The 461,373-nt window shown below is 63.1% G+C and carries 412 protein-coding genes, 3 tRNA genes, 2 pseudogenes and 2 riboswitches (2 of these 419 cut by a window edge); of the genes and pseudogenes, 188 read left to right on the forward strand and 229 right to left on the reverse strand.

The window, feature by feature from the left end; all coding sequences use genetic code 11:
• From ACO06O_RS01090 to ACO06O_RS01105, 4 genes are all read right to left on the reverse strand, one after another.
• A protein-coding gene (locus tag ACO06O_RS01090; protein WP_421875402.1) for an ATP phosphoribosyltransferase regulatory subunit crosses the window boundary here: on the reverse strand, nt 1-361 show its 5' portion. The gene continues 800 nt to the left of window position 1, outside the view; only the first 361 of its 1,161 coding nucleotides appear in the window; its start codon is at nt 359-361; its stop codon lies beyond the left edge, outside the window.
• 130 nt (nt 362-491) lie between these two features.
• The gene (locus ACO06O_RS01095; RefSeq protein WP_421875404.1) at nt 492-2,090 is read right to left on the reverse strand and encodes an ABC transporter substrate-binding protein; all 1,599 of its coding nucleotides are present in this window, start codon (nt 2,088-2,090) and stop codon (nt 492-494) included.
• Nucleotides 2,091-2,200: 110 nt separating this feature from the next.
• Nucleotides 2,201-3,442 (reverse strand): NAD(P)/FAD-dependent oxidoreductase, encoded by a 1,242-nt coding sequence (locus ACO06O_RS01100; protein ID WP_421875406.1) that lies wholly within the window; start codon nt 3,440-3,442, stop codon nt 2,201-2,203.
• A 37-nt stretch (nt 3,443-3,479) separates the two neighbouring features.
• On the reverse strand, nt 3,480-4,238 hold the full coding sequence (locus tag ACO06O_RS01105) for a class II aldolase and adducin N-terminal domain-containing protein (RefSeq protein WP_420417737.1): 759 nt from the start codon (nt 4,236-4,238) through the stop codon (nt 3,480-3,482).
• Nucleotides 4,239-4,383: 145 nt separating this feature from the next.
• Between ACO06O_RS01105 and ACO06O_RS01110 the strand changes: the two genes are divergently transcribed.
• The 8 genes from ACO06O_RS01110 (at nt 4,384) to ACO06O_RS01145 (ending at nt 12,077) form a co-directional block, all read left to right on the forward strand.
• Nucleotides 4,384-5,277 carry a LysR substrate-binding domain-containing protein gene (locus tag ACO06O_RS01110; RefSeq protein WP_421875408.1) on the forward strand — a complete coding sequence of 298 codons (894 nt, stop codon included), beginning with the start codon at nt 4,384-4,386 and terminating at the stop codon, nt 5,275-5,277.
• Complete coding sequence (locus tag ACO06O_RS01115; RefSeq protein WP_421875410.1) at nt 5,247-5,696, forward strand: VOC family protein; 450 nt, start codon at nt 5,247-5,249, stop codon at nt 5,694-5,696. Before ACO06O_RS01110 ends, ACO06O_RS01115 begins: the two co-directional genes overlap by 31 nt.
• Nucleotides 5,697-5,803: 107 nt before the next feature.
• Nucleotides 5,804-6,835: a polyprenyl synthetase family protein gene (locus tag ACO06O_RS01120; protein WP_420417740.1), complete on the forward strand. Its 1,032-nt coding sequence runs from the start codon at nt 5,804-5,806 to the stop codon at nt 6,833-6,835.
• A gap of 109 nt (nt 6,836-6,944) precedes the next feature.
• Nucleotides 6,945-7,940: a lysylphosphatidylglycerol synthase transmembrane domain-containing protein gene (locus tag ACO06O_RS01125; RefSeq protein WP_421875412.1), complete on the forward strand. Its 996-nt coding sequence runs from the start codon at nt 6,945-6,947 to the stop codon at nt 7,938-7,940.
• A 2-nt stretch (nt 7,941-7,942) separates the two neighbouring features.
• Complete coding sequence (locus tag ACO06O_RS01130) at nt 7,943-9,520, forward strand: glycosyltransferase (RefSeq protein WP_421875414.1); 1,578 nt, start codon at nt 7,943-7,945, stop codon at nt 9,518-9,520.
• Between the two features lie 202 nt (nt 9,521-9,722).
• Nucleotides 9,723-10,475 (forward strand): class I SAM-dependent methyltransferase, encoded by a 753-nt coding sequence (locus ACO06O_RS01135; RefSeq protein ID WP_421875416.1) that lies wholly within the window; start codon nt 9,723-9,725, stop codon nt 10,473-10,475.
• Nucleotides 10,476-10,554: 79 nt separating this feature from the next.
• Nucleotides 10,555-11,547 carry an isopenicillin N synthase family dioxygenase gene (locus ACO06O_RS01140; RefSeq protein ID WP_421875419.1) on the forward strand — a complete coding sequence of 331 codons (993 nt, stop codon included), beginning with the start codon at nt 10,555-10,557 and terminating at the stop codon, nt 11,545-11,547.
• On the forward strand, nt 11,544-12,077 hold the full coding sequence (locus tag ACO06O_RS01145; protein ID WP_421875421.1) for a hypothetical protein: 534 nt from the start codon (nt 11,544-11,546) through the stop codon (nt 12,075-12,077). The genes ACO06O_RS01140 and ACO06O_RS01145 overlap by 4 nt, the downstream gene beginning before the upstream one ends.
• Before the next feature lie 31 nt (nt 12,078-12,108).
• Here ACO06O_RS01145 and ACO06O_RS01150 read toward each other — a convergent pair whose 3' ends face one another.
• A complete protein-coding gene (locus tag ACO06O_RS01150; protein WP_420417746.1) occupies nt 12,109-12,534 on the reverse strand; it encodes an organic hydroperoxide resistance protein in 426 nt (141 codons plus the stop codon).
• A gap of 70 nt (nt 12,535-12,604) precedes the next feature.
• A complete protein-coding gene (locus ACO06O_RS01155) occupies nt 12,605-13,621 on the reverse strand; it encodes an alpha/beta hydrolase (RefSeq protein ID WP_421875423.1) in 1,017 nt (338 codons plus the stop codon).
• Nucleotides 13,622-13,748: 127 nt separating this feature from the next.
• On the opposite strand from ACO06O_RS01155, the gene ACO06O_RS01160 reads away from it, so the two are divergent.
• On the forward strand, nt 13,749-14,207 hold the full coding sequence (locus tag ACO06O_RS01160; RefSeq protein WP_420417748.1) for a MarR family winged helix-turn-helix transcriptional regulator: 459 nt from the start codon (nt 13,749-13,751) through the stop codon (nt 14,205-14,207).
• On the opposite strand, the gene ACO06O_RS01165 is transcribed toward ACO06O_RS01160, so the two are convergent.
• The 5 genes from ACO06O_RS01165 to ACO06O_RS01185 are packed head-to-tail and all read right to left on the reverse strand — an operon-like array spanning nt 14,204 to nt 17,231.
• The gene (locus ACO06O_RS01165) at nt 14,204-15,259 is read right to left on the reverse strand and encodes an aminoglycoside phosphotransferase family protein (RefSeq protein WP_421875426.1); all 1,056 of its coding nucleotides are present in this window, start codon (nt 15,257-15,259) and stop codon (nt 14,204-14,206) included. The two genes, ACO06O_RS01160 and ACO06O_RS01165, sit on opposite strands and share 4 nt — an antisense overlap.
• Nucleotides 15,256-15,852: a TIGR04282 family arsenosugar biosynthesis glycosyltransferase gene (locus ACO06O_RS01170; protein ID WP_421875428.1), complete on the reverse strand. Its 597-nt coding sequence runs from the start codon at nt 15,850-15,852 to the stop codon at nt 15,256-15,258. The genes ACO06O_RS01165 and ACO06O_RS01170 overlap by 4 nt, the downstream gene beginning before the upstream one ends.
• Nucleotides 15,849-16,550, reverse strand: a complete 702-nt coding sequence (locus tag ACO06O_RS01175; protein WP_421875430.1) for a TIGR04283 family arsenosugar biosynthesis glycosyltransferase — start codon at nt 16,548-16,550, stop codon at nt 15,849-15,851. Before ACO06O_RS01175 ends, ACO06O_RS01170 begins: the two co-directional genes overlap by 4 nt.
• On the reverse strand, nt 16,547-16,858 hold the full coding sequence (yidD, locus tag ACO06O_RS01180; protein ID WP_421875432.1) for a membrane protein insertion efficiency factor YidD: 312 nt from the start codon (nt 16,856-16,858) through the stop codon (nt 16,547-16,549). Before yidD ends, ACO06O_RS01175 begins: the two co-directional genes overlap by 4 nt.
• Nucleotides 16,773-17,231: an iron-sulfur cluster assembly scaffold protein gene (locus tag ACO06O_RS01185; RefSeq protein ID WP_421875434.1), complete on the reverse strand. Its 459-nt coding sequence runs from the start codon at nt 17,229-17,231 to the stop codon at nt 16,773-16,775. The genes yidD and ACO06O_RS01185 overlap by 86 nt, the downstream gene beginning before the upstream one ends.
• A gap of 147 nt (nt 17,232-17,378) precedes the next feature.
• Here ACO06O_RS01185 and folE (ACO06O_RS01190) point away from each other — a divergent pair, with 147 nt between their 5' ends.
• The 7 genes from folE (ACO06O_RS01190) (at nt 17,379) to ACO06O_RS01220 (ending at nt 22,040) form a co-directional block, all read left to right on the forward strand.
• On the forward strand, nt 17,379-17,975 hold the full coding sequence (gene folE / locus ACO06O_RS01190) for a GTP cyclohydrolase I FolE (RefSeq protein WP_420417754.1): 597 nt from the start codon (nt 17,379-17,381) through the stop codon (nt 17,973-17,975).
• Between the two features lie 52 nt (nt 17,976-18,027).
• Entirely contained in the window at nt 18,028-19,185 is a 1,158-nt protein-coding gene (locus ACO06O_RS01195) for a hypothetical protein (protein WP_421875436.1), read from the forward strand.
• A gap of 172 nt (nt 19,186-19,357) precedes the next feature.
• Nucleotides 19,358-19,741: an AtpZ/AtpI family protein gene (locus tag ACO06O_RS01200; protein WP_421875438.1), complete on the forward strand. Its 384-nt coding sequence runs from the start codon at nt 19,358-19,360 to the stop codon at nt 19,739-19,741.
• 69 nt (nt 19,742-19,810) lie between these two features.
• Nucleotides 19,811-20,542, forward strand: coding sequence for a F0F1 ATP synthase subunit A (locus ACO06O_RS01205; protein ID WP_421875441.1), 732 nt, complete (start codon nt 19,811-19,813; stop codon nt 20,540-20,542).
• A gap of 118 nt (nt 20,543-20,660) precedes the next feature.
• Complete coding sequence (locus ACO06O_RS01210; protein ID WP_420417757.1) at nt 20,661-20,885, forward strand: ATP synthase subunit C family protein; 225 nt, start codon at nt 20,661-20,663, stop codon at nt 20,883-20,885.
• 75 nt (nt 20,886-20,960) lie between these two features.
• A complete protein-coding gene (locus ACO06O_RS01215; RefSeq protein ID WP_421875443.1) occupies nt 20,961-21,548 on the forward strand; it encodes a F0F1 ATP synthase subunit B' in 588 nt (195 codons plus the stop codon).
• A gap of 3 nt (nt 21,549-21,551) precedes the next feature.
• Complete coding sequence (locus tag ACO06O_RS01220) at nt 21,552-22,040, forward strand: F0F1 ATP synthase subunit B (RefSeq protein WP_420417759.1); 489 nt, start codon at nt 21,552-21,554, stop codon at nt 22,038-22,040.
• Between the two features lie 421 nt (nt 22,041-22,461).
• On the opposite strand, the gene ACO06O_RS01225 is transcribed toward ACO06O_RS01220, so the two are convergent.
• The 6 genes from ACO06O_RS01225 to hutI form a co-directional block, all read right to left on the reverse strand.
• Entirely contained in the window at nt 22,462-24,036 is a 1,575-nt protein-coding gene (locus ACO06O_RS01225; RefSeq protein WP_421875445.1) for a TRAP transporter large permease, read from the reverse strand.
• A gap of 4 nt (nt 24,037-24,040) precedes the next feature.
• Nucleotides 24,041-24,544 (reverse strand): TRAP transporter small permease subunit, encoded by a 504-nt coding sequence (locus tag ACO06O_RS01230; RefSeq protein ID WP_421875447.1) that lies wholly within the window; start codon nt 24,542-24,544, stop codon nt 24,041-24,043.
• Nucleotides 24,545-24,627: 83 nt separating this feature from the next.
• Nucleotides 24,628-25,722, reverse strand: coding sequence for a TRAP transporter substrate-binding protein (locus tag ACO06O_RS01235; protein ID WP_421875449.1), 1,095 nt, complete (start codon nt 25,720-25,722; stop codon nt 24,628-24,630).
• Nucleotides 25,723-25,810: 88 nt separating this feature from the next.
• Nucleotides 25,811-27,484 (reverse strand): urocanate hydratase, encoded by a 1,674-nt coding sequence (hutU, locus tag ACO06O_RS01240; protein WP_420417763.1) that lies wholly within the window; start codon nt 27,482-27,484, stop codon nt 25,811-25,813.
• A 62-nt stretch (nt 27,485-27,546) separates the two neighbouring features.
• A complete protein-coding gene (gene hutH / locus ACO06O_RS01245; protein WP_421875451.1) occupies nt 27,547-29,109 on the reverse strand; it encodes a histidine ammonia-lyase in 1,563 nt (520 codons plus the stop codon).
• On the reverse strand, nt 29,106-30,323 hold the full coding sequence (hutI, locus tag ACO06O_RS01250; protein ID WP_421875453.1) for an imidazolonepropionase: 1,218 nt from the start codon (nt 30,321-30,323) through the stop codon (nt 29,106-29,108). Before hutI ends, hutH begins: the two co-directional genes overlap by 4 nt.
• A 139-nt stretch (nt 30,324-30,462) precedes the next feature.
• Between hutI and ACO06O_RS01255 the strand changes: the two genes are divergently transcribed.
• The 4 genes from ACO06O_RS01255 (at nt 30,463) to ACO06O_RS01270 (ending at nt 33,993) form a co-directional block, all read left to right on the forward strand.
• A complete protein-coding gene (locus ACO06O_RS01255) occupies nt 30,463-31,827 on the forward strand; it encodes a formimidoylglutamate deiminase (protein ID WP_421875456.1) in 1,365 nt (454 codons plus the stop codon).
• Nucleotides 31,824-32,531, forward strand: coding sequence for a UTRA domain-containing protein (locus ACO06O_RS01260; RefSeq protein WP_420417767.1), 708 nt, complete (start codon nt 31,824-31,826; stop codon nt 32,529-32,531). Before ACO06O_RS01255 ends, ACO06O_RS01260 begins: the two co-directional genes overlap by 4 nt.
• Nucleotides 32,532-32,557: 26 nt before the next feature.
• Nucleotides 32,558-33,559, forward strand: a complete 1,002-nt coding sequence (locus tag ACO06O_RS01265; protein WP_421875458.1) for an Ldh family oxidoreductase — start codon at nt 32,558-32,560, stop codon at nt 33,557-33,559.
• Nucleotides 33,560-33,621: 62 nt separating this feature from the next.
• The gene (locus tag ACO06O_RS01270) at nt 33,622-33,993 is read left to right on the forward strand and encodes a hypothetical protein (RefSeq protein WP_421875460.1); all 372 of its coding nucleotides are present in this window, start codon (nt 33,622-33,624) and stop codon (nt 33,991-33,993) included.
• A gap of 34 nt (nt 33,994-34,027) precedes the next feature.
• On the opposite strand, the gene ACO06O_RS01275 is transcribed toward ACO06O_RS01270, so the two are convergent.
• From ACO06O_RS01275 to ACO06O_RS01290, 4 genes are all read right to left on the reverse strand, one after another.
• Nucleotides 34,028-34,525, reverse strand: coding sequence for a PAS domain-containing protein (locus ACO06O_RS01275; protein WP_421875462.1), 498 nt, complete (start codon nt 34,523-34,525; stop codon nt 34,028-34,030).
• 160 nt (nt 34,526-34,685) lie between these two features.
• The gene (locus ACO06O_RS01280) at nt 34,686-35,216 is read right to left on the reverse strand and encodes a peroxiredoxin (protein WP_421875464.1); all 531 of its coding nucleotides are present in this window, start codon (nt 35,214-35,216) and stop codon (nt 34,686-34,688) included.
• Between the two features lie 220 nt (nt 35,217-35,436).
• Complete coding sequence (argE, locus tag ACO06O_RS01285) at nt 35,437-36,588, reverse strand: acetylornithine deacetylase (RefSeq protein ID WP_421875466.1); 1,152 nt, start codon at nt 36,586-36,588, stop codon at nt 35,437-35,439.
• Nucleotides 36,589-36,625: 37 nt separating this feature from the next.
• Nucleotides 36,626-38,074, reverse strand: a complete 1,449-nt coding sequence (locus ACO06O_RS01290; protein ID WP_421875468.1) for a TrkH family potassium uptake protein — start codon at nt 38,072-38,074, stop codon at nt 36,626-36,628.
• Nucleotides 38,075-38,293: 219 nt separating this feature from the next.
• Here ACO06O_RS01290 and ACO06O_RS01295 point away from each other — a divergent pair, with 219 nt between their 5' ends.
• Nucleotides 38,294-40,078, forward strand: a complete 1,785-nt coding sequence (locus ACO06O_RS01295; protein ID WP_421875470.1) for a putative bifunctional diguanylate cyclase/phosphodiesterase — start codon at nt 38,294-38,296, stop codon at nt 40,076-40,078.
• 40 nt (nt 40,079-40,118) lie between these two features.
• On the opposite strand, the gene folE (ACO06O_RS01300) is transcribed toward ACO06O_RS01295, so the two are convergent.
• From folE (ACO06O_RS01300) to ACO06O_RS01325, 6 genes are all read right to left on the reverse strand, one after another.
• The gene (gene folE / locus ACO06O_RS01300; RefSeq protein WP_421875472.1) at nt 40,119-40,760 is read right to left on the reverse strand and encodes a GTP cyclohydrolase I FolE; all 642 of its coding nucleotides are present in this window, start codon (nt 40,758-40,760) and stop codon (nt 40,119-40,121) included.
• A 104-nt stretch (nt 40,761-40,864) separates the two neighbouring features.
• Entirely contained in the window at nt 40,865-41,281 is a 417-nt protein-coding gene (apaG, locus tag ACO06O_RS01305) for a Co2+/Mg2+ efflux protein ApaG (RefSeq protein ID WP_421875474.1), read from the reverse strand.
• Between the two features lie 162 nt (nt 41,282-41,443).
• Nucleotides 41,444-42,307: an OmpA family protein gene (locus tag ACO06O_RS01310; protein ID WP_421875476.1), complete on the reverse strand. Its 864-nt coding sequence runs from the start codon at nt 42,305-42,307 to the stop codon at nt 41,444-41,446.
• Nucleotides 42,308-42,578: 271 nt separating this feature from the next.
• Entirely contained in the window at nt 42,579-43,238 is a 660-nt protein-coding gene (locus tag ACO06O_RS01315) for an ATP-binding cassette domain-containing protein (protein ID WP_421875480.1), read from the reverse strand.
• A 1-nt stretch (nt 43,239) separates the two neighbouring features.
• Nucleotides 43,240-44,958: an ABC transporter permease gene (locus tag ACO06O_RS01320; RefSeq protein ID WP_421875482.1), complete on the reverse strand. Its 1,719-nt coding sequence runs from the start codon at nt 44,956-44,958 to the stop codon at nt 43,240-43,242.
• Nucleotides 44,948-46,150, reverse strand: coding sequence for an ABC transporter substrate-binding protein (locus tag ACO06O_RS01325; RefSeq protein WP_421875484.1), 1,203 nt, complete (start codon nt 46,148-46,150; stop codon nt 44,948-44,950). The genes ACO06O_RS01320 and ACO06O_RS01325 overlap by 11 nt, the downstream gene beginning before the upstream one ends.
• Nucleotides 46,151-46,538: 388 nt before the next feature.
• On the opposite strand from ACO06O_RS01325, the gene ACO06O_RS01330 reads away from it, so the two are divergent.
• Nucleotides 46,539-47,036 (forward strand): GNAT family N-acetyltransferase, encoded by a 498-nt coding sequence (locus ACO06O_RS01330; protein ID WP_421875486.1) that lies wholly within the window; start codon nt 46,539-46,541, stop codon nt 47,034-47,036.
• Between the two features lie 38 nt (nt 47,037-47,074).
• Nucleotides 47,075-47,148, forward strand: a tRNA-Gly gene (locus ACO06O_RS01335).
• 25 nt (nt 47,149-47,173) lie between these two features.
• On the opposite strand, the gene ACO06O_RS01340 is transcribed toward ACO06O_RS01335, so the two are convergent.
• Nucleotides 47,174-47,299 carry a hypothetical protein gene (locus ACO06O_RS01340; RefSeq protein WP_421875488.1) on the reverse strand — a complete coding sequence of 42 codons (126 nt, stop codon included), beginning with the start codon at nt 47,297-47,299 and terminating at the stop codon, nt 47,174-47,176.
• 158 nt (nt 47,300-47,457) lie between these two features.
• Between ACO06O_RS01340 and ACO06O_RS01345 the strand changes: the two genes are divergently transcribed.
• Nucleotides 47,458-47,853, forward strand: coding sequence for a TIR domain-containing protein (locus ACO06O_RS01345; RefSeq protein WP_421875490.1), 396 nt, complete (start codon nt 47,458-47,460; stop codon nt 47,851-47,853).
• Complete coding sequence (locus ACO06O_RS01350; RefSeq protein ID WP_421875492.1) at nt 47,850-48,725, forward strand: DUF4231 domain-containing protein; 876 nt, start codon at nt 47,850-47,852, stop codon at nt 48,723-48,725. The genes ACO06O_RS01345 and ACO06O_RS01350 overlap by 4 nt, the downstream gene beginning before the upstream one ends.
• A gap of 9 nt (nt 48,726-48,734) precedes the next feature.
• Here the strand turns inward: ACO06O_RS01350 and gcvA are convergent, their stop codons facing one another.
• The gene (gcvA, locus tag ACO06O_RS01355; RefSeq protein WP_421875494.1) at nt 48,735-49,655 is read right to left on the reverse strand and encodes a transcriptional regulator GcvA; all 921 of its coding nucleotides are present in this window, start codon (nt 49,653-49,655) and stop codon (nt 48,735-48,737) included.
• 126 nt (nt 49,656-49,781) lie between these two features.
• Between gcvA and ACO06O_RS01360 the strand changes: the two genes are divergently transcribed.
• Nucleotides 49,782-49,994 carry a DUF1127 domain-containing protein gene (locus ACO06O_RS01360; protein ID WP_421875496.1) on the forward strand — a complete coding sequence of 71 codons (213 nt, stop codon included), beginning with the start codon at nt 49,782-49,784 and terminating at the stop codon, nt 49,992-49,994.
• Between the two features lie 76 nt (nt 49,995-50,070).
• Here the strand turns inward: ACO06O_RS01360 and ACO06O_RS01365 are convergent, their stop codons facing one another.
• The 5 genes from ACO06O_RS01365 to ACO06O_RS01385 form a co-directional block, all read right to left on the reverse strand.
• Nucleotides 50,071-51,153 carry a site-specific DNA-methyltransferase gene (locus ACO06O_RS01365; protein WP_421875498.1) on the reverse strand — a complete coding sequence of 361 codons (1,083 nt, stop codon included), beginning with the start codon at nt 51,151-51,153 and terminating at the stop codon, nt 50,071-50,073.
• A 125-nt stretch (nt 51,154-51,278) separates the two neighbouring features.
• Entirely contained in the window at nt 51,279-51,923 is a 645-nt protein-coding gene (locus ACO06O_RS01370) for a ribonuclease HII (protein ID WP_421875500.1), read from the reverse strand.
• Nucleotides 51,916-53,430 (reverse strand): cation:proton antiporter, encoded by a 1,515-nt coding sequence (locus tag ACO06O_RS01375; RefSeq protein ID WP_421875502.1) that lies wholly within the window; start codon nt 53,428-53,430, stop codon nt 51,916-51,918. Before ACO06O_RS01375 ends, ACO06O_RS01370 begins: the two co-directional genes overlap by 8 nt.
• A gap of 337 nt (nt 53,431-53,767) precedes the next feature.
• Entirely contained in the window at nt 53,768-54,262 is a 495-nt protein-coding gene (locus ACO06O_RS01380) for a PAS domain-containing protein (RefSeq protein WP_421875505.1), read from the reverse strand.
• A gap of 121 nt (nt 54,263-54,383) precedes the next feature.
• A complete protein-coding gene (locus ACO06O_RS01385) occupies nt 54,384-55,502 on the reverse strand; it encodes a PA0069 family radical SAM protein (RefSeq protein ID WP_421875507.1) in 1,119 nt (372 codons plus the stop codon).
• 158 nt (nt 55,503-55,660) lie between these two features.
• On the opposite strand from ACO06O_RS01385, the gene ACO06O_RS01390 reads away from it, so the two are divergent.
• Nucleotides 55,661-55,996: a hypothetical protein gene (locus ACO06O_RS01390; protein ID WP_420417789.1), complete on the forward strand. Its 336-nt coding sequence runs from the start codon at nt 55,661-55,663 to the stop codon at nt 55,994-55,996.
• A 6-nt stretch (nt 55,997-56,002) separates the two neighbouring features.
• On the opposite strand, the gene ACO06O_RS01395 is transcribed toward ACO06O_RS01390, so the two are convergent.
• The 6 genes from ACO06O_RS01395 to groES all read right to left on the reverse strand — a co-directional run bounded on the left by ACO06O_RS01395 (nt 56,003) and on the right by groES (nt 62,318).
• On the reverse strand, nt 56,003-56,998 hold the full coding sequence (locus ACO06O_RS01395) for a DUF6925 family protein (RefSeq protein ID WP_421875511.1): 996 nt from the start codon (nt 56,996-56,998) through the stop codon (nt 56,003-56,005).
• On the reverse strand, nt 56,995-57,627 hold the full coding sequence (locus tag ACO06O_RS01400) for a TetR family transcriptional regulator (protein WP_421875513.1): 633 nt from the start codon (nt 57,625-57,627) through the stop codon (nt 56,995-56,997). The genes ACO06O_RS01395 and ACO06O_RS01400 overlap by 4 nt, the downstream gene beginning before the upstream one ends.
• A 28-nt stretch (nt 57,628-57,655) precedes the next feature.
• The gene (locus ACO06O_RS01405) at nt 57,656-58,741 is read right to left on the reverse strand and encodes a sensor histidine kinase (protein WP_421875515.1); all 1,086 of its coding nucleotides are present in this window, start codon (nt 58,739-58,741) and stop codon (nt 57,656-57,658) included.
• A complete protein-coding gene (locus tag ACO06O_RS01410) occupies nt 58,738-60,057 on the reverse strand; it encodes a pentapeptide repeat-containing protein (protein ID WP_421875517.1) in 1,320 nt (439 codons plus the stop codon). The genes ACO06O_RS01405 and ACO06O_RS01410 overlap by 4 nt, the downstream gene beginning before the upstream one ends.
• A 256-nt stretch (nt 60,058-60,313) precedes the next feature.
• Nucleotides 60,314-61,948, reverse strand: a complete 1,635-nt coding sequence (groL, locus tag ACO06O_RS01415; RefSeq protein ID WP_421875519.1) for a chaperonin GroEL — start codon at nt 61,946-61,948, stop codon at nt 60,314-60,316.
• Nucleotides 61,949-62,003: 55 nt separating this feature from the next.
• On the reverse strand, nt 62,004-62,318 hold the full coding sequence (gene groES / locus ACO06O_RS01420) for a co-chaperone GroES (RefSeq protein WP_421875522.1): 315 nt from the start codon (nt 62,316-62,318) through the stop codon (nt 62,004-62,006).
• 322 nt (nt 62,319-62,640) lie between these two features.
• Here groES and ACO06O_RS01425 point away from each other — a divergent pair, with 322 nt between their 5' ends.
• Nucleotides 62,641-62,931 (forward strand): usg protein, encoded by a 291-nt coding sequence (locus ACO06O_RS01425; RefSeq protein WP_421875524.1) that lies wholly within the window; start codon nt 62,641-62,643, stop codon nt 62,929-62,931.
• A 33-nt stretch (nt 62,932-62,964) separates the two neighbouring features.
• Here the strand turns inward: ACO06O_RS01425 and ACO06O_RS01430 are convergent, their stop codons facing one another.
• Nucleotides 62,965-63,738, reverse strand: a complete 774-nt coding sequence (locus ACO06O_RS01430; RefSeq protein ID WP_421875526.1) for a class II glutamine amidotransferase — start codon at nt 63,736-63,738, stop codon at nt 62,965-62,967.
• A gap of 206 nt (nt 63,739-63,944) precedes the next feature.
• Here ACO06O_RS01430 and ACO06O_RS01435 point away from each other — a divergent pair, with 206 nt between their 5' ends.
• Complete coding sequence (locus tag ACO06O_RS01435) at nt 63,945-64,196, forward strand: cyclase (RefSeq protein ID WP_421875528.1); 252 nt, start codon at nt 63,945-63,947, stop codon at nt 64,194-64,196.
• 10 nt (nt 64,197-64,206) lie between these two features.
• On the opposite strand, the gene ACO06O_RS01440 is transcribed toward ACO06O_RS01435, so the two are convergent.
• The gene (locus ACO06O_RS01440; RefSeq protein ID WP_421875530.1) at nt 64,207-64,380 is read right to left on the reverse strand and encodes a DUF4169 family protein; all 174 of its coding nucleotides are present in this window, start codon (nt 64,378-64,380) and stop codon (nt 64,207-64,209) included.
• Between the two features lie 132 nt (nt 64,381-64,512).
• On the opposite strand from ACO06O_RS01440, the gene ACO06O_RS01445 reads away from it, so the two are divergent.
• The 9 genes from ACO06O_RS01445 to tenA all read left to right on the forward strand — a co-directional run bounded on the left by ACO06O_RS01445 (nt 64,513) and on the right by tenA (nt 73,925).
• A complete protein-coding gene (locus ACO06O_RS01445; protein ID WP_421875532.1) occupies nt 64,513-67,116 on the forward strand; it encodes a hypothetical protein in 2,604 nt (867 codons plus the stop codon).
• 60 nt (nt 67,117-67,176) lie between these two features.
• Nucleotides 67,177-67,281, forward strand: a riboswitch (TPP riboswitch).
• A gap of 77 nt (nt 67,282-67,358) precedes the next feature.
• The gene (locus ACO06O_RS01450) at nt 67,359-68,132 is read left to right on the forward strand and encodes a hydroxyethylthiazole kinase (protein ID WP_421875535.1); all 774 of its coding nucleotides are present in this window, start codon (nt 67,359-67,361) and stop codon (nt 68,130-68,132) included.
• Nucleotides 68,129-68,803, forward strand: a complete 675-nt coding sequence (gene thiE, locus ACO06O_RS01455; RefSeq protein ID WP_421875537.1) for a thiamine phosphate synthase — start codon at nt 68,129-68,131, stop codon at nt 68,801-68,803. The genes ACO06O_RS01450 and thiE overlap by 4 nt, the downstream gene beginning before the upstream one ends.
• Complete coding sequence (gene thiD / locus ACO06O_RS01460; RefSeq protein ID WP_421875539.1) at nt 68,800-69,621, forward strand: bifunctional hydroxymethylpyrimidine kinase/phosphomethylpyrimidine kinase; 822 nt, start codon at nt 68,800-68,802, stop codon at nt 69,619-69,621. The genes thiE and thiD overlap by 4 nt, the downstream gene beginning before the upstream one ends.
• Entirely contained in the window at nt 69,618-70,718 is a 1,101-nt protein-coding gene (locus ACO06O_RS01465; RefSeq protein WP_421875541.1) for a TRAP transporter substrate-binding protein, read from the forward strand. Before thiD ends, ACO06O_RS01465 begins: the two co-directional genes overlap by 4 nt.
• Before the next feature lie 7 nt (nt 70,719-70,725).
• On the forward strand, nt 70,726-71,493 hold the full coding sequence (locus ACO06O_RS01470) for an ABC transporter ATP-binding protein (protein ID WP_421875543.1): 768 nt from the start codon (nt 70,726-70,728) through the stop codon (nt 71,491-71,493).
• Complete coding sequence (locus ACO06O_RS01475; protein ID WP_421875545.1) at nt 71,490-72,242, forward strand: ABC transporter permease; 753 nt, start codon at nt 71,490-71,492, stop codon at nt 72,240-72,242. Before ACO06O_RS01470 ends, ACO06O_RS01475 begins: the two co-directional genes overlap by 4 nt.
• Nucleotides 72,243-72,273: 31 nt before the next feature.
• Nucleotides 72,274-73,242: an ABC transporter substrate-binding protein gene (locus tag ACO06O_RS01480; RefSeq protein ID WP_421875547.1), complete on the forward strand. Its 969-nt coding sequence runs from the start codon at nt 72,274-72,276 to the stop codon at nt 73,240-73,242.
• Between the two features lie 17 nt (nt 73,243-73,259).
• Complete coding sequence (gene tenA, locus ACO06O_RS01485; protein ID WP_421875549.1) at nt 73,260-73,925, forward strand: thiaminase II; 666 nt, start codon at nt 73,260-73,262, stop codon at nt 73,923-73,925.
• 22 nt (nt 73,926-73,947) lie between these two features.
• Here the strand turns inward: tenA and ACO06O_RS01490 are convergent, their stop codons facing one another.
• Nucleotides 73,948-74,613, reverse strand: coding sequence for a DUF2062 domain-containing protein (locus tag ACO06O_RS01490; RefSeq protein WP_421875551.1), 666 nt, complete (start codon nt 74,611-74,613; stop codon nt 73,948-73,950).
• A gap of 225 nt (nt 74,614-74,838) precedes the next feature.
• On the opposite strand from ACO06O_RS01490, the gene ACO06O_RS01495 reads away from it, so the two are divergent.
• A complete protein-coding gene (locus ACO06O_RS01495; RefSeq protein ID WP_421876423.1) occupies nt 74,839-76,236 on the forward strand; it encodes an FAD-binding oxidoreductase in 1,398 nt (465 codons plus the stop codon).
• Here ACO06O_RS01495 and ACO06O_RS01500 read toward each other — a convergent pair.
• Nucleotides 76,166-77,443, reverse strand: a complete 1,278-nt coding sequence (locus ACO06O_RS01500) for a CynX/NimT family MFS transporter (protein ID WP_421876425.1) — start codon at nt 77,441-77,443, stop codon at nt 76,166-76,168. The genes ACO06O_RS01495 and ACO06O_RS01500 overlap by 71 nt on opposite strands.
• Before the next feature lie 2 nt (nt 77,444-77,445).
• Entirely contained in the window at nt 77,446-78,087 is a 642-nt protein-coding gene (gene wrbA / locus ACO06O_RS01505; protein WP_421875553.1) for an NAD(P)H:quinone oxidoreductase, read from the reverse strand.
• Between the two features lie 100 nt (nt 78,088-78,187).
• Here wrbA and ACO06O_RS01510 point away from each other — a divergent pair, with 100 nt between their 5' ends.
• Entirely contained in the window at nt 78,188-79,108 is a 921-nt protein-coding gene (locus ACO06O_RS01510) for a LysR family transcriptional regulator (protein WP_421875555.1), read from the forward strand.
• Here the strand turns inward: ACO06O_RS01510 and ACO06O_RS01515 are convergent.
• The 3 genes from ACO06O_RS01515 to ACO06O_RS01525 all read right to left on the reverse strand — a co-directional run bounded on the left by ACO06O_RS01515 (nt 79,105) and on the right by ACO06O_RS01525 (nt 84,292).
• A complete protein-coding gene (locus ACO06O_RS01515) occupies nt 79,105-82,827 on the reverse strand; it encodes an AAA family ATPase (protein WP_421875557.1) in 3,723 nt (1,240 codons plus the stop codon). The genes ACO06O_RS01510 and ACO06O_RS01515 overlap by 4 nt on opposite strands.
• Nucleotides 82,828-82,964: 137 nt before the next feature.
• Nucleotides 82,965-83,645, reverse strand: coding sequence for a DsbA family protein (locus tag ACO06O_RS01520; protein ID WP_421875559.1), 681 nt, complete (start codon nt 83,643-83,645; stop codon nt 82,965-82,967).
• 101 nt (nt 83,646-83,746) lie between these two features.
• On the reverse strand, nt 83,747-84,292 hold the full coding sequence (locus ACO06O_RS01525) for a DUF721 domain-containing protein (RefSeq protein ID WP_421875561.1): 546 nt from the start codon (nt 84,290-84,292) through the stop codon (nt 83,747-83,749).
• 59 nt (nt 84,293-84,351) lie between these two features.
• Between ACO06O_RS01525 and mutY the strand changes: the two genes are divergently transcribed.
• Nucleotides 84,352-85,401, forward strand: coding sequence for an A/G-specific adenine glycosylase (mutY, locus tag ACO06O_RS01530; RefSeq protein WP_421875563.1), 1,050 nt, complete (start codon nt 84,352-84,354; stop codon nt 85,399-85,401).
• Nucleotides 85,402-85,441: 40 nt separating this feature from the next.
• Nucleotides 85,442-86,833, forward strand: a complete 1,392-nt coding sequence (locus ACO06O_RS01535) for a mechanosensitive ion channel family protein (protein ID WP_421875565.1) — start codon at nt 85,442-85,444, stop codon at nt 86,831-86,833.
• Nucleotides 86,834-86,836: 3 nt separating this feature from the next.
• Here ACO06O_RS01535 and ACO06O_RS01540 read toward each other — a convergent pair whose 3' ends face one another.
• Nucleotides 86,837-88,447, reverse strand: coding sequence for a thiamine pyrophosphate-binding protein (locus tag ACO06O_RS01540; protein ID WP_421875567.1), 1,611 nt, complete (start codon nt 88,445-88,447; stop codon nt 86,837-86,839).
• A gap of 451 nt (nt 88,448-88,898) precedes the next feature.
• Between ACO06O_RS01540 and leuA the strand changes: the two genes are divergently transcribed.
• On the forward strand, nt 88,899-90,572 hold the full coding sequence (gene leuA / locus ACO06O_RS01545) for a 2-isopropylmalate synthase (RefSeq protein ID WP_421875569.1): 1,674 nt from the start codon (nt 88,899-88,901) through the stop codon (nt 90,570-90,572).
• Nucleotides 90,573-90,628: 56 nt separating this feature from the next.
• Here the strand turns inward: leuA and ACO06O_RS01550 are convergent, their stop codons facing one another.
• Nucleotides 90,629-91,369, reverse strand: a complete 741-nt coding sequence (locus ACO06O_RS01550; RefSeq protein ID WP_421875571.1) for an SDR family oxidoreductase — start codon at nt 91,367-91,369, stop codon at nt 90,629-90,631.
• 137 nt (nt 91,370-91,506) lie between these two features.
• Between ACO06O_RS01550 and ACO06O_RS01555 the strand changes: the two genes are divergently transcribed.
• Nucleotides 91,507-92,115, forward strand: coding sequence for a TetR/AcrR family transcriptional regulator (locus ACO06O_RS01555; protein WP_421875573.1), 609 nt, complete (start codon nt 91,507-91,509; stop codon nt 92,113-92,115).
• Here the strand turns inward: ACO06O_RS01555 and ACO06O_RS01560 are convergent.
• Nucleotides 92,105-92,827 (reverse strand): hypothetical protein, encoded by a 723-nt coding sequence (locus tag ACO06O_RS01560; protein WP_421875575.1) that lies wholly within the window; start codon nt 92,825-92,827, stop codon nt 92,105-92,107. The genes ACO06O_RS01555 and ACO06O_RS01560 overlap by 11 nt on opposite strands.
• Nucleotides 92,824-93,198, reverse strand: a complete 375-nt coding sequence (locus tag ACO06O_RS01565; RefSeq protein ID WP_421875578.1) for a DUF4170 domain-containing protein — start codon at nt 93,196-93,198, stop codon at nt 92,824-92,826. The genes ACO06O_RS01560 and ACO06O_RS01565 overlap by 4 nt, the downstream gene beginning before the upstream one ends.
• A 148-nt stretch (nt 93,199-93,346) precedes the next feature.
• Between ACO06O_RS01565 and ACO06O_RS01570 the strand changes: the two genes are divergently transcribed.
• From ACO06O_RS01570 to msrA, 4 genes are all read left to right on the forward strand, one after another.
• On the forward strand, nt 93,347-94,864 hold the full coding sequence (locus ACO06O_RS01570) for a UbiD family decarboxylase (RefSeq protein ID WP_421875580.1): 1,518 nt from the start codon (nt 93,347-93,349) through the stop codon (nt 94,862-94,864).
• Between the two features lie 121 nt (nt 94,865-94,985).
• Nucleotides 94,986-96,188, forward strand: coding sequence for an MFS transporter (locus tag ACO06O_RS01575; protein ID WP_421875582.1), 1,203 nt, complete (start codon nt 94,986-94,988; stop codon nt 96,186-96,188).
• 91 nt (nt 96,189-96,279) lie between these two features.
• Complete coding sequence (locus ACO06O_RS01580; RefSeq protein WP_421875584.1) at nt 96,280-97,245, forward strand: methyltransferase domain-containing protein; 966 nt, start codon at nt 96,280-96,282, stop codon at nt 97,243-97,245.
• Nucleotides 97,246-97,327: 82 nt separating this feature from the next.
• Entirely contained in the window at nt 97,328-97,990 is a 663-nt protein-coding gene (gene msrA / locus ACO06O_RS01585; protein WP_421875586.1) for a peptide-methionine (S)-S-oxide reductase MsrA, read from the forward strand.
• Here the strand turns inward: msrA and ACO06O_RS01590 are convergent.
• Nucleotides 97,965-98,246, reverse strand: a complete 282-nt coding sequence (locus ACO06O_RS01590) for a helix-turn-helix domain-containing protein (protein WP_420417835.1) — start codon at nt 98,244-98,246, stop codon at nt 97,965-97,967. The two genes, msrA and ACO06O_RS01590, sit on opposite strands and share 26 nt — an antisense overlap.
• A gap of 221 nt (nt 98,247-98,467) precedes the next feature.
• Here ACO06O_RS01590 and ACO06O_RS01595 point away from each other — a divergent pair, with 221 nt between their 5' ends.
• Complete coding sequence (locus ACO06O_RS01595) at nt 98,468-98,707, forward strand: hypothetical protein (RefSeq protein WP_421875588.1); 240 nt, start codon at nt 98,468-98,470, stop codon at nt 98,705-98,707.
• 160 nt (nt 98,708-98,867) lie between these two features.
• Here ACO06O_RS01595 and ACO06O_RS01600 read toward each other — a convergent pair whose 3' ends face one another.
• The 3 genes from ACO06O_RS01600 to ACO06O_RS01610 all read right to left on the reverse strand — a co-directional run bounded on the left by ACO06O_RS01600 (nt 98,868) and on the right by ACO06O_RS01610 (nt 101,771).
• Nucleotides 98,868-99,185, reverse strand: a complete 318-nt coding sequence (locus tag ACO06O_RS01600; RefSeq protein WP_420417837.1) for a hypothetical protein — start codon at nt 99,183-99,185, stop codon at nt 98,868-98,870.
• Nucleotides 99,186-99,265: 80 nt separating this feature from the next.
• On the reverse strand, nt 99,266-100,507 hold the full coding sequence (locus ACO06O_RS01605; RefSeq protein WP_421875590.1) for a PQQ-dependent sugar dehydrogenase: 1,242 nt from the start codon (nt 100,505-100,507) through the stop codon (nt 99,266-99,268).
• Nucleotides 100,508-100,583: 76 nt separating this feature from the next.
• Nucleotides 100,584-101,771, reverse strand: a complete 1,188-nt coding sequence (locus ACO06O_RS01610) for a phosphoglycerate kinase (protein ID WP_421875592.1) — start codon at nt 101,769-101,771, stop codon at nt 100,584-100,586.
• Nucleotides 101,772-101,953: 182 nt separating this feature from the next.
• On the opposite strand from ACO06O_RS01610, the gene ACO06O_RS01615 reads away from it, so the two are divergent.
• A complete protein-coding gene (locus ACO06O_RS01615) occupies nt 101,954-102,991 on the forward strand; it encodes a class I SAM-dependent methyltransferase (RefSeq protein WP_421875594.1) in 1,038 nt (345 codons plus the stop codon).
• On the opposite strand, the gene ACO06O_RS01620 is transcribed toward ACO06O_RS01615, so the two are convergent.
• The 6 genes from ACO06O_RS01620 to ACO06O_RS01645 form a co-directional block, all read right to left on the reverse strand.
• On the reverse strand, nt 102,988-103,365 hold the full coding sequence (locus tag ACO06O_RS01620) for a thiol-disulfide oxidoreductase DCC family protein (RefSeq protein WP_421875596.1): 378 nt from the start codon (nt 103,363-103,365) through the stop codon (nt 102,988-102,990). The two genes, ACO06O_RS01615 and ACO06O_RS01620, sit on opposite strands and share 4 nt — an antisense overlap.
• A 60-nt stretch (nt 103,366-103,425) precedes the next feature.
• Entirely contained in the window at nt 103,426-106,569 is a 3,144-nt protein-coding gene (locus ACO06O_RS01625; protein WP_421875598.1) for an ABC transporter substrate-binding protein, read from the reverse strand.
• Between the two features lie 100 nt (nt 106,570-106,669).
• A complete protein-coding gene (locus ACO06O_RS01630; protein WP_421875600.1) occupies nt 106,670-117,340 on the reverse strand; it encodes a tandem-95 repeat protein in 10,671 nt (3,556 codons plus the stop codon).
• Nucleotides 117,341-117,584: 244 nt separating this feature from the next.
• Complete coding sequence (locus ACO06O_RS01635; protein WP_421875602.1) at nt 117,585-118,883, reverse strand: HlyD family type I secretion periplasmic adaptor subunit; 1,299 nt, start codon at nt 118,881-118,883, stop codon at nt 117,585-117,587.
• Between the two features lie 10 nt (nt 118,884-118,893).
• Nucleotides 118,894-120,621 carry a peptidase domain-containing ABC transporter gene (locus ACO06O_RS01640; protein WP_421875604.1) on the reverse strand — a complete coding sequence of 576 codons (1,728 nt, stop codon included), beginning with the start codon at nt 120,619-120,621 and terminating at the stop codon, nt 118,894-118,896.
• A gap of 39 nt (nt 120,622-120,660) precedes the next feature.
• Nucleotides 120,661-122,499, reverse strand: coding sequence for a TolC family protein (locus tag ACO06O_RS01645; RefSeq protein WP_421875606.1), 1,839 nt, complete (start codon nt 122,497-122,499; stop codon nt 120,661-120,663).
• Between the two features lie 267 nt (nt 122,500-122,766).
• Here ACO06O_RS01645 and ACO06O_RS01650 point away from each other — a divergent pair, with 267 nt between their 5' ends.
• From ACO06O_RS01650 to ACO06O_RS01660, 3 genes are read left to right on the forward strand one after another with little or no spacing between them, the layout of a single operon-like run.
• Nucleotides 122,767-124,533: a tetratricopeptide repeat protein gene (locus ACO06O_RS01650; protein ID WP_421875608.1), complete on the forward strand. Its 1,767-nt coding sequence runs from the start codon at nt 122,767-122,769 to the stop codon at nt 124,531-124,533.
• 16 nt (nt 124,534-124,549) lie between these two features.
• Nucleotides 124,550-125,407: a 4-(cytidine 5'-diphospho)-2-C-methyl-D-erythritol kinase gene (locus ACO06O_RS01655; RefSeq protein WP_421875610.1), complete on the forward strand. Its 858-nt coding sequence runs from the start codon at nt 124,550-124,552 to the stop codon at nt 125,405-125,407.
• Nucleotides 125,404-125,736, forward strand: a complete 333-nt coding sequence (locus tag ACO06O_RS01660) for a hypothetical protein (RefSeq protein WP_421875612.1) — start codon at nt 125,404-125,406, stop codon at nt 125,734-125,736. Before ACO06O_RS01655 ends, ACO06O_RS01660 begins: the two co-directional genes overlap by 4 nt.
• Nucleotides 125,737-125,758: 22 nt before the next feature.
• Here the strand turns inward: ACO06O_RS01660 and ACO06O_RS01665 are convergent, their stop codons facing one another.
• A complete protein-coding gene (locus tag ACO06O_RS01665; RefSeq protein ID WP_421875614.1) occupies nt 125,759-126,448 on the reverse strand; it encodes a putative 2OG-Fe(II) oxygenase in 690 nt (229 codons plus the stop codon).
• A gap of 109 nt (nt 126,449-126,557) precedes the next feature.
• Nucleotides 126,558-127,901 (reverse strand): dimethylsulfonioproprionate lyase DddP, encoded by a 1,344-nt coding sequence (gene dddP, locus ACO06O_RS01670; protein WP_421875616.1) that lies wholly within the window; start codon nt 127,899-127,901, stop codon nt 126,558-126,560.
• Between the two features lie 302 nt (nt 127,902-128,203).
• On the opposite strand from dddP, the gene ACO06O_RS01675 reads away from it, so the two are divergent.
• Together ACO06O_RS01675 and ACO06O_RS01680 are read left to right on the forward strand one after the other, a co-directional pair.
• Complete coding sequence (locus ACO06O_RS01675; protein WP_421875618.1) at nt 128,204-130,639, forward strand: GcvT family protein; 2,436 nt, start codon at nt 128,204-128,206, stop codon at nt 130,637-130,639.
• A 68-nt stretch (nt 130,640-130,707) separates the two neighbouring features.
• A complete protein-coding gene (locus ACO06O_RS01680) occupies nt 130,708-131,436 on the forward strand; it encodes a 2OG-Fe(II) oxygenase (RefSeq protein ID WP_421875620.1) in 729 nt (242 codons plus the stop codon).
• Here the strand turns inward: ACO06O_RS01680 and ACO06O_RS01685 are convergent, their stop codons facing one another.
• The 9 genes from ACO06O_RS01685 to rfaD form a co-directional block, all read right to left on the reverse strand.
• Nucleotides 131,437-131,856, reverse strand: coding sequence for a hypothetical protein (locus tag ACO06O_RS01685; protein WP_421875622.1), 420 nt, complete (start codon nt 131,854-131,856; stop codon nt 131,437-131,439).
• A gap of 131 nt (nt 131,857-131,987) precedes the next feature.
• On the reverse strand, nt 131,988-132,509 hold the full coding sequence (locus ACO06O_RS01690; RefSeq protein ID WP_421875624.1) for a hypothetical protein: 522 nt from the start codon (nt 132,507-132,509) through the stop codon (nt 131,988-131,990).
• Between the two features lie 83 nt (nt 132,510-132,592).
• A complete protein-coding gene (locus tag ACO06O_RS01695) occupies nt 132,593-132,952 on the reverse strand; it encodes a hypothetical protein (protein WP_421875626.1) in 360 nt (119 codons plus the stop codon).
• A 67-nt stretch (nt 132,953-133,019) separates the two neighbouring features.
• Nucleotides 133,020-133,916, reverse strand: a complete 897-nt coding sequence (locus ACO06O_RS01700; protein ID WP_421875628.1) for a hypothetical protein — start codon at nt 133,914-133,916, stop codon at nt 133,020-133,022.
• Between the two features lie 128 nt (nt 133,917-134,044).
• The gene (locus tag ACO06O_RS01705) at nt 134,045-135,196 is read right to left on the reverse strand and encodes a M24 family metallopeptidase (protein ID WP_421875630.1); all 1,152 of its coding nucleotides are present in this window, start codon (nt 135,194-135,196) and stop codon (nt 134,045-134,047) included.
• A 9-nt stretch (nt 135,197-135,205) separates the two neighbouring features.
• Nucleotides 135,206-136,006, reverse strand: a complete 801-nt coding sequence (gene pgeF / locus ACO06O_RS01710; RefSeq protein WP_421875632.1) for a peptidoglycan editing factor PgeF — start codon at nt 136,004-136,006, stop codon at nt 135,206-135,208.
• Nucleotides 136,006-137,106, reverse strand: a complete 1,101-nt coding sequence (locus ACO06O_RS01715) for a class I SAM-dependent methyltransferase (protein WP_421875634.1) — start codon at nt 137,104-137,106, stop codon at nt 136,006-136,008. The genes pgeF and ACO06O_RS01715 overlap by 1 nt, the downstream gene beginning before the upstream one ends.
• Complete coding sequence (gene lgt / locus ACO06O_RS01720) at nt 137,103-137,942, reverse strand: prolipoprotein diacylglyceryl transferase (protein ID WP_421875636.1); 840 nt, start codon at nt 137,940-137,942, stop codon at nt 137,103-137,105. The genes ACO06O_RS01715 and lgt overlap by 4 nt, the downstream gene beginning before the upstream one ends.
• 39 nt (nt 137,943-137,981) lie before the next feature.
• The gene (rfaD, locus tag ACO06O_RS01725) at nt 137,982-138,965 is read right to left on the reverse strand and encodes an ADP-glyceromanno-heptose 6-epimerase (RefSeq protein WP_421875638.1); all 984 of its coding nucleotides are present in this window, start codon (nt 138,963-138,965) and stop codon (nt 137,982-137,984) included.
• Nucleotides 138,966-139,095: 130 nt separating this feature from the next.
• Here rfaD and ACO06O_RS01730 point away from each other — a divergent pair, with 130 nt between their 5' ends.
• Nucleotides 139,096-139,422 carry an accessory factor UbiK family protein gene (locus tag ACO06O_RS01730; protein ID WP_421875640.1) on the forward strand — a complete coding sequence of 109 codons (327 nt, stop codon included), beginning with the start codon at nt 139,096-139,098 and terminating at the stop codon, nt 139,420-139,422.
• Between the two features lie 148 nt (nt 139,423-139,570).
• Nucleotides 139,571-140,296: a substrate-binding periplasmic protein gene (locus ACO06O_RS01735; RefSeq protein ID WP_421875642.1), complete on the forward strand. Its 726-nt coding sequence runs from the start codon at nt 139,571-139,573 to the stop codon at nt 140,294-140,296.
• Between the two features lie 34 nt (nt 140,297-140,330).
• Here the strand turns inward: ACO06O_RS01735 and ACO06O_RS01740 are convergent, their stop codons facing one another.
• Together ACO06O_RS01740 and ACO06O_RS01745 are read right to left on the reverse strand one after the other, a co-directional pair.
• On the reverse strand, nt 140,331-141,011 hold the full coding sequence (locus ACO06O_RS01740) for a fumarate hydratase C-terminal domain-containing protein (RefSeq protein WP_421875644.1): 681 nt from the start codon (nt 141,009-141,011) through the stop codon (nt 140,331-140,333).
• Nucleotides 140,972-141,937: a fumarate hydratase gene (locus ACO06O_RS01745; protein WP_421875646.1), complete on the reverse strand. Its 966-nt coding sequence runs from the start codon at nt 141,935-141,937 to the stop codon at nt 140,972-140,974. Before ACO06O_RS01745 ends, ACO06O_RS01740 begins: the two co-directional genes overlap by 40 nt.
• Before the next feature lie 162 nt (nt 141,938-142,099).
• Between ACO06O_RS01745 and ACO06O_RS01750 the strand changes: the two genes are divergently transcribed.
• From ACO06O_RS01750 to ACO06O_RS01810, 13 genes are all read left to right on the forward strand, one after another.
• Nucleotides 142,100-144,295, forward strand: a complete 2,196-nt coding sequence (locus tag ACO06O_RS01750; protein WP_421875648.1) for a type I secretion system permease/ATPase — start codon at nt 142,100-142,102, stop codon at nt 144,293-144,295.
• On the forward strand, nt 144,282-145,748 hold the full coding sequence (locus ACO06O_RS01755) for an HlyD family type I secretion periplasmic adaptor subunit (RefSeq protein WP_421875650.1): 1,467 nt from the start codon (nt 144,282-144,284) through the stop codon (nt 145,746-145,748). The genes ACO06O_RS01750 and ACO06O_RS01755 overlap by 14 nt, the downstream gene beginning before the upstream one ends.
• 299 nt (nt 145,749-146,047) lie before the next feature.
• Complete coding sequence (locus tag ACO06O_RS01760; protein ID WP_421875652.1) at nt 146,048-147,997, forward strand: TonB-dependent hemoglobin/transferrin/lactoferrin family receptor; 1,950 nt, start codon at nt 146,048-146,050, stop codon at nt 147,995-147,997.
• 28 nt (nt 147,998-148,025) lie between these two features.
• Nucleotides 148,026-148,190, forward strand: coding sequence for a hemin uptake protein HemP (gene hemP / locus ACO06O_RS01765; RefSeq protein WP_420417871.1), 165 nt, complete (start codon nt 148,026-148,028; stop codon nt 148,188-148,190).
• A 19-nt stretch (nt 148,191-148,209) separates the two neighbouring features.
• A complete protein-coding gene (locus ACO06O_RS01770) occupies nt 148,210-149,238 on the forward strand; it encodes a TonB family protein (RefSeq protein WP_421875654.1) in 1,029 nt (342 codons plus the stop codon).
• A 22-nt stretch (nt 149,239-149,260) separates the two neighbouring features.
• On the forward strand, nt 149,261-150,334 hold the full coding sequence (locus ACO06O_RS01775; RefSeq protein ID WP_421875656.1) for a hemin-degrading factor: 1,074 nt from the start codon (nt 149,261-149,263) through the stop codon (nt 150,332-150,334).
• The gene (locus ACO06O_RS01780; RefSeq protein WP_421875658.1) at nt 150,331-151,002 is read left to right on the forward strand and encodes a MotA/TolQ/ExbB proton channel family protein; all 672 of its coding nucleotides are present in this window, start codon (nt 150,331-150,333) and stop codon (nt 151,000-151,002) included. The genes ACO06O_RS01775 and ACO06O_RS01780 overlap by 4 nt, the downstream gene beginning before the upstream one ends.
• On the forward strand, nt 150,999-151,424 hold the full coding sequence (locus ACO06O_RS01785; protein WP_421875660.1) for an ExbD/TolR family protein: 426 nt from the start codon (nt 150,999-151,001) through the stop codon (nt 151,422-151,424). Before ACO06O_RS01780 ends, ACO06O_RS01785 begins: the two co-directional genes overlap by 4 nt.
• A gap of 16 nt (nt 151,425-151,440) precedes the next feature.
• Complete coding sequence (locus tag ACO06O_RS01790) at nt 151,441-152,331, forward strand: heme/hemin ABC transporter substrate-binding protein (protein WP_421875662.1); 891 nt, start codon at nt 151,441-151,443, stop codon at nt 152,329-152,331.
• Nucleotides 152,328-153,383: a FecCD family ABC transporter permease gene (locus ACO06O_RS01795; RefSeq protein WP_421875664.1), complete on the forward strand. Its 1,056-nt coding sequence runs from the start codon at nt 152,328-152,330 to the stop codon at nt 153,381-153,383. The genes ACO06O_RS01790 and ACO06O_RS01795 overlap by 4 nt, the downstream gene beginning before the upstream one ends.
• Nucleotides 153,380-154,150: a heme ABC transporter ATP-binding protein gene (locus tag ACO06O_RS01800; protein WP_421875666.1), complete on the forward strand. Its 771-nt coding sequence runs from the start codon at nt 153,380-153,382 to the stop codon at nt 154,148-154,150. The genes ACO06O_RS01795 and ACO06O_RS01800 overlap by 4 nt, the downstream gene beginning before the upstream one ends.
• Nucleotides 154,151-154,245: 95 nt before the next feature.
• Nucleotides 154,246-155,541: a fumarylacetoacetase gene (fahA, locus tag ACO06O_RS01805; protein ID WP_421876427.1), complete on the forward strand. Its 1,296-nt coding sequence runs from the start codon at nt 154,246-154,248 to the stop codon at nt 155,539-155,541.
• Between the two features lie 521 nt (nt 155,542-156,062).
• Entirely contained in the window at nt 156,063-158,573 is a 2,511-nt protein-coding gene (locus tag ACO06O_RS01810) for an ATP-binding protein (RefSeq protein WP_421876429.1), read from the forward strand.
• A gap of 232 nt (nt 158,574-158,805) precedes the next feature.
• Here ACO06O_RS01810 and ACO06O_RS01815 read toward each other — a convergent pair whose 3' ends face one another.
• The 5 genes from ACO06O_RS01815 to ACO06O_RS01835 form a co-directional block, all read right to left on the reverse strand.
• Entirely contained in the window at nt 158,806-159,306 is a 501-nt protein-coding gene (locus ACO06O_RS01815) for a DUF1772 domain-containing protein (protein WP_421875669.1), read from the reverse strand.
• A gap of 91 nt (nt 159,307-159,397) precedes the next feature.
• Nucleotides 159,398-160,339 (reverse strand): LysR family transcriptional regulator, encoded by a 942-nt coding sequence (locus ACO06O_RS01820; RefSeq protein ID WP_421875671.1) that lies wholly within the window; start codon nt 160,337-160,339, stop codon nt 159,398-159,400.
• Nucleotides 160,340-160,673: 334 nt separating this feature from the next.
• Nucleotides 160,674-161,144 carry an OsmC family protein gene (locus ACO06O_RS01825; protein WP_421875673.1) on the reverse strand — a complete coding sequence of 157 codons (471 nt, stop codon included), beginning with the start codon at nt 161,142-161,144 and terminating at the stop codon, nt 160,674-160,676.
• 11 nt (nt 161,145-161,155) lie between these two features.
• On the reverse strand, nt 161,156-161,470 hold the full coding sequence (locus tag ACO06O_RS01830; RefSeq protein WP_421875675.1) for a DUF1272 domain-containing protein: 315 nt from the start codon (nt 161,468-161,470) through the stop codon (nt 161,156-161,158).
• Nucleotides 161,471-161,574: 104 nt separating this feature from the next.
• On the reverse strand, nt 161,575-162,678 hold the full coding sequence (locus ACO06O_RS01835; RefSeq protein ID WP_421875677.1) for a mandelate racemase/muconate lactonizing enzyme family protein: 1,104 nt from the start codon (nt 162,676-162,678) through the stop codon (nt 161,575-161,577).
• A 112-nt stretch (nt 162,679-162,790) separates the two neighbouring features.
• On the opposite strand from ACO06O_RS01835, the gene ACO06O_RS01840 reads away from it, so the two are divergent.
• Nucleotides 162,791-164,281, forward strand: coding sequence for a PLP-dependent aminotransferase family protein (locus ACO06O_RS01840; RefSeq protein ID WP_421875679.1), 1,491 nt, complete (start codon nt 162,791-162,793; stop codon nt 164,279-164,281).
• Nucleotides 164,282-164,326: 45 nt separating this feature from the next.
• Here the strand turns inward: ACO06O_RS01840 and cobF are convergent, their stop codons facing one another.
• Nucleotides 164,327-165,121 (reverse strand): precorrin-6A synthase (deacetylating), encoded by a 795-nt coding sequence (cobF, locus tag ACO06O_RS01845; RefSeq protein WP_421875681.1) that lies wholly within the window; start codon nt 165,119-165,121, stop codon nt 164,327-164,329.
• A gap of 467 nt (nt 165,122-165,588) precedes the next feature.
• On the opposite strand from cobF, the gene ACO06O_RS01850 reads away from it, so the two are divergent.
• The 7 genes from ACO06O_RS01850 (at nt 165,589) to ACO06O_RS01880 (ending at nt 173,254) form a co-directional block, all read left to right on the forward strand.
• A complete protein-coding gene (locus tag ACO06O_RS01850; protein ID WP_421875683.1) occupies nt 165,589-166,806 on the forward strand; it encodes an AAA family ATPase in 1,218 nt (405 codons plus the stop codon).
• A gap of 35 nt (nt 166,807-166,841) precedes the next feature.
• On the forward strand, nt 166,842-167,375 hold the full coding sequence (locus ACO06O_RS01855; RefSeq protein WP_421875685.1) for a hypothetical protein: 534 nt from the start codon (nt 166,842-166,844) through the stop codon (nt 167,373-167,375).
• A 152-nt stretch (nt 167,376-167,527) separates the two neighbouring features.
• Entirely contained in the window at nt 167,528-168,616 is a 1,089-nt protein-coding gene (locus ACO06O_RS01860) for an extracellular solute-binding protein (RefSeq protein WP_421875687.1), read from the forward strand.
• A gap of 119 nt (nt 168,617-168,735) precedes the next feature.
• A complete protein-coding gene (locus ACO06O_RS01865) occupies nt 168,736-169,902 on the forward strand; it encodes an ABC transporter ATP-binding protein (protein ID WP_421875689.1) in 1,167 nt (388 codons plus the stop codon).
• Nucleotides 169,899-170,768 (forward strand): ABC transporter permease, encoded by an 870-nt coding sequence (locus ACO06O_RS01870; RefSeq protein ID WP_421875691.1) that lies wholly within the window; start codon nt 169,899-169,901, stop codon nt 170,766-170,768. The genes ACO06O_RS01865 and ACO06O_RS01870 overlap by 4 nt, the downstream gene beginning before the upstream one ends.
• A 4-nt stretch (nt 170,769-170,772) precedes the next feature.
• Nucleotides 170,773-171,633: an ABC transporter permease gene (locus ACO06O_RS01875; protein WP_421875693.1), complete on the forward strand. Its 861-nt coding sequence runs from the start codon at nt 170,773-170,775 to the stop codon at nt 171,631-171,633.
• A 7-nt stretch (nt 171,634-171,640) separates the two neighbouring features.
• Entirely contained in the window at nt 171,641-173,254 is a 1,614-nt protein-coding gene (locus tag ACO06O_RS01880) for a GMC family oxidoreductase (RefSeq protein ID WP_421875695.1), read from the forward strand.
• Between the two features lie 51 nt (nt 173,255-173,305).
• On the opposite strand, the gene ACO06O_RS01885 is transcribed toward ACO06O_RS01880, so the two are convergent.
• From ACO06O_RS01885 to ACO06O_RS01900, 4 genes are all read right to left on the reverse strand, one after another.
• Nucleotides 173,306-174,601, reverse strand: coding sequence for an NAD(P)/FAD-dependent oxidoreductase (locus ACO06O_RS01885; RefSeq protein ID WP_421875697.1), 1,296 nt, complete (start codon nt 174,599-174,601; stop codon nt 173,306-173,308).
• A 100-nt stretch (nt 174,602-174,701) separates the two neighbouring features.
• Nucleotides 174,702-175,940: an RNA polymerase sigma factor gene (locus ACO06O_RS01890; RefSeq protein ID WP_421875700.1), complete on the reverse strand. Its 1,239-nt coding sequence runs from the start codon at nt 175,938-175,940 to the stop codon at nt 174,702-174,704.
• Nucleotides 175,937-176,299, reverse strand: coding sequence for a YciI family protein (locus tag ACO06O_RS01895; RefSeq protein WP_421875702.1), 363 nt, complete (start codon nt 176,297-176,299; stop codon nt 175,937-175,939). The genes ACO06O_RS01890 and ACO06O_RS01895 overlap by 4 nt, the downstream gene beginning before the upstream one ends.
• A gap of 18 nt (nt 176,300-176,317) precedes the next feature.
• Complete coding sequence (locus ACO06O_RS01900) at nt 176,318-176,668, reverse strand: YciI family protein (protein ID WP_421875704.1); 351 nt, start codon at nt 176,666-176,668, stop codon at nt 176,318-176,320.
• Nucleotides 176,669-176,970: 302 nt separating this feature from the next.
• On the opposite strand from ACO06O_RS01900, the gene ACO06O_RS01905 reads away from it, so the two are divergent.
• Nucleotides 176,971-178,500 (forward strand): MFS transporter, encoded by a 1,530-nt coding sequence (locus ACO06O_RS01905; RefSeq protein WP_421875706.1) that lies wholly within the window; start codon nt 176,971-176,973, stop codon nt 178,498-178,500.
• Between the two features lie 28 nt (nt 178,501-178,528).
• Nucleotides 178,529-179,284 (forward strand): DUF899 domain-containing protein, encoded by a 756-nt coding sequence (locus tag ACO06O_RS01910; protein WP_421875708.1) that lies wholly within the window; start codon nt 178,529-178,531, stop codon nt 179,282-179,284.
• 138 nt (nt 179,285-179,422) lie between these two features.
• Here ACO06O_RS01910 and ACO06O_RS01915 read toward each other — a convergent pair whose 3' ends face one another.
• The 9 genes from ACO06O_RS01915 to ACO06O_RS01955 all read right to left on the reverse strand — a co-directional run bounded on the left by ACO06O_RS01915 (nt 179,423) and on the right by ACO06O_RS01955 (nt 190,136).
• Nucleotides 179,423-181,117: an AMP-binding protein gene (locus tag ACO06O_RS01915; protein ID WP_421875710.1), complete on the reverse strand. Its 1,695-nt coding sequence runs from the start codon at nt 181,115-181,117 to the stop codon at nt 179,423-179,425.
• A 741-nt stretch (nt 181,118-181,858) separates the two neighbouring features.
• Complete coding sequence (locus tag ACO06O_RS01920; protein WP_421875712.1) at nt 181,859-182,554, reverse strand: DUF1989 domain-containing protein; 696 nt, start codon at nt 182,552-182,554, stop codon at nt 181,859-181,861.
• A gap of 10 nt (nt 182,555-182,564) precedes the next feature.
• Nucleotides 182,565-183,644 (reverse strand): ABC transporter ATP-binding protein, encoded by a 1,080-nt coding sequence (locus tag ACO06O_RS01925; protein ID WP_421875714.1) that lies wholly within the window; start codon nt 183,642-183,644, stop codon nt 182,565-182,567.
• A 12-nt stretch (nt 183,645-183,656) separates the two neighbouring features.
• Nucleotides 183,657-184,472: an ABC transporter permease gene (locus ACO06O_RS01930; protein WP_421875716.1), complete on the reverse strand. Its 816-nt coding sequence runs from the start codon at nt 184,470-184,472 to the stop codon at nt 183,657-183,659.
• On the reverse strand, nt 184,465-185,388 hold the full coding sequence (locus tag ACO06O_RS01935; RefSeq protein WP_421875718.1) for an ABC transporter permease: 924 nt from the start codon (nt 185,386-185,388) through the stop codon (nt 184,465-184,467). Before ACO06O_RS01935 ends, ACO06O_RS01930 begins: the two co-directional genes overlap by 8 nt.
• A 75-nt stretch (nt 185,389-185,463) precedes the next feature.
• Nucleotides 185,464-186,585, reverse strand: a complete 1,122-nt coding sequence (locus ACO06O_RS01940; protein WP_421875720.1) for a polyamine ABC transporter substrate-binding protein — start codon at nt 186,583-186,585, stop codon at nt 185,464-185,466.
• Nucleotides 186,586-186,613: 28 nt separating this feature from the next.
• Entirely contained in the window at nt 186,614-187,816 is a 1,203-nt protein-coding gene (locus ACO06O_RS01945; RefSeq protein WP_421875722.1) for an ABC transporter substrate-binding protein, read from the reverse strand.
• Between the two features lie 18 nt (nt 187,817-187,834).
• Nucleotides 187,835-188,734, reverse strand: coding sequence for a polysaccharide deacetylase family protein (locus ACO06O_RS01950; protein ID WP_421875724.1), 900 nt, complete (start codon nt 188,732-188,734; stop codon nt 187,835-187,837).
• Nucleotides 188,735-188,756: 22 nt separating this feature from the next.
• Nucleotides 188,757-190,136: an amidase family protein gene (locus tag ACO06O_RS01955; protein WP_421875726.1), complete on the reverse strand. Its 1,380-nt coding sequence runs from the start codon at nt 190,134-190,136 to the stop codon at nt 188,757-188,759.
• 214 nt (nt 190,137-190,350) lie between these two features.
• On the opposite strand from ACO06O_RS01955, the gene ACO06O_RS01960 reads away from it, so the two are divergent.
• The gene (locus ACO06O_RS01960; RefSeq protein WP_421875728.1) at nt 190,351-191,352 is read left to right on the forward strand and encodes an FCD domain-containing protein; all 1,002 of its coding nucleotides are present in this window, start codon (nt 190,351-190,353) and stop codon (nt 191,350-191,352) included.
• Nucleotides 191,353-191,420: 68 nt separating this feature from the next.
• On the opposite strand, the gene ACO06O_RS01965 is transcribed toward ACO06O_RS01960, so the two are convergent.
• The 4 genes from ACO06O_RS01965 to ACO06O_RS01980 form a co-directional block, all read right to left on the reverse strand.
• Entirely contained in the window at nt 191,421-192,215 is a 795-nt protein-coding gene (locus tag ACO06O_RS01965; RefSeq protein ID WP_421875730.1) for an NAD-dependent epimerase/dehydratase family protein, read from the reverse strand.
• Nucleotides 192,216-192,253: 38 nt separating this feature from the next.
• Nucleotides 192,254-193,534, reverse strand: a complete 1,281-nt coding sequence (locus ACO06O_RS01970) for a TRAP transporter large permease (protein WP_421875732.1) — start codon at nt 193,532-193,534, stop codon at nt 192,254-192,256.
• A gap of 5 nt (nt 193,535-193,539) precedes the next feature.
• Nucleotides 193,540-194,076 carry a TRAP transporter small permease gene (locus tag ACO06O_RS01975; protein WP_421875734.1) on the reverse strand — a complete coding sequence of 179 codons (537 nt, stop codon included), beginning with the start codon at nt 194,074-194,076 and terminating at the stop codon, nt 193,540-193,542.
• Between the two features lie 110 nt (nt 194,077-194,186).
• Nucleotides 194,187-195,182, reverse strand: coding sequence for a TRAP transporter substrate-binding protein (locus tag ACO06O_RS01980; protein ID WP_421875736.1), 996 nt, complete (start codon nt 195,180-195,182; stop codon nt 194,187-194,189).
• A 158-nt stretch (nt 195,183-195,340) separates the two neighbouring features.
• Between ACO06O_RS01980 and ACO06O_RS01985 the strand changes: the two genes are divergently transcribed.
• The 5 genes from ACO06O_RS01985 (at nt 195,341) to ACO06O_RS02005 (ending at nt 200,583) form a co-directional block, all read left to right on the forward strand.
• The gene (locus ACO06O_RS01985; RefSeq protein ID WP_421875738.1) at nt 195,341-196,066 is read left to right on the forward strand and encodes a FadR/GntR family transcriptional regulator; all 726 of its coding nucleotides are present in this window, start codon (nt 195,341-195,343) and stop codon (nt 196,064-196,066) included.
• Between the two features lie 82 nt (nt 196,067-196,148).
• Nucleotides 196,149-197,060 carry a 5-dehydro-4-deoxyglucarate dehydratase gene (gene kdgD / locus ACO06O_RS01990; RefSeq protein WP_420418083.1) on the forward strand — a complete coding sequence of 304 codons (912 nt, stop codon included), beginning with the start codon at nt 196,149-196,151 and terminating at the stop codon, nt 197,058-197,060.
• 12 nt (nt 197,061-197,072) lie between these two features.
• Nucleotides 197,073-198,224 carry a mandelate racemase/muconate lactonizing enzyme family protein gene (locus ACO06O_RS01995; protein ID WP_421875740.1) on the forward strand — a complete coding sequence of 384 codons (1,152 nt, stop codon included), beginning with the start codon at nt 197,073-197,075 and terminating at the stop codon, nt 198,222-198,224.
• Between the two features lie 9 nt (nt 198,225-198,233).
• Complete coding sequence (locus ACO06O_RS02000) at nt 198,234-199,082, forward strand: amidohydrolase family protein (RefSeq protein ID WP_421875742.1); 849 nt, start codon at nt 198,234-198,236, stop codon at nt 199,080-199,082.
• 64 nt (nt 199,083-199,146) lie between these two features.
• Nucleotides 199,147-200,583: an NAD-dependent succinate-semialdehyde dehydrogenase gene (locus tag ACO06O_RS02005; RefSeq protein WP_421875745.1), complete on the forward strand. Its 1,437-nt coding sequence runs from the start codon at nt 199,147-199,149 to the stop codon at nt 200,581-200,583.
• 31 nt (nt 200,584-200,614) lie between these two features.
• Here the strand turns inward: ACO06O_RS02005 and ACO06O_RS02010 are convergent, their stop codons facing one another.
• The 13 genes from ACO06O_RS02010 to ACO06O_RS02070 all read right to left on the reverse strand — a co-directional run bounded on the left by ACO06O_RS02010 (nt 200,615) and on the right by ACO06O_RS02070 (nt 215,164).
• A complete protein-coding gene (locus ACO06O_RS02010) occupies nt 200,615-201,091 on the reverse strand; it encodes an ester cyclase (protein ID WP_421875747.1) in 477 nt (158 codons plus the stop codon).
• 42 nt (nt 201,092-201,133) lie between these two features.
• Nucleotides 201,134-202,048 carry a phytanoyl-CoA dioxygenase family protein gene (locus ACO06O_RS02015; RefSeq protein ID WP_421875749.1) on the reverse strand — a complete coding sequence of 305 codons (915 nt, stop codon included), beginning with the start codon at nt 202,046-202,048 and terminating at the stop codon, nt 201,134-201,136.
• A complete protein-coding gene (locus ACO06O_RS02020) occupies nt 202,042-202,965 on the reverse strand; it encodes a dihydrodipicolinate synthase family protein (protein WP_421875751.1) in 924 nt (307 codons plus the stop codon). The genes ACO06O_RS02015 and ACO06O_RS02020 overlap by 7 nt, the downstream gene beginning before the upstream one ends.
• A complete protein-coding gene (locus tag ACO06O_RS02025; RefSeq protein WP_421875753.1) occupies nt 202,952-204,193 on the reverse strand; it encodes an NAD(P)/FAD-dependent oxidoreductase in 1,242 nt (413 codons plus the stop codon). The genes ACO06O_RS02020 and ACO06O_RS02025 overlap by 14 nt, the downstream gene beginning before the upstream one ends.
• Before the next feature lie 25 nt (nt 204,194-204,218).
• On the reverse strand, nt 204,219-204,542 hold the full coding sequence (locus tag ACO06O_RS02030; protein ID WP_421875755.1) for a 2Fe-2S iron-sulfur cluster-binding protein: 324 nt from the start codon (nt 204,540-204,542) through the stop codon (nt 204,219-204,221).
• Between the two features lie 22 nt (nt 204,543-204,564).
• Nucleotides 204,565-205,881 (reverse strand): (Fe-S)-binding protein, encoded by a 1,317-nt coding sequence (locus ACO06O_RS02035; protein WP_421875757.1) that lies wholly within the window; start codon nt 205,879-205,881, stop codon nt 204,565-204,567.
• 29 nt (nt 205,882-205,910) lie between these two features.
• Nucleotides 205,911-206,672: an SDR family oxidoreductase gene (locus tag ACO06O_RS02040; protein WP_421875759.1), complete on the reverse strand. Its 762-nt coding sequence runs from the start codon at nt 206,670-206,672 to the stop codon at nt 205,911-205,913.
• Nucleotides 206,673-206,784: 112 nt separating this feature from the next.
• The gene (locus ACO06O_RS02045; RefSeq protein ID WP_421875760.1) at nt 206,785-207,414 is read right to left on the reverse strand and encodes a GntR family transcriptional regulator; all 630 of its coding nucleotides are present in this window, start codon (nt 207,412-207,414) and stop codon (nt 206,785-206,787) included.
• A gap of 381 nt (nt 207,415-207,795) precedes the next feature.
• On the reverse strand, nt 207,796-211,206 hold the full coding sequence (locus ACO06O_RS02050) for a molybdopterin-dependent oxidoreductase (RefSeq protein ID WP_421875761.1): 3,411 nt from the start codon (nt 211,204-211,206) through the stop codon (nt 207,796-207,798).
• Between the two features lie 92 nt (nt 211,207-211,298).
• On the reverse strand, nt 211,299-212,366 hold the full coding sequence (locus ACO06O_RS02055; protein ID WP_421875762.1) for an ABC transporter ATP-binding protein: 1,068 nt from the start codon (nt 212,364-212,366) through the stop codon (nt 211,299-211,301).
• Between the two features lie 12 nt (nt 212,367-212,378).
• A complete protein-coding gene (locus ACO06O_RS02060) occupies nt 212,379-213,203 on the reverse strand; it encodes an ABC transporter permease (RefSeq protein ID WP_421875763.1) in 825 nt (274 codons plus the stop codon).
• A 3-nt stretch (nt 213,204-213,206) separates the two neighbouring features.
• On the reverse strand, nt 213,207-214,106 hold the full coding sequence (locus ACO06O_RS02065) for an ABC transporter permease (protein WP_421875765.1): 900 nt from the start codon (nt 214,104-214,106) through the stop codon (nt 213,207-213,209).
• Complete coding sequence (locus ACO06O_RS02070; RefSeq protein WP_421875767.1) at nt 214,103-215,164, reverse strand: ABC transporter substrate-binding protein; 1,062 nt, start codon at nt 215,162-215,164, stop codon at nt 214,103-214,105. The genes ACO06O_RS02065 and ACO06O_RS02070 overlap by 4 nt, the downstream gene beginning before the upstream one ends.
• Nucleotides 215,165-215,304: 140 nt before the next feature.
• Here ACO06O_RS02070 and ACO06O_RS02075 point away from each other — a divergent pair, with 140 nt between their 5' ends.
• A complete protein-coding gene (locus ACO06O_RS02075; RefSeq protein WP_421875769.1) occupies nt 215,305-216,210 on the forward strand; it encodes a LysR family transcriptional regulator in 906 nt (301 codons plus the stop codon).
• A 34-nt stretch (nt 216,211-216,244) separates the two neighbouring features.
• Here the strand turns inward: ACO06O_RS02075 and ACO06O_RS02080 are convergent, their stop codons facing one another.
• From ACO06O_RS02080 to ACO06O_RS02100, 5 genes are all read right to left on the reverse strand, one after another.
• Complete coding sequence (locus tag ACO06O_RS02080; protein ID WP_421875771.1) at nt 216,245-218,695, reverse strand: GcvT family protein; 2,451 nt, start codon at nt 218,693-218,695, stop codon at nt 216,245-216,247.
• Complete coding sequence (locus ACO06O_RS02085) at nt 218,692-219,588, reverse strand: phosphotransferase (protein WP_421875773.1); 897 nt, start codon at nt 219,586-219,588, stop codon at nt 218,692-218,694. Before ACO06O_RS02085 ends, ACO06O_RS02080 begins: the two co-directional genes overlap by 4 nt.
• A 19-nt stretch (nt 219,589-219,607) precedes the next feature.
• Nucleotides 219,608-221,611, reverse strand: coding sequence for an ABC transporter permease (locus tag ACO06O_RS02090; protein WP_421875775.1), 2,004 nt, complete (start codon nt 221,609-221,611; stop codon nt 219,608-219,610).
• Nucleotides 221,608-222,642, reverse strand: a complete 1,035-nt coding sequence (locus ACO06O_RS02095; RefSeq protein ID WP_421875777.1) for a quaternary amine ABC transporter ATP-binding protein — start codon at nt 222,640-222,642, stop codon at nt 221,608-221,610. Before ACO06O_RS02095 ends, ACO06O_RS02090 begins: the two co-directional genes overlap by 4 nt.
• Nucleotides 222,643-222,846: 204 nt before the next feature.
• Nucleotides 222,847-223,800 (reverse strand): ABC transporter substrate-binding protein, encoded by a 954-nt coding sequence (locus tag ACO06O_RS02100; RefSeq protein WP_421875780.1) that lies wholly within the window; start codon nt 223,798-223,800, stop codon nt 222,847-222,849.
• 264 nt (nt 223,801-224,064) lie between these two features.
• On the opposite strand from ACO06O_RS02100, the gene ACO06O_RS02105 reads away from it, so the two are divergent.
• Nucleotides 224,065-224,832: a DeoR/GlpR family DNA-binding transcription regulator gene (locus tag ACO06O_RS02105; protein WP_421875782.1), complete on the forward strand. Its 768-nt coding sequence runs from the start codon at nt 224,065-224,067 to the stop codon at nt 224,830-224,832.
• A gap of 7 nt (nt 224,833-224,839) precedes the next feature.
• Nucleotides 224,840-225,622 carry an inositol monophosphatase family protein gene (locus ACO06O_RS02110; RefSeq protein WP_421875784.1) on the forward strand — a complete coding sequence of 261 codons (783 nt, stop codon included), beginning with the start codon at nt 224,840-224,842 and terminating at the stop codon, nt 225,620-225,622.
• Nucleotides 225,623-225,694: 72 nt separating this feature from the next.
• On the opposite strand, the gene ACO06O_RS02115 is transcribed toward ACO06O_RS02110, so the two are convergent.
• The 5 genes from ACO06O_RS02115 to ACO06O_RS02135 are packed head-to-tail and all read right to left on the reverse strand — an operon-like array spanning nt 225,695 to nt 231,375.
• The gene (locus ACO06O_RS02115) at nt 225,695-226,564 is read right to left on the reverse strand and encodes an HpcH/HpaI aldolase/citrate lyase family protein (RefSeq protein WP_421875785.1); all 870 of its coding nucleotides are present in this window, start codon (nt 226,562-226,564) and stop codon (nt 225,695-225,697) included.
• A gap of 33 nt (nt 226,565-226,597) precedes the next feature.
• Nucleotides 226,598-227,359 carry an SDR family NAD(P)-dependent oxidoreductase gene (locus ACO06O_RS02120; protein WP_421875787.1) on the reverse strand — a complete coding sequence of 254 codons (762 nt, stop codon included), beginning with the start codon at nt 227,357-227,359 and terminating at the stop codon, nt 226,598-226,600.
• Nucleotides 227,359-227,823 (reverse strand): MaoC family dehydratase, encoded by a 465-nt coding sequence (locus ACO06O_RS02125; protein WP_421875789.1) that lies wholly within the window; start codon nt 227,821-227,823, stop codon nt 227,359-227,361. Before ACO06O_RS02125 ends, ACO06O_RS02120 begins: the two co-directional genes overlap by 1 nt.
• Nucleotides 227,823-229,769, reverse strand: coding sequence for a biotin carboxylase N-terminal domain-containing protein (locus tag ACO06O_RS02130; RefSeq protein WP_421875791.1), 1,947 nt, complete (start codon nt 229,767-229,769; stop codon nt 227,823-227,825). Before ACO06O_RS02130 ends, ACO06O_RS02125 begins: the two co-directional genes overlap by 1 nt.
• A 4-nt stretch (nt 229,770-229,773) precedes the next feature.
• A complete protein-coding gene (locus tag ACO06O_RS02135) occupies nt 229,774-231,375 on the reverse strand; it encodes an acyl-CoA carboxylase subunit beta (RefSeq protein ID WP_421875793.1) in 1,602 nt (533 codons plus the stop codon).
• Nucleotides 231,376-231,472: 97 nt separating this feature from the next.
• Between ACO06O_RS02135 and ACO06O_RS02140 the strand changes: the two genes are divergently transcribed.
• A complete protein-coding gene (locus ACO06O_RS02140; RefSeq protein ID WP_421875795.1) occupies nt 231,473-232,090 on the forward strand; it encodes a TetR/AcrR family transcriptional regulator in 618 nt (205 codons plus the stop codon).
• Nucleotides 232,077-233,255, forward strand: coding sequence for a CaiB/BaiF CoA transferase family protein (locus ACO06O_RS02145; RefSeq protein ID WP_421875797.1), 1,179 nt, complete (start codon nt 232,077-232,079; stop codon nt 233,253-233,255). Before ACO06O_RS02140 ends, ACO06O_RS02145 begins: the two co-directional genes overlap by 14 nt.
• A gap of 1 nt (nt 233,256) precedes the next feature.
• Here ACO06O_RS02145 and ACO06O_RS02150 read toward each other — a convergent pair whose 3' ends face one another.
• The 14 genes from ACO06O_RS02150 to ACO06O_RS02215 form a co-directional block, all read right to left on the reverse strand.
• Nucleotides 233,257-234,459, reverse strand: coding sequence for a phenylacetate--CoA ligase family protein (locus ACO06O_RS02150; RefSeq protein WP_421875799.1), 1,203 nt, complete (start codon nt 234,457-234,459; stop codon nt 233,257-233,259).
• On the reverse strand, nt 234,456-235,253 hold the full coding sequence (locus ACO06O_RS02155) for an ABC transporter ATP-binding protein (RefSeq protein WP_421875802.1): 798 nt from the start codon (nt 235,251-235,253) through the stop codon (nt 234,456-234,458). Before ACO06O_RS02155 ends, ACO06O_RS02150 begins: the two co-directional genes overlap by 4 nt.
• An 8-nt stretch (nt 235,254-235,261) precedes the next feature.
• A complete protein-coding gene (locus tag ACO06O_RS02160) occupies nt 235,262-236,455 on the reverse strand; it encodes an ABC transporter substrate-binding protein (protein WP_421875804.1) in 1,194 nt (397 codons plus the stop codon).
• An 88-nt stretch (nt 236,456-236,543) separates the two neighbouring features.
• Nucleotides 236,544-237,596, reverse strand: a complete 1,053-nt coding sequence (locus tag ACO06O_RS02165) for a branched-chain amino acid ABC transporter permease (RefSeq protein WP_421875807.1) — start codon at nt 237,594-237,596, stop codon at nt 236,544-236,546.
• 3 nt (nt 237,597-237,599) lie between these two features.
• Entirely contained in the window at nt 237,600-238,499 is a 900-nt protein-coding gene (locus ACO06O_RS02170; RefSeq protein WP_421875810.1) for a branched-chain amino acid ABC transporter permease, read from the reverse strand.
• Nucleotides 238,496-240,451: an AMP-dependent synthetase/ligase gene (locus ACO06O_RS02175; RefSeq protein WP_421875812.1), complete on the reverse strand. Its 1,956-nt coding sequence runs from the start codon at nt 240,449-240,451 to the stop codon at nt 238,496-238,498. Before ACO06O_RS02175 ends, ACO06O_RS02170 begins: the two co-directional genes overlap by 4 nt.
• Complete coding sequence (locus ACO06O_RS02180; protein ID WP_421875814.1) at nt 240,448-241,251, reverse strand: ABC transporter ATP-binding protein; 804 nt, start codon at nt 241,249-241,251, stop codon at nt 240,448-240,450. Before ACO06O_RS02180 ends, ACO06O_RS02175 begins: the two co-directional genes overlap by 4 nt.
• Nucleotides 241,252-241,309: 58 nt before the next feature.
• A complete protein-coding gene (locus ACO06O_RS02185) occupies nt 241,310-242,470 on the reverse strand; it encodes an acyl-CoA dehydrogenase family protein (RefSeq protein WP_421875816.1) in 1,161 nt (386 codons plus the stop codon).
• Nucleotides 242,467-243,150 (reverse strand): TetR family transcriptional regulator, encoded by a 684-nt coding sequence (locus ACO06O_RS02190; protein WP_421875818.1) that lies wholly within the window; start codon nt 243,148-243,150, stop codon nt 242,467-242,469. The genes ACO06O_RS02185 and ACO06O_RS02190 overlap by 4 nt, the downstream gene beginning before the upstream one ends.
• 370 nt (nt 243,151-243,520) lie before the next feature.
• Nucleotides 243,521-243,727: a hypothetical protein gene (locus ACO06O_RS02195; RefSeq protein ID WP_421875820.1), complete on the reverse strand. Its 207-nt coding sequence runs from the start codon at nt 243,725-243,727 to the stop codon at nt 243,521-243,523.
• A gap of 217 nt (nt 243,728-243,944) precedes the next feature.
• Nucleotides 243,945-245,399, reverse strand: coding sequence for a methyltransferase domain-containing protein (locus ACO06O_RS02200; RefSeq protein ID WP_421875822.1), 1,455 nt, complete (start codon nt 245,397-245,399; stop codon nt 243,945-243,947).
• A 166-nt stretch (nt 245,400-245,565) separates the two neighbouring features.
• Nucleotides 245,566-245,997, reverse strand: coding sequence for a hypothetical protein (locus ACO06O_RS02205; protein WP_421875824.1), 432 nt, complete (start codon nt 245,995-245,997; stop codon nt 245,566-245,568).
• A 48-nt stretch (nt 245,998-246,045) separates the two neighbouring features.
• Nucleotides 246,046-246,852 carry a hypothetical protein gene (locus ACO06O_RS02210; protein ID WP_421875826.1) on the reverse strand — a complete coding sequence of 269 codons (807 nt, stop codon included), beginning with the start codon at nt 246,850-246,852 and terminating at the stop codon, nt 246,046-246,048.
• Between the two features lie 103 nt (nt 246,853-246,955).
• Nucleotides 246,956-247,645: a glutathione S-transferase family protein gene (locus ACO06O_RS02215; RefSeq protein WP_421875828.1), complete on the reverse strand. Its 690-nt coding sequence runs from the start codon at nt 247,643-247,645 to the stop codon at nt 246,956-246,958.
• Nucleotides 247,646-247,800: 155 nt separating this feature from the next.
• On the opposite strand from ACO06O_RS02215, the gene ACO06O_RS02220 reads away from it, so the two are divergent.
• A complete protein-coding gene (locus tag ACO06O_RS02220; RefSeq protein ID WP_421875830.1) occupies nt 247,801-248,586 on the forward strand; it encodes a glycine zipper 2TM domain-containing protein in 786 nt (261 codons plus the stop codon).
• A gap of 15 nt (nt 248,587-248,601) precedes the next feature.
• Here the strand turns inward: ACO06O_RS02220 and ACO06O_RS02225 are convergent, their stop codons facing one another.
• Genes ACO06O_RS02225 through ACO06O_RS02270 form a run of 10 tightly spaced genes read right to left on the reverse strand, consistent with a single transcriptional unit; the run spans nt 248,602 to nt 257,972 of the window.
• Nucleotides 248,602-249,366 (reverse strand): HpcH/HpaI aldolase family protein, encoded by a 765-nt coding sequence (locus ACO06O_RS02225; protein WP_421875832.1) that lies wholly within the window; start codon nt 249,364-249,366, stop codon nt 248,602-248,604.
• 15 nt (nt 249,367-249,381) lie between these two features.
• Nucleotides 249,382-250,164 carry a 2-oxo-hept-4-ene-1,7-dioate hydratase gene (hpaH, locus tag ACO06O_RS02230; RefSeq protein WP_420417978.1) on the reverse strand — a complete coding sequence of 261 codons (783 nt, stop codon included), beginning with the start codon at nt 250,162-250,164 and terminating at the stop codon, nt 249,382-249,384.
• Between the two features lie 15 nt (nt 250,165-250,179).
• On the reverse strand, nt 250,180-251,634 hold the full coding sequence (locus ACO06O_RS02235) for a 2-hydroxymuconic semialdehyde dehydrogenase (protein ID WP_421875834.1): 1,455 nt from the start codon (nt 251,632-251,634) through the stop codon (nt 250,180-250,182).
• Nucleotides 251,635-251,670: 36 nt separating this feature from the next.
• Nucleotides 251,671-252,360: a class II aldolase/adducin family protein gene (locus ACO06O_RS02240; protein WP_421875836.1), complete on the reverse strand. Its 690-nt coding sequence runs from the start codon at nt 252,358-252,360 to the stop codon at nt 251,671-251,673.
• Between the two features lie 5 nt (nt 252,361-252,365).
• Entirely contained in the window at nt 252,366-253,223 is an 858-nt protein-coding gene (locus tag ACO06O_RS02245; RefSeq protein ID WP_421875838.1) for a VOC family protein, read from the reverse strand.
• Complete coding sequence (locus ACO06O_RS02250; protein ID WP_421875840.1) at nt 253,220-254,074, reverse strand: VOC family protein; 855 nt, start codon at nt 254,072-254,074, stop codon at nt 253,220-253,222. The genes ACO06O_RS02245 and ACO06O_RS02250 overlap by 4 nt, the downstream gene beginning before the upstream one ends.
• A gap of 60 nt (nt 254,075-254,134) precedes the next feature.
• Nucleotides 254,135-255,112: a TRAP transporter substrate-binding protein gene (locus ACO06O_RS02255; protein WP_421875842.1), complete on the reverse strand. Its 978-nt coding sequence runs from the start codon at nt 255,110-255,112 to the stop codon at nt 254,135-254,137.
• 12 nt (nt 255,113-255,124) lie between these two features.
• Nucleotides 255,125-256,069, reverse strand: coding sequence for a 3-hydroxyacyl-CoA dehydrogenase NAD-binding domain-containing protein (locus tag ACO06O_RS02260; RefSeq protein WP_421875844.1), 945 nt, complete (start codon nt 256,067-256,069; stop codon nt 255,125-255,127).
• Nucleotides 256,066-257,340: a TRAP transporter large permease gene (locus ACO06O_RS02265; protein ID WP_421875846.1), complete on the reverse strand. Its 1,275-nt coding sequence runs from the start codon at nt 257,338-257,340 to the stop codon at nt 256,066-256,068. The genes ACO06O_RS02260 and ACO06O_RS02265 overlap by 4 nt, the downstream gene beginning before the upstream one ends.
• Nucleotides 257,340-257,972 carry a TRAP transporter small permease gene (locus ACO06O_RS02270; RefSeq protein WP_421875848.1) on the reverse strand — a complete coding sequence of 211 codons (633 nt, stop codon included), beginning with the start codon at nt 257,970-257,972 and terminating at the stop codon, nt 257,340-257,342. The genes ACO06O_RS02265 and ACO06O_RS02270 overlap by 1 nt, the downstream gene beginning before the upstream one ends.
• A 185-nt stretch (nt 257,973-258,157) precedes the next feature.
• Here ACO06O_RS02270 and ACO06O_RS02275 point away from each other — a divergent pair, with 185 nt between their 5' ends.
• On the forward strand, nt 258,158-258,865 hold the full coding sequence (locus ACO06O_RS02275) for a GntR family transcriptional regulator (protein WP_421875850.1): 708 nt from the start codon (nt 258,158-258,160) through the stop codon (nt 258,863-258,865).
• 493 nt (nt 258,866-259,358) lie between these two features.
• Here ACO06O_RS02275 and ACO06O_RS02280 read toward each other — a convergent pair whose 3' ends face one another.
• Nucleotides 259,359-260,033, reverse strand: a complete 675-nt coding sequence (locus tag ACO06O_RS02280; protein WP_421875852.1) for a pyridoxamine 5'-phosphate oxidase family protein — start codon at nt 260,031-260,033, stop codon at nt 259,359-259,361.
• A gap of 176 nt (nt 260,034-260,209) precedes the next feature.
• Here ACO06O_RS02280 and ACO06O_RS02285 point away from each other — a divergent pair, with 176 nt between their 5' ends.
• Complete coding sequence (locus ACO06O_RS02285; protein WP_421875854.1) at nt 260,210-260,701, forward strand: AAA family ATPase; 492 nt, start codon at nt 260,210-260,212, stop codon at nt 260,699-260,701.
• Here the strand turns inward: ACO06O_RS02285 and ACO06O_RS02290 are convergent.
• Nucleotides 260,698-261,594 (reverse strand): LysR family transcriptional regulator, encoded by an 897-nt coding sequence (locus ACO06O_RS02290; RefSeq protein WP_421875856.1) that lies wholly within the window; start codon nt 261,592-261,594, stop codon nt 260,698-260,700. The two genes, ACO06O_RS02285 and ACO06O_RS02290, sit on opposite strands and share 4 nt — an antisense overlap.
• 106 nt (nt 261,595-261,700) lie before the next feature.
• Here ACO06O_RS02290 and ACO06O_RS02295 point away from each other — a divergent pair, with 106 nt between their 5' ends.
• The 5 genes from ACO06O_RS02295 to ACO06O_RS02315 are packed head-to-tail and all read left to right on the forward strand — an operon-like array spanning nt 261,701 to nt 265,659.
• A complete protein-coding gene (locus tag ACO06O_RS02295) occupies nt 261,701-262,597 on the forward strand; it encodes a TauD/TfdA dioxygenase family protein (protein WP_421875858.1) in 897 nt (298 codons plus the stop codon).
• A 15-nt stretch (nt 262,598-262,612) separates the two neighbouring features.
• Nucleotides 262,613-262,915, forward strand: coding sequence for a YciI family protein (locus ACO06O_RS02300; protein WP_421875860.1), 303 nt, complete (start codon nt 262,613-262,615; stop codon nt 262,913-262,915).
• 4 nt (nt 262,916-262,919) lie between these two features.
• The gene (locus tag ACO06O_RS02305; protein ID WP_421875862.1) at nt 262,920-263,849 is read left to right on the forward strand and encodes a polysaccharide deacetylase family protein; all 930 of its coding nucleotides are present in this window, start codon (nt 262,920-262,922) and stop codon (nt 263,847-263,849) included.
• A gap of 3 nt (nt 263,850-263,852) precedes the next feature.
• Nucleotides 263,853-264,812 (forward strand): N-carbamoyl-D-amino-acid hydrolase, encoded by a 960-nt coding sequence (locus ACO06O_RS02310; protein ID WP_421875864.1) that lies wholly within the window; start codon nt 263,853-263,855, stop codon nt 264,810-264,812.
• A complete protein-coding gene (locus tag ACO06O_RS02315) occupies nt 264,805-265,659 on the forward strand; it encodes a D-amino-acid transaminase (RefSeq protein ID WP_421875866.1) in 855 nt (284 codons plus the stop codon). Before ACO06O_RS02310 ends, ACO06O_RS02315 begins: the two co-directional genes overlap by 8 nt.
• A 14-nt stretch (nt 265,660-265,673) precedes the next feature.
• Here ACO06O_RS02315 and ACO06O_RS02320 read toward each other — a convergent pair whose 3' ends face one another.
• Nucleotides 265,674-266,381 (reverse strand): response regulator transcription factor, encoded by a 708-nt coding sequence (locus ACO06O_RS02320; protein ID WP_421875868.1) that lies wholly within the window; start codon nt 266,379-266,381, stop codon nt 265,674-265,676.
• Between the two features lie 143 nt (nt 266,382-266,524).
• Between ACO06O_RS02320 and ACO06O_RS02325 the strand changes: the two genes are divergently transcribed.
• The 5 genes from ACO06O_RS02325 to ACO06O_RS02345 are packed head-to-tail and all read left to right on the forward strand — an operon-like array spanning nt 266,525 to nt 273,865.
• Nucleotides 266,525-267,898 carry a sensor histidine kinase gene (locus ACO06O_RS02325; protein WP_421875870.1) on the forward strand — a complete coding sequence of 458 codons (1,374 nt, stop codon included), beginning with the start codon at nt 266,525-266,527 and terminating at the stop codon, nt 267,896-267,898.
• 18 nt (nt 267,899-267,916) lie between these two features.
• Nucleotides 267,917-268,348, forward strand: a complete 432-nt coding sequence (locus ACO06O_RS02330; protein WP_421875873.1) for a response regulator — start codon at nt 267,917-267,919, stop codon at nt 268,346-268,348.
• A complete protein-coding gene (locus ACO06O_RS02335; protein WP_421875875.1) occupies nt 268,341-270,413 on the forward strand; it encodes a response regulator in 2,073 nt (690 codons plus the stop codon). The genes ACO06O_RS02330 and ACO06O_RS02335 overlap by 8 nt, the downstream gene beginning before the upstream one ends.
• Entirely contained in the window at nt 270,410-271,642 is a 1,233-nt protein-coding gene (locus tag ACO06O_RS02340) for an EAL domain-containing response regulator (RefSeq protein ID WP_421875877.1), read from the forward strand. The genes ACO06O_RS02335 and ACO06O_RS02340 overlap by 4 nt, the downstream gene beginning before the upstream one ends.
• Before the next feature lie 54 nt (nt 271,643-271,696).
• The gene (locus tag ACO06O_RS02345; protein ID WP_421875880.1) at nt 271,697-273,865 is read left to right on the forward strand and encodes an ATP-binding protein; all 2,169 of its coding nucleotides are present in this window, start codon (nt 271,697-271,699) and stop codon (nt 273,863-273,865) included.
• Nucleotides 273,866-274,003: 138 nt separating this feature from the next.
• On the opposite strand, the gene ACO06O_RS02350 is transcribed toward ACO06O_RS02345, so the two are convergent.
• From ACO06O_RS02350 to ACO06O_RS02360, 3 genes are all read right to left on the reverse strand, one after another.
• A complete protein-coding gene (locus ACO06O_RS02350) occupies nt 274,004-274,717 on the reverse strand; it encodes a PDC sensor domain-containing protein (RefSeq protein WP_421875883.1) in 714 nt (237 codons plus the stop codon).
• 1 nt (nt 274,718) lies between these two features.
• Nucleotides 274,719-276,950, reverse strand: a complete 2,232-nt coding sequence (locus ACO06O_RS02355) for an ATP-binding protein (protein WP_421875885.1) — start codon at nt 276,948-276,950, stop codon at nt 274,719-274,721.
• A gap of 279 nt (nt 276,951-277,229) precedes the next feature.
• Nucleotides 277,230-277,682 carry a PACE efflux transporter gene (locus ACO06O_RS02360; protein ID WP_421875887.1) on the reverse strand — a complete coding sequence of 151 codons (453 nt, stop codon included), beginning with the start codon at nt 277,680-277,682 and terminating at the stop codon, nt 277,230-277,232.
• 119 nt (nt 277,683-277,801) lie between these two features.
• On the opposite strand from ACO06O_RS02360, the gene ACO06O_RS02365 reads away from it, so the two are divergent.
• The 7 genes from ACO06O_RS02365 to ACO06O_RS02395 all read left to right on the forward strand — a co-directional run bounded on the left by ACO06O_RS02365 (nt 277,802) and on the right by ACO06O_RS02395 (nt 286,014).
• Nucleotides 277,802-278,701, forward strand: a complete 900-nt coding sequence (locus ACO06O_RS02365) for a LysR family transcriptional regulator (protein ID WP_421875889.1) — start codon at nt 277,802-277,804, stop codon at nt 278,699-278,701.
• Nucleotides 278,702-278,773: 72 nt separating this feature from the next.
• Nucleotides 278,774-279,517: a 2OG-Fe(II) oxygenase gene (locus ACO06O_RS02370; RefSeq protein ID WP_421875891.1), complete on the forward strand. Its 744-nt coding sequence runs from the start codon at nt 278,774-278,776 to the stop codon at nt 279,515-279,517.
• A gap of 79 nt (nt 279,518-279,596) precedes the next feature.
• Nucleotides 279,597-280,118, forward strand: a complete 522-nt coding sequence (locus ACO06O_RS02375; protein WP_421875893.1) for an RNA polymerase sigma factor — start codon at nt 279,597-279,599, stop codon at nt 280,116-280,118.
• 102 nt (nt 280,119-280,220) lie between these two features.
• Nucleotides 280,221-281,192, forward strand: a complete 972-nt coding sequence (locus ACO06O_RS02380) for a FecR family protein (protein WP_421875895.1) — start codon at nt 280,221-280,223, stop codon at nt 281,190-281,192.
• Nucleotides 281,193-281,435: 243 nt separating this feature from the next.
• The gene (locus ACO06O_RS02385; RefSeq protein WP_421875897.1) at nt 281,436-283,850 is read left to right on the forward strand and encodes a TonB-dependent receptor domain-containing protein; all 2,415 of its coding nucleotides are present in this window, start codon (nt 281,436-281,438) and stop codon (nt 283,848-283,850) included.
• A 68-nt stretch (nt 283,851-283,918) separates the two neighbouring features.
• Nucleotides 283,919-284,641 (forward strand): ferredoxin--NADP reductase, encoded by a 723-nt coding sequence (locus ACO06O_RS02390; protein WP_421875899.1) that lies wholly within the window; start codon nt 283,919-283,921, stop codon nt 284,639-284,641.
• Nucleotides 284,642-284,652: 11 nt separating this feature from the next.
• Entirely contained in the window at nt 284,653-286,014 is a 1,362-nt protein-coding gene (locus ACO06O_RS02395) for an MATE family efflux transporter (protein WP_421875901.1), read from the forward strand.
• A 14-nt stretch (nt 286,015-286,028) separates the two neighbouring features.
• Here ACO06O_RS02395 and ACO06O_RS02400 read toward each other — a convergent pair whose 3' ends face one another.
• Genes ACO06O_RS02400 through znuC form a run of 4 tightly spaced genes read right to left on the reverse strand, consistent with a single transcriptional unit; the run spans nt 286,029 to nt 289,146 of the window.
• Nucleotides 286,029-287,063: a trans-3-hydroxy-L-proline dehydratase gene (locus ACO06O_RS02400; protein WP_421875903.1), complete on the reverse strand. Its 1,035-nt coding sequence runs from the start codon at nt 287,061-287,063 to the stop codon at nt 286,029-286,031.
• Nucleotides 287,064-287,085: 22 nt separating this feature from the next.
• Nucleotides 287,086-287,499: a Fur family transcriptional regulator gene (locus ACO06O_RS02405; protein WP_421875905.1), complete on the reverse strand. Its 414-nt coding sequence runs from the start codon at nt 287,497-287,499 to the stop codon at nt 287,086-287,088.
• Nucleotides 287,496-288,308: a metal ABC transporter permease gene (locus ACO06O_RS02410; RefSeq protein ID WP_421875907.1), complete on the reverse strand. Its 813-nt coding sequence runs from the start codon at nt 288,306-288,308 to the stop codon at nt 287,496-287,498. The genes ACO06O_RS02405 and ACO06O_RS02410 overlap by 4 nt, the downstream gene beginning before the upstream one ends.
• Entirely contained in the window at nt 288,301-289,146 is an 846-nt protein-coding gene (gene znuC / locus ACO06O_RS02415; RefSeq protein ID WP_421876431.1) for a zinc ABC transporter ATP-binding protein ZnuC, read from the reverse strand. The genes ACO06O_RS02410 and znuC overlap by 8 nt, the downstream gene beginning before the upstream one ends.
• A gap of 140 nt (nt 289,147-289,286) precedes the next feature.
• On the opposite strand from znuC, the gene ACO06O_RS02420 reads away from it, so the two are divergent.
• Nucleotides 289,287-290,360, forward strand: coding sequence for a zinc ABC transporter substrate-binding protein (locus ACO06O_RS02420; protein WP_421875909.1), 1,074 nt, complete (start codon nt 289,287-289,289; stop codon nt 290,358-290,360).
• A 116-nt stretch (nt 290,361-290,476) separates the two neighbouring features.
• Here the strand turns inward: ACO06O_RS02420 and ACO06O_RS02425 are convergent, their stop codons facing one another.
• From ACO06O_RS02425 to ACO06O_RS02450, 6 genes are all read right to left on the reverse strand, one after another.
• A complete protein-coding gene (locus ACO06O_RS02425; protein ID WP_421875911.1) occupies nt 290,477-291,637 on the reverse strand; it encodes a xanthine dehydrogenase family Fe-S subunit in 1,161 nt (386 codons plus the stop codon).
• A complete protein-coding gene (locus ACO06O_RS02430) occupies nt 291,634-292,452 on the reverse strand; it encodes an FAD binding domain-containing protein (RefSeq protein WP_421875913.1) in 819 nt (272 codons plus the stop codon). Before ACO06O_RS02430 ends, ACO06O_RS02425 begins: the two co-directional genes overlap by 4 nt.
• Nucleotides 292,449-294,803 (reverse strand): xanthine dehydrogenase family protein molybdopterin-binding subunit, encoded by a 2,355-nt coding sequence (locus ACO06O_RS02435; RefSeq protein WP_421875915.1) that lies wholly within the window; start codon nt 294,801-294,803, stop codon nt 292,449-292,451. The genes ACO06O_RS02430 and ACO06O_RS02435 overlap by 4 nt, the downstream gene beginning before the upstream one ends.
• Nucleotides 294,804-294,880: 77 nt before the next feature.
• Nucleotides 294,881-295,984: a TRAP transporter substrate-binding protein gene (locus ACO06O_RS02440; protein ID WP_421875917.1), complete on the reverse strand. Its 1,104-nt coding sequence runs from the start codon at nt 295,982-295,984 to the stop codon at nt 294,881-294,883.
• Between the two features lie 88 nt (nt 295,985-296,072).
• Nucleotides 296,073-297,455, reverse strand: coding sequence for a TRAP transporter large permease (locus ACO06O_RS02445; RefSeq protein WP_421875919.1), 1,383 nt, complete (start codon nt 297,453-297,455; stop codon nt 296,073-296,075).
• Entirely contained in the window at nt 297,448-297,981 is a 534-nt protein-coding gene (locus tag ACO06O_RS02450; protein WP_421875921.1) for a TRAP transporter small permease subunit, read from the reverse strand. The genes ACO06O_RS02445 and ACO06O_RS02450 overlap by 8 nt, the downstream gene beginning before the upstream one ends.
• A 389-nt stretch (nt 297,982-298,370) precedes the next feature.
• Here ACO06O_RS02450 and ACO06O_RS02455 point away from each other — a divergent pair, with 389 nt between their 5' ends.
• Nucleotides 298,371-298,880, forward strand: a complete 510-nt coding sequence (locus tag ACO06O_RS02455; protein ID WP_421875923.1) for a MarR family winged helix-turn-helix transcriptional regulator — start codon at nt 298,371-298,373, stop codon at nt 298,878-298,880.
• A gap of 40 nt (nt 298,881-298,920) precedes the next feature.
• On the opposite strand, the gene ACO06O_RS02460 is transcribed toward ACO06O_RS02455, so the two are convergent.
• Together ACO06O_RS02460 and ACO06O_RS02465 are read right to left on the reverse strand one after the other, a co-directional pair.
• A complete protein-coding gene (locus ACO06O_RS02460) occupies nt 298,921-299,463 on the reverse strand; it encodes an aromatic-ring-hydroxylating dioxygenase subunit beta (RefSeq protein WP_421875925.1) in 543 nt (180 codons plus the stop codon).
• 8 nt (nt 299,464-299,471) lie between these two features.
• The gene (locus ACO06O_RS02465; protein ID WP_421875927.1) at nt 299,472-302,327 is read right to left on the reverse strand and encodes an FAD-dependent oxidoreductase; all 2,856 of its coding nucleotides are present in this window, start codon (nt 302,325-302,327) and stop codon (nt 299,472-299,474) included.
• A 242-nt stretch (nt 302,328-302,569) separates the two neighbouring features.
• Between ACO06O_RS02465 and ACO06O_RS02470 the strand changes: the two genes are divergently transcribed.
• On the forward strand, nt 302,570-303,556 hold the full coding sequence (locus ACO06O_RS02470) for a GlxA family transcriptional regulator (protein WP_421875929.1): 987 nt from the start codon (nt 302,570-302,572) through the stop codon (nt 303,554-303,556).
• On the opposite strand, the gene ACO06O_RS02475 is transcribed toward ACO06O_RS02470, so the two are convergent.
• Genes ACO06O_RS02475 through ACO06O_RS02495 form a run of 5 tightly spaced genes read right to left on the reverse strand, consistent with a single transcriptional unit; the run spans nt 303,507 to nt 307,776 of the window.
• Complete coding sequence (locus tag ACO06O_RS02475) at nt 303,507-304,157, reverse strand: isochorismatase family protein (RefSeq protein ID WP_421875931.1); 651 nt, start codon at nt 304,155-304,157, stop codon at nt 303,507-303,509. The two genes, ACO06O_RS02470 and ACO06O_RS02475, sit on opposite strands and share 50 nt — an antisense overlap.
• Nucleotides 304,154-305,194 (reverse strand): 2,5-dihydroxypyridine 5,6-dioxygenase, encoded by a 1,041-nt coding sequence (locus ACO06O_RS02480; RefSeq protein WP_420418053.1) that lies wholly within the window; start codon nt 305,192-305,194, stop codon nt 304,154-304,156. Before ACO06O_RS02480 ends, ACO06O_RS02475 begins: the two co-directional genes overlap by 4 nt.
• A 21-nt stretch (nt 305,195-305,215) precedes the next feature.
• Nucleotides 305,216-306,037, reverse strand: coding sequence for an alpha/beta fold hydrolase (locus tag ACO06O_RS02485; RefSeq protein ID WP_421875933.1), 822 nt, complete (start codon nt 306,035-306,037; stop codon nt 305,216-305,218).
• Nucleotides 306,038-306,054: 17 nt separating this feature from the next.
• Nucleotides 306,055-306,807: a maleate cis-trans isomerase family protein gene (locus ACO06O_RS02490; RefSeq protein WP_421875935.1), complete on the reverse strand. Its 753-nt coding sequence runs from the start codon at nt 306,805-306,807 to the stop codon at nt 306,055-306,057.
• A 15-nt stretch (nt 306,808-306,822) separates the two neighbouring features.
• Entirely contained in the window at nt 306,823-307,776 is a 954-nt protein-coding gene (locus ACO06O_RS02495; RefSeq protein WP_421875938.1) for an amidohydrolase family protein, read from the reverse strand.
• 402 nt (nt 307,777-308,178) lie between these two features.
• On the opposite strand from ACO06O_RS02495, the gene ACO06O_RS02500 reads away from it, so the two are divergent.
• Together ACO06O_RS02500 and ACO06O_RS02505 are read left to right on the forward strand one after the other, a co-directional pair.
• The gene (locus ACO06O_RS02500; RefSeq protein WP_421875940.1) at nt 308,179-309,396 is read left to right on the forward strand and encodes a GTP-binding protein; all 1,218 of its coding nucleotides are present in this window, start codon (nt 308,179-308,181) and stop codon (nt 309,394-309,396) included.
• On the forward strand, nt 309,393-310,055 hold the full coding sequence (locus ACO06O_RS02505) for a DUF1826 domain-containing protein (protein ID WP_421875942.1): 663 nt from the start codon (nt 309,393-309,395) through the stop codon (nt 310,053-310,055). Before ACO06O_RS02500 ends, ACO06O_RS02505 begins: the two co-directional genes overlap by 4 nt.
• 49 nt (nt 310,056-310,104) lie before the next feature.
• On the opposite strand, the gene ACO06O_RS02510 is transcribed toward ACO06O_RS02505, so the two are convergent.
• The 4 genes from ACO06O_RS02510 to ACO06O_RS02525 are packed head-to-tail and all read right to left on the reverse strand — an operon-like array spanning nt 310,105 to nt 317,151.
• Nucleotides 310,105-310,656, reverse strand: coding sequence for a cyclic nucleotide-binding domain-containing protein (locus ACO06O_RS02510; RefSeq protein ID WP_421875944.1), 552 nt, complete (start codon nt 310,654-310,656; stop codon nt 310,105-310,107).
• Between the two features lie 18 nt (nt 310,657-310,674).
• A complete protein-coding gene (locus ACO06O_RS02515) occupies nt 310,675-313,671 on the reverse strand; it encodes an NHLP bacteriocin export ABC transporter permease/ATPase subunit (protein ID WP_421875946.1) in 2,997 nt (998 codons plus the stop codon).
• 6 nt (nt 313,672-313,677) lie between these two features.
• Nucleotides 313,678-315,870: an NHLP family bacteriocin export ABC transporter peptidase/permease/ATPase subunit gene (locus ACO06O_RS02520; RefSeq protein WP_421875948.1), complete on the reverse strand. Its 2,193-nt coding sequence runs from the start codon at nt 315,868-315,870 to the stop codon at nt 313,678-313,680.
• A 3-nt stretch (nt 315,871-315,873) separates the two neighbouring features.
• Nucleotides 315,874-317,151 (reverse strand): NHLP bacteriocin system secretion protein, encoded by a 1,278-nt coding sequence (locus ACO06O_RS02525; protein WP_421875950.1) that lies wholly within the window; start codon nt 317,149-317,151, stop codon nt 315,874-315,876.
• A gap of 255 nt (nt 317,152-317,406) precedes the next feature.
• Here ACO06O_RS02525 and ACO06O_RS02530 point away from each other — a divergent pair, with 255 nt between their 5' ends.
• The 6 genes from ACO06O_RS02530 to ACO06O_RS02555 all read left to right on the forward strand — a co-directional run bounded on the left by ACO06O_RS02530 (nt 317,407) and on the right by ACO06O_RS02555 (nt 320,567).
• Nucleotides 317,407-318,459, forward strand: a complete 1,053-nt coding sequence (locus ACO06O_RS02530; protein WP_421875952.1) for a helix-turn-helix domain-containing protein — start codon at nt 317,407-317,409, stop codon at nt 318,457-318,459.
• A gap of 25 nt (nt 318,460-318,484) precedes the next feature.
• The gene (locus ACO06O_RS02535) at nt 318,485-318,862 is read left to right on the forward strand and encodes a Nif11-like leader peptide family RiPP precursor (RefSeq protein ID WP_421875954.1); all 378 of its coding nucleotides are present in this window, start codon (nt 318,485-318,487) and stop codon (nt 318,860-318,862) included.
• Between the two features lie 221 nt (nt 318,863-319,083).
• Complete coding sequence (locus ACO06O_RS02540; RefSeq protein ID WP_421875956.1) at nt 319,084-319,350, forward strand: hypothetical protein; 267 nt, start codon at nt 319,084-319,086, stop codon at nt 319,348-319,350.
• Between the two features lie 187 nt (nt 319,351-319,537).
• Nucleotides 319,538-319,807: a hypothetical protein gene (locus ACO06O_RS02545; RefSeq protein ID WP_421875958.1), complete on the forward strand. Its 270-nt coding sequence runs from the start codon at nt 319,538-319,540 to the stop codon at nt 319,805-319,807.
• 110 nt (nt 319,808-319,917) lie between these two features.
• The gene (locus tag ACO06O_RS02550) at nt 319,918-320,187 is read left to right on the forward strand and encodes a Nif11-like leader peptide family RiPP precursor (RefSeq protein ID WP_421875960.1); all 270 of its coding nucleotides are present in this window, start codon (nt 319,918-319,920) and stop codon (nt 320,185-320,187) included.
• A 110-nt stretch (nt 320,188-320,297) separates the two neighbouring features.
• Nucleotides 320,298-320,567 (forward strand): hypothetical protein, encoded by a 270-nt coding sequence (locus ACO06O_RS02555; RefSeq protein WP_421875962.1) that lies wholly within the window; start codon nt 320,298-320,300, stop codon nt 320,565-320,567.
• Nucleotides 320,568-320,613: 46 nt separating this feature from the next.
• Here the strand turns inward: ACO06O_RS02555 and ACO06O_RS02560 are convergent, their stop codons facing one another.
• From ACO06O_RS02560 to ACO06O_RS02585, 6 genes are all read right to left on the reverse strand, one after another.
• Nucleotides 320,614-321,531 carry a GNAT family N-acetyltransferase gene (locus ACO06O_RS02560; RefSeq protein ID WP_421875965.1) on the reverse strand — a complete coding sequence of 306 codons (918 nt, stop codon included), beginning with the start codon at nt 321,529-321,531 and terminating at the stop codon, nt 320,614-320,616.
• Nucleotides 321,524-321,763, reverse strand: a complete 240-nt coding sequence (locus tag ACO06O_RS02565; RefSeq protein WP_421875967.1) for a hypothetical protein — start codon at nt 321,761-321,763, stop codon at nt 321,524-321,526. Before ACO06O_RS02565 ends, ACO06O_RS02560 begins: the two co-directional genes overlap by 8 nt.
• Entirely contained in the window at nt 321,751-325,926 is a 4,176-nt protein-coding gene (locus ACO06O_RS02570) for an ATP-binding cassette domain-containing protein (RefSeq protein ID WP_421875969.1), read from the reverse strand. Before ACO06O_RS02570 ends, ACO06O_RS02565 begins: the two co-directional genes overlap by 13 nt.
• Nucleotides 325,927-326,030: 104 nt before the next feature.
• Nucleotides 326,031-326,300 carry a hypothetical protein gene (locus ACO06O_RS02575; RefSeq protein WP_421875971.1) on the reverse strand — a complete coding sequence of 90 codons (270 nt, stop codon included), beginning with the start codon at nt 326,298-326,300 and terminating at the stop codon, nt 326,031-326,033.
• A gap of 257 nt (nt 326,301-326,557) precedes the next feature.
• Nucleotides 326,558-326,634 (reverse strand) — tRNA-Gln (locus ACO06O_RS02580).
• Nucleotides 326,635-326,753: 119 nt separating this feature from the next.
• Nucleotides 326,754-327,041: a hypothetical protein gene (locus tag ACO06O_RS02585; protein WP_420418093.1), complete on the reverse strand. Its 288-nt coding sequence runs from the start codon at nt 327,039-327,041 to the stop codon at nt 326,754-326,756.
• Nucleotides 327,042-327,255: 214 nt separating this feature from the next.
• Between ACO06O_RS02585 and dnaG the strand changes: the two genes are divergently transcribed.
• From dnaG to ACO06O_RS02620, 7 genes are all read left to right on the forward strand, one after another.
• Entirely contained in the window at nt 327,256-329,157 is a 1,902-nt protein-coding gene (gene dnaG / locus ACO06O_RS02590; protein ID WP_421875973.1) for a DNA primase, read from the forward strand.
• A gap of 55 nt (nt 329,158-329,212) precedes the next feature.
• Nucleotides 329,213-331,309, forward strand: a complete 2,097-nt coding sequence (rpoD, locus tag ACO06O_RS02595) for an RNA polymerase sigma factor RpoD (protein ID WP_421875975.1) — start codon at nt 329,213-329,215, stop codon at nt 331,307-331,309.
• Between the two features lie 52 nt (nt 331,310-331,361).
• Nucleotides 331,362-331,811, forward strand: a complete 450-nt coding sequence (locus tag ACO06O_RS02600; RefSeq protein ID WP_421875977.1) for a GNAT family N-acetyltransferase — start codon at nt 331,362-331,364, stop codon at nt 331,809-331,811.
• A 14-nt stretch (nt 331,812-331,825) separates the two neighbouring features.
• Nucleotides 331,826-333,184, forward strand: coding sequence for an alpha/beta hydrolase (locus tag ACO06O_RS02605; protein WP_421875981.1), 1,359 nt, complete (start codon nt 331,826-331,828; stop codon nt 333,182-333,184).
• A 144-nt stretch (nt 333,185-333,328) separates the two neighbouring features.
• Nucleotides 333,329-334,459: a peptidase C39 family protein gene (locus ACO06O_RS02610; protein ID WP_420418088.1), complete on the forward strand. Its 1,131-nt coding sequence runs from the start codon at nt 333,329-333,331 to the stop codon at nt 334,457-334,459.
• An 11-nt stretch (nt 334,460-334,470) separates the two neighbouring features.
• Nucleotides 334,471-335,952 carry a RimK family protein gene (locus ACO06O_RS02615; RefSeq protein WP_421875983.1) on the forward strand — a complete coding sequence of 494 codons (1,482 nt, stop codon included), beginning with the start codon at nt 334,471-334,473 and terminating at the stop codon, nt 335,950-335,952.
• A 99-nt stretch (nt 335,953-336,051) separates the two neighbouring features.
• Nucleotides 336,052-336,128, forward strand: a tRNA-Ile gene (locus ACO06O_RS02620).
• A 478-nt stretch (nt 336,129-336,606) separates the two neighbouring features.
• Here ACO06O_RS02620 and ACO06O_RS02625 read toward each other — a convergent pair.
• From ACO06O_RS02625 to ACO06O_RS02635, 3 genes are read right to left on the reverse strand one after another with little or no spacing between them, the layout of a single operon-like run.
• Nucleotides 336,607-337,257, reverse strand: a complete 651-nt coding sequence (locus tag ACO06O_RS02625) for a hypothetical protein (protein ID WP_421875985.1) — start codon at nt 337,255-337,257, stop codon at nt 336,607-336,609.
• Nucleotides 337,257-339,545: a Mov34/MPN/PAD-1 family protein gene (locus ACO06O_RS02630; protein ID WP_421875987.1), complete on the reverse strand. Its 2,289-nt coding sequence runs from the start codon at nt 339,543-339,545 to the stop codon at nt 337,257-337,259. Before ACO06O_RS02630 ends, ACO06O_RS02625 begins: the two co-directional genes overlap by 1 nt.
• On the reverse strand, nt 339,520-340,707 hold the full coding sequence (locus ACO06O_RS02635; protein ID WP_421875989.1) for a hypothetical protein: 1,188 nt from the start codon (nt 340,705-340,707) through the stop codon (nt 339,520-339,522). The genes ACO06O_RS02630 and ACO06O_RS02635 overlap by 26 nt, the downstream gene beginning before the upstream one ends.
• 164 nt (nt 340,708-340,871) lie before the next feature.
• On the opposite strand from ACO06O_RS02635, the gene ACO06O_RS02640 reads away from it, so the two are divergent.
• The 7 genes and pseudogenes from ACO06O_RS02640 (at nt 340,872) to ACO06O_RS02670 (ending at nt 348,202) form a co-directional block, all read left to right on the forward strand.
• Nucleotides 340,872-341,756, forward strand: a complete 885-nt coding sequence (locus tag ACO06O_RS02640; protein ID WP_421875992.1) for a helix-turn-helix transcriptional regulator — start codon at nt 340,872-340,874, stop codon at nt 341,754-341,756.
• A gap of 657 nt (nt 341,757-342,413) precedes the next feature.
• Nucleotides 342,414-342,944 (forward strand): TnsA endonuclease N-terminal domain-containing protein, encoded by a 531-nt coding sequence (locus ACO06O_RS02645; protein WP_421876433.1) that lies wholly within the window; start codon nt 342,414-342,416, stop codon nt 342,942-342,944.
• A complete protein-coding gene (locus ACO06O_RS02650; protein ID WP_421875995.1) occupies nt 342,941-344,788 on the forward strand; it encodes a Mu transposase C-terminal domain-containing protein in 1,848 nt (615 codons plus the stop codon). Before ACO06O_RS02645 ends, ACO06O_RS02650 begins: the two co-directional genes overlap by 4 nt.
• 3 nt (nt 344,789-344,791) lie before the next feature.
• Nucleotides 344,792-345,760: a TniB family NTP-binding protein gene (locus ACO06O_RS02655; protein WP_421875997.1), complete on the forward strand. Its 969-nt coding sequence runs from the start codon at nt 344,792-344,794 to the stop codon at nt 345,758-345,760.
• A pseudogene (locus ACO06O_RS02660) lies at nt 345,760-346,158 on the forward strand (TniQ family protein); the annotation flags it as partial. The gene ACO06O_RS02655 and the pseudogene ACO06O_RS02660, both read left to right, overlap by 1 nt.
• A gap of 564 nt (nt 346,159-346,722) precedes the next feature.
• Nucleotides 346,723-347,322 carry a hypothetical protein gene (locus ACO06O_RS02665; protein ID WP_421876441.1) on the forward strand — a complete coding sequence of 200 codons (600 nt, stop codon included), beginning with the start codon at nt 346,723-346,725 and terminating at the stop codon, nt 347,320-347,322.
• Nucleotides 347,300-348,202: a hypothetical protein gene (locus tag ACO06O_RS02670; protein WP_421875999.1), complete on the forward strand. Its 903-nt coding sequence runs from the start codon at nt 347,300-347,302 to the stop codon at nt 348,200-348,202. The genes ACO06O_RS02665 and ACO06O_RS02670 overlap by 23 nt, the downstream gene beginning before the upstream one ends.
• Before the next feature lies 1 nt (nt 348,203).
• Here the strand turns inward: ACO06O_RS02670 and ACO06O_RS02675 are convergent, their stop codons facing one another.
• The 3 genes from ACO06O_RS02675 to ACO06O_RS02685 form a co-directional block, all read right to left on the reverse strand.
• Nucleotides 348,204-348,503: an addiction module antidote protein gene (locus ACO06O_RS02675; protein ID WP_421876001.1), complete on the reverse strand. Its 300-nt coding sequence runs from the start codon at nt 348,501-348,503 to the stop codon at nt 348,204-348,206.
• Between the two features lie 257 nt (nt 348,504-348,760).
• A complete protein-coding gene (locus ACO06O_RS02680; RefSeq protein ID WP_421876003.1) occupies nt 348,761-348,961 on the reverse strand; it encodes a hypothetical protein in 201 nt (66 codons plus the stop codon).
• A gap of 597 nt (nt 348,962-349,558) precedes the next feature.
• Complete coding sequence (locus tag ACO06O_RS02685) at nt 349,559-351,331, reverse strand: thiamine pyrophosphate-binding protein (protein WP_421876005.1); 1,773 nt, start codon at nt 351,329-351,331, stop codon at nt 349,559-349,561.
• 111 nt (nt 351,332-351,442) lie between these two features.
• On the opposite strand from ACO06O_RS02685, the gene ACO06O_RS02690 reads away from it, so the two are divergent.
• Complete coding sequence (locus ACO06O_RS02690) at nt 351,443-351,982, forward strand: MarR family winged helix-turn-helix transcriptional regulator (protein WP_421876007.1); 540 nt, start codon at nt 351,443-351,445, stop codon at nt 351,980-351,982.
• Nucleotides 351,983-351,986: 4 nt separating this feature from the next.
• On the opposite strand, the gene ACO06O_RS02695 is transcribed toward ACO06O_RS02690, so the two are convergent.
• The 3 genes from ACO06O_RS02695 to ACO06O_RS02705 are packed head-to-tail and all read right to left on the reverse strand — an operon-like array spanning nt 351,987 to nt 355,100.
• Entirely contained in the window at nt 351,987-352,976 is a 990-nt protein-coding gene (locus ACO06O_RS02695) for an ABC transporter substrate-binding protein (protein ID WP_421876009.1), read from the reverse strand.
• Between the two features lie 23 nt (nt 352,977-352,999).
• Nucleotides 353,000-354,166: a Gfo/Idh/MocA family protein gene (locus ACO06O_RS02700; protein WP_421876011.1), complete on the reverse strand. Its 1,167-nt coding sequence runs from the start codon at nt 354,164-354,166 to the stop codon at nt 353,000-353,002.
• Nucleotides 354,156-355,100 (reverse strand): PDR/VanB family oxidoreductase, encoded by a 945-nt coding sequence (locus ACO06O_RS02705; protein ID WP_421876013.1) that lies wholly within the window; start codon nt 355,098-355,100, stop codon nt 354,156-354,158. Before ACO06O_RS02705 ends, ACO06O_RS02700 begins: the two co-directional genes overlap by 11 nt.
• A gap of 118 nt (nt 355,101-355,218) precedes the next feature.
• On the opposite strand from ACO06O_RS02705, the gene ACO06O_RS02710 reads away from it, so the two are divergent.
• The 12 genes from ACO06O_RS02710 (at nt 355,219) to ACO06O_RS02765 (ending at nt 369,050) form a co-directional block, all read left to right on the forward strand.
• Entirely contained in the window at nt 355,219-356,499 is a 1,281-nt protein-coding gene (locus ACO06O_RS02710; protein ID WP_421876015.1) for a Rieske 2Fe-2S domain-containing protein, read from the forward strand.
• A gap of 121 nt (nt 356,500-356,620) precedes the next feature.
• On the forward strand, nt 356,621-358,108 hold the full coding sequence (locus ACO06O_RS02715) for an aldehyde dehydrogenase family protein (RefSeq protein WP_421876017.1): 1,488 nt from the start codon (nt 356,621-356,623) through the stop codon (nt 358,106-358,108).
• A 22-nt stretch (nt 358,109-358,130) separates the two neighbouring features.
• Complete coding sequence (locus tag ACO06O_RS02720; RefSeq protein ID WP_421876019.1) at nt 358,131-359,114, forward strand: TAXI family TRAP transporter solute-binding subunit; 984 nt, start codon at nt 358,131-358,133, stop codon at nt 359,112-359,114.
• Nucleotides 359,111-361,036: a TRAP transporter permease gene (locus tag ACO06O_RS02725; protein ID WP_421876021.1), complete on the forward strand. Its 1,926-nt coding sequence runs from the start codon at nt 359,111-359,113 to the stop codon at nt 361,034-361,036. Before ACO06O_RS02720 ends, ACO06O_RS02725 begins: the two co-directional genes overlap by 4 nt.
• A gap of 2 nt (nt 361,037-361,038) precedes the next feature.
• On the forward strand, nt 361,039-361,785 hold the full coding sequence (gene pcaH / locus ACO06O_RS02730; RefSeq protein ID WP_421876435.1) for a protocatechuate 3,4-dioxygenase subunit beta: 747 nt from the start codon (nt 361,039-361,041) through the stop codon (nt 361,783-361,785).
• A 1-nt stretch (nt 361,786) separates the two neighbouring features.
• Nucleotides 361,787-362,386 carry a protocatechuate 3,4-dioxygenase subunit alpha gene (gene pcaG, locus ACO06O_RS02735; protein ID WP_421876023.1) on the forward strand — a complete coding sequence of 200 codons (600 nt, stop codon included), beginning with the start codon at nt 361,787-361,789 and terminating at the stop codon, nt 362,384-362,386.
• A 55-nt stretch (nt 362,387-362,441) separates the two neighbouring features.
• Nucleotides 362,442-363,164: a 3-oxoacid CoA-transferase subunit A gene (locus ACO06O_RS02740; RefSeq protein WP_421876025.1), complete on the forward strand. Its 723-nt coding sequence runs from the start codon at nt 362,442-362,444 to the stop codon at nt 363,162-363,164.
• A complete protein-coding gene (locus ACO06O_RS02745; protein WP_421876027.1) occupies nt 363,161-363,832 on the forward strand; it encodes a 3-oxoacid CoA-transferase subunit B in 672 nt (223 codons plus the stop codon). The genes ACO06O_RS02740 and ACO06O_RS02745 overlap by 4 nt, the downstream gene beginning before the upstream one ends.
• Nucleotides 363,833-364,006: 174 nt before the next feature.
• A complete protein-coding gene (locus ACO06O_RS02750; protein ID WP_421876029.1) occupies nt 364,007-364,918 on the forward strand; it encodes an EamA family transporter in 912 nt (303 codons plus the stop codon).
• Nucleotides 364,919-365,045: 127 nt separating this feature from the next.
• Complete coding sequence (locus ACO06O_RS02755) at nt 365,046-365,414, forward strand: DoxX family protein (RefSeq protein WP_421876031.1); 369 nt, start codon at nt 365,046-365,048, stop codon at nt 365,412-365,414.
• 349 nt (nt 365,415-365,763) lie between these two features.
• A complete protein-coding gene (locus tag ACO06O_RS02760; RefSeq protein ID WP_421876033.1) occupies nt 365,764-367,524 on the forward strand; it encodes an ATP-dependent nuclease in 1,761 nt (586 codons plus the stop codon).
• Entirely contained in the window at nt 367,521-369,050 is a 1,530-nt protein-coding gene (locus tag ACO06O_RS02765; protein ID WP_421876035.1) for an ATP-dependent helicase, read from the forward strand. The genes ACO06O_RS02760 and ACO06O_RS02765 overlap by 4 nt, the downstream gene beginning before the upstream one ends.
• Nucleotides 369,051-369,514: 464 nt before the next feature.
• Here the strand turns inward: ACO06O_RS02765 and ACO06O_RS02770 are convergent, their stop codons facing one another.
• Entirely contained in the window at nt 369,515-370,894 is a 1,380-nt protein-coding gene (locus ACO06O_RS02770) for a PLP-dependent aminotransferase family protein (protein WP_421876037.1), read from the reverse strand.
• 312 nt (nt 370,895-371,206) lie between these two features.
• On the opposite strand from ACO06O_RS02770, the gene ACO06O_RS02775 reads away from it, so the two are divergent.
• From ACO06O_RS02775 to ACO06O_RS02800, 6 genes are read left to right on the forward strand one after another with little or no spacing between them, the layout of a single operon-like run.
• Nucleotides 371,207-372,526, forward strand: coding sequence for a hydroxymethylglutaryl-CoA reductase, degradative (locus ACO06O_RS02775; RefSeq protein WP_421876039.1), 1,320 nt, complete (start codon nt 371,207-371,209; stop codon nt 372,524-372,526).
• 30 nt (nt 372,527-372,556) lie between these two features.
• Nucleotides 372,557-373,549, forward strand: a complete 993-nt coding sequence (locus tag ACO06O_RS02780) for an ABC transporter permease (protein ID WP_421876041.1) — start codon at nt 372,557-372,559, stop codon at nt 373,547-373,549.
• A 47-nt stretch (nt 373,550-373,596) separates the two neighbouring features.
• Entirely contained in the window at nt 373,597-374,610 is a 1,014-nt protein-coding gene (locus ACO06O_RS02785; RefSeq protein ID WP_421876043.1) for a sugar ABC transporter substrate-binding protein, read from the forward strand.
• 18 nt (nt 374,611-374,628) lie between these two features.
• Nucleotides 374,629-376,746 (forward strand): ABC transporter permease, encoded by a 2,118-nt coding sequence (locus ACO06O_RS02790; RefSeq protein WP_421876045.1) that lies wholly within the window; start codon nt 374,629-374,631, stop codon nt 376,744-376,746.
• Nucleotides 376,743-377,843, forward strand: coding sequence for a hypothetical protein (locus ACO06O_RS02795; RefSeq protein ID WP_421876047.1), 1,101 nt, complete (start codon nt 376,743-376,745; stop codon nt 377,841-377,843). Before ACO06O_RS02790 ends, ACO06O_RS02795 begins: the two co-directional genes overlap by 4 nt.
• A complete protein-coding gene (locus tag ACO06O_RS02800; RefSeq protein ID WP_421876049.1) occupies nt 377,840-379,339 on the forward strand; it encodes a sugar ABC transporter ATP-binding protein in 1,500 nt (499 codons plus the stop codon). The genes ACO06O_RS02795 and ACO06O_RS02800 overlap by 4 nt, the downstream gene beginning before the upstream one ends.
• 139 nt (nt 379,340-379,478) lie before the next feature.
• Here ACO06O_RS02800 and ACO06O_RS02805 read toward each other — a convergent pair whose 3' ends face one another.
• From ACO06O_RS02805 to ACO06O_RS02820, 4 genes are all read right to left on the reverse strand, one after another.
• Nucleotides 379,479-380,909: an ABC transporter ATP-binding protein gene (locus ACO06O_RS02805; protein ID WP_421876051.1), complete on the reverse strand. Its 1,431-nt coding sequence runs from the start codon at nt 380,907-380,909 to the stop codon at nt 379,479-379,481.
• Nucleotides 380,906-381,691, reverse strand: a complete 786-nt coding sequence (locus ACO06O_RS02810) for an ABC transporter permease (protein ID WP_421876053.1) — start codon at nt 381,689-381,691, stop codon at nt 380,906-380,908. The genes ACO06O_RS02805 and ACO06O_RS02810 overlap by 4 nt, the downstream gene beginning before the upstream one ends.
• Nucleotides 381,688-382,578 carry an ABC transporter permease gene (locus tag ACO06O_RS02815; RefSeq protein ID WP_421876055.1) on the reverse strand — a complete coding sequence of 297 codons (891 nt, stop codon included), beginning with the start codon at nt 382,576-382,578 and terminating at the stop codon, nt 381,688-381,690. The genes ACO06O_RS02810 and ACO06O_RS02815 overlap by 4 nt, the downstream gene beginning before the upstream one ends.
• Before the next feature lie 98 nt (nt 382,579-382,676).
• The gene (locus ACO06O_RS02820; protein WP_421876057.1) at nt 382,677-384,215 is read right to left on the reverse strand and encodes an ABC transporter substrate-binding protein; all 1,539 of its coding nucleotides are present in this window, start codon (nt 384,213-384,215) and stop codon (nt 382,677-382,679) included.
• A gap of 255 nt (nt 384,216-384,470) precedes the next feature.
• Nucleotides 384,471-384,711, forward strand: a riboswitch (cobalamin riboswitch).
• Between the two features lie 401 nt (nt 384,712-385,112).
• On the opposite strand from ACO06O_RS02820, the gene ACO06O_RS02825 reads away from it, so the two are divergent.
• The 6 genes from ACO06O_RS02825 (at nt 385,113) to ACO06O_RS02850 (ending at nt 391,351) form a co-directional block, all read left to right on the forward strand.
• Complete coding sequence (locus ACO06O_RS02825) at nt 385,113-386,990, forward strand: TonB-dependent receptor plug domain-containing protein (RefSeq protein ID WP_421876059.1); 1,878 nt, start codon at nt 385,113-385,115, stop codon at nt 386,988-386,990.
• A gap of 65 nt (nt 386,991-387,055) precedes the next feature.
• The gene (locus ACO06O_RS02830; RefSeq protein ID WP_421876061.1) at nt 387,056-387,628 is read left to right on the forward strand and encodes a DUF7676 family protein; all 573 of its coding nucleotides are present in this window, start codon (nt 387,056-387,058) and stop codon (nt 387,626-387,628) included.
• 3 nt (nt 387,629-387,631) lie between these two features.
• Nucleotides 387,632-388,474, forward strand: a complete 843-nt coding sequence (locus ACO06O_RS02835; protein WP_421876063.1) for an ABC transporter substrate-binding protein — start codon at nt 387,632-387,634, stop codon at nt 388,472-388,474.
• On the forward strand, nt 388,471-389,502 hold the full coding sequence (locus ACO06O_RS02840; RefSeq protein ID WP_421876065.1) for a FecCD family ABC transporter permease: 1,032 nt from the start codon (nt 388,471-388,473) through the stop codon (nt 389,500-389,502). Before ACO06O_RS02835 ends, ACO06O_RS02840 begins: the two co-directional genes overlap by 4 nt.
• Nucleotides 389,499-390,290, forward strand: coding sequence for an ABC transporter ATP-binding protein (locus tag ACO06O_RS02845; RefSeq protein ID WP_421876067.1), 792 nt, complete (start codon nt 389,499-389,501; stop codon nt 390,288-390,290). Before ACO06O_RS02840 ends, ACO06O_RS02845 begins: the two co-directional genes overlap by 4 nt.
• Nucleotides 390,287-391,351: a TonB family protein gene (locus ACO06O_RS02850; protein WP_421876069.1), complete on the forward strand. Its 1,065-nt coding sequence runs from the start codon at nt 390,287-390,289 to the stop codon at nt 391,349-391,351. Before ACO06O_RS02845 ends, ACO06O_RS02850 begins: the two co-directional genes overlap by 4 nt.
• Nucleotides 391,352-391,450: 99 nt before the next feature.
• Here ACO06O_RS02850 and ACO06O_RS02855 read toward each other — a convergent pair whose 3' ends face one another.
• A complete protein-coding gene (locus tag ACO06O_RS02855) occupies nt 391,451-391,849 on the reverse strand; it encodes a RidA family protein (protein ID WP_421876071.1) in 399 nt (132 codons plus the stop codon).
• A 119-nt stretch (nt 391,850-391,968) separates the two neighbouring features.
• On the opposite strand from ACO06O_RS02855, the gene ACO06O_RS02860 reads away from it, so the two are divergent.
• On the forward strand, nt 391,969-392,592 hold the full coding sequence (locus ACO06O_RS02860) for a TetR/AcrR family transcriptional regulator (protein WP_421876073.1): 624 nt from the start codon (nt 391,969-391,971) through the stop codon (nt 392,590-392,592).
• Between the two features lie 331 nt (nt 392,593-392,923).
• Here the strand turns inward: ACO06O_RS02860 and ACO06O_RS02865 are convergent, their stop codons facing one another.
• The 8 genes from ACO06O_RS02865 to ACO06O_RS02900 all read right to left on the reverse strand — a co-directional run bounded on the left by ACO06O_RS02865 (nt 392,924) and on the right by ACO06O_RS02900 (nt 402,350).
• The gene (locus tag ACO06O_RS02865; RefSeq protein WP_421876075.1) at nt 392,924-393,706 is read right to left on the reverse strand and encodes an ABC transporter ATP-binding protein; all 783 of its coding nucleotides are present in this window, start codon (nt 393,704-393,706) and stop codon (nt 392,924-392,926) included.
• Nucleotides 393,703-394,752, reverse strand: coding sequence for a FecCD family ABC transporter permease (locus tag ACO06O_RS02870; RefSeq protein ID WP_421876077.1), 1,050 nt, complete (start codon nt 394,750-394,752; stop codon nt 393,703-393,705). The genes ACO06O_RS02865 and ACO06O_RS02870 overlap by 4 nt, the downstream gene beginning before the upstream one ends.
• A complete protein-coding gene (locus tag ACO06O_RS02875) occupies nt 394,745-395,866 on the reverse strand; it encodes an ABC transporter substrate-binding protein (RefSeq protein WP_421876079.1) in 1,122 nt (373 codons plus the stop codon). The genes ACO06O_RS02870 and ACO06O_RS02875 overlap by 8 nt, the downstream gene beginning before the upstream one ends.
• Nucleotides 395,867-395,883: 17 nt before the next feature.
• On the reverse strand, nt 395,884-398,139 hold the full coding sequence (locus tag ACO06O_RS02880) for a TonB-dependent receptor domain-containing protein (RefSeq protein ID WP_421876082.1): 2,256 nt from the start codon (nt 398,137-398,139) through the stop codon (nt 395,884-395,886).
• A gap of 178 nt (nt 398,140-398,317) precedes the next feature.
• Complete coding sequence (locus ACO06O_RS02885; protein ID WP_421876084.1) at nt 398,318-399,334, reverse strand: FecR family protein; 1,017 nt, start codon at nt 399,332-399,334, stop codon at nt 398,318-398,320.
• 139 nt (nt 399,335-399,473) lie between these two features.
• Nucleotides 399,474-399,983, reverse strand: a complete 510-nt coding sequence (locus ACO06O_RS02890) for an RNA polymerase sigma factor (RefSeq protein ID WP_421876086.1) — start codon at nt 399,981-399,983, stop codon at nt 399,474-399,476.
• 199 nt (nt 399,984-400,182) lie between these two features.
• A complete protein-coding gene (locus tag ACO06O_RS02895) occupies nt 400,183-401,337 on the reverse strand; it encodes an HPP family protein (protein ID WP_421876088.1) in 1,155 nt (384 codons plus the stop codon).
• A gap of 104 nt (nt 401,338-401,441) precedes the next feature.
• On the reverse strand, nt 401,442-402,350 hold the full coding sequence (locus tag ACO06O_RS02900; RefSeq protein ID WP_421876090.1) for a LysR substrate-binding domain-containing protein: 909 nt from the start codon (nt 402,348-402,350) through the stop codon (nt 401,442-401,444).
• 159 nt (nt 402,351-402,509) lie between these two features.
• Here ACO06O_RS02900 and ACO06O_RS02905 point away from each other — a divergent pair, with 159 nt between their 5' ends.
• The 5 genes from ACO06O_RS02905 to ACO06O_RS02925 are packed head-to-tail and all read left to right on the forward strand — an operon-like array spanning nt 402,510 to nt 407,365.
• Nucleotides 402,510-403,109 (forward strand): amino acid synthesis family protein, encoded by a 600-nt coding sequence (locus tag ACO06O_RS02905; RefSeq protein ID WP_421876092.1) that lies wholly within the window; start codon nt 402,510-402,512, stop codon nt 403,107-403,109.
• Nucleotides 403,081-403,905, forward strand: coding sequence for an alpha/beta fold hydrolase (locus tag ACO06O_RS02910; protein WP_421876094.1), 825 nt, complete (start codon nt 403,081-403,083; stop codon nt 403,903-403,905). Before ACO06O_RS02905 ends, ACO06O_RS02910 begins: the two co-directional genes overlap by 29 nt.
• Nucleotides 403,902-404,837, forward strand: coding sequence for a flavin reductase family protein (locus ACO06O_RS02915; RefSeq protein WP_421876096.1), 936 nt, complete (start codon nt 403,902-403,904; stop codon nt 404,835-404,837). Before ACO06O_RS02910 ends, ACO06O_RS02915 begins: the two co-directional genes overlap by 4 nt.
• A complete protein-coding gene (locus ACO06O_RS02920; RefSeq protein ID WP_421876098.1) occupies nt 404,834-405,865 on the forward strand; it encodes an LLM class flavin-dependent oxidoreductase in 1,032 nt (343 codons plus the stop codon). Before ACO06O_RS02915 ends, ACO06O_RS02920 begins: the two co-directional genes overlap by 4 nt.
• Before the next feature lie 15 nt (nt 405,866-405,880).
• Nucleotides 405,881-407,365, forward strand: coding sequence for an aldehyde dehydrogenase (locus ACO06O_RS02925; RefSeq protein ID WP_421876100.1), 1,485 nt, complete (start codon nt 405,881-405,883; stop codon nt 407,363-407,365).
• A gap of 30 nt (nt 407,366-407,395) precedes the next feature.
• On the opposite strand, the gene ACO06O_RS02930 is transcribed toward ACO06O_RS02925, so the two are convergent.
• Entirely contained in the window at nt 407,396-408,259 is an 864-nt protein-coding gene (locus ACO06O_RS02930; protein WP_421876102.1) for an NAD(P)-dependent oxidoreductase, read from the reverse strand.
• Nucleotides 408,256-408,792 carry a DinB family protein gene (locus ACO06O_RS02935; protein ID WP_421876104.1) on the reverse strand — a complete coding sequence of 179 codons (537 nt, stop codon included), beginning with the start codon at nt 408,790-408,792 and terminating at the stop codon, nt 408,256-408,258. Before ACO06O_RS02935 ends, ACO06O_RS02930 begins: the two co-directional genes overlap by 4 nt.
• A 78-nt stretch (nt 408,793-408,870) precedes the next feature.
• Here ACO06O_RS02935 and ACO06O_RS02940 point away from each other — a divergent pair, with 78 nt between their 5' ends.
• Both ACO06O_RS02940 and ACO06O_RS02945 read left to right on the forward strand, forming a co-directional pair.
• Nucleotides 408,871-410,214 carry a PLP-dependent aminotransferase family protein gene (locus tag ACO06O_RS02940; protein ID WP_421876106.1) on the forward strand — a complete coding sequence of 448 codons (1,344 nt, stop codon included), beginning with the start codon at nt 408,871-408,873 and terminating at the stop codon, nt 410,212-410,214.
• A 47-nt stretch (nt 410,215-410,261) separates the two neighbouring features.
• Nucleotides 410,262-411,422: a dienelactone hydrolase family protein gene (locus tag ACO06O_RS02945; protein WP_421876108.1), complete on the forward strand. Its 1,161-nt coding sequence runs from the start codon at nt 410,262-410,264 to the stop codon at nt 411,420-411,422.
• On the opposite strand, the gene ACO06O_RS02950 is transcribed toward ACO06O_RS02945, so the two are convergent.
• Nucleotides 411,401-413,026, reverse strand: coding sequence for a hypothetical protein (locus tag ACO06O_RS02950; protein WP_421876110.1), 1,626 nt, complete (start codon nt 413,024-413,026; stop codon nt 411,401-411,403). The two genes, ACO06O_RS02945 and ACO06O_RS02950, sit on opposite strands and share 22 nt — an antisense overlap.
• Nucleotides 413,027-413,030: 4 nt before the next feature.
• The gene (locus ACO06O_RS02955; RefSeq protein WP_421876112.1) at nt 413,031-414,542 is read right to left on the reverse strand and encodes a methyltransferase domain-containing protein; all 1,512 of its coding nucleotides are present in this window, start codon (nt 414,540-414,542) and stop codon (nt 413,031-413,033) included.
• Nucleotides 414,543-414,655: 113 nt separating this feature from the next.
• On the opposite strand from ACO06O_RS02955, the gene ACO06O_RS02960 reads away from it, so the two are divergent.
• Nucleotides 414,656-414,823: an acyl-CoA dehydrogenase family protein gene (locus ACO06O_RS02960; protein ID WP_421876437.1), complete on the forward strand. Its 168-nt coding sequence runs from the start codon at nt 414,656-414,658 to the stop codon at nt 414,821-414,823.
• A gap of 19 nt (nt 414,824-414,842) precedes the next feature.
• On the opposite strand, the gene ACO06O_RS02965 is transcribed toward ACO06O_RS02960, so the two are convergent.
• From ACO06O_RS02965 to ACO06O_RS03025, 13 genes are all read right to left on the reverse strand, one after another.
• On the reverse strand, nt 414,843-415,208 hold the full coding sequence (locus ACO06O_RS02965; protein ID WP_421876115.1) for a YciI family protein: 366 nt from the start codon (nt 415,206-415,208) through the stop codon (nt 414,843-414,845).
• 250 nt (nt 415,209-415,458) lie between these two features.
• Nucleotides 415,459-417,015, reverse strand: a complete 1,557-nt coding sequence (locus ACO06O_RS02970) for an ABC transporter substrate-binding protein (protein WP_421876117.1) — start codon at nt 417,013-417,015, stop codon at nt 415,459-415,461.
• A 341-nt stretch (nt 417,016-417,356) separates the two neighbouring features.
• Entirely contained in the window at nt 417,357-419,180 is a 1,824-nt protein-coding gene (locus tag ACO06O_RS02975; protein WP_421876119.1) for an ABC transporter ATP-binding protein, read from the reverse strand.
• Nucleotides 419,181-419,183: 3 nt separating this feature from the next.
• A complete protein-coding gene (locus ACO06O_RS02980) occupies nt 419,184-420,131 on the reverse strand; it encodes an ABC transporter permease (protein ID WP_421876121.1) in 948 nt (315 codons plus the stop codon).
• Nucleotides 420,128-421,096 carry an ABC transporter permease gene (locus ACO06O_RS02985; RefSeq protein WP_421876123.1) on the reverse strand — a complete coding sequence of 323 codons (969 nt, stop codon included), beginning with the start codon at nt 421,094-421,096 and terminating at the stop codon, nt 420,128-420,130. Before ACO06O_RS02985 ends, ACO06O_RS02980 begins: the two co-directional genes overlap by 4 nt.
• A gap of 133 nt (nt 421,097-421,229) precedes the next feature.
• Nucleotides 421,230-422,858 carry an ABC transporter substrate-binding protein gene (locus ACO06O_RS02990; protein ID WP_421876126.1) on the reverse strand — a complete coding sequence of 543 codons (1,629 nt, stop codon included), beginning with the start codon at nt 422,856-422,858 and terminating at the stop codon, nt 421,230-421,232.
• 430 nt (nt 422,859-423,288) lie between these two features.
• On the reverse strand, nt 423,289-424,296 hold the full coding sequence (locus ACO06O_RS02995; protein ID WP_421876128.1) for a GlxA family transcriptional regulator: 1,008 nt from the start codon (nt 424,294-424,296) through the stop codon (nt 423,289-423,291).
• 11 nt (nt 424,297-424,307) lie between these two features.
• A complete protein-coding gene (locus ACO06O_RS03000) occupies nt 424,308-425,474 on the reverse strand; it encodes an aminotransferase (protein ID WP_421876131.1) in 1,167 nt (388 codons plus the stop codon).
• A gap of 41 nt (nt 425,475-425,515) precedes the next feature.
• On the reverse strand, nt 425,516-426,772 hold the full coding sequence (locus ACO06O_RS03005; protein WP_421876133.1) for an O-antigen ligase family protein: 1,257 nt from the start codon (nt 426,770-426,772) through the stop codon (nt 425,516-425,518).
• On the reverse strand, nt 426,769-428,517 hold the full coding sequence (locus tag ACO06O_RS03010; RefSeq protein ID WP_421876135.1) for an L-aspartate oxidase: 1,749 nt from the start codon (nt 428,515-428,517) through the stop codon (nt 426,769-426,771). Before ACO06O_RS03010 ends, ACO06O_RS03005 begins: the two co-directional genes overlap by 4 nt.
• Nucleotides 428,518-428,868: a hypothetical protein gene (locus ACO06O_RS03015; RefSeq protein WP_421876137.1), complete on the reverse strand. Its 351-nt coding sequence runs from the start codon at nt 428,866-428,868 to the stop codon at nt 428,518-428,520. It lies immediately after the preceding gene.
• The gene (locus ACO06O_RS03020; RefSeq protein WP_421876139.1) at nt 428,865-429,203 is read right to left on the reverse strand and encodes a hypothetical protein; all 339 of its coding nucleotides are present in this window, start codon (nt 429,201-429,203) and stop codon (nt 428,865-428,867) included. The genes ACO06O_RS03015 and ACO06O_RS03020 overlap by 4 nt, the downstream gene beginning before the upstream one ends.
• On the reverse strand, nt 429,200-429,916 hold the full coding sequence (locus ACO06O_RS03025) for a succinate dehydrogenase/fumarate reductase iron-sulfur subunit (RefSeq protein ID WP_421876141.1): 717 nt from the start codon (nt 429,914-429,916) through the stop codon (nt 429,200-429,202). The genes ACO06O_RS03020 and ACO06O_RS03025 overlap by 4 nt, the downstream gene beginning before the upstream one ends.
• Before the next feature lie 120 nt (nt 429,917-430,036).
• Here ACO06O_RS03025 and ACO06O_RS03030 point away from each other — a divergent pair, with 120 nt between their 5' ends.
• A complete protein-coding gene (locus tag ACO06O_RS03030; RefSeq protein WP_420418122.1) occupies nt 430,037-430,291 on the forward strand; it encodes a hypothetical protein in 255 nt (84 codons plus the stop codon).
• Here ACO06O_RS03030 and dusA read toward each other — a convergent pair.
• The gene (gene dusA, locus ACO06O_RS03035; RefSeq protein ID WP_421876143.1) at nt 430,288-431,280 is read right to left on the reverse strand and encodes a tRNA dihydrouridine(20/20a) synthase DusA; all 993 of its coding nucleotides are present in this window, start codon (nt 431,278-431,280) and stop codon (nt 430,288-430,290) included. The two genes, ACO06O_RS03030 and dusA, sit on opposite strands and share 4 nt — an antisense overlap.
• A gap of 176 nt (nt 431,281-431,456) precedes the next feature.
• Between dusA and ACO06O_RS03040 the strand changes: the two genes are divergently transcribed.
• Nucleotides 431,457-434,888, forward strand: a complete 3,432-nt coding sequence (locus ACO06O_RS03040) for an EAL domain-containing protein (RefSeq protein WP_421876145.1) — start codon at nt 431,457-431,459, stop codon at nt 434,886-434,888.
• Nucleotides 434,889-434,956: 68 nt separating this feature from the next.
• On the opposite strand, the gene clpB is transcribed toward ACO06O_RS03040, so the two are convergent.
• The gene (clpB, locus tag ACO06O_RS03045) at nt 434,957-437,560 is read right to left on the reverse strand and encodes an ATP-dependent chaperone ClpB (RefSeq protein ID WP_421876147.1); all 2,604 of its coding nucleotides are present in this window, start codon (nt 437,558-437,560) and stop codon (nt 434,957-434,959) included.
• A gap of 261 nt (nt 437,561-437,821) precedes the next feature.
• On the opposite strand from clpB, the gene tmpA reads away from it, so the two are divergent.
• Both tmpA and ACO06O_RS03055 read left to right on the forward strand, forming a co-directional pair.
• A complete protein-coding gene (tmpA, locus tag ACO06O_RS03050) occupies nt 437,822-438,928 on the forward strand; it encodes a 2-trimethylaminoethylphosphonate dioxygenase (RefSeq protein WP_421876149.1) in 1,107 nt (368 codons plus the stop codon).
• A gap of 12 nt (nt 438,929-438,940) precedes the next feature.
• Nucleotides 438,941-439,537 (forward strand): HD domain-containing protein, encoded by a 597-nt coding sequence (locus ACO06O_RS03055; RefSeq protein WP_421876151.1) that lies wholly within the window; start codon nt 438,941-438,943, stop codon nt 439,535-439,537.
• A 9-nt stretch (nt 439,538-439,546) separates the two neighbouring features.
• Here ACO06O_RS03055 and recQ read toward each other — a convergent pair whose 3' ends face one another.
• Together recQ and ACO06O_RS03065 are read right to left on the reverse strand one after the other, a co-directional pair.
• The gene (recQ, locus tag ACO06O_RS03060) at nt 439,547-441,349 is read right to left on the reverse strand and encodes a DNA helicase RecQ (RefSeq protein ID WP_421876153.1); all 1,803 of its coding nucleotides are present in this window, start codon (nt 441,347-441,349) and stop codon (nt 439,547-439,549) included.
• Nucleotides 441,346-442,122, reverse strand: a complete 777-nt coding sequence (locus ACO06O_RS03065) for an alpha/beta fold hydrolase (protein ID WP_421876155.1) — start codon at nt 442,120-442,122, stop codon at nt 441,346-441,348. Before ACO06O_RS03065 ends, recQ begins: the two co-directional genes overlap by 4 nt.
• Nucleotides 442,123-442,179: 57 nt before the next feature.
• Between ACO06O_RS03065 and ACO06O_RS03070 the strand changes: the two genes are divergently transcribed.
• Together ACO06O_RS03070 and ACO06O_RS03075 are read left to right on the forward strand one after the other, a co-directional pair.
• A complete protein-coding gene (locus ACO06O_RS03070; RefSeq protein ID WP_421876157.1) occupies nt 442,180-442,923 on the forward strand; it encodes a sulfite exporter TauE/SafE family protein in 744 nt (247 codons plus the stop codon).
• A gap of 66 nt (nt 442,924-442,989) precedes the next feature.
• Nucleotides 442,990-444,243, forward strand: a complete 1,254-nt coding sequence (locus tag ACO06O_RS03075) for a nucleotide sugar dehydrogenase (protein ID WP_421876159.1) — start codon at nt 442,990-442,992, stop codon at nt 444,241-444,243.
• Between the two features lie 192 nt (nt 444,244-444,435).
• On the opposite strand, the gene ACO06O_RS03080 is transcribed toward ACO06O_RS03075, so the two are convergent.
• Both ACO06O_RS03080 and ACO06O_RS03085 read right to left on the reverse strand, forming a co-directional pair.
• Entirely contained in the window at nt 444,436-445,272 is an 837-nt protein-coding gene (locus ACO06O_RS03080) for a sugar phosphate isomerase/epimerase family protein (RefSeq protein WP_421876161.1), read from the reverse strand.
• Complete coding sequence (locus ACO06O_RS03085; RefSeq protein ID WP_421876163.1) at nt 445,269-446,258, reverse strand: fatty acid desaturase; 990 nt, start codon at nt 446,256-446,258, stop codon at nt 445,269-445,271. Before ACO06O_RS03085 ends, ACO06O_RS03080 begins: the two co-directional genes overlap by 4 nt.
• Before the next feature lie 164 nt (nt 446,259-446,422).
• Between ACO06O_RS03085 and ACO06O_RS03090 the strand changes: the two genes are divergently transcribed.
• Together ACO06O_RS03090 and ACO06O_RS03095 are read left to right on the forward strand one after the other, a co-directional pair.
• A complete protein-coding gene (locus ACO06O_RS03090) occupies nt 446,423-447,328 on the forward strand; it encodes a LysR family transcriptional regulator (RefSeq protein ID WP_421876165.1) in 906 nt (301 codons plus the stop codon).
• Between the two features lie 169 nt (nt 447,329-447,497).
• Nucleotides 447,498-447,962, forward strand: a complete 465-nt coding sequence (locus ACO06O_RS03095) for a hypothetical protein (RefSeq protein ID WP_421876167.1) — start codon at nt 447,498-447,500, stop codon at nt 447,960-447,962.
• 136 nt (nt 447,963-448,098) lie between these two features.
• Here the strand turns inward: ACO06O_RS03095 and ACO06O_RS03100 are convergent, their stop codons facing one another.
• A complete protein-coding gene (locus ACO06O_RS03100) occupies nt 448,099-448,674 on the reverse strand; it encodes a TetR/AcrR family transcriptional regulator (protein WP_421876169.1) in 576 nt (191 codons plus the stop codon).
• 104 nt (nt 448,675-448,778) lie between these two features.
• Here ACO06O_RS03100 and ACO06O_RS03105 point away from each other — a divergent pair, with 104 nt between their 5' ends.
• Nucleotides 448,779-449,591: an MBL fold metallo-hydrolase gene (locus ACO06O_RS03105; protein ID WP_421876171.1), complete on the forward strand. Its 813-nt coding sequence runs from the start codon at nt 448,779-448,781 to the stop codon at nt 449,589-449,591.
• A gap of 77 nt (nt 449,592-449,668) precedes the next feature.
• On the opposite strand, the gene ACO06O_RS03110 is transcribed toward ACO06O_RS03105, so the two are convergent.
• Entirely contained in the window at nt 449,669-450,475 is an 807-nt protein-coding gene (locus ACO06O_RS03110) for an alpha/beta fold hydrolase (protein ID WP_420418139.1), read from the reverse strand.
• Nucleotides 450,476-450,566: 91 nt separating this feature from the next.
• Here ACO06O_RS03110 and ACO06O_RS03115 point away from each other — a divergent pair, with 91 nt between their 5' ends.
• Entirely contained in the window at nt 450,567-451,163 is a 597-nt protein-coding gene (locus ACO06O_RS03115; protein WP_420418140.1) for a CGNR zinc finger domain-containing protein, read from the forward strand.
• Between the two features lie 88 nt (nt 451,164-451,251).
• Nucleotides 451,252-451,923, forward strand: coding sequence for a DNA-3-methyladenine glycosylase I (locus ACO06O_RS03120; protein ID WP_421876174.1), 672 nt, complete (start codon nt 451,252-451,254; stop codon nt 451,921-451,923).
• Nucleotides 451,924-452,085: 162 nt separating this feature from the next.
• On the opposite strand, the pseudogene ACO06O_RS03125 reads toward ACO06O_RS03120, so the two are convergent.
• A pseudogene (locus ACO06O_RS03125) lies at nt 452,086-452,535 on the reverse strand (PAS domain-containing protein); the annotation flags it as partial.
• A gap of 77 nt (nt 452,536-452,612) precedes the next feature.
• Here ACO06O_RS03125 and ACO06O_RS03130 point away from each other — a divergent pair.
• From ACO06O_RS03130 to ACO06O_RS03140, 3 genes are all read left to right on the forward strand, one after another.
• Nucleotides 452,613-453,629, forward strand: a complete 1,017-nt coding sequence (locus ACO06O_RS03130; RefSeq protein WP_421876176.1) for a M23 family metallopeptidase — start codon at nt 452,613-452,615, stop codon at nt 453,627-453,629.
• Between the two features lie 138 nt (nt 453,630-453,767).
• The gene (locus tag ACO06O_RS03135; protein WP_421876178.1) at nt 453,768-454,007 is read left to right on the forward strand and encodes a ribbon-helix-helix domain-containing protein; all 240 of its coding nucleotides are present in this window, start codon (nt 453,768-453,770) and stop codon (nt 454,005-454,007) included.
• A gap of 4 nt (nt 454,008-454,011) precedes the next feature.
• Complete coding sequence (locus ACO06O_RS03140; RefSeq protein ID WP_421876180.1) at nt 454,012-454,299, forward strand: type II toxin-antitoxin system RelE/ParE family toxin; 288 nt, start codon at nt 454,012-454,014, stop codon at nt 454,297-454,299.
• A 104-nt stretch (nt 454,300-454,403) separates the two neighbouring features.
• Here the strand turns inward: ACO06O_RS03140 and scpA are convergent, their stop codons facing one another.
• Nucleotides 454,404-456,566 carry a methylmalonyl-CoA mutase gene (gene scpA / locus ACO06O_RS03145; RefSeq protein WP_421876184.1) on the reverse strand — a complete coding sequence of 721 codons (2,163 nt, stop codon included), beginning with the start codon at nt 456,564-456,566 and terminating at the stop codon, nt 454,404-454,406.
• Nucleotides 456,567-456,899: 333 nt separating this feature from the next.
• Here scpA and ACO06O_RS03150 point away from each other — a divergent pair, with 333 nt between their 5' ends.
• Both ACO06O_RS03150 and ACO06O_RS03155 read left to right on the forward strand, forming a co-directional pair.
• Complete coding sequence (locus tag ACO06O_RS03150; RefSeq protein WP_421876186.1) at nt 456,900-457,649, forward strand: prephenate dehydrogenase/arogenate dehydrogenase family protein; 750 nt, start codon at nt 456,900-456,902, stop codon at nt 457,647-457,649.
• A 112-nt stretch (nt 457,650-457,761) separates the two neighbouring features.
• Entirely contained in the window at nt 457,762-458,220 is a 459-nt protein-coding gene (locus ACO06O_RS03155) for a DUF4168 domain-containing protein (RefSeq protein ID WP_421876188.1), read from the forward strand.
• Nucleotides 458,221-458,230: 10 nt separating this feature from the next.
• On the opposite strand, the gene ACO06O_RS03160 is transcribed toward ACO06O_RS03155, so the two are convergent.
• A complete protein-coding gene (locus ACO06O_RS03160; protein WP_421876190.1) occupies nt 458,231-459,640 on the reverse strand; it encodes an amidase in 1,410 nt (469 codons plus the stop codon).
• A 108-nt stretch (nt 459,641-459,748) separates the two neighbouring features.
• Between ACO06O_RS03160 and eutB the strand changes: the two genes are divergently transcribed.
• Nucleotides 459,749-460,768 (forward strand): hydroxyectoine utilization dehydratase EutB, encoded by a 1,020-nt coding sequence (gene eutB, locus ACO06O_RS03165; protein ID WP_421876192.1) that lies wholly within the window; start codon nt 459,749-459,751, stop codon nt 460,766-460,768.
• 15 nt (nt 460,769-460,783) lie between these two features.
• Nucleotides 460,784-461,373, forward strand: the 5' portion of a protein-coding gene (locus ACO06O_RS03170) for a cyclodeaminase (protein ID WP_421876194.1). The gene runs 403 nt beyond the window's last position; 590 of the gene's 993 nt are visible here — the first part of the coding sequence; its start codon is at nt 460,784-460,786; the stop codon falls past the right edge of the window.

A 461,373-nucleotide genomic window follows, 5' to 3' on the forward strand; every position in this document is an offset into this window, starting at 1 on the left:
GCAGTTGCGACCCGCGGACACGCAAGACCGGTCCGGCGTAGCACAGACGCAGCGGGCGCGGCGCGCGAACCAGCCGGGACGTGGCGATTCGGGCGACCTGCCCCGTCATGTCGGCGCGCAGCCCCATCATTCGCTGGGATACCGGATCCATCAGGCGGAAGGTATGCGGGGCCGTCGCCGCGCCGGCGCCGTCCAGCAGGCTGTCTTCGAATTCGACCAGCGGCGGGTCAACCCGACGATAAGCCGATGCCCGGAAACGGTCGATCAGGCCACGCATCACGGTTGCCTCGCGCGTCGCCTCCGGGGGGAGGACGTCACGCAATCCGTCCGGTAGCAGCGTCTTGGAAGGGCCGTCGGTCATGGTTGCTGGGGTCGCCTGCGGGAAATGCGAATGAAACGCCGGTTTGGTAGCGGTTTTACCGGTCCAGGGCAAGCAGCGGAACTCGCGACAGGTAGCCGCGCCCGGCCTCGCCGCACGGCGCGGCATGCGATCAGTCCGCCGCCGCCTCCACCCTGTTCCGACCACCCTCCTTGGCGGCCCGCAGGGCATGGTCCGCACGTTCGTAAAGGCTGTTGGGCGTATCCCCCTCCCGGCGCAGAGCCGTCCCGAAACTGGCGGTCACCGTTACGGTCTGACCGTTCCAATCGAGGGACAGCGCCCCAATCTCCCGACGGGCACGCTCAGCGATTTGCGCCAGCGCCCCGCCGCCGCCCTCCGCGATCAGCAGACCGAATTCCTCGCCCCCCATACGCGCGGCGACATCGGACGGGCGCACGATATCGTGCAGACAGGCCCCGACGGCCTGCAGCGCCGCGTCCCCAGCCGGATGCCCCATCGTGTCGTTCAAATTCTTGAAGTGGTCCAGGTCGAGGAGGATCAAGCCTGGCGCGCCCCCGCTGCGTTCGGCGCGCCCCAATTCACGCTCCACGACAGCGAAGAAGCTACGGCGATTCTCCAGGCCGGTCAGCGGATCGGTCAGGGCCATGCGCTCCAGTTCCGCCTGGGCGGCGCGGCGTTGCGCGACTTCCCGGCGCAGGCGCAGCGCCATGAACCCGATTGCCGCCGCCATCCCCGCGAACAGGACTGTGCCACCGATGCCCCCCAGAACCGCCGGCCGCACCCAGGCAGGCAAAGACGCCAGGGGCCGATACAAGAAGGCATCGAAATCGACAGAATCTTCCAGCATGCCGGCCCGCGCGAAGATGTCCGCCATATGCCGCCAGCGCCCCGGATTGCTGTGCCCGATTTCGACGATCGCCGGCAGGATCAGTTTCCGCGTCTCCGCCGCCTCAAACAGCAGATGCGCCCGACTTTGATCGCGGCTGTAGTCGCTGAGGATCAGATCGACTAGCTCTTCCGGATGCGCCATCGCGTAATCCCAGCCCTTCAAGCTGGCCGTTCGGAAGGCCTCCACCATGGCGCGGTCGTCGTCCAGAAGTGCCTCGCTGGTGAACAATGTGTCACCGTAGAAATCGATACCACCCGACCGTGGTGTAATGATGTTGTATGGAATTCCCAATTCCCGAAGCGCGTAGGGCTCGTCGGTGACATAGGCCGACATGCCTGCGACCCGGCCGTCCAGCAAGGGGGCGATGGTATGGCTATGCGGCCGCCGGTTCAGCGCATCGCCATCCAGGCCTTCGTCCTGCATGAAAACCAGCAATTCCGCGCCATGGGACTCGATCATCAACGGCTGCCCAGCCAATGACTGGACATTGTCGAAGCCCCGGGATTGCAAGGTGACGAGGGCGAAGGGCGAATGCTGAAAGATCGGCGCCAGAACGACGACCGGCCGCCCCTTGGACCGCGCGACGACCAGATCGCTGGAACTGACACCGAAATGGGCGCGGCCTTCAATCACCGCCTCGACAGGATCGACCTCGCCCTGGGCCGGTCGGATGGAAACATCCAGACCCGCCTCTCGGTAATAGCCCTGTTCTACCGCGGCGTAATAGCCCGCGAACTGGAACTGATGGTGCCATTGCAATTGCAGGACGACGGGACGAAGGGTTTCCGCGCCCGCTGTGGCGGCGCACGCTGCCGACAGCACCAGCAGAAGCGCAACGAACCCGATCCGAAACCGCGACAAGACGACCGCTCTCCCTCGACTGACCCGAAGGTAGTCTAATCAGAGCGAGATATATTGCTAACCGAAAGTGTCCTGCGGAGAGTTTTTGCCCGAGGTCGGCCGGTGACGGATCAGGCGGCTTTCATGATCTTGCGCAGCGGCAGGGACGGATCGGCCAATTGCGCCGGATCCGGCGTGACACCGCGCTCCATCATCATCTGGGCGACCTTCACATCCTTGGCGATCATGGATACCGGGCCGAACCCGGCGACCCCGGTCAGAACACCGTTCTGGATGGTGAAGAAGACAATTCCGCCCTCGTCAAACGAGCCCCGCGTGACGACCGTGTCGCATTTGCTGGGCAGGCCGGCGGTCTGCAGTGTCCAATCATACTGGTCGGACCAGAGCCAGGGCACCGGTGCATAGGCGTCCGGCTTGCCGCAAATGCTGCGCGCGACGGTGCGGGCCTGCATATCGGCATTCTGCCAGCTTTCCAGCCGAATCGTTTCACCGTAATGCGGGTTCACCGCCCGGGCGCAATCCCCCGTCGCGTAGACTCCGTCGACACGGGTCGCGCCGAATTCATTCACCAGAATGCCGTCTTCGCAGGGAATACCCGCCGCTTCCGCCAGCGTGACATCCGGGGCGATACCGATGCCGATGACGACCGCGTCGCAGGGCATTGCTGAGCCATCCTGGAACTCGATCGCGGTCACCCGGCCATTGTTTCCCGAGAACCCGGCAATCCGGACATTCAGGTCGATCTTGACGCCGTGTTCCGTGTGCAATCGGGCCACCGCGTCGGCCACTTCCTGTGGCACGGACCGGCCCAGAATGCGCGGCGCGCCTTCCAGCACCGTTACATCGCACCCCATCTGCCGCGCGCTGGCCGCGGTTTCCAGGCCGATGAAACCGCCGCCGATGACCGCGACCTTGGCGCCGGGTTTCAGATCGGCACCCAATTCGGCGCTGTCTTCCAGCGTTCGGACGACATGGATCCCCTTCAGGTCGGCGCCCGTCAGGGGCAGCCGTTTTACGACCCCACCGGTGGCGAGAACCAACGCGCCAAAGGGCAGGTCCGATCCGTCATCCAGCCGCACGGATTTGGCGGCCGGATCGATCGCGACGGCACGGCGTCCGGTCATCAGATCGATCCGGTTTTCCGCATAGAAACCGTCGTCGTACAGGAAACAGTGGGAGGCTTCCTTTTCGCCCTTCAGCACCGCCTTCGACAGCGGCGGGCGTTCATAGGGGGCGTGCGGCTCCGCACCGATCAGGACGATTGCGCCCTCATACCCTTCCTGACGCAGCAGCGCGGCGGTTCGCCCGCCGCTTTGGCCGGCACCGACGATAACAACGGAATCCACAGTCATAACCCCAAAACCCTTTCGTTCGCAGAAGGGGCCGGGATCAATTCCTGTAATCCGGCTCCTCCTCGTCCAGAATATCGCGCAGCGCCTGGAAATGCTTTTCCGCCGCACCGGGATACTCCGACCATTGCTGCGCCGTCTTCTCCGCCACCGCATCGCTGGCGACATTGAGGTCCCGGCCGCTGGACAATGCAAGGAATAGCGTCTCGCAGGCGCGTTCGAAATAGTACAATTCGTCGAACGCCTTGGCGACCGTCTCCCCGACCGTCATCACGCCGTGCTGTCCCATCAGCAGGACCGACCGGTTGCCGAGCACGCCTGACAGCCGTTCCGCCTCGTCGCCCAGGCCCATCCCGTCAAAACCGGTATCGACCGCGACGCGGTTGTAATAGCGCATCGTCGTCTGGTCGATCGGCGGGATCGACGTGTCTTTCAGGGCGGACAGCGCCGTCGCGTATTTCGAATGGACGTGCAAGATGCAACGCGCCTGCGGGTTGTTCCGGTGCATCGCGCCATGAATGCAATAGGCGGTCGGGTCGATCACGTCGCCCATGCCTTCGGGTTCGACCCGCGCATCGACCAGCATGATGTCGCTGGCCCGCATCTTCGAGAAGTGGCGGCCATAGCGGTTGACCAGAAATTCGTTGCCGTCATTCGAGACGGCGACACTGAAATGGTTGGCTACCGCTTCATGCATGTTCAGGCGCGCCGTCCAGCGGAATGCACAGGCAAGATCCTCACGCTCCTGGCGGTGCGGCAGATCGGCGGGTCTGGCTTCGGACAACTGGCTGACGGACATTTGGCTGGCCCTTTCGTTTATGGCTGCAAGTCGAGGCGGAGCATGCGGCCGGCGGCGTTACGGGACAAACGAATAAACTGAACCCTATTCATTATCTCAGCTAATGCTAAACTTATCCAACATCACCGATTGTCAGGAGTGTCGCATGCGACCCGGTCAACTGCCCCCCTTGAACTGGCTGCGCAGCTTTGAGGCGGCGGCCCGCCATTTGAGTTTCACCACCGCCGGAATCGAACTGGGCATCACCCAATCGGCCGTCAGCCAACAGATCAAGGCCCTGGAAGACACACTGGGCCGGACCCTGTTTATCCGAAGGGCGCGGAGCCTGCAGCTCACCGATACGGCACGGGTTTATCTTCCCGCCGTCCAGTCCGCCTTTGAAACGCTGATATCCGAGACCGCGGCCCTTGTGGGTCAGGACGAGGACGCCCGGCTGGACATTCACGCCAACATGGCCTTCACCATCTTCTGGCTGGCCCCTCGGCTGGGCACGTTTCTGGATCTGCATCCGTGGATCCGGCTGAATGTCGCGACATCGGTCTGGACCAGCGAGAATGTCGCCCCCTACGCCAGTGTCGAAATCCGCTTCGGCGCCGGGCGTTGGGAAGGCCAGACCGGCGAGAAATTCGCCCAGGGGGAAATGTTCCCGGTCTGCGCGCCATGGGTCGCGGATACCCTGTCCGCCGCGCGGGACCTGCGCGATCTGCGCAATCTGCGCTTGATCGACACACCGGGCCTGCGCCAGGGGTGGGACCAATGGCTGATAGCGGCGGGAGTGCCGGATGGGATGGAAATTGAGCGGCATTGGGCCAGCACCTATGTCATGACCTTCGAAATGGCGCGGCAGGGAACCGCCATTGCGCTGGCGCATTCGCCCATCGTCGACGGCCATTTGAAGGATGGGCGGCTGGTTCGGCCATTCGATATCGCCATCCCCATGCAGGACGCCTATTATCTGATCACGCCGCCAAACGCGCGGCTGAACGCGGCAGCCCGGACCTTTCGGGAATGGCTGCTGGAACAATCGCCTTTGACCTGAAAATCCGGGACGGTTCAGCCATGTACAGCCACATCACCCTCGGCACCAATGACGGTGCGAAAGCCATTCCCTTCTATGATGCGATCATGGAACTGCTGGGCCACAGCCGGTTCCACGGCGACGAAGACAAGGGTTTCGGCGCGTGGGGCCAATCCGACGGGGATCAGGTCTGGGTCCTGCCGCCCTTCGACGGCAAGGCGGCGACAATCGGCAACGGCATGCATGTCGCCTTCATCGCGCCGGATCGGGCGACCGTCCGCGCCGTGCATGCGGCCGCGCTGGCGCTGGGCGCGCAGGATGAAGGCGCGCCGGGGCTGCGCCCGCATTATCACCCGCATTACTATGGCGCCTATTTCCGCGATCCGGACGGAAACAAGTTGCAGGTCGTATGTCACAATCCTGAAAACGAAGCGGAATAGCAGGCGATTGCGGCAAACCGGCACTTGACCGGCAAGGGGCCTCCGCTATTTTGCGCCCTGAGTGAAAGGCCGGTTTCTACGGCATTTTTGGTTCGGAGATCGCGCGCGTGGCGACCATTGTTCCCCTGAACGAGAAGCGAGATGCGGAGGCGGAAAACCGCCGCCCCAATCTGGATACCCTGCTGGCACAGATCGACGGTGATCTGCGCAAGGTCAACCAGCATATTCTCGATCACATGAAGAGCCCGGTCGCGCTGATCCCGCAACTGGCCGGGCATATCATCGCGGCGGGCGGCAAGCGGCTGCGCCCGGTCCTGACCCTGGCATCGGCGCAATTGTGCAATTACGAGGGCGACCGTCATATCGCGCTGGCTGCCTGCGTCGAGTTCATCCACACCGCGACCCTGCTGCACGACGATGTGGTCGACGAAAGCGACCTGCGCCGCGGACAGGCCAGCGCCAATGCGATCTGGGGCAATGAAGCGTCCGTTCTGGTCGGCGACTTCCTGTTCTCGCGCGCGTTCCAATTGATGACCGCCGACGGGTCCTTGGACGTCCTGCGGATCCTGTCCGACGCGTCGGCGGTGATCGCGGAAGGCGAGGTCCTGCAGTTGATGACGGCAAACGAGCCGACCACGACCGAAGAAGCCTATCTGGAGGTCATCCGGTCCAAGACCGCGACCCTGTTCGCGGCGGCGACGCGGATCGGCGCCGTTGTCGCCGAGCGGCCGGCGGCTGAGGAAGAGGCGCTGGAAAGCTATGGCATGAATTTGGGCATCGCCTTCCAGTTGATCGACGATGTCCTGGATTATTCCGCCGATCAGCGCGCCCTGGGCAAGACGGTCGGCGACGATTTCCGCGAGGGCAAGGTGACCCTGCCGGTGATCCTGGCCTATCGCCGGGGCGACGATACGGAACGCGAATTCTGGCACCGCACGATCGAACGCCTGGAACAGGAAGACGGCGATCTGGAAGAGGCAATGCGCCTGATGACGTCGCACGGCACCCTGACCGATACAGTCGACCGTGCCCGCCATTATTGCAGTGTGGCGCGCGACGCCCTGGGCATCTTCCCGAAAGGTCCGATCAAACAGTCGATGACGGACCTAGTCGACTTTGTCACCGACCGGGCCTATTGACGCCACGCCACACACGCCGTTCTGTTGCCATCCCGGGACGGAGCAGGTATTCAGCCGCGAAATTTCACGGCCCCGATCACGGCCGCTTCGATAGAGGCACCCGCCGTCCATGACGCAGACTTCCGCATCGAAAAGCCCCTGGCGCCGTCCGGCCGCCATCGCTTTGAAGATCGCGGTCACGGGGCTGCTGTTCTGGCTCATCGCCCAGGATATCGATCTGGAAGAGATTGGCAGCCTTCTGCGCGCCGCGGATCCGCTGCTGCTGATCGCCGCGACGGGTCTGATCGTCGTTCAATTGATCTGCAACTCCGCGCGCTGGCGCCGCCTGATGGCGATGGACGGGGTCGCCCTGCCCTTCGCGCGGTCTTTCCGGTTCTATCTGGAAGGCATGTTCTTCAATCAGGCCCTGCCCGGCGCTATCGGTGGCGATGTCATGCGGGTCTATCGGGTACGCCCCTTCTGCGCCGGCATCGGCCAGGCGGTGAACGGGGTGGTTCTGGACCGCGTGACCGGCCTGATCGGCCTGTGCGTCATGATCCTGATCGGGTTGCCGCTGCTGCTGGAACGGGTCGGGGACACCGGCATTCTGGGCGGTTTCGCGGGCGTCTTCGTCGCGGGCCTCGCAGGAGTCGTCGTCCTGGCCCTGATCGCGCGCCTGTCCGAAACCGGGCGCGGCGGCAGGCTGCGCGGCGCCGCCGTCCGCTTCGCCCAATTGTTCGACCGGCTGCTGCGCCGGCCGTCTGAGGCGCTGCCGGTTCTGGCCCTGGCGGTGGCGACGCATGCCCTGGTGATTGCGACGGCCTATCTGTCGGCCCATGCGATCGGATTGACCTATCGCGTGGAAGACTGCCTGATCGTCGTTCCGACATCGATCCTGGTGTCGACCCTGCCGATCTCGCTCGGGGGATGGGGCGTTCGGGAAGGCGCGTTCGCGGCGGGCTTCGTCCTGATCGGGGCAGCGTCCGCCGGGGATGCGGGGCCGGTTGCCCTGGGAATCGTGATGGGGTTGGAATTGTTGGTCGTCGGCCTGATCGGCGGCGCGGTCTGGTTCTTCGGCGGGGCGGTCCGCCCCACGGAACCGGTGACCGCCGAAGGAGGGGAATAGACATGGCGAAGAAATCCACGGCGCGTAAGAGCGCGAAGAAAGCCGCTGCGAAGAAACAGCCCGCAAAGAAGGCCACCGCCGCCAAGAAGCCTGTCGACGCGACGCGGCACTGGCGCGACCGGTTGTCCAAGCGGAAGTCGTCGATCCTGGACCATATCGAATCCATCGCGGTCAAACGCGATTCCTGGCGCGACCGGAATGCCGGCTTTTACGCCGACGATCTGGCGTTCATGCAGTTCCTCATCCCCGAAGGATCGCGCATCCTGGATCTGGGTTGTGGCACCGGAGCATTGCTGGCCGAACTGAAGCCTTCCTTCGGCGTCGGCGTCGATTTCTCCGCCAATATGGTGGATGTCGCCCGCACCAATTATCCGGAGCACGAATTTCCCGAACTGCAATTCCGGGTCGGCGACGTGGAGCAGCTTTCCGCCATTCGCGGCGAGTTGGACGGCCCGTTCGATTTCATCCTGCTGCCGGACACGCTGGGTTTCCTGGACGATTGCCAGGCGACGCTGGATCAGCTGCACGACCTGTGCGACGAGGAAACCCGGATCGTCATCTCCTATTACAGCCATCTTTGGGAACCGGTCCTGCGCGTCGGCGAGGCGGTGGGCATGAAGATGCCGCAGCCTGAGGTGAACTTCCTGGGTCCGGCGGATATCGCCAACATTCTCGACCTGTCGGATTTCGACGTCATCAAGACCGAATGGCGGCAGTTGATCCCGGCACGGCTTCTGGGCCTGGGCACGGCGATCAACCGGTATATCGGCACGCTGCCGCTGATCCGGAAACTATCGCTGCGCCATTTCATCGTGGCCCGGTCCAAGCGAAAGGCCCAGCGCAAGAACCTGTCGACGACGGTTCTGGTCCCCTGCCGCAACGAACGCGGCAATATCGAAAGCGCCGTCACCCGCCTGCCCCGCTTCTGCGCGGATATCGAGGTCTTGTATGTCGAGGGCAATTCCTCCGACGGGACCTTCGAGGAGTGCGAACGGGTGCGCGACCATTATGCCAAGCCGGAGAACGGCGCCTGGGACATCAAGGTCTTCAAGCAGCCGGGCAAGGGCAAGGGCGACGCGGTCCGCAAGGGTTTCGACGAGGCGCGCGGCGACGTGCTGATGATCCTGGACGCCGACCTGACCATGCCGCCCGAGGAGCTGCCGAAGTTTTATGAGGCGATCGCGACCGGCAAGGGCGAGTTCATCAACGGATCGCGCCTGGTCTACCCGATGGAAAAGGGCGCGATGCGCTTCCTGAACTATTGGGCCAACCGCACCTTCGCGATGATCTTCTCCTTCCTGCTGAACCAGCGCTTCACCGACACGCTGTGCGGCACCAAGGTCCTGACCAAAGCGGATTACGAGAAGATCAAGGCCGGCCGGTCCTATTTCGGCGATTTCGACCCGTTCGGCGATTTCGACCTGATCTTCGGGGCCGCCAAGCAGAACCTGAAAATTGTCGAAATTCCGATGCGCTACGCCGATCGAACCTATGGCGAACCACAGATCAGCCGCTTCCGGGACGGCTGGTTGCTGCTGAAGATGGTCGTGTTCGCCTGGCGCAAGCTGAAGGCGTTCTGATGCCCCTCACCGTCGCGCTTTTGAACCCGTCTGAAGCTCCCGCCCGGTGCCAAGCCAAGGAAGGTTCCTGCTTTCGCAGGAACATGGTGGAGGGACTGACCTTCATCGCCGCGCACCTCCTGCGAATGCAGGAGCCTTGTCGACCGCCCGCGCAGGGTCGGGGTGAAAGCAATCCCTTCTTTTGCGGGAACACGGTGACCCAATGACCGGCGACCTCGACCCCCGCTTGCAATCCCACGCCAGGGCTTGGGAGAAGAAAGCCAGTTTGCGCGCCGTCTACGGCGATTATTACCGGCGCATGTTGGACGCGCTGCCGAAAGACGGCGCCTATCTGGAAGTCGGCGCGGGATCGGGGCACAGCCGCGATTTCACCGACGGGATGGACGTAACGCGCCTCGACATCCTGCCCGCCCCCTGGGTCGACACGGTCTGCGACGCCCAGGCCCTGCCCTTCGCGGATAACAGTTTCGACGGCATTTTCCTGCTGGACGTTCTGCATCATCTGGCCGAGCCGCTGAAATTCTTCGAGGAAGCGGCGCGGGTTCTGAAACCCGGCGGGCGGATCGCGATGGTCGAACCGGGTATCACGCCGCTGAGCTGGCTCTTCTACAACTATTTGCATGAAGAACCGGTCGATATGTCCGCGACGCCGCTGGAGCGGCAGCCCTATGGCGAAACCAAGGATCCGTTCGAGAGCAATCAGGGCATACCGACCCTGCTGTTCCGGCGGCAGGAACATCGCATCGCCCTGTCGGAAACGGTCCCGGCGCTGCGCAGCGTTTCCCGGGAATGGCTCAGTCTTTTCGCCTATCCGCTGACCGGCGGCTTCAAATCCTGGAGTCTGATCCCCGCCGGACTGGCCGAAAAACTGGTGCGGTTGGAAGATCGGTTGCTGCCGGCGCTGGGCATCTTCATGGCGTTCCGGCTGTTCGTCGTCATGGAAAAGCGCCGCTGACCGGCGCCAGATCGCCATTTACAGCCTTACGATTTGGCCTGAGAGTGTCATCGGTCGTTGATACGCGGAGGGCTGGTCGATGTCGGATACTCTGTTGGCAATGCTGGATGACCGGCTGCGGGCGCAGCGTCAGGATTTCGACAGCATTCCCGTGATCGACATTTCCGGCATTCGCGATGGCAGCGACCGGGAAACCGCCGCCCGCGGCATGAACTGGGCGCTGGCCAATACCGGCTTCATGTATGTCAAAGGACATGGCGTTCCGGAGGCGCTGATCGACGGCACATTCGCTGCCGCGCGTGACTTCTTCGCCCTGCCCGATGCGGTAAAGATGCCGCTGCATATCACGAAGTCCGGCCAGGCCCTGCGCGGCTATACCGAACTGTTCGGCGAGAACACCAATCCCGGTGTCACACGGGATTTCAAGGAATGCTTCGATATCGGGATAGAATATGAAGGTCTGACCGGCCCGTTCCACGGCAGGAACCAGTGGCCCGACCTGCCCGGCTTCAAGGACACTTTGTCGGCCTATCTGGACGCGATGCTGGCGACAGCGCGTACAGTTCTGGAAGGGATCGCGGTTAGCCTGGACCTGCCGCATGATTACTTTGCCCAGAAGATGACGCAACCTGTGATGATCCAGCGGTTGCTGCATTACCCCAGCCAGGCCGGGCAGATCGACGAGAGCATGATCGGCATCGGCGCCCATACCGATTATGGGTTGATGACCATTCTGGCCCAGGACGATGTCGGCGGACTTCAAGTCATGAACCGAGCCGGCCAATGGGTCGAGGCATCGCCGATTCCCGGCACGTTCGTGGTCAATATCAGCGACCTGGTCCAACGCCTGACCAATGATGCCTATCTGGCCAATCTGCACCGCGTGGTGAATACGTCCGGCAGGCAGCGCTATTCCATGCCCTGTTTCGTCGACTGCGATATCGATGCGGTGATCGAACCCTTGCCGTCCTGCGTGACGGAAGCCGCGCCGTTGGTCTATGCCCCGGTGCAATGCGGCATGCACAAAATGTCCCGTTACGCCGCGACTTTCCCGCATCTGGCTGCAGAGTGACCGACCTCGCCGAGAGGCTCCGCGCCTGGGACGGAAAATCTACCGAAGCGCTGCTGGAAATCCATAGCCGGTACAAGGACGAGAGTAATTTCGCCGCCCGTCTGCTGGACCTTTCGGCCGTCCCGGGATGCGGCCGCGCGGCGACTTGGCTGTTGAAGCGGCACCTTCAGGATGGCGGCAGCGCAGGTGAGGACGAGGCCCGCAAGCTGCTCTCACTTCTCCGATCCGAGGGCGAACACTGGGAAGTCACGCTGCATTGTCTGCAGTGCTTGCCGCATCTTTCCGTGCCCCGGGGATCGGTTGCGGCGCTGCGATCGGATATCGACCGCCTGATCGAACATGAACGGCCCTTCGTGCGGGCCTGGGCCTATGGCGGTGCGTTGACCCTGGCGCGGCAGGAGCCGGATCTGGGCGAATGGGCAGAGCGGCTGTGCCGGGTGGCGTGGATTACGGAGCCGGCTTCCGTTCGCGCGCGGCTCCGGCAGATGGGATACTCAGGCCGCGAAAAGGAAAAGCCGCCCGGCCAATAGGACCGGACGGCTTTCGATTGTTGGACGACTGTTACAGAACGGTCAGCTGCACGTCGATATTGTTCCGGGTCGCGTTGGAATACGGGCAGACCTGGTGCGCTTCCTCGACCAGTTTCTCGGCCGCCGCGCGGTCCAGCCCCGGCAAGTCGACTTCCAGCGCGATTTCCAGACCGAAACCGCCCGCCTCGCGCGGACCGATCCCGACATGGGCGGTGACATTGGTGTCGGCCGGAACTTTCACGCCGGTCTGCGATCCGACGAATTTCATCGCGCCGATGAAGCAGGCGGCATAACCGGCGGCGAACAGTTGCTCGGGGTTGTTCCCTTCGCCGCCGCCGCCGCCAAGTTCCTTCGGCGTCGACAGTTTGACGTCCAGGCTGCCATCCAGGGTGGCGGAATGGCCGTCGCGGCCTCCGGTGGCGCGGGCGGCGGTGCGGTACAGAACGTTAACGGACATGATGCATTCTCCTTTCGGGTGGGGACCGGCGGGCGGGTTTCCGTCCCGCCGGTATACTGGGTGAACTTGATTACCGGGTTGCGAAGACGTCCCGCAGGAACGCCGTCGCCTGATCGATCGCGGCGCGGGTGGCCGGGGTTTCGGCCAAGGCATTCAGCATGACGAAATCGTGGATCGTCTCATTGTACCGCGTCGTAGTGGTCTCAACGCCCGCCAACGTCAGTTTCTCGGCATAGGCCTCGCCCTCATCGCGCAGCACGTCGTTCTCGGCCGTGATGATCAGCGCCTTCGGCAGGCCGGAAAGTTGATCCAGCGTTGCGTTCAGCGGCGAGACATAGCGGTGCTCCCGCGCGGCCGCATCGGGCAGATAGGCGTTCCAGAACCAGTCCATCGCGGGGGCCGTCAGCCACGGACCGTCACGGAACGTTTCATAAGAGGCGTTGTCCATGCCCGCGTCGGTCACCGGATAGAACAGCAACTGACCGACGAAGTCCGGACCGCCACGTTCCTTGGCCAACAGGCTCACCACCGCGGTCATGTTGCCGCCGACGCTGTCGCCCGCAATCGCGATGCGGTCCGCGTCGATACCGAATTCGGACGGGTTTTCCGCGACATAGGCCGCGACGGCATAGTCCTGTTCGATGGCGACGGGGAAGCGGTGTTCGGGCGACCGGTCATAATCGACGAAGATGACGACGGCCTGCGCGCCAACGGCCAGTTCCCGGACCAACCGATCATGGGTCAGGGTATCGCCCATGACCCAACCGGCACCATGGAAATAGACGATGGCTGGTGCCTCCTCGCCCAGGCCTTCCGGCCGCAGGACGCGGATTTTGGTCTCCCCGGTCGGGCCAACGGAAAGGACACGGTCCTCAATCGCCACATCGGGCTTCGCGACCGGACCGGATTGGGCTCCCGCCAACAGGTCCCGCGCTTCTTGCGGGGACAAGGTATAGATGGCGGGTACGCCGGCTAGGCCATCCAGGAAACCCTGGGTCGTCTTTTCAAGAACCGGACCGGCAACAGCCGAACCGGCGATACCGACCGACAAAAGCGCGGCGGCAAGAGGTTTACCGAACTCGTACATGTCACTCTCCTTTATTTATATCGTGTGCGATTGTTTCGTGTCCGATGTATATGGCCATCCAAACATCCCTGTCAAGCGGTTGCGATTAAATCGTGCACGATTTATATAAGATATGAAGGAGACAGCTATGAATGACACGCAAACCGACAATGCCGGGGTTCTGCCCATCGCAGACATGATCTGCTTTTCGGTCTATTCGGCCGGCCATGCGTTCAACCGGGTCTACAAACCCCTGCTGGACCGGCTGGGCGTGACCTACCCGCAGTATCTGGTTCTGATATCTCTCTGGGACCGGGACGATCAGACGGTCGGTGCGCTCGGCAAGGCTCTGATGCTGGAATCGAACACGCTGACGCCGCTCTTGAAACGGTTGGAGGGCATGGGGCTGGTGTCCCGAGCCCGCGACCCGCAGGACGAACGCCAGGTCCGTGTCAAACTGACCGATGCCGGACGCGCCCTGCGCGGAGAGGCCGATTCCATCACGATGTGCATATTGGAGGCGACGGGCCTACCCATCGAGGAGTTGCGGGATCTTCAGGCGAAGATCGTCCGTCTGCGCGATCACCTGAACCGCGCGGCCGCTTAGGTCCAATCCGACCGAACGCGGGCGACGATCTCCGGCGACAGATAGCAATCGACCCGACCCCGGACGTGGTCTATCAGGGCCGCATCCGTATTCTCGGCCGACCAGTCTTCGGTATCCTGCGCGTCATGCTTGGCGGTCCGTAAAGTCTTGCGGCTTTCGACCCGCCATTTGGCGCACCAGGTCACCGACCAGAGCCACATCAAGCGGCGCATCGGCATCAGATAGGCGGCGAGTTGATCCGCCAGGTCTTGGGGCATCGCCCGGCGCCACGCGTCGTAGAAACCGTCGATTTCCGCCCGACTCGGCTCCGAATACGTGGCGACATCCCAGGTCGTGGAGGTGTACAGCGTGGCATGGGCCAGATCGAACCCGGCCCCGCCATAGCGTCCCTTTTCCAGATCGACCAGAAAGGCGCGCCCTGACGCATCGACCATGAAATTCCCCGGGTGCGCATCGAAGGAAATCAAGCGCGCCGGGGCCGGCGGCAGATCACTGGCGTCCTTTGCGGCGGCGGCCAGTTCTTCTGTGATCATGGCCGCGCTATCGGAATGGAGGTTGGCGCCCTCCAAAAAGGTGGCCTGACCTCGCACTTCCGCCAAGGTCTCGGCCATTGGATCGGTTTGATCGATCAGCGGTGCCCGCGCGCGGGACGCCGGAACCGGCAGCGCATGGATCGACGCCAGGGCCTCCGCCGCCAAGGGCAGTTCCTCCGGCGCGGACAGGACACGTCCCCGAATTCGATCGACGATCAGCGCCCCCATCGGCAGGTCCGGACCCGGCGCCAGGACGCCATGACAGCGCGGCGCATGGCCGCCCTGGCTCATTCGCTCAAAACATGCGGCCTGATAGGCCAGATTATGGGCCGCATCCAACCGCATCTGGCTCTGCCTCGGCACCCGCAGCAGCAGAGCCGTGCCATCAATCGCAACATGATCATGCGCCAGCCCCGTCGTCGGGAATGCCTGCAAAGCATCCAACTCGATCCCGGCGAACTGCGGCCGGTCAGAAAGGGCGCGATGCAAGGCCGGGATCCGCTGTTCAATCGCCGTCATCTCACCCTTCCCCTGCGGAATCGTTCATATCCGGCCCCATCGTCGACATCGGCCTTTGTCGCGGCCAGACCATGACTATGGTCGGGCGGCAGGCTGGCAATCGTGTCCGCCAAAGCATGTGGGCCCGACCATCGCACGCCGGTCATGAACCCGTAAGGCACCGGGCGGCGGCGGGCCAGACCGGCCAGCCAATAGCCGCCATCCTCCGCCGGGCCGAACACCGCGTCGGCGCGGCCCAGCGTCCGGAAGGCCGCAGTGATATCGTCGACCCCGATGTCCGGTATGTCGCTGCCGATAATGATCGCCGGGCCCGGCGGCAGGTCGCGAAACGCGGTCGTCATCCGCCGTCCCAGATCGCCGGATGCCTGGACCATGACCTCCCGCCCTGGGAAGAACCTGGCTTCGCGAAAGTGGGACACCGCCACGATCAAGCGCCACGGCCCACGCGACAGACGATCCAGGGTCTCGATCAGATTGCGGCGATAGAAGCGGTATGCGGCCATCCGTCCGATATCGGCGGCCAGGCGGCGCTTGCCGACGCCGAAACGCGGCGCACGGGCAAACACGACAAGGTAACGACTTGGCACCGTCATCCATACACCCAGCGGATCGCCCGCGGCGGCATGCCCAGGAAGTAGAGCCCCAGGCAAAGCAGATTGCGCGCAGTGCGTCGCAGGTATCCGTCCCGCCGGAACTTCTCTGCCGAGGTGATCAAGCGGGCGTCCAATCGGCGCAACCGTCCCTTGCCGATCCGGCGTATCAGCGCGACGTCTTCCATCAAAGGAAGATCCGGATAGCCGCCGACCGCGTCCAGAAAGTTTCGGCCGATCACGAGCCCTTGGTCGCCATAGGGAAGTCCCAATACCCGGCAGCGCCAATCGACCATGCGTTCCAGACGCCGCGCCGAAGGACTTGCATCATCCAGGGCGAACCCGAAATAGCCCGCCCTGAACTCACTCTCCGGATCGTCCATAAAGGCGGCAATCAGAGTGTCCCAGTTCGGCGGCAAAACGGAATCCGCGTGCAGGATCACCAACCAATCCGACAAGGCGGCCGCTATTCCGGCACGGATTTGCGGGCCGCGCCCGCCCTCCGCAACGGCGATCCGCGCCTGATGACGGGATGCCAAATCGGCAGTCGCGTCGGATGACCCGCCATCGGCGATGACGACATCCAAATCCACTTGCTGCGATTTTAGGGCGGGCAGCAGGCGTCGCAGCCCATCGGCGGCATTCAATGTCGGAATGACGACCGTCAGAACCGGACGCTTATCATCCGGGTCGTTCGTCAATCGGGCACCGGATCATGGCCTGATCCGCCCCAGGGGTGACACCGCAATATACGCCGAACGGCCAATGCCCCTCCGCGCCGTGCCCCATGCCGCCGTACCGCCTCCAATCCATATTCGGAGCAAGTCGGCAGGAAACGGCATCGCCGCCCCAGGAAATAGGACAAGGTCACACGGTAAAGCTGGATCAAGCCGATCAGCAACCAGGCGGCCGGACTGTGCCGGTCAGCCATCGGTCCCGGTCGCCCGCCCGGCGGCAGCGTCCTCCATCGCCCGGACCACGGCCTTGAACGGCAGCAGGATGGAGGCATGCCGTGACTTGTGGTTCCGGGCCGGTTCCAGGACAGCCAGATCGGCCCATTCGCCCGACGGCGCGGGCCCGCCCCGTTTCAGCATCGCTTCGACAGCGTCGCGGATCGCCTCCAGGTCGGCGACCGACTTGCCGGCGGCATGGGCCTTCATGATCGCGGCGGCGGATTGGCCCAGGGCACAGGCCCGCACTTGCTGGCCATAAGCGGCGATCCGACCGTCCGGTGCCAGCTTGACGTCGACGCGAATGCGGCTTCCGCAAAGCGGACTGTCCATCTGAACACTGGCGTCGGGATCCGCCAATCGGTCGTCCTTCGCCAGGCCGCCGGCCAGCGTCAGGATGCGATCATTGTATAGGGCCTCATGACTTTCCATGTGCCGATTCCCATGCGGATTGGGCCGATTTTGGAAAAGGTTTGTCGCAGGTGATATTGTTGACTTCGACGGTCTTTGCAACGATATAGCCGAATTCTAACCGGGAATCCCAACTTCCCGAAGCACTTAGGAAAGGTACCCGTCGCCATGTCGGACAAGGCGCTGCGCCCGAAAATCGTCCCTGGCCGCCCCTCGCAGGAGGAAGCGGAAGAGGCCGTGCGGACGCTGCTGCGCTGGGCGGGCGACAATCCTGAGCGCGAAGGGCTGATCGACACGCCGAACCGCGTCGTCCGGTCCTATGCCGAATTCTATTCCGGCTACACGACCGATGCGGAAGAGGAACTGCGCCGCACTTTCGAAGAGACCGAGGGCTATGACGAAATGGTCATGCTGCGCGGCATATCCTTCGAAAGCCATTGCGAACACCACATGGTGCCGATCATCGGTACGGCGCATGTCGCCTATCTGCCGCGCACCCGTGTGGTCGGCATCTCCAAGCTGGCCCGCGTCGTCGACATCTTCGCCAAGCGCCTGCAGACGCAAGAGACGATGACGGTGCAGATCGCCCAGACGATTGACCGCGCCTTGCAACCGCGCGGCGTCGCGGTCGTCATCGATGCCGAACACCAGTGCATGACGACGCGCGGCATCCACAAGCCAGGCGTCAGCACGGTGACCAGTCAGTTGCTGGGCGCCTTCCGCGAGAACCCGGAAGCCCGCCGCGAATTTCTGGCGATGATCTGACCATTGACGTTATAGTCGCCGCCATGGTGTTTCTCTGGGGCGGTAACCATCCATGACACGCATGTCGGCAAAGGCTCTGAACTGGAGCCTGCGGCTCTTGGTAGCCGTGATGATGCTGATTGTTCTCGATATTCATCATTCGGCCTTCGCCAATGCCAAGACGCGTGCCGACATCGACTCCGCCGCCGCCTGCCAGGCGGGACGCGACTCGCTGGCCGGTCTGGACGCTGCAACGCGCACAAACGTTCTGTCCCCGCCGAAGCGCGACGGCCATGCGGTCAATGTCGATATCGGCCTTTATGTCGAACGTCTGGATTCGATCAGCGAGGTCGACCATTCCTTCCAGGTGGAGGCCTTCCTGGAACTGATCTGGTGCGATCCCCGGCTGGCTTACCAAGGGCAACCGAACGCGCCGGACCGAATCGTCTATTTGGAAGACCGTGCCCATGAGGAGCACGGCAGGATCTGGGGTCCGGACATCATTTTCGTGAACACCGCGGGCCCGCCCGACGTCCAGCAGGAAGAGTTGATCATCTTCCCGGACGGCACGGTCATCTATGAGGAGCGCGTCGCGGTCAGCCTGCGGGCGCGTTACGATTTCACAAAGTTTCCCTTCGACAGTCAGCGCCTGGCGATCGAGATCGAATCCTTTTCCTGGCCGTCCAGCGATCTGATTCTGCATCGCGACGAGACGAAAATCGGCTTTTCCGAGGGGTTCAACATCCCGTCCTGGGATCTGACCGGGTTCACCTCCGAGATTCGCAATGTCCGCGAAATCCGGGACCGAGACACGTTTTCGGAACTGCTGTTCGTGATCCACGCCGAACGAGTCCCCGAACCTTTCGTCTACCGTCTGATTCTGCCGCTGCTGCTGATCGTCATGATCTCCTGGTCGGTTTTCTGGCTGCGGACATCGGATACGGGGCGCTTCGGCGTCACCTTCACGACGATCCTGACGGTCGTCGCCTTCAATTTCGTCGTCACCGACAAGCTGCCCAACGTGCCGGAAGTGACCTATCTGGAAACGCTGTTCGGCTTTGCCTTCCTGTTCCTGCTGCTGGTGGTCATTCAGAACACGGTGGCAGACCGGCTGACGGCGTTCGGCCGGGAAGCCCAATCCGAGCGGTTCGACGCCTTGGCGCGGGTCGCCTTTCCGGTCGTCTTTTTCGCCGGCGTCGCGGCTGTGACCTACGCATTCGGAATTCTCTGACCGGGCACAATCGCCGGGGCGCGTCGCGCTGCCGCACGGGCGGTTTTCAAGCCCCGGATTCCTTGACTCCTCAAGGCGGCAAGACTAGTGTCCGCGCGCGTGGAAAAGGGGGCTTTCGCCCACCCGCCACGGCCAAGGGCAGAGTACAGAGTTTGAGGGGGTATCCGACGCGATGACCGAGGGCGACAACAAGCCCTCATCGGACGATTTCGACGCCCGTTTGCGGGCCGCCCGAAACGCCTATGAGGCCCGTTCCGGACGGTCAAGCGGCACCGGAGACGGCACGCAGCCGAAATCCGGGATGCAGGGGCTCGGCTTCGCACTGCGCGTCGGCACGGAATTGGTCGCGGCCACCGGCATCGGGGTGGCGATCGGATACGGATTGGATCGCTGGTTGGGCACGGGCCCTTGGCTGCTGATCTTTTTCCTGTTCCTCGGTGGGGCCGCCGGGGTAACGAATGTCTACCGCCTGGCCAGCGGCATGGATCAAGGCGTCGGCTGGCGCCGTCCCGGGGACAATACCCCGGATAAGGACGACGGCCGGGGCAAAAGTTAGAACGCGTATTTGGGTTAACCCGCGGGCCGCAATGGTTCCGCCAGATGAAGATCGAGGAAAGGGGTCGCCGTGGCAGGTCCGCTCGAACAATTTCAGATCAAATCGCTCGTCGACGGTCCGGTCGACGCCGTCGCCTACACCAACTCGTCGCTGTGGATGTCGGTCACCGTCGTTGTCGTGACCGTCTTCATGCTGCTCGGCATGTCGAAGCGCGAAATGGTGCCGGGCCGCTGGCAGTCCCTGGCGGAGTCGATGTACGAATTCGTCGGCAACATGATCCGCGACAATGTCGGCGATGAAGGCCGGAAGTTCTTCCCCTTCATCTTCACGCTGTTCATGTTCATCCTGTTCGGCAACCTGTTGGGCCTGATCCCCGGCAGCTTCACCTTCACCAGCCACATCATCGTCACCCTGTGCATGGCGATGTTCGTTTTCCTGATGGTGACGCTGGTCGGTCTGGCCAAGCATGGCCTGCACTTCTTCAGCTTCTTCGTGCCGTCCGGCGCGCCGGTTGCGCTGTATCCGCTGATGATCCCGATCGAGATCATCTCGTACCTGTCGCGCCCGGTCAGCCTGTCCGTCCGTCTGTTCGCGAACATGATGGCCGGCCACACGATGCTGAAGGTCTTCGCCGGCTTCGTCTTCGGCCTGGGCGCCGTGACCGCGGGCGTCGGCGGCATCCTGCCGATCGCTATGATGGTCGCCCTGACCGGCTTTGAAATTCTGGTCGCCTTCCTGCAGGCCTATGTCTTCGCGGTACTGACCTGTCTGTACCTGAACGACGCCCTGCATCTGCACTAAGGCGCACCTGGTAAACCGTTTCACCGGGTCCGGACGGGCCACAAACCAACCCCGTCCGGCCCATCACGAAAGCACGGGCCACACCTAATCCCCGTGCGATTTGGAAGGAGTAGTACCCATGGAACTCGATGCAGCGAAAATGATCGGTGCCGGTCTGGCCGTTATTGGCCTGTCGGGCGTCGGTATCGGTATCGGTAACATCTTCTCGTCCCTGATTTCGTCGGTCGCCCGTAACCCGGCCGCCCGTGGCCAGGTCTTCGGCCTGTCGATGCTGGGCTTCGCGCTCGTCGAGGCCGTCGCGCTCTACGCGCTGGTCATCTCCTTCCTGATCCTGTTCACCTGATCCGCTGGGACGATTGTCGCGAGGCGCGCCATACCGGCACGCCTCACCACGGATCCGGATGAAAGGGGACCAGGAATGAACCCGATTACCAAAACGGGCATTCGCATTGCGGCAGCCGCCGCCATGGTACCGGCTCTCGCTTCGTCGGCGCTTGCCGCCGAGGGCGGGGCATCCATGCCCCAGCTGGACTTCAGCACCTATTCCAGTCAGGTCTTCTGGCTGGTCGTGACTTTCGCGGTGCTGTTCATCCTGATGTGGAAGGTGGCGATCCCCCGCGTCGGAGAAGTGATCGAAGCGCGCGAGCAGAAGATCCGGGCCGATCTGGAACGGGCCGAACAGCTCCGCACGGAGATCGAAGAAACCGAACAGGCGGTGGAGAAGGCTCTGGCCGACGCCCGGTCGGAAGCGCTCGAAACCCTGCGCAAGGCGCAGGACAAGATCGCGGCCGACCACGCCAAGAAGCAGGAAAAGCTGGACGCGGAACTTGCGGTGAAGATCAGCGATGCGGAAGCCCGCATCGAGGAAGCCCGCAAGGAAGCGCTGGCATCGGTGCGCGACGTGGCTGAGGAAGTCGCGGCGGCATCGATCGAAAAGCTGACAGGCGCTTCGGCCGACAAGGGCACCGTCTCCAAGGCGATCGACGCCGTCTCGAAGGGGGCCTAAGGTATGGACATTCTTCAAGATACCAATACCTGGGTCGTCGTATCCTTCGTCATCTTCATCGTGCTTGCGGTCTGGAAAGGCCGCGCGGCCATCACCGGTGCCATTGACGGTCGGATCGAACGGATCCGGGCGGAAATCGCGCAGGCCGAGCAGCTGAAGGAAGAAGCGACGTCGAAACTGGCCGAACTGAAGCGCGCCCAGCGCGATGCAGTCGACCAGGCGGCCGCCATCGTTGAGAATGCCAAGAACGAAACCAAGACCATGAAGAAGGACCAGGACGCCCGCTTCAAGGAAGCCATGGAACGCCGTGAAAAGCAGGCCATGGACAAGATCGCCCAGGCGGAAGCCAACGCGATCGCCGAAGTGCGCAGCCTCGCCGTCGACATGGCCATCGCCGCCACCACCCAGGTCCTCAAGGACCGCATGGGCGGTGCGGAAGGCGACAAGGCCATCGACTCCGCGATCGCGGCCCTGCCGTCCAAATTCCACTGATCTCGGTTCGATCCAACGGCGCCGCAAGGCACCGCAGCAAAGGGCCGCTTCTTCCGGGAAGCGGCCCTTTCTCTTTGAACGGTCCCCTGCTCTCCTTCTGAGAGGATATACCCATTCATCCCTCTCCCCCTGGGAGAGGGTGGCCCGAAGGGTCGGGTGAGGGCCTACGATGGTTGCCAAACGGCACGCCCTCCCCCTCACCCCGGCCCTCTCCCTCAAGGGAGAGGGAGAAAAAGGACACCGCACGTTCCTCCGAAAGCAGGAACCTCCCAGACAACGCTAGGGCGCCGAAACAGCAAAGGCTCCTGCTTCCGCAGGAGCACAGGCTGCCTAACCCATCCGTGTTCCTGCGAAAGCAGGAACCTCCCGGACAACGCTAGGGTGCCGAAACAGTGAAGGCTCCTAACTTCGCAGGATGAAATCAGAACAGCCAGGCCGGCAGCGCGGTTGCCAGGGGAGGCAACAGCCACACCGCGGCCACGCCCAGTGCCTGCAGCCCGATGAAGGGCAGCACCCCGGCATAGATCGTGCCGGTCGTGATCTCGGGCGGCGCGGCACCGCGCAGATAGAACAACGAAAAGCCGAAAGGCGGGGTCAGGAAACTGGTCTGCAGGTTGATGGCGATCAGGACCGACAGCCAGACCGGATCGTGCCCCATCAGGATCAGCGCCGGCGCTACGATGGGCAGCAGGATGACCGAGATTTCGACGAAATCCAGGAAGAAGCCCAGCACGAAGACCAGGATCATGACGAAGATCAGCGCCCCGTCGGCCCCGCCCGGCATCAGGGTCAGGATCTCCTCGATCCGGGCGTCGCCGCCCAGGCCCCGGAAGACCAGCGAGAAGACGTTGGCGCCGATGATAGTGCCGAAGATCATGGCACTGACCGTCATCGTGCCGGTCGCCGCATCCTTCAGAATGCCCGCCTTCCCCGTCGTGCGGAACGCCTTGATCAGGGCCAGCGCCACGACCAGGGTCAGGACGATGCCGATCGCGCCGATGGCGTAATCGCCGCCGTCCAGATCCCCGCGTTGCAGGCGGACCGGCGCGACCCCGGCGAGGACGGCCAGCACGGCCAGCGCCGCGCCGCCGATCAATACCAGCTTGCGGGTCCGGGCGTCGCCCAGGCGCAGCGCGGCCAGCAGGACGGCACCCACCGCGCCGACTGCCGCGGCCTCCGTCGGTGTCGCGATCCCGCCCAGGATCGATCCCAGAACGGCGACGATCAGGACGATGGGCGGCATCAGGACACCCAGCACCCCGCCCCTTGCCTCGTCCTGTCCGGACAATTTCGGCGGCCGTGTCAGCGGCGGCGCCATGGCGGGGCGGAGATAGGCGATGGCCATGATATACGCGATGTAGAGCGCGACCAGGACGAAACCCGGCACCAGCGCGGCGGCGAAGGTCTGACCGACGCTGATCGTCTCGACCGTGAACTTGCCCTCGGCGAATTGCGCCTGCTGATAGGCGTTGGACATGACGTCGGACAGGATGATCAACAGGGTCGAGGGCGGAATGATCTGACCCAGCGTGCCCGCCGTGCAGACGGTCCCGGCCGCCAGGCGCTTGTCATAACCGTTGGCCAGCATGGTCGGCAGCGCGATCAGGCCCATGGCGACGACGGTCGCCCCGACAATGCCGGTCGAGGCCGCCAGCAAGGCACCGACGACCACGACGGACACGGCCAGCCCGCCCCGGATCGACCCGAAGAGTCGGCCCATCTGCTCCAGCAGATCTTCGGCGATCCGGCTTTTCTCCAGTACCGCGCCCATGAAGACGAAAACAGGGATCGCGATCAGGACCGGGTTGGTCATGATGCCGAAGATCCGCTGCGACAACGCGCCCAGCAGACCGGCATCGAAATGACCGGTCAGCCATCCCAGCAGCGCGAAGAACAGCGCAATGCCCAACAAGGTGAAGGTCACCGGATAGCCGAGCAGGATCGCCAGGCACAGCCCGGCGAACATCAGCACGTCGAGATAGTCGAAGAGCGCCATACGATCAGGATTCCGAGGATTTCAGACGCGCGAGATCGCGCAACAGACAGGCCAGTCCCTGCACCGCCAGCAGCAGGCAGAAGGCGGGGATCAACGATTTCAGCAAGAAGGAGGCGGGAATGCCGCCGACCGAAATCGCACCGTCCAGATTCTTCCAGCTGTTGAAAACGAAAGGCCAAGTATACCAGGCAATCACCAGCACCCCCGGCAGCAGCGCCAGTCCGGCGCCCAAGGCATCCATCCGCGCCTTGCCGCGTGCCGACCAGCGGCCATAGAAAATATCGACGCGGACATGCCCGTCGAGCAACAGCGTATAGCCGGCGCCGAGCATGAAGAGCGCGCAGTGCATGTAAAGCACGCCCTCGTCCAAAAAAATGAAGCTGACACCAAAGACGTAGCGCAGCAGCACGATGGCGAACTGCAGCGCCACCATGGCGACCGCCAGCCACCGTACCGCGCTGCCGACGGCCCGATTCACGCCGTCCAGTCGATCCGCAAGAGACGCCATGAGCTATCCCGTGTTGAGACGAAGAAAGGGCACCGGCCGGGAGTATACCCGAACCGGTGCCCAACTGGATTAGGACTTCAGGATCAGTACTTATAGTCCAGCGCGCGGGCGTTCATCTGCCCGTTATCGGCATAGACCATGTAGCTGGAAATCGATGCCCGGTAAGCCAGGAAGCTTTCGACGATCTGCTTCACCAGCGCGTCGGAATCCTCCCGCAATTCGGTCATCACTTCGCCGGCGGCATTGCCCATGGCGACGATGACGTCTTCCGGCAGCATCTTCACCTGCACGCCCTTTTCGGCCACCAGTTGCTCCAGGGCCAGCGCGTGCTTGGTCGTGTATTCCGTCCAGACATCGTTGTAGAGCGACTTGCACGCCGCCTCGACGGCCTGCTGCAGCGACGGTTCCAGCGCGTCGAAGGCTTCCTTGTTCACGGCGCATTCTTCCGCCGAGGACGGTTCGCCGACGCCCGGCCAATAGTAGTTCTGAGCGATCTGATAGAATCCAAGGGCCGAGTCCGTCCACGGGCCGATGAATTCGCCCGCGTCCAGCGCACCGGACTGCATCGCCTGGAACATGTCCCGGCCGCCCATGGCCTGAACCGCCATGCCCAGTTTCGCGCACATCTCCGACGCCAGGCCGGTGGTGCGGAAGCGCAGCCCCTTCAGGTCTTCCACCGATTTGATCTCATCGCGGAACCAACCGGCCCACTGCGGACCGGAGTTGCCACACAGGAAGGGCTTCAAGTTGAAGCGGCCGTACATTTCATCATACAGCGCCTGACCGCCGCCATGGGTCAGCCAGCCAACCTGTTCGTCGGCGCGCAAACCGAAAGGCTGCGACCCGAACAGCAGGATGCCCTTGGATTTGGAACCCCAATAGGCCGGAACAGCGTGGTACAGCTCCGCCGTACCTTCGGACACCGCGTCGAACACGCCCCGACCGGGGACCAGTTCACCCGCCGCGTACAGCGTCACTTCCAGCTTGCCGCCGCTCAACGCGGTGATGCGGTCGGCCAGCATCTGGGCCGCGACACCGGGTCCGGGCAGGTTCTTCGGCCAGGCCGTCACCATTTTCCACTGTTGAACGCCCTGAGCGATCGCCGGGGTCGCAAAACCGGCGGCCGCGACGCCCGCCGCAGCGGCACCGGACGCCTTGAAGAAATCACGTCTTTTCATGGTCACACACTCCCTGTTCTACGTTGCACTGCACAAAAGATACGCGAACCGTAGTGTCACGCATCGAAAAAATTTCTTCCCTGACGGATCAATTGCCGAGAATGCCGGGAAGCCGCAGGCCGTGTTCCTTGGCGCAGTCGATGGCGATGTCATAGCCCGCATCGGCATGGCGCATGACGCCGGTCGCCGGATCGTTCCACAGCACCCGCTCGATCCGCTGGGCCGCGTCGTCGGACCCGTCACAGCAGATGACCATGCCGGAATGCTGGCTGAAGCCCATGCCGACGCCGCCGCCATGATGCAGCGACACCCAGGTCGCCCCCGATGCGCAGTTCAACAGCGCGTTCAACAGCGGCCAGTCGGACACTGCGTCGGAGCCGTCCTTCATGCCTTCCGTTTCGCGGTTCGGGCTGGCGACGGAGCCGCTGTCCAGATGGTCGCGGCCGATCACGACCGGCGCTTTCAACTCGCCATTCTTGACCATCTCGTTGAAGGCCAGCCCCAACCGGTGACGCTGGCCGAGCCCGACCCAGCAGATGCGTGCCGGCAGGCCCTGGAAGGAAATCCGCTCCCGCGCCATGTCGAGCCAGTTATGCAGGTGCTCGTCGTCCGGAATCAGTTCCTTAACCTTTTGATCGGTCTTGTAGATGTCCTCCGGATCGCCGGACAGCGCGCACCAGCGGAACGGTCCGATGCCCTTGCAGAACAGCGGGCGAATATAGGCCGGCACGAAACCGGGGAAGTCGAAGGCGTTCTCCAGCCCCTCTTCCTTCGCGACCTGGCGGATGTTGTTGCCGTAATCCAGGGTCGGCACGCCCGCCGCGTGGAATTTCAGCATCGCCTCCACGTGGACGCGCATGGACGCGCGAGCGGCCTTCTCCACCGCCGCCGGATTGCTTTCGCGCTTTTCCTTCCACTCGGCCATAGTCCAGCCCTGCGGCAGGTAACCGTTGATCGGATCATGGGCGGAGGTCTGGTCGGTGACGATATCCGGACGCACGCCGCGCTCGGCCAGTTCAGTGAAGATATCGGCGGCATTGCCCAACAGGCCGACCGACTTGGCCTCGCCCGCCTTGGTCCAGCGGTCGATCTTCTCCAGCGCCTCGTCCAGGGTTTCGGCGCGCTCGTCGACATAGCGGGTGCGGATGCGGAAATCGATGCGGTCGGAATCGCATTCCACGGCCAGACAGCAGGCCCCGGCCATGACAGCGGCCAGCGGCTGCGCGCCGCCCATGCCGCCCAGACCACCGGTCAGGATCCACTTGCCGGTCAGATCGCCGTTATAGTGCTGACGGCCCGCTTCGACGAAGGTCTCATACGTTCCCTGCACGATGCCCTGGGACCCGATATAGATCCACGATCCGGCCGTCATCTGGCCGTACATCATCAGGCCGACCTTATCGAGCTTGTGGAAATGCTCCCACGTCGCCCAGTGGGGCACCAGGTTGGAATTGGCGATCAGGACGCGCGGCGCGTCCTTGTGGGTCTTGAAGACGCCGACCGGCTTGCCCGACTGCACGACCAGGGTCTCGGTCTCGTCCAGGGTTTTCAGCGATTCCGTGATCATGTCGAAATCGTTCCAGGTCCGCGCGGCCCGGCCGATGCCGCCGTAGACGACAAGCTCATTCGGGTTTTCGGCCACTTCCGGATCCAGATTGTTCATGATCATCCGGTAGGGCGCTTCGGTTACCCAGCTCTTGCAGTTCAGCTCGGCGCCGTGCGGGGCGCGGACGGTCCGGGTATTGTGGCGCGGGTTCGACATGACGGTCATTCCTTCGTTCTCGATCTCAGTCAATTTGCCTGTTCAGGCAGAAAACCTCTGATTTACTCCATGCCGCCAGTCAGGCGCGGGAAGACGTCCCGTCCCGCCGCGCGCACCGGATTGCCGGACCGGACCAGACCGGCGGCCAGGATCAGGTCGCCGGACATGTAGCGGTCCTCGTTCAACGCGGACACCTCGTCACGGACGCTTTGCAGCACCGCCTGCAGGCGCGGACTGGTGGTCAGGGGCGCACGGAATTCGACGCCCTGGGCGGCCATCAGCAGTTCGATGCCGACGATCTGTTCCAGGTTCCGGTTCATGTCCATCAGACGGCGCGCGCCGTGGCAGGCCATGGAAACATGGTCTTCCTGGTTCGCGCTGGTCGGTGTCGAATCGACGGAGGCCGGGTTGGCGCGCTGCTTGTTCTCGGAATACAGCGCCGCAGCCGTGACCTCGGCGATCATGAAGCCCGAATTGACGCCCGGATCGGGCGTCAGGAAGGGCGGCAGACCGAAATTCAGGGCCGGATCGACCAGCATGGCTATGCGGCGTTCGGTGATCGATCCGATTTCCGCGATGACCAGCGCCAGTTGATCGGCGGCGAAGGCCACCGGCTCCGCATGGAAGTTGCCGCCGGAAATGATCCCGCCGTCGCCGCTCATCACCAGCGGGTTGTCGGTGACTGCGTTCGCTTCGATTTCCAGCGTCTTGGCGCAATGGCGGATCAGGTCCAGGCACGCCCCCATGACCTGCGGCTGGCATCGGATGCAGTACGGATCCTGCACCCGTTCGTCGTCGATGGCGTGGCTTTCGCGGATTTCGCTGCCTTCCATCAGCACGCGCAGGGCGTGGGCGGCGTCGATCTGACCCTGGTGGCCGCGCAGGGTGTGGATTTCCGGATGAAACGGCGCGCTGGACCCCATCGCCGCATCCGTCGCCAGCGCACCGGAAGCCAGTGCCGCCCGAAAGGCCCGGTGCGCATCGTAAAGCCCGGCCAGCGCCAGCGCCGTCGATACCTGCGTCCCGTTGATCAGGGCCAGACCTTCCTTCGGGCCCAATTCGATGGGCGACAGGCCGGCCTCGCGCAGCGCCTGGGCGCCGGACATGCGTTCGTTGCGATAGACCGCTTCGCCCTCACCGATCATCACCGCGCTCATATGCGCCAGCGGCGCCAAATCGCCGCTCGCCCCCACGGATCCCTGGCCTGGAATGACCGGGATCACGCCGCGTACCAACATGTCCTGCAGCAGTTCGATCAGCCCCCAGCGCACACCGGACGCGCCGCGCCCCAGCGAAATCAGCTTCAACGCCATGACCAGCCGCACGACCTCAGGCGGCAGCGGATCGCCGACGCCGCTGGAATGCGACAGGATCAGGTTGCGCTGCAGCCGCGCCGTGTCGGCGGGCGCGATACGCTTCTGGGCCAGTTTGCCGAAGCCCGTGTTGACGCCATAGACCGGGTCCGCCCCATTGGCCGCCGCCGTCACCTTGTCGGCCGCGGCGCGCACCGCCGGTTGGCAGGCATCGTCGAGCCGGACGCCAACGCCGTCCCGATAGATCAGACGCAGCGTGTCGATATCGACTTGGCCGGGAACGAGGGTCAGGACCGTATCGGCCTGGGTCATGCTTCGCCTCCATAAATGCGACGGATAAGGGGATTGTAGCCAAAGCGGTAGGCCAGCTCGGCCGGATGTTGGACATCCCACAGCGCGATATCGGCGCGCTTCCCGGCCTCCAGCGTACCGCGATCCTTCAACAGGCCCAGCGCCCGCGCGCCTTCGCGCGTCATCCCGGCCAACGTCTCCTCCGGCGTCATACGGAACAGGGTGCAGGCCATGTTGAGCGCCAGCAGCGGCGAGAACATCGGCGAGGAACCGGGATTGCAATCGGTCGCGATGGCGATCGGCACACCCGCGTCGCGGAGCCCCTGCAACGGCGGCAGCTTGGTTTCGCGCAAGGTATAGAACGCGCCGGGCAGCAGGACCGCGACGGTGCCGGCCTCGGCCATGGCTTCGATCCCGGGCGCATCGAGATATTCCAGATGATCCGCCGACAGCGCCTTGAACCCCGCCGCCAGCGCCGCGCCGCCCAGATTGGAAAGCTGTTCCGCATGCAGTTTGACGGGAATGCCCAGATCGTCCGCCGTTTCGAAGACACGGGCAACCTGCACTGGGCTGAAGGCTATATTCTCGCAGAAGGCGTCGACCGCATCGACCAGGCCCTCGTCATGGGCCTGGGGCAGCATTTCCTGGCAGATCAGGTCGATATAGCCGTCGGAATTGTCTTTGAATTCCGGCGGTATGGCATGCGCGGCCAGGAAGGTGGTGACGACGGTCACGTCCCGCTCCGCGCTCAGCCGCCGCGCGGCACGCAGCATCTTCAATTCATCCGCGACGGTCAGCCCATATCCGGATTTGATTTCGACCGCCCCGGCGCCTTCGTCGATGAAGGAGTCCAGGCGCGGCAGGGCCGCCTCGACCAGATCGTCCTCGCTGGCGGCACGGGTCGCGGTCACGGTGGACAAGATGCCGCCGCCGGCCTTCGCGATTTCCTCGTAGCTGGCGCCTTCCAGTCGCAGTTCGAATTCCCGCGCGCGGTCGCCGCCATAAACCATATGCGTATGACAGTCGATCAGCGCCGGGGTCGCCAGGGCGCGGCCGCCCTTTTCCGTCGGCCAGTCGGTGAAGCGGGTCGGCAGCCGCTCGCGTGGACCGCTATAGACGATGCGGCCGTCATCAATCGCCAGTGCGCCGTCTTCGATAAGGCCATAAGGCTTGTCGCCCTTCACCATCGTGGCCAAGCGAATATCGCTGAGTACGAAACCGCCTTCCGATGTCATGATCGATACCCCCGGTTCGGCTTATTGTGCAGACAAGAGCGTTGCACGATCATGGCGCGGGTCAAACCCCTTGCTGTCGTCGCGACATTTTGTATAGTCATAAAACGGCTTATGTCCAGACAAAAAACGGAGTCAAAGCGTGACCGGATTATTCTTCGACTGGGCCCTGTTGGACGATGGATGGTGCGCCAATGTCCGGCTGGAAATCGGCACGGACGGGCGCATTGCGCGGATCGACCGGAACGCGCGCGCAGCGAATGAAGATCTGCGCATGACCAACGGCATGGCGGTTCCGGCGCTGGGCAATCTGCATTCCCACGCGTTTCAACGCGCCATGGCCGGCCACGCTGAAATCAAAGGCGGCGGCGAAGACAGTTTCTGGACCTGGCGCGAAGCCATGTATGGCTTTCTCGGCAAGCTGTCCCCCGACGATGTGGAGGCCATCGCCGCCCATGTCTATATGGAGATGCTGGAAGCCGGGTACGCCTCGGTCGGCGAATTTCATTACCTGCACCATCAACCGGATGGCCAGGACTATGACGCCCCCGCGGAGATGGCCAACCGGATCGCGGCGGCGGCCGCCGCCAGCGGGATCGGCCTGACGCTACTGCCGGTGCTTTATGCCCGCGGCGGCGTCCGGGACGAGCCGCTGAACGACCGGCAAAGACGCTTCGGCTGCGATATCGACCGCTATGCCCGCCTGCACGGCGAAATCCAGTTGCCGACCCCTGACGCCGTTCTGGGCGTCGCCGCCCATTCCCTGCGTGCCGTCCCGCCTGCCATGCTGGAGCCATTGTCCCATGAGTTCGGCGGCGGCCCCATCCATATCCACATCGCCGAGCAGACGGCGGAGGTCGACGCGGTCGAAGCCGCCTATGGCGCGCGTCCTGTCGCCTGGTTGATGGACAACGCTGCGGTCGACCGGCGCTGGTGCCTGGTCCATGCCACGCATATGGTCCCGGCGGAAACGGAGGCCCTGGCCCGCAGCGGCGCGGTCGCCGGCTTGTGCCCGATCACCGAGGGCAATCTAGGCGACGGCATTTTCGATGGCCGCCGCTATATCGAACACGGCGGATTCTATGGTGTCGGCAGCGATTCGAATGTCCGGATCGGCCTGACCGAGGAATTGCGCGTGCTGGAATATTCGCAGCGCTTCAAGGACCGGCGCCGGACGGTATTGCGTCAGGGGCCGGGCTCGGTGGGCGAAGCCATGCTGCGGGCATCGGCAGAGGGCGGCGCGCGGGCGCTGGGCCGCGGGGCGGGAAAGCTGGCTGTCGGCGAATGGGCCGATATCGCGGTCCTGGATTCCGACGAGATCCTGCCCTTCGTACCAGGGCCGGAACAATGGCTGGATCACTGGATTTTCGTCGCCGGAGACAGGGCCGTGCGCGATGTGTGGTCGGCGGGCCGTCATGTGGTACAAGAGGGGCAACACAGAAGAAGAAGCGCCATCGCGCAAAGGTTTCGCGATACCGTGGCGCGGTTGATGGAGGACGCCGTTTGACCGAGGTCGCCCCGTATCAGCGGATCAAGGACGATCTGCGCGACCGCATTCACACCGGCCTTTGGCGGCCGGGGGATTCCATTCCGGGCGAAATGCAATTGGCGGAGACCTTCGGCTGCGCCCGGGCCACCGTGCACCGCGCCCTGCGGGAACTGGCGGAGGAAGGCGTCCTGGAGCGACGGCGCAAGACCGGCACCCGGGTCGCCTATCCCAAAGGCCGCAGCCTGGCACTGGACATTCCCCTGGTTCAGGACGAAATCCGGGCGACGGGGGCGGAGTACAAGTATCGGCTGATGCATCGAGGGATGGAGCCCTTGCCCGCACTACCCGCCATGGCGTTGGATCGCGCGACGGGGGACGAAGCGCTACATCTGCAATGTCTGCATTTCGCCGACCGCCGCCCCTATCAATTCGAAGACCGATGGATCGACCCGGCAACGGTGCCGGAATGCAAGAACGAGTCGTTCGAGGAGACCGGCCCCAATCCCTGGCTGGTGCGCAACGTGCCCTGGACCGACGCGGAACACACGATTTCGGCCGATATCGCCAGCGAGAAGATCGCCGAGATCCTGGACATTCCGGTCGGGGATCCGGTCCTGATCGTCGAACGCCGAACCTGGAACGACAAGGGGCCGGTCACGATGGTGCGGTTCCATCATCCCGGCCGGACGCACCGCCTGAGAACGCCCTTCGGTGCCCGGTAACGGACCCAGCCGGTAAAGGATCCAGTATGAGCGACGGATTTCATTCCCCCGAATCCTTGAAACGGCTGTCCGTCGACATCCTGACCCGCAACCGGACATCGACGCCGAATGCCGAGTCAGTGGCCGAGGCCTTGGTCGCAGCGCAGATCGACGGTCATGCCGGGCACGGCCTGTCGCGACTGCCGTCCTATGCCGCGCAGGCCTTGAGCGGCAAGGTAAAGGGCTTCGCGGAACCCGTCGCGGATCGCGCAGGTGCCGCCGCCGTCCGGATCGACGCCGGGTACGGCTTCGCCTTTCCCGCCCTGGACCTGGCCCGGCGGGAGTTGCGCCGCATCGTGCCCGACACCGGGATCGCCGCCGCCACGATTCATCACAGCCATCATTTCGGCGCGGCCGGCCGTCATGTCGAACTTCTGGCGGAAGACGGGCTGATCGGCCTTGTTCTGGGCAACTCCCCCAAGGCCATCGCGCCCTGGGGCGGAACCAAGGGCGTATTCGGCACGAACCCGATTGCCTTCGCCGCACCGATGGGACCGATGCAGCCGCCCCTGCTGATCGACCTCAGCCTGTCGAAAGTCGCGCGCGGCAAGATCATGGTCGCCGCCAAGAACGGTGAGTCGATCCCGGAAGGATGGGCCCTGGACGCGGATGGCCAACCGACGACGGACGCCGAAGCGGCCCTGGACGGAACGATGATCCCGATGGGCGACGCCAAGGGCGCGGCGCTGGTGCTGATGGTCGAAATCCTGGCCGCCGCGCTGACCGGCGCGAATTTCGGGTATGAGGCCAGTTCCTTCTTCACAGCCGACGGCAATCCGCCGGGCGTCGGCCAGACCCTGATCGCCCTTGATCCGGTCGCCCTGTCCGGCGGCGCATTTCAGGACAGGCTGTCGGCCCTGGTCCAGACCATCCTCGACCAGGAGGGCACGCGCCTGCCCGGAACGCGCCGATTGAAGAACCGGGCGGAAGCGGCGAGCGAGGGGATTCGGGTTCCCGATACGCTGATGGCCGAGCTCAACGCCCTGTAACGCGCAGACACGTCCCGGTAGGCAGGCAGGCGAAACCCTTCGGGTCACGGACAGGGGGAGGAATGGAACAGATTCCTGAGACATTGTGGATCGAACACGACGTGTACCGGCTATACACGGCGCCTTTGGCCCCCTGGCTGCGCACCCGACCGGAACTTGCCTTCGAGGCGCGCAGCGACGCCTGTTCGCGGGGCTATATCGGTCGGTGGCAAATCGACGGAGGGCAGCTCTGGCTGATCGATCTGCACGGCTGGATCGACGGCCGCCTTTGGCGCGTGGCGGACCTTTTCGACGGGCAGGCGGAAATACCGGCGGAATGGTTCTCCGGACAGTTGGTGTTCGAACCGTCGATCGATTCCCTGAAGGAAGGTGCCGTGGCCCAGATGCAGCGCGTCGCCATTGAAAATGGACGGCTGAGCGTCGCCCGTCCCTGACCTGTCTGACTGGGCCCATCGCCCCCCGGCGCAGTTATCTCCGGCCAGTCAGGTGATAGATGGTGGAGCGATCCATGGCCTTGAACAACCGCTTGCGGCCATCCTTATCGGGTTGCGGCAACAGCAGGCGCACATAGCCCCAATCGTCGCCGTCCAAGGTCACATATTGCCGTTCCGCCAGACTGGGCGTTCCGGCATCGATGCAGTTGTTCATCGCGGCGATGACCTGATCAGCATCCTTGCGCAGGAAGAAATCGCTGACCGATTTACCACGCAGTTCGCCGCCATGCAGTTCGCAACAGAATGTGCCGGCCAGCCGGATCGTCGCGTCGCTGCGGTCCGGCGTCATTTCGATCTGCATGACCGTCGGCAGCAGGGTTGCCGGGACATCGCCGATGTCGATTTCAGAACTCACGCCTCGACGGTTCCGATCCTTCCAGACCCGGTGGATGGCGAACAGATCCGGATAGCGAGTCAGTTCGGATAGAGAATACTCGAAATGGCTTTCAGAAACGACCGGCTGCGCCGGCATGGTGTCCGGTCGCACCCTGTTTCTATAATGATCTAAAGCACTTGCTTTCGTCATGGTGGGCCGAGACTACAAATTTGGGTTCGGCCGCGCAACCGCACCGAAAATGAAAATGGGCGCCGACCAAGCGGCGCCCATTCCAGTCGATTTGCGATCGTTCGCGTTACGCCGCAACAGCCTTGGCTTCTTTCAGATAGCCCAGGACTGTGTCGACATCGCTGACTTCAAACGGGTCGCCCGGCTTTTCCGGCTCGACGAACATCTTTTCGATTTCGCCATCGTTCACGACCATGGCGTAACGCCACGAGCGCGGACCGAAACCGAGATCCTTCTTGTCGGCCAGCAGGCCCATCTTGTCGGTGAATTCGCCATTGCCGTCCGGGATCACCTTCAGTTCGTCCGTCACGCCCTGGTCTTTGGCCCAAGCGTTCATCACAAAGCTGTCGTTGACCGACAGACAATAGATGTCGTCGACACCCAGAGATTTCACTTCCTGGGACTTGATCATGAAGCCCGGCAGATGCGTCGACGAGCAGGTCGGCGTGAAAGCACCCGGCAGGGCGAAAACGACGACACGCTTGCCACCGAAAATATCGTCGGTGGAGACGTCTTTCCAGTCGCCGTCGGCGCGGGTCCGGAAGGTTACGCTCGGCACTTTTTCGCCGGGCTGCTTGGCATTCGGAAACTGGGACATGGTCACTCCTCCAATTCCTCGGGTTGTCCGGCGGGCCGCAGGGCGGTCCTGAACCGAAATAGGGATTGCCAGTCGGGCGCGCCTTTTAGAACGCGTCTAACTTGCTCCACCCCGAAGATAATGCCTTTTAGACGCATTTCAACATGAAAATGCTGCATCGCAAGACCACATTGGTCTCCCGATAAATCTTTATATTCTAATTATTTAATTATTCGTTCCGTCAGGACCGGCATCGATCAATTAGCTTACGCAGCATTGTCTCGCACTGCGCAATCTGATCGATCTCCACATACTCGTTCGGCTGATGGGCCTGATCGATCGATCCCGGCCCGCACACCACGGCCGCCATACCGGCGGATTGGAACTGCCCAGCTTCCGTACCATAGGGCACATAGGTCACGTCGTTGTCTCCGGTCAGTTGCCGCACCAGGGTTTCCGCTTCGCTGTCCAGATCTTCCCGCAGCCCCGGCACGACATTCTCGGTCGTCACGTCGATGCGGGTGTTCGGGTCCACCGCGTGCATTTCAGGCAGGATTTCCGCTTCGATCCAGGCCTCGTATTCGCGCTGGATATCCTCTGGGAAATCGTCCGGCAGATTCCGGACATCGCAGACGAACTCGCAACGCCGGGAGATGATATTGGCCGCCGTGCCCCCCTGAACCGTGCCGACATGGATGGTCGTATAGGGCGGCACGAACTTGCAGTCGGGATCGGCAGCGGCGGCCCGGGCTTTCGCCATTTCATCCAGTTTCGCGATCAACCGCGCACCGGTCATGACGGCCGACACGCCGCGGTGGGTCTGGCTCGAATGCGCCTCTTTCCCGGTGACGATTGTGCGGAAGAACCACATGCCCTTATGCGCCGATACGACCTTCATATCGGTCGGTTCGCCGATGATGACGACGGACGGGCGCGGCAGGCTGCGCCCGATCTCGGCGATCATGGACGGCGCGCCGAGACACCCGACCTCCTCGTCATAGGAAAAGGCGAAATGAATCGGCCGGGCCAGCGGGCGGGCCAGCATCTCCGGCAGCAGGGCCAGCGCCGTGGCCGGGAAAGCCTTCATATCGCAGGTGCCGCGTCCGTACAGACGGTCGTCCTTGCGCGTCAGGGTGAACGGGTCCGTGTCCCAAGGCTGGCCGTCGACGGGCACGACATCGGTATGACCGGACAGGCAGACGCCGCCTTCCCGTGCCGGGCCGACCGTCGCCCAAAGATTGGCCTTCGTTCCGTCCTCATTTGGGACCAGGGTCGACGCGATGCCGTGGCCATCCAAATAGGTCCGCACCCAATCGATCAGGGCCATGTTGGATTTGGCACTGGTCGTATCGAACCCGACCAGCGTTTCCAGCAACTCCACCGGTGTCGGCATGCCCTGATTTCCTTTGATTAATGCAACATTCCCGCGGTCAGCCGCGCCAGAAACTGGGCGCCAGCAGGATCAGCACCGTAAATATCTCCAACCGTCCCAGCAACATGCCGAGCGACAGCAGCCATTTCGCCTGGTCCGGCAGCGATGCAAAGGTGCCGGCGGGGCCGATGACCTCGCCCAGGCCGGGCCCGACATTGGATATGGCTGTCGCCGCGCCGCTGGTCGCGGTCACGAAGTCCAGACCCATCAGCCCCAGGGCGCAGGCCAGAAGGGCAAAAATCATCATGAACAGGAAGAAGAAGCTCATCACAGATTCTTCGACGGATTCCGGGATCGGCTTGCGATTGTAATAGGCGATGAACACGCCATGCGGACGCAGCAAGCGGCGCATCTGAACCTTGGCGGTCGCATAGAGAACCTGAAAGCGAAAGATCTTGATCCCGCAGGTCGTCGACCCGGCGCAGCCGCCAATGAACATCAACAGGAAAAACAGCGGCATAGCGAATGCGCCCCAAGAGCCGAAATCCTGCGTCGCATAACCGGTCCCGGTCATGACGGAGGTCACATTGAAACTGGTGAAGCGCACCGCATCGGCGATGGTCCAGTTCTTTTCGATGACCAGATAGACGATCATGATTGCCGTCGCGGTCAGCAGGAACCCGAAGAACCAGCGAACCTGACTGTCCCGGAACAACGCCCCGGGAGAGCCGCGCAGAGCCTGCAGATACAGCAGAAACGGCAGCGACCCCAGAATCATGAATACGGTCGCAATCCATTCGATTTTGGCGCTGCCGAACAGACCGACGGAACTGTCATAGGTCGAGAAGCCACCGGTCGCGACGGTCGTCATGGCGTGGTTAATCGCATCGAAACCACTCATCCCCGCCCACCAATAGAGCGCGGCGCACAGCAGCGTCAGCAGCAGATAGATGATCGCGATCCAGGCGCCGATCTGGGCTGCCCGCGGCAGCGCTTTTTCCACCCTTTCTGCGAATTCCATCCGGAACAGCTGCATCCCGCCGACCTGCAGCATCGGCAAAACCGATACGGCCATGACAATGATCCCGACCCCGCCCAACCATTGCAGCAAGGACCGCCACAACAGGATGCCGGGCGGCGCGTAGTCCAGCCCGACAATGACCGTGGAACCGGTGGTCGTGATCCCGCTCATCGCCTCGAAGAAGGCGTCGGTGTAGGACAGGTTCAAATCCGAGAAGGCCAGCGGCAATGCCGCGAAGGCCGGCAGCAAACACCAGGTTGTAGTTGTCATCACAAAGGCCTGACGGACGGTCAGCGCATCCGCCCTGGCCCAATTGGAGAGCGCCAACATCGCGCCGACAAACAACGTCAATGCCGCCGCGGCCGCAAAGACCCTCCAATCTGGGTTTCCTACCGCCAGATCGACCGCGGCCGGCAGAACCATAGCTGCAGCCAGTGTGACCAGCAGGATGCCGTTCACCAACAAGACTGGACGGAAATCGAGCAAATCCCCCTCCGGGACGGAAAACCAAATTGACTTACATACCCCCACTCCGGCGGCGGAGAATAGCGGCTAAGACCGCCACGTACCAGCGGCGCAATGATGACCGCCCCAACATTTGGAAGACAATGCTGGGTTTCCCGCGTCGGTTTCTTTACTATTCTTTAATCGGGTAGATGTAGGGTATTGGAATATACCAGGGTCGAAGGAAGGTCGCAGGTCAACATGCCCGAAAACAGCCGCGCCAAGGACGATGAAGCGGTTCAATCCGGCGAGCATGTGCAACGCCTTGAAGCGATCTATTTGAATACCCACGATTCCATCATCACCTACGATAGCGCCTCCACCATCGTATCCATCAACCGGATCACTTTGGAAATGTTCGGCTATGACAATGAAGCCGAACTGATCGGAATGCCGTTCGAGACCTTGGTGAACGATACGGCGGCGACCCGGCATCAGCGCAATGCCGCGGATCAGATCGCCGGCACCCGCGACAACATTCTGGGTCAACTTCGTCGGATTCGCGCGAAAAAGCGGGATGGAACGGTTTTCCCCGTCGATATTCACATCGCGGATTACAATTTTGGCGGCGAGCGGTTTTTCGTCGGATGCGTCCGGGACATGTCCCAGGCCCAGGAGCACGAAGACCGCGTCCACAAATCATTATTCTATGACCAACTGACCGGTCTGCCTAACCGGGAAACCCTGGACCGCAGTCTGGCCTCCGTCTTGGACCCGGCCGTGCGTGCGACCGCGCGCTTCCTGATGATGGAAATCGGCATCGATCAGATGCGCGCGATCAACACCACCTTCGGCATGGATGACGGCAATTCGGTCATTCGACTGGTCGGGCAACGCCTGGAACAGGCCCTTTTGCCTTGTGAGTTCTTCGGCCGGGGCAATGGCGACCGATTCACCGCCCTGTTCGAAATCCCTCCCAGCAAGACGGCGGATACGGTTGCGCTTGAGACCTTTCGAAAGATGCAGCGCGCCCTGTCCGCTCCGTTCGAATTCGGTGGTGCGCGCGTGTCCATCAGCGTGACCGCCGGTGGGTTGGAAATCCCGCTCTTAGCGACCGATCCGGGCCTGGCGATCCGCTATGCCGACATGGCCTATTACGAGGCAAAGAGCCTGCACCGCGGAGATGTTTATCTGCTGACGCCGGACGATGTCGCGCGGGTGATGCAAACTTCGGCCCTGGTGCATCAGATCCGCGAAGCCCTGCAGATGCAGGAATTTTTCCCGGTGTTTCAGCCGAAGATCGATCTGGAAACGGGCCGCTGCTCCGCCGCCGAATGCCTGATCCGCTGGCGCACGCAGGAAGGCAACATGATCTCGCCGGCGCTGTTCATTCCGGTCGCGGAAAGCGCCGACCTGATCGAAGGCATCGGCCGGTTCATTTTCCTGGAATCCTGTGCCGCCGTTCAGGAATGGAAAGCCGATCCACTGCTGAGCCAGGTCAAGTTGGCGGTCAACATCTCGCCAAAACAATTGGAGCGCGACAATTTCGTCGACTTTGTCCGCCGGTCACTGGATACATTCGGTATCCCCGCCTCGTCATTGGAATTCGAGATCACCGAGACGACCCTGGCAAACAACCCCAAGGTCACCTTCGCCGCGGTGGAGGAGTTGAGCCGGATGGGAATCTGCATCGCGATCGACGATTTCGGGACCGGGCAATCGTCGCTGGGCATGTTGCGCGACGTCTGTGCCTCGCGCGCCAAGGTCGACCGCGCCTTCCTGGCCGGCGTGCCGGAGGACGAGAAGTCCAACCGCATGCTGCGCAATATCGTCAACCTGATGCGCGACATGAACCTGGCGGTCACGGTCGAAGGCATCGAAACGAAGGAAGTCGCGGAATACGTCCGGACCCTGCGGTGCTCGGAAGGCCAGGGCTTCTTTTTTGCAAAGCCCATGGAAAAGGTCGATTTCGAAGATTTCGTGCGCGACACCAATGCCGCGGCAGCTCCCGGCGCGGTCTTGCGCCGTCAATCCGTATTGACCTGAACCGCCCTTATTGGCTCGCCCCTGCCAGGGACAGGCGGCGTCAACCGACGGCCGCCGCGTTCATCCCCGTCAATGCCATGAATTCCGACCGCAGGCCGCGATCATCCTTGAAGGCGCCCAACATCCGGCTGGTGACCATGTCGACGCCGTGCTTCTTAACGCCACGGGTCGTCATGCACTGGTGTTGCGCGCTGACCACGACGGCGACCCCGCGCGGGTCCAGGACATCCTGAATCGCGTCGGCGATCTGCGCCGTCATCTTTTCCTGGATCTGCAGGCGCTTGGCGAAAATCTCCACGACCCGCGCCAGCTTGGAAATGCCCACCACCCGATTATTGGGCAGATAGGCGACATGCGCGGTTCCGATGATCGGCACCATATGGTGCTCGCAATGGCTTTCGAAGGAGATGCCGCGCAGCAGCACCATCTCGTCATAGCCTTCGGTTTCCGAGAAAGTCCGGGCCAGCAGTTCCGTCGGATCTTCGCCATAGCCGGCGAAGAACTCCTCATAAGCCTTCGCGACCCGCTTCGGCGTATCCAGAAGGCCTTCCCGGTCCGGATCGTCCCCCGCCCAGCGCAGCAGCGTGCGGACGGCCGCCTCCGCTTCTTCGCGGCTGGGGCGGACAACGCTGTCTGCCAGGTCCTTGCTGCGCTCGCCGGATGCGGGCTGAATGGCGTTCATAGGCTCTTCCTTCGTCTGTCGGCGTCCGCGGAAGACCCGCACCCGCACGCTTTTCTCGATCGGCACGCCGGGGACGCGCCGGTTGTGCTACCAATTACGTCGCGTCAATTCAATTGGATTGTCTGATGCGGACTATCAAGGGAGAAGGCGGGAATTTCGACTTCGAAGCGGCCGCCATTGCGATCGTCCATCTCGTATCGCCCGGACATGATGCCGGACGGCGTCTTCAGAGGCGCGCCGCTGGTATACTCAAAACGGCGCCCAGGCGCGATCAGCGGCTGTTCGCCCACCACGCCGGGGCCGCGCACTTCTTCCCGCCGACCGTTGGCATCGGTGATGCACCAATAGCGATTGATGAGTTGCACCGGCCGCACGCCGAGATTTTCGATCTCCACGCTATAGGCCCAGACATAGTGAGAATGCTGGGGCGACGACTGGTCCGCCAGGAACTTTGGTTCCACGGCAACCCGAATGTCATGCGTAACCGCTTCGTACTTCATGATCGGGCCTGGTCGATCCATCCATCCTCGGAAGTCCATCCATAATAATGGATCATTCCCATATCTTGTCCAGTTGCCACCATCGAAATGCAAATTTGCCAAAAAGAAAACGGGCCGGAAGGTTGCCCTTCCGGCCCGATCTCCAACTTGCCCCGGAGCGGTTGCCCGCCCCGGCCGCGGTCATCACTTGATGGTGATTTCCACGCGGCGGTTCTGCGGGTTCCTCACGCCGTCGCCGGTGGCTTCGAGCGGCTCGCTCTCACCCTTGGCGTCGACGGTGAAGACCGAAGCCGGCACACCCATTTCGATCAGCGCGAAACGCACATTGTTGGCACGCTGCAGCGAAAGACGATCGTTGTAGTCGTTCGAACCCGACGTATCGGTGTGGCCGATCAGACTGATCTGTCCTTCCTTGAAGTCGCCGAACTTCGAATTCACGAGGTTCAGGACCTGGCTGGCGCCGTCGTTGACGTTCGCGTCATCCCAATCGAAGAAGACGATGAAGTTCGCGGGCTCCATCACCGGTTCCGGCGCCGGGGGCGGCGGAGGCGGCGGTGCCGGCGGCTCCATCTTCTTTTCCAGCACTTCGATCGCCGCCACGAATTCCTTCATGCATTCGGCGATGTGCTCGGGCTGATGATTTTCTTCCTGCTGCTCGACCCAGCAGTCAAACTTGGCTTGCGCGACGGCAGCTTCGGTCGGGTGGTTTTCGCGTCCACCGGCATCCAAGGCCTTGATCAAGCGCGCGCGGGCGGCAGCCAAGAGGTCGACCCGATCAGCGGGCAGGCTCCAGTTCCCGAGCTCTTCGGGCATGACGACTTCGCCGGCAGCGGTCCGCAGGCCCTTACGGGCGAAGTGGTCCGCATCGATGTAGTCGTGCATCTCGAACATCTCGAACTCAGAGAACTTCTGGTATTCCTTGGCCAGCGCTTTGGTGAACGCCGTGCCCTGCGGTTCGGTCTTCTGAAGCTCTTCGAGATTTCCGTAGACCGAGCAACCCGCGAGCAGAACGGCACCACCAACCAGGCCGATCAGACGCTTCAACATAATCGTAATTCCCCCTTTGCGGCTTCTTCCGTGGGGCCCGCCATCTCACCACCCACCGGAACGATGGCGCAGGTCAGAAGGCAATTCCCCGAAAGTGGGATATGTTAGAGCCGCCCCGGCAAATCCGAAGCGGCATGGGATACACCCATAATGCAATGACTATAGAGCTGTTCGGCGGGAATTCAAAGGGCCAGAACAGGGCTTTTTTTGTGGTTTTTATGGAGTTTCGTTTGCAATTTCACAGATGTTGCAATTTTGCCTAAAATTCGAATTAAATATCACGCAACAAAATTACCTCGCCGCCGGCCGACGCCGCGTCGTCGGGGTCATGCGTGACCAAAAGGACCGGGATTCCGCGCCCGGCCGCGTGTTCGAACACGAACTGACGGAACCGCGCGCGCAGGTCGGCATCAAGTTTCGAGAAAGGTTCATCGAGCAGCAGCGCTTCGGGCTCCGCCAACAGCGCCCGCAGGCAGGCGACCCGCGCCCGCTGACCGCCGGACAAGGTCGCGGGATCCCGTCCGGCGAACCCGGTAAGCCCCGCATCCGACAGCGCCGAGTCGATCCGCGCCCGACGTTCCGACCGTGGCAGGCCCTGGGGCAGTCCGAAGGCCAGATTGTCGCCGACACTTAGATGCGGGAACAGCAGATCGTCCTGAAAGAGTATCCCCGTCCGCCGGTATTGCGCCGGCAACCTGGCCAGGGCGCGGCCGTTGAGGGACACTGTCCCCGACAGGGCGAAGACCGGATCCAGCGTCCCGCATATGGCGGATAGCAGGGTCGACTTGCCCGAGCCGCTGGGACCCATGATGGTCGCGGTCCGGCCGGGCGCCACCGTCAGGGTAATCGGCGCGAAGAGCGGGGCACCGCGCAGCGCGATACTGGCATCCCGCAGCGCGAGGCCTTCGCTTTCCGGCAAGCTTCCGGTCATTCTACCCTTCCCTTCCAAAAGTCGCGCGGCGTAGCAGTGCCGGCGTTACCGCCGCCAGGGCGAACAGGGCCAATGGCAGAACCCCCTGCAGCACGACCAAGGCGCCGATGGTCCGCCGATCCCCGCCCCCGGCCAGCGCCACCGCCTCGGTGGTCAGGGTCGTCAGGCGGCCTGCGCCTGCGAAGACGGTCGGCAGATATTCCCCGACGCTGACCGCGAACCCCACCGCGAAGGCTATCAGTATCGGGCGCAGCAGCATCGGCAGCTTCACCCGCCCGAAAATACGCCAAGGTCCCGCCCCCAGACAGGCCGCCGCGCGGGCATATCGCGAATCCAGCGCTCGGTAAGGGTCGGACAGCGACAGAAAGATATAGGGCAGCACAAACAGCAGATGCGCCCAGACCAGTCCGATCCAGTGCCCATCCAGTCCGCCGCCGACCAAGAGGATCTGGGCGCCGAACAGAAAGGCGACCTGCGGCACGATCAGCGGCGTATAGAGCAGCCAAAGCGCCCGGTTGGTCGGCCGCCTCCCGGTCCGCTGCTCCGCCTCCAGACAGAGCAGAACCAGCACAAGCGCGATTGCGGCGGAGGCAAGCCCCAGCCAGACGGTCGTCATCAGCGGCTCCGCCAACTGGTCGGCGCGCCGGGTCCAGTTGGCCAGGCTCCATTCCGACGGCAGGGCGTCCGGAAACCGCCAGCGGCGTGCGAAGGACCAGATCGTCAATCCGACGAGCCCAAGCACGCCCAGAAGCGCCGCACCGCACAGCCCACCCAATGCGGCCGCGTTCAATCCGGCCGGCATCCGGCGCGCGCCGCGTCGTATCCAGAGCCGCCCCAAGGACGCCACTGCCCTTTCCGCAGCAATCCAGGTGCCAAGAGCGGCCAGAACAACCACGCCCTGCAGGCAGGCCCCTGCGGCGGCCTGAAACTGAAGCGTCAGATCGGGATCATTGGCCCAGCGCAGAATTAGCACGCCCAAAGTCGGCGATGGCGTCACGGTCAGGATCATCGCCACATCCACGACCGACACGGAAAACGCCACGACCGCGAAGACCGGCAGGCGGATCTGCGGATAGAGACGCGGCAGCACCGTCTTCAGCCAGCCGGACATCCGGTCATAGCCCAAGGATTGCGCGACCCGCATCGACCTTTCGGCCGGAACCTGGTTGAGCGCGCCCAATGTCATCAGGAACAGGAAGGGCACTTCCTTCACGACCAGGGCCAGAACAAGATTCCAACCATAGGGGTCCGGCGCCAGCGCCAGATCCGGCGGGCGGTCGAACCCGGTCAGCCAGGGCGACAGCGCGCGCAGGATCCAGCCGCTGGGTGCCAGCAGGAAGGCCAACCCCATGGCCAGAGCGGCATGAGGCACGGCCAGCAACGGCGCCAGCACCGCCCGGACACGGCCGAACCAGCGCGTACCATAGGCAGCCGCGCAGAACAGCGCGACCAGGGTGAAGGAAATCGCCGTTGCCGACAGGCCGGTGACGAAGCTGCGCAGGGTCGCATCCGCGACGCCCGGATAATCCGCAAGCGTCCGCCAGGGGTCGAGAGAGACCGCTTCCCCGCCCAGCGCCGGCAGAAAACCGAAAGCCGGCAACAGGGTCCCGATCAGCCCCGCCGCCACCGGCCCGAGAAAGACCGCCAGCGTCAGGCCCGGCACCAGGCGCAGAAACACGGCACGGCCAGAGCCGTCCGGCGGGGCGGCGTCAGCTGCCATACCGCTCCAGCCAGGAAGCCTCGATCCGGGTCATCCAGCTTGGATGCGGTTCCGGCAAGGTCGGCCCCAGTTCCGCCGGGCCCAAAGTGGCGATACCGCGCGGCAACGCGTCGAACTGCGCGCGTCCCTCCTCCGACAGGCGGTCCATGCTCAGAACGGTCATATCACCCCAGACGTCCGGATGCTGTTTCCTGGCCTGGGCTTCCGGCGACAGGAGGAAATTCGCCGCCACCATGGCCGCGGCCTTATGCGCGGCGTTGTAGGGAATGGCGACGTAATGGGTGTTCCCGATCGTCCCTTCCGCCAGCACGAAGGTTCGCACCGTGTCCGGCAGCAGGTCCTGCGCGATCGCGGAGGATGCCTTGCCGGGATGGAAGGACAGCGCGAAATCGACCGCCCCTTCGTCCAATAGGCGGATCAGCGCGTCGTCGCCGGACGGAAAATCCTTGCCGTCTCGCCACAGGACCGGATGCAGCCGGTCGAGATAGTCCCAGAGCGGCGCGGTCACGGCATCGAAATTGTCGCCCGCCTCCAACAGCAGGGCCTCGGGATCGTCGACCAACTCATAGAGCGCCTGTTTCAGGAAGGTCGTGCCGAGAAATTGCGGCGGGGCCGGATAGGTGACGCGACCCGGATTTGCAGCGGCATGATCCAGCAATGCGGCCATTGAGGCCGGCGGTTCCGATACCGTCTGCGTATCGTAGATGAAGACCAGTTTCGCCTGACCATAGGGCGATTCATAGCCGCCCGTCGGAATGGTGAAGTCCAGTTCAATCGCCGGGTTCGCCGCGACATCGATCAGGGCATAGTTCGGCAGCGACGGCGTGATCGGCCCGTGCAGAAGGTCCTGATCCTTCATCGCCTTGAAATTCTCGCCATTGATCCAGATGAGGTCGACAGACCCATCCGCATGGCGGCCCGCCGCCTTCTCCGCCACCACCTTGCGCACGGCCTCGGCGGTATCGCTCAGCTTCACATGGACCAATTCGATTTCATACTCCTCGGCCAGGCGTTCCCCGACCCAGGCGACATAGTCGTTGATGCCTTCATCCCCGCCCCAGGCGTTCCAGTAGAGGGTCTGGCCGCGCGCTTCGGCCACGGTCTCCTCCCAGCTCTGCGCCTGCGCCGCTGGCAGACCGCCCAGTGCCAGGCCGACCGCAAGAGCCGCCCCCCAAATCTTTGAAATCGCCATGGAACATCCTCTCGCTCGAACCCGTCTTCTTGATGCCAAAGGTAGTTCAACTGATCCGGCACGGCCAGCGGCGCCACGCCGTTCGGCTCGGTCTTCACGCAATTGTGCCCGGCGCAAAGTCATGCTACAGCGTTTGCCGTAAGGCCGATCCGCGATGGATCGGCACGCTGTTTTGAGGATTTCGGGATCGCCATGACCCGCCATGCCGCCCACCGCGATGCGCGACGAAGCCGCGCCGCGTCCGCCCGACGACCGGGCAGGACCGGCGGTGTATTCGCGCGCGGTGACGACGTGCAAGGGGTGGTTTGTCGCTAAGGTTCGGCACTGCCGTCTTCCTCTCTCCGTCACGCGCCGGTTTTGACGGGTACGAGAGATAGGAAGACACCCGATGCAATATTCCCTGACGCAAGAAGTTCCCACCGATTCCGACGATATCGACGCGCTGATCGACAGCGCCTTCGGTCCCGGCCGTCTGACCCGGACGGTCCACCGTTTCCGGAAATCCGTCCCGCCGATGAACGAATACGGCTTCGTCGCCCGGCTGGAGGGCGAGATGGTGGCCTCGATCCGGTTCTGGCCTGTCGTCCTGCCCTGCGGCACAACGATCCCGATGCTGGGCCCGCTGGCGGTACGCCCCGAAATCCGCGGCCTGGGCATCGGCCGCGCCCTGGTACGCAAGGGCATGGACACGGTCCGGGTCAGCGGCATGCCCGCCATCGTGATTGTTGGCGATCCCGGCTATTACGCGCCTTTCGGATTCAGCGTCGAACCGGTCCAGGGCCTCGATCTGGGCGGACCGGTCGTGCCACTGACCCTGATGGGCATCGAATATGAAGCGGGAGCCCTGTCCGGCAAGTCCGGCACGGTGGAACCGGTTCCCACTTGATCGGAGCCCCGCCGCTCACTATAAACCGGCCTCAGGACGCGGGTGTAGTTCAATGGTAGAACGGCAGCTTCCCAAGCTGCATACGAGGGTTCGATTCCCTTCACCCGCTCCAGTTCCCCCCGCAATGTCCGAACCGCTCACACCTCCGGGACCGGCATGTCCAGTTCCGCGTAGATCCAGGCGCGGAAAGCGGCGATCTTGGGGTCGGCCAGGGCTCCGAGAAGCATGACCATGCGGTAGCTGGCTTCCGCCTTCACCGTCATGCCGAAGGGGCAACGAGGTCTCCGTTCTTCAGGGTGCCGTTCATATCAACCTAGTTCTCGCTACCACCATTTTCACTAATATTGTTGGCATATTACACCTTATTGGTTTACAGCAAATAGGTTATTATTTACCAACCAAACCACCAAGGCGCTAAAAAATGTCGAAACGTCTCTTCATCAGCCATTCTTGGTCATATAGCGAACGCTACGTTTCGATGGTTAACCTCCTAAATAATCGCCCCTACTTCAATTGGACTAACTATTCTGTCCCGACGACCAAAGCATTCGGGCCCATGGCCAAATATAGAATGAAAGAGGAACTTCGTCAGCAGATACGCCCGGTAAACTGTGTGATCATCATCGCGGGAATGTGGACTAGCTACAGCGATTGGATACAGTTTGAGATGGAATTTGCTAAAGAGATTAACAAGCCAATTCTTGGGGTGCGGCCAAGAGGCGCACAACGCATGCCGGCCGCAGTTTACGAAAAGGCAAATATCGTCGTTAATTGGACAGCAGACTCAATTGTTGCAGGAATACGAGCAATCTCATGACACTAAATTCCATGCAGTATCCTGCTCTTTACGAAAGTGCGAGCAGCGGCTCTGACAAATCACAAAGGTGGTTCTTGTGGGCCATTCGCTCCGAATACCTTTTACTATTTTTTATTAGCTCTATCAGCGCGACTAGAAATCACATATCAAATCACGAATTGATACTAACAATTTCTATATTAATTCTTAGCGCAATATTTGTTTGCAAATCATTCAAGAAACTGGACCAAGACTGGTATCGATGCCGCGCTCTCGCAGAATCAATTAAAACAACTACATGGCGTTTTTCCATGCGTGCACACCCTTTTGAAGACGCTGAAAACATCGATATTCCAAAAGCTCACTTCCGAAATCTTCTAAAAGACATCTTGAGAACAAACAAGGGAATCACCGCAAAACTTTCTGCATTGAACCAAGATCAAGTCACCGCATCGATGATCATTCTGCGAAATCTTAATGTTAAAGAGAGGCTCGGATTTTACGTGAAGAACAGAATTGATGACCAAAGGCGGTGGTACATCAGAAAATCCGCGCACAATAAGAAAGCGATGAATATATGGATTTTATTAATGACTTTTATTTATTTTTTGGCTATTTTGTCAATAAATTCCAATTTTTTCGGATTTACATTTGCATCGTATGCGTTTGACCCACTAATCGTGATCATCACTTCTTTAATCGGCTGGATTCAGATCAAGAGGCACAGTGAACTTACCGCCAGCTACAATTTGACCGCTCACGAAATTGGTATCATCCATGGGAAGGCCGAATCTGTGAAAACAGAAATGGATCTCTCGGACTTCGTGAATGAAGCTGAACTCGCGTTTTCAAGGGAACACACCCAATGGGTTGCTCGGAGAGACGCCAACTAGTTTGCACGATCACACCTCCGGGACCGGCATGTCCAGTTCCTCGTAAATCCATGCGCGGAAAGCGGCGATCTTGGGGTCGGCCAGGGCTCCGGGAAGCATGACCAGGCGGTAGCTGGCCTCCGCCTTCACCGTCATGCCGAAGGGGGCAACGAGGTTTCCGTTCTTCAGGGCATCCGTCACAAGCGCGGACCGGCCGACCATGACGCCCCGACCGGCCAGGCAGGCCTGAATCATCATGTGGCTGTCGCTGAATTTCGGGCCGCGGCTCCAATCGACCCCGTCCGCACCGCCGACAATTTCCAGGAACCGCCCCCATTCGATCGGCCCCATCACCTTCGCGTCGGAATCGTGCAGCAATGTGTGATGTGCCAGATCGGCATAGCCCCGGATCGGATGTTCGGCATGGTTGACCAGGTCCGGACTGCAGACGACCCCGAGATACTCGTCCATCAATGTCTCTACATGTAACCCAGGGAAATCGCGGGTTCCGTAGCGTATGGCGACGTCGATATCCTCCGCCTCCAGATCGACCACCCGGTCGAATGTCGCCAGCATGACATCGATTTCGGGATGGATGGCATCGAAGCGGTGCAGCCGCGGCGTCAGCCATTGCGCCCCGAAGGACGACAGGCAGGTCACCTTCAGGGTACGCGAATCTTGCCCTTCCATCGCGCGGCGCGTCGCCCCCTCGATCTGGTCGAGCGCCTCGCTTAGCGGCGGCAGATAGGCTTTCGCGACATCAGTCACCGCAAGACCGCGCGGCAGACGCCGAAACAATGCACGACCCAGCCATTCCTCCAGTTGCTTGACCTGCTGACTGATCGCGGACGGGGTCACGGCGAGTTCCTCGGCGGCCTCCACGAAGCTTCGGTGCCGCGCGGCGGCCTCAAATGCCCGGACTGCCTTCAGCGGCGGAAGACGTCGACGCATCGAATTCTCCTTGAGTAACTTTTTCTAAGCCAATGGCCCGGATATTCGCGTTTGCTCTGAAATCAGACAAGGGCCATCTTAGCCACAGACGGGGCGATGAAACCTGAACCGAAAAGGAGCAACGCCATGACTGATGTGACCTGCAGCCAAAGTTACACCCATTTCGCTAACGCAGTCGAACGAGACGGACTGACGATTGGTGCCGTCCTGAAGGCCTGGCACTTCCGCTGGCAGAGCCGTCAGCGCCTGTCCAGGATGACGGACCGCGAACTGGACGATGTCGGACTCGACCGGAGCATGGTCGAGCGTGAAATTGCAAAGCCGTTCTGGCGCCGCTGATCCCCTGGTGCGATGTCAGTAACAAGAAAGGGCCGGCATGTGCCGGCCCTTTCCCTGTTTCGATATCCGAAAAGGATCAGTGCAGTTCGGCGCGGATCCGCTGACGGAAGGCGTCGATCGGAATGGATTGCGTACCGTCCGACTTCACCTGCCAATAGGTCCAACCGTTGCAGGAAGGCGCACCCTGCACCGCCGCGCCGACCTGATGGATCGAGCCGCGATGATCGGCCGAGATGATGGTACCGTCCGAGCGGACCTTGGCCGTGTGCCGGCGACACGGGCTGATCAGCACCGTCCCGGGGCTCAGCATGCCGCGTTCCACCAGCATTCCGAAGGGAACGCGCGGTTCCTTGCGCTTCGGCGTGGTGTAGGAAATCGCGTCGGCATCGGCGGCTTCCGGCTCCGCCGCGATGCGGCGCGCCGCGATCTTGAGATACTTCTCCTCGCGTTCGATGCCGATCCAGCGGCGGCCGAGGCGCTTGGCGACGGCGGCCGTCGTGCCGCTGCCCAGGAAAGGATCGAGGACGACCTGCCCCGGTTCCGTCGACGACAGGATGACCCGGTGCAGCAGCGCTTCCGGCTTTTGCGTCGGATGGGCCTTGCTGCCGTCGTCGTCCTTCAGGCGTTCATGCCCGGTACAGATCGGCATGGTCCAATCGCTGCGCATCTGAAGGTCTTCGTTCAGGGCCTTCATGGCCTCGTAATTGAAGGTATAGCGCGCGTCCTGGTCCTTGGAGCACCACAGCATCGTCTCATGGGCGTTGGTGAAGCGCCGGCCCTTGAAGTTGGGCATCGGGTTGGTCTTCACCCAGACCACGTCGTTCAGCATCCAGAATCCCATATTCTGCAACGCCGTCCCGACCCGGAAGATGTTGTGGTAACTGCCGATCACCCAGATCGTGCCCGACGGCTTCAACAGCCGGCGCGCCGCCGACAGCCAGTCCCGAGTGAACCGATCGTAAGCATCGAAATCGTCGAACTTGTCCCAGTCGTCGTCCACCGCGTCGACCTTGGAATTGTTCGGTCTGTAAAGAGAACCGGCCAACTGCAAGTTATAGGGTGGATCCGCAAAGATCATATCTACGGATTCTTCGGGAAGCGACCGCATTACTTCAATACAGTCACCGGTCAGAATTTGATTCTGCGGTAATTTTTTCATGATTCTTCATGAGCCCAAGTGCTTGCCAGAGCCCGAATCATGATTCTTTCAGGAGTCTGGGTCAACAAGTATCTGATTCGACTTGAATTTTTCTACATATAGAGTCCCAGCCGGGGAACGGGACTCTAGATATTGAGGGCCGTCTGAAGCCGCGCCTTGATGGGCGCGAAACTGGTCCGGTGGTAGGGCGTCACGCCCAAGCGATCCAGACCGGCACGATGGGCCGCCGTGCCATATCCCATATTGGTTTCCCAGCCATAACCGGGATAGTCCCGCGCCAGTTCGACCATGATGCGGTCACGCCGCACTTTCGCCAGGATCGACGCGGCCGCTATGGCGATTGAAGCGCTGTCGCCCTTCACGATCAGGCGGGTCGGCACGCCCAGTTTCGGGTCCCGATTGCCGTCGACCAGGGCACAGCCGGGGCGGTGCGGCAGGGCCGCCAGGGCGCGCCGCATCGCCAGAAGACTGGCCTGCAGAATGTTCAATTCGTCGATTTCGGCGACGCTGGCCTCCCCGAATGCGTGCGGGATTGCGGCGGCGAGTGGGTCAAAGAGCGCGTCGCGTCGGTCCAGCGAAAGCTTCTTGGAATCGTCCAGCGACGCAAACAGCGTCTCCGGCAGGCCGCCCGTCGCGTCGGACGCATCCGGCAGCACCACCGCGCAAGCCATGACCGGTCCGGCCCAGGGACCGCGCCCGACCTCATCCAATCCCGCAACCGGCCCGTCCGCTTCGGCCAGCAGCGCGCGCTCATGGCGCAGATCAGGCATTCTTGGGCTTGCCGGCGCCGCCCTTTTCCTCGGCGGCGGGTGCTTCCGGATCCGGTCGCGCAGAGGGTTGTTTCGGCGGGGCCTTGCGTTTCTTGGGCGGACTTGCGTCCATGGCCGCGTCTTCCGGCGGCGGGGCGGATTTGTCCACCTCGCCTGGCAGCTTCTTGCGGATCGGGCTCTCCTCCAGCTTCTGCGCGGCATGCCGGCGCATCCTGTCGATGCGGATTTGAAGCCAGGTCGCGATCCGGAACGCAACGGCGAACAGCGTCCTGGACGTCCGCTTCGTCACCTGCCATTCGCGGAAATAGGCGAAGCGCAGCAGCCCCCCGACGCTTGAAATATGCCCCGCCGCCCGGTGCCGGATACGCTTGTTCAGGTCGAACATCAGCGGGCTGGTCACCAGGGAGAAAACCGTCAGGGCCACGATCATCTTGTGGATTTCCGGCCCGATCACATTGGACGACAGTGCCACCGCCGCCATCACGAAAGAGAATTCCCCCAGCTGCCCGATGACCAGCGAAACAGAAAAGGCGGTCTGCCAATTCTGCCCCTGCAGGCGCAGGATGAAGACGTTCAGCGCCGTCTTGAACACGGCAACGAAGACCATGAGGCCGATCAACAGCCAGATGTTCTCCCAGACAAATGGCAGATCGATCAACAGGCCGATAGACAGGAAAAAGACCATCATCAGGATCGCCTGGATCGGGCCGGCATTCTCGTGGACTTCCTGACGCTGGGCGCTGTTGCCGACGATCAACCCGGCCAGGAAGGCACCGAAGGCGGGCGACAGGCCGATGACACCGGCGATGGTCGCGAAGCCGAAACAGAAGGCGAAAGCCGCCAATGGCTTCAGATCGGCATTCTTGCTGACAATCTGGTGGAAGGGCAGATCGACCTTCGCGCGTCGCGTCAGGAACAGGATGATGAGCACCAGAATCCCGATCGACAGCGCCACTTCCAGGATCATGTGCAGGATGGCGCCTTCACTCTCGGACGCCATATTGCCGATCACGACCAGCATCGGCGCGACCGCCAGATCCTGGGCGATCAGGATGCCGACGGCCAGGCGCCCGACATTGTTGCGAAGTTCCCCGGTATCCTCCAGCACCTTCACCGCGACAGCGGTCGACGACAGGGCGAGGCAGAACCCGAACAGAATCGCCCATTCCCGGGGCCAATCGAACAGCCCGCCCAGCACATATAGCGCGCCGACCGACAGGCCGATCTGAGCCAGGGCGGAGACGATGGCGACCTTCCAGATGGTCCGGAAACTGCGCAGGCTCAGCTCCATGCCGATGAAATACAGCAGCATGATGACGCCGAGCTGCGCCAGAAGATCGATGGTTTCTCGGTTGTCGACCAGGGATAGGCCGTTCGGTCCCAGGATCAGACCGGCGAAGATATAGCCGATAATCGCCGGCTGCCTGAGCCGGACCATGACCATGCCGCACAGAACGGCGGCGACGGCTACAATTGCAATTCCCGTGAGATCAGAAGCACCGTGCATGATGCCGCCATCTTAGCATGGAATTTCCGGGCGAATAGGACAAAGCCGTGAAATTGCTGAAAGATTTCAGCGGATCTAGAGCGGTATGCGATCAGATGGAATCACCTGAGATCGGCATGGCGGGTTGTCGGTTAGAAGCGTCGGCGCAGGCGATGCGGGGCATCGTCCAGCCGTCGCGACGACACCGACGGCCCGCCATGCCGACCTTCGGCGCCGTCTTTGGCTCCCTGGACCGCGTCGCGGCACGCTTCCGATGCCCCGCATCGCCACGCGCGCCGCTCCTAACCAGGAAACCGAAGATGGCGTCTCAGGCGGTTCCATCTGATCGCATACCGCTCTAGGTCTGGGTCTTCTCAAAGTCGAAGATGAGGAGCAGGCGGCTCACTGGCCCTTCATCGCCGAAGGGCAGCGTCAGGACACCGTATCGCCGGAAGCTCTTCGGCGCCCAGGTCAGGGTCGACCGCGAGTAATAGGGGCGACGGTGACGCACTGCCCAAAACAGACGTTCCGTCCCGTCATCGGCATCCGGCAAATCGCTGATCTTCGCCCCGGTGAATTCCTTACCCAGCATGTCGGTCAGCGCCGTTCCCGCAAGGCGTACCAGAAAGTCCTGATCGACGACCTCCAACACGGCCATCATGGTCAGCGCCGAACGCGGCAGGGCCAGGGGGTCGATATGTTCGATCGACGGCACGTCCGCCGTCTTCGGCAATTGCGTCCAATAGACGAAAGCGTCCTGCTGACCGACGGTCGGCAGGTCGGCCGCGTTGAACGTGGTTACCATGGAACCGGCGGGTTCTGCTTCGTCACGGGGAAACGGGTCGGTGGCCATCCGACAAACCTTCATGTTCGCGCCTCGATGGGCGCTGCATAACAAGGTTAACGGGCCCTGTCGAACCAATGCTGGCACAGAATGCCGTGCAATTTGCTACTGGCGGTCGAACGCCTTGAAATCAAAACAAATCCATCTGCGGGCTGGGCAGTTTGGGGGCAATGAAAGCGCTGCAATCCAGATCCGACTGGCGGCGCGTATCGAGACCGAGCTTGCGGCGGGCAAGGCGGAACCGGTTTGCGATCAAATCCGCAAAGGGCCCGGTGCCGCGCATGCGCTTGCCAAACTGAGCCTGATTCAGCGCGCCGTCCCGGCTTTGCCGTATCAAGGACAGGACCCGTTCGGCACGGTCGGGATAATGGGCGTGCAACCATTCCTGGAACAGGTCCTTGATCTCCAGGGGCAGTCGCAGCATCACATAACCGGCGGACACGGCACCCGCCTCCACCACCCGTTCCAGGATCGTTTCGATCTCATGGTCGTTCAGCGCCGGGATCACCGGCGCAACCAGAACGCCGGTCGGAACCCCCGCTTCCGTCAGGCGACGGATCGCGGCGATGCGCTTCTCCGGTGTGCTGGCGCGGGGTTCCATCTTGTTCGCCAGATGCCGGTCCAGCGTGGTGACGGACAGCATGACCCGCACCCGGTTCTCCCGCGCCGCCGGAACCAGTAAATCCAAATCCCGGCAGACCAGGGCATTCTTGGTCACGATGGTATAGGGATGGCGCGCCTCGTTCAGGACCCGTAACAGGCCGCGCGTCGCCTCCGTCTGCCGCTCAACCGGTTGATAGGGATCGGTATTGGTTCCGAAGGCGATCGGAGCACAGCGATAGGACGGTTTGGCCAGTTCCCGAACCAGCAGTTCCGCCGCGTTGGGTTTCCAGAACAGTTTCGTTTCGAAATCGAGGCCGGGCGACAGGCCGAGATAAGCATGTGTCGGCCGGGCGAAACAATAGACGCAACCATGCTCGCAACCGCGATAAGGGTTGATCGACCGGTCAAAGGGGACATCCGGACTGTCGTTCCGCGTGATTACCTTGCGCGCGCCATCGACGCCCAGCTTGGTCTTCGGCGGCGGCGTGCCGGTACCGTCGACATCCTCGGCCAGCAGCCAGCCATCGTCGATCCTCGCCGTTTCATGCCGTTCGAACCGTCCGGTGCGATTCGTCACGGAACCCCGCCCCTTGGTCGGGCGGTCGGGGCGAGGGTCCGCCTGGGTCGTTTGATAGCCGATGTTCATGGACCCAACCTACAAACAAAATAGGAATAAATAAAGAACAAAAAGGGACATAATGTCCGTTTCGCATTTTCAGGGTATTTGGCGCAGTCCGGTTGCGGGATTCCCGGGCCGTTCCTACACTCTGCGAACCTGTCTGGAAGGAAAGGACGGAACGGTCCATGCCGTATGTTTCACGCGACGACGAAGGCCGGATCAACGGAATCGGCGACCGCCCGGCCCCGCATGCCAAGGAATTTCTGCCGAACGACCATCCCGAGGTGATCCGCTATCTGCGCGGGGCCAGCCCCAGCGCAATGATGGACCGCCTGAGCGCGACCGATACGGAGATGGCGCGTATCTCCGAGGATTTGATCGACGTTCTGGTCTCGCGGAACATCCTGAACTTCACCGATTTCCCGGTCGAGGCGCAGCGCAAGCTGATGGCCCGTCAGAAGCTGCGCAAAAGCCTCTCCGCGCTCAGCAACCTCGTCACCGACGAGGACGACATCATCTGATTTTGGTCACGCGACCGGCGGGATGGCGGGCTGGGTCTCGAACGCCTCCTGCCAGTGCGCCACGGCCGCATCCCCCGGCGAACAGGCCGCCAGCTTGCGCAAGGCGACCCGGATCGCCGTGCGTTCCCGCCGGGACAGGTCGGTCGTGTCGGGCGGCGGGCTTCCTGCACGGACACCGTCGCGCGCCAGGCGTTTCGCCGCCTCCAACTCCGCCTCCCCGAAACGGTCCAACAGGGCATCGAACGCCGCCATGTGGTTGCGATCCAATGTCGGCGCGGCTTCGCCGTCGCGCTGCAGGATCGGGTTCGGCGGACAGAAATGCAGCACAGGCACATGGCCCGGCGGCACCGGCACATTGGCGGAATGGGTCCGGCCGGATGCCAGAAGATCGGGCAGGATATGGGTATGCGGCCCGGGCGCGGTCCGCCCATCCGGTGCGGGGATCGGATTGTAGACCTCCACCCGGCCCAGGCGGCTTTGAAATACGCGGTGCGGCTGCCCGGCAAGGATCAGGCGATAAGCCTCTGCCCCTTCCGCCCCCAGAAGATTACGACCGATTTGGCCGCGCAATGCCTTGATCAGCGCCGGATCTGCGGTTCGGATCATCGCCTGCAAGGTCGGACGCCCCAATCCCAGATCGAACAGAATGGCGGAACGATCGTCTTGCCGGATTGCCTTTTCGTCCGGCCCCAGCTCAGCCAACCCAAACTTGCCACAGCCGATATCCGCCACGTCCTCCGGCAGACACAGATTGACCCCGTGCAGCCAAAAGTCGCGCCGTTTTGTCAGAAATTCATAAGGGGCGAGCCGGACCGGCCCGGACAGGGCGACACGCAACGCCCCGCCAACCCCGACGATCGTGCCGCCGTCCGCAGACAACCGTACCTCCTGCGGTTGGCCTTGCACGGTGTGGTATTCTGCAATCGCGCCGAAGACGGCAACCGTCCAACTTGTATCGGAATCCCTCAGGTACCGGTGAACGACTTCAACGATGTCCTTCAAGCGGGCGCCCCGTCCGCATCGTCCGCGGCAGCGCGACCCGCAACGGGTTTGAAGGAGGGCAACCAGCGCACCGCCCGCTCCGCCTGGGAAAGGGCCTTGTCCAGTGCGGCCATGGTCTTCGACAGGTCCTCGGAGTTATCCTCGAACCAGACCCGCAGGCAATGCAGCCAGATCGCCGCCAGGCCCTTGACCCGCAACGCCCCGGCGACACCGTCCGCGGATTCGCCCGCCGCCTCCAGATACCAGGCCATGGCACGCAGCCCCTGCGGCGCCATTTCGATGACCACCGCCGGATCGCCGGGCAGGTCCCTTCGGATTGCCAGAAGCGCGTCGCGGTGCGGCTGCAGGGCGTCGAAGCGGCGCATCAGCAGATCGAACAGCCGGTCGCGAACGCTTTCTTCCTCACCGAACTCCGGGTCGTCTGCCAGGATCGCGGCGTCGATCCGAACCAGGAACCGGGTGAGAAGGGCCGTCTTGCCGTCGAAACACCGACGTAGATCCCCCAGATCGCAGCCTGCTTGGGCCGCGATGTCGGTCAGCCGGACATCCCGATACCCACGTTCCGCGAACAGGGACAAGGCCGCGTCGATCGCGGCTGTCTCAATTTCCGAATCCGTCTTTCGTTCCATCGCCGGGCGATCCGATCCGTTGATCCTATCATTCGACCGCCCCCAACAGGCCGGCCAATCCGCCGTCATCGTCGCTCAACACCCGGTCCTCCGGCAGGCCGATGATGACCGTAGTGCCCATGCCGGGGCTGCTTTTGATTTCGAGCCAGCCACCATGGGAAATCACGATAGCGCGCGCGATCGGCAAGCCAAGCCCCGTTCCGGATTCCGCCGCGTTGAAACTGTAGGACGCCCGGCCGAAGGGCATCAGCGCGGTGGCGACATCGTTGCTCGACATTCCGATACCGTTGTCGATCACGCGGAGGACCGCGAAACCGCCGGTCACGCCATCATAGACGGCGCGTATCTCACTGCCCCTTTGTGAGTATTTGAGGGCGTTGGAAAGGAGATTTGTGAAAACCTGGGTCAGTTTCAGTTCATCGGCGAACAGTGTGGGCGCGGCATCGAACCCGCTCAACGTCACCGTGCTGCCCTTCTCGCCCGCCAGATTGCCGACGATCCGCACGGCTTGATCGATCACCACACCCAGTTCGACCGTCGATTCATCCATCGCATCCGGCCCGGAACTCAACTTGCCCAGTTCCAGCATGCTCTTGACCATGGCCAGCAGATACTGGCCCGACGCGTTGATGTCGTCGGAATAGCTTCGATAGCGCTCCGGCACCGGGCCGAAATGCTGATGGCTTATGACCTCGCTGAACCCGATAACCGCGTTCAACGGGGTCAGCATTTCATGCGACAGGTTCGAAAACAGCTGTGTCAGCGCCTCATTCGGAAGGGACCGCTCGGTGATCGCCCCCGTCCCGTCCGTCTTCAACAGATAGACCGGCCAGGCCTGTCCGGAATCGCCGCCACCGACGCCGTTCTGATCGAACATCATCGCCAGCCCGCCGCCCGATTTCAGGCGCGCCGGGATCCAGCGTCCGGCAAATGCCGAAGGATCGACGGGTGCCTCCGCGCCTTCCCCGAGATCGACGAAATTCCACAACTTCTGACCGAGGACACCGCGACCCGACCCCGCCAGTATCGCCATTGCCGACACGTCCGCATTGACGATGACATCGCCGTCCAGTTCGACCCAGGGCAAAGGCAATGGGGTGGAGCGGCCTTTCATCGGTCGCCACCTTCCGCCGCCGGGAAGCCGATGCACCCTTCCGCCTGACAGCTTTCGAAATTCGTCTCAGGCGATATGACCGCACCCTCCAGGCTGGCACCGTTCAGAATGGCCCCCGTGAAATTCGTGCCGGTCAGATCCGCGCGACGCAGATCCGCATTGGTCAGGTCGGCCCGGTTGAGGTCCGCGTTGCACAGACGCGCGCCGGTCAGAACGGCATTCTTCAAATTGGCCGACATCGTGCGCTTGCGATCGGTCAGGACAAGGGGGCTCAAATTCGCGTCCGTCAGGTCCGCTTCATTGCAATGCGCGCCGCCAAGGCGGGCCCCTCGCAGATCCGCCTCGATAAGCTTCGCCATGCGCAGATCGCTGCCGGTCAGGTCGATCAACGCCATATTGGCGACGGAGAGGTCCGCCTCGTAGAGGCAGGTCCGCCGCACCAGCGCCGCCGACAGGACCGCGCCCTGCCAGTCAACGCCGCGCAGAGAGACGCCTTCCAGCGTCAGCCGCGCGCCTTCCGTCGAATTCGACTGTACCCATTTCCGGTGCGCGGCCTTCATCACATCGATGTCTTCCTCAGCCTCCGCGAAAGTTTCCGGCAATTTCGCATTGGCAAGGGACGGGCTGGTCATCAGTGCGTAGTCCGCGATCGCGCCTGTCAGGTCCGCCCCATCGAACGTACTGTCGACGACCTCAACCTCCGTCAGGATCGCGCCCCGGAAGTCGGCATTGTCGACACGGCAGCCGGAAAAGCTGGTCCCTTTCAAATTGGCGTTGGTGAAGACCGCATTGCGCAAATCCGCCTGCCTGAAGGTGACACCACGCATCTCCGCGCCCGTGAAATCGGCGGCGAGGGCAAAGCTGTTGCCGATCTTGGCGCCGGTCATGTTCGCACCATGCACCGACGCACCGGACATGTCCGGGGATTGGGCATGACCTTCCAGATTTTCCAGCCCCGCATGCTTGTCGGCCTGGGCCAAGACCGCTTCGCGAACATCGACTTCGGTCATCATCGCGCCATTCAGCGAGGCGCCCCGGAAACACGCGCCGCGCAAATCCGACCGATGCAGCTTCGCGCCGTCCAGAACGGCACGGGTCAAATTCGCGCCATAGAAATTCGCAAACTGAAAGGATGACCGGTCCATCCTGGCATTTGTCAGGCTGGCACCGCTGAAATCGGCCTCGTCCAACAATCGCCCCTGCATTACCGCGCCATCCAGCGCGGCGTATTTCAACAAGGCACGCTTGCCGCTCGGCTTTCGTTCCAGAAACCGCTCATGGGCCGAAATAATGGAGTCCAAATCTTCTTTGGTCATACGCCCCGGCTGACTTCTTTCAACACTTCCCATCAAATCCCGCCGTTAACCATAGTATGGGAAGCGATTGAATTTTCCAGTCAGCGCCTCGCCAACCAAGGGATTTCCTGTGCGGCCCGCCCGCTCAGCCCCGGGATTAGGCATCAGGAACGGTTAAGAAATCGTTGTGATTCCGGGCCCCGCAGCCGGAAAAGAGAAAGGGCGGCGCAGATTGCGCCGCCCTTCCCGGAACAGTTTGCGGATGAAGCCGACAGGCTTACATCATGCCGCCCATGTCCGGCATGCCGCCGCCATGGCTGTGATCTTTGGGTTCCGGCTTGTCCGCGACCATGGCTTCGGTCGTGATCAGCAGGCCGGACACCGACGCGGCATCCTGCAGGGCGCAACGGACGACCTTCGCCGGGTCGATGACGCCTTCCTTCATCAGGTCGACGAATTCGCCGGTCTGGGCGTTGTAACCCCAGTTGGTGTCCTTCGATTCGCGCAGCTTGCCGACGATGACGGCGCCGTCCGCACCCGCGTTGTCGGCGATCTGACGCGCCGGGGCGGTCAGGGCCTTGCGGATGATTTCGATGCCGACCTTCTGGTCGTCGTTGCCGGCAGTGACCTTCTCCAGGGCCTTCAGCGAATAGAGAAGCGCGGTACCGCCACCGGCGACAATGCCTTCTTCCACGGCCGCGCGGGTCGCGTGAAGGGCGTCGTCGACGCGGTCCTTCTTCTCTTTCACTTCCACTTCGGTCGCACCGCCGACGCGGATGACGGCAACGCCGCCCGCCAGCTTCGCCAGGCGTTCCTGCAGCTTCTCGCGGTCATAGTCGGAAGTGGTCGATTCGATCTGCGCCTTGATCTGGCTGCAGCGCGCTTCGATTTCCTTCTTCTTGCCGGCGCCGTCGACGACGGTGGTTTCGTCCTTCGTGATCGACACTTTCTTGGCGCGGCCCAGCATGTCCAGGGTCACGTTTTCCATTTTGATGCCGACGTCTTCGGAAATGACCGTACCGCCCGTCAGGATGGCCATGTCTTCCAGCATTGCCTTGCGACGATCGCCGAAGCCCGGCGCCTTGACGGCCGCGACCTTCAGGCCGCCGCGCAGCTTGTTGACGACCAGGGTCGCCAGCGCTTCGCCTTCGACGTCTTCCGCGATGATCAGCAACGGCTTGCCGTTCTGAACAACCGCTTCCAGAACCGGCAGCATGGCCTGCAGGTTGGACAGTTTCTTTTCGTGCAGCAGGATGTACGGGTCTTCCAGTTCGGCCTGCATGCGGTCGCTGTCGGTCACGAAGTACGGCGACAGGTAGCCGCGGTCGAACTGCATGCCTTCGACGACTTCCAGTTCGGTATCCAGCGACTTGGCTTCTTCAACCGTGATGACGCCTTCGTTGCCGACCTTTTCCATCGCTTCGGCGATCATGTCGCCGACCGACTTGTCGCCGTTCGCGGAAATCGTGCCGACCTGGGCGATTTCGCTGTTCTTCTGGATCTTGCGGGCGCGCTTGGCGATATCCGCGACGACCGCTTCGACGGCCAGATCGATGCCGCGCTTCAGGTCCATCGGGTTCATGCCGGCGGCCACGGCCTTGGCGCCTTCGCGCACGATGGCCTGGGCCAGGACCGTCGCCGTCGTCGTGCCGTCACCGGCCAGATCGTTTGTCTTCGACGCGACTTCGCGCACCATCTGGGCGCCCATGTTTTCGAACTTGTCCTTCAGTTCGATTTCCTTGGCGACCGTGACGCCGTCCTTCGTGATGCGCGGGGCGCCGAAGGCTTTGTCGATCACGACGTTGCGGCCTTTCGGGCCCAGCGTGACTTTGACGGCATTCGCCAGGATGTCGACGCCGCGCAGCATGCGGTCGCGCGCGTCGGTCGAGAATTTAACTTCTTTCGCAGCCATAATTCGCTACTCCGTATCAGGTTGTGGCAGTAACGGTTTGTCCGAAGACCCCGTCTTAGGCGGCCTTCTTCTTGGCAACCTGCACGTCCAGGACGCCCAGGATGTCGCTTTCCTTCATGATCAGCAGCTCTTCGCCGTCGATCTTCACTTCCGTGCCGGACCATTTGCCGAAAAGCACCAGGTCGCCGGCTTTCACATCCAGGGCACGGACGGAGCCGTCTTCCTGAATATGGCCGTTGCCCACAGCGACGACTTCGCCCTGCATCGGCTTTTCCTTGGCGGTGTCCGGGATGATGATCCCGCCGGCCGTCTTCTGATCCTCTTCGACGCGACGAACCACAACACGGTCGTGCAAGGGACGGAATGCCATGATTGAACCTCCTCCATTCGTAAGACAAAGGTTTGTCATGCTGATGATGATTTAGCACTCCTGGCATTGGAGTGCTAAACAGTGCGCGATCCATGTATGAAAATCTTTCACCGCTTTCAAGAGGATTTGGATGAAATTATCAGCACTCTCGGCAATCGGCTGCCAACCTACTGATTTATAACATTTTTGTTGCGACGCACACCAAATTGGGGGCAAACTTTTTGCCTGTGGGAGATGCGACTCCCCGCCCTCAATGGGCGTCGAAACGCACCTCCCGCTCGCGAAGAAAAGCAACAACCGCGACAGTAGGAGGCATAAGCCGATGTCTGGTACCGATACCCCGGCCGCTACGGACGGGCTTTCCCTGCAAATGAAGGGCTATCGCCTTTCGACCGCCGAAATCCTCTATCACATGCCCGACCATCCGGGATTGCTGCAAAGCTTCATCTGGCAGCATTACGATATCGCCCCGAAATTCCCGGAACTTCACCGGTTCCTGGATTTCTGGGTTGAGAATATCGATGGCCCGCTGCATTCGGTCCGCGTCGCGCGCTACGACCTTGTCACCCCGGGCGACACGCGCTTCACGGACGCATGGATGCAAATTCACTGATCGCGCGGGCCCGGGCCCAACGATGAATCCGGGCTAAACGATGAATTCGGTCGTCGTCAGACGGCCGCTGCCGCAGACCGAGACGACATGTCCTTGCGGGACTGCCGTCCAACGCGGCCGGTCGGTATCCAGCGGCTCGGAGACGAGTGTCATCGCCGCGCTGCCTGCGCCGGTGTAATAGAGCGTCGGCGCCAGCGCGTCCGAGGCGCAGCGGAAGGCAAAGATCCGGTTGCCGTCGGACAGGACCGCCGTGAAGCGCAGTGGATCGGTGATCCCGGCCTCCGCCATCGCGCGGCGGACAATGCCCAGACTTTCGCCCATGGCGCCCACCGGATCGGCATCCAGTCCCAGCGACAGAGCCAGTAGAAAGACCAGTTCCGAATCCGTCGTACCTTGGCGGCAGGTATAGTATTCGTCCGGAAGCATCTGCTCCAGCTTGCGCCGGATCAGGCCGTAGCCGCCGATCTGGCCGTTATGCATGAACAGCCAGCGGCCATAGGCGAACGGATGGCAATTGGCCCGTGTCGTCGCCGTGCCGGTTGAGGCACGGACATGGGCGAAGAACAGGCGCGACCGGATCTGCGCCGACAGGTGCTTCAGATTCTCGTCGTTCCAGGCCGGCAGGATTTCGCGGTACAGGCCCGGTTCCGGCCGTTCGCCATACCAGCCCAGCCCGAACCCGTCGCCATTCGTTTCGGTCTTGGCCTCCGCCGCATGCAGGCTCTGATGGATCAGGGAATGGTCGGGCTTCGCGACCAAGTCTTCCAGAAACAGGGGCGGTCCCCAGTAAGCCAACCAACGGCACATGAACTGTCTCCGATACATCGAACGCGCCGCATTTTAGGGCTGCGCCTCCCTGCTCATGCAAGTGCTTTAACTCAATGCCCGGCGCGCGCCCGCTCCTCCACCGGTCCGTCCATCAAATCCCTCGATCAATTCCATCGCGACATGTCGTTTCACGAAGGCATCTTCCGGCGTTAGCGTGCCGTGGTCCATTCAAGGAGAAACCTTCCATGACCACAAATTCGAACCAGCCGGCTTCGTCCGATCATCGCGTCCTATTCGACTTCGAAATCGATTTTTCCAATGGCGGCGGCATTCAGGGCCAGGGATTTCGGTTGGATATCGACGGGGACGATATTTCCGACACGGATCTCGCGGATTACATCGTCGCCGATATGCGCCTGCTGATGGTCGGCGCGGTCCGCATTCTGAACAAGCGCATCATTCACGAAGCGCACAAACGGGGCGTATCGACGCCATAGCGTTCTAGTCCTAATCCAGCTTCTTGCCGTCCAGATCGCGGTTCAGCCGGGCGTCCCTGGCAGCCTTCCCCGTTCGCTCCGCCTTCGTCATGCCGAAAGTGCGCCGGTTCTCTTCGGCCTTGGCCGACTTCTCGGCACGCTCCTTGCGTTTGCGCAAGCTGCGCAGATTGACGATCTCCGCCATACGATGTCTCCGCCTTGCCGGGAGGGTCTGCTGCGTTAAGCTAGCGGCGTTTCGGGCCGGCCGTCCAGTGCCGGCCTGAAACGCGTCATGCCGGGGCGCATGACGGGGTCGCGTATCGTAAGGGGGCTAGGTATGACGGGACCGGGAAGCGGGTCTCGCCGGTGGAAGCTATGGGGAAGCCTCGGCTGTATTGCCGGGCTGATCGCCGCGCTGTGGTTCGGCCCCCGCATGGTCGATTGGAGCCCGTTCAAACCGGAAATCGCCGCCTTCATGTCCAATGAGCTGGGCGTAGGGGTCGATCTTCGCGGGCCGCTTCAGATCGAATTGCTGCCCCAGCCCCGCATCACGGCGGCGGATATCCGGATTACCGGCACGACGGCCAATGGTCATATCCGCTGGCTGCGCGGCAGTCTCGATCCGCGCGGTCTGCTAACCGGTCGGCTGCTGCCGCGTGACGTGCAATTGGTGGAAGCCAAACTGACCCTGCCGTTTGCCCGGTCGGAGGCACCCCGCTATCGCGGTCAGACAGCGGTCGAGATACAGGACGGTCATCTGACCCTGACCGGGGGCCCGGATTGGCTTCCCGATGTCATCGAACGGATCAATGGCCGGCTGTCGCTTGGCGGCGGGGCCGGCCGTCTGTTCGCCTTCGACGGCGAGGCCCGGCTGACGGAAGAACCGGTCGGCCTTGCGGTAGAAGGGGACGGCAAGGGCAGGCTGGTCCTGACCCTCGCCCATGGGCCGAGCGCGTCCGACTTGGTACTGGAGGGCGGCCCGACGGAAGACGGCGGCTGGAACGGCACGGTCACCCTGGTGCTGGAGGAGGCGGGATTTCTGTCGACCCTGCATGCGGAGGCGATCACGCGTCTGATCGGCGACGGGCCGGCCGCAATCGATGCCAAGGTGACGGTTTCGCCCAGTGGAATCGTGACGATCGCCGCGGACCGGGTCGGCACGACACGGCTGGCCGGCCGGGCGACAGCCACGATCGTTCCCGGGCGCCGAACAGCCTTCGACATCTCCGTCGCCCTCAATCGGGCCGCGTTTGCGGACAGACCCCCTTCCCCGATCTGGATCGCGCAGGATTTGGCGGACGCCCTGTCGGCCTTCAGGGGCGTCGATATCACGGCGCGGATCGGCATCGATCGGATCGACCTGCCCGGCGGCGCAATCCGGCAGGCGCAGATCTCGGCCGCGGCGGGCGGCGGATTGGCGGTGATCGAGAACGCGTCCGCCATCCTGCCCGGCGACACGGATGTCAGTCTGTTCGGCAGCCTTCGGCCCGAGGCGGAGGAATGGATTCTCGATGGGGAAATTGCCCTGGTCGGGCCCGATGCACGAACCGGCCTGACGATTCTGTTTCCCGGCGCCGAGGCGCTTCTGGCAAGTCTACCGGCGGATCGGCTGCGGTCGGTGGACATCTCGGCGCGCATCTATGCGGACCACCAAGGTTTGGAAGTCACGGAACTTTACGGCCGTGTCGACGAAACATCCTGGGCCGGGGCGCTATCCGCCCAGGCCGGCCAGGGTATCGACCTTTTGCTGCAGGGCGACCGCCTGAACCTCGATCGATACATGGCCGGCGGAACGGATGCCACCGATGTCGGCCTGGCGGTGCTGCAGACCCTGCCCGGCCTGACATCGGGAGTAGAGCACCGGCTTTCGCTAACCCTCGACCAGGCCACCGTATCCGGCATCCGCGCCGACGGGGCGTCGGTCGAACTGACCTACGACCCCGGCGGTCGGATCGGCGGTGATTTTCGGACCGCGTCCCTGGCCGGGGCGGATATCGGGGGTGGATTCAATATCGACCTATCCGATCCGGACCTGCCCGCGGAACTGTCCTTCCGATTGGAAACGCCGGCGCCCGACCGGTTCCTCGGCGCCTTGGGCGTTCCGGCGCGCCAGGCCGCCCGCGCCGCCGCCCTGGGAACGACGACCGCGACCCTGGACATTTCGGGCACCCCCCGTTCGGGTTATGGCTATGCGGTCGAAGCGCTGGGCAGCGACGGGGACATTCGCCTCAGCGGACTGGTCCGGCCAGGACCCAACCCGACCTTCGAAGTCACCAAGGGTACGGTCAATCTGGGCGATATCAGCCTGTTCCACATCGCCGCCCGCTGCGACGGCGGGGATGCAGGCGTCTGGCTGTGCCGTGACCTCTCGGCGGAAATGGCCGGGCTGCGTTTCGCCGGCATCCTGCGCCTGGACGGATCCGGGGCTGAACGGCAGGCCGACCTGTCGGTCCAGGCGCTGGAGATGGATGTCGGACTGTTCGCCGCGCGTGGCGGCCTTCCGGTCCTGCCGGAGGGTGAGGTCCGAATGACCGGCTCGCTAAGCGGCCGGGCCCCGACCTACCTGTCAGCCCTGATCGGCGGACAGGGGGACTTGCAGATGTCAGGCGATGTGGCATTGACCCTGCGCCGGGGCGGCGGCGGAAAGTTCGGCAATTTCGACACCCTGCGCGCGCGCCTGCGCGAGACCTTCGGAACGCCTTCGCCGCTGACCGGCCGATTGCGGATCGCCCCCGAACAGATCAGCGCGGACCTCCGCCTGGACGGCCATGGGGCCAGCTTGACCGGCGACATCGACCTGCGGCGCAGCACCGACAGCCTGCGCGCCGCCCTGTCGATCCTGCCGGAAGGCGGGACGGAGTCAGTCCTCTCGATGAGAGCGGACGGGCCGGCCGGTGCGCCCGACGTCAAGCTGAAGGGCCCCTGGATCACCGGACGTTAGCCCAATACCTGCCGCAGGCAGGGCTTGACCGAAAGACATGAAGGCGTAGTGTCGGCCTCAGAAATCTCCTCGGGGTGCCTCGCAGAGGCTGAGAGGCGGCGTGCCGTCGACCCGTGGAACCTGACCCGGTTCGGACCGGCGTAGGGAAGGGAGATCACCGTTTGACCGCCCGCAGTCGGTCACGCAATCCCCCCGCAGCCGGTCCCCCTTCGTCCCGGTGACGAGAAAGGACACGCACGCCCGTGAAGGCCCCAGGAACCGCATCCGATTTGGCGGCCCTGTCCGCCGATTTGCTGCGTCAGATCGCAGACCGGCAGATCCGCGTCCATTGCCTGACCAACTCCGTCGCTGAGCCGATCACGGCGAATGCCCTTCTGGCCATCGGCGCGGTGCCCAGCCTGACGGCGGAATCCGAGGAATTGCCCGACTTCCTGCGCGGGGCCGACGCCTTGCTGATCAATCTGGGCACCCCGACCGCAGAAAAGGTAGCGGTCCGGCGGCTCGCGGCGACGATCGCCGGTAAAGCCGGCATGCCCTGGGTTCTGGATCCGGTCATGGTCGACCGCGCCGACCGAAGACGGCGGGAGGCGGAATCGCTGATGGCCGAGCGTCCCACCGCCATCCGCTGCAACGAGGCGGAGGCCGCGACCCTGGCGGGGGGGCTTAAAGGGCTGACCGGCGCCCTGGTCTGCACCGGCGCGCTGGACCGCGTGCGGCAGGGTACGCGCGTCGCGACTTTGGAGGTCGGCCATCCGATGTTGGCGCGCATCACCGCCACCGGTTGCGCCCTGTCGGCAATTCTGGCCGCTTTTCTGGCCGTTCACCCCAAGGACCGAATGGCCGCAAGCCTGGCCGCCCTGGCGGCCTTCGGCGCTGCGGGGGCCGAGGCTGCGGACGGTGCCGACGGGCCGGGTAGTCTGGCGGTGCGTCTGTTGGACCGGCTTTCAACCCTCACCGAAGACCGTATCGCCGCCAGGATCGGTCGCTATGAGTTGCGGGCGGAGGACAGCGCATGACACGGCCTTCCCTCGATCTAACGCTCTATCTCATCGTCGGGCCGTCCCATGTCGACGGGGATCCTGTCCCCTTGGTGGAGGATGCGGTACGCGGCGGCGTCACCCTGGTGCAATTGCGTGACAAGACGTCGACCACACGGGCAATGGTCGAAACCGCCCGCCGATTGAAGGCGGCGTTGGCCGGAACCGGGGTATCGCTGCTGATCAATGATCGGGCGGATGTCGCGGCCGCATCCGGCGCGGACGGCGTCCATTTGGGCCGGGACGACCTGACCCCGGCGCAGGCGCGGGCCATCCTGGGGCCGGATCGGATCGTCGGCGTGACCGTCAAGAACCCGGCGGAAGCCCGCGCGGTGGAACCGGGCATTGTCGACTATGCTTCCGTCGGCGGAGTCTTCGCGACGGAGAGCAAGGTCAATCCGGACGCGCCCATCGGTTTGTCTGGTCTGCGCGATATGGCGGCGGTACTGACCGCCGGCGTGCCAGGCCTGCCGCGCTGCGCCATCGCCGGGATCGACGGCAGCCGGGCGGCGGATGTCATCGCCGCCGGGGTCGACGGCATCTGCGTCGTCAGCGCCATCACCCGCGCGCCCGATCCCCATCAGGCCGCCCGCGACCTGCGCGCCATCGTCGACGCGGCGAAACGCGACCATGAAAGGGCTCTCGCATGACGGACACACCCATCGCGATGACCATCGCCGGATCGGATAGCGGCGGCGGCGCCGGGATCCAGGCGGATCTGAAGACATTCTCGGCCCTGGGCGTCTACGGCTGTTCGACGATCGCCGCCCTGACCGCCCAGAACACGCGCGCCGTGACCGGGATATTTCCTGTTCCGCCGGATTTCGTGCGGGCACAGATGGACGCCGTCTTCAGCGATATTGCCGTCGGCGCGGTGAAGATCGGCATGCTGGGCGACGCCGCCTTGATCCGCGCGGTGCGTGACGGGCTGTTGGCGCATCAGCCGGCCTGGATCGTCCTGGACCCGGTCATGGTGGCCAAAAGCGGCGATGCGCTGTTGGCCCGCGAGGCCGTGTCCGCCCTGGTCGAAGACCTGCTGCCGCTGGCCCATGTCATCACGCCGAACCTGCCGGAGGCCGCCGCACTGCTGGATCGGCCGGATGCGATCGCCGATCCCGACGCCATGGTCGAGGCGGCCAAGGCGCTCTTGGATCTTGGACCGCGCGCGGTCGTCCTTAAGGGCGGCCATCTGGCGGGGCAGGATTCCTCCGATCTCCTGCTGACGGCGGAGGGCAGCACCTGGCTGCCCGGAAGACGCATCAACACGGCGAACACCCATGGGACGGGCTGCACCCTTTCCAGCGCCATCGCGGCCGGACTGGCCAAGGGCGAGACGCTGGACGACGCGGTCAAATCCGCGAAGGCCTATATCGCGAACGCGATTGCCGCGGCGGACCGGCTGTCGGTCGGTCACGGGCACGGGCCGGTTCACCACTTTCACGCATACTGGGCAGAGGCTGGCAAATGACGAAATCGACGATGAAACCCAACCGCCGCGCCATTCTGACAGGCGGGGCCGTCGCCGGATTGGCGACCGCCGCAAGTGCATTTCCCTCCCCCGCAGTGGCGGACGGCGTTCGGAAATGGCGCATGCTGACATCCTGGCCGAAGAACTCTCCCGGCCCGGGCCAGACCGCCGAACGGCTGGCAAAGCGCATCAACGATGCTTCCGGCGGCAAGATTGCGGTCAAGGTCTATGGCGCGGGCGAAGTCGTATCCGGCTTCGAAGTCTTCGACGCGGTCAGCGGCGGCACCGCCGAAATGGCCCACACGGCCGCAGTGTACTGGACCGGCAAGACGGCCGCGGCAGCCTATTTCACCACCGTACCGTTCGGCCTGACCTCGCGCGAACATATGGCCTGGATCTATCACGGCGGCGGGCAGGATCTGTGGGACCGCCTTTACGAGCCGTTCGGTGTGAAACCCTTCATGGCCGGCAATACCGGCATGCAGATGGGCGGCTGGTTCAAGAAGCCGATCCGATCCGTGGACGACCTGCAGGGGCTCAAGGTCCGCATCGTCGGCTTCGGTGGGGACATCTACCGTCGGATGGGGGCCGCACCGGTATCACTGCCGGCATCGGACATCTTCACCAGCCTGGCGTCGGGCGCGGTTGACGGGGCGGAGTTCCTGGGGCCCTGGATCGACGAGGCTTTCGGATTTTACAAGGCAGCGCCCTATTACGTATGGCCCGGCTTCAACAAGCCGAACGGCACCGGCGAATGTCTGATCGGCAAGTCCCTGTTCGACGAATTGCCCGCCGACCTGAAACAGGTCGTCACCGACGCCTGCATGGCCGAGCATGCCTTCGCCCTGGCCGAAGCGGATTGGAAGAACGCGGACGCCCTGGACCGGTTGGTCCGCGACCGTGGCGTCGAATTGATGGCCCTGCCGCAGGATGTGGTCGCCCGCGCCCGCACCGAAGCCGGAACCGTGATGCAGGAAGCCCTGGACGGTGCCCATCTGGGGCCCGAGATCCTGGCATCCTATGACGAGGCGCAGCGCAAGGCCCGCCGTTGGGCCGAGGTCGGCACCGCCGCCTATCAAACGATGCGCGGCGCGTAACACTGAAATGGACGGCCTGCCCTCCCCCGGCATAACGGTCGATGCGGCCGGCCTGTCCTTCGACGGGCGGATCGTGTTCGACGGCCTGTCGTTCCGTCTGGAGGGGGGATGCTGGACGGCGCTGCTGGGCCCCAGTGGTGTCGGCAAGTCCAGTCTGTTGCGCTTCATCGCCGGGTTGCCGGCGGCGGGTGGCGATATCCGGGGCAGCGTCGCCGCCGGGGATGGTGTGGCATTAGACGGGCGCGTCGCCTACATGGCGCAGCGTGACCTGCTGCTGCCCTGGCTGTCGGTGCTGGACAATGTCACCCTCGGTCACCGCTTACGCGGCACGCCCCTGGGCCAGCAGGATCGGCACCGCGCGCTGCATCTTCTGGAACAGGTCGGTCTGGCCGACAGTGCCGACGCGCGCCCGGCGGCCCTATCCGGCGGCATGCGGCAGCGCGCCGCCCTGGCCCGGACCCTATGGGAAAACCGACCGATCGTCCTGATGGACGAGCCGTTTTCGGCGCTGGACGCCCTGACGCGTTTCCGGCTTCAGGAAACCGCCGCCGGGCTGTTGCGGGACCGGACCGTTTTCCTGGTGACCCACGACCCGATGGAAGCATTACGACTGGCCGACCGGATACTGGTCCTGACCGGGTCGCCCGCAGGCTTGCGCGAAACCGCCGCCCCACCCGCCCTGCCCTGGCCGCGCGATCCCGGTGGCGAGGCCATGGCGGCCCAGGCCGCGGCGCTGATGCGCGACCTTGCGGGGACGGAGGGCGAGGCGGCATGAATCGCGCCCTGCGCCTTCTGACGACAGGATTTGGCCTGATCGCCGCTTGGTGGCTGCTGGTCATCGTCACCGATGCGCCGCCCTTCATGCTGCCGGATCCGCCGAGGGTCTTCGCCGTTCTGGTCGACCGCGCCTGGCTGATCCTGCCCCATGCCGGGATCACCGCGGTCGAGATCGTAATCGGCCTCAGCCTGGGGACGATCCTGGGCGGAGCCAGCGCGCTGCTGTTGATTTCCGCCGCGCCGGTGCGGCGCTGGCTGTTGCCGGTGCTGGTCGTCAGCCAGGCCCTGCCGGTCTTCGCACTGGCACCGCTGCTGACCCTCTGGTTCGGCTATGGGCTGGCGTCCAAGGTCGCGATGGCGACGCTGATCATCTTCTTCCCGGTGACCGCCGCCTTCTATGACGGGCTGCGGCGCGTCGATCCCGGTTGGCTGGATCTCGCCAGGGTCATGGGCGGGGGCCGTGCGACGATCCTGCGCCAGATCCGCCTGCCCGCCGCTTTGCCTGCCTTCGGGTCCGGCTTAAGGGTCGCCACCGCCGTCGCGCCGATCGGCGCGGTGGTGGGCGAATGGGTCGGGTCGTCGGCGGGCCTCGGCTATCTGATGCTGCACGCCAATGGCCGGATGCAGACCGATTTGATGTTCGCCGCGCTGCTGGTCCTCGCCGTCATGGCGTTGGGCCTCTATGCGGCCGTGGATGCCGGCGCACGCGCGCTGACCCGTTGGCAGCCGGAAAACGGCTATGCCTGATCGATACTCAACCGACAGAGGAATGGTACGGATGACACGTTTCCTTTTCGCCGCGATCTCGGCGGCCCTTATGCTGGGGACGGCAAGCCCCAGCCTTGCCAAGGACAAGATGACGGTCCTCCTGGATTGGTTCGTGAACCCGGATCACGCCGCCTTGGTCGTCGCCCGCGACAAAGGGTTCTTCGCCGAACAGGGGCTGGAGGTCGAGCTGATCGCCCCCGCGGACCCGAACGACCCCCCGAAACTGGTCGCCGCGGGCAAGGCCGATCTGGCGGTATCCTATCAGCCGCAATTGCACATGATGGCCGATCAAGGCCTGCCACTTGTGCGCATCGGCACCCTGGTCGGTCAGCCGCTGAACAGCCTTGTCGTTCTCGCCGATGGGCCGGTCCAGTCGATCTCCGACCTGAAAGGCGCACGGATCGGCTACTCGGTCGGCGGTTTCGAGGATGCCCTTCTGGGCGCGATGCTGGCCGGCGCCGGGTTGAGCCTGGACGATATCGAGCTGATCAATGTGAACTGGTCGCTGTCGCCGTCCCTGATCGCCGGTCAGACCGACGCGGTCATCGGTGCCTTCCGGAACTTCGAATTGAACCAGATGGATATCGAAGGCCATCCGGGCCGCGCCTTCCTGCCGGAGGAACACGGCGTTCCAGCCTATGACGAGTTGATCCTGCTGAGTTCCAGCCACGGTCGGGACGATCCGCGCCTGCCGCGTTTCCTGCGGGCGCTGGAAGACGCGACGGCCTTCGTGAAGGAAAACCCGGCGGCGGCTTGGGACGTGTTCATCGCGGGCTATCCTGATCTGGACGACGAATTGAACCGTCGCGCCTGGAAGGACACGGTCCCGCTGCTGGCGGACAAGCCGGCCAAACTGGACGCCAAACGCTATTACGACTTCGCGGCCTTCATGCAGGAATCCGGCCTGACCGAGACCAGCCCGGACCTGCATGTCTATGCCGAGGAACTGACGGTGCCGTGCAACTGTTCGGCCAACTGATCCGGAAGGACCGTGCTATGCCTGACCTGTTCGAACGCCTGAAAGCGTCCTGCCCGGAAGACTGGGAAGCCTATACCCGCCATCCCTTCGTGCTGGGCATGGCGGACGGCACCCTGCCGGAACCGGCCTTTCGCTATTATTTGGAACAGGACTATCTGTTCCTCATCCAGTTTGCCCGCGCCTATTCCCTTGCCGGATACAAGGCCCGGACGCTGGAAGACCTGAAGCGCGCCAAGGACGGTATTGCAGCGATCATGGATGTCGAACTGAACCTGCATGTCGATTTCTGCCGCAAATGGGGCATCGACCCGGCGTCGCTGGAGGACCTGCCGGAAGACCCGGCCAACATGGCCTATACGCGCTATGTCCTGGAACGCGGCATGGCAGGCAATCTGCTCGATCTACACGTGGCGCTTTTGCCCTGCATGCTGGGCTATGGCGAAATCGGCCCGGCACTGAACGAGGCCGCGAAGGCGCGTGGCGGCGAAACACCCTATGCCGGCTGGATCGCAATGTATTCCGGCCCCGATTACCAGGCCGCCTGCGCCGATGAGCGGCAGTATATCGACCGGCTGGCGGGCGACGACCTGCCGGAGGCGCGGTTCGACGAACTGGCGCAGACTTTCCGGGACGCCACGCGGCTGGAAATCAAGTTCTGGCAGATGGGGCTGGACGCGGTCTGAAACCGGCCGAATTGCGGGCGCGCTATTCCGTCTGGGCCAGGCGCGCCCGTTCCTTCGCCGCGCGTTTGCGGGCTCGGCGGGCATGCCGGGCCAGCATCTGCCGGCGCTGCCGCTCGCGCAGCTTGGCCAGGAACTTCAGGGTCAGGTAATAGCCCGCCCAGGTGCCACCGACGGCCCAGGGGATACTGCCGATAAACAAGGGTACGCCCCAGACCCGGAATATCTCGTGGGTATAGACCCATAGGGATTCGACGAACCCGGCATCCTTTTCCAGAACGCTTTCGACATGTTCCTGGAACACGTCGAAGCCCAGTTCGATGCTGTCGCCCATCATCAGACGGCCGGTTATCAGGCACAGATAGTAATAGGCCGGCGCGGTCAGGACATTGGTCGGCCAGGTCCAAGCCAGCGCAACGAGCAGATTGAACTTCCACTTGGGCTTGAGCCATTTCAGCGCCGCCCAGAACACCAGGATCATCGGCATCTGAATGCCGACGGTCGGCGTCAGGCCGAAGGCCAGGCCGATGGCCGTCCCGCGCGCCGTGGGCACGCCGTTATGCCGTCCTCGTGCAATGGGGATGACCAGTCGGTATTGCAGCAGACGCGCCAGCCCGGTCAGCCGTTTGTTCTTCGGCGGCTCGACTTCCGTTTCCGATTTGCCAGGGGGCGGCGGTTCTGTCTCGGCCATGCCTTCAACGAAATAGACTAAGCGGATAATTGCGGCGCACCATATCGCGTTCTTTGGTCGAGGCAACGGGGGAATCGACGCACCGCCCCCAGATACCGCGATCCTAAGATCGAGACTTGCGACTGCACGGTGAAGCCCAGGGCATCTTCGCCCGTGATATCATCCTATCGAAATGGTATGACCTTTCATCGACAAATCTATGGCGGACAGTTGCGGAGCGACACCATGGCCCAGACGGCGGAAACCAAGCACGGGAACAACCCCGGGATCGGCATCTTGCAGCAAATGTTCGGCGACCGCGCCTCGACCTCGGCGGCGGTCCGCGATCAGCACGGTCATGGCGAAGGCTGGTTCCCCGGCGCCCCGCCCGATCTGGTGATCTTTGCCCAAACGACGGAGGAAGTCTCCGAGATCGCCAAAGTCTGCTCGGAACATAAGATCCCGATGATCCCCTTCGGCGCGGGCACGTCGCTGGAAGGTCATCTGGCGGCCCTGGAAGGCGGGGTGTCGATCGACGTGTCGCAGATGAAGGCGGTGCTGGAGGTCAACAACGAAGACCTGGATTGCCGTGTTCAGGCGGGCGTCACGCGCAAGCAGTTGAACGAATATCTGCGCGATACCGGCCTGTTCTTCCCGATCGATCCGGGCGCGGATGCCTCGCTGGGCGGGATGGCGTCGACCCGGGCATCCGGCACCAATGCCGTGCGCTACGGCACGATGCGCGAGAATGTGCTGGGGCTGACCGTGGTCATGGCGGACGGGCGCATCATCAAGACCGGCGGACGGGCGCGCAAATCGGCGGCGGGCTATGACCTGACGCGCATCTTCGTCGGCGCGGAAGGCACGCTGGGCATCATCACCGAGGTTCAGTTGCGCCTGTACGGCATCCCGGAATCCGTGACTTCAGCAGTCTGCCAATATCCCGATCTCGAAAGCGCGGTGAACACCGTCATCCTGACCATTCAGTCCGGCATCCCGGTCGCGCGGATCGAACTGCTGGACGAGGTCCAGATGGCCGCCTGCATCGACTATTCGAAGCTGGAAGGCTTCGAACGCAAGGTCACCCTGTTCTTCGAATTTCATGGTTCGGAAGCGTCGACCGCCGAGCAGGCCGGTCAGGTTCAGGCCCTGTCGGACGAATTCGGCGGCAGCGCCTTCCGCTGGACCAGTCAGGCCGAGGAACGCACCAAACTGTGGGAAGCGCGTCACAACGCGTTCTATGCCGCCTGCGCCGCCGCGCCGGGCAAGAAGGGCATGGCGACCGACGCCTGCGTGCCGATTTCGAAATTGGCGGACTGCATTCTGGACACCAAGCGGGACATCGAGGATTCCGGCATCTACGCGCCGATCGTCGGGCATGTCGGCGACGGGAACTATCACCTGTGCCTGATGTTCGACCCCAATGACGCGGACGAGTTGAAGCGCGCCAAGGGCATGGTCGAACGCTTGAATCAGCGGGCCATCGCCTATGGCGGGACCTGCACCGGCGAACACGGCATCGGCTATGGCAAGAAACACTTCCTGACCGCCGAACATGGCGACGCAGTCGCCGTCATGCGCCAATTGAAGCAGGCTTTCGATCCGGACAATCTGATGAATCCGGGGAAGATTCTGAGCGCCTGACAGCGCCCAAACGCCGGTCGATCATCGCAAACCCCATCGTACACAGCGCGGCGGCGGCGGACAGGCCGATGACCGCGAAGGCGACCGAGTCCCATCCGAAGGCAGCGGCCGACGCGCCTGCCATCGAAGGGCCGGCCAGCAACCCGATATTGTTGCCCTGCATGATCAAGCCCAACGTGGCGCCGATCAGCACCGCGCCGCCGGGCCGGGCGGGCGCGAAACGGGGCGCGGCATCGAAGACGACCACCGGGACGACCCCGCCCACCAACGCGAACAGGATGCAGAGTCCCAATGCCGGGACGGCCGGCAACGGCAGCCAGAAGAACAGAACCCCCGTCACTGCCATGACCGCGAACCCGACGGTCAGGATCCGGACCGGCCGAATACCGGATTTCAACAGGGACCCGCATCCGAGATTGCCGACGATCCCGGCGGCGACGGCCAGTCCCGATACAGGCCCGGCCAGTTCCGGGCCCAGGGCCAAGCGGTCCAGCAACAGGGTCGGCAGGAATCCGAAGACCGTGAAGAACAACGCGCAGTAGACGGCGAACAGCGCCGCCAGTAGCGCAGGCGGTCCGGCGCGCAAGGCAAAGGCGATATCGGCGACAAGGGACCCGCCGCGCGGCGCGGCGCGCGCCGCTTCCGGGATGCGGATTGCGACGACGATCGCATAGACGGCCAGCAGGACGGCATTGCCGAGCCACATGTCCCGCCAGGTGATCGCCGCCAGGACCGGTCCGGCCCCCATGATCAATGCCAAGCCGACGGGCATGAAGGTTGCCCATAGCGCCATGGCGCGGTTCATCTGTCCGGTCGGCGCCAAGCGCGCAACAATGGCGGGCGCGGCAACGACAACCGCCAGAAAGCCCAAGCCTTCCAGGATTCGCGCGGCGATCAGGGATGTTTCCGTCGGCGCCACCCCGCCCAGCGCCGCGCCGACGGATTGCAGGACCAACCCCGCCACCGCCATACGGCGGTCGCCGATCCGGTCCACCGCCATGCCGATGGCGGCCCCACCGACGGCGCCGACCAGGGCGAAGGCCGACAGAATCCAGGACGCGGTGGCGATATCCAGCATCAGATCCGCCCGGATGTCGCCCAGCGCGACCGTCGCCTTCCCGACTTGAAGGGCGGACACGATGCCGGCGCCGACGGTGATCAGTACCGGGGTCCATTTCGACGCGGTGGCAGGGGTGTTCAACCGCATGGTCACTGGGCCTTTTCCGCGTCCGGCAAGTGCGCAAACCCAGTGCGCAGGGCGGCCGCAATCTGGGCGGTGTGATAGCCCTGGAAGAAGGCGCCATCCAATTCGTTGTCGCTGGGTCGCCGGTCCCCGCCCTGCCCGTCATCGGCCAGGGTCGATGCGCCGTAGGGCGAACCGCCGGTGATCTCGTCCATGCGCATCTGCCCCTTGAACGAATAGGGCAGACCGACGGCGACCATGCCCAAATGCATCAGCACGACATGGGTCGAAAGGATCGTGCTTTCCTGGCCGCCGTGCTGACTGCCGGTGGAGGTGAAGACGCCGCCGACCTTCCCGACAAGCTTGTCCGTAAACCACAGCCCGCCCATCTGATCGAAGAAGTTCTTCATCTGACTGGCCATGTTTCCGAACCGCGTCGGCGTGCCGAACAGAATTGCGTCATAGTCCGGCAGTTCGTCGATCCGGCAAATGGGAATATCGGCCTCGGTCACATAGTCGGCTTTCGCCGCCACCTCCGGCGGAACCAGTTCCGGGACGCGGCGCAGCGCGACCTCCGCACCGGCCTCCCGGGCACCGTCGCCGACACGGCGGGCCATCGTCGCAACATGGCCATAGGATGAATAATACAGGACGAGTACGCGGGTCATTGAATTGCCTCCGTCAGCGGTGTTCCGCCGCATAGATGGCAGGCCGGTCCAATCTATTGAACTGTTGAAATTTTGATCATCTTGATCGATACAATCGATCATGCTGGATGCCCTGACCCTCGATCAGATTCGTGTCTTCGTCGCCGTGGCCGAGGAAGGCAGTTTCCGCCAGGCCGCCCGACGGCTGTCCCGCGTCCAATCGGCGGTCAGCCACGCCATCGCCAATCTGGAAGCGGAACTGGGCGTCGCTCTTTTCGACCGGTCGGGTCACAAGCCCGTGCTGACCCGCGCCGGAACCGCCCTGCTGGAAGATGCCTGCGGCATTCTGTTGAAGGCGGATTCCCTGCGCGCGCGCGCCAGAGGCCTGGGCGAAGGTGTAGAATTGTCGCTGTCGCTGTGCATCGATGTTCTCTATCCGCTGACGGCGATTTCGGACGCGCTGTACCAGATGCGCGAGATCTATCCGTCCGTCGCCATTCGACTGGAAACCGCTGCCCTGGGCGGGCCGCTGACATCACTGTTGGACGGACGCTGCCAGATGGCGATCACCGCCGGGGAGGATTTCCGTGATCCCCATATCACGCTGGATGCGCTGGGCCCGGTCACATTCGTCGCCGTTGCGGCCCCGGACCATCCCCTCGCGAAACGGGGGCATGGTACGCCCCTGGGGACGGCAGACCTGGTGGATCACCTGCAGATCGTGCAGGCGGACCCCACGGCATGGTCCGAGGGGCGCGACATTGGCGTCCTGTCGCCAGGCACCTGGCGTGTCGGCGGCCAGGAATCCAAACACGCCCTGATCCGGTCCGGTCTCGGCTGGGGACGCCTTCCGCTCTGGGCCGCCAAGGAGGATTTGGCCGCCGGGCGTCTCGTCCGTTTGAACGCGGTCGCTCTGGGCCGGGACGGCGCTTCGGTCATGGGATGCTATCTGGCCCACAGGAACGACGCGCCCTTGGGGCCCGCGGCGCGAACCCTGTGGCGCATCCTGCTGCAAAGGAACATTGAGGAAGGCGGCGTTTAACCCGCTTCGCGCATCCGTTCCGCCTGACGCAAGTCGACGGAGACGAGCTGCGACACACCGCGTTCGGCCATGGTCACCCCGAACAGGCGGTCGACGCGTGCCATGGTCATGCGGTGGTGGGTGACGACCAGGAAGCGGGTCGTCCCCGCCTTGGCGATCTTGTCCAGCATCTGGCAGAAGCGATCGACATTGGTATCGTCCAGCGGCGCGTCGACCTCGTCCAGCACGCAGATCGGCGCCGGGTTGGTCAGGAAGACCCCGAACAGCAGCGCCAACGCCGTCAGCGCCTGCTCCCCGCCCGACAGCAGCGACAGGATCTGCATCTTCTTGCCGGGCGGGCTGGCCATGATTTCCAGACCGGCCTGCAACGGGTCGTCGGATTCCGTCAGCTTCAAATGCGCCTCGCCGCCGCCGAACAGCTCGACGAAGAGTTGCCGGAAATGTGTATCCACCTCCTCGAAAGCGCGCAGCAGGCGCTCGCGGCCTTCGCGGTTCAGCGCATTGATGCCCTGACGCAGGCGGCTGATCGCGGCGACCAGATCGTCGCGTTCCGTCTTCATCGACGCGATCTGTTCTTCCAGTTCCTGCGCTTCCTGCTCGGCGCGCAGGTTGACCGGGCCGATATTGTCCCTTTCGCGGCTCAGGCGTTCGATGCGCTGTTCGACATCGGCCTGATCCGGCAATTCCGCATCCTCGGCCAATCCCGACTGGCCCAAAGCGTCTTCCGGGGCGCATTCCAGCTTCTCCGCGACCCGCTCGGTCACGGTCGCCATAGCCTGCTCGGCCTGTTCGACCTCCGCCTCGCGCCGGACCCTGGTCTCACGGGCTTCCGCCAGCGACAGTTCGGCGGCCTTCAAGGCGTGGTCCATATCGCGCTGGGCCAGTTCCGCCTCGGCCAGCTTGTCCGCGGCGGCCTTCCGTTCCTCTTCCAGCTCCGCGATCTTGCTTTGCAGGAAGCTGCGCTGTTCGGCGATTTCCGCCGGCCGTGCCTCAAGGGAGGTCAGTTCCCGGCCCGCCGCCAAATGGCGTTCCTTCAGGTCGGTCTGCCGCCGGGCCGCCCCCTCGGAACGGGTTTTCCAGGATTGCTCTTCGGCCAGGATCGCGTTCAGCCGCTCTCCCCGCGCCTTCGCCTCGCGTTCCAGCCGATCGAAGGCAGACCGCTTCTCGACCTGCCGCGCCCGCAATTCGGCCAGCGCCGCGCGGGACCGCGCCAGACGCTCGCGCAGGACATTGGCGTCCTCCAGGACGGCGACGGCCTTTTGCGCCGATTCCTCACGTTCCTTGGCGTCGTCGCGTTCGGCCGCGATACGGTCGGTTTCTCCCGCAAGTGCGGCAAGGCGACTGCGGCTTTCCGATACCTGCTGCTCCAAACGGGCTAGGCTCGACCGGGCCGATCCGGCGCGGTCATAGGCGTCCTGTTGCGCGCGTCGGCATTCGGTAGCCTTCGCCGCCGTTTCGGACAGTGCGGCGGCGGACGCATCCGCCGCGCCGCGCAGATCGTCCAGCTTTCCCTCGGCCTGGGCGTCAGTATTCGCGACCAGTGTCTCGGCCGCTTGCCGGGCGGCGGCCAGTGCCACTTCGGCTGCCTGCTTCGCCGCGCTGACCTTGCTTTCGGCGCTCGCCTTGGCGTCGGCCAGATCGCGCTCGGCCTTGGCCAGAGCCTCGGCCACATCGGCCAGCCGGTTCCGCTGCTCCAGTCGCTTGGCCGCCGCCGTGGCCGTTCCGGGCCGGATCCGCAGCCCGTCCCAGCGCCATAGCCCACCGTCCCGGCTGACCAGTCGCTGACCGACCTTCAAGTCCTTCTGCAAACGGATTGCCGTTTCGGCGTCGGCGACGACCCCAATCTGCGAGAGACGGCGCGCCAAGGCGGCAGGCGCCTTAACCTGACCGGCCAGAGCGTCTACCCCGCCGGGAAGGGACGGTGCGTCCGCCAACGTGCCGAGATCGGTCCAGTGCCGGGACGCTTCCTCGTCCAGTGCTGCATCCAGATCGTCGCCCAGCGCCGCCCCCAGCGCCGTTTCGAAACCGGCAGCGACCTGGATTTCTTCCAGTACCGGCGCACCGCCATCATCGTCCTGGGCCAGAAGATCGCTCAGCGCAGCTTCTTCGGCAGCCAGGCGCCCGCGCAGGCGTTCCGCCACATCGACACTTTCCCGCGCGGCCTTCTCCGCCGCCGCGACACTGTCGCGTGCGTCGCGCTCGGCGGCGCTGACGCTGTCCCGCGCCTGATTGCGGGCCGTATCCAATTCCTGTCGCAGGGCCAGATCGGCGGCACTCAGGGCCGTGCGGGTGTCCGCCGCTTTCGCTTCCGCAGCAGCCCGCGCCTCTTCCGCCTGCTCGGCTGCTTGCCGGGCCTCGATCAAAGCCGCCTCCGCGGCCTCCACCGCGGCCTTGGCGCCTTCGACATCGCCCGCTTCGGCAATGCGCTTGTTCAGGGTCTCGGTTTCCGCCGCAATCGCCTGCGACCGCTGGTCCAACGCGGCCAGCCGCTTGCGGGAATCGTCGATCTGGCGGGTCAGGGTCCCGCGCTGCGCTTCCACCGCGGCGACATGTTCGTTCAGCTCATCCAGCTTCGCCTCTTCCTTGGCGACGGACTTGTCGGCATCGTCCCGTTCGATGCGCAGCCGATCGGTCTCCGATTTCTCGGACGCCTGCTGCTCCTGAATGGATTTGCGTTCCGCACCCAACCGGTCCAGCGCCTCGATCGCATCCGACGCCAGCGTTTCCTCGCGCACCATATCGGACGAAATCTGATCCAGTCGCTGCCGCAGATCGGTCAGTTGCGCGGCAATCCGCTCGCCCTCGTCCTGCAACTGGCGTTCGGCAATGACCTGCGACTGCAGGCGTGCGGCGGCCTCAGCCTCCGCCTCGCGCAGCTTCGGCATCCGGTCATGGGCATGGGCCTGCAGGTTCGCCCCCTGCGCCGCCATCTGCGTGCGTTCGTTGACCAAGGCCTCCGCCTCGGTAAGCCGCTGGCGCGCCGTGTCCAGCTTGGCCTGGGCCTCGGTCCAGCGCAGATGCAGCAGAATCGCCTCTTGCGCGCGCAGCTGCTCGGCGATCTTGCGATAGCGATTCGCCTGCCGGGCCTGACGCTGCAAGCCGCCGAACTGGCTCTCCAGCGCGCCGATCACATCTTCCAGGCGCTCAAGGTTGCTTTCCGCCGCCTTCAGGCGCAGTTCGGCCTCATGGCGCCGGGAATGCAGGCCGCGAATGCCCGCCGCCTCTTCCAATAGGGTCCGCCGATCCTGCGGCTTCGCGCCGATCAGCGCCCCAACCCGGCCCTGGCTGACAATGGCGGTCGAATTCGCACCGGTCGCCAGATCGGCAAACAGCAATTGGACGTCTCGGGCGCGGACTTCCTTGCCGTTGATTCGATAGGTCGAACCCTGCCCCCGGTCGATCCGGCGCAGGATTTCCAATTCGTCCGCATCGTTGAAGGCGGCGGGGGCGCGGCGTTCGGTATTGTCCAGATAGACAGTGACTTCAGCGCTGTTTCGCTGCGGCCGTGTGGAAGACCCGCCGAAGATGACGTCGTCCATTTCCCCGCCGCGCATGCGCTTGGCCGATGCTTCGCCCATGACCCAGCGCAGCGATTCGATGACATTGGACTTGCCGCAGCCGTTCGGACCCACGACTCCGGTGATGCCGGACGAGATCATCAACTCGACCGGATCGACGAAGGATTTGAATCCGTGGACTTTCAGCTTCTTGAAATGCACAGAGGCCCGGTCCGTAAAGCCTTAGACGACTACCCGTGCCGGACGCCGAATCGCGCCCAACAGGTAAGGCAATACGGATTCTCCGGGAAGAGTCGAGTCGTTCCCGGAGCCCCCTGGAATCGCGGAACGATTCGACGTCAGTTCAGCGCGCCGTCGATGATCTTCTGGAATTCTTCGAACGGCTGGGCGCCGGAAACCTTGGTTCCGTTGACAATGAAGGTCGGCGTCGAAGTAATTTCATGCGTGCTGGCCCAGACTTGGCGCTGCTCGCGAATCGCCTTGAACAGCTCCTCGTTCTCGAAGCAGGCCTGAATGGTCGCTTCCGGCATCCCGGCGAAACCGCCGAGCCGCGCCAGTTCGCCAACCAGGTTTTCGGAACGCGCCCAGCTGCGCTGCTGCAAGAACAGCAGATCGATCAGCGCGAAATAGCGGTCTTCCGGGGCACAGCGGGCCAGCAACGCGCCCAGGGTGGCACCGTCATCCAACGGGAAGTCGCGCAGTTCCAGCTTCACCTTGCCCGTGTCGATATAGGTTTCCTTCAGCTTGGGCAGCGTTTCGCGGTGGAAGGTCGCGCAGTGCGGGCAAGTCAGCGAGGAATATTCGATGATCGTGACCGGCGCATCGGCGGCGCCCAGAACGCGCGGCGTAATCAGCGGGTTCGTCTCAGCCGAAGCGTCGCCGGAGACGGTCGAAGAGTCGACCTGGCTGGCAATCGGCGCATCCGGCGCACGGTTCACATAGAAGACCAAACCGCCAATGGCCGCGATCACGGCGACAACGACGACCGGAAGTGCGGCTTTGTGCTGGAACAGGCTCATGGACGCGATCCTCACCCTCGCTTTGAATCAAGTCCGGCTTACGTATGGGCTTCCCGCGCGGATGGCAACCCTCACCTGCCGCGACAGAACGGCCGCTGCGCCTAAGTTCGGGCGTTCCGGCGCAAGATCCCCTCCCCCAAACGGCGCAGAATGGCGCGCAGTTCCGGGTCCTCCACTTCCTCCAGGCGGCGGTCCAGGTCGGCCAATTGCCGGGGATCGGCGGGCGGGGCGGGGGGCTTGCGCGACTGCGCCTTGCGCGCATCGGCCGGCAGCCGCGTTGGCGGGACTTGCAGCAGCTTGATCCCGGCGACCGCACGATAACCAAAATGTGAATTAATCCGGTCGACCAGCACCGGTTCCAGATGCTGCAGTTCCGTCGCCATCGGTCCCATTGCACGGATATGCAGGGTCCCGCCGTCCCGCCTGCCGCGCGGAAAGGTCAGTCGGTCCGGATGCGCATGCCGCGCCAGATCGGCCCCAACGATCATCGGCCATTCATTCAGGATGCGCGCATCCATGAAACCGCGCTTGCCCACCGCCTTGCGCGCCAGGCGCGGGACGATCGCGGCCAGCGACTGGGTGCCGCCATAGCGCATATCGTCCTTTTTCTTCCGATTGCCCTTCGGCGGGCCGTCTTGGTCGGTCATGCTTCTTTCCCGGGATCTCGGGGCTGGTTTCCACGCCGCCGACGACTACACTGTGGACCATGGCGATCCATTCCGAAACCGATATCGCGCCGGCTCTGTTGGCCTGGTACGACCGTCATGCCCGGACCCTGCCCTGGCGCGCACCGCCCGGCCGGGTTGCGGATCCGTATCATGTCTGGCTGTCCGAGGTCATGTTGCAGCAGACGACGGTCGCGACGGTTGGCGATTACTTCCGACGCTTTCTGGCCCGCTGGCCGACCGTCGGCGATCTGGCGGCGGCGGAACTGGACGACGTGCTGACCGAATGGGCCGGTCTGGGTTACTACGCGCGGGCTCGCAACCTGCACAAATGCGCGATCCAGGTCGCCACCGAGTTCGGCGGGCGCTTCCCCGATACGGAAGAGGCGTTGCGGAACCTGCCGGGCATCGGCCGCTATACCGCGGCGGCCATTGCGGCAATCGCCTTCGACCGGCCGGCAGCGGTGATGGACGGGAATATCGAGCGGGTGACGACCCGGCTCTACAGCATCGAAACGCCGCTGCCCGATTCCAAACCGGCCCTCTACGCCCATGTGGAGGCAATGACTCCGGCACGCCGGCCCGGCGACTTCGCCCAGGCGATGATGGATCTGGGCGCCACCGTCTGCACACCCGGCCGGCCGAAATGCATGCTGTGTCCGCTGACCGACTGTTGCGACGGCCGACCGATCGCCGAGACATTGCCGCGCAAGAAGCCGAAAAAGGCGAAACCGACCCGTCGCGGCGCGGCCTTCTGGATCGAGCGCGGGGATGGGGCGATCCTGCTGCGCCGGCGTCCCGAAAAGGGCCTGCTGGGCGGCATGATGGAATTCCCGGGCACCGACTGGACCGAAACCGGCAGCGAGGCGCTGGACGATACCGGCCTGCCCGCGATGGCGACGGTGACCGGCACGGCCGGATCGATCCGCCACACATTCACGCATTTCCATCTGGAATTGCTTGTCTTCCGTGCGCAGGCGATTGACGAGGCGGCCCCTGACAATTGTACTTGGTGCCTGCCGGAGGCATTGGGCGACCGGGCTTTGCCGACCGTCATGCGCAAGGTCGCGAAGGCCGCATTGTCCGGCTGATTTTGAACCGAAGGTCCCGTATTTCAGGAGTTCCCCGCCCGTGACCCGATCCAGTTCCGATCTTCTCGCGCAATCCGGTTCGGCCCCAGCGCCTGTCATCGACGCCGCCAAGGGCACGGTTAATCCGCCGGTCGGGGAAGTCGACCGTCTGGCTGGCATCGACAGCCTTGCCGAGTTCTGGGCCCTGGTGCGCGATGTCTGGACCTATGGTGTCGGCGGCATCAGTCTGGGCGACATCCTGATCGCCCTGACGATCCTGTTCGTCTTTCTGGTCTTTCGGCAGTTCTTCAGCCGCTTCGTCCTGCGCCGTGTCGAGGTCCTGGCGGAACGCACGGACAACCGTCTGGACGATACGATCGCCACCGCGCTGGCGGCACCGATCCGCTTCGTTCCGGCCGTGATGGGCGTTTTCTTCGCGACGGAATACCTGTCCCTGACGGGCACGGCACAGGAAATCGCGACGTCGCTGAACCGGTCGCTGATCGTGCTGGTCCTGTTCTGGGGCTTCTACCGAATGGTCGATCCGCTGTCCTTCCTGCTGAGCCGGGTCGAGCGGGTCTTCACCTCCGCCATGGTGGAATGGCTGATCAAGGCGATCAAACTGATCATTGCCATGATCGGCGTCGCCACCGTGCTGGAAATCTGGGGCATTCAGGTCGCGCCGATCATCGCCGGTCTGGGCCTGTTCGGCGTCGCCGTCGCGCTGGGCGCCCAGGATCTGTTCAAGAACCTGATCGCGGGCATCCTGATTCTGACCGAAAAGCGCTTCTCCATCGGCGAATGGATCCGCGTCGACGGCGTGGTCGAAGGTACGGTCGAATCCATCGGCTTCCGGTCGACCTTTATCCGCCGTTTCGACAAGGCACCGGTTTTCGTCCCCAATGCGCAGCTATCGGACAGCGCGGTCACCAATTTCAGCCGCATGACCCATCGCCGGATCTATTGGATGATCGGCGTCGAGTACCGCACGACAATTCCGCAATTGAAGGAAATCCGCGACGGAATCGAAGCCTATATCCTGTCGCAGCCCGATTTCGTGCCGCCGGAGCGCGCGACGATGTTCGTGCGGGTCGACAGTTTCAACGCCAGCTCCATCGATATCATGCTGTATTGCTTCACTCACACGACGGTCTGGGGCGAATGGCTGGGCATCAAGGAAAAGCTGGCCTACGCCATCAAGGACATTGTCGAGGGCGCGGGCACCGGCTTCGCCTTCCCCAGCCAGTCGGTCTATATCGAAACCGTGCCGGGCGAGGCGCCGGAGGCATTCAACCCGCCCGCCGCCAAAAAGGCCGTCGCAAAGAAGGCCGAACCGAAACAGGTGGAAGCCAAGAAGGCCGGATCGAAACGGGTCAGCGCCAAACGCGCCGCCGCCCGCCGCGCCCAACGCAAGGTTCAGGACGGCCCGTCCGAGGACGGCGAAGAGGTCTGATCGTCACAGCACCCCGTCATAGGATCGACGGTCGATCTCGCAGACGATCAGCGTGAAGCTTTCGGACTGCAGCGCCGCCGTCACCGCGTCGGTCAGCGCGTCACGATCCCGAACAGTGGCGCAGGCCCCGCCGAAGGCCTTCGCCAACGCCGCATAATCGTATCCGCCCGCGAAATCGACGCCGGCATTGCCCAATTGCATGCCGCGCTGCTTCAATTCGATCAGTGCCAGGCTGCGGTCCGAGAACACGATGACCGGAACCGGCAGGCGATAATCCGCCAGGGTCGACAATTCGCCCAGAACCATCATCAGCCCGCCATCGCCGGTGAAGGCCACGACCGGCCGTTCCGGATCGGCGATTTTGGCCCCGATGGCGAGCGGCAGGGCGCAGCCCATCGTACACAGCCCCATGGATTGCAAAAGGCTGCGCGGTTCGAAACAGCGATAGACCTGGGACAGGACAATCCGGTGCGCGCCCGAATCCACCGTGGCGATCGCATCCCTGGGCAAGGCATCGCGCACCGTCGCCGCAATGGCGCCCGGCCCCCAGTCAGCCACCGCGCCGTTGGATTGACCGAGAAACTGGCGCACCGCCGCCGGTTCCCCGTCCGGCCAGGTGGCGGCGCCGGTCAGACCTTCCGAAAGCCTGTCCAGCGTCCCCCCCGTATCCGCGACGAAGCTGATCGTCGCCTGATGCATGTATTGGTCATTCGGCCGGGCGGCGATTTCGATGACGTCGGTTTGCGCCGGATCCCATAGATTGCGCCAACCGACCCGCATTTCGATCGGATCGTATCCGGCCAGTAGGATCAGATCGGCCTGGGCGACCAGGGGCTTCACCACCGCGTCGGCGGAAGGCGACAGGGCGGCCGCGCCGACCACCAGCGCATGGTCTTCCGGCACGATCCCCTTGGCCTTATAGGTCGTGATCAGCGGCACGTTCAAACTTTCGCAGAACCGGCGGATGGCATCCCCGGCCCCGTCGCATACCGCATCGAATCCGGCGATCATCAAGGGCCGCCGCGCGGCAGTCAGCCTGGCCCGCGCGCGGTCCAGGTCCGGCCCGTCGGCCGGGACCGCCGGGGATGGCTTGGGATGGCGCAGCGCATAGCCGTCGCCACATTCAGCCGCCGCGACCGAAATCGGCACATCGATGAATACGGGCCCCGGGCGCGGCGACAGCGCCGCCTGCACCGCCTTGTCCGCCGCTTCCCCGGGGGCCTCGGCGGTCAGGGTGAAGACCGCCTTGCAAAGCGGGTCGAAAACTTTCGTATGGTCCAGAACCTGATGGGAATAGGTCAACCTCTCCGCCGGATCGACGCAACCGGCGATCGCGATCAGCGGCACCCGGTCCTGTTCCGCATTGGCGACGACATTAACCGCGTTCAGGATGCCCGGCCCGACCGTCCCCAACAGAATCCCCGGCGCTCCGGTCCGGTGCCATGTCGCCTCCGCCATGAAACCGGCGGCGTTTTCGTGCTTGGCCAGGACGAACCGGATACCGGCCTTCTCCAGCGCGTCCAAAAGCGTCAGGACCTCGCCCCCCGGCATGCCGAAGGCAAACCGGCAGCCGGCTTCGTACAGGCGTTTTGCGAGAATGTCTGCGGCACGCATGGGACCTCCCTTTCGAACGGATACCGTTACCTTTCCGGTCTCAGCAGGGTCGCGCAAGCCGCTTGACCACCGCCCCAGCCGCCGATAGCTTGAAGGCCATGACGACCTTTGGCGGCATTCTGCTTCTATCGAAGCTACTAGGCCACGCTCACATCTGAGCGCGGACAGGGCGTTATTGCCCTTCCTCCGACAGCCTGCCGCCCCTCTTCGGAAAGACACCGTCGTCATGAATCCGTACCCGCATCCCATTCCCGAAACGATCTGGCCCGAAACGATCCGCAGCATCTCCCTGCAGGCGCTATCGCGACTAATTCACGGTCGTCGGTCCGCGCGCGGCAGACCGGTGGCCGTATCCCTGCCGCGAAATCCGTTTCAAACCATGGACACCGCGCCGCCCGACGCCTAGAAGAGCCGGGCCGGCGGCCAAGAAGACCTTCAGGAGGATTTTGTTATGAACCGCATGCCCGTCGATAAGTACCGCATGTACGACCGCATCGACCTTCCCGACCGCCAGTGGCCCGGTAAGGTCGTGGACAAGACGCCGATCTGGTGCTCCGTCGATCTGCGCGACGGCAACCAGGCGCTGATCGAACCGATGGGACCGGACCGCAAGCGCCGGATGTTCGAATTGCTGGTCCGCATGGGCTTCAAGGAAATCGAGATCGGTTTCCCCGCCGCCTCCCAGACCGATTTCGATTTCACGCGTGAGCTGATCGAAAAGAACATGATCCCCGAAGATGTGACGGTGCAGGTCCTGACCCAGGCGCGCCCGCATCTGATCGAGCGAACCTATGAATCGCTGAAGGGCGTCCACCGGGCCATCGTTCACGTCTACAACTCGACCTCCACCATCCAGCGCCGGGTCGTGTTCCAGCAGGATCGCGAGGGCGTGAAGCAGATCGCCGTCGACGGGGCGAAACTGGTCCGCGAGCATGCGGAAAAGAACCCCGGCACCGACTGGCGCTTCCAGTATTCGCCGGAAAGCTACACCCAGACCGAGCCGGACTATGCCCTGGACGTCTGCGAGGCGGTGATGGATGTCTGGGAACCGACGCCGGAAAAGCCGATCATCCTGAACCTGCCCGCCACGGTCGAGGTCGCGCCGCCGAACGTCTATGCCGACGGCATCGAATGGATGCACCGCAATTTCACGCGGCGCGACAGTCTGATCCTGTCCGTCCATCCGCATAACGACCGGGGGTCCGGCGTCGTCGCGGCGGAGTTTGCCCAGATGGCCGGCGCCGACCGTGTCGAAGGCACGCTGTTCGGCAATGGCGAGCGCACGGGCAATGTCGACATCGTGACCCTGGGCATGAACATGGTCGCGACCGGCGTCGACCCGCATCTCGACTTCTCGAACATCCCGGAAATGCGCAAGGTCGTCGAATACTGCAACCAGCTTCCGGTCCATCCGCGCCATCCCTATGGCGGGGATCTGGTCTTCACCGCCTTTTCCGGCAGCCATCAGGACGCCATCAACAAGGGCCTGAAGGCGATGAAGGATTCGAACAGCGGTATCTGGGACGTGCCCTATCTGCCGATCGATCCTATGGATGTCGGCTCGTCCTACGAGGCGGTGATTCGGGTGAATTCGCAATCGGGCAAGGGCGGCGTCGCCTATATCCTGGAGACCGATTACGGCGTGCGCATGCCGCGCAACCTGCAGATCGAATTCTCGACCATCGTCCAGACCATCGCCGACGAAACCGGCAAGGAACTGGCGCCCCAAATGATCTGGGACAGTTTCAAGGAAGTCTATCTGGACAATCAGACGCCCTATGCCTTCGTCGACCATCGGACGACGGCGGACACCCATGCGTCCGAAATCCGCTCCATCCTGGCCATCGTCAAGCGCAATGGCGAGGAAGTGTCCCTGCACGGCAAGGGCAACGGCCCGATCGATGCCTATGTCAACGCGCTGAAGGATGACGCCGGCATCGACATTTCGGTGATGGATTATTCCGAACACGCCATCGGCGAAGGCGCCAACGCCATGGCCATCGCCTATGTCGAGGCCCGCACGGCGGACGGCAAACGCCTCTACGGCGTCGGCCGGCACGCCAATATCGTCACCGCCTCGCTGAAAGCCGTCACCAGCGCGGTCAACCGGGCGAGCGCGATGTAACCACGCCAGAAACGCGGCCCGCCCTTTCCAAAAGGAAGAGCGGGCCGTTCTTTTCATTAGTTCGGCAACATCTGTCCGACCTGGCGTTCAACCGCTTTCGGATCGGCCAGCAGCCCGCTGTGCAATTCAATAGCCTGCGCATCGGGATAGATATCCTCGCTGCCGGTCGCGATGCCCTGCAGAACCGCAGCGACGATGTCTTCCGGCGAGGTCTTGTCGATATCCAATGCCCGGGCCATGTCGGTGTCGACCGGCCCCGGATAAACGCCGACGACCTTGGTGCCGGACTGGCCCAGTTCCGCCCGGACCGCCTGGGTCAGAGAGTGAACCGCCGCCTTCGACGCGCTGTAGGAGCCGAGCAGCGGGAAGTTCACATGCGATGCGATTGACGCGATGTTGACGATCAACCCGCCGCCATTCCGGGCCAGGACCGGCGCGAAGGCCCGGACCATGTTCAGCGTCCCGAAATAGTTGGTTTCCATATCGGCGCGCGCGGCCTCGACCGTATCGGCCTGGATGAAACCGGCCAGCGCGGCCGTACCGGCATTGTTGATCAGGATATCGACATCGGCGTGATCCGCCGCGGCGGCCGAAACCTGATCCGCATCGGTGATGTCCAGACGGACCGCCCGGACCCGCCCGGACCCGTTGGCGACCAGCTCGTTCAGGCTTTCCGGCTTGCGTGCAGCGGCAAGAATCTTGCCCGCACCGGACTTGAGCAGGGTTTCCACGAAGGCCAGGCCGATGCCGCGGTTGGCGCCGGTGACCAGGATTGTCTTGCCATGAAAGGAATTCATTCTCATCTACCTCCTAAGTCAGGGCGGCAGGATATTTTCCTACCGATCGGTATATAAATAGGTGCTTGAACTTCCGGTTCAACGCTTCAAAATACCGTTCGGTACAAAAAATTTCCTTGACGGGATGATTTGGACAAATGGCGCGTGGAAGACCTAGAAAGACCGACCCGGACTGTGCCTTGGCCAGCGCGATAAAAGTGTTCTGGACCAAGGGATTCGAAGGAACGTCCCTGACCGACCTTGTTGAGGCGACGGGCATGGCGAAGCCCAGCCTTTACGCCACGTTCGGCGATAAGGAGGCGATCTACACCAAGGCCCTGACGCGATATATGGAAGGTGTCGGGGACGACGTGCTGGATGCGCTGGGACAGGGTGGCCGACCGATCCAGACCGTGATGCGCGGCTATCTGGAGGAGGTTGCCGATCGCGCGACCGACACGAGCGGCCCCTGCGGCTGTTTCGTCGTCAACAGCATTGTCGATGCGGAAAACCTGCCTGACGAAACCAAGCGCCTGATGGATCTGGCCAAGCGGAAGCGCGCGGAGATCCTTATTCGGGCCTTTGATGCCGCAAAGGCGCGCGGCGATCTGCCGGAAACCGCCAGTTCGGCGGCACTGGCGGATTATTTCTGGGGCCAGACCCTGGCCATCGCGCTGTTGGCACGATCGGGGGAAAGCCGCCAGGCCATCGGCCATTTCGTCGATCTGGCCCTGGCGGTCCTGGGGCCCGAACCGGTCAGCGCCTGAGAACCGTCACCGGATGGCCGAAGGGCACGGCATCGCGGGAAATCAGATCGCTGACGCCGCGCCGAAATCCTTCATCGCGCACCAGTTCAAGAACGAATGCATCCGGGTCCCGGGAATCGCCGACGCGCGCCCGGATCATTTCCAGGACCTCCCCCGTCGCCGAAGCGGCATCGGCGCGGCCCTCGGCGCGGACAGCCAGCAACGGAATGCTGCCGCCGCTCTGCGACCGCAAATGCCCGCGCGTCCCGACATAGCAAAAGGCGTGATCGGCCGTGCCACCGCCCGACAGGGATAGCGTTACATTGTCCAGCCGCGCATAGACATAGTTCGCGGCGCTCATCTCGCTGTCATGCATAATCGCCAGTTGGGCATCGTCCAGCCAGGTGACCGCGATTTCCACCGTGACCCCCGGGGCGCGCTGCAGCATGGCCGGCACCGCACCGTAGGACGTGATATGGGCGGCATAGACGACATCGAAATCCGCCAGACGCGCCGCCTCCACCGGGATGCGGTGATCGCCCAGATGCGCGAATTTCTGATGCAGGCGTTCCGGTGCGCGGTTCGATCCGAAAGCCAAAACCGGGCGCCGCCCCGCGCGGTCCGCCGGCACAAAATCCCGGATATCGCCGTGATGCCAGGTATAACTGCCCGACGGCGCTTCATAGGGATAGGTCCGTGCGCGCCGAAGAATTTCGGCGGTCGGGTCGCTCAAAGCTTTTCGATCCGGAACCGGGCGTAGGCGTCGTCGATCGCGGCCATGGATTGCGCCTTCCATTCCCGCTGGGCGTCGTCATAGGTGTCGAAGGGTCCGAACTTCTTCTCCGCCCCGCCATCGGCCAGTTCGTGGAAATTGGTATCGGTGTAAACCCCACCGATCACCCAGAACTGATCGTGGCTTTCCTTTTCGATGGAATAGCGGGCATGGGCGTCGTCCACCGTCTCCATGGCCTTGGCGCGCCAAACGGCCTTGGCCTGGGCATAGTCGTCGAACGGCCCCAGCCGCGTTTCCTTGCCGCCGCTGGCGATATCCGTGAACCCCGTGTCGGCGTATACGCCGCCGACGACCCAATAGCGTGCGGACATGGAGCTTCTCCCGGCTGTCGAAAATGCCCGCCCTATTTGGCACAAACGCCCTGAGCGCTCAACCGCTCGAAGGAGCCTGCGCCTCGACAGGGACCAGTATATCCGATATCCGGTTGATCTGTCTTCGTCCCGCCCTAGAACGGATTTCATGCCCTATTCTTCCTTGCGCGACTTCATGGATCTTTTGGAACGGCGCGGCCTGCTGCACCGGGTTTCGGCGCCGGTGTCGACCGAGTTGGAGATGACAGAGATCCAGACCCGGCTGCTGAAGGATCGCGGGCCGGCCGTACTGTTCGAGAACCCGACCGTGCCCGGCGGAAAGCCGTCGGAAATGCCGGTTCTGGTCAATCTGTTCGGATCGGTGGAGCGGGTCGCGCTGGGCATGGACCGGACGCCGGAGGAATTGCGCGCGGTCGGCGAGACCTTGGCCTTCCTGCGCCAGCCGGAACCGCCGGGCGGCCTGAAAGACGCGATCGGCCTGCTGCCGCTGGTCAAACAGGTTCTGGCAATGAAACCCAAGACCGTGTCCCGCGCGCCGGTCCACGAAATCGTTCTGCAGGGCGACGAGATCGATCTGGCGCGCCTGCCGGTCCAGACCTGCTGGCCGGGTGAGCCTGCCCCGCTGATCACCTGGCCGCTGGTGGTGACACAGGGGCCCAATCCCGGCGGCGACAAGACCGACGCGTTCAATCTGGGCATCTATCGCATGCAGGTGACCGGCCGCGACACGACCCTGATGCGCTGGCTGAAACATCGCGGCGGGGCACAGCATTACGCCCGCTGGAAGAAGGAACGGCCGGAACCCCTGCCCGCCGCCGCCGTCATCGGCGCGGATCCGGGGACCATCCTGGCGGCCGTCACGCCGGTCCCGGACACGCTGTCGGAATATCAGTTCGCCGGCCTGCTGCGGGGCAAGAAGGTTGAGTTGGTCGACTGCAAGACCGTGCCGCTGAAGGTGCCTGCCGAGGCGGAGATCGTCTTGGAAGGCCATGTCATGCTGGACGAATACGGCGACGAAGGCCCCTATGGCGACCATACCGGCTATTACAATTCGGTGGAGCCTTTCCCGGTCTTCAAGGTCAGCGCCATCACCATGCGGCGCGACCCGATCTACCTGTCGACCTTCACCGGACGGCCGCCGGACGAGCCGTCGATCCTGGGCGAGGCCCTGAACGAGGTCTTCATCCCGTTGCTGCAGCAGCAATTCCCGGAGATCGTGGATTTCTGGCTGCCGCCGGAAGGCTGTTCCTACCGCATCGCCGTGATCTCGATGAAGAAGGCCTATCCCGGTCACGCCAAGCGGGTGATGCTGGGTGCCTGGTCCTATCTGCGCCAATTCATGTACACGAAATGGCTGATCGTCGTGGATCAGAATGTCGACGCGCGCGACTGGAAGGACGTGATGTGGGCGATTTCCACCAAGATGGACCCGGCCCGGGACATCACGGTGATTGAGAACACACCGATCGATTATCTGGATTTCGCGTCGCCGGAAAGCGGCCTGGGATCCAAGATCGGTCTGGACGCGACCGATAAATGGCCGCCGGAAACCAAGCGCGAGTGGGGCCAGGAAATCCGCATGGACCAGGCCGTGATCGACAAGATCGACCGCCTGTGGCCGACTCTGGGCCTGCCCGGCGACGGCGCCAGTATCTGGAAAAAATGACGCGGCGCAGCAGATTTCGGATAACATTCCCTAATCCAAAGCATAAGTTATTTCGTCTTCTGTTCTCACTATTCCCCTGCTAACTTTCCAAAGAAGATACTTTCGAAAGAGGGGGAAGCCGATGGCCGCCATTCAATCCGACGCCGCGCCGAGAGACCGGCTTCCCTATTGGTTCAGCGCGGGTCACCTGTGCATCGATTGGCCGTTCGGCGCGCTTTACATGATCGCGCCGGCCGCCGGCCTGTCTTTCGGCTGGTCCCCGGCCCAGGTGGGGCTGCTGCTGACCATTCAAAGCATCGGCGCATCCCTGGCATATCTGCCGGCGGGCCTGCTGATGGACCGTGTCTCCAATCGCGGCCGCATCCTGATGTCGACCTTCTTCTGGGTCTCCTTCGGCTATATCCTGGCCAGCTATGCGCAAGGTTTCTGGCCGCTGGCAATTCTGATGGCCGTGGCCAGCATGGGCGACGCCGCCTGGCACCTGATGGCGACCGGAATCCTGGTCAAAGCCGCACCGGGTCAGCGTGCCCGGGTTCTGGGCATCCATGCCATCGGCGGGGCCATGGCCGGCGTCTTCGCACCGCTTTTCGCCAGCCATTTGTTGGACCATGGCCTGTTCGGGATGGAGCTGGATTGGCGCGATACGCTGATCGTCGTGGTGTTGCCGACGGCGGTCATGGGCTTCCTGTTCCTGATCCATGTGTCGCGGCAGGTCCCGCGGGTTGAGCCGGGCACGGTCGCGCGGCCGGATTTCCGGGGCTTGATCCGGGACTGGAGCACGCCCTTCGGCGCCGGTCTGGTCGCCATGATGGTTCTCTACAACCTCGGCCTGATCGGGGCGACGGCGATGACACCCCTGTTCCTGCAGACGGACCAGGGTATGGATGTCTGGCAGGCCGGTCAGATTTTCGCCGGCGTTCTGCTGGTCGGCGCGGTATTGCAGCCTCGCCTGGGCCGTCTGGCGGACGAGGTCGGACGGCGCCCGTTGATTTTCGCCGCAGCCATCCTCTCCGCGATCGGCGGCGTGATTGTCTATCTGTCGACGGATACATACTGGATCGTCGGCGGTCTGGTACTGTGCCTCGGCGCGCTGACCTCCGTCCGGTCGGTCGTATTGGCCTGCGCTGTCGATCTATCCGGGCGCAGCGAAGCGACGACCCTGGGCATTGCCTTTGCCGTGCTGGATGGGGTCGGGGCATTCGGGGCGGTGCTGGCCGGGCTGATCGGTGAGACGGATCTCAGCCGCGCCTATCTGATGACGGCCGTCTGTGCCGGGGCGGCCGGGATTGTCGCGGTGATGCTACCCCGACGCCAAAGCCGGTAAATCGGCCGCCGATAACGCTTGCCAGAATCCGGAAGCAGAGCCATATGAAGCGCCTCGGCGCGACCGGCGCCGCCTCTTCGGATATCCGGACATGCAGGAAGACCGTTTGCGCGCCGAGCGCCGTTTGAATCTCGGCTTGGCCCTGGCGGATGAAGGCGATTTCGCTGCCGCCAGCGATGCCATGACCGAGGCCTGTGCCCTGGCGCCCGACTGGGCCGATGCGCATTTTGCGCTGGGCGAAACCTTCGAGAAGTTGGGGCGGGCCCGCGAGGCAGAGAAAGCCTATCGCGCCTGCCTGAAATCCGATCCTCAGGACCGGATGGGCGCGAAGATCCGCCTCGGCCTGATGGGCGCCGCGCCGGTCCCCACCCGCCTGCCCGCCGCCTATGTCGAGGCCCTGTTCGACCAGGAAGCTCGGCGGTTCGACAAGAAGATGCTGGACGGCCTTCAGTATCGCGGGCCCGACCACATGGCGCGCGCGATTGAACGCATCGCCCCAGATCTGGCGCCGCCCGTCCGCGCGCTGGATCTCGGCTGCGGCACCGGCCTGGGCGGTCGGGCCATGCGGTTGGTCGCGGCGGAACTGCACGGCATGGACCTGTCCAGCGGCATGCTGGCCCAAGCGGCCTCGACAGGTCTTTACGACCGCGTCGTTCAGGCCGACCTGCTGACCGCCGCCTGGGCGGAGCCGGACAAGGCCTATCACCTGATCGCGGCGACGGATGTGCTGAACTATATCGGCGATCTGGCGCCGGTCTTCCGGATGGCGGCAGAAGCGCTACAGGCAGGCGGCTATTTCGTGTTTACGGTGGAGGCGGGCAACCGCCAGGACATAGATCTGGGCGAGGGCCATCGCTACCGCCACGCGCTGGCGCGGCTGCGCCCATGGATCGCGGCGGCCCTTTTGGACATCGTTGCCGTGGATCGCTGTGTCCTGCGTCAGGAAAAAGGGCGCCCGGTTCAGGGCATGGTCCTGACTTTGCGCAAGCCGGACCTTTTGAACGAGCGTCCGGTCGCACCCACCCGCAACCGGGGCGGGGCGCGCAATCCGGTCTGACCGCCTTTCACCGTGTCTTGATTGGCGCAATCCCGGCGACCAACTCATATACTGAAGCCGAACGATCTTCAGGAGAGGCGCGATGTTCTTTCAGTTCCGCAAAGACAAGTCCGAAATGCCCGACCCGCGTGACGCCCTGGCTGGGCGGGTCGACGCGATGCGGGTCAATCCGATCCATCACCATTTGGGAACAAGGATCGTCGCGCCCTTCCCGGACGGCACCGAAAAGGCACTGTTCGGCCTGGGATGCTTCTGGGGGGCGGAACGGGTGTTCTGGCGCACGCGCGGCGTCTATTCGACCGCGGTCGGATATGCCGGCGGCTACACCCCGAACCCGACCTATGAAGAGGTTTGCAGCGGCAAGACCGGCCATAACGAGGTTGTTCAGGTCGTCTACGACCCCGGTGCAATCCGCTATGCCGACCTGCTGAAAGTCTTCTTCGAAGCGCATGATCCGACGCAAGGCATGCGTCAGGGGAATGATGTCGGCACGCAATACAGGTCAGGCCTCTATGTCCACGACGCGGTGCAGCGCGCGGAGGCGGAGGCCGCACGGGACGCCTATCAGGCGGAATTGATCCGCCGCGGGCGCGGCCCGATCACGACCGAAATCGTCGACGCGCCGGAATTCTTCTACGCCGAGGATTATCACCAGGGCTATCTGAGCAAGAATCCCGGCGGCTATTGCGGATTGGGCGGGACCGGAATCGCCTGCCCGGTCATTCCGGATCAGGCGGCGCGCTAGTAGGGGCCTCGTCGACCTCCGGCTCTGGATTGGCACGCCCCCGGCCCTTGGGCGGGCCGTCATAGTCGCGAATGCCTGCGGCATAGGCCGCACAGGCCAGACGAATGTAGAGCGGGATCTCGATCTTCTTCCCGTCCCGCTCTCCCTTCTCATAATACTGAACGACGCGGCGCTTCAGCCCGAGCACATGTGCCGCATCTTTCTGCGAAAGGTCTAGACTTTTTCGCCAATTCTTAAAATCGTTCGGTTTCAACAACTTGCCCCTGATTTTCTAACTTTTCCGCTGGTCCAACGGACGGAATAGTCATTTTCCCTACACAAAGCGCACTTTGTGCGCATTTAACGCTTGCACAGCGCACCTCGTGCGCCTATGTAGATAACAGAGGCGCACGAGGTGCGCAACCTTTGACGAATTGGTCGGGTCAATGTTCGGGAATTCCTCCCGGCCCTGCCCGGCCCAGAAAGGAGGGTAGTGTTATGGCCACTCTGTATGTTGGTGAAAAACACGCCTATCGTGACGAAGTTTCCGCAGCCCGTGCCGAATCCGCCCATATCGCGGTTCATGGTGCACGCGCCTTCACGGTCGACTGGGACGCCAAGCTGGTCTTCCGCGTCGATTTCGACGGCAAGGCGCACTACACGACGGACGAAATCGAAGTCCGTAAGCTGGTCGAAAAGCACCCGGACTGCCACGTACATGTGATCACGGTCGCCTGATCGGCGCCTAACGTCGCAACTGCCAGCGCAACGGCGCGGCCGACAGGGCCGCGCCAAAAAACCGCCCCCTTTTCCGGAAGGGGGCGGCGCGCTTTTTGGGGCTAGAATCGTACTCCGCGCCAGCAGAGCCGGCGCGGATCAAGCCAAGGTCAGATTGGAATTAGGCCAGCAGATTGACGGCGGAACCGCGCGGCGGCGGCGTGTTGCCGGCGCGTTCGATCGCAGCCCGCGCCGCGCCCTGCGCATCCTGCGGCAGGTCCTGCCGGGGCTGGGCCGACCGGCCGGACTCTTCACCGTCCACCGGCGCGACAGCCGCGCGCGTCTGCGGTGCTTCCGCCTCGCCCTGACGCGAGACCTGCTGCGTCTCGGCAGCGCGATCACGCTGTTGCGCGGCGGCGGAATCCTGCGCCGGCTGGCGCTGAACGGAGGCGGTTTGCGCCGCCAGAAGGGTATTTGCTTCGGTGCCTGTAACGATCATGGCGTTTCATCCCATTGCGGTGGACTTCTGTCCATGGGGCCATTTCTAACGCCGATAAATTAAGAAATCCCTAAGACCAATTAGGGTTTTTTCGTTATACGCCAGACCGTTCCGCCGACCTCGTCACCGACATAGATCGCACCGTCCGGTCCGACCGCCACGCCCACAGGCCGTCCCCACACCTTTGCCGAACCCGGCCGGGCGGGGTCCGGCACATCGATCCGGAACCCGGTGGCGAAGTTGATGTAGCGCCCGGTGGGCCGGCCATCCTCGAACTCGATGCGGACCACCTTATAGCCGGTCGGCTCCGCCGCATTCCAACTGCCACGCAGCGTGACCAGCGCGTCGTCGCGCCATTCCTCCGGGACATCGGCCTGGGTTAGAAAGGTCAGTCCAATCGGCGCGCTGTGGGATTGGATCAGGACATCCGGCACGACGGTCTTGGCCACAAGGTCCGGCTGGCGATCACCATAGCCTGGCTGCGGATTGGGCCCGATATAGGCATAGGGCCAGCCATAGAATGTGTCCGGCAGCACCTCGGTAAAATAGTCCGGAACCAACCCATCCCCCAGACCGTCGCGTTCGTTGACGACGACAAAGACACGCCCATCGTCCGGCCGTACCGCGATGCCGACCGGGTTTCTTAGGCCCGCGGCATAGGTATGGGATTTGTCGATCGTGCCGTCATCGTCGACCTCAAAGCGCTGAATACTGGCGCGGGGCAGATCTTCCTCCGCAATGTTGCCGCGCGATCCGATTGCGGCATAGAGCTGCTTGCCGTTGGGGGAAAAGGCAATATTGCGCGTCCAATGCCCCCCGGTCGATCCGAAGACCCCGTCCCGGCTCATCGCCTCGACCGTATCCGCCGGACCGCCGCCGGGCCGCCAAGGCACGCGATAGAGCCGGTTCACATCTGCGATCCACAGATAGCCGCCGTGAAGCGCCATGCCATGTGGGCGATTGAGTCCCTTTACGACATCGACGATCTCGTCCGCGCGGCCATTTCCATCCTCGTCTGGAAGGACGCTGATCACGCCCGCGCTGCTGCGCGCGACGATCACCAGCCCGGCGGAATCGACCAGCATTTTGCGTGGTCCGCCGACTTGCTGCGCGAACAACCGGATTTCGAAGCCTTCCGGCACATCCGGTTCCCGCCCGCCCCGCGGGACGGTATCGGAACTGTTGGAGACGGATTCAGTGGCATAGGGCGCCGGCATGTCGCCCGGCGTCAGATGAAAAACCTGACCGGGCCGATCCTGAGCCAGGGCGGGTGCCGCCACCGCCAGAACAATGCCGAAAGCCGCTGCCGCGCGCATATTCATCCCCGATCCTTCCGTCAAACATTGCCGGTGGGATTATAGGTAGGATGCGCGGGCCGGATTGCGACCGTTTCCGAAATCAGGCGCTGAGGGCCGCCACGCCGGGCAGTTCGCGCCCTTCCATCCATTCCAGGAACGCGCCGCCTGCGGTCGAGACATAGGTGAACTGCTCCGATACGCCCGCCGCTGCCAGTGCCGCAACCGTATCGCCGCCGCCCGCGACGGAGGTCAGCGACCCCGCCTGGGTCAGCGCCGCCGCCTTCTTGGCCAATGCCACCGTACCGGCGTCGAAAGGTGGGATCTCGAACGCGCCCATCGGGCCGTTCCAGATCAGGGTGCGGCAGCTTTCCAGTTCGGCCGAAAGGGCCTCGGCGGTTTGCGGGCCGATATCCAGGATCATCTTGTCGGCCTGAACCGCGTCCAGCGGGACAGAGTCGCTCGGCGCACCCGCCGCAAATTCGGCGGCTACGGTCACGTCACTGGGCAGGCCGATGCGGCAGCCGGCGGCGTCGGCGCGGGCCAGGATCTGTCGGGCGGTATCCGCCAGATCCTTCTCGCACAGGCTCTTGCCGACATCCTTGCCCATGGCGTGCAGGAAGGTATTCGCCATCCCGCCCCCGATGATCAACAGATCGACCTTGTCGACCAGATGGTTCAGCACATCCAGCTTGGTGGAAACCTTGGCGCCTCCGACCACGGCGGCGACCGGGCGGCGCGGTTCGCCAAGCGCCGCGTCCAGCGCTTCCAACTCGGCCTGCATATTGCGGCCTGCCAGGGCAGGCAGGCATTGGGCGATGGCATGGGTCGACGCATGGGCGCGGTGCGCGGCAGAGAACGCATCATTGACGTAAACGTCGCCCAACGTGGCCAGGGCTTTCGCGAAATCCGGATCGTTACCTTCCTCTTCGGCGTGGAACCGCAGATTTTCCAGAACGACGATCCCGTCCATCGGCGCGGCGTCGATGGCGGCCTTGGCGGCATCCCCGACGCATTCCTCGGCGAAGGTCACCGGGCGGCCCAACACCGCCTCGACGGCCTTGGCGACCGGGGCCAGCGACATGTCGGCGACGCGTTTGCCCTTCGGCCGGCCGAAATGGGACAACAGCACGACCTTCGCCCCGGCACCGATCAACGCATCGACCGTCGGACGCAGTCTTTCGATCCGGGTCGCGTCGCTGACGGTGCCGTCGCGCATCGGGACGTTCAAGTCGGCGCGCACCAGCGCCGTCTTGCCGGAGAGATCGAAATCGTCGAGGGTCTTGAACATGAGAGGCCGCCCATTTCCGTTTGAAGGTTGAGACGGCTTCCCTCTACCGGATACGCCCGCGCCTGGAAAGCCCGTACCGCCCCTTGTTCCCGTCTTCCCTTTGCCCCCGTTTGAAGCAATCAAGGGGCTGGTCCCGCACCGACTGGATCACCATGTCCTTATCAGGACGAAAGGAGGCGGCAATGTCCCTGTTGGGTCGCGCCCTGTTCACCGCCGGTCAGGCGTCCCGGGCGGTATGGTTCGGGGCACAGTATTCCCTTGCGCAGCGCCTGGCGCCGCCGCTGGACGGACCGGTGCCGCCCCCCGGCAGCATTCCGGGTTGGCCGGTAATCCTGAAGGATCTGCGCGCCCTGCAGCAACGGGACTGGTCCAACGTGGAGGCCGGCTATTATCCACCCCCGGCCGACCGGTTCGCGCCGCCGGGCAAGATGCTGCGGAACGCCGCGCGATTTCTGCGCGATGTCCCGGCCGTCAACTTGCGCCGACGCCTGAAGGAAAACAGCGAGACGTACAGCGACGCGTACAAGGGCAAGCGGCCGCGCTATTACCTGCAGAACTTCCATTACCAGACCGGCGGCTGGATGACAGACGACAGCGCCGCGCTCTATGACCATCAGGTCGAGGTTCTGTTTACCGGAGGCGCTGACGCGATGCGCCGTCAGGCCCTGGTACCGATCGGTGACTGGATCCGGGCGAACGGGGCGGAGGGAAAGCGGCTGATGGACGTCGCCTGCGGCACGGCGCGGTTCCTGTTCGACGCCAAGCGCGCCCATCCGGAATTACATATTGCTGGCGTCGATTTGAGCGAGGCCTATCTCGCCCGCGCGCGGCGCAACCTGAAGCGATGGCCGGGGTCTTTCACGCCGGTTCTGGCGAAGGCGGAAGCTTTGCCCTTCCCAGACGACGATGGGGCCGACCTGATTACCTGTATTTTCCTGTTCCACGAACTGCCCCGAAAAATCCGGCGCGAGGTGCTGGCGGAAATCGCGCGTGTCCTGCGGCCGGGCGGGCGTGCGGTGATGGTGGATTCGATCCGGCTTGGCGACCATCCGCCCTATGACCGGCTACTCGACCGGTTCCCCCTGGCCTTTCACGAGCCCTATTACGCCGAATATATCCGCGACGACCTGGAAGGGGCGGCGGCGGAGGCCGGGTTGAACCATGTTTCCACCCGCCGGGCGTTCTTCGCGCGGGTCATGTCTTTCGACAAACCGCGCTAACGACCCCGGCTTCGGTTCCAGGCATAGAGCGCCGGCGCAAGCAGGCGATCGTAGAGAAAAGCCGCGGCGTGATAGACACCGGGACAGGCAACGATCCGGGCCAGCCAGTTATAGCGCGGCATCTGGTGCCAGAGGACCAGGAACGCATCGACGCCACGATGAACCCGGCCGTCGGAATCCAGGACGGTCATGCGGCGCTTCACATCCTCCCGGTCCAATCCGAGTTCCGCAAGTAGAGGTGCGTCGACGCCATTGGAGATATCCGCCCATCCGATCGCCACAGCCTCGCGGGCGCAGTATCCCTGATAGTGGGAAATCTCGGCACTGCAGACCGGGCAGGCCCCGTGATACAGGGCCGTTACGGATCCCGTCATCTGTTCCGTTGATCCGTCCTGCATGACCCTTTCACCCCGTCGATTCCGGGATACGCGGCGTTACTCCGCCGCGCCGCCCGCCGGGATCGCCTTGCCGGCAACCGGCTTCGGCACGGATTTCCGTTTGCGGACCATGTCGATTTCCATCGGCGCCGGTCCCTGCTCGACCCCGTCGTCACCGAATTGTTCGAACACTTCGATATAGACCGTATCGCGGACGATTTCGAAATCGAAGTATTCGTCGATCCAGAAGTCGACGCGGTAGCGGTGGAATAGGCCCAGTTCGAACACCTTCACGCCGTCATAGCGCCAGGTGTAATCGTCCAGGGCGTCGTCACGGCCCAGCACTTCGACCAGACGCGCGCGGATTCGGGCTTCGGCCTTGCGGATCGATTCTTCGATGAAGCGGGGTTGATAGCGCTCCGGCACAAAGAATTCGGCACTGAACCGGACCATCTCGCCGGTGGAGAAATTCTGGATCAGCGATTCCGAGACCTGCCCGTTCGGGATGCTGACATGGTAGCCGTCGCGGGTCATCAAGCGCATGGTGCGCCAGGTGATATCGGTGACCTGGCCGATCATCTCATCGACCATGACCCAGTCCCCGACCTTGAACGGCCGTTCGATGTTCAGGACGATCCCGGAGAAGATGTTGGCGATATTCGCCTGGATCGCCAGACCAATGATCATGGCCAGCAAGCCGGAGGTTGCCAGAAGGCTGGTCAGTTTCTGGTCGAAGACGAAGGCCACGACCCCAAACACCGCCAGCAAGTACACGCTGCCCGACGCGAACAGGCGTACGACATTGGGGATCCGCCGTCCCGAGCGTTCCTCGATCGGTACCCACAGGAACCGCTCCAGCGAGATCACCAACAGGCGCGCCGGGATCATCCACCACAGCGTATCGAAGATCAGAACAAGCGTATCGGTAACCGCGTCCGGCAGGTTCTGGGCGGAATAGTCCAGAACCAGAGTGCCCAGCGATACCAGCAGGATCGGCCAACAGATCGCGCGGATACCCAAGGTCTGGAAACGCCAGAACTGGCCCCGGTCCTTGCGGTCCATGACGGCGGCAAAGAGCAAACCGACAACCCCGAAGATCAACAGATAGACGAACCAGTTATAGGGAACCGCGTCGGCCGGATCGATCCCCGCCGGCCCCAGGATGACCCCCAGATCGATACGGGTGAACTCCGGTGCCTGCTTGCCGAACCCGATAAAGGCCGGATCGCCCTCCCCGGTGCCCTCATAGACCTCCTGCGAGATCCAGCTTCGCTCCACCGCCCAGCTTGGCAGCGCGGCGAAAACCCGGCGCTCCCGCAATCCGTCCAAGAGCGGATCGCCGCTCGGCCCATCACCGACGATCGATGCCAGATCAATATCGCCCAGGCCGAGCGTTTCGAGCCAGCCTTCCGCTTCGGCCACCTCTGCTTCGGTCGCGGGGCCGGCCGCGGACGGGGCATCGTCGCGGGACTTCACCAGCCCCATGCCGAGTACGTCCGTCACATACATCAGGTTGTTGCGGCTGAGCAGCCTGTGATGGAAGCCAAGCCCCGTCAGCAGCGTTCCATAGGCGTGTTTGATGTCCGAGAATTCCAGCTTGAACGTGCCGGACACTCGGTAAGATTCGTATTTCAGATCGCCGTCGACACCTGTCTTGTCGGGCTCGCTCAACGTGATCGGTTCCACCGCGTTCAGGAACACGACATCCTGCGGCTGGAAATCGCCGCGATAGCGGAACCAGATCAGGAAATCGATCTTGAACCGGTCCTCGAGGACGACCGTGTCCTCCCCCTGCTGTTCCAGCACCTTCTCGACATTCAGCAATTGGACGCCGGTATAGACGACATTGGTGCGGTACATGAACCGGTCGTTCACATAGAGGACCTTGCCCTGCTGGACCAGGTCCAGGAAGCCGGTCACGCCGCGTTCCAGGATCGGCTGAAGCTGCGTCAGCGCCGAGATCATGCTGGCGCCGTTATAGAGGCCGATCTGGACGCTGGTCGTGTTCGCGCCATTCGGCCCGAAATAGCGTTCGCCGCCGACGACCCGCTTGGCGCGTTCGGGATGGTCGTAACCGGTCAGGTAATCGCGGATGGCCTTTCGCAGGACATCGACGCCGACCAACTGCGCTTCCTCGTCGTCGGTGGTCGATTGCCCGATATCGGCGATGATTCCGTCGATCGCCAGCCGCGCCGCGTCATACGAGAAGGCGGCGGTCCAATCCGGCGCGATGCCATACTCGCCGATATGGTCGGTGCGGAAATTCTGCGCGACCTCCGTTGCCGTATCGAACAGCAGCGGCGTCGTCACGAAGATCCCATTGGTGACGGAAGCCGCCGGTTCCCCGGCCGGCAGCACGGCCTGAACCTCCGACACGAAAGCGCCGGTCGCCATGTCGGACAGCCCGACGATCCCGTTGCGTACGCGCCCCTGGCGCAGGGCCGTTACGATGCGGGCAGCCTGTGGCGCGCCGCCCTGAACGAAGACATGGCCGGTCAGCTTCTTATCGCGCATTTCCTGGGCAATCGCCTCGGCGCGGCGGGTCAGGCCGTCCAGATCCGTCGGATCATAGGCCCAGAAGTTCAGAACCTTGGTGCCGAACCGGCGATAGGTCTTGTCGAACGCGTCGGCCAACGCGCGCCCACGCTCGGTATTGGCATGGATGATCGAAACGGTTTCCTGTCCGATCACGTTGCGCAGATAGTTGGCCAGAAAGCGGGTTTGCTCCAGATCGTCATAGACGGTGCGGAACTGCCATTCCGGGACGGCGCCCTCCGCGCGGGCCGAAGCCGGGGCGGTGGTCAGAAGCGGGATGCCCGCCGCCTCATAGATCGGTGCGGCCGCCGCCGTCGCTTCCGGCGACCAATGGCCGATGACGGCGGTGATCCCTTCGGTCTCGCTGATCGTCTTGGCCGCGGCGATGGCGCCATCGGCGGTGTTCGAATCGTCGAACCGTTCGACCACCACCGCGCGGCCGCGAATGCCGCCGCTGCCATTCGCCTGTTCAGCCGCCAGCTGCGCGCCGCGCAGCAGGGCCGCGCCCGTCTCGGCATCGGCACCTTCCAGCGGGCCGACCACGGCGATCCGGACCGGATTGGAATAGTTGAGATCAAGGACCGTGACGCGGGTCAAAAGCGAGAATATGGCCGACGTTCCCGCCATCATCAGCAGGATGACTATGAACATATTCCGCTTGGTCATCGGCCAGTTGCCGAAAACCGTACGCCATATTCTTTGAAACACGACCCGCCCCCAGTTTTCTAGCCGCAGTCAGGGGCGCAGCGCAAAACGCGGAACGGCCTCAAACCACGGTAACGTCGATCTGTTCGGTTACTGTATCCGTTCCGTCGGAAATCTCCACCGTGAAGCTGTCGCTGAACCCGCTGCCGTCGTGATCGTAGACGAAAGTATTCCCGTCGAAACTGACCGATCCATGCTGCGGTCCCGTCGAAATGCTGTAGGAAAGCGCATCACCCTCGGCGTCGGAGCCCATCAGCAGGCCACGATAGACCTCATTATTGCTGATCGACAGCTCGATCAGGTTTTCGCGCGCGGCATTCGCGCTCATCGTCCCGTCATGGCCGTTGCCGGTCAAATCCGTCACCGTGCTGCCGACCGATTCGTTGAAGGTCCAATAACCGGACAGTCCGGCCTCAGTGCCGTTCAACTGCTGATGCATGGTCTGGTTGATCTCGATTTCCGTCCGGGCGGTATCCCAGATCCGGACTTCGTCCATCGGATGGGTGTAGCCGCTGCCTTGGGCGCTGGGCGAATGAGCCGGGTCGCCGATCATCAAAGCATCCGACGCGGAGGAGATATCCCCCTTGGTCCAGACGTCGTCATAAGCGCCGCCCGCGATCTGCCAGCCCGCCGAGCTGCCGTCCAGATAGGCGGTCAGCTGCCCGTCGGTGGGGTCGGAAGATTGATCGATCACCATGGCGACATGATGCCAGCCGGCGTCGATGCCGCTCATGTCGACTTCCAACTCGCCCTGACCGGTGCCCGTAGATGTCCGGGCAACCAAGGTATTGCCGTTCATGAACAGCGAATAGCCGGGATCGGTGGAGCCGTCGGTATTGCCCTTCGACATCAGGAATTGCAGGCCCGAGACGCCGCCGGCACCCGGCCAGTAGAACCACATTTCCGCGGTCATGTCCCCGGCACCGGGTTCCAGATCGCCGTGATGGTCGATTTCGACATAATCGCTGGACCCCAGGCTGATCGCGTTCTGGGTACCGTTGATCGTGAAGCTGCGGCTGCCGGTGGCCGTGGCCCCTTCCGGGTCGACCACATCATAGGTGACCGTGATCGTCTCGCTGCGTCCCGCGCCCAGATTGGCGAATTGAGCGGTATCGATGCTGAGCACCCCGGTCATCGCGTCAACGGTGAAGGACACGGTGCGCGCGGCGTTGGAGGAGCTGAACGAGACATTCGACACGCTCAATGCATCGCCGTCCGGATCGCTGGCATCGCTCAAAAGGTTCGTTTGCAAAACGCCGGATCCGGCTTCGATCCCATCGACCGGGATTTCCGCCGAAATCGACAGGTTGTCGACGCCCCAGCTTTCATCCGTGATTCCCTGATCCAGGGTGGAGGTGAAACCAAGCTGCAACATCGGATTGCCGTTGGCATCCACCGGCAGGGCCGCGATCTGTGCTTCGGAAAGCGTCAGTTCGACCCGGAAGGAGTAGTCGTTCCACCCCGCATTGACGATCGCGCCGTGGTTGACGCCGTCGGAGAAGGTGACGGCAACCGTATCGTCGATGCCGCCGACCGGACTTGCCACACCGGTGCTAAAGTTGAATGACCGCGCCGCGACGGTCTGACCGCCGATCTGGATCTGGAAGTTCTCGCCGTCCCAGGAATCCATCTTGTAGAAGTCGAAACTGATGGTCGTCTCGTTCGCACCGGCCGGCAGCGTGAAGGTCTTCGACGTCGCGCCGCCATTGCCGAAGGAGCCCAGGAAGTCGGTCATGACGGTCCCGGTATAGGTCGTGGAATTGTTGCTCCACCCCGAGGCGCCGCCTTCGAAGTCCTCGGACGCCACCGATACCGTGAAGGTTTCGTCGAAAGTGCCCGTCGCATTGACGGAAACGGCGTCATAGGTACCGGTCGCATCGGCGACCGCGCCACCGGCAGCGAACCCGTCGGTGAAGTTATACAGCGCGCGCAGCCCGTCTTCGGTACCGGTCAGGCGAGCCTGGTAATTATCTTCGATTTCCGTGCCGGACCGAACGTGATCCCAAATGCGGAATTCGGACATCTGGCCATCGAAATAGCGACCGGAGCCGTCTCCCAGCCACGCGCCGATAGACGTTCCCGTAATCTGGCCGCCGGACGCACCGACAATGCCGAAGTTTCCGGCCAGGCTGGCATCGTGCTGACCGTCGATATACAGATTGGCCTGCGAGCCATCGAAGGTGATCGCGACATGGTGCCATTCGCCGGTCGGGATCGTCGAACTGCTGGTCAGTAATCCGCTCTGGTTGGATCCCTGGAACGTCACCTGACCGGGCGTGCCGTCGCCGATCCGGAAGATCGCCAGGCTGTTCACGCCATTCGCCTGCTGGGCGAAGACCGTCTCTTGGGTGTTCGTATCCAGATAGACCCAGGTTTCGATCGTCCCCGCCGTCAAACCGTTCACCGTCGCGTCCGGCACGTCGATATAGGCGTTCGTGCCGTTGAAATCGGCGATTGCGGTAACATTGGTGTAGTCGCCGGAGATCGTCGGAGCCTGATTGGTCGACTGCACGGAGACAGGAACGGTCTGGGCCGTAACCGTCGTACCGTCATTGACCGACACGGTGACGTCGACGATCCCATTCGTGTCCGGCGCCGGCGTGAACATCAGGCTGCTCAGCGAGGCGTTGACCGCGGCCGCGGTCCCGGTCAGGACCACGCTCGCCCCCGACACCGCACCGCCATTGGCGCTCAACGTGCCGTCCGGGACCGATACTGTCACGGTCAGGCTGTCGCCGTCCGTGTCCGCGACCGAAATTCCGGAGATCGAGAAGGTCGAATTCTCGTCGCCGGACAGGCCGCCGCCTTCGGCATCGCGCAGCGTGAAGCTCCAGCTGCTGCCATCCTGACCAAGGCTGTTCCAACCCGCGATATAGCCACCATCCGGTGTCGGGATGATCTTCACATTGCGTTGTTCGCTGGCGGTGTAGGTATTGAGCTGCCGCTCGCCGCCCACAGCGGCGCCGTCGACATCGTATTCCTGCGCGAAGACGCCATAGCTGCTGCCGTCGCCGACATCGCTGGTCCAGGCGATGACATAATTGCCGTTCGTCAGAACCGCGATTTCCGGGAAGAACTGGTTGCCGGCGGAAGTGGTGTTGACCGTGGTCTCCCCACCGACCGGGTTCATCGCGGCGTCATAGACTTGCTTGTGAACCTGCCAGGACGTCCCGTCGCTCATCAGGCTGGACCAGGTAAAGACGGTATTGCCGTTGTCCAGTACCGCGACCGACCCCGTATGCTGATCGTTCAACGTGCTGGTATTGACCTGGAACTGGCCGCCGGACGGAGTACCCGCCGCGTCAAAGCGTTGCGCCACCATGGCATAGCCCGATCCGTCGACATTCTGCGACGCCCAGGTGATCACATAGGACCCATCGCCATAAACCGCCATGGGCGATCCGTGTTCGGTCCAGACGTACTGTTCCCCCGCCGTCGTGGTGTTCACGCGCGTCGGTCCGGCCGTCAGTTCGATCCCATCGGCATCATAGCGGCGCATCATGACCGCGCTGCCGCTGCCGTCGACATTGTAGGCGCTCCAGATGATCAGATCGCCGCCGTCCGGCATGGCCTGGATATGCGGATGCACCTGGCTGCCGATTGTGACGTCCGTATTCAGCCGGAATTCGGCGCCGTCCGGCGTGCCGTCGGCATTGAACCGTTGCGCCTGAACGCTCCAGTCGCTGCCGTCCTGGCCATGACTCGACCAAACGATCGTGAAACTGCCGTCGGCATGGGCGGCGATTTCAGAGTTCGTCTGATCGCCCGTCGAATAGGTGTTGGCGCGCGTCTCTGTGCCAATCGGTGTGCCGTCGGCCGCCATGCGCTGGAACATGATCGCCTGACCGCTGCCATCGACATTGTGGGAGGACCAGGTCACGACGTAACCGCCGTCCGGGAACACGCCCAGCGCCGGAAAGACCTGATCGCCCAGGGTCGTCGTGTGAACGGTGAACTCCGCCCCCAGATTGGTCAGCGTCGAAGGCGCCGTCACGATCGGTGCATCGTTCGCCCCGGTCATGGTGATCGAAACGGTATTCGGCGTCGTGGTCGTGCCGTCGGACACATTATAGGTGAAGGTCAGAACCTCGCTGCCGCCAAGGGCCAGATCCTCGAATTGCCCGCCCGCGAAGACCAGATTGCCGTTCGCATCGATGCTGGCGCCGACATTCCGCCCGCCGGTCTGCGTCAGGGAGACGGCCGACAACGCATCGCCGTCCACATCCGACTGTCCGGCCAGAAGACTGACCGACACCGCGCCGGAATCCTCGCCCGCACTCGTGGTGACTGCCGACACGTCAGGCGCATCGTTGACCGCCGTCACAGTGACCGTGAAGACCTGGGTCGCGACCCCGCCATTGCCGTCGGATACCTGAACCGTGAAACTGTCCGTGCCGTTGAAATCCGGATCGGGCGTGTAGGTATACGCACCGTTCGCCTCTACATTCACCGTTCCGTTCGCGGCGTTGCCGGTCACCTGGAAGGTAAGCGCGTCCAGATCGGCATCGGCCGCCGTCAGCATCCCGGAAATCGTGCCGTCCTCGGCCAAGGTCATCTGCGTGCCCGACGTACCGGTGATCGCCGCCCCGGCAACCAGCGTCCCATCATGACCATTGCCGGTCTGATCGGTGACGACCCCGCCCGGCGCGGCGTCGAAGGTCCAATGAGCCAGCAAGTTCGGCGTATTCGCCGAATTCAGGATAGCGCCGCCCAGATCGGCCGAATCCAACGCGCCGCTCCACAGGCGAACATCGTCGATCTGACCGTCGAAATTCCGGCCGGCCTGACTGTCCTTGCCGATATTCCAGTTCGACGTATTGGCATTGCCCAGGGTGAAGGCCTGGGAAACGACTTCATTGCCATCGACAAAGATGCGCATCGTCGTGCCGTCGAAACTGGTCGCGAGATGCTGCCAGGCGCCCGCCTGGATGACACCGGCCGGGCTATCGACCGACGCGCTGCCGTTCCAGATCGAAATTCCGCCATTCGCCATCAAATGGACGCGGTAGGGAGAATAATCCCCCAGCGTCGTGTCCGACTTGTCGATGATCGTCTGGAACACGCTGGTCGTGTCCGGATTGATCATCATTTCCATCGTGAAGGCCACGTTGGAATGCACGTCGATCGCCGCGTCATGGGCGATTTCGACTGCCCCGAAATTGCCGTCCAGACTCAGGACCGGCGCCGCCGCCAGGCCCACCGGCGCATCATTGACCGGCGCGACGCGGATCGCGATATCGGTCGTCACCGGTGCAGCGACCCCGTCGTCGACCGTAACGGCAACGCTGGCATCGCCATTGAAATTGGCATCGCCCGTAAAGACCGCGGTCTGAAGCGCCATCTGCACATCGACCGGATTGCCGGTAATGGTCACGGTGTGGCCGACGATCTGAACCACGGCACCGCCGCCGCCCTGATCCGCCGAAATGGTGCCGTTCGTGCCCTGCAGCGTGACCGTCAGCGGCGCATTATCGATATCGAGAGCGACAAGCCCGGACAATGGGATGCCGGTATCTTCGTTCCCGACCATATAGGCGTCGTCATTGACGATCACCGCGTTGTTCAGGGTCATTGTCGGAGCGCCCGGAACGCTGCTTTCCAGCGATCCGTCGAACCCGTAATCTGCCACCAGATCCGGATTGGCAACCGGATCCAGCGCCGTCCCCATGGTCGCCTGGATCTGCGCCGCCGACCGGACGCCGTTCCAGACGCGCAATCCGTCGAATTCCGCATCGAGCGCCTGACTGGTTTCGAAGGACCCGCCGACGCTATCCTGATCCGAGCCCATCACCAGCGTCCCGCCGGATGCAAGCGCATTGGTCGCGCCAAGCGACATAACCGGGGCGCCATCAATATAAAGAACCGTGTCGTTCGCCCCGTCGCCGAAACTCAACGCCACATGGTGCCATTCGCCGTCGGTCAGGGATCCGGCGTTAACCGATCCCTGATTGGAGTTGTTCAGCCAGACCTGGATATTCCCGCCGCTCAACGTAATCCAAAGCTCGTTCGGAGAACCGGGCACGGCATAGGAAATCAACGCGCCGCTGGTATCGGTGGTCTTGACCCAGGTTTCGACCGTCCCCGACTGTGTCGGGAAGGTGTCGAAGTTCGACGCCACGGCATAGGAGAAGCTGGCATCGTTGCCATTCGTCCCGGTACCCGTCGTCGACAGCGCGCCCGGCCCTAACAGCATCGGCGCGTCGTTCGTTCCAGTGACGGTCAGCGTGACCGTGTTCTGGGTCGAGGCCGTGCCGTCGGAAACCCCATAGGTAAAGGTCAGGACTTCGCTCTGACCGGCGGCGAGATCTTCGAACTGGCCGCTGGCGAAGACCAGATTGCCGTTCGCGTCGATACTCGCCCCGACATCGCGGCCACCGGTTTGGTTCAACGACACCGCCGTCAAGGCTTCCACATCAACATCGGATTGTCCGGCCAGAAGATCGACCGAGAAACTCGCCGCGTCTTCGCCCAAGGTCTGGGTAACAGCGGCCACACTCGGCGCGTCGTTCGACCCTGTGATCGTTACCGATACCGTGTTCTGCGTTACCGTCGTGCCATCGGACACGTCATAGGTGAAGCTCAGGACTTCGCTTTCGCCGTCGTCCAGATCCTCGAATTGGCCGCCGGCGAAGATCAGATTGCCGTTCGCATCGATGCTCGCGCTGACATTGCGCCCACCGGTCTGCGTCAGCGATACCGCTGACAGCGTTTCGACATCGACATCCGTCTGACCGGCCAGCAGGTTGACCGATACCGCCCCGGAATCTTCGCCACGCGTCGTCGCGATGGCAGAAACCGTCGGCGCATCATTCGATCCGGTGATCGTCACCGACACCGTGTTCTGCGTTACCGTCGTGCCGTCCGAAACGTCATAAGTGAAGGTCAGGACTTCGCTTTCGCCGTCGTCCAGGTCCTCGAACTGGCCGCCTGCGAAGATCAGATTGCCGTTCGCATCGATCGACGCGCCGACATTCCGCCCGCCCGTCTGCGCCAGAGAAACAGCCGACAAGGCTTCGACATCGACATCGGTCTGACCGGCCAGCAGGTCGACCGTTACCGCCCCGGAATCCTCGCCGCGCGTGGTTGCGATGGCTGACACCGTCGGTGCGTCGTTGGACCCGGTGATCGTCACCGATACCGTGTTCGGGACGGCGGTCGTGCCATCCGACACATTATACGTGAAGGTCAGGACCTCGCTTTCACCGTCGTCCAGATTTTCGAACTGACCGCCCGCGAAGATCAGATTGCCGTTTGCGTCGATCGACGCGTTGACATGGCGGCCCGCCGTCTGAACCAAGGTTTCCGCCGTCAGCGGTTCACCGTCCACGTCGGTCTGACCGGCCAGCAGATCGACACTCACGGCGCCGGAATCCTCGCCGTGCGTCGCCACAACCGCGGTCACGACCGGCGCGTCGTTGGACGCGGTCACCGTGATCGTGACCGTGTTCTGCGTCGTCGTCGTGCCGTCGAAAACGTCATAGGTGAAGGTCAGAACCTCGAACTCACCATCGTCCAGGTCCTCGAACTGATCGCCATCGAAGACGAGGGCGCCATTCTCGATCCGGGCGCCGACATCGCGGCCGCCATTCTGCACCAAAGACTGTGCCGTCAGGACATCGGTAAAATCGACATCGAAGACTTCATTGCCCAGCAGATCGATGCTGACGGCGCCGCCGTCTTCCGTGGCGGTCCGGACGATACCCACCACCTGCGGCGCGTCGTTGCGGCCTTCGATGGTCACGGTGGCCGTGTTCGCCACGACGCCGCCATTGCCGTCGACGACATTGTAGGAAACCGTCAGGACGACATGTTCCCCGACCGCGAGATCGCCGAACTGGGCCGGGTCGATGGTCAGCGCACCGGTTTCGTCGATGTTGTCGAAAAACACCGGACGCCCGTCGCTTGAGGTGACCACGACCGATTCCGTATCCAGATCGTCCGACGTATCGACATCGCTGGCGACGGACAGGAGGTCGATCTGGATCGGATTAAGCGCGTCTTCGTCCGTCGTGCCGGCGTCGATCGCCTGGGACACTGTCGGCACGTCGTTCGTGCCGGTAACTCGGACCGTCAGCGTTGCCGTCGACGTCGCGCCGCTGTTATCCGCGATGGTGTAGGAGATGTTCACGTCGCGGGTTTCATTGACCGCCAGGTCGTCGAAATCCGTGCCCGGCTCAAAGGTGACGGATCCGCCGTTGAAGGTCACCGTTCCGGAATTCGTCTGCAGGATCCGCGCGGCGGTCACATTGATCGCATCGCTGTCCGGATCGGAATCATTGCCGGTCACAGCGACGGTCAGGACGGAATTTTCCTGTGTCGTGCCGCGGTCATCGACCGCCACCGGGGCGCTGTTGATCGTCGTCGTCGTGTTATCGACCACCGTGTTTGTGTTGCGATCACTGCCGCCGCCGCCCGTATTGCCGGTCGTCGTCGTCGTGGTCTGCGTCTGGGTCGTCTGTTGGGTATTGCCGCCCCCCAGGCCGGAATTGCCGATGGTCGGGTTCAGCAACTGGTTGAAGCCCAGATTGGAAGACGGGCTGCCGGAAGAGTTGCCGCCGGCCGCCGTCGCGATGTCCTGCAAGGCCTCGATCTCTTCGTCGGTCGGCTGATCGCCGCCCCCGCCCTGCGCGATCGGGGTCTGCTGGGTTTCGGTGCCTTCGGCCGTGTCGTCGTCGGTCTGGCCGGTACCGGCATCCTGAGCCGCCTCGCCACTCGCGGTCTCGATCGCCTGGGTGACATCGTCATCGGTGGAAGCGTCCGTATCGTCGGGCGTCGTGTCGGCGGGTGCTTCCGCGACATCGTCCACGGACTCGACGATTTCCTCGCCGGGGCCTTCCGTGGTCTGTGCCGTTTGCGTCGGCTCCTGCTCACTGCCCTGCTGCGCGGTCTCGGATTCCTGACCACCGGTTTCAGTTTGGGCCTGACCGGTCTGGCTCGGCTCGGTCTGAGCGGTCTGCGTTTCCGCCGGCTCCTGGGTTTCAGCCGGCTCCTGGGTTTCCTGGGCCGTCTGCTGCTGTTGCGTTTCGCCGCCGGACTGCGCCGGGGCGGACTGGGTTTCAGCGGGCTGGGTTTCAGCGGGCTGGGTTTCGGCGGGCTGGGTTTCGGCGGACTGTGTTGCGGGCGCCTGAGGTTCCGACCCCGCGCCTTGCTGTGCCGGCTGTTCGCCCGTCCCGCCGGTGGTTTCAGCCGTTTGGGTCGGCGCGGCCGGTTCGCCGGACTGGGTCGATTGCGGTGCGGGTTCGCCGGTCGTGCCGGTCACATCCGCGACCGCATCCGCCATGTCCTGACCGGACGCACCGCCGCCCTGCGCCAGGGCCTGCATGGCCGGATCGGCAGGGACTTCCTGCTGCGACGAGGTCGTATCGGCGGATTGCTGCGCGGCGCCGGCGGACGCCATGGACTGGTCCGGGGTCTCGCCCGCCGCCAGGGAGGCTTCCAGTTCCGACCCGAACGCGTCGCCGCCACCGGCGTTCTGCAACGCCTCATCCACCTGCTGGCCCGAGGCGAGGGACGCCGCGAGCTGATCGGCCGGGGACAGAGGCACGGATTGCTGCTGTTGGGTTTCCTGCGCATTGGCGGAAGCCTGCTGCCCGGACTGCATCGCCGCGTCCGGCGCCGCGCCTTCGGCCAGGCTCTGCTCCAAAGACGCCGCAAAGGTATCGTCGCCGCCCGCGGCCTGCATGGCCTGGTCGACATTCTCACCGGATGCCAGCGATGCCGCCAACTGATCGGCGGGCGACAGGGGAACCGATTGTTCTTGCGCCACCGCATCCTGACGCGCCTGGGCATCATCGGCCTGGGCCATCGCGTCGCCGGCACCCGCGCCGTTCGCCAGGGCGTCTTCCAGCGCGCTGGCAAAGGCATCGCCGCCACCGGTCTGTTCCAACGCCTCGTCGACCTTCTGGCCCGATGCGAGCGCCGCCGCCAATTGGTCCGCCGCGCCCAGCTCGACTTCGGAATCCTGGCGCGCCTGGGCGCTATCCGCCGCGGCCTGCTGCGCGTCGTTCATTGCCTGATTGGCATCGGCGCCATCGGCCAGGGCGTTTTCCAGCCCGTCGATGAAGGCGTCGGCATCCCCGCCGGAGCGTTGCGCCGCATCGGCCAGGGCATCCCCGACATTCTCACCGCCGGCTAGGGCCGACAGGACGGGATTGTCGACCGGCACTTCGGCCTGCTTGAGAGAGTCCAGGCCGGTTTCGGCCGCCTGTGACGCCGCGGCGACCGCCGCGTCCGGGCTTTCGCCGCGCGACAGGGCTGCCTGGAGCTCGTCCAGAAACACCCCTTCGACGCGGTCGGAATCCGCCTCCGACATGTCGCCGCCCATTTCGGCGACTACGCGGCTGACGGCTTCTTCCACGCCATTGCCGGACGCGATGGCGGCCAGCAGCGCATCGGACGGCTCCACGGTCTGTGCCGTCGGATCGTAGGTGTCCATGGCGGTTCGCATCGCCTGATTGGCGTATTCCGCCGCGTCGGCCAGCGATCCGTTTTCTTCGAAGAGTTCGCTTCGGAAAGTGTCGATGAAGGACGTCGCGGCATGATCCGCCGCGCCTTCGGAACCGCCGGCGTCCAAGATCGATTGGCGCACCGTGGATTTCAGTTGACCCAGCGCCTCCTCGGCGTCCGCCCCGCCCGCGAGGGCCGTCAGAACGCCTTCGAAAACCCCTTCGGGTAAACGCGGTTCGACCGGCAATTCGGCGCCGGCCTGGTCCTGCTGAAGATCATCAGCCATCGTTTTCCGTCCCTCTCCCCCGGGAGTCGTCACGACCCTGCCCTCGTCGCGTCCCCCGGAATCTCAGCAAATTTAGCCGAAAATCGATTAAATTGGCGACTCTTATGTAAGCCCAAAATTCCAATACGCCATATATTTTTTTCAAATTTCTCTAAAATTTTATTTATTTTTCCGAACAATTCAAGCTCTTGTTTCGGCTGCGGGGGATAAATATGAGCAAATTCCGTCAGTTAAAGGTTTGACCCTAGCGCTCCCGCATCGCGGCGCGCATCGAGCTGACATAGGGATCGAGGATGTACTGGGCAATCCGGCGTTCACCGATGACGATGGAACTGGCGACCCGCAGCCCCGGATAAAGGCGATATTCCAGGTCGCCGTCGTTGAAGCCCTGGGCGTCCGGCTCGATGCGCACGGAGTAATAGGGCACGCCTTCATCGTCCAACAGCGCGTCCGGACTGACCCCCGCCACCGTGCCTTCCAGCTTACCGAACCGGGCGGCGTCGGCGGAGGTCAGGGTGATCTGTGCCCGCTGCCCGGTCCGCACGAAGCCGATATCTTCCAGCGGCATGCGCGCGTCGATCACCAGCCGGTCGTCCAGGGGCACGATCTCAGCCAGTACGTCGCCCGCGCGGATCACCCCGCCCACCGTCGATACCGCCACCGTCTTGACGATCCCGGCGACCGGGGAGCGGATGACCATGCGCGACTGACTGTCCTGAAACTTGCGAAGCCGTTCGGTTAGCTCGTCGAATTCGCGCCGGGCGGTCGTCAGTTCCGACCGGCCTTCCTCGGTGAAGCGCTCGGCAATCTCGGACAGCTTCGCCCGCGCCTCTTCCAGCGCCGCATGGGTCCGCTGCAGCAGGGCGCGGTCTTCCTTCACCTGCCCGTCCAATGTCGCCAAATCCTTCAGCAGATTGATATGCGTCATACGGTTGGTGATGTTCTGCTTCAGCAGCGTATCGGAAATCTTGATCTGCTCGTCCAGGAAGCCGCGTGTTGCCTCGGCCGTGTCCAGCCGTGCCGACACTTCGACGATCTCCTGCCTGCGCTGGGCAATCAACTGGCGTTGCACGTTGAATTCCGCCGCCAGGCGTTTGCGGCGCGTTTCCATAAGCGCCCGCGCGGCCTCGATCTGGGTCGGGACGCGTTGAACCAGATCGTCCGGATAGACGGCGGCATTGTTACCCGCCAGTTCCGCCTCCAACCGCACGATGTCGATCCGCAGGCTGGTCAGTCGGGATTGCAGTTCCGCCACTTCCGCGTCGATCTGCGTCGAATCCAGCGTCACCAGAATCTGCCCGGATTCGACGACCTCGCGCTCCTGAACCCGGATGTCGGCGACGATGCCGCCTTCCAGATGCTGAATCTGGCGCACCTTGCTGCCCGGAACCACCTCCCCGACCGTGGCGCTGACGATGTCCAGCGTGCCGTACCAGGTCCACGCGCCCAGAGCACAGACGAACAGCGTCGCCAGCAGAATGAAGGAGACGGTGCCGCGACCGGCGTCGGCCATGGGGGCGATCAGATCGTCGTGCTTCGTCATGCCGCCGCCCCTATTCCGCCGCCTTGGGTTTCACCGGCGGACCGCCGCGCGCACCGGCATTCCAGTTCTGCGACGTCGCGCCCGCGTCCTTCGACAGCATGCGGATTTCCGGCTTCGGCTTGGCATCGAGATCGATCAACATCTGGGCGCCGCGAATGATCTGCGGATCGTGGGACGACACGATGATGGTCCGACCGGCCCGAGCGAGCTGTACCAGGGTTTCATAGATCTGGCGCACGCCCTCTTCGTCCATGCCTTCGGTCGGTTCGTCGAACAGGACCAACCGCCCGCCGCTGGCCAGCGCCCGCGCCACGGCCAGCCGCCGCCTTTCGCCACGCGCCATGCTCAGGCCGTTGTTCACGACCATCGTATCCAGGCCCTTTTCCGTCTCATGGACGAAGCGTGCTGCGCCGCTGCGCTCCAGGATCGCCTCCAGCGCCTCGTCGGTCAGATCGGGATTGAGCAGTTTCAGATTGGCCCGGATCGTCGCGTTGATGAAGGTCGGTTCCTGCGGCAGATAGACGATCTGACGCCGCCACCAGGCCGGCACGATCTGGCGCAGGTCGACATCGTCGGCCAGGATCTGCCCGCGTGACGGCTCCACCAGACCTGCAATCAGACGCGCCATCGTCGTCTTGCCCGCCCCGTTCCGGCCGATCAGGGCGACGACCGAACCGGCCTCCAGAACGACGTTCAGGTCTTCGAACAAGGGCGCAGGTGCGCCGGGGGCCGTATAGGCCAGGTCGCGCAGTTCCAGCTTGCCGGAATAGGTCCGCAAGGCGGCGCCCTCGCCGGGTTCGACCGGCAGTTCGGCCAAAGATTTCGCCCGTTCCATCGCCTGACGCGATTTTACAAGCCCCTCGGACAATTGCGCAAAACGGGTGACCGGCTGCATCGCCCGCGCGGCCAGCAGGTTCGCGCCGATCATCATCCCGACATCCAATTCGCCGATGACGACCAGGGTCGCCCCGAAGGCGATAACGCCCGCGCTCATGATCCCCTGAATGCTCTGGGTCAGCGATTGCAGACCGCCCTGACGCCGGGCGAGCCGCCGCCGCAGCCCCTGTACCACCGACAGATTCTTGGCCCAATCGGTGATCAGCCGGTCGCCCGCGCCGAAGGCCCTGACGCTTTCCGCGGTGGAGGTCGTGGTTCCGATCAGACCATGGCCGACCGCCTGATGTTCGGTCAGCTTGCGCGTCATCGGCCGCAGCGCGATCTGATTGACCAGCCCCAACACCATGACCACGCACAGCGCGATCAGGACGATCAAGGCCAGCGGCGGGCTGAAAAGAAAGATCGCGCCCAGATACAAAAGCGCGAAGGGCAGATCCATCATCGCCGTCAAATTCGGCGCGGAATAGGCGCTTTCCACCTGCTCCAGTCCGGATATCGCCTCCCGCCGGTCGCCGGAGGACATGCGTTCCAGCGCCCCCAGTTTCGCGGTGGTGAGGATGCCGAATGCCCCGATTCCCGCCCGGTGATCCGGCTCGCCCGATACGGCGGCGGCAAGGCGCATGCGGCTCCATCGGAAACCCAGCTCGAACAGGATCGCCAGCCCGACACCGACGGTCAGGGTCAGCAGCGTCGCATCAACCCCGTGCGAGACATAGCGATTGAGGACCTGAATGACATATAGCGAGGAGGCAAGGCCCAGAATATTGGCCAGGACCGATGCGATGAGCATCAAGGTCGTCTGCGCCGGCCGACGCCGAAGCCTGGCCAAAAGCTCACCCATTGGGAATACGCCCCGTTCCTACCCCATTCCGCTTGGCGGCTATTGTGCCCAATCGAACAGCGGGTTGTCGAGTTCGCCGTCATCGCGCCGTGTGCCGGCAGGCGGGGAGGCCGGCGTCGGTTGGGATTCGGGGGTTGGAGCGGCCGCACCGGACGTGTCCTCCACACCCTCGGCACGGGCCGGTTCGGACGGCGGTTCCGGATACGGCAAGGTGTCGAAACTGGGCGGCTCCTGCAACGAGTCCAGATAGTTCGGCGTTTCGGGCGGCGCGGATTCCTCCACCGGCGCAGCAGGCGGAGGTGTTTCAATGATCGGCGCGTCGGGCGTCAAGGTAGACAGAGGCGGTTCCTGCGGTGCTTGTGGTTCCGACGGCACAAGGGGACTCGTATCCAGGACCCGGTTGCCGTCGGGCGGCGGCGTGAAGACGCCATCGGATGGCGCCCCGCCGTCTATCAGCGCCGAGGGATCCAGCGAGTCGCCAAGGTCTCCGCCGGGGCTCAGCAATTGCATCGACGGGTCGGTCGTGTCGCCGAACAGACCTGCGATCGGCGCCAGCATTTCGCTGCGATCCGGGCGCGGGACGGTTTCAATCACCGAATAGTCCAGCGATCCCGACGCCGCCAACAGCTCAATCAGCGCCAGTTGAACTTCCGCCTCCGCCGCGATGGCATCGCTTTGCGCGTTGATCAGCGAGGTTTCGCCGGACAGGACGTCGATCAGCGAGCGCTGCCCCAATTGCCGTTCCTGGATCGCGACCTCCAGGAAGGCCCGGGCGATACCCGCCTGGTCAAACAGATAGCCGGACCGCTGCCGGGCCGTCTCCAATTGCTTCCACGCATTACGCACCCGCTCTTCGACCTGGCGTTTCAAATCGCCCATGGTCCGAGTGGCCGCAACGACATCCGACTGGGCGGCCCGCAGCGTGTTGATGGAGGTGAAACCCAGATTGAAGGGAAAATTCATTTCCAGCTTGATCGACGATTCCGTGCGCCGACCGATCGTTCCTCCGTCATTCTTGGTCATCGTGCGTTCGCCGACCACTTCGAAGGTGGGGGCAAAGCTCTCGCTGCGCGCACTGATCCGATCCTGCTGGGACAGCGACACGTCGATCGAGGTCAGCCGCAGATCCGGGTTGCCCTTGAAGGCCAGATCCAACGCATGCTCCAGCGTATCCGGCAGATCGGACGCGTCGACCTGCAAACCCGGCAGCGCCGCGATATCGGCGGGCACGTCGCCGAACACGGCGCGATAGCGGTTCAGTGCCAATTCATAGCCGCCTTCCGCGTCGACCCGGCGGGCCTGGGCCCCGGCGAGCTGCGTCTTGGCCTGCAAAAGGTCGGTCGATAGGCCGGACCCGGCCTCGATCCGTGCCTCTTCCAGGCCGGTCTGGCGACGGATATTCTCTTCCGACCGGCGGGCAAACAGGACAACCTCGGCACTGCGCAGGAGGTTGATATAGGCGGCCAGCGCCTCGGCGATCAGCGTCTGACGGGCGAGCACCAGCGAGATTTCTGACTGAACCAATTGCAGGCGCGCGCGCTCCACCGTGGCGTTGGCGCCGCCGAAATCCCACAGCAATTGGGTAATCGTCGCGGTCAATTCCTGGGCAGGGGCAATGACCGTATCGGTATTCGTGCGCTCCAGTCGGTAGCGCTCGACATTCGCCGTTACGTCCAACGACGGATACCAGACACCCAAAGCTTCCTTCGAGCGCTGGCGGGCGGCGGTGACCTGTGCCTGACTGGCGAGCAACCGGTCATGCGTCTCCACCGTTTCGGCGATCATCTCTTCCAGAGAGTTTGCGCGCACGTCAATGGGCCCGCAGAAGCAGGCAACCGCGCATAGCGCGGCAACTCGCAGGAAGCGCGCTCTCTTCATACCCTACATTCCACGAGCATTCGCCCGCATGTCATCTGGGAAGCCCCCCGCCGTCCCCCGAACGGAAACGGTACCGGACCTGCCCACGTACAGGTTTAACCAAAGCCGCCTCTCCGTACTAGCCCCGGCTATACCAATTCACTACGAGTCGGGTGGTTTGGCGAAGCCCTATTGTAAAAAAATCATTCCGGGCGGCGGTGGCGTCTCCCGAAGGAAGGCTCTATCTTTACTCCGTAACGTTCAATTTGAGACAGGCACGGTTTGACGATGACGAGACAACAGCGAATCGGGACGCGGCACCGGACGGCGAAGTTCCTGGGGCGGACGGCTGCTGTGGCGCTTCTGGCCGCCTTGCCGGCAACGTCGCCCTCCGCATGGGCGGATCGCGCCAATGGCCAGGTCGAACTCGGCGAGGCGTCCCACCAGGACACGGTCTTCGGGGCCTATATGGCCGCCGGCCATGCCGAAGCGGTCCACGACTTCCAACATGCCGCCGATCTGCTGGACCGGGTACTGGAGGCTGAACCGGACGATCCGCTGCTGCAGCGCCGCGGCATGCTGGCCAATCTGCATGCCGGCCGCGTCGAGCGCGCCGCACAATTGGCCCGGCCACAGATCATCGTCTATCCCAGCGAAGTCGACATCGCGGCACTGACCCTGGCGACCACGGCCATGCGCGATGACGATTGGGACCGGGCGGTGAAGATCCTGAAACCCGCGCGCCGCATTGCCCTCGCGCGCTTCTCCTCACCGATCCTGGCGGCCTGGGCGGAGTTCGGCCGCGGCAACACCGATGCGGCAATCGAATCCTTGGAGGCACTGCGGACGGAGTCCCAGGCACAGGGGTTGCACGATTTCCATGCCGCCCTGATCTTCATGGCCGCCGGCCGGCACGCGGAGGCGGTGGCGCTGCTGGAGAGCCAGACGGCAAATCTGGAAGTGACCCCGATCGGTGTCGTGCGTGCCATGGCTCGTGCGAAGCTGGGCCTGGGCCAACGGGAAGCGGCAGACGATCTTCTGCGCGGCTTTGACGCGCTGAACCCCGGCGTCACTTTCATCGAAGACGATATCGCGGACATTTCCGACGACGGCGAACTGACACCGATCGTCCTGGGGCCGAAGGAAGGGGCCGCGGAAGCATTCATTGATCTGGCCCGTCAAGTGCGCGACCAGGCTCCCTTGATCGCGTTGCGCTATGCCCGGCTGGGCGTCTTTCTGGACCCGGGCAACGATCTGGGCCGCATGGTGATCGCCGCGATACTGGAACGTCTGAACCGGCATGACGCGGCCATTGTCGCGCTGGGCGAGGTCGACCGGGAATCGGTCTTCGATTGGGAAGCCCGCATGCAGATCGCGGACAATCTGATCTCCATGAAACGGGACGAGGATGCGATCCGCCAATTGGAAGCCATGGCCGAAGAACGGCCGGAGGATATCGACGCGTTGGATCGGCTCGGCTACCTGATGCGCGCGCGGGAGCGATTCGCGGAGGGAACGGAATATTACGACCGCGCCGTCGATCGGCTGGACCAGGTCGGCGACGAGCATTGGCGGCTGTTCTATTTCCGGGGCATCACGCTGGAACGGACCAAGCGCTGGCCGGAGGCGGAGGCCGATTTCCGGAAGTCGCTGGAGTTGAAGCCGGACGATCCCTATGTCCTGAACTACCTGGGCTATAGCTGGATCGACCAGGGCATCAATATCGATGAAGGTATGGAGATGATCCGTACCGCCGTATCCCAGCGCCAGAACGACGGCAATATCGTCGACAGCCTGGGCTGGGCCCATTACCGCCTCGGGGATTTCGACGAGGCCGTGGTCCAGTTGGAACGTGCGGTCCAGCTTCGCCCGTCGGAACCGGTGATCAACGACCACCTGGGCGATGCCTATTGGAAGGTCGGGCGGAAACTGGAAGCGACCTACCAATGGCGTCATGCCTTGAGCCTGGAGCCGGAGGACAGCCTGCGCGAAACCATACTGCGCAAGCTGGAGGAAGGCCTGGACGCGGTCGAAGCCGCGTCCGGCGCCAACTGACCCTTCCGGCACGCCCATGGGGACGACCGTTCTGCAGGACCTCGCCCCGGCCAAGGTCAACCTGTCTCTGCGGATCACCGGACGCCGGCCAGACGGCTATCACTTGCTGGACAGCATCGTCGCTTTCACCGATTTCGGCGATACCGTCACGGTCGAACCGTCCGACAGCCTCTCTCTGGAGGTCGACGGTCCCCATGCGGACGGAATTCCAACAGATGACGGCAATCTGGTCATTAGGGCCGCACAGGCATTGGCACGGGCAACCGGCACCGGGCGGGGCGCCGCCATCCGGCTAACGAAAAGCCTGCCGGCGGCGGGAGGGATCGGCGGCGGATCGTCCGATGCCGCAACCACGTTGAGGCTGCTTTGCCGGCTGTGGGACGTGTCGCTGCCGCCGAAGGATCTCGCCGCCCTCGCCCTGACCTTGGGTGCCGATGTACCCGTCTGCCTGGAAGCCCGGCCGCGTCACATGTCGGGGATAGGTGAAAAGCTGGGCGTTCTGCCGCCCTTCCCGAAAGCCGGAATTGTCCTGGTCAATCCCGGACGACCCTGCCCCACGCCGGATGTCTTCCGTGCCCGAAGCGGGCCGTTCTCCACACCCGCGCTGCCGATGTTGCCGGGGCATTCAGCCCATGCCCTCGCCCGCGCCCTGACCCGGGAACGCAACGATCTGACGGAAGCGGCGGTATCAATCTGCCCGGAAATCCGGGCCGTTCTGTCCGCGCTGCGGGACGCGCCGGGCACGCTGCTCTACCGCATGTCCGGCAGCGGGGCGACCTGCTTCGCGCTCTACGAAACACCGGACAAGGCCCGGGCGGCCGCCGCGAAGATCGCGCGCGAGGAGTGGTGGGTCGCGTCAGGCGGCTTGGCATGACGCAAGGCGGTCTGCGGCTTCTGGTCTGCGTCAATCCGGTCGGCAGCAACAAACCGTCCTGCGGCGGGGACCGGGCGTCGGAAGCCCTGGCCGTCCGGCTGGAACAGGGGATCGCGGACCGCAACCTTGCCGTCACGGTGGAGCGCATTCACTGTCTGAACCGCTGTCTGCGCGGCCCGGCCATGCGGATCGCGCCCGGAGGGAAATTCTATCTGGAATACGGTGAGGCCGACATCCCGCGCATTCTGGACGAGTTGACGGTGGAGGCCGGAACGGCCAAAGACCAACCCGAAGAATTCGACTTCGGCGGTTCCGCGCCGGGCAGTTGATGCTTTACACGGAAATCGCGGGTCAGCGCATCCCGCCATCGTGGCGCAATTCACCCGGAACTTCGGTCGGTCCGATATTCCAGGCGATCGAAATCCGCGGCCGCGTCCCGACATAGGGCGTGACCATATGCGTGATATGCGCCGGAAAAATCACCATGTAATTCTTGACGGCTTTCGGCGGATGAAACGGGGTCGACACATAGCCCGGCCGCCCGATACAGCATCGCTCCAGCCGCGGATCGACAAAGGTCAGCAAGCCGTTCATCGGATCGCGGTCCCAGGCATCCTCGTCCCCTGATTCCAACGCATAGACCACCGACGCGACCGCGCGCTTGTGCGAGTGAGGCATCGTGTATTCACCGCTGCGAAAAACATTCGCCCAACAATCGTCGACGATGGCGGCCTTTGCCCCGGTGACCTTCATAAAGAGGGCCTTCGCACGGTTGTTCAAGGCATCGAAGACGGGGGAGCCGAGAGCATCGAGGTTGCGGATTTTCTGGCCGCCTTCGGCCAGACTGGCCATCGCGCCCGATGCGCGCTGCTGTTCGTCCAGCCCGATCAGTTGATCGACAAACGGCTTCTGAACCGCCGCAATATCGTGGTTCTCGATGAAACCGACATCCTTATCCATCGGAAAGATTTTGAAATCGGCCGGCAATGCGGGGATACGAACCGCGCCAACCGTGGTTTCCGTCTGAACTTGTCCGACCATCTGTCCGCCATCCTGGATGCCACCAATAGGGTGGTCTGGATAAACGGTCCCCCCCGGCCCCGCAACAGTGGCGAGTACCCGGAATGGGCCACGGACAGAATTGCGCCGGTTAGAGGAAGTCGGATTCGAACGGATACCGGGTCAGGTTTTCGTAACCGGTCTCTGTCACGACGACCTGATCTTCCAGCTTGATGCCGACGCCGCCGCCGACCTTCCCGGCATAGACTTCGACACACAGACACATGCCGGGCTCGAGCTCGCCGGCATAGCCGACGGCCTCCCAATCCTCGGGATAGAAGATCGCGGGATACTCGTCGCACAAGCCGACGCCGTGGAACTTCACCCCATAGCGCAGATCCCGATAGGCCTCCGGCAGACGATGTCCGCCTTCCATCAACTCCTGGAAGCTGACGCCCGGCTTGATCAGTTCCCGGTTCGTCGTGATGTGCTCATAGCCGATCTGGTAGGCCTCGCGTTCATTGTCGGTGGGCTTTCCGCCGCCGATCTTGAAGGTTCGGGACAGGTCGGCGCAGAAGCCGTAGGGCCCGACCATATCGGTGTCATAGGCCAGGATATCGCCCTCCCGCATCACGCGCGGGCCGCATTCCTGGAACCACGGATTCGTGCGCGGGCCGGAGGACAGAATGCGGGTTTCGATCCATTCGCCGCCACGGATGTGGCTGGCGCGGTTCAGCTCCGCCCAGGCTTCGACTTCGGTCATGCCCGGCCGCACCATGTCCTGCATGGACCGCATGGCCGACTCGCAGGACGCCACGGCGCAGCGCATGGCGTTCAATTCATCGACGCTTTTGACCTTGCGGGCATGTTCGGTCAGCTCCTGGCCCAGCTTCAATTCGAAACCCCGTTCCTCCAAGGCCCAGATCATCGCCAGCTCGGCCTTGTCGACGGCGATGCGCTTATTGTCGCCGGCATGGGTTCTGACCAGATCCTCGAACTCGGCGGCGAACTTCTTCGCGCGCTCTTCGCCGCGGTCGCCGGCATCGAAATAGAAGACGTCGGCGCCGTGGCGCACCTCTTTCACCAGCGGCAGATGCGCCGACAGGTGATCGCAGGAATGGAAGTCCCACAGCACCATGTAACCGTCGGCCAGAACCAGGCAGGCGCGGCACATGTTATGCGTGACCCAAAGCTGCATGTTCGTGGAATCGGTGGCATAGCGGATGTTCAACGGGTCGAACATCAGAACACCGGCATAGCCGCGCGCATTGACGTGGTCGACCAGCCGCTTCAGCCGGTATTCGCGCATCCGTGTCAGGTTCGGCAAGGTCAGACCCAGCGCCGCCCATTCCTCGAAGGCCAGGTCCGTCGGTCCGATCTCCACCCGGTCGTTATCGTTGGGGGAGCCGTCCGGCAGGAAGGCGGATTGGGAAACGCGACGGCGATAGGGGTCGATCTTACGGTTGGACCCGACGACCAGGGGACTGTCCGGCATGACTGCATCTTTCCGAAGGCCCCGGCTGTGGGGCGCGTTACGTTCATGAAATGGAGTTTGATGCCGACACGTTGAAATCGACAATGCAGAAAGCGGCATAAATTCACCGAAACTGCATTGGCAGCGACCAATCGCGTCTCGCCATACCCGTGACTGTGCGCGATGTGACTTTCCCGAAACCGACACCGCTGGCAAAATTGGGATAATTCGCGTCGCTGTCCGATGTTCGCGAGTGACGGGTCTGCGGCATGTGTCGGAACAGGTCGAATCGCGGCCGCTCAATTCTGTCGGAAGGTACCTTCATGAAATCGCATGCACAGGCCGTCGTGATCGGCGGGGGTGTCGTCGGGTGTTCCGTTCTCTACCACCTGACGAAGATGGGCTGGAAGGACGTGGTCCTGATCGAACGGTCCGAACTGACCTCCGGCTCGACCTGGCACGCCGCGGGCGGCTTCCACACGCTGAACGGCGACCCGCAGGTTGCGAAACTGCAGAGCTATACGATCGAGCTCTATAAGGAGATCGAGGAGATTTCCGGCCAGTCGACCGGTTTCCACCTGACCGAAGGAGTCTTCTTGGCGGCGACGCCGGAGCGGCTTGAACTACTGAAAGTCATGCAGTCGCAGGAAAAGCTGCTGGGCATCGAAACCCAGCTGATGACGCCGGAAGAGGCGGAAAAGATCCTGCCGATCATGGACCCCAAGGAGTTTCTGGGCGCGCTTTGGACACCGATGCACGGCCACCTCGACCCGTCCGGGACGACCCATGCCTATGCCAAGGCGGCGAAGGTTCAGGGCGCGGAGATTTATCTGCGGAACCGGGTGACCGACCTGCAGCAGAACCCGGACGGCACCTGGACCGTGGTCACCGAACAGGGAACGATCCAGGCCGATCATGTCGTCAATGCCGGCGGTCTGTGGGCCCGCGAAGTCGGACGCATGGTCGGGCTGGAACTGCCGGTCCTGGCCATGGAGCATATGTATCTGATCACCGAAGACATGCCCGAGGTCGAGGAGATCAACAAATCCACCGGCAAGGAAGTCCTGCACGTCGTCGACCCCGACGGCGAGATCTATATGCGCCAGGAGCGCAAGGGCATGCTGATGGGCACCTATGAGAAGGCCTGTGTGCCCTGGTCCCCGAAGGAAACGCCCTGGGATTTCGGCCACGAGCTGCTGCAGGAAGACATCGACCGGATCGCGCCGTCGCTGGAAGTCGGCTTCCGCCACTTCCCGCCGTTCCAGCGCACCGGCATCAAACAGATCATCAACGGCCCCTTCACCTTCGCACCCGACGGCAACCCGCTGGTCGGCCCGGTGCGCGGCCTGAAGAACTATTGGTGCGCCTGCGGCGTCATGGCGGGCTTCAGCCAGGGCGGCGGCGTCGGTCTGGCGCTGGCTAACTGGATGACATCCGGCGATCCGGGCTTCGACATCTGGGGCATGGATGTTTCGCGCTTCGGCGACTGGACGACCATGGCCTATACCAATGCCAAGGTCCGCGAGAACTATTCCCGCCGCTTCAAGGTCCGCTTCCCGAACGAGGAACTGACCGCCGCCCGCCCGCTGCGCACGACGCCGATCTATGAACGCCAGAAGGCCGCCAATGCCGTCTTCGGCGTCGCCTATGGCATGGAACAGGCGCTGTGGTACGCCCCGGAAGGCATGGAGCCGGTGGAGAACATTACCTTCCTGCGCTCCAACGCCTTCGACCCGATCAAGGCGGAGTGCAAGGCTGTGCGCGGCGGCGTCGGCCTGGCCGATATTTCCTCCTTCGCCAAATACGAAGTGACCGGTCCCGGCGCGGAAAGCTGGCTGTCGCATGTCATGGCAAACAAGATGCCGCGCGCCGGCCGCCTGACCCTGTCGCCGATGCTGAACGAAAAGGGCAAGGTCATCGGCGACTTCACCGTCGGCAAGCTGGCCGACGACCATTTCTATATCTTCGGGTCGGGCGCGGGCGAAATGTATCACATGCGCTGGTTCGAGGCGCATTTGCCTCAGGACGGCAGCGTCACGATCAAGGCCCATGGCATGGGGCTGGTCGGCCTGACCATTGCCGGACCGAAATCCCGCGACGTTCTGGCCACGCTGACCGACGCGGATGTCTCCGCCGGCGCCTTCAAGTTCCTGGATTTCCGCCGGATGGATCTGGGCATCGTTCCGGCCCTCGTCGGCCGGGTCAGCTTCACCGGCGATCTGGGCTTCGAGATGTGGGTGAAGCCGGAATTCCACGGCCGCCTGTTCGACGACATCCTGAAAGCGGGTGCGGCGCATGGGATCAAACTGTTCGGCTCCCGCGCCATGCGCTCCATGAGCCTGGAGAAGGGCTTCGGGTCCTGGGCGACGGAATACCGTCCGATCTATGGACCCTTCGCCGCAGGCATGGGCCGGTTCGTCGACCTGACCAAGAACGACTTCATCGGCCGCGAAGCCGCCGCGCAGGAGAAGGCCGACGGCCCGAAGAAGCGCCTGGTGACTTTCGCCGTCGCCGCGAAGGAGATCGACGTGATGGGGAACGAGCCGATCTATCGCGACGGCAAGATCGTCGGTTATGTCACGTCGGGCATGTATGCCCACCACGCCGACCGGTCCGTCGCCATGGGCTATGTCCCGGCGGATCAGGCAGACGATACCGCCGACGGCACGTTCCGGATCGAGGTCTTCGGCGAGATGCTGCCTGCCACGATCCTGTCGGAACCGCTGTTCGATCCGAAGGCGGAGCGCATGCGCGGCTAGGACCCGGCCCGCTTGGCACTGTGAACACGGGCGGATAAGATCCGGCCACTCGCAAAAAGGGTGGCCGGATGACCCCGACAATCTTCGACAAGCTGCAGCCGTCGGATATCCGTTCGGACCCGTTTCCCCATGCGGTTCTGCAAGATGCCCTGCCGTCCGACTTTTGCGCGGCGCTGATCGCGAACCGTCCCGACAGCCGTCCTTCCAAGCGTCCGGCAACCCGAACGGTCATGCCTGCCTGGATGCTGCGGGGCTTGGATTTCGTCGATCCGGTCTGGCGGGATTTCGCCCGGGCCCATTCCGATGCGTCCATCGCGCGGCGCGTCCGCGATCTGTTCGGCCCCTTCTGGCCGGATCACCTGCCCGCCCTGCCGGAAGACGACGCCGCCTATGGCCTGCATGGCAAGCACGGGCATGACACGCATCCCGTCCTGTGCGACGCGCGGCTGGAGACGATCTCGCCCAATCCGGACGAGACCGCATCACACCGGCGCCAGCATCTCGACAATGGCAACCGCCTGTTCTCCGCGCTGTTCTATCTCCGCGCGCCGCAGGATGATTCGGAGGACGGCGGGCTGACCCTGTTCCGATTCCGGCGGACGCCCGAGCAGTTGGACGTTTTCGAGTTTGACGACCGCGATGTCGAAGCCGTGGTGACGGTTCCTTACGCGGCCAATACCCTCGTCGTATTCCCGAACCGCCCGGACGCCATCCACGGCGCGCAGCCGCGCCGGCCGACCCGGCACGACCGCGCCTATGTCTTCGTGACGGCGGAAGTAGAGAAGCCCCTCTTCTGATCAATCCTTAACCGGCACGCAGGGCACCCAGAGATACCAGTCAGGATCGAAGATATAGCATTCGCGCAGGCCGTGCGGCTTGTCGATCGTGCCCTCCAGGATCTGATAGCCCCATTCCCGCGCCCGCGCCTCGGCCTGATCCGGATCGACGCCGTAAAGCCGAAATTCCGCCCCGACACCGCGCCCTTGAACCGAGCGAACGAGGCCGGACAGCCGGTGGTCGCTGTAACTGTGATCGGCATGCAGAATCCAGGACGCACCGCTGACCGGCTCCCGCAGGAAGGCGAAATCCTCGTCGTCATACACACTTTCCGCGCCCAGGACATGCTTCGCGAACCCGACGGAGGCATCGACATGTTTCACCAGCAGATTGATGCCCAGCCCTTTCGGCAGCGACTTGCCGAATTCGGCGGCGTCCATCCAGGGTTCCTTGGTACGTTTCGAGGTCATGGCAGCGGCTTTCGATCCAATATGGGTGCACGGACGGAACGACCCTGTCGGGCCGCGCCCCCGATCACAAGGGCCGGTTTCCGCAAACTGCGCTGGCCATTTTACGACGCGGCGTTTGCCTGCAGCGGCGTCGCGGTGAAATGGAACTCGTGGGTCTGCGGATCCATCGCCTTATAGACATTCGGCCCCTGAAGCTGAGCGAAGAATCTCTGCTTTTCGGCAATGTCCGTGATCTCTTTGAACGCCGCGCGCGACCGGTGCAGGCTGACACCGCCATCGTCCGTCGCGACGACTTCGAAGAGAACCTTCCGGCCGCCGCTGGCCGGTGCCTTCCAGTTCTTTTCCTGCAATTCCAGCGCGACAGAACCCCAGGACCGCGCGGTGGCCTGGCCGTTCGCGCCGGCCTTTACGAACATGCCCGCGGACACATTGCCGAAGAAGACGTGATCCCCCTTGGCCGGGTGATAGCCGATATTGTCCGGATTCTTATGGCGTTGGGTGAACCGGGTGATATGCCCGTCCGCGTCCTGGAAATAGACGGTCGGCTGGGAAGAGCCTTCTGTTACGCCGATGATATGTGCCGCGGTCAGATTGCCCGGCACGTGCCGTTCGGTTTTCGCCATTGGACCTCCAAAGGATCGGTCCCACGCCCGTTTTTATGACGAATCGATTCGGCTAGACTGTAAATGCCGGAAGGTTCCCGGGATTACTGCCGCTCCATGGAGGAGGAAAGACTCCCATCCTGGAACCGGAAATCATATCCGCCTTCTCGACGGTAAACATTCAGGCATTGTTCTGGCGCACTTCCGATGCGGCGGCACCATTGCCCGTCTTCGGTTATTCTGTATTTGCCCGAGATCTTTACGTTTCGATAGCTGCCGTAGAACGTTCCGCTATCGCTCACATCGATCCACAAGATATTGCCGTCTCCGGAGCGCCCACGAAACTCATGGCCGACGATCTCGGCTTCAATTTCAGGTTTCGTCAGGATTTCGGCCGCGTCCGCAGCGACACATATGGCGTTCGAAAAGATCACCGCCGTCGCGATACTTGCCAAGACCTTCACTATGCTTTGCCCCCGCCACCAAAATTGCACAACCAAGAACAACATTCTCTATATGGTGGCAGAACTGTCAGTTCAAGGATGGCTCGGTGGCCTGACGCTGAATGTCACGGATTTCGTCGATCCGATCCAAGATCTCCTGCACCGCCGCAACATTGGCCAGGGCCGCGTCATAGGCCGCCCCGCCCCAACGTTGGTTCAACGAGCCCGCAGGGACGACGTTTTCCTGATCCAGCTTGCCCAGGACCGTGCCGTCGCCATCCATCAGCCACCACAGGATCTGGATCCGCTCTTGGCCGTCGTCCAATGCCTCCAGCGTAACATCACCGGCCAGCAGCAGCGCCGCGTCTTCCGGTGCATCGGCCATCGGCACGCCGGCGTCTTTCAGGACGGCCGTCATGGCACGGGACAGGGCCCGGTTGCCATCGCCCGGCGCGCCTTCTACCCCGACTACCGCAACCCGGCGCGCGCCTTCCTGGATGACGGAAACCGCGTATTCAGTGCCCAGCGCCGTGCCTACCAGGGCGGCGCCGCGCTCTGCCAGGATCTTCACCAGGGCCGGATCGCCGTTCTGGAAGGCCTGGCGCGTCGACGCGGCATTGGCGGAAACGGCGGCGACTTCCTTGCCGTCGGGATCGGTCAGGACCCATTGGATGTCGGCCCGGCCGTCGCGCCATGCGGCGATGCCTTCCATCAGGATGCCATTGGTCAGCGCCGCGCCCGACGATGCCGGTATGCCGACCTTCTGCAGTTCCGCGACCATTGCTTCGGTCAAGGGGCCAGTCAGGGCCGCATCGGCACCTTGTACCGGCGCAACAGTGACGCCCGCCCCATCTGGGATGGCCAGCAGGGGGTTCGCCTCCTTCGCGCCGGGCGCGGCCTGGAACGGCTTCGGGATCGGCCCGCAGGCCGCCAGCAGCGACAGGAACAGCCCGGCGATCAGGAAGCGGCGCACAAGGTCAGACAAGGCAGAATGCCAGCATCAGCAGCATGGTAATCGCCAGCATTTGGATCAGCCAGGGCATCGGCGCTCAATTCGGGCTCGTCGTCACAACCGCCGGACATATAGGGACTGCACGCCCCGCCGGAAAGACGTTACAGCACCACCATGTCCAATGGGGCGCGCGACACCGTCTCGGATCCGGACGCGGTGACGATCGACGACCGCCCCAGGCACATGGCCAGTCCCTTTTCCGAATTCATGATGATGATGTGGATGAAGAAGGACATGTCCGGCGCCAGTTCCACCGGATTGCCTTCATAGAACATCGGCCAGTCCATCCAGCACGGCGTATAGCGTGCGCCCATGCCATAGCCGCAGGCGTTCAGCCGGTGCGACCGCAATCCATGCGCATCCAGCACCCGGGCATGGGCCTGGAAAACGTCGTCCATCCGGTTACCGGGCTTCAATGCCGCCTCGCAGGCCAACAGTGCCTCCTTCGCGGCGGCGTGCATCGCCACATGCTCAGGTTCCGGTTCGCCGATGATGAAAGTGTTCATCATGGCCGCGTGGTAATGCCGGTAGGCGCCGGCCCATTCCAGGGTCATCTGATCCTTTTCCGACAGCACGCGGCGGCCCGCCTTGTAGCGGCACAGCAGCGCATCACGCTCGGACCCGATGATGAATTCATTGCCGGCATAGTCGCCGCCGCCTTCGAAGATCGCGCCCTGCATGCGCGACAGGATCAGCCCCTCGTCGACACCCGCCGCCGTGGTTTTCACCGCGGCATCGTAAGCATCGTCGGCCAGTTCCCCCGCGCGTCGGACAAAGGCCACTTCCGCCGGACTTTTCGACATGCGCAGACGGCCGATCAAGTTATTCGCCTCAATCAGCGTCGCGAAACCGTCCAGTGCGGCTTCAAGCTGCTTGCCGCGCTGGGCGGTCAGACCGGTCGCCTCGTATTCGACCCCCAGCCGCTTGCCCTTCGCACCATAGCTGTCCAGCAGATCGCGAAGCTGTTCCGACGGATTGACGCCTTCGCGGTCGACCCAGATGTGAATGTCCTCGATCACGCTGGTATGCTGGGCCTGACGCAGGTCCGGCGCGCGGGTCAACAGGAAGAACTTTCCGTCCGCACCAAGATAGAAGCACTGATAGAAGCAGAAGCCGAACGTGTCGTAACCGGTCAGCCAATACATGCTTTCCTGCAGAAAGATCAGCATGCCGTCCAGGTCGTTCTCCGCCATCGCGCGGCATGCCTTGTCGCGCCGCTGCGCCAGTTCCTCGACCGAGAAGTGAATCGCCATGATCGTCTCCTAATCCCGCAATGCGATGGTGGATAACAGTCGTCCGTAGTCAATCTTGCCGGCCGCGTTGCGCTCTTCCAGATGGGTCGCACGACGGTAGCTGTAAAACCGGGCCGGATCGGCATAGGTGTCTTCGAAAACATGGCCGATGGCGGCGATCTCGGATGCTTCCATCCGGCTCAGGACGAAACCGGGCAGGTCGAACTGGAAATGACCTTCCCGCGACGACGGCACGAAAAAGCGCTCGAAATCGGACGACAGGTCCAGGAAGGCCTCCCGGAATTCCGGCCCGACCTCATAGGATTGCTGATGGATACAGGGGCCCAGAACCGCGGCGATCCGCGCCCGGTCGGCGCCCAGCTTCTCCATTGCCAGCACGGTCGTCTCAACCACGCCGCCCAGCGCCCCCTTCCAGCCCGCGTGACAGGCGCCGACGATGCCTGCGCCGGGATCCGCGAACAGGACCGGCGCGCAATCCGCCGTCGCAATGCCCAGCGCCAGGCCGGGAACGGAGGAGACCATGCCATCCGCCTTCGGCAGCGCCTCCGGGTCCAGCGGCCGCGCGACCTCCACCACATCGGCGCTGTGCACCTGATAGAGCGTGTTCAGCGCGTCCGGTGTCAGGCCCAGCGCGACCATGGCGGCCGCACGGTTGCGCCGGACCGCTTCCGGATCGTCGGCCGACCCGATCCCGATATTCAGCCCTGCGAAAATGCCGGTACTGACGCCGCCCGACCGGGTAAAGAATCCGTGGGCGACCCGGTCGGAGTCCAACGCGGGATGCGTCAGGTAAAGCGGCTGATCCGGCATCAGGCAGGGTCCAATCCTGGCAAGGGCGGCAGGTCGTTCGCGGCAAGACCGAGAACCTTGAACAAGGTGCCCATTCCGTCGGCCCCGATCAAGCGGTCGCGCGCCATGGCGATCTGTCGGCCTGTCGCCCCGGGCGCCGCCTTGACCAGGGATTGGGTCCGGACCTCGATCCCCAGGGCACGCAGAAAATCGCCCTGGGTCACGACCGGACTGACACGGCAACCCCCGGAAGACGCCGCCCGCCCCAACGCGGTGAAGTCGACATGCGCCGTCAGATCCGCCTCGCCCGGCGTTTCGAAGATCGGACAGGGTTTGTGCGCTTTCACCGCCTGCAGCGTGTCGCCGGTCGCGGGCCCTTCATAGCCATAGTCGATGGCCAGGGCGGCACCCCCCTGTGTCGAAAGACGCGCGCCCATATCGCCGGCGATGCGCCAGGCCAGCGGCGCCAGTTCCACCACCCGGCCGACTTTCGTGCGCGCCGCCAGCGCCGGATCGATCAAGGCCGCGATCGGACCCGGCCCGGGCGCGATCGTCAGGGCCAGTTCATCCTTGCTCGGATCGACGGCGACCAACCTTTCGCGCCAGCCTTCCCGCGTCTTCTGCACTTGGCGGATCGGCAAGGCATCGAAGAACTCGTTCGCGACGATCAACAGCGGCGCATCGTCCGGCAGGGTGGCGATGTCGCTGTGCCAGGCCGGGGCCATCGGCGCGCGTTCCAATGCCCGGGCCTGCGTCTGGCGCAGGATCGGGCTGGTCTCCACCAGATGCAGGCGAACCGCGTCCAAGAAACCCGGCATCCGTTTCGCCGCGCGCAACAGATCGGCCATCAGCGTCCCGCGCCCCGGTCCGAATTCGACCAGATGCACCTTACCGGGCGATCCCATCTGGGCCCAGACCTCGGCACACCACAGGCCGATCAGTTCTCCGAACATCTGCGAGATTTCGGGCGCGGTGGTGAAATCCCCGGCGCGGCCGAACGGGTCGCGGGTGATGTAATAGCCCAGCTCCGGGTGGCCCAGCGCGTCGCCCATGAAATCCGCCAGCGTCAGCGGCCCTTCGATGGCGATCCGCCGGCGCAGATACGTTTCCAGCGGCGTCACGCGGCGGTCTTCCCCTTACGGGTTTTGACCGGCTCGGCCTTGGGCCGGTGCAGCGCCCGATGGACCAGATAGGCACCGCCCAGTAGCATCGGCAGCGACAGCCATTGCCCCCAGGTCGTCCCGAAGGGCAGGACGCTGGTCAGCACTTCCGGCTCGCGGAAGACCTCTCCCGTCGCACGGGCGATGGCATAGCCCATCAGGAAGATTCCGGTCGGCAGACCCGGACGCGACAGTCCGTTGAACCGACGTACGACGACAAACATGACGATCAGCAGGATCGCGCCTTCCATCGCCGCTTCGTAGAGTTGGCTGGGATGACGGGGCAACAGGTCGCCGGACCGGGGGAAGGCCATGGCCCAGGAAACCTCGGTCAGGCGGCCCCAATGTTCGCCATTGATGAAATTGGCGATCCGTCCCAGCAGGATCCCGAACGGCGCCACGGTCGCGATGATGTCGGTCAGCGAGAAAAGCGGGATCTTGTTCATCCGGGCGAACAGCACCATCGCCGTGGTGACCCCCAGAATACCGCCGTGGAAGGACATTCCGCCTTCCCAGACCTTGAACACCTGCAGCGGCTGTTCGATCAGGATATGCGGCGCATAGAACAGGAACGCCCCCAACCGCCCGCCGACGATGACGCCGATCACGGCCCAGGTCAGGAAACGGTCGACATGCTGGCGCGTGATTGACAGCGGGCTGGTATCCGCCAGGCGCATGCCCCAGACCCAGCCAACGACCAGGCCGAAAATATAGGCCAGCGCATACCATCGCAAATCGAACGGCCCGATCGAAAGCAGGACCGGGTCCAGATCGTGCACCCACACGCCGTTTTCCATTGTCACTCCTGCGCGACGACCCTCGTGCCCTAGACCGGGTCAGCGATAAGGATCGTCGGTTGCCAGATAGTCTTTGATATAGGTGGCGACACCGGTTTCCAGGGACGTCGCGGGACTTTTGTATCCGGCCGCGGCGATCCGGTCCATCCGGGCTTCCGTGAAATATTGATAATGTCGGCGAATTTCCATCGGCGTATCGAGCCAATCTATGGATTCCGCCTTGCCCAGCGCCGCGAAGACCGCCCGCGCCAGATCCAGGAAGCTGCGTGCCTTGCCCGATCCGCAGTTGAACACACCCGACACATGCGGATTGTCATAGAGCCACAGCATCATGTCGACACAATCGCCGACCCAGACGAAATCGCGCATCTGGCCGCCATCCTCGTAATCGGGACGATGGGACCGGAACAGCCGCGCCCGTCCGGTGTCCCGAACCTGCTCGAAAAGCTGATGCGCCACGGACCGCATGCCGCCCTTATGGTATTCGTTCGGCCCATAGACGTTGAAGAATTTCAGGCCCGCCCATTGCAGCGGTGCCGCCCCCTGCCCCGCCAGCCGCGCCGCATTGCCGTCGAACAACTGCTTCGACCAGCCATAGGGATTCAGCGGGCGCAGCGCGGCCAGGGCCTTCGGATCGTTGTCGTCATCGAATCCCAGCGTGCCGTCGCCATAGGTCGCGGCGGAAGAGGCATAGATCAGGCGGGCGTCGTTTTCGGCGCACCAGTACCAAAGCCGCATGGACAGGGCGAGATTGGTCTCCAGGATCAAATCGACATCGGTTTCCGTCGTCGCCGAAATCGCGCCCATATGGAAAACGCAATTCACCGAACTGCCGTTTTCGTCCAGCCAGGCCGGCAGATGTTCCGGCAGGACGGTCGCCACGATCGGATGTTTGGCCAGGTTCTTCCACTTGGCGCCGTCGCCGAACCGGTCGCAGACCGCGATCGGGCCCAGCCCGCGCGCCGCGAGCCCCGCGATCAAATTGGAACCGATGAACCCGGCGCCGCCGGTGACGAGGATCATGGCCTGACCTTTCCTTAGCGTTGGCCGTGCCCCTTCTTAATCCCCGTGACCTAGGGTCGCAACCGTTGCCCCACCCGCAAGGAAGGAATATTTAAGGGCAAGGCAAAGGCCATCAGACGGGAGCCGTATCATGCAGACCACCGGCAAATTCTTCGACGATTTCGCTAAAATGGCGGGCGGCGCCATGGGTGCGCTGGGCGGCGTAAAGGAAGAGGCGGAAGCCGCGATCCGCCAGCGGCTGGAACGCATTCTGTCCGACATGGATGTTGTGCCGCGCGACGAATTCGACGCCATGGCCGACGTGGCCCGCCGCGCCCGCCAGGAACAGGAAACCCTGTCCGCGAAGGTGGCGGAGTTGGAATCCCGACTGGCCGCCCTGGAAGGCGGTGTCCAGAAAGCGTCGACCAAACGCGGGGCCGCCAAGAAAGCCGCGGCGCGGAAGCCCAAGGCCGGGTAACCGCACCCCCCGACGCGGCCGCGGTATTTCACCGTTTCTGTGAAATATTTTTTCACAGATTACAGTCTGCGTGATATAAAATGACCATCAAATAACTGCGCCCACGTGGCGCGGCGTTCGCTCTGTCGTTCCGCAAGGGAGACCGATCGTGAGGCGATACGCATTGGCGGCGATTGCCGCGCTGGCCATTTCCGTGTCGGTCTTCGGAACGGCGGCCCGGTCCCAAGATGCTTCCAGAACCGTCGTCTTCGCGGTCGGTGAATGGCCGCCCTTCGTATCCGAAATCGAAAACGGCTACGGCGTTCATTCGCGCATGGTGACCAAGGTATACGAAGAAGCGGGCTATCGCGTGGTCTATGAGTTCATGCCCTGGCAGCGCGCGGCCGCATCGACCAAAGCCGGGCAGTATGTCGCGACCTTCCCCTGGCAGCGCAGCCCGGAACGTCTGGTCGATTACCAAATCTCTCAGCAATCACTGGGGCCGAACCGGTCCGTCGCCTATTACGAGGCGTCTCGCTTCCCGGACGGAATCAAGGGAACCACCCTGCAGGAAATGGCCGAGGAGGGGTATTCCTTCGTGGGCGTGCGGTCCTATATCCACACCGTCGACCTGGCGAAGCACGGCGCGAACCTTCATATCGTCAGCAATTCCCGCCTTGCCTGGATGATGTTGGCGCGCGGCCGGATCGACATCTATGTCGACAACGAACTGGTAGGCGACACGGAAAGCGTCGAGTTCCTGGGGCCGGTTCGGGCACGGGATTTCGCGAAGTCTGTCCCGGTCAGCGACGATCCGCTCTACATCCTGTTCAGCCGGAACCATGACCAAGCGGAAGAATTGCGCGAGATCTGGGACAGCGCCATGACTCACTGAACGGTTGGCGTCGGGCCCCGACGCACGACCGACCCTAGATCACCTCGTCCGACCGGTCGTCGGTCTCGCCATAGCGGCGCAGTGCCGGTGGGCGTGTCCCCTCGTAAAGCCGTTCCAGATTGGCCGCGATCTTGGCATTCTCGCGTTCGAACAGGCTGTTTCCCTCCAGATCCGACTCGACGATGAACGGGCCGAGCCGCGCGACCTCGAAGCACCAAAGCGCCTGCGCCAACCCCAGCTCGTCGATCCAATCGACCGAGCGCACCGAAGTCACCCCGCGTCCCAGCAGCGCGCCGGTCCCATAGCCGACCGTCGTCAGATAGATCGCGCCATTGGGCACGAAATGGCGCTTGTAATCGGCGGAGCTCATACCGCCCTTCCCGATGACGATCTTGACTCCCGAGACCCGGAACCACGCATCCAGCCATTTCGAGAAGCGGAAGGATGCCGTCCCCGACAGGGCGCCGACCCGATAACCGCCTTCGCCATCCGGGGTCGCGGCGGGGGAACAGTGGAAGTTGACGTTGGACCGTGCCGTCAGGCCGTCCGGCAAGGCGTGCCCGTCTTCCAACACGCGCTTGTAGACACCTTCGCGGCCGGTAAAGACATGCCCGTCCAGAAAGACGATATCGCCCAGCGCCAGACCGCGCAGATCCGCCGTTTCGACTGGCGTCTTCAGCGTGTGGCGCTTGAGCGTTCCTGTTCCAGCGGCCATCCGACCGTCTCCCGTCGCAAATAGGGGGTGAACCATTCCGGGTCCGTGCGGTAGTCGATCCGCCCGTCCGCGTGCACGCGCGCGCAGGCGCGTCGGGACGACAGGCAGAAGGCGTGGACGCTCATCGGCATGCCGCCGGTATGGCAATAGCCGACCTCGACATGGCAATCGATGACCATGGATTTTCCGACGAAACCCATCGCGCCCATGCCGATGGAATTGCCCAATTCCATCAATTCCCGCTCCAGCGCGGCGATCTTCGGATCTGGGTTGCGGTCGCCGACGACACGCAGACAGGCCGCCTGTTTGCCCAGGACCATGGTCGCATCCTTCGACCCGCCCAGCCCGACACCGATGATCGCCGGCTGACAGGCTAGGCCGCGCTTTCCGAAGGCGACCAGGCTGTCCAGAAAGAACCGCTTGATCCCGTCGATCCCGTCGCCGGGGAACAGCATCCGGTAGTCGGTGCCGAACAGCCCGCCCTTATGCACGGTCGTCAGATCGATCCAGTCGCCGTCCGGTTCGAAGGAGTATTCGATTTCCGGCGCGCCGATGCCGACATTGTTGTTGTGGTCCGTGCGCCAAAGCGGATGCACCCGGTTCGGACGCAGCGGCACACTGCGCGTCGCGTCGGCGGTGGCGCCGCGCAGGCTCGCCTCCAGCGCGACCGGCCCGCCCTCGACCCGCGCCTCGTTGCCCATTTTGACATACCAGCGCGGCACGCCGGTATCGGCGCACATGGCGCGGCGGTCCTGCTTTGCCGCCTCGTAATTCTCCAGCATCGCGCTCAACACGAAAGAGGACAGGTCGCCATCTTCCTGTTCCGCGGCCGCTTTCAGCCCGGTCAGATAATCATCGGGTATCTCGATCGCGGCCTTCGCCATCAGCGCGTCCGCGGCCCGCCTCAGGGCATCCTGTGCGATCATCGGCGATCCACCTCTGTCTGTGTCGCATCCGACCCTAGCATGTTGGGCGGCCGGAGACGATTCGACAACGGTGGTGAGGAATTCTCCGGAATCCCGGCATTGGCGTGTTCCTTTCCGGCTGTTTCGTGTAAGAGAAGTAAATCCAATGCTTTGGGCGGTAGTATGGCGGGAACGGAAACGGAGAACGGCGCGCGGCCGGACGAACCGGCGGCGGAAGGCACATCGCAGGAACCGGTGGATACCGGGGCCCTGTGCCTCGTCACGTTGCTGCGCTTTCTGGAATTGCCGGGCGACGCCGCGCAGCTGCGCCATCAGTTCGGCGAACCCGGCAAGACCATGTCCGCCGAAACCCTGGTCCGCGCGGCCAAGCGCCTGGACCTGAAATCCCGTATCGTCAAGAGCCGGTGGAAGAAGCTGGACGGCACGCCGATGCCGGCCATCGCCGAACTGTCGGACGGCAAGTTCATCCTGATCGGCGGCATCCGCGACGGCAAGCTGCTGGCCCAGGATCCAGTGTCCGGCAAAATGGCGGCCCTGGAACAGGCGCAGTTCGAAAGCCTGTGGACCGGACGGCTGATCCTGGCGACGCGCCGTACCAAAATCCTGGGCAAAGGATCGAAATTCGACATTTCCTGGTTCGTGCCGGCGATCCTGAAATACAAGCGCCTGTTCGCGGAGGTCCTGATCGCCTCCTTCTTCCTGCAGCTCTTCGGGCTCGTCTCGCCGCTGTTCTTTCAGGTCATCATCGACAAGGTCCTGGTCCATCGTTCGCTGACGACATTGGACGTGCTGATTTTCGGCCTGGTCGTCGTTTCGATCTTCGAAGTCTTCATGGGCATGTTGCGGACCTATATCTTTTCGCACACCACGAACCGCATCGACGTCGAACTGGGCAGCCAGCTTTACCGCCACCTTCTGGCCCTGCCGCTGAGCTATTTCGAAAGCCGTCAGGTCGGCCAATCCGTCGCCCGGGTTCGGGAATTGGACAGTATCCGGAATTTCATTACCGGCAGCGGCCTGACCCTGGTGATGGACCTGTTCTTCACGATCGTCTTCTTCGCGGTCATGTGGCATTTCAGCCCGCTGCTGACGATGATCGTCCTCGGCTCCATCCCCTTCTATGTCGGCCTCGCCTTCTTCGTGACACCGGTCCTGCGCGCGCGGCTGGAAGAGAAATTCCAGCGCAGTGCCCAGAACCAGGCCTTCCTGGTCGAAAGCGTCACCGGGGTGGAGACGATGAAGGCGCTGTCCGTCGAACCGCAGGCACAGCGCCGTTGGGAGGAACAGCTCGCGGGCTATGTCCATTCCGCCTTCAGAACGGCGCAACTGGGCAATGTCGCCGGTCAATCGACCCAGATGATCAGCAAGGTCACCATGGCGCTGACGCTGTACTTCGGCGCGACGGCGGTGATCGCGGGCGAACTGACGGTCGGCCAGCTGGTCGCGTTCAACATGCTGTCGGGTCGTGTCACCGGGCCGATCCTGCGCCTCGCCCAGTTGTGGAACGATTTTCAGCAGGCCCGCATCTCGGTCGAGCGTCTGGGCGATATCCTGAACACCCCGACCGAACCGCAATACAATCCCAACCGCGCGACCCTGAAGGATATCGAGGGCCATGTCGTCTTCGAAGGCGTCACCTTCCGCTATCGTCCGGACCTGCCGGAAGTGCTGCGCCGGATCACCTTGGATATCCCGGCCGGTCAGGTCGTCGGCATTGTCGGGCCGTCCGGTTCGGGCAAATCCACCCTGACCAAGCTGGTCCAACGCATGTATGTGCCGGAAAGCGGGCGCGTCCTGGTCGATGGGGTCGATCTGGCGATGGTCGACACATCCTGGCTGCGCCGCCAGGTCGGGGTGGTGCTGCAGGAAAACCTGCTGTTCAACCGGTCGATCCGCGAAAACATCGCCCTGGCCGATCCCGGCATGCCGATGGAACGGGTCGTAGAGGCCGCGAAAATGGCAGGCGCGCACGACTTCATCACCGAACTGGCCGAAGGCTATGATACGCTGGTCGGGGAACGCGGATCGAACCTGTCCGGCGGTCAGCGTCAGCGCATCGCGATTGCCCGCGCCCTGGTGACCAACCCGCGCATCCTGATCCTGGATGAGGCCACCAGCGCCCTGGACTATGAATCCGAACGGATCATCCAGCAGAATATGCGCCGCATTTGCGAGGGGCGCACGGTGCTGATCATCGCCCACCGACTGTCGACCGTCCGCACCACCGACCGCATCGTCACCATCGAAAAGGGGGAACTGGTCGAGGACGGCACCCATGACGAGCTGCTGAAGACGGACGGTCGCTACGCCCGCCTGTGGCGCATCCAATCGGGGGACATCGCCAATGCCGCCGAATGACGGCACCCCGATCGGAAAGATCGACCCCGTGCAGGTCCCGGCCGATCAGGCCAAGCCGGGCACGCCGGACCCGGCCCCGGGGCCGTCGCCTGCCAAATCCGCCGCGAAGAAGCCGCAGGGCCGCAAACGTCCGGAAGGCGAAGCGCGGGAATTCCTGCCCGCCGCCCTGGAGATTCTGGAAACCCCTGCAAACCCGGCCGGCCGCGCGCTGGCGCTGCTGCTGTCGGCCCTGTTCGTCATTGCCCTGGCCTGGGCCTATATCGGCGAGATCGACATCGTTGCCGTCGCCCAGGGCCGCATCGTGCCCGTCGGTGGCGTCAAACAGATCCAGCCGCGCGAGATCGGCAATGTACGCGCGATCCATGTCAGCGACGGCCAGCATGTGAAAGCGGGCGATTTGCTGATCGAACTGGATCCGACTGAAAGCGAGGTCGACAAGGACCAGTTGATCCGCGAACGCATGGAAGCCGCCGTCGAGGTCGCGCGGCTCACCGCCTATATCAACGGTTTGCGCGGTCTGCTGCCCGACTATTCCCCGCCCGACGGCATCGACGATCCGGCCGTCGTGGCGATGCATGCCAGCCGGCTGGAAAGCGATCTGGCCGCCTTCGAGGCCGAAATCGCTTCGCTGGATGCCGAATTGAGCCGGCGCATCGCCGACCGGGCAGCAATCCAGGCGGAAGTCGAGAAGCTGCGCGCGATCATTCCCCTGATGGCCGAACGCGAAGCCTCGCTGCTGCAGCTCCTGGAAAAGGGCCATACGCCCAAGCCGGTCTGGCAGGAGGCGAAAACCCTGCTGATCGAAACGCGGCACAACCTGACCATTCAGGGGCACCGCTTGGCCGAGGCGGAAAGCGGGATGGAAGCCGCGGTCAAGGAACGCAACCGCATGGTCGCGGACCGGCTGCGCGAAGCCTATGCGGAACTGACCGAGGCCAGGAAGAACCTGAAACAATCCGATCTGGCCCTGCGCAAGGCATTGGCGCGCGAGGAAATGCATCGGATGCACGCCCCGGTCAGCGGCACCGTTCAGCAACTGGCCGTCCATACGGTCGGCGGCGTGGTTCAGCCGGCGGAACCGTTGATGGTCATCGTCCCCGACGACGCGGTGCTGGAAGCGCGCGCGCAAGTCCTGAACAAGGACCGCGGCTTTGTCGATTTCGGCGACGCGGCCGAGATCAAGCTGGAAGCGTTCAACTTCACCAAATACGGCACATTGGACGGCGAGGTGCGAACCGTGTCGACCGATGCCGTCGAGGATGAAAATCTGGGCCTCGTCTATGATACGCGGGTCACACTGTTCGCCGATAGCATCCGCGCCGACGGCAAGGACGTTCCCTTGAGCCCCGGCATGTCGGTTACCGTCGAGATCAAGACCGGCAAGCGCAGGATCATCGAATTCCTGCTGGCCCCGCTGCAACGCTATCAGGACGAAGCGATCCGGGAGCGTTGATTTCATGGTGGAATTTTCGGTCCACCCAATTTCATAGATTATCGGCCCGGTCGCCGGGCGCCACTTGACAATCGTTCGCAACAAGCGGATAACCCTGTCCGAAATATGCGAATGACTCGCAGTTGCATTATATGCCAAGCTAGCTCCGGTATCGAACGGGTGCGCCAGCCAGGTGTTCGAAGACAGTGCGTCGCCAAGAACGCACGACTGACGCTGGAGCGAACCGAATGACCGAGTTGAGGAACAATTCCCCCCGATCCAGGGCGATGAGCACAACAGCCCTGGTTGGATTTCTCCTGATGACCGCGACAGCGGCGCAGGCCCAGAACGCGGAAGATGAGAAGGGCGCCGTGACCAGTCTGGACGCCATGACCGTGACCGCCACGCGGACCGAAAAGAGCGCGATCGAGGCCCCCGCCTCCGTCAGCGTCGTCGACCGCGAATCGATCCTGCAGGCCCAGCCGCAGAGCCTGGACGACGTCTTGAAGGGTGTTCCCGGCGTCCAGATGACCGGCGGGCCGCGCAACACGGCGGAACAGCCGAACATCCGGGGCTTCAGCGACGAACGCGTCGTGGTCATCACCGACGGTGTGCGCAAGAATTTTCAATCCGGCCACCGAGGCCGGACCTTCCTGGACCCGACCCTCCTGAAAAGCGTCGACGTGCTGCGCGGTCCCAGCTCAATGCTGTACGGTTCGGGCGCGTTGGGCGGCGTGCTCGCCATGGAAACCATCGACGCGTCGGACCTGCTGCGCCCCGGTGAAAAGGTCGGGCTGCGGACCACGATCGGCGGCCAGTCGAATAACGGCTACAAGAGCGCGAATGTCACCGCCTTCGGAACGCCCTTGGACGGGGTCGACCTGCTGTTCAGCGCTTCGCGCCATAATTCCGGCAATTACGAAGACGGCGACGGCCAGGACATCCCCTACTCCGCCGACGATATCGGCTCCGCCCTGGCCAAGGGATCGGTTGAGCATGAAGGCCACTCGGTAGAACTGAACCTGCAGCTCTTCCGGGACGATCACGAAATCCCGACCGCAGCCAACACCAACGGCACGGTCATCGCCGACCGCGTAACTCGGGAGGAATCCGGCAGCCTGCGCTATGGTTTCGATGATCAGGAAGGCCTGCTGGACCTGACGGTCACCGCCTATACCAACAACACCTTCATCCGCGAAATCGTTCAGGGCACCGGCCGTCACGATGTGACCCAGCTGGATACGATCGGCATCGACGCGGCCAATACCAGCCGCGCGACGCTGTCGGACGACGCCAAACTGGCCCTGACCTATGGTCTGGAACTGTATCAGGACGACCAGGAAGGCGTGCGCAACGACGCGCCGCGCCAACAATTTCCGAACGCCACGCAGATCACCCAGGGCTATTTCGCCCAGGCCGAGTTCACCCTTTGGGACGACCTGACCGTCATCCCGGGCCTGCGCTACGACACCTACGATCAGGAAGCGACCGGTGCCGAGGATGTCGGCGACAGCAAACTGTCGAAGAAACTGGCCGTATCCTATCAGGCGACGGACTGGCTGATGCTGTTCGGGTCCTATGCCGAGGCGTTCCGTGCCCCGTCCCTGACGGAGCTGTATGTCGGCGGCACCCATTTCGTGTTCAACACCTTCGTGCCGAACCCGGACCTGAAGCCGGAATTCGCCAAGAACAAGGAAGTCGGTGCGGCGCTGAGTTTCGACGATGTGTTCACACAGCGCGACGGACTGCGCATCAAGGGCGCCGTGTTCCAGAACGACGTCGAGGATCTGATCGAACAATCGGTGCAGGGCGGCGCCTTCGGCACGACCACAACCGACAACGTGCCGGAAGCCCGCATTCGCGGCGCGGAACTGGAGATCCAGTATGAAGGGCCGATGTTCTTTTCCGGCCTGTCGGCGACCCGGATGCGCGGCGACGACCTGACCCAGGGCGATGCGCTGGCCGACATTCCGGAAGACCTGGTGACCCTGACGGCGGGACTGCGTTTCGCCGAGACCGGGTTAAGCGCCGGCTGGCGGTCGATGCTGTATTTCGGTCAGAAGCGTTCGTCCAATACGGGCACGCCGCATCCGGGCAAGAAACTGATCCACGACCTGTTCGTGACCTATACGCCGAACGATCCGGCACTGGACGGGCTGCGCGTGGATTTCGGCATCGACAACGTGTTCGACAAAACCTACCGGCGCTACCCGTCCGAACTCAATGAAGTCGGCCGCAACGCCAAGCTGACTGCCAGTTTGCAGTTCTAACCCACCAACCAGGCGAAGGATCCGAAACATGACCCTGCATCGACCCACACCTGCCAGTACCCGCCTTTCCGAACCGCCCGTGCTGTCCAGTGATGAGTTGCTGCAGGAAAGGGGCGAGATCCTGATCGAGCACCGCGGTGAGCGCTATCGCCTGCGCCGTACCCGTCAGGACAAGCTGATCCTGACCAAGTAAGCCTGCGGGGTAGCGGATCATGATCGGGGCAAGGTCCAGGGCGCCTGTCCGGCTGTTTCATTCCGATCGGGCAATTGCCGATCGCAATGACAGGACCGGACACGCCCTGGCTTACTCCGCCCTCGCCCTGTCCTTGTCGGCCCATTGGCTGGCCCTGTCGGTCAGCGACCCCGGCGGATCCCTGACCCTGGGCGCCGCGCCGTCGCTGAGAACAAGCATTCAGTTCGCCGCGCCGAGCGTTCCGGCGGAACCGCTGCCGCCCGCGCCGCCGCGCGTGTCGCCCCATCCGGACCGTGTCGCAATCGAACGTCCCACCCCGATGCCAAATTCCCCAATGCCGCAACCCAGCATGACGGCGCCTCAAGTTCCGCACCCGATGGCCGATATGCCGCCCCCTGAACCGGTCGCGGTACCCGACGAAATCATGGAACCGACACCGCCCGTATTGAAGCCGGTGACCGAGACCGCATCGGAACCTGTCGAAGTCACGGAAGTCGCGCCGACCCTGCCCCCCTTCCAGCCACAGGCGAAACCGGCGGAACCGCCCCGTCCCCAAACAGCCGCCCCCCCAGCCGAGCCGGTGACCGATGTCCCGCAGCAAGCGGCGGCCCCGGTGATCGAACAGACGCCGACAGAATCCCAGGCGGCGGCGACGACCGAGACCGAACTAGCACCGGCCGAATCGGCACAGAGTGCGACAGCCGAGCCGACGCCGCAGACGGAACCCGAATCCACCGCCACCGCAGGGGGCGCCCCATCGGCCGAACCGGTCCTGGTGACCGAGCCGAGATTCCGGACTCCGCCGACCCCGCCGACCTATCCCCCCGTCGCCAGACGCCGAAACGAGGAAGGGGTCGTCGTGTTGCGTGCCCTGGTCTCCCCCGGCGGCGACACACAACGTATCGAAGTCTGGCAAACGTCGGGCTTCTACCGTCTGGACGATGCGGCCCGCGCCGCCGTCGCGAATTGGCACTTCGAACCGGCCCGCCGCGCCGGTCTGGCCGTCGCATCCTGGGTCCAAGTACCCATCCGTTTCCAACTGGATTGATCCCTCCCCAAGGAGCCCTTTCATGCCCGATACGCCTGAAATCTTCGAACCGAACGATCTGCTGAGCCGCTACAACGCGCTGAAGGCGGACAACCCCATGGTCCGTGCCCGCGACGCGGCCGCACAACTGGGGGCCAGCGAAGGCGAGTTGGTCGCGGCACGCTGCGGCGCGGAAGTCATCCGCCTGAAAGGCCCGTTCAAGGAGCTGATCGCCGCCCTGCCGGAGCTCGGCCGCGTCATGGTCCTGACCCGTAACGAGACGGTCGTCCATGAACGCAAGGGCGTCTTCGGCAATATCAGTCTGGACGGACATGTCGGCGTTGTGCTGAACGAAACCGTCGACCTGCGCCTGTTCCTGAAGTTCTGGGTGCACGGTTTCGCGGTGGAGGAAACGGTACGCAGCGGCACACGGCGCAGCCTGCAGTTCTTCGACCGGGCCGGCATGGCGGTTCACAAGGTCTATCTGCTGGAAGAAAGCGACGCCGTTCGTTTCGACGGCTTGATCGCGGCCCATCGCGACGCGGACCAGTCCCCCGGGATCGCCGTCAAACCCTATGGCGAAGCGAAACCTGGCGCGACGGCGTCTGAAGTCGATCTGGACGCCTTCCGGGCCGGATGGGCCGGATTGCAGGATGTCCACGACTTCCATGGCCTGCTGCGCAAACACCGTCTGGACCGGCTTCAGGCCCTGCGTCTGGCGGAGGAGAGGTTTGCCGCCGTCCTGCCCGTGACGGCCCTGCGATCGGCACTGGAAAAGGCCGCCGCGCGGGAGGTGCCGATCATGGTCTTCGCCGGCAACCGCGGCTGCATCCAGATCCATTCCGGGCCGGTTTCCAATATCCGTCCCATGGAAAACTGGGAGAACGTACTAGACCCGGACTTCAATCTGCATGTCCGTTCCGACCGGTTGATGACCGCCTATGCCGTGCGCAAGCCGACGGTCGACGGCATCGTGACCGCCCTGGAATTCTACGATAACGACGGTGTCCATGTGGCGCAGCTGTTCGGGGTCCGCAAACCCGGCCAGCCGGAAAGCCCCGACTGGCGGCGCTTGGTCGAGGATGTCGAAGCCGAGCGGGACGAGGTCCCCGCATGATCGGACTTCCGGAAATGGACCCGGCGCTGCTGATGGAGCGTCTGGGCCCGGTCGGCATCCCTCTGGCGCTCTGTTCCGTCGTCGCTTTGGCTATCGTTCTGGACAAGACCGTCCGCGCCATCGCCGCGAAACGGATCGACATCGCCCGTCTGCGCGGCCTGGCGGAGACGGCGCGGCGGGAGGGTCCGTCCGTCCTGACCGCCGGTATCGGGCGCATGCCGGAACCGCTGCGCAGCGGGGCGGCGGTTCTGATGGACCCGCTGCATGACGGCAAGACGCAGCGCGAGGATGCGGCCTCGCAATGGCTGGATCAGCAGCGAGCGAGCCTCAATCGCGGTGTCGGGCTGTTGCAATTGATCGCCGGACTGGCCCCGATGCTGGGCCTGCTGGGAACCGTCATCGGCATGACCGTCGCATTTCGCGACATCGCAGGGCACGACGGCCCCGTCCATCCGGCATTGCTGGCCGACGGGCTGTGGCAGGCGCTGCTGACGACCATCGTCGGCATGGCCATCGCCCTGCCCGCCACCGTTGCGGCCTGGCTCTTTCAGGCACTGACGGAGCGCCGGATCGCGCTGCTGGCATCGGCCCTGACCATCCTGTCGCTTTCCCTGGAGCGGCCGGCTGCCGCACCGCGCCCCCGTGCCTTGGCGGAGGCCGCCGAATGATCCGCGCGACACAGCCGGACAGCGCCGCCGGGCCCCGCCTCGGCGCGGATCTGACCCCGCTGATCGACGTCCTGTTCATGCTGATCGTCTTCATGGTGCTGACCGCGAACAGCGCGCAATTGGCGATAGAGGCCGACCTGCCCAGCACGGAAGAGAGCGGTCTGTCCCTGCCCAGCCCCGACGCCCCGCCGTTGACGGTGGCAATTCGCGCCGAGGGCAGCGCCTATTCCGTGGACAAGACCGACTATTCCGACTGGCAGAGCGCCCGCGCCGCCCTGCAATCCGCCCTGGATGCCGCGCCAGACCGCCCGGTGGTTCTGGCCGCCGAGCCCAACGCGCCCGTCCAGCGCCTGATCGATGCCATGGCCTATCTGCAACAGGCCGGCATCCCCGATGCCCAAATTCTTCTGGAAGCCCGATAAGAAAGGCACGCCCATCATGACGTTATCCCGACGCGCCCTGCTGGCCGGTCTGGCCGCAACACCGCTGCTGCCCAGTCTCGCCGCCGCCCGCGATACCAGCCGCCTGGTATCCGTCGGCGGTTCGGTCACCGAAACCGTCTACTTCCTGAGCCAGGACTCACGGCTGATCGGCGCCGACACGACATCGCTCTATCCCGCCGCCGCTTTCGACCTGCCCAAGGTCGGCTATATGCGGAACCTGTCGGTCGAAGGGGTCCTGTCGCTCGACCCCAGCCTGATGTTGGCGGTCGAAGGGTCCGGCCCGCCGAACGCGCTGGACAGTCTGCGCGCGGCCGGGCTGGACTTGGTGATGGTCCCTGAAGCCCGCGACATCGACGGCGTGGTCCGCAAGATCGAGCTGATAGCCGACGTCCTGGGCGTCCCGGACAAGGGCAATACACTGGTCCGCGATATCGAAATCCGGGCGAAGACGGTATCCGATGCCGTCTCCGGCCTGACGAAGACGCCGCGCGTTCTGTTCCTGCTGGACTTCCGCGAGGGGTCGCTGATGGCGGCCGGACGCGGCACGGCGGCGGAGGCGATCATCGCCTTGGCAGGCGGCCAATTGGTCTTCGACGAGTTCTACGGCTACAAGCCGATTTCGACCGAAAGCGCGCTGGGTGCCGATTGCGATGTGATCCTGATGATGGATCAGACGGTCGAGCGTCTGGGCGGCCCGACCGCCGTTCTGGAACTGGGGCCGCTTCAGCCGTTGCGCGCCGCGCAGGAAGGGCGCCTGATTTCAATGGACGGCCTGCTGATGCTGGGGTTCGGTCCGCGCACGCCGGATGCGATGGTCGAACTGGCCGGGCGCCTGCACGGTCCGGACGCCCTGTCGGTCGATCTGCCCGCCCTGACCCCGGCATGACGGCCTCCGCAATTCTCGATCCGGGCCTGCGGGCCCGGCGGCGAGCGGCGCTGTTGATGGCGTTGTCCGGCGCGGCGGCAGTCACAGCCATCGTCTGCCTGTCCATCGGCGCCTATTCCGTGCCACCGCTCAGCGTGTTGGAAGCCGTCTTCCTGGGCGGGGACAGCCGCGCCGATCTGGTCATCGCCCAGGTCCGCCTGCCGCGCATCGTCTTCGGCCTGCTGGTCGGCGCGGCCTTGGGCGGCAGCGGGGCGGCCCTGCAGGTCCTGTTCCGAAACCCATTGGCCGATCCGGGCCTGATCGGGATTTCCTCCGGCGCGGCCCTGGGCGCGGTGACCGCCATCGTCCTGGGCGGATCGCTGGCCCCGGCCGTCATGGCGGTGCTGTCGATCTATGCCATCCCCTGCGCCGCCTTCATCGGGGCCGGCCTGGCGACCCTGGCCATCGTCACCATCGGCAACCGGCGCGGCAAGGTGGATGTCGCCCTGATGCTGCTGGCCGGGATCGCCATCAACGCCATCGCCCAATCGGGCATCGGCGGCCTGTCCTTCATCGCCGACGATCAGCAGTTAAGGACCCTGACCTTCTGGACCCTGGGCAGCCTGGCCATCGCGGGCTGGGACGCGCTGCCGATGATCGCGGTCTGCGTGCTGGTCCCGATGGCACTGATCGCCTCCCAGGCAGGCGCCCTCAACCGCTTCATGCTGGGCGAGGTCGAGGCGGCGCATCTGGGCCTCAACGTCAAACGCCTGAAGCGCATGATCATCCTGTCGGTCGCGCTGTCGGTCGGGGCGGCGGTCTCCTTCTCCGGCGCGATCAATTTCGTCGGTCTGGTGGTCCCGCATGTGATGCGGATCTTCGCCGGGGCCGACAACCGTATCGTCGTCCCCGGCTCCATGCTGTTCGGCGCGATCCTGACCGTGCTGGCCGATCTGGCGGCCCGCATGGCGGTCATCCCGGCGGAACTGCCGGTCGGGCTGGTCATGGGTGCGGTCGGCGGGCCGTTCTTCCTGTGGCTGTTGCTGCGCACGCAATGGAGGCGGACGCTATGATGGAACTGCGCGACATTCACGTCCTACGCGGCGGCGCCCGTGTCCTGCACGGCATCGACCTGACCGTGAACCCCGGCGAAATCGTCGCCCTGGTCGGTCCCAACGGTGCCGGCAAGTCGACGGCGCTGGGCGTGCTGGCGGGCGATGTCCGGCCGGTACTCGGCACCGCCAGCCTGAACGGGCGCGATGTAGCGGACATGCCGATGACGGAACAGGCGACCCTGCGTGCCGTCATGCGTCAGAGCATCGACATCCCCTTCGCCTTCTCGGTGACGGAGATCGTCGAGATGGGCCTGTTGATGCGCAGCGGCGACCGCACCGCCCGCGACATCATCGAACGCGCGCTTGCCCGATGCGGGCTGCGCGAACTGGCGCACCGCCCGATCACCCAACTGTCCGGCGGCGAGCGGCAACGCGTCTCGCTGGCTCGCGCGCTAATCCAGATCGAATCCAGCCCGGCCTATGGCGAGCCGCGATTCCTGCTGCTGGACGAGCCGACGGCCAGCCTGGACCTGACCCATCAGGCGGCGATCCTGCATACCGTCCGCGATCTGGCGGCGGAGGGGATCGGCGTCCTGGCCGTGCTGCACGACCTGAACCTGGCCGTCGTCATGGCCGACCGGGTCGCTGTGCTGTCCAAAGGGGTCAAGGTCGCCGACGGCCCGCCGGGCGAGGTGGTCACGGCGGAGAGGGTGTCCGCCGTCTACGACACCAAGATCGAGATCGTCGAGACCAACGGCCGCCGCCTGGTCGCCATCGGGACCTGACGGGCAGCGCGGGGGCTTTCGCTCCCGCCGGACGCCTCCTACACTCCGCGCCCCAACGGGACATCCCGAGCGCGGAAGGACGAGGCGACGTGACGATGAAACCGGCCCTGGACGAGACCCACGATCCAACCCGCAAGAGCTGGGTCGCGGCGGCAAACGACCCGGCCTGCGACTTCCCGATCCAGAACCTGCCCTATGGCGTGTTCGAACGGGACGGCGACGCCCGTCCCGGCATCGCCATCGGCGACCGGGTGCTGGACCTGCGCGCCCTGGCCCGGCGCGGGCTGCTTCCCGTCCCGGCCGACGCGTTCGAGGCACCGTCGCTCAACCGGTTCATGGCACAGGGCCCGGACCTATGGCGCAAGACGCGCCGCCTGCTGTCCGATCTGCTGGACAGCGGCAACCCGGTCCTGCGCGACGACACCTCGACGCGGGCGGAGGCGCTGCATCCGCTCGCCGATGTGCGGCTGCGCCTGCCTTTCGACGTCGCCGAATACACTGATTTCTACGCCTCGCGCGAACACGCGACCAATGTCGGCACCATGTTCCGCGATCCGAAGAACGCGCTGATGCCGAACTGGCTGTACATCCCGATCGGCTATAACGGACGGGCCAGCACCGTCGTGGTCAGCGGCACCGATATCCGGCGACCCCAGGGGCAGCTCAAATCCCCGGACCGCGAGGCGCCGACATTCGGTCCGACCGCCAAACTGGATATCGAACTGGAAATCGGCGCGGTGATCGGCACACCCAACGCCATGGGCACGTCCGTCACGACGGTGGAGGCCGAGGCGATGATCTTCGGCTATGTCCTGCTGAACGATTGGAGCGCGCGCGACATCCAGGTCTGGGAATACCAGCCGCTGGGCCCGTTCCAGGCCAAGGTCTTCGGCACCACGATCTCGCCCTGGATCGTAACCTCCGACGCGCTGGCCCCGTTCCGGGTCGACGGCCCGGCCCAGGATCCCGCCCCCCTGCCCTATCTGCGCCAGGACGGGCCGCGCAATATCGACATCGCCCTCAGCGCCGCCCTGACCCCGGCGGGCGGGCCGGAGACGGTCATCAGCCGCACCAATTTCCGCCACATGTACTGGTCCAGCGCCCAACAGCTCACCCACCACGCATCGGGCGGCTGCGCCATGCGGACTGGCGACCTGCTCGGCTCCGGCACGATCAGCGGCCCGACCCGCGACAGTTGCGGTAGTCTGTTGGAACTGACCTGGAACGGCCGCGACCCGCTCCCCCTCGACGGCGGCGGAACGCGGACCTTCATCGAGGACGGCGACACCCTTACCCTGCGCGGCCACGCCCAGGGCGACGGTTACCGGGTGGGGTTCGGGACATGCGCGGGGGCGGTTTTGCCGGCCGCCAAGCAGATGGCGCGTCGCTGACCGGAAGTGCGGGTTTTGACCTTAAAGAGACATCCTGCAATCCGGGTCCGGTGGCAATACTGGGCTGTCTGATGTGGGGGCAGCAGCATCAAATCTTCCTCGGTTCAACTCCAAAGCCTAACCGAAAGTTGTCTCTCTCGAGCCGATCCGGATTTCCGGAATTGGGTCATCAACGCTGGTGGTGAGCCCGCCTACACCATCAGGTCGTGAGCTGCGAAGAGGCCCCTCTGCTGTATGTCTGGAAGTACAGCGAGTCAAACTACGGTCACATAGCGCCGACCGTAGAATCAAACTCATTCTGTACAAGAACCGAATGTATCGGGCATGGCCGATGTCGATGAAAGGGAACAGGCTAGGCGGCCGGAGAAATTTCTACCAAGTCGGGTCACGTGCAGCCGGATACAACATCTGAAGTCCGCAAGGGTTGGCTTTGATCTTCTCGACCCACCCAACTGGAGGTTGTTAGGATTAATACTGTCATAGACATCGTTCAGCAGATTGGCCTACTAACATTGTTCGTTGTGGGCTTTGTTTTTGCGCGCCACTTTGCTGCTCCATTGCCCAATCAACTCGCACGGGACGCGCTTGTTGGCCTGTTGTTCGGCGCCCTGATCGCGGTGGCAATGTTCGATCCCATCGTTTCTACGGAAGGTGCTGTTTTTGATCTTCGTGGCGGCCCTGCCATTCTGTCGGCCATTTTTGGAGGACCAATCGCAGCGATCATTGCGGCCATTGTTGGAGCCTGCGTCCGGTATTTTGCAATCGGGGGGCCGGTAGCATTTGGCGGCGCTGTCAGCTTTGGGCTCTATGCTGCTTTTGGGATTGCAGCGCGCATCTTGATCGACAGGTACGGGATCAAGCTTACCGCCTTTCGATTCTTGATCCTTGGATTGCTTGGGGCTGTCTGCGTAACTCCAGCATTTTTTGTGAGTGTGGACGCCGAAACAGGACTTGCGATCATCAAGGCGGCGGGTCCGCTCTTCCTGTTCAACAATCTCGTCAGCACTTGGATCGTCGGAGTTTTTATCCTGAGGGGGACGAGCCTACTTTCGTTCAGTCAGCGCCTGGAAAGCGAAGTTCGGGAGAACACGAAGCTCGCACGCATTGCGCATGAGACCACAAATGCTGTGATCATTACGGACCGAGATGGCTATGCTGAATGGGCCAACCAGGGGTTTGAGCGGGTTTCAGGATACAGCATTAGTGAGTTAATCGGTAAGAAGCCGGGTCAGTTGCTGCAAGGGCCGGAATCCAACCCGTCGACCATCCGATACATGTCGGAGCAGCTGCAAAAGGGCGAGGGCTTCCTCGTCGACATTGTCAACTACACCAAGAGCGGCACCCCTTACTGGTTGCAGATCAACTGTCAGCCATACAAGGACGTCGACGGTTCGGACAAGTTTCTGGCGATCCAGGTGGACATCTCGAAGACGAAGGAGATCTCCGAGGCCCTGGCCAAGAAACAGGTCGAGTTGCAGCTCGTCCTGAACAACCTCCCTGGAGCCTTGGTTTACACGGACAGCGATTTGAGGATCGTCCTGTGCACGGAAAGAATGAAGCAGACTTACAATGTTCCAGGCAGGCTCCTGGCGCCTGGCGCATACTATCCGGACCTTCTTCGGCACCTGGCTTCCCGAGGGGACTACGGAGAAGGTGACGTAGACACCCTCGTGCAGGCGCGGATCGATTCAATTCGAACCCCTTCCGATCAGATGTTCGTGGACCGCCTGCCGGATGGAAAAATTTATGGCGTTCGGCGCACCAAGGCACCGTCCGGCGGAACGATTACCGTGGTAACAGACGTTACCGAGCAGGTGCGTCTCAATGAGCGCCTGGAACAGGCCATTGAACGCGCCGATTTGGCCAACCGCACAAAATCGGAATTCCTGGCATCGATGAGCCACGAGATCAGAACGCCCATGACCGGCATTCTTGGTTTCTCTGACATACTGATCGAAAGCGACTTGCCGCAGGCCGATAAAGAGAAAGTCGTCAAGATTAAGCAGTTGGCTGATTCCCTGCTGGTGATCCTCAACGACATCCTCGACATCTCAAAACTGGAGGCTGGGAAGCTTCTTGTTGAGGAAATAGCCTTCGATCCGGCGAAACTGGCCAATGAGGTCGTACACGTTTTTTACCAATCCTGCCCGCCGGAGAAGAGAACCTCACTGAACATAAATGCAAAACTGGGAGAGAACTTCCCGCGGGCCGTCGGTGCGGATCCGACGAGGCTCCGTCAGATCTTGGTGAATCTGATGGGGAACGCCGTCAAATTCACGGAGTCCGGATCGGTGACCCTTCACTGTGAGGCTCAAGCGGACCCAATGCTTCTTCGATTCAGTGTAATCGATACAGGCGTCGGCATTCGACCCGAAGACCAGGACAAGCTGTTCGAGGACTTTGTTCAGGCCGATGCCTCAACAAGCCGGAAATATCATGGTACCGGATTGGGCTTGGCCATCTGCAAGCGCCTGGTCGAATTGATGGGCGGAGAGATTGGCGTTGAGAGCCAGTTTGGACGCGGAAGTACGTTCTGGTTTACTCTGCCCTACAAGCCGGTATCCGGACAACTTGCCCCCCGGGAAGAACAAGAAAACACCCGGGACAGGGAGGGGCCGCCGCGGGCGCTATCCGTATTGGTCGCAGAGGACAATGAGATCAACCAGACAATCGTGAACGCAGTTCTGTCGGGGATGGGGCATCGATGTACGTTTGCGAGTAACGGGGTCGACGCGGTCAAGGCAGCGGGCAGTGCGTTGTACGACCTCATCCTCATGGACATTCGGATGCCAGAACTGGATGGGACCGACGCGGCGAAACAGATCCGAGAGCTTCCGGCACCCTATTGGTCCGTGCCAATCATAGCGCTGACAGCCGACGTGATGGCAGACCATGTACAAAACTATCTCGCCGCAGGCATGAACGATTGTATCCCCAAGCCCATCAACAAAGACCAACTGGCCAAGGCCATCGAAAACGTCATTCAAGCAGGGTCCGTGTCAAACGATTCGACGGGAAGCCAAACTGGCTGACATTCGATTTGTTTAAGTGGCAGGCCTCTAGGGAGGCTTAGGCGTGAGCCTGGAAAGTACCTCCAGATATCGATAGCGCCCGTTCCTGGCTCGCTCGCGACATCCTTCCGCCCGTCATCTGGCCAACATCAGGGTCCGGAGGACCGGGAAAGGACGTGCCGACGGTCTGCGGCCCTGCCGCAGATCGATGCTCGTAAAGTGGATCGGGACGTCTCCGCGTGCCCTCGAACAATCAGCGGCCGGAGCGGGCGCAGACAAGAACCAGTGTGAAAAGACAGGCCGATAGCAGTGCGGCGCCGGTTCGAACATGGTTCCAGAATGTCCAATCCTCAAGAACTTGCGTCCAGATTTGCAATTCGTGCTGTGTTCCCGGGGCCGCGCCGGCAAGGGCCTCGTTCATCGGCACATTGAATGCCGCGGTGATCCCGACACATCCGATCAGGAAAACGCCTCCCGCACAGAATTGCGCCATGCCGATTGGCCCTTGCCGCCGCGTTAATGCGACAACGACCGACGCAAGACACATCACGGTCGTCCCCCAGAAGGCGACCATGAAGCTGGGGGTGTAGACAGTGCGATTGAGGGCGTTCATGACGTCGATGCCGCGATTGGCCGCGACCTGTCCGAGGGCCGGCATGACAAAGGACGAGAAGGCGAAGAATATGCCCGCGACCAGACCGCTTCCAAGGGCGGCGGCAAAAGCCGGAATGTCGAACGGCCGAAAGCGGAACATGGACAGCGCATCCTCAAATGAGAGAAAAACTCATATTTAAAATGTGATACTGTCTCGCTTTTTGGCTGTCAAGAATACGGACCTCCGACGTTTACGGCCGTGCGCCGGCCTCGCCTGAAACGCGAAGGAGTTCCGCCCCCTTCCGCCCCGCCAGCGACGCCACCGTTTCCAGGAAGCGCCGCGCCTCGGGGGATGGGTCTTGCCGGCAAAGGACCCCGAAATACCAGCGGCCCGACCGGGCATAGGCCGGGATCGGGACTATGAGTTGGCCGGTGGCGAGGTAGTCGTCGACCAGGCCGCGCCAGCCCAGGGCCATACCGCGTCCCGCCGTTGCGGCCTGCAGGACCAATTGATAGGTGGTGAAGGCCGATTGCGTGCCGGACGGGGTCCAGTCGACGCCCTGGTCGACGAACCAGTCGCGCCAGGACATCCAGGCGTCTGGCACCGGCCCCTCGTTGTGAATCAAGGGCAGGGCCAGCAGGCATTCGGCGCGGCACGCGTCGGGATGGGCTGACAGGAAGCGCGGCGCGCAGACGGGCGTCACGGCCTCCTCGAAAATGCGGATCGCATGGTCCGGAACGTCTTCGGGCCGGGCGAGGATGAAAGCGACATCGCCGTCGCGCATATGGCGTTCGGGGCTGAGCTGGGCCGAACTGATCTGCAAATCGATGCTTTCCGGCAGCAGATCGTTCGCCGTCAGGCGAGGCATCAGCCACATCGACCCGAAGGCGAAATCCAGCGAGATGCGGATGCGCTGATGCGCGTCCTCCTGCCGGAATCGGTCGACGACACGGCGGATCCGGTCCAGCGACGCGGTCACGGCATCATACAGAACCTCGCCGTCGCCGGTCAGCGACACGCCATTGTGCTGGCGCAGAAACAGGCGCCGTCCGACCCGTTCTTCCAATAGACGGATTCGATGGCTGAGCGCGGGCTGGGATATCCCCAGCGCCTGCGCCGCCTTCGTAAAACTGCCGTTCTTCGCGGATTCCTCGAAAGCGACGAGTTGCGAGAAATCCAGATGATCATTCATCAAATTTATACCTTTAATTCGGACGGGCCATCTTCACACGGAAATCCGGCGAATGATAGCGTCCCGAATTGAAGAGACGGTTCGTTCCAATCGGTGGCGGGCCGGCCCTCAGCGCCAATGTCTTCGGGGCACGGGGGAGGCGCGGTCGGAGCGGGCCCAACGGCCCGTTTCGGTACGCCTGGTTGTCTTGGGGGGCGGCGGTCCGGCAGTGCGACCTGCCGGATGGAATGCACTGGCCCGGCGTGACACACGCCGGGCCTTTCTTTTTGGCCGGGATCGGTTGGCGGAAATCAGTTGGCGGGGATCAATATTCGGATTTCAGTGCCGCCGCCGATCAGGCCGCCGAATAGGTCGCCTCGTAGGTGACCGGGAAGTTCACCGACCGGGCGATGAAGCAGTATTGATGGATCTCGTGATGGATCGCGTCGGCCCGGTCGCGGTCGGCGATATCGGCCAGCACGATATGCGGGCGTAGGACGGCGCGCAGGAAGCGCCCGGTGCCCGACGGCTCCGTCTCTCCGGTCCCCAGGGGCGTGTCGGTATAGGACTGGACGACGATCTTCTCGCGGCTGGCCAGGTGCAGATACCAGAGCATGTGGCAGGCGGACAGGGCGGAGATCAGCAGATCCTCCGGGTTGGGCAGGCCGGGATCGCCGCCCAGCAGCGGGTCGTTGGAGCAATGGATGACCGGCTTGCCCGGCGTCGCGATATCCCAGGTCCGGTCATAGCCCTTATAGGTCTTCGTGCCCTCGCCGCGATTGCCGGTCCATTCGATGGTGCAGGTGTAATCGTGCTCTTTCGCCATGGGGGACGCTCCTATCGCTGGTCCGGCGGGATGTGCCGGATGTCGTTCACGAAGCTGTCTATCTGATCGCGCGACCATTTGGAATGGCGGCGCTGCGTCGAGGCGGGATGGTTGGCGAGGCCCAGCTTCAGCTCCGGCCGCAAAGCGCGCGCGGGGCGGATGGGACGCGGCACCAGATTGCCGCCGCATGTCGGGCAGACATGGTGCAGCACGTCCTCCGCACAGGCGGCGCAATAGGTGCATTCATAGGTGCAGATCCGGGCAACCGCCGCATCGGGCGGCAGGTCGGCATCGCATAATTCGCAATTGGGGCGCAAGTCCAGCATGGTTTTCTCCGGTCGAGAATGATGCCGGATACTGCCATGGCGGCGCGGTGCCGGAGGGTCATTGACCCCGCGATTTGCGCCAAAAGGTTCGCATGCTCTGCGGGTCAGTCCTTCGCGCTGATCCGGTAATCGGCCTTGCCGAGCCAGTCCGGATGAATCTCCACGCCCCAGCCCGGCCGGTCGGTCACCGTCGCCTTGCCGTCGACGATCTCGTACGGATCCTCGACATAGAGCCCGTATTGCCAGGGATAGTAATCCTCCACCTCGATGGAGAATTCCAGATACTTCCCGGCATTCGGAATGGCGCGCAGCAGATGCATGGTGAACAGCGTCACCATGGACCAGTTGGCGCAATGCGGCGTGCAGGGCATGCCCGCCTTCTCCGCCATCGCCGCCGCCCGCAGGGTGCGGGTCAGGCCGCCGATATAGCAGATGTCGGGCTGGATGATGTCGACCACGCGCTGATCGACCATCCGCTGATAATCGACCAGGGAGCAATCCTGCTCGCCCCCCGTCACGTCCAGGGACAGCGCGTCCGTCACCTGCTTGGTCTGGTCGTAGTGCCAATAGGGGCACGGTTCCTCGAAATGGCCGACGCCATTGTCTTCCAGCATCCGTCCGACCTCGATCGCCCGTTTCGGCGAGAAGCCGGAATTGCCGTCGACCAGCAGCGCCGCGTCATCGCCCAGCGCCTTTCGGATCGTCGGCACGATCTCCTCCGTCCGGCCGGGCCATTCGTCGACATCGTGGCCGACCTCCGCCCCGACGCGAAACTTGAAGGCGTCGAAGCCGTGCTTGTCGCGCAGCCTGAGGAAGCGGTCCGCCTCATCCGCCGGGGTGATGTCGCGCTTCATGGAAGACGCATAGGCCCGCACCGTGCCCGGCGTGCCGCCGATCAGGGCGCAGACCGGCTTGCCCGCCCGCTTCGCCTTCAGATCCCACAGCGCCGTGTCCAGCCCGCCGACAGCGCGCTGAATGTAGGAGCCGGGGAATTTATGTTCCTTCTCCGGCACCAGATCGACCAGCGCGTCGATATCGTCCCCGTCCTTGCCCAGGACATGGGGCGCGACCTGGCGGTGCACGACCTGGGCCGTGATGTCGGCGTGATAGGGCGCGACCTGGCCCCAGCCCTCCGCCCCATCCTCGGTCCGGACGCGGACGAAACAGACATATTGCGTCGTGAAGGTTTCGATGCTGCGGATTTTCATCGGGGCCGGACTTTCCTGGCTGGCGGGGTGATGCGGGCAACGATACTGAAAATTGGACTTGAACGAAGAGCCATTATCGGTCGTCCTATAGTCCAATCGAAGGCGGGGTTCCATGAAAACGACGGGCGGCGCGCTGTTATCCTCGGTCTGGATCGACCGGCAATCCAGCCGGAAGATCAGCGTGCAATTGTATATGAGCCTGAAGGAAATTCTGCTGACCGGCGGCGTGAACCCCGGCGAGCGCCTGCCCGCGACCCGGATCCTGGCGAAGGAGATCGGCGTCTCGCGCACCACCGTCGTCGACGCCATCGACCGACTGATCTCCGAGGGCCTGCTGGAGGCCCGGGTCGGCGCCGGCACCTTCGTCAGCCCAACCCTGGCCGAGAACCGGCCCGCCGCCCCGCCGGTCCCGGACCTGTCGGACGAGCCCGCCGCGCCGCGCCTCTCCCACGCCGCGCGCCATGCCGACCGGTTCTTCACCCCGCGCGCCTGGCTGCCGCACCAGTCCAAGGCCTTCATCACCGCCCTGCCCGCGCTGGACCTGTTCCCCATGGCCCATTGGGCGCGGCTGTCCGCCCGGCACTGGCGCGGCAACCGCGAGGACGTCATGGGCTATGGCCATCCCTTCGGCCACCGGCCGCTGCGCGAGGCCATCGCGACCCATCTGAACGCCGCGCGCGGCATCAAGTCGGACCCGGATCAGATCTTCATCGTCGCCGGGGCGCAGCAGGCCTTCTATCAGATCGCCTCGCTGCTGCTGAATCCGGGCGATCCGATCTGGTTCGAAAATCCCGGCGCCATCGGCGCGCGCAACGCCTTCGTCGCCAGCGGCGCCAATGCTGTCCCGGTGGAGATCGACGATCACGGCCTCAGCGTCGAGGACGGACTGCGTAAGGCGCCGCATTTCCGCCTCGCCTTCGTCACGCCGTCGCATCAGCAGCCGCTGGGGCCCGTCATGCCGCTGCCGCGCCGCCTCGCCCTCCTGCGCGCGGCAGAGGAGGCGGACGCCCTAATCGTGGAGGATGATTACGACGGCGAATTCTATTACGGCAGCCAGCCCCAGCCGCCGCTGAAAAGCATCGATACGCAAGACCGCGTGATCTATGTCGGGACCTTCTCCAAGTCGCTGTTCCCGTCCCTGCGCGTCGGCTACATCCTGTCGCCGCCCAGCCTGATCGACACCTTCTCGCGCGTCAGTTCCAACTGGCTCAGCGGCGTGCCGACCGCGACCCAGGCCATCGTCGCCGATTTCATGAACGAGGGCCTGTTCGCCAGCCATATCCGCGCCATGCGCCAGGCCTACAAGGCCCGCCACGACGCCCTGATCGATGCCGCCGCCGCCCTCAAGGGCCGCCTCGACGTCTGCCCGGCCTCCAGCGGTTTCCACACCGTCGGCTTCCTGCCCGGCGGCAGCGACGAACGCCAGATCACAGAGGCCGCCAAGGAAAAGAACCTGATCGTCGCCCCCCTGTCGCGCTATTGCAGCGCCCCGATCCGGCAGCGCGGCCTCGTCCTCGGCTTCGGCGGCGTCGATCCGGATCAGATCCGCCGCGGCGTCGCGGTGCTGGACGGATTGCTGGACGATCTCAGGGTCGGCGGCTGACCGCGCCTGATCCCCTGGCTCACTCTTCCGGCTTAGTCTTCCGCCTCACTCTTCAGGCGGGTCGTTCCGGCGCATCAGATAGGTATCCATGATCCAGCCATGGGTCTCGCGCGCCTCGGCGCGGGTGCGGGCGATGTCCTCCGCCACGTCCTTCAGCTTGCCGGCGATCAGGATTTCGTCCGGCGTGCCGATATAGGCGCCCCAATAGATGTCGATATCCTGATCGGCATAGCGCCGGTAGGCATCCTTGCTGTCCAGCATGACGACCACGCTGTCCAGGTCCGCCGGAAAGTCCTCAGCGATCCGCCGCCCGGTCGTGACCGCGAAGGATCCGCCGATCCGGTTCAGCGGCACCCGGTGCTTCGCCGCCAGCGCCTGGAGCGCGGTGATGCCGGGAATGACCTCGTAGTCGATTGCGGGCGCGCCATCCCGCCCGTCCATCGATGCGCCATTCCGGGCAATCGCCTCGACGATGCGGATCGTGCTGTCATACAGCGCCGGATCGCCCCAGACCAGAAAGGCCCCGCATTCGCCGTCGGCCATCCCCTCGCCGATCAGCCGTTCGAACAGCGCCTGCTTGTCGCTGTTCAGCGTATCGATGGTCGACCGGTAGGCATCGCTCCGCCGGTCCCATTCCGGGCTCGCCGCATCGACGAACCGATAGTCGCGGTCCCGGATATAGCGCCGGCAGATCTCTCGCCGGAAATCCACCAGCGTCTCCTTGTCCGCCCCCTTGTCGAGCAGAAAGAACACATCCGCCCGGTTCAACGCATTCACCGCCTGAACCGTCAAATACTCCGGATCCCCCGCCCCGATCCCGATGATCAGCACGGTCTTCATTGCGCAGTCCTTGCGCGCAGGTGTGCGGGGGGTGCGAAAGGGTTGAGGGGGGCTGCCATGGTGCCTCGCCGAGGGTCGATGTCGGACGGCGAACCTGCGCCGGGGGTGAGGTGGTGTCAACGGTGGGGGTAGGGATGTTGAATGGGTTGTTAAGGGGCCCAAACTGAAAAAAATGAAGCGATACTGCGAGCGATGAGGAGCATTCAATTCTCAGTCTCGGCTAGGTTGTCGAAAAACAAGCCAGATCCATACAGTCCTTGACGACCGCCCTACAGAGCTAGGCCAACCAGCAATGGAACGGACCCCACAAAAGACCTAAAAAGCTGGTTCGCCCAATTAGCTCTTGATGAAATTCAACCCCAAAGCCCCACACTAAGCTTCCGTAAATTTTCACGGAGACATCCTTATTTCTAGCTTCCATTGACCCATATATCGTGCAACAAGTGAGAAAAATTCCGGGGATCATCATGATATTTGAACTCGAAGTAGGTGGTTTAGGTTCGATAGCTAGGCCGCACAAGATCGACTTCCGGGTAACGAAAACCACACCGGATAACCCTAGCAGGTATTTCCCGCTTCCCGACGGGCGGAGAGTTCCTGCTGTAATCGCATTCTTTGGTGCCAACGCCTCTGGCAAATCGACAGTTCTCTCTAGCCTCATGCTTTTAAAAGACATAGCAACAGATAGAGTACACAAAGACGATGGTCGGATATCTGTGCAGTTCTCTCACTGTGCCAATGCAAAAGATGAAATACACCTATCATCATCTTTTACAGCTGATTGGATTGGCCAAAAAACAGCATCATTTAAGTATGAGGTTTTTCTTCTGAAAGCCGGAACATTTGACGCAAAGATCAGATCTGAGTTTTTGTACCTTATTGATGGAACCAAGAAGAAAGAAATTCTTTGGCGTGAGAATGAAAAGGTAAATGTAGATTTCGAAATGTCAGGACTTCCAAAAGAACTGAACTCCGCCCTTAAAAAGGCAAAAATTCCAAGCGACACATCAATGTTTGAGTTTCTTACTCTTTTTGGCAGCAAAAACATTGCAAAGAAAGCTGTGAGCGATGTTCTTCGTAGTGTCCACTCTAACCTGAGCAGCAATAGATATCGCGAAGGGGAAACATGGAGTAAAATAATTGACATATACCAGAATGACGAAATGGTATTCAGACGGCTTCAAAGGTTGATAAGGAGAATAGATGTTGGTATCTCAAACACAGAGGTATTTGAGACCGCATCTTCTTTTGAACAAGAGAAAAGAAGAAAATTCTTGATTTTCAACCATCAAGGATTCTCAGATCCTATTATTCACTTTATGGAATCACGAGGAACGCAGAATTTCATCAAAATATTCCCATTTGTCGCCAGAGCATTGGAACATGGTGGCGTTGCGGTCCTTGACGAAATTGACTCCGATCTTCACCCTTCTCTATTGAAGGAAATTGTTTCTTGGTTTCACGACCCGTCGGAAAATACGGAGAATGCTCAATTAATTATAACATGTAACAACGCCAGTCTACTTCACTATTTAGAGAAAGATGAAGTGTTCATTACCGAGAAAAATTCGATGGGCTGCACTACAATTTATGGACTGAAAGATGTTCACGGCGTTGATCGACGTGAGAACTTCTATAAGAAATATCTCTCCGGTGAATACGGAGGGATTCCAAATTTCGGCTAATCAGCTGAAAATTGTCTTCCAACAGGAGGAGCCTTTTGATCCGCCGTCGGAAAGTCGTTTTGATTGGTGGTGAGGGCCCAAGCGAGCTCTCGTTCGTTGCCTGGCTAAATGATCGGGCGATCGAAAACGGCGGAAGAGTGGCCTTCCAAAAAATCAAATGTCAGGCAGGCAACGGTTATACCGTCGTTAAGTCGGCAGTTGAAGGCTTCAATGCCAAGCAAAAAGACCTGGGGAAAATTTACGGGCGCTTCCTTTTGCTGGATGACGATAAATGGGATGGAAACAAACATTTAGCTCTGCGGCTAGCTCGCGAAAATCAGATCAGTCTAATCATTTTCAAAGATAATTTTGAGGCGTTCTTAGGCCAATTGTTCGCCGCAGACCCTACTCTGGGACCTCCCCGAGCGAGAGCGTTTTTGAGGCAACACTGGAATTCTTACGAGAAAAACTCTGACAAAACTGCATTGGATCAGCATCGTGACACGCTTTTAGCGGGTCTGACTCAATATGCCCGGCGTGACAGAGCATTGCGTGAATTGATGATGCTCTGCGATTTCGTGATCGAGTAAGGTGGGTGCTTCATTATATAGACTGCCACCCCAATTGGTCTGCTACTCTCTCGATAGTGGATATATTTCCTAGACCAATGCTGACCTAGGCTTTCCCGATCAATCACCGTGCCGTCCGGTTCGTCGGAAGGCCAATGGAGTGGGAGGCTAAGATGACGTATGGGAAAATGACGGCGCTGATGGCGTCGGCGGCGTTTTTGGGGGCGGTGGCGCTTCCGGGGGCGGCGGTTCAGGCCGAGACGCTGCGGCTGTTGACCTGGGGCTCGTATGCGCCGGAGGAAGTGATCCAGAAATTCGAGGAGAAATACCCCGATATAGATGTCGAGGTGACCTTTTCGAACAACGAGGAAATGATCGCCAAGCTGCGGGCGACCGGCGGGGCAGGGTTCGATCTGGCCCAGCCGAGCCATGACCGCATCTATGCGGCGCAGTTGGAATACAATATCTACAAGCCGATGGACCTGTCCAAGATCGACACGTCGATCTATGAGGAAAAGCTGCTGGACGGGGTCAAGGCGAACACGACCATCGACGGCGAGGTCTATTCGGTCCCCCACCAATGGGGCACGTCGGGTCTGATGGCCGACAAGACCAAGGCGCCGGACTTCAAGGGCTGGGGCGATCTGTGCGACCCGCAATACAAGGGCCGGACGTCGATGCGCCTGAAGCGCACGATCCTTTTGGGCACGGCCTTCGCCATGGGCGAGGACCCGTTCGCGGCCTATGCCGACCTGGACAAGTATCAGGCGATTTTGGACAAGGTCGTCGACAAGCTGATCGAGTGCAAAGACAATGTGAAGGCCTATTGGAAAGGCGGGGACGATCTGTCGGCGCTGATGCTGTCGGGTGAGATCGTGGCGTCGGAAACGTGGGATTCCACGGCCTTCCGCCTGTACAGCCAGAACCCGAACATCGTCTTCGTGCCGCCGGCGACCGGCGCGCTGGCCTGGATCGATACCTTCACCCTGCCGCGCAAGGGCGAGGCGGACGATGCGGCCTACAAGTGGATCAACTTCGTCATGCAGCCGGAAATCGTCGAGCTGATGTCCGCCAGCAGCGGCGGCACCTCGGCCCGCAAGGGCGGCCGCGATCTGCTGCCGGCCGACAAGAAAGCGGCGGTCAACGCGGCCTTCACGGACGAGGATATCGCCAATCTGCAGTTCTTCGCCAACATCCCCCCGGGCGTGGAGGATATGGAAGGCAAGGCGCTGGAGAAGATCAAGGCGGCGACGGGCGGCTGACGCCCCCGGTGGCCTAGACTTTGGTCCCAACCTTCGGGGAAGCCGCCCTCCTCCTTGCGGCGGCTTCCCCATTCGTTTTTCACTATTCAGTCCGTTGATTTCAGACGATGGGGGGCGCGATGACGTCCGGTCCGGTTTCCGATTTGGAATGTGCCAATATCTCGAAGAATTTCGGTCCGATCCGGGCCGTCGACGATGTGTCCTTTGAAATACCCAGCGGGTCCTTCTTTTCGATCCTGGGCCCGTCCGGTTGCGGCAAGACCACGTTGATGCGGATGATCGCGGGGTTCGAGACACCCAGCGCCGGGGATATCCGGATCAAGGGCAAGTCGGTCGTCGCCGCCCCGCCGAACAAGCGCAATGTGAAGATGGTGTTCCAGCATCTGGCACTGTTCCCGATGATGAATGTGTTCGAGAACATCGCCTATGGCCTGCGCTGCAGCGGAACGCCGAAATCCGACATTCCGGGCAAGGTGCAGAATGTGCTGGACCGTATCGCCCTGCCCGATGTCGGCCAGCGCGAGATCCATCAGCTGTCCGGCGGCCAGAAACAGCGCATCGCCATCGCGCGCTGCATGGTGCTGGACCCCGATGTGCTGTTGCTGGACGAACCGCTGGGCGCGCTGGATCTGAAGCTGCGCGAGGCGATGAAGATCGAATTGAAGCTGCTGCAGCATCAGTTCAACACGACCTTCGTCTATATCACCCACGATCAGTCGGAAGCCCTGGTCATGTCCGACCGGGTGGCGGTGATGAACAATGGCCGTTTCGAACAGATCGGCCGGCCGCAGGAACTGTATCACGCCCCGACCAGCGCCTTCGTCGCCGGGTTCGTGGGCGACAGCAACCGCTGGGCCGGGCGCGTGGTCGATGCCGACGCCCAATCGGCCAAGATCGAAACCGCAGACGGGCTGGTCACCGAATGCGCTCAGCGCGCGGCGCATCCGCTGTCCGGCGGCGACGCGGTGGACCTGTTCGTGCGGCCCGAATTCATTGCGGTCGGCCGCCAAGATGCGTCCCGGGACGGATCGGGGAACGGGGCGGCAGCGGGCGGCACCACGCTGACCGGGACCGTCGACAGCATCCTGTTCAATGGCGCGAACAGCCGCGTCCTGGTGCGCAGCGCGTCCAACGCCCTGATCGAGGCCGATGTGACCCTGACTGGCGGCGACGCCGATTTCCGGGAGGGCGATTCCGTCGCGCTGACCTGGTCGGCGCGAAACGCCATGGGGTTCCGCAGCGACGGGTCCCGGGCCGGTGGGGCGGCGGGAGGAAACGCGGCATGAGCCAGCGCGACATCAAGCGCCTGACGCTGTTCCTGCTCTTCGCGCCCTTCGCGCTGTGGATTCTGCTGCTGATCGTCCTGCCGCATATCGGCATGGGCTTTCTGGCGCTGCGCGAGAAGATCGGGCCGCGGCAATACGAGTTCGGCTTCGGCAATTTCGTCGAATTCGCGATGGAGCCGATCTATTGGAACACGCTGCTGCGCACCGGCAGCATGTCGCTGCTGGTCACCGCGCTGGCGCTGATCGTCGGCTTCCCCATCGCCTATTACATCGCCAAGATCGCCAACTACCGGACGCGCGGGGCGATGTTCCTTCTGTGTCTGATCCCGCTCTGGGTCAGCGATCTGATCCGCGCCTTCGGCTGGATCCTGCTGCTGCGCGAGACGGGGGTGATTTCCTCCTCGCTGCAGGCGATCGGGCTGATCGATGCGCCGGTGGAACTGCTCTATAACGACGTCACCGTGGTGATCGGCCTGGTCTATACGGTCATGCTGTTCATGATCGTGCCCCTGGTCTCGACCCTGGACGGCATGGACAATTCGATGATCGAGGCCGGGTATAATCTGGGCGGCAGCGGGCTGACCGTGCTGCGCCGGATCATCATCCCCTATGCCATGCCGGGCATCGTGTCGGGCTGCATCATCGTCTTCATGCTGACGGCGGGCAGCTATCTGACGCCGATCCTGCTGGGCGGCAAGAATTCAAGCTGGTTCACCGAGATGATCTATGAACAGTTCATCACCCGCTATAACTGGGAGGCCGGGGCGACCTTCGGTTTCCTGCTGCTGGCCTTCACCTCGCTGGTGGTCTGGCTCGGCCTGAAGCTCTCGCGCCAGACGCTGGCCGGGACCGTGGCGCGGAGTTGAGGCGATGGGAACCGCACGCGCCAACTGGGCCTTCCTTCTCGGCTACCGCTTCTATGTCGCGGCCTTCTTCGTCTTCCTGGCCGCGCCCCTGATCGCGGCGGGCAGCTTCGCCTTCAACGATTCCCTGTTCCCGGCGCTGCCCTGGCAAGGCTTCACGCTGGACTGGTTCTTCAACGATACCGAACCGAAGCTGGGCATGTTCCACGACCGGCGGCTGCTGCGCGGGCTCTATTATTCCTTCGTGATCGCCTGCGGCGTGTCGGCCCTGTCGGTCTTCGTCGGCACCTGCAACGCCTTCCTATTCGTGCGCACCGACCTTCCGGCCAAGAACTTCTTCTATATCGTGATGATCGTGCCGCTGGTCATTCCGGGCGTCATCCTGGGCATCTCCATCCTGGCCATGGCCAGCCAGTTCGCCAACGGCCTGGAGGAGGCACATGGGATCGAGCTGAGTTTCCTGCGGCCCGGCCTGCCCCTGGTCATGCTGGGCCAGTTCTCCTTCATCGCCACCATCACCTCGCTGGTCATCACCGCGCGGCTGCGCAAGTTCGACGCGACAATGGAGGAAGCGGCCTATAATCTGGGCGCCAGCCGGCTGCGCGTGCTGACGACGATCACCCTGCCCTTCCTGCGGCCGGCCATGATCGCCGCCGGGATCGTCGCCTTTTTGGTCTCTTTCGAGAATTTCAACACAACTCTTTTCCTGGTGGGTTCCGAATCGCCGTTGACGATTACGATGTTCGATCGTATGGCGAAAGTTGGATCGACGCCGGTGCTGAATGCGGTCTCATTCTTCCTCATGATTGGCTCCGGCGCCCTCGCACTCGTATCGGTGCTGGTGCAACGCGACAGGACGAAAGTCTGACCCTCTCATGGAAATCTATGACTACGTGATCGTCGGCGCAGGCTCTGCCGGCTGCGTTCTGGCGAACAGGCTGACCCAGGACGGCAAGAGCAAGGTGCTGTTGATCGAAGCCGGTCCCGACGACCGCCGCTTCTGGATTCAGGTGCCGATCGGCTATGGCAAATCCTTCTATGACCGGAAGGTCAACTGGATGTACGAGACGGAGCCGGTCGAGGCCTTCGGCGGGCGCACCAGCTATTGGCCGCGCGGCAAGGTGCTGGGCGGGTCCAGTTCGATCAACGCCATGGTCTATATCCGCGGCCAGGCCCAGGATTACGAGGATTGGCGCGAGGCGGGCAATCCCGGCTGGGGCTGGGACAACGTGCTACCACTCTATAAGCGCATGGAAAGCCATGCCTGGGGCGAAAGCGAGTATCACGGCGGGTCGGGGCCGCTGCATATCCATGTCCCCGCCGACCGCCTGCATCCCAGTTGCGAACATTTCTTCCGCGCGGGGGAAGAGCTGGGGCTGCCGCGCAACCTCGACTTCAACGGCGCGAACCAGCGCGGGGTCGGCCATTATCAGGTCACGGTACGCGACGGCATGCGCATGTCCGCCGCCCGCGCCTATCTGTGGCCCGCGCGCAAGCGCCCCAATCTGCGCATCGTCACCAATGCCGAGGCCCGGCGTATCCGGTTCGACGGCAAGCGCGTGGCGGGCGTCGACTATGTGAAGGACGGCAAGACCGTCCAGGTCCGCGCCTCGCGGGAGGTGATCCTGTCCGGCGGCTCGGTCAATTCCCCGAAACTGCTCATGCTCTCCGGGATCGGCGCGGCGGAAGAGCTGCAGAAGCATGACATCCCGGTGCATCACGACCTGCCCGCCGTGGGCCGCAACCTGCTGGATCATGTCGATTGCGGCGTGATCTATAAGTCCAAGGTCCCGACCCTGAATGACGAGCTATACCCGCTGTGGGGCAAGCTTTGGGCCGGGATGAAATATGTTCTGGCCCGAAAAGGCCCGCTGTCGCTCAGCGTCAATCACGGCGGCGGGTTCTTCTGTGTCGGCCCGGACCAGACGCGCCCGAACATCCAGCTCTATTTCTCGCCGCTCAGCTATACGCGCGTCCCTGCCGGTACCCGCGCACTGATGAGCCCGGACCCCTATTCCGCCTTCAATCTCAGCATCTCGCCCTGCCGCCCGACCAGCCGCGGCCAGATCAGCCTGCGCCCTGGCGACCCGCATGGCGCCCCGGTGATCGAGCCGAATTATCTGTCGACCGATCACGACAAGTTCGAGATCACCGAAGGCATGCGGTTCCTGTTGAAGCTGGGCCGGACCGACGCGATGCGGAAGATCGTCGAAGAACCGGTCGAACCTTTCCCGAAGGGCGACGACGACGAATCGCTGATGGAATACATCCGCGGTCGCGCCGTGACCGTCTTCCACCCGGTCAGCACCTGCAAGATGGGCCCGGCGGGTCCGGACACCGTTGTCGGCCCGGACCTGAAGGTTCATGGGGTCCTCGGCGTCCGCGTCGCGGATGCGTCGATCTTCCCGACCCTGACGTCCGGCAACACCAACGCCCCGTCCATCATGGTCGGCGAAAAGGCCAGCGACCTAATCCTGAGCGACCGGTAAGGGCCAGTTAACACAAATGCGCTGTCGCGGTCCCGCTCACCCGGGCGCCGGTTATAATCCCGTCGCGTCCAGCAGGCGGTACCACGCGACGGATGCTGCCAGGAACCAGGGCTTGCCGGTATAGAGCGGGCGGGTCGTGAAGGACGTGTCCTGCAGCGGTGAATATCCGTCGTCGCGGCCCAGCACCTGCAGCCCGGTCTTCATACCCAGATAGCTGGCCATCGACACGCCGGACCCGCAATAGCCCATGGCATAGTACATCCCGTCGCGGCGCCCTAGATGGGCCATCGTCCCGAACGTATAGGCGACCGTCCCCATCCAGGAATGGCTGACGCCAACCCCGGCCAATTGCGGGAACAGGCGCAGCAGTTCCCGGTGCAGCCGCGCACCGCTGAGTTTCGGGTCGATCTCGCCATTCGTCACCCTTCCGCCGAAGAGGATACGGCTGCGGTCCGGCGACGGGCGGTAGTAATAGACGACCTTCCGGCTGTCGCTGACGATCCGGTCCTTCGGCATGACCTCGTCCATCACCGCCGGGTCGATCCGGTCCGTCGCGATGACATAGCTGCCGATCGGGATGACCCGGCGCCGCTGCCACGGGGTCAGGGGCCCGGTATAGCCGTTGGTTGCGATAACGACATCGCGCGCCCGCACCGTTCCCCCCGGCACATGGACCGTGAAACCGCTGCTTTCTCGGTCGATCCGCGTCACCGGGCTGTTCACCCGAACCGTCGCGCCTGCGTCCAGAACCTTCCGCAGCAGCCCGGCATGATACCGGCCGGGATCCAGTGAGGCATGGGCCTCGAAAACGACCCCGCCATAATAGACATCGGTGCCCAGCTCGCCGCGCTGTTCGGTTCGTGGGACGATATGGGCGGGTACTTCCAGCCCCTTCGGCTGGTTTTCGATCTCGCGCGCCAGCTTCTCGAAACGCCGCGCGCTATGGGCGGCGTGGAACCGGCCCGGCACCTTGAAGTCGCAGTCGATGCCTTCCTCGCCCACAAAATCCTGAATCCAGGACAGGGCGTCGCGTCCCTCTTTCAGGATCGCGAAGGCCGCCGCCTCGCCATACAGTTTGGACAGCGCGCCGTAGTCCGGCTTGATGCTGGTGCTGATCTGACCGCCATTGCGCGTCGAACAGCCGAAGCCCGCGGCCTCCGCATCGAAGACCAGGGTCGACCGGCCGCCCCGGGCCGTCTGCAGCGCGGCGTTCAATCCGGTATAGCCGGACCCCACCACGACGACATCGACCGATGCCGGCAAATCACCCTGCGGCAGATCGGGGCGTGGCGATCGCTCCCACCAATAGGGATAGGGTTTGAACGCATTGGGGCTTTCTTCACTCATACCGGACTACCGCCTGAGACATCTGAACCGGACCACAGTGTGCCCGTCGAATTCAATCCCGTGGAGGGCCAATTTCACCCCACAGTCAGACCATGCGCCATCATGCGGGCAGATCGCGCAGCCGATTGGTCAGGAACCGCTTCTCCGGCTCCTGTTCGGCCAGGTTCAGCGCGGTCCGATAGGCGTCGCGGGCCTCCCCATACCGGCCCAACCGGCGCAGCAAATCCGCCTTGGCGGAATGCAGCAGGTGATAGCCACGCAATTGCCCCTGCGCCGCGATGGCTTCGATCTGCGCCAGACCGGCCGCCGGACCGTCGCGCATCGCCACGGCCACGGCGCGGTTCAAATCGACGACCGGTGACGCCACGATCTGGGTCAGGGCGTCATAGATCTGAACGATCCGGCCCCAATCCGTGTCCTCGGGCCGTGCAGCGCGGGCATGTTCGGCGGCGATGGCGGCCTGCAGCGTATAGGGTCCGACCCGGCCGCTGCGAAACGCGTCCCCCAACAGTGCCAGCCCTTCGTCGATCGCATCCTGCCGCCAAAGGCTGCGGTCCTGTTCATCCAGAAGGATCAGGTCGCCGGCCGGGGTCGCCCGCGCCTCCCGCCGGGAATCCTGCAACAGCATCAATGCCAGCAGACCGGTCACTTCCGGCTCCGCCAGCATCTGGCGCATCAGCCGGGCCAGACGGATCGCCTCCCCGGTCAGATCGACCCGGGTCAGGCTGTCCCCGGACGACGCAGAATAACCTTCATTGAAGACCAGATAGACGACCTGCAGCACGCTTCCCAGCCGCTCCGCCAGGGCGTCCGCTTCCGGGACCGCGTAGGGGATGCGCGCGTCACGGATCTTGGCCTTGGCCCGCACGATGCGCTGCGCCAGGGTCGGCGCGCCGGTCAGGAACGCGCGCGCGATTTCTTCCGTCGTCAGGCCGCAAACCTCGCGCAAGGTCAGCGCGATCCGGGCGTCAGCCGCCAGCGCCGGGTGACAGCAGGTGAAGATCAGACGCAGGTAGTCGTCTTCGATCTCCGGTCGGTCCTCCGGGGCGTCGTCGGCTCCCTCCCCGTAGAGCCGGTCCGCCAACTCCCCCTGGGCCACGTCGAAACGCGCGCGCCGCCGCAGCTTGTCGATCGCCTTGAACCGTCCGGTGGAAACCAGCCAGGCCCGTGGATTGTCGGGCATCCCCTCCCTTGCCCAACGCTCCGCCGCGACGGCGAAAGCATCCTGCAAGGCCTCCTCCGCCAAATCGAAATCCCCCAGCAACCGGATCAGTGTCGCAAGGACCTGCCGCGAGTCGCGGCGGTAGAGATCGTCGATCGAAACCGGCGCGAGGGTCACGGCTGGACGCAGCAATCCGGGCTGATCGGCCGGACTTCGATACTGCCGGTCCGGGCCGATGGGATGCGTCCGGCAATGCGGATCGCTTCGTTCAGGTCCCGCGCCTCGATCAAATAAAACCCGCCCAATTGCTCCTTGGTCTCTGCGAAGGGCCCGTCCGTCACGGACAGATTGCCGTTCCTCAACCGAACCGTCGTCGCATCTTGGACCGGCCGAAGGGCGTCCGATGCGATCAGATTTCCGCTCTCCTCCAACTCGTCGTCCAGGGCCAGATGTTCCTTCGCCAAGGATTCGTACTCGTCCGCGGCCATGGCACGCAGGCGCGATTCCTCATTATAGATCAGGCAGATGTATTTCATGACTGCTTATCCCTAGTTTCAGACCAGTTCCTTGACCGGCCGGACTTCGATACTGCCGTGGCGGATGCAGGGGCATTTCGCCGCCAGTTGGGTCGCCTCGTCCAGATTATCCGCCTCGACCAGAAAGAATCCGCCCAATTGCTCCTTGGTCTCGGCAAAGGGGCCGTCGGTCGTCAAGACATCGTCGCCGGGCATCCGCAGGGTCGTCGCCGTACGCACGGGCTGCAGGGCGTCCGACGCGATGTACTTGCCACAGTCGCGCAGATAGTCGTCATAAGCCAAGGAATCCCGCACAAGCGCGTCGAACGCGTCCGGCGCCATCCGGTCCAACGCGCCCTCATCCAGATAGACCAAAAACAGATACCGCATCGTCGGGTCCTCCAATCGGGTTAACGGTTTCGCAAACTGGTCGTTCCGTCCGCCCGGAAATCGACAGCGACCGAAAAAGTTTCACCCGCCTGTCGAAAATCGTTCCCGCCCGGCGACTAGAGGGCGAAAGGACGATGACATGTGCCCTGGATGCCTGACAACCGAGACCCTGACCGCACTCGCCCCAGAGGGGCCCAAGGCGGCTTTGCGCCTGATCTTCGCCGCCTTCCGGACGGGCCGGGACGCCGCATCGCTCAACTCGGAAAACAGGACGCCCAGGGCGACACCTAAGGAGACGATTCATGTCCAGTAATCCCGACACACCCCGCCCGGCGACCCGCCGCGAATGGATCGGCCTCGCGGTCCTGGCGCTGCCCTGCATCCTCTATGCGATGGACCTGACGGTGCTGAACCTGGCGGTTCCCCATCTGACTGCCGACCTGAAGCCGTCGGCAGAACAGTTGCTGTGGATCATCGACATCTACGGCTTCCTGGTCGCGGGCACGCTCTTGACCATGGGAACGCTGGGCGACCGGATCGGGCGGCGCAAGCTGCTGTTGATCGGCGCGGCCGCCTTTGGTGCGGCGTCGGTCCTGGCGGCCTATTCGACCAGCGCGGAAATGCTGATCGCCGCCCGCGCGCTGCTGGGCGTCGCGGCCGCGACCCTGGCACCTTCCACCCTGTCGCTGCTGCGGGTCATGTTCGAAGACCCGAAACAACGCAGCATCGCCATCGGCGTCTGGATCGCCAGCTTCTCCGCCGGCGGCGCCATCGGGCCGCTGATCGGCGGGGTGCTGCTGACCCATTTCTGGTGGGGTTCGGTCTTCCTGGCGGCGGTGCCGGTCATGGTTCTGCTGTTGATCCTAGGTCCGTCCCTGTTGCCGGAATACCGTGATCCGGAGGCGGGCGATCTGGATATCTTCAGCGCCGTATTGTCCATCGCCGCCGTTCTGGCCGTGATCTACGGGATCAAGCGGATCGCCGCCGACGGCGCGGATGCTCAGGCCCTCGGCGCGATCGCCGCGGGCGCAGTCATCGGCATCCTGTTCGTCCTGCGCCAGCGCCGGATGAAGGACCCGCTGCTGGACATGTCCTTGTTCCGCAATCCGGCCTTCAGCGGCGCGCTGCTGATCAATGTAGTCGGCTTCTTCGCAATGTTCTCGGCCTTCCTGTTCATCGCGCAGTATCTGCAGCTTGTGCTCGGGCTGTCCGCGCTGGAGGCGGGCCTGTGGACCGCGCCGTCCGGCGTCGCCTTCATCCTCGGCTCGACCTTGACCGCGCCGCTATCCCAGAAACTGCCGCCCGCGACCACGGTCGCGTCCGGCTTCGTCGTCGCCGCCCTGGGCTTCGTGCTGATCGCCTGGACCGGCAGCCCCATGCCGATTGCCACCATCGTCGGCGGCTTCATCGTCTTCTCGCTGGGCCTCGCCCCCGTCGTCACGCTGATGACCGACCTGATCGTCGGCGCGGCCCCGCCGGAACGGGCGGGCGCGGCGGCAGGCATGGCCGAAACCAGCACCGAATTCGGCGGCGCGGCGGGTATCGCGGTCCTGGGCAGTCTGGTGACGGCGCTTTATCGCGACGGCATCGTCGGAACGCTGCCGTCCGAGCTATCGGCGGAGCAGATCCGGTCGGCGGAAGACACGTTGGGAGCGGCAATCGCCGTCGCATCGGACCTGTCCGGGCCATCCGCAGGCACCGTGCTGGACACGGCGCGTAACGCCTTCAGCGGCGCGTTTCAGGTCACCACGCTCCTCAGCGCCTTCATCGTCACGCTGGCCGCGATCCTGGCCGTGACGCTGCTGCGGCGGGTTCGTCCCGCCGCCGGATGATCGCATCGCCAATCGAAAGGATATCCCCGTGACCACACCGACCATCGTATCCCGCGACGAATGGCTTGCCGCCCGCCTCTCGCTCCTTGAAGAGGAAAAACGGCTGATCCAGATGCGCGACGCGGTCGCCGAAACCCGCCAGGCCCTGCCCTGGGTCCGGATCGAAAAGGACTACCGTTTCGAAGGACCCAATGGCGCGGTCGGCCTGGCCGATCTGTTCGGTGGCCGCAGCCAGTTGATCGTGCAGCATTTCATGTTCGGCCCCGGCTGGCGCGAAGGCTGTGTCGGGTGTTCGTTCCTGGCCGATCATATCGACGGCACGCTGGTCCATCTGGCGAACCGGGACGTCGCCTATGTCGCCGTCGCCCGCGCGCCCTATGTCGAGATCGACCGGTTCCGGAAGCGCATGGGCTGGCGCTTTCCCTGGGTTTCGTCCCAGGACAGCGACTTCAACTTCGACTTCCAAGTGTCCTTCACGCCGGACCAGATCGCGTCCGGCACGGTCCGGTACAATTTCGAAAAGTCCGACACCTCCATGGAGGATCTGCCGGGGATGAGCGCGTTCTACCGTGACGAAGACGGAACAATGTATCATACCGATTCCGTCTTCGGGCGCGGCGGAGAGGAATTCGTGCTCACCGATCGGCTGCTGGACCTGACGCCGCTCGGGCGGCGGCTGTACGACGAGAATGGCATGTCGGTCGACTGGGTACGTCACCACGACAGGTACGACCAACCCGCCGCCATACCCGAGATCGGTGTCGTCCTGGCCGGCGAACGCTGAACCAGTTCAGCCGCCGGCCCCGCCAAGTCGGAAATCCGCCGCGATGTCCCGAAAGTAACCGCGGTAGTCGTTCGGCGGCTTTCCGGCCCCTTTTTTCGCCGTCGACTTAGTCGCCTTCTTGGTCTCCCCCGCCATGGCTCAGCCCACCGGATCGGCGGCCAGCATTTCCGCCGCCATGTCGCGCAGCTTGGCGCGCTGCACCTTCATGCCGTTCGCGCTCTGGGTCACCGGAAAGGCGTCCAGCGCAACGACCCGCACCGGCCGCTTGAACGCCGCCAGCCGCTCCGCCGCCGCCGCCAGGACCTTGGCCTCGTCGAAGCCCCCCTGCGCCGCGCGGGTCACGAAGGCGACAGGGCGCAGTTTGCCATCGCGCTCCACCGCCACGACCTGGGCATCGGCCACGCCGGGCAAGGTCTTCAGCACTTCCTCGATTTCCGCCGGATCGACAAGAAATCCGCCCAGCCGGATCGCGTCCCCGGCCCGGGTGACATAGACGAAGGATCCGTCCGCCCGCAGCATGCCGATATCCCCGGTGCGGAAAAACCCGTCCGCCGTCATCGCGTCGGCCATCGCCTCGGGATTGCGGTAATAGCCGGTGAAGCTGGTCGGCGCCCGGATCTCCAGCGCCCCCGCCTGCCCAACCGGCAGCGCCGCCCCGGTCTGCGCATCGACGATACGCACCCGGGCGTCGGCCGAAATCGTCCGCCCGCCGCCCTTCAACCGCTCGTCCAGCGGCAGATCCGCGTCCTGTAGCGAGAACAGCGCATTGACCTCCGACGAACCATAGAGCCCGCGCAGCGGCAGTCCCGCCGCAGCCGCCGCCCGCAATTGCCCTGCCAGGCCCGGCGTGAAGGAGGCGAAACCGCAAAGCCGCAGCGAGGCCAGCGCCGTCGGCACCCGGTCGCCCCCGTCCACATGGCCCGCCGCCTCCAGCAGCCGCGCCATCATCTCGTCGCTGCCGATCACATGGGTCAGCCGGTGCCGCGCGATCCGCGCCGCCGCATCCGCCGCATCGAAAGCCGCGCAGAGATGCAGCGCCGCCCCGCCCGCAATCGCCCCCAGGGCCGCGTTCAGCCCGAAGACCCCGCAGAACGGCATGGCCGCGAAGAGGCCCGCCCGCGGCTCCGTCCCGTCCCGATCGAAACCGAACCGCGCTGCGACCCGCTGCGAATGCAGGGTCAGCGTCGCCTGGGAATGCACCACCAGCTTCGGCGATCTGGTCGTGCCCGATGTGGTGAAGAAAGCCAGCGCCGCGTCCGGGTCGCTGTCCCGGTCTAACGGCAGGACGTCACCCGGCAGGAAATCCGTCGGCGGGACATCCCCCGGCACGGGCCGCAGATCGCAGTGCGAGACCGGCCGCCCCAGCAAAGTCCCGGGCAGCGCGACCGCCGGTTCGCACGCGCCTTCCGCCGCCCCCGACAACACCGACACCGCGCGCAAATCCGGCAGCCCCGCCGGATCGACACCAGCCAGGATGCCGGGAAAATCGATCGCCTTGAAACCCGTCTGCAGGATCAGCCGCGACGCGCCCGACGCTTTCAGGATGTAATCGACCTCCGCCGCGCGATAGCGGGTATTGACCGCGACCAGCGTCACCCCGGCCCGCGCCATGGCAAAGAACAGCGCCAGCCACTCGACCCGGTTCGGCAGCCACACCGCCACCCGATCCCCTTCCCGCACCCCCTCCGCGTCCAGCCACCGCCCCGCCGCCGCGACCAGCCCGGCGAACCGCGCAAAAGACACCGCCCCCTCCGCCGACGGCCACAACACCGCCCCATCGGCAGGCGCCGCGCGCCAGGGCTCCAGCAGGTCATCGAGACGGGGTTTCGACATCGGCAAGGCTCAACGATTGTTTCGGCCATACCATACATGGTTTCGCGGCGGCGCAAGGGAGGGTGCGGCTGCGGGCATTCCCAGACAGTAGCCCCTGGATCATGCGACGGCCGGTAGCCACGAGCGGACATTCGCGAAAGCGGGAGGAATTCTAAGATCTCAGATCAGTTGAGCTTGAGCCTCTCAAATCATAAAATCCGCACCAAGGTCGGCACCATAGGTTGGTTTTCTGGATTGTATGATGGGCATACTAAAAATTCTAACCGCAACCCTGATCCTTCTGACCACTATAAAAGTCATGATTTGTGGTACTTTTTGGATTAGATTCAGCATCAATCCACTTAATTACTCAAAAGTGTATTCTTGGCCGGACCGTTTTTCCGTCCTGTTCTCCGCTATATTATGGGCGTTGGCATCATGGATGCTCTTTTTCTTCTTAATGTTCGTCGAAGAATTTGTCCTAAATTCTTGATCTGAGTGCCTCATTCAATCAGGATCTTCGCCCTTGGTGCTCTCTCGTATTAGCGATTGAACTTGCTCGAGGGCATCAGCCTCTCTCAGTTGACGCGCTATATTGACGTCTGGGCGCTTAGTATGCCTGCCACGGCCCAATCCCAGATCCTGCGCAAACTTGGGAGCCTTCGGATCTCGGGACATGTACCGAAATCGGCGCACCATCCGTCCAGGCGCACCTGCCGAAACCTGTATTGCGGGGTGCCGGTCGCCTCGCTCGGGCCGACGTTATCGCGTCACGTCGAACATCAAAGGCTGAGGCGTGGCCTCCGCCCCGTTGACGGGGGTCTTGTCCTGCGGGCAGGCCGACATGACGGCGATGCAGTCGCGATCTGCACGGAGACGGATGCTGTCGCCCGGCTTCGATACCGGCGGCTGAAATTCGATCCCGCCCCGGGGATCGACCGGAACATTCATCCAGATATTGAACGGCGCGGGGATTTCCGGCGCGCGCATGCCGATCGCCATCAGCGCCATGCGCAGGTTGTCGGTGCAATTGTCGTGATATTCCTCGACGCCCAATTGCCGATACCGGTGCAGATCGCAGGCGGCGACGATGGTGTCATGGATACCGGGCGAAGTGTCTTCCGTCATCGTCATCAGGCTGCGCCGCAGATTGGTGACCAGCCCGTCGCCTGGCCGCGGCATGGTCCGGCCCAAGGCGGTGCGGAGATGTTCCATCGACAGGAATTCCCGCAGGTCCGGCAATGCGAAAGCCCAGAAATCGCAGACCTGGCTGCCTGCCGGATTGACGATGGTCAGGGTCTCGCCGGCGGCCAGCCGCACCGCCCGGCCGCAGCGCGCCGGCACGGTATAGCGCCGCCCCGGTTCCGGCCTGCCGTCCGGTGAGATCGATTCATCCAGGGTGGCGTTGTGCCCGTCCGGGGTGGCGGCATCGAAGGAAAGTGGCAAAGTGTCGGTCATTGTTCGGTTCTCACGATGTGGCGCGTATGACATGGCCGTCGGCGTCGCTCCAGCTCGCGGCAATCGCCGCGCCGCGCTGAAGCGACAGGCCGTCCAACTGGCGTTGCGGCATCTGGACCACCAGATCCCGGCCGCCCTCGGTCTCAAGATACAGGTTTACGCTGGCGCCGACGAATTCCTCGCCGATCAGCCGGCAAGGCAGACTGTTCGCCTGCGACGGCCCGCCCAGCACGATCCGGTCGGCCGAGACGATCAGGTCGACCTCGCCGTCGAACAGGGCCGGGTTGGCATCCGCCGGAAGCTTCAGCAGGCCGTCGCCGGTCCGCAGGTAGCCGCCGCCATCCGCCCCCTTTTCGGGCCGCCCGGTGAAGATGTTGTTGCTGCCCAGGAACTCCGCGACGAACCGCGTCGACGGCCGCAGATAGATTTCCTTCGGCGCGCCGATCTGTTCGATGCGGCCCTCGCTCATGATCACGACGCGGTCGGCCATGGCGAAGGCTTCGGAATGGCTGTGCGTGACATAGATGAAGGTGATCCCCAATTCGCGCTGCAGATTGGTCAGAACGGCCTGCATCCGCACCGATAGATGGGCGTCCAAGGCGCTCAACGGTTCGTCCAGCAGCAGGACCGGCGGTTCCGTCACCAGGGCCCGGGCCAGGGCGACGCGCTGCCGCTGCCCACCGGACAATTCGTCGATGGCGCGGTCGGCGAAGCGGCCGATTTCCAATCGCTCCAGCCAGGACAGGGCGCGCCGCCGCCGTTCCGCCGCCGGTACCCCGCGCATCTTCAGGCCGAATTCGACATTCTCGACCACATTCAGGAAGGGGAACAGGGCCAGGCTCTGCCAGACCATCGGCGTATCCCGCTCATGCGGCGCCAGGCCCCGGGTCGACCGTCCGTTCAGCAGAATGTCGCCCTTGGTCGGGGCCTCAAGCCCCGCAATCATGCGCAACAAGGTGGATTTGCCCGATCCGCTGGACCCCATGATGGCCAGGAACTCGCCCCGGCCGATCTCCAGATTGACGCCGGTGACGGCCCGGAAATCCCCGAAACTCTTCTCAACATCGACGATTTTCAGAACAGGTTCCATTTTCCTCTCCTCTCAGTCCCCGGTCCGGGCGGACCGCGCGTCCCGCCGGCTGCTGCGCAGGTGAACGACTTGCGCGGCAACGACCAGCAGGATTGATGTCAGAAACACGATGCCGCCGATTGCGTTGATCTCCGGGCTGACACTGCCCTGCAGGATCGACAATACGCGTACGGGCACGGTTTCGTTCAGGCCGGATACGAACCAGGCGATGGCGTATTCGTCGAACGAGATGGCCATTGTCAGGAACAGCGCCGACACCAGCGAAGGCGCCGCGAAGGGCAGCACCACATGGCGCATCGCCCGCCAGGGTCCGGCGCCCAGATTCCAGGACGCCGCCTCCAGGGCCGAATCCATCTGCGACAGGCGCAGACGGATGATCGCCATGGCGAAAGGGGCGCATAGAACGGCATGGGCGATGACGATGGAATACAGCGCCCCGGAAAGCGCCAGCCGCGACAGATAGGCCAGCATGGACAATCCCAAGACGATAACCGGCACCGTCGGCGGCAGAAGCGCGATGGCCAGATAGGCGCTCTTGCCGAAGAATTTGTAACGGTAGTCGGTATAGGCCGCGCCGAACCCCAGAAATGTGGCCAATACCCCGGTTGCCATCGCGGCCAGGGCGGAATGGGAGAAGGCCTCCCAGACCGCGGGATCGGTGAAAACCCGGGCATACCAGTCCAGCGAGAAGCCGCCCAAGGGCAAGGTCGGGAACCGGTCCGCGTTCAGCGAGAAGACGAAGCTTGCCGCGATCGGGGCGAAGACGAAGAGGTAGATCCCCCCGGTATAGAGCCACAATGCGGCGGGTCTTTTGATCCGGTCAGCCATGACTGCGCCTCCTGGTCTTGTATGCGAAGCGGACGGCGAAGAAGGCGACCAGGATCAATGTCGTCACCATGGTCACGGCGACAACGGCCGCCCGCGGCCATTGATTCCCCGCCTTCGTGAAATCCGTAATCAGGATGCCCAGGGTCGGCGGATTTCCGCCCCCCAGATAGGTCGGGCTGACGAAATCGCCGAAGGTCAGGATGAAGGCGAAGGTCGCCCCCAGGACCAGACCGACCCGCGCGGACGGCACGATGACCGCCCAGACCGTGCGCCAGGGCGGACAGCGCAGATTGCGCGCCGCTTCGATCAGGCTGCGGTCGATATTCACCAGGCTCATGAATTGCAGCAGAACGACCAATGGCAGGCAGAGCGTCGCATAGCCGACAAAGGTGCCAAAGACGGTATTCAACATGGCGACCGGTTCCAGTCCGGCGCCTTGCAGCGCGGCGTTGATCAGCCCGTTATCGCCCAGAAAGGCCTGCCACGTGTAGACCCGCACCAGATAGCTGGTGAAAAAGGGCGTGATCAGCAGCAGGACCGCCAGCCGCCGCGCGCCCTTGTCCAGATGAAAGGCCAGGAAATAGGCGCAGGGGAAGGCGATCAGACTGATCAGCGCCGCCGCGCCGGCGGCCATGGCGCAGGTCCGCAGATAGACGCTCCAGAAATACGGCGTGCCGTAGACGGCGATCCAGTTCACCGGATCCAGGGCGGCGACCAGCCGGTAGTTTTCCACCTTCCAGAAGGTCAGGACGATCAGGAAGCCCAGCGGGACCACGAAGAACAGTGTCTGCCAGGCCGCCATCGGCGTGGCCCAGGCCAAGGGGTAAATCAACCGCGCAAAGCGGGGAACGGTGCCGCGCGACACCGCGGTCGCGGAAAGCACGGCGCCGGGTGATCGGTTCGTGACGGTTAGCATGGTGCAGGCCTTGCTCGCCGGCCCCGGGGAGTCCGCGGCCTCGACGGCCGCCGGCTCCCCGGTCAATGCCGGCCCTTAGAGGTTCTTGTAGCGGGACCAGGCGTCGTTCCACGCCTCGAGCGATTGGCGAACCGGCAAGGCGCGCGGCTTGATCCGGCCGTTGCGCAGCAGGTCCATGGCGTTCGGCCCGGACGCGACCATGCCCTGCCGGGCGGCCTCGTCGGGGTCCGATGCCTGCAGCGCCTTCCAGCCGCCTTCCGTCGGCAACAGGGCCGGATAGGCCTGCAGTTTCGCGGTGCGAACCTGCCCCGCCGGGGACGTCATGTACTGGATGAAGCGCTGCGCCAGATCCGGGCGCCGCGAACCCTTGCCGATGGACAGGGATTCCGCCCACATCAGCCCGCCCTCTTCCGGAATGGCGGTCGCCACCGTCGCGCCGTCGCGCTGCAACACGCCGGTAATCCAGTCGCCGATGCCGGGGATCGCGGCCACTTCCCCGGACCGCAGGGACGAGAGGACCCCGCCGTAATCGAAATAGCCGGCGACCTGCGGCTTCAAACTGAACACGCGATCCTGCACTGCCTGCCATCGGTCGTCCGTCAGGTCGAACGGGTCGGCATTGCCGTCGAACTGACTGACCACGCCGAAATTCGGCAGATGCCAGTCGAAATGTCCGACGCGGCCTTTGACCTTGTCGTCCCACATCACGGCATAGCTCATGGCGTCCTTCTCGGTCAGGACCGAGGTGTTGTAGGACAGGCCCAGATACCCGAAACGGATCATCACGGAATACAGATCGTCCCCCATCCAATGGCCGGGAAATTTCTGAAATTCCGGGAAGAAGTCGTCGAAGGGATAATCCTCGGGCGACAGGCGCTCGATCATATCCGCGGCGACAAGCTGTTCGACATATTCCCGGTCGGTCAGGATCACGTCATAGGTGCCGGGCGGAGATTGTGCCAACAGGGCCAGCATCTGATCGCCGCCGACATAGTATTTCTTCTTGATCCGGACATTGTTGACCTCTTCGAACTCGGCGACGGCGTCCGGCTCGGCATGACCGTACCAGGACAGCATGGTCAATTGCTCCGGCGCCGCCTTGGCCGGGCGCGCCGACAGCAATGGCCCCGCCCCGATCAGGCCGGCGCCGGCCATGGCGGCTTTCAACACGGTCCGTCGATGTATCTGCTTACTCATAACGTTTCCTCCCTCACTCTGTTTTTGGTTAAAGCTTCAGGAATTCGGTCCATCGGCGGACGAGGTAGTTGTGTTCGTCCATCACCGAGTTCCAAATCGCGATCCGGCCCAGCCGGTCGGCATAGCTGCCGCCCGGATAGCGCTCCCCCTGCCGGACGATGACCCTGCCGTATGGGCATCGCAGGTCCTCGCCGGCCGGCTTGCCGCCGTACCAGTAGTTCCACTCGGCGGCGCTCATATGCGCGCGGGCGGTTTCGGGATTGGAGATATGCGCGTTGTTGCGCGCCATCACGGCGCCGGCATAGCCGGACAGCCACCAGTTCAGATACGCATAGGCCGCGTCCCGGCGGCGGTCGTCCAGGTCGCGCGACAGGGCCAATCCGCCGTACCAGCCGCGATAGCCTTCGCGCGGCGCGGCCATCGTCACCGCAACGCCGCGGCGGCGCAGTGCGACGAAGCCCTGCCACCACATGCTGGACACATTGACCCGGTCCGCCTCGAACAAGGCGCTCGCCTCCGCCTCCGTCGCCCAGAAGGCCTTGAAATGACCTTTGCGGCGGCGCGCCAGCAGCATGTCGACCAGGGTATCGATCTCCCCGACCGTCAGATTGCCGGGATCGCGAAAATCCGTCCAACCGGCGGCGCGGGCCGCGAGGATCAGGTCGATGACACCGATGGCGGCATCGCTTTGCACGGCGACCCGGCCGGTATGGGCATTGTCCAGCAATGCCGACCAGCTTTCGGCATTCTCGCCCCCCGCGGCCATCGCGAAACTGTCCGCGTTATGCACGGTGGGCAGCATGCTGATATGCCCGGTGGGCTGTGACCCCAACTCGCCGTCTTCCTGGACATAGAGCCGGTTGGCCGGATTGCCGCCGGGCGCCGTTTCGGCGTCGGCATTCAAGCGGCCCCGCTTCGGCAGATCGTTGATCTCGTCCCATCGCTCGATGCGCGTCAGGTCGAGGGGCTGGATGGAGCGGGCGGGCCAGATCAGGTCGATGTTATGGAACCACTGATCGTAGACATCGAAGGCCTCCGGATAGAGCGCCGCGATCCGCTGGGCGCTGGTTCCGTCTTCGATGATGAAATCCAGCGTGATGCCCAGATCCTGCTCCGCGCGTGTCCGGATCGGCTCGATCAGGCTGACCGAAGTGCCGAGGACGCGCAGCGCCGGCTTGCCGCGATGAACGGCGGCGGATTTCGTCGAAGGTCTTGTCACTCGGCCAGGCATGGTCGCTCTCCCCCGTTTCTACGCCGTGGCCCGCACAAGGCCGGGATGGGGATGACGGCGGGCAAAATCCTCCGCCACGGCGCCCAAGGTGCAGAACCGGACGCCGGGATGTTCGCGCATATGGGCGATCAGCCGCTCATGCATCAGCAGGGTCTGCGGGCGGCCGGAGACATCGGGATGGATGGTCATCGGGAAGACCGCGTAATCGTATTCCCGATAGACCCAGTCGAACTGGTCGCGCCAAAGCTCTTCGACCTGGCTCGGCAGGACATAGCCGTGGCTGTTCGGGGCCGATTTGACGAACATCTGCGGCGGCATGTCGTCCAGATGCCAATTCGCCGGGATTTCGATCAGGCGCGACGGCGTGCCGCCGGTGAACGGCTTCATCCAACTGCCCGCCGGCTGATCGAAATCGATCTTGGTCCAGCTTTCGCCGAGCGGCAGGTAATAGGGCTCAAAATCCCGGTGCATCATGCTGTGGTCGTACCGGACGCCCCGCGCCAGAAGCAGGTCCGCCGTGTTCGGGCTGAATTCCCACCATGGGGCGACATAGCCGCGCGGCCGAACACCGGTCATCCGGACCAGGATTTCCAGGGACCGATCCAGAACTTCCTCTTCCTGCTCGCGGGACATCGACAGCGGATTTTCATGGCTGTAGCCGTGCAGGCCGATTTCATGCCCGGCGGCGGCAATGGCCTCCGTCTGGGCCGGGAAACTTTCGGCGGAATGGCCGGGGACGAACCAGCTGACGGTCAGGTCGTTGCGCCGGAACAATTCCAACAGGCGCGGCACACCGACTTCCGCCGCGAAGACACCGCGAGAAATGTCGCAGGGCGAATCCTCCCCGCCATAGGAGCCGAGCCAGCCCGCCACAGCATCGAAGTCCACACCATACGCGACCAACATTTCCTTCGGCATCTCTTGTCCTTTCCATCCTGGCTCAAGGGGTTATGAGGGCGAGCGACCGCTCGGCGTCGCGCGCAAATTCAAGCAGCGCCCGGTCCCGTCCCCGCGTCATCGAGAGCTGCAACCCGGCGGCCAACCCGCCCGGCCCGATCCCGATGGGAAGTGAGATCGACGGCATGTCCAGCAGACTGCCCAGCATCGTGTTGCGCAGCACCAAGGCGTTGAGGCGCGCGACGGAATCCGGGTCCACCAGATCCGCAAGCAACGGGGCGACGATCGGCACGGTCGGGAAGGCTAGGGCCTCCTTGCCGAGTTCCCGTTGCAGGCATCGCCGCGCCTGCCGGCGGGCCAGACCCAGCTCGGCCAGGGATCGGTCCGAGATCTCCGCGCCGGCACTCAGCCGTCGGCGAACATTGGGATCCATCGGACCGAAATCCGGCCCGCGCAGGAGGCCGCCATGGCGGCGATAGGCCTCCGCCACGACCGGCGCGCCGTGCCGCTCCATGGCGGAATGCAACATGTCGAAGCTTTGCAGCGGGCGGTGCGTGATCCGGACCCCCTGCGAAGACAAGGTACTCAGGGCGCGGTCGAACCTTTCGGCGACGATGGGGTCAAGCCCGTCTAGAACGATAGTCTCCGGCACGACGAGACCAGACGGCTTCGGGTAATCGCCCAAAGCGGGCTCCCGGCAAATCAGGCCGTCCAGGAACGCCACGTCCCCGGCGCCCCGCGCGAGAATTCCGACCGTGTCCAGGCCCGGGGCCAATGCGAAGACGCCGGCATCCGGATAACGGCCATGGCTGGGTCGGAACCCCGCGATGCCGTTGAACGCCGCCGGCACCCGGATCGAGCCCGACGTATCCGTGCCGAATGCGGCAGGCACCAGGCCCAGCGCCACGGCGACGGCGCTGCCGGAGGACGACCCGCCCGGTGCGCGGTCCCGGTCCAAGGACAAGGCGTTGACCGGCGTGCCGTAATGCGGATTGAGGCCGAGGCCGCCGAGTGCCATTTCCGATAGGTTCGTACGCCCGAAAAAGACGGCGCCCAGTTCCTCCATACGATGGACGATGGGCGCGGTGCGATGGCCGACGGTGCGCAAGGCCGGTATCCGCGACCCGGCCGTGCTGACGTCGCCGATCCGGGCGAACACATCCTTCCAGGCAATCGCCACGCCGTCCAAGGGCCGGGCCTCGCCGCGGCGAAGCCGGTTGCGGCTCGCCTCCGCCGACCGGCGGATGTCATCGGCATCCAGGGCGATGAATACGTGCCGCGCACGATCGCCGGCGGCGCTGTCGAGTGCCGCCTCCGCCGCCGTGACGGGATCCCACAGACCGGCATCAAACTGCAGGGCAAAAGAGAACATGCCGCCCCCGCCGCTTTCCATGCCCGCCATTCTGAATGCCGTCTGAAACATGCCGTTTCCAACCCGGTATTGATCCGATGGCATAGTGATGTCAAAAATGACTATTGCGAACAATCGTCATCTTTTAAGCGGCACAGGATTCAGCAACCGCTTGATATCGTGGGGAAATCGCAAACGGTCCGTCACCCGAACGGCCAGGTGAGTAAAAATGACTCTCCGATGACAGGCAGGGCGCGGCAATTCTGAGGGAAGGAAACGCCGGCAAATGGATCATGCTGAGGATGCGGGGCAAGAGGAGCCGCTGTACGAAATCATCCGCGCGACCCTGGCCAAGAGAATCCGCGCGGGGGTTATCCCGAACGGTCTGGTTCTGATCGAAGGGCCGCTGGCGGAGCTGTTCGGCACCAGCCGCGCGCCCGTCCGCAAGGCGCTGGAATGCCTGCATCGCGAAGGATTGGCGCACCGTTTCCGGGGACGCGGTTATCTCGCCGGAACCGACCGGACCGCCGAGCCACACCGCCAGAGACTGGATGGCGACATTCTGGGCATGGAGGAAAGCCCGGGAACACCGGTCGCGCGCGGCAAGCTGCAAATGGACAGAATGGTCCGCGCGGTCCGGGACGAGGCTGCCGTCGCCATGGCATTCGGACAGTTCCGGGTTCTGGAGATCGCGGTGGCGGATCATTTCGGGATCGGCCGGAAGATCGCGCATGAAATCCTGCTGCGGCTTCAGGAACAACGCATCCTATGGAAGGATTCGCGGGGTCACTGGATGGCCGGACCGCTGACGGCCCGGTCGGTCCGGGACGAGTATCAATTGCGGCGGCTGCTGGAGCCCGCCGCCTTAAAGGAATCCGCGCCCAACCTGCCGCCGGACCTGGTCCGCACGATGCTGGCCCGTGTCGAACGGCTGATGGATGGCGACGAGACGCGCACCGCCGAGGAGCGGGAGCAGGTCGAGACCGACCTGCATGAGGTATGCCTGAAGGAATGCCATAACGAGCGCCTGCGAGGCGTCATCCGGCGTAGCCAATTGCCGCTGCTGGTCAACAAGGTCTATCTGTCGACCATCGGCATTCAGCGAACCATGCCGGAACTGCACGAACACCGCCTGGTGCTGGAACATCTTCTGAGAGACGCGCCCGACGACGCGGCCGAAGCGCTGGACGCCCATCTGGAGGCGGCCAGCCGCCGTACGATGCAACGCCTGAAATCCCTATCCGTCCTGCCGGACCCCGAATTTCCGGCCTATCTATGCCGTCAGTGAGCAAGGGTTTGAGCATCCGGGCCGCGTCCGGGACAGGCGGATAGGCAAGTAAGGTCGGCTGAACGAGACTAGTCCTCGAAATGGCCGGCGACAGTCCATTTGCCGCCTTGCAGGCGCACGGCTGCATCGTCGTTTGCATCCGGCCCGCAGGCGGCCTCGATCTTCTCGCGGAACTGTTCCGACGAATCCTGCGGCTGCCAGCCCAGGAACCGGGCGTGGCTGTTATCTTGCCATTTTTCGAGATTGTCGGACACGCCGTAAACGATGGTATGCGCAACGCGCGGGGCGGCGAAAACCCGATCGATCAAACGAACCATGTCATTCAGGCTCAGCCACAGCGCCATAGAGCGGCGATCGACCGGTTCCGGGAAGCAGAAGCCGATGCGGACGCAGACGGATTCCACGCCGAACTGATCAAAATAATAGCGGGACAGGGCCTCGCCGAAGCATTTCGACACGCCGTAGATGCTGTCGGGCCGGATCGGCATCGACGGGTCGATCGACGTCTCGCGCGGGTAGAAGCCGGTGGCGTGATTTGAACTGCCGAACAGGATGCGCGGCTTTCCGGTCTTCCGGGCGGCCTCGTAGACATTGTAGGTGCCGCGGAAATTGGCTTCCAGAATGCGGTCGAACGTGTCCTCCAGCGAGATCCCCCCCAGATGGACGATGCCGTCGCAATCCCGGACCAGCTCTTCGACCGCGGCATAATCCCGAAGGTCGCATTGGACGACCTCCTCGCCCTCCCCGGCCGGCCCAAGATCGGCAATATCGGACACCCGCAGGGTCGGATACTTGCCCGCCAGGGCGCGCCGCAATCGTGTTCCCATTCCGCCGGCGGCGCCGGTCAGCAGCAGTCTCTTCATGTCACACTCCAGGGTTTCCGGATTTGCCTAGCGCCGCGTCACCCGAACAGGTTCGGCAGCGTCATCGAAATCGCCGGCACGAAGGTCGTCAGCGCCAGCGCGAACAGAATTGCCAGATAGAAGGGCCAGATCGTCTTCACCGTCTGCTCAAACCGGACCTTGCCGATGACACAGCCGACGAACAGACAGGCCCCGACCGGCGGCGTACACAGGCCAAGCCCCAGATTCATCATCAGCACCATGCCGAACTGAATCGGATCCATCCCCAGATTGGTGGCGATCGGCAGGAAGATCGGCGTGCAGATCAGGATCAGTGCCGCCATGTCCATGATCATGCCCAGCGCCAGCAGCATCAGGTTCAGGATCAGCAGGATGACGATCTTGTTCTCGGAAATCGCGGTCAGCAGGCCGGTCAGTTCCTCCGGCACGCGATAGAGCGCCAGCAGATAGGCGAAGGCCGTGGCGCAGGCGACCAGGATCATCACCATGGATGTAGTGCGCACCGAATTGACGACGGCGATCTTGAACGCCGTCCAATCCAGCGACCGATAGGCCAGGGCCGTGACGATCAGGGCATAGATTGCGCCGATGGCGCCGGATTCGGTAACCGTGAAGATCCCCGACAGGACCCCGCCGACGATGATCACCGCCGTGAACAGGCCCGGCGCCGCGGCGACGAAGGAAATCGCCAGGGACCGCCAGCCCGGGAATGGTTCCCGGGCGTAGCCCCGTTTGACGGCGACGAGATAGGTCGCGATCGCCAGGCAGAGGGACATGATGATCCCCGGCACGATCCCGGCGATGAACAGTTTGGACACCGAAATCCCGCCGCCCGCTGCAACGGCATAGAGGATCATGTTGTGACTAGGCGGGATGACGATGCCGGCAATGGAGGACGTCACCGTCACATTGACCGCATAATCGGCGTCATACCCCTTGTCCTTCATGACCGGGATCAGGATCGAGCCCAGCGCCGAGACATCGGCGACGGCCGATCCGGATATGCCGCCGAACAGCATGCTGGAAAAGACGTTCACCTGTCCCAGCCCGCCGCGAAGACTGCCCACGGCGGCGGCGGCGAGACGGACCAGCCGGACCGCGATCCCGCCATGCAGCATCAGCTCCCCGGCGAAGATGAAGAACGGAATGGCCAGCAGCGAGAAGACCGATATGCCGGACATGATCCGCTGAAACGGCAGCAGAAGCGGGAAGCCTTCAAAGGCGAAGGTGGCGACCGCGGCGATCCCCAGTGCAAAGGCGACCGGAACACCGATGACGACACACAGCGCGAAGACGCCGAGAAGCAGAGCGAGCCCCAATTGCGCTATTCCTTGTTGATCGGGTCATCCAGCCCGGCATAGTCGCGGGAGGGCGTGACGAAGTGACGGGCCAGCCGGGAAAGGGCGAACAGGCAGATCAGCGCCCCGCCGATTACCATCGACAGGCTGCGGAAGCTTTCGGGAATGCCGAGCAACGCAACCTTGGTCGACCAGCCGAACAGAACGAGCTCCCAGGAGTAGAAGGCCATCAGGCCGCCGAACCCCACCATGAGGAGGTCGCTCAGCACATGAAGCGCCTTGCGCAGTTTCGCGGGGACGCTGATGCGGAACATTTCAACGCTGAGATGGCTGTCCCGGTGAACGCCGACCGCGGCTGCCAGAAAGGTGATGTAGAGCACCATCAGCAGGCCCACCTGTTCCGCCCAGGTCGGTGTGGCGTTCAGGACATAGCGGCCGAACACCAGCCAGCCGAGGACGGAGATCAGCACCACGAGGCATATCCCGGCGATGGCCGTGTTCGCCGCGGCCAGGAAGTCCAGCGCCCGGACGATCCGGCGCCCTAACGATCCATTGTGTTTCATGAAGATCACATTGCCACCGATTGCAGCAATTGGCGTGGATGAATCCGGCCGGCAGTCATAACGTCCACCGGCCGGATACACCGTTCAACACAACCGCAAACCAGACCCGATCAGTCGGTTGCCTTGATCTTCTCGACCAGCGGCCGCAGATCGGGGTGATCGGTCAGGAAGGTTTCGTAGACCGAGGCCATGGCGTTCTGGAACGCGGACTTGTCCGTGATCTCGTTGAACTTGACCCCGGCCTTGAGCACCTGCTCGCGGCTTTGCTCGGCGCGTTTCGCCCAGGCTTCGCGCTGCAGATCCGCGCTTTCGCGGGCCGCCTGCTTTACCGCCGCCTGCGTATCGGCGGACAGCGAGTCCCAGGTCTTCTTGTTGACGCACAGGCATTCCGGAATGATCAGGTGTTCCGACGTCGAATAGTACCCGGCGACCTCGTAATGGTTCGTCGATTCATAGGACGGCCAATTGTTTTCCGCCCCGTCGATGACACCGGTCTTCAGCGATTGATAGACCTCGGAGAAGGCCATCGGCGTGGCATTGCCGCCCATCGCCTCGATCATCTTCACGAACAGATCGTTGTTCATGACGCGGATCTTCATGCCCTTCACATCGTCCGGGGACGCAATCGGCTTCGCGGTGTTATAGAAGGACCGCGCGCCGGAATCGTACCAGGCCAGCGGCTGCAGCCCCTTTTCCGCCAGATGCGCGCCGATCTCCTCGCCGATCGGGCCGTCCATGACCCGGTGCATGTGATCCATGCCCTTGAAGATGAACGGCAGGGACACGACGCTGGCGGCCGGCACGACCTGACCCAGCGGCCCCATGTTGAACACGGCGAAGTCGATCGCACCGACGCGGACCTGTTCGATCGCGTCGGGCTGGCTGCCCAGCACCGCATTGTGGAAAGTCTTCGGGTCGATCTCGCCGCCGGTCGCCGCGCGCACCTTGTCGCCGAAGGCTTCCATACCGGCAGAGACCGGATAATCGGGATCGTGGATGTTCCAGCCCCGCCATTCCTCAGCCTGCGCGGCAGACACCGCAACTGTCACGATCGACGCCGCAACGACCGCAGCGACCCGCGCAACCATCCGTCCTTTGGATACCATTTCGTGATTCCTCCCAGTGGGGTGAGTTAAGTATGGTGTTCTTGTTGTGATAAGACATCATATGACATAACTTCTGGCGGGTCAACAACCCGCTTGCTATGATACGACCCCACAGGACGGCCGATCCGGCCCAGGTTTTGATTGAACAGGACGTACAGATGCAGCAAGCCGAGCGGCGCCCACGGCGCAGCCTCACCCAGCAAGTCATCACGGAACTGAGATCCCGCATCGAATCCGGCAGCCTTCCCGAAGGCACCAAACTGCCGACGGAAGTGGCGCTGATCGAGGAATTCGGCGTCAGCCGCACCGTGATCCGCGAGGCCATCGCCGGACTACGCGCCGACGGGCTGGTCCTGCCCCGCCACGGGGTCGGCGTTTTCGTCACCAAACCGAAGCCGACGGCCAACCTGTCCGGCATATTCAACGTCGATACCGAACGCCTGTCTTCCATCATCGAAGCCCTGGAACTCCGCGCCGCCGTTGAGATCGAGGCTGCGGGCCTGGCGGCGGAGCGGCGCTCTCCCGCCCAGATGGCGAAGATTCTGGAAGCCCTGCAGAACATGGCCAGCGCCGTGGCCGCAGGGGACAGTGCGGAACAGGCCGATTTCGACTTTCACGCGGCCATCGCGGACGCCACCAACAATGCCAATTTCGGAGAGTTCCTGACCTTCCTCGGGCGCCGGACGATCCCCCGGTCGCGCCTTCAGGAGGCCGGCATGGCCGCCACGGCACCGGGCTATATGCAGAAGATCCACGCAGAGCACCAGGCCATCGCCGACGCCATCGCGAACCGGTCGGCCCTGGACGCCCGCGAAGCCATGCGGCTTCACCTGAAGGGCAGCCAGGAACGCTACGAGAGACTGATCCGCTCCAAATCCGATTAAGACATCATACAATATTGACAAACTCATATGATGTCTTATCGTGGCCGCCAGAACCCAATCTGGTGCGTCAGGAGTCCGGCCAATGGAATTTGAAGCGTTGAAGTCACGAGTGGGCAGCGGGCTGCTCTCTTTCCCCGTCACGACATTTCACGACAATTACGACTTCGACGAAGACCGTTACCGCCAGCATATCGAATGGCTGTCGAGCTATGACGCCGCCGCCTTGTTCGCGGCCGGCGGGACCGGTGAGTTCTTTTCGCTGACGCCGGGCGAGGTGGTCCGGGTCGTGCGGGCGGCGAAACAGGCCGCCGGCGACATGCCGATCATCGCCGGCTGCGGCTACGGTCACGGCATTGCAGTCGAACTGGCCCAAGCCGTCGAAAAGGAAGGGGCCGACGCCATGCTCCTTCTGCCCCATTATCTGGTCGGTGCGCCGCAGGAAGGGTTGTTCGCCCATATCAAGGCGGTCTGCGATGCGGTCAAGATCGGGGTGATCATCTACAATCGCGACAATTGCGTCGTACGCACTGACACCCTACAGGCCCTGGCCGATGCCTGCCCGAACCTGATCGGTTTCAAGGACGGGACCGGCGATATCGGGCTGGTCCGTCAGATCTGCGCGACGCTGGGGGACCGGCTGGTCTATATTGGCGGCATGCCGACCCACGAACTCTATGCCGAAGCTTACGATGCCGCCGGGGTGTCGACCTATTCGTCGGCCGTGTTCAATTTCATTCCGGAAATGGCGCTGTCTTTCTATCAGGCGATCCGCCGGCAGGATAAGGCCGCGATCCAGTCCTATCTGGAGGATTTCTTCTTCCCCTATTCGGTGGTTCGCGACCTGAAGCCGGGCTATCCCGTGTCCATCGTCAAGGCGGGCCTGAAACTGATCGGCCGGGATCCCGGCCCGATGCGGCCGCCGCTGACCGACCTGACCGCAGCGGAACTGGACATGTTGCGGCCGCTGCTCGAAAGACATGCCAAGGCAGCTTAGGACATTTTCGACATGGCCAAGATCCGCGAAATCCGAATCCACATCCTGGCCCATACCCTGGCGGAGCCCTTTCAATCGTCGTTTTCGACCTTCACGGAACGGCGGGCCTGCCTGGTCGAAATCTCGACCGATGACGGATTGACCGGCTGGGGCGAATGCCTGGGCCCCGCCGGTCCCAATGCCGCAACCGTCGATGCGATGGCGCAGCGGATCATCGGCTGGGACGCTTCCCGGATCGAAGCGATCTGGCAGCATCTGTTCGTGGAATTCCGGGATCAGGGACCACGCGGCATTACGATCACCGCCCTCAGCGGTATCGACATTGCGCTGTGGGATCTGGCCGGGAAACGGGCGGGCTTGCCGGTTCATGCCCTGATGGGCGCCAGCTTCCGGCAGGACGTGCCGGCCTATGCGACCGGCGGATTTCGCAAGCTCGCGGGCGACAGGGCCGCGCGAACGGCGGAGGAAGCGGCCAACTACGTCGACGAAGGCTTCGGCGCGGTGAAGATCAAGATCGGCTATGGCGTCGCCGAGGACCTTTCGGCGATCGAGGCCGTACGTGCCGCCATCGGGTCCGAGACCGCATTGATGATCGATGCCAATCACGGATATGACGCCATCGAGGCGATCGAACTCGCCAGAGGCGCGGCGGCCTTCGACATCGGCTGGTTCGAGGAACCGGTCGTGCCGGAAGACCTGGCGGGCTATCGCGAAATCCGCCGGGCGCAGCCGATTCCGGTGGCGGCGGGCGAAACCTGGCACACCCGCTGGGCCTTCCGGGATGCCCTGGTCGACCGCTGTGTCGACATCGTTCAGCCCGATGTCTGCGGCACGGGCGGCCTGACGGAGGCCCGAAAGATCGCCGACCTGGCCAGCGCCTTTCACATCCGGGTCGTTCCCCATGTCTGGGGCAGCGGCATCGCCGTTGCGGCGGCGCTTCAGTTTCTCGCGACCCTGCCGCCCGCGCCGACACGGCATGCCGCAAGGGAACCGATGCTGGAATTCGACCGCACGGACAATCCCTTCCAGAAGGCGGTCCTCAAGGCGCCGATCGTACCGGAGAACGGCCGGGTATCGATCCCCGGTGGTCCCGGTCTCGGCATAGAGGTCGATATCGACGGGCTGGCTCGTTTTGCCGACGCCCCGGCTATTTCCCGATCATAGGAGATCCCGATGCCCCGCCCCCTGGATGGCGATCGGCCGACGCTGACCGCCCCGCCATTGACGACGGATACGCATATGCATTTCTTTCTGCCCGGATATGACGGGCAGCCCGGCGGCCCGCCCCTGCCGGAGATGGCGAGCATCGAAGATTACGCCGTCGTTCGGCGGCGCCTGGGGATCGAGCGCGTCATCGCCGTTCAGCCCAATGCCTATCAGGCCGACAATAGCTGCCTGTTGCATTGCCTGCGGCAGCTTGGCGACATCGCCCGCGGTGTCGCGGTGGTAACCCCGGACACGGCCGAAGACGAATTGCTGTCGCTGCACGATGCCGGCGTGCGCGGTGCCCGGATCATGAACCTGCCCGGCGGGGGGATCGGTCTGGACCGGATGCGGGAGGTCGAGAGCCTGGTCCGGCCCCTCGGCTGGCATCTGATCGTCCAGTTCGACGGCCGCAATATCCTGGACTACCTGCCGCTGCTGCGCGGCCTTCAGGGGCGCTTCATCGTCGATCACATCGGCAAGTTCCTGGAGCCGGTCCCGACGGATGCCCCGTCCTTCCTGGAGCTGAAGCGGCTGCTGGATTCGGATCGCTGCTATCTGAAACTGGCCGGTTGCTATGAGACGTCGAAGGCCGGTGCGCCAAAATTCGACGATGTCGGGCGCCTTGCCACGGACCTGATCGCGCATGCCCCGGAACGCATGATCTGGGGCAGCAACTGGCCGCATATCGGCGTCAGCGCCGACCGGTATCCGGACGATGCGCAACTTCTCGACGTGTTGGGGGATTGGACCGGAAACGACCCTGCCCTCCTGCACCGAATCCTTGTCGACACGCCCGCCGAACTGTACGGATTCTAAGTCTTCTTCTTAGACCACCCCTGCCCCCCGCGCATCCCATGCACGCTTTCTGAAAGGACCCGCCATGCTTCCCGTCGACCTGAAACTTCTGATCAACGGCCGCTGGACGGACGGAACCGCCGGCCACCGGGAGCCCGTTTTCAACCCGGCCGATGAAGAGGTTATCGGCGACCTGCCCTTCGCCTCCGATGCCGATATCGACGAAGCGCTGGCCGCATCCCTCGACGGTTTCCGGGTCTGGCGCGCCACGCCCGCCATTCAACGACAGGCCGTCATGGAAAAGGCCGCAATCCTGATGGCAGAGCGCAAGGAGACCATCGCGCGTATCCTGACAATGGAAATGGGCAAGGCCCTGGCCGAATCCCGGGCCGAGGTCGATTTCGTCATCGGCGTGACGCGCTGGTACGGCGAGGAGGGCAAGCGTGCCTATGGCCGCCTGATCCCGCCGCGCGCGCCGGGTGTCCGTCAGATCGTCCACAAGGAGCCGGTCGGCCCGGTCTGCGCCTTCGTCGCCTGGAACTTCCCCGGGACCAACTTCATCCGCAAGGTTGCCGGCGCCCTGGGGGCGGGCTGTTCCATCGTGATCAAGCCCAGCGAGGAGACGCCCGGCACTGCCATCGCCATCGCGCAATGCTTCCAGGATGCCGGACTTCCCGACGGTGTCTTGAACCTGGTCTTCGGTATCCCGTCGGCGGTGTCGGAACGTATCCTGCAATCCCCCATCCCGCGCAAACTGTCCTTCACCGGCAGCGTCCCCGTCGGCAAGCATTTGCAGAAGCTGGCGGCCGACACGTTGAAGCGCACGACGATGGAACTGGGCGGGCATGCCCCGGTCATCGTTTGCGACGACGCGGATCTGGACCGTGCGCTGGACACGATGGTGCCGTTCAAATACCGCAATGCCGGTCAGGTCTGCATCTCGCCGACCCGCTTTATCGTTCAGGACGGTCTGCACGACCGGTTCGTCGACGGGTTTGTCCAGCGCGCAAATGCGATACAGGTTGGAAACGGCCTGGAGGACGGCGTCCAGATGGGACCGCTGATCGCCGCGCGCCGGCAGGCGGTGATGGAATCCTTTGTCGAGGACGCGACCCGGCGGGGCGCGAAGCTGCTGAGCGGTGGCGAACGCATCGGCAATCGCGGCTATTTCTTCGCGCCGACGGTCCTTGCCGACGTGCCCCACGACGCCGAAATCATGCGTGAGGAGCCCTTCGGCCCGGTTGCACCGATCGTCCGGTTCGCCGATCTGGACGAGGCGATCGGCATCGCCAACAGCGTAACGGTCGGCCTGGCATCCTATGCGTTCACGGCCGATCCGAAACGCGCCGCCCGCCTGTCTGCGGAGCTGAATGCAGGCATGGTCGGCATCAACAATCCGGGTGTGTCGACACCGGAAACGCCGTTCGGCGGCGTCGATGAATCCGGTTACGGATCGGAAGGCGGGATCGAAGGTCTGGAAGCGTTCCTGCGCACCAAATTCGTTTCCGAAACCTATATCTGACGCCGCGGAAAGGGCTTCGGCGACCGACCGGTCATTGCTGATATTCGGATCCGTCGGTCTGTTCACCGGTCAGTTGCCGGATCAGGCCGTGGACGTCGCCCAGCACCCAAAGGTCGCGAACCCTGGGGCCATCGAAGTGAAAAATCGGCGCGCCGTACCACCAGACATGCCGTCCGGTGGCGGCGTGTCCGAACATTGTGTCCCGATGTGTCCCGTGAAAGCGGAGTTTCCCTGAAACCCGGTTCCCCTCCTCCATCATCTCCAGAATATCGGACGTGTAGTTTCCCAGTGCCTGTGTCACCCAGCGGACATAGCCGGCAAATTGTTCATGGCCAACGAGGGTCGGGCCCAGCGAGCCCCTGAACGTGAAGTCCGGATGAAAGATTTCCGGGATCAGCGACAGATCCGCATGGTCCCACATGTCCTTATAGAACTTTCGAACGACTTCCTTCTGCGGGCTTAGCGCCCTGTCCCCGAACGTCATGGCGGGTTCGTCAAATGGGGGCATTCTGCGTCCTTTCCGGCAGACCGGGTTCCATGAAGCGGTCCCTTACAAGGGAACGACCTCAAACCTCGCCGCCAGTTTCTGGTTCTGGGCCACAATTGCCGGGTCCGGCAGAACCGGGCCTTTCATTCGACCCGCGATCCCGTCCTCGTCCAGATGGGGCAGCACCTGCGGGAACATGGGACCGCCGATCGGGTCACCCGGCTGCAGCCCGTGCCGCCAGGCGACCTGAAGCTCCGTTTCGGTGGGCGCGTAACGGGCATCGTCCCCGCACCAGCGCGTCGCGATGGCCCGCCTGTTCAGCCCCCCGGCGGGTTTGCCGCGCGAACCATGCAGGGTCAGGGCGTGAAACAGGACAGCGTCGCCCGGCTGCATGTCCCAACTGGCGATCCGATAGCTGTCCCGGGCACCGTCAAAGTCCGGCGCCGGATCGAATTCCGCCACGGACTTCACGATCCCACCGACCCCCAGAGGCCGGAAACGCTGCGGCCATTTGTGGGAACCGACTATGAATTCCAGGGCGGATTCCTCCGCCTTTACCGGATCGACCGAGGTCCAGACCGATGCGATCTGAGTACCGCTCAGCGGAAAGAATGTCATGTCGTGATGCCAGGGCGTCCGGTCGGCGTTATACGCCTGCTTCACGAAGATCTGGTCGCAGAACAGATTGACGCGCGCCGACCTGAATGCCTGCTGAACGAGCCCGGCCGTCGGTCCGAACAGGGCGAAATCCCGCACATTATCGTTCATGTGCCAGGTATAGGGGTCGGACCGGAAGAACGGTTTCTTCGCCTCGGCCGACCGGTCGTCGCCGAAACCGCATATCTCATCCAGCGCGGCCTGGACGGTATCGATCCATTTCGACGAATAGAGACCCCGCACGACGATAACCCCATCGCGCCAGAAGGCATCAATCTCCGCCTCCGAAAGGGGCCGTGCGGGTGTTTCGGGTATCAGCATCGAGACTCCTCCAGGACTGCGCCACTGTCTTGATCACAAGGTGCCGCCAATTGGGCCAACAGACGTTCGAGATCCTGCCATTGCGACGGGGCCAGAGGGGACTGCGGCGCGACAGGATCGCCGACATTATAGCCCTGGATCGTCAGCCCGGCCTTCACACAGGCCGCCAATCCGTTGCGATTGAAGAAATCGTTCAACACCCAAAGCCGCCTTTGCAAGGCCGCCGCGCGTTCCCATTCGCCCTTGCGGCAGAAATCGTAAAGCCGGACGCATTGTTCGGGAACAAGGCAGGCGGGGCCGGCCATCCAGCCTTGCCCGCCGATCATCATTACCGCGACGGGCAGATGGGACGAGGCGGCGAAAATGCCCAAATCATCCCCGCATCTGTCCTGGATGGACAACAATCGTCCGGTATTGAAGGACGCATCCTTGAGGTATTGGATACGTTCGTGCTGCGACAGACGCACAATCATGTCGATGGACAGGTCGGTTCGCTGAAAATTGGGATTCGTATAGAGAACGATCGGCACGGCGACCGCATCGGCAATCGCGCGGAAGTATCCTTCCACCTGATGCGGCGCGAGGGGAAAATAGGAATCGATGACGGCGATGATCCCGTCGACCCCCAGGTTTTCGTATCCCCTCGCCTGGTCGACGGCATCCCTGGTCGAGGTCGAGGAGACACCTGCCAGAACCGGCACACGCTTCTCGGCGGCCGCGACGACCGTCTGCACGACGGCTTCCTTCTGTCCCCGGTCCAGATAGGCGAATTCGCCCGTCGACCCAAGGGCCGCGAGGCCATGGACACCCTTGGCGATCAGATCGCCGCATAGTGTCGCCAGCACCTGCCGACGAACAGTGCCGTCGGGCGATACCGGAGAGACGATATAGGGAAAAATTCCGTCAAACCGAGGCATGAGCGTTCCCCGGTTGCAGGTGTAGCAGAAGCTCCTTCGCCGCCACGGCCGCGTCGCTTGCATGGTCCGCCAGGGTCTCCGATCGGGACCCGATCAGGCGCCGCGCAACCATATGCTCCGCGGGCTGATTGACGGATTCGACCGAGGCCAATTGACCATTCCGGAAACGGAAGACGGAAAACCGGTTCCGCTCCGGGTCGCCCCTAAGAACCTGCCGATCGGCCTCGCCGGGCAGGCCGGCGATCTGCAGCTTGTCGCTCCCCTGGTCGCTCCAGAACCAAGGCACCGCCGCATAGGGTCTCCGGTCTCCGGTTAGCCGCCGCGCCACGCAGCGGGCATGGTCATTTGCGTTCTGAACGCTTTCCAAACGGATCGGCGCCGCCGCATGGGGTGAGGGAAATTGGGCACAGTCACCGATGGCCGAAATGGCCGGATCTGTCGTCGAAAGATACGTATCGACGACGATGCCGTTGTCCACGGCCAGGCCGGCGCGCGCAGCCAGTTCGGTATTCGGCATCACACCGATCCCGGCCACGACGAGGTCTGCCTCAATCTCGCCGCCCGCTGTCGTCAATAGGGTCGCCCGGTTTCCGAGGTGCCGGAAGATTTCGGCGAGCCCCTGCCCAAGGTGAAAGCGCACCCCCGCGTCCTGATGGCGATGGCGGAAGAAATCGGACACCTCTTCCGAGGTCGCGCGGGCCATGACCCGCATGCCGATATCCACGACCTCCACGGTTTTGCCCTGCGCGGCGGCCAGTGCCGCGAATTCCAATCCGATGAACCCGGCGCCGATGACGGCGACCCGGCGGGTCTGCGGCAGGCGCACTCGCAGGATATCGGCGTCCCTCAGGCTCTTCAGATAGTGGACCCCGGTGTCCCCGGCCGGCGCCGAGACGCGTCGGTTAACCGTCCCCATCGCCAGGATCAGATGATCGTAAGGCAAGGCATCCCCGGTACCCAGCCGCACCTGCTGCCGGTCGCGGTCGATTTCCTCCGCGACGCCGGAAACCAGATGAATATCGTGGTCCGCAAAGGCCGTCTCCGCGCGAAGCAGGATTTCGTCGCGGCGTCCCGATTTCATATAGCCTTTGGATAGCGGCGGCCTTTGATACGGCGCGGCCTCCTCGCCATTCACCAGGGTCACCCGGCCCCTGAACCCGTTCTCGCGCAGCGCAAACGCCGCCTGGCAACCGGCGTGGCCGGCACCCAGAATGACGATGGTTTCCATGTCCTACCCCGCCCGGTCTTGCCGATCAGAATTGCGTTTCCGGGATGTGCAGGATCAGGCTGTCGATCTCGTCGGACAGTTCGATCTGACAGCACAGCCGGCTGGTCGCCTTTCGCGGGGCCGCGACGAGGTCCAGCATATCCCCTTCCTCGTCACTGGGCGGCGGAAGCTTTTCGATGTCCGCTTCATCGACATAGACATGGCAGGTCCCGCAGGACAGCGCGCCGCCGCATTCGGCTTCGATCCCGCCGATTCCGTTCAGGCGCGCCGCGTTCATCGCGGAGGAATTGCCTGAAACGGTTACTTCGCGGCGAACGCCCTGCGGCGATACAAAGGTCAGGCTAGGCATGGCTGATAATCCTTCCTTCTGGTCAGGCGCCTGCGATCGCGGCGCCCTGAACCGGTTTGGCCGCGATCTGGTCCGCCAACAGAATGTCTCGGGCCTCATCGGGGTCTAATCCATGGGCGTCGATCAGATCGCGGCATTCGTCGATCATCCGGTCGACGCCCTCCATCATCTTGATCCGCTTGTAGATATCCTCGGCATGGAGCCCCATGCTCTCGCCGATGATTTCCATGACGTTGACGATTTCGAACGAAACGTCCTTTTCGAAATGGCAGAGTTCGCGGTGACAGGCATGGAACACGGTCGCCAACGTGGTGACGCCGGCATCCGCCGCTGCCTGGAACTCCTTCTCGCGCAGAGCATCCTTGAAGCGAGGCGTCACCGTCAGATAGTTGGACATCAGGCCGGCACGCGGCACATCCAGATCTACCAATTCGACACCCGGGATCTCCCGCAGGATGGCCTTCACCGCCCGCGTAACACCGGGCAGGCCCGGCCGTTCGTTCAGGGCGACGGTCTTGTTCACACGGTGTTTGAAATGCGGCCGAAGCTGATCGAGCCGCGTTTCCAGAAACTCGAAGAACGGCTGCAGGTGGAAAGACCGATCCTGCGTCATCTTCTCGTAATTGGGAATGATGATCTCATCGAACTGCGACTGGCAGCTGGGACACCAGGATACTTTTGCCGGCGCATCGATTTCCCGGATCTGGTTCAGGGTACTCAACCCGGCGCGCCCGGAAGTCTCGCCATCGCCGGCGCGAAACTGGTTGATGCCGCAGCAGGCCGACGTCCCGCCGACGACCTGATACCGTGCGCCGATCCGTTCCAGGACATCCAGGCACAGGACCAGGATATGCGGGGTCTTATGGATGTTGCACCCCGTGAACAGCACCAGATCCGCCGCTTCGGGCTCGCCGGCCGCCGCGCGCGACGGCTGCAGACGGTCAATGGCCTGTTGCGGCAATTGTAGGCGCGACACAACCCGGACCGTCTTCGCCATGGACCGGAACGACTTCAGGGCGTTGGCCTTCACCGTCGCCCCGTCGCGCTTCCGAATCCGGGCGTAATTCGCCAATCGGACGAGCATGCGCGGATCGACGCCATAGTCGCAGGCATCGGCACACAGGCCGCTGCTCGAACAGGCCGCCGCCCAGTTCCGGGCTTCCTCGGTCCCGTCGCCCCCGCGCAACAGATCGATCATGCCGTGCAGGACGCCAGGGGGATCCGCCGCGTCGATGCCGATGGCGCCGGTCATCGGACAGGCGGTGAAACAATTGCCACAGGCCGTACAGGCCTCTGCCATCGCGTCCATTCGAACACGAAGGGCGTCTACAAATTCCATGAAAGGTCTCCTTTGGGCGGGCCCGCGCTTCAGCGGGCCGTCCAGCCGCCATCCGCGAAAAGGGTCGAACCTGTGCAGAAGGACGATTCATCGCTGGCCAGGAAAAGCATGGCGGCGGCGATCTCTTCCGGACGACCGAGGCGGTTGAACAATTGGCGCTGTTCCAGATGGGCGCGAAGCTTTTCCGGGTCCGGGCTTTCCGCGAACAGGCGGTCGTAATAGGGCGACTCCACGGTCCCGGCGCCGATGCAGTTCACGCGAATTTTCTGATCTGCGTGATCCAGTGCCATCGCCCGGGTCAAGGCCGCGACCGCCCCTTTGGAGGCGACATAGGCCGCCCGGTTGTAGATGCCGACGACAGAGGCAGCGGACGCCGTATTGATAATCGAACCTCCGCCTTGTGCTGCCATGATCGGGATCACCGCCTTGCAGCCGAAGAACACGCCGTTGACATTCGTCGCCATCAGCGCGTTCCAGTCGGCCGCCGTCGTGTCGACGACCGTCCCGCCGATGCCATATCCCGCATTGTTGACCAGGACATCGATCCGCCCCCAGGTCGTCTGGGCCCGTTCGACCATGTTGACGACCTGATCTTCGTTCGAGACATCGGTTTCCGTCGCAAAGGCCTTGCCGCCCGCGGCCTCGATCTCCTTCGCGACCCGCTCACCGTCGGCCTGGTTGCGATCGGCGATGCAGACGGACGCCCCCTCCCTTGCGAAGAGCAGCGCAGCGGCATGTCCGATCCCCGACCCGCCCCCCGTGATGATGGCAGTTTTGTTCCTTAGGCGCATACCATGCTCCTTGCATAATGGTTCGGATGGGTTCGATGGGACGACGCAGCAGGACCGGCGGCCCGGAAGGACCGCGGCGATGATGCCTCAATGATCGGGCGGACGGCCCGGTTCAGCTTCCCAGAAGGGCGATTTCCGTGGTGCGGATATGCGCCTGCAGCGCCTTTGCGAGCGCCACGGCGTCGCGCGACCGCAGGGCGTTCAGAATGTCCTGATGCTCGCGCTGCCGGATCTCGGCCGCCGCCGGATTGGCCCCGCGTTCCGCCAGATAGGACACGACGTGAAACTGGATTTGTAGCTGGGCATAGAACCGGCTCAGGGTCGGGTTGCCCGCCAGAGCGACGATCGCGGAATGGAAATCCGTGTTGGCCCGGACGAAATCCGAAGACGATCCCGCATCCCCCAGCCGTTCGACCCCCCGTGACAGATCCATCAGATCCGCGTCGGTCACGTTCTCCACGGCGTATTGCGCGGCAAAGGTCTCCAAGGTCGACCGAAGGGCAAACAACTGACGCGCCTGATCGTGCTCGATCGGATTGACGACCGTCCCGCTTCGGCCCGCGACGGAGAGGAACCCCTCGCTTTGCAATCGGTTGATGGCTTCCCGGACCGGTGTGCGGCCAATCTTCAGCCGGTCCGCCAGAAGATAGACCGATGTCCGCTCTCCCGGACGCAAGCCTCGGCTCAGCACCAAATCGATAATGCCGTAATAGGCCTGATCGACCGCGGAGAGTTCTTTCACAGATGTTTTCGAAATCTTGGCCACCTTTGACCGGCTCTTCTCTCTGGCCCGTTGAGGCGCCCAATGTAGTGACCCGGTCCTCCCGGACGCAAGGGGTTAGCAGGCAAGCGCGCGTCTGGAACCGGATGCCGGGTCGACCATCCGCAGTCTTGCCCCCTTGCCGGTCGCATCGCGCGGCGGGCCAGGCGCCGTCCGTCCTTTTCCGGGAAATCCGATTACCGTGAGAAGTCACTTCCGCCTCCATTCCGACCGAATAATAGCAATGGCAGTTTTATATGTCAAATTGACATGTCAATTAATTGATACCCTCCCGACGCCCGGATACGCCAGGTGCGGATTCAGGTCCCGGATCCACGTCCGGAGCCGGGACCTTCCAGCCTATCAGGCGTCCAGCACCAGATCCGATATGGGGAAGGCCTGGCATGCCAGGCAGGAATCCGGCTCGCCTTCTGCGATTTCGACGAAGTGTCCGACCTCTCCCGCGACCACCGGCAGGGAGCAGCTTTCGCATTGGCCGGTCCTGCAGCCCGCTGGCAGAGACAACCCCTTGCTTTCCGCGAACTCCAGGATGGACCCATCCTGGGGCGTCCACCTGACCGTCGTGCCCTGTTGCCGGAAGACGATGTCGCAGGGCTTGAGGGTTTCGGATGTGCTGCGCTTCGGCGCGATGAAGCGCTCGTGGAAAATCTCAAAGGCGGGCACGCCGCGCGCCAGCAGCCCGGCCCGGAACTCGGTCAGCATCTCGTCCGGTCCGCACATATAGAACCGGGCCCGCCGGGCGAAGAGATCCGCATCGATCCGCTCCAAAGTCAGGCGACCGGGCGTGAAGTCCCCGGTATCGCCGGGCAGTGGACGGCTGTAGAAATTCCGAACCGTCAGATTCGGCACCGCGTCCGCTAGTGCCGCGATCCGGTCCCGGAAGGCGTGATGATCGCCATCGCGCGATCCGTAATAAAGCCGGATCTCCGGCCCCTCGCCGCCGGCAAGCTGTTCCAGCAGGCTCATGAAAGGGGTGATGCCGATCCCGGCCGCCAACAATACGACCGGGAACTCGTTCTCGAACGGCAGCGTGAAATGGCCGTCCGGGCACCCGGCCTCCAATTCCTCCCCGACCGATATGTCGCTCATCCTGCCCGACATCTGACCGTCCTCAAGCCGCCGGATCGCGACCCGGTATGCCGTCGGCGCCGTGCTGGGCGCGCCGATCAGGGAATAGGAGCGCGACGGCGAAACCTGCCCGTTCGGCGGCAGTCTCATGGGCAGGAACTGTCCCGCCTTGAAGGGCGCGAGGACACCCCCATCCCGGTCCGCCAGAGTGAGGGAGGTGACCCCCGGCGCCTCAACCGTCTTGTCCGTCACGATCAGGCGCCGGTATCCGTTCCAGCGCCGGCCGTGCTCGGACCGGGCGGGCCGAACCTCGCATACCAGCGACCGGACCGCCGGCGCCCCGCTGACCGGGTCCAGACAATCGGAGCGCACGATGGAGTTATAATTGGCATCCGTTGCGCCGCCGATCTCATAGGCCGGGGCACCGATATCCGGGGCGGATTGCCACCAGCCGTATTCCGCGACGACCAGGCCCGGATGCAGATCCGCATCGAAGCGCGCCTCCATCGTCACATGGCGCTCGCCGCGCAAAATCTCGACCAGCTCAAATTCCGCGATCCCGCGCGCCCTGGCCGTATCGGGATGGATATCGATCCGCGGCTTTACCGATTTCCGCCGCAGCGTGGAAAGTCCGCGATGCTGGGTGTGGCAGTAATATCCATTCTTCGCGGTGGTCAGGACCAGAGGATGGCGGTCGTCCGTCGATTCGGGTGCAACATAGTCCGGCACCGGGGCATAGCCGTGCTGCTGCAGCAGGCTGGAATAGAGTTCGACCCGCCGCGAGGGCGTATTGAATCCCTTCACCCCGCCATCGCCATTGTCCGCACCATAGGCCCGATAGCCGTGCTGCAGCGGGACGGTCACGCCTTCCGGGTTTTCCCGCAGCGTCGCCGTGGTTACGCCGAGCGGTTCCAGGATCTCGTCATGGGCGGCATCCCAATCCCCATGGGCGAACTGGCCACCGAACCCCAAGCGTTCGGCCAGCGCGGCGGCGATATCGAAGTCGGACCGGGCCTCCCCTCTCGGCGCGACCATGGCCGGACGGAGTTGCAGCAATTGCTGCGCCGACAGCGACAACTCGAAACCGGGCCGCAACCCTTCCCGCTCCCACGCGCTGGTGACGGGCAGCACGATATCGGCGAACATCGCACTGGGGTTCAGGAACATGTCGCAATGGACCTGCAGTTCCAGACTTTTGAGCGCTGCCTTTCCGGCATCCGGGTCGGGCTGCGACGACAGGACATTGCTGCCGAAGCTGACCAGGGCGCGTATGCGATACGGCTTCGCTTCCAGGATGGCGCGGTAAAGTTCCGCCCCGGTGACCCAGCCACCGCTTCCGGGGCCGAGCGGCCGCTCCGCCAGCCCCAGGGCCTTCGCCGCCTGGTCGGGGTCCAGCATGGAATAGGCGCTGATCGGGCGCATCGGCATGGCAGGCCAGGCCACATTGCCGCCCGGGGTGTCATACTGTCCGGTCAGGGCGAAAAGACAGGCGATGGCGCGGTCCGTCTGTGTCGCGTTGCCGTGCTGCCCGACGCCGGTCCAGCAATAGTAGCTGATGCGCTTTGCCGCGCAGATGCGCCGGGCGAACTGCCGGATGGCCTCCGGCTCCAGCCAGCATATCTCGGCCGCGTATTCGGGCGTATACCGCGCCGCCGCCTTCCGCAGATGGGAAAATGCGGTGCGGTATGAGACCTGAGAGCCGTCCTGCAATTCGGCCGTCCCGGTGTGATCCAGCGCCAGGGCCGCGCACAGATCGGCGGGCGGCCTTACGCGGGTGTCCAAGGCAACCAGCGTTTTCGTTCTGGCATCGAATGCGACGAATGCCTCTTCCGGCGACAATCCGACATCCGCGGCGCGCAGCATCTCGCCACTGTCGTCCCGCACCAGGAATGGGGCATTCGACCATTGCCGCACGAAATCCGCATCGAACCCTTCGGTTTCGATCAATTCCCGGATCAATGCGAGGGCCAGGGCCCCATCGGTTCCGGGGCGGACGCGCAGCCATTGCGCCGCCTTGGCGCCGGTGCCGGTCTTCCTGGGATCGACGGTCACCAGATCCGCACCGTCGCGCAGGGCACGCGATATGACATCGGCCTGGGCCAGCCATACGGCCTCGGGATTGTGCCCCCAGAGCACAATCAGATCGCTGTTCCCGTAATCCGGCACCGGCAGACCCGTACCGACGGTCAGCTTGTGCATATGGTCCTTGTGCCAGTTACACAGTTCCGTCGCCCAGCTGATATTCGGGCTGCCGAAGTTCCAAACGAACCGTTCCAGCCAGGGTAACGCGTCGGAAATCGAGGTCGCACTGGGGGAGGAGAACGAGAATGCGACGGATTCGGGCCCGGTTTCCGACGCGATCTGCTTCAGCGTGCCGGCGATGGCGTCCAGCGCTTCATCCCATTCGATTTCGACGAAACCCGGATCCGCATCGCCTTTCGGCCGGGTCCGGCGCAGGGGTTTGGTCAGTCGGCGCGCACTGTGGACGAGTTCCGGCGCGGCACGGCCTTTCGGGCAGACGGCCTTTCCGGTCGGGTGACCGGGATAGGGGCGCACAGAGACAAGACGACCATCCTCGACCCGGTTCAGGGTACCGCAACGCGACCGGCATAAGGTGCAGAAGCCGGGAACTTCTCCGGCATCCCGCGGCGCTTCCGCCCCGAGGTCAATTGTCGAACTGGTCATGCTTCCTCCTGTCTGGAGTCGGTCGAAATGGTTCCGACGGTCTTCGGGTTACCGTCGGCATGGGGCCGGCAGGCCCATTATCGTACTGTCAGTCAGAGTAGAACAGCCGCGTCCGGCGACCATTCCAAAACAACCGCCTGCCCAGGTTCAAATTCCGGCGCGCCTCGTCCGAACCCGTTCTGTTGATGCACCGTCAGGCGTTGCGCACCGGCACCGACCACGATTTCGGTCATATTGCCCCGATAGATGATGCTTTCGACGGTGGCACCGATTTCGTTGCCCGACACGCCCGCCATCGGTTTCGCAGAGGGGGCACGCAATCGGATCTGCTCCGGACGGATCGAAACCGTCGATTTCTCCGATCCGGCGCCGACATGGCCGAAACCGATCACTTCCCCGCTGGCCAGCTTGAACCGGTCCTTTCCGTCCATCGACCCGGCCAGGAAGTTGGACGTGCCGATGAATTCCGCCACGAAACGATTGGCGGGACGTTCATAGATCCCATCCGGCGTTCCGATCTGTTCGATGCGTCCGTTCGACATGACGACAATCCGGTCCGCAACGCTGATCGCCTCGTCCTGGTCATGGGTCACGAAGACCGTCGTCAGTCCCAGGTCCTTCTGCAGCGCCCGCAATTCCGTCCGCACCTCGTGACGCAATTTGGCGTCCAGCGCGGACAGGGGTTCGTCCAGCAACAACGCATCGGGCCGGTAGACGATGGCCCGCGCGAGCGCGACGCGCTGCTGCTGTCCGCCGGACATTTGCCGCGGCAGGCGGTCCGCCAAATGATCCATCCGCACCAGCCGCAGGGCCTCGGTCACGCGGGGTTCGATGTCCCGCTTGTCGACCTTGCGCATCTCAAGCCCGAAAGCGATGTTTTCGGCGACGGTCATATGCGGAAACAGGGCGTAACCCTGAAAGACCAGTCCGGCATTGCGCAGATAAGGCGGCAGGTCCGTCACCTCGCGATTGCCGAAATGAATGCTGCCGCCATCCGGGATGGTCAGCCCAGCGATCATCCGCAGCGTCGTCGTCTTGCCGCAGCCCGATGGGCCGAGGAAGGCCAGAAACTCGCCCTGATCGATTTCCAGATCCAGAGCGTCGACAGTGACAAGGGAGCCATAGCGTTTGGTCACTTTGGTGAGGGTGATGCTAGACATGGTCGGAAATCCTCAGAAGGCGCGGGTCAGTTTGAAGAAGCGGTCGGTTACGACCATCACCAGCGTGATGGCGGCGATCTGCACGGTGGCGACCGCGGCAATGGTCGGATCGATGCTCCATTCCAGATAATTGATGATCGCGATCGGCAGCGTCGTCGACCCGGGCCCCACGAGAAACAGGGACTTCTCCAGGTCGACGAAGGAGATCACGAAGGCGAATAGCCCGCCCGCAAAGATGCCGGGCCGGATCGCGGGCAGTGTGATCCGCCGGAACACGGTGAACGGACGGGCCCCCAGCGTCAGCGCCGCCTCCTCCACCTGACGGTCCATCCCGACCAGCGAGGCGGTGACCAGCCGGATCGTCCAGGGCAGCGCAATCAGGCTGTGCGCGAGGCACAGGCCGGCGAATGTCTGGGCGACCTGCACCCCGGTCGCGACCTCGAACCCGATCAGGAACATGAACAGGGCACTGCCCGCGACGATGCCGGGGACGATCAACGGGCCCAGCAGGATGGTCTGGATCATCTCCCGACCCCAGAACTGCGTCCGCGCCAGGAAGATGGCTGCGGGCACGCCGACAAGCATGCTGACCATCGTCGCGACGAAGCCGACCTTGAGGCTCATCAGGAAGCCTTCCCGGAACCGGGGCATGTTCCAGGCATTGGCATACCAGTCCAAGGTATAGCCTTTGGGGGGGAAGTTGATGATCTTGTTTTCGAAGAAGCTGACCCAGATAACCGACGCCAGAGGCACGATCAGTTCCAGGAAGGCGAGCGCGGCGAGGCCGATGATGGCGGTGCGGAAGATCTTGTCCCCCGATCGTGTCAGGAAGGTCATCGCTCACATCCTCCCGTATTTCTTCTGCAGCACCACGCTGGAGACGACGGTCAGAACCAGGGTCGCAAACATCAGAACGAAGGCGAGGCTGGCAGCGAACGGCCAGTTGAAGACCTTGACCGCCTGTTCGTAGACCATCGGCGCCATCATGTGGAAAGTGGGGCCGCCGAGAAGGACCGGGCTGGCATAGGCATTCATGCTGAGAATGAAAACCAGCAGGCCGCCGGAAAAGATGCCGGGCATCGACAGCGGCACGAAGATCCGGAAGAACGCGGTCCAGGGCGGGGCGCCGAGCGTCGCGGCCGCCTCTTCATAGGCCCCGTCGATCCTGTCGAAAACGCTTTGCAGCGTGATGATCATAAAGGGCAGAAGGACCGCAACGAGGCTGAGCAGAACCGCCGTCAGCGTATACATGATGCGCACCGGCGCATCGACGACGTTGAGGACCAGCAAGGTCTCGTTGACCAAGCCGCGATCCGCCAGCAACACCATCCAGCCGGCGACCCGCACGGCGTTTCCCATCAGCAGCGGTATGATGGATCCGAGGATCAACACGGTCCGCAATACCGGGGACTTTGTGCGGGATATGACATAGGCCGCCGGGATTCCCAGAACCAGACAGAACAAGGTCGTCAGCGCGGCGACCCAGACGGTCCGGCCCAGGACCTCGCGATAGAACGGGTCCGTGAAGAATTTCAGGTAATTCTCCAGGGTCAGGCCTTCGGCGACGATGTCGGCGGGATTGTAGACGGCCAGGCTGTACCGCGCCATCAGCAGCAGGGGCAGGATCAGGCCGAAGGCGACAAGCAACAGGCTGGGGATCGGCAATGCGCCGAAGGGAAGTTTGACGTGCCGCCGGGTCCGGGAACCCGACGGCATCGCCATGGTACTGACCGAAGTCACCCCTTGAACTCCTTGTTCCACCATTCCAGCCAGGCCGCATCGTTTTCCGCCGCATAGGGGTAGTCGACGAAATGCAGCGCTTCCTGCTGGGCCGGGGTGAACTCAAGGGACGCCTTCTCCTCAGCGCTCAAATCCGCGTTGGAGGTGGCAACCGAGTAGAAGGTCTTGCGTGCGACACCGGCCATGGATTGCGGCGCCAGCATCGCGTTCAGATAGTCATAGGCCGCGTCCTTGTTCTTGGCCTTTTTCGGCATGCCGACGCCAAAGGCGATCGCCACCGCACCTTCTTTCGGATACGCCATGTCGATGGGCAGGCCGTTGTTCTTCCACAGCAGCGCCCGGGCGCTGTAATTGGCGGAAATATCGATCTCGTCATTCTCGAAACCGGCGGCCAGCGCATCATGCGACGGATAGAGGCGGGGCTGGATCGCCTCCTTCATCTCCATCAGCTTGTCGAAGGCGGGTTCGACATTGCCCAGCGTACCGCCGGCAACCAGGGAAGCCGCGTAGATGTAGTTGAAGTAGATCTGATCGTAGAGACCGACCCGGCCCTTGTATTTCGGGTCCCAGAGATCGGCGAAGCTGGTCGGCGGCGTCTTGATCTTGTTGGGATTGTAGAGGATCACCACCCCGCCATAGATCGCCGGCACGTAGTAGGACTGTTTCAGGGACGGCAGAAGTTGGGCGGCGTTGGGCATGCGGTCGAAATCCAACTCCTCCAGAACGTCCTGTTGATACATTTCGAACGCGTCGCTGTCGCTGAGCCAGGTCAGGTCCACGGAACTGCGGGGCAGTCGGCGTTCCGCGAGAAGCCGCGTCTTCCGCTCCGACACCGGGGCCAGATCCTTGATCAGATCCACACCGGTGCCTTCGAATGCCTGTTTCTCGAAGGAATCGACCATGTAGTCGTTCCAGGACCCGCCCCAGTTGGAGACCACGAGCGGCCCCGATTGAGCGCGCGTTGCGGACGGCATCATCCCGGCCGTCAGGGCAGCGCCACCCGCCAGAAGGAAACTCCTGCGTCCCATGGAAAAGTTCAAAACATCATGATTTTTCATCGGTCTGACACCATTTATTGGTCGTTTTCTGCGTCTGGAAGCGCCTCGATGAGGCGTGCCCCCTGTTCTCGGTGTCACTATTGATTCACATTTCCGGTATTGCTATTTTTAAAATTAAAATTGCGATATTGGTTTAATCAATGGAACTGACCCTGCGACAGATTCGCTATTTCGTCGCGACGGCGGAAAGCGGTCAGGTTTCGCGCGCCGCGGAACTCTGCAACATCACGCAATCGTCCATCACTCTTGCCATCACCGCGCTGGAAAACACGCTGGGATACAAGCTGTTCGTGCGGCAGTCCCGCGGCATGCAGTTGACGGCCCAGGGCGAAAAATTCCTGCGGCATTGCCATGCGATCCTGCGCACGGTCGAGGACGCGGTCGAACCGGACCCGGCGCAGCCGAGCGATGTTTCCGGGTCGATCCGGCTGGCCGTGACGGGCACGATCGCCGCCTATGTCTTCCCGCCGGTGTGGCGGAAGATGAACCGCGAGTTTCCGGGCATCACATTGGAAGTGACCGAGGTCGAATATGCCGACATGGAAACCGGTTTGAAGGACGGCACCTTCGACATGGCCATGATGCTGACGTCGAACATTCAGCAGTCGGACAGCTTCCATTACGAAGAACTGATCCGGTCGCCCCGCCGCCTTTGGGTATCCAGCCGCAATCCGCTGGCCAATCGCGAGGAAATATCGCTGAAGGACCTACAGGAACTGGATTACATCGTCCCCACCATGGACGACCACGAACCGATGATCCGGCGCTATTGGGACAAGTATAATTTCAAGCCCCGGATCCTGTTCAAAACCCACTATCTTGAGGCGCTGCGCAGCATGATTGCGAACGATCTGGGCATCGCCATCCTGTCCGACATGGTCTATCGGTCGCTGTCGCTGGAAGGCCGCCGTATCGTGAAACGCGATATCGTCGAGCAGCCGCCCAGTTCCGATGTCGGCATCGCCTGGCTGAAGACAGCCGACCACACACCGCCGCAAGAGACGTTCCTGTCTTTCCTGAAATCCGAGACATCGGACGCCTGGTAGCCGGACCTCGGCTCTTTCCAGGCCACCATAGCTGCTATGCTTTCACCTTGGCCATGTCCGGATCATAGAGCGGTTTGAGGTGAAGCTTGGCCGGGACCTTCTGGGCCGCGACCTCCAGTTCGTACTCGCCGGATTTCAGGAAATCCTGATCCACGCCGCCCTTGTTGCGGACATATCCGTAGCCGATCGAGCACCCCACCGTATGGCCATAGCCGGCGCTGGTCAGCCAGCCGACCCGCTCCCCGTTGCGCAGTATTGTCTCCCGTCCCAGAAGGGTAATCACAGGATCATCGACCGTGAAACAGGCCAGTCTCTTGCGGACGCCCTCCCGCCTTTGCGCCTCGATGGCGGCGCGTCCCCGGAAATCAATGTTCGACTTGAGCTTCACCGCCCATCCCAGACCGGCCTCGACGGGCGTGTGGTCCGGCCCGATATCGCTGCCCCAGGCGCGATATCCCTTTTCCAGGCGCAGGGTTTCGATGGCGCGGTAACCGGCATTGCGAAGACCGTGGGCGCGGCCGGCCGCGTGCAGCGCCTGATAGACCGACACCGCATACTCGACCGGCATATGCAGTTCCCAGCCCAGTTCGCCGACATAGGTGACGCGCAGAGCGAGAACGGGACAGCCGGCAATGCCGATCCGCTTTGCGGTCCCGAACTTGAACCCGTCGTTCGACACATCGTCCCGGGTCACGGCCGCGAGAATGTCGCGGGCGCGCGGCCCCATCAGCGACAGGACTGCGTTGGACGACGTGATGTCGAACAATTGCGCATTGGCCCCGACGGGGATGTTGCGGTTGATCCAGTCGAAGTCATGCGTGGCAAATCCGGTCCCCGTGACGATGTAGTAGCTGTCGGTCCCGGTACGGGCGATCGTCAGGTCGCATTCGATGCCGCCATGGTCGTTCAGCATCTGCGTGTAGGTCAGCGACCCGACCGGCTTGTCGATGCGGTTGGCACAGATCCAGTCCAGGGCGCAACCGGCGTCGGGCCCCTTCAGTTCGAATTTGGCAAAGCTTGTCTGGTCGAACAGGACCGCATCTTCCCGCGCGGCCTTGTGCTCCCGGCCGACGGCGTCGAACCAGTTGGGGCGCTGAAAGCTGTATTCGTCCTTCGGGGTCTCTCCCGCATCCAGGTCGGCATACCAGTTCGGCCGTTCCCATCCCAGTTTTTCGCCGAAACAGACACCGTCTTTCTGAAGAATGTCATAGAGCGGCGACCGGCGGCACGGTCGGCCGCTATCGTGTTCTTCCGACGGCCAGGCGATCGTGTAGTGCTTGCCATAGGCCTCCAGCGTGCGGGTGCGCACCCAGTCCGTGTCGAAATGCGGACGGCCGAACCGCCGAATATCGACCGGCCACAGGTCATAGGGCGGCTCCCCGGCATGGACCCATTCCGCAAGGGCCTGGCCGGCGCCCCCGCCCGCGGCGATGCCGAAGGCGTTGAAGCCTGCCCCGACATAGAAGTTCCGCAGTTCCGGCGCCTCCCCCAGGATGAAGTTGCCGTCCGGGGTAAAGCTTTCCGGTCCGTTCAGCAGCTGTTTCACACCGGCTGTTTCCAAGGCCGGCACGCGACCCAGCGCCAGTTCCATCAGCTGTTCGAAATGATCGAAGTTCGAATCGAGCAGCGAATAGTGGAAGCCATCGGGAATCCCATCGACCGCCCAGGGGATCGGATTGGGTTCATAGCCGCCCATCACCAGGCCGCCGACTTCTTCCTTGTAATAGGTCAGTCGATCCGGATCGCGCAGCGTCGGCATGTCGGACGCAACGCCGTCGATCCGTTCGGTGACCATGTACTGATGCTCGACCGAAACCAGCGGCACGTTGACGCCGACACTCGCCGCAAGAGTGCGGGTCCATTGCCCGGCACAGCAGATCACCTTTTCGCAGGCTATCCGGCCGGCGCTGGTCTCCACACCTGTGATGCGGCCATCCTCGACGACAATGGCATTGACGCCGACATCCTCGACGATGGTTACCCCAGCGCTCCGCGCGCCGCGCGCCAGGGCCTGGGTGATATCCGACGGGTTCGCCTGTCCGTCGGTCGGCAGATAGGCAGCGCCGACAACATCGTCGACATTCATCAACGGCCAGAGGTCCTGCGCTTCCTTCGGGGTCAGCAGATGCATTTCCAGGCCGAAGGACCGCGCGGTCGTCGCCTGCCGCTTGACCTCGGTCCAGCGCTCCTCGTTACAGGCCAGGCGCAGCCCGCCATTCATCTTCCAGCCGGTCGACAGGCCGGTCTCCGCCTCCAGCCGGTTGTACAGATCGACGGAATTGCCCAGCAACTGGGTGATGTTGGCGTTGGAGCGCAGCTGGCCGACCAGTCCGGCCGCATGGAATGTCGTGCCGGAGGTCAGCTTGTGACGCTCCAGCAGCACCGTGTCCGTCCAGCCGAGCTTGCCCAGGTGATAGGCCGTCGAACAGCCGACAATGCCACCGCCGATAATGACCGTCCGCGCGGATTGAGGAAGTCCCGTCATTTCTGTTTTCCTTGAACTTGAACCGACCGGAAGGTCGCCAGGGCGGCGTTGAGCCGCGAAAGGTTCTCTGAGGTGTAGGCGGAATAGTCGAAGTCGATTTCCGAATGTATTTCGGAGACCATGCTCCACATGGTCTCGCGCAACAGGGAGGCGCATTTCATCGCCTCGTACCGGCGGCACAGATCCGGCGTCGGGTCCTCCCCGAAATAGAGCCGCAGGAGCTCCCTTTCCTGCTCGCCCTCAATACCGTTGTTGGAGGCAAGGCCGCCGAGATCGAACAGCGGGCTGTTGAACCCCGCATAGTCCCAGTCGATCAGCCAGATCCGGTCGCCGTCGTCGATGAAGTTGCCGCACAGCAGATCGTTGTGGCCGAACACCACATCGACCGGCCCCACGGCGCGCTCAAGATCCGCGGACGTACGCAGCAGATCGTCCAGCTTGTCGGTATGGCGGCTGCCGCCGTCGCGCAGGGTGGCGGCATAATCGCGAATGACATGGAAGACCCAGAACATGAGGACCGGGCCGCGCACGGCCGCCGGCATCTCCTGATGGCAGCGCCGGATCAGCGGCACGATGCGGGACAGGGTCGCCGGGTTCCGAACTTCCTCCTCCGTCAGCGTACGCCCTTCGACGAAATCGATCACAAGGGCACCGGGTTCGTAATGCCGCAGGGCCGGCGACAAACCGATCGCTTCCGCGGCGCGGCTGGCGGCCAGTTCGTTGAACCGCATCACCTGGTGAACCGGAATGTCGTTACCGACCCGTACGACGTATTTCCGCCCGGCATCCTCCACCACGAAATTGACATTGGTGATCCCGCCTCCGAGAGGCTGGGGATCGACGGGTCCGGTCCAGAAGGACAGTCGGCTGGCCTTGGTCAAGGCATCGGTCATGCTTCGGTCCCCCTGCATCTCAGTTCAGCCCCAGCCGTTTCCGGGCCCGGACAGCACCGGCGGAGATCAGCCGGTCGGCAATGATGGCAATGAAGGCAACGGACAGGCCCGCCACGACGCCGCGCCCGGTATCCGCCTTGGTCAGTGCGATATAGACTTCCTGGCCCAGGTCCCGCGTACCGACCAGGGCCGTGATCACCAGCATCGACAGGGCCAGCATGATGGTCTGATTGATGCCCAGCATGATTTCCGGCATGGCCAGCGGCAGCTTGATTCGGGTCAGCAATTGGCGCCGCGTGCATCCGGACACGATCCCGGCCTCCAGAAGTTCCGGCGGAATCGAACGGATACCGTGCGAGGCATAACGGACCGCCGGTGCCAGGGCATAGAGGATCACGGCAATCATCGCCGAGAAATCGCCGACCCGGAACAGCATCACCACGGGTATCAGATAGACGAAACTGGGCAGCGTCTGAAGCGTGTCGATCCCGGCCTGAACAACGCGATTTGCGCGGTCGTTCTGGGCGGAGAGGATTCCCAGCGGAATGCCGATCAGACAGGCGATGACGACGGAAACGCCGCAAAGATAGACAGTGATCATCGCCTTCGCCCAAAGACCGTTGCTCAGGATGAAGGCGGTCAGCGCAAAGCACAGGCAGGCGAGGCGAAGGCCGCCCAGCTGCCACCCCGCCAGAGTGAGGATGAACAGAACCCAGGGCCAGGGCAGTTCGAGCAGAAGCCTTTTGACCGGAACCATGAAGTGGATCAGGGCAAAGGTCTTCACCGCTTCGATCTGATCGAAGAAGTTGACGTTCAACCAGCCGACCAGGTCCTCCCAGATCTTTCCGGTCGTGATCTGGGCCGCTTCCGGATAGTTCTGGACCGCGGGCGCGATCAGACCCAGCAGCCCCGTTCCCACGATCACCACGACGCAGGTCGTCAGCCAGGGGTGGCGTTTCAGGAATCCCCGGCTGTCCTCGCTATGGGCGGGCGATGCGCGGCTGACCATGGCCTGGCTCAACCGGTCCAGGGCGATGGCCAGCACCACGATCGCAACGCCGGATTCCAGCCCGCCGCCAATATCCAACCGCCGCAGGGATGTCAGGACATCGTAGCCAAGGCCCCCTGCCCCGATCATGGAGGCAATGATGACCATGTTCAGCGACAGCATGATGACCTGGTTCACGCCGACCATGAGGCCCGGAAGCGCCGTCGGGATCAGGACGCGCCAAAGTCGCTGCCGCTCCGTGCAGCCGGTCATTCGGCTGAATTCGTCGATCTCCGCCGGGACGGCCCGCAACGCCAGTGTCGTGACCCGGACCATCGGCGGCATGGCATAGATCACCGTGGCGACCAGCGCGGAAACCGGGCCGAACCCGAAGAGAAACAGGATCGGCACCAGATAGGCGAAGACCGGGACGGTCTGCATCAGGTCGAGGATCGGCGTCAGAATACGGTCCAGCCAGCGCCACTTGAAGCCCGCCACGCCAAGTCCGAGACCGCCCGCGACCCCGAAAGGGACCGCGATCAGAATGGAGGCCAGCGTGATCATCGCGCTTTCCCATTCCCCGAATGCCGCGAGGTAGAGGAAGCAGGCGCCGACGAAGCCGGCCAGAATCCAGCTGCCGGCCCACCGACCGATTGCAACGACAACGGTAATCACGGCGACCCAGCTGAGCGGCGGCAGTATCTGGACCGCCTCGTTGCCGACCCCGAATACGAGACCGTCGATCAGGAGGCCGCGCATGAACGTATAGGGCACCTCGATCAGCCAGGCGATTCCGCGGGTCAGGTCGACGAAGCTGAAGAGGCCGAATCCCGCATCCTCAACCAACCAGGCCATGAAACGGCTGATGTCGTCCTTGATGGGGAAAGTCAGATCCCGCGGAAACTTGATCAGCCATTTTGCATCCAGGGCGGCCGCCAGATCCTTGCCGTAGTGCCCCAGCAGTATCGAGGTGGCGAAAACGACAAGCCAGAAGGCCGCCTTTCTGGAAATGCTATAGGGCCCGAGCGCGATCATTTTGCCGGCACCCGACCGACAAGGACGTCGATCACCTGCTGACGCTCGATATAGCCGATCCGACTGCCGTCGCCGTCTTCGACGGCCATGGGACCGTCGGCGGACTCCACGCGATCGGCAATGTCCTCGATCCGGTCGGAGGCTTTGACGGCACCGGCGATCGCGCCTTTCGGTTCCCCGTCCCGGGCCAGGGACCCGGCGGTCAGAACCTTGGCGCGCGGGATGTGCCGCGTGAACTCGGCGACATAGTCTGTCGCCGGGTTGAGGACCAGTTCCTCCGGCGACGCGATCTGGATGACCTCTCCGTCCTTCATGATGGCGATCCGGTCGGCCAGTCGGATCGCTTCGTCGAAGTCATGCGTGATGAAGACGATGGTTTTGCGCAGCAGGTTCTGCAGCCGCAGAAACTCGTCCTGCATCTCTCTCCGGATCAGCGGATCAAGGGCCGAAAACGGCTCATCGAGGAACCATAGCTCGGGATTGACCGCCAGGGAGCGCGCGATGCCCACCCGCTGCTGCTGACCGCCGGACAATTCCCGCGGATAATAGGATTCGCGTCCTTTCAGGCCGACCAGTTCGATGACCTCATGGGCCGCCTTCTCGCGCTCCACCCTCGAAATCCCCTGAACATCGAGAGGAAAGGCCACATTCTGCAGGACCGTGAGATGGGGCAGCAGCGCAAAATGCTGAAACACCATGCCCATCTTGTGACGGCGAATGTCGATCATCTCGCGTTCGTCGGCCCGCAGAAGGTCGCGGCCGTCGAAGAGGATCTCCCCCGCTGTCGGCTCGATCAGCCGCGACAGGCACCGCACCAGGGTCGACTTTCCGGAACCGGACAGGCCCATGATGACGAAGATCTCGCCTTCGCGAATTTCCAGATTGGCGTTTCGGACCGCCCCGATCAGACCGGCCTGCTCGATCTCGGCCATCCCGGGATTGCCCCGGGTCTGTGCCATCACGCGTTCGGCACCATTGCCAAAAAGCTTCCAGACATTGTGGCAGGCGAGCTTGACCGGCGAATGTTCCATGACGACCCCGTATGCCGAGACGGCGATATGGTACCCGGAGCCCGCGCAGCCGTGATCCTGCGCGCCGGGCAGCAACGTTTCAGACAGTTCCGATTATACAGAGACGCTCTAAACAGCTCTCGAAGAAAGGTACCGGCGAAGAAAGGCACCGGCCGTCGCCATCGAAACTCAGACAACGACGGCCGGGCAAGGAGACATCACACCTTACTGGCCGATCCAACCCTTCCAGGTCGCCTCATTGGCCTTGACCCAATCGGCAACGACCGCGTCCAGATCACGCCCTTCAAGGTCGATCTGGGCGATCATGCCCGCCATTTCGTCATTGGAGATCGTGAAGTTCTTGATCGCGGCGTGCGCGCCCGGCCACTTGTCCTTCACGCCGGCCCAGGCAACTTTCCAGATCGGGCCGCGCGGCTTGCCGCAGTCATAGGCCATGTCCTCGTTGCTGCCCCAGGACGGGTCATTGTAACACTCGGCCGTGTATTCCGGGAACTCGATCCACTCGCCCTCATACTTGATCTGCGCCCAGTGCGGCGCATAGACCCAAAGCAGGATCGGCGCCTTGCGCTGATAGGCGGATTCCAGTTCGGCGAACAGCGCCGCATCGGTCCCCGCGTGGACGACTTCATAATCCAGTTCCAGTGCCTCGACGCGTTCGTCGTCGAACCCGCCCCAGGTCACCGGCGCGCCCAGATAGCGGCCCATCGGCGCGGTTTCCGGCGTTGAGAAGACCTCCGCACAATCGTTCAGGGCCTCCCAGTTCGGCAGGCCGGGGCAGAGTTCCTTCATGTAGGAGGGATACCACCATTCCTCGACCGCCAGCATGCCGGTCTCGCCAAGATTTTCGACCTTACCCGTGGCCGTGGCCTCATCCATCGCCTCGCGGCCCGTGGTTTCCCACATCTCCATCGCGACATGAAGGTCACCGGTCTTCAGCCCCGCAAACTGCGCGATGTAGTCCGCCTGGACATATTCGACATTGTAGCCGGCATTCTGGAGGACGGATCCCATGATCTTCGTCGTGACCAGCTGACCCGTCCAGTCATGCAGGGTCAGCTTGATCGGGTCCTTGGACTCCACTTCGGCCTGAGCAGCGGTCGCTAGACCGATGCTTGCGACGACCGCGAAGGCCGTCCCCAATAGTCTGCTTCTATTCATTGATCCCAGTTCCTGTTCCGTCGGTTCAAGCCATGGCCGCCGACTATCGGCAACGATGGACCGTCATTGTTATGCGTTACAGGCGGGAATTTTTTGAGAGAAACACACAAATGTCAACAAACGATGTGACTTTTTGTGTGTTTTTGTGGTTCGATATTGCTAATCAGGATCGTGTTCCGGATATTCCGGTCGCCACAAGGCAGCTTCAGGAAATCCTGAAATTTCGGAGAGCGCCCTTTGACGGTTCATTCAACGCACCGAGAAATGGAAATACTCGAGGAACTGAAAATCCTCGGTTCCTGCCGGATCCAGGACCTGGCCCGACGGCTGGACGTGTCCGAGGAAACCATCCGCCGAAATGTCCGAAGTCTGGCCGAACAGGGCATCGTCCGGAAGGTTCATGGCGGGGTCTACCTGGCCGAAGCCGTTCAGGAACCGACTTTCAGTCAGCGGATGAACGTCAATCCGGATGCGAAGCGCCGGGTGGCGGGGGCGGTGGCTGCCCGGATCCGAAACGGGGATTCGCTGATTCTGGATATCGGCTCGACCACGGCCTTTGTCGCCCGCGCCCTGCGCAATCACCATGACCTGTTCGTGGTCACAAACTCCATTGCGGTCGCCCAGAGCCTGGCGACGCGGAACAACAACCGCGTGTTCATGGCGGGGGGTGAGCTTCGGCCGCATGATGCGGGCGCCTTCGGCCGGGAGGCGATAAATTTCGTACGGCAGTTCAACGTCCAGCACGCCATCCTGTCCGCGGCCGCCATCGACGCCACGACAGGTTTCATGCTTTTCGACATGCAGGAGGCCGAATTTTCGCGCGAGATCATGCGACGGTCGAACCATGTTCTGGTCGCCGCCGATTCCAGCAAGTTCGGAGGGCTGGCGCCGATCCGGATTGCGCCGCCCGAGGATGTCGACCTGCTGATCACCGACGCCGCCCCGCCTACGGACCTGCAGGATTTCCTGAAACAGGCAAATGTCGCCGTCGAGATCGCCAGCGACGTCCCCGCCCCCGATATGTCGGAGTAACCGGTCCATGTCCCTGTCGCGTGACGACCTTCTGAAAGTCAGTCTGGAAATTCTGCATGCCGCGAAAGAACCGGCGCTGCGATATTTCCGAACCGCGCTGCAGGTCAGCGACAAGGAAGACGAGAGCCCCGTCACCGTTGGCGACCGGGAGACGGAGAAAGCCCTGAGGGCGGAAATCAAACGGCGATTCCCGGACCATGGGGTGATCGGCGAGGAGTTCGGAGCGGACAATCCCGACGCGGAATATGTCTGGATCGTCGACCCGGTCGACGGAACCAAGTCCTTCATTTCCGGCATGCCCCTGTTTGGGACGCTTCTGGGCCTGCTGCATCAGGGACGTCCGATCGTCGGCACGATTGGCATGCCCGCGCTGGGTGAAGACTTTGCCGGGGCGGTCAACGGTCACTCGGTCATGAATGGCGCGGTCATTTCCTGCCGCGAGACGCAGAACCTTCACGCCGCCTTCGTCTCCTGCAACGAACTGCCGAGTCTGTTCACGACGCACCCGCAACTGGTCTCGGAACTGACCAGCCGGGCGCGCTACCTGCGGCCATCCAATGATTGCTATCCCTATGCCCAGCTTGCCGCAGGCTGGGTCGACGCGGTCGTGGACTGCAACCTTCAGCCCTATGACTATCTGCCTCTTGTCGGCGTCATCGAAGGCGCCGGCGGTGTCATCACCGATTGGTCCGGGGCGCCGCTCACCCTGCATTCGGACGGCCGCGTCATCGCTGCGGCGACGGCGGAACTCCATGCGGAAATGGTCGCCCTCTTCAAAAATTCTGTCTGATCGAGCGGCCGTAATCGGGGCGAGGACCGGACCTATTCTGGCATGCTGACCGATACATCGAAGGCGCACCGATCAACCTGACCGGCTGCCATCGTCCGTGGCCTCGGCCCGTTTCAGGATCGCCTGCGCCTGTTTCAAATGCGGCCGGTCGAGCATCTTGCCGTCCAGGCGCGCGACGCCGTCCCCGGCCTGCGCCATCGCCGAAACGACCCTGCGCGCCCAGTCGATCTGGGCATCGGTCGGGGTGTAGGCATGGTGGATCGGGGCGACCTGCGCCGGGTGGATGGCCAGCTTGCCGTCAAAACCGCAGGCCGCAGCGGTCTGTGCCTCGGCGGCCAGACCGGCCTCGTCCCGGAAATCGGTGAAGACGGAATCGATCGCGGCCACGCCGGCGGATTTTGCGGCGAACAGCATGGCGTCGCGGGCGAAGCGGAAGGGCGAGTGATAGTGACCATCCGGCCCCCTGTTCGCAGTCGCGCCGAGATCGGCGGCCAGGTCCTCGCCGCCCCAGGCCATACCGGTCAGACGGGGATGGGACCAGTCCTGACCCAGCAGCCCTCGGACAGCCCGAACCGTCTCCGTCGCGATGACCAGAATGCCGCATTCCGCCGCCACGCCGTGCCGGTCCATCAGGCGCGACAGGGCCTCGATATCGTCACGGCCCTCCGCCTTCGGCAGGACATAGCCCGCCGGTCCCGCACCCGCCGTGGCGGCGACATCGGCCTCGGTCAAGCCGGTATCCAAGGCGTTGACCCGCACCAGACGGGGCATCGGCGCCGGTTTCCCAAGAAACGCCGCAACCAGTTCCCGGGCCGCGCCCTTGGCGTCCGGCCCGACCGCGTCTTCCAGATCGAGGATCAATGCGCCGGCGCCGCTTTCCAGCGCCTTTTCCATCTTGCGGGCACTGTCGCCCGGCACGAAAAGATAGCTCAGGATAGACACGGCTTGCTCCGTCATCTGCCGATTACCGCCTCACTATAAGGCTGAAATGCCGCCGGTCACGGAGATGGTCTGACCGGTGATCCGGGACGCGGCGGGGCTAGCCAGGAAGACCGCCAGCGCTGCCAGATCTTCGGATTCGACGACGCCCAGATCGGCCATGCTCTCCGCCTTGGAGAACAGTTTGCGGGCAAAGGGATTCGCCATCAGCGTCTCGTAGAGCGGTGTGTCGCGCACGACGGATGGGGTCAGGCAGTTCACCCGGATCTTCTGGCGTTTGGCCTCGATGGCCATGGCGCGACAGAACATGGCGATGCCGCCCATTGCCGCGCCGATAGCGACCTCGCCCGGCGTCGCGATCTTCCCTGCATCGGAGGCCACGCACAGGATCGCCCCGCCGCCCGCCGTCGCCATGACGGGATAGACCGCCCGGCAGGGCGTGATCACGGGCGCCAGCGTGTTGGTCACATCGGCCATCAGTTCCGCCGTCGGAATGTCCTTCAGCAGGCGCGGCATCGGATCGCCCCCGGCACAGGACAGCAAGACGTCGATACCGCCCATGCGATCCGCCGCCTCGGCGACGATACGATCCGCGTCGCCCGGCTTACCCGCGTCGCCCTGCACGAAGCTGGCGGCGCGATTGTCCAAGGCGTCCAGCGCCGCCGCGCCGCGCGCTGCGTTCCGGCCCGCCAGCGTGACCGCGCCGGCGCCTTCGGCCAGCATCCGGCGTGCCGAGGTAAGGCCGATCCCCGATGTGCCGCCGACGATCAGGATGCGCAGGCCGGTCAGTTGCGCCATCACTTCTCGTTCCCGGCCGGGCGCTTCATCATCAGGGCGGCGCGGTCGCAGACGCCACACAGGACGCCATCCTGATTGAAGCATTCATGGCGCAGGGTCACGATGCCCTCCGTCGGCCGCGACTTGCTTTCGCGCTTGCCAAGCACGGTCGTGCGCATGCGGATGGTATCGCCCTCGAACAGCGGGTGCGGGAATTTGACCTCGCTCATGCCCAGATTGGCGACGGTGGTACCGAAGGTCGTGTCATTGACCGTCATTCCCACCATACAGCCCAAGGTCAGCAGAGAATTGACCAGGGGGCGCCCCCAGACCGATTTGGCCGCGGCATGCGCATCGATATGGACCGGCTGGGTGTTCATGGTCAGAAGCGAAAACCAGCGATTGTCGGTCTCTGTGATGGTTCGTGTCCACTCATGGTCAAAGACCATGCCCTCTTCGAATTCCTCGTACCACAGGCCAGCCATCAGTCCGTCTCCTCCACTTCGACAAGTACGGTCTTCACCGCGACACTGGACCCGGCCGACGCCGTCAAGCGGGCGATCTTTCCGTCATGGGGCGCGGTCAGGGTATGCACCAGCTTCATTGCCTCCATGATCAGCAGCGGCTGTCCCTTGGCGACCATTTCTCCCTCTGTGACCAGCACATCGGTGATCAGTCCCGTCAGCGGCGCCAGAACGACGCCCTGCGCCGATCCTGCCGACGGCGCCGCCATGCGCGCCTCGGCCAGGGGCCGCAGGGTCATCGCGATGGACAGGCCGCCATCGGCCGCGTGGGCGGTTCCGTCGCGCAGGGTCAAACCCGCCGGCGGCGCGCCGAGCGGGATCGTATTCTCCCCCTTGGATACCGCCGATTCGCGGTCGAAATGCAGCACGATCTCCGCCGAGCCATAATCGTCTTCGATCTGAACCGGCGCCCGGCCGGGCATGCAGCGCCCGCCGACCCGGAAGCCGTCCTTGCGGTCGGCGCCCTGTCCCGATGCCGTCAGCAGCACCATCGCCGCCTGTCCGCGCAGCCGCAGCAGCCGGTCCGGATCGGGCTGCCAGCCTTCCGGGAATGTCTCGGCAAGGAATCCGGTGGTCGCTTCGCCCCGGCGGAAGGCCGGCGCGTTCAGGCAGTCCGCGAGGAAGCCGAGATTGCTTCCGACCCCGTCCAGTACCGTCCCGGCGACCCCGTCCGCCAGCCGGGCCAGCGCGGCATCGCGGTCCGGCCCGTGGGCGATCAGCTTCGCCAGCATGCTGTCATAATGGCTGGAAACGGCGGAGGCCGCCGCGACCCCGGTGTCCAGACGCAGACCCGGCGGCGTGTCGAACGCGGCGACCTTTCCCGTCGCGGGCAGGAACCCGGCCTCCGGCCGTTCCGCGTTGATGCGGATTTCGATGGCGTGCCCCTTGGGCCGGATCTGGTCCTGGCGAAGCGGCAGCGGCAGGCCCGCCGCCTGACGCAATTGCCATTCGACCAGATCGACGCCGCAGATAGCCTCCGTCACCGGATGTTCGACCTGCAGCCTTGTGTTCATTTCCAGAAAATACGGGCTGTCGTCGCCCGCCTGCATGACGAATTCCACGGTTCCCGCCCCGGCATAGCCGATCGCCGACGCCAGCTTGGTTGCGTGATCGAACAAAGCCTGGCGCACCGCATCGGGCAGGTTCGGCGCGGGCGCTTCCTCGATCACCTTCTGATGATTGCGTTGGACTGAGCAGTCCCGTTCATGGAAATGCAGCACCCCGCCGGCGCCGTCGCCGAAGATCTGGACTTCCAGATGGCGCGGGTCCTGGATCAGCTTTTCCAGGAACACCGTGGCATCCCCGAAGGCGGATGCGGCTTCCGACCGGGCCGAAGCGAGGGCCTGCGGCAGATCGTCGGGACCCGACGCCCGGCGCATACCGCGCCCGCCGCCGCCCGCGCTGGCCTTGACCAGGACCGGGTAACCGATCTCCGCCGCCGCCTGTGCCAGATCCGCATCCGTTGCATCGGCGCCGTCGAAACCGGGCACGATTGGCACCCCGGCCTCCCGCGCGACCCTGCGGGCGGCGATCTTCGAGCCCATGGTTTCCACCGCATGGGAATCCGGGCCGACAAAGATCAGCCCGGCCGCCTCGACCGCGCGCACGAATGCCGGGTTTTCGGACAGGAACCCGTAGCCGGGATGAATGGCATCGGCGCCGCTGGCCCGCGCCGCGTCCAGGATCGCATCGATCTTCAGGTAGCTGTCGCCGGCCGGGGACGGGCCAATGCGCCGGGCCTCGTCTGCCTGGGCGACATGCTGCGCCCCGGCATCGGCGTCGGAATAGACCGCCACCGAACGCAGTCCAAGCCGGCGGCAGGTGCGGATGATGCGGCAGGCGATTTCGCCCCGGTTGGCGATCAGGACGGACCGGATCGATCGGGGGGCTGTCAGAAACTCGGTCATGCCATCACATCCTGTAAACGGGTCGGGACGGGCGTTCCTCGACGCGGCCCGTCACGACGGAAAGACAGAGGCCCAGGACCCGCCGCGTATCGCGCGGATCGATGATCCCGTCGTCGAACAGGCGCGCGGTGCAGAAATACGGGTCTGATTTCTCCTCAAACATGGCGCGCAGCTTCGCCTCATGTGCGGCCAGTTCCTCCTTGCTGGCCGGATCGCGCGAGATCGAGGCCATGCGCAAATCCATTAGGACACTGCTGCCGACATCCGGGTTCATCCCGCCCAGCCGCGCATTTGGCCACATGAACAGGAAATGCGGGCGGAACCCGCGCCCGGACATGCCGTAATTGCCGGCGCCGTAGGAACTGCCGGTGATGACCGTCAGCCGCGGCACCCGGGTATTCGACATGGCATAGACCAGCTTCGCCGAATGCTTCGAAATCCCGCCCAGCTCCGCATCGCGCCCGACGATGAATCCGGTCGTATTCTGCAGGAACAGAAGCGGCGTGCCGCGCTGATCGCACAGCTCGATGAAATGGGTGGCCTTCAGGCAGGCTTCCGCGAACAGCACACCGTTATTGGCGACGATGCCGACGGCCATGCCTTCGATCCGCGCGAAGCCGCAGCAGATCGTATCGCCCCATTCGGGCTTGAACTCGTGGAACGCGCTGCCGTCCACGATGCGCGAAATCACCTCGCGCTGATCGAATGGATGCGACAGATGCGTGCCGACGATGCCGGGCAGGTCGTCAATATCGTGCACCGGCGGCACCGGATCGATGCGGTTCACCGCCGGCAGCCTCGTATAGGCCAGGGCGCCCACCATGTCGCGCATCCGGCCCAGGGCGGTGTATTCGTCGGCCACGATATGGTCGGACACGCCGCTCTGCCGGGAATGCAGCACCGCACCGCCGAGCTCGTGACGGTCGACGATTTCCGAGATCGCCGCCTTCACGATGGGCGGCCCGCCGAGATGGATCGAGGCGTTGCCCTCTACCATGATGAACTCGTCGCACAGGGCCGGGATATAGGCGCCGCCCGCCGTGCATTCGCCGAATACGGCGGCCAGTTGCGGAATACCCGACGCGGACATACGGCACTGGCGGTGGAACGTGCCGCCGAAATGGTTCTCGTCGTAGAACACCTCTTCCAGCTGGTTCAGGTTGGCACCGCCGCAATCGACCAGATAGACGACCGGCAGCCGGTTTTCGGCGGCGATGTCCTGGGCGCGGATGTGCTTCTTCACCGTCTCGCGGTGGAAGCTGCCGCCCTTCACCGTGGCATCATTGGCGATGATCATGCAGTCGGTGTCGCGAATCCGGCCAATGCCGGTGACGATCCCGGCGGCCGCCACTTTGCCGTCATACAGGCCCCAGGCGGCCAGGGGCGTCAGCTCCAGGAAGGCGCTGCCCGGGTCGATCAGCAGGTCGATCCGGTCGCGGACCGGAATCTTTCCGCGTTCGCGATGGCGTGCCATCATCTTGTCGCCGCCGCCGGCTCGTGCCCAGGCCAGTTTCCGGTCCAGGTCGTCGATCAGCGCGGCATAGTCGTCGGCGCGCTGGCGAAACGCCTCCGACTGCGTATCGATTTGGGAGTTGAGAAACGCCATGCCCCTAACGGATCCTTTCTGAAAACATATTGTTACCTAACATTCGTTTGGTGTAGACAGCGGCGTTCGCCATCCAGCCACGATACGAGGAGTCCCGATGTCCCAGACTGACGCACCCCGAAAGGCCCGGCTTCGCGATGTGTCCCGGCGCACCATCCTGGACCGCACCGCCCGGCTTCTCGTGGAACGGGGTTATTCGTCGACATCGCTGCGCGAAATCGCCAAGGCCGTCGGGATGAAGGCCGGAAGCCTGTACTATCACTTCGACAACAAGGAGAGCCTGGTCGAGGAGATCCTGACCGAAGGCGTTGTCCATGTTCAGGAAAGCGTCGGTGCGGCGCTGGATGCGGCACGGGATGCCGGGCCGATGGAACGCCTGCGCATCGCGATGGAATGCCATCTGCGCACGCTGCACGAACAGAGCGACTATGCGTCGGCGCATATCCGCTGTTTTGCGCATGTCCCGCCGGAAATCCGGCACCGCCTACGCAAGGTACGCGAAGAGTATGACGGGGTCTGGGTGCAACTGCTGAAGGATGCGGAAGACGCCGGGTCCCTGGCCGAAGGGATCGACCCGCACTTCCTGCGCATGGCCCTGTTCGGCCTGTTGAACTGGACCCTGGAATGGCGCCTGCCGCCGGACCGCAGTCTGGAGGACATGACGAACCAGTTTTATCGCATTGTGTTCGAGGGAGCCGCCCGTGACGGATCGTAAGGGACCGCTGACCGGCGTTCGCATCGTCGAAATGACCGGCATCGGGCCCGTACCCTATGCCGCGATGATCCTGGCCGATATGGGCGCGGAGATCCTGCGCATCGACCGGCCCGGCGGATATCCGGCCGTCGGCCCGACGCTCGACTTCTCGGCCATGGAAAAAGCGTCGATCTTCTATCGCTCGCGCCGGCTGGTCCGGATCGACCTGAAAGCAGCGGCCGGGCGCGATCTGGTGCTGGACCTGATCGGCGGGGCCGACGCGGTGCTGGAGGGCTATCGCCCCGGCACGATGGAGCGGCTGGGCCTGGGCCCGGAACCCTGTCTGGCCCGGAACCCGGCACTGTCCTTCGTCCGCGTCACCGGCTGGGGCCAGGACGGTCCGATGGCCCAAATGGCCGGTCACGACATGAACTATATCGGCGTATCGGGCGCGCTGTCGCTGTTCGCCCGCGACGGCCGGCTGCCCCCCGGCATCCCGCCGCTGATCGGCGATATGGCGGGCGGGGCTCTGTTCGCGGTGATCGGCTGTCTGGCCGCGGTGCTGAACGCCCGGTCGACCGGAAAGGGTCAGGTGGTCGACGCCAACATGGTCGACGGCACGGCCAATCTCTACACCCTGCTGGCCGCCCTGTCGGCGATGGGCCTGCACGACGTCCAGGCCGGGAACAATGTTCTGGACGGCGGGCGGCACTATTACCGGACCTATACCTGCGGCGACGGTCTGCCGATTGCGGTCGGCGCCATCGAACCCGGCTTCCGCAAGGTCCTGCTGCAGAAGCTCGACCTTTCCGACGATCCCCGTTTCCGCAGCGACGCGCCGGAAGACGAAGCCTATTGCACCGAAACGCTGGCCGCCCGATTCGCTGCGCAGACCCGCGATCACTGGGTTTCCCTGTTCGACGGCACCGACGGCTGCGTAACGCCGGTCCTGACGCTGGACGAGGCGCCGACCCATAAGCACAACGCCGAACGCGACGTCTTCCGGACGATCGACGGTGTGGTACAGCCCGCCCCGGCGCCGCGTTTCGAACGCACGCCCGGCGACATCTCGACCCCGGCGGCCGCGGCCAGCCGCAGCGATCCCGCCATCCTTGCGGATTGGGGCATCGATGCTGCGTGGATCGAAAGCCTGACCCGCAACGGCGTCGTCTCCGGCGACGATTAGGTCAGAACCGGCGTGCATCGTCGATTTCCGTCTCGATGGAGAAGGTTTCAGCCCGGGCGACCGTGTCGGCCCGCAGACGCGTGACCGTCTGGAACGCATCCGCGATCCGCGCATCCGGCAGGGCAGTACCGCGATATTCCAGGGCGATATGATCCTTGCCCGCCTGGCGCGTGATCCGCGCGCGCACGGCCTCGACACCGTCGAGACGCGCGGCGAGCGCGCCCAGATGGGCCGGATAGATGAAGATTTCCCGCACCTTCACGCCGGCACCGACGCGCCCTTCGACCGGGCCCAGGCGCGACACGAAACCATCCGCTGCCAGGGTCTCCGCCCGCGCCAGATCGCCCGTGCCGAAGCGGATCATCGGCCAGCCCCGCGCCAGGGTGGAGACGACAATCTCCCCAGGGACACCCGGTTCCAGGGCCCTGCCGGTTTCCGGATCGCAGATTTGGACCAGCCGCTCGGGATGGACCGAATAGCCGGGACGGTCGTCTTCCTCGAATCCGACCAGACCGACATCGGCGGTGCCGTAACAGCCATGTGTCGTGATACCGTGCGCGGCCTCAAGCCGCCGGCGCTTGCCGTACCAGTCGCCCGGCTCCCCGCCCAGGAAGGCGCGGGTCAGGGACCAGACGCCCTTGGTGCCGCCATGGCTTTCCGCAAAAGCGTTGGCGACCGTTTCGAAATAGGCGGTGGAGCCGAGAAAGGCCGTCACCCCGGCACGCGCCATGAGCTGGACCTGAAGGTCCGTCTGCCCCGGTCCCGACGGGATGACGCTGGCCCCGGCGTCCCGCGCGCCCTGGCCGAACAGCAGACCGGCCGGGACGAGGTGATAGTTCCAGGTGTTCAGCGCGATGTCGCCCGGCCCGATCCCCGCCGCGCGGAACATCAGATCGAAGCCGCAGCCGCGCCCCGGCCCTTTCAGAACGGGCTCGAAGATCGGCCCCGGCGAGACGTAGATATGGTCCACATCCTCAATCGGACAGGACAGGAAGCCGGCGAAGGGCGGATCCGCCGCCTGCAGCGCCATCAGCCGTTCCTTTTTCAGAACCGGCAACCGGTCCAGTCCGTCCGGTGGCGCCAGATCGGCAGGCGAAAGACCGGCCTCCCGCAGCCGCGCGGCGAAGGCCGGGGCATGGCGGGCCGCATCCCCGGCAACCTGCGCGAGGCGAGCAAGCCTTGTATCGGATTGCGCCCGGGTCATCCCAGCCACCTCTTGCGGCGGCGGTAATGTTTGACGTCGCGATAGCTCGGCCGGTCCGCCGCGCCCGACATGCCGAGATAGAATTCCTGAACGTCCTGATTGCCCTGGAGCTGTTCGCGGTCGCCGTGCAGCACGATGCGCCCGCCCTCCATGATATAGCCATAGTCGCATTGGGCGATGGCGGCGCGGGCATTCTGTTCGACGAGAAGAACCGTCAGCCCTTCCTCGCGCTTGATCCGCCCGATGGTCTCAAACAATTGTTGCACCAGGATCGGCGCCAGACCCATGGACGGCTCGTCGAGGATCAGCAATTCCGGCCTCGCCATCAGGGCGCGCCCGATCAGCACCATCTGCATCTCGCCGCCCGACAGATAGCCGGCCGTTCGGTTCAGCAGCGGCGGCAGGGCCGGGAAATAGTCATAGACCCGCTCCAGATCCGTCTTCACCGCCGCCCGGTCGGACCGCAGATGGGCGCCGACCATCAAATTCTGAAGTACCGTCAGGTGCCCCAGGACGCGGCGGCCCTCCAGCACCTGCACGATGCCGTCGCGCACCGTGTCGGACGGGTCCGCATTGGCGATGTCCTTGCCCTTGTAGGTGATCCGCCCGGCGGTGACTTCGCCAAGTTCGGCATGCAGCAGGGACGAGATCGCCTTCAGCGTGGTCGTCTTCCCGGCGCCGTTGGCGCCGAGAAGAACCACCATCTGGCCCTCGCGAACCTCGATATTCGTCGAGCGCAAAACCTGGATCACGCCGTTATAGACGACATCCACGTTGGCGAGGGTAAGGAACATGATCTAACTCACCACTTTTCGAGTTGCGGGACGTCGATCCAGCCGGTGTCGGCCGGCACGATCTTGCCGTCCTTCACCACCTCGGCCGTGGCCTTGATCTCCCCGACCGGGAACGGCGCGGTTGTGTCGAAATCCAGCGACGGCAGGGCGCCGAGCAGCTGTTCTTCGCTGTACTCGTTGGCCATCAGCGCGTCATACATCGCCTGACCGGTGATATTCTCCTTACCCACCGCCGCGACGGCGTTCTCCAGCACGCGCAGGGCGAGGATCGCCTGGGCGCTGGCCTGGGCCGTGATCAGGCCCCATTTGCCGTCGGTCTTGTACTTTTCGAAGACATCCCGGATCGGCAGATCGGCCTTGCCCGGCGCCGCGAAACTGAAGGCGCTGTAGGAGCCGTCGAGCTGATCCAACGCAATGCCCTTCGACGATTCGTAGAGGCCGTTATGGGTCGAGGCGACGATGGGAACGCTCTGCCCCAATTCCTGCATCGCCTTGGCGGTGGCGATGACCTGGGCCGTGGTGCCGCCGACCAGAATGAGATCCGGCCCATCCGCCAGCGCCGAGCGCACTTGCGGCGTCAGCGACACGGGCGAGGTATCGGCCCATTGCACGCTGGTGACCTCGAACCGGTCCGGATATTGCGCCGCCAGTTGTTTGACGCCGTTCACCTGATCAACGAAACCCGCCTGGGTCTGGGTCGAGACCGCCGCGATTTTCAGGACGTCGCCCTTCTTGGCCTGCAGGTCGGAGAACAGCCCCGCGAATTCATGGCTGTAGGTCGGCCGGATGGAGAAATGCCAGCCGTCCGGCTTCCAGACCAGGCCGACCATCGCAGTACCCAACAGCATCGGCACCTTGTCGTTCGGCAGCCGCCCCATCAGCGTGACCAGGTCCGGCGACCCGAAGCCCAGATGCATGACCGGGTTTTCCGACGACAGGATCGCCGGCCAGGTCTTGGCGACGACGGCACTGTCATAGCGCATGTCGTGGATGTTCAGATTGACCTCGACATCCAGACCGGCGCCGACCTCCTCGTTCCAATAGGCGACCATGGCTTTCAGGCCGGCCATCGCGTCCGGCATGACGTCCGCGAAGGGTCCGGAATAATCGGCACTGGCCGTCATCACATAGGTTTCTGCCGAGGCCGGCCCGGCAAGGCAGAACGCCGTGGCGCCCGCCAGTATCATCGACTTGAGTCTCATCACGTATTTCCTCCTCTGTTGTTCGGATAACCCGCCCCGTTTGCCGGGGTCTGATCCTGTTTTTGTCCCATAGCGGTCCGTTGCGCGGTCAGTTGCGCGGGAACGGCCAGAGCCGGAACCCGGTGACCGCCGTATGCCAGAGATGCGCGAGACCGCGCGGCTCGAAGATCAGCGCGATCAGGATGCAAAGGGCGAGCACGACGGAGCTGAGCGCGAAGACCGCGCCGCCGCCCATGAAGGCGCCGGATTGCATGAAAGTGTTGGCTGCCGTGTGCAGGCTTTCCTGCACCAGCGTGACGAAGACCACGCCCAGGATCGGCCCCAGCGGCGTGTGGATGCCGCCGACGATCAGCATGCCGAGATACCAGACGGATGTGAAAAGGGTGAAACTGGACACCGTCACGAATTGCAGGAAATAGGCGAGGATCGCGCCGGCGACCCCGGCATAGAGCGCGCCCGCGAAGAAGGCTTCGATCTTGATCCGGGTCACGGGAATGCCCAGCACCCCGGCCGCCGTGTCGTTGTCGTGGACCGCGCGCAGGGCCCGGCCGAAACGCGAGCGCGGCAGGTTGAACCCGGTCCAGACCGCCAGCGCCGCGAAGACGAAGGCCAGATAGTAGAACCCGGTGGGTGTCGCCAGATTGAGACCGAACAGGTCCGGCGCCGGGACCGGCATGCCGACCAGACCGCCCAGCCAGGACATCGGCAGTGCCAGGATGACGATCGGGAAGATGATCTGCGCCGCCAGGGTCGTCAGCGCCAGATAGAAGCCGCGCACCCGCGCCGCCGGCAGGGCGAAGACTACCGAGACCAGCCCTGTCACCACGGCCGCCGCCGGCACCACCAGCCAGAAGGGCAGGCCCAGCCCGGCGAATTTCGCCGCCGCGAAGGCGCCGACCCCGACAAAGGCGGACTGGGCAATGTTGATCTGCCCCGCCATCCCGACGGTCACGAACAGGCCATAGACCGCGATCAAGGTGATGAAAAGATGGGTCATCTCCCCCAGCAGCCAGGGGCCTGCCGTCAGCGGCAGGGCCAGCAGGCCGAGGCCGAGCAGACCGAGCCACAGCCGGGAGCGCCGCGTCTGCAGGACACTCGCTTCGCCCGCATAGGTCTGGAACCAGATTCCGGTGGGCCGCATCGTTCAGAGCCTTTCGATCTTGCGCCAGCCAAACAGGCCGTAGGGACGGATGAGCAGGACCGCGATCATCACCGCATAGGGCAGCACGCCCGACGCGGCACCATTGGTCAGCGGGTCCAGATAGGCCGAGGCCAGGACTTCCAGAATGCCGATCAGAAGACCGGCCAGCGGCGCCCCGCGGATGCTTTCCATACCGCCCAACAGGGCGACGGGCAGCGCCTTGAACCCGATGACCGCGACTTCCAGCGACAGGATGGAGCCGGACAGCAGCACCACCGCGGCCGCCGCCGCGACGACGGTACCCAGCACCCAGGCCACACCGATGGCCTGCCGCACCGACACGCCCAGCGACAGGGCCGTCGTATGGTCCTCCGCCACCGCCGCAAGACGCAGGCCGAGGCGCGACCGGGTGAAGAAGACATGCAGGGCCTGGGTCAGAACCAGGGTGAAGATCGCCCCGATCAGCAGGCGGGAATTGACCAGAAACGGTCCGATCTCAATCGCGCCCTCGGGCAGGATGACCGGCGCGGAGCGCGATTCCGCGCCCCAGATCAGCTGCGCCAGACCGCGCAGCAGGATCAGCAACGCGACACCCGCCATGAAGATCGTGAAGGCAGACTGTCCGATCAGAGGCCGGAAAATCGTGCGTTCGACCGTGAGGCCGAAGACCGTGCAGGCGCCGACCGTCAGCAACAAGGCGACCGGCAGCGGGATGTCCCAGCCGACCCCCGCCGCGCCCTCGGTAAAGGTCCAAAGCATGAAGGCGCCGAAGACCAGCACCTCCCCCTGGGCCAGGTTGATGATTTTCGACGCGCGATAAATCACGACGAAGGAGATGGCGACCAGGCCGTATACCAACCCGACCAGAGCACCTTCGATCAGGATCTGGAAGAATTCGATCATTGCGCGGCCTCCATCCGGTTCATCGCGACATTGGCGCGCAGGCGGCTCTTCCGGCCGTCCTGATAGGTCACGTCGATATCGATCGGCGCGATTTCCTCATCGCCATAGAGCCCGTCGATCAGCGCGGCGTATTTGGTCTCGATCGCCTCGCGCCGAAGTTTGCGGGACCGGGTCAGTTCCTCTTCGTCGGCGTCCAGTTCCTTCGGCAGATTGGCGAAGGCGGCGATACGCGCCCCGGCGTCGACGATGGCGTTGACCCGTGCGACCGCCCGCGCGATTTCGGCGCGCACGGGTGGAAGCTGGCTGAGTTCCGAGAATGTCCCGAAGGCGAGGCCCGACCGTTCCGCAAAGCGGCCGGCGATTTCCATGTCGATATTGATCAGCGCCACCACCCGGTCGCGGCTTTCGTCGCCGATCACGATGGCGTCCCGGATCATCGCGGCGGAACGCATATGGTTCTCCAGGAATTGCGGCGGATAGGGCTGACCGGTCGACAGCTTGCGCAGATCCTTGACCCGGTCGAGGAAGATCAGCTGACCGTTTTCGTCCAGCCGCACGGCATCGCCGGTGCGATAGCCGTCATCTCCCGTTCCCATCTCTGCGGTCGCCTCGGCATTGTCGAGATAACCGGAGAAGGCCCTGACTTTCAGGCGCAGCTGACCGTCGGGATCGACCCAGGCTTCCATCGGCGGGGCGATGGACGGATCGGACGGCATCAGCTGCCCCATCGTTTCCGGGTTGGTGTCACCCGGCCGATGGGTCGCGATCAGCCCCAGTTCGGAACTGCCGTAGAGATTGCCCAGCGGCACGCCGAAGGCCCGATATCGGCCGAACAACTCCGCCGATAGGCCGGACCCGCCGGACAGAACCGCCTTGGCGCGGGTCAGGCCCAGCAGATCGCGGACGCCTTTCAGCACCAGCTGATCGGCCAGCGGCCACAGGACATGCCGGTCGAACGCTCCGCCATCGCCGGCGGCCCGGGCCTGGCCCTGTTTCAGCCCCCAGGTAAACAGCTTCTGGCGCCAGGCCGGGGCATCCATCATGCGGGCCTCGACGTCGCTTGCCTGCAATTCCCACTGACGCGGGGTGAACATCAGGAATTCCGGCCCGATTTCGCGCAGGTCGCCCTTCACCGTTTCCGGCTTTTCCGAGAAATGCAGCACCAGCGGCGCCAGCAGCGGCAGCGCCACGCCGAAGAACTGTTCCGCCGCCCAGGCCGGCGAGATGTAGGACAGGTAATTGCCGCCCGGGCGGATACCCAGCGAACCCATCAGGCGATAGCCATTATCCAGGATGAAGGCGTGATCCAGCATCGCCGCCTTCGGCCGACCCGTGGTGCCGGACGTGTAGCAATAGACCGCGACGTCGTCCTGACCCGCCCCGTCGATACTCTCATCGATGCGTTTCAGCGTCTCCGCATCCGTCGCCGCCGCGGCCTGCGCTTCCGCCAGATCGATCAGACGGCCATCGGTATAGTTCCAGAGGCCGTTCGATTCGACATAGAAGACCCTTTCAACCCCCGGCGCGCCCTGCGGGCAGCCGAGGATCTTGTCGACCTGTTCCTGATCCTCGCCCAGGGCGAAGCGCGCGCCGGAATGATCCAGGACATAGGCGATCTCGTCGATCGTCGCGTCGGGATAGATGTTCACCGCGACCGCACCCAGTGCGATGGCGGCCATCTGGGTGATCCAGGCCTCTTCGCGGTTTTCACTGATCAGGGCCAGAACATCGCCGCGCCCGACCCCGAGCCCGGACAGCGCCGAGGCCGTACGCCGGACGGTGCCGTGCAGGTCTGCCCAGGAAAGATTGCGCCACAATCCCGCCCGTTTGGAGCGAATCGCCGTCTCCCCGCCCATGGAGGCGGCGTTGTCGCGCAGGATCTGCGGCAGGGTCCGGCCCTGCGAACCGCGCGACAGGGCCACTGCCTGCGCCTGAAGACGGGTGGCGATCATGCCGCGCCCTCCGCCAGGGTCTCTTCGTCGCCCCCCAGATAGGCGGCGATCACACGGGGGTCGGCCGCGACCTCCGCCGGCGTGCCGTCGGCAATGACGGCGCCGAATTCAAGCACCGTCACCCGGTCGGAAATGTCCATCACGACATCCATGTCATGCTCGACCAGCACGACCGGGATGCCGAAACGGTCGCGGATATCCAGAACGTATCGGGCCAGGTCGCCCTTCTCCTCCGGGCTCATCCCGGCCATGGGTTCGTCCATGATCAGGATCGACGGCGACAGGGCGAGGGCGCGGCCCAGATCCACCTGTTTGCGCAAACCGTAGGACAGGCCCCCGACCGGGCTGTGCCGGACCTCCTCCAGTTCCAGGAAATCGATGATCTCCTCCGCCTTCGTCGCGAATTCCTCTTCCTGACGGATCGAGGCCGGGGTCCGGAACAGGGCATGGAAGACCCCGCCCTTCATGCGCGGATGAAAGCCGGTCAGGATGTTTTCGCGCACCGTCATCGACGGATAGGTCTGGATGCCCTGGAAGGTGCGGCCGATCCCGCCCCGTGCCCTCTCAGGCGGGGAGAGACCGGAAATGTCCGCGCCCTTGAACAGGACCGATCCAGAATACGGGCGATAGAAGCCGGACAGGCAATTCAGCAAGCTCGACTTGCCAGCCCCGTTCGGGCCGATCAGGGCATGCACCGAACCGGCCTCGACCGTCAGCGAAACGCTGCGCAGTGCCTCCACCGCGGCAAACCGCAGGCACAAGTCGCGTGCTTCCAGTATGGCACCGGACTCCCGGACCATCGTCTTCCTCCCTGCCTGTCGCGCGGGATGCTCTTCCGGCACCCTTTCGGCGCGGAAATCAGAACTGAACGTCAAGCCCGCAGGCGCGGGCGATCAGCAATGTCTGGATCTGGCTCGACCCGTCCCCGATGGTGCAAATCCGGTTGTCGCGCAGATAGCGGGACGGCGGGCAGTCATCCATGAAGCCCCAGCCGCCGGAGACCTGGATCGCCAGATTGGCAACCTCCGACCCGACTTCGGTCGCATGCAGTTTCGCCATGGACAGCGCCCCCAGATCCTCGATGCCCTCATCCACCTGCCAGGCGGCGCGATAGGTCACCAGCCGCGCGCTGTCCGTCTTCAGCGCCATCTTTGCGACCATTTCCTGGACAAGCTGCAGCCGCCCGATCGGTCCGCCGAAGGCCTGGCGTTCCTTGGCATAGGAAATCGCGTGATCCAGGCTGGCCTGGGCGAGGCCCAGTGAACTGGCCGCCAGGAACAGGCGCGCCGCCTGATACCCTTTGTGCAGCAGATAACGTCCCGAATGCGGCGCTCCCAACACGGCGTCCGGACCCAGAACGCAATCGTCGAGATAGAGCGGCCGCGTGTCGGAGCTTTTCCAGCCCATCTTGTTGTAGAGCTTGCCCCGGCTGTAACCGTCGGCATCGTTGGGCGTCAGGAACAGCGTGAATTTCTTCTTCTCCTCTTCCTTCGGAGAGCTGACCGCCAGGATCAGGGTGAAGGACGAGATCGGGGTGCCGGCATTGGTGATGAAGGCCTTCTCGCCGGTCAGGGACCAACTGCCGTTGCCCATTTCGGTGGCGCGGGTCTTGAACCCGCCGGTATCCGATCCGGCATCGGGCTCCGTCCCGGCGATGGAACAGATCTTCTGGCCGGACACGATATCCGGCAGCCATTTGGCCTTCTGTTCGTCGGTACCGTAGCGCGCAACCGTCAGGCCCGTGGCCATCGACACCATGGCCGAGACGGCGAGCGACTGGTCGGCGCGGGCGATTTCCTCAAGGGCCAGGACGGCTTCGAAGACACCGAGACCCAGACCGCCAAGTTCCTTCGGGAAGGGGATCGCCTGCACGCCCATCTCGCCCAGCCGCTGGAACAGATCGACGGGAAATTCCCCGTCGCGGTCCAGCGCTTCGGCACGCGGCGCGATCTCGGCCTGGGCGAAATCGTGGATCGCCTGCTTCAGTTCCTTCTGTTCGGGCGTCAGGTCGAAATTCATGCGGAATGCTCCTTCGGATGGGTCGGGCGGGCATCCTTCCGCCGCGCCGCATTCAGGGTCGCGGAAAGGTGCCTTTCGGGTTCGGCAGCAATGCCGCGCGTGGCGATTTCGATGATGGCGTCGGACACGTCCCAGGCATTCCAGACGCCGGTTTCGCGATACCATTTGGCGGTCCAATGGACGGCACCCAGCAGGGTGAAGACCGCGACCTTCGGCTCCAGATCCAGGATCGACCCGTCGCGGCGCCCCTCTTCGATCAGGCCGCGCAGACGGCGTTCGTAATCGTCGCGCAGGGCATAGATGCGCTCCGCTTCCGGGCCCTCCAGCACGTTTTCTTCGAGGATCAGCGCGGGCACACCCAGTTCCGCCATCATCACGACCAGATAGTTGCGCAGGCTGAGCTGCACCTTCTCCAGCCCGTTCCGCCCGGACGCCGTGCCTTCGGTCAGCGCACGGTCGGCGATTTCCATCGCCTCCTCATGGCAGGCCAGGATCAGATCGTTCTTGTTGGAGACATAGCGGTAGAGCGCCGCCGCCGACACGCCCAGCTGACGCGCCACGTCATCCAGCTTCGCCCCCTGGCTTCCCCGCCTGGAGAAGACCTTGGCCGCGGCGCGGATGATGGCCTTGCGTTTGAGTTCCTGCTGCTCTGCGCGGTCAGGAACGGCGTTTCCCCACATAACGAACTCTTAAAATGTTTTATCTAACGTTTGTTATAATTTCGGAGTTGTTTGCCGTCAATCAGTTTCGTGAATCAGGATTCACGGGCGCGAGAGACGGTTGACTTTGGTGAGCGTCGGCCAGCCGGTCATGAAAGGGGCTTCACAATCCGGCGGCGGCTGGCAGCCGCGCGAAGTCGCGCAGGACGGCCCCCCTACTCGAGGGGGCTACCGTCCGGCACATGGCGGGGATGGGGCGATCAACGCACCGACATAGCTCGGCTGCGCCGCCGAAACCTATCCGGCGACGAAGGGTGCAAGGCCGGGCCATTGCGTCGGTTGGGACCGCGCTCTGTCTTAGCAAGTCAAGGCGTGAACGGGCGTGCCGTCCTCAGCGCGGCTGCGATGCCATCGCCGCGACGATTTCCTGCCGGTGCTGCCGGCGCGCGCGGCGCAGCTGGTCGCGGTGCAGATCCCGGTTCAGCTCCGTCGTCTTCGGGGCCGCGCCTTTCGGCTGGGCCGCGATGGCGGATTCGAGGGTGCGGCGGTGATGGCGCCGGGCGCGGTCGATCTGGTCTCGTTTGAGGTCCTGGTTCATCTCGGTCTCCTTCCGGTTCGCGTAGATTTCAATCTTCGACTGACGGAATACCGGTGTCGGGCCCTAGGCGCCTATGCGTGTCGCACGGATAGCCTGCAGGGCGAACGGGCAACCGCCGGATCGGAGGCCTGGCGGCGGGGACCCGTAAGGATCTTCCGACCGGGAAAGTTTCTCATATCTTGGATAGTCACGCAAATCCAGGCTCGGACAGCCAATGTTAAGGTAGGGGTCGGATCTCTAATGCGGACACCGATGCCGTATGGGCGCCAATTTCGGTGACCCCGTCCATCGACGGGGATCCGTCCGACGGAACGAGAACCGTCAAACCGATCCGAACGAAACCGCTGTCTCGTTCGACGCAGGCCGCCGGGAGCACTGCCTGTAACACAACCCTGCCATCTGACGAGGACAGGGTGGTTTCCAGCGCCTGATCGCCGCACTGGATGACGAGCCGCGCCGGGGGCGCACACCGCATATCGACGACCTGAAAGGTTACATCGTAATCGACTCCGCCAGCCAGGGACTGCAAGACGGCGGCATGGCCGCGCGGACCCAGTTGGCGCCAGCGCATGCCTTGCGCATTCGTGAAGGCCTTACCCCATTCCAGCCCAACGAAATCGTCCGTGGAAAGGTCGATTTCCGCGTTCGTTACCGGGGCCGGTTCCTGCCGCCGATAGGCCGCATTCAGGGCCGCGTTGATCTGATCCAGATAGCGCCCGATCAGGTCGGGCTGTGTCTCCCCTGGTTGCGACGCGACGCGCAAGGACAGGATCTCCGCTTCGCAAGCGCTGCCCAATCGTCGGGCAATGGCATGGATCAACGCATAATCCGGCAAGTGATCGAAGATGGACCGAAATGGCGGGCCGTAAACCGGTTTCTCCAACCAGAATTCGGGGGAGCCGAAATAAGACGGATAGGATTCGCGCATCTTGTCGCTGGAACCGGGTTCCTCGCCGAAATCACCGACATCCAACGGCGCGCGAAACGGCTCGTCATGTGGTTTGGCAAGAATGACCGACAGCCCGACATCATGGCCATTGATATCCCTAAGGGTCCAGGGCAAAGGCGACCGCAGTTGCGAGCCCGCCAGACTTTCGAACAGCCGGTACGAGGCGCCGGCCCCGGCCGACAGATCGAGGAGCCGATACTTGTTCGACTTGGCCAGTTGCCAAAAAAACTTCGGATTATAATTGAAAAACCCGTGATTGGCGTATCCGCCCCCCGGCAATTCGTGAATCATGATCCCGCCCGGCCGACACAGGTCGTGCGCCGCCTTGAAGGCATTGAACTGATTCAAGACATGTTCGGTCGTTCCCAAATTCGACACCAGATCGTATCGTCCCCGATGGCCCTCGGGCACGGAATCGAAATTGAGATCCAGCGCCACCGTGTCCGGATCGTCGTCCATGTCGAAGCCGGTGTATTCCGCGCCGATCGCATGCCAAACGATCCGTGAATTGGGCTGATCCTGTTCTTGGTGGTGCAGGCTGCCATGTATTTGGGCGCCTTCCCTCGAGCCTTCGGCAAACGGGTCGATCCCATCCGTTCCAAAGACCGTCAGAAACGCGTTCAAAGTCGGATTGTTCTCAAGACTATGGCTGAGCTGCTGATTTCCGATCTCCGCGACCGCCCGGATTTCTCCGAGATTGCCCAATTGGCGCAGATCCAGCAACCGTTGAAAAAATCCGGGTCCGATACCCAATAATCCAGCCCCATTCCTATGCGCCCAAATACCGGCAACGCCATTGGATCGCGATGCGGCCGGGCCTGTTCATCTATATTGAAGGACCAAACAGGGGTAAAGCGGTCCTTGCCCCCGTCAGTTACGCCGCCCCGCGTCAACGGAACTTCTTTTCCACCGTGTCGCAATGGTCCAGATAGGCCTGGACCTCGGCCTTGGAGTAGCCGAGCAATCGGCCGATTTCATGCGTGTCGGCGTCGGTCCGCCCTTTACCCTTGGTGCGGGCGTAAAGGGTCCGCATGGCGAAGACGCGCCATTCCTCGCCGGGCAGCGCGTAGTAGAGTTCGCGCATCGGACGGATCGCGCCGCGGATGACGAGCGGATAGCGATATTCCCGCTGGACGATCCGGCCCGACCGGACATGGGGCCCGAACTGGGCGTCGGGGAATTCGTACTCCGTGTCCGCCGCCCCGGAAAACATGGCGAGCGGCTTCTCACCGCCCAGCATGAGGTCGAGCTCGCATCCTTCATGCGGACCGACGCCCGGCGGGTAGTCCCAGTCGTCGTCCGTGTCCGTTTTCGCTGTCATGTCGTTCGATCCCGTTCACCGGAGGGCGTGTACCGAGCCGGGAGGCCGTCAGCTGGCCGTCTTGAGCGGAACTTCGACCGCCATCTCGAAGCGCTGTTTGATTTCACTGGCCTTGCCCTCGATCACAAGTGTGTAGTGCCGCTGATCGAAACTGTAGAGCGGAACACTGGTGACCTGGTCGATGCAGGAATACCCGAAGCCGGTGCCGAAAAACCCCTTCTGCACCCCTTTCCCCTCGATGTGATAGGCATGTCGCACCACCAGAACAAGACGCCCGCGGTAGACGGACGTCCCCTCGACACGGCTGTGAACCTGGGTGTCGAGCTTCGAGTTGCCGACACGCATCTTTGCCGAGGCTTGGGAATAGGACTGCCCCGACCCGTTATCCATCTTGGCCGGAAGCATCCAGTCATTTAATACCGGGCCGACAATCATCTCCATTCCGGCATGGTCGCCGTCGACCGGCAGAACGACGCGTCCGATCACTCGGTTCTGGTCCTTGAAGCGCAGTTCATAGGTTGCGGGCATGGTGAGATCCCCGTGTCCACTGCCTGTCACCATGTCGGTCAGTTCCAGGCGCCGCAATCGACGCCCCGCGGTCTCGCGCTGCTGACTGATTTGGCCGCGCAGGGTGATCTCGCCATTGCCCCATCCAGTATCGCCGGGCGACTTCATATCGATCCTGTCGAAGATGCTGACCGGCATGACCGGCAGATCGCCGTTGAGGACACTCATCCTGCCCGAGAGCGGCGTCGCCGGGCATTCGGTGATGGTAACCTGGTCCATATCGGGAAGGACGGATACCGGTGTATCGGTTTTGGATTGGCACGCCGCCAGAACGGCGATGGCGAGCACGGCCAGAATATTTCTCACGACGCCCCCGGATCTCGTCACACCCCGGCGGCAAACGTAGAAAATTGCCGTCGCCGCTACAACCGGTTCCGCCGCCCCCTCCTCCTCACCCGCGCTTTGACGCCTCGAACACGGCGCGTTGGGCGGCGAAGGCGCGGCGGTAGGCGGGGCGGGCATGGGCGCGGGCGATATAAGCCTTGAGCGCCGGATAGGTATCCAGCAGCGGGGCGCCGTCGAGGCGGTAGAGGGTTTCGACCATCATCAGATCGCCGGCGCTGAATGGGCCGTCGAGCCAGTCGGCCCCGTCCAGCCGCGCGGCCAGCACGCGCAATCGGGCATGGATGCGATCTTCCAGGATCGGCAGGCGGTCGGCAAACCAGGGCCGGTCGCGTTCCACCAGATGGGCGGCTTCCCATTCGACGATGGGCGGTTCGACGGTGTTCAAGGCGGCGAAGATCCAGGCGACTGCGCGGGCGCAGGCATCGGGATCTTCCGGCAGCAGCCCGGCATGGCGCTGCGCCAGATGCAGGACGATGGCGCCGGATTCGAACAGGACCGGCCCGCCCGGCTCCTCATAGGTCGGAATCTGGCCGAAAGGCTGCAGCGCCAGATGCGCCGGCTGTTTCATCGCCGCAAAGGAGACCAGGCGCACGTCATAGGCCTGTCCCACCTCCTCCAGCGCCCAACGGACCTTGGTGTCGCGCGCCATGCCCCGGCCCTCGTCCAGCGAGGCCTCGAAAGCGGTGATGACGGGAACCGCGTCGGCAGGGTGCGTTTCGGGTGGCTGGGGGGTCATGGGGCAATCCGTATTGTTCGGGAAAATACCATCCACCCAAAACATACCAACTGGTCGGTATGATACAAGTAGGAAATTTTTGCGGCACCGATGGAACCGCGCCGCCGCGCCAGGCGTCTCTTGGCTGGAGGTGCAAAACCGGAGGAGCTGTCACCATGCGTGGATTGTGGACCATCCTGCCCGTCCTCGGCGCGCTGGCGGTCGGCGCGGGATCCGCGTGGGCCGCAGAGACGCCGCAGGCCGCCCCGACCTATCAGGCCCAGGCCAATCAATCGCCCGAAGATCGGCCGTTCTGGACGCGGTCCCCGTCGACCCCGGCGGGAGTCGTGCTGCCGCTGGTCGCGGGCACCGCGCCGCTGGCCTGGTCGAACGAGTATTTCGAACAAAGCACCGCCGAGGACGCGCCGGACTTCGTCCAGGTCGCGGGCGGTCCGCCGCCCTGGGCCCCGGCCCACGGCTATCGCCGCAAGCACAAGGGCAAAGACAAGGGCGGTCACGATCACGACCGGTATGACGATTACGGCCGCTATCCGCTGAACCTCGATCTCGGTCGCTGCAACCGTGATGTGATCGGCAGTATTCTGGGCGGTGCGGCCGGCGCGGCGGTCGGGTCGGAAATCGGCGACGGCAAGGGCCGGATCGCGGCGATCATCGGCGGTTCCATCGTCGGCATCCTGATCGGCGGCGAGATCGGCCGCAGCATGGACCGGGCGGACGCGCTGTGCGTCGATCAGGTGATGGAATTCGCGCCGGACGGCCGCACCGTCACCTGGGACAACGGCGACCGCCAATACGCCATGACGCCGGCGGAGACCTACCAGACCAAGGACGGCGCCTATTGCCGGGAATATCAGGCAACCTCGACGGTTGGCCGCGAGGTGGTCGACACCTACGGCACCGCCTGCCGTCAGGCCGACGGGTCCTGGCGCATCGTCAACTGATCCCTCAAGCGTTCACTACCGCCCCATCTTCTTCGCCAGGTCGTCGAGACCGGCGGAGAGGATGCGGGTGTCGATGCCGCAGGCGACGAAGAGGTAGCCCCAGTCGAGATAGCGCTGCGCATCGTCGGCGCTGACAGCCAGGATGCCGGGCGCCTTGCCCGCCGCGCGGATTGTCTGGGCGGCCTGTTTGATGGCCGCCTGCACATCCGGATGGCCGGGATTGCCCAGATGGCCCAGGGAAGCGGACAGGTCGGACGGGCCGATGAAGACGCCGTCCACGCCGTCCGTCGACGCGATCTCGGAAAGCTGCGCCAGGGCCGCGCCGGTTTCCACCTGGACCAGGATGCAGATCTCGTCCTGGGCGCGGTGCAGGTAATCCTTGATCTTGCCATAGCCGCTGGCCCGGGTCGCGCCCGCAACGCCGCGGATACCGTCGGGCGGATAGCGGCAGGCGCGGACGGCGGCGGCGGCTTCCTCCGGGTTTTCCACGAAGGGCAACAGGATCGTCTGGGCACCGATATCCAGGACGCGCTTGATCAGCACCTTGTCGTTCCAGGGCGGACGAACGGCGGGCATGGTCGGACCGGCGGCCGACGCCTGCAGCAGGGGCAGCAGATCGGCGATCTCCAGCGGCGAATGTTCGGCGTCGATCAGGGTCCAGTCGAAACCGGCATTGGCCAGCATCTCCGACACGACGGGGCTGCAGAAGCTGCTCCAGATGCCGAGCTGCGGCCGGCCTTCCTTCAGGGCGGCCTTGAACGTGTTTTTCTTCAATTCCATGAAGGCTTCTTCCCCTTAGACGAATTGCACCGCGACGCCGCCCAGCGGGCCAAAATCGGCATGCAGCGTGTCGCCCTTATCGGCCCAGACCGGGCGCGTGAAGGACCCGGACAGCATCATATGTCCCGGCTCAAGTGTCACGTCGAAGGGGGCCAACTTGTTCGCCAGCCAGGCGATGGCCATGGCCGGATGGCCCAGCACGCCGGCGGCCAGTCCGGTCTCCTCAATCTCCGAATTGCGATAGAAGACGGCACCGACCCAGCGCAGGTCGACATCGTCCGGGCGCACCGGCCGGCCGCCCAGGACCAGCCCCGCCGCCGCCGCATTGTCGGCGACCGTGTCGGTGATCTTGCGCGGGTTCTGGACGCGGGCATCGATGATCTCGATGGACGGCACGACATATTCCGTCGCCCGCATCACGTCGACCAGGCCGACATTCGGGCCCTTCAGCGGCTCTTTCAGGATGAAGGTCAGTTCCGGTTCGACGCGCGGGACGCAGAAATCGGCATGGTTCACCTTCACGCCGTCATTCAGCAGCATGTCGTCGAAGATATAGCCGTAATCCGGCTCGTCGATCTGGGACGAGGCCTGCATCGCCTTCGACGTCAGGCCGATCTTGTGCCCGATGATGCGGCGGCCCTCGGCAATGCGCTCATTGGCTATGGCGGAGGAGATGGCATAGGAATCCGCGATCTCGATCTGCGGGAAGGTGGTCGAGAGCTGGGTGCAGGGCTTCTTCGTGCGGTGCGCCTGACGCAGGTTTTCGATGGCCTGTTGGCGCTGTTCTTCGCTTAGCATGGTTTATTTCCCGATTTAGAGCTTGATGCAGACGTTGCGCAGTTCGGTGTAGAATTCGAGCGAATGGACCCCGCCCTCGCGCCCGATGCCGGAGCGTTTGGACCCGCCAAAAGGCGTGCGCAGATCGCGCAGGAACCAGCAGTTGACCCAGGTGATCCCGGCATCGACCTTCGCCGCCACCCGGTGCGCGCGGCCCAGGTTGGTGGTCCAGATCGTCGCCGCCAGACCGTAGGGGCTGGCATTGGCGAGCGCGATGGCCTCTTCCTCGTCATCGAAGGGTGTCAGATGGGTGCAAGGGCCGAAGATCTCGTCGGTCACGACCGGATGATCCTGGGCCAGGCCGGTCCAGACCGTCGGCTGAACCCAGTACCCACCCGGATAGCCGTCGACATCCGGCACACCGCCGCCCGCCAGGATCTCGGCACCGCCCTCGCGCGCCTTGTCGTAATAGGACAGGACTTTCCGGCGGTGATCGGCGCTGATCAGCGGGCCCATGGTCGTCGCCTTGTCGAAAGGATCGCCGAAACGGTAGGCCCGCGCCTTCTCCGCCAGTTTGGCGGCCAGCTCGTCGAAGATGCCGCGCTGAACATAGACCCGTTCAGTGCCCAGGCAGACCTGGCCGGTATTGGCGAAGCAGGCGCGGCCGAGGCCTTCCAGGGTCGCCGCCATATCGGCGTCGTCGAAGACGATGCCCGGATTCTTGCCGCCCAGTTCCAGCGAGACCGGACGCACGCCTTTCGACGCGGCGGCCATGATCGCCTCCCCCGTCGCGGTTTCGCCGGTGAAGGTGACGGCATCGATATCGGGATGGCCGGTCAGGAATTCGCCGGTATCGCCGCCGCCGAAACCATGCACGACGTTGTAGACGCCCTTCGGAATGCCGACGGCGTTCATCACCTCGCCCAGCAGGGTCGCGGTGGCGGGCGTTTCCTCCGACGGTTTGACCACGACGGTGTTGCCGCAGGCCAGCGCCGGGGCGACCTTCCAGGTCATCAGCAACAGCGGCAGGTTCCAGGGACAAACAACGCCGATCACGCCGCGCGGCATGCGCAGGGCATAGTTCAGGGCCCCCGCCCCGTCCGGCGTCGCCATCTCGAAGGTCTCGGTCGGGATGGTCGCGATCTGGTCGGCGAAGACGTTGAAGTTCGCCGCGCCGCGCGGAATGTCGATATGGCTGGCAATGCCGGTCGGCTTGCCCGTGTCCTTGATCTCGGCCGCCAGGAATTCGTCGAAGCGGGCGTTGATCCCGTCCGCCAGCTTGCGCAGCAGGCCGATGCGTTCCGCCAGGGACAGCTTGCCCCAGGGGCCGTTCAGGGCACGTTTGGCGGCGGTCACGGCGCGGTCGACATCGTCCTGGCCGGCATGGCCGACCTTGGCGATCACCTCACCTGTCGTCGGAAACCGGTCCTCGAATGCCTCGCCGGAGCCGTCGACGAAGTCGCCATCGATGAAATTGCGGAACGTGTTCACGTTTGCTGTCCTCTCGTACAGATAACTTTGGGAGCGTCAGGCCAGTTCGGGATCGCCGGCGGTCAGATGGGCCCACATGCGTTCGAAGATCTGACCGGCCTTTGTCGCGCGCGCCTTTGCGGCCTCCGGCCCGATGGTCGGCGCGGTTTCGGCCAGGCCGGTGCGCAGGGCGTCCAGTTCGATGCGGCAGGCGTCTTCCAGATACCAGGCCAGGACCACCGCCTCGATCAGGCTGTCGCCCGCCGTGACCGCGCCATTGCCGCGCATCAGAACGGCGGCGGAGTCGCCCATCGCATCGATAGCGCCGACGGCCTTTTCGTCATCGCGGATCAGCTGCGGGTCGTCCCACAATCCGGCGCCGGGGCTGAAATAGCAGCCGAAGCCGTTGCGCGCGGCGGGCACCCGGCCCAGGGCGGCCAGGGTCATCATGTTCGGCGACATGAAGCGCACCACCCCGCCCGCTTCCGGACGGCGGCGATAGATATGCTGGTGCAGGCGCACCTCACCCAGCACGCCGTCGGGCAGCGGCCCGTTGACCGGCACGCGGGTACAGGCCTCGCCCGGTTCGGTCAGGCCCATCGGCTTGGGCGGACAGACCAGGAAGGTCTCCGCATCCAGCCGGGCCGAGCAATGGCCATAGGCATGGACCAGCCCGTGGCGACCCAGTGCCCGCGCGGCGATGCGCACCTGCCGCGCCAGGGCGGCCTCGTCTTGTCTGTCCGTCATCTCTCTCAATCCTTGAATGCGGCGATGTTGGGTTTTGCGCCCCAGTGGCAGAAGCCGACGGGCTCGAACGGGAACTGGCGGTCGCGCCAGCCCGGCTCGTCATGGATTTCCCGCACGCCGGTGGAATATTCGAAGGTCAGGCCGTTCGGACCGCTGAAATACAGGAACTGCGCCGACGAGGTCGGATGCCGCCCCGGCCCGAAGGTGATCGTCACCCCGCGCTCGCGCAGCATGTTCCAGGAGCGTTGGATATCGTCGGTCGACGCGACCTGATGGTTAATGTGCTGAATGCCCGCCTGGTGGAAGGGGAACAGCGCGATCGTGTGGTGGATCGTGTTCAGGCGCATCAGCGGCGCATCGCCGATCCGGTCCGAAACGCGGGCGTTGCAGACCGTGGTCCAGAAGATTTCGTCCCGCGCCGGGTCGGTGCTGCACAGGCCGACATGGCTGAACCCGGTGATCCCGGCATCGCGCGATCCGTGATAGCGGCGGCCGGAATGGGCCGGACGGACGACCAGTTCGATACGATTGCCGGTCGGGTCGTTGAAGGCGATGAAGGCGCGCACCTTGCGGATCGCGCAGGCGTCGGCGCTGCCGTGTTCGACCGTGTGGCCCAATTTCTCCAGGGTCGCGGCGGCGGCCTCCAGCTCGGCGGCGCTCGCCAGATGGAACGCCGTCGCCTGATCCGCCGGGTCGCCCGCGAAATAGGACAGGGTGTATTCCCGGTCATCGGATTTGAACTGGATCTCGCCCTTGAACCGGTCGGCGACTTCCAGGCCCAGGATATCGACGGCGAAGCGTTCGGCCTCTTCCAGATCGGCGGTGCCCAGGCGGCAATAGACGACGTCCTTCAGGTCGATCATCCCAGAAACTCCTTCTGCTCCGTCGGCGATCCCCAGGCGCAGAAACTGCCCGGCGCGGCCGGGAACTGGCGCGGCGCGCGGCCGGTCACCGCGTCGCCTTCCGCCATCTCCGCGCCATAGCCGAACAGCACGCCGCCCGGCCCGCGCGTCACGACGAAGACCGCATTGGAGGCCGGACGCCGCCCCGGTCCCTGGATGATGGGATATTGCCGCGCCTGCAGGTGATAGAAGTTCTGCATCACGTTGTTGATGCCCTCGACCGCGAAATCGACGGCGAAGATGCCGTCACGCTCCGACGGGTAGAGCACGATGTCGTGGTGCCGGTCACCGAGCCGCAGATAACAGGCGTCGCCGGCCCAGTCGGACACGGTCAGGCCGACGGCCCCGGTCCAGAAATCTTCATTCGCCGCGATATCGGTGCAGGCCAGCGAGACAGCCTGCAGACCGGTGATCCCGGCATCGCGCGGCCCATGATAACGCCAGCCGGATTCCAGCGGCCGCATCACGATCTCGACGGGAACACCGTTCGGCGCGGTGCAGGTCAGCCCGGCCTTGATCCAGCGCGCGGCGCAATCGTCGTCCGACAGTTCCGTCACCACGACACCCGCCGCCTGCAACCGCGCGCCGACCGTATCCAGCATGGTCCGGTCCGCGACGCTTAACGCGACCGCGCTGTCCGCCCTATCGGACAGGCACAACGAATAGGCGCGGGAATCCGATCGGAACCAGGCCATGCCGTCCTGACCTCCCGAGGCCTGCAGGCCCAGGACATCCCCGGCGAAGCCTTCCGCCCCCGCTAGGTCATCCACCGCCAGGCGGATATAACGAAGATCGCGATAATGTACCGTCACACTCTTATCCTTTCCGTCGGCGGCGGCGGCCCGATCCGTCGGGCCGCCGCGCCCGTCGGATTACAGGCCCGCCGCTTCCGCTTCGAGCTGCTTCAACATCGGCGCCTTTTCGCGCCAGTCCGCATACCAATCGTCGACCGCATCGCCGAAGAAGGCACGGTCGATCTTAACGACCGGGACATCGGTCGTCTTGAGCTTGTCCAGATAATCGGCATCGATCTGGGCATAGGAATGCACCAGCTCGTCCAGATGCGCCTTCACCACGCTGTCGAGGGTCTGGCGATCCTCTTCCGACAGGCTGGCCCAGCGGCGGGCGGAGGCGACGGCGATCATCGGGAACATCATGTGGTTGGATTCCACAATGGCGCCCGCATGCTCGTAATACTTGGTGTTCCAGGTGCCTTCGAAATCGATCTGCATGCCGTCGACCTGACCGTTGGCGAAGGCGTCATACAGGGCCGGCAACGGCATCGGCGTCGGGGTCGCGCCGACCGTGGTCCAGAAGTCGAGTTCCGGCTTGAACGGGATGGTGCGGACCTTCTTGCCCGCCAGATCGGCGACGCTGTCGACCGCGCCGCGCATCACGATCTGACGCATGCCCGCCATGCCGTAGCCCAGGCCGACCACGCCGAACTTGGATACGCCGTCCAGCAGTTCCGTCGCCGTCTTGCCCTTCAGCAGCGCCCGCGCGCCCGCCACGTCCTGGACGATATAGGGGGCCAGGAAGATACCGTAATTCGGATCGCGGTTGGCGAATTCGCCCAGGGTCAGGAAGGCGACATCCAGCGCCCCGGTCTGAAGCTGTTGCAGCATCAGCGCCTCATTACCCAACTGACCGCTGGGGAAGATCAGCATGTCGATCCGCCCGTCGGTCTTTTCCTTCACCTCGGCCGCGACTTCATTGGCCGTGATCGTCCATTTATGCGACGGCGGGGTGATCATGCCGACGCGCAGTTCCTCGGCCGCCGCGGTCTGGACGCCCGCGAAAGCGATGGTGGAAAGCAGGGCGCCGTGCGCCCAGGACTTCAATATGGACATAACATTTCCTCCCTATTGTGGTTTTGACTTCAACGGATACGCATCGGGGTCGGCCGCCGCGATGACACGCGGGACCATCGCGTCGCGATGGGCGGCCAGTTCTTCCGGCGGCTTCGATGCCGCCATGCCCTCGGTCAGGATCGCGCGGGTCGCGGAATCCAGGCGGGGATCGCCCAGCGACTCCCACCAGCGCTCCACCTCGTCCCCAAGATCGTCGAAAAACTTGGCGATCCCGCCCGGCCCGCCGGCCAGGTGAAAGATCTCCGTCGGGCCGACCACGGCCCAGCGCGGCCCCAGCCCCTTGGTGATCGCGGCCTCGATGTCGCCGACCGACGCCACGCCTTCCGCCGCCAGATGCACCGCCTCGCGCCACAGCGCCGCCTGGAGCCGGTTGACCAGATGGCCGGGCAATTCCCGGTTCAGCCGCAGCACCCGCTTGCCCAGTGCCTGAAAAATCGCGGCGGCGCGGTCCAGCGCCCAGGGCGCCGTCGCCGCGCCGCCGACAAGTTCGACCACCGGCATGAGGTAGGGGGGATTGCAGGGGTGGCCGATAACCAGACGGTCGGGATGGCGCATGCCGGTCTGCATGTCGCTGACCGACAGGCCGGAGGAACTGGAGGCGATGACCGTATCCGCCGGAATGACGTCTTCCAGCGCGGCCAGGGCGGGGGTCTTCAAGGCCATGCGTTCCGGCAGCGCCTCGACGACGAAATCGACAGGCGCGCTCAGGTCGGCGAGACCGGGGATGATTTCAGGCGCGGTGTCCTGCGCAGACGGCAGGCCCAGCGCTTGCAGGACCGGGTGCGCCTTGTCCCGGATCGCGGTCAGCCGGCCGGCCGCCGCCGGGTCGGGATCGCAGACCAGGGTCCGCGCGCCCGCCGCCGCGAAGCACGCCGCCCAACCGGCACCGATCGTGCCGCCGCCCAGGATCAGGATGGTCTTTCCGGACAGGGTCACGACAGCGCCTCCTTCAAGCCGGTGGTCAGCGACGGGAACAGGGCCAGCAGGACCAGCACCCCGGCCGACGCGAAGAAGAAGGGCAGCAGCAGCCGGGCGATCCGCTCCGCCCGCACCCGCCCCATCAGGGCGGCGGTGAACAGCCCTGTCCCGACCGGCGGGGTCAGCAGGCCCAGGGTCAGGTTCAGGCAGACGATGACGCCGAACTGGAACGGGTCGATGCCGTAGACCCCGGTCGCGACCGGCAGCAGTACCGGCACGGTCAGAATGATCGCCGGGATCGGATCGGTGACCGTCCCCAGCAGCAGCAGGATCACGTTCAGCATCAACAGGAAGAGGATCGGCGAGGTCGTGACCTGCTGCAGCCAGGCGGCGACCAGGGCGGGCAAATTCTCGAAGGTGATGACCCAGCTGAAGACCTGCGCCGCGGCGATCAGGAACAGGACGACGGCGGAACTGCGCGCGGCGTTGACGCAGGCCGGGAAGATGTCCCGCCACGTCATCTCGCGATAGACGAACAGGCCGATCAGGATCGCCGCCAGCGCCGCGATGGCCGCGGCCTCGGTCGGGGTGGCGATGCCGCCCAGGATGGTGCCGATGATCGTCGCCGGGATGGCCAAGGCGGGCAGCGCATCCAGGAAGGCGCGCGCCCGCTGCGCCACGGTGACCTTGCCGGTCGCTGGGAAGCCGTGGATGCGGCCCAGCAGCGCGATGGCAGCCAGGAAACTGGCGAACAGGATCGCGCCGGGCACGATGCCGGAAATGAACAGATCGCCGATCGGCATCTGGGCGATGACGCCGAAGATGATGAACAACATGGACGGCGGCACGATGGGCGCCAGCAGCCCACCCGCCGCCGTGATCGCCACGGAAAGGTCGCGCGGATAGCCCGCCTTCTCCATCTCCGGCACCGCGATCTTCGACATGATGGTGATCTGCGCGACGGCGGAGCCCAGGATCGACGCCATCATCATGTTGGCGACCAGATTCACATAGGCCAGCCCGCCCTTGACCGACCCCAGCAGCGCCAGCGACAGCGCCATCAGTCGGCGGCCAATCCCGCCGGAATTCATGAACTCGCCCAGCAGGATGAACAGCGGCAGGGCCAGCAGGCCGTAATTCTCCAGCCCGCCGTAAAGCTGCTGGGCATAGGATTGCAGCAGGACTGTATTGCCGCTGACCACGATGAAGACCAGGGCCGTCGCCGCCAGAACCAGGGCGATGGGCAGACCGGCGGCCAGGAAGGCCAGGAACCATCCCGCGACCGCCATCAGGCCGCCCCCCGCAAGGTCGGGGCCCGCAGGCGCGCGACCCCGGCGGTCATATTCGCCAGCGCATGGACCAACGCGGTCAGGCAGAAGACGGGCAGCACCGACCAGAACCAGGCCTTGCGGATGCCGATGGTGGTTGTCGGCTCGTCATACAGGAAGTTGAAGGTCGCCGCGCTATAGGCCGTCAGGCTCTCGGCGCGCAACACGCCCGCCGGGTCCCACCAGTGCCATTGCAGCACGGCCAGGATGGCGAAGAACAGGATCACCGCCAGATCGACCGCGACGCCCAGCAGCGCACGCGGCCGCTCGCCCAGCACGTCGCCCAGCAGGGTCACCGCGATATGCTCGCGCGCCCGAACGGCGATGGACGCGCCGATAAAGGCCCCGGCGATCATCACATAGACGGCCAGTTCGTCGATCCAGATGAAGGGTGCGCCCAGCGCGCGTGTCACGACATTGGTGATCAGCAGCGCGAAGACCGCCGCCACCGCCATGCCGGCCAGCGCCTTTTCCACGACCACGATCCGGTCGCTGAGATTCTGCAACGGCCCTGTCACCGCGACGGGCTCCCGCGCCATCGCCACGGCCGGGGCCCCCGCCGGAAAGTCCGGTCCGGATTGCCCGTTCGACACGCATTCCCTCCTGATCCGGGGCGATGGATATCCCATCCGCCCTCTTTCGTTGGCGGCATGAAAAATCGAAATTACATCACCGTCAATAAAAATATCGATATTTTTGGAAAATCTCGATATCCTGCCGCCATGCTGCTATGAAAGGTGGCAAAAGGCCTCTGGGGGACGCGGAGCAACAAGGTCTGATGGCAAGCAATGTGGTTGAAATCGGCGCCGAGTCGCCGGAGCGGACAAATTCCGAACGCGCCTATCGGCTGTTGCGGAACGACATCATTTCCGGCGATCTGGCGCCGGGCCTGAAGCTGAAGATTGAGATGCTGCGCCAGCGCTATGGTCTGGGCGCCGCACCGATCCGCGAGGCCCTGGCGCGCCTGTCCAGCGACCATCTGGTGCGCCTGGAAGGGCAGCGCGGCTGCGAGGTCGTGGCCATGTCGGCCGCCGATGCCCGCGATGTCGGCCATGTCCGCAAAATGCTGGAAATCGAGGCGCTGCGGGATTCGATCACGCGCGGCGACGAGATGTGGGAGACCAATGTCATCACCGCCTTCCACCGGCTGGAAAGCATCGAGCGCCAGATCAATCAAGGCATCGACGACCTGTCGGAATGGGAGCGCCGGAACAAGGCGTTCCATGTCGCCCTGGTCGCCGCCTGCGACTCCCCCTGGCTGTTCCGCCTGCGCCGCCAGGTCTTCGACCAGCACGAACGCTACCGCCGCCTGTCACGGGTCAAGACCGTGCGCACCCGCGACATCAGCCAGGAACACCGGGACCTGTTCCAGGCCGCCATCGACCGCGACGTCGAACGGGCGACGGCCGTGATGGAAACCCATATCCAGGGCACCACCGACGCCGTCACCGCCGCCCTCGCCGCCCGCGAAAAGACGGGCGAGTAGCGATTTCGCCCTTCCGAGGAAAAAGGTTGGGACAAGCGCCCATTTCCATCCGGAAATCCAGAGCCCCGCGGCACGACCGTGCCGATCCCTCTGGATCCCCGCCTGCGCGGGGATGACGAGGGTAAGGGCTGAAACCTCATCCGTGCTCCTGCGAAAGCAGGAGCCTCGTCAAACATCGCTCGGCGCCAGAACTCGGAAGGTTCCTGCTTTTGCAGGAACACGCTGGTTATCCGTCAATCCCGCGCGAGCGTGGGCCTCCGACATGACGGGAGCCCTCCCTCGAGAGGGAGCGGAAACCGCAAAAACCCCGCATTAATCCGTCATTCCCGCGCAGGCGGGAATCCAGCGCCATGTGGCACGACCGTGCCTGTCCCCCTGGATCCCCGCCTGCGCGGGGATGACGGTGAGGGGGCACTCAGAGGGCCTCCTCGGACATCGCTCGGTGCCGGGACGCGGAAGGTTCCTGCTTTCGCAGGAACACGGTGGTGCCCGCTCAATACAAATGTTTGCGGTAGCTTTCTTCCAGGCGTTCGTCGGCGGTCTTCACCGTGGCCTCGTCGATTGCCTCACCCTCGCTGGTCTGGTTCAGGATGATCCGGGCGAGGCTGGGCATGACGGAGCGGTCGACCTGGGCGTCGGCCTCCCACAGGCGGGAGCGTTTCAGGGCCTTGGCGCAGTGCAGGAAGGCTTCCTCTACCTGAATGCGGATAGCGATTTCCGGGCGCTTGTTCTTGATCACCGCCCGGTCCAGGATCGCCGGGTCGCGGGTCAATGTCGCACGTCCGTTGATGCGCAGCGTGTCTTCGAAACCGGGGATCATGAAGATCAGGCCGACCGACGGATTGGCCAGGATGTTCGACATCGTGTCCAGCCGATGATTCCCCGGCCGGTCGGGAATGGCGATGGTGTTGTCGTCCAGCACCTGCACGAAACCGGCGGGGTCGCCGCGCGGCGAGACGTCGGCGCGACCGTCGCCGCTCATCGTCCCGATGCACAGGAACGGCGACAGGGCGATGAAGTCGCGGCAATACTTGTCCAGCTTCGGCAGCGATTTCTTCGCGGCGAGGCCGGACGGATGGCCGATCAGGTCGCGCAGGGCCTCCTCGGTCCGGATTTCGTAATCGGTTCCGGTGTCGGCTTCCGAAGCTGGGGCGATGTCGTTCGGCATGGTCTGAAATCCTCGATTGCTGCGCGGAGGGCGCCTGCATAGCACAGCCGACAATGCTTCGCATTCTCGACTTTGCCATTCGCTATCGGAATCCGGCCAGGCGGATCGGTCCTTTACAACCCGGCGCCCCGCCCCCTATCTCGACGGCACGCGACAAGGGACCGGGACGAGGCAGGATGACCGAGCGCCAGACGACATTGCATCTGCTCTGCGGCAAGATCGCGGCGGGGAAATCCACCCTGGCGGCGCGATTGGGAGCGGCACCGGACACCGTGATCGTGGCGGAGGATTCCTGGCTGTCCCTCCTCTACCCCGACGAGTTGAAGGGGCTGGAGGATTACGTCCGGGCGTCCGGGCGGCTGCGCGCGGCCATGGCGCCGCATCTGCGCGATCTCCTGAGCGCCGGGCTTTCCGTCGTGCTGGATTTTCCGGCCAACACGCCGAAGCAACGGGCATGGATGCGCGAACTGATCCGGGATACGGGGGTCGGGCATCGCCTGCACTATCTGGATATTCCAGACGATGTCTGCCGCGACCGCCTGCGCCGCCGCAATGCCGAGGGCGGGCATGAGTTCCAGGTATCGGACGCGATCTTCGACCAGGTCACCCGCCACTTCACCCCACCCGCGCCGGAAGAAGACTTCGACGTCACGGTCTACAAGGACTAGGTGGCGAACCACACGCCCAGCGCGGCGGCGGTCAGGCGGGCGGGGGATCCGGCGGGGGATTTGCGCGATACCAGCGCCCGCCAGGGCACAGCGATCCCGCCTTGCGTCGCGGGCAGCGCGATCAGGCTGCCGACGGCGATTTCCCGCGAGATGCCCCAGCGGCTGAGGACCGAGATCCCCGCCTGGGCCTTGATCAATTCGCAGATCGCGTCGACCGAACCCAGATTGCGCTTGCGCAGCGGGGACGCTCCTTCAGCAGCCCACAGACGGTCGGCCTCGAAACCCGGTTCGCTGGACAGGGAATAGGTCAGATAGACCTGGTCGCGGAAATCCCTCGCACCGATATGGGTCCGGCCTTCGAAAGGATGGCCCGGCCAGACGGCGACCACCAATTGATCGTCGAACAGATCGACCGCGTCGGCCAGCCCGACTGGCCGCGCGCCAGGCAGGATGACGATGTCCAGCGCCCCTTCGGACAGCCGGTCCAGGGCGGCGTCGGCGGCGTTGGGTTCGATTTCGATCGCGATGCCCGGCTGGCGGTCGCGGAACCAGGCCAGGAAATCCGGCAGCCAGTGATAGGCGTTATAGTTCCCGACGGTCAGCCGCACGACATGGCGGATGCCCTCGGACGACGCGGCGGCGATCCGTTCCGCCTCGTCCAGATCGGACAGGACCCGCCGCGCCGTGTCGGTCAGGATCTGCGCCGCGGCCGTCGGGCGCAGGCGGCGTCCCGATTTCTCGAACAGGCTGACGCCCAGCCGCCGTTCCGCCTCGCGGATGCGATGGGTCAGCGCCGATTGCGTGATGCGCAGCCGCTCCGCCGCCAGCGCCAGGGTGGTCTGATCGGCCAGAACCACGAACATCTGCAGATGCTGAAGCGACAGGGCGGGCATAAATATATGAATCCGTTTCGCAGTTTCGCCGCATTTTCTGAATTTGTTTTGCGAACGGGTCAATGCCTATCCTGCCTTCGGGGTTTCCGGGCGATGGAGGCGCGGGATGCTGGATACGGTCAAACTGCATGACGATTTCGGGGTTGAGATACGCGGCGTCGACCTGCGCGCCGTGACGCGGGACCATCTGTTTCCGGACATAAGGGCGTTGTTCGAGGCGCATTCCTTGCTGCTGTTCCGGGGTCAGGACTTCGACGAAGACACGCACCGTGCCCTCGCCACCCTGTTCGGCCCGATCGAGGATTTGCGCGACGCGGCGGAAGGCGCGCCGATCGAGCGCGCCATGGTATCGAACGCCATGACGGCGGGCGCCCTGGTCGCCGACAAGCGGCTGAGGCTTCTGGACCTGAAGGCGAATTTCTATTGGCACACGGACAGCACCTTTCTGCCGGTCCCGGCGATTTCCAACGTGCTGGCGGGTTATGTCATCCCGTCCGGCGGCGGCGCGACGGAGATCGTGTCCACCCGCATCGGCTGGGACCGCCTGTCCCCCGCCCTGAAGGAACAGGCACGCGGCGCGGTCGTGCGGCACCGCTTCACGCATTCCCGCCGGCTGGTCGATGAGGAGCTGGCGCAATTGCCGATCTATACGCGCTATCCGGAGGTCCTGTGGCGGGCGGTCTGGCGCAATCCGGTCAACGAGCGCGACGCCCTGTTTCTCGGCGCCCATGCCGGCGGTATCGTGGGCCGGGAGGACGCGGACGGCAGGGCGCTGATATCGGCGCTGATGGACGCCGTGACGGGGCCGGAGGCGATCTATGCCCATGCCTGGCGGCCGGGCGACGTGCTGATCTGGGATCAGCGGGCGACGATGCATCGCGGCACGCCCTGGAACTACGAGGAGGAGCGGACCCTGGCGAGTTTCGTGTCCAGCGCCGTCGAGGCGGACGGCATCGCCAGCGTCCGCCCAAGACAGATAGAACCCGAATTGGAACTTCAGTAGAGAGAAGGAAGAGACATGCCCTGGCTGATCGTCAGCAACGACAACGAGAACGGCCCAAAGATCCGCGCGGACCAGGCGGTGATGGATGCGCATTGGCAATACGAATTGGCCAATCGCGACAAGATCCTGGTCGCCGGCAGCCTGCGCGAGGATGACGGCGTGACCAAGAACGGCAGCGTCCTGCTGCTTAACGTCGCGACCCGGACAGACGCGGAAGCCTTCTTCGCCAACGATCCGGCGACAAAGGCCGGCATGCGCGGCGCGACCGAGATCCGCTGGCTGAATGTCGCCATCCTGGACACAGAGGAGCAGCCGTAACGCCATGACCACGAAATCCTTCGGGCAGAGCCGCGACTTCATCGGCTATGCCGACGACCCGCCCTTCGCCGACTGGCCCGGCGGCGCGCGCATCGCCGTCAATTTCTGCCTGAACTACGAGGAAGGCGGCGAGCGGTCGATCCTGGAAGGCGACGGCCAGTCCGAAACCCGGATTTCCGACGTCACCGTCGATGCCAAGATCGACGGGCGCGAGCTGAATATCGAGCATTCCTATGAATACGGCGCGCGGGTCGGCTATTGGCGCATCCTGCGCGCCTTCACCGACCGGGGCATGAAGGGCACGGTCAATCTGGTCGGCCGCGCGGGGGAGCACAACCCGCTGGCGCTGAAGGCGCTGATCGAGGCCGGGTTCGACCTGCACCCCCATGGCTGGCGCTGGATCGATTATTCGACCCTGACGATCGAGGAGGAGCGCGCCTATATCGCCAAATCCATTGCCCAGATCGAGGCGCTGACGGGCGAAAAGCCGCTGGGCTATTACGCCGGCCTGCCGTCGGTGAACACGATCCCGCTGGTACTGGAACGCGAGAACTTCCTCTACACCTCCGATGTCTACAATGACGACCTGCCCTATTGGTCGCCGGATCATCCGGGGCTGCTGATGGTGCCCTATTCGCTGGACACCAACGATTCCCGCTTCGCCCGCGACGGCGGCGGCTATGTCCTGGGCGAGGAGTTCTTCACCTATTTCAAGGACAGTTTCGACATCCTGTACCGCGAGGGCGCGGAACGGCCGAAGATGCTGACCGTCGGCCTGCATGCCCGCCTGCTGGGGCGGCCGGGGCGGATCGGGGCGCTGCACCGGATCTTCGACTATGTCCTGTCGCATGAGCATGTCTGGATCACCCGGCGCGACGACATCGCCCGGCATTGGGCCGCGACCCATCCCGACCCGCGCGTCCAGGGGGCCTGAGCCATGGACGGCATCGTCACCGGCGTCGCCCAGATGGGCGCGATCCAGAAAGCCGACACCCGCGAGACCGTCGTCGCGCGGATGATCGAATTGCTGCGCGAGGCCAAGGCGCGGGGCTGCGGCTTCGTCGTCTTCCCGGAACTGGCGCTGACCACCTTCTTCCCGCGCTGGGTCTATGACCGGGGCGATGCGGAACTGGAAGCCTTCTACGAGGACACGATGCCCGGCCCGGCGACCCGGCCGCTGTTCGACATGGCGCGGGATCTGGGGATCGGCTTCTACCTTGGTTATGCCGAGAAGGCCGGGGCCAAGCGCTTCAACACCGCGATCCTGGTCGAACCGTCGGGACGCATCGCGGGCAAGTACCGCAAGGTCCACCTGCCCGGCCATGCCGAGCCGGACCCCAGCCGCCTGGGCGAACATCTGGAGAAACGCTATTTCGACGTCGGCGACCTGGGTTTCCCCGTCTATGAGACGATGGGCGTCAAGATGGGCATGTGCATCTGCAACGACCGCCGCTGGCCGGAGACCTATCGCGTCATGGGCCTGCAGGGGGTGGAACTGATCGCGCTGGGCTATAACACGCCGACCGGGCTGGGCGAGCCCTATCAGGCGGCGGCCCAGGCCAATTTCCACAATTCCCTGACCATGCAGGCGGGCGCCTATCACAATGCCTGCTGGGTCGCTGCGGCGGCGAAATGCGGGGTCGAGGAAGGCTTTCCGATGATCGGCCAGAGCATGATCATCTCGCCCCTCGGCGAGGTCGTTGCCCAGGCCGCGACCCTGGAGGACGAGCTGATCGCCGCGCGCTGCGACATGAAGATGGCGCGCTATGCCAAGACCGAGATTTTCAACCTGGCCCGGCACCGCCGCCCCGAAGCCTACCGTCCCATCGTGGAGCGGGTCGGCGCGGGCGGCCTGATCCAGCCGGACCGCAAGGCGATGGGGCTGGACGATGCCTGATGTGGTCTATCTGAACGGGCGCTATTGCCGGCCGGAGGAGGCGACCGTCTCCGTCTTCGACCGGGGCCTGCTCTTCGCCGACGCGATCTATGAGGTCGCGGGCGTAATCGACGGCAAGCTGTTGGATTTCGCCTCGCACATGCAGCGGCTGGACCGGTCGATGGCGGAGATGCGGATGCCCTGCCCGCTGAGCCATGCCGAGATCCTGGAGGTGATGCGCGAACTGGTCCGGCGCGAGGGCGTCGACGAGGGCCTGGTCTACATGCAGTTCACGCGCGGCAGCACCGGCGACCGCGATTTCCTGCCGCCCGACGATCCCAAGCCGACGGTTTTCGGCTTCGCCCAGCACAAGTCTGAGGCCACGAAGGCGGATATCAAGAACGGCATCGCCATGGTCTCCCAGCCCGATATCCGCTGGGGCCGCCGCGACATCAAGACGGTCGGCCTGATGGGCAGCGTCTTCGCCAAGATGGCCGTCAAACCCACCGGCGCCGGAGAGGCCCTGCTGCACCAGGACGGCTTTGTCACCGAAGGCGCCGCCACCAGCTTCTTCGCGGTGAAGGACGGCGCGATCCTGACCCGGCCTCTGTCAAACGACATCCTGCACGGCTGCACCCGCAAGGCGCTGCTGGGCCTGCTGGCCGAAGGCGACATCCGCCTCGACGAACGCCTCTTCACTCTGGAAGAAGCCCACACCGCCGACGAGGCCTTCATCACCGGCGCCTCGACCTATGTCACCCCGGTCGTGAGCATCGACGGCCGCCAACTGGGCGACGGCACCCCCGGCCCGGTGACGCGGCGGTTGCAGGAGATCTATGTGGATTTCGCGCGGCGGGACGCGGTCTGAGAGCGGGACGGCGTCTAATCTTGCTGTGATGACACGCCGAGCCGATAGCCGACGCCGCGGACGGTCAGGATCACCGATGGATCCCCCATCTTCCGCCTGATGCGGCTGATATAGGCATCGATCATGCGGTCGGTCGGCGGATCGGCGGTGTCGGAGACAGCGTCGAGCAGTTGATCCCGGTTCAGAACGCGCCGGTTGGCCCGCACCAGGGCGCCGAGTATTCGGAGTTCCATCGGGGTGAGGTCCACCGCTTGGCCGCTTTCGTCCAGAAGCGTGTAAGCGTCCAAATCCAAGGTCCAGGTGCCGAACCGTAGGAGGGTCGTCGCTTCCGCCTGGGCGGGTCGGCCCTTGCTGCGGTTCAGCACGTTCCGGATCCTCGCCAGGAGTTCCCGCGCGTTCACCTGTTTGTCGATATAGTCGTCGATACCGGCTTCGAAGGCCGCCAGCCTGGCGTCATCTTCCTCACGCGCGGTCAGGACCACGATCGGCGTGTCGCGCAAGGCCCGGATACGGCGGATCAAGACCAACCCGTCTTCGTCCGGGAGGCCGAGATCCATCAGGATCATGTCGAATGCCGAGTTCTTGATCGCTGCAAGCGCTTGTTCCGCTTCGCCCACGGCAGTCACTTCGTGTCCCCCGGCTTCCATCTGAAGCCGCAGGAACTCCTGCATGATCATAACATCCTCAATGATCAGGATGCGCGCCGACGTCGATCCGGTCATGAGTCACAATCTCATTCTCAGTCAAACTGCAGTCACATTACACCAAAAGCAGGATCAAGAGGCAAACGTATACCCTTATACGTGAGCCTGTTTATTCGCAGGCAATCCGAGTGCCACGAACAAACAACCGGTGATTTTTCGATATGATCGATACGCTGACCACCATCTTCGACCGCGCGGGCCTGATGCCCCATGGCGTCTGCTTCGCCTGGCGCCCGGATCTGGTCTTCGCGCATGCCGGCGCCGACCTCATGATCACGGTCGCCTATCTTGCGATCCCGATTGCCCTGTACAAGCTCGTCAAGGCCCGGGCCGATATTCAGTTCGGGTGGGTACTCTATACCTTTGCCGCCTTCATCCTGCTTTGCGGGCTGACCCATGCCGTGAACATGTATGTGCTCTGGGAGCCGAATTATGCGTTCCAGGCCCTTGTAAAACTCGCAACCGCCATCGTTTCGATCGCGACGGCCGTCTTGGTCTGGCGCATTCTTCCGAAACTCTATGCCCTTCCGAACATGAGCCAGTTGCTCCAGACCAACAAGCAATTGGCCACGGAAGCGAAGAAGCATGCGACGGCCAAAGAGCAGCTGGCGCAGCGCACCAACGAATTGCAGGCGTCGAACCAAGATCTGACCGAATCCAATCGGCTTCTGGTCTCGGAAATCGAACAGCATACGGTGGCGAAGGACCAGCTGGCGCAGCGCACCGAGGAATTGCAGGCGTCGAACGAAGACCTGACCGAGTCCAACCATCGTCTGGCCTTGGAAATCGATGAACGGAAAGCCGTGCAGCTCCGTTTGGCGGCGATGACGCAGGAGCTGCAGCGCTCCAACGAGGATCTGGAAAGCTTCGCCTATACCGCGTCGCACGACCTTCGGGCGCCGCTGCGGGGAATCGGCAATCTGATCGGCTGGGTCCGGGAAGATCTCGGCGACAAGGTCGACGAGGATGCCGAATCCAAGTTTTCGCTGATGACGGATCGCGTTCAACGCATGGAGCGGATGCTGGAAGACCTCCTGCAGTATTCGCGTATCGGCCGGACCGACCTGCAGGAAGCCGAATTTCAGCCGGAGCAGAAGATCCGGGAGGCTTTCGATCTGCTGAACGCGGAACAACGCTTCGAATTGGAGATTCCGGACCCGTTGCCGACACTGAGCGGCACGCCGATCGCATTCCAGCAAGTCGTGGCGAATGTCATCGGCAACGCGATCAAGCACCACGATGGCGAGACCGGACGGATCCGCGTCTACAGCACGCGCCAGGATGCCTTCGTGCGCATCACCATTGCGGATGACGGGCCCGGCATTCCGGAACAGTACCGCGAGCGCGTTTTCGCCCTGTTCCAGACCTTGAAATCCCGCGATTCCGTCGAGGGCAGCGGTATGGGACTGGCCATCGTCCGCCGGGTCCTGGATGTCGCGGGCGGCAAGGTGTCGATCACCGGAAACGACCACGGCCGGGGTGCCTCGGTTCACATTGATTGGCCGGCCCCCGAAACGCAGGCCAGCGCAGCGTAATAGGAAAGGAACAGAAAGATGACGATGAACATACTTCTCGTTGAAGATGACGAAGTCGATCGGATGCTGTTTCACCGCGCCCTGAAAAAGGCGGGCGCGAAGTGCACAGTCGTCGATGCGACCGACGGTGCCGAGGCCCTGGAACTGTTGCAGTCCCTTACCGGGTCCGGGGAACGGTCCGGGCAGGCGCAGAACACCGTCATCGTGACCGATATCAACATGCCCCGCATGAACGGTCACGAATTCGTGGCGGCGGTACGGGAAAATCCCGATCTCGCGAATGCGGTGGTGTTTGTCTATTCCACCTCCGCCACCGAAGAGGACCGCCATTTGGCCTATAGCCGCCATGTCGCCGGTTACCTGCTGAAGCGCGGGGATGACGATGCGCTGAAGGATATCGGATCGCTGTTCGATGTTTACAGCCGAACCGTGGAATTGCCCGATGCCTGAGACGCTCCACATTCTGGTCGTCGACGACGAGACCCTGGACCGGATGCAGGTGCGTCGTTGTCTGGATCGCTCCGACCTTACGTTCGCGCTGTACGAGGCCGCCGATGCGGACGAGGCACGATCGATCTATGCTACACGAAGCTTCGACTGCGTCCTGATCGACAACGGTCTGCCCGGCGTCACGGGGCTCGAATTCCTGGCGGAACTTGTCGACATGTCCGACCGCGTTCCCGCCATCATCATGCTGTCCGGCGCGGGCAGCGACATGCTGGCCGCAAGCGCGATGAAAAGCGGTGCGGACGATTACCTGGCCAAGGCCGCCCTGTCCCCCGAAAGCCTGGAACGCGCCGTTCGGTCGGCGGTGAAGATCGCAGCTCTTCGCAACAATGTGGAACGTTCCGAAACCCGCCGGGCGGCGGACCGCGATGTCCTGGAGAAAGCCGAAGAAATTGCCGGCATGGGAAGCTGGCAGATTGATCGGTCCAGCGGGGCGGTCAAATGGTCGGCAGGCATGTATGCGGTTCTGGGCCTGGCGCCGGGGGATTCGGCGCCCAGAATGGAAATGCTCACCGAACTGATGGACAACGATACCCGGGAAGCGTTTCTGGCGCGTCGGTCCCGCCTGCTGGAAGACGGGGAGTCCTTCGAAATAGAGTTTCAGATCCTCGGAAAGGACAACCGCAAACGCTTCCTTTACTATGTCGGCCGCCCCGTTCGCGATTCCCGCAATCGACTGGTCGGCGCCAACGGGATCGTTCAGGACATTACGGCCAGGCGTCTCTCCGAGGGCGCACTGGAACGTACGAACAGGGTCGAAGCGATCGGCGCCCTGTCCGGCGGCATCGCCCATGACTTCAACAATCTTCTGGGCATCATCCAGGGAAATCTGGATCTCATCCGCCGCAAGGCGGGGGACGACGCGGCGCTGATCCGGCGGTTGGATGCCGCAGAGAAGGCGACGCGGCGCGGCAGCGACCTGACCCGCAAACTGTTGAGTGTTTCCCGTCAAGAGGAAGGCGCTGGCGAGCCCACAAATATCGCGACGCTGGTCGACGGGCTCGAAGACATTCTCGCGCGTTCGGTGACCAATCGCGTTCGGCTCCAGATTTATGCCCAATCCGATCTTTGGGTGTCCGATGTCGTTCAGGGCGACCTGGAAGACGCCATCATCAACCTGGTGATCAACGGCCGGGACGCCATGCCGGATGGCGGCGAGATCTATATCGAGATGGCAAACAAGACCACGGACCGGTTTCCCGGCATGGCCCGCCGGCCGGGCCAGTCACAGGATTTCGTCGTGCTTTCGGTCAGCGATACCGGCACGGGCATTCCGAACCACCTTCGCGACCGAGTCCTGGAACCCTTCTTCTCCACCAAGGAGAAATCCAAGGGAACCGGCCTGGGGCTGAGCATGGTCTACGCCTTCGCCAAGCGATCGGGCGGAGACATCAACATTTACTCGGAACCCGGGGTCGGGACGACGGTTCAGGTATATCTGCCCCGCAGCAAGTCCGATACCGCCGCTGCATCCGAGGCCGCCGGACCGTCCCAACCATGCGAGAGCCTGTGCGGAAGCGAGGTCGTGCTTTTCGTCGATGACGAAGCCGAACTGCGTGATATCGGATGCGCGATCCTGGAAGATCATGGCTATCGCGTGGTGACGGCGGTCGATGTCGAAAGCGCCCGCGATGCGCTGAAAGTCCATGAGGTCGACCTTCTGGTGACGGATGTCATCATGCCCGGAAAGCACAATGGGGCCGATCTCGCACGAGAGATGTGCAGCCGCGAGCCGCGGATTCCTGTGGTGCTGTCTTCGGGGTTCAGCGGCAATCTTACAAACAAGATCTGCGGCGAAGCCAATGTCGACTTTATCGACAAGCCTTACACCGCGGCCGAACTGGTTTCTGCCGTTCGGCAGGCATTGGACGTCGCCGGAACAGTCGCGAATGAAGACGATCAGACTGTTCGGGAACTGCCCGCAGGCCAATGCGGTGCGCCAGGATCCGACAAGGCAATGGTGCCGACGGGTCAGAACCGTTTGATCGTCAATGGAGACCATCCATGAACGCCTTTCACTCTATCCGGAAGTTGCTGGTACTGGACGACGAGGCCGATTTCGCCGAACTGGTCTGCGAGGTCGGCAGCGAGGCCGGTCTGCGTGTCGCGGCGGCGAATGATTTCGCGCAGTTCAAGGATCAGTACATGGACGATCCGGACGTCATCGTGTTGGATCTGTCGATGCCGGATTCCGACGGGATAGAGCTCACGCGTTGGCTGTCGGAACAGGGTTATTCCGCGCATCTCATTTTGATGAGCGGTGTGGACAAACAGATCCTGGAGACGACGAGGGAGATCGCCGCCAAGCGGGGCCTGAACGTGATCGGGGCGCTGCAGAAGCCGGTTTCGATCGACAAACTCGAATCGTTGCTGCGCATGCCGTCGGCGAGCTCCAACCAGGGTTCCGCCCCGGCCAAACTGCAAACCTTCGCCGATGAGGAGATCGTCGCTGCATTGAGAAGCGGCGAGATACATCCGCACTATCAGCCGAAGATCTCACTGACTCAATTGGTGTGCAGCGGGGTGGAAGCCCTGGCGCGTTGGAGCCACCCTGTACACGGCATACTCGGTCCAAACGCATTTCTGCCGCGTCTGCTTGCCCTGGGGCATTCGGACGAGCTGGCTTCGCGCATGTTCAGCGCGGCCGCCGACGACCTGGCCGATCTGCGGCGCGACGGATTTGACGTCAAGGTCGCGCTGAATGTCGAGGGCGAGCAACTTGCCGATCCCGGATTCCCGGACCGCATGAGCGATATCGCAACGGAACGCGGATTGAAGCCGGCCGACTTCGTGCTGGAGGTGACGGAACACGGGGTCGTTGCGCGCTTGTTCAACACGATCGAGAACGTGCTTCGCCTTCGACTGCGCGGCTTCAGCGTATCGATCGACGATTATGGGACAGGCCATTCCACCATGTCCCAACTTCAGCGCCTCCCCTTCTCCGAGCTTAAGATCGACAAATCCTTTGTCGATCGGTTACCCGGCTGTGCCAAGTCGCGGTCCATCGTCGCCTCGACGATCGAATTGGCCCACCGCCTCGGCCTGAACGTCGTTGCGGAAGGCGTGGAGACCCCCGACCAAACCAGAACGCTTGCCGAAATGGGATGCAGTTCCGTTCAGGGCTTTCTGTTGGCAAGGCCCATGAACATTGGTGCCTTGCGCGACTTTCTGACCGATGGCGTCTCCCGCCTTAGCGCCGAGCGTCTGGCTCTGCCGGCGGAAAGCCGGTTCTTCTAGATCTCCGCCGGAACGCGATAACCGACCTCAGCCACACAACGACAGGCCGATACCATGTTTGACTTCACCTCGCATTTGATACCGCTCGTAGCGAATGTCGGCATGCTGGCACTGCTGGCATGGGGGGTCTCCCTGTCCGGGGCCATGCGAATACCGACGGGCGGTCGGATCAATGGCCGAAAGTCCGTGATTCTGGGCCTCACCTTCGGGATCGGGGCCGCCATGCTCATGAATATTCCGGTCGAAATTCAACCCGGTATTCTGGGTGACGGCCGGGGGGCGCCCCTTCTGATGGCCGGCATTGTGGGCGGTCCAATCGCCGCGTTGATCGCGATGCTGATCGGGGCCACCATGCGGCTCTACCTCGCCGGCGCCGGTGCGATCCCCGGCGCGCTCTATATCGTGTTGATCTGTCTGATCGGCGCTGCCTGGGGGGAATTTCACCGTCGTACCGGTCGCCCGGGGAAAACAAGACTCGGCCGGCTGACTCTTCTGGCGGCCGTCGCAACCGCGGTGACAATGCCCCTCGTCCTTCTTCTGCCGGAGTCGCAGCAGCTCGCCGTCTTGGTAAGCCTGTGGCCCATAAACTGTATCGCAAACACCGTTGGTATGGCGGTCCTGGCCACCTTAATCGGCCATGAAATAAACCGTCGGCAACACGAGATTGAGCTGGAAGAGCAGAAGGAGGCCGCGCGAAACGCGACGATCGCCAAATCCCGCTTTGTCGCCGCGATCTCGCACGATATTCGCACGCCGATGAACGGTATCCTCGGTGTTCTGCAGATGGCGGACCGGTATCAGATCGACGACGAGTTCCGGACCCGTTTGGAGGTCGCCAAGAATTCAGGTTTCTATCTGCTGACCCTGATCAATCAGGTTCTGGATTTCTCGCGAATTGAATCCGACAAACTTCAATACGCCGAAGAAGAGTTCACGCTGGATGGCCTCGCGTCGGACATCGAAACGATTTTCGGGTTCCAGTTCGAAGAAAAACGCGTGGCGCTTTCGGCCGCTGGCCCCAAGCAGGACATTGGGACCTATCTCGGCGACGTGACCCATATCCGGCAGATCCTCTTCAATCTGGTCGGCAATGCCCTCAAGTACACGGATCGTGGCGAGGTGAGCGTGCGTTTCGACATTGTCAACGCGCCCGGGGATCAGGCGCGGCTGAAAATTCTTGTTCAGGATGACGGGATCGGCATTCCGAAAGCGGATCTCAACGGGATCTTTGACGAATTCGCCAAGGCCACCAACGCCCGCGGTGCCGGGACCGGGCTGGGGCTCAGTATCGTCAACAAGATCCTACAGGCCCTCGGCGGCACGATCGACATCGAAAGTGTGGTCGGTCTTGGAACGAAGGTCACCTGCTGTGTGCCGGTTCTGGTGGTGGAACCGACGGTCAATGTCGCGGAAGAGGACGACACGATCCCACAGGACCGCTGCGCGCATGTGTTGATCGCCGAGGACAATCCGATCAACCAGATGATCGCCGAGACCTTCTTGCAGCATGCCGGTCACCGCTCAACGATCGTGGATAACGGAAAGCGCGCGGTCGACGAGATCCGGGCGCGGCCTGACGCATACGATCTGATCCTGATGGACATTCAGATGCCGGAAATGGACGGTATTCAAGCGTCGATGGAGATCCGGAAGTTGGGCGGCCGGGCAGCCGACCTGCCGATCCTGGCCCTGACGGCAAATGCCTTCGAGGATCAGAAACAGGAATATCTGACCGCCGGCATGCAGGATGTGCTGACCAAGCCGATCAAGCAGGAAATTCTGCTGGAGGCCATCCAGAACCACCTTTCGACAGACGCCCGGAACATGGCGGAACATCAAGACGAAGTGGACCCTTTCATGGAAAGCACGAACCAGAAAATCGAATATGACCAGATCAGGAACCTGATCGATGTCGCCTCGGCAAGCAGCGTATCGAACCTGGTGATGAAACTGGAGGGGGAGTGCGATCGGATCCTTGGACGGATCGACGAGGCGTTCGACGCCGGTCAGCCCGCAACCAAACCGGCCCATGAGTTGAAGGGGATGGCGATGGGGTTTGGCATGACGGGCGTCGCCGAACTGGCAAAGCGCATGGAAAACGCGAATGTCAGCCTGTTGGAAAGCTGCCAGCTCAAGGATGCCCTTCGCCGGGAACTGGACGAAAGCTTGCGCCTGGTGCGGTCCTATGTCGAAGAGCGCCATCGCGCTGAGTTGAATGGATAGGCGACCCACGGTCGCTGGGAGTTGCGAACGGCATACGACGCCGCCACCGACATGGGTGGCGGCGTTGCCGATTCAGTCGCGTGTGGTGAGAAGAACAGGCTTCGGTTCCTCGGCGGGCCTACGCCCGGCAAAAGCCTCTTAAAGTTGCTCCAGAATGACCACCTGGACATCGGTCTGATCGGGCAGGATCGGCAGTCGGATCAGCTCCGCCCTGGAGGACTGACCGAAGGTGCGTTTGGCACTGCTGTCCTCGAAATAGGACAACGGCACGCCGGCGGCGTCATGCAATTCGACCACAAGACCGTGATCGCGGGATGCCATTTCAATCACTGACTTCAACCAGGTCAATTTGAGCCCGGTCACGAAGACATACCGGACAGAACCGTCCTCATTCTTCGCGACATTGCTGACGGCCAGAACGGGTTCGTTGGAGACCTTGCCGACCAGAAACTCGCCGATGACCGGTCCGCCGCTTTCGATCGCCTTCTTGAAATACAGCCGCTCGGACAGATCGACATTCTTGTCGACCGGGCCGGCCGGGGTGCAGTCGAGCATTCCATCCGGCTTGATCCTCAGGAATACGTCGTGATGGTCCTTGTTCTTCTGCAGTTCTTCCGAAAGCGGCAGATGGCAGGTCTCGCCGGACAGCGCCCGCGGATCATCGATGACGGAACGAAGCCTGTCCTGACCGGCCGTAACGCTCTCCCCGAGGCTGTTCTGCATGCTTTCATATATCAGAAGCGCCGCTTCGCGACTGTCATTCGTCAATCGATCCAGGATGAGGACAAACAGGGCGATTCCAACCCCCACGGCGACCGTGGCTCCCAGCAAAATTTTCGTGGATTTTTGCATGTCATCTGTCTCCGTCGGCGGCATGGGATCTGGCGGGCGGCTCGATGTCGGAAACGGCCTGTGCGATGCCGAATGATCGGCCTGTTCTGGCCTTCAACTGTCTCTCCAATTCCAGAAACGAGTGTTCGACCTCGCGAAAAAGCTCGTCCGTCGCCGGAGGAACCGGTTCGTCGCCGTCCCGAACGGCGGCCAGCTTCTCCGCCGCCTTCGCCGCGCGGGCCAGTCCGAAATTGCCTAACATGCCCTTCAACTCATGGCTTATGGCCCCGACCAGGGCCGGGTCGCTCCCGACTTCCTGCAGTCGCGTCAACTGTACCGACGCGCTTGTCCTTAGCTTACGGACCAGGTCCTCCAGCATTTCGGGGTTCACAACGGACACCAGGGGGTCGAGAACGGCAGGGTCGACCAGCGGGACCGCGGTGGTGCGGTCTTCCCCCGCGTCCATCGGCAGGGTGTCCCCGTTGTAACGCTTTCCGGCAAATCGTTTGATGCAGTTGCGCAATTCCGCGATTTGAACCGGCTTGGAGATCGCGCCATTCATCCCGGCGCCGATATACTCTGCCTGCTGATCGGAAAACGCATTCGCGGACAGCGCGATGATGGGCAGTGTTTCGGCATCATGGATGCGTCGAATGGCCTTCGTCGCTTCCACCCCATCCATCTCGGGCATCTGAATATCCATGAAGACGATGTCCGGAAGATCGCCTTCTTCGGACAGGAGTTCCACCGCCTCACGCCCGTTCGAGGCGATTTCCACGACATGCCCGTCCTGCTCCAGCATGGTGCGGGCGATCTCTTGGTTGATCATGTTGTCTTCAACGACCAGAACCGCGACGGGCATCATCGGTGCGGTTACCGGACCAGGAGGAGCATCGGTCAGTTCACCTTGCGGTGCGTCCAGTGCGAGGCTGAAGGTCGCGCCCTTGCCCCGCTGACTTTTGACCGACAAAGACGCGCCAATCGTATCTGCAATTCGTTTGCAGATGGCGAGCCCCAGCCCGGTGCCTCCACTCATTATACCGGTCTCGGTTTGCTCGAACTCTTCAAAGATCCTGGATTGATCCTCCTCCGAGATACCCGGCCCGGTATCGGTCACGTCGATCTCCAGCCTACCGGTTCCGGCAGCATCCTCCCGAAGCGAGGCGCGGACCGACACGGAGCCATGTCGGGTAAACTTGATGGCGTTGCCGATCAGATTGAACAGAATCTGTTGCACCAAGTTTCGATCCGCGACGATCACGTCGTTCTCGGTACCGTCATAGCTGACCTCGAGCTCGATGCCCTTTGCCCCCGCCTGATAGAAAAAGATCGACTGCAAGGCATTCAACATTACCTGAACGGAAAACGGGGCCGGTTTCACGGGCAGAGAGCCCGCGTCGATTTTCGCGAAATCGAGAATCTGATTGATGAGGGCCAGCAGAAACTGGCCCGAATCCTGGGCAGTCTTGATCTTCTCCTTAACGTCCCGGGGCAGGTCTGCGCGATCCAGGATCTGGTGAATCCCAAGGATTGCATTCAAGGGCGTCCGTATGTCGTGACTCATCGCGGTGAGAAACTTGGACTTTGCTTCTGCCGCGCTGTCCGCCCGTCGCCGTTCGCGCTCTGATTCCTGTTCGGCCAGGCGTCGCGCATATTCCCGGCCCAACATCCCGCCCAGCAACGCAATACCGAAAATGTTTGCCGCAAGCAGCAGTGGCCAGAGCTGCAGGAGAATGGGCAGACGCGACGCCGGATTGAATGTCAGGATGCCGATGCTTGAAACGCCGGTCGCAACGGTTGCAATCAGCAGCATGTCGACAAGGCCCGGAAGTTTGCCGGCTCTGCGATTGAACGCCCAGAATGTCATAATGCTGAACGCGGCAAAGATTGCGACATAGATCAGCCCGGATAGCACGCCGCCGCCGCCGAGAAGTATGCGCATCCCGCCCGCGATCGCGCCGGCGACCAATGCGGCGACGGGTCCCCCGAAAATACCGGACAACAGCACCGGCACGGCCCTGGCATCACCAAAAATGCCCGGTTCGAACTCGATCGGGATATTCATCAAGAGCGCGGCCGTGGCACCGAAGCTGACGCCGATCACAAGGCTGAACCAGATATGCGGGGTCCGAACGGTTCGCGAAAGCTCTCGCCCATAGATCGATACGACCCAAGCCAGCAGCGCCAGGACCCCGATATTTGCGAGGAACGGGATATAGCTCCGAACGAGAATGTCAGATAACCCACTGGACATTCTGAATCCCGCCTTTCGCGATTCTCACTATCCAAAACAAGGCAAGTATCAGGAAATGCCTTAATTTGTGTTAATGTGACAGATAAAAACGCCTAGTGAAAATAGGGGATTCCCTTTCGCCAGGAAAGGTCTGGGCAAAGTATCGGCACGTCTCTGCCTGAACAGTTTAGCGCGGAAGAAGCCCGAAGCCTGCCGCTTTAGTCTGCCGGATCGTGTGGCACGGTCGCCCGCAGCCCGGCCCATCCGCCCATTGTCGACCCTGCGGGCCGGTAAGCGCCCCTACCCCGCCATGGCCGCGTTGGGCCGGACGGGGAACAGGCGGTCATAGGCCAGGGTGAAGACATAGGTATAGGCGACGACGAAGCCGGTCACGACGATATCCATGGTCAAGGCCTGCAGGATCGTCAGGTCCAGCCACCAGCAATAGAGCGGCAGCGAAGTGACGACGAGGAAGAATTCGAAGCCGACCGCGTGCAGGATCCGCCCGATGGCGGAACGGTCGGAGGCGATGCGGCCGCGCCGCGCGTCGATCCGGTCGAAGGCCCAGTTATAGACCACGCTGACGGCCAGCGCCTTCAGCGACAGCAGCACGCCCAGCAGGCCGATACTGGCCAGCCCCTTGTCGAAGAAAACCGCGCCGACCGGTACCAGGACCATCAGCAGCGTGCCTTCGAAGGCGATGGAATAACGCAGGCGGTCTTTGCCCGACCGCAGGGCGACTTTGTTCGACATGACCGTATCCAACCCGATTGTCCCCTCTCCGGGGGTGCTCACCGAAAAACTGAGGCCCTTTTAACGGAATTCACGGAAGTTTATAGTTAGTACCTATCTAATTTTCAGATGGATTGTTGATGCCCAATCTGACCAGCCTGGAGGCCTTCGTCCTGGCCGCCGAAACCGGGTCTTTCTCCGCTGCCGCGCGCCGGATGCGCAAGGCGCAGTCGGCCGTGTCGACCGCCATCGCCAATCTGGAAATCGACAGCGGGGTCGACTTGTTCGACCGCGCCGGGCGCAATCCGGTCCTGACCGCGCATGGCCGGGCGCTGCTGCCCTATGCCCGCAACGTGCTGTATGGCAGCCAGGAATTCATCGCCAAGGCCAACACGTTGAGCGAGGGGGTCGAGGCGGAATTGTGCCTAGCGGTGGAACAGAGCATCGGCATGGCGTCGCTGCTGCCGCTGCTGGGGGAGTTCGCAGAGCGCTTCCCCCATGTCGCGCTGGACCTGCTACGCCCCGGGCCGAACGACACGGCGGCGCTGCTGTCCGGCGGCCGGGCGGATATCGGGCTGATGATCGAACAGGAAGTCTATCCGATCGGGTTCCAGTTCCGGGGCGTCGGGCATTCGAAACTGGTCCCGGTCTGCGCGCCGGGCCATCCGCTGGCGGCGCTGGATACGGTCGGCCATGGCGACCTGCGCCGGCATCGGCAGTTGATCACCCACAGCCGGTCGCGCACCCGCCCGGCGCAGATCGGCGACCGCAAGAGCGCCGCGATCTGGCAGGCGGAAAGCCCGTCCCTGATCGCCGATCTGGTGATCGCGGGTTTCGGCTGGGCGGAATTGCCGAATTCCCTGGTCGCGGCCCATCTGGAGAGCGGGGCGCTGGTCGTCATGTCCTATCTGTTTCAGCAGAGCGATCTACTGGAAGGCATCGACGTGGTCTGGACCGAACGCCATGCCCTGGGGCCCGCCGGGCAATGGCTGCGCGACAGCCTGCTGGCCATGCCGCAAACGGCGTGGCGGGACGGGTAAGCAAGTATCGGGTGGGCGGCGATACGGCGGAACGCTACCTGACCGGGGACACAGCGCACAGGGAGACCGGCCTTGCCTCGAACCGATACCGCAATCCTTACGGGGAGCGATCCGCACGACGATCCAATCGCACCATACGATTGGAGCCTGATCCTGGCCGAAATGAACCGGACCGGCCATGCGGTCCTGCCCGGACTGCTGTCGCCCCAGGCATGCGGCGCGCTTGCCGAGCTATACGATAGAGACACGCTGTTCCGCAGCCATATCCGCATGGCGCGGCACGGCTTCGGCCGCGGTGAGTACAAGTATTTCGCCTATCCCCTGCCCGACCCGGTCACGGCGCTGCGCCGCGCGCTGTATCCGCGCCTGGCGCCCTTGGCAAACGACTGGGCGGAACGCTTGCGCGGAGACCGGCGGTATCCGGCGGACCATGCCGAATTCCTGGCACAATGCCGCGCGGCGGGCCAGGCGCGGCCGACGCCGCTGCTGCTGCAATACCAGGCGGGCGACTATAACTGCCTGCATCAGGATCTCTATGGCGATCTGTACTTCCCGATCCAGGCCGCCATCCTGTTGTCCGAACCGGGGCGGGATTTCACCGGCGGCGAATTCGTCCTGACCGAACAGCGCCCGCGCATGCAAAGCCGGCCGCATGTCGCGACGCTGCGCCAGGGCGACGCGATCCTGTTCGCCGTCAACAAGCGCCCGGTCCGGGGCACGCGCGGCGACTATGCCGTCACCCTGCGCCACGGCGTTTCGCAGGTGACCTCCGGACATCGCCACACGCTGGGCATCATCTTCCACGACGCGCGTTAGGTTGGGACTTCTTCCCTTTATTGCAATTAAGAACGATTCGCGATACAAGCATCGGGTCGATCACCGGACCCTGGCCCCGATGCATACCCAAAGTGAACTGTTGTCGATCTACGACCGGAACCGGGAGGAGCTTGTCCGCTTCTCCCTGTCCATCGTCGGCGACATGGCGGCGGCGGAAGATGTGCTGCAGGAGGCCTGGATGAAATTCGTCCGGGTGGCGCTCAGTCAAAAGATCGACGAGCCGCTGGCCTATCTGCGGACCATCGTGCGGACCTTGTCGATCGACGCGCGGCGGCGGACACAGCGGGAAAGCGCGCGTGTCGTCGCCGACCCGGCGGCACTGATGACGGTTCCGGACCGCGACAATCCGGGGCCGGAGCGGGCCGCCATCGCCCGCGACGAGCTGACCCTGCTGCGCGCGGCCGTGGCGGAACTGCCGGAACGCACGAAACGGGCGCTGACGCTCTATTGGCAGGAGGGGAAAACCCTGCGGGAGGTCGCGGCGGCGCTGGACGTATCCCTGGGTCAGGCCCATGCCCTGGTCAAGGACGGGCTGGAACATTGCCGCCAACGGCTGAATCGGTCGACACATATCCACTGATGGGATTTCTTTCACTGAACATCCAGGCGGGGTCCAGCGTCTAGACTATACCGGGCGATTTCCGTCCCGGGGTATCGCCGCGCAGAGCAATTTCCAGGAACAATGAACGATACCGTGAAAGACATCGAAGAGCCGAACACGGCGACGGACTGGCTGATCGCACTGCGCGAACGGCCAGGCGATCCCGCGCTGCACCGCGCCTTCGACGCCTGGCGCGCCGCGTCTCCGGAAAACGAGATCGCCTGGCAGGAAGCGGAACATACCGCGTCGCTGCTGGCCGCGCTTTCACCGGCGCAGACGGGTCCGGCCGCCCCCCTTCCCGAACCGGATTTCTCGCTGCCGCCCGTGAAACCCCGCAGAACGGGCCGCCGACTGTTGGCCGGTGCGGGACTGGCCCTCGCGGCGCTGCTGACCTGGGCCGCGGCGGACCGGTTCATGCCAATGGGCACGCATCAAACCCGCACGGCGGCGACCCAAGAAATCACTCTGGGCGACCAATCCGTGATCACGCTGGCCCCGGATACCGCGATTACCGTCGAGTATTCCGAGACCCGGCGCCAGGTCATCCTGCATGCCGGGCAGGCCTATTTCGACGTCGCGTCCAACCCGTCCCGCCCCTTCGTCGTCCAGGCGCAGGATTTGACAGTCACCGTCCTGGGCACGGAGTTCGAGGTCGAGGCGCGCGACGGACAACGCGCCGTGACCGTGTCCGAAGGCATCGTGTCCGTTCTGGCGGATGGGATCGACAGTACCGAAACCCTGCGCGCCGGGGACCGCCTTGCCAGCATGGACACCGGCGGCTGGGCCCGCAGCGGCCAGCGCCCGGACACGGTCGCCGCCTGGCGCGACAATCTTCTGGTCGCGAACGGCGCCCGGCTGGACCAGGTCGTTGCCGACCTGTCACCCTATTTCGGCGGCTATATCGTGATCGCCGAAGGGGATCTGTCGGGCGAAAAGGTGACCGGCGTTTTCGACCTGCGCCATCCCGACAAGGCATTGGCCGTCATGGCGCGGTCGCACGGCTTCCAGGTCCGTGCCCTGTCCCCCTGGCTTCTGGTCGTCAGCCGGATTTAACGGCCGTCATTTCGCCAGTTCCCGCATCACCGTGCCGGCGAGCGTGACGGGGCGAGACTCATCGCAAAGTCGCCCGTCGTCATGTCGGCCTCTGATCCCACCGGCGCCCCCTTCAGTGCGATAGCGTGAGAAATTCTCAATTTTTTCTGAACATCGCCAAACGACCCAGCGTCAACGAAACAGTGGTCATTGCGACTGATTGTCAAATGCAGTTGGTCGCCTGTTTCGAGGAGGGGAGTTCAGATGTTCAGTTTCACCGCCGGTTTCCGGGGGGCGCACCGGCTTGGTGCCGCCCCGTTCAAGGCGTCCATTCTGGCGACGATGCTGGTTTGGTCCACCGGGTATGCCGCACCGCAAGCCGCGCTGGCCCAAAGCGTGTCGCAGGAACAGAAGACCTTTGACATCGCGGCCCAGCCGCTGGCGGAAGCGATCACCGCCTTCGGCCTGCAGGCGGGAGTCCAGATTTCGGTCAATCCGGCCCTGGTCGCCGACGCGCGGACGGATGGCGTCAGCGGCACCATGACGGTGGAAGTCGGCCTTGCGGCCCTGCTGGCCGGGACGGATCTGGTCTGGCGCCAGGATGACAGCGGGATCGCCATCGTCCAGGGCGTCAGCGGCGGACCGATCGTCCTGCCGACCCTGACCATCGTCGGGGAGAAGATCGAGCGTTCCTATCTGGACACCCAGACCAGCGTCGGGGTCGCCACCGCCGACGATATCGACCGTTACAAGCTGGACGAGCTGTCGGACACGTTCAACACCATGGCCAATGTCCGCCTTTACCCCAGCAGCCAGGCGAACAAGGGCATGCAGATCCGCGGCGTCAGCGCCGACGGTGTCTCGGAGCCGGAAAACTCCGCGCCCACCATCTCGGTCATCATCGACGGCGTCGCCCAATCGTCGGAGGCGCTGCGCCGGGGTTCCCGCGGGACCTGGGACATGGAACAGGTCGAGGTGCTACGCGGTCCGCAATCCACCCTCTATGGCCCGAACGCCATGGCCGGCGCCATCGTCATGGAAAGCCAGGACCCGACCTATGATTGGGAAGCGGCGACCAAGGGCGTCTATGGCAATGACGAACGTCATGACGGCGCGATCATGGTCAACGGCCCGTTGATGGAAGACCAGGTCGCGATCCGCATAGCCGCCGAGAGCCGCAATCACTACAAGGACATCGACCAGGCCACCGAGGCGGATAGCGCCTTGAACGAGGACCAGTACCGGTCCATTCGCGGAAAGCTGCTGATCGAGCCGCGCCGGATCGAAGGGTTGAGCGTCACGCTGATGGCGAACGACATCTTCGACAAGCCGTCGACGTCGACCGTCAATGGCGACGACCATTTCGCGCGGCAATACAATTCCCTGTCGTCCGGCTTCTCGACCGAGGAGCTGCGTAAGATGAACGCCAATAACTACAGTGCCGAAGTCGTCTATGACATCGATGACAGCCTGTCGCTGACCTCCGTCACGACGTTCCACGACGCCTCGCTGACCATCGAAACGGCACCCGGCAACACCGCCTTCATCCGCGACGACAAACGCCGGGACGAGAACTTCTCGCAGGATCTGCGCCTGAACCTGGAAGGGGACAGCGCCCTGACCGGGACGATCGGCCTCTATGCCGCGCGTCAGGACAAGGCATCCTACGGCACGATCTTCGTCGGGCTGGGTGCCGGTCTGGGGGTCACGGTCGATGTGCATTCCGACGCCCGGAACACGATCGACACGACCGCGATCTACAGCGACCTGCGCTATGACCTGGGCGACGGTTTCTCCCTGATCGGCGGCGGGCGCATCCAGCGCGACACCGTCTCCAACTTCATCGACCGGGACGTGACATCGCTGGCCGCCAACACGGCGGGTTTCGACATCACCTTCGCCAAGGACATGGACGAGAAACGCACCGATGTCGCGCTGCTGCCCAAACTGGGTCTGGCCTATGACGTCACGGACAGCCAGGTCGTGGGCCTGACAGTGACCCGCGGCTACCGCCAGGGCTTCAGCCAGGTGGTCGAGGAGACCGTCAACGATATCCGCGAAGTCGCCCCGGAATATGTCTGGACGACCGAGCTGTCCTGGCGCGACGAAAGCGTCCAGAACCTGACCTGGGGCGCGAACGTGTTCTACAATTCCTATCAGGATCAGCAGGTCACGATCTCCAACAACAACGTCCTGTCCTCGTTCAATGCCGAGGGTTCCTATTCCTACGGCGCGGAACTGGAAGGCCGGGCGACCGTGATGGAGGAATTCAGCACCTTCGGCGCGCTGGGCCTGTTGAAAACCCGGCTGGGCGAAGTCAACGCCTCGACCTGCGCCAGCGCCAGTTGCGAGGGCAACGACTTCCCCGAGGCACCGGCCATCACGGCGTCCCTTGGCGGGGCATGGGACAGCGACACCGGCCTGTTCGCCGCCGCGGACATCAACTATTCCAGCGAATTCTATTCGAATTCGGCCCTGACGAATGACGATACCCAGCGGCTGAACGACTTCTTCCTGACCAATGTCCGGGCGGGCTACCGCTATGGCAGCGTCCGGCTGATGGCCTATGTCGACAACCTTTTCGACAAGGAATACCAGACCAGCAGCGCCTTAAACCAGACGTCCGCCTCAATCGGCGACGGCCGGACCTTCGGCCTGCAGTTGGACGCCAAGTTCTGACACCGGTTCATAGCGTTCCGAAAGGGCGGGCCCAGGGCTCGCCCTTTCGGCTTTGAAGGGGACATCCGATGCCGGAATGGCTGAAAACACTTCTGCGCCCGGTCTATTTCCGTGTCGATCATTGGCGCGGCAATCCGGGGTTCGATTTCCACCGCCTGCCGATTGTGGACATCGTCCACGAATACGACGCGGTCTATTCCTATATCCTGGACGCAAGGGGCGCCCCGGATTTCACCGCCGGGCAATATGCCCATGTCATCGCGCCGGGCGCGATCCGGGACAACCACCATGTCCGGCACATGTCCTTCGCCAACGCGCCCCAGGAAGCCGGGGTGCTGTTCAGCATGGACTGCGCCTCCGCCTCCCGCTTCAAACGCCGGTTCCGCAAGGCCAGGCCGGGCGACATTGTGCGCCTGTTCAAGGTTCGCGGCGATTTCACCCTAAAGGACGAGGAAGCCGGCCGACCGGTCCTGTTCATCGCGGGCGGGATCGGGATCGCGCCGATCCGGTCGCTGATCGCCCAGATGGACGCCGGCGGGCGACAGAACTGGGCGTTGGTCTATGCCGGACGCGGGACCTTGTATCGGGACTTCTGGGCGCAATTCCCGGATCAGGTCGCCTTCGCCGACCGCCAGACCGTCTTTCCGAAGGTCGCAACCGCGCTGACCGGCCTCGACAGGCCGCTGATCTATCTCTGCGGCCGGGACGCGTTCATTGCCGACACGACCGCCTTCCTGACCGGACAGGGCATCGCCCCCGCCGATATCCGCACCGAAAACTTCTCCCACTGAGACCGATCCCCATGGCCGAAAATTTCGAACGCAAAAATTTGTTCCAACTGACGCTGCCGCTGTTCCTGTTCGGGATCATGACCATCGGCGTCACCTTCGCCGACACGATGATGCTGGCCAACTATTCCGACGATCTGGCGGCGTCTGTCAGCATGGCGAACCAGGTGCTGGGCCTGGGCTATGACCTGTCCGGCCTGATGTCCGTCGGCGCCTTGATCCTGATCGCCCAATTCCTGGGCCGGAACGAGGTCGACAACGCCAGGGACATCGCCCGCGTCGGCTTCTGCGCCAGCGTCGGTTTCGGGGTGATCATCGCCGTCGGTCTGGGCGGCGGCGCGACCTATTACACGGATTGGATCAACACGCCGGACGAGATCCGCGGCGATGTGCTGATCTATATCTACAGCATCTCGCTGACCATGGTGTATTACGGCTTCATCAACACCGCGATCGCCGCCTTGCGCGGTTTCGGCCGGACGATGGAGATCCTGTGGCTGGGGATCATCGGCAATGTCGCCTATCTGGCGGCGGAATACGCCTTCGTCTACGGCTTCTGGATCATCCCGGAAATGTGCATCTACGGCGCGGCCCTGTCGACCGTCCTGATCCGCAGCCTGAAATTGCTGCTGCTGATCTGGTTCCTGCAATACCGGATCGGTCTGACCATCTTTCCCCTGCCCCGGAATGTCTGGTCGAATTCGATCCGCATCCTGAAACTGTCCTATCCCAGCGTCGGCGAGGCCCTCGGCTATCAGCTCTACCAGCTTGTCATCGTCTCGCTGATCGCCGGACTGGGCGTAACGGCGATCCTGACCCGGTCCTATACGCTGACCATCACGCAGCTTCTGGCGATGATCGTCATCGTCATCTCCTACGGGAACGAGGTCCTGGTCGGATACGACAAGGGCGCCGGCGACAACGAAACCGCCTTCCGCCGCGCCGTGAAGAACGCCGTGATGACCGGTATCGCCGTGACCGGCATCGCTGCCGGATTGTGGCTGGGCGGGGAATTCCTGATCGGCCTGTTCACCCAGGATGCAGCGGTCGTCGCGGCGGTGCAGACGATCCTGATGCTGCATATCATCGTCACCCCGTTCCAGACCGTGAACCTGATCCTGTTCAATTCGCTGAAGGCGGCGGGGGATGTGAACCGGCCGGTAATCGTCAACCTGTCGATCACGTTTGCCCTGGCCCTGCCGCTGGTCTGGCTGTTCGCCGATTACCTGGGATACGGGGTCAAGGGCCTGTGGTACGCGTTGATCCTGGAGGAGATGGCGAAGGGGACGGCGATGTTCCTGCTGTGGCGCTACCGATCCTGGCAGCGGCTGAAACTGGTGGAGGATACCGACGGCCAATCTTCCTACGCCGTTTGAGCGGGCCGGCGCGATCAGATGCCGCGATCCGGCCAGGTGTCGTTGACGCGGTAGCCTCCCGGCCAGGGATCGTCGGGGTCCAGCATGTGCTGATGCGTGCCGGTGATCCAGGCTCGGCCGCTGATTTCCGGCACGATGGCGGGCCGCCCCCCGACCGTTGCATGCCCGACGATCCGGCCGGTGAAGCGCGAACCGATGATGGAGCGGGCGTGGAAACATTGGCCCTCGGTCATCCGGCCGCGCGCCGCCAGGAGCGCCATGCGGGCGGAGACGGCCGTGCCGGTCGGCGACCGGTCGACCTTGCCGGGCTGGATCGCGACGGCGGAGGCCGCTTCGAACCCGTCCGGCGTTTCCTGCAACGGCCCGGCAAACAGGCAGAAGGAAATGTGCCGCCAATCCGGATTGTTCGGATGATCGAAGCCGAGCTGCGCATTCGCCGCCGCGATGATCCGCGATCCGGTCCGGGCGATATCGGCCGCCTCGCCCGCCGCGATGTCGAAGCCCAGCGCCGCGGCGTCCACCACGACGAAACTGTCGCCGCCGAAGGCCGTATCGACCCGGATCGTGCCCAGGCCTTCGACCTCCAGAGCCGCGTCCAGTGCGCAGGCGAAGGACGGCAGATTTCGGACATGGATGCGCTGCGCCTTGCCGTCACGGCATTCGGCCCGAACCCGGATCAGACCACCCGGCGCTTCCAGCACCAGATGGGTTTCCGGTTCCGTCATCGGCAGGATTCCGCCATCCAGCAGCACGGTCGCGACGCAGATCGAATTCGACCCGGACATGGGCGGCGTATCTTCCGGCTCCATGATGATGAACCCCATCTGGGCGTCCGGATGCTTCGGCGGAACCAGCAGGTTTACATGGCGGAACACCCCGCCGCGCGGCTCGTTCAGGACGAAGTTGCGCAGGGCCCCGTCGCGGTCGATGAAGCGGCTTTGTTCCCACAGGGTTTCGCCCGGCGGCGGCGCGACGCCGCCGACAATCACATCCCCGACCTCGCCCTCGGCGTGGCAGGAAATGACATGGATCGTCTGGCTGCTGCGCATGGCGGTCCGGCCTTGTCGAAGACTATGCCTGTTCCTGACATTCAATGCAGACCCCGCGCAACTCTATCGTGGTCTTGCGCAGCAAAAACTTGACGTCCTTCGAAAGACCGTCGAGCTGCCGGGTCAGACTGTCATCGCCGATCTCCGCCACCTGACCGCACCGTTCGCAGATCATGAAAGCGATGGTCTCGTGGCCATCGCAACCCGGATGCCGGCAGGCGACGAAGGCGTTGAGGCTTTCGAGGCGATGGACGAGGCCCAATTCGACCAGCTTGTCCAAGGCCCGGTAAACCTGAAGCGGCGCGCGAAGGCCCTGATCGCGCAATTGGTTGAGAATGGAATAAGCGCTGAGCGGCCCGTCAGTCCGCGTCAGGGTACCCATGACCAGGGATTGGTTCTTCGTAAGATCGTCAAACTCTTGGCCGGATTCGCTCATGACCCGTCCCCTTTGACCGGGCGGCGCGGCAAGGCGGGCAAGATCGACAGAACGAACAGGGCGAGCGCCGCCACGACAATGCTGGGTCCGGCCGGCGTATCCCAGTTCAATGATCCGAATAGCCCGCCGACGACGGAGACCGCGCCAATTCCCGCGGCCAGCAAGGCCATCTGTTCCGGCCCCGAGGCGAAGCGGCGCGCGGCCGCCGCCAGAATGATCAGCATTGCTGTGATCAGCAGCACCCCGACGATCTTCATGGAGATCGCGATGACGGCCGCCATCAACAGCATGAAGACCAGATTGGCCCGGTCCGGATTCATGCCTTCCGCCTCTGCGACCTCACGGTTGACGGTGGCGGCGAAAAGGGGCCGCCAGATCGCCGCCAGAATGGCCAGCACCACGGCGCCGCCCAGCCAAATGACAGCGATATCCATCTTCGAAACGGCGAGAATATCCCCGAACAGAAGACCCATCAGATCCATTCGGACCCACGTCATGAAGCCCAGCACGACAAGGCCAAGGGCCAAGGCGGAATGGGCCAGAAGTCCCAGCAGTGCGTCCGATGACAAGGTCGCCCGCCGCTGCATGAGGATCAGCGCGAGCGACACACAGGCCGAGACGGCGAATACGGCGATGGTCACGTTAACTTCGAACAGAAAGGCCAGCGCAACGCCCAGCAGGGCGGCGTGCGACAGCGTATCCCCGAAATAGGCGAGCCTGCGCCAGACGATGAAACAGCCGAGCGGCCCGGCTACGAGTGCGACGCCGATTCCCGCCAGAACGGCACGCGTGAAGAAATCGTCAAGCATCGTGCAGCTCCTCGTCTCGTCGCTCCGCCGCCGGCTTATGGGGATGGTCGTGGCCGTGATCATGACCGTGGTCGCCGTGATCGTCCGTGATCGTGCCGTCGGCATGCATGACGCGGCCGTCGGCCAGATGGGTATGGTCGTGATGATGTTCGTAGACGGCCAGGGCCGATGCCGCGCGCGCCCCGAACAGCGCCTTGTATTCCGGGCTGGACGCAACCGTCGTCGGCGTCCCGGAACAGCAGACATGGCCGTTGAGGCAGACCACCCGGTCGGTTGCGGCCATAACGACATGCAGATCGTGCGAGATCAGCAACACGCCGCAGTTCAGCTCGTCCCGGATTTGCTTGATCAGATCGTAGATCGCGATCTCGCCGGTGAAATCGACGCCCTGAACCGGTTCGTCCAACACCAGAAGATCGGGCTGGCGCGCCATGGCGCGGGCCAGCATGACCCGCTGGAACTCCCCGCCGGACAGGGTTCGCACCTCAGCGTCGACAAGATGCGACATGCCGGTCGCGGCCAATGCCTTGGCCGCATTGTCCTTGGTGACGCCGCCGGACAAATACATGAACCGCCGAACCGTCAGGGGCAGCGTCCAATCGATCGCCAGTTTCTGGGGCACATAGGACACGCGCAATCCGTTGCGTTGTGCGGCCGCGCCCTCGTCCGGCCGCAGCAACCCCAAGGCCATCTTCGCCGTCGTCGATTTTCCTGATCCATTTGGTCCGATCAGGGTGACGATTTCACCGAGATCGACCTTCATGGAAACGCCACGCACCAGCCAGCGGCCGGTCCGGAATACGCCCGCGTTTTCCAGCGTGATAAGCGTGTTTTCTATGTTCGGCATGGAGTGATCACAGGTCCAATTTTTTTAAATGGCCGGGGATTGCGTGCGCTTATGGCACACGTTATACCGTAACGCAATTGCGGTACGGTATAACATTTCGTGCCCAAACTCCCCGACCATTTGGAGGCTCCATGCGACAGATCCGATCCCTGCTTCTCGCGTCCACCATGTTTGCCGTCCCGACCGCCGCTGCACAGGCGGAAGTCAATGTGGTCGCCTCCATCAAACCGGTCCATTCGCTGGTCGCCGCGGTCATGGAAGGTGTCGGCGAACCGGGGCTGATCGTGGACGGGGCCGGATCGCCGCATACCTATGCGCTCAAGCCTTCCCAGGCGCAAATGCTGCAGTCCGCCGATGTCGTGTTCTGGATCGGGCACGAGATGGAAGCGTTTCTGGAAAAGCCGCTGGAGACGCTTGGCGCCAATGCGAAATCGGTCGAATTGATCGATGCGCATGATCTTACCAAGCTCGGCTTCCGCGAAGGCGGTGCTTTCGAAATGCATGACCACGAGCACGGTCATGACGAGCATGGTCACGACCACGATCATGAGAAGAAGGCGGAGCATGATCACGGCCATGACCACGATCACGACAAGAAGGCAGAGCACGGTCATGACGAGCATGGTCACGACCACGATCACGACAAAAAGGCAGAGCATGATCACGGCGACCATGGAGATGGCGAGTTCGATGCGCATGTCTGGCTCGACCCGCTGAACGCCAAGGCCCTGGTCCACGAAATCGAAGAGGCCCTCGCCGCCGCGGATCCGGAAAACGCGGCACGTTATGAGGCGAATGCAGAAGCCCTGATGGCCCGCCTCGACAGCCTGATCACTGAGATCGACGGCGAATTGACGCCTGTCAAAGGCAAGGGCTTCATCGTCTTCCACGATGCCTATCGCTATTTCGAAAACCGGTTCGGCGTTACGGCCGCCGGGTCCATCACGATTTCGCCAGAAGTCATGCCGGGCGCGGAACGCGTTGCGGAAATTCAGGCGAGGGTGGCGGAACTCGGCGCGGCTTGCGTCTTCGCGGAGCCGCAATTCGAACCGAAGCTGGTCGCGACGGTCGTCGAAGGAACGCCTGCAAAGACCGGCGTTCTGGACCCGCTTGGGAGCGAATTCGATAACGGGCCGGATCTTTACTTTGCACTGATCCGCGGCATGGCGCGGTCGATCAAGACCTGCCTGGCCGAAGCGAGCTGACTGGCTTCGCATCGCAACACTTTGTCAGGATAGCCGAAACACCCGGAAGCGCTCGGCAGAGCAATTGCCAAGCCATCCGGGTGTGTTAGCGGGGGTACCGTTAGAGCGGAGGTCTGTCAGCGCCGGAACAGCCGGTCGCGCAGAACGCCCCACAGCAGCGCCAGGACACTGAGTTGCCGTTGCTGGGCTTCGCCGATGTCCTCGCCGGCCAGAAGTCGGCCAAGATTTCCGGCGAAATCCGACGACAAGCGCGACGTGAAATCCCGGACCAGGCCGGATCGGCCGAACTGCGCCAATGGGCCGGTCAGCTTGAACCGCACCTCGATATCGACGGCGGTCCGTTCCTCAGCCTCGGTGCGCAGTGCATAGGTGAGCTGCCCCTGAACATTGGTGCCGCTCTTGGCATCCGCCCCCTCGCCGGAAAGGACGACGCGTCGGGCACTGGCATCGACCTGCTGGTCGAGCGTCCCGTTGAACCCGGCCGAAATCGGACCGAAGCGGATGGTCAGGCGGCCCTGGATCCGGTCACCCTCGACGGCCATGACCTCCGCACCCGGCATGCAGCGGGCGACGGTCGGGATATCGGTCATGACCTCCCACAATTTGGTGCGGGGCTGCTCGGCCTTCATGACAAGGGTCAGGACGGTCCACCCATCGTCGTCCACCCGCATGACGGGCTTGCTGATCGTCGCGGACACCGCGCCCGAACCGGCCGCTGCATCCTTCCGCTCCGCAATCTCAAAACTCGGTGGCGGCGCGTCCGGCGCGGCGCGGCCAAGCGGCACGATCGGTGCCCCGCAAGGCGCCTTCTCCGCCGCCGTTTCCGCGATCACATCGGAAATCGCCTCGACAATCCCCTGATAACCGGTGCAACGGCAAATATTTCCGCTCAACGCATGACGGATCCGGGCCTCGTCCGGCGTATCCAGCCGATTCACGATGTCGCGCGCCGTGACCAGCATGCCCGGCGTGCAGAAGCCGCATTGCAGCCCGTGGCGTTCGGAAAAGGCCTTGCGCAGCCGGGCCATGGTCGGGTCCTCGTCGAACCCTTCGACGGTGCGGATATCGGCCCCGTCGCACGCGGCGGCCAGGGCGATGCAGGACCGGCCCGGCTGTCCGTCGATCAGGATCGTGCAGGCACCGCAGACCCCTTGCTCGCAGCCTAGATGCGTTCCGGTCAGCCCCATTTGGCCGCGCAGGAAATCGGCAAGATGGGTCCGGGATTCGACGGAACCGCTGACCGGCTGCCCGTTCACGGTAAGGGTGATCGATTTCATGACGGATAGACCTGTTGGATCGCACGCCGCAGCGCGACTTCATGTTGGCGGAGCGAGACCGGATTCGCATCGGGCAGGGCCGCGCGAACGGTATCGGCAAGACCGGACAGGGCCGCAGCCCCCTCGGCCGCGAGCCGCCGGGAGAAATCATCCAGGACGACCGGCGCGCCGTCCGTCGCGCCCATGACAACGCGGCAATAGCGCTGGCCCGGGTCGACAACCAAGGCGCCGATCGCCTCCGCGAATTCGCCGACCTTGCGGCAGATCTTGTAATAGCCCCAACGAACCGATTCCGACCGCTTGGGGATCCGGATGGATTCGATGATCTCGCCATCGCGCAAGGCGGTGGTGAACGCGCCCTGCATGAACCCCGTCATGGGCACGTCGCGGCTGCCGTCCGCACCGCGCAGGGTCAGGACCGCATCGAGCGTCGTCAGCGTCGTCACCCAATCCGCCGCCGGATCGGCATGGGCCAACGATCCGCCGATGGTGCCCCGTGTGCGGACGGCCCGGTGGGCAATCCCCCGCGCGACATACTGCATCATGCCCCCGGCCGGGTCCGGAACCTTGCCATCCTCGAATTCGGCATGGCGAACGGCCGCCCCGACGGTCACGGCACCGGACGCATCCTCTATCCGACGCAAGGCCGACGTCGCAGCCAACCCGACCAGGGCGGACGGGCGTACCAGGCGCAGGTTCAGCATCGGCCCCAGGGATTGGCCGCCGGACATCACCTTGACGTCGGCGCCGGACAATTGGGTCAGCGCCTCGTCGACGGTCTCCGCGGCGGAATAATCGAAATCGACGGGCTTCATGCCACGGCCTCCGAAGCTGCCTTTTCCTCGGCCCGGATCAGGGCTTCCAGAATCCGTTCCGGGGTCGCCGGGATGCGGGTCAGTTCGACGCCGCGATCCTTCAGCGCATCGTTGATCGCGTTGACGATGGCGCCCGGCGGCGCAATTGCCCCGCCTTCCCCGACCCCCTTCATGCCATGGGCGGAATAGGGCGAGGGACTTTCGATATGTCCCATCTTCATGCGGGGCACTTCGAAGGCGCCGGGCAGGGTATAATCCTGCAGCGTCGATGCCAGCGGCTGCCCGTGAACGTCATAGGGCGATTCCTCGAACAGTGCGGTGCCGATGCCCTGGACCGCGCCGCCGATCAACTGGCCGTCGACGATCATCGGGTTCACCATGCGCCCGCAATCGTCCACGACGGCATAGTCCAGCAGTTCGACCTGACCGGTATCTTCATCGACGGCAACCACGGCGGCGTGGGTCGAATAGGTGAAGACGCCGCTGTCGACCTTCGGCTTATAGCCTTCGGTGACTTCCAGCCCCATCGTGTCGACATTATCCGGAAGCTGTTCCGGGCGCAGATACCAGGCCTTGCCGACATCGGCGAAGCTGATGCTGGCCTTGCCGGAATAGATCGCGCCGTCCTTCAGTTCGACGCTGTCCTCCGAACATTGCATCAGATGCGCGGCGATACGGCGGATGCGCCGGGCCAGTTCGATGCTGGCACGCGATACCGCCCCGCCGGCCATGACCATGCCGCGCGACGCATAGGCGCCGGTCGAATAGGGGGTCGACGCGGTATCGCCCAAGGTCACGCGCACGGCATCGAAGGCAATGCCCAGTTCCTCCACCGCAACCTGGGACAAGGTCGTTTCCAACCCCTGCCCGATCGTGTGGATGCCTGCCCGGATTTCCAGACTGCCATCCGGCGTCAGGCGCACGGTCGCCTGTTCATAGCCGGGCACCAGCGGGATGCCCCAGCTTGCGAACACCTTGGTGCCGTGGGCCGATTGTTCGGTGAAGGTCGAGAAACCGACGCCGATCCGCCGGCCGTCCGGTTCTCCCGAGGCCTGCCGTTTGCGCACGCCCGCCACGTCGATCAACCCGGCCGCCATGCGCAGCGATTCCGGATAATCGCCGCTGTCATAATGCTTCCCGGTCACATTCGTGTAGGGCATCTGCGCCGCCTGCACGAGGTTCTCGGCGCGCACATCCATCGGATCCCGGCCGACCTCGCGGGCGATGGCGTCGATCATCAGTTCGATCGCGAAACACACGCCCGGCCGTGCAACCCCGCGATAGGGCGTGAAGGGCGGCTTGTTGGTCGCGACGGAGAAGGTCTTGCAGCGATAGACCCGGAAATCGTAAGGGCCGGGCAGGTTGCCGCCGGCCTGGGCCGCTTCCAGACAGGCGGTGAAGGGCCAGACCGAATAGGCGCCGACGCTGACGGTCACTTCGGCGTCCAGGCCCAGCAAGCGGCCGCGTTCGTCGGCATAGGCGGTCAGTTTGTAATGATGTTCGCGCGAATTCGCCCCGGCGGTCAGATGCTCGCGCCGGTCTTCGATCCATCGGAACGGACGGCGCTGCGTCATCGCCAGCCAGGCGACGCAGATCTCTTCCGGTTGCAGCACGCACTTATAGCCGAAGCCGCCGCCGACATCCGGCGGGATGACCCGGATCTTCGCCTGATCCAGACCCAGCGTTTCCGACAGGCCGGTCCGGATCATGTGCGGCACCTGGGTCGAGGTATAGACGACCAACTGTCCCGCCTGGAAATCCCAATAGGCCAGAACGCCCTTGCCTTCCATCGGGTGCATACATTGCCGCCCGGTAGTCAGTTCGCGCGACACCTTGACCGGCGCCGTTTTCGCCAGATCGTCGATGTCGCCGTTAACGGCGGTCGTCAGGAACAGATTGTCGCCCCATTCGTCATGGACCAGGGGCGAGCCGGGGCGCCGGGCGTCGAGACTGTCAACGACCGCGGGCAGTTCCTCGATATCCAGGCCGACCGCTTCGGCCACGTCCTCGGCTTCCGCACGGGTCGGGGCGATGCACATGGCAATGCATTCCCCGACGAAACGGACCTTGTCCGTCGCCAGGGCGGGATAGTTCGACGTCTTGAAGCCGGGGATGCCGGAATTCGCCAGGATCGGATTGACCCCGGTCAGGTCGGCGGCGGTGAAGACACGATCTTCCAGGCCGGCCGGTTTCGTGATCCCGCGGATTCTGCCATGGGCGACGGCACTGCGCCGGAACGCCACATCCAACAGGCCGGGCATCGCGATATCGGAGACAAAACGGCCCCGTCCATGAAGATGCCGTTCGTCTTCCTTGCGGATGACCCGCGCGCCGATCCCGTCTTTTGCCATCTCAAAACTCTCTTACATCCGAAGAAGGGACGGCCGGCATCGCGCGTCCACGCGATGCCGGCCGCACGAACACCCGATCAGAGCCCGTAGGGGAAGTCCAGACCGCGCGCCTTCATGAAGGCCAGTTCCGACGTGTTGGTATACGGCATCACCTGCTTCCGGAAGGTCATCTGGCTGGTATAAACTTCCTTGCTCAGTTCGTCCGCTTCACCGGCTTCGGCGATGACCTTGCCGGCCACTTCGCCCAGCGTCTTCAGCGTCGCTTCGTCCAGGAACTTCATTTCGACGCCATGTTCGGTTTGCAGGGCCTGATAGGCCTGCGCGTTCTTGGCGACGAATTCGGACAGGACCACGCTGTTCGCGGTTTCGTTGGCCAACTGCACGATGGTCTTCAGATCGTCCGGCAGATCGTCCCAGGCCTGCTTGTTGATGAAGCAGTCCAGAACGCCGCAGGGCTCCATCCAGCCCGGCCAGTAACAGAACTTCGCGACTTTGTGCAGGCCGAACGCCATGTCGTTGAACGGACCGACGAAGTCAGCACCGTCGATGGCATTGGTCTGCAGCCCCTGGGGCACTTCGCCCAGCGGCATCTGAACCGGCGTCGCGCCGATTTCGCGCAGCACCTTCGCGCCCAGCCCGCCGGAGCGGATCTTCATACCTTTATAGTCGTCGATGCTGTTGATTTCCTTGTTGAACCAACCGGCCGACTGCACCGAGGTATTACCGCTGGGCAGGAATTTGACGCCCATTTCGCCATAGATCTTGTCGGCGATTTCCTGTCCGCCACCGAAGCGGAACCAGGCGTTCTGCTCTTGGGTCGTCAGGCCGAAAGGCAGCGGGGTAAAGAATTGAACCGCCGGCAGCTTGCCCGCCCAGTAAGCCGGATAGCCGTGGCCCATTTCCAGACCGCCATCGGCGACCGCATCCATCAGCTGCAGCGGCGGGGCGATTTCGCCGGCACCGTAAAGCTTGATCGACAGTTTCCCGCCCGAGGCCTTTTCGACCATTTCGGACACCATCTTTGCACCGGTCCACAGCAGCGGCGAGTTTTCGCGCCACGTGGCCTGCATGCGCCATTGGATCTTGCCCTGGGAAATGGCCGGGGCCGACAGGGCGGTTGCCGCCACACCACCGGCGCCCAGAGCACCGGCGGCCTTAAAGAATTGTCTGCGCTTCATCATTGTCTCCTCGTTCTCCTGTTCACTCGGGGCGGATGCCCCTTACCTTCTCCTGACCCGTCTCCGCCCTGGAGGCATCACGCGTGGATAATCAGAAGAGAAGTTTCGGCAGCCAGGTCGCGATCGACGGGAACATCCAGATCACGGCAATGGCCAAAAGCTGTATGGCGACAAAGGGGATGACGCCGCGGTAGATGGTCGGGCCGCTCAATCCCTGCGCGACGCCCTGCAGATAGAAGATCGCGAAACCGAAGGGCGGCGTCAGATAGCTGGTCTGCAGCACGATCGCCATGGCGACGCCGAGCCAGATCGGATCGACCCCCATGATGATCAGGATCGGCGCGAAGATCGGCACGACGATGAAGATGATCTCGAACGTGTCGATCATAAAGCCCAGCAGGAACATCAGGAACAGCACGAAGACCGTCGCCCCCAGCGCGCCGCCCGGCAGATCGGCCACGAAGTCGCGGACAACGTCGTCGCCGCCCAGCCCGCGGAAGACCAGCGAGAAGATCGTCGCCCCCAGCAGGATCGCGAAGATCATGTTGCTGATCATCAGCGTCGATTTCGAAATATCGAACAGCAAGGCGCGGCTGAACCGGCCCTTGAGCGCGCCCAGAAGACAGGCCCCCATAGCGCCGACCGCGGCCGATTCCGTCGCGGTGGCAATCCCGGTCAGGATCGAACCGAGCACCAGGATGATCAGCACCAGCGGCGGGATCACCGCGCGCACCATCCGCCGGCCCAGGGAACGCCGTTCATCCTCGGACATCAGCAGAGGCGGGCAGGCCTTCGGATTCAGCGCGGCGCGGATCAGCAGCCAGACGATATAGAAGCCGACCAGCAGCAGACCGGGCAACAGCGCGGCCGAAAACAGATCCGTGATGGTGACCTGCGCGCCGTCGAATCGGCCCAGTTCCAGATTGGCCTGGGTGTTGGCGTTCTGCAGCATGATGCCCAGCAGGATCAGCACCGTCGACGGCGGGATAAGCTGCGCCATCGTGCCCGACGCGCAGATGATGCCGCCGGCAAGGCTGGGATCGTACTTTGCGCGCATCATCGCGGGCAGACTGATCAAGCCCATTGTCACGACCGTCGCGCCGACAATGCCGGTCGACGCCGCGAGCAACGCGCCGACGATAATCACCGATATGCCGAGACCGCCGCGCATGCTTCCGAAGGCCTGGCCCATGGTCAGCAACAGGTCTTCGGCGATCCTGGACCGCTCCAGAACGACCCCCATGAAGACGAATAGCGGCACCGCGACCAGGGTCTCGTCGGTCATCAGGCTGACGAACCGGCCGAGGATGGAGGAGGTCATCCCCCAGACGAACAGGTCGAATTGGGCGCCGATCAAGGCGAAGAGTATGGAGACCCCTGCCAGTCCGAAGGCGACCGGGAACCCCGTCAGCAGGACGGCGAAGGTCGTCACGAAGAACAGCAGGATGAACAGGGCGTGCATGTCCTCAGCCATGATCCCGCGCCCCTTCTCCGCCAGAATTGCCCAGCAGATGAACCGCGCGGATCAGGTCGGAAAGCCCTTGCAGAGACACCAGCACACAGAAGGCCGGCACCGCGGCTTTCATCACATACATGAACGGCAGACCGTCGATGGACGGCGACATTTCCAAGCTGAAAACCGACCGCAGCACCGCGTTCCACGACGCCGTGCCGATCACATACATGGCCGGCCACAGCAGGAACAGGACACCGAAAACGGTGACCACCGCGCGCGCCCGCTCGGACAGCCGGGTGTAGAGCACGTCGACACGGACATGCTTATTTTCGATCATCAGATAGGACGCGCCCAGCGTGATCACGAGGCCGTTCAGCCAGACGAAGCTTTCGGAAAGCCACGGAAAGCCGAGCTGAAACCCGTATCGCAGAATAACGACCGATCCGCCCAGCAGCACGATCACCGGCAGGCACAGAATCGCCAGATAGCCGATCCCCCGGCCAAGTCCGTCGATTTTGTCGGCGAGCCACAGTGCCGCCGACATCAGTGCACCCCGCCGGGAATGACCGCCGCGCCGACGCGCGCACATTCCTTAGGTGAGAACAATTTCATTCCCTTAGGCCCCCAAACTTCGATCCCTGATGCGACCGGCTTAGCCGAGCTCGCTGTTGTTAATAGGCAGTATACTGAGGTTTTTTTCACTGTCAATCAGACGAAAGAAAACTGCCAAACTTTGCCTTTTTCAACGGAAAATCAGGTGTTTATAGATTCTCTCAGAAAACAACATTGCTTCTCTCAGGTCTAAAATGTGTTGAATTATGGGTGACACCGCACATATACCTGCGCCCAGCACAAGGCTAGAACCGGACAAACGCTTGCGGCCTTCAACGACGTTTGCGAGTGTTTTTCTTATAAAGAACGCAAGGAATTGATATGGGAGCGAAAAAAGAAAACCTGGCGGAAACCGAGCAGCCGACGACATTGCTGGAGCGCATGCCGCTCTGGTCCCGACCGGGATTTCTCGTCCGGCGCCTGCATCAGATCCACTACGCCCTGTTTTTCGAAGAGTGTAAGGAATTCGACATCACGCCGGTTCAGTACGGGCTGATGACGACCCTAAAAATGCGGCCCGACCAGGATCAGAACTCACTGGGCCAGGAATTGGGACTGGACCGCACCAATGTCGCGGACGTTCTGGTCCGTCTGACCAAGCGCGGCCTGGTGGAACGTCGTCGCAGCGAAGAGGACAAGCGCATGGTCCTGGCCCGGCTAACCGAAGAGGGCGAACGGGTGACCGAAACCATGTACGCGTCGATGCAGCGCGCACAGGAACGCTTGCTGGAACCGCTGCTGCCGCAAGAGCGCAATGCTTTCATCACCACCCTGATCCGACTGATCGACGGCAACAATCAGCACGGCAGAACCGTGTTCAAGCCGAACTAATCATTGCCGCGTCTTCCCCCCGCCTTGCCGATGCCAGTCCCTAGACAGGAAAAACCAAGGCGGTGGGAATGATCAGGCTGTCGTAGACACAGATCCGGCGGCACAGAAGCAGGGCTCCATCCGTCCCCCGCGCGAATATGTCGTGATACGACCCGGCCTGATGGATATGGGTGGTCGGATCGTCATGCAGGGTTTCCAGAACCATGTAGTTCGCCCTGGCGACAACAGCACCGTCATCGGAGACGCCGATCGCCAGCGTGTTGGTGATGTAGTGGCGCAGGTAGCGCGGAGCAAACATCGCCGTATGCTGGATCGCGAAGGCACGGTCCTTCAACATGCCCTTGCCCTCGCAATGTATCAGGCCGACAGGCATGTCATGATCGAAGTTTTCCCGCGCCGTCACCGAATAGAAGGCGTCGTCGGTGAAGAAATCCGGCCAGGCCTGAAGGTCGCCCTCGTCCAGGACCAGGCTGTACTGAGCGTTGAAATCCTCCAGCTCGGCACGCAGGGCCCTGCTTTCCTCACCGGTCAGCTTGCGAAAGCCGCCGGCGACGGCGGCATCCCCGATAATCGGTTTCGACATGAACGACATCACAGCCCCATTTCCTTGCGCCAGTACGCGTACATTCCCCGAATGGCCGATTCCGAGATCAGCGTGTCGGACGTACCGGTCGGTGTTTCCGGATCCAGCGCCACAAGATGTTCTCCGTCATTGCCGCGCAGCATCCCGTCCTGAACGAACTTCATCGCCTCGTTGTCCTCCAGTCCCAGGAACCCGGCCGGGCCCATCAGATTGCCCTGCCGCAGGCGATGACGGGTCATTTCCTCGTCGTCGCCTTCATAGCCGAACATGGTCCAGTTCATGACGAATTCGTTCGGCCCTTTCGGTACGATCTGGCGAACGCCCAGCGTATTCATCTCGCGCTGCACGATCAGGTTCGGCCAGATGGTCTGCATCGTCACGGACCAGGGCGAATCGAATTCCGGAATGAAATCCATGAATTTCGGTTCGTTCAGCACCATCCCGTCGCGATAGGCCCGCATTTCGCTCTTGGCCGCGGAATCGACGGTCTTTCCGTCGCTCTTGGCCGACGCCATCGTACCGTGCCGACCGGTGGCATCGGCGATCATGGCCGATTTGTTGCCCGCGACCAACAGCCCGAAGGTGACCAGGAAGGTGTGCAGCAGGGTCGCGTGGTACGGGTCTTTCAGGTTTTCGTGGTACAGCTTCCAGTTCCCCGGCACCGTATTGCGGTAGTAGCCCAGGATCGTCAGCTTCCGGCCGTCGAAGGTGGCGTCGAAATCCGTCAGGATCTCCGGCCCCATATACTCCTCGATCGATTCCATGTCGTCATGGAAGGACGCGAAGACGACGCCGCGCCGGGTCGTGACATTGAGCTTCCGGATACCGTGCTGGGTCGGATCGAAATCCTTCGCCATGCCGCCCTTGCCCCCGACGCCACGCCGGAAGGGCACGCCGCTGAGATTGCCTTCCAGATCGTAGGTCCACTGGTGATAGGGGCAGACGAACTCCGTCACCTTGCCCCGTTGCTCGCGGCAGAACTCCGCGGCCCGGTGCGCACAGCGGTTCTCGAACACGTTGACCGCGCCGTCTTCGCCGCGCACGACGACGACCGGGGTCGGCCCGACGAAGGAGCGCACGAACTGACCCGGCTCGGGGATCTCGGCTTCCAGCGCGACATAATTCCAGGATCGGCCATGGAAGATGCGCTCGACCTCACGCTGATAAATTTCGTCGCTGGTATAGACCCAGTCCGGGATCCGATTCAGGCCGCCTTCGGGCCAGATGTAGGGAACCGGCGCGGTCGCCGGGGTCACCGCCTTGCCGATGCAGCCCTCGGGCCGGGAGTCGGACTGGCGTGGTTCAAACATGTCTTCGGGCACGGTATCTCCCCTGCTCATCAAATTGCGGCCTTCCCGAATGGCCGCGGCATCCGAAAATGCGAAGACGGCCCGCAGCGTGTTGTCGGGATTCATCTGGAACCAGGCGGCCGGACCTTCCTCCGCGCCGCCGCGCCGCCGAACCGCGCCGTGGGGATCGGGTATCCCCAGAATCTGGATGTTCAGGCCGAACTGATCGGACCAGAACCAGGGCACGCCTTCATACCGGGTCTCCGCCCCGACCAGGGAACGCCCCGCCGCCGCCGCCTGATCCTGTGCGTTCTGCCAGGATTCCAGACGCATCGGCCCACCGTTCGGCGCATGCGGATAATTGGCAACGTCGCCCGCCGCGAAGATCACCGGATCGGAAGTGCGCCCCGTCGCGTCCACGACGATCCCGCCATCGACGGAAAGGCCCGCGTCACGCGCCAGGTCGACATTGGCAATGGCACCGATCCCGACGATGACCAGATCCGCCACCACCGTCTCGCCGGAGGCCAGTTTCACGGCCGATACCGTGCCGTTCGATCCGTCAAAACCGGCGACATCGACGCCCGTGCGGATATCGACCCCTGCCGCGCGGGCCCGGCCGGCCAATTCTTCAGAGATCTCTGCCGGAAGGATGCGGGACACCAGACGCGCGTCGCGTTCCAGGACCGTGACCCGCTTCCCGGACGAGGCCGCCGTCGAGGCGACTTCCAGACCGATGAACCCGCCGCCGACGATCGCGACCGCCTGCGCCGCGCCCAACGCTTGCTTGAGGACTTGCGCATCCGCGTGGCTGCGCAGGTAGAGAACACCCTTCAGATCGCCGCCATCGATTTCCAGCCGTCGGGGCCGTGCGCCGGTGGCCAGCAGCAACCCGTCATAGCCCAGCACCGTGCCGTCGCCGAGGGTGAGCTGCCGAGCGTCCCGGTCAATGTCGCGTACGGTCAGACCGGGACGAAAGTCCAGCGCCAACCGGTTCAGTTCCTCGGGCGAAAACAGAAGCAGATCCTTTTCCGAGGCCTCCCCGGTCAGGATTCCCTTGGACAAGGGCGGCCGCTCATACGGCGCCGTCGGCTCATCCCCGATCAGCACCAGCTTTCCCGCATACCCCGCCTTCCGGGCCGCCTCCGCCGCCCGGCCGCCCGCCTGTCCGGCACCGACGATCACCATGCAACGATTATCCGGCGCCGATTCAACGGATTCCGGGGCTTCCGATTCCAATCCAGCATCCGCCGTAACGGCCGCCGGCAGGTCCGGATCGACGAAAACCGCACCGTCTTCGACCTTGGTCAGGAAGGTCGGCAGATCCTCGGTGACCGGGGCGCCTTGCGCCTTGCCGGTACGGACACAGAACCGCCCCTGGTGCAGCGGGCATTCAATGCAGCCATCCTCGACGAAACCATCGGACAGGATCGCCACCTGATGCGTGCAGACATCGCCGATGGCAAAGACCTCACCGTCCAGCCAATACAGCGCGATACGCTGACCATCGACGGTCAGCGGCAGGATTTCCTTGTCCCGAACTTCTTCCAGCGCCGCAACGCGCAGCCAAGCCATCTGTTTTCTCCAGTCTTATTTTTACACAGTATACCCCGTTTTTATCAAAACTCAACCACATCATGGTCGGCGAGCCAGCCATCGGATTCTTGTCAAAGTTTGGTCAATTTATCCTTCCAATGCGACAGATAGCCCGACAAACTTACGGCACCCCTCTCCGTTAAGCCGGGTTATCACTTGATCATTTTTATTCAGTATGCTGATGATAATGACAATAACCAATCTGACATAGGGAGAGCCGAATGCGACATCGGAGTAGGCGGCGGCAGGACGTTCCGGCGCAAATCGAGATCGGCTGCTACGGCATGCCGGACAATGGCCTGGACATCGCGCTGCTGCGTGCCGTGTTCGAAACCGCGAATGCCCAAGGGCGCCGCCCCCTTTTTACAATCCGACCCCTTCAGGGCGGTGTATTTTCCGGCGATATGTCCCGACTGGATGCGTGTTTCATAGGCGGGCCCGACATTCTGGGGGCCACGGCGCCGGCGGCGATCCGCAACGCCTATGATCTGCGTCGCCGATCCGCGATGCTGATCGGCATCGGGTTCGGGGCCTTCACCCTGACGGCGGCACGGCTGACGGACGGTGCGGCAACCGCCGTCCACCGCAAGGACCTGCCCAAGTTCAGAGAGTTGTTCCCCTTCTCACGATACAGCACCGCCCTGATCGAATGGGGGGATCGGCTGGCGACCTGCGCCGGCGGCATGGCGACCACCGAAGCGGCGCTGATGATTGTCGAGAAGCTCGCGGGCCGCGCCTTGGCGGGCGATGTCGCGGGCAGCCTGTTGTATCACCGCAACCGCTTCACACTGACCGGTCAGACCCTAGCGGTCCCGGAACCGTCCGCGGGAAAAGGCGATGTCATGGCCCGCTTGGCCGAGTTGCTGCGCGAGCATGTCGAGACGCCCTTGGCGACGGAGGATCTCGCGGACAGGCTTGGCGTTTCGATCCGCACGTTGCAGCGGCTGGTAAGGCGGCGGTTGGACTGCACCTTGATGGCCTATTACCGGCAGATCCGGCTGGAGCATGCAAACTGGATGCTGCGGGAAACGTCGAACAGTATCTCCGCCATCGCGGCCTCGACCGGCTTCCCGTCGCATTCCAATTTCACCCGCCAGTACCGCACGGCCTATGGCGTATCGCCCAGCGCCGTGAGACGCCGGGCGCGCGTGCAGAGCGCTAAGCCACGGCCGTCGTTGCCGACACAGGCAGCTCAAGCGCTTCGCTGAGGGTCAGCAGGCAGGCGTTCTTCTGTTCCATGTCGAACAGATTGGCGTTATGCGGCTCCAAGGCGCGGTCGCCGACACAGTCCGATACGACGATCGGCCGGAAGCCATGGGACATGGCGTCGACCACGCTCGCCCGCACGCAGCCGCTGGTGACCGCCCCGGCGACGAACAGCGAAATCACCCCGCGCTGCGCCAGCCAGGGTGCCAGCATCGTCCCGAAGAATGCCGACGGCACGGTCTTGCGAACGACCATTTCCCCCGCCACAGGCGCCAGTTCGTCGACGATCTGACTAGCGGGCGACGCTTCTTTCAGTTTCAGCAGGTTCGGCACCTTGGCCGAAAAGATATTGGCGTCGGAATCGTCATCGGCATAGACGATCCGGCTGTGCGCGACCGGCCACCCGGCCCGGCGCGCATGGGCCAGAAGCGATTCCGTCCGGGCAATGGCAGGACGGATATTGCCGCCCCCGAACATCTCCGGATCGGCGAACCCGTTCACGAAATCGACGATCAGCAACCCGTAGGGCGGGATCGGTTCCAGCGTCTGACCGAACCCCTGCTTGCGGTAGGGCGTCAGCGTTTCGTTGGCCGCACCCGTCATGCCGCGTCCTCCACCACACGCCCGTCGATCACGACCGGCGTACCGTCCAGTTCGACCGTGCAGTTCCGGAGCGGGATATCCATATGGCAGGCCGTGGTCCGCGATCCCCCGGCTTCGTTGTTCGGCCCCAGGGAGAACAGGAAGTTGCCCTCATAGGCCCGCGCATCCATCGCGATCGTGGCTTCCCGATCGTACAGACCCAGGGTCGACCATTTCGCCCGCGGCTGCAGCCCCCATCCGATATGCGACATGGCATAGGCTTCCGGATCGTTGAATGTCGCCATGTATTCGCGCAGCAGGGCCGCGTCGACACCGCCCTCAATCTTGGTCGCGAAGCCGTTCTCGATGGTCAGGATGATCGGATCCTGCACATAGGATTTCTGAGGGATCAGGATGTCGCCGCGATCGATGACGATGGTCCCGTTGCTTTCGCCCTCATTAGGAAAGGTGAAGGTGAAGCCGCTGGGCCAGTGATCCCAGCGCCCCGGCTCGTCCACGAACCCATATTCCGCGATGGCGGGAAAATCACCGATCTTGAACGTGACGTCGGTCCCTGCGGCGGATGTCGCACGCATGGTACGCGCCGCCTCGATCCGGGCCTTTGCCTTCAGGACGCGGGTCTTGTCCCCTTCGGTCGGCAGGATGCGCGCCAGGACTTCCGGCGGCTCCACCGCCAGCAGGATCTTCGTACCCGTTTTCAGGATTTCGATCTGTTCCGGCGAGAACAGCAAGGTCATCAGGTCCAGGACCAGATCGCTGGCTTCCAGGGCGGCGATCGCGGCCTTGTTGCCGGTCAGCGGCGTCTCGCCCAGATAGGCCAGCGCGTCACGGCTCAGCGCCTTTTCCCCGTTCACCGGGGGCAGATCGATCTGACAGACGATGGCCCCCATCGACTGGGCGGCGATCTTGGCCGTCGACAGGTTTTGCGGGTGGGTGTTCACGCTGGTCAGAATGGTCACGGTCTGCCCGGCTTCCAATCTGGACAGGCGCAACACCTCCTTCCAGGCCTCGATCATCTGAAAATCGGCTATCGGCATCTCTCACGCCTCCCGTTCGTTTCAGGCGACCGCCGCGCCGAGGAAATCGCCCAGCGCCCGGTACAGCCCTTCTTCATCATCCCACGGAATCATGTGCCCGGCGTCGGTCACGGTCGCGGATTGCAGGGACGGCATCAGCCCTCGCAATTCGGCTTCGTCCTCATCCAGGATAACCCCGCCCTTGCCCGCTCGAATCAGCAGGGTCGGCTGATCCACATGCGGAAAATCGCTGTGGAAATCGGTGGTATGGAATTCCTCGAAACTCTGGCGGATAGCCCGTGCGTCGCAGGTATGCAGCCATTCCGCCCGCAGGCGCAGTTGCTCCTCCGTCCAGGTCGGGCAATAGGCGCGCATCGCGTCGTGATCCATGCCCAGGACCGCCTCTGCGATACTGTCCATGTACCAGGGCAGCTTCGACGGATACTCACGGCGGCCCGGTCCGGAAACCGGCGGGTCGACCAGCACCAGACGCGTCGGATGCCCGGGGTGACGGCGGGCCGCCCGCATTGCAATCCGGCCACCCATCGAATGGCCCAGGATGCTGTAGCGTTCGAGCCCCAGCGCCTCGGCGAAGGTGACGACATCGTCCGCCTGGGCGTCCAGCCCATAGTCCAGAGCGTCCGAGGCTTCGGACAGGCCGCGGCCTCGGACATCCAGAATATAGGTGTCGAAGGTCCGGCCCAGTCTTTCGCCGACGAAGCCCCAGGTGATGGCCGGGCTGGTAATGCCCGGCACCAGAACGATCGGATCCAGATCCGAACGGACGCTTTCGCCGGCATAGCGCAGATAGTGCTGCCGGATGCCGTTGGCGCGGACATTGCCGCCATATCGGAAATTGCTCATCTCAGGTCTCCCCCAAATCAATAGGCGCCGGACAACAGCGCGCCGGCCCCCGGTGCGCGGCGTTCCAGGCCCAGTTCCTTCAGCATTGCGTATGTCGTAGCGATGGCGGCGGTCACGACCGGCTTGCCGGTTCGGGCCTCGACCTCCTCGACCGCGGCCAGGGACGGCATCTGCACGCAGGCCGACAGGACGACCGCATCAACATCGGCCGTCTTCAGGCCGGCCACGATGTCGGGCAGGTTCGACGGATCGTGACGCCCGACATCCAGATTGTTCGGGATCTCCAGCGCACGCCAGTCGCTGACCTCATAGCCTTCGTTCTCGATATAGCCGACCACGGTCTCGGTCAGGGGCTTCATATAGGGGGCGACCAGCGCGACCTTCTTCGCACCCAAAACGCCGAGCGCGTCGCACAGCGCCCCGGCCGACGTGACGACCGGCGCCGCCCCGCCATTATCGACGGTCGCCTTGTGCAGGCGCGCCTGCGATTCCCGGTGGTAGCCGTGTCCCATGGACATGATCGCCACCAGGCAGGCATAGCCCATGACGTCGACCCGCGCGTCCGACAGTTCCAGGGCACAGCGGTCCGACTGCGCATCCATGGCGGCCAGTTCTTCCTTCTTCACCGTCATCATGCGCATGCGGCTGGAATGGAAGGTAAACCGCTCCGGCAGGATGACCTGACGCGCGTTCAGGATCGCCGGGATTTCGGTTTCCATCGTGGTGTTGGAGCTGGGGACGATCTGTCCGATCCGGTATGATTTCTTCATGATCTTCCTCAGATGTCAGAGCTTGAACAGCCGGACCGCATTGTCCCGGCCGATCATCTGGCGGGTGGCATCGTCCAGCGGGGCCGTGTCCAGGAATTCGGCGGCCAGCTCGGTGCTTTCATAGGGATAGTCGACGGAAAACAGCACATTCTCCGCGCCCATCTCCCCGATGGCACCGATCAGGGCGTGATGCGAGCACACACCCGACGTGGTGATCAGGATGTTGCTGCCGAAATATTCCGACGGCTTCCGCTTCAGGGTCACTCCGCAGGGATAGGCCTCGAACCGGCTGTCGAACCGCCAGCGCAGGAAAGGCAGCCCCTCGCCCATATGCCCCAGCACCAGTTTGACGTCCGGGAACCGGTCGAACACGCCGCCGAACAGAAGCCGCAGCGCATGGCTGCCCGTCTCGACACCCCAACCCCAGGTGGCCCCCAGCAATTCCGGATGGTCGGCGAAGCAGAACGGATCCTGCTTGGCATTGGTCGGATGCAGATAGAAGGGAACGTCGAGGGATTGAACCTTGTCCCAGACAACGTCGAATTGTCGCGCGTCGTAATAGACACCGTCGGTATGTCCATGAACCATCGCGCCCTTGAAGCCAAGGTCGCGCACGCAGCGTTCCAGCTCTTCCGCAGCCGTCTCGGGCGCCTGCATCGGCAGGATGGCGAAACCGGCCAGACGGTCGCCATGCCGCGCGATACGCTCAGCCAGGAAATCGTTGGACTGGCGCGCCCGGTCGATCGCGGTCTGAACATCCGGTTCGCCCTGAACGCCAGGGCCGGTCTGGGACAGGATCACCTTCTCGATCCCGTTCCGGTCCATGATGGCGATACGTTCGTCATCGAAGTCGTTGAGACGGCGCGTCAGAACGCGCGCGGTCTCGGCCTCGATCAAACTGATGAAGGAGCTCGAATAGGCCTCGAACCCCGGTGTCATGAAATGTTCCTCGAAGGCTATTTTTCCCATATCCCGACTGGTCTCCATGTCTCGTTTTCGGAACATTAATCAGTATACTGATTATTTACAAGTCCCGTTCTTGGTCCCGCTTCCTACCCACATACCATTACGGGCTATAGATGCCTCTGAGCCATGATCTTCCCATTAGCCTGGCGCCCGTAGGATTGCGGCCATTTTAGTCAGCATATCTCGCTATCGCCAGATTACGGACTCCCGTCCCAGGCACTGAAGAGAGATCCCGATCACGATGTGGCGCCGGGCGCCGTTCGAAAAATTACGACGGGCCCACTTGCGAAAGATACGTTATAAGATAACATAACACCCCATCCGAAACCGCCGGAAGGGCGCCCTGAAAGGCCCGTACCTTCACGACGGCTATCCAGCATTCGTGAGATTCAAGGAGGCAATTCGTTGAGCCAGAACGACCAACGGCTACCCGTGACCGTCCTTTCGGGGTTTCTCGGCGCCGGGAAGACGACGCTTTTGAACCGCGTGCTGAACAACCGCGAAGGCCGCCGGGTGGCGGTGATCGTCAACGACATGTCGGAGGTCAATATCGACGCCGATCTGGTCCGCGCCGAAACGGCCCTTTCACGCACCGACGAAACATTGGTCGAAATGTCGAACGGCTGTATCTGCTGCACGCTTCGGGACGACCTTCTGAACGAGGTTCGGCGCCTGGCGGAAGAGAAACGGTTCGACTATCTGCTGATCGAATCCACCGGCATCTCCGAACCGTTGCCCGTCGCGGCGACGTTCGAATTCCGCGACGAGGATGGGCACAGCCTGTCCGATCTGGCCAGGCTGGACACAATGGTGACGGTCGTCGACGCGGCGAACCTGTTGCGCGATTACTCCAGTCACGACTTCCTGCAGGATCGTGGGGAGACCCTGGGCGAGGAGGACGACCGCTCGCTGGTCCATCTGCTGACCGATCAGATCGAATTCGCGGATGTCGTGATCCTGAACAAGGTTTCGGATGCCGATCCCGCCAGTGTGGACGCGGCCCGCAAGATCGTCCGCAGCCTGAACGCGGACGCGCGGATCATCGAAACGAACCATTCCGACGTGCCGACCGGCGCCGTTCTGGCCACCGGCCTGTTCGACTTCCAGAAGGCCCATGAACATCCGATGTGGGCAAAGGAACTCTATGGGTTCGACAGCCATACCCCGGAAACGGAAACCTATGGCGTCACCTCCTTCGTCTACCGGGCGCGCGCGCCGTTCGATCCGGCGAAGATCAACGCCCTGCTGACCGGCCCCCTGCCTGGCGTCATCCGCGCCAAGGGTCATTTCTGGATCGCGACGCGGCCGGACTGGGTCGCCGAGTTTTCCCTGGCGGGCGGTCTTTCGTCGATTTCGCCGCTGGGCAATTGGTGGGCGACCGTTCCCGAATCCCGATGGCCGGAGGATGACAACGGACGCGCCTATATCGCCAAGCACTGGCAGGACCCCTGGGGCGACCGGCGGCAGGAGATCGTTCTAATCGGTTCCGACATGGACCGCCCCGCCCTGGAACGCAGACTGGATGCCTGTCTGGTCGCGGAGGCCGAGACCGTCGACTGGGCAACGTTGAAAAATCTGCCTGACCCGTTCCCGGAATGGCGGCGGCAGGAAGAGGCGGCATGACGCCGTTTGCCGTCACCCTCGATATGTCCGCATGCCCGAAGGTCCGGGTCGTTCAGAATCCCCAGGACTTATCCGCGATCCGCGATCCGGATGTCGACGCGGTCCTGTGGCGGCGCGCGCCGCTGCCCGCATTCCAGAACTGGATCGACGGGCTGGCGCCCGACACGCTGCCGTCGCTGCGCGCCATTTTCCGGCCGGATGAGGTTCGCGATATACTGACCGCCGCCTGTGACGCCAGCAAAACGCCGCATCATGCGGAACGGGACCGGCTGATCGACGATGCCGCCGCGCTGGCCACGATGTTCGCCGGGGTGATGGGCGCGCCCTATCTGCGCCTGCGCTTCGATGTCATCGACACGAATGCCTGCTGCAAGTTCCACACCGACACCATTTCCGCCCGCCTGATCTGCACCTATAGGGGCCACGGTACCCATTATGGTCTGGCATCCGATGGGCGAGACCCGGAGACAATTCTGAGCACGCCGACGGGATCGCCGATGATCTTCCGGGGCAATCAATGGCGGAACCGGTCCAGCGATCCAGGGGAAGGAAAACCGCCCACCAGACTGGTCCACCGTTCCCCGCCCATTGAAGGTACCGGCGAAACCCGGCTGGTTCTGGTCATCGACCCGATCCACGAGCCAGCGAACGAAATCTGACCGCCAAGCCCCGGCTATCGGCAATCCACTACATCTGAACCCATACCGTTTAACCCTGAACGGAGGTAGCTCCGGACAGCAGCTTCAGCATGCGGTCGAAGCGGGCGCCCGCCAGGGAAACCTGATCGAGCAGCTTTTCGTCCAGTTCGTCCTCGAGAACCTCGTCGCTGTCCAATGTCGCCGCTTCGCCGTAGCCGAGACGCCGCACCGTGCCGCGCAGACGATCCGCCAGGAAGAAACACAGGGCCTTGTAGAGGCGCATGCCGAAAGCGGGGTCTTCCTGACAGCGGCGTTCGATCTCGGAATGGGACAGTCGCAGAACGGTGACGGTCCCGTCCGCGACCACCGTCGCCGACGGCGGCGAATCGTCGACGAAGGACATCTCACCGACGATTTCGCCCGTGCCGAGCCTGGCGATGACGCCGATCTTCTCATCCTCGACGCGGAGCTTTCCATCCAGCAGGAAATAGATGCTGTCACTGCGGACGCCCTGACGGATCAGGGCGGTGCCGTCTTCGTGTTTCACCCTTTCCCCGGCGCGCGCCATCCATTCCGCGTCCGTGTCCTTCAATTGACCGAGGATTACGAGAACCTTGCGCATGTTACCCTTGCCCTCTTGCTAGATTATCTGCCGCTTGGCGATTTCGGCGAACAGCCCGCCTTCGGCCAGCAGCGCATCGAACCGCCCCTGCTGAACCACCCTGCCGCGATCCATGACCACAATCCGGTCGACATGCCGCACCGTCGACAGCCGGTGGGCGATCACAATCCGGGTTCCGGTCAGAAGCCGCAGACTGTTCATCACCAAGTCCTGCGTCGTGTTGTCGAGCGCACTGGTCGGCTCGTCCAGAACCAGGATCGCGGGATGTTGTGCCAAGGCACGGGCCAGCAGCAGGCGCTGACGCTGACCGCCCGACAGGGTGTTCACCCCCTCGGTCACAACGGTGTGCATGCCCATCGGCATGGCTTCGACATCCGGCGCCAGACCGACCATGCGCGCGGCACGCCAGGCATCTTCCTCGGTCAGCGTGGCGTTGCCGGCAATGTTGGTGAAGATGCTGCCGCCCGACAGCCGGCCGTGCTGAAGCACGACCTGCATTTGGCGGCGCAGGGAGGACAGTTCGAGACTGTGCAGCGGCACGCCGTCGAACAGAACCTCCCCCGCCTCCGGTTCCGCGAAACCGAGCAGCAGCCGCACCAGGGTCGACTTGCCGCTGCCCGACGGTCCGACAATGGCAATGAACTCATTTGCGTCGATCGACAGGCTGACATCGTCAAGCACCAGCTTGCTGTCCGGCGCATAGCGGTAACTGACATGGTTGATCTCCACCCCGCCCCGCAGTCGAACCGGCGCCCGGGCGGTATCGGTTTCCTCCAAGGGCTCTTCGACCACCGGCCGCAGACGCTCGAACATCGGAACCGCAACCAGCGCCCGCGTCAGGGCCGTCACCAGGGTCGTGATCGACAGCATGAGTTGCCCGAAGGCCGCGTTGAAGGCGACAAAGTCGCCGGTCGACATCAGCTCGTCCTGCTCCTCGCCGATCGCGGCCGTCATGATGTCGAGCTGCTGCTGTTTGGCCGCCTCTTCCAGGACGACGGCGGTCACCGCGAATATCACCGCCGTCGCGAGAACCGGGAAGATCGACTGGAACACGGTCTGAATATTGGCCAGCGCCCGTGCCCGCACGAAGCACCGCTTCTGGGCGGCATAGAGGCCGGCCCATCTGGCGTAGGCACGCTTCTCCGCCCCGGCGACGCGCAACTTGCCGATCGCCGACAGGACCTGCAGGACGAATCCTTCCGCCTTGCCCTGTTGGGCGATACGGGCCCGTTCATGGATCAATTGACGGTGGCCCAGGAAACCGACGACCAACGCGGACAGGACGATCAGTCCGAAGGCCAGGATGGCAAGACGCCAATTGTAATAGAACAGCAGAGCGAGACTGAAGACCGAGAAGACCGCGCCCAGCAGGCTTTGCACCGTCGTCCCACTGAGGGTTTGCCGGACCGTTTGCACGCCGAGCACCCGGTCGGTCAGATCGCCCGTCGTGAAGCGTTTCAGGAAATGCGTCGGCAATCGCAGAAGGCGGTCGAACAGCGAAGATTGCAGGATCAGATCCGCCCGCCCCTCGACCCGCAGCAGCGCGATGACCTTCACCGCCTCAAACGCCGCAGCGCCGATCCCGGCGACGACGAGGGCAAGAACAATCTGGAAATGGCCTGGATAGTCCGCGCGCGGCAGCACGGTTTCAATCAGGTAACCGGTCAGCACCGGCGTCATCGCCGCAATGATACCGCCGCACAGGCCCATCAGCGCGATACGCCGGAAATCCGACTTCAAGGACGGCAGCACGAAGGACAGAACATCCCGCAGCGACGCGATGGACGACGGCAGCGGACGGTAGACCATTATCCCATCGGCGGAGAGTTGGTCCGCGACGGACCGGTCGACCGGAACCGGCCGTCCCGTCGTTCCAGCGATCATGACATAGCGGCCGTCCCTATCCGGAACCAGCGCGACCGCCTCGCCCCCCTGCTCCAAGAACCCGATCAGGGGGCCGTTGTCGTGCCGCCACCACCGTTCGCGCAGCAACACCTTGCGCGTCCGAACGCGATAGGTCAGCGCCAGGTTCTCCACCGGATCGATACCGGGGCGCGCCGGCGGGGCGCGCGGGGCGTCGCCGAGGTCGACCCCCAGCGCCCGCAGGGCGACACGAAAGGCGGCATGCAGACCGTCGCCACCGAAATCGATATCGGACAGATCGAAAGCGGATCGGCCCAGCATCGCCGCAAGGTCCCGGATCGACCGGTCGAGGGCCGCCGAGTCCGCCGACACCGCCCTTTCGAGACGCCGCCGGGCGGCAGCGTCCAACGCCGACAGGATTTCCGCCAACGCCGGTTGATAGGCGGTCAGGAACCCGGACAGCGCCGCCTGCCAGCGGCCGAGCGCGATCAGCGCCGAAAAATCGGACGCCTCAAACTCGCGGAAGTCGGAGACACTGACCCAGGAAGACGCCGTGACCGGCAGGTAGTCGGCGCCGGATCCGGCCCGCCCCTGCAACAGCAGCCCCCCTTCGGAGCCGCCCGCCGAACCGCAGCTCAGCCAGATCGGCCGGCGGCCGGTTGCGAATGCTGCCTCGCCCTGCTTCAGATTGCCGGCAAGGCCCGGTTCCACCACCACTTCGCGCAATGTCGGCCGACCCTGTTCGATACCCCGCAACAGGCCGGCAACGAAACGGTCCAGCCGTTCCGCCATTTGCGACGGTTCCAGACCGGCGATATCGAAGCCGACCTGGACGCGCGTCCCGACCGTGCCGACGGCCAGCAGAGCGAAGCGCCGCCCCTCCTCCTCCGCCAACGGGGCCGCGGCCGCAATGCCTTGCAGGCCCATCACGACATCCCCGGCCCGCGCCCGATACAACGGATACCGCTTCCCGGCCGCGCCCTCGCCTTCGACCTCCACGGCGAACACATCGACCTGACCTTCGGCGACCCGTATCGCGTCGCCGATATGGACCAGAAGGATCGGATTGTTCGATCCGACCTCTCGTATCTCTTCTACGGATGGGGCGAAGGGGCTCCTCGCCCGGTGGTGCTGGGACTGCGTCCGGTCCATGCCGCGTCACCCCTCGTCCGCGATCAGGGCGGCATAGGCGCCGTCGGCGGCGATCAGAGCGTCATGGGTCCCGCGTTCGACGATCTTGCCGCGCGACAGGACGATGATCTCGTCGCAATCGCGAATCGTCGACAGGCGATGGGCGATGATCAGGCAGGTGCAGCCACGCCGCCGCAGATTGTCGTCGATCGCCTTTTCCGTCACCGTGTCCAGCGCCGCCGTTGCCTCATCGAGGATCAGAATGCGCGGGTCCTGCGTCAGGGCCCGTGCGATCTCCAGCCGCTGGCGCTGCCCGCCGGAGAAGTTGGTCCCGCCTTCTTCGACATGACAGTCAAGCTGCCCGGACCGCCCCATGACGTCGTCGCGGATTTCCGCGTCCCCCAAAGCGCGTGTCAGATCCTGGGTCGGGACGTCGTCGTCCCAGAGGGTCAGGTTGTCGCGCACCGTGCCGTCGAACAGAAAGATATCCTGATCGACATAGGCGACGGACCCGGCATGGACATGTCTGGGGATCATCTCCATGGGATGGCCGTCAACGGCGACGGTGCCGCTCCAGGGTTCCAACAGACCGGCGGCGATCCGGCCGATTGTCGACTTGCCGCTGCCCGACCCGCCGACCAGCGCGACCCGTGCGCCCGGCGCGACGGTCAGCGAAATTCCATCCAGCAGGGGCGGGTCCAACGGACTGTAGCCATAGGTGACATCGGTCAATGTCAGTTGCCCGTCCAGGACCGGCGGCCCGCGCCACTCCGATTCCGGCGGTGGCGGCGCGGGCATGGGGTTCGCCTCGATATCGTCGAGACGCGCGATGTCGCCACGCACGCGCTGCAACTGCCCACCCAGATCGACCAGGGCGCCGATCGGCGTGATAAAGCTGAGCATCAGCGACTGGATCGCGACGATGGAGCCGATCGACAGGGCCCCTTCCATGACGCGCATGCCGCCGATCCCCAGAATGGCCGCCGTGGTCAGCGCGCCGGTCAGGACGGGCGACGCGGTCAGAAGGACATTGGTCAGGCCGATCACTCTCTGCGAATCCAGCATCTTCGCCTGATAGCCGGCCCAGGTCCGGAACGCGTCATTCTCCATGCCGCTGGTCTTCAGGCTCTCGGATGAACGGATGCTGCCGACCGTGGCCGCGACCAGCTTGCCGCCGTCGGCCATCAGCGCGCGGTTGATATCGACCCGGCGGCGGGACAGGACCTTCAGCAGGACGAGATTCGCGGCCGCGAGCGTGAAACCGACCGCCGACATCATCCAATCGTAAACCGCGATGGCGAGGCCGTAGAAGACGACCATCCCCAGATTCATCACATTCGTCGCCAGTTGACCGGAAAGCAGCATTGCGATCCGGTCGTTCGCCGCCATCCGGTCGGATAGATCGCCCGCATGCCGCTGCGCGAAGAAAGACGCCGGCAGATGGATCAGCCGCCACAGAAAGCGCGATGCCATGGTAAGCGCCAGCTTGGTTTCGAGGCGCAGCAGATAGCGCTGCTGGAGCCAGGTGAAGGCCCCGCGCAGCATGGCCGCGACAACGATTCCGATGACCAGCGGTACAAGCCAGTTCTCTTTCTCGTCCACCAGGATCTCGTCGACGAAAATTTTGGAGAAGCCCGCGATGGCGATCCCCGGAATGACAAGGGCCAGGCTGGTCAGGACGACGAATGCCAGCGCGGACCGGGAGGAGCGCAGGCGGCGCGCCAGAATGCCGACAAGGCTGGACCGGCCACCCTGGCGCTGGAAATCCGGACCGCGTTCGAAGGCCAGAACGACACCGGTGTAATACTCGCCGAACTCGTTCAGGGGCAGGCGCCGCGGGCCGGACGCCGGGTCGTTGATATAGGCATAGCCGCGCCGAATCCCTTCGAACACGACGTAGTGATTGAAGTTCCAATGGATGATCGACGGCACCGGCAGGTCGGTCAGGGTCTTCGGCTCTTTCTTGAACCCCTTGGCCGACAGCCCGAACCGGCGCGCGGCTTTCAGCAGATTGCTCGCCTTGCTGCCGTCGCGGGTCACCCCCGCCGCCACCCGCAGCGCGTCGATCGATTCCCAGCGACCGTGATAGCCAAGCACCATGGCCAGACAGGCGACACCGCATTCGACCCCGGTCATTTGCAACACGGTGGGCGTTCGGGCCCGGCCCCGGAACGGGCGGCGCGGGCTACGCCTTCTGGTCCCTTCCGCTTCCCCGCCCATGATTCAGGAGGCCCAGCCGGACCAGAACCCGATACCGGTATGCTTTCGGATGAAGGGCACGATCAGATTGACCGGGGGATCTTCGGACACGGTGATTTCCGCCTCCAATGTGGTCCCCGCGGTGATCGGCACCGGCGGGCCGAGACCGGACGTCCAGCGATAGCCATTGGCCGCGTCGGCGTCGGGCAACAGGTCGACACGCGCCGCATAGGGCGCACCTTCCTCGGAATAGGCGGCGACGAGCTGGTCGTTCTGCAGGATGCTCAACATCCCTTCGCGCGTCGCCGGATAATCGGACACTTCGATTACCTGGCCAATCAGGGCGCCGAATTCCTCTTTCTTCACGGTAGACGGGGCCAGATGGACGGTCATGCCGGGCACGACGCGTTTGCCGTCTGCCGTCGGCACGAACATCATCGCCTGCAGCACCTGGCCATCCGTCGCGATGCTGACGATTGCCGCGCCGCGCCGAACCACCGCGCCTTCGAAGACCTTCAATTCGGTCACCCTCCCCGATGTGGGCGCCAGAACCCGCGCTTCCTTGGTCAGCCGGGCCTCCAGTTCCCGGATGCGGTGCCGTGCTTCGTCGATCCGCAGATCGATCTCGGTCAGGTTCCTGGTATGGGCCGTGCGCAGGGTCAGAATCTCGGATTCCAGTTCCAGAATACGGTTCCGGGCCGCGCTGATATCCTGCAGGGAGGCGTTAAATTCGGCGGTCTTGGCATCCAATTGATCGCGCGTCGCATAGCCTTTGGCCGCCAGGGCCTCCAGTTTCTCCAATCCGGACGACAGCGAGTCCGCCCGCGCCTGCGCCGCCCGGATGATCCCTTCCTGGGCCGCACGTTGCTTGTCGAAATTGCCGGTCTTCAAGGCGATTTCCTGGTCGAAATTGCGCTCGATGACCTCCCGTTCGCGCAGTCTTCCGGCCAGCACCTCGCCCGCGCTTTCGAACTCCTGGCGCAACGCGTCCTGTTCGATCACGGCGATTTCCTGGCCTTTCTCGACAATCCCGTTCTGCGCGACCAGAAGCGCGGTCACGGTGCCGTCGGACGGCGCCATCGCGTCGAGGATGCGCCCGCCCGAGGTCACGAAGATGCCCTTGCCGGCAACCTGATCGGGAATATGTCCGAAGATCCCCCAACTGAGAATCGCCGTAACAACCAAAAGAAGGGTCGACAGCGTGACCCAGCCGAACGGATCGGATACCGGCACGATCCGGTCCAGTTGCTCGGGCGACGACAGCCTATCCAGTGCCGCCTGGCGAAAAATCTGACGTGCCATTTGTCCCGCCGCCAGCCCAATTCGCCGTGGTACGGTACCGGAGCGATCAGGCATATCTTATTGCAATCCCGGCAGATTCTATCACCACGCCGGGGCCTGGCGGTCGGCCACGTTTGACTGTATGTGCCAAATGAGTTGCTCGGAAATTTCAAAAACATGCCAGACCGGCCTGTCGGATATTTTTCAGACCACCTTCACAACAGACCTGATATTGTATTCGATGATCCACATTCTCGGTGAACCGACCGCGCACGCATGAACCAGATTATCGACACAAACGCCCCCATTCCGGTGCCTCGGCTGAGTTTCGACACCCAGAGTTTCGGCGCGGCGGACAGGCTGGACGCCTGGCGCGAGAATATCGGGGTCTTCTTTGACCTGTCGGCGGCCGACGGTGGTCGCCAGGAAGATGTCGTCCGCGCCCGGATCGACGCGTGCAGCATGGCCGGCACCGTCTTCGGTGTGACCACGGCCGATGCACAGTTGTTTGAGCGTTCCGAACAGCGTGTCGCGCGGGACGAGATGGAACACTTCCTGATCCAGGTCTTCCTGCATGGCGGCGGCCACACGCGCGACGGCGAGACGATCCAGGCCGGCGATATGCTGATCATCGATCTGGATCAGCCGCACAGCATGGTAACGACCGAGTTCTCGAACCTAACGCTGGTTCTGCCGCGCGAACTGCATCCCGCCTTGTCGGACATACTGGCCCGTTTGCACGCCCGCCGCCTGCCGAGTACCAGCCCGGTCATCCGGCTTCTAGCAAGCCATCTGCAATCGATCTGGCACAATGTCGGCGACATGACGGTGCAGGATTCCGGCGCTACGCTGAAGGGCACAATCGGCCTGATGGAATGCTGGCTGTCGCAGCGCCAGTTCAGTGAGGATCTGTCGCCCGAAGTATCCTCCGGCCTGGCCAAATCCATCTTCCGGTATATCGACGCCCATATAGAAGAGGCCCTGTCGCCCGATCTCCTATGCACCATGTTCCGGGTGTCCCGATCGCAACTCTATCGCATCTTCAAGCCCTATGAAGGCGTCTCGCGCTATCTCTGGGAACGCCGCATGGTCAAGAGCATGCGCATGCTGTCGAACCCGATCTTCAGTGAACTCGCCATCGGTTCCATCGCCTTCCGCTGCGGCTTTTCGAGCGAGCCGCATTTCAGCCGCAGCTTCAAGGAACGCTTCGGCGTCAGCCCCAGCGCCTTCCGCCGCGAGGCATTGGACACGTATCCGACCGACGCGCAGGATGACGAATTGGGACAACACTATCGGCAGCGCTTCGCATCCTGGATCCGAGAACTGTGACATAACCAGTTCTGGATGTTGAGGCATGGGTATCGCGCCGGTCAGGGGCGATAGTGGCGACGCCTTGGGAGGGCAAAACCCGGAGACGCGTGACATGGACCGTCCCCAGCCAAAGAAACTGGAGAAATTGATGACCGATAACTCTGCCGGGCAAGAGAATGTCCTAAAATTCCGATCCCTGCTGGAAACCAATCCGGCGCTTCAGGCCGATGTCGAGCAGCATGTCGGCAACGGAAGCTGGAACGCCACCGCCATCGTGCAGATCGGGCGCGATCACGGACTGGAGTTCACCGCAAACGACATCGAAACCGTCATAGATCAAGACGATGAACTGTCGGATTTCGAATTGGAACTTGTGGCTGCTGCCGGTGGCCCTACGCAGTGCGGCAACGACGGCCTGTAAATCAGGACAGTGGTTGTTCGGGCCCGGAAACCGATCCGTCGGCCCCTTTTCCCGCCTGTTCGAACCGGCCTCGGGCCGGGCACGACTAAGCAACGTCTTCTGGATGCTTGGACATGGTCGCTACATCTCCGAACAGCGATGATTTCCCTGCCATTGGGAGGGCGTGCGCCGATCGCGTCCGGCTTGGACGAACCTTCGGCCGGTACAATGTGGAGAGAATGATGACCGATCACGCTGCTGGGCATGCGAATGTTCTGAAATTCCGGTCCCTGGTGGACTCCGATCCCAACCTTCAGGCCGAGGTTTCGCAACATGTCGGGAACGGGACCTGGAACGCCGCGTCCATCGTCGATCTGGCGCACACCAAGGGTCTGGATTTCAGTGCCGACGACATTGTCGATGTTCTCGACGAGGACGACGAGCTTTCCGACTTCGAATTGGAACTGGTCGCGGCGGCGGGCGTGTCCTGCAATGATGACGGTGCCTAAACAAGGCGCGCAGCGAACCAACCCGCCGAAGTACGGTATCCCCACATTCTGAAATCCGGACGCAAGCCATTCTGGATGTCTGGGCATGGCCACTTTCCGCCAATCGCACAGATGATCTCAATAGAGGGGCGTCGTTCGGGAACCGGTCCAATTCGGCCAGTTGCTGAGATTTTATGTGGAGGAAGTGATGACCGAACACACAACCGGACAGGACAATGTCCTGAAGTTCCGATCCCTCGTGGACTCGGACCCTGCCCTGCAGGCCGATGTCGGACGCCATGTGGGCAACGGAACCTGGAATGCCGCCGCGATCGTCGAGATCGGGCAAGCCCGGGGCCTGAATTTTTCGGCCGAGGACATTCAGGCGGTCATGGACCAGGACGACGAACTGTCGGATTTCGAACTTGAACTCGTCGCCGCCGCCGATGCCACGAACTGCATCGACGGTAAGGTCTAGTCGCTAAACGATTGAGACCAGCCCGGTCTCGGGTTGTTGGGCGGCCGAAATGGGACAGGCATTTTTGATATGCGATAGGTCCCGAACATATTTCACGCCAGGAGGTTTGAATGACCGATAACAATGCAGGAACGTCGAATGTACTTAAGTTCCGTTCCCTCATAGACACCGACCCCGCGCTTCAAGCGGACGTGGCGCAACATGTCGGCGACGGCGGCTGGAACAGTGCCGCAATCGTCGAGATTGGCCGAAAGGCCGGGCTCGAATTCTCGACGGAGGACCTCGTTTCCGTCATGGAAGAGGACGACGAGCTGTCGGACTTCGAACTCGAACTGGTTGCCGCCGCCGATTCTGCGAACTGCTACGGCAATGACGTCTAATCGCTAAACGATTGAGACCGGCTCGGTCTCGGTTTGTTGGGCGGCTGAATTGGGACAGGCATTCTTGATATGCGAGAGGTCCCGAACATGTCTCACTATAGGAGGTTTGAATGACCGTTAATGATGCGGGGCAGGCGAATGTCCTGAAATTTCGATCCCTTGTCGACACCAACCCCATGCTTCAGGCTGAGGTGGCGCAGCATGTCGGCAACGGTGCCTGGAACAGCGAGGCGATCGTTGAGATCGGCCGCAAGGTCGGGCTCGAATTCTCGACGGAAGACCTCGTTTCCATCGTGGAAGAGGACGACGAACTGTCGGATTTCGAACTCGAGCTGGTCGCCGCCGCTATGCCGAATGAATGCGTCAACACAGACGCATAATCGTCATTTGACGAATATCACAATCGGGTTGCCGCCTTCAGAGTTGTTACTCCAGCGCCAGGGCGCTGGAGTATCGCTCGTCCACCCAAAGCGGCCCGGCCGGGACGAGGCGCCGCTTCATGAAGCCGATCATCCGCGCGTTCTCGCCGACGGTCTCGTAAACCGCGATCGATTTCGGGCCGTAGATTTCGGCCTGCCGCCGGCAGACATCGTGCAAGCCGGCGACGACCCAACCCAACGCCTGCAGTTCCGGGACGACATAGCCGTTGGTGTAATGGTGATAGCCCTCCGTTTCCGGGCTCTCGCCGAAGATCCAGCCGACCAGACGCCCATGGCGGCGCAGGACGAGCGAGATCGCAGGATCGATATGCGGTTCGAAGGTCCGGTAGTTGAAGGATTCCCTGTCCCCAACCAGCGCGTCCGCGACCGCACGATCTTCATCCGTGATGTCTTCCCAAGGTTCGGCGGCGTATCCAAGACCGGCAAGGCGCCGCATCATCGGGTCCCAGCTTTTCGTCAGCTTTTCGGTCCAATCCGCATGGCCGCCCAGCCGAAACTCCGCGAGTTTCGGGGGCGTCCAGCCGGATGCCCCCAAGAAGGCTTCAAAGACTTCCCGACCGCGGGTCCGGTTCGAATGATAGGCGGTCAGCTTCCTCGACTCTGCGCCCCGTGCCGCCGAAATGGCATGCTGCATCAATCCCCATCCGATGCCGCGGCGCCGGTATCCCCGCGAGACCATGATCGACAGCATCCGCGTTTCGCCCGGGACATCGCCACCCGCCGCCCGATGACGCAACAGGGCGAGACCGACCGGCCGTCCCTCCAGTATCGCGCCGATAGAGGTAACACGGCGGCCCGTCCCATCAGCCGTCGACTCGGCCCCTAGAAGTTCCCGGAAGCGCGGATAGGTCAGTGCCGCGAAGGCCTTGGCATCCGCGCCGTGGACGGGTCCAATCTTAATCATGCCGCACCTCCGTTGCCGTCCGGCCGGATGCCCCGGCATCGGATACGGACAGCAGAGCGAACGTCCCCCACAGGGCGGCGCCGAGGGCCAGAGCGAGTTGCAACACCCTCAAGGTCCGCCGCCGACCGGGATGCAGCAGTTCGGGCATCGTGCCCTGCCCATGCACGCCGGTGAAGTGATCGACGGCCTGCTGCCGGAACAGCGCCCGCTTACGGAACTTCAAGGCGTCCATTCGGGGCTCCTTTCAGAAACTACATCCGATTTTGGAAGGGGGCCCGCCGGTTTTTCCGCGACGAGTCTGCCTTCCGCCATGCGATACACACGGTCGGCCAGCGCCAGGGCGCTGGCCCGATGCGACACGACAAGGCAGGTGATTCCGAGCGCACGGATCGCGCCGAAAATCTCTGCCTGCATGGCATCGGGCAGGGCATTCGTCGCTTCGTCGAGAATCAGCAACTTCGGTTTCCGGACCAGCCGCCGCGCGATCAGGATTCGTTGCTTCTGACCGGTGGAAATGCGTTCGGAATCGACGATCGTCTGAATGCCCATGGGCATGGCATCCAGATCCGCCTCCAACTGCGCCATTCGCGCCGCCTCGCGGATTTCCGCCAAGGTAAAACCAACCTCGCCGCCGATATGCCCCCGGATCGTCATCGCCTGCTCCAACTCGTCGTCCTGAAGCACGGCGCCGATCTCCTCACGCCAGGTGGAGATATCCAATTCTTTCGCTCCGGCCCCGCCGCGCAGGATCTCGCCGCCCTCCAGCGCGTGGAAGCCGAGCACGAGCCGCAACAGCGTGGATTTCCCGCAGCCCGACGGACCGGTCAGCGCGACGATCTCGCCTGGCCCGACGCGCAGGGAAACGTCGTCGACCGCCGGCCGCAGCGCGGTCGGATACCGGTAGCGGACACGGACGAGGTCGAGGCTGCCGTCATTCACCCCCTCTCTGTCCCCCAGGGAAGCCACCGGGGTCGGATCGACCGGGGCCTGGGCAAGAAGGCGCAGTCGGCGCAGCGCCGGCCGGGCATTTGCGATCTCGCACAAGGCACCGGATGCCTGCCGTGCGGCAATGGCGGCCAGAAGGAAGCCCAACACCGTCGCCGCTTGCAGGGGCGATTCCGGCACATCGCGCAGGACCGCGACCACGAACAAACCGGCCGCGGCAAGGACGTACCAGTTCAACGCGGCGTCTGCCGCCGCCTCCCATCGGCGCACCAATCCGGCGGGGCCGCGTTCGGCATCGACCAGCCGCGCCCATTCGGCGAGCGCCTGTTCGGTGCGCACCGACTGCCGCAGCTTGGCCGCGTTCTTCATCAGGGCAGCCAGAATAACCCGGCCGGCCGGACGGCGGCTCAGCAAGGCGGTGGCCGGGCGCGACCGCAACCCGGCCAGTCCGGCCGGCACCAGGGCGAAAGGCAGCATCAGCAACAAGGCAAGCCCGGTCAGGTCCGGCGCAGCCCAGGCGACAAAGGCAAGGCAGGTTACGGTCCCGAACCCCAGCGCCAGCCGCCGCATAGCCCCCCCGCGCAGGAGGGCGAGCAGTTCGGGGACGGCCTGCAGGCTTCGGTTCACCTCCTGCGGTGCGTGACCTTGAATGAACAGCGGTTGGATGCGCATCAGGTGCTGATAGAGGGCGGAATGCGCCGACAGTTCCAGAACGCCCTCGATCCTGTGACCGGCGGCCAGCCTCGTGCCGCACAGGACCAACACGCCAGCCGCCCATAGCGCGACCCCCCCGATCCAGGCCAAGGGCGGTGCACCGACGGACAAGAGCGCGTAAACCCCGATGGGAGCGCCGACCAGAAGGAACGCCAAAAGCAGATCGGCGATCAGGCCCTCCGTCAGGCACCCCGCTATCGGTTTCAGCGGGGCCAGAAAGAAGTCGCGGACCCGAACGGCGGCCGGAGCGAAACACGGATAGAGCCGATACGCGGCCGGTATCAGATTGTCCATCGGGTCCACCGGCGGCCCCGCGCTACCGTCCGCATTGAGGATGTGCCATCGCCCCGACGCATCCCGATCGATCCCGACCGGCCGGCCATCCTGCTTCGTGAAGGCGATCAAGGGTCCGCAGTCCCGCTGCCACCAATCCGCCACGACGAAGCGGATCGGACGGAGCATCAGCCGGTTCTGCCGCGCCATATTCAACAACGCCGCCCGCAGCGTAGCGCCGCCAGGGCGCGAGACGACGACTGACGGAATGCCCGACGCCGTGGCCACGCTTTCGAATGCGAATGTCAGCGCGGCCGGATCGCGCAGCGGCATTGCCCCGGGATCGACCGCATCGGCATCCCCGGCCTGGAAGGGGTTCGTGCCATGCTTCAGGGGCCGCGCTTGCCGTTCTTCGGCCCCGGCTTCCTCCAAACGTCCGTCCGACAACCGAAGCGCCCGGTCGCAGGCGGCGATGGTCGACGCGCGATGGCTGATCATCAGCACCGTCGTCCCGCGCCGCCGAAGATTGCGGAACAGGCGCTGCTCCGTGTCGGGATCGAGCCCGTCGGTCGCCTCGTCGATCACGATCAGGCCCGGGTTGCGCGCCAAGACCCGTGCGAGTTCGATGCGCTGCCGCTGGCCGCCACTGATGTTGCCGGCGCCCGGCGTCAAGGGCGTGTCGAGCCCGTCGGGCAGGCCCGCGATCACATCGTCCAAACAGGCATCCGCGACGGCGTTCCGAAGATCCGCCTCCGTCAGTGTCTCGTCCCAAAGCCGGATATTGTCCCGGATCGTTCCGGGCGCGAAGAACGGATGCTTGTCCAGCCAGCCGATCCGGCGCGCGCAGTCCGCGGGCGGAATGTCCCGGACCGGGACGCCATCAAGGAGGACGTCTCCTGTCCAGGGTTGATGCAGGCCGATCATCAGGGCGGCCAGGGCGGATTTGCCGCCGCCCGACGGGCCGGTCAGCGCGATCCACTCCCCGGGTTCGACCGATACCGTTATCCGCTCAAACAGGGGCGGCTTCACCGGAGAGAAGCCGAACCGCGCATCGCGAACGCGGAGTGCCGCGCCGCCTGCAATTTTGCGCGCGCCTTCCTTTGGCGGGGCCGGTTCCGAGGCGCTGTCGTTCAGATCGTCGAGCGCCGGCAGAGAGATGCGCAGCGTATCCAAGGTCCCATGCAATGTGGAAGCGGCCCGCAGCGGCAGGTGCAGCATTGCAAGCAGACAGAAGATGGAAATGAGGCTTTCCGTCTCGCGTCCCGGCGTCAGCGGCCAGACCTGCAGGGTCAACGCGAGAACCGGCAGCATGAGCCAGAAGACCAGATCCGCCGACGCTTCCGCACCGAGCTTGAAGAGGCCGACGCGCTGCCGGACATCCAGCCGACGCGCGCACAGCCCCATCGCATGGTTGAAGAATTCCCGGTCGCCGCCGCTTGTCTTGAAGGATTCGAAGTTCTCCAGGCTGTGGGACAGTTTCATCCAGTGAATGTCGCGGTCGTCCTGACGCGCCCGCCCGCGCATCGCCGCCGCCCGGTCCGCCGCAAAGTTGAGACCGGCATGGGCGGCTGCCAGGCCGGCTACCGCAAGAGCCGTGGGAAGATGCACAAAGCCGAGCGCGAGAAGGATCATGGGGATGGCAAGAAGCGCCCCGACGGCGGGAAGGACCTTGCGGAACAGCATCTCCGCAACGGCATCGTGGGACCCGACGCGCTGCGCCATCACCGCGTGGACCCGATAGACGAAGAAGGCGTGGGATTGCGTCAGGATATGACGGGCCATGCCGGTCAGCCGGTTCCGGCAATAATGGTCCTCCGCCCGTGACGACGCCCAGGCGGACGCGGCCAAGGCAGCGCCGGTCCCGGCCAGCCCGGCGAACCCCCAGGGTATCCATGTCGCCTCCGCGCCGCCGCCGGAAAGAGGAAGATAGAGAAGCGCGGGAAGCAGCGGCACGGCCCAGACACAATGCGTCACGAAGGCCGCTATCAGAAGACCGGGGGGACAATGCCGATATTGCCGCAGGATACGCCGCCACAATGGGATCGCGCGCCCCCCCGGCACGAACCCGTCGCCCGGCGAGAAGGACAGCGCCACGCCGGTGAAGCTCTCGTCGAACTCCTCCCTCGGCATGGTGTAACGCCCGAAGCCCGGATCGGCGATCTGAACCGTCCGGTCGTCCAGCGCCTCCACCACGGTGAAATGGATGAAATCGGTAAAGACGACCAGAGGGAAGCCAAGACGGCCCAGCCGCTCCGGCTCGGTTCGCACGACCCGTGCCGAAAGGCCGTAATGATCCGCGATGCGCAGCAGGTCCTTGGCGTCGACGCAATCCCGGGACACACCGGATATCCGCCGCAGCGTGTCCAGCTCTACATGGCGGCCGAAATGGGCGAGGATCATCCCCATGGATGCCAGACCGCATTCCGTAGACTGCGTCTGGAAATGCAGGGGCACAGGTTTCATCCGCTGTCCATACAGGCAAAGAACGGCGACCTGCCGGCAGCGGCCGCGCTATTCGCCCACCGTTCCGACCGGACCGTCAAAAGCCGGTCGCCTCCGACACAGGGTCAGACATTGTTGCCGGTGCCGCAGTTCGGTGCCACACCGGCGGCAGCGACGAGCTCAAGCTCGAAATCCGACAAGGCATCATCCTGTTCGAACGCCGCAATCAGCTCCTCTTTCGAAAAGCTCAGACCGTGAGCGGCGGCAAGCGCCACGACCGCGCCGGGATCCCAGGCGTCACCCTTGAAATGCTCAGACAACTCACGCTGCAACGACGCGTTCGAATCAGCGAGGGCGCGAAACTTGAGAACATTCTGGTTGAGTTCGGCGGGCATCTTTTGACTCAATCGGTTGAGGGTGTCGCCAAGTCGCCGCGCCGTTGCGCGGGCGGCATGAGACCACCAGCGTCGCCGGACTTCACCGTTACCCGCAATATCCGCCGGAGCAAATTCGATTGCTCAGGCGTTCCAGCAGCGATGCCCGTCCGTCTGACATACTGCCTGCCAGTCAGCGCGGCGTCGCAGGGTCCGGCCCGGAATCGCGGGATGCCGGCCGATCAAGGGCTTAGATTTTGCTGAGATCGTCGAGAGAATGGCTGGGGCGCTAGGATTCGAACCTAGGAATGCCGGTACCAAAAACCGGTGCGTTAAACCGCTTCGCCACGCCCCAATCGCGTTGGTCTTGCGATGGGGCGCAATCTAATCGGGGCGTCCGGAATGGGCAAGATGCTATTGGACCCCGGCCCGCGCGATTTTTACCGCCCCCCCCAAGCCTAGGAAACGTGCGGACTATTCCCGCTTGGCGGCGATCATCAACATGAACGGGGCGGGATCTTCGCCATGTTCGAAATGCAGGTCCCCCATCGCGGTGACGATGCGGCGCTCGCGGTTCTTCATCGCGGCGTTCAATTCGTAATCGACATGCTGGCTCGGCAGAACCGTCTGGTCGACGAATTCCATGAAGTGGCGCACGACACGGACCGGCGTGCGGTCCATCAGATCGTCCGGGCCGTCAAAATCGTAAGAGCCTTCATTGCCGGTCTTGGCGTCGACCAGGCGGGCGGTAAAAGTGGCCATGGCGGCTATCCCCTTCGAAACGGAGCGCGACCGGCCGGACGCGCGGGCGATAGCTAACCCGGCTTCGGTTACGGTTCCGTGACGGCAGCGGAGATGCTATGCTCCCAGGGTCATTCGGCGCGAGGCGACGGATGACGAGACCCCTGGCATCCGATATGCTGCGCGACCGCTATCCGGCGCGCGTTTCTTTACGACTGACGGTTCCTTTTTCGCCATGGCGTTTCCGCAGCCCTTTCTGGATGAAATCCGTGCCCGCGTGCCGCTGACGCAGCTTGTCGGGCGGCGGGTGTCCCTGAAACAACGGGGGCGCGAGGATTGGTGGGGCCTGTCGCCCTTCTCCAACGAAAAGACGCCGTCCTTTCATGTCCGCGACGACAAGGGCTTCTATCATTGTTTCGCGTCGGGGGAGCATGGCGATCATTTTTCCTGGCTGATGCAGGTCGAGGGGCTGAGTTTCCCGGAAGCGGTGGAGACCTTGGCCGGCCTCGCCGGGATGGAGGTGCCGAAATCCTCCCCCGAGGAGCGCCGCCGGGAAGAGAAACGCAAGGATCTGACCGATGTCGTCGCCTTCGCCGCGGGCTGGTATGCAAAGCAGCTCGACGGCCCCGCCGGGCGCGAGGCGCGCGATTACCTGAAAAGCCGCAGGCTGGAGGCACTGACCGTCGAGACGTTCGGCCTGGGCTTCGCGCCCGACGACCGCGAATCTCTGGCCACCGCCGCCAAGGCGCAGGGCATCGAAATGCCGCAATTGATCGAGGCCGGTCTGTACCGGAAGCCCGATGACGGGCGCAGCCCCTACCCCCTGTTCCGCAACCGCATCATGTTCCCGATCAACGACCGGCGCGGGCGGCCCATCGCCTTTGGCGGCCGATTTATGGGCGACGCGAAGGCGATCGGGGTCGGCAAATACATCAACTCCCCGGACACGCCGCTCTTCGACAAGTCGCGCACGCTCTATAATCTGGACCGCGCCCGCGAACCGGCGCGCCAGGGCGAGCCGCTGCTGGTGGTCGAAGGCTATATGGATGTCATCGCCTTGTGGCAGGCCGGGTTCGTCGCCGCCGTCGCCCCGCTGGGCACTGCCGTGACCGAACATCAGATCGCCGAGCTGTGGCGCTTCCATGACGAGCCGGTCCTATGCCTGGACGGGGATGTGGCCGGTCAGAAGGCGGCGATTCGCGCCGGCGAACGCGCATTGCCGGGGTTGAAGCCGGGGAAGAGCCTGTCCTTCGCCTTCATGCCGGAAGGCGACGATCCCGACAGTCTGGTCAACGGGCCGGGCGGCGCGCGGGAAATGAATACGCTGATCAAACAGGCGCAGCCCTTGTCGGACTTCCTGTTCGAGACGGAAAGCGACGGCGTGCGCCTGGATACGCCGGAGCGCCGGGCCCGGCTGGAAGCGGACCTGTTCCAACTGATCGGCGGGATCGAGGATGAACTCGTCCGTAAAGAGTATCAGCGCGCCTTCCGCGACAAGCTGTGGCAATTGCACCGGAAACACAGCCAGACCCGCCTGAAGCAAACGCGGCGTCAGGCGATCCGCGAGATGCGGGCGACGCGAAATGACGCGCGCGGACCTCAGGCGGAACAGCCCTTCGGCCGCAAACTTCTGGAGACCGCGTCGAAGCGTCTGGTACGCCGCCGTCAGGAAATTGTGCTGGCCACCCTGGTCAACCATCCGGCCCTGATCGAGGAGTTCGACGAGGCCCTGGACGGCATCGCCTTCGACCCCGACCTTGACAAGCTGCGCGCGGAACTTCAAAAACGCGCCCTAGCGGGCGATACGCTTGACCCGAAGGCGCTTACGCACCACTTGATCGCAGGTGGGGCGGAAGCGCCTTTGTCTGCTGTTACCCATCCGGACGTGTTCCGACTGGCGCCGCAGGCCAAGGCCGGCGCCGAACCGCTGGAGGCCCGGCGGTTGTTGGAACATATTCTGCTGATCGGTCAGCAGTCGGTTTTGGTGGGGGAATACCGGACGGCCGGCCGACTTCCGGGGGAGGAAGGCACGGCGGCCGACAAGCGGGACTTGCGATTGGAAGCGCTCCGGCGCTCGGTCGACGCCGGCGAGGGCCGGCTCGGAGCCGGGCTGTCGGACGATGGCGAAGATTACTGATCATTGCGGCCGCGCTCACGGGCGGTGCGGCGGCGTTGGAAGGAAAACGGGCAATATGGCGACCAAAGCGGAATCGAACGAAGCGACCGAGAACACCGAAGAACAAGGCGACGGTCCGGTCCTCGAGGACTCCCATTCCGCGGTTAAGAAACTGCTTCAAAAAGGCAAGGAGCGCGGCTTCATCTCGATCGACGAGCTGAATGAGGCGCTGCCGCAGGAGCAGGTGTCGTCGGAACAGATCGAAGACGTGATGACCATGTTGAACGACATGGGCATCAACGTCGTCGACGGCGACGAGCAGGACGGCGACAACGAAGCGCGCCCGACCGAAGAGCGCGGCGAGGCCAGCACGTCCGATGCCGGCAACATCTCCGATGACGAAGTCGGCCGCACCGACGACCCGGTGCGCATGTATCTGCGCGAAATGGGTTCGGTCGAGCTGCTGTCCCGCGAAGGCGAAATCGCCATCGCCAAACGCATCGAGGCCGGCCGCGAAAAGATGATCGGCGCGCTGTGCGAAAGCCCGCTGACCATGCGCGCCATCACCGACTGGCACGACCAGTTGGTCGAAGCCCAGATCCTGCTGCGCGACGTCATTGATCTGGACGCCACCATGTCCTCCGGCCCCGACGCCGACGATATGGCCGACATCGAAACCGGCGATGAAGAGGCTGGCGAGGTCGAAGAGGTCAAGGCAAGCAATCAGAAAAACCAGAACGACGACGAGGACGACGGGGAAGACGACGGCGAAGACGGCGCGTCCGAAACGGCCGCGAAACCCGCCGCCAAAGCCGAACCGGAAGAGCAGAAGGCCGACGCCGAGGACGGCGAGCCGGCTGCCAATACCGGCGGCGAAGACGGCGACGACGAGGACAATGAAGAAAACAACATGTCCCTCGCCGCCATGGAGCAGGCGCTGAAGCCGACGGTCCTGGAGACCTTCGAGAATATTTCGGCGACCTATGCCAAGCTGCAGCGTGCCCAGGACAAGCGCGTGTCGACCATGCAGCGCGGCGAGGCGGTGTCCCGCTCGACCGAGCGGACCTATGACAAGCACCGCAAGGAACTGATCCAGCTGATGGACGAGGTGCGCCTGAACAACATGCGCATCGAGCAGTTGGTCGAAGAACTGTATTCGATCAACAAGAACCTGATCACGCTGGAAGGCAAGCTGCTGCGCCTGGCGTTGGACAGCAAGATCGACCGCGAAGAGTTCCTGAACAGCTATTTCGGTCGCGAACTGGACCCGAATTGGTTGGAGGAAATGGCGGACAAGTCCAACAACTGGGCCAAATTCGCCGCCAAGAACGCCGCCAAGGTCGAAGAGCTGCGCTCCGGTATTTCCGAGATCGCGAACGAAGCCGGCATGCCGATCCCCGAATTCCGCCGCATCACCTCGACGGTGCAGCAGGGCGAGCGCGAAGCGTCCCGCGCCAAGAAGGAAATGGTCGAAGCCAACCTGCGCCTCGTCATCTCCATCGCCAAGAAATACACCAACCGCGGCCTGCAATTCCTCGACCTGATCCAGGAAGGCAATATCGGCCTGATGAAGGCCGTGGATAAGTTCGAATACCGCCGCGGCTACAAGTTCTCGACCTACGCGACATGGTGGATTCGGCAGGCGATCACCCGCTCGATCGCCGACCAGGCCCGCACGATCCGTATCCCGGTCCATATGATCGAGACGATCAACAAGCTGGTCCGCACCTCCCGCCAGATGCTGCACGAGATCGGCCGCGAGCCGACGCCCGAGGAACTGGCCGAAAAGCTGGCCATGCCGCTGGAAAAGGTACGCAAGGTCCTGAAGATCGCGAAGGAGCCGATCTCTCTCGAAACCCCGATCGGGGACGAGGAAGACAGCCATCTGGGCGATTTCATCGAGGACAAGAACGCGATCCTGCCGTCCGACGCCGCGATCCATTCGAACCTGCGCGAAACCACGACGCGGGTCCTGGCCTCGCTGACGCCGCGTGAGGAACGCGTGCTGCGCATGCGCTTCGGCATCGGCATGAACACCGACCACACATTGGAAGAGGTCGGTCAGCAGTTCAGCGTCACCCGCGAACGTATCCGCCAGATCGAGGCGAAGGCGCTGCGGAAGCTGAAACATCCGAGCCGCAGCCGCAAACTGCGCAGCTTCCTGGATTACTGATCGCTCGAACGATGCTGTCCCTCAGGATCGCGGCTCCGGATGACAAGGATCTGTGTCGGAAATCCTGAAGGACAGTTATCCGGCCGGTCTCGCCAGCCATTACCCGCCTGCAATTCTCGACGCCGTCCTGCCGCTGATGTGTCTGGCCCATCCGGTCATGCTGGCTCGCGGGACCTATTTTATCGCGACCCTAGACGGTCGGCCGGCGGGCTGCGGCGGCTGGTCGAACGCCGCGCCCGGCGGGGTCGGGATGGAACCTGGGCTGGCCCATATGCGTCATTTTGCAGTACGGACCGGCGCCATGCGCCGGGGCGTCGGGCGGGCCCTCTATGACCGTTGCGCCTTTGAGGCACGCACGCTCGGCTATGACCGCGTGGTAACCGAAGCCGCGCTCAACGCCGAGGGTTTCTACGCGGCGCTCGGCTTTCAGGCGCTGGGTCAGGAAAGCGAAGAAATCAACGGCGTGCCGTTCCCCTATATCCGGATGGAGCGGCAGCTGTAGGAAAGGCAAGCGGGATGCAGGGATACAGCGGGGGCGCGTTGCGGACGGTTCTGGATCGGGCCGTTGGGCCCTATCTCTGGCGCCCCTGGTACGATCAGGTCGCAACCCCCGCCGTCGCCAAGGTCTTCTTCCCCCTGTCCCGTGCCTGGGCCTCCGCGCTGGCGGCGCAGGGTGATCTCGACCGGTTTCACGCATCTCTGGACGACGGACCGCCACGCCGCACCCTGGGGGCCGGCACCTTGCGGATGGTTCATTCGGCCGCCCTGGCCCATGATTCCGCTCGCGCGACATGGGACACGGCCTTTTTCGGCGACCGGCGGGGCAATCTCGCCTATCTGGAACGGGCGCGGCTGAAGGCGGCGCAAAGGTTGATGGCCTTGCGGGCCGCCTTTCTGCCCGGACAATTGGAGCGCCCCTTCCCTTCCGTCAAATTCGGCATCGCGGACGAAGCCGCCGTCTCCGCCCGTCACGCCGCCCGCTTGGAGGCCCCGGACGGCCTCGCCCTCCCCGATCTCGGCATCCCGATTCGCGAAAGCAGGCGGGTGACGCTGGATGGTGCCCATTGGTCCTGGCTGCGTTTCGATCCGCCGGCCGAATTCCGGACCGATGCGCCGGTTGAGGCCAGGGTCCGGCTTCCGGGTCAGGAACGGCCGCGCGGCACAGTGATCTTCGCCCATGGCATCGGGATGGAAAGCGAGTTCTGGGGCGATCGCGGCAGCGTCACCGACTGGTATCTGTCGCACGGATACCGCGTGGTCGAACCGCAGGGTCCGTGGCACGCCTATCGCCGGCGCCCTGGCTATTACGGCGGGGAACCCATATTGGCGCGCGGCCCTGTCGGATTGCTGGACTATTCCTGGGCCCACCTGCGTGAGTTGGGCCGCCTGATCGCCTGGGCAAAAGCTTTCGGCGACGGGCCGGTGATGATCGCCGGAATCAGCCTGGGCGCGCTGACGGCGATGCAGCTGTTGAGTTGGGCACGCCATTGGCCCGACGCTGCGAAGCCGGATTTCGCGATGCTGATCGCCCCGGCCGCCTCCCTGACGGAGGTCACCTATCGCGGTTCTCTGACAGGCGGGCTGGGCGTGCCGGACGCGCTGCGCGCCGCAGGCTGGGACGAGGATAAAGCCGCGCGCTGGGCACCGCTTCTGGACGCGGGCTACGCGCCCGGTATCGATCCGGCGCGCATACTTTGCGTGCTGGGCGATGTCGACGAAATCACGCCCATCGCGTCGGGCCGGGACCTGGTCACGCGCTGGGGGCTTCGGGACGAAAATGTCTTCACCCGGCCCCAGGGCCACTTTTCCGTCGCCCTGGGCCTGACCGCCGCGCCGGAACCGCTGGTCCGGGGGCTGGCGCTGATGCGGGGCTGATCCCCACCCATGCGTAATTCGCGGGACCGCCACGCGGAACACGCGCGGTTTTTATCCTTTGAGAAAAATCGGTTATCATCGATATAGCGCCATCGCGGTGCCGACCGATCACGGTTCGGCCCGCGGCTTTTCTACAGGACGGCCATGGACGGGTTACAGCTGGATGGTTTGGCGGCGGGCGCCACAATTCGCCCCGCGGAACTAACGGATCTCGACGATCTGGTGGCGCTGGAGGCGCGCTGTTTCGAAACCGACCGGATCAGCCGCCGCAGCTTCCGGCACCTGTTGACCAAGGGGCATCAGGCGGCCCGTGTCCTGATCGCACCCGATGGCGTGACGGCGGGCTATGCCGTCGTCCTGTTCCATCGCGGAACGTCCCTGTCTCGGCTCTATTCCCTGGCCGTGCTGCCGGAACGGCGCGGACTGGGCTATGCGCGGGCGCTTCTGGCGGCGGCGGAAGCAGCGGCGGCGGAAGACGGAGCGGCCTATCTGCGCCTGGAGGTGCATGCCGGGAATGAGGACGCGATCTCGCTGTACCGCCAGTCGGGCTATAAGCCCTTCGGCCGGATCGCGGGCTATTACCAGGATGGCGGCGACGCGCTGCGCCTGGACAAGGCGCTGATCGGCAAGCGACCGTCCGGGGTGGAAAGCTTCCCCTATTACGCCCAGAGCCTGAATTTCACCTGCGGACCGGCCTGCCTGATGATGGCGATGGCCGCGCTGGACAAGACCTATGACATGAACCGGATCGAGGAACTGCGCCTGTGGCGCGAATCGACGACCGTTTTCATGACGCGCGGCCCAGCGGGCTGCTCGCCCTATGGCATGGCGCTGGCGGCGGCGGAACGCGGCTATAAGGTCGGCGTCCATGTCCGCGATCCGGACATGATGTTCATCGATACGGTCCGCCGCGCCGAGAAGAAGGACGTGATCCGTCTGGTGCAGGAGGATTACCTGGCCCAGCTTGAGGAGAAAGGCGTCCCGGTCGACAACATCGCCCTGACCCTGGGCGAGTTGCAGGACCTGCTGGCCGAGGGGGCCGTGCCGATCGTCCTCATCTCCACCTATGCGCTGGACCGCGAGAAGGTGCCGCATTGGGTCGTCGTCGTCGCGATGGACGACCGTTTCGTCTATGTGCACGACCCGTTCGTCGATCCCGATGTCATTCAAAGCCAGACCGACCGCATGGCGGTGCCGATCCCGCGCGACGATTTCGAACGTATGTCCCGCTATGGCCGCGCCCGCCAGCGCGCCGCCCTCATCCTGCAGCGTTAAGGAGAGTTCCGTTGAGCCGAACCGTTTTCATCATCGATGACGGCGCCGAATTTCCCTATCCCGGCCCGGGCCGCGAGGCCGTGTCCGCCCATGACTACCTGATGCGCGCCAAGCCCTTTGCCAAGCGCACGCGGGTGGTCAATCTGTGCAGCGATTACAGCTATCTCGGCCTCGGGTATTACTGCGCCCTGACGGCGGAGGCGCGCGGCGACCGCATCCTGCCCTCGGCGGAAGCGATGCTTTGGGTCGGCTGGAAGCGCATCTACCGCCGGGCGCTGGGCGATATGGAACGCCAACTGACCAAGGCGCTGCGGCGCAGCCCGGATCCGGATGACGCCCCCGGCGGGCCGGTCACCGTCTGCTTCGGCGTCTGTGCCGAAAACCGGTTCCAGCATCTGGCCCGGGCGGTGTTCGACGCTTTCCGCTGCCCGATCCTGCGGGTCCATTACGAACGCGCGGAAACCGCCGGTGGAGAGGTCGTGTACCGCATCACCGATGTCCGGGTTCCGAACTGGAAGAAGCTGCCGGCCGCGGACCGGGCCTTGTTCGAAAAGGGTCTCGATGCCTACACCAAGCGGCACCGCCCCACCCCGGCCCTGGCGCGCGGCCCGCGCTATACCCTGGCCGTTCTGGTCGACCCGAAAGAGGCGATGCCGCCGTCCAGCCCGCAGGCGATCGAGCGCATTGTGCGCGTCGGTGCCTCCATGGGCGTGAAGGTGGAAACGATCGGCCGCCGCGACCTGCCGCGCCTGGCGGAGTTTGACGCCCTGTTCATCCGCGAGACGACGGCGCTGGACCATCATACCTATCGATTCGCCAAGCGCGCCGAGACCGAGGGCATTCCGTGTATCGACGACGCCATGTCGATCCTGCGCTGCACCAACAAGGTCTATCTGGCCGAACTGTTCCGAACCAACAACATCCCGTCGCCCCGCACCCGCGTGATCGACAAGGACAATCTGGAACAGGTCGCGCAGGAAACGGCCTATCCCATCGTCCTGAAAGTGCCGGACGGCGCCTTCTCGCGCGGCGTCAAACGGGCCGACGATGCCGGGCAGATGATCGCGCTGGGCCGGGAGATGTTGAGCCGCTCGGCCCTGATCCTGTCCCAGGAATATCTGCGCACGGAATATGACTGGCGCATCGGCATTCTGAACGGCGCACCGATCTTCGCGTCGAAATACTTCATGGCGCGCGGTCACTGGCAGATCATCAACCATGCCGCCAAGGGCGCGCCGGACGAGGGCGGGTTCGAAACGGTCGATCTCGACGCCGTGCCGTCGGCCATTCTCGACGCCGCCCTGGCCGCCGCCCGGCCGATCGGCGACGGGCTCTACGGCGTCGATACCAAGTTGATCGGCGACCGTGCCGTGGTGATCGAGGTGAACGACAATCCGAATCTGGATGCCGGCGTCGAGGACAAGGTGCTGAAGGACGGGCTGTGGCGCACCATCGTCTCGGACTTCATCCGCCGGATCGAGGCCGCGCGTTAGAAATCGCAAACTTTGTTGCGCCAGCCATGCCACCGCATGCTGGCGCAACCCGGTCGCCTTTGCTATAGGCCGATTGTGGTCGGCCAGCCCGACCCCGGTGGGCCTGTAGCTCAGTTGGTTAGAGCGGACCGCTCATAACGGTTTGGTCGCGGGTTCGAATCCTGCCGGGCCCACCATCCAGTCTTGTCGATTCTCATCGTTTTTGCGCACGAGTCTCAGAAACTCTGCATATATGGCGCTTTGTTCTTCTATTGATCGCATTAAGATGCGAGCAACTTCATGATTTCTCGTTGAGATGCAGTGCCGCCGATAATGGCTGCGTTTATGAGATTCCAGATTCTGCACTCAGTTTTACGTTGAACGTAGGTTTGGACGCCGATGTCTGAGGCAATCGAAGTCTGAGACCCTTTCAGGACACGGCAGCAGATCAGAGAGTGTCCGCTTTAACTTGTGGAGCGTTTAAATCGCATTACCGCGATCGGCTTCCGTCCCTGACCCAAAAGGGACGTCGGTCAGGCTCATAACCTGATGGTCCCATATCAGTGCCCAAATGCTCCGACTGGACTTGCGCTGCACAAGTGTAGAGCCTCAACCGAGCGATCAGGAATTATGTCATGACTCAACTGCGCCTGCGAAAAGTCTTGATCCAACCACTTACGCTGAGCTTGCTGCAGCGAGAACATTCTGCACCATGCGTAGGCTGTAATTCTTCGCCGCAATAACGCAGAGTGCGAAAACTACCAACAAGCATACTCCATAAATTGCACTTTTAACGTAGTCTTCTGTCGCCCAACAAGCCAGCCATGGCAAGGTGACGGACATTAGAGCCGTGATTGTTCCGATGTCTCGTGCAGCCAAATAGCGCCCGTGGGCATCTCGCACGCCAACCTCTTCTTGATGGTTACGGTAGATTCGGTAGAACAGCGCGTTCTGTTTATCGCCGGCCCGAGGAAATACTCCTAGCTCTCTTCGTAGTTTGCGCATATTGACGTTGCCGCTCTCAGGACCGATCTTCGAAAACGCGCGCGATCCGGGCAATGGGTCTTTCCAGCGCCAATGCATCAGCCGGTCGCGCCATTTTGGCGGAACGAAGCCCAGCAAAAGAAGTGAGGCGATTACGATGATTCCAAGACCTACTGTGCCGGGTGCGGCAAATGTCTCCAACTGTTTCGCCAAACTAGTTCGGCCTACTGAAAGCAGTTTCATTGGTTCGACCGTAACCCAAATATAGGCGAGTACGTGACAAATCATCGCGGCTCTGATCAGCCAAGCATTCTGCTCCTTGAGGGATTTGCGTTCGGTCATCAATCGGGCTCCTTCGTATGCATTAGAGCATGAAAGCGTCTCGGCGTGACGATCAGCAAAATCGACGGCGGAGTGCGCTCTGCCGCCAACTCAGCCGCGGTATTCCAATCGGTTCCTGAAGGACCATCATCCTGAAGATGGCTGTGCCAGGTTCCTACGTCGAACAGCGTTCTTCCGCTCAATTCGTGTCGTGCCTCGATGGCCGCGTGGAGACCTTGAGTGCCAAGCACAAAGAGGTCGGAACTCCGCTGGCTGTCAGGCGGTGCCTCCAGAAGATCGACGACGGTAACCACCTTGAGGCGCGCGCTTGTGCAGCCGATCATCACCCCGCCCGTTTCGACTTTCAGGTGGGATTCTGCTTCCGCACGAATGCGGTTGGCTACACGCTTCGATATTCTGAGCTCCCAGCCATCGGTACCAGCGATAGCGACGGTCTCAAATGGGGGAACTCTTTGCCGGGCCCAACTGGTGTCAGGGGTACCGTCGCCCATTGCACCCGTAACAATTATACCGTGTGTATTGGGTACCGTCAGCAGGTCATCGATCTCCAGTGCAAGGCTCGCGGTCATCGCCGAAAGCCGCGCGTCGCTAATCTGCATTGTTAGTGATCCACAGCCCTGTCCGATCCGGATCTCTGCAAGTCCTTCGTCTGGATCGAATAGCAGTTTGCCGGCTCTAGTGTCACCGATCGTGGCATACATCTCGGCCATGAGATCGGTATGGTTTGGATTGTGCCGTGGTCCGTCGGCTAAGAGGTAAGCTCCGCGCCCGCGTCCGAACAACGCCGCTTCGAAGAGCCGCGGTCGGTGGTGTGACGTCGCGGCAGCGACGAGTGCCTCGCGCACCGACAGCGATGCGGTCGAGTTGATGATCGCGCCAGCCTGTTTCGGCAAAAGAACCTTGGCAAACTTCGGATCATGCAAGTCAATGCCGAGATCGCCCTTATGCTTCTCAGGCCGTAAACCAAACCCGGCGAGCTCCGCGGCAAGAGCCTCTGCCTTGTTTTGGGTGACGTGTGACGGACCAAGTGCATGCCGGGCCATATTATGCGGACGAAGGCTCGATTGATCGCTAACCAGCATGATATCCTGTCCGCTACGTGCGGCATGGAGGGCAAGCTTGGATCCGACGCTTCCGCAACCGAGCATAACAAGAGGTGACCGCTCCGGCGATCCAGAGAGTGAACGCATTAGTGGAGCACTGATTTGTTGATAGTGTGCAGTAGGCGAAGTTGGTTCGTCATCGCCTTGTGCGAACAGCGACTGACGCCGCGATCCTGCACGGATTTCGACGATGTAAGGTAAGAGTTCGATGTCCGATTCAGTGCCGATGAGATGGACCGGTCTGCGGATGCATAGGATCACAGCGATGGGAATCGGGGCCGCAAGGACGAAGCCGTCGAAGCTGCGTTCAAGATTGCTTAGGAAGGCATTCAGGCCCCTTGCGCACCCAACCTCCTCGGCGCGGGCGCGAAGCTGCCCAAGCGTTTCCACATCCTCGGGCATGTAGTTCGAATGGACGCGCGCACTGCCGTCCGGATTCTTGTCCGGCCAGATGATCGCGACGACAGTATTGCCCGTGCGGATGCCGCCAAGCATAGGGCTCGCGGAGAAGGTGTCATCACCCTCGCTCTTCTTGAGCGGAGTTCGCTCTCCATCGCTTGTAAGCCATGCCTCTGCATCGAGGCCGAGCCGACCGCTCGGATCGCCTCTGCGGTAGTACTTGGCTTTCCAAACGGTCCAGCCGCCTTTCTGATCAACGAGAGATCGCGCACGCTCGGCATCGAATTCGACTATGTCACGATAACCGTGCCGCAGCATGGGCTCCCACCCTTGATCAGGATCGATCAGACCGTTGATCGCCGCTTTGCGAAGCCAAACTGCTAGCTGATCGACGAGGTGAAACACACCGTAATCGACGAGCCCGAACTGCAAGAAGAATTCATCCTGATCGCCGTCGATCAGGCATGGGCGCGGCGGAGTCGAGAACGGCATCAGATGCGGAAAGTTGCGAGGGAAATCTTCACGCAGGTAAAAGCGAGGAGACTGCCATGGCCAGTTAGCCGGCAGTTTGAGCACAACGGGCTCGCAGGTTCGGACGCCACTCGAGCTTACGCCATCCGCCTTCGCGTCGAGTGGCATCTCGACATTCATATCAAGACGAACCCGTTCGCGGTCGTGCTCTCGTTCGAGAACTTCACCGCCTACACACTCCGAGTGCTGAAGTGCTACTCGAAGCACATGACCGGCCGCGCTGGCTTCATCATAGGCTACCATCTGCGCGTCCATGGGCGCGAGCCTGGCTAGCGGTGGCGCCGATACCCATGGCAGCCACTGCGGCCATGGCGACGCTTTTCACGGTCTTGATGATGCCGCTGGCGGTAATCTCATACTCGAGCGCGCGTTCCTCGTCTTCCCAGACATCGGTCACGCAGATGAATCGATCACTTTTTCCCTCAACAATAGAGATATACTCGCGCTTGGCTCGATCGCAGGGGGGGTCAGAATCGTCAGTACTAATTGTTTTTGAACTCGCCACCACGATCGCGCCCTTCCGGATCTGACCGAGCGCGTTACGGGCCGCCTCGCAAACTTTCGCGTCCTCGCCCATCTTGGACCAGCTGTCGTAGCTCAGGCTGTGCCACGAGCAATGGTGGGGCGCCTGAAGAATATCGTAGTCGAGCCAGTCGGCATGTTCGTCACCTAAATTGTCCCACAGTCGCTCCCAGATCGCTACCTCGGCATCGCCACCTGACAAGAAGCGACACTTGTCGAAGATCCCGCCACCGCGGATTGAGAAGCGGATAATGACCGACGAGCGGTTCTTCGCGAGCAATTCTTCGGCGCCCTCGTCGTCACCTTGGGAAAGTGGAGCAAGCAGCCGACCTTCGAAGGCGCCAGAAGTGTTCTCGTTGAGCTTGGAGATGCTTTCGTTTGTTCTCACAACGATGCCAAGGATGTCGTCCGTCTTGCCATCCTCGTCCTCGCCCATGATCTGAATGCGGTTGCCTAAGCTTGCGATAGTTCCATTCTCACGAAAAATCGCGACGCGGCGCCGTGCCTCCTTGGCCCACGCTTTGGCGTCTGAGCAGAGCGTAAGACTCTTGCTTGCCCTGCGAAAAATCACAGGGGACGACCACATCTCGTGAATGAGGATTTTGTCATCATCTTCGTCCCAATCCTCGGGCGGGCCAAGGTGAAAGTGGGCTTCAAGCCCAGATATGTGGTCCTTGTCGGGATGGCTGAGCAGAAACCCGTCCACATACAAACGCCCCTCGTCGTCCCGGTTCAGCCGTTGGCGCAGATCGGCAATAACGTCGGGCGTGTCGTCGGCGTCGATATCAGCAGCCTTACGTACATGAAGGTCGATCAAAAGCTTCTGATCGTTATCCAGCGTCACCAAGGTCATATCGCCGTTGCCGACAGGGAAAAACACGATTGAAGCAGTCATCTTCTAACCTTCCGTTGGGTCCGGTGATGGCCCATCCGCCACCGACTGATCGCTTCTCGCCTTTCGATCGAGTATCCTCCAGCGTATCAAAGGGGGTGGACCGAGGAGTCGTGAAACTATATAGGTATTGGAACTTGACCCGTCAAGTTTCCCAAGGGGTTAAAATGGCAGACGACGAGAACCGCCGCTCTTGGACCCAGATCCGGCGCTTTGAATTCATCGAATGGAAACTTTTTTGGGAAGGATTTCTCAATCGCAGTGACCTTGAGGACCAGTTTGACATCTCCACGCCACAAGCCTCCGTCGACCTGCGCAATTATCGGGAGGCTGCGGCTGAGAACATTTCATACGACGCGACGGTAAAGTCCTTTGTCTCAGCACCAGGGCTAAAGCCACGGTTTCTCAAAGCTTCAGCCGATCGGCTTCTGCTGCAAATTCGCGCGTGGTTGTCCGGGGCTCTTCCACGTGAAGACTTATGGTTCAAAACACCCCCACCTGTCGCGATTGCGCCGGACATTGTCCGGCATGTTGAACCTAAAATGCTGAGGGCGATCTTGCGCGCGATCCAGCGCCAAGAGGCGATCAACGTCCTCTATCAATCATTGACAAATACCCGGTGGCGGATGGTCGCACCTCACGCATTGGCATTCGACGGTTATCGATGGCATATGCGGGCTTGGGCCTGCGACCGAGGGGATTTTCGAGATTTCGTCATAAGTCGGGTGCAGAAAATTGGGAAGTCGGAAGCGGCGACCTATGATGTCGCTGACGATATCGAATGGAATACTCTCACCACGTTACGGCTCTGTCCTCACCCGGGCCTCAGTGACGAACAGGCTGCAGCGATCCGGCGTGACTATGGCATGAAGGGGAATTGCCGCTCTATTGAGATGCGTCTTTCGCTGGCCTACTACTTTATTATGCGGATGAACCTCGATCTCGACGATCTTCCCCCTCAACGAGCTCAAGTCTCTCTTGAGAATTTGCATGAAGTGAAAAAGCAAATTGAATTAGCTCGTGCTGAGACAAAGCGGAGGCTTGCCCGTTAGCGACATGTGACCCGCGACCTCAAGCTTTCCTCCAGGTTTCGGTAGAGTCCGCTTCTTTGGGGGCAGATCAGGGCTCTTGGTGTGTCTGTCGAAACAGCTTGAAAAATGCAAATTCGTCGAACTTGCTGTGTTCGTGAACCTCACGATGGGGTTCAAAATCTTATGTGGGCGAGCGTGTCATTTTGTGTCGGTTGTTTTTTATGAAATGAAGTTTGTGTATTGATTTCATAGATATAATAAAAATTATGTAGTATTTAATTTTGGAATTTAAAGTATGCTGCAAGACACATGTGTTGTACTTAGAAAAGACTTTCTAATTCTTTTTATTTCTTTGAGTGCGCAATGTGACTCGCCTACCATGGCCACTCTGCTTGGCAAGATGGAGGTGATATCAGCCAAAAAAAAGAAAAAGCCGCCAGAAGGTTCTGACGACTTGATCTCTTAGGCATTTCTCAACTCCTAAGTACATCGGTGTCGCCAGAAAATCAAGTCGGAATCGCGATTCCGGCAACCGAAAACTATTGCCTAAATTAGGAGACACCAATGTCAGGAATGGTCAGGCGCGTTGTGACGCGCAGTACGAAACGTGTTGTGGGCCGTTTCCCGAGCCGCAAGTCCGGCCGCCCCGTTGAGTATGAGTCACAGATTGAACGGGACATGATTTATCGGCTGGAAGCATGCCCGTTTGTACAGAGCTATCGGGCCCAGCCAAGTCGATGCAATTATTTCCACGAGGGTGCTTTCCGAACGTATGTGCCGGACTTCCATGTCCAAACAAAACTGGGTGAGTTCCTAGTCGAAGTGAAGCCAGACGACGTCCTGAATGATCCCGATGAGATCTCGCGACTTCGCAGTATCGCCAAAATGTTTCGATCGCGCGGAACCCGGTTTCGGCTCTTTCTCGAAGCCGAGATCCGCCGGCGACCCTACCTCCAGAATGCGGAGTTGGTGAATAGGTATCGGTTCGAGAACTATGATCCACCTCCGAGAGCCTACGCGATACTAAACCGCATTCTGGATTGCGGAATCCGGACGACTGCCGCGGAAATAACAAATCATTTGGATATGAAGTGCGTGCGGCATGCGGTGCTGCCGCTGATCTCCCTTGGGCTCGCACGTATGAATTTTTCAGAGCCCTTTGGGGCCAAGTCCGTAATTTGGCGTCCCGTTTGGGAGGCCACGCTATGAGCAATATTGAAACACATGCACAGAACGGCTCATCAGCGATCTCGATCAAACAGCTGGCTCCCTTGGAGATGCATGACGAGGTTCTTGATGTAGAGACTTTGTCAGCCAAGCAGCGGGATCTGCTTCGTTTCAAGCTTCACCTGTTGAAGCAGATAAAGGACCGTGGGCATGACCGTATTTCTGTTGCGGTCTATGAGGAGGCGGTGTCGGGCATTGACGGCAAGAGACCAGACATTTCAACGGTAAGAAGGTGGTGGAAGGCTTGGAGAAACGCCGACTTCAGCGTTTGGGCGCTACTTCCGCGTCAAACTGGTCGGCCGCGGCGTATGGCACTTGTACCTGCGGTCCGAGCCATAGTCGAAAAGGTGATTTTGGACCTTTACCTTAATCGGCAACGACTACCTGCGGCACGTGTGTACGAAGCCCTAAGTAAGAAGTTGGAAGAGAACATTGACTGTGCGCCTCCCGGTGAAGAACTCAAGGCGCCATCCAGAGCGACGTTTTATAGAGTGATTCAGAGTCTCGATCCGTACCGAGTCGTGTCCGCGAGGTACGGCCGACGTGAGGCAGATAGACGGTTCAAACACGTTCAGAAAGGAACAGTGGCCTGCTATCCGCTGCACATCGTTGAAATCGATCATACGGTGGCGGATGTCATCCTGACACTGCCGGACGGAACGCCTCTTGGTCGTCCAAACCTGACGGTTGCTATAGACCGCTACAGTCGAGCCGTTGTGGGGTTCCACCTCTCCTTCGATCCTCCGGGATGGGTATCGGTGATGCGGTGTCTGGCCAATGTAATTCGACCCAAGGACGGTTTGCTGTCCAAGATCGGCGGCACTGAGTTCGATTGGCCATGCTATGGAATCCCGAGCATCTTGGTCGTAGACAATGGGCCGGAATTTCACTCGCAGTCTCTAATCGATTCAGCGGGAATCCTGGGTATGGAAATCCGTTACTGCCCCGGGAAAGAGCCGAACTACAAGGGAGTGGTTGAGAGGTACTTTGGTACTCTGAATAGCCTGCTGTTTCACAATCTGCCCGGTACCACTCGTTCCAGTCCCCGGGACAATCCCGATGAGAACCCAACGAAGCGTGCGGTGATTACTAGGGAAGAGCTAGAAAGGCTGCTAACCAGGACAATCGTTGATCAATATATGGTGCGCTCTCACCGTATGATCCTGGAGGCACCGCTCGACCGCTGGGTTGATGGTGTCAGAGAAACGCCAGTCCGTCCCTACATTGGAAATACGCCACTCTCCGCAGTTTTGGGTGCGGTCGAGTTTAGGACCCTGCGTCGGGAAGGGATCAACTTCAAAACGCTAACATATGGTTCAGAAGAACTGGCCCTGGCCCGCCGTCGGCGAATGGCACTGCTTCCCAAGAACCGGCACAGCGAAAAGGTAAAAATCAAATTTGATTCTTCCGACATGGGTCGGATTTGGGTCTATGCGATTCCCAACGAAGCACCAGTTGAAGTCCCTTGCATAGATTTTGATGCCACGGACGGAATCCCTCTCTGGCAGATCAGAGAGGCTAGGCGTGTTCAAGTCGAACGTGCCTCAAATCCCAGGCCTAGGCCGAAAGGCTCACTGTACGGGGCGACAAGTCACGTACAGCAAGAAATTTTGGATTCAGGCGAAAGATCGAAACGAAAGGGCCGGACGAACAAGGCACTCGGCCGTGTGACCTACGGCGAGGAGCCAGTGTTCCTCCCAAGGCCTGATGATCCATCGATACCATACGGTTCTACGAATGATTGGGATGATCTCTCTGGATCCGAACCTGATCTTGATGATCAGAACTGGGAGATTCGAAGCCTCTCCGACGAATTGGAGGACTGAACAATGTCCAATAGAACGCGCCCGCTCGCTGGTAATTTGTCTGACTACGACATCAGCAATCTGACCAAGCTACGAGAGCTCTATGTGGCGTACGATCAGGTCAATGTCGCACTGAATGAGATTTCAGACTTTCACGCGATGACAAGGTCTTCGTCGCGTGGTGGCTGTATGACGCTTGTCGGGGATTCCGGGTCGGGAAAGACGACAATCGTTAAGTCCTATTACGATGCCATACGAGCGGCCAACCGGAATGTTCAAGACGAAATGCCGGCTCTGCTCGTCACTCTTCCCGAGAAATGCTCCATCAAGGAGTTGTGCGTCCAAATTCTCATCGCGCTTGGCGATCCCTGCGCCGAGCAGGGTACCAAGCGAAGCATGGAGATCCGGATCAAGAAGCTTATGGACGCCCGGAAGGTGGAACTCGTGATATTTGACGAGTTTCAGCACATGATCGATCCGGACCGTGATCGGGTTGTTCATACGACGGCCGACTGGCTGAAAACGCAGATGAATCTGCTAAGGCGTGGATATCTGCTGGTCGGTTTGCCGAAGTTTGAACGTGTTATTCGAACCAGCGATCAATGGCGCCGTCGTGTCGAATCCAGATTTGAACTGCGACCATTCGGTTGGGATTCCGAGCGCGATCAAGCGCACTTTCTGAAGTTCCTGCAGGTTGTCGAGAAGATGCTGCCCTTTGAAGATACAGGGGGGTTACTGAGGCAGGAAACGCTTCCCAAACAACTCATAATGGCTTCGAACGGCTATGTCGCCTTCGTCATGAGGCTGATCCTACGTGCGTCCATGGTCGCATTGGCCCATGGCCATACCACGCTTCAAACGGCGCATTTTAGGAAGGCTTTCCGTGATCTGGAGTCGTACGGAATCGAAGCGGAACAGAATCCGTTTTCAGGAATGTACCGTAGAGAACCTGTGGAGCGCCCTGTGATACGCAAGCGACGGGAGGCTTTCTGATGGGGGCTTCATTTCGCATTCCGATCCAATCTCCGCCCCATGAGGATGAATGTCTGATGGGGTATATCATTCGCCTTTCAGAGATGAACGGATATCAGACACCGAACTGGATATCTCGATCTTGGGGAGTCGATCTTGGGAAGCGCAGCCCGCTTACTCTTTCGGAGCATATCGACGATTTTGCGGACTGCGTTCAGCAGCCTCCGAACCTACTTCGGCGCACGATGTTGGAGATGGTCAATCGCGACCACCATCGAATTCTCCTGCCGTCCAAGGACATCCTTCTCTACGAGCAACTGTCTACACGAGATGTACGAGTATGCGAGAAATGTCTTACGCACGACGGCTACGTTCGATGGCATTGGGTAATCCGTGCAATCCCTATATGTCCCTATCATGGGACGCCACTGGTTCAGAAATGCAGTGGCTGCGGCAAACGGTATCGTTATCTAAGGCCGGGCGTTCACTGTAGCTGCGGTTTCCGGGCCCGTCGGGCTAGAAGACCCCCTAGTCTTACGAGCGACCTGCAGCAGAGTTTAATTTGGCATATCCGCCGATGGAGCCATGATGCCGATCGCGAGTTCGATCTCGACGCGATCGGCTTGCCTCCAGGCTACGGTCTTCTGCCGGCCGAGTCCCAGATCGATATGCTCAGGTACCTTGCTCACAGTGCGAGCAATACCGATACACGCAGCCGCAAATCGATATCGCATTCGGACTGGATGCAAGGTTACGAGCTGCTGTGTGACTGGCCGCACAATTACGAGGCCTTCCTCCGTAAGCTGCTTGTTGCGAGTATCGGCAAACACGCCGTTTTCGAACTTTTCGGGCCACTACGCACCCATTACGTGACGATCCAGGACCGCCGACACGAACCCGGCTTCGGTCTGCTATGGGAGGGAATCCGAGGCTTTGTTCAGCGCGAAGAAAGCAATCGCCCAATCAGTCGACGGGGAAATTCCATGATCGCTTTAGAAGTCAAAGACCCGAAGCACATCAGTTTCAAGACCGCTTGTCAGATTCTGGGATTGTCCAAACACAAGGCAAAGATGCTGGTACGTCACGGCGTGCTGACGGGGCGTTGGTACAATACCTCACGAGGTCGGTTCTACTGGTTCGACCGCGACCCTGTTGAAAGCTATGCACGTCTCAGAGCGCGGGCACTGAATGGTGCTGCAGCGGCGACCTATTTGGGAATCGCCAAAGGGACAGCAGCGCAGCTGTTGAAGGATGGGGTGCTTACCCGCGTGCCGGCGCATCAAATTGCAGACAAAAGTCTGGCTGCCATGGCTGACCGGAAATCCGTCGATGAGCTGATCGATGGATTGCGTGAGGCCTGCTCTAGATCGCCGAATTTCAAACGCGAGAAGCAGGCTACCATCCCGCAGGCACTGATGAAGTACAACGCGTCTGGGGTCACTGCGACTGTCCTGTTGCGGGACATTCTCAGAGGGAGGCTCTCTGTAAGATGTATCGGTAAGGGTGCTTTAGGAGTTCTAAAGTTCTTTGCTGTTCCAGTAACAGAGTTGGAGATGGTCTATGGCCAAGGCCGAGACTCTTGAATGCTACGATGCTTCGGTCGAGGTCGGGCTCCCAGTCATTGTCGAGGACGGGGTAGTTCGACATTCCGATGGAAGCGTCGAAATTCCGGAGGTCCGGGCATTGATCGCGACAGTTGCTGTTGCGAGAGCATTGATCCCACTACAACTTTGTGGCGTCGAGTTGCGTTTCATGCGGAAATCCCTTGGGTTGACCATAGAGGATATCTCGGCCCGATTTGGGGTGAAGGAGAACTTCATCATTGCTCGCTGGGAGAATGACTTTGATCGGCCGCCTGACGGCGTGGAGCGCCAAATAAGGCGTTGGGTTATCGAAGCGCATGGCTGGTCGCGGTCAGGTTTCCCCAACACTGAGAGCGCTTTGGAAACAATGGTTTTTGAGACAAGAAACAAGGGGGACGGGCGGCCCGTCTCCCTCACCCTTCGCTATCTAGGGCAAGCCGATGCTGACGGCGCCTACTCAGTTATTCCTGACGATCGACGTATTGGCGAGCACTGTTCGAATGCGCCACGTATGAATTCTGAATCGGATCTAACCGGACCAGCCATGCGAACATTCGACCGGATTGCTGATGCATGGCAGCTTACCGAGCGAGAACGGTTGGCTTTGCTCGGTGCTTCACGAAGGTCGGATTTATTGGGGTGGCAATCTGGGGACTCTATGGTGCCAATGGACGTATTGGAGCGCATTTCCTGCGTCTTCGGTATCTTCAGTGCACTTGAGACATTGCTGCCGAATGAGCAGGCGGCGGATGGCTGGATACGAAGGTCAAATTCAGCAGCACCTTTCGAAGGGAGCTCTGCTCTAGACAAAATGCTTTCCGGCCGGATCAAAGATATAAGAGAGGTGCTAAGCTATCTGGACTCGGAACTCCGTGGATAAATTAGCCTAGGGTTAAGTCCTCTTTCGGCGGCCGAAATCGCAATTCCATACCAACTGCCCGAAGAACTCCTATTACCGCCTGAAAGCTCGGATTTGCTTCCGAGTTTAATGTCTCCGATAGATTGTCGGCATCACACCCCAATTTATTGGCAACTGTTGTAGCCCCTCGTGCGTTCACGACATCCGTTAGCGCTGCCAGAAACACGCTAGGATCCGGGTCTGCAAAGGAAACGGTCAAATACTCGGAGATCGTTTCCTCACTATCCAGGTACTCAACAATATCGAAGGTATCATTCTCCATGGCTCTGTCCGTTGATCTGGGGCGAGATCCACACTGACCTTGGCTCGTGCCTTGGGATAAGGTGTCTGCGTCAGGGGCATCCAGTTACGTTTTTCGCCGCTCGATTGCTGGTTGTTAGCATGCTACGGGCACCTTACCCCATCAACCTGCCGATCACCGCGGCAAGTTGTTTAAGCTACCAGCGAAGCTGCGTGCTATCCGGCTAGTATCGCCTAAACTGCGCAGCGCTACTTACGAAGACCTCGATACGGCACTCATTACTCTGTGGCATCTCGGCGGGCCGACAGGGATTGGTTCATGTCGAAATGCTGAAATGCGTGCTTGTAGTTACTAAACCCCGCCGCTTGCGCGGCCATATCCAATGCAACGTGGTGCGGACAGCCCTCACGCTTTTTCAGGCGCTTGGCGAGCTGTTTGATTCCACCGAGAGTTTTAGGACGAATGTCATCAGTCGACATAGTTTTCCTCCCGGCCCGTCAGCTTGCGTCTCCCGTCAACCGCAACCGAGCCAAAACAATCAAGATGTGGCCGGATTATCAGTCGCGGTAGCGCTTCGACAGCTTCGAAACAACGGGGGCCATGCTCCTACCGAGAGCATTATTACGTTACGGATGCTGATGCTCGAAATCAATAGGAAGTACTAGGTGCACAAGACCATAATTGTCCATTTTTATAGTTATTACGCACGATTCTCATAAACTCTGCCCGTATTGAGGTTATTCCACCTATCGAGTGATTTATACTGTTCGGACATCGCCGAATTCTCAGCGATAGGTGGGGCTGCTAAGAATGGCAGCGCTTATGAGAATTGGGTCTGAGCTCGGTTTTGAGTTCAAAGTGGTGTTGGCAACGACGTGCAGTGGCAATCGATGTCTGAGATTGTTTAAGGATAAAGCGGCTTGTTGGTGGAATGTTCGATTTTGCTTGGGAAGCGGACAGGCTGAACTGTCGCTTATCGTTTCCGTCCCTGACCCTTAACAGACGTCGAGGTCGACCTCGTGAGACCGTTCGAGGCGCCCGGAGTTTCCCCGGTTGCCCGCCGATTTAAGATGTTTCTATGACCCATCGTCGGTCATGCCCTTTGACATGGAGGAAGCGTATTCGGGTTCGACGCGGGCATCGATCAGGACGCAGCGGCCGTCGCGGACCTGGCGGGCGGCGGATCGGATGGCATCCGACAGGTCTTGCGGCCTGGAGATCGGGCCAATGCCGATCATGCCTTGCGCCTCGGCCATCGCCGCGAAGTCGATATCCGGCCCGGCGATGGCCTGGCCGATCCACTTGTTTTCGGTGGGGCGGTTTCGCGCCTTGGCAACTTTCTCCTGGTGTATCTCGTCATTGTAAAAGGAGCGGTTGTTGCAGACGACGACCAGCATCGGGATCCGGTAGCGGGCCGCGGTCCATAACGCGGAAACTCCCATCATGGTGTCGCCGTCACCGATGACCGCGACCGGCAGGCGCCCGGTTTCCTGCAAGGCCAGTGCCGCGCCGACCGCCATGCCGGGCCCCGAGCCGATACCCGCCCCGCCGTCATACCCCAGATAGTCCAGCGGATGATGGAAATCCCAACGTCCGGCATCCCATCCCAACGGCAGGCGCATCAGTGTCGCTAGCTCTCCGCGAAGGCCTGCGCCGAGCGCGCTAGCGAAATCCTGCATCGAGATTGCGTCGGCGGCTTCGTCGAAAGCGGAATTGGCGGTCACAGGAATTGGGGGAACGGCGTCCGGCCGCGGGATTCCCAGGTCATCCAGCAAGGCGGCAACGCAGAGGTCAGGCTGCGTGGCGATGTGCAATTCCGCCCGAACCGGACCGGTATGATCGAAGGACCAGCCGTTCGACAAATGATGATCGATGGAAATGTTCACCACCGGAGCCGTTGATTGCGTGTGGCCTATCGATCCCGCGACGTCGACCCAATCGAAAGCAACGATCAAATCCGCTTCCCGCAACGCCGCTGCTTGTGGCTCCGACAGGAAGAAGGATGGCGGCCCGACATGCAGCGGATGGTCGGTCGGAAAGACCGCGCCGGTCTTTACGTCGGTCACCACACGCGCCCCGTAGTGCTCTGCCAGGGCGACGCGCGCGGACCAGTCCTCGGCAGAGCGGGTCATGCGCCCGAACATGAATGTCGGGTGTTCCGCCTGCTTCAGCATGTCCTTGAGGTGCGCGAGCTGCGAGGGCGACGGTGTCGGGACATCCGGCGTCGGGTATGTGGAGAATGTGGGAAGCGACGGCATGTCCGATATCGCGGCCTCCTGCACCGAAACGTCGAAGCAGACATAGGTGGGTGCTTGCGGGGCGGTCTTCGAAATCGAAAAGGCGTGCGCCATCGCATCGACCGAGGCGGGCAGGCTGGCGGGTTGATCGTCCCATTTCACATAGGGTCGGATGATCGCGGCCTGGTCGCGGGACGTATGTATCCAGTCAATCCACGGTCGGCGTAAATCGGCGGCGACCGGACCGGTGGCGCCCAGAATCAGCATCGGAACCCGGTCACACCACGCATTGTAAATCGCCATGGAGCCATGCATCAGGCCGACATTGGCATGCAGGATGACCGCCATCGGCTCGCCGGTTACCTTGGCCCAGCCATGTGCGATTGCGACGGCATGCTCTTCATGAAGGCAGAGCAGCATTTTGGGATCGGTATTGCCCAGATGGTTTACCAGACTGTCGTGGAGTCCGCGAAAGCTGGAGCCCGGGTTCAGCGCGACATATTCAATGCCAAGGCGGCGCAGCGTCTCGGCAAGGGCATCGCTGCCCCATAGCGTGTCGCCGGAGCTCGGCACAGGCGTTTCGGCGGGGTCGTCTTTCCTCGGGTTTACCAATTCCTGCTTCCTTCGCTATTGTGCTGCATCTTTCGCGCTGCGACATAGCCCGTCCGGATCGCGTTTCTCGTGACGGTATCGCATTTCTTCGCATCGAGCCCAGGAGACCGGATGTCCACGCCAAGGCCGAAACCCGACGCCGCCCCGGATGCGAAGGACCTTCTGTCGTACCAGGACGAACGCATTGCGCATCTCGTCCGTTTGTGTGCCCGCGGCTTCAATCGGTCGCTTGCACGCCGGTTGGCCCTGCATGAAATTTCGTTCGGCCAATGGGTCTTCCTGCGCATCCTGTGGAAGCACGAAGGAATTTCGCAAAGCCAGTTGGCCGAAGCGGCAAACCTTACGGCACCTACCACCCATACCGCCCTGACGAAGTTGGAGCGGCTGGGGATCATCGAGCGCCGGACGCAGGGCGGTAACAAGCGGCGGCAGCATGTCTTCCTATGTCCCAAGGGCCGCGACCTGCAAAAACTGCTCGAGCCGCTTGCGGTCGAAGCGAACGAGGTCGCCCTTGCGGGTATCCCGGAAGAGCGGCGTGACCGGCTCCGCGAAGACCTGATCGCGATCCTCGCCAATCTTGAACAGGATGAGATTGAAGCCGAAGCGCGGGGCCTGAAAATGCCGGCCACGCGTTCCAGCTTCATGGAGTAGCCGATCACAGGCTGTAGGCCTCATAGGTCGCCGGATGGAAAATCTCGCCGATGCTTAGGCGGCGCGGGGAAAGTCCTTGCCGGTGATGCAGGTCCAGAAACGCCTCCAGCACCGTCTCGTTGCCGGGAACGCCATAGGTCCAGATTTCCGGCCCGATCAGGCGCCGGGCAAGCGTTAGCGTATCTTCGACAAAGGGCATCGTGACCTTCGTCGCCGACGTGTCCTGCAGGGCCTGCTGTGCCATTGCCTTGGATTGTGTAAAGGCCTTCAGCAGGGCGCCGGGCAGCCAGGGATTGGCATCCGCGATCTCCCGCTTCACGCCGAGCACATGCATGATTGGAAAGATGCCGGTACGCTCGAAATGGGCGGACGCCGCCTCGATGCCGTCCGCGAACAACCGTCCGACATTCGGATGTCCCTCGTCGAAACAGCGCAGGGACCGTGGGCCGATGAACCCGTCGATCTCTCCATTGCGCAGCATCTGATCCAGCGTCCGGTCGTCCGGGGCCGCTTCGATCGTGACGTCATTCGGGACGTTGACCGGAATCTTTTCGGGGCGTCCGGTTGCGTGCATACCGCCGCGCACCCAGCTGATCTCCGATTGCTTGACGTCGTAGTCCTCCAGGATTCCCCGGACCCAGACATTGGCGGTCAATTGCCATTCCGCGATCCCGATCCGGCGGCCCTTTAGATCCGCCGGCGATTTGATTCCCTTGTCGGTACGGATATAGATGGAGGAATGCCGGAAAGCCCGCGACAGGAATACCGGCACGGCGACATAGGGGCTCTCTCCCTTCGAATGCTTTACGCAATAGGAGGAGAAGGAAAGCTCGCTGACATCGAAGGCTTCATGCCGGAAGGCCCGAAAGAACATTTCTTCCGGCGACAGCAGCATCGTCACCGGCTCCACACCGTCAATCTTGACGCGACCGTCGTGGATCGGCCGGGTGCGGTCGTAATCGCCCATGGCGATCGATAATCTCAGCGTACCCATATTCGGTCTTTCCTCCCTGATATCTAGGACTGATGGCGCAGTAAGATGCGCTCGTTGGTGTTCGCGCTTTCCAGGATCGCGTGACAGACTTCCAGGCTGGCACGGCCCCACCGCGCATTCTGCGGTGGCGCCTTACCAAACCGGATCGCGTCGTAGAGACCTTTCAGAACTTCGGTGCGTGGCGCCGGGATGGCGGGGACAGAGACGAATTCCCGCTTCGAATCGCCCCATATCTCGATCCCCTTGCCGGTCAGGCGCAGGTCGGCACGGTCGCAACTGATGAAGACCGGCCCGAAATGCTCGGGATGGGGGGCGGCGGCCGGGACCTCGGTGGCGCCGAATGTGCGTTTCGACTTTAACGCGGCTTCTTCCTCCGGAGAGGAGACGGAGGCCAGCGCCCGGCGGGCCGCGCCATAGGTCGACATATCCTTGGGCTGGCCCAGTTCGCCGATCCCGTCCTGGAGGACATCGCTGTCGTAATGGGCATAGCCGGAGTAAACGAGATTTGCGAATCGGCCCCCGTCGAAATGCAGCAATGCCGCATAGGCGCCTTCGGTCGGCCGCGCCGGGTCCCAGTTGCCGGTCGCGGCGGAGACGGCGTGCGCCGTCCCTCCCATCAGCAGGCGAACGACATCGACCTGATGAACCGCCTGGCTGAACACGACACCGCCGCCCGATGCCGTTGAAAGTTCTTCCGGCCGGCGCGGGCGGTATAGGAAATCCGTGTAATTCAGGGCGTGGACCATGCGCACCGTTCCGAAGCGCCCGGTGTCGATTATATGGCGGGCGGCGACGACCGGCTGATCGAAGCTATGGCTGGGACCGGTGACCAGACGAATCCCGGCCCGCTCTACCGCGTCCACAATCGCCGTCGCATCCGCCATGTCTATGGCCAGCGGCTTGTCGACAAGAAGGTGCTTTCCGGCTGCCGCCAGAATTTCCGCATGGTCGCGGTGCATCTGATGCGGCGTGGCGATGTAGACCGCTTCGACATCCGGGTCTTTCGCCAGTTCCTCGACAGTCGTGTGAGCGTTTCCTCCGAACTGGTTTCGGAAGGCCTGCCGCGATTCCTCCCGCGGGGCGGCACTGGCCACCAGTTTGGTGTGGGGATCGGCCAGCAAACTCGGCAAAGTCAACATGAAGCCGCGTCCGAGTCCGGCGACCCCCAGACGGATGGGGTCAGAGATCAATCGTCAGGTCCCCGGTCTTGGCGCGCGAGACGCAGATCATGATGTGGTCGGCTTTTTCCTCGTCCATAAGGACAAGGTCGCGGTGATCCGCTTCGCCTTCGATCAAGGCGCATTTACAGGTGCCGCACGTGCCGCTTTCGCAAGAACTAACGGTCTGCACTCCGGCGTCCCGCAAGGCTTCCAGAATGGAGCGATCGGCGGGAACTTCGATCGTCTGGCCTTTCGATTTTAGCGTTACGTTGAACGCGACATCGTCGTCGCGAACGACGGAAACCGGGCTGAACTCTTCGAAATGAACGCGACCGTCCGGCCAATGTCCGGTCAGGGCCTTGATTTCCTCCATCAGGCCGAACGGGCCACAGCAGTAGACATGCTCCGTCCCGGGTTTCTCCAGCAGGTCCCAAAAATCATAAGCCTGATCGATATCGCCTTCATCGTGGTGGACGGTGGCGCCCTTGAAGGCTGAAATCTCGTCCAGATACGCGGTGTCTGCGGCGGTCCGTGTGCAGTAGACGATGGTGAAGGGTTTTCCTTCACGGCTGAGATGCCGGGCCATCGACAGGATCGGGGTCACGCCGATCCCGCCGGCGATCAGAATGTATTTCGCACTGTCGACCAACTCGAAGTCGTTCTCCGGAGCCTCGATTAACAGCGCCGTTCCTTCCTGCGCCTGCTCATGCATCGACGCCGAACCGCCACGGGAGTTTCGCTCTCGTTTAACGGCGATCACATAAGCGGAAGGGGCCGTTCCGTCGTTCAAAAGCGAATATCGGCGCATGGCGCCGTCAGGGGTCTCGACAGTGATATGGGCGCCGGGCGTAAAGGCCGGCAGGGCCGATCCGGTTGCCGGTTCCAGCGTGAATTCCATGATTTCCGGGGTCAGGCTGTGGCGCTCCGCCACCTTCATCTCGATCCGGTCGTTGGGCGCTTCCACGAAATCCCCCTTGTCAAATCTCAGATTCTCATGTTATTAGATGTCTAAATATTAGAAATCTAACGTTTCGTCAAGAGCATTGCCCTGAAGATGAAACGAAGAGAAACGGGAGAAACGCATGCTTTCCAAGGAAGAGAACGATCTTCTGACCCTGGTCGAAGGCGACGCGCCGATGGGCAAGCTCATGCGTCAGCATTGGGTCCCGATCTGTCTTTCCGAGGAAGTCTCCGAGCCCGATGGCAAGCCCTTGCTAATCGAAGCGATCGGGAGGCGCTATGTCTGTTTCCGCGATACCGAAGGCCGCGTGGGGCTGCTCAACGAGCTTTGCCCGCATCGGAAGGCGTCCTTGGTCTATGGCCGGAATGAAGACTGCGGACTGCGTTGCCTCTATCACGGCTGGAAATTCGACGTAGAGGGTAATTGCGTGTCCATGGCATCGGAGCCCGAAGGGTCCCCGATGATCGACAAGGTTCGCCATCAGGCCTATCCGGTCCACGAATGTGCAGGCTTTGTCTGGGCATGGCTCGATACCGAGAGCGAGGCGCCGGAGTTTCAGCGGCCTGCCTTCTCGCCGGATGACGACACGCTGGTCTCTATTCTGAAAATGCGTATCCCGGCGAACTGGGCGCAGATCACGGAAGGCCAGATCGACAGCGCGCATTCCTCCTCGCTGCATTCCTCCGACATGGTTCCCGCACGCGTACCGGGTGCCGCAGCGGACGATGCGTCCTGGTACCGTCCGTCGACCGACAAGTCGCCGCGCATGCAGACGGAACGGACGCCCTACGGGTTTCACTACGCGGCGATCCGCAAGCCGATCAAACATGCCGCGACTCGCAATTATCTGCGGATCACCGAATACATCGCCCCGTTCACATCGCTGATCCCGCCGAACAACAACTATAACGTCGCGACGGTGATTGTCCCGATCGACGACGAGACCAGCCATTTTCACTTCATCGCCTGGGGCGGCAAGGCCTGTCCGTCGACCGAGCAATGGCGAAAATTTACCCATACCCAGAAAGGCATCGATGTCGATGACCGATGGGTACCGAAGCGGAACGAGGACAACAATTTCCTGCAAGACCGTCAGGCTATGAAACTGGGCAACTTCACCGGCATTCAAGGAATTCCGAACCAGGATCTTGCGATGTGGGTGTCGATGGGTGCCCGGGTCGACCGATCGACGGACCTGCTGGGGTCATCGGATATCGCGGTCGTAGAATTCCGACGATTGATGAGCGAGGCGGCACGCACGGTGCTGGAGGGCGGGCCGGCGATCGGAACGACGGCACCGTTGGTCCCCCATGTCACGGTCTCGTCCAAGGAAGGCGTATACGACAAAGAAATCGATTGGCGGAGCCTGGGTCAGGAAAGACCGGCGGACGCCGCCGAGTAACGGAAAGATAGCGGCCGCCGTCAACGAACGCGCGGCCGTGCGGTGCCAGTCACCGCGATGCAACGATTAAAAAGCGTCGAAAAGACGTGGGGCCCCTGGGCCCGTTCGATGGGAGGGTACAGTGCCTGGTTACGCCAAGGAAGCACCCGCGCGGAGTCTGCCGGTCGTACGAACGGAACTGTTCGTCGGCGGGGTATGGCGCCAAGGGGCGGGCCGCGAACGAGACATTCGCTCTCCCAGTGACGGAACGGTGCTGGCCACCATTCGCGATGCCGACCTATCCGACCTCAGTTCCGCAGTCGATGCCGCTAAGGCGGCTCAGTCCGCTTGGCGCCGCGCCGGTCCCGGCGCGCGAGGGGCGGCACTGCGTCAGGCTGCGGCACGTCTCAGGGATCATGCGGAGGAATTGGCGCTTATCGATGCGCTGGATAGCGGAAATCCCATCACCGGTATGCGGTTCGACGTCGGTCTTGGAGCGACACTGATCGACTATTTTGCGGGCATCGCGACGGAAGCCAAGGGCGAGACGATTCCGCAGCGCGATGGGAAAATCACTTATGTGACGCGGGAACCGTTGGGCGTCGTTGCCAGGCTGGTGGCCTTCAATCACCCGCTTCTCTTCGCGGCCGCAAAGATGGCGGCGCCATTGGCCGCTGGAAACGCGGTCATCGTGAAACCTTCGGAAGAAACGCCGCTCTCTGCGCTGCGCATGGCGGAGTTGATCGCCGATATCTTCCCGCCCGGAATACTGTCTGTGCTGACGGGGGGCGCGGAGCTTGGTTCGGCCATCTGTGGGCACCGTTGTATTTCCGCGGTCAGCCTGATCGGCAGTGTGCAGACCGGCAAGGCCGTGCTGCGTGGCGGTGCCGATACGCTGAAACGCACACAGCTAGAACTCGGTGGCAAGAATGCCCTGGTGATTTGCCCGGACGCCGATATCGACGCGGCGATCGCTGGTGCTGTTAAGGGCATGAATCTGGGTTGGACCGCCGGACAGTCCTGCGGTTCCACGAGCCGGGTTCTCGTACATCAATCTCTGCATGACCGCGTCGTCGACGGTATCGCGCAGGCTTTCGACAAGGTTCGGGTCGGCGATCCGACCGACGACGCTACGGAGATGGGCTGTCTTTCGACGGCCCGGCAATACGAGAAAGTGTGCGGCTTCATTGAGCAGGCGGTGTCGGAAGGCGCCGTTCTTGCCGCTGGCGGAGAGCCGTCCAGCGTACCGAAGGGCGGATACTTCGTCCGTCCGACGCTGGTGACCGGTTTGAAGCCGCAAATGAGAATTGCGCGTGAAGAGGTGTTCGGGCCGGTTCTGTCCGTCCTTTCCTGGCAAGACGAAGACGAGATGCTCGACGTCGTCAATGGCTTGGATGTCGGACTGACCGCGTCTGTTTGGACCCGGGACCTCGATACCGCAATGCGCCTGACGGATCGCATCCAGGCTGGATACGTCTGGGTCAACGATTCGAGTGACCATTACCTCGGCGCACCGTTCGGCGGCGTGAAGAGTTCCGGAATCGGACGCGAAGAGTGTCTGGAGGAGCTTCTCGCCTACACCGAGCAGAAGACGGTCACGATCGTTCCGAAACAATCAAAACACCCATGATGGTGAGGAAGGGAGACGTTCGATGAAACTTAAGGCATTTGTAATTGCCGCCTGTATTGGCCTGACGGCCGGGGCGGCCCAGGCGGAGCCGGTCAACCTGACCCTGTCCGGCGGAAACCCCGGCGGCCTTTGGTCGCTGCTGGGTGCCGGTATGGATCGGGCGGTCAAGGTGTCCGATGGGGATTCCGTGATCACCTACCAGGCGACCGGGGGGGGGTTTGCCAATATCGGTCTTCTGGGTGCCAACCGCACCGATCTTGGGCTGGTCCATGACGCCGAGGTCAAACTCGCGCTGACCGGACAGGAACCGTTCAATGCGCCGGTCACGAACATGATGGCCATCGGCTACATGTATAACTGGGCGCCAATGCATTTCTTCCTGCGGAAGGATCTGGCCGAGCAGTACAACATCGACAGCCTGGACGATATCGCGACCTCCGGCGCGCCGATTTCCATCGGTATCAACCGGTCGGGGAATATCACCGGGAACGTGGCACTGTTCATGCTGGAGAAGGCGGGGCTAAGTGAAGCCAAGCTGACTGAAAACGGTGGCAGCTTCGTTCGCGCCGGTGCCAACGAACAGGGCGACTTGATGAAGGACGGCCGCATTGGCATGGCGACCAACGGGATCTTCATCGGCCATTCCTCGTTCCGGGCGATTGACGAGAATGTCGACGTCATTCTGCTGCAGATTCCGCAAGACGTGATCGATGCGACGAACGAAGAATTCGGCACATCCGCCTATACGATCCCGTCCGGCAGCTATTCGAAGCAGGAAGGCGATGTGAAGACCATGGCGCTCGGCGCGATGGTGGTCACGACCGACAGCATGTCGGATGACACCGCCTATTCGCTGGCGAAGTCTTTTGCCGAGAATATCGATGAAATCCGGGGCGTGCATAAGGCGATGCAGCAGCTGAATCCGGCGTTGATGGTCAGTCAGACCGTTCTTCCGTTCCACCCCGGCGCAGAGCGCGCCTACAAAGAAGCGGGCCTAATTAAATGAGGATTTCCCTCCTCGCAACGGGTCGGCGGCGCACCTTCAAAGGTGCGCCGCTTACGCTGCTAAGCCTCGTGGCGGCGGCGTTTGCCTGCTGGGTCATCTACGCGAATATCTTCGTGATATCCGACCCGCTGGTGCTTGGAATTCTATTTGTCTCCAGTATCTATACGCTTCTGTTTATCGTCATCGGCCATTCGCCGAATGCATCGGACAGGCCGACGGTCCTGGATTGGGGACTATCGGCCCTTAGCCTAGCAGCCGGTGTGTTTTTCTTCATTAATGCCAAGGAAATCTCGGACCGGATCACACTGCTGGATCCCTTTACCCCGGCACAATTCTTCTTCGGCGCGTCCTTGCTGGCGCTGACTTTGGAGGCGACCCGCCGGACGACGGGGCTTGGACTTACAGCCGTGGTCGGCGTTTTCCTTTTGTACAATCAGTTCGGTTACATGCTGCCACCGCCATTCGGGCACGGCATATCAGATTTCAGCTATCTTCTGGATATTCTGGTTTTCACCACCGACGGTCTTTTCGGCGTGCCGGTGCAGGTCGTGGCCAGCTATGTCTTCCTGTTCGTCCTGTTCGGGACGCTTCTGGCCAAGGCGGGCGGCGGCGATTTCTTCTTCAACCTCGCTGCTTCGTTAACCGGTAAGAGCGCGGGCGGTCCTGCGAAAGTCGCGATCATCTCATCGGGCCTGTACGGCACAATGTCCGGCAGCCCGACTTCGGACGTTGTCGCGACCGGATCGATCACAATTCCGATCATGCGGCGTCTGGGATACACAAAACGCTTCGCCGGCGCTGTCGAAGTCGCGGCCTCCACCGGTGGCAGTGCAATGCCGCCGATCATGGGGTCGGCTGCGTTTATCCTCGCCGAATACACCGGCACTCCTTATCGCGAGATCGTGTTCGCCGCCATCATCCCGGCGCTGCTGTACTATTTCGGCGTCTTCCTGCAGGTTCATTTCCGTTCGGTGCGCTACAGTTACCGCCCGTATGAAGACGCGGTCCCGCCGCTGGCGAAGACGTTGAAGGATGGGTGGCCCTACCTGGTCCCCATCGCGATTATTGTCGTAGTGCTGGTTGCGGGATACTCGCCGGTCTTTACCGCAGGGGCCGGGGCGATGGCGGTGATCGTCGCCAGTCTGTTTACAAAGCGAACGCGGATGTCTCTGCGCGATGTGGTCGAAGGCCTGGCCGAGACGACATTGCGCATCCTTCCCGTCGCAGGCGCCTGCGCGGCGGCGGGGCTGGTGATCGGCGGTCTGTCGATGACCGGGCTGGGTATGAAGGCCGCGAATGTAATTCTGGAAGTCTCCGCGGGTGTCGAGGTCATCACGCTGCTCGTCGCGGCTGCGGTTACGATCATCCTCGGCCTAGGGATGCCGACACCATCCGCCTATATCCTGGCGGCGGTCCTGGTTGGGCCGGCCTTGGCGAAGATCGGGTATCCCGACCTGGAAAGCCACATGTTCCTGCTCTACTTCGCGATCCTGTCGGCGCTCACCCCGCCGATTGCGGTGGCGGCCCTGGCGGCGGCGGCGATTGCGGAGGAAGACCCGATCATCATTGCGCTGGACGCGGTACGTCTCGCCGTTGTCGGGTTCCTGATCCCATTCGTGTTCCTTTGGAACCCGGCGATTTTGGGGCAGGGGGACGCATTTGCCGTCACCTTGACGATCCTGGGCGGGATTTCGGCTGTCTCCGCGATCGCGGTGGCGTTGGAATGGGCAAAGTTTCCCGGTGGCGGCGCCATGGCTTGGCCGATGCGGATCGCGCTGTTCGTATGCGCAGTAGCGGCCGTCACTCCGCAGCCAATGATCGCGGTGGCCGGGATGGCAGGCACGGCCTTCCTTCTGGCTACGACCTATCTCCATTCCCGGCGCGGCCAGACGGGCACAAAAGCCGTCCTGAAGGAGGAATAATGATGGTGCAGCAACCCTCCGCTTGCTCCGACGGGCCACTTATCCCGCGCGATAGGTCGGTTCATCCGGTTGCCTATGACCCGGATTACAAAACCAGTGTGACGCGCTCCCCGTCTTTGCCCCTATTGGCGATGGAGAGCACAATTACCGAGGAGACTGGGCCGGTTTTCGGTCACAATTGTATCGGGCCGCTTGACAATAATCTGATTGTTAACTTCACCGGCGGTGGGGCACCCGCCGTTGGGGAGCGGATTCTGGTGCATGGCCGCGTACTGGACGAAAATGCCAGACCGGTCCCTAATACGCTGGTCGAGATATGGCAGGCCAATGCCGGTGGCCGTTACCGGCACATCAAAGATACCTATTTCGCGCCGCTGGATCCGAATTTCGGCGGCTGCGGCAGAACGTTGACGGATGCCGAGGGGCGGTACCAGTTCCTCACGGTGCGGCCGGGAGCCTATCCCTGGCCGAACCGGGGCAACGACTGGCGGCCGATGCACATTCATTTTTCGATCTTCGGAACCGCCTTCGGTCAGCGCCTAATCTCGCAAATGTATTTCGAAGGCGACCCTCTGATTGCCCGCTGCCCGATCGTGGCGACCGTTAAGGATCGGGGCCGGATCGACCAATTGGTCGCGCCGCTCGATTTTGCACATTCCAGACCGCATGATTTCTTGGCTTACAAGTTCGATATCGTGCTGCGCGGGCGGCGTCAGACCCTGTTCGACAACAAGCCCGAAGGTATGTGACATGGTTCAGCAACTGACGACGCTTCGGGAAACGTCTTCGCAAACGGCAGGACCCTTCGTTCACATTGGAACCGTGCCCGGCTATGCCGGATTGACGGGCATCTACCAACACGACTTGGGTCAGTCGACCTTCGACGACGGGGCCGGTGGCGAGGTGATTGAAATCAGCGGGACGGTGATCGACGGTACCGGCGGGGTCGTTCGCGACGCGATGTTCGAAGTCTGGCAGGCCGACGCCCGCGGTCTTTATCCCGGACAGCACGGTGCCGATCCGAAGGTCACAGGATGGGCCCGTGTCTGTGCCGATCCCGAAAGCGGGAAGTGGACCCTAAAGACCATCAAGCCGGGGTCCACTAAGAACCGGGATGGAAAGCGGCAGGCACCGCATATCGCTGTATGGATCGTCGCCCGCGGCATCAATACCGGTCTTCAATCCCGGATTTACTTCGATGACGAAGACAATACCTCGGACCCGATCCTGTCGCGCATCGAACACAAGCACCGGGTCGCGACATTGATCGCCACCAAACTGTCGAACGGTGTTTACGCGTTCGATATCCGTCTGCAAGGTGACGGGGAAACGGTGTTCTTCGACCTGTGACGGAGTACCTTCCAGTCTCCCAAAGCCGAAATCGAATTACAATCCGGGCGTAGATATGGACAAAAGCATTGAAAGTCTGGCGGCTGCGGTCGCCGACATTCCCGACGGCGCGACCGTCATGATCGGCGGATTCGGCGGTTCGGGCGCGCCGATTGAATTGATTCATGCGCTGATCGACCGTTACAAGGCGACCGGGAGCCCTGGCGATCTGGTCGTCGTGAACAACAATGCCGGCAACGGACGTGTCGGCCTCGCCGCTATGATCGATGCAGGCATGGTGCGGCGGCTGATCTGTTCCTTCCCGCGATCATCGGACCCGCGTGCCTTTACCGAGAAGTACCTTGCCGGCGAGATCGAGTTGGAACTAATCCCGCAGGGCACACTGGCAGAGCGGATTCGCGCCGGCGGTGCCGGCATTCCCGCCTTCTATACGCCGACATCCTACGGGACGGAGGTGGGCGAAGGGAAGCCGACGGCGGAGTTCGACGGCAAGATGTGTGTTCAGGAACGCTGGCTGAAGGGGGACTTCGCTCTGGTGAAGGCGGAATGCGCGGACCGGCACGGCAACCTGACTTATCGCCACGCCGCCAGAAATTTCGGCCCGATCATGTGTATGGCTTCGGCCCGGACCATCGTGCAGGCAAGCCGGATTATGGAACCGGGCGAACTCGATCCTGAGACCGTCGTTACACCGGGATTGTTCGTCGATGCGGTAGTCGAAGTGCCCGATCCGGGACAGGAAGAGGCCCTGATTCGGGCGGGAGTGAGATACGAATGACGGCGAAACTGACAAGCGCCCAGATCGCCTGGCGCGCGGCCCAGGACATCGAAGACGGCGCCTATGTCAATCTGGGTATCGGATTCCCGGAGATGGTGGCGAAGTATCAGGCGCCGGGTCGTCAGGCCGTCTATCACACCGAGAACGGCATCCTGGGCTTCGGCGAGGCGCCGCCGGAAGGGCAGGAGGACTGGGACCTTATCAATGCCGGTAAGAAGGCGGTGACCCTGAAACCGGGTGCCAGCTTCTTTCACCATGCCGACAGTTTCGCGATGGTACGGGGCGGGCATTTGGATGTCGCCATTCTGGGCGCCTATCAGGTCGCGCAAAACGGGGACCTCGCGAATTGGCGTGTCGGCTCCAAGGGTGTACCGGCCGTCGGCGGTGCGATGGACCTTGTGCATGGCGCGAAACGGGTTGCCGTGATCACCGAACATGTCACTAAGGATGGTCAGCCCAAGCTGGTTGAACGCTGCACCTTCCCATTGACCGGTGTCGGCTGTATTACCCGGGTTTATACCAGCCTAGCCGTCGTCGATATCGAAGACGGCCATTTTGTTCTACGTGAGAAGCTTCCGGATATCTCTTTGACAGATCTTCAGGCGCAGACCGGCGCAACGCTCCATACCGACGGCGTGGTGGGCGATCTTATCGCGGCTGACGTTTAAGCCATAGATGCCTTTCCAAACAATGGAAGCAACCGTCCCACTCCATGCTTATCCCAAGGGGAATAGAACCTCTTTCCCCGCTATGTCGGGCAAATCGATGCTGCGGCCTATGCAGAGGACAGGGTCACTGACGGATTGCTCTGCAAGAGAGCAGGATCAGAACGTCGGGTATCGATGATAGGTGAAGCCTTCGCCCTTCTATCGGCGGCTTTCTTCGGGTTGGCTGGTGCTGCGATAGCGAAAGGGGCGCCGCAAGCACGGGGTGACAACGGCGCCTTCCTGTCGATCGTGCTAACATTGCTGTTTGCCGCGATTGTCTGGCTTGCCGGTGGATCTGTCGAAGGATTGCCTGTGCACGGGGACGCCCTGATATCAGGCGTTGCCTTCTTCGTGGCGTCGGGGGTGCTGGCGACGGTGCTCGGGCGTCTGACGAATTTCAAGTCGATCGCCCTCGCCGGTGCCATTCGCGCCGGGTTGCTGCGACGGCTCATTCCTGTGTTTTCAACGATACTCGCGGTCGTGATTCTGGGGGAGCGCTATGGCCTGATCCCCGCAGTCGGCATGGGTCTCATACTCGTCAGTGTCGCGCTGACATTGCGGGAGAAGGCGCCTGCAGACTTCGGAGGTTTCGCCCAGCTCACCCAAGGCCGCATTCGGACAGGGGCGATGCTCGGCGCATTGTGTGCCCTGTTCTATGCCCTGGCCTATGTGGCGCGAAAACTAGCGATGGAGCATGTCCCGGATGCTGCGTTCGGTGCGATGGTCGGCGCGGCGACTGGGGTTGTTTGGTACGTCGGTGCCGCGCCATTCAGCAGAGGATTTCGTAACAGCCTGTTCCGGGTTCTGAGCGATACGGGCACCTGGCAATGGATAGCGGCAATCTCAATGTCCCTGGGCCAGTTGTTGCTTTTCTTTGCTCTGAAGTACACCGCCGTGGCCGTTGTGGCGATAATCGGTACGACAGAGATTTTCGTTGGGATCTACCTTGCCGCCTTTTTGCTGAAAACGGAGCCTCGTCCCGGTCGTTACATCGTGGCAGCGACAATCCTGGCCAGTATCGGCGTCTCCCTTGTCGCTCTTGGGTAAATGAGGTTGGAGACCGGGGCTGGAGCCCGCTTGCTCATTCTTGCTGGTTCGTGCGGGGCAGACACCCGCGCCATAACCAACAGCCTGTAAATCAGGTGCGCCTGGTATCAACACGGAAGAGGTATCCATGATGAAGAAGTTCCCCTGGCATCACGTCCTGGCCGTATTGCTCTCGGCCTTCTTTGTACTTGGAGGGACCCTGAACCTCTTCCCTTCCGCGGCGGTACTGGCTGACTACAAGAGATGGGGGTACCCGGCCTGGTTCCACTATGTCACGGGGGCAATGGAATGGAGCGTTGCCGTTCTGCTACTTCTACCCGCGACACGCCTCGTCGGGTGTGTCGTCGGCGGTGCGGTTATGACCGCTGCCGCGGCGACACTTCTGTTTCACAGACAGTTCGGCAATGCTCTTGCACCCTTTGGCGTGCTGGGATGCCTGATTTTGATGGTCTGGTTGTCGAGGCTGCAAAACCAAGCTCCGTCCGGCCGGGACTAGCGTCAGGAAATGCTAAAATGATGAGGTGAGGCATACACTTGACGGTTCCCCGCCCGGTTTTGTTGCTCTCGGCGTCCCTTCAACCGTTCCCCCAGAAATGGGCCCGCATGCAATCAGTTCCATAAAGTACGGCCCCAAGAATTCGTCTGACGGGCGCCTGTGTTGTTACTATTGTCCGGATCGTCCGTTCCTGGCTATCGGTCGTCGGCGAGGGGCGGTCGGAACCAGGCTCACAGCTGACTCGGAGCGGACTCTTTGGCGACACCAAGAGCAAGGTGGATTAAATTTCAATCAAAACGTGATACCAGTGAACTGTGAAACAGTATGAGACTAATTGAAAGATTGCTCGATGACGGAAGCACCTATCCTACGAAAGCTCTCTATCAGCCGTTTTCGGGGATTGAAGGACTTCTGTTGGCAACCTGCAAACGGTATGAACGTCATAATTGGGGGCGGAGACACCGGCAAAACGACCATTCTCGAGGCGATCGGCCTTCTCCTGAGCCCTTCTAACTCAACCATCGTCTCCGAGTCCGACTATTGGCAGCGTGACGCTTCCGAGGAATTCTGCATCGACGGCGTTTTCTCTCTTCCGGAATCATCGGAAATGAGCACACAGCCGAAATTCGCATGGCCATGGAACTGGGACGGTCAGAATGCGGTGTTGCCAACAGACGTGGGGGGCGATGCCGATGCGCCCCCAGACAATCCCGTGTATTGGTTCCGACTCCGTGGGACAACTGAGCTTGAACTGTTGTGGGAGTTAGTCCAGCCGAACGGCGATGCGGACTCTCTCACGACCGGAATCCGGCGCGCGGTTGGTCTTGTTAGACTGAGTGGGGATGATCGCAATGACCGCGATCTACGCCTAGTTTACGGATCCGCATTAGATCGGTTGTTCTCAGATGTGTCCCTTCGCGCGCGTATCGGCAAGGAGGTCTCAAAGATCGATCTGAACGCGCCGTTGGGGGATGACGGCAGAGAAAGCATTGACGACCTAAGCGCGCGCTTCGAGAAGGCCTCGCTCCCGCACGGTTTGTCACTCGGGTTGACGACAACCCACGGCCTATCAATCGGCGCGCTTATCGGGCTTCACGCCGAGAAAGACGATACCGACCTTCCCTTATCCAGCTGGGGAGCAGGGACACGCCGAATGGCCGCCCTTGAAACAGCGTCGGTGAATCGGACTAACACCAGCATAGCTGCGATCGACGAAATTGAGCGTGGCTTAGAGCCGTATCGCCTGCGCAAGCTCATAGGCAGTGTAATCGGTTCCTTCTGCCAGTCTTTTGTCACAACACACAGCGCAGTCGCGATCGCCTGCACCGAAAAGGCAGATCTCTGGTATCTCGATAGCTGTGGGCAAATTGGACCGCTGCCCCGTCATAAGATCGAGCAGCAACAGCGTCGTGATCCAGAAACTTTCCTTTCACGGGTTGCCGTGATCGCTGAAGGCGCAACCGAAGTAGGGTTCCTTCGATATCTTCTAGAATGTGCTTTTTCAGGCGAGCCACTAGACCGTGGCGTTCGGGTCTGCGACGGGCAGGGCAATGACGCGACTCTCGGCCTACTCGAAGCGCTCTCCTCCAGCGGCCTTCTTTTCTGCGGGCTTGCTGACAACGAAGGTCGAAATCCTGAACGATGGAAGGCGCTAAAGGATCAACTTGGCGATGCACTGCTCCAATGGCCGACGGGATGCACGGAAGAGCAGGTGATCGCCAACATACCGGACGATCAACTGGGCAAGTTGGTCACTGACACAGACGGTGCCGAAGATGGTCTGCGTCTGCGGACACTAGCCGATCGGCTCGGTTCGCAGGACAAGAGCCTGGACAAAATCCGACAAGCGTTAGATGCGACAGGAACAAGCCTGCGCACGCTCATCATCGCCGCGGCAACCGGCGACAAAGACGGCGCTCCTGAAGGTTCAGAGAAGGAGTGGAAAGCACATGCCCGGTGCTGGTTCAAATCCGAGGCTGGTGGACGTGAGTTGGCCAAGAGGATGTTGTCCGGTGGCGCATGGCCTAACCTGCGTCCGTCGTTGATGCCTCTGATCAATGCGGTCTTGCGAGCTTCGGAGATGCAAGAACGCGACGACCTTCAGCCATGAGCGATGAAAGCGTGGCCGCACTCCTGAGATCCGACGAGCCTCTTGTCGTGATTGAAGCGGCAGCAGGCGCGGGGAAGACATACCAGGGTGCAGCATACGCTCGTGATCTCGCAGTGACCCTTGGATCGGGCCGACTGTTAATCCTCACTCACACCCATGCAGCATGCACCGTATTCGCGGAACGTACCGCAGGAGCAGGACGCTCCGTCGAGATCAAGACCATCGACGCGCTCATCGCTCAGATCGCTACCGCCTACCATGCCGTGCTCGATTTACCCGCCGATGTGTCAGCGTGGGCTTGGCAAGACGAAGGCAAAGGCTTCGGCATCATGGCGTCTAAGGTCGCTTCCTTCCTCGGCAATAGGCCAATGGTGGCGCGCGCCCTCGCCTGCCGATATCCCTTCATCGTCTGTGACGAGCACCAGGATTCCTCTCCCGACCAGCATGCGGTCGTGATGGCACTACACCGAAGCGGAGCCATGCTGCGTGTGTTCGGCGACCCATTACAGAGCATCTACGACACAAAATCAGCAAAAGCCGCCAGGGCCAATCGAGAGCGCTGGGAAACCTTGAAATCCGAAGCAGCGTGGGATCGTCTCGACCATCCACATCGGTGGGAGGACGGAGATCGGGAACTGGGGCATTGGCTCCGGAAAGCGCGTGAGAATCTTGAAAACGGGAATCCCATCGATCTCACGAGCAATGTGCCTCGCTCCGTGCAAATCATACGAGCCGACAACACCGCTCAAACACACGGCCTCTATATGCTTTCACAAGAAGATCGGCGCCAAATCGATCAGAATGTACAATCTCAATCTCAACTCATGATCCTCACGGCCCAGACCGATCTTGCCCGTGGACTGCGAAGTTTCTGGAATCGTTCCATCCCGATATGGGAAGGGCATACCCGCAATGCTTTGGCCGATTTCGTCTCTGCCTTAGACGAGCGCGCGGGAAATGCTGAAGCCATAGCCGCAGCGTTGGCTGCCTTCGTTAGTACTACCGCCAAGGGCTTTAGCGAGAGCAGTCATGGTAGGAGGCTGATCCAGGAGGTCCGAAACGGCTGCGCCAAATCGACGACTGGCAAGCCGGCCAATATCCAACTCATTGCCAAGTGCGTTCTCGAATTTCCGGATCACAGAGGAGCGAGCGCCGCCATCCGCCTTATCGGCGAGTTAATCAATCAAAGAGCCGCAGGATTCGATGCAGTGTATATTGACTACCGCACCGAGTTCAACGAAGCGAAGCAACTGGATAGATATCCGAGCGCTCAGGGCGCATTTGCAGAGATTTCTCGCAAACGGGCCTATGTCCGCCCCTCACCTCCATCGAAAACAATCAGCAGTATTCACAAGGCAAAGGGTCTGGAGTGTGATCACTCCATGCTCATACCGTGTGACGATCAGAATTTTAGAGATACTCCCTACAAACGGTGCATGTTGTATGTCGCTTTAACCCGAGCGAAACATTCGTTGAGACTTGTGGTACCGCGCACCAACCCCAGCCCTCTTATCAGGCTTAGTTAGTTACTCGGACTGACATGGACTCTGGAGGTTCCTCCACATTTCGAGAGAGTCCGTTAATGGCTAATCGGTCACCAACTGGCGGGATTAAATTGGTCCCGGTTCTGTGTAAAAGCCGGACTTAATCAAACCCGAAAGAATGAGAACAAGTCTTCTGAAATCCCTTTATGTTCTCGGCGGTTTTGGGGGAAGCCACAAAGTGTGGCGTTTCTGAGACGCGGCGATTTATCAGGTGAGACGATTTCCGTTAAGTGATTGATTTACTGACGTCGTGACAGGCAGCGTTTTTGAGAACCGACAAGTCTCCCGATTTTGCCGTATTGAGCAGATCTGCCTCAGCAGCCCGGCCTTCCGGGTTAACTCGGATGTGCCGTTTGCCGGAGACGTGTCTGCCGGCGATGAATCCGGCTAATCTTGGCAAATGTCTTGCCATAAGCCCCGATAGCTCCTCCGGATCTGGGAGCGGATCACCGCGATAGTACATTTTGAATTTCAAGGTTGAGAAAGTCGTAGAAGCGCGGCGACTCCGCCCAGGCGACATTGACCCGCATGCCGGACCGGTTCGGCTTTCGATCGACGCAGAATAGGCTGCCCGGTGCGGTGAAGATTCCTTCGCCGATGGCCTGCCGGGCCAATTGCATGTCATCGACCCCGGGTGGGAAACGAAGATAGACATAATAGCCCCCGGACGGCGGCGACAGGGTAGACAACCCGATCCGCTCCAAGTTCTGAGTAACCACATCGGTTGCCCGGCGAATGCGTTGAGACAGGCGCTTCAGGTGCCGGTAATAGTGACCGTCGGTCAGAAGGCCGTGAACGAGGCGTTCGACATAACTGGAACTGTTGACACTGGTCAGCATCTTCAATTCGGCCAGGGAAGCGATGACGTCGGGCCGCGCGGCAACGTAGCCGCAGCGCAGGCTGGCGGACAACGTCTTGGAGAAGGTGCCGATGTGGATCACGTTCTGCAACTGATCCAGTTGCGCCAGGAACGGCCCGTTCACGGTCGGCAGGTCCAGGAATGGCTCGTCTTCTACAACGGTAAAGCCGTGCTGTTCCGCAAGCGTCAGAACCGCGTGAGCGGTTGGCAGGGTCATCGATCCGCCCGTTGGATTATGCGCCAACGACTGGGTAAAAAAAATCTTTGGGCGTTCTCGCTCCGCCTTTTGGCGCAGATCGTCGATATCCGGTCCTGTCGACAGCCGGTTCACGCCGACCATCCGAATTTGCGAAAGTTTCAGCTTTGCGAAGAGGGGATAATACCCAGGGTCATCGACCAGGACCGTGTCGCCAGGAAGGAGCAATCGGCGAATCACGAGGTCGAGCGCATGATTGGCCCCGAAGGTCAGAAGTATTCCGTCGGTCCCGACCTCTACCCCCCGGTCCATGTAGTTCATCGCCAGCCGGTCTCGCAGACCGAGATATCCCATGGCCGAACCGTATCCGTCTTCGCGAGACGAGGCGGGCGGCTTGAACCGACCGAGATGGCGTTGCAATTCGGATTCTTCGGTCCATGAGGCGGGCGGGCGGCCGTCGCCGACCCGGATCGAATAGTTCTGTTCCAACTGCGCGCTCAACAAGGAGGCAATATCCACCGCCTCGGCCACATGCTGGGAGCGTTCGGACGCCAGTTGGGTGTACCTATCTGCGACCGTAAATCCGTACCCTCGTCGGGAGGAAATCAAGCCCGCCGCAACCATACGATCATAGGCTTCCACAATGGTGTTCTTGGAAACCTCGAACTCTTCGGCGGCGCGCCGGATAGATGGCAGACGGCTTCCGGGCGCCAACACGCCACTATCGATCCGCTTCGTCAGCTTTTCCACAATGGATTCGGTTAGGGTCATTTTTCTATTTTCTAAACAATATGTTATCTGATTTCCAAAAGCCGTCTCGTCGGATCGGCCGACGGAAATCCGAAGAAGGTTTCGCAGCCATATCGCCCCGGCATCGCCCTTGCCGCCTCCCTCTCCGCAAATGAAATTATTGGCTGTTCCACTCCATATTGGCAAGCCGGCCCATGGTGCAGTGCGGAAATCTGTGCCTGGTACAGTATAGGGACGTTTCTTGGATCTGTGCCTTGCGAGCGGTCCTGAGGTCGGTGTCAGATTGGTGACAACGTCGTCGGAACCAATCCGGCGCAAGGTAGGGAGGATAACGTGGGCGTTGGTACCGATGCGGAATTTCCGCGCCGGCAGGTCAATTCGCGGATCACTGGCTTCCGCGATCTCGACCCGTCGGAACGACTGAAGAAACTTGCCGAAATCACCGGCCTCAGCCAATCGGACACCGATGCGCTGCGTGGTGGCGGGGTGCTGCCCCTGCCATTGGCGAACGGGATGATCGAAAATGTCGTCGGTACGTTCGAACTGCCGATCGGCGTGGCGACGAACTTCACAATCAACGACCGCGACTACCTGATCCCCATGGCTGTGGAGGAACCGTCCGTTGTCGCCGCCGCATCATTCATGGCGAAGCTGGCGCGGGACAATGGCGGCTTTCGGACATCCAGCACCGAACCGGTGATGATCGCCCAAGTCCAGATTCTCGGCGTCCGGGATCCGAACGGGGTACGTCAGCGGATCCTTGAGCATCGCGACGAAATCGTCGCAGCCGCGAATGAGCAAGACCGGGTTCTGATCGAGTTGGGCGGTGGATGCCGGGATATTGAAGTGAACGTTTTTGAGACGTCGCCCGTCGGTCCGATGGTCGTGATGCATCTGTTGGTCGACGTTCGTGACGCGATGGGGGCAAACACGGTCAACACGATGGCAGAGGCCGTGGCGCCGATGATCGAAGCGGTCACCGGGGGGGTGGTTCGGCTTCGCATTCTGTCGAACCTAGCGGATCGGCGGTTGGCTCGCGCGCGAGTGGAACTGACTTTCGAGTCGCTGGCGACGAAGGAATACTCGGGCGATCGGATCGCCCAGGGTATCGTCGAGGCCTGTGCGATGGCGATTGTCGATCCTTACCGTGCCGCGACCCACAATAAAGGGATCATGAACGGGATAGACCCCGTCGTTGTGGCGACGGGGAACGATTGGCGGGCGATCGAGGCCGGGGCCCATGCCTGGGCCGCGCGCGACGGCCGGTATACTTCCCTGACGCGCTGGGAAGTGCGTGGCAACGATACGCTGGTGGGCAGCATTGAAATGCCGATGGCACTGGGCCTCGTCGGCGGGGCCACTCGCACGCATCCGGCAGCCCAGGCCTCTTTGGCATTGCTGGGAGTGAAATCGGCTCAGGAGTTATCCGAAATCACCGTGGCGGTTGGGCTTGCACAGAATATGGCGGCGCTCCGAGCATTGGCGAGTGAAGGAATTCAGCGCGGTCACATGACCCTTCATGCGCGGAACATCGCCATCGTCGCCGGGGCTACCGGAAACCAGATTGAGATCGTGGCCGGCGAACTTGCCGAAAGTCACGACGTTCGCGTCGACCGGGCGAAGGAAATCCTCCGCCGCCTGACGGGCCAGTAGAGCCGTCGCGGGATGAGGAGGGTTGGTCCCATGCGATCCTTGGCGCCCAAACTCGCGTCTATTGTGAAGAGCCAGGAAGGCATCGTCTTTTTGCTGGCGTTGCTTGCCTTCATCGCTTTCGCGCTGTTCCTGCCGGCGTTCTTCAGTCCGGGGAACCTGCTTACATTGATCCGTAGTGTATCGATCCTCGGCATCCTCGCGCTCGGCATGGCCCTGGTCGTCGTTGGGCGCGGGATAGACGTTTCGATGGTTGCGACCATGGTCGTTTCCGTGTCCTGGGCCTTCGCCCTATCACGATCCGGCTATCCTCTGGAGGTTGCGCTGCTGATCGGGGTCGGGTTTGCATTGCTGGCCGGCATCATCATCGGACTCGTCATCGCGATTGGCGAGGTGCCTCCGATCTTTGCGACCCTGGCGGCGGGTTCGATCATCTATGGCCTCGGTCGTACCTTCTTTTTTACACTCGAAATGCAGAACGTCCCGCCGGGCGAAGACTGGTTCGCGTTGATCGGCCAAGGCCGGATACTCGGTATTCCAGTCACTGTTGTCGCTTTCGCGGCCCTGTGCGTCGTTGCCCATATCCTGTTGAGTCGCACCCGGTTTGGTTGGCAGCTGTATGCCATGGGCAACAATCCGGAAGCGGCAAAGATCACCGGCGTGCCCTTCCGGCCGATGGTGGTCGCGCAATATGCGATAAGTGCGTTCGTCGCCTTCTGCGCAGGCCTGATCCTGGCGTCTTCGGCCTCGGCGATCAATGCGCGGCTCTACAACTCAACCTTCATCTACGACATCCTGCTTGTCGTCGTTCTGGGCGGTATCGGTTTGAACGGCGGGCATGGGAAGGTCCGAAACGTCATCCTGGGGACGATGTTCGTCGGAATCCTTCTGAACGGTATGACGATCATGAACATCCCCTTCACGGTCCAGAACCTCGTGAAGGGCGTAGTGCTGCTCCTGGCAATCATCATCGATTCCTTGGTCAACCCGCGCGACGAACAAACGTCGCAGCAGGGCGACCTGTGACGAAAATGCGTAACAAGAACAGTTAACTAAAATGAGGGAGAGACATTATGCGTAAGTCGATACTGGTCAAAATGATGGTCCTTGCCTGGGTCGTCTGTGTTCCCTTTGCCGCGCAGGCCCAAAACAAGGGGTTGGAAAACCCTCGCAGCACGGCCTTCCATGGAGAACTGGAAGGTAAGAACGTGGTGTTCCTGCCGCTGTCCATGGGCTTCGATCTGACGGAAGGCTGGGCCGCGAAAATGCGCCAGCAGGCCGACCGCCTGAATTACAATTTCGAAATCCGGGATCCCGCGTGGAGCACCGATGCCGGCACCCGCGCGCTACAGTCCCTGATTGGTGAAAAGCCGGATCTGATCGTCGCCCATAACCCAGACATTCAGTCCTATGCCCGACTGTTGGCCCGGGCGCAGGCCGAAGGCATCAAGGTCGTTCAGATCAACCTCGAATCGAACACGCAGACAGACTCCTATGTCGGTGCCGACTGGACGGAAATCGGGGAACAGGCCGCTCTGGCCGTCGTCGATCGTTGCGCCCAGGGTAAGGGTGTTTCCACCAAGGTTGCGATCGACACGGGCGTTCCGACGGCCGCGTCTGACGTCTTCCAGTTGGATGGAATCTACCGCGTTCTGGACCAGTACCCGGAAATCGAAGTCGTCTCGCAGCAGGCGACGGAATACAATCCGGAGAAGGCGCGTTCCATCATGGAGACCGTGCTGCAGCAGCATCCGGATCTGTGCGGGGCCATCGGGATATGGGACAACCAGGACACTGGTACGGCCTCCGCCATTCAGCAAGCCGGCAAGGGCGATCAGGTTTTCCTGGTCACCAGTGGCGGCGGCAACATGGTCGGTTGCGAGAACGTCTCCAAAGGTCTGTTCAGTCTCTATATCAGCTACAATGTGCCGCTCCAGGGCGACATCCTGAACGCGGAAATCGCGCGGCTGCTGCGGTCCGATGCGGATGCGAGTGAAACGAAGGCAATGTACTTCAACCCGCTGACGCTGATCACAAAGGACGATGTTAACCAGCGCAATTGCTGGACTCTCGAAGACCTGCAGTAAGAAGAGCGAGTAAGGATCATGGCCGCCAGCGATACGCTTCTCCGGCTTCGATACCGGCTTGTTCCGGATCGGCTGTTCGGTGAACTTCTGACCAAGAGCTGGATAGACAACGTCATCCCGGCGCTTGTGCTGGCGGTCACGGTTCTGGTGATGACCGCCCTGATCCCCGGCTACCTGTCGGCCGGGAACATGGCGGATCTGGGCCGGCAAGTGGCTGAGTTCGGGCTGATCGCGATTGCACTGACGATCGTGATCCTGTCCGGCGGCATCGACCTGTCGGTCGGATCCATGTTCGCGCTGACTGTCCTGACGGCCCTTGTCTGCATGAACGTATTGGGGGTGCCTATCGGCATCGCCCTGACGGCCACTCTGGGGGTTGGGCTGGTCTGCGGTCTACTGAACGGGGTGCTGGTCGGATACCTTCGGCTCCGCGCCTTTATCACGACGCTGGTGACCCTTGTCATTTTTCGGGCGGTCTACGACATCGTTTTCCCGAAACTGGCCAGTTCCATTGTCGCCAGCATGCCATCCTCGTTTCTTTGGGATTACATCGGTTTCGGCAATTTTGTCGGAATCCCTATCTCTTTCCTGGTCTTCACGGTGATCGCATTGGCCGTGCATATCGTCTTGTCGCGAATGCGACCCGGTTGGCGGTTAAGGGCCGTCGGCGGCGCGCGCCGCTCGGCATTCAACGCCGGGATCAACGTGAAGCTAACGGTCTGCATGGCCTATGCGGCGTCAGGTGTCCTGACGGCGATGGCAGCCTTCCTGTTTTCGGCCCGGCTGGGCAGCACGGGAGCCGATACCGGAATTGGGCTTGAAATTGCTATCCTCACCGCCGTCGTCCTCGGTGGGGTCTCGTTGGGCGGTGGTCGCGGGTCCGTAGGCGGTGCCATAATCGGGACCGTGCTGGTGCTGATCCTCAGCAACAGCCTGATCCGAATGGCGGTACCCGGATCGCTCAATCAATTGATCCTGGGCGTGGTGCTGATCGCGGCGGTTCTGTTTGACGCAAAATGGGTCAAGAACCGCGGCAAGATTCTAAGCAAGGTCTATGTCTCGCCAACCTATCTGGCGTTGAAGGATCGCGTGCCGGTCGCGGAAGATCCGGTATTGGCGGTAAACGACCGCTTGGGCGATGCACAGCAAATCGGTCTCGGCGCGGTCGAAGGGCCTGAGGACGTCATTCTGGACCGCGATGGGAACCTTTATACCGGGACGCGCCACGGCAATATCGTGCGCTTCTTTGCGCCCGACTACGAACGGCACGAGATCTTCGCCCGGGTTGGCGGCCATCCGCTTGGCCTGGCCTTCACTCGGGACGGAGATCTTATTACCTGTGCAGGGGGAATGGGCGTCTATCGGGTGACGCCGGACCGGACGGTGCACAAGGTGACGGACGAAACCAACCGCAGCGCCCTCTCGATCATCGATGATTCCCGCCTACGCCTTCCGGATGATCTGGATATCGCACCGGATGGCCGGATTTTCTTCAGCGAGGCCACGATCCGCTACGAGATGTCGGAATGGGCAGTGGACGCATTGGAGGGGCGCGGCAATGGGCGCCTGCTGTGTTTCGATCCGAAGACAGGGACAACGCGCACGCTGCTGCGCGGCCTGGTATTCCCAAACGGGATCACGATCTGCCGCGACGGCCAGTCACTGCTGTTTGCAGAGACCTGGGCCTGTCGCATCACGCGCTATTGGTTCGACGGTCCGAAGAAGGGAAAGCGAGAAACCTTCGTCGACAACCTTCCCGGCTATCCCGACAACATTAACCGTGCGTCCAACGGCGGTTATTGGGTAGCTCTCCTGGGGATGCGCACGAAGACTTTCGACCTGGCTATGCGGAAGCCCGGATTCCGGCGGCGCATGGCAAAGCGGATCGCGGCGGACGATTGGCTGTTCCCGAACATCAATCGCGGCTGTGTCATCCGTATGACCGCCGACGGCGTTATCACCGATTCCTACTGGGACGCCGGCGGGGAGAAACACCCCTCCATCACTTCGATGCGCGAGCATCGCGGCTATCTGTTCCTCGGCGGCGTTTCGAACAATCGTGTCGGACGTGTGCGTATCGCCGACGCCGATCCGAATTGGACCGCCTCGGGCGACTATTGGGGGGGTGCGGGATGACCGAACTGATCACCTCCCTTGTGCGGAACCTTCTGGGGTTCAGCGATACGGGCATCAGCGTTCCGCCGATGGACAACATGTTCAAACCGAACAATCGGCTGGAAATAGCGAAGCTTATCGCCCGGGCCGAAGGTCTGGACGATATCGTTCCGACCGCGGACGGATTTCTGTGCAGCGCCGGCAACGAGCTCGTTCGTATTTCCTTCGATTCGGACAACCCGCAGTTCGAAGTACTCGACCGGCTGGACGGGCCCATCACATTTCTGGCGCGACGCTCGGACGGGGCACTGGCACTGGCTACTGAGGAAAGCGGCCTGCGGATCGGACGACCAGGTTCGTGGCGCGGCGTGGGCCTTCCGGACAACCAGGCCCGCTGTCTGACCGCCGGATGTTTTGTGCCCGACGGCCGATTGGCGCTCTGCGTCGGGTCGACACAGAATCCGGCTTCGGAATGGAAAAAGGATCTGATGCAACACGGCGCATCGGGATGTGTGCTGTCCGTTGCGGCCGATGGTGCATCCGTTGGTATTCTGGCGGACGGCTTGGCATTTCCCTATGGCGTAGCTCCGATGGAAACCGGCGATCTTGCGGTAAGCGAAAGTTGGCGGCATCGGGTCGTGAAGATTGGTGCCAATGGTGGCAGTTCTGTGCCGACACTGTCGAACCTACCCGCCTATCCGGCGCGGATCGTTCCCTCGGCGGGCGGAGGCTATTTGCTGGCCCTTTTCGCGCCGCGGCGTCAGCTCTTTGAGATGATCCTGATCGAGGACGAGTACCGGTTGGAAATGATGGAAACAATCGACCCGTCCGAATGGGTCGGGCCGGACCTGCGCCAGACCGAAGACCCCAATCAGCCGCTGCAGCAGGGGTCCGTCCGCCAAATGGGCATCCTGAAACCGTGGGCTCCGTCCCGATCCTATGGGCTGGCTGTACGGTGCGACGGGTCGATGACGCCGCTGGAAAGCTGGCACAGCCGCGCGGATGGGGCGCGGCACGGAGTTACGGCACTCTGCGAGTGGGGTGATGCCGTATTCGCGATCTCCAAGGGGGCGGGCCAATTGTTGCGCCTGGTCGACGACGGGGGGTGTATGCAATGACGGATGTCGTCGCTTTCAAGAATGCGACCAAGTCGTTTCGCGGCAATCCTGCGGTCAAGAATGTGAATTTCACCCTGCGTCAAGGTGAGGTCCACGCTCTGCTGGGGGAAAACGGGGCTGGCAAGTCGACATTGACGAAGATTCTTGCCGGGCTTTACCCGCTGACATCCGGCGAAATGCTGCTGGACGGAAAGTCTCTGTCCTTTGCATCTCCCGCCGAGGCCATGGAACATGGCGTCGCAATGGTGTTTCAGGAAACGAACCTCGTGCCCTCCATGACCGTCGCGCAGAACATCTTCCTTGGGGACGAGAAATTCTTCAATCGCATCCGTGGGATCAACATCCAGGCACAGCAACATCTGCAGCGGATGAACTTTCATGTCGAACCGACGGCGCTGGTCTCCAGCCTGGGCGCGGCAAAGAAACAGATGGTGGAGATCGCGCGCGCCGTCCATCACAAGGCGCGGATCTTTATTTTCGACGAGCCGACAGCGACCCTGACGCCCGAGGAAAAGCAGCATTTCTTCGATCTGATGGACCGGCTGAAAAGTGAAGGCGCATCCATCATCTTTATTTCCCATGCGCTGGAGGAAGCGTTGGGCGTCGCCGATCGGATCAGCATCTTGCGAGACGGAGAGCTGGTCGTGACGAACGATGCGGCGACCTTCACCCGGGATTCCATCATTCAGGCCATGGTCGGACGGCAACTGACGGATGAGCTTTACGGGTCAGGCGCAAGAAAGCGGATCGCCCGTACCCCCGGGAACCGGGTGCTGGCCATCGAGAACCTTTCCATGGGGAAGGCGGTGCGCAACGCCACTCTATCGGTCTTCGCAGGTCAGGTGACGGGCCTGTTCGGCCTGGTTGGGGCGGGTCGGACAGAGATGATGAAGATCGCCGCCGGCGTATTGAAACGCGATTTCTTCCATGGCGGCGTGGTCCGGCTGAACGGCACGCCGGTCCGTTTCCGTGTGCCGCGACAAGCGGTCAGCAGAGGCATAGCCTATGTCACGGAAGATCGGAAACACGACGGTCTATTCACCACGATGGGTGTGATGCAGAACGTCTATCAGGGGAAACTTGCCAACGGCGCCAACCCGGTGGAGTTCGTAAAGATGGACGATGTACAGCGCCAGGCCCAGGAATGGATCGAACGCTTGAAGGTGCGGGCGATCGGCAATGATGCGAAAGTGGTCGAATTGTCCGGTGGGAACCAGCAGAAGGTTGTGATCGCAAAATCGCTGATCCAAGAACCGTCGGTGGTCATTTTCGATGAGCCGACGCGCGGTGTGGACGTTGGTGCTATCGCGGAGATTCACCAGACAATCGAACGCTTGGCGGATGCCGGCGCCGCAATCGTCGTCATATCGTCCTACCTACCGGAAATCCTCAATCTGTCTGACCGTATCCTCGTCGCTCGCCAAGGCCGTATTGTCGAAGAAATGATGATCGAAGAGGCGACCGAAGAGAAGATCATGTATGCCGCGGTGCACTAGGCCGGACGGCGAAAGTATCCCGTCCCGGATGCTTCAACGAAAAAAGACGATGAAGCTAGCAACATCGTTCAAGGGATGGCGTTGCACCAGCCATTCGTTTGGTAGCTCCTTGAGCCGTTTGAGGTTCGAGTGTCTGACCTTAGGCGGCTTGATCGGCGCGGGAGGCGAATTGCTCGAGAGAAATCGTCCGGTCTGCCCAATGGCTGGCGATGTGAGCGCTGTGAGTGACCAGAAGGATCGCTGTCTCGGTCTCCGCCGCCACGTCGGTCATCATTTCCATGACGGCGCGCTGCGTGACGGGATCCAGGCGTGATGTCGGCTCGTCGGCCAGGATGACGGCGGGGCGCAGCGCCAGGACGCGCGCCAGGGCGAGCCGCTGCAATTCACCGCCGGAAACCTCGGCCGGTTTGCGGTCCAGCATGTCGAGGGTCAGCCCCAACCGCTCTATCAGATTGACCAACCGGCCGGCCGGAACCGTATGACGCCGTTCCAAATCCTCGAACCCGCCACGAAGGGTGACGCGTGGCGGAAAGGCGGCCGGCGGGTCCTGATAGAGCTTCTGTATGGCAAATCGGGACCGGGCCCGGCCAAGGCGGCGCACCTGGCCTTGGGACGGCGAAATCAAACCGGCCATCGTGTCGACAAGTGTCGTCTTGCCGAGCCCGCTCGGTCCGCTGACCGCAAGCCTGGCGCCGGCCTGCATCGTGAATGTCAGACCGTCCACCAGGGTTCGGCCCGCCCGAGCGATGCCAAGGTTTTCCGCCGCAAGAACCGGCTCCCCGTTGGCGGCACCGGCAGACGGCGGAAAGTCCGGCCAGTTCGACGGATCGGCGGCGACCAGTTCCCGCCCGTAGGCGCTTTGCGGCGCTGTCAGGACCCTGTCGACCGGTCCGCTTTCCACGATCTCACCGGCGCGCAGAATGATCGCATCCCCGCCAAGGGCCATCGCGACAGAAACGTCATGGGTGATCGTCACCAGGATTCCGCCACCGTCCACGAAGCCCTTCAGCAAGGCCACAACGTCGTCGCACAATTCCGGATCCAACCCCTTGGTCGGTTCATCGGCAAGCAGGACGCCGGCACCGGCCGCCGTTGCCGCGGAAAAGGCAACGCGTTGCGCCATCCCCCCCGATAGCGTACCCGGACGACCGGCCAGCGCCGTAGCGCGAAGTCCCAGAGCCGAAAGCGACGCCTGCGCGCGTGACAAGGCATCGGCCCAGCTCCGTCCCGCCAGTTCCACATGGGTCTCGGCAACCTGGATCGCATTGCGCATCAGGGGATCGAGCGCCCGCCAGGGTTCCTGCGGCAGCATGGAAATCCGGCGCCCCCATAGGGCCTCGCGGTCCTGGCGTGGCAGTGTATCGAGCCGCCTCTCGTCCAGGCGGACCGCCCCCGACGCATCCAGCCCTTTGGGAAGGGCCCCCATCACCGCCTGGGCGATGAGGCTCTTTCCAGCGCCGGTTTCGCCCAGAATTGTCAGTGCCCGTCCGGGCGCGGCGGTAAAGCCGATGCCGGTTACCAGGCGCTTCGACCCGACCCTTACTTCCAGATCGTCAACAGCCAGACTCATCGTTCTTCCTCCACGCCCGCGGCAAAGCGCAGGTTGAGCACGGTAAACGCCAGGCAAAGGACCGGCGCCGCGATCGCCCACGGGGCCTCGCGCCAACTCGGCATCATTTCCGCCATCATGACGCCCCATTCCGGGGTCGGCGGACGCAAACCGACTGAGATGAAACCCAGCGTGGCGAGCGCCGTAACGACCGTCGCGGCCCCGAATGCGGCCAGGGTCAGCAGTTGGTCGGCAAAATCCGGAACCAGATGACGCCTCAGGACATGCCACTTGCCCAGGCCGAGAAGCTCGGCCGCTTCCACGGCGGGAGACGCAACCACGATCCGGGTCCGCACGCGGGTGACGCGGAAGAATTCCACCCACAGCGTCAAGGAGAGCCCGATATAGAGGGTCCACCAGCTGTTCGGATGGATCGCCGCAAGCAGCAGAACCAGCAGCAGACCCGGCAGTGCCAACACGGAATCCGAAAGCAGTCCGAAGAGCCGGTCGACCCATCCGCCGCGCCAGCCCGCGACGACACCCAGAGAGACACCGAGAAATGCCGCGCTGGCCACTGCGAACCCGGCCAGACCGAGGGTGATCTGTGCGCCGCCCAGCAGGCGCGCGGCAAGATCGCGTCCGAGATGGTCCGTGCCGAGCATGTGCCCGCCGGTTCCAGGCGGAACAAGGATCGCCCGCAGATCCTGACGCGCGGGATCATAGCCGGTGATGTCCGGCCCAAGGACGGTTACAATCGCCAGCCCCGTCAGACCGGCAATACCTGCAATGCGCAGCGCCCTCATGCCCGCCTCCGCGGATCCAGTGCCAGACAGATCACCTCGACGGTGAAACTCAGAAGCACGAAGCCAAGACCCAGCATCAGCGCGGTGCCTTGAAGCATCGGCACGTCGCGTTCGAAAATTGCATGGGTCAGCGCATGGCCGATACCGGGCCAGGCGAAAATGCTCTCGACCACGACCACACCTTCAACCAGGAGAGCGGCCTGAACACCGAGATACGCGACCACCGGCACAGCGGCATTGCGCGCGCCGTGCCGCCGAAGCGCTGTGCCCATCGACAGCCCCTTGTGCCGAGCGAACTGAAATGCCTCGCTGGCGACCGTTTCGGCGACGGCGTTACGCACAACGCGACTGAGTACAGTTGCCAGGACGATCCCGAGGGTCAGGGATGGCAGAAGCAAGTGCCCGCCATGCCCGTGTCCGGCGGCGGGCAGAATGCCGAGTTGAACCGCAAAGAAGAGCATCAGGATAATGCCGAGAAGAAAGGCCGGCAGCGCCCTGAACACGACCGTCAGCCCCCCAAGGATACGATCGAACGCACCGCCGGGTCGCAGTCCGGCCAAGGTGCCCGTTGGCACGGCGATGACCAATGCGAAGAGAAGTGCGCCGACGGCCAACGCGATGCTATGGCCCAGTTGATGCGACAAGGCATGCGCAACCGGATCGCCCGTCACGGCCGACCGGCCCAGATCCAGCATCAGGATATGGCCGACCCAATCCGCGATTCGCTGCCAGGCCGGCCGGTCGAGCCCCAACTCGATCCGGACCTGTTCCGCCGCTGCACCGGTCAGCATGTCATAGCCATACCGGCCGGCTGCGATGCGATAGGCGGCGTCTCCCGGCAACGCCTCCATCATTGCAAAGCTGACGATGCCGATGACGAGCGCCACCAGTAAGGCCTGGACGAGACGCCCGAGCGCCAAGCGCCCGAGCGTCGCGAGAGGCCCCGAATTCCGGATCGAATCCGGTAAAAATCCGGACCGGACCGTCATTCGGCCCACCGCAGTTTCGACAATTCGTAATTGCGTTCCAGCGGGTCGACGATCACGCCCTGCAGGGCGTCGGGATAGGCCACCGTATGGGTGTACCAGGCGATCGGAACGACCGGCAGATCCTTGTGAACGGCCGCCACGGCCAAATCTATCGCAGGACCGCGCGTCGCAGGATCGCTTTCCGCCCGTGCCTTGGCCAGCGCTTCGGCAACGTCGGGCGCATCCCAGTTCATGGCACCCCAATCCGCGCCACCGGCCCCGAAATCTTCCGCCGCGTTCACGACGGGGTCCGGCGTCAGGCCATAGTTGCGCGCGAACAGGGCGACATCGAGCGAGCCGTCCTGATGCCCGGACGGGATCTCGGAAAAATTGCCGACGGAGATGTCGAGCGCCACCCCGATCTGGCGCCACTGATCCTGCAGCGCGGCTGCGATCAGCGGCAGTTCCGGGCGGTTGGGAAATGTCCGCAACGTCAACGCAAAGCGCATCCCGTCGCGAACGAGAATGCCGTCTTCGCCCGGCGCCCAGCCCAAGGCGGCAAGCGACTGACGCGCGGTGTCCGGATCGTAGGCCAGCGGTGTCAGCGTCGGATCGTGCCAGTCGGCAAGGGCCGGCGGGAACAACTGGCTGGCCGTGGCGTCGGGGAAGCGCAGAATGCCCGCGGCGATACCGTCGCGATCGATCGCGAGGCTGAGCGCCTGGCGCGCTTCCGCCTCCGTCAGCGCGGGATGGGCAAGATTGAGCTTGAGGACGATCGTGCGAGGGATCGGGACCGCCTTGACCTCGACCGGCTCCAATTGGCTGAGTCGGCTGTACCCGGCCGGGTCCAGGGTAAAGACGAGATCGGCATCGCCGCTTTCGGCCATCAACGCCCGCGTTTCCGCCCGGGACGTGGAGATGTAACGGGCGGCTTCCAGATGGGCCGCCTCCCCCCAATAGCCGTCAAACCGCTTCAGGCTGAGGGAGCTCGGCGGATCGATCTGTGCCACCTGGAACGGGCCGGTGCCGATCACGGAAACCACCTTCCCGTCACCGTCGAACGACGCCGGAGCCAGGATGAGGGCCGTATAGTTCGCCAGGACAGCAGGCAATGCGGCAAACTTCTCCGCAAGGCGGATCACAACCGCATCGCCATCGGCGGCGATCTCCGCAATCGGCAGGTTCTGCAGGACGCCGGGTTGCGTCACAGCGCGCTTCAGGCTGGCCACGGCGGCATCCGCGCTCAACTCTGTACCGTCATGGAACCGGACGCCGTCGCGCAGTTGGAAGCGCCAGACCAGACCATCGCCGCCGACCTGCCATTCGGTTGCGAGGCCCGGGCGCAACTGTCCGTCAATCCCGGCATCCACCAGGGTTTCGGCAACCTCCATCCGCTGAAACGTGTAGCCGTCCGAGGCAGGGTCCATGCCGTTGACGTGCCAGGGCGCGGCGACGACGACGTCGGTCCGGCCCTGTGCCGTCGATGCCGTGCTTGTAGCGATCAGGGCGGCGGCGCCGATAGCCGCGCCGAACATTGCTTTGGTGAACGCACGCATGTGTACCTCCATGGGAAGGGAATCAAGGGATGTTGGATTGGCGGGCGGAACGAGGATCAGATCTCGAGTCTGCGAGATACTTCGGCTTCCGGTTTCTAGTGTGAATTTGAGCCGGACGTTATATCATAACATTGAATTTGCAAGCAGCTCTCTCTGAATATTGTGTGTTCCAATCTGGTTCTTCGCCGACTTGGACGCGCACCATGTTGCAGCATTCGTCATTGGCCTTGCGCCGATAGGATTTGACGATGTACGAATTTGGATGTGGCCCTTGGTTCCCCTGACCGGCATCAGGCTGGGGGGATTAAAAGGGAACACCGGTAGCGCATTACCCAACAGGGACGCGCGATCCGGGGCTGTCCCCGCAACTGTGAGCGGCGAGACGGCGGCCAAGTGACGGTCACTGACCGGGCCCTGATCGGGTGCCCAGTCGGGAAGACCGGCCGCCCGTCCCTGACCCGCGAGCCAGGAGACCTGCCAGAGGCCGCGTCACCTTTGCTTCCGGTCGGGGATTGCCGGGGGCGCGGGCTTGATCCCGTTCGCGGTGGCGCCTTGCTAGGTGCGTCTGGCGAATGGGACGCGGCCCGTGAGGTGTGACGACGGCGATTTCCGCCAACGCTCTCTCACGTCAAAGCCGAACCCGTTCAGGACGTGGACCGTCGATTTGGACGGGCCGCGGTCCGGTATGCATCGACCAGGGCGTGTCGCGCCGGGCTGGGGGCACCGGTTCGCCTTGGTCGTATCGGATTTTGTTTCCCATCCCGGTTTCGATTCGTCGGGGCGATGACTGCCTCGCGGCTCTTCCTGTCGGCATCAACCGATTGGAGGGAGCACATGAAAACGGTCGCCAGGACCACGCCCAGGATACGGGCACAGTATTGGGTGGGGGCGTTCACAATGACAGCCCTTTTGGGACTTGCCGGAGCTGCCGCGGCGCAGGAACAGGACACGGGTACCGTCGTGACGGCACCGGACACCATCGTCTCCGCCAGCCGGATCGCCCTGCCGGCGGAACGTGTCGGCAGTTCGGTCACGGTGATCACCGCCGAAGATTTGGAGCGTGGCGGGCAGAAATTCGTTTCGGACGTCTTGCGGGACGTGCCGGGGCTGGCCGTAAACCGGACCGGTTCGCCGGGCGCCCAAACCGCAGTCCGGATCCGCGGGGCGGAATCGAATCATACGCTGGTCATCGTCGACGGGATCGAGATCAACGATCAAAGCGCCGGATCGGAATACGATTTCTCGCGCCTAATGACCGCCGACATCGAAAGGATCGAGATCCTGCGCGGTGCGCAGTCCGCCCTGTTCGGCAGTGACGCCATCGGCGGCGTGATCAGCATCACCACCAAGCGGGGGCGTGACGGGTTTGGCGGTGAGGTGTCCGCAGAAGGCGGCAGCTTCCAGACCGGCGAGGCCGGCGTTTCCCTGCGTTACGGCGGGGAGCGTTTCAGCATCTCAGGTACCGCGAACCGGTTCCGGACCGAAGGGATTTCCAATGCCGCCGAGGACCGCGGCAATCCCGAAAAGGATGGCTACCGGAACGATACTTTGTCGCTGAACGCCGACGTCCAGCCACTGGATTGGCTGACCCTGGATACCACAATCCGCGCGACGAAGGCGTATTTCGAAACCGACGGGTTCACCGGCGGAATCGGTGCCGTGGACCAGGCTTCGGATACGACGACCAATCAGCGCTATGGCCGGATCGGCCTGTCGGTCGATCCCTTCGACGGCGCCTGGACCCACCGGTTCGACGCGGCCTATTCCAGCGACAAGGATGACAGCCGAACCAATGGGGCGCTGTCCAGCTTTGCCGACGGCAGCAAACGCAAATACGCCTACCAGACGACGGTATCCTTCGACACGCCGTCGCTCGCCCAGGCGGAACACGACTTCACGCTGCTGGCGGAATCCGAAAAGGACACGATGAAGGCGAGCTTCCTGGGACAGGGCAAGATCGACACAACCAACAATGCCTTCGCCGGGGAATACAATCTGGGTCTATTCGAGTCCCTGTTCCTGTCAGCCAGCCTGCGTCAGGACTACAATGACCGGTTCGAGAATGAACAGACCCATCGCCTTTCGGCGGCCTATCTGGTCGATTCCTGGGGAACCCGGTTCCATGCCAGTCACGGTACCGGCGTCAAGAATCCGACGCTCACGGAACTGTTCGGCTTCACGAACAACTTCGTCGGCAACCCCAACCTGAAGCCTGAAACCGCGACCAGTTGGGATGTCGGGGTGGAGCAGCGATTCTGGCAGGAAAAGGCCCGGGTCGATGTGACCTTCTTCCGCAGCGACGTGGAAAACCTGATCACCGGTTCCGGCAATACGTCACGCAATCTGGAAGGCGTGTCCGAAGCACGGGGTGTCGAGATTTCGGGCGATCTAGCCTTGACCGATCAGCTCGATATCGGCGCCAGCTATACCTGGACCCACGCGGAAACGTCCGACGGGACCGAACAGGTCCGCCGGCCGACCAACCTCGCCAGCCTCAACGTGAACTACCGATTCCTGGACGACCGGGCGAACCTCAATCTCGGGGTCGACTTCAACGGCAGCTTCACGGATTTCGAGTTCGACGCGGCCTTCAACCGCACGGTCGTCGACATGAGCTCGTTCACGCTGGTCAATCTGAAGGGCAGCTATGAGGTGATCGACGGGCTGGAGCTCTATGCCCGCGGCGAGAACCTGCTGAACGAACGGTACGAAGAAGTTCTGACCTTCGGCACGCCGGGCATCGCCGGTTATGCCGGCATGAACTGGAAATTCTGAAACGGAGACGGGGCGGGCCCTTTTCCGCCCCGTCGCCGTTTTGCAGTCAATATGAGGAATGAAGCATGAGTGTAGCCGTCGCCAGCAAACGGGATGTCAATGAAACCGGCCGGGAGACCGAAATCTGGGTCTTGCCGACGGAGGAGGATTATCTCCATACCCTGCTGAAGGACATTTTCGAGAACCACTGGCGGAGCATCGTCTTCGGCCCGATCATCGAAGGGGGGGCTTTCGAGTTCCGCTGCCCCTGCGCCCCGAAATCGGTGACGCTGTTCGACGGTTATCTGACTGTTCATTTCGGGGGCACGCATTTCCATCTGTGCATCGGTGAGAACAAGGGATCGCCGAAGAACCCGACGCCGGAGGCACTGAAGAACCGCCGCCGCACCAGCCGCGCGGAAATCTATCGCAGCTTCGACAAGCAGGGCTGCGCGCTGACCTGGGGCCTTCGCCTCTTCAACGGTCACGACGAGCAGCTGATCACGATCTTCTTCCCCAACCCGTTCCTGACCGATACCGACGGGCTGGCGGACGAGCCGGACTGGACGCGGCTCGCGACCTGGGAAGCGATCGGCCGCACCTATCTCGGCCGGGAACTGGACGAGGCCGACCGCACCGGCAAGGGATTTCGGGGCTAGATCATGGGCCATGCTCTCCGCCTGGCCGCCTTCCTGTTGTTGCTCGTCGCCGTCCCCGTGCAGGCTGAAGGCGTGCCGAAGCGCGTCGTGTCGATGAACCTCTGCACCGACCAACTGGTGCTGCTCCTGGCCGACCCGGGGCAGGTCGTTTCCGTCTCCTATCTGGCGGCACGTCCGGAAGACTCCCTGTTGGCGGAACGGACGGCGGGTCTCATGCTCAATCACGGCCAGACGGAGGAAGTCCTCCCGCTGCGCCCGGATCTGGTGGTCGCCGGGATCTATACGACGCGATTCACGGTCCAGGTTCTGCAGCGCCGGAACGTGCCGGTATTGGACCTGTCACCGGCGGAGACTTTCGACGATGTCCGGGCCAACATTCGTGCCGTCGCGACGGCGCTTGGCACCCAAGAACGCGGCGAGGCGCTGATCCGGCAGATGGATCGGCGTATCGCGGCCCTGGCGGCCCGGGTCGAGGGGCTGGAGCGGCCGCGTGCCCTGATCTACCGAGCCGGCGGGTTCACCTTGGGCCGCGATACCTTCGCCGGCGCGTTGCTGGATCTTGCCGGGTACCAAAACGCGGCTGCGGATTATGGCATCACGGGCTGGGGCGCCGTCCCGGTGGAGGCGGTGCTGCAGTTGAAGCCCGACCTGCTGGTCGTCGGGGTGTATCGTGAAGACGCCGCGTCTCTGGCCCGCGACGTAACCGAACATCCCGCCCTGCGTCATCGCATGCCCCGCATCGAGACTGTGCCGACCCGGCAATGGGCCTGCGGCATTCCGGCCGCGCTGGACATCGTTGAAGGACTGATCGACCGACGTTTGGGAATGCCGGGCGGAACGTCATGATCGGCGAAACGCGCATAGCAGCCGGCCGGTCGCGGGAGATCCCCTTCCCCTTGCTGCTGGCAGGATTGGCACTGGCCGGGCTGATCGCCGCCGGGCTGGGGCTCGTCGCGGATCGCATCTCCGCCACCGCCCTCGCGGGCTTCCTGACGCTTCTGTCGGAGGACAGGGAAACAGCCCTCGCCATCCTGACGGAGGTCCGCCTGCCGCGCATCGTTCTCGGCGCCATCGTCGGCGGTACGCTGGGCCTTTCCGGTGCCGCCCTGCAGGGCTGGCTGCGCAATCCGCTGGCGGAGCCCGGGCTGATCGGCGCCAGCGCGGCGGCGGCCCTGGGCGCCGTGATCGCCTTCTATTTCGGGCTGGGCAGTCTGTCGCAGTTCGCCCTGCCGGCCGGTGGCGTGATCGGTGCCATGGCGGGGCTTGGTGTGCTGTTGCTTCTGGTCGGACGCGATCCCAGTGTCCTGACCGTAATTCTGGCCGGGGTCGCGGTGACGGCCTTCGCCGGCGCCCTGACCCAGCTTGCGCTCAACCTTGCGCCGTCCCCCTACGCCACATTGGAAGTCATTACCTGGCTGATGGGGTCGCTCGCCAACCGCAGTTTCGAACATGTCTGGCTGGCGCTGCCGATGACGGTGGTGGGGTGGGTTCTGCTGGCGGGCACCGGGCGCGCACTGGATGCCCTGACCGTGGGCGAGGACGCGGCGCGCAGCATGGGGGTGAACCTGACCCGGCTGCGCTGGCGCATCGTCTTCGGTGTTGGACTGAGCGTCGGGGCGGCCGTTTCCGTCTCCGGCATTATCGGCTTCGTCGGCCTTGTCATCCCGCATCTGCTGCGCCCACTCGTCGGCTACATGCCCAGCCGTCTGCTGCCGGCCAGCGCGCTTGGGGGCGCGGCTCTTGTCCTCTACGCCGATGTTCTGGTGCGCTACCTGTCCCCCGGTCAGGAATTGAAGCTGGGGGTCGTCACGGCCCTGATCGGCGCGCCGTTCTTCCTGCTTCTGCTGATGGAAGTGCGGAGGCGCGGGCAATGACCGACGGTGCGATCACGATCCGAAGCGCGACAGTTCGCCGGGGCACCCGAACCGTGCTGTCGGAGATAAATGCCGATATCCTCATGGGGGAATTGGTCGGGCTGATCGGGCCGAACGGGGCGGGCAAGACGACCTTGCTGCGCGCCGCAATGGGCTTGCAGCCTTTGGAGGACGGGTCGGTCCGCATACTGGACCGCGACCTATCGGCCTGGGATCGCCGCGATTTGGGCCGATCCCTGGCCTATATGCCGCAGAGCGGAGCGGAAGCCTGGCCGATCCGCGTCGACCGGTTCGTCGCCCTCGGCCGGCATCCGCATCTGGAACCCTGGCGCCGTCCGGGACCGGAAGACTCCACGGCCCTGCGCCATGCCATGCAGGCGGCAGACATCGAAGCCTTCGCGGATCGTCCGGTAACGGCCCTGTCCGGCGGGGAACGGGCGCGGGTTCATTTCGCGCGGGCGCTTGCGGTCGGTGCGCCGATCCTGTTCGCCGATGAACCCATTGCCGGGCTGGACCCCTACCATCAACTGCACGTGCTGGAGATGCTGCGCGATCAGGCCGTGGATCAGGGCCGTGCCGTCGTCGTCGTGCTGCACGATCTCGCCCTCGCGCACCGGTTCTGCCACCGGCTGATCCTGATGCAGGGCGGCCGGATCCGGGCGGAAGGCACTCCGACTGCGGTCCTGTCACGGGATCACCTGGCGGAGACCTACGGCGTTGTCCCGGCCGATCCGGACGAACTGACCGAAATCGTGCTGCCCTGGCACCGACGGGCGGGGCCAAGATGAGCGAAGCTGTCCAATGGCCGGAGGAGTTGGGGAGAGCGGCGCGCCCCGCCCTGACCCTGGTGTCCCGGAACGGCATGCGTGCGGCCTTCGACGCCGGTGCGCGGGATACCGATGCGCAGGTCCCGGAGCCGCCCCGGATGGCGCGGTTCGTCACGGCGGCGCTGCTCATGCATGTCGGGCTCGCAGCGGCGTTGACGGTCCTTCGCGTCGACCCGCTGCCGCCGGAGCCACCGGAAATCGGTTTCGAAGTGGCATTCGAAGGCGGCGGGGCTGGCTCCGGTTCGATGGACGGGATTGAGAACCCCGAAAGCACCGCCGCGCAAGAACCTTCGGGGCCCGCACATTCAGTCGTTCCGGACCCTGATCCGGTCCAAGCGCCGACCGAACCCGTACCTGCTCAACCGACCGCAACCCCGCATCCTGTCGAGCCTGACGCACCGTCCGCGACAGATGCCGCCCCGGATATGCCGCTGGCCGACACCGCGCCCGCACCGCGCCCGGTCTTCCGCCCCGCCGCGAAACCGCCGATGCCGGCACGGCCATTGGACGCGGATGCCGTTCGAGCGGGACATGGCCTGTCGCCCGAGAAGCCGGCCGTTCCCGCCCCCTCACCGCATTTGGAACCCACCCCGGAGCCCAACATGACCGCACAGCCCTTATCCAATGCGATGTCGGCGTCATCGGATGAACCAGGCGCGGGCTTGGAACGCAGGATCGATGGACCGGCCAATTCCGGGGGAAGCACCGGCGAAGCGGCGGGGGCCGGCGAAAGCGCCGAACCGGGATGGATGCTTGGCAGCGCGAACAATCCGCCGCCCCGCTATCCCTATTCCGCACGCATCAAGGGATGGGAGGGTCGCGTCGTGCTTCTGGTTCTGGTCGATGCCACCGGCCGCGTCGTCTCCGTGGAGATCGCCGAAAGCGCCGGCCGCCGCACCCTCGACAATGCCGCGCGGGACGCGGTTCTGGGCTGGATCTTCGAACCCGGCCGCAAAGCGGGATTCCCCGTCAAGACGACCGTGCGTGTCCCGATCCGGTTCCAACTTTCCCCCGCGAGCTAAGCGGCGCGTTCTTTCGCAGAGACTTGCGTGTCTCGATACCTCTCAATCGTAACACTATGTGACCCACCTGCCGATGGAGGCGGGAGCGCCTGTTCTCCGCTACGCTGCCGGTGCCCGTGCTATGACTTTGATTTCGAAATCGAAACCGGCCAGCCAATTTACGCCGACGGCCGTCCAGTTTGGATAAGGGGCTGTGTTGAACATGGTGTTCCGTACTTCCATGACGTCACCAAACTGACTTTCCGGGTCGGTGTGAAAGGTTGTTACGTCAACGATGTGGTCGGTGGTGCAGCCTGCGGCTTGCAAGACGGCCTTCATGTTGTCGAAGGCAAGAGCGACCTGTTTCTTGAAATCCGGTTCCGGCGAGCCGTCATCGCGGCTTCCCACCTGGCCTGAGACAAAAACGAGGTCGCCGGATCTGATCGCTGCGGAATAACGATGCTGTTCGTATAGGGCATGACGGTTTGCGGGGAAGATGGCTTCATTCTGAGCTGGCATTTGAGGTTCTCGCGTCTTGAGAGGATGCATTATCCGAATTACATACGGTTCGTATGTCTATTTATTCACATACGCCTCGTATGTAAACTCACATACGAGGCGTATATGGAGGCGTGAGTATGGTGTCTGGAAAGTCCCGGGCAGAAAAAATGGAAGAGACTCGCAAGAGACTTATCTCCGCTGCCCGAAAAGCATTTGCAGAGAATGGATATCATGCAGCGTCAATGGATGAATTGACGGCAAATGCGGGCCTCACACGAGGAGCGCTGTATCACAATTTTGGAGATAAGACGGGCCTGCTGGCCGCCGTTGTAGATCAGATCGATACGGCAATGGCGACCAAAGCACAGGAAGCAGGACGGAAAGCAGGCGGAGGTTGGAGCGGCCTTTTGGCGGAGGGTGCGGCCTATATCAAGATGGCGCTGGAGCCCGAGGTTCAGCGGATCGTGCTACTGGACGGCCCGGCAGTGCTTGGAGATCCGTCCCGTTGGCCTAGTCAGAACCAATGTTTGCAAGCAACGATTTCTACTCTGAACGAGCTTGTGGCCCAGGGCCAGATCAAGTCTGTCGATATCGAAGGTCTCGCGCGCCTGTTGAATGGTATGGCTTTGAACGCGGCCCTTTGGGTGGCCTCCAGCGATGATGCCCATTCGACATTGCCAAAGGCCATCGCTGCCTTCGAATGTCTGGCATCCGGTGCACTGCATACGAAGCTTGCAACACCATCGCCCCAGGATGGCTAGCACGTCGGGATGCCTTGCCGCCTGCCCGGTTCAGGACAAACTTGGTTCTGTCTTACTCAGGACTTCGTCGAACCTCATGAACTCTGCATTTACTGGTTCATCCTGAACCGATCAGAAGAAGAGGGATTGGATAGAGCTTTCCTGCTTCGGCCGGGCATTATCAAATTCACTTGTCAGCCCACAATCTGAATCCAGCACACCTACCGCCCTATTACGGCGGCTAGCCAGGGGCGGAATCTGTTGGCTCGCTTCAAGACCCTGCGTCAGGGACGCGGCGTAGGTGCCCGAAGACCATCGACACGCCGCGCGCATTTGACGTCGCCTAATGGGTTCACGAGACCCTAATGGGCCGGAGCACATTGATCGTTACCCGACCGTCCTCCCCCATGCGGGTCTTCGCTTCCACGCCGTAGACGGACGCGAGGTTATCCGGTGTCATGACCTCGGCAGGCAGACCGGCCGCGACGATACGCCCGTTGCTAAGCAGCGCGACCTGGTCGCAGTAGCGTGCCGCCAGATCCATGTCGTGCAACGCAATGACCGCCGCGCCCCCCTGTCTCGCCAACCTGGACCGGACGAGATCGAGAACCGTCAAACGCCAATAGAGATCCAATGCGGAGGTCGGTTCGTCGAGCAGGACGATCTGGGGGTCGCGAACAAGAGCCAGCGCGATGCCGACCAACTGGCGCTTTCCGCCCGAGAGAGTATGCAGCGGTGCAAAGGCGAGCTCGGAGAGCCCAAGCTCGGCAAAGATATCCTGAATTCGGGCTGCAAGGCTTCGGTCAGAGAGTGCGAGATCGAGGGCCCGCACGGCGCTCCACAGCAACTCGGTCGGTGTCAGCGACGTCGGCGCCGGCGGCGATTGCGGAACGATCGCGACCTTACGCAGCCACGTGGCATGTGGAATGTCCGACACCAGGTCGCCGTCGATCCGGATCTCACCATCGGCCTTCATCTGCCGGGCCAGGCAATGCATCGCGGTCGACTTGCCCGATGCATTCGGTCCCAGCAGTCCTAGCAACTGCCCGTCGTGCAGATCCGGCAGAGCCACGTCGTGCAGAACACGCGTCCGTCCATAGGACGCGGAAAGACCCGATACGCCCAGCCGGATCATCGCGGCCTCCTGCGCCCGGCAAGCAGGCTCAACAGAACTGGAACGCCGACAACGGCGGTCAGAACGCCCACCGGTATGACCGCGCCGGGAATCAGGGTCTTTGACAGAAACGACGCCAGGGAAAGGATCAGGGCGCTGCACAGGGCCGCGCCGGGCACCAGTGCCCGATGATCTTCGCCGAAGATCAGGCGCGCGACATGCGGCCCGACAAGACCGACGAAGCTGATCGTACCGACAAAGCACACGGCGAAGGCCGCCAGGACGGATGTCCTGAAGATCACCCAAACGCGCAACCGCGATATGTCGATGCCCATGCTGCGGGCCTGCGCCTCGCCGCCGCGCAGCAGGGTCATCACCCAGACCTGACGCAGGCTGAACGGCAGAACCAGCGTGAAGACGGCGAATACGATCGCCACCTCGTTCCATCCCGCCTTGGTCAAATTGCCGATGGACCAGAAGACGATCTCCTGGATCGCATCGACATCGGCGACCATGTGAAGGCCCGATGTCGTCGCCGTCCAGAGAAACACCAGCGCAATGCCGAACAACACCACGGTCTCGCGCGCGCCGCCCGAAATCCGGACGACCATCAGGATCAAAGCCCCCGATCCGAGCGCGAAAACCAAGGCCATCCCGGGAACCGCCACCCCAACCGGCAGGAAGGCCAGGGCCGGCGCGCTGACAATCGCGACACTGGCACCAAAGACCGCCGCCGACGAAACGCCGAGGGTGAACGGGCTGGCGAGAGGATTGTCGAGGATGGTCTGGCTTTCGATCCCGGCAAGACCGAGGCAGCCCCCGACGGCCAACGCAATCAGCGCATCCGGCAGCCGCACATCCCACAGAATGATCCGATGCCGCATGTCCATTTCGTCCGGCCGGAACAAACCCGACACGATATCCGATAGGCCCAGATCCGCGGGGCCGGCCATCAGGTCGAGGCATAGGCTGCACAGCAACGCCAGGGCCAGACCGGCGAGGCAGAGCCGCCGGCGGCGAACAATGCGGCCGAACCGGTCATAAAGCAGAACGGATTGCTCACTCATTCGGAATTGACGCCGTGTAGGTACCGTTCAGATCGAAGGGCAGAAATTCCCGAAAAATCGTCCGCATCGTCTCATCCGGGTCGAGATCCCCGAACAGTTCCGGCTGAACCCAGGCGGCAAAGGCTTCGACCGCGACGATGTTGAAGGGCGAGTTGTAGAAATTGTGCCAGACCACATGGGCCCGCCCGTTCTGGACTGCACCCATGGCCTGGAAGGCCGGCGCAGACAGGTATCGGGCCAGACTTTGCTGCGCCGTTTCGCGCGTCATCCCGACCCCCAGGGCGACCACATTCTGCCCTTCCTGAAATTCCTCCACCGTACCGGAGGCCGTGCCGATCCAGACATCGGGATTCTCGGTCAGAAGATACTCTTCCGTATGCTGGGATGTCGGCCCCGGCGCCAGTTCGTCGGCAATGTTTCGGCCGCCGACAAAGGTCAGGAACGGACCAAGCATGCCCTCAGCCATGGCCCAGCAACAGTCCCGACGTCCCGGATGGACCTGAAGGAACACGGTCGGCCGATGGGTGATCTCCGGGATACGCGCCTCGATGGCCGCGAGACGCTGCCGGTAGAATTCGATGTAGCGCGCGGCCTGTTCTTCCGCCCCCAGCAACTTGCCCAGAAGTTCGATGGATGGGATCGTATTGTTGAGGGGGTCCAGGCGGAAGTCGATGAACACGATCTTCACCCCGGCGGCTTCGACTTGCGCGATCAGTTCGGCGCTGCGTGCATTGGGGCCGTGATCGCTCAAACCGAGGATCGCGAGCTGCGGCTTCAAGTCGATGATCTTCTCGACCGAAACGCTGTGTTCGGACTTGGATGCGAATAGAGGGATATCTCGGGCCTCGGGGAATTTCTCGAAGAGTTGCCGTTCGAGGTCCGGCTGGGTCCACCAAAGCGGCGACATCATCCCGACGAGACCTTCCACCGGGTTTTCCGGCCGCAGCAGCGCCAGCACGGAAACATAGCGCCCCTCGCTGAGGACGAACCGTTCGATCGGTTGATCGATCTCGACGACCCGTCCCGCCAGATCGGTGACTTGGATCGGCTCGGCCGCTGCCGGCGGGGAGAGACAGATCCCCGCCAGCAAGAGGGCGCCTGTGACGCGAAGCAACGCGCTCCCCATCATCCTCAGAACTCCGCCCGGGCCCAAAGCAGGAAGGACCGGCCCTGTTCCCGCAACGGCTCCACCGTCGAGAATTCCTGGCCATAGGTGGCACGGTCCGAATAGACCTCGTCGAGAATGTTGTTCGCCTCAACGCGCAGGGTCAGGAAGTCGAGGTCCTCGGGCTCGTATTCGGCGTAGCTGCTGAAGACCTTGTAGGAGTTCTGCTTTTCACTGCCCGCGAGTTCGGTATCCCGGTTGGTCAACGCCGCATCCATCGTCCCGCCGAGGGTCAATCCGAGACCGTCGAAGCGATGCGCGACTTCCAACGCAATGATCTTGCCGAGCGGCATGCCCAGATAGTTCGTCGTGAAAGAATCCGCGTAATTGCCCTCGACCTTGATTCGGCTGTCCGTATAGGTGGCCCGCGCGAACCCGGCCCCCCAGTCGTAGCCGAGCGACAGATCGTAACCCTGCGTGCGGAAGTCGGTCACGACGCCGGGTCCGCCGTTGAAACTGGGATCGCGGACATTCTTGAAATCACTGCGGAAGATTCCGGCCCCCGCCGAGAAGCCTTCGTAGTTGAATTCCAAACCGCTGGTATAGTTCTTGGACGTCACCGGCTCGATCCCATCGGTGTAGTCCCAGTTCTGGTTCATGATAAAATTCTCGGACAGGGCGACACCGCCCCAAACCCGCGAATACCCGGCCTTGACCGTCACGTGATCGAGAATGTCATAGGCCGCCGACACGTTACCGCTGGTGCCGGATTGTTCCAGGTCGCTGCCGTCGACGCCTTCGAAAATCTGGTAGTCGCCGCGCAGACCGAAGGACACACGGAAATCTTCCATCGGTGTCAGACGAGCCTGGCCATAGACACCGGCATTGGTGGAGCTTTCGTGCATGTCGACGCCCGGATCGTAGTAACGCGCCTTGTCGTCATAGAAATCCGTGCCGACGGTTATCGTGTTGCCTTCGGACAGGTTGAAATCGTTCTGGACCTTGGCGGAGAGGCTGGTCGTCTCGCCGATACTGCCGAAGGGAACCGGCACTTTCAGCTCGGTGCCGCTGTATCCGACGACGATTTCGGGATCGAACAGGCCGTCTGCATGCGGCATGCTGAACTGAGCGCCATAGTTTTCCCGGTTGGTGGTGTATTGCCGCGTCACCGGGTTGGTTCCGGTGGTGAGGCGGCCGATATTGGCGCGGAACGGACGCTTGGCGCTGTCGCGGACCCGTTCTCCGAAAACCTCGAAACGATGGCCTTCGTCCGATTCATATCCGAGCTTCGCCAAGCCGCTCAGCACATCGCTTTCCGACCCGTTGACGAACTCTCCGTTCCCGTCCGTGACCTCGTCCCCTTTGGCGAATTTGAAGAAGCCCAGCCCCTCGAACCCTTCGTGGCGGCCATAGGCGGAATAGCCATTGGTAAAGGTTTCGCTATCGGTGTCGAAAGACAGGGTCGTGAAGCCGCCGACATTCCGGTCCGGGCTCAATACGTCCCCGACATCGACGGTCTCGTATACGACCGAGCCGCCCATCGCGGCGGGACCGGCATCGGCCGGTGCCACGCCGGGATCGACCCGCGCCTGCTTCAGAAGGCTGGGATCGATCAGGGTCGTGCCGTTGTGGTGGAACACCTTGTTGTTCTGACGGACGCCGTCGATGCTGACGGCCAGGTTGGTTTCCTCGACGCCACGCACATAGAGTTTCTGGCTGCTGGGGATGGAGTTGCCGACCGAAACGGCGGATTCGCCTTTGAAGACATCCCGCAGGTCTCGCGGCCGGCGGCGTTCCAAATCCGCGGCCGACACGCCGATCGACGAGGCACGATCCGCGGCGAGCGCGTGCTCGTCCTGCATCCCGCCACTTTCGACGACGATGGTTCCGAGCCGCATCGGACCGCTGCTTTCCTGACCGGTTCCCGGAGCATGGATGATCGCCCCGTCATTCGTGATGCGATAGACGAGACCGGTACCCGCCAGGAGTCGCTGCAGCGCGTCCGCGCCCGTCATTGTGCCCGACACGCCGCCTGTCCGGACTTCCCGCACCAGATCGCCATGCGCGGATATCTGCATATTCGCCTGTTCGCTGAACAGCGCGATCGCGTCCGTCAAAGGCTGCGGAGCGATATCGAAGCTATGCCGCGCGTCAGACTGCGCCAACAGGGTTGCTTCATCCTGCGCCATCGCAGGCGCCACGGCACCGGTGCCAAGCGCCGCCGCGAAAGAAATTGCCATGGCAACCGCGGACAGACGAACCGGACGATACTCATCAACCATTTTACTGCTCCCATCCCAACCGCCGTTCAGCGGCAAAAAATCATGCGACTGCGACGCACTCGCACCTTCTATACTTCAGGACAGGAGGACCCCGCTCGGCGTTCAAAAAAAGTTCTACAATTCGAAAGAAAAATGGCGTGCCGGCGTCTCAGGCGGTTCCATCTGAACGCATTCCGCTCTAGTCGGCGATCATCACGGTCATCCAGGGGGTCAAACTGTAGGCTTTCGCACCTTGCGAAGAGGCAACCGCCCGCAATGCCGCCTGTGGGTTGGCAAGATTGAAGACACCGGTCAGAGGTTGGGCCGCCAGCGCATCCCCCTGCAGAACGACCACACCGGTATAGTAGGTCCGCAGTTCGTCGACCACCTCACCAACAGGACGGTCCCGGGCGATGATCTTGCCGCTCAGCCAGTCCGCCACCTGTTCGGGCGGAATCTTGCCGTGTTCCGAACGGGTCCCTTCGCCGGAAATGCGCAACCAGTCGCCGGCCTTCAAGATCGTATCGTGACGCCCCGACCCGGACCGCTCCGTCACCGCGACCGCCCCTTCCCGCACAGCCACTTCAGAGAGTTTTTCCCAAGAGCGGACCTCGAAACGGGTCCCCAGGACCGTAACCTCCAGATCCTCGGTCACGACGCGGAACGGATTGTCCGGATCATGATTGACGTCGAGGTAAGCCGTTCCCTCCAGCAGGCGGATGCCGCGGCCCTGCCCTTCCGGCAGCAGGGCGACCGCCCCCTTTGGCGCAAGTTTGAGCGTACTGCCGTCCGGTAAGGTGAAAGTTCCGATCTCGGCCGTCCGTGTCGTATAATCGCCGGCAGGCGTGATCGGGCCCAGCACCAGGAAAAGCAACGCGGCGCAAGCGGCAAGGGCGGCCGCGGCAAACCCGAACCGACCGGTACGGACGGTCCGGCGTCGCGAACTTCTTCCACCGCGAGATCGTTCCGATCGGCGCCCTGCTTCCTCGGAGAGACGACCTGCGCTTCGGCCAAGCGGCAAGGGGTCCGTCAGACCGGCATCTCTTGTCCGCCCCAGGAGAGCGTACATCCGGGTCGTCTCTTCCCAGGCCCGCGCATTCTCCGAACGCAATGCATGCCAGATCTCGAAACGCGCTTTGAGGTCGGAATCCTGCGGGTTGTCCGTGAGGGCGACCAACCATTCGCTGGCACTGACAGGCTCGCTCGGTTCGTTCATCGCGGGAATATCCCCTTGCCTCACTTAGATCGCCGTTGCGGACGAAGACCGCCGAGGGCGCAGGCGCGCTTTCGGTCGCGACTCGCCTCTAATTTGTAGACAGGCGAAAGTCCCCCTTGTTCAAAGAAATTCGTCTTTCTCACCGGCGAAACATCCTTTCGCGGCAATGGTCGAGAGCATTCACCACAAGTGCATGAGCGGAACCGACGGAAATACCCATTCTTTCGGCGATCTGGCGCACGGTCAGGCCGTCGAAGCGATGCAGTTCAAGCGCCTTGCGGTTCGCCTCCGGCAGGTCGGCCATCGCCAGGGACAAGGCCATCAGTTCTTGCCGCGCTTCGGCTTCATTCTCGGGGGATGGCCGGCAGTCCCTCAGATGCGGCAGTACGGCGGCCGAGTTATCGATCTGGCGGCCGCGTTCGACACCTGCGCGATGGCTTTGGTCAAAGGAAAGATTTCGAACGATACGATAAAGATAGGCCAGCGGTTCCTCCAGGACGCGGTCCCCGGAGGCCTTTTCGAAACGCAGATAGGCCTCCTGCACGGCGTCCTCCGCATGGGCCATGTCCCCGATCAGCTTGTTGGCATAGCTCACCAGTTCGCCTCTATGCGCCAAATACAGGGCAAGGATTTTGGGATCGTCCGGCATTATCCCGTTCGCAGTTCCGCCCGGCACGCCAGTCCGGTTCATACCATGGAAGTGTGCCGTTTCTCTGCCTTAAATGCGACTAATTATCAATACTGGGTTAGATTGCGGTGTTTCGGCACCGCCGCCATCAATAGCAAACCGTGAGGTCGCTTCCTATCGCATTGGCCTGATTGTACGCATGGATCATTTCCACCTGCTTTTAGCTTACCGTATTTTTGCGCACGAGTTGTCGGGCCATAGCAGCGATAATATCCGTTCGTGTGACGATTCCGACAATGTGCCCGGCCTCAAGCACCGGCACCGCATCAACGTCACCATTCGCCATCATTGGCAGGAGAGCGGCGAGCGGCGTGTCCGAAGAGGCCCTTGGACCAGTCGTTTTCATGATATCGCCGGCACGGACTGACCGCCGAGTGTCACGTCCAAATAGGCGTTTCAGTGCCACGGCGCCGCTTAGGCCCCGATTCCGGGCATCCTGACCGGCCCAATCGATAAGATGCATCTGGAAAATCACACCGTGGAATGCCGCCTCACGCCCTACAACCGGCAGAGATGTGAACCGATGTTCTCTGAACAGTTCGGCAACGCGTGGGAGAGTCGTCTCCGGTGTTACAGTGATCAGGTCCTTCGACATGAAATCATTCGCCGTAAGCGGGCCTACTCCATGGGCGGCCGCCTGTAATTCGGCGGCACCGATAAGGCGGGCCAGATCCTCGACCCCCAAATTGAATGACTGCCGATACCGCTCCAGAATTTCCGAAAGCTCGGTTTCGCTTAGCCCTAACCGTTCTGACGGTTCAGGTGAGGCTGTGCCGTGCTTGTTCGGTTCTTCGAATTGACGAAACGGATACCGTCGGCCCGTCAAACGGGCATAGATTGCCGCGATACCGACAAGCGCCAACGTACCGGTTGCGATCGGGAAAAGGGCAAACAGAAACCCAAGATGGGCTACTGCATCGGGACTCATCGCGGCGGTCATGGCAACCGCTCCGGCGGGTGGATGGACCGCCCTGCACAGCATCGTCACCGCAATCGCCACGCCGACCGCGATCGGAATCCGAAGGGTCGCGTCCGGCACCAGAATGCATGTTGCTACGCCCACCAATGCCGCAGCCGTGTTGCCAATGACGGCCGACCAGGGCTGCGCCAAGGGACTGTTTGGAATGGCGAATAGAAGCACGGAAGTCGCACCGAACGGCGCGACGAGATACAGGCCCGTGGTCATATCGACGTGGGGCGACAGGACAAACAATCCCGTGACAAACAAGCCGACGAATGCACCGAACCCGGCCCGAATGGCCTCTTGCGGTGACACCTGCGCCACGACCGGACCGACCGAACGAAGTATGCTCACAAATCACGCTCCTCAGATGAGCGCGCAAATTTACAGTCGACCGACCTGAACACAATCGCGTTAAGGCATAATGATTGTGAAATAGCGCCCTCCACAACTGCCCACTAATGAGACATGAGCGACGACGGAATCTTGCTCAGGCAGGTCTTCACTTCGTTGGACAGCCAGTGCGAGAATAACTCGGGGGTCGCGTCTGAACGACGGTTCCTGACGGCCATATGATATCCGTCCCGAGCAGGTGCCGACCGATCGAACGCGACCACCAGGCTGCCATCTGCGAGACACGGTGCCGCGAGAATTGCGCTTGTCAGGGCGACCCCGGCCCCGCACCGCGCCAAATCGACCGCCAGACCGTAGGAATCGACAAGCTGCGCAATTTCAATCGGCGCATCCAATCCGTTATGTTCTGCCCACGACTGCCAGGAATCCGATGTACCGACAGCCTGAATAAGCCGTAATCCCCGCACCTCCTCCCAAGTTAGCGAACCCGGTGACAGTTTCGGCGCGCATACCGGAATCAAACGATCCTCCAGGAAGGGAGCGGCCCCCTCCCCGACAAGTTCCTTTGATCCGAACCGGATCTCCACGTCGGCGTCCGACAGAACAAAGTCATCCGGCCAGAGGGTGCTGCGGATTCTGATCTGGACGCCCGGATGGGCGTCGAGAAAGGCCGACATGCGGGGGGCCAGATACCATTGCGCGAAGCTGAGGCTGGTCGCGACAGTCAGCACGCCATCCGACCGGACCGGTTCGAATACCGCCGTGGCAGCCGTCAGACTGCTGATCGCCTTGGTCGCATAGGGCAGCAGACGGCGGCCGGCATCCGTCAAGGCCAGACCGCGCGGCTTGCGCAGGAACATCGGCACCCCGAACCGCATTTCCAGCGACCGAACATGCTGACTGACCGCCGATTGCGTCAGTCCCAATTCGTCGGCAGCCGCCGTGAAGTTCAGATGCCTTGCCGCGCATTCAAAAGCGCGGAACCAGGTCAGGGGCGGAAGTGCGCGCGCCATAGCCTCAACCTCACCATTAGATTCATTAATGGCAATGGCCACAAATACCTCGTTTGTCAATTGAACGGGTTCCCTCGATCCTCCGTCGCAACGAAATCAGCGGCGCGAAGCCGCGAAACCCCGGGATTCGCCGGGCCAAGGTCGGGATGGAAACGCCGCATGACACCGGAAATTCGAAAACTGGTCGCCGTCGAAGAGGAAACCTGGATCGAGGGCTTCAAGCCGGCTTCGCAGCCCTGGCGCATGTTCGCCGTCGCCGCCGTGGTAAGGAATCCCTGGGCCGGTCGCTATGTTGAGGACCTCACGCCGGAGATTCAGGCCTTTGGACCGGTTATCGGTGAGTTGCTGACCGACCGGATCACGCGGTTGGCGGGCGGTGCCGATGCCATCGAAGCCTATGGCAAGGCCGCGGTGGCCGGGCTCGACGGTGAGATCGAACACGCATCCGGACTGATCCATACCCTGCGCTTCGGGAACCACTACCGCCAGGCGGTCGGCGCAAAGTCCTATCTTGCCTTCACCAACACGCGGGGCCCGGCAAATGCGCCGATCGCGGTGCCGCTGATGGATATCAACGATGCCGGGCGGCGCTCCCACTACCTGACCGTTCAGTTCGCTATCCCTGACGCCCCGCGCAGCGACGAGATCGTCGTCGTCCTGGGCGGCGCGACCGGCGGGCGGCCGCACCACCGCATCGGCGACCGTTACAAGGATCTGGAGGCGATGGGCCATGACGTCGACAATCCCGCTTCGGTCTGAGACCCGGCAGGGCATTGCCTATCTTCGGGCGGGCACCGGCATGCCGGTGATCCTGCTCCACGGGGTCGGGCTGCGCGCGGAGGCTTGGCAGTCCCAGATCGAGGGGTTGTCCGCCCGCCACGACCTGATTGCCCCGGAACTGCCCGGCCATGGCGGCAGCGCGCCGATCGGCGGCCCTGCTCCGGACCTCCGGGATTTTGCCGACCGAATCGGGGAGGCCATTGCAGAGACGGCCCGGGTCCCCGCCCTTATCGTCGGTCATTCCATGGGCGCGATGATCGCGCTGGACCTCGCGATCCGCCGTCCCGACCTGTGCTGCGGTGTCGTTGCATTGAACGCGATCTTCCAACGGCCAGACGCGGCACGTCAGGCCGTACTGGCGCGGGCCGAGGCACTGGCGAAATCCGAAGACAACGGGGTCGAGGCACCGTTGCGCCGTTGGTTCGGCGACTGTCCCGATGGCCGCAACCGGGCGGCGGCGGACGCCTGCCGCGATTGGCTCAGCACCGTCGACCGCGCGGGGTATGCCGCCGCCTATGGGGCCTTCGCTCGGCATGACGGTCCTTCACTGGCGGCATTGCGTGGCCTGAGCGTGCCGGCCCTGTTCCTAACCGGCGCACAGGATCCCAATTCGACCCCGGCGATGTCCGAAGCCATGGCGGCGCTCGTGCCGGATGGGCAACTGCGGATCGTCGACGGGGCCGCGCATATGGTTCCTATGACCCATTGCGAGGCCGTCAACGCGGCGCTGGCAGAATTCTTCGAGGAATGCCGCGGCACCAAGGGGGCGGCATGAGCGCGCTCGACGGCCACGCCCTGCGTCGGGCCTTCGGCGCCTTTCCCACCGGGGTGACGGTCGTCACCGCCCGTGCCGACGACGGCTCGCCGGTCGGCTTCACCGCCAACTCTTTCAGTTCCGTCTCGCTGGACCCGCCCTTGCTGCTGGTCTGCCCGGGCCGGAGTCTGAACAGCTTCCCCGTGTTCGAGACCTGCCGCCATTTCGCGGTCAATGTCCTGTCGGAAGGACAGGAAGCCGTTTCGAACACCTTTGCCGGTTTCAAGGGAGACCGCTTCGCGGCAGTTGCCTGGCAGGATGACGCGGTTGGCAGTCCGCTGATCGATGGCGCCGCGGCCCAATTCTCCTGCAGCGCGCACGAACGGGTCGACGCAGGCGATCACATGATCCTGATCGGCCGGATCGACACCTTCAACCATGCCGGTTCGCGCGGATTGGGGTATGCCGCAGGCGGCTATTTCAGCCTGGGCCTGGAACGCCGGGCGGAGGCCGCGCCGCCGCCCGGCCGTCGTGCCGTCGCCGGGGCCATTCTGGAGCACGGGGACAACCTTCTGCTGGAAGAAACCCCGAATGGCTTCCGGCCGTTGCAGATCGCCCTGGATTCCCGGGTCGGTGCCCGCGAGGCGACCCGCCGGTATCTCACCGAAACCGGAATCGAGGCGGAGGTCGGGCCCGTCTATTCGATCTTCGACGATCGCGGCAGCGGCGAATCCTTCACCTATTTCCGCGCGGTCTTGACCGGCCCGGCGCCTTATCCCGCGGGGCGCTGGGTCCCGGCTCGGGATATCGCCGGATTGCGCCACATCTCATCCGCCCATGCAGTCATGCTGCGCCGCTATGCGCTGGAACGACAGACCCGGTGCTTCGGCCTTTATGTCGGCGATGAGGCGACCGGCGACATCCACGCATTTCCACAGGAGGCACTCCGATGAAGTTCTCATTGTTCGCCCATATGGAACGGATCACCCCCGACCAGCCGCATGAAGTTCTTTATCAGGAGTTCCTGGATCTGTGCCATATGGCCGACGAAGGCGGCATGCACGCCATCTGGACCGGCGAGCATCACGGCATGGAATTCACCATCGCGCCCAACCCCTTCATCAGTCTGGTCGATTTGGCCAATCGGACGAAGAATGTGCGTCTGGGCACCGGCACGATCGTCGCGCCTTTCTGGCACCCGATCAAACTCGCCGGCGAGGCGGCGATGGCGGACCTGATCACCGGCGGCCGGCTGGAGCTGGGTATCGCGCGCGGTGCCTATTCCTACGAATACGAAAGGCTGTCCCCGGGCCTTGATGCCTGGGATGCCGGTCAGCGCATGCGCGAGACGGCACCGCTGCTGCGTCAGCTGTGGTCCGGTGACTGTGCTCATGAAGGCATTTACTACAACTTCCCAAGCACCACCGCCTCACCGAAGCCGGTGCAGAAGGACGGCCCGCCGATCTGGGTCGCCGCGCGGGATCCGAACAGCCACCAATTCGCCGTCGACAACGGCTTCAACGTTCAAGTCACCCCGCTATGGCAGGGCATGGATGAGATCGAAAGCCTGATGGACAAGTTCAACGGCGCCTGTAATGGCCGCAATGACCGGCCGAAGATCATGTTGCTGCAGCACGCCTACGTCGCGGGATCGCGGGCGGATGCCGAGGAAGCGGCCCAGGCATTCAGTCGGTTCTATTGCTATTTCGGCGCCTGGTTCAAGAACGAGAAACCGGTCCGCCAGGGATTGATCGAGACCCTGTCGGAAGAGGAGATCGCGTCGAACGAGATGATGGCACCCGCCAAAATGCGCGCCAATCTGGCAATCGGCACGGCTCAGGAGGTAACAGACCGGCTAAAGCGGTACGAAGATCTGGGCTATGACGAGTTCTCCTTCTGGATCGACAGCGGGATGAGCGCGGAACGCAAACGGGCCTCGCTGGCGCGTTTCATCGACGACGTCATGCCGGCCTTTGCGTAAGGGGGGAGCGAGCGGATGACCGAACAGCCCGATTACCGCCTCTACATTGACGGCACCTGGACCGACGGCGCGAGCGGTCAGGTGATGGAGACCGTCAATCCCGCCACCGGCGATACCTGGGCGCGTTTCGCCTGCGCGGCACCGGCCGATATCGACCGTGCCGTTGCGGCGGCGACCCGCGCGCTGACCGACGGCGCCTGGCCGGCGATGACCGCGACCCAGCGCGGCAAACTGATCGCCCGCCTGGCCGATCTGGTCGAGGCCAATGCCGAGCGGATCGGCCGGATCGAAACGACCGACAGCGGGAAGCTGGCTACCGAAACCATCGGACAGACCCGCTATGTCGCCGACTACTATCGCTACTATGCCGGACTAGCGGATAAGATCGAAGGGGCGGTGCTGCCGATCGACAAGCCGGACATGCATGTCTACACCAGCCGCGAGCCGATCGGCGTGGTCGCCGCCATTGTGCCGTGGAACGCCCAGATGTTCCTGACCGCGACCAAGCTGGGCCCGGCCCTCGCTGCCGGATGCACGGTGATCCTGAAGGCATCGGAGATCGCGCCGGCGGCGCTCTTCGAACTGGCCCGTCTGATTGAGGAGGCAGGTTTCCCGCCCGGTGTCGTGCAGGTCGTGAGCGGCGATGCGGAGAATTGTGCGGTCCCGCTGACCTCGCATCCCGACATCGACCGTATCGCCTTCACCGGCGGCCCGGAGACCGCCCGCCACGTCATTCGCAACTCCGCCGCCAATTTTGCCGTCACGACGCTGGAGCTTGGCGGCAAATCGCCGATCCTGGTTTTCGACGACGCTGACCTGGAAGGGGCGGCCAATGGGCTGATCGCGGGGAATTTCGGGGCATCCGGGCAATCCTGCGTGGCCGGAACGCGGGGCCTGATCCATCGTCCGATACTGAACGAGTTGATCGCAAGGATCGAGGAGAAGGCACAGACCATCGTCATCGGTGACCCGCTCCAGCCAGCGACGCATGTCGGACCGCTCTGTACCCCGGCCCAGATCGAACGAATCGAAGCGACACTCGCCCAGTCGGTCGAACAGGGGGCCCGGATTCGGTTCGGCGGAAGGCGGCCGGCCGGACTGGGCGGCGGCAACTACTTTCTGCCCACCCTGGTGGAATGCCCGGACGCGCGGACCGCGACACTGTCGGTCGAGATGTTCGGGCCGGTGATGTCGCTGCTGCCCTTCGACACCGAGGCGGAAGCCGTCGCATTGGCGAATGACAGCGTCTTCGGACTTGGCTCCGGCGTGTTCACCCGCAACATAGCCCGGGCACACCGGGTTTCGAAACGCATCCGGGCCGGCATCTGCTGGGTCAACACCTACCGCGCGATCTCGCCAATCGCCCCATTCGGCGGCTTCAATCAGTCAGGCTATGGTCGCGAAGCCGGTCTGGAATCGGTGCTGGACTACACCCGTACCAAGACAACCTGGATAAGCCTGTCGGACATGCCGATGGCGAACCCCTTCGTCATGCGTTAGCGGCAACTGCCTCAAGATCCACTGTGCCGATCAGCGCAATCGGGTCAGCAGGCTGGACGTGTCCCATTTGCCGCCACCGTTCCGTTGAACATCGGCATAGAACTGGTCCACCAACGCGCCGAGCGGCGCGGTGCCGCCCAGCCGGGCGACCTCTTTCAAGGCGATGCCCAGATCCTTGCGCATCCAGTCGACGGCAAAGCCGAAACCGTATTCGCCTGCCGCCATGGTCTTCCAGCGGTTGGACATCTGCCAGGATCCGGCCGCCCCTTCGGCAATCGTCTCCATGACCGCGGCGATGTCGAGTTCGGCGGCCTGGGCCAGTGCCATGCCTTCGGACAGGCCCTGTACCACACCGGCAATGCAAAGCTGGTTGACCATCTTCGCCGTTTGTCCGGCCCCGACATCACCAATGCGGGTCACCTTCCGGGCGAAGGCGTCGAAGACCGGGGCGATCCGGTCGAAGACTTCCTGCTCGCCGCCAACCATGACGGTCAGCTTGCCGTTCTCGGCACCGGCCTGACCGCCGGACACCGGCGCGTCGAGATAGCCGATCCCGCGCGCCGCCAGGATTCCCGCCAGTTCCCGCGCCACATCGGCCGAAGTGGTCGTGCAGTCGACATAGTAGGCGCCCGTCGCCATAGCCCCGAAGGCGCCATCCGGGCCCAGGGTCACGGCGCGCAGGTCGTCGTCATTGCCGACACAGCTGAACACGATATCCGCACCCGCCGCCGCTTCTTCAGGCGTCGCGGCCTGGCTGCCCCCGAACTCGCGGACCCAATCCGCGCCGCGCGCGGCCGTGCGGTTATAGACGCGGACGGTATGTCCCGCCTTCGCCAGATGCCCCGCCATCGGGAAGCCCATCACGCCCAAACCGATCCATCCGATCATGCTCATGTCTCGATCTCCTTGCCGCGGTGTGAGGTTTCGGACCAGGCGTCCCGCAGGAAGACCGTCAGGTCGTTCGACGCCATGCGGGGACGCAGAGGGTGCATCAACGCGCTGATGAAGCCGCGGTGATAGGTGGCGTGGTTCGTCAGATGCAGCAGGATGTCGGCGCGCGACATCGCGCCCCGTCCGCCGCCGACGAACTCGAAATCGATAACCTCCGTCAGGTCGCGGCCATCCCAACGTTCCGCGCAGGCGACGTAATACCCGTCTATCGCCCTCAGCCGCGCCGCGACCTCCGCGAAGGGCAGAACCGCGTCCCGGTGGCGGGCGGCATGGGGATGGGTGCGCCCTTCCAGATGCGCCTGAAAGATTTCGCAGACGACCAGAATATGATCGAAAGTCCCCGAGATTGATCCGAACAGCGCGTCGCGCGATGCCGTCAGTTCCGCATCCGGCAAGGCCTCGGCGTTCTTCAGCATCACATCGTCGGCCCAAGCCATATAAGCGGTCATCCGGCGTACGATATTGGGGTCGGACATAGCTCACCTCCTTGATTTCAGGCATATGAGGCTGCAATATTGATCCGAGCAATCTGTATATTGATCTCGGAGCAATAATTGTCGAAACCCTATGCCCGGATCGCCGACGGCATCGCCCGCCGGATCGCGTCCGGCGACATGCCGGTCGGAACGCGCCTGCCGCCGCAGCGCCGCTTCGCCTATGACCAGGGCATCGCGGTATCGACCGCGAGCCGCGTTTATGAGGAGTTGCGACGGCGGGGGCTCGTTTCCGGCGAGGTCGGGCGGGGCACCTATGTCGCCAACCGCTTCACCCCGCTGGATCCCGCACAGCAGGAACCGCCGGGCCTGGGGGTCGATCTGGAGATCGTCTTCCGGCTGTCGGCCGACGCCAAGAATACGATCGCCCAGTCGACCGCCCGCTTCTTCAAATCCGGATTGCCGGATCGCGCGACCCTGCCGCCTTCCGTCCATGCAGACCCGGAGACGGCGGCGGCGCTGGCCCGCCTGACATCGGTCGATGGTTTTCAGGTCACAGCCGACAATCTGCTTCTGGCAGGCAGCGGCAAGGAAGCCATCGCGGCCGCCTTTTCGGCCCTGGCCCCGCGCGGCGGCCGCATCGCCGTCGAGGCGCTGACCTATCCTTTCGCCATCGCGGCGGCACGCCTGCTGGGGATTGAGCTGGTGCCGGTCCCAGTGGATGCGGAAGGGATCGATCCGGCGGCCTTGGACCGACTAGCGCGGGAGGGGCTGCAGGGTGTCTATCTGCAGCCGACCCATCAAAGCCCGCTGGTCCTGACGCAATCGACGGCTAGGCGGCAAGACATTGCGGCGATCCTGATTCGGCACGACCTGGCCGGGATCGAGGATCGGGTCTATGGCTTCCTGAGGCCCGCCCCGCCGGTCGCAGCCTTCGTGCCGGATCATGTCATTCAGATCGACAGCCTGTCCAAACGCCTGATGCCCGGTCTGGCGCTGGGTATGATCGTTGCGCCGACGCGGTTTCAGGAGGCGCTGGCCCGGTCGCTGCGTGCGGGGGGATGGATGGCGCCCTCTCTAGCGGTCGCCCTGGCCCGGCATTGGCTGCAGGAAGACGTGCCGATGACGGTCGAGGCATCAAAACGCCGGGATGCGGCGGCCATGTACGATCTGGCCCGGACCGCCTTCGCGGAGCTGGACTTCCGGGGCGCGCCCGATGCGCTTCATGGATGGCTGACCCTGCCCGGCGCCTGGCGAGGCGAAAGCTTCGCCGCCGCCTGCGCCGGTCTGGGCATTGCCGTCGCACCCGGGCACAGCTTCGCGGTGACACCGGGCAACGCGCCGCCGGGCGTGCGGATCGCCTTTTCCGCCGCCGATCTCGGCACCTGGAAGCTCGCCCTGACCGAGGTTGCGTCCCTGGCACGGAAGGGCCCGCACCAAAGCACTGAGCCGCGCATCGATTAGCGAAGCATGCTATGCCGTCAATCGATCACCCCGTTTGAGGATTCCCCATGCCGCGCTTGCCCTTCGCCGTTTACCGCCATGCCTTGAAGGTCAAGATCGCGCGGCGTCTGGGGCGCGGAACCGATCCCTATCTGCCCTTGCCGGAGGGCACGCTGCTCAGCCCGTCACTCGGCATCGCCGCCGCCTATGACGGCGCGCCCCGGCGTCTGGGATTTCCGGCGCGCGGCACCCTGTCGCCCGAGGCCTGGCAGGCACAAGCCAGGGCCAAGCTTGCCGAACTGACCGGCTATGCGGCGACGCGCCCCATTCCCGAGGTAACGATCCAGAAGGGCGAGGTCGCGGTCGGCAACGGGATCGTGCGACGCAGCGTTTACCTGAGAATCCGGCCGGATACCGACCTGCCGGTCCATCTGGTCTATCGACCGGGTCTAACGCAGCCCGCCCTGGTCTTCCTGCATCTGGCGGGATCGACATCGGGCGTGCATCTCGGCTGGGGCGAAGCGAAAGTGCCGATCGATCACCAGCGCATCGCCATCGGCGCGGATATGGCCCGCCAGGCGGCACAACGCGGCTATCTGGCGGTCTGTATCGAACAGATCGGCTATGGAGAGCGGGGCGAACGGCATCTGGCGAAACCGTCGCCGAACCGCACGATCGATGCGGCGAACCATCTGCTGCTTCTGGGACGAACGCTGATGGGGGACGGCGCGGGCGATGTGTCCGCCGCGCTGGATTGGCTGCTATCGGGGAATGGGCCGCTGACGGCAGATCCGGACAGGATCTTTCTGTTCGGCCATTCGGCAGGCGGGACCCTGGCGCAATACGCCGCCGCACTGGACGTCCGGATCAAGGGCGTTCTGGCCAGCGGCTCCGTCGGTCCGGTGCGGCAGACCATCGGTGCGCGCGGGGCCGGCGGCGGCGATGGGATCGTGCCCGGATTGCTGAACTGGTTCGACACACCGGACCTGATCGCCCTGGTCGCACCGCGCGTCTTTGTCGGGCTCAGCGGCGACGGGGACCATATCTTCCCGGCGGCCGGGGTTGAGGCCGTGGTCGATAAGGCCCGCCCCTACTTCGCGCTATGCGGCGCGGCGGATAGGGTGCAAGCCATCTCCGTAGACGGCCCGCACCAGTATCACGCGGCGGCCAGCTGGGATGCCTGGACCCGCTGGATCGACCCGCCCGATCAGTCGCCGCAGACGAGCTGAATTGTCTGGGCGGGATAACCGGCCTCATCCTCGACATAGAGGCTATGCAGTTCGGAATCGCCGGTGCATTGCCAATCGACTTTGAAGTCCTTGCTGCACCCGCCGGCCGGATCGCCCAGGCGATAGACATCGATCGAATATTCGCACTGCTCTTTCCCCAGGCAGTCCGTTGCGACCGAAGCGGTGGCATTACCGGGCACCGCGCCGCAGCTTGCGCCATAGGTTGCGGCGACGGCATTAATCCCGGTCAAAGCCTCAGCGCTGGCTGTCGCCGCCTCAGGCGCGAAATGACCCAGCAATTCGTGCGGCAGGTAATCGGTGGGGACTTCGATGCCCAGGTCGGACCGCAGAATTCGACCGGCCAGGAAACGCCCAACGATATCCATGCCGTTATCCTTCAGATGCACGACATCGATAAAGTAGTTCCGCCGTTCCGGAATTCCTGCCGGGAGCAGCATCGACGTGTTGTAGTAAGACGCGTTCCGACCGCCCTGGCGCAACTCCTCAACATAGGCTTCAACGCCCAGTGCGCCCATGGCATAGACATAGTACATGACCGGGTTATAGGTCGCCTTGTTGCAGGGCTGATCGGCGATCGGGGCGATGGATTCGTCATACCGCTTAATCAGCGATTCACGCCGGGTCAGGTACAGGCTGGTACCCGCCTGATGGTAGTAATCGCTCCACAGGTTGTTGACCTGCTGGGTCGACGGCTGGGTCGTGAAGATCACATTGGCATCCGCGAAACGGTTGGCGATGGTCCGTTGCGCCTTGACGTAGAACTCCGTCATTCGGGGCGCGTCGCCGACCTTGGCGTCCGGATTGATCACCCCGCGATAGCTCGCCTCGGTATTGTTCTCGTCGTAGGCTTGGTTCTTCTCGATATAGCTCTCGCCCGAAATTTTCCGAACGGCGTGGCTGTGCTTCAGCAACTCGTTGAAAAACTCCCCGCGATAGAAGGGCGGGTTGGTGCTGTTCAGCAAATAGCCTTCGATGTAGGACTTCATGATCGCGAAATACATCGGATACATGGCGCCCTGGGCATATCCGCAGCCGACGCTGGCGTCGTTGAACCCGTCGAAGACAACGACCCATTCCGGGTCGAAGCTTTCCCCCCAAAGGTCCAGGGCAATGGCCTGCTGATAGGCGATGTAGCTACCCATCCCCAGGTTGACGACCGTGTAATTGTATTCGTCCTGGGCTTCGTTCAGGTAATGCTGCATGCGTCCGGGAATGGTCGTGTCGCCATGGGTCGCGCCGACACCCCAGGCAGCGGAACCGCCTGTAAACAGCACGACCTTCTCTTTCGGTCCCTTCTCATAAGGCTTCGAGAAATCGAATTCTCGATCGTCACGGAAGCCAATGGAATTGGTCGTGACTTCGGCGGGAATGTGTTCACCGGTGAAGGTGTCGGACCAGCCGGTATAGGTCTGCGCAACCGTGGTGAACATCACATAGGGCTGAAAACGCTGCCAAAGCGCGTTCGCCGGGACCTCGAGATCGTCCCGGAAATAGCGATAATACCCCTCAACCGCCGCCAAGGGCAGCAGGACCAACAAGACGTTGACCAGAATGATTGCCAGAACGGATTTAAATTTGCTCATGGTCTCAAGTCTCGCTTCCTGCGGGCTGCACGCGCAATTCCGTAAGTGACGCACGATTCGGCGGTACATCCGTCAAACTGTTGCCGGGCCGGTTTTCGTTCGGCGATCCGACGGCCACGATGCCGATCCGGGTCAGATCCGTATCCGCGTCGACGAGCTCTGCGGGCACACGCGCGGAGATCCGGACGGCATCCTTCGTAGAATCCAAAGTACTACGCAATACGGTCCCATTGCAGGCGATGGCCAGGGCTTCTGCCATGCCCGGCTTCAAATCCAGAATTTCGAAAACCACGTCATAGTCATTGCCCGGCTCCAGCGACAATAACACATCGGAGCGGTCGCGCGGACCGAGGTAGCGCCATTTCTGCCCGAAACTGTTCGACACCCGCGCGCCCCACTCAACGCCAACGAAGTCCTCGCCGGACAAATCGATGGTCGCCGACCGTACCTTGGCAGGCGCGGCCTGCCGATAGGCCTTGGTCAGGATATCCCCCACCTTGTCCAGATAGCGGCTGACCGTGTCATGACGGGCCTCTCCGACCTCCGAATAAAAGATCAACGATTGGATTTCTTCTTCGAACTGCGGGCCCAATTTTGCCGCGACACGCAGGCTGAAATCCTCATCCACCGCATGACGGAAAACCTGTTTGTAGGACGGACCGTGCCGCTCGACATCGTTCCAAAAGGTCTTCGGGCCGAAATACGACGGATAGCGCGATTGCAGGACCGGAGAGAAATCCTCCCCAACGTCGAAATCCCCGACATCGAGCGGAACCCGAAACGGCTCGTCATGGATCTTTGCCAGGGCCACGCAAATCCCGACATCACGGGTTCGGACCTGCCGCGAGACCCATGGCGCCCACATCCGCCGGGAGTAATGGTGCGATTGTGACGCGAAAATCCGGTAATCGTTACTGGGCTCAAGGCCCACCTCGAGGCCACTGTCGACCTCGATGTAATTGTTCGCCTTGGCCAATTGCCAGAACAGTTTCGGGCTGTAGAGGAAGAACCCGTGGGTCAGATAACCGCCCGCGGGCAATTCGTGGATCATCAACCCGCCCGGACGACACAAATCGTGCATCGCCTTGAACGCGTTCAATTGGTTCAGGACATGTTCGGTGGTGCCCAGATTGGTGACCAGATCGTACTGTCCCTTATGGCCATCGGGGATGCTGTCGAAATTGAGATCCAGTTTTACCGTATCGGGGTCGTCGTCCAGGTCGAAGCCGGTGTAGCGCGCCCCGATCGCCTGCCAAATGACGCGGGAGTTCGGCTGCGTCGGCACCTGATGGCGGGTATCGCCATGAACGACATGCCCTTCCTGGGTATCCAGAACCGAAACGTCGAAACGGTCGGATGCCCCGAACTCTCTCAAGAATTCCGGTAGGACGCCGCTGACGATGAGGCGGTGCCCCAATTGCTGGTTGCCGATCTCGGCAACTGCCTCGATCCGATCCAGATTGCCGCTGCGTTTCAGATCCAGCAGCCGTTGGATCAACTCAAACCCGATCCCCATTGCCCCGAACGCGTCCCCCTCACTTCGGACGGGCCCAGGACCCGACACGCCGTCACTTGAAACCCCGCCGTTTATATTGAAGTTGCATAAGTCGGTAAAGCCGCGCGCGGCGGCTGGACGAGGGCTACCGGGTCGCGGAAGAGGCGTCCATGGCCAAACCGGCGGCATCGGAAATCCGCGGCCGGGAGGTCGACCGGATACTGCAGTTTCACGGCGGCAACGGCTATTCCCGCGCGTACGAGACCATCGCCTGGGCGGTGGTGGACGGCGGCCGGGGATAACCGACCGCCAGCCGCCAACCTAAAGTTCGGGGCGCGGTTCGCTGAAATCGACCAGGGGACGAACCTCGATTGCGCCGATCCGCGCCAGCGGATGCTCGCCAATCACGCGGGCGGCCTCATCGACATCCGCAGCCTCGATAATCACGACGCCGCCGAGGATCTCCTTGGTCTCGCTGAACGGTCCGTCGGTGACGACCTGGCGGCCGGCACGTTTGCGCACCGTCTTTGCCCCGTCGGGGAGTTCCAGCGCCTCGCCGGCGACGAAATGGCCCGACCGCGTCAACGTTTCGTCATAACCTTCGCATTCCGCCAATGCCGCGTTCGATTCCGGGTCGCCACCGAAAAGTTGTTTCGGATCATAATAAATCAGGCACGCATACCGCATCGCGATGTTCCTTTCATGATCGGATGATACCCCTAGTCGACGGCGCCGCGACGCATTCGACATTTTGACCGGCGATTTTTTTGCCTCAGGCCACGGCAATGATTTCGATTTCTACCAACCACGCCTCGGTCAGGGTCGTGGCGGAATTTTCGCGTGACCGGCCGGAAGTGCCGCTGCCGCCCGATTGAGGCCGAAACGAAGAACGGGCGGCCCGAAGACCGCCCGTTCCCGTTCAATCCGATCCCAAAGATCAGGCGAAGGACCAACGCTCCATCCAGCGTTCGCCATCCAGGTCCCAGTTGGACCCGAAATCGCCATGCACGACCTTGTCGGCGGTCGCGAAGACGTAGGATGCGAACATCGGAACGATGACGCCGCCGTCATTGTGCAGGATTTCCTGCATCTCGTAATACATGGCGCGGCGGGTATCCTCGTTCAGCTCCGCCCGGGCCTGGACCAGCAACTCGTCGAACCGCGCGTTGGACCAGAAGGTGTCGTTCCAGTCGACGCCGGTCTTGTAGGCGGTCGCGAACATCTGGTCTTCGACCGGACGGCCGCTCCAGTACACGGCGGTGAACGGCTTCTTCATCCAGACATCGGCCCAATAACCGTCATTCGGCTCCCGCACCGGCGTCAGGTCGATACCGCATTCCTTGGCAGAGTTCTGGAACAGCACCGCCGCGTCGACCGCGCCGCCGAAGGCCGCATCGGCCGCCGACAGATCGACCTTCAAGGTTTCGAGGCCCGCTTTCTTCAGGTGGAACTTCGCCTTGTCCGGATCGTATTCGCGCTGCGGAAGATCTTTGTTGAAATAACGCTGGCCCTGACCGATCGGGTGGTCGTTGCCGACTGCGCCATAGCCGAACAGGATCTTGTCGACCATTTCCTGACGGTTGAGGCCGTATTTCAACGCCAGGCGCACATTGACGTCGTCATAGGGCGCCGTCTTGCAGGACATGGCGAAGGTAAAGTGCTGCGTGCCCGCTACCGAGTGAACGTTGATACCGGGCTTGCGTGCCAGAAGGCCGACGGTCTTCAGGTCCAGGCGATCGATCGCATCGACCTCGCCGGAAACCAGCGCCGTGGTACGGGCGTTGAGGTCGACCAGCGCCAGCATTTCGATCGCGTCGAAATAGGCGGCGTCCGGCTTCCAATAGTTGTCCGCGCGGTCGAAATAGGCGGCGACGCCCGGGTTGAATTCCCGCAGCTTATAGGGTCCGCAACCATCGCCCGACTGCCAGTCCAGCTTGCCGTCCTTCACCGGACAGATCGACAGGTGATAGTCGCTCAGCACGAAGGGGAAGTCCGCGTTGCCGCCATCCAGTTTGAACGTCACGGTATGCGGGTCGTCGGCGGTCATTTCCACAACGGAAGCCACGATCGGCTTCGCGGCGGAGGTAGAGGCTTCGCCGCGATGGTGATTGATCGACGCGATCACGTCGTCCGCACCGAAGCTCTTGCCGCTGTGGTAGGTCACGCCCTTACGCAGCTTGAAGGTCCAGGACGTCGCGTCCGCTGACGCTTCCCAGCTTTCGGCCAGGCCCGGCTGCAGCGAGCCGTCGGTGCCGACCTCGGTCAGATAGCCGTGGATGCCGAACAGCAGTGCGATGGTAAAGCCGTTTTCCGAATGTCCCGGATCAAGCGAGTCGGATGTCTGGCCATGGGCCTTCCCCATGCGCATGACCCCGCCCTTTTTCGGCGCGGCCATGGCGGACTTGCCGCCGGCCAGGCTGGCCGCAACACCGGTCGCCGCGCTCGCCTGGAGAAAATGTCGTCTATTGAGCCCCGTTTGGATCAATTTTTTCATGTGCCTGTCTCTCCTGTTGAAAATTTTCTCTGCAGGGAAAACATCCGGCGCGCGGCTTCAACGGGGGATGAAACCGCCCCATTCTTTGGGTTCTTGCAACGCTCTGTCATGCCTCCCTGCGCGGCGAAACCACGCATCGAAGGTTGGCGATCCTTTTGGATCCTGGTGCCAACCCCAACGATGTCCGGCCGGGCACGAAGCCCTATCGCCTCGCACAGTGTAACCGGGCCGGCGCGTCAGGCCAAACGCTGATATGAAAATCTTTCCTGACCGGATCGGGGATTCCGATCCTCGCCTAAAGCAGTATGCGTTCAGGTGGAATCACCTGAACGCATACCGGTCTAGCCGCCCAGTTCGGAGATCTCCCGGTGGCATTCGATGACATGGCCGCTGCCATCCTTGCGGGACGGCGGGTCGACCTTGTCGCAGGTCCCTTCGATTGCCAGGGGACAGCGTTCGAAGAACGGACAGCCGATATCGGTGATCTTGACGCCGCGCGCGATCCCGGCCAGCGCCTCGCGGGTCTGCATGGATTCTTCCAGCCAACCGACGCGCATTTCAGGCACCGAGGAAATCAGCAGTCGCGTATAGGGGTGATAGGGCGGCGACAGGACCTGATCGGTCGGCCCCTTCTCCGCCACACGCCCGGCATAGAGCACGACGATCTCGTCCGCGAAGGAGGCCACGGTCGACAGATCGTGACTGATGAAGACGAAGGACACGCCGGTTTCGCGCCGCAGACGTTTCAGCAGTTCGATCACATTCGCGCCGACAATGCTGTCCAGGGCCGAGGTCACCTCGTCGCACAGCATCACTTCCGGTTCCGCCGCCAGCGCCCGGGCCAGGTTCACGCGTTGCTTCTGGCCGCCCGACAATTCATGGGGCAGGCGCTGCGCGAATTCCGGGCGCAGATCGACCAGGGTCAGCAATTCGGCCACCCGCTCGCGCTTCTTTTTGCCGCGCAGGCCGTGATAGAATTCCAGCGGCCGACCCAGAATGTCGCCGATACGCTGACGCGGGTTCAGGGCCGTGTCCGCCATCTGATAAACGAACTGGACCTTTCGCAGATTGTCGCGTGACCGGCTGCGATAGCTCGCCCGCATCGACTGGCCGTCCAACAGCACATCGCCCTCGGCCGCCGGCAACAGGCCGGACATGACCCGGGCCAAGGTCGACTTGCCGCAACCCGATTCCCCGATAATCCCGACACTGCTGCCGCGTTCGATCGACAGGTTGATGTCGCGCAGGATGGTCACCAACGGCCCGCCGCGCGGCCCTTTGCCATAGCCTGCGGTAACGTCCCGTACTTCCAGGGCCGGAACCTCGCGGCCGTGATCGCCGGTATCCTCGTCGCCCTGTCCGGCAGCCGGGCTGGGTCGGACCGCTGCCATCAGCCGCTTGGTATACGGGTGTTTCGGATTGTTGATGATTGTGTCGGTCGGCCCCTTCTCCTGGATCTCGCCGTGATAGAGCACCACGATGTAATCCGCGATCTGGGCCACGACCGCCAGATCGTGGGTCACATAGATCGCCGCCGCGCCTTCTTCCTTGATGACCTTCTTGAAGGCCTTCAGCACTTCGATCTGGGTCGTCACGTCCAGGGCCGTGGTCGGCTCGTCCAGGACCAGAAGGTCCGGATCGCCGCACAGCGCCATGGCCGCCATCAGCCGCTGCAACTGTCCGCCGGACACCTGGTGCGGATAGCGGTCGCCGATCGTATCGGGATTCGGCAGTTCCAGCGCGCGATATAGCGCCAGAGCCTTCTTGTTCGCCTCTTCCTGGGTCTTGGTGCCGTGCAGGACCGGCGCCTCGGTCACCTGTTCGTTGATCTTGATCGACGGGTTGAAGGTCGCCGCCGCGCTTTGCGCCAGATAGGCGACACGCTCGCCGCGATAGGGCCGAAGCTCCTCGGTCGTCATACCGGTGACGTCCTGGCCCAGCAACCGCGCCGCGCCGCCCGCGAATTTCAGCCCAGGCTTGCAATAACCCAGCGCCGACAGCGAGATCGTGGTCTTGCCCGACCCGGATTCCCCGATCAGGGCCACGACCTCACCGCGCTTCACCTGAAAATCGACACCCTTCACGATGGGCAGTTCGCTGCCGTCGTCGCGGATGGCGTGGATACGCAGGTCGTCGACTTCGAATACGATATCCTCGTCGCTCATGGTTCACATCGCCTTCGTAAGCTTGCCGCCGGCATGGGCGGAGATGTCGTCGACGATCAGATTGATGCCGACCGTCAGCGTCGCGATGGCCAGGGCCGGCGCGACGACGGGGAGCAGGGACGCGCCGTAGGTCTGGAAGGCGCCCAGATTCTCGCGAACCATCAGGCCCCAATCCGCTTGCGGCGGTTGCACCCCCATGCCGAGGAAGCTGAGACTGGAAATGAACAGGATGACGTAGATCAGCCGCAGACCGAAATCCGAGATCAGCGGCATCGCGGCGTTGGGCCAGATTTCCTTGGTGACGATCCACCAGATGCCCTCACCTCGCACCTTGGCGGCTTCGACATAGTCCATGACCATGATTTCCATGCCGATGGCGCGGGCCAGACGATAGACGATGGTCATATAGATCAGCCCCGCCGTCACGATCAGGACGGGAATGGACGAGCCGACGGCGGTCACGACGACCAGCCCAAGCATGATTGTGGGTAGACTGATGAAGGCATCGTTGATCCGGCTGACGATCATGTCGACCCATGGCCCCGCCACCGCTGCGCCGATTCCCAGGACGACGCCCAGGAAATAGGCCAGTACGGTTCCGGCAAAGGCGATCCCGATGGTCCGCCCGGCGCCGTACATGATGCGCGACATCACATCGCGATCTTCGACATCGGTGCCCAGGAAGGCCCCTTCCTTGGGTGACTGATACTCGCTGTAATCGTCCGGGAAGGGCAGGTCGTTCTCATGATACGGGGCCAAGAAGGGGCCGAATATGCCGATGAAGACCCAGAAGCTGACGATAATCGCGCCGATCCAACCCGATACGGACAGTTTGAACCGGGCCGACGGGGCGGCGTCCTGGAGTTCCTCGAAAGCGATCTCCTCGCTTTCGAACGGCCGGACATAGTGCTCACCGTGCCCGGCTTTTTTGTCGGTCGTGAAATCGCTCATTTCGGGTGCCTCAGGCGCGGGTTGGAAACAATCGACGCGATGTCGGCAATCAGCATCAGGATCACGTAGGTGGCGCAGAACAGCATTCCGATGCTTTGCACCAGGATGAAATCGCGTTGCTGCACGCCCTGGACCATGAAGGTGGCCAGGCCGTTATAGGCGAAATACACCTCGATCACGACGACGCCGGAAACCAGATAGGCCAGGTTCAGAGCGATCACGTTGACGATGGGGCCGATGGCGTTCAGCAGCGCGTGGCGCAGAATGATGCGTTTGCGCGGCACCCCTTTCAGGATCGCCATTTCGATATAGGGGGAACTCATCACATTCAGCACCGCCGCGCGGGTCATTCGGATGACCTGAGAGGCGATGACGAAACATAAGGTCGCGATGGGCAGGGCGTAATGGCCGATCAATTCGAACACACCCATATCCTGCGTGTTGCCGATCACGACGACATTCGCCAATTGGAACCCGAACAGCGCATCCCAGGCGAAGACGAAGATCAGCACCATCAAGGTGGCCGTGAAGAAATCCGGCACTGCGACCAGCGACACCGACACGAAGGTCAGGATGCGGTCGTAAAGGGTACTGGGGAACATCGCGGCCATGATGCCCAGAAACAGGGAAAGCGGGATGCCGATGGCGGCGGTCAGCACGCTGACGGTCACCGTCGACTGATAGCGGTCGCCGATCGATTCCGAGATCGACCGATCGCCGGCCAGGGACTTGCCCAGATCGCCCTGCAGGAAATTCGTCGCCCAGTTCATGTATTGAACCGCCAGCGGTTTATCGAGGCCCAACTCGGCGCGCAGCGCCGCCTTGTTTGCCTCCGTCGCCGACTGGCCGAGCCGGATTTCCGCGGCATCGCCAGGCAACCATTGCGTACAGATGAAGATGATTAACGACACGGCAAAGACCGTGACCACGCCAATCAACAAGCGTTGAACGATGAGCGACAGCATCGGCTCCCCCTTGGTCCGCCCCAGGATAACCGTCAGGTAAAGGGCACAATCGCCGCCAGAAACTTGAGAATGCTTCTTGTTTTATCCGCGGCTTGCGGGCCGCCCTCCCAAGGCGGCCCGCTGGCGACAGGCTTTACGCGTCGTCGCGCCACAGATACTGCGGGCACTCCGCCCCGCCGAACGCGTTCAGCGGCACGTAGGTGAGGCCCTTCACATGGGTCCGGACCGCGTCGACATAGTTGCGGTAGACCGGCGTAATCGACCCGCCATCTTCATAGATCAGGGTCTGCAGATCGCAATACATCTGCTTACGCTTGACCGGATCGATCACCGACCGGACATCGACCAGCAGCTTGTCGAACTGCTCGCTCTTCCAATAGGTCTCGTTCCAGGTTGCCGTGCTGGCATAGGCCAGCGTCAGCATGATATTGGCCGTCGGACGCATGTTCCACGACACCGCGCAGATCGCTTCCTTCAGCCACACCGCGCTCCAGTAGCCGTCGGTCGTAACCTTCTTCAGGTCGATATTCAGGCCGATTTTGCTGGCTTCGCGCTGCAGGTACGTGCCCATCTCAACGCAGCCCGGCGCCACTTCGGACGTAATGACCGGAACCGGTGTATTGCCGATGCCGGATTTGTCGAAGTGGAACTTGGCCTGGTCCGGATCCATCGGCCGCTGCGGGATGTCGGCGCAGTGGTCGAAATAGGCCGGCCCGATCGGATGATCGTTCCCAAGCGACGCCTGCCCCTTAAAGACGCCCTTCACCAGGCGTTCGCGATCCATCAGCAGCTGCATGGCCCGAACGAGGTCCCGGTTGCCGGACAGTTCCATGTCCTGACGGCAGGCAAAGGTGATGTAAGCCGAAGACGGGTTCGACCAGACTTCCGTACCGGAATCCTGTTCGATCTGTTCGATCGATTTCGGCGGCAGGTTCGCCATGATGTCGATATCGCCGGCCAACAGAGCGCTGACGCGGGCGACCGAGTCGCCGATCCCCAACGATTCAATCTCGTCGAGATACGGACCGTCGTCTTCGTGATAGTTCTCGTTGCGCTGCACGACACAGCGGACGCCGGGCTTGAATTCCGCGACCTTGAAAGGCCCGGTCCCCGGAGGCGCCGAGAAATCGGTTTGACCGTCTTGCACGATCTTGGACTGGAACATGCCCAAAATGCCGGGAAGGTCGGCATTCGGCGTCTTGAGGACGGCCTTGACCTCATAGTCGTTGACCTTCTGCCAGCTTTCCACGCTTTCGTAGAGCGAGTTCATGACAGATTTGGAGTCTTCGCCCAAATGGCGGTTCATCGTGTAGACGACGTCGTCCGCGGTGAAGGTCTTGCCGTTGTGCCACTCGACGCCCTTCTTCAGCTTGAACGTCCATTCGGTGGCGTCGCTGTTCGGCAGTACCTCTTCTGCCAGCTCGGGGGAGAAGGACAAATCTTTGTTGAGACGGACCAGGCCGTTATAGACCATACGGCTGCGGATATAGTCGATCGACGCCGTCATTGCCGACGGGTCCAGCGTATCCGCCGGGCCGTGCTGGTCGCTGGAGATCACCATGCGGCCACCCTTTTTCGGGGTGTTGGCCCAGGCCTCCTTGGCTCCGCCGAAGACGGAACCCGCCGCCGCCGCCGTCGCGCCGGCCGCCATCATCCAGGCCATGACCTCACGGCGGGTCGCGCCCTTTTTGACCATTTCGACGACGGTCGCGCGATCCCGGTCGCTCAAGCCCTCGAAATTCGGTTCGTTCAGTTTACGCATCGAAGTTACGCCTCCTTGTTCGAATTGGCCCCCTGCGGGCCGTCTGAAGCCTGTTTCGGCTATTCTTTAAACGCGTCGTCACACTTTCCCATTCGCCGGCGACACCGGATGTCCGGTCCGCTTCGTTTCTACCTCTAAGCCAATCAACCTATTCGGAATTGCCTGTGAACCGATGACACGAAAGACGGCCCCGCGCCGGACGGCACGCTGTGCATGGACAGCTGTCGGTACGCGCTGGTTCTCCGTCTCCCCGTTGCTTTCCGGGGTCGTAGCGCCCCGTGATAAGCCCATCGGAAAACCGCATGGAAATCCAGTCATGCGATACATCGTCTCCCAAGCGACTTCGTTAAGCTTGGAAGAAATCAGGGGCGTCGTATGCCGTAAAACCCGCAAAAATTATACACTAACCCGCACAATGCGACATTGCAGGCTATCGCGCCGCTTTTGACCGATCCAACATCCGTTGCCGATACTGGCGCGGGGAAACCCCGAACTGGGTGCGATAGGCACGTGCGAAACTGGAACTATCCGAAAAGCCGCAGGCGACCGCGATCTCGCTGATCCTCAATCCCGATCCTTCCAGCAGATCGCGGGCACGGCGGAACCGCAGGCTGCGGTAATAATGCATTGTCGTCTGCCCGACAGCGCGTTTGAAGGCGCGCTCCAGCGTGTCGACGGAGACGCCGACGCGGTCGGCCAGGTCTTCGGCGGACAGGGGTTCTTCGACATTCTTTTCCATGTCGACGATGGTCTGAAGCACGCGCCCGTCCCGCACCCCCGTCCGCAATCTGATGGACAGAAGTTCCGGCTGATCGGCGGTGCGGATGCGGCTGTGCAGGAACCATTCCGACACAGCCAACGCCAGATCCGGCCCGTAATCCGTTTCAATGATGGCCAGCATCATATCCAAAGTGCTGACCCCGCCCGCCGCGCTAAACCGGTCACGGTCGATGACGAACAGATCGCGGCTGCATTCGATATGCGGAAACGCTTCCCGGAAGGAGGATTGCACCCGCCAATGCAGGGTGCAGCGATAGCCGTCCAGCAATCCCGCACGCGCCAGAAAGAAAGCCCCGTCCGACACCGCCCCGATGGCCGCGCCGCGCCGCAATTCGCGCCGGATCCAACTATAGGCGGATTGGGAATTGTACTCATGGGCATCGACACCGGACACGACCACCAGACGGTCGACCGACGGCGCGTCCTCCGCGACGCTGTCGACGACGATGCCCAGGCCGCTGGAGGATTTCGGGATCCGGCCGAAGGGCGACACCGTGATCCATTCGTAAAGCGGCAGGCCCGTAACCGTGTTGGCGGCGCGCAACGGCTCGATCAGCGACGAATAGGCCAGCATCGGAAAATTCGGCAGCACCAGAATGCCCCAGCGCCGGGTGCGCGGGTTCTCGATATGCACATCGGGCATCTCGACATTGCGCATGGACCGCTCCGCTAGAGGTGTAGGCGCGCACCCAGGGCCGCAATCCCGGCCTCGTCAACATTGGCGAAGGCGGCGCGCAGGAAGCGCTCCTGTCCCTCACCGAAGATCGGCCCGGGCAGGACAAAGATGGATTTTTCGCGGACCAGGGCCCGTGCCACCTCCGCCGCGCCCTTATCCGCATGGGGATGTTCCAGATAGGCGAAAAACGCCCCGCGCGAGATCAGGCGATACCCGCCCGGATCGTCGGCGAAGGCGGCATCCAGCGCCACGACACGGGCCGACATCTCGTCGCGCCTGGCACGTTTCCACTGGTCCAACCGGTCCAGACCGTAGAGTGCCGCCAACTGACCGATATGGCTGGGACAGATCGTGACCGTGTCGGCAATCTTGCCGATCGCGCCCATGATGGTCGGCCCCGCCGTCAGCGCGCCGACGCGATAGCCGGTCAGGCTGTAGACTTTCGAGAAGCTGTAGAGATGAACGAAACCCTCGCGCCAGTCCGGCAACTGGAACAGGCGATGCGGCGGCGCGCCATCGTCCAGGAAATCGCGGTAAGTCTCGTCGACCAGCAGGGCAATGCCATGGCGCAGTGCCAGTTCGTGGAACGCGTCGAGCAGATCGGGAGAATAGATCGTGCCTGTCGGATTGTTCGGCGTCACCAGCAGGATGGCACGGGTCTTCGCGCCGATCAGCCGTTCCGCGTCCTGCGGGTCGGGCAGCATCCCGGACGGGCCCGGTCGGCAGGGCAGCGGCACCGTCCGGATCCCCTGCATCCGGCACCACATCTCGTGATTGAAGTAGCAGGGCTGCGGCACGATGATCTCGTCGCCCGGCCCGGCCAGAGCCAGCACAGCCATACAGAAGGCGTGGTTTCCACCCGCCGTGATCGCGACATCCGCGCTGTCGACCGCCGCACCGTAATCGCGCGACAAGGTCTGCGCCAACCGGTCGCGCAGGGGCTGGATCCCCAGGATCGGCGTATAGAAGGCGGTCTCCGGGTTCAGCGCCGCCTGGGCCATCGCCTGCATCAGCGATTCATCGGGCGGATAGCTGGGCACCGCCTGCGCCAAGTTCAGAAGCGGCCGCTCCGGTGTCGGCCGCGCCTCGCTGAGCCATGCCATCGCTTCCGGGATCGGCGGTTCCGCCGTCGCGGCGATGTTGGGATTTATCTGAACCATTCCGCCCTCTTGTCGCGTCGCATTCGGCGCAGAGTGGCGCGTCACGAAGTCCCCCGCAAGCGCGCCGACGCGGCCAAGGCACAGCGCCCCAAAAGGACGGTCAGGATCAGCACAGACATCCACCAGGATTGCCATGCGCCATAGCTGACACAGGCGATGGCCAGATAGGTGGCCATCATGCCGAATGCCATGGCCCGCCCCCGGGCCGATTGCAGCCGCACGACCCCCGCCACCCCGGCCGCCAGCAGGATCAACGCCGCCGCCGCGCCCGGCAGCCCCAGTTCCAATCGGACTTGAAGCGCCATGTTATGCGGGTGCAACGGCATGTTCTGACCCCGGCTCCAAACCTTCGGCGTCAGATCGTCAACCGCGAAACGGGCCAAGCGGGACGGCGTCTCCGCGATGCCTTTCGACCCGTCCGGCATTGCCCGTGCCGAATCCAGCCCCCAGCCCAGAACCGGCTTTTCGGCGATCCGGGCGGCGGCAAAATCGGCGATCAACACCCGATGCTGCAAACTGGTCGACGCGCGGGTCGCATCCAGGAGTGGCTTCAGGTCGCCGTTGTGGAGCAGAGACGGCGCGGCGAACATCAGGAACCCAACCGTCAACAGAACCAACCCACCGACTAGCCTTGGCGTCCAATAGGCAAGCCCCGCCGCGCTTGCACCGGCGGCGATCGCCAAAAGCGCCGTTTCATGACCGGAGATCGCAACCCCGGCGGCGGTGACGCCTGCGGGCGCCCAGATCGCCAGCCCGGCGTTCCGGCCGCGCGCCGACAGCGCCAGCAGGGCGAGCGGGAAGAAGACCAGGGCCAGGAATACCGCGGGCGCCTTGTGCAGGTTTGCGCGGATGAAGACGGCCTCCAGCTCCCCCGCGTCGGCGGGCACGAACAGATCGGCCAAGGCACCGACCAGGCTGTTCTCGGCCAAGGCCAAGGCGACCGCCGTCGCACCCAGCGCGAGGCCGATCAGAACCGTCACCGCGCCACGTCCCGACAGTGGCAGACAGAGCGCGATACCGCCCGCCAGGGCGAACAGGGTGATTTTGCCTGCCCGTTCCGCCAGTTCCAGCGGCCCGGCAAGGCCCCAGAAGGACGCGGCCCAGACCGTGCCCACGAACAAGGCCAGGGCGATCAGAACCGGGGCCGCCTCCGACGCTTTTGCCAACGCCCGTCGCCGCAGCAACAGGACCGGAATCAAGACGCCCGCCAGCGCCGCCGGCGTTGCGAAATTCGGCTCCGCCGCGACGGCGATCAATCCGGCGGCGACGAAAAGGACGACCAGGGCGGCGGGTATCACGGCGCGGTGCCCCCCAAATCTTCATCCTCGATCAGGCTTTCCCCCGGCCGGACCCTTGTGAAGGCGACGAGCACCCGTTCCAGACTGGGCGCCGCCCCGTCCGGCGTGCGGATACGGGTATAGGCGGAAGCCAGAAGGTCGCCCGTTTCCGGATAGTCTTCCCGGAAATGGGCGCCCCGGCTGTCATCCCGGTCCAGGGCAGCCGTGGCAATCACAGTCGAGACGGCCAGCAAACTGTCCAGGTTCAGCCAGTCCTGCCAGGTCAGATTGAAAGCGCGATCGCCATCGGCCAGACCGGCCTCGGACAGCGCGCCAGACAGATCGGCGATCCGTGACAGCCCACGGCGCAGGCCGTCGGCGGTGCGCATGACACCGACATCGTCCCACATGCATTCCGCCAGAGCGTCGCGCAAATCGGCCAATCCAGCACCACGCGGCAAGCCGAAAGGCCGTTCTGCCCGCGCGATGGCGGCGTCGATGGCGGCCGGATCGGGATCCGCCGGCGATTTCCGCCGTGCCGCATACCGCGCCATGCTTTCGCCCGCGATACCGCCGAACACGGTTGAATTGGCGACGCCATTGCCGCCCAGCCGGTTCGCGCCATGGACCCCGCCGCAATCCTCCCCGGCGGCATAGAGGCCCGGCAGTTCGGTCGAACCGTCGGGATCGAATTCGACACCGCCCATCATGTAATGAGCCGTCGGCACGACCTCCACCCGGTCGCCCGCCAGATCGAAACCGCAATCGGCACAGCGCTTGACCATGCCGGGAAACTGGGCCGCGACCTTGTCCGGTCCCAGATGTTTCATTTCAATGTAGACGCCGCCCATCGGTCCGGTCCGTCCGGCACGCATTTCGGCATAGATGCCCCGGCTGACCACATCGCGCGTGGCGCGCTCTCCCCGCGCATCGTAATCCGCCATGAACCGACGGCCCGCCCCGTCCAGCAGGTAGCCCCCGGCCCCGCGCAATCCTTCTTCCAGGACGGTGCCGGTCATCCGCGTATCCGGCCCGCCCAGTAGGCCGGTCGGATGGAACTGCACCATTTCCATGTCGCGCAGCGGCAGGCCGAGACGCAGCGCCATGGCCAGCCCGTCGCAGGATTTGTCGCCCGACGGCGTGTGGTACTTGTACATCGTCGGCCCGGCACCGGTGCCCAGCAGCACCGTCTTCGCCCGGACCATCCGATAGGTCCCGGTGCGGATGTCCAATAGCAGCGCCCCGGCAATGCCCGACCCGTCCTTCGCCGGGATCAGGTCGATGGCGCGATGGTCCTCCAACCGCCGGACAGGCCGGGCCATGACCTGTTCCATCAACCGGTTGATGATTTCGATGCCGGTCAGATCGCCCTTATGGACCGTCCGGTCGAATGTCTGTCCGGCGAAGGCCTTGTGGTGCAGGCTGCCGTCGCGGTTGCGGTCAAAGAAGCAACCGATCTCGTTCTCCAGCTCCTGCACCCGCTCGACCGCGAACAGGCACAGCGCCCAGGCCAGATCCTGACGCGGCAGCCATTTGCCGCCTTCGATCGTATCCATGAAATGGCGTTCGACGGAATCGCCGGGGGCCAGCGCCACATTATAGCCGCCCTGAACCATGCGGGTGCAGCCGCATTTGCCCAGCAATCCTTTGACCGCGATGGTCACGTCCAGGTCGGGATCGGTCTGCAGGGCGTGCAGGGCGGCGAACAGACCGGCCCCACCGGAGCCGAGGATCAGGATATCGGTGTCGACCGTATCGATCCGCATTCAGACCGCCCCCAACATGGCAATGGTCCCAACCGCCATCGCCAGGATCAGCCCCGGCAGGATCCAGCCGCGCCGGTCGGACCCGCGACCGCGCCAGGGCCGCAATTCCAACATCAATAGTCGCAGCCCGAAGATCAGATGGGCGCCGACCAGCACCAGCAGCAGCCATTCCATCGCCTTGACCACGGGATGCGCGGTAAAGGCCAGGACGGAATCCAGCGCCGCCTCCCCCGACAGCACTTCGGCCAGCACGATGAAATGCAGCGGCAGAAATACCGCCAGGCCGATGCCCGAGATGCGATGGCCCAGGAAAGCAAGATAGGCCCGGTCCCGTCTGTGCCGGGCGATCATGGCGCCCCCCAGACGACCGCGAAGACGGCGCGCAATCCGGTGATCAGCAACAGGATTGCGAAGGCCGCCATCACAATATCGACCATGCGGCGCGGCAACGCCCCCCATTCCACGAGAACCGATCTAAGGCCGATTGGCGCATGCACCGCCGCCGCGATCACGAACAGCGCATAGAACGCCGCCCAGCCGACATTGTCCTGAACGCGGCCGAGAATTTCCCCGGCGGTCAGCCCATCGCGGAAGGCGATGGCGATGACCGCGACATGCACGATGACGCACGGCGCCAGAACCATCGCCGTCAAGCGCTGCAGAACGATCAGGCTACGCTCGCTCACAATCGTCCCCCCAGCAGGGAGAACAGCAGGGCACGCTTCAAACCGGCGATGCTTTCCGTCGGGCTCAACCCGACGGGGCAGTGACGCATGCAGGCGCCTTGACTGTGGCAGGACCCGCAGCCCCCGGATTGGGCGGCCTTGTCCAGCGTATCGGACCGGCGGGCATGGCGGCGGTCGTTGACCAGGGTCCAGGCGCGGTTCAGCGCGGCCGGTCCCAGATAGTCCGGGTCCCAGTCGACGACGTCGCAGGCGGCATAGCAGACCGCGCAGTTGATGCATTCGATCGCCGCGTCCGCTGCCTTGCGCGCGCGGCTGCCGGGCTTGACCGGATCGACCGCGTCGTCCCGGGTCTTGCGCCCCTCGAACGTGCCACCCGCCTTCTGCCATTTATCGAAGAACGGCGTCATATCCACCGCCAGATCCTTCAGGCGCGGCAGATTGCGCAGCGGTTCCAGGGTCAGGACGCCCTCCGCCGCGACCTTTGCGACATGGGTCCTGCAGGTCCAGCGCGGCACGCCATTGACGGTCATGGCGCACGATCCGCAGACCCCGACCCGGCAGGCGAAGCGGTAGCTGAGCGTCGGGTCCTGGCGGCGCTGAATATCGGTGACGATGTCGAGGACGGTCTGATTGTCGCGCAATGCGACGTCGAAGGTTTGGAACACGCCCGCGTCCCCGCCCCGCCAGACCCGCACCGGGATGGTATCGGTCACGCTCCCGGCCCCCGGCCGGATTTGGATGGGCGGCTAAGCCCGTGTCGCAATCTCAAACCCTTGCCCCCATTCGCGAATCGCGGCGATCCTCTAACCTTATTGAAGGAGCACCGGGTACCGATGGCCGACGACATCCACACCATTATCGCGAAGGCCATCAAACGCGCCGATTGGACGATTTTCAACGAAAACTATACCAAACAGGCCGCGTCGGTCATCAAGGCCGTCAACAAGGCTGGCTGGGGCATCGTCCCGTTGGAACCGGATGCGGAGATGCTGAAGGACGGGCGGGAGCAGATCGAAATCGGCCGGCACAAGCCGTCGGAGGTCGCCAAGGCGGTCTATACCGCTATGGTGAAGGCCGGGCGTCTTTAAGCGCTTTGCGCTGCGGCGTCTTCCGGTACCAGCGCCATCGCCTGTTCCACCACTTCCGGCCCTGCCGCGCCGCCATAGGCGTTCTCACTCAAATAGCGCCGCCACCGCCTTGCGCCGGGCAAGCCGTTGAACAGGCCAAGGACATGGCGGGTGATGTGATGCAGGGCCGTGCCCTGGCGCCGCTGTTCCTCGATATAGGGCAGCATGGCGCGCATAACATCGTGGCGGCTGGGCGGCACCCAGTCGGTATCGCCGAAAATGACGCGGTCGGCCTCCGCCAGGCAGTAGGGGTCCTGGTAGGCCGCTCGGCCGATCATCACCCCGTCCAGGTCCGGCAGATGGGCCTCAGCCTCTTCCAAGGACTGGATGCCGCCGTTGATCGAAATCGACAGATCCGGGAAGTCGCGTTTCAGCCGGTGCACGAAATCGTATTTCAGCGGCGGAATCTCGCGGTTCTCTTTCGGGCTGAGGCCGGCCAGGATCGCGATCCGCGCATGCACAATGAATGTGTCGCAACCGCTTTCGGCGACGCAGGCGACGAAACGGGCCAGATCGTCATAGCTTTCCCGCCCGTCGATCCCGATCCGCGATTTCACCGTCACCGGGATGTCGACCGCGTCCCGCATCGCCGTGATGCAATCCCGGACCAAGGACGGATCGGCCATCAGGCAGGCCCCGAAACGGCCGTTTTGCACCCGGTCGGACGGGCAGCCGACATTCAGATTGACCTCGTCATAACCCGCTTGTTCGACCAGCACCGCCGCCCGCGCCAGTTGGTCCGGCTCCGACCCGCCCAATTGGCAGGCGACCGGATGTTCCGCCGCGTCGAAATGGAGATGCCGCTGCGCGTCGCCCATCAGCAACGCGCCGGTCGTGATCATTTCGGTGTAGAGGACGGTCCGGCGCGTGATCAGGCGCAGGAAATACCGGTCGAACCGATCCGTCCAATCCATCATTGGCGCGACGCTGAGGCGCCGGTCCAGGGGCATGCCACTCTCCGTTCAGGCTGGTGCTTCGCCGCGGGTTGTACACAAGGCGAGCGCGCTTGACCAATCATTGTCGGACTGGTGCAATTCGGGACCAGGGGCATGCTGGCGCGCTGTACGGGCGGGCACGGCGGTAGCGGGAGCAGCCAGTATTGAAGGTTGGGCGTTCCACCGGATGGATGACATTGTCCATCGCCATCGCCGTCCTGGGCGTCGGCGCGGGATGGACCGCGGCTTGGCAGGCCGACCGCAACGCCATGGCCCATTGGCGCGTCCTGGCGGAGGAGGAAGCCGCCGACGTCACCGAATCCGTCGCGGTCATGCTGGAACAATCCGAGGCGCAATTGCTGGCCTTCGCCCGCAGCCTGCCGGACGGGCAGGACCGCGAGGCGGGCCGGTTCGACGCCATCTTCACGACGGAAGCCGCCGCCTTGAACCTGATGGAAGGCCGAACGGCCTTTCGCGGCCTGGCCTATGCGACCTGGGTCCCTGCCGCCGGGCGCACCGATTTCGAGGAAACGGTCGGCGTCGATATTCTGGGGCCGGACGGCACCCCGACCGACCGGAACGCCGAAGGCTTCGTCACGCTGCGCCGTCACGGACCTAGCGCCAATCTGTTCTTCGGCCTGGACCTGGCCGCCGACCCTCGGCTGGCGGCGACCGCCAGCGACGGGTTCCGCGCCGGCGGCATTCCCGTCACCGGCCCCAGTTTCTCGTCCGAAGACCGGCGCCTGTCGCCCGTCGCCATCCGTCAGGGCGACAGCGGCGTCGTGGTCGGGCTTCTGGATCTGACGGCGCTTCTGGACACGTCGTTGAGCGTCAGCCTGCCGGAAGGACTGACCGTGCGGATCGAGGAGCGCAGCTCTGCCGGCAATCAAGCGCCGGAAGCGGTCTTCGAAGTGCCCCGGCCGGCGCAAGAGGCATCGCGTTTGGAATGGGAAACCCGCTATGCCCAGGGCGGGGTCGGTTGGCGCTTCGTCTGGTCCGCTGATGACCGGTTCCGCGGCGGCGTGCCGACCGAACTGGCCAACGGGCTGCGGATCGGCAGTGTGGTGCTGAGCATTCTGGTCATGGCGGTGCTCGGCTTCGGTGATGCGGCCCGGCGGCGCAGCGGCGCGTTGAGCCGGGAACGCGCCCTGATGCAGGCGACGGTGGAGCGGATGTCGGAAGGCATCAACGTCGTCGACGGCAATCTGAAGGTCGTCGCCGCCAACGATCACTTCTTCCGCCTGTACGACCTGCCGCCGACCCTGAAGGGGACCGGTTTCGATGTCGAAACCGTCGTTCGTCTGCGCGCCCGGCGCGGCGATTGCGGACCGATCGAGGATATGGAGGCCTATGTCGCCAAGCGTCTTCAGGATTTCCGCACGGCAGGGTCCGAAATCGTCGAGGAAACCCTGCCGAATGGCAGCATCGTGGAAATCCGCCGGATGCGCACACCGGACGGTATGCTGGTGTCGCTCTATCTTGACGTGACCGAAAGGCGGCGTAACGAAGCGGAGCGGGCCGCCGCCGCCGCACTGATCTCCACCACATTCGAACATATGAGCGACGGTCTGACCGCCGTCGACAAGGACGGCAAGCTCCTGAATTGGAACAGCCGCTTCCTGGAACTGTTCGGCATGCAGGATGAAGACGTCGCCATCGGGCGCGGCTTGCGGGCCGTTTTGCGCGACGCCATTCCGACTGAAGACGCAGCCGCGGTGGAGGATGCGTTCGACCGCACGGATTGGGATACGCCGGTCCCGACCGATCCGGACGGACGGCCGGCCATTGGGATCGTGCGGTTGTCGGGCGATCGCTGGCTGCAATTATCCCACCGCGCCATTCCGGATCAGGGCTATGTCATCACCTATACCGATGTGACGGAGCGCACGCGCGTTGCCGAGGCACTGCGCCAGTCCGAGGAACGCTATGCGCTGGCCGCCGCAGGGGCCAATGACGGGCTGTGGGACTGGGACATCGTTGCGGACAAGCTCTACACCTCACCGCGCTGGCGCGAGATGCTGGGCCTGGGCCGCGATTCGCTGTCGGACCTGCCCTGCGAGTGGCTGGACCGTGTGCATCCGAACGATGTCGAAGAGCTGGAAGTCGCGATACAGGAGCATCTGGGCGGCCGGACCGAGCATCTGCAGAAGGAGTTCCGCATCCTGCACGCCGACGGTGCCTATCTGTGGACCCTGGCGCGCGCCATCGCGGTGCGGAACGACGAAAACAAGGCGGTACGTCTGACCGGGTCGCTCACCGACATCACCGAACGCAAGCGCGCGGAGGAAAAGCTGATCCGCGACGCGCTGTACGACACCGTCACCGGCCTGCCGAACCGCGCCCTGTTCCTGGACCGCATCGAACAGGAAAAGCGCCGGCATGGCGACCTGACCAACGATCCCTTCGCGGTGCTGCTGTTCGATCTGGACCGGTTCAAGGTGGTCAACGATTCCCTGGGCCACGATCTGGGCGACGCCCTGTTGATCGAGGTCGCGCGGCGCCTGGAAGGATCGATCAAATCCGGCGATTCCGTCGCCCGCCTGTCGGGGGACGAGTTCGGGGTGCTGCTGACCGGCATTCAGGGACGGTCGGCGGTTCAGGATTCCGTGCATTGGCTGCAATCCGACATGGCCGCCGCCTTCGTCATCGGCGATCAGGAGATATTTACCTCCGCCTGTGTCGGCATTGCCCTGCCCTCCCTGGGCTTCGCCGATGCGGAGGAAATGCTGCGCGCCGCCGACATCGCCATGTATAAGGCGAAAGATCTGGGCCAGTCATCGACCGCCGTCTTCGATCCGCAGATGCAGTCCCGCGCCATCACCCAGATGCAGTTGGAGAACGATCTGCGCCGCGCCGTCGACCGCGACGAGATCGAAATGTATTACCAGCCCATCGTCAGCTTCCGCGACGGCACCATTGCCGGGGTCGAGGCCTTGGCCCGATGGCGGCATCCGGATCGCGGTACTGTCGTCCCGGCGGACTTCATCCCACTGGCCGAAGATACCGGCATGATCACCTCCATCGGCACGACGGCACTGCGCCTCGCCTGCCGCCAGATGAAGCAATGGGAGCAGGAACTAGGCGACGCCGCGCCGGATACAATGAGCGTGAACCTATCCAGCCGCCAGTTGCAGGACCCGGACATGGTGCGCGAGATCGAGCTGATCCTGGCGCGCGAAGGGGTTGCCGGATCCCGGCTGAAACTGGAAGTGACCGAAAGCATGATCATGATGAATCCGGAAACCACCTCCCGGATTCTCTTCGAATTGAAGGAGTTGGGGGTCGCCCTGTCCATCGACGATTTCGGCACCGGCTATTCGTCGCTCAGCTATCTGCACCGCTTCCCCTTCGACACACTGAAGATCGACCGGTCCTTTGTGGTCAGCATGGAAGAGAAGGCGGAGAATATGGAAATCATCCGCTCCATCGCGCTGCTGGCCCATAACCTCGGCATGGACATCATCGCGGAAGGCGTCGAATCCGACCGCCACCTGTTGCGTCTGCACGAATTGGATTGCGAGTTCGGCCAGGGCTATTACTTCGCCAGCCCGCAACCCGCCGACCGGATTTCCGAGATGATCCGCCAGGGGCGGGTCTGGCAGGAAGTAACGTCGCTGCACTGATCCGCATACATGAGAAAGGCGCCGTCCCGAAGAACGGCGCCTTTTCGATTTCCCAGACCGGCCGGACGTCAGGCCGCCTCGGCTTCCACATCGACCGGATGGCCGTTCAGGATCAGATGGCCCTCGCCGGCGGTGACATTGACGGTGTCGCCCTCCGCGATGCTGCCTTCCAGGATCATGCTGGCCAGCGGGTTCTGCAGATGCTTCTGGATCACCCGCTTCAGCGGCCGCGCGCCATAGACCGGATCGTATCCGGCATTGCCCAGCCACATCAGCGCATCCTTGCTGAGGTCCAACGTGATCTTGCGGTCGGTCAGCAGTCCGCGCAGGCGGTCCAGCTGGATGTCGACGATGCCCGTCATGTTGTCCCGGGTCAGGCGGCGGAACAGCAGGATTTCGTCCAACCGGTTCAGGAATTCCGGACGGAAGGCCTGACGCACGACGCCCATGACCAGATCGCGGACGGATTCGACATCATCGCCATCCTTCTGTTCGGCCAGGAATTCGGCCCCCAGATTGGACGTCATGACGATCAGCACATTGCTGAAATCGACGGTCCGGCCCTGACCGTCGGTCAGGCGGCCATCGTCCAGGACTTGCAGCAGAACGTTGAACACGTCCGGATGCGCCTTCTCGATCTCGTCGAACAGGACGACCTGATAGGGTCGGCGGCGTACCGCCTCGGTCAGCGCCCCGCCTTCGTCATAGCCGACATAGCCGGGCGGCGCGCCGATCAGACGGGAGACCGAGTGCTTTTCCATGTATTCCGACATGTCGATGCGGACCATGGCCTGGTCGTCGTCGAACAGGAATTCGGCCAGCGCCTTGGTCAGTTCCGTTTTGCCGACACCGGTCGGACCGAGGAACAGGAAGCTGCCGATCGGCCGGTGCGGGTCCTGCAGACCGGCCCGCGCGCGGCGCACCGCATTGGCGATGGCGGTGATGGCGCGGTCCTGGCCGATCACGCGCTTGCCGATGATGCGTTCCATCTGCAGCAGCTTCTCGCGCTCGCCTTCCAGCATCTTGTCGACGGGCACGCCGGTCCAACGCGACACGACGGAGGCGATATGCTGGTCGCTGACTTCCTCTTCCAGCATCGCGCCGTCTTCGTGGTTCTCGGCCGCTTCCAGCGCCCGTTCCAGATCCGGGATGACGCCGTAAGCCAGTTCGCCGGCGCGGTCATACCGGCCGTTGCGCTGGGCGGCGGACAGTTCGTAACGCGCGGCCTCCAGCTTCTCCTTAATCTCCTGGGCCTTGTTCAGCTTGCCCTTCTCCGCCTGCCAACGCGCGGTCAGCGCGGCGGATTGTTCTTCCAACACGGTCAGTTCGGTTTCCAGCTTGGACAGCCTCTCCTTCGACGCCCGGTCGGTTTCCTTCTTCAGGGCCTCCCGTTCGATCTTCAACTGAATGATGCGGCGGTCCAGTTCGTCGATTTCCTCCGGCTTGGAATCCACTTCCATGCGCAGGCGCGACGCCGCCTCGTCGACCAGATCGATCGCCTTGTCCGGCAGGAAGCGGTCGGTGATATAGCGGTTGGACAGGGTCGCCGCCGCGACGATGGCGCCGTCGGTGATCCGCACCCCATGGTGCAGCTCATACTTCTCCTTCAGGCCGCGCAGGATGGAGATCGTGTCCTCGACGCTGGGCTCCGCCACGAAGACGGTCTGGAAGCGCCGGGCCAGCGCCGCATCCTTTTCGATATGCTTGCGGTATTCGTTCAGCGTGGTCGCGCCGACGCAGTGCAGCGCCCCGCGCGCCAAGGCGGGTTTCAGCATGTTGGACGCATCCATCGACCCTTCGGCGCTGCCCGCCCCGACCAGCGTATGCAACTCGTCGATGAAGACGATGATATTGCCCGCCGCAGCCTCGATTTCTTCCAGAACGGCCTTCAGGCGCTCCTCGAACTCGCCACGGAATTTCGACCCGGCCACCATGGAGGCCAGGTCCAGCGCCATCAGCTTCTTGTCGCGCAGGGTTTCCGGCACGTCGCCAGCGACGATGCGCTGGGCCAGGCCTTCGATGATCGCGGTCTTGCCGACGCCCGGCTCCCCGATCAGGACCGGGTTGTTCTTGGTCCGGCGCGACAGGACCTGGATCGTGCGGCGGATTTCCTCGTCACGGCCGATCACCGGGTCCAGCTTGCCGTCCCGCGCCACCTGGGTCAGGTCGCGGGCGTATTTCTTCAGCGCGTCGTATTTGTCCTCCGCCGATGCGCTGTCGGCGCTGCGGCCCTGACGCATATCCTTGATCGCGCCGTTCAGCGCCTGGGGTGTCAGCTTCGCGGCTTTCAGCGCCTTGGCGGCGTCCGTGCCCTCGGCCAGGGTCAGCGCCATCAGGATGATTTCGGTGGTGACGAAACTGTCGCCGTTCTTTTCGGCGACCTGCTGGGCATTATCCAGAACCTTGGCCAGGGCGGTGTCGAGATGCAGTCCGCCAGCGCCAGCGCCCTGCACCTTCGGCAGTTTGGCGATGGCCTGATTTGTCTGGTCCAGCGCCAGTTTCGCATCCCCGCCGGCGGCGGTGATCAGGCTGGCAGCCATGCCCTCGCGGTCGTCCAGCAGGGCCTTCAACAGATGTTCGGGGGTCAGCCGCTGGTGATCCTCGCGCACGGCAATGGTCTGGGCGGCCTGGATGAAACCGCGCGCGCGTTCGGTGAATTTTTCAATATTCATCGTCGTTCAACCTCTCGTTTCCGATCCCCCTCTTGGAGGCAGGGCCGGGTATGGAGTTGTCATTCAAGATACGGGCCCGCTTGGCGGCACCCGCTTTGAATATATGGGTAACCCCCTATTCCCACACAAGGTTTTCCCGCCCGATTAGAGCGCGGCCCAGCGACAATACCGGATAATGGTCTAGATAAATTTCTCGACATATCCACTCGAAGCCCGCCGCGCGCGGTGATACCGTCCGATCAGGTTCCAGGGAGGTCCCGCATGACCATAACCGGCGTCGATCATACACCGGAAGTGCTGACGGTACGATGGCAGGATGGCGCCGCGACGCGCTTCCATGCCATCTGGCTACGCGACAACGCGCAGGGCGCGGCCTTCCGGCATCCCGGCAACGACCAGCGCCTGTTCGACCTGACCGAGATGCCGGACGATATCGAAATCGCCGACGCGCGGATCGTAGCGGAGGGGCTCGAGATCCGGTTTGCCCCGGACGGCGCGGTGTCGGTCTTCGCCGCGGGCTATTTGCGGGAACATGCTTATGACCGGGCGGCCGCCACACCCGACCAACCGGTCTGGGGCGCGGAACTGGGCGGTCGCCTGACCCGGCATGCCTATGACGCGGTCCGGCAAAACCCGTCGGCACGGAAGGCCTGGCTGGATGATGTCACCACGGACGGGATCGCGCTGCTGACCGGGGTCCCGGCGGTCGAGGGCAAGGTCTGCGAGGTCGCGGAACTGTTCGGCTTCGTGCGCGAAACCAATTACGGCCGCCTGTTCGAAGTCCGCAGCGAAGCGCAGCCGATCAACCTCGCCTATACGCCGGTCGGGTTGAACGTCCATACCGACAATCCCTACCGCAGCCCGGTTCCGGGCCTGCAATTGCTGCACTGCCTGACGAACGCGGCAGAGGGCGGAGATTCGGTCTTCGTCGACGGATTTCGCTGTGCCCAGAAGTTACGGGCTGAGGCGCCGGACGCATTTGCCTTGCTGTCACGGCACCGCGCGCCCTTCCGCTACCGGAACGCGGAGACGGATTTGTCGAACCGCACGGCCTATATCGAAACCGACGAGACCGGGCGGATCGCCGCTATCCGCTATAATAATCGGTCCGCCGCGCCGCTGGATCTGCCCTTCGAGGTCATGGGCGAGTTCTATGCAGCACTGCGCCGCTTTTCACGCCTGCTGCACGACCGGGACGGCGAGATGCGCCTGCGCCTCGAACCAGGCGATCTCGTCACGTTCGACAATGAGCGCGTGCTGCATGGCCGGACCGGGTTTTCTGGCGGCGCGCGTCATCTTCAGGGGTGCTATGCCGACAAGGATTCCCTGCGCAGCATGGCCACCGTGCTGTCCCGAAAATCTGCCTAGGAGATTCTAGCGATGACCGTCATCACCGATACCCTGCCGACCCATCCCGACCGGGTGACCCGCGAGACGGCGGTCGACTTCATCATCGAACTGTTCCGCCATATCGGCGACCGCGACTATATCGGCGAGGCGGTCAGCCAGCGCGAACACGGCATTCAATGCGCCGTCGTGGCGGATCAATTGGAGAACCGCGACAGCCTGACCGCAGCCGCGCTGCTGCACGATATCGGCCACTTCCTGCACGCCTATGAGGAAGACTGCGCCGAGGCCGGGATCGATTCCCGGCACGAGGATTGCGGCGCGGATTTCCTGGCCCGCTTCTTTCCACCGGAAGTCTCGGAACCGGTGCGCCTGCATGTCGACGCCAAGCGCTATCTCTGCGCCGTCGAGCCCAGCTATTTCGACCGGCTGTCCCCGGCGTCGATCCGCAGCCTGGAACTGCAGGGCGGTCCGCTGCAGGGCAAGGAGTTGGAACGCTTCGCGGCCAATCCGCATCTGGCCGACGCGGTGATTCTGCGGCGCTGCGACGAAGGCGCGAAGGTCAAGGACCTGCGGACGCCGTCCATCGAAAGCTACCGGCCGATGCTGGAAGGCCTGCTGAAACCCTGAAACCGGGGATCACGCCGCCCCGGCCGACAGGGCGCGCAGAAAGGCCGGACCGAAATCCTGCAGCTTCTTCGGACCGACGCCATTGACCAGGGACATCTGGTCCAGTGTTTCCGGCCGCATGCGGCACATGTCGATCAGGGTCGCGTCGCCGAAGACGATATAGGCCGGGACGTTCCGCTCCGCCGCCAGATCCCGTCGCAGCGCCTTCAACGATGCCAACAGATCGCCGTCGATATCGCTGGTGTCCATTTCCACCTTGCTGCGCCGTTCGGACCGCGCCGGCTTGGTGGATTTCGGGATTTCGCGATAGGTGAAGCTCTCCTCGCCCTTCAGCACGGCATCCCCGTTCCGGGTCAGGACGAGGCCGCCATATCCTTCGATGTTGATCGACAAATAGCCGCCCGCGACGGCCTGACGGATGAAGGCCTGCCAGAACGGCTTGTCGTGATCGGCGCCGATTCCGAAGGTCGGCAGGCTGTCATGGCCGCGTTCTTCGATCTTCGCGGTCTTCGCGCCGCGCAGGATGTCGATGATATGGGCGGCGCCGAACGCCTGACCGGTCCGGGCGATGGCCGACAGCAGCATCTGCGCCTCGCGCGTGCCGTCGATCAGGACCGGCGGGTCCAGGCAGGTATCGCAATTGCCGCAGGCCTCGCCATCCTCTCCGAAATAGGACAGAAGCGCCGCCCGGCGGCAACGCGTGGCCTCGCAATAGGCCAGCAACGCATCCAGCCGCTTGTGTTCCCGCAGCTTATGCTCCGAATTCTCGCCGTCCTGATCGATGAACTGGCGGCGCATGCGGATATCGTCCAGGCCGAACAGCATCTGCACCTCGGACGGATTCCCGTCGCGCCCGGCGCGGCCGATCTCCTGGTAATAGGCTTCCATGCTGCCCGGCAGGTTGAGGTGAAAGACGAAACGGATATCCGGCTTGTCGATCCCCATGCCGAAGGCAATGGTCGCGACCATGACGACCGCGTCCTCGGTCATGAAAATGTCCTGGTTCTCCTTGCGCACTTCCGGCGGCAGACCGGCGTGATAGGGCAGTGCCCGGATCCCTTCGCCGGTCAGCATCTCCGCGACCTCGTCGGTCATGCGCCGCGACAGGCAATAGACGATCCCCGCCTGGCCACGGCGCGCGTCCAGGAAGGCCATCAACTGCTTTTTCCAATGGACCTTCGGCGTCACGCCCAAGGTCAGGTTCGGCCGGTCGAATCCATGGACGACGATATCGCCGTGCGACCGGAACAGCTTTTCCGCGATGTCGCGCCGGGTCGCGTTATCCGCCGTCGCCGTGAAGGCAGCCATGGTCGCGTCGGGGAACCGATCCGCCAGCGCCGACAGCATCTCGTATTCCGGCCGGAAGCTGGCACCCCATTTCGAGATGCAATGCGCCTCGTCGACGACGAACATGGCCGGGTTCAGCCTTTCCAGGGCCGCCAGCATGCGGTCGGTCATCAGCCGTTCCGGCGACATGTAGAGAAGCTTCGCAGTCCCGTTGCGGACCTTCATCCACTCGTCGACATTCTGCTCGCGGCTCTGCCCGGAATGGATACAGGCCGCATCGACCCCGTTGGCGCGCAGGCCCGCCACCTGATCGTCCATCAAGGCGACCAGCGGCGAGACGACGATGCTGGGACGGTCGAAGATCAGCGCCGGCACCTGATAGCACAGCGATTTCCCCGCCCCGGTCGGCATCACGGTCAGGGTATGCGTCCCGGCCAGCAGGCGGTCGACGATCTCCTCCTGTCCCGGGCGAAACCCCTGGAAGCCGAAAACCCCGGCCAGTACGTCCTGTGGCGACGATCTCACGACAGAAAGGTCCGCACGGCCTCGGTGAACAAGGCGGGCTGTTCCGCATGCAGCCAGTGACCGGCGTCGGGGATCGCCTCGATCTCGCCATAGGGGAACAGCCGTTCGATCTCCGCATGATGGCGCGGCAGGACATATTTGGACTCGGCCCCGACCAGATGCAGCGCCGGGCGCGGAAAGGCATCGTCGCTGTCGATATCGGGGAAGCCTTCGATCACCGGCATCTGGTCGCGGATCGCCTCCAGATTCAGCTTCCAGCCCAGGCCGCCGCCCTCCGCCGGAGTCAGGTTCTGGACCAGGAAGGTGCGGATCATGCGTTCGGGAATATCGGGTTCCAGCGCCGCCTCGGCCTCCGCCCGGCGTTTCATCGCGCCGGTGTCCATCGCCTGCATGGCCCGGACATAGGCCATCAGGCCGCTGTCGCGCGGCGCGGGCGGAATATCGGCGACGACCAGCCGGTCAACCAGATCGGGCCGGTCGAAGGCCAGGACCATCGATGTCTTCCCCCCCATGGAATGGCCGATCACATGGGTCGGACCGCCGACCAGTTTCTCGATCAATGCCGCCACATCCGCCGCCATGACCGGATAAGCCATGTCGGAATCCCAGGGCGATTCGCCATGATTGCGCAGATCGACCGTGATCACCCGGTATTCTTCGGCCAGGGATTTGGCGATCGCCCCCCAATTCCGCTTGTTGCCGAACAGGCCGTGCAGCACCACCAAGGGCGCGCCGTCACCGATTTCGGAATAGGCGAGGTCCAGGACCGGCATGCGTCCTCCATTTCCGTGATTGACCGGGATATGGCCGGACCCTAGCCTCTTCGCGCCATGGATGGAAGCGCACTTCTTGTATTCGCTTTGGGGGCCGGTGCGGCGGGGTTCGTATCCGGCCTGACGGGTCTGGGAACGGCGCTGACGGCGCTGGCATTCTGGCTGCATGTCACCACCCCGCAGATCGCCGTGCCCATGGCCGCCGCCATCGCGGTCCTGAGCCATATGATTACACTGACCTATATCCGCCAGGGCATCGTCTGGCGCCGGGTCTGGCCGTTCCTGCTGGGTGGATTGATCGGATTGCCGATCGGCGTCGCGGCGCTGTCGATTCTCAGCGCGGACGCAGCGAAGGCCGGACTGGGCCTGTTTCTGATTCTCTACTGCGCCTATGGGCTGGCCGTGCGCACGCCGCCCATCATTACCGGCGGCGGCCGTCCCGCCGATGGCGCGGTCGGTTTCGGCGGCGGCTTCCTGGGCGGGCTGTCCGGCGTGTCCGGACCCTTGCCGACGATCTGGGCGGGGCTGCGCGGCTGGCCCAAGGACGAGCAGCGCGGCGTCTATCAACCGTTCAATCTGGTCATTCTGGGGCTGTCGGTCGCGGGGCACGGCCTTTACGACCGGTTCGATCCGATCGCGGGGACCGAGGCCCTGATCGCCTTCGCCTGCGCGGCGGGCGGGTCGATCCTGGGCATCACCACCTACCGCCGGACCAGCGACCGCAATTTCCGGCGCATCGTCCTGATCCTGCTGCTGATCGGCGGCGTCACCCATCTGATCGCCTGGCTCGCCCGGAATTGACAGGAGCGCGGCCGGGGTCGATACAAGCGACCTGCGCCGAAAGACTGTAAAAGGACCGCGATCCGCATGTTTGAGAATCCGACCATCGCCGTGATCGGCCTGGGCTATGTCGGCCTGCCGTTGGCCGTCGCCCTGGCCCGCCATTTCGACGTCATGGGCTTCGATATCGACAAGAAGCGGATCGAAGAACTGCGCGACCACCACGACCGCACTGGCGAGCTGACCCGGGGCGAACTGGCCGATTCCACGCTGCAATACGTCGTCGACGACAGTTTCCTGGAAGAGGCGCATATCCACATCATCACCGTCCCGACGCCGGTCGGCGCAGACAACAAGCCCGATCTGCGCGCCGTCGAATCGGCCAGCCGCACCGTCGGGCGGCGCATCCGCATGGGATCGGTCGTCGTCTTCGAATCCACCGTCTATCCGGGCGTGACGGAAGAAGTCTGCGGCCCGATCCTGGAGCAGGAATCCGATCTGGTCGCCGGGCGCGACTTCTTCCTGGGCTATTCGCCGGAACGCATCAATCCGGGCGACAAGGTTCATACCGTCGACCAGATCACCAAGGTCGTTGCGGGCCAGACCGAGAAGGTCGCGAACCTTCTGGCCAAGGTCTACGGCACGATGAACAACGGCAATATCTACATCGCCAAGGACATCCGCACGGCCGAAGCGTCGAAAGTGATCGAGAACGCCCAGCGCGACATCAACATCGCCTTCGTCAACGAAATCACCGACATCTTCGGCAAGATGGGCCTGTCCGTGCATGACGTCCTCGAGGCGGCGGGTACGAAGTGGAACTTCCTGCCGTTCACGCCGGGCCTGGTCGGCGGCCACTGCATCGGCGTCGACCCTTATTACCTCGCCCATGCGGCGCAGCAACTGGACATCGAACCGCGCGTCATCCTGGCGGGCCGTACCATCAATGACGGCATGGCGCATAAGGTCGCCGACCGCATCCATGCCGAATTGAAGCCGGAGTCGAACGTCCTGGTCCTCGGCGTGGCCTTCAAGGAAAACGTCCCCGACATCCGAAATTCCAAAGTCGTCGACATGGTCCGCCGGCTGCAGGAGCACGGTCACGATGTCGATGTCTACGATCCGATGGCGGATGTCGAAGAAACGCGCCGGGAATACGGCATTGGCCTGATCGCCGAACCGGCCGGCGGCTATGACGCCGTGGTCGGTGCCGTCGGGCATACCAGCTTCCTGTCCCTGTCCCTGCGCCGCCTGGTCAAGCCGGGCGGGCTGGTCGCCGATGTCAAAGCGATCTGGCGCAGCCGCGGCGTTCCGTCGGAATTGCGGTATTGGACGCTGTAACCCCCTCACCCTGACCCTCTCCCCCTCAGGGGAGAGGGAAGCACTGGGTCCTATAGCCCCTCTCCCCCCTGGGAGAGGGGTTGGGGTGAGGGCGCGCGCAAGGCGGGAGCCATGCCGCGGGTTGAGCGCGGCGGCGACCAAGGGCAGACGGCGCCGCCCCGCGGCATGGTTCCCGGCTTGCGCGACGGAAGGTCAGGCGGCGCCCCAGATCTCCTCGACCCAGCCCTTGATCTTCAGCGCCTCTTCCCAGCGATCGGAGAGTTCGAACCCGTCCGGGCCGGTGATCGCATATTCCGGCGGTCCCAGTTCGGTCAGGAAGATCATCGTATCGTCCGCGCCGTGGCGGGCCTTCCATGATCGGAAGCCTTCCGCCCACCAGGCCTTGAACTGGTCGACCCATTTCTGATGCTGCGGAAAATCGATCTGCAACTGAACCTGCTCGCGGCCCGCGATGCGGCCCTGGAAACTGTCGGCACGTTCCAGGATGCGCCGGATCAGGGCCTGATCGTCCTCGCGGATCGGGAACCAGAATTCCCGGTCGACGATGTAATGGGACAGGTCGGCGCAGATCGGCATGTTCGGCACCCGGTCCATCAATTGCAGCGTATAGAACAGATCGTTCGTAATGCAGTTGCGGTGGGTTTCGAACAGGATCGGCACGCCGGCGCGGTCGGCCATCGCCATCCAATGGCGCACAACGGTCTCACCCTCTTCCACGGTGAAGGGCATGACCTGGCCGATGATGTTGACGTAATCGGCCTCGAACTCCTTCGCCATGTCCAGAACCGGCTGCAGATCCGCCAGCGTGTTCGGGAAGGCGTTGATCATGCAGCCCAGACCGTGCTTGCGGAACAGCGGCAGGGTTGCCTTGGCGACCTCGATCTCCGATGCGCCGAGGTCCAGGCACATGCCGTCGAACCCGGCCTCGGCCACCATTTCAAAGGCTTCTTCGTCGCTGCGTTCGACCCCATCGGGACGGCGCAGTTCCATGGCCCAGCGCGACTGATAGACCTTCAGCTTCTGTGTCATTCGGCGGGCTCCACCTGGGCGGTGGCGCTGTCGATCTCCGCCACCCCGTCGCGGGTTTCCGGCGCTTTGATCAATTGACGGATGAAGCGGTACTGGAAGGCCAGATAGCCGGTGGTCGGCGGCTCGTATCCGGCGTGCTTCACCAGTTCGGCATGCAGCGCCGGCAGATTATAGAACGGCACGGCCGGGAAGGTGTGGTGGGCGGTGTGATACTGCATGTTCCAGGCCATCCAGCGGAATATCCACCATGTCTTGATGGTCCGCGTGTTGTGCACTGTGTCCTGCAAATGGGTCAGACCGGTATGTTCCGTCACGTTCTGGACGTTCTGGAACACCTTCATGGTGAACATCGGCCCGATCCAGTAGATCACCGCCGCCCAGTTTTCCAGATAGACCGACGCCGCCGCGACCAGCGCATAGCCGGCCAGATGCCAGCGATGTTCGGCCACGACCTTCTGCTTCTGCTTATCGGTGAAGTAATGCGCCGTCTTGCCGGATGCGACGATGAACAGGCGCTGGATGCGGCCGGTCCAGTATGTCAGGCCGAGAAGGTAAGGCAGATAGCTGCCCAGCGTGTACGGCCCGCCCCGGCTGATCAGTTCCGGATCGTTGTCCCAATCCTGGGTGTGGCGGTGATGCTCGAAATGGTACCAGCGCTCGTAGTCGCGCGGATAGAGCTGGATGAAGCCGGTGATCCGGTTGAATACATCGTTCAGCCAGCGCGTCTTGAACGCCGTATAGTGATTGAATTCGTGCTGGGCCGCGAACAGGAAGTTCAGCAGCACGCCCAGCGCGATGAAGAAGGGCACCGCCCACCACTGGCTGACGCCCTCGGTGTTCAGCGTGTAGTACAGCCCAAACCCGGCCAAAAGGATCGCCCCGAAATGGCTGATCGTCTGAATCCAGCCGCGCAGATCCGACCGCTTGGTCAGTTCGCGCATCCGGTCGCGCGGAATCAAATTCTTGCGTCCGACAAAATCTTCCATGACGGGTCTCCTGTTCTCCCAACGTGTGGTTCCCTTCTTCCCGTCACTCCCGCGAAGGTGGGGATGACGCTTTGAAGCGATACCAAAGCCACTTCTTTCTATTGCCTTCTTATACGTCTATAAATAACGCTCTATAGAACTAAACGTCGATAAATGACGACCTAATGGCCAAACCCTCCTTCACCGGCAATCTGGGCGATACCGATATCCGCCTGCTGCGCGTCTTCGCGACCGTCGTGGAATGCGGCGGATTCACCCCGGCGGAGGCGGAATTGGACATCGCGCGGTCCACCATCTCGACCCATATCGCCAATCTGGAGACCCGGTTGGGCCTGCGCCTGTGCGAGCGTGGGCGGGGCGGTTTCGCCCTGACCGAACAGGGCCGCCTGGTCTATCAGGAGGCGCAGCGTCTGATGGGCGCGGTGGAGGCGTTCGAGGCGCGGGTGTCCGGCGCCGGAAAGCGGCTGGCGGGCGACCTGCATGTCGCGGTGATCGACGGCATCCTGACCCTGCCCGGCATCCCCATTGCCGAGATCCTGGCTCGGTTCCGGGACGCCGCGCCCGACGTTCATGTCACCCTGTCGGTGATGAGTTCGGAGGAAATGGAGCGCCGCGTCCTGGACGGCACCCTGCACGCCGCCTTCATCGGCCAGCACCGCAAGCGGTCCGGCCTGACCTACCGCCCCATCGCGCGCGAGGTGCAGTATATCTATTGCGGCAAGGGCCATCCCCTGTTCACCAAGCCGGAAGCGGAGATCGAGGAGCGGGACCTGACCGCCCATCCCTATGTCGGCCTCAACCTGCTGGACACGGCCCATGCGGCGGAACGACCCTACCGAACCCGCCCGGCCGCCAGCGCCAGCAATCTGGAGGCGATCCTGATCCTGCTGCAGACCGGCCGCTATCTCGGCCGCCTACCGGAACAATACGCCTATACCTGGGAAGCTTGCGGCATCCTGCGCCCGCTGCGCAAGGACCTGACCCGCTACGAACAAGGCTTCGCCCTGATCACCCGGGATACGAAGCGGCCGTCACCGGTATTGGCGGCATTCCTGGACGCGGCGCGCTAGCCCCCTCACCCCGGCCCTCTCCCTCCAGGGAGAGGGAGTCCCAATGCAGAGTTTGCAGCACTAGCCTTCTCCTTTGGGTGAGGGGTTTGGTTGAACCCCGCCACAGTTCTGCCCGTTTCGACACCCATTCTGCAGCCCGAAAGGAAACGGTTCGAATGGCATCGATGTGATGATCCGATACCTAGCAATCGCCGCAATCGCGCTCTGCCCTGGAATCGCTGCGGCGGCATCCGTCCAGCCGCAGGACCGCGACGGCCGATACTGCGACGGGGCACCCTGGTACACGCAGGATGGCGGCCTCCGCGCGGCAAGCCCCTTCTTCGGGGTCGACATGGTCATGACCTATTATGCCATAGCGGTCTGGTGCGATCATCGACAGCAGCGGCACCGCGACTTCTGGCGCAGCTATTACCGTTATTTCGGCTGTGACAGTTCAAGCATTGTTGGTCAGAAAATCGAAGAAATGCTTGTCGGTCTGCCCATCTCACCCGCGCTGGACGACGGACGCCGCTTCGTCGCAGCAAACCCGGAAGTGTGTCATGCCTTTCGCGCCACTTGCGATTTTCCTGGAACGTTCGATCCTGAAGCCGGGGGCATGGGACGATACTTCTGCCAGATCGGTGGTCCCAGATAGGAGCGAACCGTCAGTTTCCTTCCTCACCCCGCCCCTCTCCCTCGAGGGAGAGGGAGTCCCAATGTGTGGCGTGCAGCACTGGCCCCTCTCCCGCCGGGAGAGGGGTTGGGGTGAGGGGCGACCGCCGCCGCCTCTCCTATCCGGCGAGCCATTTCTCAACGACGAGATTGATCTTCGCCGTATCGTCCAACCCGTCCTCGTTCAGCGACTGCCAGGTGCGGAATTTGGCGGCGTGGTGCAGGGTTTCGGCATCGCCCGGCCGTGGCTGCCAGCCTTCCAACAGGCCATCTGCCATATCGGCAATTGCGGCGCGGCCGCGTGTCATCGGTTCCTGAATGGCGGGGACATCCGGCTCGTCCCGGGCGGCGGCGGCCAGCATCTGTTCCGACCGGTCGTAATAGGCATACAGCTTGGACAGCGCCGCGCGGATTCTCGGCGGGCCAGGGTCAATATCCTGCCAGGCCGCCGGATCGGGCATAGGGTGATCGTCGGTCCAGCGCGACGTGCAGGCCTGAAAAATCGCGTTCTCGTCCGGAAAATGGCGATAGACCGTCAGACGCTGCACCCCGGCCCGTTCGGCAATCGCGCTAATCGTCGTACCGCGCGGCCCAATGGTCCGGTGCAGATACATAGCCGCCTGAACGATCTTTTCCCGCGTGCGGGCTTTGGCCTCGGCCCGCTTGTCCTGAACATATTTCCGCTGCCCCGCCATTCAGCAAACATATTCGTTCACTGAATCATTGACAAGGCCACACGGTCGGCATAAACCCGCGCCGAAAATAAACACCCATGTTCACTCAAATCAGGAACACCCCTATGACGACCGAGTTTTCCGCCCCCGTAATGATGCCCTCCCAGTCCGTCGGCGCTGACTGGACCGCGTTTCAGGCCTTTTTGCCCGTGCCCGGACTTGGGGCCCTGGCGGTGAATGCCTTCCTGTTGAAATCCGCGGAGCCGGTGCTGGTCGATACCGGCCCGGCCATGCTGGGCGATGCCTTCATGAAAGCGCTGACCGACGCGATCGATCCTAAGGATCTGCGCTGGATCTGGTTGAGCCATACCGACGCGGACCATATCGGCAATCTGATGCGCATCCTGGAACTGGCGCCGAATGCGACGCTGGCCACCAGTTTCCTTTCCGTTGCGAAAATGCAGTTGCTGGGCCTGGAGGTCGACCGCCTGCATATCGTGCAGCCCGGTGATTCGCTGGCCGTCGGCGACCGCGATCTGGTGCCCGTCCGTCCGCCCTATTTCGATGCGCCGGAAACCCTGGGCTTTCTGGAAACAAAAAACCGCACCCTGTTCGCAGGGGATTGTTTCGGGGCCCTGCTGCCGCGCCCTGCAGAACGCCTGGATGCGGTCGATGCCGAAGATCTGGAACGCGGCATGGCGATCTGGTCCGCCATCGACGCGCCGTGGCTGGCGCAATCGGACCGCGCGGCGCTGGATCGCTGCCTGGGCGATGTCGCCGCCCTGGCGCCGGACACGATCCTGTCGGCGCATCTGCCGGTTTCGGACGGTCCCTCCCATACGATGATCGACCCGGTCCGTCGCGCCTGGTGCAGTGAGACGGCCCGTTCGGCAGACCCGCAATCTGCCCAGGCCGTGCGTCTGGCGCTGGCGGCGTAATTCCCCCGCGCTCCGCCCCTCTGCCTTCCGGGCGAGGGGCGGACGCCGGCGCCTTCCGGCAGACCTCCGCGACGTCTCTAGCCGTTCAGCACCGCCGCGACGATGGCCTCCGGCGCATCGTCCTGGACCAGATGGCCGGCATTCGGGATGGCGGTCAGCCGGCCGCCGGCGATCTTGTCGGCCAGCTTCTTGCCGCGGGACAGCGGAATCCAGTCATCCGCCGTCCCCCAAAGGACCTGCACGTCGCCCTCCATGGGACCATAGGACTCCTCGACCTCGTCGGTATAGGCCAGCTTCATCTGGGCAATCTGACGATAGAAGGCCGCCTGGCCGGATTGTCCCGTCCAGGGCGCGCTGTAGACACCCAGCGCCTCCTCGCTCAACGGCCGATAGGCCGCACCGCGCAGATAGGCGCGCAGCAGGGCGTCGTGGATATAGGCCGGCGCCTCTGCAAAGGCGGCCTCGTGATCGCGGACATGCTGCACGAAGGGCGAGCCCCAGGGCGAGACAGCGACGGCGTCGAAAATCGTCATCCGGCGATACCGCAACCCGTTCAGATAATAGGCCCTGAGCGCGGTCGCGCCCCCGAAATCATGACACAGCACGTCCGGCCGGTCCAAACCCCAATGGAGGAACAGGGCCGCCAGCAACTCGTTCTGCACCCCCAGCGACACGTCGCGCCCGGCCGTCATGTCCGATTGGCCATAGCCCAGCAGATCGAAGAAATAGACCCGGTGGCGCTGCGCCAGATGCGGCGCGATCCGCCGCCAGACCTGGGACGAGAACGGTGTGCCGTGGATCAGCACGATCGGATCCCCCTCCCCGATCATTCCCCAGGCTACCGGGCGGCCGCGAAATTCAAAACGTCGATCCAGCGTCAGCATGGCAATTCCCCACATAACCGTTTTAACGTTTTTATTAGTTACTTTCTGCTTTTTGATTGTCAACCGATAAAATCGTTTTATAGGTTATCTTATGATCTGGAACCCTGACGACCTGATCGCGGAACACCGTGGGCTGGATTTTCTGAACACGGTCGGCGACATCGACAAATCGCGCAGCCATTCGAAGATTTCGGATTGGCCGGGGGCGTTATCCTGGCTGTGCGCCTCCGGAATTCTCTCGCCGGCGGAGGCCGAGACCCTTGGGCGCGAAAAAGCCGGGGAAACCGCCTTCGCCGCCCTGATCGACTTCCGGGAGCGCGCCTATGACGTGTTCAGTACCGTCGCCCGGGCTCGCGGCACGGACGGCATGGAGTTGCCCATTCTGGCGCGCGACTTCGAGGCCGACTTGCGCGACGCCATTGCCTGTGCGCGACCCGGCACGGTCGGCGGCGCCTATGCCTGGCATGTCGATCCGGAACGGGCAGGCGCGGACCTGGCGCGCTATCGCCTCGTCCTGATGCTGTGGGATCTTTTGCGCGGACCCGACCTTGCGCGGCTGAAGGAATGCGGGCGCTGCACCTGGTTGTTCCTCGACAAGGCGCGCGGCGTCGGCCGCCGCTGGTGCCGGATGTCCGCCTGCGGCAACCGGGCCAAGGCGGAGCGATTTCGAAAGAGCCGTTCCGGGTAGGCCGCCCCCTGCCCCGTTCACAACATTGTGCGCGCCAAATGCCCGCGCCCACCCTATCTATCCGGGATCGCATTTCAGGGAGGGACAGATGCGTTCATTCGACGAAATCTTCGCCATCGCCGCGGACCGTCACGGCGGCGCCGACGCCTTGAAGGCCCGGCTGCCGAAACCCGCCACCGACTTTGCGGCCATACCGGACGACCGCGTCCTGGCCCAGATGACCCGCTGCATTTTCCAGGCCGGGTTCCATTGGAAGGTCATCGACCAGAAATGGCCGGGCTTCGAAGAGGCCTTTCACGGCTTCGACCCGAACCGATGCGCCATGATCCATGACGAGGAGATCGACACGCTGCTGTCCGACCCCCGCATCGTCCGCAACCCGGCCAAGGTGAAGAGCGTCCCGGAAAACGCGGCTTTTATCCTATCCCTTGCAAAGGAACATGGTAGCGCGGCCAAAGCCTTCGCCGCCTACCCGCAATCTGAATACATTGAACTGCTCGACCTGTTGAAAAAGAAAGGCAGCCGGTTGGGCGGCGTCACCGGTCAGCGTGTCCTGCGCAATCTGGGCCTGCCCGCCTTTATCCTGTCAAATGATGTACTGGCACGACTGAAAGCCGAAGGCGTGATCGACGGCCCCGCCACATCGAAGAAAGCCCAGCAAGCGATCCAGGCCGCCTTCAACACCTGGTCGGAGGAAAGCGGCCTGTCGCTGTCGGAGATCAGCGCCGTGCTGGCCATGAGCATCGATTCCGGTGCCTGAACCGGCTGGAGATCGGTGCCCCGTCGCGGCGGCAACAACCGGTTCCGCATCTCCCATCATGTCGACGACGGAAGGCGGGGCGCCGATCCACTCGTCTTGCACCACGCCCCAGAAGCTGCGGTCGATGACCGAAACGGCAAGCAACCCGTCGACCCGGCCGCCGTCGCGGCCCAGGGGCAGGACCAGCCGCTGATAGCTGCGCACATCACCCTCGGTCTCGGCCTGAATTTCGCGCAGAACCGGCGCGGCGCAAAGGGCGACTTCGGAATAGTCGCGGAAGACCAGATCGGCATAAGCCGCGGGTTCCAGGTCCAGCACGCGGTAATGGGTATAATCGCGGCCAATGGCCAGACTCAGCCCGCTGCCAAACATCCGGAACGACATCTCGTTCAGCCGTTCCGGCACGTCGACCAGCATGCTGCACATCGTCGCCGGCAGCCGTCCGCCGGCGGTAATCGCCTCACAGGACGGTACCGATGAAGCGCCGCGCAATTTGTTCCAATGATCGAAAACGTCCTTCAACGGACCGTCAGGCAAGCTGCCGATATCGGCGATCCGGCTTGAATAACTATCCACGGGCGGGCTCCCAACCTTGTTCAGTCCCCGCGTCACCCGAAAGTCGCATAAATGACAGTAGACGAGACCGCTTAACAATTCCTTAGGGGCCGAAGGGTCGTTAGTCTGACCCCATGCAACGCATCCTGCTTTTCGTCTTCGCCTTCCTTGTCACCGGTGCCCTCTTTGCCGGCGTCCCACCGGCCACGGCACAGGAACCGCCGGCCCTGTCCTATCCGGCGGATTGCGCCATCGGGCGGGGCTGCTGGATTCTCAGCCATGTCGACCTGGATTCCGGCCCGACCTACAGCGATCACCGCTGCGGCCCGCGGACCTATGCCGGTCACAAGGGGACCGATATCGCCCTGATCGACCCCGCCGCGATGGCAACCAATGTGACCGTCCGCGCCGCCGCCGACGGCACGGTTCTGGGTGTGCGCGATGGAGAGCCGGACAACCGCATGGACCGCGAGACGACCTTCACGGAAGGCAAGGAATGCGGCAATGGCGTGCGCATCGACCATGGCGGCGGCTGGGCCACGCAATACTGCCACCTGAAGCGGGGCAGCATCGCCGTCCGCGCGGGTCAGCGCGTCGCGGCGGGCACACCCCTGGGCGCCATCGGCAATTCCGGCGCCAGCGAAACGCCCCACCTGCATTTCCAGTTGGAAAAGGACGGCACGGTCCTCGACCCGTTCCTGGGCCGCAGCGCCGCCAATACAGAGACTGGGCCCGCCGCCTGTCAGATCGGCACCCCGCTCTGGACCGACACCGCGCTCGCCGCCTTCGGGGAGTACGCGCCCAGCTTCATCCGCCACGCCGGCTTCGCCCCCGGCCCCTTGAAAGTGCGCGATGCCCAAGCCAACCCGGCGCCGGAGACCTTATCGCGCGACGCGCCGGCACTGGTCTTCTACACCACGATCTACGGCGTCCCCGCCGGGTCCGTCCTCGCCCTGCGGATCGCAGGCCCGGACGGCAAGGTTTTCGTCGAGGACAGCTTCCCCATGCCGGAAACCAAGGCCCGCCAGTTCAATTTCATCGGCCGCAAAGCCCCGTCCGGCGGCTGGCCAGCAGGGCAGTATATGGGGACCGTGACGCTGACCGACCCTGAGGGGACGATCAGCCGGAGTGCGGTCGTGACCGTGCGGTAACCCCTCACCCTGACCCTCTGAGGGAATACGATATCCCCGACCGGCGCGGTTAGCCCCTCTCCCTCAGGGAGAGGGGGTGAGGGCCCTTGCCAAAAGTATGACTATTTCCTACTTTCTCCCATCAGGAGACCTTCACCGATGACCGAGAAGATCAGCATTTCCCTGACCGACGAACACGCGCAACTGTTGCAGGATGCAGTCAAAAGCGGCGACTACGCCTCGTCCAGCGAGGTGATCCGAGAAGCCCTGCGCGAGTGGAAGGCACGCCATCTTCTGGCCCGGCTGTGGGACGAGGGCCTTGCCAGCGGCCCCGCCGAGCGCGACTGGAGCATGCGCGACATCAAGGCCGACGCTCGTCGCCGCAAGGCCTCCGCCTGATCTCATGTCTCGAGCGATCCTGACGAAGCGGGCTCGCGAGGACCTGATCGAAATCTGGCTGCATATCGCGGAAGATGGCTCCGAAGCCGCCGACCGGGTCCTGGACGACCTTAACAAAGCAATCCAAGAGCTTTGCGAACATCCAAAGATCGGCGCAGCCCGGAACGACATTCGCCCCGGTCTGCGCTATCGCGTCTGCGGTTCCTATCTTTTGCTTTATCGGATCACCGACACCGGAGTGGAGATCGTGCGGGCCGTCCATGGCCGCCGGGATCTGTTCGGTCTGTTCTAGATCCTTCCCTCACCCTGGCCCTCTCCCCGAGGGAGAGGGAATACGAAGCCGGAGGCCGGCGCGGTTAGCCCCTCTCCCTCGGGGAGAGGGGGTGGGGTGAGGGCCTACTCCGCTGCCTGCGCCGCCACCGCCTTTTCGATCAGCTGCAGGATCTCGCCTGCCGCCGCCGGGATGTTGGTGCCGGGGCCGTAGATGGCCGAGGCGCCGGCTTTCAGGAGGAAATCGTAGTCCTGGGGCGGGATGACGCCGCCGCAGATGACGAGGATGTCACCGGCATCCTGGGCCTTAAGCGCGTCGATCAGCTGCGGGACAAGGGTCTTGTGGCCGGCGGCCTGGCTGGAGACGCCGATGACGTGGACGTCGGCCTCGATGGCCTGGTTCGCGGCCTCTTCCGGGGTCTGGAACAGGGGGCCGATATCGACGTCGAAGCCGATATCCGCGAAGGCGGTGGCGATGACCTTGGCGCCGCGGTCGTGGCCGTCCTGGCCCATCTTGACCACCAGCATGCGCGGGCGGCGGCCCTGGCGTTCGACGAAGCCTTCGATGTCTTTCTGAATCTGCATGAAACCTGCATCCCCTTCATAGGCGGAGCCGTAGACGCCGGTGATGGAGCGGATCACGGCGCGGTGCCGGGTGAAGGCCTTTTCCATCGCGTCGGAGATTTCGCCGACCGTGGCGCGGGCGCGCGTCGCCTTGACCGACAGGTCCAGCAGATTGCCCTCGCCGCTTTCGGCCGCCTTGGTGATGGCGTCCAGCGCGGTGCGGCAGGCGGCCTCGTCGCGGGTTTCGCGGATCTTCTTCAGGCGCGCGACCTGGCCTTCGCGGACCTTGGAATTGTCGATGTCCAGAACGTCGATCTGGTCCTTCTCCGCCGGGCGGTACTTGTTGACGCCGACGATGGTTTCCTCGCCCCGGTCGATGCGGGCCTGGCGGGCGGCGGCGCTTTCCTCGATCTTCATCTTCGGCCAGCCGGTATCGACGGCCTTGGTCATGCCGCCCATCGCCTCGACCTCGTCGATCAGCTTGCGCGCCTCGGCGATCATCTCGCCGGTCAGGCTTTCGACATAATAGGAGCCGGCCAACGGATCGACGGTCTTCGTGATATGCGTCTCTTCCTGCAGGATCAGCTGCGTGTTGCGGGCGATCCGGGCGGAGAAATCGGTCGGCAGGCCGACCGCCTCGTCAAAGGCGTTGGTATGCAGCGACTGCGTCCCGCCCAGGGCGGCGGCCAGCGCCTCCACGGCGGTGCGCACGACGTTGTTATAGGGATCCTGCTCCGTCAGGGACCAGCCCGAGGTCTGACAATGGGTCCGCAGCATCAGCGAGCGCGGATCCTTCGGCTGGAAATGCTTTTCCATCAGATCGGCCCACAGGAAGCGCGCGGCGCGCAGCTTTGCGACCTCCATGAAGAAGTTCATGCCGATGCAAAAGAAGAAGCTGAGGCGCGGCGCGAATTTGTCGACATCCAGCCCCTTGGCCTGGGCGGCGCGGACATATTCCAGCCCGTCGGCCAGCGTGAAGGCCAGTTCCTGGGTCAGGGTCGCCCCGGCCTCTTGCATGTGATAGCCGGAAATCGAGATCGAATTGAACCGCGGCATGTGCTCGGCGGTATACTCGATGATGTCGGCGACGATGCGCATCGACGGGTCCGGCGGGTAGATATAGGTGTTCCGGACCATGAACTCCTTGAGGATGTCGTTCTGGATCGTGCCGGACAGTTTTTCCGGCCCGACGCCCTGTTCCTCGGCGGCGACGATATAGCCCGCCAGCACCGGCAGCACCGCGCCGTTCATGGTCATCGAGACCGACATTTCGTCCAGCGGGATCTGGTCGAACAGGATCTTCATATCCTCGACGCTGTCGATCGCCACGCCGGCCTTGCCGACATCGCCGACGACGCGGGGATGGTCGCTGTCATAGCCCCGGTGGGTCGCCAGGTCGAAGGCAACGGACAGGCCTTTCTGACCGGCGGCCAGGTTGCGCTTGTAGAAGGCGTTGGAATCTTCGGCGGTGGAGAAACCGGCATACTGGCGCACGGTCCAGGGACGCCCGACATACATCGACGCCTTCGGTCCGCGCGTAAACGGCGCGAAGCCGGGCAGCGAGCCGGTATGTTCCAGCCCTTCCAGATCGGCCTCGGAATACAGCGGCTTGATGCCGATGCCTTCCGGCGATTGCCAGGTCATATCGGCGGCGGTCTTGCCCTTGGATTCCTTCTCCAGCAGGGCTTCCCAATCCGCCAGAGTCTTCTTGCCGAACTCGGCCATGGCGTTCCACTCCCTTTATCGGCCCGTTTCCGGCCTCGTTTGTTGGCCATCAGCCTCTTGTTCCGTCATTCCGGCAAAAGCCGGAATCCTGGGCTGTCCGCAACCAACCTGCATGCCCTCCCGAACCCCGGCTCGCAGGGATGACCGGAAAGGCGTGCGTCGAGGATCGGCACAAACCGATCCAACCTTACTTCCACGAAACCCAATCATACCGCACTGCAAAACCGTGAGTCCAACGCTTCCATCATCACGCTTGGGACGTCGCAGACCGGTTGCCTATCCCCGACGGAACCGATAAGCACCCTGGATTCGATTTCAGCGGGTATCGGGACGGTGGCGACTTTCACCCTAGGCATATTGGGATACGGGCATTTCGGGGCCTTTCTGCATCGCATGGCGGAACGGTTCGTCCCGGACGTGACCGTGCGCGTCCATACCCGCAGCCGCAAGCCAGGTGACGGCGTCTTCACGACATTCGAAGAAGCGGTGGACAGCGACGCGTTGCTGCTCTGCGTTCCGATCGGCGTCTATGAAGAGACGCTGCACGCGATCAAGGATCTGCTGCGGCCGGAAACGATCCTGATCGACGTTGCGACGGTGAAACGCCATACCGGCGATCTGATCCGGGCCATCGTGCCGGGGCAGCCGCATATCTGCACCCATCCGATGTTCGGGCCGGAGAGCTACACCAAGCAGGGCGGCGACGTGACCGGGTTCCGGATCGTCATCACCGAAACCAACCTGCCCGACGCGACGGTCGAACCGATCCGCAGCATGCTGCGCCGGGAAGGCTTCGACATTGTCGAAAAGACCGCCGACGAGCACGACCGCGAATTGGCGGAGACGCTGTTCCTGACCCATTATGTCGGTCAGGTCATTGCGCGGGGCGGGTTCGAGCGCACGGAAATCGACACGGTATCCTTCGGCTTCCTGATGGATGCGGTCGACAGCGTGCGCCACGACACCCGCCTGTTCGAAGAGGTCTGCCGCTTCAATTCCTATTGCGAGGAAGTGGTCCGCCGCTTCGACCGCAGCGAGCGGGACGTCAAGGAACGGCTGCTGAACCTGCCCCCGTCGGCCTAGTACACATAGGCAGTCCGGGAACTTTTTCGGTCCTTTTTGCATCTTCCTGATAGACGGCCCCGGTTTCCGGCATGTGCCGCGCCGGGCGTCCGATGACAGAGAAGAGGACGCGATGACCAGCATGACCCACGCGATAGCACAACTTCCGCCCGCCCCGACCCGCGCCGATTGGAAGGCCTTGGCCGTCGCCGGCGCCTTGGCTCTGGCGGTCGTGCCCGCCCTTGTGCCGGCCGGTTCGGCCACGGCCTATTCCTGGAAATCCTACAGCGGCGCCGGCATGGACAGCGCCGAAAACACAATCCCGGTCCAGGCGAAGGACGCGGTCACGGACGACAGCCTGAAATCCTTCAAGACCGCCAAGGCGACGGTGATGGCCATCAAGGACGAATGGCAGAACCGCGTCGAACGCGGTGAGGTCGATCCGGAGGATGAGACGGCCCAGGAGGTCGTACGCATCCAGATGACCGCAACGATCGAACAGAACGGCCTGAGCGTCGACGAGTACAACCGCATCGACAAGGCGCTGAAATCAGATGAGGAACTGCGCCAGCGCTATCACGAAATGCCGTGAGGGCGTGGCGCTATTCCGCGACCGGGACGGCGACGACCGGCCGGTCGACGGGCGGATTGCGTTCCCAGACGCGCAGGCCGCGTTCCACCGCCTCGGCCGCTTCCAGTACTTTGCGGTCGCTGCCGGGCGGGCCGACGATCTGCAGGCCGATGGGCAGCCCCGCCTCGGTGAAGCCGCCGGGGACGGAGGCGGTCGGCAGATCCAGGGCCGGGCTGATATAGACCGTTCCCCAATCGTAATCGTCATGGGCGACCTCCTCCGGCCGGAAGGCGGTGCCGCTGGTCGTCGGCCAGCAGATCAGGTCGTAGCGCGTGAAGAAGTCCGCCAGGATATGCCAGGCTTTCACTCGCGCAGCATAGGCCCGCTCCATCTCATACCCCGTCATGTGACGGGACTGGGCGACCAGGTCCAGGATGTCGTGGCCCAGTTCCAGACCGTATTCATCGACGGCCCAACCGGCATATTCGGCCGCGCAGAGCGCCCGGAAGACCGGCTGGCTGCGCGCCATGAAGGCGACATTGGGGTCGTCTTCCGAGACCGCCGCCCCGGCATCGGACAGGGCGTCCGCGCAAGGTGACAGCGCCCGCGTCACCGCCGGGTCGATGGTGAAGGATGCCGATCCGACGGAAAAGGCGATCCGCATGCCCGCCAGATCCCCGCTCAGCGGCGCGGCGAATTCCTCCGGCCCGAAAGGCGGGGCGATGGGGCTGCGCGGATCTCGGCCCGACACGACTGACAGCATCAGCCGCAGATCGTCGACCCTGCGCGCCATCGGCCCCATGACATGCAGCCGGTCGAATGGCGCAACGCTGGGCACCTTGGGCACCACACCTGTCGACGGGCGGTAGCCCGCGACATTGCACCAGGACGCCGGAATGCGGGTCGACCCGCCCAGATCGGTGCCGTCGGCCAACGGCACCAGATCCAGCGCCAGCGCCGCGCCGGCACCGCCCGAACTCGACCCCGCCGTCCGGTCCAGCGCATAGGGATTACGCGTCCGGCCCCACAGGGCGTTGTCGGTATCCGCCCCGAAGGCGAATTCCGGCATGTTGGTCTTGCCGACGACGATGGCGCCCGCCGCCTTCATCCGCTGGACATGCAGGCTGTCCGTGTCGGGCCAATTGTTGCGCAGGGCCGCTGCGCCATAGGTCGTGCGGAACCCAGCGACGTCGAAATTGTCTTTGATGGCGACCGGCACGCCGAACAGGGCGCCTTCGGCACGCCCCGCCGCGCGGTCGGCATCCGCCGCCTCGGCCGCGCGCATCGCGGCGTCCAGATCCATCTGGATGATCGCATTGACCCGGCCGTTTAGGCGCCGGATCCGGTCGGTGAAAGCCGTCATCACCTCGGCGCAGGTCAGGTCGCCGCCGCGCATCCGCGCCGCCAGTTCACCGGCTGACAATCGGGTTATGCCATCCATTTTTTCCGTCCGTCCCCCAAGAGTACGACCGCCGCGCAGTAGCACCGATCCCGATTGGCGGCAATTGCCGAAAACCCGTTCCGGTCGTCTTGTCCCATCGGCTGGCGCATGCTTAATCTGCGCGCCATGACCGACGCACATATCTCCATTGCCGATATCGAAGCCGCGCAGGCGAAAATCCGCCCGCATGTGCTTCGCGCGCCCCTTGTCCCCGCCTTTCCCCTGTCCGACGCGGTCGGCGGGGAAGTTCGGTTGAAACTGGAAATGCTGCAGGCGACCGGCGCCTTCAAATTGCGCGGTGCGACCAATGCGATCTTGTCGCTTAGCGACGCGGATCGTGCCCGGGGCGTCGTCACCTGCTCCACCGGCAATCACGGCCGCGGCGTGGCCTATGCCGCGCATCTGCAGGGTGTGCGCGCGGTCATCTGCATGTCCGAATTGGTGCCGCAGGTGAAGATCGACGGCATCAAGCGGTTCGGTGGCGAGGTCCGCATCATCGGCAAGAGCCAGGACGAGGCCGAAGTCGAGGCGATGCGTCTGATGCGCGACGAGGGCCTGATCTATATCTCGCCCTTCGATCACGAACATGTCGTCGCCGGTCAGGGCACGATCGGTCTGGAACTGGTCGAGGACTGGGCGGAAATGGACATGGTCGTCGTCCCCCTGTCGGGAGGCGGCCTGTTGGCCGGGATCGCGGCGGCGGTCAAGGCCAAGCGCCCGTCGGCGCGGATGATCGGCGTCACGATGGAGCGCGGCCCGGCGATGTATGATAGTCTGCGCGCCGGAAAGCCGGTCGAAGTGGTCGAGGAGCCGACCCTGGCGGATTCGCTGGGCGGCGGCATCGGACTGGATAATGCCCATACCTTCGCGATGGTCCGCGATCTGGTCGACGAGACGGTGCTGGTCAGCGAGACGGAGATCGCAGCCGCGATGCGGGCGCTGTACCGCGACCAGCAGATCGTCTGCGAAGGCGGGGCGGCGGTCGGCGTCGCGGCGCTGCTGACCGGTAAGATCGATGCGAAGGACCGGCACACGGCCGTTATCGTCAGCGGCCGGAATGTCGATATGGATATCTTTACGCGGATCGTGAACGGCGAGGATGTCGACCTTGCCAAGGAACGCCGCTGACCGAAGGGGACCGCCATGCAGGAAGTTCTGATTCTGAACGAGAACGAATTGCGTCAGGCGATCACGCTGGACATGACGGCGGTGGACCTGGTCGCGGACGCTTTCGCGAAACTGTCCGCCGGATCGGTCGTCATGCCGCCGATTCTGCGCATGGACATGGAAGACAAGAATGCCGAGGTCGACGTCAAGACGGCCTATGTCCCCGGCCTGGACGGGTTCGCGATCAAGGTCAGCCCCGGCTTTTTCGACAATCCGAAGAAAGGCCTGTCGACGACCAGCGGCCTGATGGTCGTGCATGACGCCGATACCGGGGTGGTCCGTGCGGTGCTGCTGGACAATGGATACCTGACCGACGTGCGTACCGCCGCGGCGGGCGCGGTCGCCGCGCGCTGCCTGGCCGTGAAGAATGCCAGCCGAGCGGCCGTGATCGGCACCGGGCTTCAGGCACGCCTGCAAATGCAGGCGCTGGCCCTGGTCCGTCCGATCGAGACGGTCACCGTCTGGGGCCGGGACGCCGAAAAGGCAGCCGGCTGCGCCGAGGATATCGAATGGTCGACCTCGCTGAAGACCCGGGTCGCGGACAGCATCGAAGAGGCCCTGGCCGA

The sequence above is a fragment of the Pacificispira sp. genome (assembly GCF_965228185.1).
Lineage (GTDB): Bacteria > Pseudomonadota > Alphaproteobacteria > UBA8366 > Aestuariispiraceae > Pacificispira.

Coding starts and splice junctions, on each gene's coding strand:
- tenA (WP_421875549.1), top strand. CDS start 73,260: ATGCCTGACCTGTTCGAACGCCTGAAAGCGTCCTGCCCGGAAGACTGG.
- ACO06O_RS02550 (WP_421875960.1), top strand. CDS start 319,918: ATGACCGATAACAATGCAGGAACGTCGAATGTACTTAAGTTCCGTTCC.
- ACO06O_RS02085 (WP_421875773.1), bottom strand. CDS start 219,588: ATGACCGATGCCTTGACCAAGGCCAGCCGACTGTCCTTCTGGACCGGA.
- ACO06O_RS01520 (WP_421875559.1), bottom strand. CDS start 83,645: ATGAGCCTGTTCCAGCACAAAGCCGCACTTCCGGTCGTCGTTGTCGCC.
- ACO06O_RS02180 (WP_421875814.1), bottom strand. CDS start 241,251: ATGGTCCGGGAGTCCGGTGCCATACTGGAAGCACGCGACTTGTGCCTG.
- ACO06O_RS03135 (WP_421876178.1), top strand. CDS start 453,768: ATGACCGAGAAGATCAGCATTTCCCTGACCGACGAACACGCGCAACTG.
- ACO06O_RS02710 (WP_421876015.1), top strand. CDS start 355,219: ATGCTTTCCAAGGAAGAGAACGATCTTCTGACCCTGGTCGAAGGCGAC.
- ACO06O_RS02525 (WP_421875950.1), bottom strand. CDS start 317,151: ATGGCACGTCAGATTTTTCGCCAGGCGGCACTGGATAGGCTGTCGTCG.
- ACO06O_RS01825 (WP_421875673.1), bottom strand. CDS start 161,144: ATGGCGAAAGAGCACGATTACACCTGCACCATCGAATGGACCGGCAAT.
- ACO06O_RS01115 (WP_421875410.1), top strand. CDS start 5,247: ATGGCTGCTGGAACAATCGCCTTTGACCTGAAAATCCGGGACGGTTCA.
- thiE (WP_421875537.1), top strand. CDS start 68,129: ATGACACGGCCTTCCCTCGATCTAACGCTCTATCTCATCGTCGGGCCG.
- thiD (WP_421875539.1), top strand. CDS start 68,800: ATGACGGACACACCCATCGCGATGACCATCGCCGGATCGGATAGCGGC.
- ACO06O_RS02870 (WP_421876077.1), bottom strand. CDS start 394,752: ATGAGTGAGCAATCCGTTCTGCTTTATGACCGGTTCGGCCGCATTGTT.
- leuA (WP_421875569.1), top strand. CDS start 88,899: ATGAACCGCATGCCCGTCGATAAGTACCGCATGTACGACCGCATCGAC.
- ACO06O_RS02035 (WP_421875757.1), bottom strand. CDS start 205,881: ATGGAATTTGTAGACGCCCTTCGTGTTCGAATGGACGCGATGGCAGAG.
- ACO06O_RS02445 (WP_421875919.1), bottom strand. CDS start 297,455: ATGGCTGAGGACATGCACGCCCTGTTCATCCTGCTGTTCTTCGTGACG.
- ACO06O_RS01140 (WP_421875419.1), top strand. CDS start 10,555: ATGTCGGATACTCTGTTGGCAATGCTGGATGACCGGCTGCGGGCGCAG.
- cobF (WP_421875681.1), bottom strand. CDS start 165,121: ATGAAGACCGTGCTGATCATCGGGATCGGGGCGGGGGATCCGGAGTAT.
- ACO06O_RS01215 (WP_421875443.1), top strand. CDS start 20,961: ATGAACCCGATTACCAAAACGGGCATTCGCATTGCGGCAGCCGCCGCC.
- ACO06O_RS02340 (WP_421875877.1), top strand. CDS start 270,410: ATGAACGCCTTTCACTCTATCCGGAAGTTGCTGGTACTGGACGACGAG.
- ACO06O_RS02605 (WP_421875981.1), top strand. CDS start 331,826: ATGCAGGGATACAGCGGGGGCGCGTTGCGGACGGTTCTGGATCGGGCC.
- ACO06O_RS02495 (WP_421875938.1), bottom strand. CDS start 307,776: ATGGGAAAAATAGCCTTCGAGGAACATTTCATGACACCGGGGTTCGAG.
- ACO06O_RS01370 (WP_421875500.1), bottom strand. CDS start 51,923: ATGCCTGATCTGCGCCATGAGCGCGCGCTGCTGGCCGAAGCGGACGGG.
- ACO06O_RS02765 (WP_421876035.1), top strand. CDS start 367,521: ATGAGCGATGAAAGCGTGGCCGCACTCCTGAGATCCGACGAGCCTCTT.
- ACO06O_RS02830 (WP_421876061.1), top strand. CDS start 387,056: ATGAGTGTAGCCGTCGCCAGCAAACGGGATGTCAATGAAACCGGCCGG.
- ACO06O_RS01950 (WP_421875724.1), bottom strand. CDS start 188,734: ATGCCGAAGGAAATGTTGGTCGCGTATGGTGTGGACTTCGATGCTGTG.
- ACO06O_RS01945 (WP_421875722.1), bottom strand. CDS start 187,816: ATGCCTGGCCGAGTGACAAGACCTTCGACGAAATCCGCCGCCGTTCAT.
- ACO06O_RS01425 (WP_421875524.1), top strand. CDS start 62,641: ATGTCTGGTACCGATACCCCGGCCGCTACGGACGGGCTTTCCCTGCAA.
- ACO06O_RS02020 (WP_421875751.1), bottom strand. CDS start 202,965: ATGCCTCGGTTTGACGGAATTTTTCCCTATATCGTCTCTCCGGTATCG.
- ACO06O_RS01900 (WP_421875704.1), bottom strand. CDS start 176,668: ATGCGGTATCTGTTTTTGGTCTATCTGGATGAGGGCGCGTTGGACCGG.
- dnaG (WP_421875973.1), top strand. CDS start 327,256: ATGGCGTTTCCGCAGCCCTTTCTGGATGAAATCCGTGCCCGCGTGCCG.
- ACO06O_RS01540 (WP_421875567.1), bottom strand. CDS start 88,447: ATGCGTGCCGCAGACATTCTCGCAAAACGCCTGTACGAAGCCGGCTGC.
- ACO06O_RS01480 (WP_421875547.1), top strand. CDS start 72,274: ATGACACGTTTCCTTTTCGCCGCGATCTCGGCGGCCCTTATGCTGGGG.
- dusA (WP_421876143.1), bottom strand. CDS start 431,280: ATGCCCCTGGACCGGCGCCTCAGCGTCGCGCCAATGATGGATTGGACG.
- ACO06O_RS02665 (WP_421876441.1), top strand. CDS start 346,723: ATGATCGCTTTAGAAGTCAAAGACCCGAAGCACATCAGTTTCAAGACC.
- pcaG (WP_421876023.1), top strand. CDS start 361,787: ATGGTTCAGCAACTGACGACGCTTCGGGAAACGTCTTCGCAAACGGCA.
- ACO06O_RS01940 (WP_421875720.1), bottom strand. CDS start 186,585: ATGAGTAAGCAGATACATCGACGGACCGTGTTGAAAGCCGCCATGGCC.
- ACO06O_RS01330 (WP_421875486.1), top strand. CDS start 46,539: ATGCAATATTCCCTGACGCAAGAAGTTCCCACCGATTCCGACGATATC.
- ACO06O_RS01315 (WP_421875480.1), bottom strand. CDS start 43,238: ATGACCGGAAGCTTGCCGGAAAGCGAAGGCCTCGCGCTGCGGGATGCC.
- ACO06O_RS01265 (WP_421875458.1), top strand. CDS start 32,558: ATGAGCGACGGATTTCATTCCCCCGAATCCTTGAAACGGCTGTCCGTC.
- ACO06O_RS01985 (WP_421875738.1), top strand. CDS start 195,341: ATGCAGCAAGCCGAGCGGCGCCCACGGCGCAGCCTCACCCAGCAAGTC.
- eutB (WP_421876192.1), top strand. CDS start 459,749: ATGCTTAATCTGCGCGCCATGACCGACGCACATATCTCCATTGCCGAT.
- ACO06O_RS02920 (WP_421876098.1), top strand. CDS start 404,834: ATGAAGTTCTCATTGTTCGCCCATATGGAACGGATCACCCCCGACCAG.
- ACO06O_RS01920 (WP_421875712.1), bottom strand. CDS start 182,554: ATGACCGACACTTTGCCACTTTCCTTCGATGCCGCCACCCCGGACGGG.
- ACO06O_RS02930 (WP_421876102.1), bottom strand. CDS start 408,259: ATGAGCATGATCGGATGGATCGGTTTGGGCGTGATGGGCTTCCCGATG.
- ACO06O_RS02570 (WP_421875969.1), bottom strand. CDS start 325,926: ATGAAACCTGTGCCCCTGCATTTCCAGACGCAGTCTACGGAATGCGGT.
- ACO06O_RS02560 (WP_421875965.1), bottom strand. CDS start 321,531: ATGATTAAGATTGGACCCGTCCACGGCGCGGATGCCAAGGCCTTCGCG.
- ACO06O_RS02015 (WP_421875749.1), bottom strand. CDS start 202,048: ATGCTGATACCCGAAACACCCGCACGGCCCCTTTCGGAGGCGGAGATT.
- ACO06O_RS01895 (WP_421875702.1), bottom strand. CDS start 176,299: ATGAAATACATCTGCCTGATCTATAATGAGGAATCGCGCCTGCGTGCC.
- groL (WP_421875519.1), bottom strand. CDS start 61,948: ATGGCTGCGAAAGAAGTTAAATTCTCGACCGACGCGCGCGACCGCATG.
- ACO06O_RS02655 (WP_421875997.1), top strand. CDS start 344,792: ATGTCCAATAGAACGCGCCCGCTCGCTGGTAATTTGTCTGACTACGAC.
- ACO06O_RS02845 (WP_421876067.1), top strand. CDS start 389,499: ATGACCGACGGTGCGATCACGATCCGAAGCGCGACAGTTCGCCGGGGC.
- ACO06O_RS01470 (WP_421875543.1), top strand. CDS start 70,726: ATGGACGGCCTGCCCTCCCCCGGCATAACGGTCGATGCGGCCGGCCTG.
- ACO06O_RS02315 (WP_421875866.1), top strand. CDS start 264,805: ATGCCTGATGTGGTCTATCTGAACGGGCGCTATTGCCGGCCGGAGGAG.
- ACO06O_RS02285 (WP_421875854.1), top strand. CDS start 260,210: ATGACCGAGCGCCAGACGACATTGCATCTGCTCTGCGGCAAGATCGCG.
- ACO06O_RS03095 (WP_421876167.1), top strand. CDS start 447,498: ATGATCCGATACCTAGCAATCGCCGCAATCGCGCTCTGCCCTGGAATC.
- ACO06O_RS01690 (WP_421875624.1), bottom strand. CDS start 132,509: ATGGCGAAAACCGAACGGCACGTGCCGGGCAATCTGACCGCGGCACAT.
- ACO06O_RS02945 (WP_421876108.1), top strand. CDS start 410,262: ATGCCGCGCTTGCCCTTCGCCGTTTACCGCCATGCCTTGAAGGTCAAG.
- ACO06O_RS02800 (WP_421876049.1), top strand. CDS start 377,840: ATGACGGATGTCGTCGCTTTCAAGAATGCGACCAAGTCGTTTCGCGGC.
- ACO06O_RS01775 (WP_421875656.1), top strand. CDS start 149,261: ATGCCCGATACGCCTGAAATCTTCGAACCGAACGATCTGCTGAGCCGC.
- hutI (WP_421875453.1), bottom strand. CDS start 30,323: ATGACATCGGAAGGCGGTTTCGTACTCAGCGATATTCGCTTGGCCACG.
- ACO06O_RS02935 (WP_421876104.1), bottom strand. CDS start 408,792: ATGTCCGACCCCAATATCGTACGCCGGATGACCGCTTATATGGCTTGG.
- ACO06O_RS02955 (WP_421876112.1), bottom strand. CDS start 414,542: ATGGGGATCGGGTTTGAGTTGATCCAACGGCTGCTGGATCTGAAACGC.
- ACO06O_RS02835 (WP_421876063.1), top strand. CDS start 387,632: ATGGGCCATGCTCTCCGCCTGGCCGCCTTCCTGTTGTTGCTCGTCGCC.
- ACO06O_RS02150 (WP_421875799.1), bottom strand. CDS start 234,459: ATGACCCGGGCGCAATCCGATACAAGGCTTGCTCGCCTCGCGCAGGTT.
- ACO06O_RS01160 (WP_420417748.1), top strand. CDS start 13,749: ATGAATGACACGCAAACCGACAATGCCGGGGTTCTGCCCATCGCAGAC.
- ACO06O_RS02455 (WP_421875923.1), top strand. CDS start 298,371: ATGGGAGCGAAAAAAGAAAACCTGGCGGAAACCGAGCAGCCGACGACA.
- ACO06O_RS02475 (WP_421875931.1), bottom strand. CDS start 304,157: ATGACGGGTGCGGCCAACGAAACGCTGACGCCCTACCGCAAGCAGGGG.
- ACO06O_RS02430 (WP_421875913.1), bottom strand. CDS start 292,452: ATGAAGCCCGTCGATTTCGATTATTCCGCCGCGGAGACCGTCGACGAG.
- ACO06O_RS01995 (WP_421875740.1), top strand. CDS start 197,073: ATGGCCAAGATCCGCGAAATCCGAATCCACATCCTGGCCCATACCCTG.
- ACO06O_RS01635 (WP_421875602.1), bottom strand. CDS start 118,883: ATGACGAAGCACGACGATCTGATCGCCCCCATGGCCGACGCCGGTCGC.
- ACO06O_RS02000 (WP_421875742.1), top strand. CDS start 198,234: ATGCCCCGCCCCCTGGATGGCGATCGGCCGACGCTGACCGCCCCGCCA.
- ACO06O_RS01685 (WP_421875622.1), bottom strand. CDS start 131,856: ATGGACGCCGCCGAATTCGGCAAGTCGCTGCCGAAAGGGCTGGGCATC.
- ACO06O_RS02850 (WP_421876069.1), top strand. CDS start 390,287: ATGAGCGAAGCTGTCCAATGGCCGGAGGAGTTGGGGAGAGCGGCGCGC.
- ACO06O_RS01640 (WP_421875604.1), bottom strand. CDS start 120,621: ATGGGTGAGCTTTTGGCCAGGCTTCGGCGTCGGCCGGCGCAGACGACC.
- ACO06O_RS03010 (WP_421876135.1), bottom strand. CDS start 428,517: ATGCGGATCGATACGGTCGACACCGATATCCTGATCCTCGGCTCCGGT.
- ACO06O_RS02410 (WP_421875907.1), bottom strand. CDS start 288,308: ATGCTTGACGATTTCTTCACGCGTGCCGTTCTGGCGGGAATCGGCGTC.
- clpB (WP_421876147.1), bottom strand. CDS start 437,560: ATGAATATTGAAAAATTCACCGAACGCGCGCGCGGTTTCATCCAGGCC.
- ACO06O_RS02155 (WP_421875802.1), bottom strand. CDS start 235,253: ATGTTCCTTACCCTCGCCAACGTGGATGTCGTCTATAACGGCGTGATC.
- ACO06O_RS02345 (WP_421875880.1), top strand. CDS start 271,697: ATGTTTGACTTCACCTCGCATTTGATACCGCTCGTAGCGAATGTCGGC.
- ACO06O_RS01525 (WP_421875561.1), bottom strand. CDS start 84,292: ATGACCGACCAAGACGGCCCGCCGAAGGGCAATCGGAAGAAAAAGGAC.
- ACO06O_RS02405 (WP_421875905.1), bottom strand. CDS start 287,499: ATGAGCGAATCCGGCCAAGAGTTTGACGATCTTACGAAGAACCAATCC.
- ACO06O_RS01110 (WP_421875408.1), top strand. CDS start 4,384: ATGCGACCCGGTCAACTGCCCCCCTTGAACTGGCTGCGCAGCTTTGAG.
- ACO06O_RS01915 (WP_421875710.1), bottom strand. CDS start 181,117: ATGTCGAAACCCCGTCTCGATGACCTGCTGGAGCCCTGGCGCGCGGCG.
- pgeF (WP_421875632.1), bottom strand. CDS start 136,006: ATGCCGGATCAGCCGCTTTACCTGACGCATCCCGCGTTGGACTCCGAC.
- ACO06O_RS01605 (WP_421875590.1), bottom strand. CDS start 100,507: ATGAATATGCGCGCGGCAGCGGCTTTCGGCATTGTTCTGGCGGTGGCG.
- ACO06O_RS02360 (WP_421875887.1), bottom strand. CDS start 277,682: ATGTCGAACAAAGTCGCCCTGCGGTCGGGCAAAGACCGCCTGCGTTAT.
- ACO06O_RS02565 (WP_421875967.1), bottom strand. CDS start 321,763: ATGGACGCCTTGAAGTTCCGTAAGCGGGCGCTGTTCCGGCAGCAGGCC.
- ACO06O_RS01390 (WP_420417789.1), top strand. CDS start 55,661: ATGCCGTATGTTTCACGCGACGACGAAGGCCGGATCAACGGAATCGGC.
- ACO06O_RS03040 (WP_421876145.1), top strand. CDS start 431,457: ATGACATTGTCCATCGCCATCGCCGTCCTGGGCGTCGGCGCGGGATGG.
- ACO06O_RS02490 (WP_421875935.1), bottom strand. CDS start 306,807: ATGAAGAAATCATACCGGATCGGACAGATCGTCCCCAGCTCCAACACC.
- ACO06O_RS01575 (WP_421875582.1), top strand. CDS start 94,986: ATGGCCGCCATTCAATCCGACGCCGCGCCGAGAGACCGGCTTCCCTAT.
- ACO06O_RS01495 (WP_421876423.1), top strand. CDS start 74,839: ATGGCCCAGACGGCGGAAACCAAGCACGGGAACAACCCCGGGATCGGC.
- ACO06O_RS02965 (WP_421876115.1), bottom strand. CDS start 415,208: ATGCGGTATGCGTGCCTGATTTATTATGATCCGAAACAACTTTTCGGT.
- wrbA (WP_421875553.1), bottom strand. CDS start 78,087: ATGACCCGCGTACTCGTCCTGTATTATTCATCCTATGGCCATGTTGCG.
- ACO06O_RS02675 (WP_421876001.1), bottom strand. CDS start 348,503: ATGGAGAATGATACCTTCGATATTGTTGAGTACCTGGATAGTGAGGAA.
- ACO06O_RS02220 (WP_421875830.1), top strand. CDS start 247,801: ATGCGTGGATTGTGGACCATCCTGCCCGTCCTCGGCGCGCTGGCGGTC.
- ACO06O_RS02330 (WP_421875873.1), top strand. CDS start 267,917: ATGACGATGAACATACTTCTCGTTGAAGATGACGAAGTCGATCGGATG.
- scpA (WP_421876184.1), bottom strand. CDS start 456,566: ATGGCCGAGTTCGGCAAGAAGACTCTGGCGGATTGGGAAGCCCTGCTG.
- ACO06O_RS02295 (WP_421875858.1), top strand. CDS start 261,701: ATGCTGGATACGGTCAAACTGCATGACGATTTCGGGGTTGAGATACGC.
- ACO06O_RS02310 (WP_421875864.1), top strand. CDS start 263,853: ATGGACGGCATCGTCACCGGCGTCGCCCAGATGGGCGCGATCCAGAAA.
- ACO06O_RS01170 (WP_421875428.1), bottom strand. CDS start 15,852: ATGACGGTGCCAAGTCGTTACCTTGTCGTGTTTGCCCGTGCGCCGCGT.
- ACO06O_RS01130 (WP_421875414.1), top strand. CDS start 7,943: ATGGCGAAGAAATCCACGGCGCGTAAGAGCGCGAAGAAAGCCGCTGCG.
- ACO06O_RS02480 (WP_420418053.1), bottom strand. CDS start 305,194: ATGCCGATAGCCGATTTTCAGATGATCGAGGCCTGGAAGGAGGTGTTG.
- ACO06O_RS03100 (WP_421876169.1), bottom strand. CDS start 448,674: ATGGCGGGGCAGCGGAAATATGTTCAGGACAAGCGGGCCGAGGCCAAA.
- ACO06O_RS01430 (WP_421875526.1), bottom strand. CDS start 63,738: ATGTGCCGTTGGTTGGCTTACTGGGGACCGCCCCTGTTTCTGGAAGAC.
- ACO06O_RS02280 (WP_421875852.1), bottom strand. CDS start 260,033: ATGCCGAACGACATCGCCCCAGCTTCGGAAGCCGACACCGGAACCGAT.
- ACO06O_RS01155 (WP_421875423.1), bottom strand. CDS start 13,621: ATGTACGAGTTCGGTAAACCTCTTGCCGCCGCGCTTTTGTCGGTCGGT.
- ACO06O_RS02520 (WP_421875948.1), bottom strand. CDS start 315,870: ATGGGCGGGGAAGCGGAAGGGACCAGAAGGCGTAGCCCGCGCCGCCCG.
- ACO06O_RS02060 (WP_421875763.1), bottom strand. CDS start 213,203: ATGACCTTCCTGACACGATCGGGGGACAAGATCTTCCGCACCGCCATC.
- ACO06O_RS02130 (WP_421875791.1), bottom strand. CDS start 229,769: ATGACCGAGTTTCTGACAGCCCCCCGATCGATCCGGTCCGTCCTGATC.
- ACO06O_RS02915 (WP_421876096.1), top strand. CDS start 403,902: ATGAGCGCGCTCGACGGCCACGCCCTGCGTCGGGCCTTCGGCGCCTTT.
- ACO06O_RS02460 (WP_421875925.1), bottom strand. CDS start 299,463: ATGTCGAAACCGATTATCGGGGATGCCGCCGTCGCCGGCGGCTTTCGC.
- ACO06O_RS02385 (WP_421875897.1), top strand. CDS start 281,436: ATGTTCAGTTTCACCGCCGGTTTCCGGGGGGCGCACCGGCTTGGTGCC.
- ACO06O_RS01195 (WP_421875436.1), top strand. CDS start 18,028: ATGACACGCATGTCGGCAAAGGCTCTGAACTGGAGCCTGCGGCTCTTG.
- ACO06O_RS02450 (WP_421875921.1), bottom strand. CDS start 297,981: ATGTCGGCGGCACTGTGGCTCGCCGACAAAATCGACGGACTTGGCCGG.
- hutU (WP_420417763.1), bottom strand. CDS start 27,484: ATGTCGAACCCGCGCCACAATACCCGGACCGTCCGCGCCCCGCACGGC.
- ACO06O_RS01625 (WP_421875598.1), bottom strand. CDS start 106,569: ATGACCAAGCGGAATATGTTCATAGTCATCCTGCTGATGATGGCGGGA.
- ACO06O_RS01595 (WP_421875588.1), top strand. CDS start 98,468: ATGGCCACTCTGTATGTTGGTGAAAAACACGCCTATCGTGACGAAGTT.
- ACO06O_RS02025 (WP_421875753.1), bottom strand. CDS start 204,193: ATGGAAACCATCGTCATTCTGGGTGCCGGCCACGCCGGTTGCCAGGCG.
- ACO06O_RS01645 (WP_421875606.1), bottom strand. CDS start 122,499: ATGAAGAGAGCGCGCTTCCTGCGAGTTGCCGCGCTATGCGCGGTTGCC.
- ACO06O_RS02650 (WP_421875995.1), top strand. CDS start 342,941: ATGAGCAATATTGAAACACATGCACAGAACGGCTCATCAGCGATCTCG.
- ACO06O_RS02420 (WP_421875909.1), top strand. CDS start 289,287: ATGCGACAGATCCGATCCCTGCTTCTCGCGTCCACCATGTTTGCCGTC.
- ACO06O_RS02780 (WP_421876041.1), top strand. CDS start 372,557: ATGCGATCCTTGGCGCCCAAACTCGCGTCTATTGTGAAGAGCCAGGAA.
- ACO06O_RS01345 (WP_421875490.1), top strand. CDS start 47,458: ATGTCGAAACGTCTCTTCATCAGCCATTCTTGGTCATATAGCGAACGC.
- ACO06O_RS01310 (WP_421875476.1), bottom strand. CDS start 42,307: ATGTTGAAGCGTCTGATCGGCCTGGTTGGTGGTGCCGTTCTGCTCGCG.
- ACO06O_RS01405 (WP_421875515.1), bottom strand. CDS start 58,741: ATGAAAGGCCGCTCCACCCCATTGCCTTTGCCCTGGGTCGAACTGGAC.
- kdgD (WP_420418083.1), top strand. CDS start 196,149: ATGGAATTTGAAGCGTTGAAGTCACGAGTGGGCAGCGGGCTGCTCTCT.
- ACO06O_RS03000 (WP_421876131.1), bottom strand. CDS start 425,474: ATGGTTCAGATAAATCCCAACATCGCCGCGACGGCGGAACCGCCGATC.
- ACO06O_RS02610 (WP_420418088.1), top strand. CDS start 333,329: ATGGACGGGTTACAGCTGGATGGTTTGGCGGCGGGCGCCACAATTCGC.
- ACO06O_RS02215 (WP_421875828.1), bottom strand. CDS start 247,645: ATGACCCCCCAGCCACCCGAAACGCACCCTGCCGACGCGGTTCCCGTC.
- ACO06O_RS01350 (WP_421875492.1), top strand. CDS start 47,850: ATGACACTAAATTCCATGCAGTATCCTGCTCTTTACGAAAGTGCGAGC.
- ACO06O_RS02245 (WP_421875838.1), bottom strand. CDS start 253,223: ATGATCGACCTGAAGGACGTCGTCTATTGCCGCCTGGGCACCGCCGAT.
- ACO06O_RS02885 (WP_421876084.1), bottom strand. CDS start 399,334: ATGAACGAACCGAGCGAGCCTGTCAGTGCCAGCGAATGGTTGGTCGCC.
- ACO06O_RS02865 (WP_421876075.1), bottom strand. CDS start 393,706: ATGATCCGGCTGGGCGTATCGGGTCTTTCCGCGTCCTATGGACGGACG.
- ACO06O_RS02335 (WP_421875875.1), top strand. CDS start 268,341: ATGCCTGAGACGCTCCACATTCTGGTCGTCGACGACGAGACCCTGGAC.
- ACO06O_RS03055 (WP_421876151.1), top strand. CDS start 438,941: ATGACCGTCATCACCGATACCCTGCCGACCCATCCCGACCGGGTGACC.
- ACO06O_RS01165 (WP_421875426.1), bottom strand. CDS start 15,259: ATGACGGCGATTGAACAGCGGATCCCGGCCTTGCATCGCGCCCTTTCT.
- ACO06O_RS02140 (WP_421875795.1), top strand. CDS start 231,473: ATGTCCCAGACTGACGCACCCCGAAAGGCCCGGCTTCGCGATGTGTCC.
- ACO06O_RS02625 (WP_421875985.1), bottom strand. CDS start 337,257: ATGACCGAACGCAAATCCCTCAAGGAGCAGAATGCTTGGCTGATCAGA.
- msrA (WP_421875586.1), top strand. CDS start 97,328: ATGTTCTTTCAGTTCCGCAAAGACAAGTCCGAAATGCCCGACCCGCGT.
- ACO06O_RS02635 (WP_421875989.1), bottom strand. CDS start 340,707: ATGACTGCTTCAATCGTGTTTTTCCCTGTCGGCAACGGCGATATGACC.
- ACO06O_RS01580 (WP_421875584.1), top strand. CDS start 96,280: ATGCAGGAAGACCGTTTGCGCGCCGAGCGCCGTTTGAATCTCGGCTTG.
- ACO06O_RS02080 (WP_421875771.1), bottom strand. CDS start 218,695: ATGACGGGACTTCCTCAATCCGCGCGGACGGTCATTATCGGCGGTGGC.
- ACO06O_RS02515 (WP_421875946.1), bottom strand. CDS start 313,671: ATGGACCGGACGCAGTCCCAGCACCACCGGGCGAGGAGCCCCTTCGCC.
- ACO06O_RS01860 (WP_421875687.1), top strand. CDS start 167,528: ATGACGTATGGGAAAATGACGGCGCTGATGGCGTCGGCGGCGTTTTTG.
- ACO06O_RS02030 (WP_421875755.1), bottom strand. CDS start 204,542: ATGCCTAGCCTGACCTTTGTATCGCCGCAGGGCGTTCGCCGCGAAGTA.
- ACO06O_RS02990 (WP_421876126.1), bottom strand. CDS start 422,858: ATGCGTAAACTGAACGAACCGAATTTCGAGGGCTTGAGCGACCGGGAT.
- ACO06O_RS01680 (WP_421875620.1), top strand. CDS start 130,708: ATGACCCCGACAATCTTCGACAAGCTGCAGCCGTCGGATATCCGTTCG.
- ACO06O_RS01870 (WP_421875691.1), top strand. CDS start 169,899: ATGAGCCAGCGCGACATCAAGCGCCTGACGCTGTTCCTGCTCTTCGCG.
- ACO06O_RS02355 (WP_421875885.1), bottom strand. CDS start 276,950: ATGTCCAGTGGGTTATCTGACATTCTCGTTCGGAGCTATATCCCGTTC.
- ACO06O_RS02325 (WP_421875870.1), top strand. CDS start 266,525: ATGATCGATACGCTGACCACCATCTTCGACCGCGCGGGCCTGATGCCC.
- ACO06O_RS02785 (WP_421876043.1), top strand. CDS start 373,597: ATGCGTAAGTCGATACTGGTCAAAATGATGGTCCTTGCCTGGGTCGTC.
- ACO06O_RS02190 (WP_421875818.1), bottom strand. CDS start 243,150: ATGTGGGGAAACGCCGTTCCTGACCGCGCAGAGCAGCAGGAACTCAAA.
- ACO06O_RS01885 (WP_421875697.1), bottom strand. CDS start 174,601: ATGAGTGAAGAAAGCCCCAATGCGTTCAAACCCTATCCCTATTGGTGG.
- ACO06O_RS01275 (WP_421875462.1), bottom strand. CDS start 34,525: ATGCCGGCGCAGCCGGTCGTTTCTGAAAGCCATTTCGAGTATTCTCTA.
- ACO06O_RS02585 (WP_420418093.1), bottom strand. CDS start 327,041: ATGGCCACTTTTACCGCCCGCCTGGTCGACGCCAAGACCGGCAATGAA.
- pcaH (WP_421876435.1), top strand. CDS start 361,039: ATGGTGCAGCAACCCTCCGCTTGCTCCGACGGGCCACTTATCCCGCGC.
- ACO06O_RS01795 (WP_421875664.1), top strand. CDS start 152,328: ATGACGGCCTCCGCAATTCTCGATCCGGGCCTGCGGGCCCGGCGGCGA.
- ACO06O_RS02905 (WP_421876092.1), top strand. CDS start 402,510: ATGACACCGGAAATTCGAAAACTGGTCGCCGTCGAAGAGGAAACCTGG.
- ACO06O_RS01935 (WP_421875718.1), bottom strand. CDS start 185,388: ATGCTAACCGTCACGAACCGATCACCCGGCGCCGTGCTTTCCGCGACC.
- ACO06O_RS01760 (WP_421875652.1), top strand. CDS start 146,048: ATGACCGCGACAGCGGCGCAGGCCCAGAACGCGGAAGATGAGAAGGGC.
- ACO06O_RS02825 (WP_421876059.1), top strand. CDS start 385,113: ATGACAGCCCTTTTGGGACTTGCCGGAGCTGCCGCGGCGCAGGAACAG.
- ACO06O_RS01705 (WP_421875630.1), bottom strand. CDS start 135,196: ATGGCGATTCACTTCTCGGTCGAGGAACTGGCGCAGCGGCGCGACAAG.
- ACO06O_RS02425 (WP_421875911.1), bottom strand. CDS start 291,637: ATGAAATCGATCACCCTTACCGTGAACGGGCAGCCGGTCAGCGGTTCC.
- ACO06O_RS01385 (WP_421875507.1), bottom strand. CDS start 55,502: ATGAACATCGGCTATCAAACGACCCAGGCGGACCCTCGCCCCGACCGC.
- ACO06O_RS01925 (WP_421875714.1), bottom strand. CDS start 183,644: ATGGAACCTGTTCTGAAAATCGTCGATGTTGAGAAGAGTTTCGGGGAT.
- ACO06O_RS02240 (WP_421875836.1), bottom strand. CDS start 252,360: ATGACGGACAGACAAGACGAGGCCGCCCTGGCGCGGCAGGTGCGCATC.
- ACO06O_RS02050 (WP_421875761.1), bottom strand. CDS start 211,206: ATGACCAGTTCGACAATTGACCTCGGGGCGGAAGCGCCGCGGGATGCC.
- ACO06O_RS01665 (WP_421875614.1), bottom strand. CDS start 126,448: ATGGTCGGACAAGTTCAGACGGAAACCACGGTTGGCGCGGTTCGTATC.
- ACO06O_RS02225 (WP_421875832.1), bottom strand. CDS start 249,366: ATGGAATTGAAGAAAAACACGTTCAAGGCCGCCCTGAAGGAAGGCCGG.
- ACO06O_RS01730 (WP_421875640.1), top strand. CDS start 139,096: ATGCAGACCACCGGCAAATTCTTCGACGATTTCGCTAAAATGGCGGGC.
- ACO06O_RS02205 (WP_421875824.1), bottom strand. CDS start 245,997: ATGACAGCGAAAACGGACACGGACGACGACTGGGACTACCCGCCGGGC.
- ACO06O_RS02890 (WP_421876086.1), bottom strand. CDS start 399,983: ATGCCGGACGATCCCAAAATCCTTGCCCTGTATTTGGCGCATAGAGGC.
- ACO06O_RS02435 (WP_421875915.1), bottom strand. CDS start 294,803: ATGGCAAAAGACGGGATCGGCGCGCGGGTCATCCGCAAGGAAGACGAA.
- ACO06O_RS02105 (WP_421875782.1), top strand. CDS start 224,065: ATGGAAATACTCGAGGAACTGAAAATCCTCGGTTCCTGCCGGATCCAG.
- ACO06O_RS01465 (WP_421875541.1), top strand. CDS start 69,618: ATGACGAAATCGACGATGAAACCCAACCGCCGCGCCATTCTGACAGGC.
- ACO06O_RS01740 (WP_421875644.1), bottom strand. CDS start 141,011: ATGGCCGCTGGAACAGGAACGCTCAAGCGCCACACGCTGAAGACGCCA.
- ACO06O_RS02465 (WP_421875927.1), bottom strand. CDS start 302,327: ATGGCTTGGCTGCGCGTTGCGGCGCTGGAAGAAGTTCGGGACAAGGAA.
- ACO06O_RS01235 (WP_421875449.1), bottom strand. CDS start 25,722: ATGAAAAGACGTGATTTCTTCAAGGCGTCCGGTGCCGCTGCGGCGGGC.
- ACO06O_RS02040 (WP_421875759.1), bottom strand. CDS start 206,672: ATGCGCCTAAGGAACAAAACTGCCATCATCACGGGGGGCGGGTCGGGG.
- ACO06O_RS02505 (WP_421875942.1), top strand. CDS start 309,393: ATGACGCCGTTTGCCGTCACCCTCGATATGTCCGCATGCCCGAAGGTC.
- ACO06O_RS02365 (WP_421875889.1), top strand. CDS start 277,802: ATGCCCAATCTGACCAGCCTGGAGGCCTTCGTCCTGGCCGCCGAAACC.
- ACO06O_RS01865 (WP_421875689.1), top strand. CDS start 168,736: ATGACGTCCGGTCCGGTTTCCGATTTGGAATGTGCCAATATCTCGAAG.
- ACO06O_RS02090 (WP_421875775.1), bottom strand. CDS start 221,611: ATGATCGCGCTCGGGCCCTATAGCATTTCCAGAAAGGCGGCCTTCTGG.
- ACO06O_RS01565 (WP_421875578.1), bottom strand. CDS start 93,198: ATGTCCGCACGCTATTGGGTCGTCGGCGGCGTATACGCCGACACGGGG.
- yidD (WP_421875432.1), bottom strand. CDS start 16,858: ATGCCTCCATCCTGCTGCCGTTCAAGGCCGTGGTCCGGGCGATGGAGG.
- ACO06O_RS02925 (WP_421876100.1), top strand. CDS start 405,881: ATGACCGAACAGCCCGATTACCGCCTCTACATTGACGGCACCTGGACC.
- ACO06O_RS03090 (WP_421876165.1), top strand. CDS start 446,423: ATGGCCAAACCCTCCTTCACCGGCAATCTGGGCGATACCGATATCCGC.
- ACO06O_RS02910 (WP_421876094.1), top strand. CDS start 403,081: ATGACGTCGACAATCCCGCTTCGGTCTGAGACCCGGCAGGGCATTGCC.
- ACO06O_RS01875 (WP_421875693.1), top strand. CDS start 170,773: ATGGGAACCGCACGCGCCAACTGGGCCTTCCTTCTCGGCTACCGCTTC.
- ACO06O_RS01905 (WP_421875706.1), top strand. CDS start 176,971: ATGTCCAGTAATCCCGACACACCCCGCCCGGCGACCCGCCGCGAATGG.
- ACO06O_RS01490 (WP_421875551.1), bottom strand. CDS start 74,613: ATGGCCGAGACAGAACCGCCGCCCCCTGGCAAATCGGAAACGGAAGTC.
- ACO06O_RS01755 (WP_421875650.1), top strand. CDS start 144,282: ATGCCGCCGAATGACGGCACCCCGATCGGAAAGATCGACCCCGTGCAG.
- ACO06O_RS03065 (WP_421876155.1), bottom strand. CDS start 442,122: ATGCCGGTCCTGGACCTCGCCTATTCCGAAATCGGTGACGGCGCGCCC.
- ACO06O_RS01840 (WP_421875679.1), top strand. CDS start 162,791: ATGAAAACGACGGGCGGCGCGCTGTTATCCTCGGTCTGGATCGACCGG.
- ACO06O_RS03120 (WP_421876174.1), top strand. CDS start 451,252: ATGCGTTCATTCGACGAAATCTTCGCCATCGCCGCGGACCGTCACGGC.
- ACO06O_RS02470 (WP_421875929.1), top strand. CDS start 302,570: ATGCGACATCGGAGTAGGCGGCGGCAGGACGTTCCGGCGCAAATCGAG.
- ACO06O_RS01365 (WP_421875498.1), bottom strand. CDS start 51,153: ATGAAAAAATTACCGCAGAATCAAATTCTGACCGGTGACTGTATTGAA.
- ACO06O_RS01600 (WP_420417837.1), bottom strand. CDS start 99,185: ATGATCGTTACAGGCACCGAAGCAAATACCCTTCTGGCGGCGCAAACC.
- ACO06O_RS01660 (WP_421875612.1), top strand. CDS start 125,404: ATGACGCAAGGCGGTCTGCGGCTTCTGGTCTGCGTCAATCCGGTCGGC.
- ACO06O_RS01375 (WP_421875502.1), bottom strand. CDS start 53,430: ATGCACGGTGCTTCTGATCTCACGGGAATTGCAATTGTAGCCGTCGCC.
- ACO06O_RS03105 (WP_421876171.1), top strand. CDS start 448,779: ATGACGACCGAGTTTTCCGCCCCCGTAATGATGCCCTCCCAGTCCGTC.
- ACO06O_RS02840 (WP_421876065.1), top strand. CDS start 388,471: ATGATCGGCGAAACGCGCATAGCAGCCGGCCGGTCGCGGGAGATCCCC.
- ACO06O_RS01125 (WP_421875412.1), top strand. CDS start 6,945: ATGACGCAGACTTCCGCATCGAAAAGCCCCTGGCGCCGTCCGGCCGCC.
- argE (WP_421875466.1), bottom strand. CDS start 36,588: ATGCCGACACCGGTGGAGTTGCTGGAAACGCTGGTCGGGTTCGATACG.
- ACO06O_RS01210 (WP_420417757.1), top strand. CDS start 20,661: ATGGAACTCGATGCAGCGAAAATGATCGGTGCCGGTCTGGCCGTTATT.
- ACO06O_RS02160 (WP_421875804.1), bottom strand. CDS start 236,455: ATGAGACTCAAGTCGATGATACTGGCGGGCGCCACGGCGTTCTGCCTT.
- ACO06O_RS02970 (WP_421876117.1), bottom strand. CDS start 417,015: ATGAAAAAATTGATCCAAACGGGGCTCAATAGACGACATTTTCTCCAG.
- ACO06O_RS02265 (WP_421875846.1), bottom strand. CDS start 257,340: ATGGCGGTCGCGGGATGGTTCCTGGCCTTCCTGGCCGCCGGTCTGCCC.
- ACO06O_RS02400 (WP_421875903.1), bottom strand. CDS start 287,063: ATGCGCAGCAGCCAGACGATCCATGTCATTTCCTGCCACGCCGAGGGC.
- ACO06O_RS03110 (WP_420418139.1), bottom strand. CDS start 450,475: ATGCTGACGCTGGATCGACGTTTTGAATTTCGCGGCCGCCCGGTAGCC.
- ACO06O_RS01960 (WP_421875728.1), top strand. CDS start 190,351: ATGGATCATGCTGAGGATGCGGGGCAAGAGGAGCCGCTGTACGAAATC.
- ACO06O_RS02680 (WP_421876003.1), bottom strand. CDS start 348,961: ATGTCGACTGATGACATTCGTCCTAAAACTCTCGGTGGAATCAAACAG.
- ACO06O_RS01200 (WP_421875438.1), top strand. CDS start 19,358: ATGACCGAGGGCGACAACAAGCCCTCATCGGACGATTTCGACGCCCGT.
- ACO06O_RS01955 (WP_421875726.1), bottom strand. CDS start 190,136: ATGTTTCAGACGGCATTCAGAATGGCGGGCATGGAAAGCGGCGGGGGC.
- ACO06O_RS02740 (WP_421876025.1), top strand. CDS start 362,442: ATGGACAAAAGCATTGAAAGTCTGGCGGCTGCGGTCGCCGACATTCCC.
- ACO06O_RS02950 (WP_421876110.1), bottom strand. CDS start 413,026: ATGAGCAAATTTAAATCCGTTCTGGCAATCATTCTGGTCAACGTCTTG.
- ACO06O_RS01650 (WP_421875608.1), top strand. CDS start 122,767: ATGACGAGACAACAGCGAATCGGGACGCGGCACCGGACGGCGAAGTTC.
- ACO06O_RS02005 (WP_421875745.1), top strand. CDS start 199,147: ATGCTTCCCGTCGACCTGAAACTTCTGATCAACGGCCGCTGGACGGAC.
- ACO06O_RS01745 (WP_421875646.1), bottom strand. CDS start 141,937: ATGATCGCACAGGATGCCCTGAGGCGGGCCGCGGACGCGCTGATGGCG.
- hemP (WP_420417871.1), top strand. CDS start 148,026: ATGACCCTGCATCGACCCACACCTGCCAGTACCCGCCTTTCCGAACCG.
- ACO06O_RS01220 (WP_420417759.1), top strand. CDS start 21,552: ATGGACATTCTTCAAGATACCAATACCTGGGTCGTCGTATCCTTCGTC.
- ACO06O_RS02095 (WP_421875777.1), bottom strand. CDS start 222,642: ATGGAACATTCGCCGGTCAAGCTCGCCTGCCACAATGTCTGGAAGCTT.
- ACO06O_RS02125 (WP_421875789.1), bottom strand. CDS start 227,823: ATGGCTGGCCTGTGGTACGAGGAATTCGAAGAGGGCATGGTCTTTGAC.
- ACO06O_RS02860 (WP_421876073.1), top strand. CDS start 391,969: ATGGTGTCTGGAAAGTCCCGGGCAGAAAAAATGGAAGAGACTCGCAAG.
- ACO06O_RS02725 (WP_421876021.1), top strand. CDS start 359,111: ATGAGGATTTCCCTCCTCGCAACGGGTCGGCGGCGCACCTTCAAAGGT.
- rfaD (WP_421875638.1), bottom strand. CDS start 138,965: ATGATCCTCGTCACCGGCGGCGCCGGGTTCATCGGTTCCAATTTGATC.
- ACO06O_RS02575 (WP_421875971.1), bottom strand. CDS start 326,300: ATGCCCGCCGAACTCAACCAGAATGTTCTCAAGTTTCGCGCCCTCGCT.
- ACO06O_RS02770 (WP_421876037.1), bottom strand. CDS start 370,894: ATGACCCTAACCGAATCCATTGTGGAAAAGCTGACGAAGCGGATCGAT.
- ACO06O_RS02750 (WP_421876029.1), top strand. CDS start 364,007: ATGATAGGTGAAGCCTTCGCCCTTCTATCGGCGGCTTTCTTCGGGTTG.
- ACO06O_RS02290 (WP_421875856.1), bottom strand. CDS start 261,594: ATGCCCGCCCTGTCGCTTCAGCATCTGCAGATGTTCGTGGTTCTGGCC.
- ACO06O_RS01965 (WP_421875730.1), bottom strand. CDS start 192,215: ATGAAGAGACTGCTGCTGACCGGCGCCGCCGGCGGAATGGGAACACGA.
- ACO06O_RS02975 (WP_421876119.1), bottom strand. CDS start 419,180: ATGAGCGACGAGGATATCGTATTCGAAGTCGACGACCTGCGTATCCAC.
- ACO06O_RS01930 (WP_421875716.1), bottom strand. CDS start 184,472: ATGGCTGACCGGATCAAAAGACCCGCCGCATTGTGGCTCTATACCGGG.
- ACO06O_RS03160 (WP_421876190.1), bottom strand. CDS start 459,640: ATGGATGGCATAACCCGATTGTCAGCCGGTGAACTGGCGGCGCGGATG.
- ACO06O_RS01510 (WP_421875555.1), top strand. CDS start 78,188: ATGCTGGATGCCCTGACCCTCGATCAGATTCGTGTCTTCGTCGCCGTG.
- ACO06O_RS01440 (WP_421875530.1), bottom strand. CDS start 64,380: ATGGCGGAGATCGTCAATCTGCGCAGCTTGCGCAAACGCAAGGAGCGT.
- ACO06O_RS02510 (WP_421875944.1), bottom strand. CDS start 310,656: ATGCGCAAGGTTCTCGTAATCCTCGGTCAATTGAAGGACACGGACGCG.
- ACO06O_RS02820 (WP_421876057.1), bottom strand. CDS start 384,215: ATGCGTGCGTTCACCAAAGCAATGTTCGGCGCGGCTATCGGCGCCGCC.
- ACO06O_RS01150 (WP_420417746.1), bottom strand. CDS start 12,534: ATGTCCGTTAACGTTCTGTACCGCACCGCCGCCCGCGCCACCGGAGGC.
- ACO06O_RS03155 (WP_421876188.1), top strand. CDS start 457,762: ATGACCAGCATGACCCACGCGATAGCACAACTTCCGCCCGCCCCGACC.
- ACO06O_RS01410 (WP_421875517.1), bottom strand. CDS start 60,057: ATGACCAAAGAAGATTTGGACTCCATTATTTCGGCCCATGAGCGGTTT.
- ACO06O_RS02795 (WP_421876047.1), top strand. CDS start 376,743: ATGACCGAACTGATCACCTCCCTTGTGCGGAACCTTCTGGGGTTCAGC.
- ACO06O_RS01850 (WP_421875683.1), top strand. CDS start 165,589: ATGATATTTGAACTCGAAGTAGGTGGTTTAGGTTCGATAGCTAGGCCG.
- ACO06O_RS02135 (WP_421875793.1), bottom strand. CDS start 231,375: ATGGCGTTTCTCAACTCCCAAATCGATACGCAGTCGGAGGCGTTTCGC.
- ACO06O_RS02395 (WP_421875901.1), top strand. CDS start 284,653: ATGGCCGAAAATTTCGAACGCAAAAATTTGTTCCAACTGACGCTGCCG.
- hpaH (WP_420417978.1), bottom strand. CDS start 250,164: ATGCTAAGCGAAGAACAGCGCCAACAGGCCATCGAAAACCTGCGTCAG.
- ACO06O_RS01280 (WP_421875464.1), bottom strand. CDS start 35,216: ATGTCCCAGTTTCCGAATGCCAAGCAGCCCGGCGAAAAAGTGCCGAGC.
- ACO06O_RS02300 (WP_421875860.1), top strand. CDS start 262,613: ATGCCCTGGCTGATCGTCAGCAACGACAACGAGAACGGCCCAAAGATC.
- ACO06O_RS02745 (WP_421876027.1), top strand. CDS start 363,161: ATGACGGCGAAACTGACAAGCGCCCAGATCGCCTGGCGCGCGGCCCAG.
- ACO06O_RS02055 (WP_421875762.1), bottom strand. CDS start 212,366: ATGTCTAGCATCACCCTCACCAAAGTGACCAAACGCTATGGCTCCCTT.
- ACO06O_RS02195 (WP_421875820.1), bottom strand. CDS start 243,727: ATGAACCAGGACCTCAAACGAGACCAGATCGACCGCGCCCGGCGCCAT.
- ACO06O_RS03080 (WP_421876161.1), bottom strand. CDS start 445,272: ATGACACAGAAGCTGAAGGTCTATCAGTCGCGCTGGGCCATGGAACTG.
- ACO06O_RS02075 (WP_421875769.1), top strand. CDS start 215,305: ATGGAACTGACCCTGCGACAGATTCGCTATTTCGTCGCGACGGCGGAA.
- ACO06O_RS02880 (WP_421876082.1), bottom strand. CDS start 398,139: ATGGTTGATGAGTATCGTCCGGTTCGTCTGTCCGCGGTTGCCATGGCA.
- fahA (WP_421876427.1), top strand. CDS start 154,246: ATGAAACCGGCCCTGGACGAGACCCACGATCCAACCCGCAAGAGCTGG.
- ACO06O_RS02375 (WP_421875893.1), top strand. CDS start 279,597: ATGCATACCCAAAGTGAACTGTTGTCGATCTACGACCGGAACCGGGAG.
- ACO06O_RS02530 (WP_421875952.1), top strand. CDS start 317,407: ATGAACCAGATTATCGACACAAACGCCCCCATTCCGGTGCCTCGGCTG.
- ACO06O_RS03115 (WP_420418140.1), top strand. CDS start 450,567: ATGATCTGGAACCCTGACGACCTGATCGCGGAACACCGTGGGCTGGAT.
- ACO06O_RS01360 (WP_421875496.1), top strand. CDS start 49,782: ATGACTGATGTGACCTGCAGCCAAAGTTACACCCATTTCGCTAACGCA.
- ACO06O_RS02320 (WP_421875868.1), bottom strand. CDS start 266,381: ATGACCGGATCGACGTCGGCGCGCATCCTGATCATTGAGGATGTTATG.
- ACO06O_RS02485 (WP_421875933.1), bottom strand. CDS start 306,037: ATGAGCAATTTCCGATATGGCGGCAATGTCCGCGCCAACGGCATCCGG.
- ACO06O_RS01780 (WP_421875658.1), top strand. CDS start 150,331: ATGATCGGACTTCCGGAAATGGACCCGGCGCTGCTGATGGAGCGTCTG.
- ACO06O_RS01570 (WP_421875580.1), top strand. CDS start 93,347: ATGCCCTATTCTTCCTTGCGCGACTTCATGGATCTTTTGGAACGGCGC.
- ACO06O_RS02540 (WP_421875956.1), top strand. CDS start 319,084: ATGACCGATCACGCTGCTGGGCATGCGAATGTTCTGAAATTCCGGTCC.
- ACO06O_RS02350 (WP_421875883.1), bottom strand. CDS start 274,717: ATGCAAAAATCCACGAAAATTTTGCTGGGAGCCACGGTCGCCGTGGGG.
- ACO06O_RS02120 (WP_421875787.1), bottom strand. CDS start 227,359: ATGGCGCAACTGACCGGCCTGCGCATCCTGATCGTCGGCGGCACATCG.
- ACO06O_RS02255 (WP_421875842.1), bottom strand. CDS start 255,112: ATGTCCATATTGAAGTCCTGGGCGCACGGCGCCCTGCTTTCCACCATC.
- ACO06O_RS02995 (WP_421876128.1), bottom strand. CDS start 424,296: ATGCGCAATGTCGAGATGCCCGATGTGCATATCGAGAACCCGCGCACC.
- ACO06O_RS03130 (WP_421876176.1), top strand. CDS start 452,613: ATGCAACGCATCCTGCTTTTCGTCTTCGCCTTCCTTGTCACCGGTGCC.
- ACO06O_RS03085 (WP_421876163.1), bottom strand. CDS start 446,258: ATGGAAGATTTTGTCGGACGCAAGAATTTGATTCCGCGCGACCGGATG.
- ACO06O_RS01550 (WP_421875571.1), bottom strand. CDS start 91,369: ATGAATTCCTTTCATGGCAAGACAATCCTGGTCACCGGCGCCAACCGC.
- ACO06O_RS01225 (WP_421875445.1), bottom strand. CDS start 24,036: ATGGCGCTCTTCGACTATCTCGACGTGCTGATGTTCGCCGGGCTGTGC.
- ACO06O_RS01620 (WP_421875596.1), bottom strand. CDS start 103,365: ATGACGGGATCCGTAACGGCCCTGTATCACGGGGCCTGCCCGGTCTGC.
- ACO06O_RS02855 (WP_421876071.1), bottom strand. CDS start 391,849: ATGCCAGCTCAGAATGAAGCCATCTTCCCCGCAAACCGTCATGCCCTA.
- ACO06O_RS02755 (WP_421876031.1), top strand. CDS start 365,046: ATGATGAAGAAGTTCCCCTGGCATCACGTCCTGGCCGTATTGCTCTCG.
- ACO06O_RS02760 (WP_421876033.1), top strand. CDS start 365,764: ATGACGGAAGCACCTATCCTACGAAAGCTCTCTATCAGCCGTTTTCGG.
- ACO06O_RS01615 (WP_421875594.1), top strand. CDS start 101,954: ATGTCCCTGTTGGGTCGCGCCCTGTTCACCGCCGGTCAGGCGTCCCGG.
- ACO06O_RS02670 (WP_421875999.1), top strand. CDS start 347,300: ATGGCCAAGGCCGAGACTCTTGAATGCTACGATGCTTCGGTCGAGGTC.
- ACO06O_RS03015 (WP_421876137.1), bottom strand. CDS start 428,868: ATGATCGCCCGGCACAGACGGGACCGGGCCTATCTTGCTTTCCTGGGC.
- ACO06O_RS01975 (WP_421875734.1), bottom strand. CDS start 194,076: ATGAAACACAATGGATCGTTAGGGCGCCGGATCGTCCGGGCGCTGGAC.
- ACO06O_RS01800 (WP_421875666.1), top strand. CDS start 153,380: ATGATGGAACTGCGCGACATTCACGTCCTACGCGGCGGCGCCCGTGTC.
- ACO06O_RS02275 (WP_421875850.1), top strand. CDS start 258,158: ATGGCAAGCAATGTGGTTGAAATCGGCGCCGAGTCGCCGGAGCGGACA.
- rpoD (WP_421875975.1), top strand. CDS start 329,213: ATGGCGACCAAAGCGGAATCGAACGAAGCGACCGAGAACACCGAAGAA.
- ACO06O_RS01380 (WP_421875505.1), bottom strand. CDS start 54,262: ATGGCCACCGACCCGTTTCCCCGTGACGAAGCAGAACCCGCCGGTTCC.
- ACO06O_RS01815 (WP_421875669.1), bottom strand. CDS start 159,306: ATGTTCCGCTTTCGGCCGTTCGACATTCCGGCTTTTGCCGCCGCCCTT.
- ACO06O_RS01230 (WP_421875447.1), bottom strand. CDS start 24,544: ATGGCGTCTCTTGCGGATCGACTGGACGGCGTGAATCGGGCCGTCGGC.
- ACO06O_RS02545 (WP_421875958.1), top strand. CDS start 319,538: ATGACCGAACACACAACCGGACAGGACAATGTCCTGAAGTTCCGATCC.
- ACO06O_RS01770 (WP_421875654.1), top strand. CDS start 148,210: ATGATCGGGGCAAGGTCCAGGGCGCCTGTCCGGCTGTTTCATTCCGAT.
- ACO06O_RS01610 (WP_421875592.1), bottom strand. CDS start 101,771: ATGTTCAAGACCCTCGACGATTTCGATCTCTCCGGCAAGACGGCGCTG.
- ACO06O_RS02900 (WP_421876090.1), bottom strand. CDS start 402,350: ATGGCGCGCGCACTTCCGCCCCTGACCTGGTTCCGCGCTTTTGAATGC.
- ACO06O_RS03075 (WP_421876159.1), top strand. CDS start 442,990: ATGTTTGAGAATCCGACCATCGCCGTGATCGGCCTGGGCTATGTCGGC.
- ACO06O_RS02695 (WP_421876009.1), bottom strand. CDS start 352,976: ATGGGTACGCTGAGATTATCGATCGCCATGGGCGATTACGACCGCACC.
- groES (WP_421875522.1), bottom strand. CDS start 62,318: ATGGCATTCCGTCCCTTGCACGACCGTGTTGTGGTTCGTCGCGTCGAA.
- ACO06O_RS02790 (WP_421876045.1), top strand. CDS start 374,629: ATGGCCGCCAGCGATACGCTTCTCCGGCTTCGATACCGGCTTGTTCCG.
- ACO06O_RS01750 (WP_421875648.1), top strand. CDS start 142,100: ATGGCGGGAACGGAAACGGAGAACGGCGCGCGGCCGGACGAACCGGCG.
- ACO06O_RS01100 (WP_421875406.1), bottom strand. CDS start 3,442: ATGACTGTGGATTCCGTTGTTATCGTCGGTGCCGGCCAAAGCGGCGGG.
- ACO06O_RS02980 (WP_421876121.1), bottom strand. CDS start 420,131: ATGAGCGATTTCACGACCGACAAAAAAGCCGGGCACGGTGAGCACTAT.
- ACO06O_RS03070 (WP_421876157.1), top strand. CDS start 442,180: ATGGATGGAAGCGCACTTCTTGTATTCGCTTTGGGGGCCGGTGCGGCG.
- ACO06O_RS01325 (WP_421875484.1), bottom strand. CDS start 46,150: ATGGCGATTTCAAAGATTTGGGGGGCGGCTCTTGCGGTCGGCCTGGCA.
- dddP (WP_421875616.1), bottom strand. CDS start 127,901: ATGCCGGACAGTCCCCTGGTCGTCGGGTCCAACCGTAAGATCGACCCC.
- ACO06O_RS02070 (WP_421875767.1), bottom strand. CDS start 215,164: ATGAAAAATCATGATGTTTTGAACTTTTCCATGGGACGCAGGAGTTTC.
- ACO06O_RS02805 (WP_421876051.1), bottom strand. CDS start 380,909: ATGAGTCTGGCTGTTGACGATCTGGAAGTAAGGGTCGGGTCGAAGCGC.
- ACO06O_RS02985 (WP_421876123.1), bottom strand. CDS start 421,096: ATGCTGTCGCTCATCGTTCAACGCTTGTTGATTGGCGTGGTCACGGTC.
- folE (WP_420417754.1), top strand. CDS start 17,379: ATGTCGGACAAGGCGCTGCGCCCGAAAATCGTCCCTGGCCGCCCCTCG.
- ACO06O_RS01135 (WP_421875416.1), top strand. CDS start 9,723: ATGACCGGCGACCTCGACCCCCGCTTGCAATCCCACGCCAGGGCTTGG.
- ACO06O_RS02630 (WP_421875987.1), bottom strand. CDS start 339,545: ATGGACGCGCAGATGGTAGCCTATGATGAAGCCAGCGCGGCCGGTCAT.
- ACO06O_RS02390 (WP_421875899.1), top strand. CDS start 283,919: ATGCCGGAATGGCTGAAAACACTTCTGCGCCCGGTCTATTTCCGTGTC.
- ACO06O_RS02380 (WP_421875895.1), top strand. CDS start 280,221: ATGAACGATACCGTGAAAGACATCGAAGAGCCGAACACGGCGACGGAC.
- ACO06O_RS01785 (WP_421875660.1), top strand. CDS start 150,999: ATGATCCGCGCGACACAGCCGGACAGCGCCGCCGGGCCCCGCCTCGGC.
- ACO06O_RS02110 (WP_421875784.1), top strand. CDS start 224,840: ATGTCCCTGTCGCGTGACGACCTTCTGAAAGTCAGTCTGGAAATTCTG.
- ACO06O_RS02640 (WP_421875992.1), top strand. CDS start 340,872: ATGGCAGACGACGAGAACCGCCGCTCTTGGACCCAGATCCGGCGCTTT.
- ACO06O_RS02535 (WP_421875954.1), top strand. CDS start 318,485: ATGGGTATCGCGCCGGTCAGGGGCGATAGTGGCGACGCCTTGGGAGGG.
- ACO06O_RS02645 (WP_421876433.1), top strand. CDS start 342,414: ATGATTTATCGGCTGGAAGCATGCCCGTTTGTACAGAGCTATCGGGCC.
- ACO06O_RS01270 (WP_421875460.1), top strand. CDS start 33,622: ATGGAACAGATTCCTGAGACATTGTGGATCGAACACGACGTGTACCGG.
- apaG (WP_421875474.1), bottom strand. CDS start 41,281: ATGGATCGACCAGGCCCGATCATGAAGTACGAAGCGGTTACGCATGAC.
- ACO06O_RS02440 (WP_421875917.1), bottom strand. CDS start 295,984: ATGATGAAGCGCAGACAATTCTTTAAGGCCGCCGGTGCTCTGGGCGCC.
- ACO06O_RS01980 (WP_421875736.1), bottom strand. CDS start 195,182: ATGGTATCCAAAGGACGGATGGTTGCGCGGGTCGCTGCGGTCGTTGCG.
- ACO06O_RS02165 (WP_421875807.1), bottom strand. CDS start 237,596: ATGCGGCCCACCGGAATCTGGTTCCAGACCTATGCGGGCGAAGCGAGT.
- ACO06O_RS01295 (WP_421875470.1), top strand. CDS start 38,294: ATGCCCGAAAACAGCCGCGCCAAGGACGATGAAGCGGTTCAATCCGGC.
- folE (WP_421875472.1), bottom strand. CDS start 40,760: ATGAACGCCATTCAGCCCGCATCCGGCGAGCGCAGCAAGGACCTGGCA.
- ACO06O_RS01400 (WP_421875513.1), bottom strand. CDS start 57,627: ATGGAACGAAAGACGGATTCGGAAATTGAGACAGCCGCGATCGACGCG.
- ACO06O_RS03030 (WP_420418122.1), top strand. CDS start 430,037: ATGGCCGACGACATCCACACCATTATCGCGAAGGCCATCAAACGCGCC.
- hutH (WP_421875451.1), bottom strand. CDS start 29,109: ATGACCCAGGCCGATACGGTCCTGACCCTCGTTCCCGGCCAAGTCGAT.
- ACO06O_RS01320 (WP_421875482.1), bottom strand. CDS start 44,958: ATGGCAGCTGACGCCGCCCCGCCGGACGGCTCTGGCCGTGCCGTGTTT.
- ACO06O_RS01475 (WP_421875545.1), top strand. CDS start 71,490: ATGAATCGCGCCCTGCGCCTTCTGACGACAGGATTTGGCCTGATCGCC.
- ACO06O_RS02185 (WP_421875816.1), bottom strand. CDS start 242,470: ATGAATTTCGACCTGACGCCCGAACAGAAGGAACTGAAGCAGGCGATC.
- ACO06O_RS01340 (WP_421875488.1), bottom strand. CDS start 47,299: ATGACGGTGAAGGCGGAAGCCAGCTACCGCATGGTCATGCTTCTCGGA.
- ACO06O_RS01500 (WP_421876425.1), bottom strand. CDS start 77,443: ATGCGGTTGAACACCCCTGCCACCGCGTCGAAATGGACCCCGGTACTG.
- ACO06O_RS01435 (WP_421875528.1), top strand. CDS start 63,945: ATGACCACAAATTCGAACCAGCCGGCTTCGTCCGATCATCGCGTCCTA.
- ACO06O_RS01555 (WP_421875573.1), top strand. CDS start 91,507: ATGGCGCGTGGAAGACCTAGAAAGACCGACCCGGACTGTGCCTTGGCC.
- ACO06O_RS02170 (WP_421875810.1), bottom strand. CDS start 238,499: ATGATCGAATTCTTCCAGATCCTGATCGAAGGTGCTCTGGTCGGGTTG.
- ACO06O_RS02690 (WP_421876007.1), top strand. CDS start 351,443: ATGTCCACGCCAAGGCCGAAACCCGACGCCGCCCCGGATGCGAAGGAC.
- ACO06O_RS01880 (WP_421875695.1), top strand. CDS start 171,641: ATGGAAATCTATGACTACGTGATCGTCGGCGCAGGCTCTGCCGGCTGC.
- ACO06O_RS02305 (WP_421875862.1), top strand. CDS start 262,920: ATGACCACGAAATCCTTCGGGCAGAGCCGCGACTTCATCGGCTATGCC.
- ACO06O_RS01185 (WP_421875434.1), bottom strand. CDS start 17,231: ATGGAAAGTCATGAGGCCCTATACAATGATCGCATCCTGACGCTGGCC.
- lgt (WP_421875636.1), bottom strand. CDS start 137,942: ATGGAAAACGGCGTGTGGGTGCACGATCTGGACCCGGTCCTGCTTTCG.
- ACO06O_RS01655 (WP_421875610.1), top strand. CDS start 124,550: ATGGGGACGACCGTTCTGCAGGACCTCGCCCCGGCCAAGGTCAACCTG.
- ACO06O_RS01835 (WP_421875677.1), bottom strand. CDS start 162,678: ATGAAAATCCGCAGCATCGAAACCTTCACGACGCAATATGTCTGTTTC.
- ACO06O_RS03140 (WP_421876180.1), top strand. CDS start 454,012: ATGTCTCGAGCGATCCTGACGAAGCGGGCTCGCGAGGACCTGATCGAA.
- gcvA (WP_421875494.1), bottom strand. CDS start 49,655: ATGCGTCGACGTCTTCCGCCGCTGAAGGCAGTCCGGGCATTTGAGGCC.
- ACO06O_RS01820 (WP_421875671.1), bottom strand. CDS start 160,339: ATGAATGATCATCTGGATTTCTCGCAACTCGTCGCTTTCGAGGAATCC.
- tmpA (WP_421876149.1), top strand. CDS start 437,822: ATGACCATAACCGGCGTCGATCATACACCGGAAGTGCTGACGGTACGA.
- ACO06O_RS01790 (WP_421875662.1), top strand. CDS start 151,441: ATGACGTTATCCCGACGCGCCCTGCTGGCCGGTCTGGCCGCAACACCG.
- ACO06O_RS01105 (WP_420417737.1), bottom strand. CDS start 4,238: ATGTCCGTCAGCCAGTTGTCCGAAGCCAGACCCGCCGATCTGCCGCAC.
- ACO06O_RS01630 (WP_421875600.1), bottom strand. CDS start 117,340: ATGGCTGATGATCTTCAGCAGGACCAGGCCGGCGCCGAATTGCCGGTC.
- ACO06O_RS01445 (WP_421875532.1), top strand. CDS start 64,513: ATGACGGGACCGGGAAGCGGGTCTCGCCGGTGGAAGCTATGGGGAAGC.
- mutY (WP_421875563.1), top strand. CDS start 84,352: ATGGCGATCCATTCCGAAACCGATATCGCGCCGGCTCTGTTGGCCTGG.
- ACO06O_RS01675 (WP_421875618.1), top strand. CDS start 128,204: ATGAAATCGCATGCACAGGCCGTCGTGATCGGCGGGGGTGTCGTCGGG.
- ACO06O_RS02555 (WP_421875962.1), top strand. CDS start 320,298: ATGACCGTTAATGATGCGGGGCAGGCGAATGTCCTGAAATTTCGATCC.
- ACO06O_RS02810 (WP_421876053.1), bottom strand. CDS start 381,691: ATGAGGGCGCTGCGCATTGCAGGTATTGCCGGTCTGACGGGGCTGGCG.
- ACO06O_RS02720 (WP_421876019.1), top strand. CDS start 358,131: ATGAAACTTAAGGCATTTGTAATTGCCGCCTGTATTGGCCTGACGGCC.
- ACO06O_RS02100 (WP_421875780.1), bottom strand. CDS start 223,800: ATGAATAGAAGCAGACTATTGGGGACGGCCTTCGCGGTCGTCGCAAGC.
- ACO06O_RS01830 (WP_421875675.1), bottom strand. CDS start 161,470: ATGCTGGACTTGCGCCCCAATTGCGAATTATGCGATGCCGACCTGCCG.
- ACO06O_RS02175 (WP_421875812.1), bottom strand. CDS start 240,451: ATGATCGCCACCCGTCTTCAGGCGCAGGCAGTGGCCCTGTCGCGCGGT.
- ACO06O_RS02010 (WP_421875747.1), bottom strand. CDS start 201,091: ATGCCCCCATTTGACGAACCCGCCATGACGTTCGGGGACAGGGCGCTA.